The 451,561-nt window shown below is 71.2% G+C and carries 404 protein-coding genes, 2 tRNA genes, 5 pseudogenes and 1 riboswitch (2 of these 412 running past the window's edge); of the genes and pseudogenes, 227 read left to right on the top strand and 184 right to left on the bottom strand.

The annotated features are described in order from the left end of the window. On the top strand, positions 1-572 hold the 3' portion of the coding sequence (locus ACIBQ1_RS03910; protein WP_397274444.1) for a GMC family oxidoreductase. 919 nt of this gene lie to the left of the window's left edge; only the last 572 of its 1,491 coding nucleotides appear in the window; its start codon lies off the left edge, out of view; it ends in the stop codon at positions 570-572. 340 nt (positions 573-912) lie between these two features. Further along, positions 913-2,298 carry a glutamine synthetase family protein gene (locus ACIBQ1_RS03905; protein ID WP_397274443.1) on the top strand — a complete coding sequence of 462 codons (1,386 nt, stop codon included), beginning with the start codon at positions 913-915 and terminating at the stop codon, positions 2,296-2,298. Here ACIBQ1_RS03905 and ACIBQ1_RS03900 read toward each other — a convergent pair. Both ACIBQ1_RS03900 and ACIBQ1_RS03895 read right to left on the bottom strand, forming a co-directional pair. Beyond that, positions 2,280-4,064, bottom strand: a complete 1,785-nt coding sequence (locus ACIBQ1_RS03900; protein WP_397274557.1) for an ABC transporter ATP-binding protein — start codon at positions 4,062-4,064, stop codon at positions 2,280-2,282. The two genes, ACIBQ1_RS03905 and ACIBQ1_RS03900, sit on opposite strands and share 19 nt — an antisense overlap. A gap of 206 nt (positions 4,065-4,270) precedes the next feature. Continuing rightward, a complete protein-coding gene (locus ACIBQ1_RS03895) occupies positions 4,271-4,846 on the bottom strand; it encodes a peroxiredoxin family protein (protein ID WP_397274442.1) in 576 nt (191 codons plus the stop codon). Between the two features lie 139 nt (positions 4,847-4,985). On the opposite strand from ACIBQ1_RS03895, the gene ACIBQ1_RS03890 reads away from it, so the two are divergent. Continuing rightward, positions 4,986-5,192: a hypothetical protein gene (locus ACIBQ1_RS03890; protein ID WP_397274441.1), complete on the top strand. Its 207-nt coding sequence runs from the start codon at positions 4,986-4,988 to the stop codon at positions 5,190-5,192. Between the two features lie 4 nt (positions 5,193-5,196). Next, positions 5,197-5,625: a S26 family signal peptidase gene (locus tag ACIBQ1_RS03885; RefSeq protein WP_397274440.1), complete on the top strand. Its 429-nt coding sequence runs from the start codon at positions 5,197-5,199 to the stop codon at positions 5,623-5,625. A 292-nt stretch (positions 5,626-5,917) separates the two neighbouring features. Here ACIBQ1_RS03885 and ACIBQ1_RS03880 read toward each other — a convergent pair whose 3' ends face one another. The 3 genes from ACIBQ1_RS03880 to ACIBQ1_RS03870 form a co-directional block, all read right to left on the bottom strand. Continuing rightward, positions 5,918-6,472, bottom strand: coding sequence for a hypothetical protein (locus tag ACIBQ1_RS03880; RefSeq protein ID WP_397274439.1), 555 nt, complete (start codon positions 6,470-6,472; stop codon positions 5,918-5,920). Then, the gene (locus ACIBQ1_RS03875; RefSeq protein WP_397274438.1) at positions 6,469-8,097 is read right to left on the bottom strand and encodes an alpha/beta hydrolase family protein; all 1,629 of its coding nucleotides are present in this window, start codon (positions 8,095-8,097) and stop codon (positions 6,469-6,471) included. Before ACIBQ1_RS03875 ends, ACIBQ1_RS03880 begins: the two co-directional genes overlap by 4 nt. A gap of 264 nt (positions 8,098-8,361) precedes the next feature. Continuing rightward, positions 8,362-8,820: a MarR family winged helix-turn-helix transcriptional regulator gene (locus ACIBQ1_RS03870; protein WP_397274437.1), complete on the bottom strand. Its 459-nt coding sequence runs from the start codon at positions 8,818-8,820 to the stop codon at positions 8,362-8,364. A gap of 202 nt (positions 8,821-9,022) precedes the next feature. Here ACIBQ1_RS03870 and ACIBQ1_RS03865 point away from each other — a divergent pair, with 202 nt between their 5' ends. The 9 genes from ACIBQ1_RS03865 to ACIBQ1_RS03825 all read left to right on the top strand — a co-directional run bounded on the left by ACIBQ1_RS03865 (position 9,023) and on the right by ACIBQ1_RS03825 (position 17,532). Then, a complete protein-coding gene (locus ACIBQ1_RS03865; RefSeq protein WP_397274436.1) occupies positions 9,023-10,477 on the top strand; it encodes an aldehyde dehydrogenase family protein in 1,455 nt (484 codons plus the stop codon). A gap of 10 nt (positions 10,478-10,487) precedes the next feature. Further along, positions 10,488-11,588: an NAD(P)-dependent alcohol dehydrogenase gene (locus ACIBQ1_RS03860; RefSeq protein ID WP_397274435.1), complete on the top strand. Its 1,101-nt coding sequence runs from the start codon at positions 10,488-10,490 to the stop codon at positions 11,586-11,588. A gap of 12 nt (positions 11,589-11,600) precedes the next feature. After that, positions 11,601-12,506 (top strand): SDR family oxidoreductase, encoded by a 906-nt coding sequence (locus ACIBQ1_RS03855; RefSeq protein WP_397274433.1) that lies wholly within the window; start codon positions 11,601-11,603, stop codon positions 12,504-12,506. After that, positions 12,506-13,381 (top strand): amidohydrolase family protein, encoded by an 876-nt coding sequence (locus ACIBQ1_RS03850; RefSeq protein WP_397274432.1) that lies wholly within the window; start codon positions 12,506-12,508, stop codon positions 13,379-13,381. Before ACIBQ1_RS03855 ends, ACIBQ1_RS03850 begins: the two co-directional genes overlap by 1 nt. Continuing rightward, positions 13,378-13,833, top strand: coding sequence for a MaoC family dehydratase (locus tag ACIBQ1_RS03845; protein ID WP_397274431.1), 456 nt, complete (start codon positions 13,378-13,380; stop codon positions 13,831-13,833). The genes ACIBQ1_RS03850 and ACIBQ1_RS03845 overlap by 4 nt, the downstream gene beginning before the upstream one ends. 14 nt (positions 13,834-13,847) lie before the next feature. Continuing rightward, complete coding sequence (locus ACIBQ1_RS03840) at positions 13,848-15,344, top strand: long-chain fatty acid--CoA ligase (protein WP_397274430.1); 1,497 nt, start codon at positions 13,848-13,850, stop codon at positions 15,342-15,344. Between the two features lie 57 nt (positions 15,345-15,401). Then, on the top strand, positions 15,402-15,917 hold the full coding sequence (locus ACIBQ1_RS03835; RefSeq protein ID WP_397274429.1) for a hypothetical protein: 516 nt from the start codon (positions 15,402-15,404) through the stop codon (positions 15,915-15,917). A 33-nt stretch (positions 15,918-15,950) separates the two neighbouring features. Then, positions 15,951-16,853 carry a DUF4097 family beta strand repeat-containing protein gene (locus ACIBQ1_RS03830; RefSeq protein WP_397274428.1) on the top strand — a complete coding sequence of 301 codons (903 nt, stop codon included), beginning with the start codon at positions 15,951-15,953 and terminating at the stop codon, positions 16,851-16,853. A 115-nt stretch (positions 16,854-16,968) separates the two neighbouring features. After that, positions 16,969-17,532, top strand: coding sequence for an isochorismatase family cysteine hydrolase (locus ACIBQ1_RS03825; RefSeq protein WP_397274426.1), 564 nt, complete (start codon positions 16,969-16,971; stop codon positions 17,530-17,532). 41 nt (positions 17,533-17,573) lie between these two features. Here ACIBQ1_RS03825 and ACIBQ1_RS03820 read toward each other — a convergent pair whose 3' ends face one another. The 3 genes from ACIBQ1_RS03820 to ACIBQ1_RS03810 are packed head-to-tail and all read right to left on the bottom strand — an operon-like array spanning position 17,574 to position 21,111. Further along, positions 17,574-18,173 (bottom strand): TetR/AcrR family transcriptional regulator, encoded by a 600-nt coding sequence (locus tag ACIBQ1_RS03820; RefSeq protein ID WP_397274424.1) that lies wholly within the window; start codon positions 18,171-18,173, stop codon positions 17,574-17,576. Beyond that, on the bottom strand, positions 18,170-20,554 hold the full coding sequence (locus ACIBQ1_RS03815; protein ID WP_397274423.1) for a YhgE/Pip family protein: 2,385 nt from the start codon (positions 20,552-20,554) through the stop codon (positions 18,170-18,172). The genes ACIBQ1_RS03820 and ACIBQ1_RS03815 overlap by 4 nt, the downstream gene beginning before the upstream one ends. Further along, complete coding sequence (locus tag ACIBQ1_RS03810) at positions 20,551-21,111, bottom strand: ATP-binding cassette domain-containing protein (RefSeq protein ID WP_397274422.1); 561 nt, start codon at positions 21,109-21,111, stop codon at positions 20,551-20,553. The genes ACIBQ1_RS03815 and ACIBQ1_RS03810 overlap by 4 nt, the downstream gene beginning before the upstream one ends. A gap of 812 nt (positions 21,112-21,923) precedes the next feature. On the opposite strand from ACIBQ1_RS03810, the gene ACIBQ1_RS03805 reads away from it, so the two are divergent. Beyond that, entirely contained in the window at positions 21,924-23,933 is a 2,010-nt protein-coding gene (locus ACIBQ1_RS03805) for a WD40 repeat domain-containing protein (RefSeq protein ID WP_397274421.1), read from the top strand. A 331-nt stretch (positions 23,934-24,264) separates the two neighbouring features. Here ACIBQ1_RS03805 and ACIBQ1_RS03800 read toward each other — a convergent pair whose 3' ends face one another. From ACIBQ1_RS03800 to ACIBQ1_RS03780, 5 genes are all read right to left on the bottom strand, one after another. Then, complete coding sequence (locus tag ACIBQ1_RS03800; RefSeq protein ID WP_397274420.1) at positions 24,265-25,272, bottom strand: LacI family DNA-binding transcriptional regulator; 1,008 nt, start codon at positions 25,270-25,272, stop codon at positions 24,265-24,267. 73 nt (positions 25,273-25,345) lie between these two features. Further along, complete coding sequence (locus ACIBQ1_RS03795) at positions 25,346-27,016, bottom strand: amylo-alpha-1,6-glucosidase (protein ID WP_397274419.1); 1,671 nt, start codon at positions 27,014-27,016, stop codon at positions 25,346-25,348. A 17-nt stretch (positions 27,017-27,033) separates the two neighbouring features. Beyond that, positions 27,034-27,840: a carbohydrate ABC transporter permease gene (locus ACIBQ1_RS03790; RefSeq protein WP_397274418.1), complete on the bottom strand. Its 807-nt coding sequence runs from the start codon at positions 27,838-27,840 to the stop codon at positions 27,034-27,036. Continuing rightward, positions 27,837-28,799, bottom strand: a complete 963-nt coding sequence (locus ACIBQ1_RS03785) for a carbohydrate ABC transporter permease (protein ID WP_397274417.1) — start codon at positions 28,797-28,799, stop codon at positions 27,837-27,839. Before ACIBQ1_RS03785 ends, ACIBQ1_RS03790 begins: the two co-directional genes overlap by 4 nt. Beyond that, complete coding sequence (locus ACIBQ1_RS03780) at positions 28,796-30,064, bottom strand: extracellular solute-binding protein (RefSeq protein ID WP_397274415.1); 1,269 nt, start codon at positions 30,062-30,064, stop codon at positions 28,796-28,798. Before ACIBQ1_RS03780 ends, ACIBQ1_RS03785 begins: the two co-directional genes overlap by 4 nt. Before the next feature lie 232 nt (positions 30,065-30,296). Here ACIBQ1_RS03780 and ACIBQ1_RS03775 point away from each other — a divergent pair, with 232 nt between their 5' ends. Next, entirely contained in the window at positions 30,297-31,313 is a 1,017-nt protein-coding gene (locus ACIBQ1_RS03775; RefSeq protein WP_397274414.1) for a LacI family DNA-binding transcriptional regulator, read from the top strand. A 330-nt stretch (positions 31,314-31,643) separates the two neighbouring features. Next, positions 31,644-35,264, top strand: coding sequence for a LamG-like jellyroll fold domain-containing protein (locus ACIBQ1_RS03770; protein ID WP_397274413.1), 3,621 nt, complete (start codon positions 31,644-31,646; stop codon positions 35,262-35,264). A gap of 130 nt (positions 35,265-35,394) precedes the next feature. Here the strand turns inward: ACIBQ1_RS03770 and ACIBQ1_RS03765 are convergent, their stop codons facing one another. Then, complete coding sequence (locus ACIBQ1_RS03765) at positions 35,395-36,495, bottom strand: hypothetical protein (protein ID WP_397274412.1); 1,101 nt, start codon at positions 36,493-36,495, stop codon at positions 35,395-35,397. Between the two features lie 89 nt (positions 36,496-36,584). After that, positions 36,585-37,622, bottom strand: coding sequence for a LacI family DNA-binding transcriptional regulator (locus ACIBQ1_RS03760; RefSeq protein ID WP_397274411.1), 1,038 nt, complete (start codon positions 37,620-37,622; stop codon positions 36,585-36,587). Positions 37,623-37,696: 74 nt separating this feature from the next. Here ACIBQ1_RS03760 and ACIBQ1_RS03755 point away from each other — a divergent pair, with 74 nt between their 5' ends. The 7 genes from ACIBQ1_RS03755 (at position 37,697) to ACIBQ1_RS03725 (ending at position 45,751) form a co-directional block, all read left to right on the top strand. Beyond that, a complete protein-coding gene (locus tag ACIBQ1_RS03755; RefSeq protein ID WP_397274410.1) occupies positions 37,697-39,328 on the top strand; it encodes an ABC transporter substrate-binding protein in 1,632 nt (543 codons plus the stop codon). Then, positions 39,325-40,281 (top strand): ABC transporter permease, encoded by a 957-nt coding sequence (locus ACIBQ1_RS03750; protein ID WP_397274409.1) that lies wholly within the window; start codon positions 39,325-39,327, stop codon positions 40,279-40,281. The genes ACIBQ1_RS03755 and ACIBQ1_RS03750 overlap by 4 nt, the downstream gene beginning before the upstream one ends. After that, complete coding sequence (locus tag ACIBQ1_RS03745) at positions 40,278-41,132, top strand: ABC transporter permease (protein ID WP_397274408.1); 855 nt, start codon at positions 40,278-40,280, stop codon at positions 41,130-41,132. Before ACIBQ1_RS03750 ends, ACIBQ1_RS03745 begins: the two co-directional genes overlap by 4 nt. Continuing rightward, entirely contained in the window at positions 41,129-42,076 is a 948-nt protein-coding gene (locus tag ACIBQ1_RS03740; RefSeq protein WP_397274407.1) for an ABC transporter ATP-binding protein, read from the top strand. The genes ACIBQ1_RS03745 and ACIBQ1_RS03740 overlap by 4 nt, the downstream gene beginning before the upstream one ends. Further along, on the top strand, positions 42,069-42,869 hold the full coding sequence (locus ACIBQ1_RS03735; RefSeq protein ID WP_397274406.1) for an ABC transporter ATP-binding protein: 801 nt from the start codon (positions 42,069-42,071) through the stop codon (positions 42,867-42,869). The genes ACIBQ1_RS03740 and ACIBQ1_RS03735 overlap by 8 nt, the downstream gene beginning before the upstream one ends. A 15-nt stretch (positions 42,870-42,884) precedes the next feature. Continuing rightward, positions 42,885-44,309 carry an amidase gene (locus ACIBQ1_RS03730; RefSeq protein WP_397274405.1) on the top strand — a complete coding sequence of 475 codons (1,425 nt, stop codon included), beginning with the start codon at positions 42,885-42,887 and terminating at the stop codon, positions 44,307-44,309. Between the two features lie 245 nt (positions 44,310-44,554). Further along, a complete protein-coding gene (locus ACIBQ1_RS03725; RefSeq protein WP_397274404.1) occupies positions 44,555-45,751 on the top strand; it encodes an SGNH/GDSL hydrolase family protein in 1,197 nt (398 codons plus the stop codon). 175 nt (positions 45,752-45,926) lie between these two features. On the opposite strand, the gene ACIBQ1_RS03720 is transcribed toward ACIBQ1_RS03725, so the two are convergent. Further along, positions 45,927-46,052, bottom strand: a complete 126-nt coding sequence (locus ACIBQ1_RS03720) for a hypothetical protein (protein WP_397274403.1) — start codon at positions 46,050-46,052, stop codon at positions 45,927-45,929. On the opposite strand from ACIBQ1_RS03720, the gene ACIBQ1_RS03715 reads away from it, so the two are divergent. Both ACIBQ1_RS03715 and ACIBQ1_RS03710 read left to right on the top strand, forming a co-directional pair. Continuing rightward, positions 46,042-47,082, top strand: a complete 1,041-nt coding sequence (locus ACIBQ1_RS03715; protein WP_397274402.1) for a PP2C family protein-serine/threonine phosphatase — start codon at positions 46,042-46,044, stop codon at positions 47,080-47,082. The two genes, ACIBQ1_RS03720 and ACIBQ1_RS03715, sit on opposite strands and share 11 nt — an antisense overlap. 402 nt (positions 47,083-47,484) lie before the next feature. Next, positions 47,485-49,494 (top strand): CHAP domain-containing protein, encoded by a 2,010-nt coding sequence (locus ACIBQ1_RS03710; RefSeq protein WP_397274401.1) that lies wholly within the window; start codon positions 47,485-47,487, stop codon positions 49,492-49,494. Between the two features lie 88 nt (positions 49,495-49,582). On the opposite strand, the gene ACIBQ1_RS03705 is transcribed toward ACIBQ1_RS03710, so the two are convergent. From ACIBQ1_RS03705 to ACIBQ1_RS03690, 4 genes are read right to left on the bottom strand one after another with little or no spacing between them, the layout of a single operon-like run. Next, entirely contained in the window at positions 49,583-51,382 is a 1,800-nt protein-coding gene (locus ACIBQ1_RS03705) for a glycoside hydrolase family 2 protein (RefSeq protein WP_397274400.1), read from the bottom strand. A gap of 21 nt (positions 51,383-51,403) precedes the next feature. Next, the gene (locus ACIBQ1_RS03700; protein ID WP_397274399.1) at positions 51,404-52,246 is read right to left on the bottom strand and encodes a carbohydrate ABC transporter permease; all 843 of its coding nucleotides are present in this window, start codon (positions 52,244-52,246) and stop codon (positions 51,404-51,406) included. Between the two features lie 29 nt (positions 52,247-52,275). Further along, on the bottom strand, positions 52,276-53,136 hold the full coding sequence (locus tag ACIBQ1_RS03695; RefSeq protein ID WP_397274398.1) for a carbohydrate ABC transporter permease: 861 nt from the start codon (positions 53,134-53,136) through the stop codon (positions 52,276-52,278). After that, entirely contained in the window at positions 53,133-54,167 is a 1,035-nt protein-coding gene (locus tag ACIBQ1_RS03690) for a LacI family DNA-binding transcriptional regulator (RefSeq protein WP_397274397.1), read from the bottom strand. Before ACIBQ1_RS03690 ends, ACIBQ1_RS03695 begins: the two co-directional genes overlap by 4 nt. A 140-nt stretch (positions 54,168-54,307) precedes the next feature. On the opposite strand from ACIBQ1_RS03690, the gene ACIBQ1_RS03685 reads away from it, so the two are divergent. Continuing rightward, the gene (locus ACIBQ1_RS03685; RefSeq protein ID WP_397274396.1) at positions 54,308-55,750 is read left to right on the top strand and encodes an ABC transporter substrate-binding protein; all 1,443 of its coding nucleotides are present in this window, start codon (positions 54,308-54,310) and stop codon (positions 55,748-55,750) included. Between the two features lie 14 nt (positions 55,751-55,764). Continuing rightward, positions 55,765-57,207 carry a sulfatase-like hydrolase/transferase gene (locus ACIBQ1_RS03680; protein WP_397274395.1) on the top strand — a complete coding sequence of 481 codons (1,443 nt, stop codon included), beginning with the start codon at positions 55,765-55,767 and terminating at the stop codon, positions 57,205-57,207. Between the two features lie 11 nt (positions 57,208-57,218). On the opposite strand, the gene ACIBQ1_RS03675 is transcribed toward ACIBQ1_RS03680, so the two are convergent. Beyond that, positions 57,219-57,722: a winged helix-turn-helix transcriptional regulator gene (locus ACIBQ1_RS03675; protein WP_397274393.1), complete on the bottom strand. Its 504-nt coding sequence runs from the start codon at positions 57,720-57,722 to the stop codon at positions 57,219-57,221. 105 nt (positions 57,723-57,827) lie between these two features. Between ACIBQ1_RS03675 and ACIBQ1_RS03670 the strand changes: the two genes are divergently transcribed. Next, entirely contained in the window at positions 57,828-58,181 is a 354-nt protein-coding gene (locus ACIBQ1_RS03670) for a nuclear transport factor 2 family protein (RefSeq protein ID WP_397274392.1), read from the top strand. Beyond that, on the top strand, positions 58,178-59,041 hold the full coding sequence (locus ACIBQ1_RS03665; protein ID WP_397274391.1) for an oxidoreductase: 864 nt from the start codon (positions 58,178-58,180) through the stop codon (positions 59,039-59,041). The genes ACIBQ1_RS03670 and ACIBQ1_RS03665 overlap by 4 nt, the downstream gene beginning before the upstream one ends. A 492-nt stretch (positions 59,042-59,533) precedes the next feature. Here ACIBQ1_RS03665 and ACIBQ1_RS03660 read toward each other — a convergent pair whose 3' ends face one another. After that, entirely contained in the window at positions 59,534-60,073 is a 540-nt protein-coding gene (locus tag ACIBQ1_RS03660; RefSeq protein ID WP_397274390.1) for an RDD family protein, read from the bottom strand. 518 nt (positions 60,074-60,591) lie between these two features. On the opposite strand from ACIBQ1_RS03660, the gene ACIBQ1_RS03655 reads away from it, so the two are divergent. The 3 genes from ACIBQ1_RS03655 to ACIBQ1_RS03645 are packed head-to-tail and all read left to right on the top strand — an operon-like array spanning position 60,592 to position 64,543. Further along, complete coding sequence (locus ACIBQ1_RS03655) at positions 60,592-61,422, top strand: ABC transporter ATP-binding protein (protein WP_397274389.1); 831 nt, start codon at positions 60,592-60,594, stop codon at positions 61,420-61,422. Between the two features lie 50 nt (positions 61,423-61,472). Continuing rightward, positions 61,473-62,465 (top strand): ABC transporter substrate-binding protein, encoded by a 993-nt coding sequence (locus ACIBQ1_RS03650; protein ID WP_397274388.1) that lies wholly within the window; start codon positions 61,473-61,475, stop codon positions 62,463-62,465. Beyond that, entirely contained in the window at positions 62,462-64,543 is a 2,082-nt protein-coding gene (locus ACIBQ1_RS03645; protein ID WP_397274387.1) for an iron ABC transporter permease, read from the top strand. The genes ACIBQ1_RS03650 and ACIBQ1_RS03645 overlap by 4 nt, the downstream gene beginning before the upstream one ends. 50 nt (positions 64,544-64,593) lie before the next feature. On the opposite strand, the gene ACIBQ1_RS03640 is transcribed toward ACIBQ1_RS03645, so the two are convergent. Beyond that, on the bottom strand, positions 64,594-65,529 hold the full coding sequence (locus tag ACIBQ1_RS03640; protein ID WP_397274386.1) for an alpha/beta hydrolase family protein: 936 nt from the start codon (positions 65,527-65,529) through the stop codon (positions 64,594-64,596). A 271-nt stretch (positions 65,530-65,800) separates the two neighbouring features. Here ACIBQ1_RS03640 and ACIBQ1_RS03635 point away from each other — a divergent pair, with 271 nt between their 5' ends. Next, entirely contained in the window at positions 65,801-66,544 is a 744-nt protein-coding gene (locus ACIBQ1_RS03635) for a hypothetical protein (RefSeq protein ID WP_397274385.1), read from the top strand. Positions 66,545-67,006: 462 nt separating this feature from the next. Here ACIBQ1_RS03635 and ACIBQ1_RS03630 read toward each other — a convergent pair whose 3' ends face one another. From ACIBQ1_RS03630 to ACIBQ1_RS03620, 3 genes are all read right to left on the bottom strand, one after another. Then, a complete protein-coding gene (locus ACIBQ1_RS03630) occupies positions 67,007-67,483 on the bottom strand; it encodes a hypothetical protein (protein ID WP_397274384.1) in 477 nt (158 codons plus the stop codon). A gap of 382 nt (positions 67,484-67,865) precedes the next feature. Beyond that, entirely contained in the window at positions 67,866-68,060 is a 195-nt protein-coding gene (locus ACIBQ1_RS03625; RefSeq protein ID WP_397274382.1) for a hypothetical protein, read from the bottom strand. A gap of 202 nt (positions 68,061-68,262) precedes the next feature. Then, on the bottom strand, positions 68,263-69,462 hold the full coding sequence (locus tag ACIBQ1_RS03620; protein ID WP_397274381.1) for a macrolide family glycosyltransferase: 1,200 nt from the start codon (positions 69,460-69,462) through the stop codon (positions 68,263-68,265). A 41-nt stretch (positions 69,463-69,503) separates the two neighbouring features. Here ACIBQ1_RS03620 and ACIBQ1_RS03615 point away from each other — a divergent pair, with 41 nt between their 5' ends. Further along, the gene (locus tag ACIBQ1_RS03615) at positions 69,504-70,109 is read left to right on the top strand and encodes a TetR/AcrR family transcriptional regulator (protein WP_397274380.1); all 606 of its coding nucleotides are present in this window, start codon (positions 69,504-69,506) and stop codon (positions 70,107-70,109) included. 99 nt (positions 70,110-70,208) lie between these two features. Here ACIBQ1_RS03615 and ACIBQ1_RS03610 read toward each other — a convergent pair. Further along, positions 70,209-70,295, bottom strand: a pseudogene (locus ACIBQ1_RS03610) (acyl-CoA dehydrogenase family protein); the annotation flags it as partial. A 439-nt stretch (positions 70,296-70,734) separates the two neighbouring features. On the opposite strand from ACIBQ1_RS03610, the gene ACIBQ1_RS03605 reads away from it, so the two are divergent. From ACIBQ1_RS03605 to ACIBQ1_RS03495, 23 genes are all read left to right on the top strand, one after another. Then, positions 70,735-71,376, top strand: coding sequence for a DUF4255 domain-containing protein (locus ACIBQ1_RS03605; protein ID WP_397274556.1), 642 nt, complete (start codon positions 70,735-70,737; stop codon positions 71,374-71,376). Next, complete coding sequence (locus ACIBQ1_RS03600; RefSeq protein WP_397274379.1) at positions 71,373-72,059, top strand: hypothetical protein; 687 nt, start codon at positions 71,373-71,375, stop codon at positions 72,057-72,059. Before ACIBQ1_RS03605 ends, ACIBQ1_RS03600 begins: the two co-directional genes overlap by 4 nt. Positions 72,060-72,080: 21 nt before the next feature. Beyond that, complete coding sequence (locus ACIBQ1_RS03595) at positions 72,081-74,471, top strand: phage tail sheath family protein (RefSeq protein WP_397274378.1); 2,391 nt, start codon at positions 72,081-72,083, stop codon at positions 74,469-74,471. A 26-nt stretch (positions 74,472-74,497) separates the two neighbouring features. Beyond that, positions 74,498-74,956 carry a phage tail protein gene (locus ACIBQ1_RS03590; RefSeq protein WP_397274377.1) on the top strand — a complete coding sequence of 153 codons (459 nt, stop codon included), beginning with the start codon at positions 74,498-74,500 and terminating at the stop codon, positions 74,954-74,956. A 1-nt stretch (position 74,957) separates the two neighbouring features. Further along, positions 74,958-76,472 (top strand): phage tail sheath subtilisin-like domain-containing protein, encoded by a 1,515-nt coding sequence (locus tag ACIBQ1_RS03585; protein ID WP_397274376.1) that lies wholly within the window; start codon positions 74,958-74,960, stop codon positions 76,470-76,472. Continuing rightward, positions 76,469-76,981, top strand: a complete 513-nt coding sequence (locus ACIBQ1_RS03580) for a phage tail protein (RefSeq protein ID WP_397274374.1) — start codon at positions 76,469-76,471, stop codon at positions 76,979-76,981. The genes ACIBQ1_RS03585 and ACIBQ1_RS03580 overlap by 4 nt, the downstream gene beginning before the upstream one ends. Positions 76,982-76,986: 5 nt before the next feature. Next, on the top strand, positions 76,987-77,175 hold the full coding sequence (locus tag ACIBQ1_RS03575) for a putative phage tail protein (protein WP_397274373.1): 189 nt from the start codon (positions 76,987-76,989) through the stop codon (positions 77,173-77,175). Next, on the top strand, positions 77,172-77,843 hold the full coding sequence (locus ACIBQ1_RS03570; RefSeq protein ID WP_397274372.1) for a LysM peptidoglycan-binding domain-containing protein: 672 nt from the start codon (positions 77,172-77,174) through the stop codon (positions 77,841-77,843). Before ACIBQ1_RS03575 ends, ACIBQ1_RS03570 begins: the two co-directional genes overlap by 4 nt. Then, a complete protein-coding gene (locus ACIBQ1_RS03565; protein ID WP_397274371.1) occupies positions 77,840-79,012 on the top strand; it encodes a phage late control D family protein in 1,173 nt (390 codons plus the stop codon). Before ACIBQ1_RS03570 ends, ACIBQ1_RS03565 begins: the two co-directional genes overlap by 4 nt. Continuing rightward, entirely contained in the window at positions 79,009-79,569 is a 561-nt protein-coding gene (locus ACIBQ1_RS03560; protein ID WP_397274370.1) for a phage baseplate assembly protein V, read from the top strand. The genes ACIBQ1_RS03565 and ACIBQ1_RS03560 overlap by 4 nt, the downstream gene beginning before the upstream one ends. Beyond that, complete coding sequence (locus ACIBQ1_RS03555; protein WP_397274369.1) at positions 79,569-79,973, top strand: PAAR domain-containing protein; 405 nt, start codon at positions 79,569-79,571, stop codon at positions 79,971-79,973. Before ACIBQ1_RS03560 ends, ACIBQ1_RS03555 begins: the two co-directional genes overlap by 1 nt. Then, complete coding sequence (locus ACIBQ1_RS03550) at positions 79,970-80,374, top strand: GPW/gp25 family protein (RefSeq protein ID WP_397274368.1); 405 nt, start codon at positions 79,970-79,972, stop codon at positions 80,372-80,374. Before ACIBQ1_RS03555 ends, ACIBQ1_RS03550 begins: the two co-directional genes overlap by 4 nt. Further along, positions 80,371-82,263, top strand: a complete 1,893-nt coding sequence (locus tag ACIBQ1_RS03545) for a hypothetical protein (protein ID WP_397274367.1) — start codon at positions 80,371-80,373, stop codon at positions 82,261-82,263. Before ACIBQ1_RS03550 ends, ACIBQ1_RS03545 begins: the two co-directional genes overlap by 4 nt. Continuing rightward, positions 82,260-84,305 carry a putative baseplate assembly protein gene (locus ACIBQ1_RS03540; protein WP_397274366.1) on the top strand — a complete coding sequence of 682 codons (2,046 nt, stop codon included), beginning with the start codon at positions 82,260-82,262 and terminating at the stop codon, positions 84,303-84,305. Before ACIBQ1_RS03545 ends, ACIBQ1_RS03540 begins: the two co-directional genes overlap by 4 nt. Positions 84,306-84,317: 12 nt before the next feature. Then, positions 84,318-86,285, top strand: a complete 1,968-nt coding sequence (locus ACIBQ1_RS03535; protein WP_397274365.1) for a phage tail protein — start codon at positions 84,318-84,320, stop codon at positions 86,283-86,285. 8 nt (positions 86,286-86,293) lie between these two features. Next, the gene (locus ACIBQ1_RS03530) at positions 86,294-87,454 is read left to right on the top strand and encodes a hypothetical protein (protein ID WP_397274364.1); all 1,161 of its coding nucleotides are present in this window, start codon (positions 86,294-86,296) and stop codon (positions 87,452-87,454) included. Beyond that, a complete protein-coding gene (locus ACIBQ1_RS03525; RefSeq protein WP_397274363.1) occupies positions 87,435-89,351 on the top strand; it encodes a hypothetical protein in 1,917 nt (638 codons plus the stop codon). Before ACIBQ1_RS03530 ends, ACIBQ1_RS03525 begins: the two co-directional genes overlap by 20 nt. After that, the gene (locus ACIBQ1_RS03520; protein ID WP_397274362.1) at positions 89,348-90,517 is read left to right on the top strand and encodes a hypothetical protein; all 1,170 of its coding nucleotides are present in this window, start codon (positions 89,348-89,350) and stop codon (positions 90,515-90,517) included. The genes ACIBQ1_RS03525 and ACIBQ1_RS03520 overlap by 4 nt, the downstream gene beginning before the upstream one ends. Then, complete coding sequence (locus ACIBQ1_RS03515) at positions 90,514-91,056, top strand: hypothetical protein (RefSeq protein WP_397274361.1); 543 nt, start codon at positions 90,514-90,516, stop codon at positions 91,054-91,056. Before ACIBQ1_RS03520 ends, ACIBQ1_RS03515 begins: the two co-directional genes overlap by 4 nt. After that, entirely contained in the window at positions 91,053-92,699 is a 1,647-nt protein-coding gene (locus tag ACIBQ1_RS03510) for a hypothetical protein (protein WP_397274360.1), read from the top strand. Before ACIBQ1_RS03515 ends, ACIBQ1_RS03510 begins: the two co-directional genes overlap by 4 nt. Before the next feature lies 1 nt (position 92,700). Beyond that, positions 92,701-94,836 (top strand): ATP-binding protein, encoded by a 2,136-nt coding sequence (locus ACIBQ1_RS03505; RefSeq protein WP_397274555.1) that lies wholly within the window; start codon positions 92,701-92,703, stop codon positions 94,834-94,836. A gap of 373 nt (positions 94,837-95,209) precedes the next feature. Beyond that, positions 95,210-101,449: a hypothetical protein gene (locus tag ACIBQ1_RS03500; RefSeq protein ID WP_397274359.1), complete on the top strand. Its 6,240-nt coding sequence runs from the start codon at positions 95,210-95,212 to the stop codon at positions 101,447-101,449. A gap of 23 nt (positions 101,450-101,472) precedes the next feature. Beyond that, complete coding sequence (locus ACIBQ1_RS03495) at positions 101,473-101,901, top strand: hypothetical protein (protein ID WP_397274358.1); 429 nt, start codon at positions 101,473-101,475, stop codon at positions 101,899-101,901. Here ACIBQ1_RS03495 and ACIBQ1_RS03490 read toward each other — a convergent pair. From ACIBQ1_RS03490 to ACIBQ1_RS03480, 3 genes are all read right to left on the bottom strand, one after another. After that, complete coding sequence (locus ACIBQ1_RS03490) at positions 101,795-102,580, bottom strand: BTAD domain-containing putative transcriptional regulator (RefSeq protein ID WP_397274356.1); 786 nt, start codon at positions 102,578-102,580, stop codon at positions 101,795-101,797. The genes ACIBQ1_RS03495 and ACIBQ1_RS03490 overlap by 107 nt on opposite strands. A gap of 119 nt (positions 102,581-102,699) precedes the next feature. After that, positions 102,700-102,906, bottom strand: a complete 207-nt coding sequence (locus tag ACIBQ1_RS03485; RefSeq protein WP_397274355.1) for a hypothetical protein — start codon at positions 102,904-102,906, stop codon at positions 102,700-102,702. Beyond that, the gene (locus tag ACIBQ1_RS03480; protein WP_397274354.1) at positions 102,903-103,670 is read right to left on the bottom strand and encodes a BTAD domain-containing putative transcriptional regulator; all 768 of its coding nucleotides are present in this window, start codon (positions 103,668-103,670) and stop codon (positions 102,903-102,905) included. The genes ACIBQ1_RS03485 and ACIBQ1_RS03480 overlap by 4 nt, the downstream gene beginning before the upstream one ends. A gap of 675 nt (positions 103,671-104,345) precedes the next feature. Here ACIBQ1_RS03480 and ACIBQ1_RS03475 point away from each other — a divergent pair. The 4 genes from ACIBQ1_RS03475 to ACIBQ1_RS03460 all read left to right on the top strand — a co-directional run bounded on the left by ACIBQ1_RS03475 (position 104,346) and on the right by ACIBQ1_RS03460 (position 111,689). Next, positions 104,346-106,457, top strand: a complete 2,112-nt coding sequence (locus ACIBQ1_RS03475) for a serine/threonine-protein kinase (RefSeq protein WP_397274352.1) — start codon at positions 104,346-104,348, stop codon at positions 106,455-106,457. Positions 106,458-106,784: 327 nt separating this feature from the next. Then, positions 106,785-108,632, top strand: a complete 1,848-nt coding sequence (locus ACIBQ1_RS03470; RefSeq protein WP_397274351.1) for a LamG-like jellyroll fold domain-containing protein — start codon at positions 106,785-106,787, stop codon at positions 108,630-108,632. A 1,809-nt stretch (positions 108,633-110,441) separates the two neighbouring features. After that, complete coding sequence (locus ACIBQ1_RS03465) at positions 110,442-111,095, top strand: hypothetical protein (RefSeq protein ID WP_397274350.1); 654 nt, start codon at positions 110,442-110,444, stop codon at positions 111,093-111,095. A gap of 168 nt (positions 111,096-111,263) precedes the next feature. Further along, positions 111,264-111,689 (top strand): hypothetical protein, encoded by a 426-nt coding sequence (locus tag ACIBQ1_RS03460; RefSeq protein ID WP_397274348.1) that lies wholly within the window; start codon positions 111,264-111,266, stop codon positions 111,687-111,689. 12 nt (positions 111,690-111,701) lie between these two features. On the opposite strand, the gene ACIBQ1_RS03455 is transcribed toward ACIBQ1_RS03460, so the two are convergent. Both ACIBQ1_RS03455 and ACIBQ1_RS03450 read right to left on the bottom strand, forming a co-directional pair. Then, positions 111,702-112,118: a tyrosine-type recombinase/integrase gene (locus ACIBQ1_RS03455; protein ID WP_397274347.1), complete on the bottom strand. Its 417-nt coding sequence runs from the start codon at positions 112,116-112,118 to the stop codon at positions 111,702-111,704. Between the two features lie 724 nt (positions 112,119-112,842). After that, positions 112,843-112,977 carry a hypothetical protein gene (locus tag ACIBQ1_RS03450; RefSeq protein WP_397274346.1) on the bottom strand — a complete coding sequence of 45 codons (135 nt, stop codon included), beginning with the start codon at positions 112,975-112,977 and terminating at the stop codon, positions 112,843-112,845. Positions 112,978-113,148: 171 nt separating this feature from the next. Between ACIBQ1_RS03450 and ACIBQ1_RS03445 the strand changes: the two genes are divergently transcribed. Beyond that, positions 113,149-113,376 carry a hypothetical protein gene (locus ACIBQ1_RS03445; RefSeq protein WP_397274345.1) on the top strand — a complete coding sequence of 76 codons (228 nt, stop codon included), beginning with the start codon at positions 113,149-113,151 and terminating at the stop codon, positions 113,374-113,376. Position 113,377: 1 nt separating this feature from the next. Here ACIBQ1_RS03445 and ACIBQ1_RS03440 read toward each other — a convergent pair whose 3' ends face one another. Continuing rightward, the gene (locus tag ACIBQ1_RS03440; RefSeq protein WP_397274344.1) at positions 113,378-113,980 is read right to left on the bottom strand and encodes a DUF6461 domain-containing protein; all 603 of its coding nucleotides are present in this window, start codon (positions 113,978-113,980) and stop codon (positions 113,378-113,380) included. 70 nt (positions 113,981-114,050) lie between these two features. Then, a complete protein-coding gene (locus tag ACIBQ1_RS03435; protein WP_397274342.1) occupies positions 114,051-114,389 on the bottom strand; it encodes a hypothetical protein in 339 nt (112 codons plus the stop codon). 378 nt (positions 114,390-114,767) lie between these two features. Between ACIBQ1_RS03435 and ACIBQ1_RS03430 the strand changes: the two are divergent. Next, positions 114,768-115,122 (top strand): annotated as a pseudogene (locus tag ACIBQ1_RS03430) (IclR family transcriptional regulator C-terminal domain-containing protein). A gap of 109 nt (positions 115,123-115,231) precedes the next feature. Here ACIBQ1_RS03430 and ACIBQ1_RS03425 read toward each other — a convergent pair. The 8 genes from ACIBQ1_RS03425 to ACIBQ1_RS03390 all read right to left on the bottom strand — a co-directional run bounded on the left by ACIBQ1_RS03425 (position 115,232) and on the right by ACIBQ1_RS03390 (position 123,069). Beyond that, positions 115,232-116,518, bottom strand: a complete 1,287-nt coding sequence (locus tag ACIBQ1_RS03425; RefSeq protein ID WP_397274340.1) for an aspartate aminotransferase family protein — start codon at positions 116,516-116,518, stop codon at positions 115,232-115,234. A 37-nt stretch (positions 116,519-116,555) separates the two neighbouring features. Further along, a complete protein-coding gene (locus ACIBQ1_RS03420) occupies positions 116,556-117,629 on the bottom strand; it encodes an ABC transporter ATP-binding protein (RefSeq protein ID WP_397274339.1) in 1,074 nt (357 codons plus the stop codon). Then, complete coding sequence (locus tag ACIBQ1_RS03415; RefSeq protein WP_397274338.1) at positions 117,626-118,450, bottom strand: ABC transporter permease; 825 nt, start codon at positions 118,448-118,450, stop codon at positions 117,626-117,628. The genes ACIBQ1_RS03420 and ACIBQ1_RS03415 overlap by 4 nt, the downstream gene beginning before the upstream one ends. Further along, positions 118,443-119,327: an ABC transporter permease gene (locus ACIBQ1_RS03410; protein ID WP_397274336.1), complete on the bottom strand. Its 885-nt coding sequence runs from the start codon at positions 119,325-119,327 to the stop codon at positions 118,443-118,445. Before ACIBQ1_RS03410 ends, ACIBQ1_RS03415 begins: the two co-directional genes overlap by 8 nt. 9 nt (positions 119,328-119,336) lie before the next feature. Further along, complete coding sequence (locus ACIBQ1_RS03405; RefSeq protein ID WP_397274334.1) at positions 119,337-120,386, bottom strand: ABC transporter substrate-binding protein; 1,050 nt, start codon at positions 120,384-120,386, stop codon at positions 119,337-119,339. Positions 120,387-120,467: 81 nt separating this feature from the next. Then, entirely contained in the window at positions 120,468-121,886 is a 1,419-nt protein-coding gene (locus tag ACIBQ1_RS03400; RefSeq protein ID WP_397274332.1) for an aldehyde dehydrogenase family protein, read from the bottom strand. Then, positions 121,883-122,260, bottom strand: a complete 378-nt coding sequence (locus tag ACIBQ1_RS03395) for a cupin domain-containing protein (RefSeq protein ID WP_397274331.1) — start codon at positions 122,258-122,260, stop codon at positions 121,883-121,885. Before ACIBQ1_RS03395 ends, ACIBQ1_RS03400 begins: the two co-directional genes overlap by 4 nt. Before the next feature lie 35 nt (positions 122,261-122,295). Next, positions 122,296-123,069, bottom strand: a complete 774-nt coding sequence (locus tag ACIBQ1_RS03390; protein ID WP_397274330.1) for an IclR family transcriptional regulator — start codon at positions 123,067-123,069, stop codon at positions 122,296-122,298. Between the two features lie 227 nt (positions 123,070-123,296). Here ACIBQ1_RS03390 and ACIBQ1_RS03385 point away from each other — a divergent pair, with 227 nt between their 5' ends. The 4 genes from ACIBQ1_RS03385 to ACIBQ1_RS03370 are packed head-to-tail and all read left to right on the top strand — an operon-like array spanning position 123,297 to position 127,708. Next, positions 123,297-124,232 carry a DUF6282 family protein gene (locus tag ACIBQ1_RS03385; protein ID WP_397274329.1) on the top strand — a complete coding sequence of 312 codons (936 nt, stop codon included), beginning with the start codon at positions 123,297-123,299 and terminating at the stop codon, positions 124,230-124,232. Position 124,233: 1 nt separating this feature from the next. Beyond that, positions 124,234-125,004, top strand: a complete 771-nt coding sequence (locus tag ACIBQ1_RS03380) for an HpcH/HpaI aldolase/citrate lyase family protein (protein WP_397274327.1) — start codon at positions 124,234-124,236, stop codon at positions 125,002-125,004. Then, a complete protein-coding gene (locus ACIBQ1_RS03375) occupies positions 124,997-126,022 on the top strand; it encodes a dihydroorotate dehydrogenase (protein WP_397274326.1) in 1,026 nt (341 codons plus the stop codon). The genes ACIBQ1_RS03380 and ACIBQ1_RS03375 overlap by 8 nt, the downstream gene beginning before the upstream one ends. 30 nt (positions 126,023-126,052) lie before the next feature. After that, the gene (locus ACIBQ1_RS03370) at positions 126,053-127,708 is read left to right on the top strand and encodes an amidohydrolase (RefSeq protein WP_397274325.1); all 1,656 of its coding nucleotides are present in this window, start codon (positions 126,053-126,055) and stop codon (positions 127,706-127,708) included. Between the two features lie 383 nt (positions 127,709-128,091). On the opposite strand, the gene ACIBQ1_RS03365 is transcribed toward ACIBQ1_RS03370, so the two are convergent. Both ACIBQ1_RS03365 and ACIBQ1_RS03360 read right to left on the bottom strand, forming a co-directional pair. Then, positions 128,092-129,300 carry an acyl-CoA dehydrogenase family protein gene (locus tag ACIBQ1_RS03365; protein WP_397274324.1) on the bottom strand — a complete coding sequence of 403 codons (1,209 nt, stop codon included), beginning with the start codon at positions 129,298-129,300 and terminating at the stop codon, positions 128,092-128,094. Next, positions 129,297-129,866 (bottom strand): MFS transporter, encoded by a 570-nt coding sequence (locus ACIBQ1_RS03360; RefSeq protein WP_397274323.1) that lies wholly within the window; start codon positions 129,864-129,866, stop codon positions 129,297-129,299. The genes ACIBQ1_RS03365 and ACIBQ1_RS03360 overlap by 4 nt, the downstream gene beginning before the upstream one ends. On the opposite strand from ACIBQ1_RS03360, the gene ACIBQ1_RS03355 reads away from it, so the two are divergent. Beyond that, positions 129,823-130,314: a TetR family transcriptional regulator gene (locus tag ACIBQ1_RS03355; RefSeq protein ID WP_397274321.1), complete on the top strand. Its 492-nt coding sequence runs from the start codon at positions 129,823-129,825 to the stop codon at positions 130,312-130,314. The two genes, ACIBQ1_RS03360 and ACIBQ1_RS03355, sit on opposite strands and share 44 nt — an antisense overlap. On the opposite strand, the gene ACIBQ1_RS03350 is transcribed toward ACIBQ1_RS03355, so the two are convergent. Together ACIBQ1_RS03350 and ACIBQ1_RS03345 are read right to left on the bottom strand one after the other, a co-directional pair. Beyond that, positions 130,298-131,224 carry a glucosyl-3-phosphoglycerate synthase gene (locus ACIBQ1_RS03350; RefSeq protein ID WP_397274320.1) on the bottom strand — a complete coding sequence of 309 codons (927 nt, stop codon included), beginning with the start codon at positions 131,222-131,224 and terminating at the stop codon, positions 130,298-130,300. The genes ACIBQ1_RS03355 and ACIBQ1_RS03350 overlap by 17 nt on opposite strands. Positions 131,225-131,257: 33 nt before the next feature. After that, a complete protein-coding gene (locus ACIBQ1_RS03345; protein WP_397274319.1) occupies positions 131,258-132,730 on the bottom strand; it encodes a helix-turn-helix domain-containing protein in 1,473 nt (490 codons plus the stop codon). Between the two features lie 246 nt (positions 132,731-132,976). On the opposite strand from ACIBQ1_RS03345, the gene aceA reads away from it, so the two are divergent. After that, positions 132,977-134,263, top strand: coding sequence for an isocitrate lyase (gene aceA, locus ACIBQ1_RS03340; protein WP_397274317.1), 1,287 nt, complete (start codon positions 132,977-132,979; stop codon positions 134,261-134,263). A 778-nt stretch (positions 134,264-135,041) separates the two neighbouring features. On the opposite strand, the gene ACIBQ1_RS03335 is transcribed toward aceA, so the two are convergent. Next, a complete protein-coding gene (locus tag ACIBQ1_RS03335; protein ID WP_397274316.1) occupies positions 135,042-135,242 on the bottom strand; it encodes a hypothetical protein in 201 nt (66 codons plus the stop codon). Positions 135,243-136,193: 951 nt separating this feature from the next. On the opposite strand from ACIBQ1_RS03335, the gene ACIBQ1_RS03330 reads away from it, so the two are divergent. Next, complete coding sequence (locus ACIBQ1_RS03330) at positions 136,194-137,861, top strand: TROVE domain-containing protein (RefSeq protein WP_397274314.1); 1,668 nt, start codon at positions 136,194-136,196, stop codon at positions 137,859-137,861. A gap of 93 nt (positions 137,862-137,954) precedes the next feature. Here the strand turns inward: ACIBQ1_RS03330 and ACIBQ1_RS03325 are convergent, their stop codons facing one another. Then, positions 137,955-138,770 carry a calcium-binding protein gene (locus tag ACIBQ1_RS03325; RefSeq protein WP_397274313.1) on the bottom strand — a complete coding sequence of 272 codons (816 nt, stop codon included), beginning with the start codon at positions 138,768-138,770 and terminating at the stop codon, positions 137,955-137,957. A 1,812-nt stretch (positions 138,771-140,582) separates the two neighbouring features. On the opposite strand from ACIBQ1_RS03325, the gene ACIBQ1_RS03320 reads away from it, so the two are divergent. Beyond that, positions 140,583-141,137 (top strand): hypothetical protein, encoded by a 555-nt coding sequence (locus ACIBQ1_RS03320; RefSeq protein ID WP_397274312.1) that lies wholly within the window; start codon positions 140,583-140,585, stop codon positions 141,135-141,137. 12 nt (positions 141,138-141,149) lie between these two features. Here the strand turns inward: ACIBQ1_RS03320 and ACIBQ1_RS03315 are convergent, their stop codons facing one another. Continuing rightward, positions 141,150-141,545, bottom strand: a complete 396-nt coding sequence (locus ACIBQ1_RS03315; protein WP_397274310.1) for a hypothetical protein — start codon at positions 141,543-141,545, stop codon at positions 141,150-141,152. Positions 141,546-141,985: 440 nt separating this feature from the next. On the opposite strand from ACIBQ1_RS03315, the pseudogene ACIBQ1_RS03310 reads away from it, so the two are divergent. The 3 genes and pseudogenes from ACIBQ1_RS03310 to ACIBQ1_RS03300 all read left to right on the top strand — a co-directional run. Further along, positions 141,986-142,117, top strand: a pseudogene (locus tag ACIBQ1_RS03310) (isocitrate lyase); the annotation flags it as partial. A 339-nt stretch (positions 142,118-142,456) separates the two neighbouring features. Next, a complete protein-coding gene (locus tag ACIBQ1_RS03305; protein WP_397274309.1) occupies positions 142,457-142,957 on the top strand; it encodes a SigE family RNA polymerase sigma factor in 501 nt (166 codons plus the stop codon). Continuing rightward, positions 142,954-144,156 carry a hypothetical protein gene (locus ACIBQ1_RS03300; RefSeq protein WP_397274307.1) on the top strand — a complete coding sequence of 401 codons (1,203 nt, stop codon included), beginning with the start codon at positions 142,954-142,956 and terminating at the stop codon, positions 144,154-144,156. The genes ACIBQ1_RS03305 and ACIBQ1_RS03300 overlap by 4 nt, the downstream gene beginning before the upstream one ends. On the opposite strand, the gene ACIBQ1_RS03295 is transcribed toward ACIBQ1_RS03300, so the two are convergent. The 3 genes from ACIBQ1_RS03295 to ACIBQ1_RS03285 all read right to left on the bottom strand — a co-directional run bounded on the left by ACIBQ1_RS03295 (position 144,143) and on the right by ACIBQ1_RS03285 (position 147,756). Further along, positions 144,143-145,630, bottom strand: coding sequence for a protein kinase (locus ACIBQ1_RS03295; protein ID WP_397274306.1), 1,488 nt, complete (start codon positions 145,628-145,630; stop codon positions 144,143-144,145). The genes ACIBQ1_RS03300 and ACIBQ1_RS03295 overlap by 14 nt on opposite strands. Before the next feature lie 216 nt (positions 145,631-145,846). Further along, entirely contained in the window at positions 145,847-146,683 is an 837-nt protein-coding gene (locus tag ACIBQ1_RS03290) for a siderophore-interacting protein (RefSeq protein ID WP_397274304.1), read from the bottom strand. 95 nt (positions 146,684-146,778) lie between these two features. Then, positions 146,779-147,756, bottom strand: a complete 978-nt coding sequence (locus tag ACIBQ1_RS03285; protein WP_397274303.1) for an alpha/beta hydrolase — start codon at positions 147,754-147,756, stop codon at positions 146,779-146,781. A gap of 106 nt (positions 147,757-147,862) precedes the next feature. On the opposite strand from ACIBQ1_RS03285, the gene ACIBQ1_RS03280 reads away from it, so the two are divergent. The 4 genes from ACIBQ1_RS03280 to ACIBQ1_RS03265 all read left to right on the top strand — a co-directional run bounded on the left by ACIBQ1_RS03280 (position 147,863) and on the right by ACIBQ1_RS03265 (position 150,699). After that, a complete protein-coding gene (locus tag ACIBQ1_RS03280; protein ID WP_397274301.1) occupies positions 147,863-148,258 on the top strand; it encodes a hypothetical protein in 396 nt (131 codons plus the stop codon). A 125-nt stretch (positions 148,259-148,383) separates the two neighbouring features. Continuing rightward, entirely contained in the window at positions 148,384-149,169 is a 786-nt protein-coding gene (locus ACIBQ1_RS03275; RefSeq protein ID WP_397274554.1) for an ABC transporter permease, read from the top strand. After that, positions 149,162-149,950 carry an ABC transporter permease gene (locus tag ACIBQ1_RS03270; protein WP_397274300.1) on the top strand — a complete coding sequence of 263 codons (789 nt, stop codon included), beginning with the start codon at positions 149,162-149,164 and terminating at the stop codon, positions 149,948-149,950. Before ACIBQ1_RS03275 ends, ACIBQ1_RS03270 begins: the two co-directional genes overlap by 8 nt. Before the next feature lie 2 nt (positions 149,951-149,952). Beyond that, the gene (locus tag ACIBQ1_RS03265) at positions 149,953-150,699 is read left to right on the top strand and encodes an ATP-binding cassette domain-containing protein (protein WP_397274299.1); all 747 of its coding nucleotides are present in this window, start codon (positions 149,953-149,955) and stop codon (positions 150,697-150,699) included. Here the strand turns inward: ACIBQ1_RS03265 and ACIBQ1_RS03260 are convergent. Continuing rightward, the gene (locus tag ACIBQ1_RS03260; protein WP_397274298.1) at positions 150,693-151,175 is read right to left on the bottom strand and encodes a hypothetical protein; all 483 of its coding nucleotides are present in this window, start codon (positions 151,173-151,175) and stop codon (positions 150,693-150,695) included. The genes ACIBQ1_RS03265 and ACIBQ1_RS03260 overlap by 7 nt on opposite strands. Positions 151,176-151,295: 120 nt before the next feature. Here ACIBQ1_RS03260 and ACIBQ1_RS03255 point away from each other — a divergent pair, with 120 nt between their 5' ends. Together ACIBQ1_RS03255 and ACIBQ1_RS03250 are read left to right on the top strand one after the other, a co-directional pair. Next, complete coding sequence (locus ACIBQ1_RS03255; RefSeq protein ID WP_397274296.1) at positions 151,296-151,865, top strand: MFS transporter; 570 nt, start codon at positions 151,296-151,298, stop codon at positions 151,863-151,865. Positions 151,866-151,913: 48 nt separating this feature from the next. Next, positions 151,914-152,642, top strand: coding sequence for a YcnI family protein (locus tag ACIBQ1_RS03250; RefSeq protein ID WP_397274295.1), 729 nt, complete (start codon positions 151,914-151,916; stop codon positions 152,640-152,642). 88 nt (positions 152,643-152,730) lie between these two features. Here the strand turns inward: ACIBQ1_RS03250 and ACIBQ1_RS03245 are convergent, their stop codons facing one another. From ACIBQ1_RS03245 to ACIBQ1_RS03235, 3 genes are read right to left on the bottom strand one after another with little or no spacing between them, the layout of a single operon-like run. After that, positions 152,731-153,732 (bottom strand): ABC transporter permease, encoded by a 1,002-nt coding sequence (locus tag ACIBQ1_RS03245; protein ID WP_397274294.1) that lies wholly within the window; start codon positions 153,730-153,732, stop codon positions 152,731-152,733. Beyond that, the gene (locus ACIBQ1_RS03240; RefSeq protein ID WP_397274293.1) at positions 153,719-154,705 is read right to left on the bottom strand and encodes an ATP-binding cassette domain-containing protein; all 987 of its coding nucleotides are present in this window, start codon (positions 154,703-154,705) and stop codon (positions 153,719-153,721) included. Before ACIBQ1_RS03240 ends, ACIBQ1_RS03245 begins: the two co-directional genes overlap by 14 nt. Further along, a complete protein-coding gene (locus tag ACIBQ1_RS03235) occupies positions 154,702-155,865 on the bottom strand; it encodes an outer membrane lipoprotein carrier protein LolA (protein ID WP_397274291.1) in 1,164 nt (387 codons plus the stop codon). Before ACIBQ1_RS03235 ends, ACIBQ1_RS03240 begins: the two co-directional genes overlap by 4 nt. Before the next feature lie 490 nt (positions 155,866-156,355). Here ACIBQ1_RS03235 and ACIBQ1_RS03230 point away from each other — a divergent pair, with 490 nt between their 5' ends. Beyond that, positions 156,356-157,030, top strand: coding sequence for a response regulator transcription factor (locus tag ACIBQ1_RS03230; protein WP_397274290.1), 675 nt, complete (start codon positions 156,356-156,358; stop codon positions 157,028-157,030). Next, positions 157,023-158,369: a sensor histidine kinase gene (locus ACIBQ1_RS03225; RefSeq protein WP_397274289.1), complete on the top strand. Its 1,347-nt coding sequence runs from the start codon at positions 157,023-157,025 to the stop codon at positions 158,367-158,369. The genes ACIBQ1_RS03230 and ACIBQ1_RS03225 overlap by 8 nt, the downstream gene beginning before the upstream one ends. 34 nt (positions 158,370-158,403) lie before the next feature. On the opposite strand, the gene ACIBQ1_RS03220 is transcribed toward ACIBQ1_RS03225, so the two are convergent. Beyond that, a complete protein-coding gene (locus tag ACIBQ1_RS03220) occupies positions 158,404-159,273 on the bottom strand; it encodes a LysR family transcriptional regulator (RefSeq protein ID WP_397274288.1) in 870 nt (289 codons plus the stop codon). Between the two features lie 268 nt (positions 159,274-159,541). On the opposite strand from ACIBQ1_RS03220, the gene ACIBQ1_RS03215 reads away from it, so the two are divergent. After that, positions 159,542-160,879 carry a neutral zinc metallopeptidase gene (locus tag ACIBQ1_RS03215; protein WP_397274287.1) on the top strand — a complete coding sequence of 446 codons (1,338 nt, stop codon included), beginning with the start codon at positions 159,542-159,544 and terminating at the stop codon, positions 160,877-160,879. Positions 160,880-161,053: 174 nt separating this feature from the next. Continuing rightward, the gene (locus tag ACIBQ1_RS03210; RefSeq protein ID WP_397274286.1) at positions 161,054-162,598 is read left to right on the top strand and encodes an LCP family protein; all 1,545 of its coding nucleotides are present in this window, start codon (positions 161,054-161,056) and stop codon (positions 162,596-162,598) included. 149 nt (positions 162,599-162,747) lie between these two features. Here ACIBQ1_RS03210 and ACIBQ1_RS03205 read toward each other — a convergent pair whose 3' ends face one another. Continuing rightward, positions 162,748-164,784: a spermidine synthase gene (locus ACIBQ1_RS03205; RefSeq protein ID WP_397274285.1), complete on the bottom strand. Its 2,037-nt coding sequence runs from the start codon at positions 164,782-164,784 to the stop codon at positions 162,748-162,750. 183 nt (positions 164,785-164,967) lie between these two features. Between ACIBQ1_RS03205 and ACIBQ1_RS03200 the strand changes: the two genes are divergently transcribed. Further along, positions 164,968-166,326: a S8 family serine peptidase gene (locus tag ACIBQ1_RS03200; RefSeq protein WP_397274284.1), complete on the top strand. Its 1,359-nt coding sequence runs from the start codon at positions 164,968-164,970 to the stop codon at positions 166,324-166,326. Between the two features lie 10 nt (positions 166,327-166,336). On the opposite strand, the gene ACIBQ1_RS03195 is transcribed toward ACIBQ1_RS03200, so the two are convergent. Together ACIBQ1_RS03195 and ACIBQ1_RS03190 are read right to left on the bottom strand one after the other, a co-directional pair. Beyond that, a complete protein-coding gene (locus ACIBQ1_RS03195; protein ID WP_397274283.1) occupies positions 166,337-167,062 on the bottom strand; it encodes an ABC transporter permease in 726 nt (241 codons plus the stop codon). Continuing rightward, positions 167,062-167,817, bottom strand: a complete 756-nt coding sequence (locus ACIBQ1_RS03190; RefSeq protein WP_397274282.1) for an ABC transporter ATP-binding protein — start codon at positions 167,815-167,817, stop codon at positions 167,062-167,064. The genes ACIBQ1_RS03195 and ACIBQ1_RS03190 overlap by 1 nt, the downstream gene beginning before the upstream one ends. Positions 167,818-167,883: 66 nt before the next feature. Between ACIBQ1_RS03190 and ACIBQ1_RS03185 the strand changes: the two genes are divergently transcribed. After that, positions 167,884-168,564 (top strand): TetR/AcrR family transcriptional regulator, encoded by a 681-nt coding sequence (locus ACIBQ1_RS03185; protein ID WP_397274281.1) that lies wholly within the window; start codon positions 167,884-167,886, stop codon positions 168,562-168,564. On the opposite strand, the gene ACIBQ1_RS03180 is transcribed toward ACIBQ1_RS03185, so the two are convergent. Continuing rightward, complete coding sequence (locus tag ACIBQ1_RS03180) at positions 168,502-168,813, bottom strand: DUF4190 domain-containing protein (protein WP_397274280.1); 312 nt, start codon at positions 168,811-168,813, stop codon at positions 168,502-168,504. The genes ACIBQ1_RS03185 and ACIBQ1_RS03180 overlap by 63 nt on opposite strands. 120 nt (positions 168,814-168,933) lie before the next feature. Here ACIBQ1_RS03180 and ACIBQ1_RS03175 point away from each other — a divergent pair, with 120 nt between their 5' ends. Continuing rightward, entirely contained in the window at positions 168,934-169,713 is a 780-nt protein-coding gene (locus ACIBQ1_RS03175; protein WP_397274279.1) for an ion transporter, read from the top strand. A 66-nt stretch (positions 169,714-169,779) separates the two neighbouring features. Here the strand turns inward: ACIBQ1_RS03175 and rpsD are convergent, their stop codons facing one another. After that, complete coding sequence (rpsD, locus tag ACIBQ1_RS03170) at positions 169,780-170,394, bottom strand: 30S ribosomal protein S4 (protein ID WP_397274553.1); 615 nt, start codon at positions 170,392-170,394, stop codon at positions 169,780-169,782. Between the two features lie 68 nt (positions 170,395-170,462). On the opposite strand from rpsD, the gene ACIBQ1_RS03165 reads away from it, so the two are divergent. From ACIBQ1_RS03165 to ACIBQ1_RS03150, 4 genes and pseudogenes are all read left to right on the top strand, one after another. Then, complete coding sequence (locus ACIBQ1_RS03165) at positions 170,463-171,164, top strand: DUF2470 domain-containing protein (protein WP_397274278.1); 702 nt, start codon at positions 170,463-170,465, stop codon at positions 171,162-171,164. 69 nt (positions 171,165-171,233) lie between these two features. Further along, entirely contained in the window at positions 171,234-171,806 is a 573-nt protein-coding gene (locus ACIBQ1_RS03160; protein ID WP_397274277.1) for a hypothetical protein, read from the top strand. A gap of 172 nt (positions 171,807-171,978) precedes the next feature. Further along, entirely contained in the window at positions 171,979-173,373 is a 1,395-nt protein-coding gene (locus ACIBQ1_RS03155) for an MFS transporter (protein ID WP_397274276.1), read from the top strand. Positions 173,374-173,519: 146 nt separating this feature from the next. Continuing rightward, positions 173,520-173,891, top strand: a pseudogene (locus ACIBQ1_RS03150) (ATP-binding cassette domain-containing protein); the annotation flags it as partial. Here ACIBQ1_RS03150 and ACIBQ1_RS03145 read toward each other — a convergent pair. Then, positions 173,888-175,093, bottom strand: a complete 1,206-nt coding sequence (locus ACIBQ1_RS03145) for an ROK family protein (RefSeq protein WP_397274275.1) — start codon at positions 175,091-175,093, stop codon at positions 173,888-173,890. The pseudogene ACIBQ1_RS03150 and the gene ACIBQ1_RS03145 overlap by 4 nt on opposite strands. A gap of 152 nt (positions 175,094-175,245) precedes the next feature. On the opposite strand from ACIBQ1_RS03145, the gene zwf reads away from it, so the two are divergent. The 4 genes from zwf to eda all read left to right on the top strand — a co-directional run bounded on the left by zwf (position 175,246) and on the right by eda (position 180,471). Then, on the top strand, positions 175,246-176,712 hold the full coding sequence (gene zwf, locus ACIBQ1_RS03140) for a glucose-6-phosphate dehydrogenase (RefSeq protein ID WP_397274274.1): 1,467 nt from the start codon (positions 175,246-175,248) through the stop codon (positions 176,710-176,712). A gap of 41 nt (positions 176,713-176,753) precedes the next feature. Further along, a complete protein-coding gene (edd, locus tag ACIBQ1_RS03135; RefSeq protein WP_397274273.1) occupies positions 176,754-178,697 on the top strand; it encodes a phosphogluconate dehydratase in 1,944 nt (647 codons plus the stop codon). A 115-nt stretch (positions 178,698-178,812) separates the two neighbouring features. Beyond that, positions 178,813-179,778: a glucokinase gene (gene glk / locus ACIBQ1_RS03130; RefSeq protein WP_397274272.1), complete on the top strand. Its 966-nt coding sequence runs from the start codon at positions 178,813-178,815 to the stop codon at positions 179,776-179,778. 81 nt (positions 179,779-179,859) lie between these two features. Continuing rightward, on the top strand, positions 179,860-180,471 hold the full coding sequence (gene eda, locus ACIBQ1_RS03125; protein WP_397274271.1) for a bifunctional 4-hydroxy-2-oxoglutarate aldolase/2-dehydro-3-deoxy-phosphogluconate aldolase: 612 nt from the start codon (positions 179,860-179,862) through the stop codon (positions 180,469-180,471). 38 nt (positions 180,472-180,509) lie between these two features. Here the strand turns inward: eda and ACIBQ1_RS03120 are convergent, their stop codons facing one another. After that, positions 180,510-181,418 (bottom strand): LysR family transcriptional regulator, encoded by a 909-nt coding sequence (locus ACIBQ1_RS03120; RefSeq protein WP_397274270.1) that lies wholly within the window; start codon positions 181,416-181,418, stop codon positions 180,510-180,512. An 85-nt stretch (positions 181,419-181,503) separates the two neighbouring features. On the opposite strand from ACIBQ1_RS03120, the gene ACIBQ1_RS03115 reads away from it, so the two are divergent. The 7 genes from ACIBQ1_RS03115 (at position 181,504) to ACIBQ1_RS03085 (ending at position 190,307) form a co-directional block, all read left to right on the top strand. Further along, on the top strand, positions 181,504-182,364 hold the full coding sequence (locus tag ACIBQ1_RS03115; protein ID WP_397274269.1) for an FAD binding domain-containing protein: 861 nt from the start codon (positions 181,504-181,506) through the stop codon (positions 182,362-182,364). Between the two features lies 1 nt (position 182,365). Then, positions 182,366-182,887 (top strand): (2Fe-2S)-binding protein, encoded by a 522-nt coding sequence (locus tag ACIBQ1_RS03110; RefSeq protein WP_397274268.1) that lies wholly within the window; start codon positions 182,366-182,368, stop codon positions 182,885-182,887. Further along, positions 182,884-185,232 (top strand): aerobic carbon-monoxide dehydrogenase large subunit, encoded by a 2,349-nt coding sequence (locus ACIBQ1_RS03105; protein ID WP_397274267.1) that lies wholly within the window; start codon positions 182,884-182,886, stop codon positions 185,230-185,232. The genes ACIBQ1_RS03110 and ACIBQ1_RS03105 overlap by 4 nt, the downstream gene beginning before the upstream one ends. A 67-nt stretch (positions 185,233-185,299) precedes the next feature. Then, a complete protein-coding gene (locus tag ACIBQ1_RS03100; protein ID WP_397274266.1) occupies positions 185,300-186,031 on the top strand; it encodes an XdhC family protein in 732 nt (243 codons plus the stop codon). Positions 186,032-186,115: 84 nt separating this feature from the next. Then, on the top strand, positions 186,116-186,907 hold the full coding sequence (locus ACIBQ1_RS03095) for an IclR family transcriptional regulator (protein WP_397274265.1): 792 nt from the start codon (positions 186,116-186,118) through the stop codon (positions 186,905-186,907). A gap of 212 nt (positions 186,908-187,119) precedes the next feature. After that, positions 187,120-188,286, top strand: a complete 1,167-nt coding sequence (locus ACIBQ1_RS03090) for a cytochrome P450 (protein WP_397274264.1) — start codon at positions 187,120-187,122, stop codon at positions 188,284-188,286. 110 nt (positions 188,287-188,396) lie between these two features. After that, entirely contained in the window at positions 188,397-190,307 is a 1,911-nt protein-coding gene (locus tag ACIBQ1_RS03085; protein ID WP_397274263.1) for a protein kinase, read from the top strand. An 18-nt stretch (positions 190,308-190,325) separates the two neighbouring features. Here ACIBQ1_RS03085 and ACIBQ1_RS03080 read toward each other — a convergent pair whose 3' ends face one another. Further along, entirely contained in the window at positions 190,326-191,228 is a 903-nt protein-coding gene (locus tag ACIBQ1_RS03080; RefSeq protein WP_397274262.1) for a D-isomer specific 2-hydroxyacid dehydrogenase family protein, read from the bottom strand. Between the two features lie 107 nt (positions 191,229-191,335). Here ACIBQ1_RS03080 and ACIBQ1_RS03075 point away from each other — a divergent pair, with 107 nt between their 5' ends. The 3 genes from ACIBQ1_RS03075 (at position 191,336) to ACIBQ1_RS03065 (ending at position 194,983) form a co-directional block, all read left to right on the top strand. Then, complete coding sequence (locus ACIBQ1_RS03075; protein WP_397274261.1) at positions 191,336-192,637, top strand: acyltransferase family protein; 1,302 nt, start codon at positions 191,336-191,338, stop codon at positions 192,635-192,637. Positions 192,638-193,062: 425 nt separating this feature from the next. Then, complete coding sequence (locus ACIBQ1_RS03070) at positions 193,063-194,253, top strand: hypothetical protein (RefSeq protein ID WP_397274260.1); 1,191 nt, start codon at positions 193,063-193,065, stop codon at positions 194,251-194,253. Positions 194,254-194,341: 88 nt separating this feature from the next. Beyond that, complete coding sequence (locus ACIBQ1_RS03065; RefSeq protein WP_397274259.1) at positions 194,342-194,983, top strand: Uma2 family endonuclease; 642 nt, start codon at positions 194,342-194,344, stop codon at positions 194,981-194,983. Between the two features lie 7 nt (positions 194,984-194,990). Here the strand turns inward: ACIBQ1_RS03065 and ACIBQ1_RS03060 are convergent, their stop codons facing one another. Continuing rightward, positions 194,991-195,614, bottom strand: a complete 624-nt coding sequence (locus ACIBQ1_RS03060) for an FMN-dependent NADH-azoreductase (protein WP_397274258.1) — start codon at positions 195,612-195,614, stop codon at positions 194,991-194,993. 106 nt (positions 195,615-195,720) lie between these two features. After that, positions 195,721-197,010: an ABC transporter ATP-binding protein gene (locus tag ACIBQ1_RS03055; protein WP_397274257.1), complete on the bottom strand. Its 1,290-nt coding sequence runs from the start codon at positions 197,008-197,010 to the stop codon at positions 195,721-195,723. Positions 197,011-197,238: 228 nt separating this feature from the next. On the opposite strand from ACIBQ1_RS03055, the gene ACIBQ1_RS03050 reads away from it, so the two are divergent. The 3 genes from ACIBQ1_RS03050 to ACIBQ1_RS03040 are packed head-to-tail and all read left to right on the top strand — an operon-like array spanning position 197,239 to position 200,599. Beyond that, the gene (locus ACIBQ1_RS03050; protein WP_397274256.1) at positions 197,239-198,699 is read left to right on the top strand and encodes a glycoside hydrolase family 13 protein; all 1,461 of its coding nucleotides are present in this window, start codon (positions 197,239-197,241) and stop codon (positions 198,697-198,699) included. A gap of 5 nt (positions 198,700-198,704) precedes the next feature. Further along, positions 198,705-199,730 carry a LacI family DNA-binding transcriptional regulator gene (locus ACIBQ1_RS03045; protein WP_397274255.1) on the top strand — a complete coding sequence of 342 codons (1,026 nt, stop codon included), beginning with the start codon at positions 198,705-198,707 and terminating at the stop codon, positions 199,728-199,730. Further along, a complete protein-coding gene (locus ACIBQ1_RS03040; RefSeq protein ID WP_397274254.1) occupies positions 199,727-200,599 on the top strand; it encodes a carbohydrate kinase family protein in 873 nt (290 codons plus the stop codon). The genes ACIBQ1_RS03045 and ACIBQ1_RS03040 overlap by 4 nt, the downstream gene beginning before the upstream one ends. Here ACIBQ1_RS03040 and ACIBQ1_RS03035 read toward each other — a convergent pair. After that, positions 200,583-201,794, bottom strand: a complete 1,212-nt coding sequence (locus ACIBQ1_RS03035; protein ID WP_397274253.1) for an MFS transporter — start codon at positions 201,792-201,794, stop codon at positions 200,583-200,585. The two genes, ACIBQ1_RS03040 and ACIBQ1_RS03035, sit on opposite strands and share 17 nt — an antisense overlap. A gap of 203 nt (positions 201,795-201,997) precedes the next feature. Further along, on the bottom strand, positions 201,998-202,984 hold the full coding sequence (locus ACIBQ1_RS03030; RefSeq protein WP_397274252.1) for a cation diffusion facilitator family transporter: 987 nt from the start codon (positions 202,982-202,984) through the stop codon (positions 201,998-202,000). Between the two features lie 158 nt (positions 202,985-203,142). Here ACIBQ1_RS03030 and ACIBQ1_RS03025 point away from each other — a divergent pair, with 158 nt between their 5' ends. Continuing rightward, positions 203,143-203,484, top strand: a complete 342-nt coding sequence (locus tag ACIBQ1_RS03025) for an ArsR/SmtB family transcription factor (RefSeq protein WP_397274251.1) — start codon at positions 203,143-203,145, stop codon at positions 203,482-203,484. A 52-nt stretch (positions 203,485-203,536) separates the two neighbouring features. Here the strand turns inward: ACIBQ1_RS03025 and ACIBQ1_RS03020 are convergent, their stop codons facing one another. Both ACIBQ1_RS03020 and ACIBQ1_RS03015 read right to left on the bottom strand, forming a co-directional pair. Continuing rightward, positions 203,537-204,145: an amino acid-binding protein gene (locus ACIBQ1_RS03020; RefSeq protein WP_397274250.1), complete on the bottom strand. Its 609-nt coding sequence runs from the start codon at positions 204,143-204,145 to the stop codon at positions 203,537-203,539. Between the two features lie 299 nt (positions 204,146-204,444). Continuing rightward, on the bottom strand, positions 204,445-207,558 hold the full coding sequence (locus ACIBQ1_RS03015) for a bifunctional cytochrome P450/NADPH--P450 reductase (RefSeq protein WP_397274249.1): 3,114 nt from the start codon (positions 207,556-207,558) through the stop codon (positions 204,445-204,447). Between the two features lie 54 nt (positions 207,559-207,612). Between ACIBQ1_RS03015 and ACIBQ1_RS03010 the strand changes: the two genes are divergently transcribed. The 3 genes from ACIBQ1_RS03010 (at position 207,613) to ACIBQ1_RS03000 (ending at position 210,145) form a co-directional block, all read left to right on the top strand. Then, positions 207,613-208,179 (top strand): TetR/AcrR family transcriptional regulator, encoded by a 567-nt coding sequence (locus ACIBQ1_RS03010; protein WP_397274248.1) that lies wholly within the window; start codon positions 207,613-207,615, stop codon positions 208,177-208,179. 71 nt (positions 208,180-208,250) lie between these two features. Next, on the top strand, positions 208,251-209,420 hold the full coding sequence (locus ACIBQ1_RS03005) for a thiolase family protein (protein WP_397274247.1): 1,170 nt from the start codon (positions 208,251-208,253) through the stop codon (positions 209,418-209,420). A gap of 23 nt (positions 209,421-209,443) precedes the next feature. Continuing rightward, the gene (locus ACIBQ1_RS03000; RefSeq protein WP_397274246.1) at positions 209,444-210,145 is read left to right on the top strand and encodes an SDR family oxidoreductase; all 702 of its coding nucleotides are present in this window, start codon (positions 209,444-209,446) and stop codon (positions 210,143-210,145) included. A gap of 4 nt (positions 210,146-210,149) precedes the next feature. On the opposite strand, the gene ACIBQ1_RS02995 is transcribed toward ACIBQ1_RS03000, so the two are convergent. From ACIBQ1_RS02995 to ACIBQ1_RS02965, 7 genes are all read right to left on the bottom strand, one after another. Beyond that, positions 210,150-210,452: a hypothetical protein gene (locus ACIBQ1_RS02995; RefSeq protein WP_397274245.1), complete on the bottom strand. Its 303-nt coding sequence runs from the start codon at positions 210,450-210,452 to the stop codon at positions 210,150-210,152. A gap of 9 nt (positions 210,453-210,461) precedes the next feature. Continuing rightward, positions 210,462-211,073 carry a TetR/AcrR family transcriptional regulator gene (locus ACIBQ1_RS02990; protein WP_397274244.1) on the bottom strand — a complete coding sequence of 204 codons (612 nt, stop codon included), beginning with the start codon at positions 211,071-211,073 and terminating at the stop codon, positions 210,462-210,464. A gap of 52 nt (positions 211,074-211,125) precedes the next feature. Continuing rightward, positions 211,126-212,358, bottom strand: a complete 1,233-nt coding sequence (locus tag ACIBQ1_RS02985; RefSeq protein ID WP_397274243.1) for a right-handed parallel beta-helix repeat-containing protein — start codon at positions 212,356-212,358, stop codon at positions 211,126-211,128. 79 nt (positions 212,359-212,437) lie between these two features. Continuing rightward, the gene (locus ACIBQ1_RS02980; RefSeq protein ID WP_397274242.1) at positions 212,438-214,216 is read right to left on the bottom strand and encodes a glycoside hydrolase family 13 protein; all 1,779 of its coding nucleotides are present in this window, start codon (positions 214,214-214,216) and stop codon (positions 212,438-212,440) included. A 5-nt stretch (positions 214,217-214,221) separates the two neighbouring features. After that, positions 214,222-215,061 (bottom strand): sugar ABC transporter permease, encoded by an 840-nt coding sequence (locus tag ACIBQ1_RS02975; RefSeq protein ID WP_397274241.1) that lies wholly within the window; start codon positions 215,059-215,061, stop codon positions 214,222-214,224. Then, positions 215,058-216,638 (bottom strand): ABC transporter permease subunit, encoded by a 1,581-nt coding sequence (locus tag ACIBQ1_RS02970; RefSeq protein ID WP_397274240.1) that lies wholly within the window; start codon positions 216,636-216,638, stop codon positions 215,058-215,060. The genes ACIBQ1_RS02975 and ACIBQ1_RS02970 overlap by 4 nt, the downstream gene beginning before the upstream one ends. 2 nt (positions 216,639-216,640) lie before the next feature. Further along, positions 216,641-217,921 (bottom strand): extracellular solute-binding protein, encoded by a 1,281-nt coding sequence (locus ACIBQ1_RS02965; RefSeq protein ID WP_397274239.1) that lies wholly within the window; start codon positions 217,919-217,921, stop codon positions 216,641-216,643. 305 nt (positions 217,922-218,226) lie between these two features. On the opposite strand from ACIBQ1_RS02965, the gene ACIBQ1_RS02960 reads away from it, so the two are divergent. The 3 genes from ACIBQ1_RS02960 to ACIBQ1_RS02950 all read left to right on the top strand — a co-directional run bounded on the left by ACIBQ1_RS02960 (position 218,227) and on the right by ACIBQ1_RS02950 (position 222,010). Continuing rightward, positions 218,227-219,720 (top strand): glycoside hydrolase family 13 protein, encoded by a 1,494-nt coding sequence (locus ACIBQ1_RS02960; RefSeq protein WP_397274238.1) that lies wholly within the window; start codon positions 218,227-218,229, stop codon positions 219,718-219,720. A 78-nt stretch (positions 219,721-219,798) separates the two neighbouring features. Continuing rightward, entirely contained in the window at positions 219,799-221,142 is a 1,344-nt protein-coding gene (locus ACIBQ1_RS02955; protein WP_397274237.1) for a sensor histidine kinase, read from the top strand. A 46-nt stretch (positions 221,143-221,188) separates the two neighbouring features. Next, on the top strand, positions 221,189-222,010 hold the full coding sequence (locus ACIBQ1_RS02950; RefSeq protein ID WP_397274236.1) for an SAM-dependent methyltransferase: 822 nt from the start codon (positions 221,189-221,191) through the stop codon (positions 222,008-222,010). On the opposite strand, the gene ACIBQ1_RS02945 is transcribed toward ACIBQ1_RS02950, so the two are convergent. After that, entirely contained in the window at positions 222,007-223,347 is a 1,341-nt protein-coding gene (locus ACIBQ1_RS02945) for a cation:dicarboxylate symporter family transporter (protein WP_397274235.1), read from the bottom strand. The genes ACIBQ1_RS02950 and ACIBQ1_RS02945 overlap by 4 nt on opposite strands. A 107-nt stretch (positions 223,348-223,454) precedes the next feature. On the opposite strand from ACIBQ1_RS02945, the gene ACIBQ1_RS02940 reads away from it, so the two are divergent. The 5 genes from ACIBQ1_RS02940 (at position 223,455) to ACIBQ1_RS02920 (ending at position 229,976) form a co-directional block, all read left to right on the top strand. Then, positions 223,455-224,948: an ATP-binding protein gene (locus ACIBQ1_RS02940; protein WP_397274234.1), complete on the top strand. Its 1,494-nt coding sequence runs from the start codon at positions 223,455-223,457 to the stop codon at positions 224,946-224,948. Continuing rightward, positions 224,945-225,622: a response regulator gene (locus ACIBQ1_RS02935; protein WP_397274233.1), complete on the top strand. Its 678-nt coding sequence runs from the start codon at positions 224,945-224,947 to the stop codon at positions 225,620-225,622. The genes ACIBQ1_RS02940 and ACIBQ1_RS02935 overlap by 4 nt, the downstream gene beginning before the upstream one ends. 73 nt (positions 225,623-225,695) lie before the next feature. After that, positions 225,696-227,732 carry an N-acetylneuraminate synthase family protein gene (locus tag ACIBQ1_RS02930; RefSeq protein WP_397274232.1) on the top strand — a complete coding sequence of 679 codons (2,037 nt, stop codon included), beginning with the start codon at positions 225,696-225,698 and terminating at the stop codon, positions 227,730-227,732. A gap of 28 nt (positions 227,733-227,760) precedes the next feature. Then, complete coding sequence (locus ACIBQ1_RS02925) at positions 227,761-228,741, top strand: glycosyltransferase family 2 protein (protein WP_397274231.1); 981 nt, start codon at positions 227,761-227,763, stop codon at positions 228,739-228,741. Further along, a complete protein-coding gene (locus ACIBQ1_RS02920) occupies positions 228,741-229,976 on the top strand; it encodes a polysialyltransferase family glycosyltransferase (RefSeq protein ID WP_397274230.1) in 1,236 nt (411 codons plus the stop codon). Before ACIBQ1_RS02925 ends, ACIBQ1_RS02920 begins: the two co-directional genes overlap by 1 nt. 157 nt (positions 229,977-230,133) lie before the next feature. On the opposite strand, the gene ACIBQ1_RS02915 is transcribed toward ACIBQ1_RS02920, so the two are convergent. Further along, the gene (locus ACIBQ1_RS02915) at positions 230,134-231,294 is read right to left on the bottom strand and encodes a DUF6716 putative glycosyltransferase (RefSeq protein ID WP_397274552.1); all 1,161 of its coding nucleotides are present in this window, start codon (positions 231,292-231,294) and stop codon (positions 230,134-230,136) included. Between the two features lie 2 nt (positions 231,295-231,296). After that, positions 231,297-232,241: a hypothetical protein gene (locus ACIBQ1_RS02910; RefSeq protein WP_397274229.1), complete on the bottom strand. Its 945-nt coding sequence runs from the start codon at positions 232,239-232,241 to the stop codon at positions 231,297-231,299. A 97-nt stretch (positions 232,242-232,338) separates the two neighbouring features. On the opposite strand from ACIBQ1_RS02910, the gene ACIBQ1_RS02905 reads away from it, so the two are divergent. The 4 genes from ACIBQ1_RS02905 to ACIBQ1_RS02890 all read left to right on the top strand — a co-directional run bounded on the left by ACIBQ1_RS02905 (position 232,339) and on the right by ACIBQ1_RS02890 (position 235,980). After that, positions 232,339-233,160 carry an aldo/keto reductase gene (locus tag ACIBQ1_RS02905; RefSeq protein WP_397274228.1) on the top strand — a complete coding sequence of 274 codons (822 nt, stop codon included), beginning with the start codon at positions 232,339-232,341 and terminating at the stop codon, positions 233,158-233,160. A 19-nt stretch (positions 233,161-233,179) separates the two neighbouring features. Further along, a complete protein-coding gene (locus ACIBQ1_RS02900; protein WP_397274227.1) occupies positions 233,180-234,133 on the top strand; it encodes a Gfo/Idh/MocA family protein in 954 nt (317 codons plus the stop codon). Between the two features lie 117 nt (positions 234,134-234,250). After that, positions 234,251-234,388, top strand: a riboswitch (cyclic di-AMP (ydaO/yuaA leader). 12 nt (positions 234,389-234,400) lie between these two features. After that, positions 234,401-235,075 (top strand): CHAP domain-containing protein, encoded by a 675-nt coding sequence (locus ACIBQ1_RS02895; protein ID WP_397274226.1) that lies wholly within the window; start codon positions 234,401-234,403, stop codon positions 235,073-235,075. A 218-nt stretch (positions 235,076-235,293) separates the two neighbouring features. Then, positions 235,294-235,980 (top strand): YoaK family protein, encoded by a 687-nt coding sequence (locus ACIBQ1_RS02890; protein ID WP_397274225.1) that lies wholly within the window; start codon positions 235,294-235,296, stop codon positions 235,978-235,980. Positions 235,981-235,982: 2 nt separating this feature from the next. Here the strand turns inward: ACIBQ1_RS02890 and ACIBQ1_RS02885 are convergent, their stop codons facing one another. Continuing rightward, positions 235,983-236,783: an alpha/beta fold hydrolase gene (locus tag ACIBQ1_RS02885; protein WP_397274224.1), complete on the bottom strand. Its 801-nt coding sequence runs from the start codon at positions 236,781-236,783 to the stop codon at positions 235,983-235,985. Positions 236,784-236,854: 71 nt separating this feature from the next. Between ACIBQ1_RS02885 and ACIBQ1_RS02880 the strand changes: the two genes are divergently transcribed. The 9 genes from ACIBQ1_RS02880 (at position 236,855) to ACIBQ1_RS02840 (ending at position 246,772) form a co-directional block, all read left to right on the top strand. Then, positions 236,855-237,718 (top strand): LysR family transcriptional regulator, encoded by an 864-nt coding sequence (locus ACIBQ1_RS02880; protein ID WP_397274223.1) that lies wholly within the window; start codon positions 236,855-236,857, stop codon positions 237,716-237,718. A 102-nt stretch (positions 237,719-237,820) separates the two neighbouring features. Further along, positions 237,821-238,264, top strand: a complete 444-nt coding sequence (locus ACIBQ1_RS02875; protein WP_397274222.1) for a YciI family protein — start codon at positions 237,821-237,823, stop codon at positions 238,262-238,264. A gap of 334 nt (positions 238,265-238,598) precedes the next feature. Further along, positions 238,599-239,816 (top strand): RNA polymerase sigma factor, encoded by a 1,218-nt coding sequence (locus tag ACIBQ1_RS02870; protein ID WP_397274551.1) that lies wholly within the window; start codon positions 238,599-238,601, stop codon positions 239,814-239,816. 366 nt (positions 239,817-240,182) lie between these two features. After that, positions 240,183-241,529: an extracellular solute-binding protein gene (locus ACIBQ1_RS02865; RefSeq protein WP_397274221.1), complete on the top strand. Its 1,347-nt coding sequence runs from the start codon at positions 240,183-240,185 to the stop codon at positions 241,527-241,529. Between the two features lie 69 nt (positions 241,530-241,598). After that, on the top strand, positions 241,599-242,555 hold the full coding sequence (locus ACIBQ1_RS02860; RefSeq protein ID WP_397274220.1) for a carbohydrate ABC transporter permease: 957 nt from the start codon (positions 241,599-241,601) through the stop codon (positions 242,553-242,555). Then, positions 242,552-243,382: a carbohydrate ABC transporter permease gene (locus ACIBQ1_RS02855; RefSeq protein WP_397274219.1), complete on the top strand. Its 831-nt coding sequence runs from the start codon at positions 242,552-242,554 to the stop codon at positions 243,380-243,382. Before ACIBQ1_RS02860 ends, ACIBQ1_RS02855 begins: the two co-directional genes overlap by 4 nt. Further along, entirely contained in the window at positions 243,379-244,788 is a 1,410-nt protein-coding gene (locus ACIBQ1_RS02850) for a GH1 family beta-glucosidase (RefSeq protein ID WP_397274218.1), read from the top strand. The genes ACIBQ1_RS02855 and ACIBQ1_RS02850 overlap by 4 nt, the downstream gene beginning before the upstream one ends. After that, positions 244,769-245,767 carry a LacI family DNA-binding transcriptional regulator gene (locus tag ACIBQ1_RS02845; protein ID WP_355363914.1) on the top strand — a complete coding sequence of 333 codons (999 nt, stop codon included), beginning with the start codon at positions 244,769-244,771 and terminating at the stop codon, positions 245,765-245,767. Before ACIBQ1_RS02850 ends, ACIBQ1_RS02845 begins: the two co-directional genes overlap by 20 nt. A 9-nt stretch (positions 245,768-245,776) precedes the next feature. After that, on the top strand, positions 245,777-246,772 hold the full coding sequence (locus ACIBQ1_RS02840) for a phosphotransferase family protein (RefSeq protein ID WP_397274217.1): 996 nt from the start codon (positions 245,777-245,779) through the stop codon (positions 246,770-246,772). Here the strand turns inward: ACIBQ1_RS02840 and ACIBQ1_RS02835 are convergent. Both ACIBQ1_RS02835 and ACIBQ1_RS02830 read right to left on the bottom strand, forming a co-directional pair. Continuing rightward, positions 246,716-248,935, bottom strand: coding sequence for a M64 family metallopeptidase (locus ACIBQ1_RS02835; RefSeq protein ID WP_397274216.1), 2,220 nt, complete (start codon positions 248,933-248,935; stop codon positions 246,716-246,718). The two genes, ACIBQ1_RS02840 and ACIBQ1_RS02835, sit on opposite strands and share 57 nt — an antisense overlap. A 51-nt stretch (positions 248,936-248,986) precedes the next feature. Further along, entirely contained in the window at positions 248,987-249,886 is a 900-nt protein-coding gene (locus ACIBQ1_RS02830; RefSeq protein ID WP_397274215.1) for an anti-sigma factor, read from the bottom strand. Between the two features lie 119 nt (positions 249,887-250,005). Here ACIBQ1_RS02830 and ACIBQ1_RS02825 point away from each other — a divergent pair, with 119 nt between their 5' ends. The 4 genes from ACIBQ1_RS02825 (at position 250,006) to ACIBQ1_RS02810 (ending at position 255,620) form a co-directional block, all read left to right on the top strand. Further along, positions 250,006-251,202, top strand: coding sequence for an FAD-dependent oxidoreductase (locus tag ACIBQ1_RS02825; RefSeq protein ID WP_397274214.1), 1,197 nt, complete (start codon positions 250,006-250,008; stop codon positions 251,200-251,202). 92 nt (positions 251,203-251,294) lie between these two features. Continuing rightward, the gene (locus ACIBQ1_RS02820) at positions 251,295-252,632 is read left to right on the top strand and encodes a class II 3-deoxy-7-phosphoheptulonate synthase (protein ID WP_397274213.1); all 1,338 of its coding nucleotides are present in this window, start codon (positions 251,295-251,297) and stop codon (positions 252,630-252,632) included. Positions 252,633-253,086: 454 nt separating this feature from the next. Beyond that, a complete protein-coding gene (rox, locus tag ACIBQ1_RS02815; RefSeq protein WP_397274212.1) occupies positions 253,087-254,511 on the top strand; it encodes a rifampin monooxygenase in 1,425 nt (474 codons plus the stop codon). 302 nt (positions 254,512-254,813) lie between these two features. Continuing rightward, a complete protein-coding gene (locus ACIBQ1_RS02810; protein ID WP_397274211.1) occupies positions 254,814-255,620 on the top strand; it encodes an SAM-dependent methyltransferase in 807 nt (268 codons plus the stop codon). 15 nt (positions 255,621-255,635) lie between these two features. Here ACIBQ1_RS02810 and ACIBQ1_RS02805 read toward each other — a convergent pair whose 3' ends face one another. Together ACIBQ1_RS02805 and ACIBQ1_RS02800 are read right to left on the bottom strand one after the other, a co-directional pair. Beyond that, positions 255,636-256,001, bottom strand: a complete 366-nt coding sequence (locus ACIBQ1_RS02805) for a thioredoxin family protein (protein ID WP_397274210.1) — start codon at positions 255,999-256,001, stop codon at positions 255,636-255,638. A gap of 233 nt (positions 256,002-256,234) precedes the next feature. Next, positions 256,235-257,896 (bottom strand): ExeM/NucH family extracellular endonuclease, encoded by a 1,662-nt coding sequence (locus ACIBQ1_RS02800; protein ID WP_397274209.1) that lies wholly within the window; start codon positions 257,894-257,896, stop codon positions 256,235-256,237. A gap of 144 nt (positions 257,897-258,040) precedes the next feature. On the opposite strand from ACIBQ1_RS02800, the gene ACIBQ1_RS02795 reads away from it, so the two are divergent. Next, complete coding sequence (locus ACIBQ1_RS02795; protein ID WP_397274208.1) at positions 258,041-259,360, top strand: pentapeptide repeat-containing protein; 1,320 nt, start codon at positions 258,041-258,043, stop codon at positions 259,358-259,360. 21 nt (positions 259,361-259,381) lie between these two features. Here ACIBQ1_RS02795 and ACIBQ1_RS02790 read toward each other — a convergent pair whose 3' ends face one another. Genes ACIBQ1_RS02790 through ACIBQ1_RS02780 form a run of 3 tightly spaced genes read right to left on the bottom strand, consistent with a single transcriptional unit; the run spans position 259,382 to position 260,524 of the window. Then, complete coding sequence (locus ACIBQ1_RS02790) at positions 259,382-259,852, bottom strand: SRPBCC domain-containing protein (protein WP_397274207.1); 471 nt, start codon at positions 259,850-259,852, stop codon at positions 259,382-259,384. Continuing rightward, positions 259,842-260,174 carry an ArsR/SmtB family transcription factor gene (locus ACIBQ1_RS02785; RefSeq protein WP_397274206.1) on the bottom strand — a complete coding sequence of 111 codons (333 nt, stop codon included), beginning with the start codon at positions 260,172-260,174 and terminating at the stop codon, positions 259,842-259,844. Before ACIBQ1_RS02785 ends, ACIBQ1_RS02790 begins: the two co-directional genes overlap by 11 nt. After that, a complete protein-coding gene (locus tag ACIBQ1_RS02780; protein ID WP_397274205.1) occupies positions 260,171-260,524 on the bottom strand; it encodes a VOC family protein in 354 nt (117 codons plus the stop codon). The genes ACIBQ1_RS02785 and ACIBQ1_RS02780 overlap by 4 nt, the downstream gene beginning before the upstream one ends. Before the next feature lie 105 nt (positions 260,525-260,629). Between ACIBQ1_RS02780 and ACIBQ1_RS02775 the strand changes: the two genes are divergently transcribed. Then, positions 260,630-261,298, top strand: a complete 669-nt coding sequence (locus ACIBQ1_RS02775; RefSeq protein ID WP_397274204.1) for a permease prefix domain 1-containing protein — start codon at positions 260,630-260,632, stop codon at positions 261,296-261,298. Here ACIBQ1_RS02775 and ACIBQ1_RS02770 read toward each other — a convergent pair. Further along, positions 261,270-261,641 (bottom strand): PadR family transcriptional regulator, encoded by a 372-nt coding sequence (locus ACIBQ1_RS02770; protein WP_397274203.1) that lies wholly within the window; start codon positions 261,639-261,641, stop codon positions 261,270-261,272. The genes ACIBQ1_RS02775 and ACIBQ1_RS02770 overlap by 29 nt on opposite strands. Before the next feature lie 135 nt (positions 261,642-261,776). Here ACIBQ1_RS02770 and ACIBQ1_RS02765 point away from each other — a divergent pair, with 135 nt between their 5' ends. The 8 genes from ACIBQ1_RS02765 (at position 261,777) to ACIBQ1_RS02730 (ending at position 269,866) form a co-directional block, all read left to right on the top strand. Next, entirely contained in the window at positions 261,777-262,946 is a 1,170-nt protein-coding gene (locus ACIBQ1_RS02765) for a cytochrome ubiquinol oxidase subunit I (protein ID WP_397274202.1), read from the top strand. Positions 262,947-262,957: 11 nt separating this feature from the next. Then, positions 262,958-263,722, top strand: coding sequence for a cytochrome d ubiquinol oxidase subunit II (locus tag ACIBQ1_RS02760; RefSeq protein ID WP_397274201.1), 765 nt, complete (start codon positions 262,958-262,960; stop codon positions 263,720-263,722). Between the two features lie 6 nt (positions 263,723-263,728). Beyond that, positions 263,729-265,552 carry a thiol reductant ABC exporter subunit CydD gene (cydD, locus tag ACIBQ1_RS02755; protein WP_397274200.1) on the top strand — a complete coding sequence of 608 codons (1,824 nt, stop codon included), beginning with the start codon at positions 263,729-263,731 and terminating at the stop codon, positions 265,550-265,552. After that, complete coding sequence (cydC, locus tag ACIBQ1_RS02750) at positions 265,549-267,225, top strand: thiol reductant ABC exporter subunit CydC (protein ID WP_397274199.1); 1,677 nt, start codon at positions 265,549-265,551, stop codon at positions 267,223-267,225. Before cydD ends, cydC begins: the two co-directional genes overlap by 4 nt. A gap of 83 nt (positions 267,226-267,308) precedes the next feature. Further along, entirely contained in the window at positions 267,309-267,935 is a 627-nt protein-coding gene (locus ACIBQ1_RS02745) for a hypothetical protein (protein ID WP_397274198.1), read from the top strand. Continuing rightward, complete coding sequence (locus ACIBQ1_RS02740; RefSeq protein WP_397274197.1) at positions 267,932-268,255, top strand: winged helix-turn-helix domain-containing protein; 324 nt, start codon at positions 267,932-267,934, stop codon at positions 268,253-268,255. The genes ACIBQ1_RS02745 and ACIBQ1_RS02740 overlap by 4 nt, the downstream gene beginning before the upstream one ends. Beyond that, entirely contained in the window at positions 268,252-269,133 is an 882-nt protein-coding gene (locus tag ACIBQ1_RS02735) for an ABC transporter ATP-binding protein (RefSeq protein WP_397274196.1), read from the top strand. Before ACIBQ1_RS02740 ends, ACIBQ1_RS02735 begins: the two co-directional genes overlap by 4 nt. Next, complete coding sequence (locus tag ACIBQ1_RS02730; protein WP_397274195.1) at positions 269,126-269,866, top strand: ABC transporter permease; 741 nt, start codon at positions 269,126-269,128, stop codon at positions 269,864-269,866. Before ACIBQ1_RS02735 ends, ACIBQ1_RS02730 begins: the two co-directional genes overlap by 8 nt. A gap of 67 nt (positions 269,867-269,933) precedes the next feature. On the opposite strand, the gene ACIBQ1_RS02725 is transcribed toward ACIBQ1_RS02730, so the two are convergent. The 7 genes from ACIBQ1_RS02725 to ACIBQ1_RS02695 all read right to left on the bottom strand — a co-directional run bounded on the left by ACIBQ1_RS02725 (position 269,934) and on the right by ACIBQ1_RS02695 (position 278,111). Beyond that, positions 269,934-271,169, bottom strand: a complete 1,236-nt coding sequence (locus ACIBQ1_RS02725; RefSeq protein WP_397274194.1) for a S1C family serine protease — start codon at positions 271,167-271,169, stop codon at positions 269,934-269,936. A gap of 153 nt (positions 271,170-271,322) precedes the next feature. After that, on the bottom strand, positions 271,323-272,858 hold the full coding sequence (locus ACIBQ1_RS02720) for an AMP-binding protein (RefSeq protein WP_397274193.1): 1,536 nt from the start codon (positions 272,856-272,858) through the stop codon (positions 271,323-271,325). A gap of 127 nt (positions 272,859-272,985) precedes the next feature. Continuing rightward, complete coding sequence (locus ACIBQ1_RS02715) at positions 272,986-273,807, bottom strand: MetQ/NlpA family ABC transporter substrate-binding protein (RefSeq protein WP_397274192.1); 822 nt, start codon at positions 273,805-273,807, stop codon at positions 272,986-272,988. A gap of 9 nt (positions 273,808-273,816) precedes the next feature. Next, positions 273,817-274,473, bottom strand: coding sequence for a methionine ABC transporter permease (locus ACIBQ1_RS02710; RefSeq protein WP_397274191.1), 657 nt, complete (start codon positions 274,471-274,473; stop codon positions 273,817-273,819). Further along, positions 274,470-275,426 (bottom strand): methionine ABC transporter ATP-binding protein, encoded by a 957-nt coding sequence (locus tag ACIBQ1_RS02705; RefSeq protein ID WP_397274190.1) that lies wholly within the window; start codon positions 275,424-275,426, stop codon positions 274,470-274,472. The genes ACIBQ1_RS02710 and ACIBQ1_RS02705 overlap by 4 nt, the downstream gene beginning before the upstream one ends. A gap of 266 nt (positions 275,427-275,692) precedes the next feature. After that, the gene (locus ACIBQ1_RS02700; RefSeq protein WP_397274189.1) at positions 275,693-277,018 is read right to left on the bottom strand and encodes an alpha-amylase family protein; all 1,326 of its coding nucleotides are present in this window, start codon (positions 277,016-277,018) and stop codon (positions 275,693-275,695) included. Beyond that, entirely contained in the window at positions 277,002-278,111 is a 1,110-nt protein-coding gene (locus ACIBQ1_RS02695) for an FUSC family protein (RefSeq protein WP_397274188.1), read from the bottom strand. Before ACIBQ1_RS02695 ends, ACIBQ1_RS02700 begins: the two co-directional genes overlap by 17 nt. Positions 278,112-278,207: 96 nt before the next feature. Here ACIBQ1_RS02695 and ACIBQ1_RS02690 point away from each other — a divergent pair, with 96 nt between their 5' ends. Next, a complete protein-coding gene (locus ACIBQ1_RS02690; RefSeq protein WP_397274187.1) occupies positions 278,208-278,636 on the top strand; it encodes a MarR family winged helix-turn-helix transcriptional regulator in 429 nt (142 codons plus the stop codon). On the opposite strand, the gene ACIBQ1_RS02685 is transcribed toward ACIBQ1_RS02690, so the two are convergent. Continuing rightward, complete coding sequence (locus ACIBQ1_RS02685) at positions 278,633-279,766, bottom strand: Fic family protein (protein ID WP_397274186.1); 1,134 nt, start codon at positions 279,764-279,766, stop codon at positions 278,633-278,635. The two genes, ACIBQ1_RS02690 and ACIBQ1_RS02685, sit on opposite strands and share 4 nt — an antisense overlap. 66 nt (positions 279,767-279,832) lie before the next feature. Beyond that, a complete protein-coding gene (lon, locus tag ACIBQ1_RS02680; protein WP_397274185.1) occupies positions 279,833-282,190 on the bottom strand; it encodes an endopeptidase La in 2,358 nt (785 codons plus the stop codon). A gap of 177 nt (positions 282,191-282,367) precedes the next feature. Here lon and ACIBQ1_RS02675 point away from each other — a divergent pair, with 177 nt between their 5' ends. Both ACIBQ1_RS02675 and ACIBQ1_RS02670 read left to right on the top strand, forming a co-directional pair. Next, positions 282,368-283,987 (top strand): sensor histidine kinase, encoded by a 1,620-nt coding sequence (locus tag ACIBQ1_RS02675; RefSeq protein ID WP_397274184.1) that lies wholly within the window; start codon positions 282,368-282,370, stop codon positions 283,985-283,987. 97 nt (positions 283,988-284,084) lie between these two features. Further along, a complete protein-coding gene (locus ACIBQ1_RS02670) occupies positions 284,085-284,744 on the top strand; it encodes a response regulator (RefSeq protein ID WP_397274183.1) in 660 nt (219 codons plus the stop codon). A gap of 301 nt (positions 284,745-285,045) precedes the next feature. On the opposite strand, the gene ACIBQ1_RS02665 is transcribed toward ACIBQ1_RS02670, so the two are convergent. Continuing rightward, positions 285,046-285,180, bottom strand: coding sequence for a hypothetical protein (locus ACIBQ1_RS02665; protein WP_397274182.1), 135 nt, complete (start codon positions 285,178-285,180; stop codon positions 285,046-285,048). Positions 285,181-285,316: 136 nt separating this feature from the next. On the opposite strand from ACIBQ1_RS02665, the gene ACIBQ1_RS02660 reads away from it, so the two are divergent. From ACIBQ1_RS02660 to ACIBQ1_RS02640, 5 genes are all read left to right on the top strand, one after another. Then, a complete protein-coding gene (locus tag ACIBQ1_RS02660) occupies positions 285,317-286,678 on the top strand; it encodes a phenylacetate--CoA ligase family protein (protein WP_397274181.1) in 1,362 nt (453 codons plus the stop codon). 409 nt (positions 286,679-287,087) lie between these two features. Next, positions 287,088-288,185 carry an alpha/beta hydrolase gene (locus tag ACIBQ1_RS02655; protein ID WP_397274180.1) on the top strand — a complete coding sequence of 366 codons (1,098 nt, stop codon included), beginning with the start codon at positions 287,088-287,090 and terminating at the stop codon, positions 288,183-288,185. Between the two features lie 128 nt (positions 288,186-288,313). Then, complete coding sequence (locus ACIBQ1_RS02650) at positions 288,314-288,958, top strand: heme oxygenase (biliverdin-producing) (protein ID WP_397274179.1); 645 nt, start codon at positions 288,314-288,316, stop codon at positions 288,956-288,958. 924 nt (positions 288,959-289,882) lie between these two features. Next, positions 289,883-290,482, top strand: a complete 600-nt coding sequence (locus tag ACIBQ1_RS02645; protein WP_397274178.1) for a TetR/AcrR family transcriptional regulator — start codon at positions 289,883-289,885, stop codon at positions 290,480-290,482. Continuing rightward, entirely contained in the window at positions 290,479-291,900 is a 1,422-nt protein-coding gene (locus tag ACIBQ1_RS02640) for an MFS transporter (protein ID WP_397274177.1), read from the top strand. The genes ACIBQ1_RS02645 and ACIBQ1_RS02640 overlap by 4 nt, the downstream gene beginning before the upstream one ends. A gap of 15 nt (positions 291,901-291,915) precedes the next feature. Here ACIBQ1_RS02640 and ACIBQ1_RS02635 read toward each other — a convergent pair whose 3' ends face one another. After that, positions 291,916-293,145, bottom strand: a complete 1,230-nt coding sequence (locus tag ACIBQ1_RS02635; protein ID WP_397274176.1) for a cytochrome P450 — start codon at positions 293,143-293,145, stop codon at positions 291,916-291,918. A 120-nt stretch (positions 293,146-293,265) separates the two neighbouring features. Here ACIBQ1_RS02635 and ACIBQ1_RS02630 point away from each other — a divergent pair, with 120 nt between their 5' ends. Further along, positions 293,266-294,642, top strand: a complete 1,377-nt coding sequence (locus ACIBQ1_RS02630; RefSeq protein ID WP_397274175.1) for an FG-GAP and VCBS repeat-containing protein — start codon at positions 293,266-293,268, stop codon at positions 294,640-294,642. Positions 294,643-294,714: 72 nt separating this feature from the next. Here the strand turns inward: ACIBQ1_RS02630 and ACIBQ1_RS02625 are convergent, their stop codons facing one another. The 6 genes from ACIBQ1_RS02625 to ACIBQ1_RS02600 are packed head-to-tail and all read right to left on the bottom strand — an operon-like array spanning position 294,715 to position 300,654. Then, positions 294,715-296,232: a sensor histidine kinase gene (locus ACIBQ1_RS02625; RefSeq protein WP_397274174.1), complete on the bottom strand. Its 1,518-nt coding sequence runs from the start codon at positions 296,230-296,232 to the stop codon at positions 294,715-294,717. Next, a complete protein-coding gene (locus ACIBQ1_RS02620; RefSeq protein ID WP_397274173.1) occupies positions 296,229-296,924 on the bottom strand; it encodes a response regulator transcription factor in 696 nt (231 codons plus the stop codon). The genes ACIBQ1_RS02625 and ACIBQ1_RS02620 overlap by 4 nt, the downstream gene beginning before the upstream one ends. Further along, positions 296,921-297,460, bottom strand: coding sequence for a hypothetical protein (locus ACIBQ1_RS02615; RefSeq protein ID WP_397274172.1), 540 nt, complete (start codon positions 297,458-297,460; stop codon positions 296,921-296,923). Before ACIBQ1_RS02615 ends, ACIBQ1_RS02620 begins: the two co-directional genes overlap by 4 nt. A gap of 10 nt (positions 297,461-297,470) precedes the next feature. Next, positions 297,471-298,730, bottom strand: a complete 1,260-nt coding sequence (locus tag ACIBQ1_RS02610; RefSeq protein WP_397274171.1) for an ABC transporter permease — start codon at positions 298,728-298,730, stop codon at positions 297,471-297,473. After that, positions 298,727-299,518 carry an ABC transporter ATP-binding protein gene (locus tag ACIBQ1_RS02605; RefSeq protein WP_397274170.1) on the bottom strand — a complete coding sequence of 264 codons (792 nt, stop codon included), beginning with the start codon at positions 299,516-299,518 and terminating at the stop codon, positions 298,727-298,729. The genes ACIBQ1_RS02610 and ACIBQ1_RS02605 overlap by 4 nt, the downstream gene beginning before the upstream one ends. Next, a complete protein-coding gene (locus tag ACIBQ1_RS02600) occupies positions 299,515-300,654 on the bottom strand; it encodes an efflux RND transporter periplasmic adaptor subunit (protein WP_397274169.1) in 1,140 nt (379 codons plus the stop codon). Before ACIBQ1_RS02600 ends, ACIBQ1_RS02605 begins: the two co-directional genes overlap by 4 nt. Positions 300,655-300,830: 176 nt before the next feature. On the opposite strand from ACIBQ1_RS02600, the gene ACIBQ1_RS02595 reads away from it, so the two are divergent. Then, positions 300,831-302,642: an efflux RND transporter periplasmic adaptor subunit gene (locus ACIBQ1_RS02595; protein WP_397274168.1), complete on the top strand. Its 1,812-nt coding sequence runs from the start codon at positions 300,831-300,833 to the stop codon at positions 302,640-302,642. A gap of 226 nt (positions 302,643-302,868) precedes the next feature. Here ACIBQ1_RS02595 and ACIBQ1_RS02590 read toward each other — a convergent pair whose 3' ends face one another. The 3 genes from ACIBQ1_RS02590 to ACIBQ1_RS02580 form a co-directional block, all read right to left on the bottom strand. Further along, positions 302,869-304,416 carry an alkaline phosphatase D family protein gene (locus ACIBQ1_RS02590; protein WP_397274167.1) on the bottom strand — a complete coding sequence of 516 codons (1,548 nt, stop codon included), beginning with the start codon at positions 304,414-304,416 and terminating at the stop codon, positions 302,869-302,871. Positions 304,417-304,534: 118 nt separating this feature from the next. Beyond that, positions 304,535-305,134: an HAD family hydrolase gene (locus tag ACIBQ1_RS02585; protein ID WP_397274166.1), complete on the bottom strand. Its 600-nt coding sequence runs from the start codon at positions 305,132-305,134 to the stop codon at positions 304,535-304,537. After that, on the bottom strand, positions 305,131-305,952 hold the full coding sequence (locus ACIBQ1_RS02580) for a hypothetical protein (RefSeq protein WP_397274165.1): 822 nt from the start codon (positions 305,950-305,952) through the stop codon (positions 305,131-305,133). Before ACIBQ1_RS02580 ends, ACIBQ1_RS02585 begins: the two co-directional genes overlap by 4 nt. Positions 305,953-306,185: 233 nt before the next feature. Here ACIBQ1_RS02580 and arfB point away from each other — a divergent pair, with 233 nt between their 5' ends. Further along, the gene (gene arfB / locus ACIBQ1_RS02575; RefSeq protein ID WP_355364065.1) at positions 306,186-306,593 is read left to right on the top strand and encodes an alternative ribosome rescue aminoacyl-tRNA hydrolase ArfB; all 408 of its coding nucleotides are present in this window, start codon (positions 306,186-306,188) and stop codon (positions 306,591-306,593) included. Between the two features lie 31 nt (positions 306,594-306,624). Here the strand turns inward: arfB and ACIBQ1_RS02570 are convergent, their stop codons facing one another. Then, on the bottom strand, positions 306,625-307,083 hold the full coding sequence (locus ACIBQ1_RS02570; protein WP_397274164.1) for an NUDIX domain-containing protein: 459 nt from the start codon (positions 307,081-307,083) through the stop codon (positions 306,625-306,627). Positions 307,084-307,160: 77 nt separating this feature from the next. Between ACIBQ1_RS02570 and ACIBQ1_RS02565 the strand changes: the two genes are divergently transcribed. From ACIBQ1_RS02565 to ACIBQ1_RS02555, 3 genes are all read left to right on the top strand, one after another. After that, the gene (locus ACIBQ1_RS02565) at positions 307,161-308,087 is read left to right on the top strand and encodes an acyl-ACP desaturase (RefSeq protein ID WP_397274163.1); all 927 of its coding nucleotides are present in this window, start codon (positions 307,161-307,163) and stop codon (positions 308,085-308,087) included. A gap of 44 nt (positions 308,088-308,131) precedes the next feature. Next, entirely contained in the window at positions 308,132-310,105 is a 1,974-nt protein-coding gene (locus tag ACIBQ1_RS02560) for an ABC1 kinase family protein (protein ID WP_397274162.1), read from the top strand. Positions 310,106-310,197: 92 nt separating this feature from the next. After that, the gene (locus tag ACIBQ1_RS02555) at positions 310,198-310,731 is read left to right on the top strand and encodes an NADPH-dependent FMN reductase (RefSeq protein ID WP_397274161.1); all 534 of its coding nucleotides are present in this window, start codon (positions 310,198-310,200) and stop codon (positions 310,729-310,731) included. Between the two features lie 6 nt (positions 310,732-310,737). Here the strand turns inward: ACIBQ1_RS02555 and ACIBQ1_RS02550 are convergent, their stop codons facing one another. From ACIBQ1_RS02550 to ACIBQ1_RS02540, 3 genes are read right to left on the bottom strand one after another with little or no spacing between them, the layout of a single operon-like run. Beyond that, complete coding sequence (locus tag ACIBQ1_RS02550) at positions 310,738-311,925, bottom strand: GEVED domain-containing protein (RefSeq protein WP_397274160.1); 1,188 nt, start codon at positions 311,923-311,925, stop codon at positions 310,738-310,740. After that, on the bottom strand, positions 311,922-313,151 hold the full coding sequence (locus ACIBQ1_RS02545) for an NAD(P)-binding domain-containing protein (protein ID WP_397274159.1): 1,230 nt from the start codon (positions 313,149-313,151) through the stop codon (positions 311,922-311,924). Before ACIBQ1_RS02545 ends, ACIBQ1_RS02550 begins: the two co-directional genes overlap by 4 nt. Positions 313,152-313,159: 8 nt before the next feature. Further along, positions 313,160-314,332, bottom strand: a complete 1,173-nt coding sequence (locus tag ACIBQ1_RS02540; protein WP_397274158.1) for an ATP-grasp domain-containing protein — start codon at positions 314,330-314,332, stop codon at positions 313,160-313,162. Positions 314,333-314,920: 588 nt separating this feature from the next. Between ACIBQ1_RS02540 and ACIBQ1_RS02535 the strand changes: the two are divergent. Next, positions 314,921-315,124, top strand: a pseudogene (locus ACIBQ1_RS02535) (glycosyl hydrolase); the annotation flags it as partial. Positions 315,125-315,330: 206 nt separating this feature from the next. On the opposite strand, the gene ACIBQ1_RS02530 reads toward ACIBQ1_RS02535, so the two are convergent. From ACIBQ1_RS02530 to ACIBQ1_RS02495, 8 genes are read right to left on the bottom strand one after another with little or no spacing between them, the layout of a single operon-like run. Further along, entirely contained in the window at positions 315,331-316,536 is a 1,206-nt protein-coding gene (locus tag ACIBQ1_RS02530; RefSeq protein WP_397274157.1) for a glycosyltransferase, read from the bottom strand. Further along, on the bottom strand, positions 316,527-317,657 hold the full coding sequence (locus ACIBQ1_RS02525) for a GNAT family N-acetyltransferase (RefSeq protein WP_397274156.1): 1,131 nt from the start codon (positions 317,655-317,657) through the stop codon (positions 316,527-316,529). The genes ACIBQ1_RS02530 and ACIBQ1_RS02525 overlap by 10 nt, the downstream gene beginning before the upstream one ends. Next, on the bottom strand, positions 317,654-318,223 hold the full coding sequence (locus ACIBQ1_RS02520; protein ID WP_397274155.1) for a hypothetical protein: 570 nt from the start codon (positions 318,221-318,223) through the stop codon (positions 317,654-317,656). The genes ACIBQ1_RS02525 and ACIBQ1_RS02520 overlap by 4 nt, the downstream gene beginning before the upstream one ends. Positions 318,224-318,225: 2 nt before the next feature. Then, positions 318,226-319,338 (bottom strand): glycosyltransferase, encoded by a 1,113-nt coding sequence (locus tag ACIBQ1_RS02515; protein ID WP_397274154.1) that lies wholly within the window; start codon positions 319,336-319,338, stop codon positions 318,226-318,228. Next, positions 319,335-320,027, bottom strand: a complete 693-nt coding sequence (locus tag ACIBQ1_RS02510) for a polysaccharide deacetylase family protein (protein ID WP_397274153.1) — start codon at positions 320,025-320,027, stop codon at positions 319,335-319,337. Before ACIBQ1_RS02510 ends, ACIBQ1_RS02515 begins: the two co-directional genes overlap by 4 nt. After that, complete coding sequence (locus ACIBQ1_RS02505; RefSeq protein ID WP_397274152.1) at positions 320,024-321,553, bottom strand: lipid II flippase MurJ; 1,530 nt, start codon at positions 321,551-321,553, stop codon at positions 320,024-320,026. The genes ACIBQ1_RS02510 and ACIBQ1_RS02505 overlap by 4 nt, the downstream gene beginning before the upstream one ends. Next, entirely contained in the window at positions 321,550-322,941 is a 1,392-nt protein-coding gene (locus ACIBQ1_RS02500; protein WP_397274151.1) for an O-antigen ligase family protein, read from the bottom strand. The genes ACIBQ1_RS02505 and ACIBQ1_RS02500 overlap by 4 nt, the downstream gene beginning before the upstream one ends. A gap of 2 nt (positions 322,942-322,943) precedes the next feature. After that, the gene (locus tag ACIBQ1_RS02495; RefSeq protein ID WP_397274150.1) at positions 322,944-324,179 is read right to left on the bottom strand and encodes a sugar transferase; all 1,236 of its coding nucleotides are present in this window, start codon (positions 324,177-324,179) and stop codon (positions 322,944-322,946) included. Between the two features lie 501 nt (positions 324,180-324,680). Here ACIBQ1_RS02495 and ACIBQ1_RS02490 point away from each other — a divergent pair. Continuing rightward, entirely contained in the window at positions 324,681-325,010 is a 330-nt protein-coding gene (locus tag ACIBQ1_RS02490; protein ID WP_397274149.1) for a YciI family protein, read from the top strand. A gap of 43 nt (positions 325,011-325,053) precedes the next feature. Next, positions 325,054-325,713: a DUF6596 domain-containing protein gene (locus ACIBQ1_RS02485; RefSeq protein WP_397274148.1), complete on the top strand. Its 660-nt coding sequence runs from the start codon at positions 325,054-325,056 to the stop codon at positions 325,711-325,713. A gap of 24 nt (positions 325,714-325,737) precedes the next feature. Here the strand turns inward: ACIBQ1_RS02485 and ACIBQ1_RS02480 are convergent, their stop codons facing one another. The 3 genes from ACIBQ1_RS02480 to ACIBQ1_RS02470 all read right to left on the bottom strand — a co-directional run bounded on the left by ACIBQ1_RS02480 (position 325,738) and on the right by ACIBQ1_RS02470 (position 327,755). Then, positions 325,738-326,127: a hypothetical protein gene (locus ACIBQ1_RS02480; protein WP_397274147.1), complete on the bottom strand. Its 390-nt coding sequence runs from the start codon at positions 326,125-326,127 to the stop codon at positions 325,738-325,740. A gap of 175 nt (positions 326,128-326,302) precedes the next feature. Beyond that, positions 326,303-326,926, bottom strand: coding sequence for a hypothetical protein (locus ACIBQ1_RS02475; protein ID WP_397274146.1), 624 nt, complete (start codon positions 326,924-326,926; stop codon positions 326,303-326,305). A gap of 43 nt (positions 326,927-326,969) precedes the next feature. Beyond that, positions 326,970-327,755: an HAD-IIA family hydrolase gene (locus tag ACIBQ1_RS02470; protein ID WP_397274145.1), complete on the bottom strand. Its 786-nt coding sequence runs from the start codon at positions 327,753-327,755 to the stop codon at positions 326,970-326,972. Between the two features lie 55 nt (positions 327,756-327,810). Between ACIBQ1_RS02470 and ACIBQ1_RS02465 the strand changes: the two genes are divergently transcribed. The 8 genes from ACIBQ1_RS02465 (at position 327,811) to ACIBQ1_RS02430 (ending at position 336,868) form a co-directional block, all read left to right on the top strand. After that, a complete protein-coding gene (locus ACIBQ1_RS02465) occupies positions 327,811-328,998 on the top strand; it encodes a M20 family metallopeptidase (protein WP_397274144.1) in 1,188 nt (395 codons plus the stop codon). A gap of 2 nt (positions 328,999-329,000) precedes the next feature. Then, positions 329,001-329,966, top strand: a complete 966-nt coding sequence (locus ACIBQ1_RS02460; RefSeq protein WP_397274550.1) for a zinc-dependent alcohol dehydrogenase family protein — start codon at positions 329,001-329,003, stop codon at positions 329,964-329,966. Positions 329,967-330,130: 164 nt separating this feature from the next. Beyond that, positions 330,131-331,951: an ABC transporter substrate-binding protein gene (locus ACIBQ1_RS02455; protein WP_397274143.1), complete on the top strand. Its 1,821-nt coding sequence runs from the start codon at positions 330,131-330,133 to the stop codon at positions 331,949-331,951. An 11-nt stretch (positions 331,952-331,962) separates the two neighbouring features. Continuing rightward, entirely contained in the window at positions 331,963-332,973 is a 1,011-nt protein-coding gene (locus tag ACIBQ1_RS02450) for an ABC transporter permease (protein ID WP_397274142.1), read from the top strand. Beyond that, on the top strand, positions 332,970-333,869 hold the full coding sequence (locus ACIBQ1_RS02445; protein WP_397274141.1) for an ABC transporter permease: 900 nt from the start codon (positions 332,970-332,972) through the stop codon (positions 333,867-333,869). The genes ACIBQ1_RS02450 and ACIBQ1_RS02445 overlap by 4 nt, the downstream gene beginning before the upstream one ends. A 4-nt stretch (positions 333,870-333,873) precedes the next feature. Beyond that, a complete protein-coding gene (locus ACIBQ1_RS02440; RefSeq protein WP_397274140.1) occupies positions 333,874-334,878 on the top strand; it encodes an ABC transporter ATP-binding protein in 1,005 nt (334 codons plus the stop codon). Continuing rightward, complete coding sequence (locus ACIBQ1_RS02435; RefSeq protein ID WP_397274139.1) at positions 334,875-335,885, top strand: ABC transporter ATP-binding protein; 1,011 nt, start codon at positions 334,875-334,877, stop codon at positions 335,883-335,885. Before ACIBQ1_RS02440 ends, ACIBQ1_RS02435 begins: the two co-directional genes overlap by 4 nt. Continuing rightward, entirely contained in the window at positions 335,885-336,868 is a 984-nt protein-coding gene (locus tag ACIBQ1_RS02430) for a GNAT family N-acetyltransferase (RefSeq protein ID WP_397274138.1), read from the top strand. The genes ACIBQ1_RS02435 and ACIBQ1_RS02430 overlap by 1 nt, the downstream gene beginning before the upstream one ends. A gap of 2 nt (positions 336,869-336,870) precedes the next feature. On the opposite strand, the gene ACIBQ1_RS02425 is transcribed toward ACIBQ1_RS02430, so the two are convergent. Next, positions 336,871-338,031, bottom strand: a complete 1,161-nt coding sequence (locus ACIBQ1_RS02425; RefSeq protein ID WP_397274137.1) for an exo-beta-N-acetylmuramidase NamZ domain-containing protein — start codon at positions 338,029-338,031, stop codon at positions 336,871-336,873. A gap of 58 nt (positions 338,032-338,089) precedes the next feature. Between ACIBQ1_RS02425 and murQ the strand changes: the two genes are divergently transcribed. Genes murQ through ACIBQ1_RS02410 form a run of 3 tightly spaced genes read left to right on the top strand, consistent with a single transcriptional unit; the run spans position 338,090 to position 340,545 of the window. Next, entirely contained in the window at positions 338,090-338,989 is a 900-nt protein-coding gene (murQ, locus tag ACIBQ1_RS02420) for an N-acetylmuramic acid 6-phosphate etherase (protein WP_397274136.1), read from the top strand. A gap of 11 nt (positions 338,990-339,000) precedes the next feature. Then, the gene (locus ACIBQ1_RS02415) at positions 339,001-340,149 is read left to right on the top strand and encodes a serine hydrolase domain-containing protein (protein ID WP_397274135.1); all 1,149 of its coding nucleotides are present in this window, start codon (positions 339,001-339,003) and stop codon (positions 340,147-340,149) included. Between the two features lie 9 nt (positions 340,150-340,158). After that, positions 340,159-340,545 (top strand): VOC family protein, encoded by a 387-nt coding sequence (locus ACIBQ1_RS02410; RefSeq protein ID WP_397274134.1) that lies wholly within the window; start codon positions 340,159-340,161, stop codon positions 340,543-340,545. Here the strand turns inward: ACIBQ1_RS02410 and ACIBQ1_RS02405 are convergent. Then, positions 340,542-341,426, bottom strand: coding sequence for a TIGR03619 family F420-dependent LLM class oxidoreductase (locus ACIBQ1_RS02405; protein ID WP_397274133.1), 885 nt, complete (start codon positions 341,424-341,426; stop codon positions 340,542-340,544). The two genes, ACIBQ1_RS02410 and ACIBQ1_RS02405, sit on opposite strands and share 4 nt — an antisense overlap. 462 nt (positions 341,427-341,888) lie before the next feature. On the opposite strand from ACIBQ1_RS02405, the gene ACIBQ1_RS02400 reads away from it, so the two are divergent. The 4 genes from ACIBQ1_RS02400 to ACIBQ1_RS02385 all read left to right on the top strand — a co-directional run bounded on the left by ACIBQ1_RS02400 (position 341,889) and on the right by ACIBQ1_RS02385 (position 344,477). After that, the gene (locus ACIBQ1_RS02400; RefSeq protein ID WP_397274132.1) at positions 341,889-342,308 is read left to right on the top strand and encodes a ribosomal protein L7/L12; all 420 of its coding nucleotides are present in this window, start codon (positions 341,889-341,891) and stop codon (positions 342,306-342,308) included. Between the two features lie 169 nt (positions 342,309-342,477). Continuing rightward, a complete protein-coding gene (locus ACIBQ1_RS02395; RefSeq protein ID WP_397274131.1) occupies positions 342,478-343,089 on the top strand; it encodes a LysE family translocator in 612 nt (203 codons plus the stop codon). Positions 343,090-343,302: 213 nt separating this feature from the next. Next, the gene (locus ACIBQ1_RS02390; protein ID WP_397274130.1) at positions 343,303-344,157 is read left to right on the top strand and encodes a phosphotransferase; all 855 of its coding nucleotides are present in this window, start codon (positions 343,303-343,305) and stop codon (positions 344,155-344,157) included. Between the two features lie 59 nt (positions 344,158-344,216). Further along, on the top strand, positions 344,217-344,477 hold the full coding sequence (locus tag ACIBQ1_RS02385) for a zf-TFIIB domain-containing protein (protein WP_397274129.1): 261 nt from the start codon (positions 344,217-344,219) through the stop codon (positions 344,475-344,477). A 64-nt stretch (positions 344,478-344,541) separates the two neighbouring features. On the opposite strand, the gene ACIBQ1_RS02380 is transcribed toward ACIBQ1_RS02385, so the two are convergent. The 3 genes from ACIBQ1_RS02380 to ACIBQ1_RS02370 all read right to left on the bottom strand — a co-directional run bounded on the left by ACIBQ1_RS02380 (position 344,542) and on the right by ACIBQ1_RS02370 (position 348,044). Next, positions 344,542-345,525 (bottom strand): hypothetical protein, encoded by a 984-nt coding sequence (locus ACIBQ1_RS02380; protein ID WP_397274128.1) that lies wholly within the window; start codon positions 345,523-345,525, stop codon positions 344,542-344,544. A 38-nt stretch (positions 345,526-345,563) separates the two neighbouring features. Next, on the bottom strand, positions 345,564-347,294 hold the full coding sequence (locus ACIBQ1_RS02375; RefSeq protein ID WP_397274126.1) for an ABC-F family ATP-binding cassette domain-containing protein: 1,731 nt from the start codon (positions 347,292-347,294) through the stop codon (positions 345,564-345,566). 228 nt (positions 347,295-347,522) lie between these two features. Beyond that, positions 347,523-348,044, bottom strand: coding sequence for a CGNR zinc finger domain-containing protein (locus ACIBQ1_RS02370; RefSeq protein WP_397274125.1), 522 nt, complete (start codon positions 348,042-348,044; stop codon positions 347,523-347,525). A 25-nt stretch (positions 348,045-348,069) separates the two neighbouring features. On the opposite strand from ACIBQ1_RS02370, the gene ACIBQ1_RS02365 reads away from it, so the two are divergent. The 4 genes from ACIBQ1_RS02365 to ACIBQ1_RS02350 all read left to right on the top strand — a co-directional run bounded on the left by ACIBQ1_RS02365 (position 348,070) and on the right by ACIBQ1_RS02350 (position 351,878). Continuing rightward, positions 348,070-348,228, top strand: coding sequence for a hypothetical protein (locus ACIBQ1_RS02365; protein ID WP_397274124.1), 159 nt, complete (start codon positions 348,070-348,072; stop codon positions 348,226-348,228). Between the two features lie 207 nt (positions 348,229-348,435). Further along, positions 348,436-350,130: a CehA/McbA family metallohydrolase gene (locus ACIBQ1_RS02360; RefSeq protein ID WP_397274123.1), complete on the top strand. Its 1,695-nt coding sequence runs from the start codon at positions 348,436-348,438 to the stop codon at positions 350,128-350,130. A gap of 57 nt (positions 350,131-350,187) precedes the next feature. Further along, complete coding sequence (locus tag ACIBQ1_RS02355; protein WP_397274122.1) at positions 350,188-350,808, top strand: TetR/AcrR family transcriptional regulator; 621 nt, start codon at positions 350,188-350,190, stop codon at positions 350,806-350,808. Beyond that, entirely contained in the window at positions 350,805-351,878 is a 1,074-nt protein-coding gene (locus ACIBQ1_RS02350; protein ID WP_397274121.1) for an acyltransferase family protein, read from the top strand. Before ACIBQ1_RS02355 ends, ACIBQ1_RS02350 begins: the two co-directional genes overlap by 4 nt. 7 nt (positions 351,879-351,885) lie before the next feature. Here the strand turns inward: ACIBQ1_RS02350 and ACIBQ1_RS02345 are convergent, their stop codons facing one another. The 3 genes from ACIBQ1_RS02345 to meaB all read right to left on the bottom strand — a co-directional run bounded on the left by ACIBQ1_RS02345 (position 351,886) and on the right by meaB (position 355,100). Beyond that, positions 351,886-352,269, bottom strand: coding sequence for an acyl-CoA thioesterase (locus ACIBQ1_RS02345; protein WP_397274119.1), 384 nt, complete (start codon positions 352,267-352,269; stop codon positions 351,886-351,888). Between the two features lie 7 nt (positions 352,270-352,276). Further along, a complete protein-coding gene (locus ACIBQ1_RS02340) occupies positions 352,277-354,031 on the bottom strand; it encodes an AMP-dependent synthetase/ligase (protein ID WP_397274118.1) in 1,755 nt (584 codons plus the stop codon). A 109-nt stretch (positions 354,032-354,140) separates the two neighbouring features. After that, positions 354,141-355,100: a methylmalonyl Co-A mutase-associated GTPase MeaB gene (gene meaB / locus ACIBQ1_RS02335; protein WP_397274117.1), complete on the bottom strand. Its 960-nt coding sequence runs from the start codon at positions 355,098-355,100 to the stop codon at positions 354,141-354,143. A 111-nt stretch (positions 355,101-355,211) separates the two neighbouring features. On the opposite strand from meaB, the gene ACIBQ1_RS02330 reads away from it, so the two are divergent. Beyond that, on the top strand, positions 355,212-357,299 hold the full coding sequence (locus ACIBQ1_RS02330; protein ID WP_397274116.1) for a serine/threonine protein kinase: 2,088 nt from the start codon (positions 355,212-355,214) through the stop codon (positions 357,297-357,299). Here the strand turns inward: ACIBQ1_RS02330 and scpA are convergent. The 5 genes from scpA to ACIBQ1_RS02305 all read right to left on the bottom strand — a co-directional run bounded on the left by scpA (position 357,293) and on the right by ACIBQ1_RS02305 (position 365,873). Continuing rightward, positions 357,293-359,440 (bottom strand): methylmalonyl-CoA mutase, encoded by a 2,148-nt coding sequence (gene scpA, locus ACIBQ1_RS02325; protein WP_397274115.1) that lies wholly within the window; start codon positions 359,438-359,440, stop codon positions 357,293-357,295. The two genes, ACIBQ1_RS02330 and scpA, sit on opposite strands and share 7 nt — an antisense overlap. Next, entirely contained in the window at positions 359,437-361,182 is a 1,746-nt protein-coding gene (locus tag ACIBQ1_RS02320; RefSeq protein WP_397274114.1) for a methylmalonyl-CoA mutase family protein, read from the bottom strand. The genes scpA and ACIBQ1_RS02320 overlap by 4 nt, the downstream gene beginning before the upstream one ends. Before the next feature lie 110 nt (positions 361,183-361,292). Further along, entirely contained in the window at positions 361,293-362,969 is a 1,677-nt protein-coding gene (locus ACIBQ1_RS02315; protein WP_397274113.1) for a peptidoglycan-binding protein, read from the bottom strand. A gap of 81 nt (positions 362,970-363,050) precedes the next feature. Continuing rightward, the gene (mtnA, locus tag ACIBQ1_RS02310) at positions 363,051-363,989 is read right to left on the bottom strand and encodes an S-methyl-5-thioribose-1-phosphate isomerase (RefSeq protein ID WP_397274112.1); all 939 of its coding nucleotides are present in this window, start codon (positions 363,987-363,989) and stop codon (positions 363,051-363,053) included. A gap of 18 nt (positions 363,990-364,007) precedes the next feature. Next, on the bottom strand, positions 364,008-365,873 hold the full coding sequence (locus tag ACIBQ1_RS02305) for a potassium transporter TrkA (RefSeq protein WP_397274111.1): 1,866 nt from the start codon (positions 365,871-365,873) through the stop codon (positions 364,008-364,010). Between the two features lie 96 nt (positions 365,874-365,969). Between ACIBQ1_RS02305 and ACIBQ1_RS02300 the strand changes: the two genes are divergently transcribed. Beyond that, entirely contained in the window at positions 365,970-367,499 is a 1,530-nt protein-coding gene (locus tag ACIBQ1_RS02300; protein ID WP_397274110.1) for a serine/threonine-protein kinase, read from the top strand. Positions 367,500-367,566: 67 nt separating this feature from the next. Next, entirely contained in the window at positions 367,567-368,676 is a 1,110-nt protein-coding gene (locus tag ACIBQ1_RS02295) for a DUF5925 domain-containing protein (RefSeq protein ID WP_397274109.1), read from the top strand. Between the two features lie 22 nt (positions 368,677-368,698). On the opposite strand, the gene ACIBQ1_RS02290 is transcribed toward ACIBQ1_RS02295, so the two are convergent. Beyond that, positions 368,699-371,410, bottom strand: a complete 2,712-nt coding sequence (locus tag ACIBQ1_RS02290) for a hypothetical protein (RefSeq protein ID WP_397274108.1) — start codon at positions 371,408-371,410, stop codon at positions 368,699-368,701. Beyond that, on the bottom strand, positions 371,407-372,735 hold the full coding sequence (locus ACIBQ1_RS02285; protein ID WP_397274107.1) for an SWIM zinc finger family protein: 1,329 nt from the start codon (positions 372,733-372,735) through the stop codon (positions 371,407-371,409). Before ACIBQ1_RS02285 ends, ACIBQ1_RS02290 begins: the two co-directional genes overlap by 4 nt. Before the next feature lie 85 nt (positions 372,736-372,820). Between ACIBQ1_RS02285 and ACIBQ1_RS02280 the strand changes: the two genes are divergently transcribed. Genes ACIBQ1_RS02280 through ACIBQ1_RS02270 form a run of 3 tightly spaced genes read left to right on the top strand, consistent with a single transcriptional unit; the run spans position 372,821 to position 377,011 of the window. After that, positions 372,821-373,879, top strand: a complete 1,059-nt coding sequence (locus ACIBQ1_RS02280; protein WP_397274106.1) for a C39 family peptidase — start codon at positions 372,821-372,823, stop codon at positions 373,877-373,879. 4 nt (positions 373,880-373,883) lie between these two features. Next, positions 373,884-375,752, top strand: coding sequence for a prolyl oligopeptidase family serine peptidase (locus ACIBQ1_RS02275; RefSeq protein ID WP_397274105.1), 1,869 nt, complete (start codon positions 373,884-373,886; stop codon positions 375,750-375,752). Then, positions 375,749-377,011 carry a M20/M25/M40 family metallo-hydrolase gene (locus ACIBQ1_RS02270; RefSeq protein WP_397274103.1) on the top strand — a complete coding sequence of 421 codons (1,263 nt, stop codon included), beginning with the start codon at positions 375,749-375,751 and terminating at the stop codon, positions 377,009-377,011. The genes ACIBQ1_RS02275 and ACIBQ1_RS02270 overlap by 4 nt, the downstream gene beginning before the upstream one ends. Before the next feature lie 52 nt (positions 377,012-377,063). Here ACIBQ1_RS02270 and ACIBQ1_RS02265 read toward each other — a convergent pair whose 3' ends face one another. Next, positions 377,064-378,782, bottom strand: coding sequence for an FAD-dependent monooxygenase (locus tag ACIBQ1_RS02265; RefSeq protein ID WP_397274102.1), 1,719 nt, complete (start codon positions 378,780-378,782; stop codon positions 377,064-377,066). 95 nt (positions 378,783-378,877) lie between these two features. Between ACIBQ1_RS02265 and ACIBQ1_RS02260 the strand changes: the two genes are divergently transcribed. After that, positions 378,878-379,540, top strand: coding sequence for a TetR/AcrR family transcriptional regulator C-terminal domain-containing protein (locus ACIBQ1_RS02260; RefSeq protein ID WP_397274101.1), 663 nt, complete (start codon positions 378,878-378,880; stop codon positions 379,538-379,540). A gap of 56 nt (positions 379,541-379,596) precedes the next feature. Further along, positions 379,597-380,199: a TIGR03086 family metal-binding protein gene (locus ACIBQ1_RS02255; protein WP_397274100.1), complete on the top strand. Its 603-nt coding sequence runs from the start codon at positions 379,597-379,599 to the stop codon at positions 380,197-380,199. Positions 380,200-380,209: 10 nt separating this feature from the next. On the opposite strand, the gene ACIBQ1_RS02250 is transcribed toward ACIBQ1_RS02255, so the two are convergent. The 3 genes from ACIBQ1_RS02250 to ACIBQ1_RS02240 all read right to left on the bottom strand — a co-directional run bounded on the left by ACIBQ1_RS02250 (position 380,210) and on the right by ACIBQ1_RS02240 (position 382,136). Next, entirely contained in the window at positions 380,210-380,902 is a 693-nt protein-coding gene (locus ACIBQ1_RS02250; protein ID WP_397274099.1) for a DUF427 domain-containing protein, read from the bottom strand. 112 nt (positions 380,903-381,014) lie between these two features. Next, a complete protein-coding gene (locus ACIBQ1_RS02245; RefSeq protein ID WP_397274098.1) occupies positions 381,015-381,602 on the bottom strand; it encodes a hypothetical protein in 588 nt (195 codons plus the stop codon). A 66-nt stretch (positions 381,603-381,668) separates the two neighbouring features. Continuing rightward, entirely contained in the window at positions 381,669-382,136 is a 468-nt protein-coding gene (locus tag ACIBQ1_RS02240) for an adenylyltransferase/cytidyltransferase family protein (RefSeq protein ID WP_355364271.1), read from the bottom strand. A 174-nt stretch (positions 382,137-382,310) separates the two neighbouring features. Here ACIBQ1_RS02240 and ACIBQ1_RS02235 point away from each other — a divergent pair, with 174 nt between their 5' ends. Beyond that, positions 382,311-382,754 carry an ATP-binding protein gene (locus ACIBQ1_RS02235; protein WP_397274097.1) on the top strand — a complete coding sequence of 148 codons (444 nt, stop codon included), beginning with the start codon at positions 382,311-382,313 and terminating at the stop codon, positions 382,752-382,754. On the opposite strand, the gene ACIBQ1_RS02230 is transcribed toward ACIBQ1_RS02235, so the two are convergent. After that, positions 382,734-383,726, bottom strand: coding sequence for a response regulator transcription factor (locus ACIBQ1_RS02230; protein ID WP_397274095.1), 993 nt, complete (start codon positions 383,724-383,726; stop codon positions 382,734-382,736). The genes ACIBQ1_RS02235 and ACIBQ1_RS02230 overlap by 21 nt on opposite strands. Before the next feature lie 136 nt (positions 383,727-383,862). On the opposite strand from ACIBQ1_RS02230, the gene thrS reads away from it, so the two are divergent. The 4 genes from thrS to ACIBQ1_RS02210 all read left to right on the top strand — a co-directional run bounded on the left by thrS (position 383,863) and on the right by ACIBQ1_RS02210 (position 388,702). Further along, complete coding sequence (gene thrS / locus ACIBQ1_RS02225) at positions 383,863-385,110, top strand: threonine--tRNA ligase (protein ID WP_397274094.1); 1,248 nt, start codon at positions 383,863-383,865, stop codon at positions 385,108-385,110. Between the two features lie 90 nt (positions 385,111-385,200). Beyond that, entirely contained in the window at positions 385,201-387,252 is a 2,052-nt protein-coding gene (locus ACIBQ1_RS02220; protein ID WP_397274093.1) for a TRAP transporter permease, read from the top strand. Next, positions 387,249-388,196 (top strand): TAXI family TRAP transporter solute-binding subunit, encoded by a 948-nt coding sequence (locus tag ACIBQ1_RS02215; RefSeq protein WP_397274092.1) that lies wholly within the window; start codon positions 387,249-387,251, stop codon positions 388,194-388,196. The genes ACIBQ1_RS02220 and ACIBQ1_RS02215 overlap by 4 nt, the downstream gene beginning before the upstream one ends. A gap of 26 nt (positions 388,197-388,222) precedes the next feature. Continuing rightward, complete coding sequence (locus tag ACIBQ1_RS02210) at positions 388,223-388,702, top strand: DUF1850 domain-containing protein (protein ID WP_397274091.1); 480 nt, start codon at positions 388,223-388,225, stop codon at positions 388,700-388,702. Here ACIBQ1_RS02210 and ACIBQ1_RS02205 read toward each other — a convergent pair. Both ACIBQ1_RS02205 and ACIBQ1_RS02200 read right to left on the bottom strand, forming a co-directional pair. Next, complete coding sequence (locus ACIBQ1_RS02205; RefSeq protein ID WP_397274090.1) at positions 388,680-389,651, bottom strand: magnesium transporter CorA family protein; 972 nt, start codon at positions 389,649-389,651, stop codon at positions 388,680-388,682. The two genes, ACIBQ1_RS02210 and ACIBQ1_RS02205, sit on opposite strands and share 23 nt — an antisense overlap. Then, on the bottom strand, positions 389,651-390,358 hold the full coding sequence (locus tag ACIBQ1_RS02200; RefSeq protein ID WP_397274089.1) for a DUF72 domain-containing protein: 708 nt from the start codon (positions 390,356-390,358) through the stop codon (positions 389,651-389,653). Before ACIBQ1_RS02200 ends, ACIBQ1_RS02205 begins: the two co-directional genes overlap by 1 nt. 46 nt (positions 390,359-390,404) lie before the next feature. Between ACIBQ1_RS02200 and ACIBQ1_RS02195 the strand changes: the two genes are divergently transcribed. Then, positions 390,405-391,667 (top strand): YibE/F family protein, encoded by a 1,263-nt coding sequence (locus ACIBQ1_RS02195; protein WP_397274088.1) that lies wholly within the window; start codon positions 390,405-390,407, stop codon positions 391,665-391,667. A gap of 6 nt (positions 391,668-391,673) precedes the next feature. Here the strand turns inward: ACIBQ1_RS02195 and ACIBQ1_RS02190 are convergent, their stop codons facing one another. From ACIBQ1_RS02190 to ACIBQ1_RS02175, 4 genes are all read right to left on the bottom strand, one after another. Further along, a complete protein-coding gene (locus tag ACIBQ1_RS02190) occupies positions 391,674-392,531 on the bottom strand; it encodes an NAD(+)/NADH kinase (protein WP_397274087.1) in 858 nt (285 codons plus the stop codon). A gap of 72 nt (positions 392,532-392,603) precedes the next feature. Beyond that, entirely contained in the window at positions 392,604-393,926 is a 1,323-nt protein-coding gene (locus ACIBQ1_RS02185) for an enolase C-terminal domain-like protein (RefSeq protein ID WP_397274086.1), read from the bottom strand. 6 nt (positions 393,927-393,932) lie between these two features. After that, entirely contained in the window at positions 393,933-394,847 is a 915-nt protein-coding gene (kdgD, locus tag ACIBQ1_RS02180; RefSeq protein ID WP_397274085.1) for a 5-dehydro-4-deoxyglucarate dehydratase, read from the bottom strand. A 63-nt stretch (positions 394,848-394,910) separates the two neighbouring features. Next, entirely contained in the window at positions 394,911-395,909 is a 999-nt protein-coding gene (locus ACIBQ1_RS02175; RefSeq protein WP_397274084.1) for a LysR substrate-binding domain-containing protein, read from the bottom strand. A gap of 136 nt (positions 395,910-396,045) precedes the next feature. Between ACIBQ1_RS02175 and ACIBQ1_RS02170 the strand changes: the two genes are divergently transcribed. From ACIBQ1_RS02170 to ACIBQ1_RS02150, 5 genes are read left to right on the top strand one after another with little or no spacing between them, the layout of a single operon-like run. Continuing rightward, a complete protein-coding gene (locus ACIBQ1_RS02170) occupies positions 396,046-397,053 on the top strand; it encodes a tripartite tricarboxylate transporter substrate binding protein (protein WP_397274083.1) in 1,008 nt (335 codons plus the stop codon). 22 nt (positions 397,054-397,075) lie between these two features. Next, complete coding sequence (locus tag ACIBQ1_RS02165) at positions 397,076-397,603, top strand: tripartite tricarboxylate transporter TctB family protein (protein WP_397274082.1); 528 nt, start codon at positions 397,076-397,078, stop codon at positions 397,601-397,603. A 9-nt stretch (positions 397,604-397,612) separates the two neighbouring features. Further along, positions 397,613-399,130 carry a tripartite tricarboxylate transporter permease gene (locus tag ACIBQ1_RS02160; protein WP_397274081.1) on the top strand — a complete coding sequence of 506 codons (1,518 nt, stop codon included), beginning with the start codon at positions 397,613-397,615 and terminating at the stop codon, positions 399,128-399,130. Continuing rightward, positions 399,127-399,522: a universal stress protein gene (locus ACIBQ1_RS02155; RefSeq protein ID WP_355364321.1), complete on the top strand. Its 396-nt coding sequence runs from the start codon at positions 399,127-399,129 to the stop codon at positions 399,520-399,522. Before ACIBQ1_RS02160 ends, ACIBQ1_RS02155 begins: the two co-directional genes overlap by 4 nt. Then, positions 399,519-400,880, top strand: a complete 1,362-nt coding sequence (locus tag ACIBQ1_RS02150; RefSeq protein ID WP_397274080.1) for a glucarate dehydratase family protein — start codon at positions 399,519-399,521, stop codon at positions 400,878-400,880. The genes ACIBQ1_RS02155 and ACIBQ1_RS02150 overlap by 4 nt, the downstream gene beginning before the upstream one ends. A 136-nt stretch (positions 400,881-401,016) precedes the next feature. On the opposite strand, the gene ACIBQ1_RS02145 is transcribed toward ACIBQ1_RS02150, so the two are convergent. Genes ACIBQ1_RS02145 through ACIBQ1_RS02135 form a run of 3 tightly spaced genes read right to left on the bottom strand, consistent with a single transcriptional unit; the run spans position 401,017 to position 404,007 of the window. After that, positions 401,017-401,733, bottom strand: coding sequence for a FadR/GntR family transcriptional regulator (locus tag ACIBQ1_RS02145; RefSeq protein WP_355364348.1), 717 nt, complete (start codon positions 401,731-401,733; stop codon positions 401,017-401,019). A 10-nt stretch (positions 401,734-401,743) separates the two neighbouring features. Further along, positions 401,744-402,874 carry a mandelate racemase/muconate lactonizing enzyme family protein gene (locus ACIBQ1_RS02140; protein WP_397274079.1) on the bottom strand — a complete coding sequence of 377 codons (1,131 nt, stop codon included), beginning with the start codon at positions 402,872-402,874 and terminating at the stop codon, positions 401,744-401,746. 5 nt (positions 402,875-402,879) lie between these two features. Further along, positions 402,880-404,007 (bottom strand): mandelate racemase/muconate lactonizing enzyme family protein, encoded by a 1,128-nt coding sequence (locus tag ACIBQ1_RS02135; RefSeq protein ID WP_397274078.1) that lies wholly within the window; start codon positions 404,005-404,007, stop codon positions 402,880-402,882. Positions 404,008-404,158: 151 nt separating this feature from the next. On the opposite strand from ACIBQ1_RS02135, the gene ACIBQ1_RS02130 reads away from it, so the two are divergent. Both ACIBQ1_RS02130 and ACIBQ1_RS02125 read left to right on the top strand, forming a co-directional pair. Further along, complete coding sequence (locus ACIBQ1_RS02130; protein WP_397274077.1) at positions 404,159-404,677, top strand: pyridoxamine 5'-phosphate oxidase family protein; 519 nt, start codon at positions 404,159-404,161, stop codon at positions 404,675-404,677. Positions 404,678-404,850: 173 nt separating this feature from the next. Next, positions 404,851-405,072 (top strand): hypothetical protein, encoded by a 222-nt coding sequence (locus ACIBQ1_RS02125; RefSeq protein WP_397274076.1) that lies wholly within the window; start codon positions 404,851-404,853, stop codon positions 405,070-405,072. Positions 405,073-405,138: 66 nt separating this feature from the next. Here ACIBQ1_RS02125 and ACIBQ1_RS02120 read toward each other — a convergent pair whose 3' ends face one another. Beyond that, positions 405,139-406,209 (bottom strand): hypothetical protein, encoded by a 1,071-nt coding sequence (locus ACIBQ1_RS02120; RefSeq protein WP_397274075.1) that lies wholly within the window; start codon positions 406,207-406,209, stop codon positions 405,139-405,141. 231 nt (positions 406,210-406,440) lie between these two features. Between ACIBQ1_RS02120 and ACIBQ1_RS02115 the strand changes: the two genes are divergently transcribed. The 3 genes from ACIBQ1_RS02115 (at position 406,441) to ACIBQ1_RS02105 (ending at position 408,833) form a co-directional block, all read left to right on the top strand. Further along, positions 406,441-407,292: a DUF72 domain-containing protein gene (locus ACIBQ1_RS02115; protein ID WP_397274074.1), complete on the top strand. Its 852-nt coding sequence runs from the start codon at positions 406,441-406,443 to the stop codon at positions 407,290-407,292. 243 nt (positions 407,293-407,535) lie between these two features. Next, positions 407,536-407,925 (top strand): hypothetical protein, encoded by a 390-nt coding sequence (locus ACIBQ1_RS02110; protein ID WP_397274073.1) that lies wholly within the window; start codon positions 407,536-407,538, stop codon positions 407,923-407,925. Further along, a complete protein-coding gene (locus ACIBQ1_RS02105) occupies positions 407,922-408,833 on the top strand; it encodes a hypothetical protein (RefSeq protein ID WP_397274072.1) in 912 nt (303 codons plus the stop codon). Before ACIBQ1_RS02110 ends, ACIBQ1_RS02105 begins: the two co-directional genes overlap by 4 nt. A 39-nt stretch (positions 408,834-408,872) precedes the next feature. On the opposite strand, the gene ACIBQ1_RS02100 is transcribed toward ACIBQ1_RS02105, so the two are convergent. Next, a tRNA-Pro gene (locus tag ACIBQ1_RS02100) sits at positions 408,873-408,946 on the bottom strand. 93 nt (positions 408,947-409,039) lie between these two features. Then, complete coding sequence (locus tag ACIBQ1_RS02095) at positions 409,040-409,528, bottom strand: hypothetical protein (RefSeq protein WP_397274071.1); 489 nt, start codon at positions 409,526-409,528, stop codon at positions 409,040-409,042. Between the two features lie 27 nt (positions 409,529-409,555). On the opposite strand from ACIBQ1_RS02095, the gene ACIBQ1_RS02090 reads away from it, so the two are divergent. Beyond that, entirely contained in the window at positions 409,556-410,449 is an 894-nt protein-coding gene (locus ACIBQ1_RS02090) for a hypothetical protein (protein ID WP_397274070.1), read from the top strand. A 35-nt stretch (positions 410,450-410,484) separates the two neighbouring features. Here the strand turns inward: ACIBQ1_RS02090 and ACIBQ1_RS02085 are convergent, their stop codons facing one another. Both ACIBQ1_RS02085 and ACIBQ1_RS02080 read right to left on the bottom strand, forming a co-directional pair. Then, positions 410,485-411,291: a serine/threonine-protein kinase gene (locus ACIBQ1_RS02085; RefSeq protein ID WP_350726540.1), complete on the bottom strand. Its 807-nt coding sequence runs from the start codon at positions 411,289-411,291 to the stop codon at positions 410,485-410,487. A gap of 56 nt (positions 411,292-411,347) precedes the next feature. Then, positions 411,348-412,589 carry an MFS transporter gene (locus tag ACIBQ1_RS02080; protein WP_397274069.1) on the bottom strand — a complete coding sequence of 414 codons (1,242 nt, stop codon included), beginning with the start codon at positions 412,587-412,589 and terminating at the stop codon, positions 411,348-411,350. A 62-nt stretch (positions 412,590-412,651) separates the two neighbouring features. Between ACIBQ1_RS02080 and ACIBQ1_RS02075 the strand changes: the two genes are divergently transcribed. Further along, a complete protein-coding gene (locus tag ACIBQ1_RS02075) occupies positions 412,652-413,269 on the top strand; it encodes an ArsR/SmtB family transcription factor (RefSeq protein WP_397274068.1) in 618 nt (205 codons plus the stop codon). 94 nt (positions 413,270-413,363) lie between these two features. Here ACIBQ1_RS02075 and ACIBQ1_RS02070 read toward each other — a convergent pair whose 3' ends face one another. From ACIBQ1_RS02070 to ACIBQ1_RS02055, 4 genes are all read right to left on the bottom strand, one after another. Continuing rightward, entirely contained in the window at positions 413,364-413,987 is a 624-nt protein-coding gene (locus tag ACIBQ1_RS02070; RefSeq protein WP_397274067.1) for a DJ-1/PfpI family protein, read from the bottom strand. A gap of 3 nt (positions 413,988-413,990) precedes the next feature. Then, positions 413,991-414,953: a GlxA family transcriptional regulator gene (locus ACIBQ1_RS02065; RefSeq protein WP_397274066.1), complete on the bottom strand. Its 963-nt coding sequence runs from the start codon at positions 414,951-414,953 to the stop codon at positions 413,991-413,993. 115 nt (positions 414,954-415,068) lie between these two features. After that, entirely contained in the window at positions 415,069-416,694 is a 1,626-nt protein-coding gene (gene pruA / locus ACIBQ1_RS02060; RefSeq protein WP_397274065.1) for an L-glutamate gamma-semialdehyde dehydrogenase, read from the bottom strand. Beyond that, a complete protein-coding gene (locus ACIBQ1_RS02055) occupies positions 416,694-417,611 on the bottom strand; it encodes a proline dehydrogenase family protein (RefSeq protein WP_397274064.1) in 918 nt (305 codons plus the stop codon). Before ACIBQ1_RS02055 ends, pruA begins: the two co-directional genes overlap by 1 nt. A gap of 75 nt (positions 417,612-417,686) precedes the next feature. Here ACIBQ1_RS02055 and ACIBQ1_RS02050 point away from each other — a divergent pair, with 75 nt between their 5' ends. Beyond that, complete coding sequence (locus ACIBQ1_RS02050) at positions 417,687-418,739, top strand: PucR family transcriptional regulator (protein ID WP_397274063.1); 1,053 nt, start codon at positions 417,687-417,689, stop codon at positions 418,737-418,739. Positions 418,740-418,804: 65 nt separating this feature from the next. Here the strand turns inward: ACIBQ1_RS02050 and ACIBQ1_RS02045 are convergent, their stop codons facing one another. Further along, positions 418,805-419,908: a glycosyltransferase gene (locus tag ACIBQ1_RS02045; protein WP_397274062.1), complete on the bottom strand. Its 1,104-nt coding sequence runs from the start codon at positions 419,906-419,908 to the stop codon at positions 418,805-418,807. Between the two features lie 126 nt (positions 419,909-420,034). After that, positions 420,035-421,861, bottom strand: coding sequence for a SpoIIE family protein phosphatase (locus tag ACIBQ1_RS02040; protein WP_397274549.1), 1,827 nt, complete (start codon positions 421,859-421,861; stop codon positions 420,035-420,037). A gap of 79 nt (positions 421,862-421,940) precedes the next feature. Here ACIBQ1_RS02040 and ACIBQ1_RS02035 point away from each other — a divergent pair, with 79 nt between their 5' ends. Beyond that, entirely contained in the window at positions 421,941-422,642 is a 702-nt protein-coding gene (locus tag ACIBQ1_RS02035) for an ANTAR domain-containing protein (RefSeq protein ID WP_397274061.1), read from the top strand. Here the strand turns inward: ACIBQ1_RS02035 and ACIBQ1_RS02030 are convergent. Further along, positions 422,639-422,995 (bottom strand): STAS domain-containing protein, encoded by a 357-nt coding sequence (locus ACIBQ1_RS02030; RefSeq protein ID WP_397274548.1) that lies wholly within the window; start codon positions 422,993-422,995, stop codon positions 422,639-422,641. The two genes, ACIBQ1_RS02035 and ACIBQ1_RS02030, sit on opposite strands and share 4 nt — an antisense overlap. Positions 422,996-423,169: 174 nt before the next feature. Here ACIBQ1_RS02030 and ACIBQ1_RS02025 point away from each other — a divergent pair, with 174 nt between their 5' ends. Continuing rightward, positions 423,170-423,940 (top strand): SigB/SigF/SigG family RNA polymerase sigma factor, encoded by a 771-nt coding sequence (locus ACIBQ1_RS02025; RefSeq protein WP_350726519.1) that lies wholly within the window; start codon positions 423,170-423,172, stop codon positions 423,938-423,940. A gap of 23 nt (positions 423,941-423,963) precedes the next feature. Then, positions 423,964-424,377 carry an ATP-binding protein gene (locus ACIBQ1_RS02020; RefSeq protein ID WP_397274060.1) on the top strand — a complete coding sequence of 138 codons (414 nt, stop codon included), beginning with the start codon at positions 423,964-423,966 and terminating at the stop codon, positions 424,375-424,377. Between the two features lie 71 nt (positions 424,378-424,448). Here the strand turns inward: ACIBQ1_RS02020 and ACIBQ1_RS02015 are convergent, their stop codons facing one another. From ACIBQ1_RS02015 to ACIBQ1_RS02000, 4 genes are all read right to left on the bottom strand, one after another. Beyond that, positions 424,449-424,646, bottom strand: a complete 198-nt coding sequence (locus ACIBQ1_RS02015) for a hypothetical protein (RefSeq protein WP_397274059.1) — start codon at positions 424,644-424,646, stop codon at positions 424,449-424,451. Positions 424,647-424,652: 6 nt separating this feature from the next. Beyond that, positions 424,653-425,162 carry a hypothetical protein gene (locus ACIBQ1_RS02010; protein ID WP_397274057.1) on the bottom strand — a complete coding sequence of 170 codons (510 nt, stop codon included), beginning with the start codon at positions 425,160-425,162 and terminating at the stop codon, positions 424,653-424,655. Between the two features lie 8 nt (positions 425,163-425,170). Further along, positions 425,171-425,716: a hypothetical protein gene (locus ACIBQ1_RS02005; protein WP_397274056.1), complete on the bottom strand. Its 546-nt coding sequence runs from the start codon at positions 425,714-425,716 to the stop codon at positions 425,171-425,173. A 70-nt stretch (positions 425,717-425,786) separates the two neighbouring features. Continuing rightward, a complete protein-coding gene (locus ACIBQ1_RS02000; RefSeq protein WP_397274055.1) occupies positions 425,787-426,212 on the bottom strand; it encodes a hypothetical protein in 426 nt (141 codons plus the stop codon). A 95-nt stretch (positions 426,213-426,307) separates the two neighbouring features. On the opposite strand from ACIBQ1_RS02000, the gene ACIBQ1_RS01995 reads away from it, so the two are divergent. Further along, positions 426,308-426,381 (top strand) — tRNA-Pro (locus ACIBQ1_RS01995). A 49-nt stretch (positions 426,382-426,430) separates the two neighbouring features. Further along, a complete protein-coding gene (locus tag ACIBQ1_RS01990) occupies positions 426,431-426,736 on the top strand; it encodes a hypothetical protein (protein ID WP_397274054.1) in 306 nt (101 codons plus the stop codon). Here the strand turns inward: ACIBQ1_RS01990 and ACIBQ1_RS01985 are convergent. Then, positions 426,697-427,773 carry an ArsR/SmtB family transcription factor gene (locus ACIBQ1_RS01985; protein ID WP_397274053.1) on the bottom strand — a complete coding sequence of 359 codons (1,077 nt, stop codon included), beginning with the start codon at positions 427,771-427,773 and terminating at the stop codon, positions 426,697-426,699. The genes ACIBQ1_RS01990 and ACIBQ1_RS01985 overlap by 40 nt on opposite strands. A 48-nt stretch (positions 427,774-427,821) precedes the next feature. Beyond that, positions 427,822-428,244: a winged helix-turn-helix transcriptional regulator gene (locus tag ACIBQ1_RS01980; RefSeq protein ID WP_397274052.1), complete on the bottom strand. Its 423-nt coding sequence runs from the start codon at positions 428,242-428,244 to the stop codon at positions 427,822-427,824. A gap of 151 nt (positions 428,245-428,395) precedes the next feature. Here ACIBQ1_RS01980 and ACIBQ1_RS01975 point away from each other — a divergent pair, with 151 nt between their 5' ends. Further along, positions 428,396-429,637 (top strand): MFS transporter, encoded by a 1,242-nt coding sequence (locus ACIBQ1_RS01975; protein WP_397274051.1) that lies wholly within the window; start codon positions 428,396-428,398, stop codon positions 429,635-429,637. 10 nt (positions 429,638-429,647) lie between these two features. Here ACIBQ1_RS01975 and ACIBQ1_RS01970 read toward each other — a convergent pair whose 3' ends face one another. Together ACIBQ1_RS01970 and ACIBQ1_RS01965 are read right to left on the bottom strand one after the other, a co-directional pair. Further along, entirely contained in the window at positions 429,648-430,394 is a 747-nt protein-coding gene (locus tag ACIBQ1_RS01970; protein WP_397274050.1) for a lysophospholipid acyltransferase family protein, read from the bottom strand. Between the two features lie 18 nt (positions 430,395-430,412). Beyond that, positions 430,413-431,591, bottom strand: a complete 1,179-nt coding sequence (locus ACIBQ1_RS01965; RefSeq protein WP_397274049.1) for a cytochrome P450 — start codon at positions 431,589-431,591, stop codon at positions 430,413-430,415. 54 nt (positions 431,592-431,645) lie between these two features. Between ACIBQ1_RS01965 and dhaK the strand changes: the two genes are divergently transcribed. The 3 genes from dhaK (at position 431,646) to ACIBQ1_RS01950 (ending at position 433,691) form a co-directional block, all read left to right on the top strand. Next, positions 431,646-432,626, top strand: a complete 981-nt coding sequence (gene dhaK, locus ACIBQ1_RS01960; protein WP_397274048.1) for a dihydroxyacetone kinase subunit DhaK — start codon at positions 431,646-431,648, stop codon at positions 432,624-432,626. Beyond that, a complete protein-coding gene (gene dhaL / locus ACIBQ1_RS01955) occupies positions 432,626-433,243 on the top strand; it encodes a dihydroxyacetone kinase subunit DhaL (RefSeq protein ID WP_397274047.1) in 618 nt (205 codons plus the stop codon). Before dhaK ends, dhaL begins: the two co-directional genes overlap by 1 nt. A 73-nt stretch (positions 433,244-433,316) precedes the next feature. Continuing rightward, positions 433,317-433,691 carry a PTS-dependent dihydroxyacetone kinase phosphotransferase subunit DhaM gene (locus tag ACIBQ1_RS01950; protein WP_397274547.1) on the top strand — a complete coding sequence of 125 codons (375 nt, stop codon included), beginning with the start codon at positions 433,317-433,319 and terminating at the stop codon, positions 433,689-433,691. Between the two features lie 19 nt (positions 433,692-433,710). Here the strand turns inward: ACIBQ1_RS01950 and ACIBQ1_RS01945 are convergent, their stop codons facing one another. The 10 genes from ACIBQ1_RS01945 to ACIBQ1_RS01900 form a co-directional block, all read right to left on the bottom strand. Beyond that, entirely contained in the window at positions 433,711-435,327 is a 1,617-nt protein-coding gene (locus ACIBQ1_RS01945; protein ID WP_397274046.1) for a thiamine pyrophosphate-binding protein, read from the bottom strand. Further along, a complete protein-coding gene (locus ACIBQ1_RS01940; RefSeq protein WP_397274045.1) occupies positions 435,324-436,097 on the bottom strand; it encodes a cyclase family protein in 774 nt (257 codons plus the stop codon). Before ACIBQ1_RS01940 ends, ACIBQ1_RS01945 begins: the two co-directional genes overlap by 4 nt. A gap of 62 nt (positions 436,098-436,159) precedes the next feature. Beyond that, the gene (locus ACIBQ1_RS01935; protein ID WP_397274044.1) at positions 436,160-436,972 is read right to left on the bottom strand and encodes a carbohydrate ABC transporter permease; all 813 of its coding nucleotides are present in this window, start codon (positions 436,970-436,972) and stop codon (positions 436,160-436,162) included. Beyond that, a complete protein-coding gene (locus tag ACIBQ1_RS01930) occupies positions 436,969-437,880 on the bottom strand; it encodes a carbohydrate ABC transporter permease (protein ID WP_397274043.1) in 912 nt (303 codons plus the stop codon). Before ACIBQ1_RS01930 ends, ACIBQ1_RS01935 begins: the two co-directional genes overlap by 4 nt. Further along, the gene (locus tag ACIBQ1_RS01925) at positions 437,877-439,154 is read right to left on the bottom strand and encodes an ABC transporter substrate-binding protein (RefSeq protein ID WP_397274042.1); all 1,278 of its coding nucleotides are present in this window, start codon (positions 439,152-439,154) and stop codon (positions 437,877-437,879) included. Before ACIBQ1_RS01925 ends, ACIBQ1_RS01930 begins: the two co-directional genes overlap by 4 nt. Continuing rightward, complete coding sequence (locus ACIBQ1_RS01920; protein ID WP_397274041.1) at positions 439,151-440,440, bottom strand: alpha-glucosidase/alpha-galactosidase; 1,290 nt, start codon at positions 440,438-440,440, stop codon at positions 439,151-439,153. The genes ACIBQ1_RS01925 and ACIBQ1_RS01920 overlap by 4 nt, the downstream gene beginning before the upstream one ends. Then, entirely contained in the window at positions 440,437-441,351 is a 915-nt protein-coding gene (locus ACIBQ1_RS01915; protein ID WP_397274040.1) for a carbohydrate kinase family protein, read from the bottom strand. The genes ACIBQ1_RS01920 and ACIBQ1_RS01915 overlap by 4 nt, the downstream gene beginning before the upstream one ends. Continuing rightward, positions 441,341-442,228, bottom strand: coding sequence for an endo alpha-1,4 polygalactosaminidase (locus ACIBQ1_RS01910; RefSeq protein WP_397274039.1), 888 nt, complete (start codon positions 442,226-442,228; stop codon positions 441,341-441,343). Before ACIBQ1_RS01910 ends, ACIBQ1_RS01915 begins: the two co-directional genes overlap by 11 nt. Before the next feature lie 211 nt (positions 442,229-442,439). Next, a complete protein-coding gene (locus ACIBQ1_RS01905) occupies positions 442,440-443,015 on the bottom strand; it encodes a hypothetical protein (protein ID WP_397274038.1) in 576 nt (191 codons plus the stop codon). 93 nt (positions 443,016-443,108) lie between these two features. Further along, positions 443,109-443,537, bottom strand: coding sequence for a CBS domain-containing protein (locus tag ACIBQ1_RS01900; protein ID WP_397274037.1), 429 nt, complete (start codon positions 443,535-443,537; stop codon positions 443,109-443,111). Between the two features lie 251 nt (positions 443,538-443,788). Between ACIBQ1_RS01900 and ACIBQ1_RS01895 the strand changes: the two genes are divergently transcribed. The 8 genes in view from ACIBQ1_RS01895 to ACIBQ1_RS01860 are tightly spaced (at most 4 nt apart) and all read left to right on the top strand, a layout consistent with a single transcriptional unit that may run on beyond the window. Beyond that, positions 443,789-444,580 (top strand): MlaE family ABC transporter permease, encoded by a 792-nt coding sequence (locus ACIBQ1_RS01895; RefSeq protein WP_397274036.1) that lies wholly within the window; start codon positions 443,789-443,791, stop codon positions 444,578-444,580. Next, the gene (locus ACIBQ1_RS01890) at positions 444,580-445,437 is read left to right on the top strand and encodes an ABC transporter permease (protein ID WP_397274035.1); all 858 of its coding nucleotides are present in this window, start codon (positions 444,580-444,582) and stop codon (positions 445,435-445,437) included. The genes ACIBQ1_RS01895 and ACIBQ1_RS01890 overlap by 1 nt, the downstream gene beginning before the upstream one ends. Positions 445,438-445,441: 4 nt before the next feature. Continuing rightward, positions 445,442-446,461: an MlaD family protein gene (locus ACIBQ1_RS01885; RefSeq protein WP_397274034.1), complete on the top strand. Its 1,020-nt coding sequence runs from the start codon at positions 445,442-445,444 to the stop codon at positions 446,459-446,461. Position 446,462: 1 nt separating this feature from the next. Continuing rightward, the gene (locus ACIBQ1_RS01880; protein WP_397274033.1) at positions 446,463-447,497 is read left to right on the top strand and encodes an MCE family protein; all 1,035 of its coding nucleotides are present in this window, start codon (positions 446,463-446,465) and stop codon (positions 447,495-447,497) included. Continuing rightward, the gene (locus ACIBQ1_RS01875) at positions 447,497-448,522 is read left to right on the top strand and encodes an MlaD family protein (protein WP_397274032.1); all 1,026 of its coding nucleotides are present in this window, start codon (positions 447,497-447,499) and stop codon (positions 448,520-448,522) included. Before ACIBQ1_RS01880 ends, ACIBQ1_RS01875 begins: the two co-directional genes overlap by 1 nt. Then, entirely contained in the window at positions 448,519-449,550 is a 1,032-nt protein-coding gene (locus tag ACIBQ1_RS01870) for an MCE family protein (RefSeq protein ID WP_397274031.1), read from the top strand. The genes ACIBQ1_RS01875 and ACIBQ1_RS01870 overlap by 4 nt, the downstream gene beginning before the upstream one ends. After that, positions 449,547-450,551 (top strand): MCE family protein, encoded by a 1,005-nt coding sequence (locus ACIBQ1_RS01865; protein ID WP_397274030.1) that lies wholly within the window; start codon positions 449,547-449,549, stop codon positions 450,549-450,551. Before ACIBQ1_RS01870 ends, ACIBQ1_RS01865 begins: the two co-directional genes overlap by 4 nt. Further along, positions 450,548-451,561, top strand: partial view of an MlaD family protein gene (locus ACIBQ1_RS01860; protein WP_397274029.1) — the 5' portion only. 357 nt of this gene lie beyond the right edge of the window; 1,014 of the gene's 1,371 nt are visible here — the first part of the coding sequence; the start codon lies at positions 450,548-450,550; its stop codon lies beyond the right edge, outside the window. The genes ACIBQ1_RS01865 and ACIBQ1_RS01860 overlap by 4 nt, the downstream gene beginning before the upstream one ends.

Here is a 451,561-nt window from a genome sequence, read left to right as displayed (position 1 = left end):
GGCTGCGGCCGGTGCCGGACGAGCAGGTCATCGGCAAGGCCCGCTCGACCGGCGGCCATGAACCGTACGACCTGCACCTCCTCCCGTGGACCACCCGCACCGCCGACGGCTGGGCCTGCGTGCTCCCCGCCGCCTGCCTCACCCCGCGCTCCCGGGGCGCCCTCCGGCTCTCCTCCCCCGACCCCGGCTCCAGGCCCGTCATCGAGCACGCCTACCTGGCGGACGGCGATGACCTGGCGGTGCTGCGCGACGGCATCGAGCTGTGCCGGAGCATGGCCGCCTCCCCGGCGCTGGCGCCCTTGCTCGGTGCCCCGATGGACGAGTTCACGGCAGACCCGCGAGCCGGCGAGGCGACGATGCGCGCCTCCGCAGCCCACTACTGGCACCCGGTGGGCACCTGCGCGATCGGCGCCGATCCGGCGGCGGGCGCCGTGGTGGACGGCACCGGACGCGTGCACGGCAGCGACAACCTGTGGGTCGTCGACGCCTCGATCATGCCGGTGATCCCCCGGGCCACCACGAACCTGCCGGTCGTCGCGCTCGCCGAACACCTCGTCGGCGCTCTGGGCTGAGGGCCCGGCCCGGCCCGACGACCCGTGCCAAGGCCGTCGTACGCCGGCGCATTCACCTGAGCGGCGGCCGGAGACAGCGACTCGCCGGAACCTCGACACCGGAACCTCGACACCGAGCTCATGACGCCGGGGTCTTGACGCCGGGGTCTTGACGCCGGGACCGCTTCGCGCGACGCGAGCGCGCCCTCGGGCGTGGCGCCGCCGGATGCGGGACTGCGGCCTATAAAGTGACCCGCGCATCGAACGGCGCGGCGTTTCGATGCTGTGACCAGGCATTATGCCCCGAAACGGGATATGTCCTGCGGTCGCACGGTGATGGGCCGATCGTAAGGGGATGTCGATGCTCGACCAGGTAACCGCCGGCACGTCGCAGGCCGGCGCGGACGATCTCGATCTGGCCGAGGCGGGTGTCGTCGGAGTCACGATCGTCTGGGCCGACAACAACGGGATCCCCCGGTCGCGCACGGTGCCCGTCGACCAGTTCGGCGCGGCGGTCGAGCGCGGAGTGGGCGTCACGCCGCTGTTCGCGGTGTTCGACTCGCAGGACGGCATCACCTTCGGGCATGCCCCTCTGGGCACTCCCTCGGGTGACATCCGGCTGATGCCGGTCTCCGAGCGGCTGGTCCGGCTCGCCGGTCAGCCCGGGTTCGCGTGGGTGCCGGGACGGCAGGTGGCGGCCGACGGTTCGGCGTGGCCGTACGACCAGCGAGGCGTGCTGGAGCGACAGCTCTCCCGGGCCGCGGATCTCGGGCTGGACTTCCTGGCCGGTTACGAGATGGAGTTCCACCTCAGCCGGGCGGACGAGGGCGACGCCGACGACGTACGCCCCGTCTACGAGGGGCCATCCTACGGGCCGGCCAAGATGCTGGCCGTCGACGCCTTCGCCGCGCAACTGCTGCGCGACCTCGACCGCAACGGCGTGCCCATCGGCCAGTTCCACGGCGAGTACGGCCCGGGGCAGTTCGAGTTCAACATCGCCCCCGCCGACCCGGTCACCGCCGCCGACCGGCAGCTGCTGGCCCGGCAGACCGTGCACGCGGCCGCCCTCGCGCACGGCCTGCGGGCGAGCTTCGCCCCGTTGGTCACGCTCGGGCAGGTGGGCAACGGCTGGCATCTGCACACCTCGCTGTACCGCGCCGGGACGAACCTGCTGTCCGGCGGGGACGGCCCCGCGGGTATGACCGCCGAGGGCGGCGCCTACCTGGCCGGCCTGCTACGCGACCTGCCCGCCGTCGTGGCCGTCACCGCGCCCAGCCTGTCCTCGTTGCAGCGGCTGCGGCCCGGCTACTGGTCCGGCGCGTACACGTTCTGGGGCGTGGAGAACCGGGAGGCGGCGCTGCGTCTCGTACCGGCCACTCCCCTGCTCGGCGCCGCGCACGCCAACGTCGAGCTCAAGCCCTCGGACGCCTCGTCCAACCCCTATCTCGCGCTCGCCGCCGTGATCGCCGCGGGCCTGGCCGGCATCGAGGACGGTCTCACACCCCCCGACCCGGTGCAGGAGGACCCCGGCACCTGGACCGACGACCGGCGGGCCGAACGCGGCGTCCACCGGCTGCCCACCACCGTCGAGGAGCAGCTCGGCGCGCTGCTGACCAACGAGCGCGTCCGGTCCGCGCTGGGCGAGGAGCTGGCGGACGCCTTCCGTGCGGTACGCGTGTCCGACGCCGCCTGGGCGGCCGACCGCGACGCGGCGGACGTGGTCCGCTCCTACCGCTGGCTGTACTGACCCGCCGCGTAGCCGGAGGCCTGGAGGGTGAACAGGCGGCGGTAGGTGCCGTCTGCCGCCATCAGGTCCGCGTGTTTCCCGCGTTCGATGATCACGCCGTCGGAGAGGACCGCGATGAGGTCCGCGTCCCGTACGGCGCCGAGCCGGTGGGAGATGAGCAGGCTCGTCCGGCCGGCCCGGATCTCCCGCAGCCTGGTGTGCACGTCATGCTCGGCCTCGGCGTCCAGCCCCGCGCTCGGCTCGTCCAGGATCATCAGGTCGCGATCGGCCCGCAGGAAGGCCCGGGCCAGGGCGATCCGCTGCCACTGGCCGCCGGACAGCACCACCCCGGTGCTGTCGTCGTCGCGGTCGGCCAGGCCGAAATAGATCCTGGTCAGCAGGGTGTCGTAGCCGAGGGGCAGGTTCCGCAGCGTGTCGTGGACGCCTGCCCAGCGCCCGGCGGACTCGATGCGGGGCAGGTCGCCGCGTGCCGTGAGGTCGCCGACGGCGATGTTGTCGGCGGCGCTGAAGTCGTAGTTCATGAAGTCCTGGAACACCGCGCCGACCCGTGCCCGAAGCTCCTCCGGCGGCACGTCACGGATGTCGGCGCCGTCCCACGAGATCGTGCCCCGTACGGGGTCGTAGAAGCGGCACAGCAGCTTGACCAGGGTGCTCTTGCCGGATCCGTTGAGCCCGACCAGGGCCACGGACGCGCCGTGGGGAATCGTCAGGTTCACGCCCCGCAGGATCCACGGGTGCTCGTCGCTGTAGCGGAACCACACGTCGCGCAGCTCGATGCCGCGACGCAGGCCCGTCAGGCTCCGTGGGGTGGCGGGCCGGGGCATGTCCGGTCCGGCGTGGATCACGGCCAGGTAGTGGCCGAACGTCAGGAGCTGGTGGTGCGCGCCGGCCGTGGCGGCCACCGCGCCCGCGAGGGCCCCTTGCACGCCGGCCAGCGCGCCGATGAGCAGGGCCACATCGCCGGCCGTGCCCCGGCCGCCGGTCACCATGACGATCACCCAGATCAGGCCGAACCCGGAGACCAGCGCCGACAGCGACACCAGGGCGCTCTGCATGGCGAACTCGCGCCGGTCCATGGTCCGCTGGGCGGTGTTGGACAGCTCCAGTTCGGCACGCATCCGCCCACGCAGGAACCCGCCGAGGCCGAGCAGCCGGACCTCCTTGGCCGCGTTCCCGCTCCCGAGCAGTTCCCCGTAGAACATCTCCCGCCGCTGGGCCGGGCTGATGTCCCGCATCATCGAGGCCCGCTGCCTGGCCAGGCGCAGCTCCACGAGAAGCATGGGCAGGCCCGACGCCAGGACGACGGTCGTGACGAGCGGGCTGATCACGGTCACCGAGCCGAGCATGCCCAGCCCCGTCAGGACGTTGCGGCCCAGCCCGAGGACGGACTCCACGATGCGCACCGGGGAGGCGGCACTCTGCTGGGCGAGCCGCAGCCGGTCCAGGAAGGGCGGGTCCTCGAACCGGGTCAACCCCGTCATGCGGTCGAGGGCCGCGAACAGCTCGTCCTGGGCCCTGAGCGCCGTCCTGCGGTTCGCCTCGGCCATGAGATAGCGGCTGGCCTGCGGGATGCCCGCGCCCACCAGGCCGACCACGGCCAGGCCCGCCGCCGGCAGCCACAGGAGGTCCCAGATCGCCCGTGACACCAGCCCGTCCACGATCGTCTTGGTCAGCCACACGGTCGCGATCGGGATCGCGACGGCGACGACCGTCAGCGCGAGGTGGCCCAGCAGGTGGCCGGGAGCCGAGCGCCAAACCAAGGACACCACCTGAGCGAACCCGGACGGCATCCGCCGCTCAGACCCCGCCTGAACTCGCCCGGACGACATCCGCCGCTCGGAGCCCGCCTGAACTCGCCCGGACGACATCCGCCGCTCGGAGCCCGCCTGAACTCGCCCGGACGGCATCCGCCTCTCGGAGGCCGCTTGGGCTCGCTCGGACGATATCCGCCGCTCGGGGGGCGTGCCCCGGCTCATGCCCTGGACGGCGCAGAAAGGCGGGCGAAGTCGTTGTCGACGGCGAGCACCGTACCGGCCTTGACCAGGCTGAACGTGGGGAACGCCCGCACCCCGAAGGCGTCGATCACGGGAGCGGCCTGCTGGCCGGCGACCACGCGCGCCACCGGGGCCAGGGCGTCGATCGTCTCGGCTATCTGAGCGGGCTCTCCCGAGACGACGGCGAGCACCCGGTCCCGGCCACCGAGCACGGCCCCGGCGTGGCTCACGAACTCGGGGAGCTTGTCCTCGCAGGCCGAGCATCCCTGGGCGAAGAACGCCACCAGGGTCTCCTCCGCGAATGTCTCGGACGAAACCGGCTCGCCGTCGACCGTCGACACGGCGAGGTCGCCGAACTCGTGACCCGGGGAGGGCATGAGGTCGGCCGTCCAGACCCCGTTCCTGCCGAGCCGCTCCAACTCGGCGGTGTGCGCGCGGAGCCGGCGGATGACGCCGAACGTCAGCAGCAGGTCGAGCAGGCACAGCGCTCCGACGAGGATGACCGCCACCGAGATGAACACCATGTTCGGATATTCCCTTCGTGCTCCCCGCATGAAGTTTCCCGCTGAATCATGACCTCCGGCGCTTTCCCGGGCCTGTCGCGAATCTGTCGCCGACCGACAGAACCGCGACAGCCTCCCGAAAGGAGCAGCGGGGACGATATCCGAGACGACCCCCATATCGGAGGTGACCGTGAAAGCACTGCTGGAGCAATTGAGCGATCGGCTTCTCCAGAATCTCGTCCCGCGGGCGACGGCGTCCGCCATCGACCGGTGCAACTGCGAATGCATCCCATGCTGCATCTGGATCGGCAACCGCAACTACCGGGGCAAGCTCTGCAACGACTGCATCAGCGGGCACCGCTGCGGGTGCGCGAGCTTCGGGACCGACTGCCCGTGACGTCGTGATCGCCGTCCTGGCCCTGCTCGGAGGTGCCTGCCTGCTGTGGGTGCGCAGGCGGCACCTGCTCGTGACCGTGAGCGGCCCAAGCATGGAACCGGCGTACGAGTCCGGCGACCGGGTGCTGGTCCGGCGCGTCCCGTTCGCCCGGGTCCGGCGGGGACAGGTGGTGCTCATCAAGCGGGACCGGGCACCGGCCCGCGATCAACTGGCAGAACCGGACTTCATCATCAAACGAGCGGTGGCAGTGCCCGGCGATCCGGTGCCGCACCTCGAATTCCCCGGACTTTCGGAAACCGCCGTACCGCCCGGGAGCCTGCTGATCGTGGGCGACAATCTCGCGCGTTCTTACGATTCACGCCACCACGGATATGTGCCGATGGGCAGATTCGTCGGCGTCGTCGTACGACGGTTACCGCGCCGCCCTCATTAAGGCTCCGCTGTTCCACATTCTCAGCCGGGGCCGGATTTCGCGGCGCAGCAATTTCTCGCGCCTTTCGAACCACACCCCGCCGGGCGGGACGCACCCATCTCACCGTGCGTCATCCCGCCCCTCAAACCAGCCGCACCTCATCCCCGACCCCCCGCGAACCAGCCGCGCCTCATCCGCGAACCTCGGACCAGCCATGCGTCATCCCCGAACCTCGCGCCAGCCGCACGCCATCCCCGAGCCTCAGACCATCCGCGCCTCACCCCCGAACCCAGGACTCCGGACCGACCACACGTCATCCCCGAAGCTCGGGCCAGAGCTCCGGGTAGTAGCGCGGGCATACGCAGTTCCTGTCGTCCTGTGGTGGGTCCACGACCTGGTCTGCGATCGGGGTCAGCAGCGCCTCGATCGATCTGGCCGCGGCGACCGCGGCGTCGGTGACGTCGTAGTGGTCGACGGTGTCGGCCACGCTGATGTCCAGCCGGTCGCCGTGAGACCAGACGTGGGCGCGTCGCCCGGCGATCTCCGCGTGCCCCGGCTGGCCGATCTCGGGGAAGCGTGGCATGGCGACCGGGAAGCCGGCGTACTCGGCCGCGGTGTAGGCGACGCCGGGGACCGGCCGTGGGTGGCCGGGCGGGAGCCACTTCACGGGCAGGTCGAGCGCCGACAGCGTCCGCACGAGGTCGGCCTGCGTCTCCACGCGCAGCCCGACCAGCAACTGGTCGCCGTCGTTGGCGTGCCCTCCGTACGCGCGGCAAAAGCGGAAGTAGGCCAGCTCGCGCGCCCACGCGTGCAGCCGGGCCGGCGGGTGGCGCTCGTAGAGGTAGTCGGTCCAGCGCTTCCCGTTCACCCGCCGGATCGTACCTCGCCGTCCGCGTGGTGGACGGTGAGGTCGCCGTACGGTGACAGCCGCGCGGCCAGATCACCCGGCTTGCCGCGTAATGTCGCATCCAGGAACGCGGCGCTGGTGGCGGCCGTGATGCGCAGCCCGTCGGTGCGGCCCAGCGACCCGGCCAGCGCGGGCACGGGCGGAAGGTAGAGCGGCGCGTCCGTGAACGTCAGATGCGCCGTGCCGGGGACGGTGAGCCGGTAGCTCGTCGCGGTGCTGAGGTCGAGCACCTGCGTGAGGCGGGGAATGTAGGTCGGGTTGTCCGCCGGGTCCACCGGGTGGGTGAGCGCGAGCGCCGGCTGGCGGAAGGGCCGGGGGTCGGGGTCGTGGGGAGCGCCGTCCAGGTCGATGACCGCCGCGAACCTGGAGTCCTGGCGGGCCGCCCGCAACGCGGCAGCCCCACCGAGCGAGTGGCCGGTCACGGCGGCCCGGACGGTGTCGAGGCGACCGGTCAGCGCGCCCGCGATCTCGCCTCGGTCAAGACGGCCCAACTGGGTCAGGACGAAGCTGAGGTCACCGGCGCGCACCTCCGTCCAGCCGGCCGCCCGCCGCTCGTCCTCGCGATCATTGCCGGTCGCGGCGACCCGAGAACGGATCGTCCGGCCGTCGGCGAGGACGACGGCGGCGGAGTCGTACGGATGGTCGAGGGCCACCACGACGTAACCGAGACTGGCCAGTTCTTCCGCCCAGGCCGTGTTCTGTGTGCGGATTCCTCCGAGCCCCGGCGAGAACAGCACCACGGGGAACCGACCTCCCGCGTCGGCGACGGCGGCACCCGGCACCGAGCGGGTGCGGGCGGCCGAGGCGCCGTCGAACAGGAAGCCGGGCACCCCGAGATAGTCCGCCGCGGCGGAGGAGACGATGCGCGCCTCCTGCTCGGTGCGCCCGAGGTACAGCGACCGGGCTGCGCCTGCGGCACTCCCCTGCGCCGGGTACCAGAACTGAACCACGACCGTGCGCCGGCCATCCGATGTCGCCGATGCCGAGGTGCCGGACTCCGGGCGGTCCGGGGCAGGAGTGCCGGACTCCGACCGACCCGAGGCAGAAGCACCGGACTCCGGCCGATCCGAGGCGGAGTCGCCGGATCCCGACCGACCCGAGGCGGGAGTGCCGAGCTCCGAGCGGTTAGGGTCGGTCCACTGCTGCACGAGGGTGCCGACCGGGAAGCGGCCCGACGGCTCGGGGAAGACGGGCACCGGAAACGCCCACGCAGCCACCGGGCCCGCGACGACGAGGCCGACGCACACCACCCAGCCGGGAAACGCCACCCACCACGGAGCCCGCCGCGCGGGCCGGCCCGACAACACAGGGCGGTGCGGCAACTCGGGGCGAGGCAACAGCGTCGACCGGTGCAACAGCGCGGGCCGGTGCAACAGCGCGGGGAAGCCGAACGCCACCATGATGGCGGCGCCCGCGAGAACCGGCACGAACTGCCAGCGCACCCCGGCCACGACCAGCACCGCGGCGGACACCAGCACAACCGCCGCCGAGCCGGCCGTGACCGGACCGCGGGCATGGAGCGGAAGCAGGCGGGCTACCACCAGCAGCAGGGCGCCGAGCACCACAACGATTTCCGGCAACGTCACCCGGCCATTGTTGACGAAACACGCCTCCCGCCGCGTCCACCTGGGGTCTGTCATTCACGTCCGCCTCAGGTCGCGCATCCGCGTCAGACCTACGGTGGACGAGCCCGATGTCACGGCCACAGCCACCAACAACGTCGAAGGGCGCCGAACTCGCCGCGGGCAGAAGACCGAGCGAGGAGGAGGCGGCGGCCGAGTTCTTCACCGCGCCACGACAACCACGAGATCCGCGTGCCGCGAAGACCGCCCTCTACCCGTCGACGAAGGTCACAGTAGGGCCCGCCACGCCTTGGAGAGGGCGTGGCGGAGCTGGCCGACCTGCCGCGGGGACAGGTCCGCGATCATGAGCTCCTCCAGCTCACGTACGGGCCCGGCGAGGCGGGCCAGCAGCTCGCGCCCCGCGTCCGTGAGGAGGATGTGCAGCTCGCGGCGGTTGGCCGGGTTGCGCTCGCGCCGGATGAGCCCGCGTTCCTCCAGGGCGCGCACCAGGTCGGCCACCGACTGGGCGGTGACGAACGAGTCGCGGGCCAGCTGGGCGGCCGACAGCCCGTCGTGCCGCTCCAGGACGGTGAGCGCGGTGTACTGCGTCACGGTGATGCCGGCCGGCCTCACCAGCTCGTCGAGGCGTGACCGGACGACGAGCTCCACCTGTTTGACCATGTAGAGCAGCGACGGCGGCACCTTGTCCGCGGCCGCTCCAGCCTGCTGTTCCGCCGTTGCGGTCATCCGCGTGCTCCTGAGTCGTCATCCGAGGGAGATCCAGGCTAGGCCATTGACAGGAAACCTGTTGGCAACAAGACTGCCCATCGACAGGTTTCCTGTCAATCGAAGAGCGGCTTGTCCTCGGCGTACCCGGTCATGAGGCCGTGTGGCCGAGGCCACACCGAGGCCCCGCCATGGGCGGAATCCGTGAGAGAGAAGCGCGACCATGAGCGATCCCGAGTTCGAGGAAGGCCGGCTGTTCATCGGCGGCCGGTGGTGCGAGGCGGCCAAGGGCGGCCGGACCGACGTGATCGACCCCTCCACCGGCCAGGTGGCCGGCACCGTGGCCGCGGCGGACGAGACCGACGTCGACGAGGCCGTCACCGCCGCCCGCGAGGCGTTCGGCCACGGCCCCTGGAGCACGACGAGCGCGCGCGAACGGTCCCGCGTGCTCAACAGGATCGCCGGCCTCATGCGGGAGAACGCCGACGAACTCGCCCGTTTGGAGAGCCTCGACGTCGGCAAGCCCGTCGCCCTGTGCCGCCCCGTCGACGTCGAGACCGCGATCGAGCACTACGAGTACTACGCCGGGCTGGCGCAGACCCTCGACGGCGCCACCCGCGCCACGCCCCTGAACGCCTTCGCCTACACCCGCCGCGAGCCCGTGGGCGTGGTCGCGGCGATCACCCCGTTCAACTTCCCGCTGATCCTGTCCAGCACGAAACTCGCCCCCGCGCTGGCCGCCGGGAACGCGGTGGTGCACAAGCCCGCCGACGACACGCCGCTGAGCGCCCTGTTCATGGCGAAGCTGTTCCAGGCCGCAGGCGTCCCTGACGGCGTGGTCAACGTCGTCACCGGCACCGGGCCGGTGGCCGGCGAGGCGCTGCTCAGGCACCCGGGCATCGACAAGGTCGCCTTCACCGGGTCGACCGCCGTCGGCCGGCACGCCGCCGCCGTGGCGGGAGAGGCGCTCAAGCCGGTCACGATGGAGCTCGGCGGCAATGCCGCGCACATCGTGTTCGAGGACGCCGACGTGGAGAAGGCGATCGGCGCGATCATCAAGGGCTTCGTGTTCAACACCGGCCAGTTCTGCATGGCCGGGCCGCGGCTGCTGGTGGCCCGGCCGCTCTACGAGACGATCGTCGGGATCCTGGCCCAGGCCGTCCCGGGGGTCCCGGTGGGCGATCCGCGCGACCCCGCGACGGTCATCGGGCCGATGGCCGCCGACCGGCACCTGAAGAAGGTCGAGGAGTACGTCGCCCTGGCCCGGCAGGAGGGCGGCCGCGTCGTGTGCGGCGGCGAGCGGCTCGACCTGAACGGCGGCTACTACTACAAGCCGACCGTCATCGCCGACCTGCCGGACGACTCGCGTGCCGTGCGGGAGGAGATCTTCGGTCCCGTTCTCACCGTCCAGCCGTTCGACTCGGAGGACGAGGCGGTCGCGCTGGCCGACGGCATCCGCTACGGGCTGGCCGCGGGCATCCAGACCGGCGACGTCGCGCGGGCGCACCGCGTCGCGGGCCGCCTCCAGGCAGGCATCGTCTGGGTGAACGACTGGGCGATGCTCGACCCGGCGGTGCCCTTCGGCGGGGTGAAGGACTCCGGGTTCGGCCGCGAGTCCGGCCCGGAGGCGCTCGCCTCGTACACCAGGACCAAGTCCGTCGTCATCTCCCTCGGCTGAGGAGCCCATCATGGCCATGACCACAGCGGCCGTCGTCGAGTCAGGCGCGGCCTCCTTCACCCTCACCGACGTGGAGCTGGACGAGCCGCGCCACGACGAGGCCGTCGTCCGCATGGTCGCCGCCGGCCTGTGCCACACCGACCTGACGGTGGCCTCGGGCGGGCTGCCGTTCCCCCTGCCGGGGGTGCTGGGCCACGAGGGGGCGGGGATCGTCGAAGCGGTCGGCCCGGCGGTCACGGCGGTCGCGCCGGGCGACCACGTCATCCTGTCCTTCACCTCCTGCGGCGCCTGCGCCAACTGCCGCGGCGGCCACCCGGCCTACTGCGCCTCCTGGCTGCCGCTGAACCTCCTCGGCGGCCGGCGCGCCGACGGCAGCAGCACCATCACGCGCGCCGGCGCGCCGATCGGCGGTCACTTCTTCGGGCAGTCGTCGTTCGCGCGGCGGGCGCTGGTGGACGAGCGCAGCCTGGTCAAGGTCGATCCCGAGGTGCCGCTGGCGACGATCGCGCCGCTGGGCTGCGGCGTGCAGACCGGCGTCGGAGCCGTCTGGAACGTGCTCCGGCCCCGGCCCGGGGACACCGTGGCCGTCCTCGGCGCCGGTTCCGTCGGGCTGTCGGCGGTGATGGCGGCGGCCCTGACGCCCGCGACGACCGTCATCGCCGTCGACAGGATCTCCGAACGCCTGGAGCTGGCCCGCGAGCTCGGCGCCACCCACACGGTGGACGCGAGCCGGGACGACGTCGCCGCGGCCGTCGCCGAGCTGTCCGGCGGAGGCGCCGACGGCATCGTGGAGACCACCGGCAACGTCGCGGTGGCCCGCATGGGCGCGGACGCGCTCGCCGCCCGCGGCACGCTGGTCCTGGTCGGCGCGCCGCCGTTCGGCACGGAGCTGGCCCTGGACGTCAACGCCATGCTGCCGGGCAAGCGCGTGGCCGGCCTGACCCTCGGCGACGCCGAGACGCGGGCCGTCATCCCGGCCCTGGTCCAGCTCGTCCGCTCCGGCCGCCTGCCGGTGGGGAAGCTGATCAGCCACTACCCGTTCGACGACATCGATCGCGCCGCCCAGGACATGGTCGCGGGCAAGGCGATCAAACCTGTGATCACGTTCTGAGAGGTACCCGACATGGATTTGACCGGCAAAGTGGCGATCGTCACCGGTAGCGGGCGCGGCCTCGGGCTGGCCTACGCCGAGGCCCTGGCCGCGGCGGGCGCCGCGGTGGTGGTGAACGACGTCGATCAGGAGGTGGTGGACGCCGCGGTGGCGAGGATCACCTCGGCGGGCGGCCGGGCCGTCGGCGTGGCCGCCGCGGTGGGCGGCACCGCGGCGGCCGAGCACCTGGTCGGGGCGAGCGTACGGGAGCTCGGACGCCTCGACGTGCTGATCACGAACGCGGGCATCCTGCGCGACCGGGTGCTGTGGAAGATGTCCGACGAGGACTTCGACGACGTCGTCGACGTGCACCTGCGCGGCACGTTCACCTGCGCCCGCGCGGCAGCGGTGCGGATGCGCGAGCAGGGCGCCGGAGGTCGGCTGATCCTCGTCGGCTCGCCGGCCGGCCAGCGCGGCAACTTCGGCCAGACCAACTACGCCGCGGCCAAGGCGGGCATCGTGGCGATGGCCCGGACCTGGGCGATGGAGCTGGCCAAGGCCGACATCACGGTCAACGCGGTGATCCCGGTCGCGGCCACCGAGATGACCAAGACCATCCCGGCGTTCGCGCCGGTCATCGCCGAGTCCGAGCGCACCGGGGAGCCGCTGCCCGGCTGGCTGCGCAGGGACGAGGGGCTGGGCACGGTCGCGGACGTCACCGGGCTGATCACGTTCCTGGCCTCGGACGACTCCAAGGGCGTCACCGGGCAGGCCATCGGCGTCGGCGGGGACCGGCTGGCGCTGTGGGCGCACCCGAAGGAGAAGGCGGTGGCGTACGCCGACGGCGGCTGGAGCGCCGAGGCGATCGCCGGGCAGTGGCACACGGGCGTCGGCGCCGAACCCGAGACCTACGGCATCCCCGCCCCCAAGGGAGCCTGATGGTGAACCTCGACGAGCTGATCGCGATCGACGTCCACACCCACGCCGAGATCTCCAAGGACGGCCACGGCTCGCTGAGCCCACGGCTGTTCGGCGCGTCCGAGGAGTACTTCGGCTCGCACGAGCGCCCCACCGTCCCCCAGATGGCGGCCTACTACCGGGAACGGAAGATGGCCGCGGTGGTGTTCACCGTGGACGCCGAGCACGCGACCGGCCACCCGCGCATCGCCAACGAGGAGATCGCCGGGAGCTGCGCCGAACACGCCGACGTGCTCATCCCCTTCGCCAGCGTCGACCCGCACAAAGGCAGGGCTGGCGCGCGGGAGGCCCGCCGCCTGGTGGAGCGGCACGGGGTACGCGGCTTCAAGTTTCATCCCAGCATCCAGGGGTTCGCCCCGAACGACCCGATGGCCTACCCCCTGTACGAGGTCATCGAGGAGCTCGGCGTGCCCGCGCTGTTCCACACCGGGCAGACCGGCATCGGCGCGGGCGTGCCCGGCGGGGGCGGCATCCGGCTCAAGTACTCCAACCCGATGCTGGTCGACGACGTGGCCGTGGACTTCCCCGAGCTGCGCGTCATCCTGGCCCACCCGTCGTTCCCCTGGCAGGACGAGGCGCTGGCCGTCGCCACGCACAAGCCGTACGTCCACATCGACCTGTCCGGATGGTCGCCGAAATACTTCCCGCCGCAGCTCGTGCGGTACGCCAACAGCCTGCTCAAGGACAAGGTGCTCTTCGGCTCCGACTACCCCGTCATCACCCCGGACCGCTGGCTGGCCGACTTCGCCAAGCTCGACATCAAGCCCGAGGTCCGGCCCAAGATCCTCAAGGACAACGCCGCGCGCCTGCTCGGCCTCGACAAGGAGACCTCATGATCACGGTTGACGGGCTCGCGGAGATCAAGGCCCTGGCCGGTCGCGACCTGGGCCACAGCTCCTGGCTGGAGATCACCCAGGAGCGGGTGAACACCTTCGCCGACGCCACCGGCGACCACCAGTGGATCCACGTGGACGCCCGGCGGGCCGCGGACGGCCCCTTCGGCGGGACCATCGCGCACGGCTATCTCACCCTCTCGCTGCTCATCCCGCTCTTCAACGAGGTGCTCGACATCCAGGGAGTGAAGATGAGCATCAACTACGGGCTGGAGAAGGTCCGCTTCCCGAGCCCGGTACGCGTCGGCGCCAGGATCCGCCTGGCCGCGAAGGTCGCCGAGGTCGAGGACGTGCCCGGCGACGGCGTGCAGATGCTCTGCGACTTCACCGTCGAGATCGACGGCGTCGCCAAGCCCGCCTGCGTCGCCCGTACCGTCTACCGCCACTACGCCTGAGAGGTGAGGGGACGGTGTTGAACGCAGGGCTCGGCGGGTGGCCCGCCAGGCGGGCCGCGATGTCGCCGGGCCGCACCGCCTTCGTCTTCGGCGACCGCGCGATGACGTACGCGCAGGTGTACGACCGCACCACCCGCCTGGCCGGACAGTTGCGCGCGGCCGGGGTGCGCAAGGGGGACCGGGTGGCCTACCTGGGGCAGAACCACCCGGCGTTCGTGGAGACGATGTTCGCCACGCACATGCTCGGCGGCGTCTTCGTGCCGCTTAACTTCCGGCTCGCCGCGCCGGAGATCGACTATCTCCTGGCCCACAGCGGGGCGACGGTGCTCGTCCACGCCCCCGAACACGCCTTCGACCAGTCCGTACGCACGGCGGTCACCCTGGGCCCCGACTACGAGAGCTGGCTCGCCGCCGGCGACCCCACGCCCATCGACGTGCGGGTCGACCTCGACGACGTGGCCTGCGTGCTCTACACCTCCGGCACCACCGGCCGGCCCAAGGGCGCCATGCTGACCCACGGCAACCTGGTCTGGAACTGCTACAACCTCCTGGTCGGCGTGGACGTCGCCGCCGACGAGGTGACGCTGGTCAGCGCGCCGCTGTTCCACGTGGCGGCGCTGAACCAGTGCCTGCTGCCCACGTTCCTCAAGGGCGGGCGTTCGGTCATCATGCCGTTCTGGAGCGTGGAGGCCTGCTTCGACCTCATCGCCGAGGAGCGCGTCACCTGGATGTTCGGCGTGACCACGATGTTCGCCGCGCTCTCGCGCTCGCCGCGCTGGGCGGGCGCCGACCTGTCCTCCGTACGCTGCCTGATGGCGGGCGGGGCGGCGGTCCCGCCCGCGCTGATCCACACCTACCAGGAACGCGGACTGACCTTCTGCCAGGGCTACGGCCTCACCGAGACCGCGCCGGGGGCCACGTTCCTGGAGGCGGGCGAGAGCGAACGCAAGGTCGGATCCGCCGGAGTCCCGGTCTTCTTCACCAATGTCCGCTGTGTCCGCCCTGATCTGACCGACACCGCCCCCGGGGAGCCGGGCGAGGTGCTCATCCAGGGGCCCAACGTGACCTCCGGCTACTGGGACGACCCCGCCGCCACCGAGCGGGCCTTCTCCGAGGGGCGGTGGTTCCACTCGGGCGACATCGCGTACGTCGATCCCGACGGGCACTTCCACATCGTCGACCGGGTCAAGGACATGTACATCTCCGGCGGCGAGAACGTCTACCCGGCCGAGGTCGAGGCGGCCGTCTTCGAGCACCCCGCGGTCGCCGAGGTCGCGGTGATCGGCGTGCCGGACGCCACGTGGGGCGAGGTCGGCCGGGCGTTCGTGGTCACCGTCCCCGGCGGGGATCTGACCATCGGCGGGCTACGGGCGTTCCTGGCGGGGCGGCTGGCCAGGTACAAGCTCCCCGTGTACCTCGACCTGGTGGACGACCTGCCCCGCACCGGCTCCAACAAGATCCAGAAGAGCCGGCTGCGCGAGACCCTCGGCAGCGCTCCCGGACGGGCGTGACGCCATCCGCCGGACTTCCATTTGATAATGACGTCACTTTGACGCCATAATGGCGCCATGGATCTCAAGCCGTACGTCGACAGGCTCCGCGGGGACCTCGCCATCGCCGCGCAAGCGGGCGGCGAGGATGCCCGGGCTCTCGCCGAGCGACTCGTCTCACCTCTCGAGTCATCCGTCCGGCTGATCCTGCTGGAGGTCCTGTCGGCGGCCGCCGACGAGATCACGCGCGAGCTGGCGCCCGGCTCGGTGGAGGTCCGGCTGCGCCGCGGCGATCCCGACTTCGTCCTGACGCGGTCCCCGGCGGGACACCCGTTCGACGACCCCGGTGGACCGCCCGGCGCGGACCTCCAGCCCACGGATACGCCGGGCGCCCAGGAAGGCGGCACGGCCCGCATCAGCCTCCGCCTCCCGGAGCAGCTGAAGGTCCAGGTCGAGGAGGCCGCCCGCCGGGAGGGCCTGTCGGTCAACACCTGGCTCGTCCGCGCCGTCGGCGCCACGTTCGAGTCCGGCGCTCGCCGGTCGGCGGGCAGCGGCTCGGCGAGCGGGCGCCGTTACACCGGCTGGGTCGGCTGAGGCCCGGACGTACGCAACCACGAGGAGGGTTTCATGCCGACATTCGACACGCCTCAGCCGATCTCGGTCAGCATCGACCTGCCCAACGGCGAGGTCAGGATCAACGCGAGCGACCGCGCCGACACGGTGGTCGACGCCCGGCGGGGCGACGGCGAGGCAGGGGCGGCCGCGGTCCAGATCGGCTACGCGGGCGGCCGGCTGGTCGTCAAAGCGGCGCAGCGGGATCCGGCCCAGTCCCGGCACGCGGGCGCCGGAGCAGGCGCGCGGCGCCAGAGCTGGGCTTTGGAGGGGCTGGGCCGCCTGCTCGGCGACTGGGGAGAGTCGGTCCACGTGACGATCGAGCTGCCGTCGGGCTCACACGTACAGGGCGTGTCGGGCGAGTTCCGCTGCACGGGCCGCCTGGGAGACTGCCGGCTGCGGACGGACCACGGCGACCTCCGGCTCGACCAGGCCGGCGCGATCCACCTGACCAGCGACAGCGGCGAGATCGCCGTCGAGCGCGCCACCGGCCGGGCCGAGGTCTCCAGCGCGTCCGGCGAGATCAGGATCCAGGAGCTGACCGGCAGCGCGTCGATCAGGAACGACGACGGGGAGTGCTACCTCGGCGAGGTGACGGGCGACCTGCGGCTGATCGGCACCAACGGCGACATGCAGGTCGAGCGCGCCCACGGCGGCGTCGAGGCGAAGAACGTGCACGGCAGCGTGCGCATCGGCGAGGTCGCGCGCGGCGAGGTCACCCTGACGAGCACGACCGGCGACCTCGAGGTCGGCATCCGGCACGGCACCGCGGCCTTCCTCGACGTGAGCACGGCCGACGGCAGGCTGCTCAACTCCCTCGACGCCCTCGACGCCCGCGAGGGCCCGGCGGGGTTCGACGAGGCGGTCGAGGTACGCGCCCGCAGCCATCACGGCGACATCACGATCCGGCGCGCCTGACAAGCCGTCCTTTGTCCCATCTGGACACGGCGCTTCGCCTCCGGCCGCGGGACGGCTCCACCCGACACGGCGGGGGTGATGGCGCGTCCGGGGCATCACGTCCGAACCTGGTAGCGTGACGGTACGTTCCGGCGAGCCCGTGCTTGTGATCATCGACATGCAGAACTACTTCGTTCGCGATGTTTCTGCCCATATCGTCCCCGTCATCGCGGACCTTGCCGCCCGGTGGCGGGCGGCCGGGAACGAGGTGGTGTTCACCCGCTACGTCAACCATCCAGGTTCGCCGTACGAGCGGCTGCTCGGCTGGACGGAATGCATGGCGGCGCCGCAGATCGAAATCGTCGACGAGCTGCGGGCACACGCGCGGCAGGCGACGGCCGTCATCGACAAGAAGGGGTACAACCTGTTCGCCGACGCCGGCGGGGCCGCGCTGATCGCCGGACGCGGGTGGCGGGACATCTACCTGTGCGGGATCGCCACGGAAAACTGCGTGCTGGCGACCGCGCTCGGGGCATTCGAGCTCAACCTGACGCCCTGGCTGATCGAAGACGCGTCCGCCAGCCACCGCGGGCCTCATGCCCACGACGCGGGAGTGTTCGTCGCCGGCAGCCTCATCGGCAAGAGGCAGATCATCTCGGTGGCCGACATCCCGGTCTTGCCGGGAGGCCGGAATGCCTGAGCGGCCGACCGGCCGACCGAGGCTGCGGGCCCGGGCATGGCTTACTTGATGCGGCCGTGCAGGAGTTCGGCCAGGGTCGCGTGAGTCCGCTCCAGCGGCCGGTCCGGATACAGGGCGCGGCGCTCGATGGCGACCGTCAGCACCATGCCGAACACGGCCGTCGAAGCCGTCTCCACGTCCAGGTCGGCCCGGACCTCGCCGTTCGCGGCGGCCCTGCGCAGCACGCTCGCGTAAACGCCGAGCGCGCTCTCGCGCAGCCGCGCCACTGCCTTCTGCCACGCCGTCCGCCACATCTCGGCCAGCAGCACCCGGGCGAAGGCCCCGTGCTCCTCGAAGAACCTGAGCTGCCCGAGCACCACCGAGTCGAGCGCGTCCAGCGCGCTCTCCCCGGTGTCGGCGGCGGCCAGCGCCTCGGCGAGCAGGTCGACGGAGTGCTCCAGCAGCGCCTCGAACAGCCCCTCCTTGCTGCCGAAGTTGTAGAACACGGTGCCCTTGGCCACCCCGGCCCGCTCGGCGATGGCGTCGACGGTGGTGGCCGCGTAACCGTGCTCGGCGATCAGCTCCACAGCCGCCCTGAACACCTTCTGCCGGGTCTCCTGCCTGTTCCCGCGCCTGGCGGCGCGCTCGGTCCGCTCGCTCACAGCGCCAGCTCCGGGTGCAGGCGCTTGACGGACCAGATGCGGCCGCGATCCACGGCGAGCGTGGTGAGCGCGAGCCCGAGTACGAGGAAAGCCGACAGCACCCCGCAAGCCTGCCACACCACGGTGGGATCGCCACCGCTGATCAGCCTGCGCAGCGCCGACACCACCCAGCTCATCGGCAGCCACGGCGAGATCGTCTGGAAGAACCCGGGCGACGTCTCGATGGGATACGTCCCGGCCGCCGAGGTGAGCTGCAGCATCAGCAGCGCCAGCGCGACCACCCGCCCGGGCGGGCCGAGCAGCGCGTTCACCGCCTGCACGACCGCCATGAACGCGGCGGTCGCGAGCAGCAGCAGCCCGATGAGCCCGGCCCAGTGCGCGGCCTCCAGCCCGAGCCCGAACCGCAGGACCGCCACCAGCACGCCCACCTGCGCCGCTCCGAGCGCCGCCCCCGGCAGCCAGCCCGCCAGCGCGATCCGCACCGCGCCCGTCGTACCCGCCAGCCGCCGCTGGTTCAGCGGCTTGAGGATCATGTACGCGATCATCGCGCCGACCCAGAGCGCCAGCGGCAGGAAGAACGGCGCGAAGCCGGTGCCGTAGTTGGGCACCTCGTTGTCGACGGTCTTGGCCAGCCGGACCGGGTCGCTCATCACGCCCGCGCGGTCGTCGCGCTGCTTGTCGTCGTAGTCGGGAATCCGGGCGGCGCCGTCGCCGAGCCCGCCCGCCAGCTCCTTCGATCCCTCGGCGAGCTTGGTCGCGCCCTGGTCCGCCTGGCCCGCGCCGTCGTGGAGCCGGTCGACGCCGGTGCTCAGCGCGCTCGCGCCGTCGCTCAGCCTGACCAGCCCGCCGCCCAGGCGCCCGATGCCGTTCGTGACCTGGCGGGAACCGTCGGCCAGCTTGGTCGCGCCCTGGTAGAGCCGGTTCGCGCCGGTCGCGGCCGTGCCCAGGCTCGAGTTCACCTTCGCGGCGCCGTCGGCCAGCTTGCCCAGGCCCGTGTCCAGGGCATTGAGCTGCTTTCTGGCCTGGTCCAGTCTGGACCCGAGTCGGGGCGCCACAGCCGCGATCCTGCGAGCCTGCTTCGCCAGCTCGCGTGCCTGGTTCCGCAGGTCCGCGACGCCGTCGGTCCCGGTTCCCGCACCACTGCCGGCGCCGATGCCCGCGCCGGTCCGGGCGGCGTCCTGGGCCTGGTCCGCCTGAGTGGCGGCCCGGCGCGCGGCGGCTGCCGCGTTCCGCAGCAGGCCGCGCACCTCGGGGTCGGCGTCCGCGCCGAGGCGGTCGAGCGCGGCCTGCGCCTGCGAGCTCGCCTGCCTGGCGCTGTCGGCCGCGCTCCCCGCCTGGGTCTTCGCCTCGCGAACGCTGTCAGCCGCCGCGCTCGCCTGTGCCAAGCCGGTCGCCGTGCCGGTCGCCGTGCCGGTTGACGAGCCGGTTGACGAGCCGCTGCCGGCGACCTTGTCGGCGGCGTCGGCGACCGCCTCGGCGGCCCGGGAGATCTGGGGACCCCACTCGTCCAGCACGGGGACGTACGTGTCGGCGAGCTGGTTGACCGTGCGGGTCTGAGCGTGAACCTGCTGGTATGCCTCCCTCGCGCCGGAACTGAGGGGAGAAGTTCCTTTCTCGTGAAGCTTGTTCAGGCCGTCGCGCAGTTGACCGATCCCCTGCCGCGCCTGCGTGAGACCCTGGGTGACCTGGGCCGAGCCGTCGCGCAACCTGCCCGTGGCGGAGTTGGCGGTGTTCAGGCCGGCGGAGAGCTGCCGGGCGCCGCTCTCGGCCGTGCCCAGGCCGCTGCTGAGCCGGGAGACGCCGTCACCGAGCCGCACGGCGCCGTCGTGCAGCTTGTCCGCGCCCTCGGCGGCCTCCGCGGTCTTGTCGTGGATGTCGCCGATGGAGACGAAGACGTTGTCGAAGTAGTCGTGGATCGCCGTGCGCTCGGCCGCCGCCCGCACCTCGTTGAACACCGCGTCCGAGATGCTGCCCATGATGTAGCTGCGGCCCGTGTCCACGCGCAGCCCGAGCCGCGCCGGGCTCGGTACGGCGGCGTCGTCGCCGGGTGAGGCCAGCTTGGCGCTGAAGTCGGCGGGCACGGTCAGCGACAGGTAGAACGTGCCGTCCGCGACCCCGTCGGCCGCCTGCCTCGCGGTGGTCTCGTGCCAGCCGAACACGTCGCGCTCCAGCAGCTCGCCGGCCAGGTCGCGGCCCGCGTGCAGGGTCTTGCCCGCGGCCTGGGCGGGTTGGTCCTCGACGACCAGGGCGACCGGCACACGGTCCAGATTGCCCTGCGGGTCCCAGAACGACCACAGATACAGGCCCGCGTACAGGAGCGGCAGCACCACCACCGCCGCCAGCGCCGCCCTCGTCAGCCGCGACCGCAACATGCCCTTCATGACAGCTCCACCAGTTGGTCGAAGCGGGCGGGCGGCGTCACGCACGAGGCCACCACCGTGCGGTCCAGAGCCCGCAGCAGGTTCCACAGTGCCTGCTGCCGGTCGACGGGCAGACCCGCGTCCACATTGTCGGCGACGATCACCTCGGGCTCGTCCAGGAGCGCCAGCGCGAGGCCCAGCCGCACGTGCTGCTCGCGGTCCAGCTCCCGCACCGGCGCCCGCTCCAGGTCCGCCAGCCCGACCCGCTCAAGAATCTCCTGGTACGGCCGGCGCCGCCGCTCCCGCAGGTGCTCCCCGACCGTCAGCGACCGGTCCAGATCCGTCACCCCGTCGATCAGCGCCAGCGCCACGGCCCTGCGGATCGCGCGACGCCCGGCGTGCCCGGCGACGTTCAGCGCGCCTTTCGTGGGCTTCATCCGCCCGGCCAGCGTCAGCAGCAGGCTCGTCCGCCCGCTGCCCGCCGAACCCGCGACCACCGTGAGCGTGCCGGCTCCGGCCTTCAGCGAGACCTCCGGGTACACCCCCTCGACCGCCAACCCATCCGCAGTGATCACCATGACTCCATCGATTTATACTGACCAGTCAGTACAAAGATAGGACCGGTTCGCCTGCCCGGACTCCTGGAGGTGCGGTGGCATTCGTCACCTTTCGACATGCCCGGAATCCGGCAGGAACGAATGCCCCGTTGCCAGAACGGCCCAGCGCCAGGAAGCCTGGGCACGACCGGCCCCAACGCGGCCGCCAACTCGATCGTCCTGCGGGGGGGTCGAGCATCGCCTGGCCGGTCCGGCTCGGTCGAGCCGGCCGTTCCGGGCTTGGAACAGGTACGGCGCGGCGGGATGCCGTCGCAGCTCGTTCGCGCTGAGATCACCGGCAACGCGATGCGCCGCGGCCACCAGGGCGGGAAACGACGACCGCAGATCCACGGCCCACTCTTCGACCGCCTCCAGCCAGGCACGCGTGGCGGCGTCAGGCGCCGAGGAGAGCCGACGGCCTGCCGATGGCCGGCCAGGGAGACCTCCAGCCGCCGCAGCGCCTTGCACGTCCTCCCGAGGTTGTACAGCGCCGGCGCCTCGTCAAGCGGATCGCCGATCTCCTGGGCGATGACGAGGGCCCGTTCATGATGGGTGAGAGCTGCCTTTCCGCTGCTCGTCCTCGACCTCCTCGAAGACGAGCGAGAGCCTGGTCGTACGTTCCTCTTCGGCAGGCGATGTTTCCGAGGTTGTCGAGGGCGATGCTCGCCGACCCGGTCGGCCGGAGGGCGGCAGGCCGAGTTGGGCGAAGATGTTCCCGATGTACTTGTGCACTGACCGACGGCGATCAAGGCGGGCGCTTCCTCCGCTGATCTTTGTCAGAGGTCGCGGCTAACATGCCCGCCATGTCTTCTTCTCGATCGAGCGCGGCCCGGATTCCGTTCACGAAGAATTCCCGGTGGACTTTGGCGTGGACCAGTCGGCCGGCGAGTGACCTGGCGTTCGGCGAGCCGGTCGGGGTGCCGCGGACCGGTCACACCGATCGGGTGTGGGCGATTGCGACCGCGGTCGTGGACGGGCGGCCGGTGGCCATCTCCGGCGGTCGCGATCGGACCCTGCGCCTGTGGGACTTGACGTCAGGTCAGCAGATCGGCCAGCCGTTCGCCGGTCGCGCCGACTACGACTACGTGGAGACGCTTGCGACCACGGTCCTGGACGGGCGGCCGGTGGCGGTCTTCGCCGGTGGCAACACCGGAATCGTACGCGTGTGCGATCTGGTGTCCGGTGAGCAGGTCGGCGAGCCGTTCAGAGGCCATACCGGTTGGGTCGAAGCGGTCGCGACCGCGGTGGTGGACGGACGGCCGGTGGGGGTTTCCGGCGGCCACGACAAAACCGTGTGCATGTGGGATCTGAGGTCAGGTGAGCAGATCGGCAAGCCGTTCAGCGGTCACACCAACTGGGTCACGGCTCTTGCGACCACGGTGGTGGACGGACGACCGGTGGCCATCTCCGGCGGCCACGACCGCACCTTACGTATGTGGGACCTGACGTCGGGCCGGCGGATCGGCAAACCGCTGAGGGGCCACGCGTACCACGTGGAGTTGGTGGTGACCACGGTGCTGGACGGGCAGCCGGTGGCGATTTCCAGCGGTAAGGACGACGGAACCTTACGCTTGTGGGATCTGCGGTCACGCCAGCAGATCGGCGACCCCTTCAGAGGCGACACCGGCTTTGTGAAGGCGGTCGCGACCACGGTTCTCGACGGGCGGCCGGTGGCTGTTTCCGGCGGCATCGACGGAGCTGTACGGATCTGGGATCTGGAGTCACGCCGGCAGATCGGCAAGCCGCTCACCGGGCACACCGATCACGTCAGGGCGATTGCGACCACGGTGGTGGACGGGCGACCGGTGGCCGTCTCCGCCGGCGACGATCACACGGTACGGATGTGGGACCTGTCGTCAGGGCGGCGAGTCGACGAGTCCCCCGACCGCCACACCGGCTATGTCTCCGCCGTCGCCACCACGGTGCTCGACGGACGTTCCGTTGCCGTGACCGGCAGTTACGACAAGACCGTCCGGGTTTGGGATCTGGCCACCGGCGAGCAGGCCGGTGATCCGCTCACCGGGCACACCGACATGGTTACCGCGGTTGCCACCACCCTTGTCGGCGGCCGACCGGCGGCGGTCACCGGCAGCTCCGACAAGGCCGTCCGCGTATGGGATCTCCGCTCGGGCACGCAGACAGGCGGGCCGTTCACCGGTCATACCGACGCTGTCTGCATGGCTGCCGTAGTGGAGTTCGATGGGCGACCGGTGGCCGTGACCGGCAGCTACGACGAAACGATCCGCATGTGGAACCTGAACACAGGCGAAGAGATCGACCCGTCCCGCGCCGACCGGCGGCGCTGGACGGGCGCGGTCGGCGCCACCACCCTCAACGGCCGGCCGGTAGCCCTGACCGTCACCCAAGACGGCACCCTCAGGATGCTCGACCTGACCACCGACCGGTCGACCACGACCTCTCCCGCCGATCGGCACGGCGAATCCGCGCACAACCTCGCCGTCACCACCATCGGCGATCGGCCGGCCACGATCATCGCCAGCCGCAGCAGCTCAGACCCCGTGACGATCTGGGACCTGGCCACGGGCGACGCCCTCGGCGCACTTCCCACGAAAGCCACCGGAGCGGTCGCCGCCGCCACAGTGGACGGTCAACCCATCGCTGTGACCACCAGCCATCAGACGGTACGCGTGTGGAAGCTCACCACCCGCAGGCAAGTCGGACCCGACTTGCACTTCCCCAAACCCGTAACAGAGGTGGCGATCAGTGCAGACGGACACGTCATCGTCTGTTTCGACCGCGACCTCGCCGTGTTCACCAACACCCCAGCGCCGCGCGAACATTGAGGTGACCTCGGCGAACAGTTCGAGCGATTGGGTTTCCCGGAGCACCGCCATCCGAGCAGGGTGTCGATCGGGCGGGCTCGGGTCAGCGGGCCGCGCAGCCCGACGTCCACCGTACCCGGCGGGTGAACCCCGACGGCCAGGGGTCGTTGTCAGCGATGGTCAACGCGACGAACTGGGTGCTTCCCGCCCGGAGACCGCGCGCCAGATGGTCGGCCCGGTAATGGCATGAACACCGGCTCAGGTCAGCCGCGCCAGGTCGTGAAAATGCGGTCGGCCCAGGCGAGCCGCCTGTGAACGGCGGAGGTGCCGCGCTGAGGGAGAGGAATCCATGTCAGGCCGGAGGTCCGGTGCTGGCCCTCAGCGAGATCGGCCGCGACAACAGCACGTGGCGCGCCGGCGCGTTCGGGCTGAGGATGCGCTCGGCGAGCAGTTCGACGGCTCGATCCGCCATTTCGGCGACGGGGACGTCGGCTGCGGTGAGCGGCGGGTGGAACTCTTCCGCCCAGTGTCTGCCCACCACGCCCGTGACGGAGAACCGGCCGGGTATCTCACGGCCGAGACGGCGCAGCGCGCGTTCCACGCCGGGGAGAGCGGCTTCGTTCACGGTGACGAGGCCGGTGAGGTCCGGGCGGGCGGAGAGAAGACCCTCGATACAGGTCTCGCCGGCCGTCGCCTCGTCCGCGCAGCACACCGCGGATGCGGCGAGGCCGCGGGCGGCCGCCGCCGCGCCGAATCCGTCCAGGGCGCGCCGGGCGGGGCCGTAGCCGAGGTTCAGGAACTCCTCGGGCCGGTTGACCAGCGCGATCGTCCGGTGCCCGAGGTCGGCCAGGTGGTGCACGCAGCTCGCGACGAGCCCTTCGTAGTCCAGGTCCACCCAGCAGGGGGATCCGGAGTCGGCGGTGTGACCGATCGCCACGAACGGCATCGCGGACGCGCGCAGCCTGGCCGCCCGGGCATCGTGCAACCGGACCTCCATCAGGATGACACCGTCGACGCGGCGGCCGGTGACCATCCGCTCGAACGAGCGGTCGTGCTCGCCGCCGCCGGGCGACAGCAGCACGTCCAGCTCGTGACGGCCGGCGGCCGCCACGACGCTCGCGACGAATCCGAGCTGGATGGGCGTCAGCCGGCTGCCGGCGGGCGGTATCACCAGGCCGATGGTGCGCGTACGCCCTTCGGCCAGGGCCCGGGCGCTGGCATTGGGCCGGTAGCCGGCCTCCTCGACGACCCGCAGGATGCGCCGACGCGTCAGGTCGGACACGGCCCGCTTGCCGCTGAGGGCGTAGGAGACGGTGCTGCGTGAGACACCTGCCCGTCTGGCGATTTCCCCGATGTTCAACCCAGTCCCCCGCGGCATCGAATCGATTCGACGCCAGGTTAGGCAGGGATGGCCGCGCCTGTCAAAGAGCAGGTCATGTGCTGTTCCGCCGCTCGTGGGCGGCGGCCAGCAGGAGGTAGGCGCCGGCCGTCCAGGTGTAGGCGCGGTCGCGCAGCCCCTCCCCCGTGCGGGCGTCGAAGTTCTCGGCGAACCCCGACGCCTCGCACAGCGCGCGGAAGCGGGCGCTGATCTCGTCGGCCAGGTCCGGGTGGCCGGCCCGGCGCAGCCCGTCCTCGATCAGGACGGTCGAGGGCGCCCAGATGGGGCCGCGCCAGTAGCCGTCGTCCAGGTAGTGCGGCGAGTCGGGCAGCTCGGTGGCGGGCCCGAACGCGGTCAGGTGCCGCTCGATCCGGGCGGCCAGCGCCGTACGGACGGGGTGCGGCAGCTCCTCCCCCAGCACGATCGGCATGAGGTCGAGCAGGCTGGAGCTGGACCAGGTACGCCCCGAGAGCGCGCCGCGGGCGACGAACCGTTCGCCGTCCCACAGCTCGGCGAGCAGGGCGTCGCGCATCCGGTCGGCCCGCGCGTTCCACCGGGCCGAGGTGTCCGGGTCGGCGGCCAGGCGGGCGAGCTCGCGCAGTTGCAGCACGAGGAAGGCGGCCAGGTCGGCGCTCTCGACGACGCGCTCGGGGTCGAAGGTGGTGGCGTTGTCCCAGCCGCTGTCGTTGCCGTGCTGGTAGTGCGGCAGCTCGCGGCCGGGGGCGCGGCGGGCGTCGAGCCAGAACGCGGTCCAGCGTTCCAGCAGCCGATAGGTCTCGGCCGGGTCGGGCGGCGGCGGGAGGTGGCGCAGGGCCCAGCCATGGATGGGCGGTTTGACGAAGTTGTAGAGGATCTCGGAGTGGGTGACGGAGTCGGGCAGCGCGCCGGCGGCGTCCTGGTGGTCGAACGGCAGCCGGAACTGGTCCCAGGCCAGGCCGGGCAGGCCCGCGGCGAGGGCGATGGCGTTGAAGCAGTGGTCCCAGCTCCACACCTTGTCCATCCAGTGCTTGGACATGAGCACGGCGGGCCGGGTGACGAACCCCGCGGGGCGCACGGTGGCCGACCACAGCACGTAGCAGGCCAGTTCGGCGGCGGGCGTCCGTTCGCCGCGCCAGGGCGCGACCGCCTCGGTGAACGCGTCGAACTCCGCCCGCGCCGCCTTGACCACCTGGTCGAAGGGGCCCGTGGCGGTGTAGGGGGCGCGGGCGGTCTCGTACTCCTCGATGGCGATCTCCCACTCGCCGCTCAGGCCGACCCCCCGCTCGGCGGTGCCTAGCGCCTGCGCGCCGACGTGCTCGGCCTGCCCGGCGAGGAGGGTGATCCGGTAGCGGCGGCCGGTCTGGTAGACGGTGAGGACGTAGGAGCCGTCGACGGGGTCCTGGTAGAAGTACGGGCCGCTGAACGGCGTCAGGACCGGGTCGGCGGCCAGCAGGCGGAGCCCGAGGCCGCGGCCGCGCACGCGTACCGTGTCGGCGCTCTCGTAGGCGAGGTCGATCCGGCCGCCGTCGCGGCTCCAGGTGAGCTGGTGCGGGGTGGCCGTGATCGCGGCGGCGGTCGCGGGGACCAGCTTCAGGATCGGGTGCATGCCGGACTGGTGGGAGACCAGGTGCACGTCCTGGGCGTAGGTCTTCTCGGCCACCACGGGCGAGAACCCGAACCACGATCCGCGGTGGCTGAACGGGATTTCCCGCAGGGAGAACACCGGGCCTGAAGCGGCGACGGTCATGAAGCGATGGTCCCTTCTCAATCTTTGACGGCGCCCGCGGTGACGCCGGCGGCGACGTAGCGCTGGGCGACGACGAGCAGGATGGTCGCCGGGATGGAGGCGATCACGGCGGTGGCCATGATGGCGTTCCACTCCTGGTTGTTGTTGCCGATGTAGTGGTAGATGCCGAGGGTGATCGGCTGGTGGTCGCCGCCCTGGTCGAGGGTGGAGGCGAAGATGAAGTCCGACCACGCCCACAGGAACGCGAACAGCGACACCGTGATGATCGAGTTACGGCTGACGGGCAGCACGACGGACCAGAACGTACGCACCACGCCGGCGCCGTCGGTGCGGGCGGCCTGCAGCAGCTCCTCGGGGATGCCGGACATGAACGTGGTCAGGATCAGCACCGCGAACGGCACGGCGAGCGTGGAGTCGGCCACGATCAGCCCGGGAACGGTGTTGAGCACGCCGGTGGACAGGAAGATGGCGTAGAAGCCCATCGCCATGATGATCCCGGGGATCATCTGCGCGATCAGCAGCACGAAGCTCAGCGCCCCGCCGCCGCGCGGGCGCAGCTTGGCCAGCGAGTACGCCGCCGGCGCCGCGAGCAGCAGGGTCAGCGCCACCGTGCCGAGCCCGACGACCAGGCTCACCCCCAGATAGGGCAGCTGCTGGTCCAGCACCGCCCGGTAGCCGTCCAGCGTGCCGTTGACCGGGAACCAGTTCGGCGGGCTCTTGCGCATGTCGGCGTCCCGGGTGAAGGACACGTTGATCATCCAGTAGACCGGGAACAGCATCACTCCGGTCAGCACCAGCCCGACCGCGCTCTTCCAGTGCCTCATGCCAGTGCCTGCCTGCGCTGCACGCGGATGTAGACGAGCCCGAAGGCGAGCGCCGTCACGATCAGCAGGTTTCCCACGGCCGCGCCGGGCCCGAAGGCGGGCACCAGGTTGCCGAAGCCGAGCCGGTAGGACCAGGTGGCGAACGTGGTCGAGGCCCCGCTCGGCCCGCCCTTGGTCATGATCCAGATGATGTCGAACACCTTCAGCGTGTAGACCAGGCCGAGCAGGACGGTGATCGCCGACACCGGCCGCAGCAGCGGGAAGGTCACCTTCCAGAACCGCTGCCAGCCGTTGGCGCCGTCCAGCGCGGCGGCCTCGTAGACGGCCGGCGGGATCGACTGCAGCCCCGAGTACAGCACCACCAGGTTGAACGGGATGCCGATCCAGATGTTGGCGATGATGACCGACCACAGCGACCAGTCCGGCGAGGTCAGCCAGTTCACCGGCCCGATCCCGAACCAGGTCAGGACGGCGTTGACCACTCCGGAGTCGCTGTTGAGCATCCACGACCAGGTCGAGGCCGACACGATGAGCGGCAGCAGCCACGGCACCAGGAACAGCGCCCGCAACGTGGCCGACAGCCGGAAGTGGCGGACGAAGAACAACGCCAGCGCGAGCCCGATGCCGAACTGGAAGACCAGCGACACCAGCGTGAACACCACCGTGTGCCACAGCGCGGGCGCGAACGTCGCGTCGCCGAAGACCTTGGCGTAGTTGCCGAACCCGGCGAACGGCGCGTCGCCCCGCACGAACGAGCGGACGGTGTAGTTGCGCAGGCTCAGCTCGACGTTGCGGTAGAGCGGATAGGCGTAGAACACGAGCAGGTAGACCACGACCGGGGCGAGGAACGCCCACGCCGCCCACTGCCCGGATCCGGTGCGCGCCACCCGGCGGCCGTGCCCTCGTGCCGGGGCGAGGCCGCGGGCGGAACGCGCCGTCGTCTGCGTGAGATGGCTCATGGTGTCACTGGGTCGCGCTCGCCGCCGCGGACTGGGCCGCCGCCATGGCTTCCTGCGGCGACTTCGAGCCGCTCAGCGCCGCCTGCACCGCGCCACATCGGCTCGGAGATCTTCGGGTACTTGGTGCCCAGGTCGTCGCTGGTGCGGCCCTTGGCCGCCTTGACCGCGTCCACCCACACCTTCAGCCCGGGGTCGGCCGCCACCTGCTTGGCCTGCACCGCCTCCGTGGGAGCGATGTAGGACAGGGTGGTCGTCGTGGTGAGCGAGTTTCCGGTGCTGGTCAGGCAGGTCACCAGCTTCTGCGAGGTGGCGTAGCGGCCGGTGTCGGACTGCACGGGGACGCTGACGAACTCGCCTCCGGTCGGAGCGGGCGCGGTGCCGCCGGTCTTGCCCGGGACGGGGATGATGCCGTAGTCGAAGCCGGCCTTCGCGGCGTTGGCCAACTGCCAGGTGCCGTTCTCGGCGAAGGCGTAGTCGCCGCCGGCGAACTCCTGCCAGCTCGTGGTCTGGGTGTTGTTGATGACGGAGTTGGGGGCGTACCCCTTCTTCAGCCAGTCCGTCCACAGCGCGACCGCGGACACGCCCTCGGGCGAGTCGAGCTTGGTGAGACTCGCGCCGGAGCCCCAGAACCAGGGCAGGAACTGGAAACTGCCCTCCTCGGTGCCGATCGCCGAGAACGTGATGCCCTTCTTGCCGGAGGCCTTCACCTTCTCCAGCGCCGCGGTCAGCGACGCCCAGTCCTGGACGGCGGCGACGTCCACGCCGGCCTTCTTCAGGACGCCCTTGTTGTAGTAGAGGGCCAGGGTGTTGGCGCCGATGGGAACGCCGTAGGTCTTGCCGGCGCTCTGCCCGGCGGCCAGGAGGTTCGGCGCTATCGCGGAGACGTCGAGCTTGTTCTCCTCCGTGGTGGTCAGCACCCCGGCCTCGGCCAGCGTCGAGACCACGGGGTTGTCCACGATGAGCACGTCCGGCGAGTTGCCCTGCTGGGCCGCCAGCAGCGCCTTGTTGGTCAGGTCGCTGGTGTCGTAGCCGGTGCGCTCGACCTTGACCCCGGCGTCGGTGCCGCACTTCTCCAGCAGCTTCACCCACTCCGAGCTCTTGTCGTACTGGGGGTAGGGGTCCCAGATCGTGTACGTCCCGCCTCCGGTGGCGGTCGCCGGGCCGCCGCCGGACGGTGACGACGAGCAGGCGACCAGCCCGCCCACGGCGGCCAGGGCCGCCAGACTCGCGCCGGCCGCACGCCGGTTCCTTGCCGCTGATCTCATTGATCTGACCTCCGCTGACGAGGCTGTTCCTAAAGGTCGAACCGATTCGCCGAATCGATTCGACTGAAGATAGGCCCGCCTCAGCGCGAGAGTCAATGGGATGTGCGGCATGGCTTGCCGAGAGGTTGCGAAGGATGCGCGGCAGGTGCCGCGCCCCGTCACGTAGACCGCCGGGCCCCCATGAACCGGTTCGACCTACGATGGTCACCGACGGCGGAACGAGAGGACTCGGGTGAACATCGGAGAGATCGCCAAGCGGGCGGGCGTGTCGCGCAGCACCGTCTCGTACGCGCTCACCGGCAAGCGCCCGGTGTCGGAGGAGACCAAGCGCCGCATCCTGACGGTCATCGACGAGCTGGGCTACCGGCCCAACGCCTCCGCCAGGGCGCTGAAGGAGGGCCGCACCCGCACGATCGGCCTGGTCATCCCCCCGGCGAGCCAGCGCCTGACCGACATGCAGCTCGGCTTCGTGGCCAGCGTGGTCGACGCCGCCGCCCGCGCCGACCTGGACGTCCTGCTGTCGCCCTCCGGCGGCGAGCACGACCGCTCCTTCGAGCGCGTCGTCACCGGGCGGCGCGTGGACGGCGTCGTCCTCATGGAGATCCGGCTGGCGGACGACCGGGTCGACCGGCTGCTGGAGGCCGGCCTGCCGTTCGTCGGCATCGGCCGCACCCGGCACCCGGAGGGCATGTCCTGGGTGGACATCGACTACGAGACGTTGATCGCCAAGTGCGTCCACCACCTGGCCGATCTCGGCCACCGGCGGCTGGCGCTGGTCAACCGCAACGCCGAGCTGGTCGCGGCCGGCTACGGCCCGGGCCACCGGGCGCAGGCCGGCTTCGACCGCGCCATCGCCGAACGCGGCCTGCACGGCGTGCGGGTCTGCTGCGCCGACGACGCCCAGGCCGGGCAGTCCTGCCTCCAGCAGCTCCTCGCCGAGCACCCGGGGCTGACCGCCATCGCCACCATCAACGAGGCCGCCGTCGCCGGCATCTACCGGGGGCTGGCCGAGGCGGGGTTGAGCGTGCCCGGTGACTTCTCCATCGCCGGCGTCGCGGCCCGGCACTGGGCCGAGAACCTGCACCCGCCGCTCACCGCCGCCGACGTCCCCGCCGACGAGATGGGCGCCCGCGCCGTCGAGCTGCTCATCCAGCGCATCGCCGACCCCTCGACCGCCCACCGCCATCTCCTGCTCGCCCCGCCGATCTCGCTCCGGGCCACGACCGGACCCGCGCGAACACAGGGCTGACCGCCGGACCGGGCGCTTGCGCGATGCCGCCCGAGCCCCCGGGTCAGCCACCTGGCGGCGGCGCGACACCGGCCGGCGTCGGCGGAGCGCCCGGCGCGCCCAGCATCCGGTGCACGCCGAGCCGCCCGGCGCGCCCGGCGTCCGGTGCGCGCCGGGCCGCCCCGCGCCTTCTGCCGCCACCCCGCCCCGCGTGACGGACGCGTGGCCACGCCGTGTCGCGGACGTTTCCGGCTCTTGACCGCTGCGCCCTGAGCCGCTTATCGTCCAGTCGAATCGATTCGCCGAATCGATTCGACCCGTTCCCCCGCACTCCCCGAATGGGAAAAGCGCATGGCTGAACCCTCCTCCCGGCGCGCACGCATCCTGGCGCCGCGCGCCGTCGCCGCCTCCATGATCGCGTTGACCGCGATCCCGACTGCCGCCTTACCGGCGCTCGGAGCCGCCCGAGCGGCAGCCCCGAACCTCGTCCTGCACTACGACTTCGAAGGGGACCTGTCCGGCGGCACCGTCACGGACCGCTCTCCCTCCGGCCTCGACGGCGCTCTGGCGAACCCCGGCGCCGCCACCACCGCCGAGGGCCCCGACGGCACGCGGGCGCTGTCCCTGCCCGGCGGGGCGACCGGCTCCACCACCGCCCCTTACGTGACGATCCCGGGCGGCCTGTTCCGCGACCGCCACGCCATGACGATCTCGACCTGGCTGAAGTGGTCGGGCGGCCCTGACTTCCAGTGGGTCTACAACCTCGGCAAGGACGCCGGAACCGCCACCTTCGTCACCCCCTCCTTCGCCGGCGACGCGACCACCCGCTCGTCCATCAAGCCGGTCAACGGCAACACCGAGGTGGGCGTGCCCGGCACGCAGAAGCTGCCGACCGGGCAGTGGGTCAATCTCGTCACCACGATCGACGGCAAGACCCTGACCTACTACGTCAACGGCGCCGCCATCGGCGGCACCACGGCGGAGATCGACCTGGCCAAGGTGATGCACGCCGACGGCAACACCACCTCCGGCTTCCTGGGCAAGCCGTTCTGGGGCGGCCACCCGTTCCTGGACGGCGAGCTGGACGACTTCCGCGTGTACGACGCCGCCATGGACGCCGAGCAGGTCGCGGGCCTGGCCGGCAACCACCTGGCCACGATCACGAAGATCGAGCAGACCTCCTTCGAGGTCACGACGTACACCGACGTCGCGCCGGAACTGCCGAAGACCGCGAGCGCCGGCTTCACCGACGGCATCCGCCGCGGCGTCCCCATCACCTGGGAGGCCGTCGATCCGGACCGGTACGCCCAGCCCGGCCAGTTCACCGTCAAGGGCACCGCGCACGGCACCGCCGTCCAGGCCACGGTCAAGGTGGTCGGCAACAACCTCACCGTCGACCTCGGCACCGAGACCGGCGCCTTCCACGGCGGCGCGTCCGGCACCCTGTACGGCGTCTACGGCGACGGCGTCCCCACCGGCAACCTGCTCGAAGGCATGAACCTGCGCACGGTCTCGACCAAGGCGCAGGACGGCCCGCAACACCCCGGCGCCGACGCCCTCGAAGTCGTCAAGCCGCTGGCCGACAGCACCGACGGCGACGTGTACATCTACATGACCGACATCTACCGCGGCTTCCCCTACCAGTGGCCGGGCAACACGCCCGAGGAGCGGCTGAACGACTTCAAGACCAAGATCGCCAAACAGGTCGACCAGGTCCTCAAGCTTGACCCGAAATATCAGGACAACATCGTCTTCGTGCCGTTCAACGAGCCCGAGGGCAACATGTTCGGCAACGGGCAGTGGAGCTACAACGGCGTCAACTGGCTCGGCGACCCGCAGTACTACTTCAAGGCCTGGGACGAGGTCAACGCCCTGATCAAGGGTAAGCTGCCGAAGGCCAGGATCGCCGGCCCGAACTCCAGCGCCCTCTACGACAAGGTGCAGGACTTCCTGCGGCACACGCTCAAGGCGGGCACCCTCCCCGAGGTCATCACCTGGCACGAGCTGAGCAACCCCGCCGGCATCCGCACCAACGTCGCCAGATACCGCGAATGGGAACGCGCCATCCTCGGCGACAAGCGCCTGCCGATCAACCTCAACGAGTACGCGCACAATTACCACACCTCGGTGCCCGGCCAGATGATCCAGTGGGCCTCGGCCATCGAGGAGTCGAAGGTCGACGCCGACATCGCGTACTGGAACATCGACGGCAACCTGTCCGACTCCGCCGTGCAGGCCAACCGCGGCAACGGCCAGTGGTGGCTGCTCAACGCCTACGGCCAGATGACCGGCGACACCGTCAAGGTCACCCCGCCGCGGCCCAACGTGAGCTACACGCTCCAGGGCGTCGCCACCCTCGACAAGGCCAAGGCGCAGGCCCGCGCCGTTTTCGGCGGCACGTCCGGCAAGGCCGGCATCCGGTTCGACAACGTGGACGCCAAGCTGTTCGGCGGCACCGTGCACGCGCTGGTCCAGGAGATCCCGTGGACCGGTCAGATCGGCGACTCCGCCCAACCCGAGGTCGTCGCGGAGCTCGACCAGCAGGTCACGAACGGCTCCGTGAACTTCGACTTCGGTGGCGCGCTGCCCAGGCTCAAGGAGTCGTCGGCGTACCAGATCATCCTCACCCCGGGCCGCAACGCTTCCTCCCCCGCCAAGCCGACCGAGCTCTGGCAGAGCACGTACGAGGCCGAGGACGCCACGCACACCGGCAACGGCTACCGGCGCGAAGGCCCGCACGGCTCGCCCGCCGACGTCGGCCAGTACTACACCTCCGGCGGCCACAACATCGGCGGCTTCTCCACCGGCTCCGACCTGACCCTGGACTTCAAGGTCTCAGTGCCGCAGGACGGCACCTACGACCTGTCCGTCTTCGCCAACTCCATGAACACCGCCGCCGCCATCAAGGAGCAGGGCCCCACCAACGTCTTCCTCCGCGTCGACGGCAAGGACGAGCAGGAGCTGCGCCTGCCCCTCGGCTACCGATGGCTGGTCTGGGACCACAGCGACACCGAGGTCCGGCTGACCAAGGGCGAGCACGTCCTCACCCTGGCCGCCAAGAGCCTCGACAGCACCCGCACCACCAAGGGTGACGCGCTCGTCGACAAGATCGACCTGTCTCTCGCCAACCCGGCGGCGGCCGAGACGATCTACGAGGCGGAGCACGCCGGCCTCAAGGGCGCGCGCACCGACTACAGCCGTAAGAAGGTCTCCGGCTCCGGTGCGGTGGCCATCGCCAAGGAGCAGACGGTCACGTTCTGGGTCTACTCCGCGGACGACGGCGAATCGACCGTCAAACTCGACACCCTCGGCGGCGGCCGGGCCTGGCTGGACGTCAACGGCCGGCGTCTTGCCGGCGTCGGCGCCTCCTCCACGGTGAAGGCGTTCCTGACGGGCGGCATCAACAAGATCACGCTCACCGGCCGGTCCGGCGAACTCCTGCTCGACCGCCTGCGCGTCCGCAACACCGACGGCACGCTCAGATCCGCCTGGTACGAGGCCGAAACCGCCCGCCTCGCCGGCACCGCCAAGGTCGCCGACTATCCGCTGGCCAGTGGCGGCAAGGCCGTCACCGACATCGGCGGCGCCCCCGGCAACACCAGCACCCTCACCTTCGACGTCACCGCTCCCAAGACCGGCGCCTATGCCCTGACCATCCGCTACTCCAACCCCGAACAGTCCCCCGCCTCCCACTACAACCCCGACCCGCTGGCCCGCCACGCCGACGTCTCCGTCAACGGCGCCGAACCCCGGCGCGCCTGGTTCCCCCATTCCTTCCACGCCGGCAACTTCTGGGAACTCACCGTCCCGGCCCAGCTCAGAAAGGGAGTCAACACCATCGCCTTCGCCTCGCGGGAACTGCCGAACTTCGACGGCGACTCCTACAGCTCCGGCACGTTCCCCGACATCCTGCTCCGCTCGAAGTACGCCCCCATCGTGGACAAGATCGCGGTGACGCCGATCAGCAAGTAGCGCGAGCAAGCCGGGCGAGGCCAGACGGCCCGCCCGGCGCCGCGTCACGAAGCCATGGACGCGAGCCCACCCCAGTGTGCGGAGGCTGCGGCGTCATCGGCGCCGGGCTGATTCCCCGACCAGGGGCCGGCTACCCGAAGGCGGTGTGGAGCTGGGTCATGGTGTGCTCGACGCGGCTCTTGTCCCCGACGACCACGTAGGTCTCGTACTTGACCTTGTCTCCCTTGTCGACGGCTCCACGGGGGCTGGTGACCTGGATGGTGTTCTCGCCGAAGTGGCCGTTGTAGTCCATGGGCGGGCGGGTCATCGTGTAGTAGTAGGCCTTGTCGCCGAGAACGTCAGACTTGACGTACATGCCGAGGCAGTAGCGCCCGTCGTCCGTGCAGCGAACCATGGGGTCCTTGCTCGTGTGGGAGTCCACAGGTTTCGGGGACAGGCGGCCGGTGGCGGGGCTGTAGGAGAAGACCTTCGTGAAATCCGGCTGCAGGTAGGCGACGAAGACTCCGCTGAAGTGGTCGTGCCGTTCGTCGTCCGAGGTGATCGTGGCGGCAGCGCGGAAGACGTTCTCCAGCGCGGGCGCGTCGTGATCGGGGGCGAGCTCGATCTCGGTCTGCAGCCAGTACGGCGACAGCCCCATGGTGAACGGGACGCGCCTGTCCTGGTGGTCGACGCTGCGGCAGTCGCCCCATCCCGGTTTCGTGTCCGCGAGGGTCACGAACATCGCGGGCCTCCCCGCCGTGCGGATGGAGCTGCCCGACCGGGCCATGGTGTAGAGCGCGCTCGTGCTGGGACCGTGGTAGGGCGGCGGCTGGCCCACGTCGTCCATGCGCGTGCCGGCCTGCGTGGGGTTGTAGCACTCGCTCGCCGCCTCACCCTTCTGCCAGGCGTGGAAGGCGTACTGGAAGGCCGCGCCGTGGCCGCCGCTGGAGATGAACTCCTTGTCGTTCACCTTGACCGACGCGATCGCGCCGGCCAGCGCCGTCGACGTGGTGACCGCCAGCTTGTTGCGCTTGTCGACCAGGGCGGACGCCGTGACGTCCTGGAATGTCCGGTCGTAGTTCTTCTTCGTGGCGCACTCGGACTTGTACGTGAGCACGAAGTCGTTGTAGGCCGGGCTGCTGCGTGGCGGCGCCTCGCACGAGCTCGGCGCGGCCGTCGCGGCCGCCGGAGCGGCCACCGCTGCCATGACCATGACCGCGGCCAGGACGGTCCCCTGTCGGATGGATCTCATGATCGAATCGAACCAGCATCCGGCGATGCGGCGGATTCTGTTCGAGAAAGAGGGAAATGTTAGGGAAGCCAACCAAATGGCCCCGGTCACTACCGATGCGCCTCGGGGATCCGTGGCTGGATGACGACGGATCGCTCCGGGCCCGGCGTCCGTGACGAGGAAGCCCGGATCGTCAACATGGTCGGGACCAGCCGGTTCGGTTGCTCCGGGAAGTCGCCGGCCAGCGCGGCCCCGAGCAGCGGGCCGCCGGCCTCGGACATCAGGCGGGGCTGGAAGCTCACCGTGGTGAGCGGCGGGTTCGTCGTGGTGTAGGCCATGTCGTCGGCGCAGGCCAGAAGCAGGTCCGCCGGGACCTGCAGCGAGCGGCGGCGGGCGGCTTCGAGCATGGCGTGACCGGCGACCGCCCAGAGGCTGAAGATCGCGTCCGGTCGGTCCCGGTGGTCGAGCAGGCGCAGCGCGGAGTCGACGGGCGCCTCCTTGGCCCATTCGACGGCTCCGGGCAGCCGGCGCTCGGCGCACCAGGCGTGGAACGCGGCCACCGAGACGCGGGTGTAGTGGTCCGACGCGCCGCCGGTGAGCAGGCCCATGCTGCGGGCGCCCTGCTCGGCGAAGTGGTCCAGGACCGCGTGCATCGTCGCGGCGTGGTCGTGGTCGACGCAGATCACGTCCGGATCCTGCGCGAGGCTCCAGTCGGTCACCATCGGGATCCCGCGGGCCCGCAACGCGGGCAGCACCGGATCGTCGTCCACGGGGTCGGCCACGATCGCGGCGTCGAGCGGCAGCCAGGCCGCTCCGTCGAGGGCCTGTTCCGAGGGGATGACGACGAGCGCGTACCCGTGGGCCAGTGCGTCCACGGTGGACAGCGAGATCAGCTCGGCGAAGTACGACAGCCCGCCGTGCATCCCGGGGCTGTAGGCCCGCAGGATCATGCCGATCAGCCCGGAACGCCCCTGACGCAGGCTGCGCGCGGCGTGGTGCGGGCGGTAGCCGAGCGTGGTGGCGGTCTCCCGGATCCGCCGCCGGGTCGCCTCGCTCATCCGCCCCTTGCCGTTGATCCCGTCGGAGGCGGTGCCGATCGAGACGCCGGCCGCCGCGGCCACCTCCTGGATCCGGATCCGAGCCTTCATCTGCGCCGCCTCTTGTGACGAAACGTTTCGTCATTAAGACTAACCAGCCAAATCCCGGCGACACAAGGAAGACCATGAGAGATCTCCGGCGATTGACCGCCGCGGCGGTCGCCCTGGGCAGCGTCGCGGCCCTGGCGTTGTCCGGCTGCGGCTCCGCGCGGCAGCAACCGACGACAGACTCCTCCCCCGGCCTCACGCTCTCGGCGACCACGCCTCGCCCGAAGGGCGACATCCCCACCTTCACCTGGGCTCTCTACGCCGAACCGCCGACGCTCGACTACATCTACGCCTTCGACTACCCGCAGAACATGGTCCTGTCCAATGTCTGCGAGAGCCTGACGCGCTGGACGCCGCAGCTCACGACGGAGCCGGGCCTGGCGCAAAAGGTGACCAACCCCAACCCGAAGACCTGGGTGTACGACCTGCGCCCCGGCGTGAAGTTCCACGACGGCGGCACGATGACGGCCGACGATGCCGTGTACAGCCTGCGGCGGCACCTCGATTCGAAGCTCGGGTCGTACTGGGCCGGCGAGTTCGCGAACGTCGACTCGATCGACAAGACCGGGCCGCTGCAGGTGACGGTGCGGCTCAAGCGGCCGGACTCCGGCTTCCCCCAGGCCATGGCCACCTCGGCCGGCACGGTCGTGAACGCCCGCGCGGTCAGGGCGGAGGGTCAGGGCTTCGGCACCGCCGACGGCGGCCTCGACTGCACCGGGCCGTTCAAGCTCGGCGCCTGGACCAAGGGCCAGTCCGTCGAACTGGACCGCTTCGACGGGTACTGGGGAACCCGGGCCAGGTCCGGCAAGGTCACCTTCTCGTTCGTCAGCGACGATTCGGCGCGGACCAACGCCTTCCTCACCGGCGAGGCGGACGGCGGCTACGGCATCTCCCCCACCAGCTTCGCCCAGCTCAGGTCGGCGGGCACGCTGTACTTCGGCGCCGGGCTCACCACGAACGACCTGATCGTCACCGATCTCAAGGGCACACTGGCCGACGTCCGGGTCCGCAAGGCGCTGTTCCTGGCGATCGACCGCCAGGGCTACCTCAAGGCCGCGCTCGGCGGCGGCGCCGACCTGGCCCAGGCCCCGGCGCCGCGCGACTCCTGGGCCGGGGCCGCGAAGGCCACCGTCGACGCCGCCTACGCCGGGCTGCCCGCGGGCGGCCGCGACCTCGCGCAGGCCAAGAAGCTCGTCCAGGAGGCGGGCGCGACCGGCAGGCCGGTGACCGTCGCCACCAGCCCGATCAGCCCGGCCTTCGCGATCCTGGCGAACGCCGTCCAGGACGCCGGCCGGCAGATCGGCCTGAACGTGCAGATCAAGACCGTGGCCCCGGACGCCTACACCGCCCTGTTCACCGACCCCAAGGCGCGCGCCGGAATCGACCTGGTCCAGACGTTCTGGTACCTGTCGGTGACCGACCCCCTCTCGCTGTACTCCAACTTCCGCAGCGACGACTTCTCCAACTACGGCGGCTACCGGGACCCGGCCTACGACAAGCTCGTCGACGAGGCGACGGCGGAGTACGACCCGGCCGAGCGGGCGGAGCTGACGGCCAAGCTCCAGCAGAAGGCCGCGGGCGAACTGCTGTGGCTGCCGATCGCCGACGTCCACACCTCGCTCTTCCTGGGCAGGAAGATCACCGGCGCGCCGACCAGCATCTGCTACCTGTACTACCCGTGGGCCGCCGACGTCGGGGCGGCCGGATGATCGTCCGCTTCCTGCTCATACGGCTCGCCGAGCTGGCCGGGACCCTGCTGGCCGCCTCGTTCCTGGTGTTCGGCGCGATCCACCTGGCGCCGGGCGAACCGGAGAGCTTCCTGCTCAGCGGCCGATCGGCCACCCCCGAGGCGGTGGCCGCGATCCGCGCCCAGTATCACCTGGACCAGCCGTTCCTGCTGCAGTACGTCGAGTGGCTGGGCGGCGTCCTGCGGGGCGACCTCGGGCGGTCGGTGCAGTACCGCACCGACGTGCTCGGCCTGGTGGCGTCGCGGCTGCCCAGCACGCTGCTGCTGGTCGCGATGGCGCTGCTGATCGTGATCGCCTTCGGGCCGGCGCTGGGCTGGATCGGCGCGGTGCGCGGCGGGGCGGTCGACTCGGCCGTCCTGGTCGGCACCACCGTGGCGCTCGCGACCCCGTCGTTCGTGGCCGCGATCGTGCTGCTCTGGGTGTTCTCGGTACAGCTCGGATGGTTCCCGACCCTGGGCAGCGGCAGCGGGCTCGGGAACATGATCCATCACCTGACGCTGCCGTCGATCGCCCTGTCGCTGTATTTCGTGGGGCTGCTCACCCGGGTCACGCGCACCGCGATGGCCGACGGCCTGGGCCAGGAGCACGTCATGGCGGCCCGCAGCCGGGGCATCCCCGAGCGCCGGGTGGTGCGGCGGCACGTGTTCCGCAACGCGTTCGGCTCGATCCTCACCATGGGCGGGCTGATCGTCTCCGGACTGGTCATCAGCACGTCCCTGGTGGAGTCGGCGTTCGGGCTGGGCGGGCTGGGCCAGCTGCTGGTCCGCTCGGTCATGGTCAAGGACTTCCCGGTCGTCCAGGCCATCGCGCTGCTCGTCGTGGCGCTGTTCGTCCTGGTGAACCTGCTGGTGGACCTGATCTACCCCTGGGTGGACGCGCGGGTGCGGCTCGGCACGCGGGGAGGTGCCGCGTGAACGAGGTGATCGTCCGCAGGCCGGTGCTGGGCCGGGTGCGGGCCCGGAAGGACTGGCTCTATCAGGTCTGTCTCGGCCTGGCCGGCCTCATCGCCGTGACCGCGCTGCTCGCGCCGTGGCTGGCGCCGCAGGACCCGAACGCGGTCGATCTGGGCGCCGCCCTGGCCGACCCGTCGGGCGCTCACCTGCTGGGCGGCGACGGGTCCGGCCGGGACGTGCTGTCCCGCCTGATCACCGGCTCACGGACCGCGCTGCTCGGCCCGCTGGGCGTGGTGGTCTTCTCGACGGTCCTCGGCGTGACCGTCGGCGTGACGGCGGCGTGGCGGGGCGGGTGGGTCGACACGATGCTGTCGCGCGGCACCGAGCTGATCTTCGCCTTCCCGGGGCTGCTGCTGGCGATCCTGGTGATCGCCCTGTTCGGCCCGGGCCTGGCGGCTCCGATCGTCGCGCTGTCGATCGCGTACCTGCCGTTCGTCAGCCGGATGGCACGCGGGCTGGCGCTGGCCGAGCGGGAGCGGCCCTATCTGGCCGCCTACCGTGTCCAGGGCTTCTCCGGGTGGACGATCTGCCTGCGCCATCTGGTGCCCAACATCGCTCCGGCGATCCTCGCCCAGGCCACCGTCTCCTTCGGGTACGCGCTGCTCGACCTGGCCGCCCTGTCCTACCTGGGGCTGGGCGTGCAGCCGCCGACGCCCGATTGGGGAGCCATGATCAGCGAGGGGCAGGCGGCCGTCCTTCAGGGACAGCCGCTGCCGGCCATCGTCCCCGGCACGGCGATCGTGCTGACCGTCGTGGCGTTCAACGTGGTCGGGGAGCGCCTGGCCGACCGGGTCGCGAGGAGGGACCGATGACTCCCGTACTGGAGATCGAGGGCCTGCGGCTCGCGCTGCCGGACACGGCGCGGCCCGTGCTGGCCGGGGTGGACCTGACCGTCGGCGCAGGCGAGACGGTGGCGCTGGTCGGCGAGTCGGGGTCGGGCAAGACCCTGACCTCGCGGGCGGCGCTGGGCCTGCTCCCCCGCGGCGCCATGGCCACCGGCCGCGTCAAGGTGGACGGCGCCGACGTGCTCACGATGAACCGCGGTGCGCTGCGCTCGTTGCGGGCGGGCACGGCGGCGATGATCTTCCAGGATCCCCGGGCCGCCATCAACCCGCTGCGCCGGATCGGCGACTTCCTGACCGAGAGCCTGCGGGTCAACTCCGGTCACAGCCGCGCGTCGGCCCAGGCTCGGGCCGTCGAACTCCTGGAGGCGGTCGGGCTGACTTCCCGCGTGCTGCGGCAGTATCCGCACCAGTTGTCGGGCGGCATGCTGCAACGGGTCATGATCGCCTCGGCGCTGATGGTGGAGCCGCGGCTGCTGCTGGCCGACGAGCCGACCACGGCGCTGGACGTCACCACGCAGGCCGAGATCGTGGCGCTGCTCACCGAGCTGCGTGAGAGGTTCGGCACCGGCCTGCTGTTCGTCACGCACGACCTCGGGCTGGCCGCCGCGATCAGCGACCGGGTGTACGTCATGTACGCCGGGCTGGTGATGGAGACGGCCACGGCCCGGGAGCTGTTCGTCCGGCCACGGCACCCGTACGCGGCGGCGCTGCTCGGCGCGATCCCGGCTCTGGAGGGGCCGCGGAGCACGCCGGCGGCCATTCCGGGCCAGGCGCCCGGCCTGGACGTCGAGCTGCCCGGGTGCCCGTTCGCCGCGCGCTGCGCGCACGCCGTCGAGCGCTGCGCCGCCGAGCCGCCGCCGCTGGTGGACGGCGTGGCCTGCCACCTCGTCCCGGGGAGCGTCCATGGCTGAGGACCTGCTGGCCGTCTCGGGGCTGCGCCGGTCGTACGGCGCGGTGACGGCGGTCGACGACGTGTCGTTCACCCTCGCCGAGGGTGGTTCGCTGGGCATCGTCGGCGAGTCCGGATCGGGCAAGACGACCACCGCGCGGATCATCGCCGGGCTGGAGCGGGCCGACGCCGGCCGGGTCGAGGTGGCCGGACGCGACCGCTCGGCGCGGTCCCGGGGCCGCGCCGACCGGCTGCGCCGCGCCCGTGAGGTGCAGATGGTCTTCCAGGACCCGTTCCTGTCCCTGGACCCCCGGGTGCCGATCGGCGCCGCGCTGCGCGAGACGCTTCGCCTGCACTTCCCGCGGACCGACCCGGCGCTCCGCGTGGCCGAGCTGCTCGACGAGGTGGGGCTCGGCGGGCGCGAGGCGGCGGCGCTGCCCCGCCACCTGTCGGGCGGCCAGCGGCAACGCGTCGTGATCGCCCGTGCCCTGGCCGTGCGGCCCCGGCTGATCGTCTTCGACGAGGCCGTGGCGGCCCTGGACGTGTCCGTGCAGGCACAGATCCTCGGGCTGCTCGCCGGCATCCGCGCGGAGACCGGAATCGGGTTCCTGTTCATCACCCACGATCTGGGCGTGGTGCGGAGCGTCGCCGACGAGATCGTCGTCATGCGTCGCGGCGCCGTCGTCGAGCGCGGCCCGACCGAGTCGGTCCTGGGCGCGCCCGGACACCCCTACACCCGGCTGCTGCTGGACTCGGTTCCCCGCCCCGGCTGGGACCCCCGGCGCATCGCCGAGGCCCGTCGTTGTCTCGATTGACCATGAGGAGTTCATATGACCGATCTCGCCTACCTGTCCGCGGTGGAGACGCTGCGGTTGTTCCGCGCCGGGGAGCTGTCCCCGGTGGAGTTGCTCGACGCGGTCGTCGATCGCGCCGAGCGGATCCAGCCCAGCGTGAACGCGTTCTGCGAGGAGCTGTACGACAGCGCCCGTGAGCAGGCCAGGACCGCCGAGACCCGCTACGCCGCCGGGCGGGCGCGGGCGCTGGAGGGCCTGCCCGTGGCGATCAAGGAGGAGCAGCCGATCGCCGGCCGTACCCACGAGCAGGGGTCGCTGCTCGGCCGGGGGCAGATCGCGGACGTCACGCATCCCGTCGTCGCGCGGATCCTCGACGCCGGAGGAGTCGTGCACGCACGCACCACGACCCCGGAGTTCTCCTGCGCCGGGTTCACCCACTCCGAGCTCTGGGGTGTCACCCGCAATCCGTGGAACACCCGCTACTCCTCGGGCGGCTCGTCCGGCGGGTCCGCGGCGGCGCTGGCCGCGGGCATGACGACGCTGGCCACCGGCTCGGACATCGGCGGCTCGATCCGCATCCCCGCCTCGTTCTGCGGCGTGGTCGGGTTCAAGCCGCCGTACGGCAGGGTGCCGGCGCTGCCGCCGTTCAACCTCGACCACTACTGCCATGACGGGCCGCTGGCCCGCACGGTCGGCGACTGCGCGCTGCTGCAGAACGTCATCGTCGGCGCCTGGCCCGGAGACGTCGTCTCGCTGCGCGACAACCCCGTGCTGCCGGTCACGGACTTCGCGAGCGTCGCCGGTCGCCGGATCGCGTTCTCCCTCCGCCTCGGCGACTTCATCGTCGATCCGGAGATCGTGGCCAACACCTACGCGGTCGTCGAGGCGCTGCGCGCGGCCGGGGCGGTCGTCGAGGAGGTCGAGCTGCCCTGGACGCGGGCCGAGATCGCGCGGGCCGCGGACGCGCACTTCGGCGCCATCTTCGGCGCCCTGGTCGGCTCCATCGGCGAACCGGAGGCCGAGCTGCTCACGCCGTACGCGCGGGCCTTCATGGCCAGGCGCGCGGAGCTGAGCTTCTACGACGGCCTGTCGGCGGAGGGCCGGCTGTACGCGCCGCTCGGCGAGTTGCTGGCCCGGTACGACGCCCTGATCTGCCCGACCGCGGGCATCCCGGCCTTCGAGGCCGGAGAGGACTACCTCGACAGAAAGCTGACCATCGGCGGGATCGAGCTGAAGCACTACATGGAGGGCGTGCTCACCCTGCCGTTCAACATCGCGAGCCGCTGCCCCGTGCTCGCCGTGCCCTCGGGGAGGGCCTCGACAGGGGTGCCCACCGGAGTCCAGATCGTGGGGCGGACCTATGACGACCTGACCGTGTTCGAGATCGCCGCCGCGCTGGAACGCGAACGCCCTTGGCTCACCGATCCCGTCGCGGGCGGGCACATGCCGGTCCGCGGCTGACGGTCACCTGGCGACCGGCGGGCCTGCGGGGGCGGCAGCCGGAAGCGCCGGGTGAATCCGGACGCCTGGAACGCGCCGAGCAGCGTGGCGCGACGCCGCGCACCCCTGTCCATTCCCGATCTTCGCGCGCTCATCCGCAAGGCCCCAATCAGGGGCGGCCGTGTGTGCCCGGTGTGTGCCCCGTGTGAGCGGCCCGCCGCAGTCTTCGCATGCCGACCAACCATCACGAACAACGGAGGCAACAGATGACCGCGACGAACAACGCCGGCAGCTGGGTCCGGAGCTGGGGCGCCTCGCCCCAGGCGGCCCACGACGGGCTCGGCTCGCTCGACGACCACCCGCCCCTCGCCGACGTGACCCTGCGCCAGGTGGTACGCATCAGCGGCGGCGGGCGCCGGGTGCGCATCCGCTTCACCAACGAGTTCGGGACCGCGCCCTTCACCATCGGCGCGGCGCGGGTGGGCCTCGCGGCGACCGGCGGTGGGGTGCAGGCGGGCAGCGAGCGCGTGCTGACCTTCTCCGGCACGTCGGCCGTCACCGTCCCGGCAGGCGCGCCGATCCTCAGCGATCCGGTCGACCTGCCCCTGCCCGCCCTCGCCAAGCTGTCCATCAGCCTCTACCTGCCGGGGCGCGTGGAGACCTGCACCTGCCACGACCCCGCCCTGGAGACCGGCTGGACGATCCCGGGCAACGCCGTTGCCGCCCCCACCCTGCCGGAGAACGCCGAGGTTCTGCCGGTGCGGGCCCTGATCTCCGCCGTCGAACTGCTCCCCGACGGCCCGGCCAAGACCATCGTCATGGTGGGCGACTCCCGCACCGACGGCGCCGGCTCGACCCCGGACGCCAACCACAGCTGGCCGGAGCTGCTGGCCGAGCGTCTCGCCGAGCGGGGCGTTGCCGCCGGCTACGTCTCCAACCAGGGCATCAGCGGCAACCGGATGCTCAACGACGGCATCGGCGTCGCCGCTCTGGCCCGCTTCGACCGTGACGTGCTGGCGACGCCCGGCCTCGGCCACGTGGTGCTCTCCGTGGGCGGCAACGACATCGGCATCTCCTTCGCCCCACGCGACGACGGCCCTCTGGCCGATTTCCTGAAGATGTTCCCCGGTGCGCCGGTGACGACGGACGACGTCATCGCGGGCTACCGCCAGCTGGTCACCCGGGCGCGCGAACGCGGCGTGCGGGTCTACGCCACCACGATCGCGCCCTTCGAAGGCGCGGAGATCCACACACCGGAGGCTGAGAGCGCACGCCAGACGGTCAACGACTGGATCCGCACCGGCGGCGCCTTCGACGCCGTGCTGGACTTCGACGCCGTCTGGCGCGACCCGGCCCGCCCCAGCCGGATCCGGGAGGACTTCCACGCCGGCGACCATCTGCACGGCAACGACGCGGGATACCAGGCCCTGGCCGACTCCATAGACCTGTCGCTGTTCAGCTGAGTCAGCCGGGCTCACATCGCCGACCGCGACGACCACCGGTCGAGATCATCGAGTTCGGCGCAGCCGGCTCCCAGGGCGCCCTGGGAGTGTCGCCTCGACAGGCGATTCGACATTCACTAGAAAAGGATCAGATCCGGTACCTGAGGGAATGGCGTGCGACGACCACCGGAGGACGTCACGCGGCCTTCCCCATGCTCATCGAGCACAGGTCGATCGGCTGCGGGATCGGGGCGCGGATGAACCCACTCTCCACGAGGTGGCCCCGGTACGTCTCCTTCATACCGGCCGCCATGATCGTCATCGGCGCCGTCTTCAACATGCTGTCCCCGCGCTACTACTGGGGCGACTACATGCTGGGCGCCGCGGTTGTGGTGGCAGGGGCGCTGCTGTCGCGACGGCACACGATCGCGGTCGCGACGGCTGTCGTTCTGGTCCAGCTGGTGTTGTTGATCAAGGATAGGTACTTCGGTCATGCCGTCGGCGCGCTCTCATTGATCAGCGCGGTGTTCACCGCGCTCGTGGGCCTCGGGGTGAACCGCGTGGTCGCCGGCCACAGCCGCCGGCTGCAGGTGGTGCGTTCCGTCGCCGAGGCCGTCCAGCGCGCCGTGCTGCCCGCACCACCGGCGCGGGTAGGTCCGCTGGCCATCGCCGCGGTCTACAAGGCCGCGCAGATCGAGGCCTTGATCGGCGGGGACGCCTACGCCGTCCAGGACACGCCGTACGGCACCAGATTGCTGATCGCGGACGTGCGAGGCAAGGGCCTGGACGCGGTCGGCACGGTGGCCGTCCTGCTGGGCACGTTCCGAGAGGCGGCAGACCAGGCGGCCGACCTCGTGGTGCTGGCCGAGCGCATGGAGCGCGCACTGGTCAAAGAAGCCTCCTCGCGCGAGGAAAGCGTCCGGATGGAGGGGTTCGTCACCGCGGTGCTCGGTGAGATCACCTCGGACGCGGACTGGGTGCGCCTGCTGAACTGCGGCCACCCTTCGCCGTTCCTCCTCCAGGGTGACACGGTGTCCTGCCTGGATCCCGCGGAGCCGAGTCTTCCCCTGGGCATGAGCCGCCTGGGCGTACCGCGGGCACGACCCGACCGCCGGCCCTTCCCCACCGGGAGCACGCTCCTGCTCGTCACCGATGGGGTGACGGAGGCCAGAGGCCGTGGCGGGACGTTCTACGACCCGGCAAGCCGACTCGGCGGCCGAGGCCCGTTCCGGCAGCCGGAGGAGGTGATCGACGTGCTGGTGCGAGATGTCGAGCGCTGGGTCGGCGGTCCGCGCGATGACGACATGGCGATTCTGGCGATCACCCGGCGCGCCGGCGAACCGGCCCCGTGAATCCACTCGCCACGCGACGACAGGGCGTGGCCCGATGCGCGCGGGATCAGCACGGCACGAGCCGGCCCGCCGCATCGCCGCGCTGATAGCCCATGCCGGTCTGGCGGCATTTCGGCGACCTGGCCATCCGCAGCACGTCCGGCCGGCACCGCAGCGCGAATTTAGGTAGATCTTTCCGCAAATCTCCCATCAGTGGACACTTCGGACACTGCCTTCTACCTGGGACTTTACCTTAACCGGAACCGTTGAACTCTCCTTGGGGTGCACTTGACCTGCGGAAACATCAAGCTACCCTCGCTCTATCGCAGACTTCCGGTTTATTCACATTGGTCACATGATTACCAATTTTGTCAGGATCAGTGTGCATATATCCGGTCTTGTTCAGGAGGTTCCCTCACTTCCATGACGCCAGAGACACAGAAGTTCATCGAGCTGCTCCAGCGCCAGCTCGGCTATGCCGACAATGGCTCGAGCACCAAGTTCGGCGAGTGGTACGGCAGCACCGTCGAGTTCGACGCCGACTACAGTTCGGCCCCGTGGTGCGACATGTACCTCTCGTGGGCGGCGCACAAGCTCGGCTACCAGGCCTGGATCGGCCAGTTCGCGTGGACGGTGGCACACGCGAAGTGGTTCAAGGAACAGCACGCGTGGGGGAAGGTCCCGACGCCCGGCGCGTTGGTCTTCTTCGACTGGAGCGGCTCCGGCAAGATCGACGACATCGACCACGTCGGCGTCGTGACGAAGGTGCAGGGCGCCACGATCTTCACGATCGAGGGCAACACCGGCGGCGGCGTCGTGAAGCGCAAAGAGCGCAAGACGAGCAGTGTCGTCGGGTACGGCTATCCGGAACAGGTCAAGTCCCGCCTGGACGCGACCAAGTCCGAACCCCAGCTGGTTCAGGCCCGGCCTGGACCCGAGGCGCCGCAGCAGGAGGCCGGCAACGGGTCCGCCGAAGCACGACCCGGGTCCCAGACGCGGCAGGATCAATACGCCGACCGGACGTCCGAGGCATCACGCGACACCCAAGAGACCCAGGAACAACCCGGCCACCGGCCCGCTGACCCGCGGCCCGACGCGGACACGGCCAACGACCGGACACCCCACCTGCCCTCCGGCGATCACACGACCCCGGCAGGCGGCCGGCCCGGGGCTGACGACCCGGGCCGGAACACCGCGGACGGACCAGGCACCCACGCCACGGACACGCCGGGCTGGGCCGCCACGGACGGACCGGGCACGGGTGCCGCGGACGGCTCGCACTCTCAGAAGCAGTCGGCTGCCCCGACCCCGAGTTCCCCCGACAACCCGAGCGCCGGTCCGACCTCCGACACCCCGACCTCCGACACCCCGACCACCACCCCCACCCCGACCTCCGACGCCCCGACCGCCACCCCGACCCCGACCCCGACCTCCGAGACGCCGTCGGCCACGGCCACAGCAACGCCGACCGTCTCCCAGACGCCGCCCACAGCCAGCGCGACCCCGACCTCCGACACGCCCTCGGCCACGGCCAGCGCATCGGTGCCGCAGACGGCTCCGGAAACCACTCCTTCGCCGACCGCCACCACCGCCGAGCCGACCGAGCCCGCCGCTTCTCCCGAACCCGAGCCGACCGATTCCCCGACGGAGGCGGCGGCCACGTCACAGTCCGAGCCGGCCGCCACCCCCACGCCGACCACCGCCCCCTTCTCGGCCGAGCCGCTCGCGTCCGCCGCGGCCGAGCCGGTCCCCAAGGAGAACACCCCTGCCGCGTCGAAAGCGGCTGACACCGCGGTCGCGACGACATTCCCCACGCACCTCCAGGCCTCGGTCAGCGACCCGCTGCCGAGCCTGTCCACTCCGGCGTTGGTCACCTCGGCCGTGGTCGCCGTCGTGGCGCTGTTCGCGGTGTTCGTGGTGCTCAAGACCCGCGCCGGCGCCCGCTCGGCCGCCACCGCGACCGCCGCCGCCGCCGGGTACGCTCCCCCGAGCCCGCCCGTGCCGGTCATCCCGCGACACGGCGTCGCCGAGCCGGACAAAGGCGCGGTGTGGAGACGGGAGCTCCTGGAAGCCATCGAGGCCGCCGCAGCCCTCGACACCACCCCACCCGACGCCCCCGCGCCCTCCCAGCGGGAGAACCGGCGACCCGACCCCGCTCTCGGCCCTCAGGAGGAGGACGCCTTGACCGAGCCGCTGGAGCCGATCGTCGACGCCGGGCCGCTGGAGTCGATCGTCGGCACCGGGCCCGTCGAGCGCATCGTCATCCCCGCGGCGACGAGCCCGTTCAACGCCTTCGCCCCGGTCAGGTCCACGGACGAGGACGTCCCCGACCCGGCCCGCGACGAGCGCAGCGGACACGGCGACCAGCACGCCGGCGATGAGGATGCCACCGCCGGGACGACGCCTCCGCCCCCGGCCCCCGACGTGCTCTAGCTTGAGCGCTGACCCCAGTGCAGGTGTACGGGTGTCGCGGGCGGCAGTGCGCATCAGGCGATCAGCGTGACGGTGAGACTCCGCGGCTTCATCGGGCAGCCTGCTCGATGGCGGCCGGACGGAGCTGAGCCGCGCGGATCCGCGAGACGTCCAGCTTGCTCGTACGGTCGAAGCGATAGATGCCGTTCTGTTCCTGGAAGACGTCGGTCAGCTGCGTGTAGCAGTAGCCGAACATCCGGGGGTCGTCCAGCAGGACTCCGACCAGCCCGGCGAACCGCCGCTGGAGTTCCTCCTCGCTCGCCGGGCGTTCGCCGTATCCCCAGGAGCTCTCCTCGGGGCGCACGTCCGGGTTCCACCAGATGCCCCCGAACTCGCTGCAGAAGTACGGCTGGCCCTGGTACGGCGTAGACCAGGCCGTGCCGTCGGGATCGGCGTTGACGAACGGCGCCCCGTCGGCCAGGCCCGCCATGAGCTTGCCGAACAGCTCGGGATCCTGCTCGTAGCAGTGCGAGTCGTAGACGTCGGCGCCCGGAACACGATGTGCGTAGCCGGACGCGTCGATCACCGGGCGGGTGAGGTCGGCCGCCTTCGTGGCCAGGTACATCCCCCGGGTGACGTCGTCGAGCACGGTGATCCGGTCGGTCCACTGCTGCCAGGTCTCGTTGAGCGGGCACCAGCCGACGATGGACGGGTGGGAGTAGTCGCGTTCGACCGCCTCCAGCCACTGGGTCACGAACGACGCGGTGGGCCGCTGGTTGTCGCCGGGAGGCCCGCCCGCGTTGGCTCCCCAGTCCCCGAACTCGCCCCAGACCAGGAAACCCGCCCGATCGGCGTGGTACAGATACCGCTCCTCGAACACCTTCTGGTGCAACCGGGCGCCGTTGAACCCCGCGGCCACGGCCAGCTCGATGTCACGGCGCAGCGCCTCGTCCGTGGGCGCGGTCATCAGTCCGTCGGGGTAGTAGCCCTGGTCGAGCACGAGCCGCTGGAAGCGAATCTCGCCGTTGAGCAGGACGGCCTGCCCGTCGACGGTGATCGAGCGGAGCCCGGCGTAGCTCATGGCGGTGTCGACCACGCTTCCGTCGCCGTCGAGCAGCTCGATGCGCAGGTCGTACAGGTGCGGATCCTCGGGGGACCACAGCCGTACCCGGTCGTCCGGCAGCGGCAGCCACACTTCGGGGGCCCGGTCGAGGTCGGCGCGCGCCCGCGCCTGGGCGAGGTCACCGTTCTGGTCCGACACCGTCACCCGGACCCGGTGCCCCGGGCGGTTGGCCGACACCGGCACGGTGACCCGGAACGCGGAGGCGGCGACGTTCGGCGTGATCCGCGGCCGGCCGAGGTACGCGTCGGGCACGGGCTCGCACCACACCGTCTGCCAGATGCCGGTGGTGCGCCCGTAGAGCGCGCCGTGGCCCTGGTAGGTGGTGGCCTGCTTGCCCCGCGCCTGGGGACCGGTGCGGGGGTCCCGGGCGCGCACGACCACGGTGTACGTGCGCGCCGGGTCGGCCGCGGCGGCCAGGTCACAACTGAACGGGGTGAACCCGCCCCGATGCCGACCGGCCTCGACACCGTCCACCCACACCGTGGCGTCGTGGTCCACCGCCTGGAAGTGCAGCAGCACCCGCCGCCCTGCCCACCTTTCCGGCACCCGGACGGTACGGCGGTACCAGACGGCCGGATGGAAGTCCGGGTCGCCGATGCCGGACAACGTGGACTCCGGGCAGAACGGCACGACGATCTCACCGGTCAGGTCCCGGTCGAGCAGCCCTCGCTCCAGCCCGGAGTCGCCGGGATCCCTCTCGAACTGCCAGGTTCCGTTCAGGCACTGCCATTCGGCGCGGGCGAACTGCGGACGCGGGTACTCGGGGCGGGGAACAACGGTGTTCACAAGACTCGCTTTCTCCGGGATTCAGGATTTGACGGCACCGGCGATGCCCTCGACGAAGTAGCGCTGCAGGACGATGAACAGGGCGACGACCGGCAGCAGCGAGATCGTCGCGGCGGCGGCCATGCCCGACCAGTCGGTGGTGTTCTCGCCGATGAACGCGAGCATGCCGACGCTGACGGTGCGCAGGTCCGGCCGGGAGAAGGTGAAGACCAGCGGCAGGAAGAACGCGTTCCAGGTGGACAGGAAGGTCAGCACGGTGACCGTGGCCGTCACCGGCTTGGCCAGCGGCAGCATGATGCGGAAGAAGATGGTCGCGAACCCCGCGCCGTCGAGGAGCGCGCTTTCGGTCAGCTCCTTGGGTATGCCGCGAAAGTACCCGACGTACAGCAGGATCGCCGCCACGTGCGCGGCGCCCGACATCGCCAGGATCATGCCGGTCAGCGAGTTCAGCATGCCGAGCCGCTGGGCGAGGTCGACCAGCGGGATGATGGTGTATCCGGCCGGGACGAACAGGGTGGCGACCAGGACGCCCATGACGATCCGGCGCCCGCGGAACTCGTGACGGGCGATGACGTATCCGGCCATGGCGCACCTGACGACCACGACCACCACCGTGCACACCGTGACGATCACGGTGTTGAGCAGGTATTTCCCGAACTCCGCGCTGACCCACGCGCGCTCGTAGTTGTCCCATGCCGGATCGCCGCCGGGCAGCAGGTCGAGCCCTTTGGTGAACACCTCGGCCGAGGTCTTCAGCGACGCGGAGACCATCCACAGGAACGGGTAGATCCAGATCAGGCAGCCGATCGCGAGCGCGGCGGCGGCGATCCACCAGGGCAGGCGGCGCAACATGCCGTTCCTCATACGGCGCGCCTGGCGCGCATGGCGAGCAGCTACAGCAACCCGATAAGGCAGACGAACAGCCCGAAAAGGACGGCAGCCGCGGAGGCGTATCCCAGCCGGGGTATCGTCGCGGCGAAGGCCCACCGGTAGATGTACACCTCGATCACCTCGGTCGAGTAGAACGGGCCGCCCCCGGTCATGGTCAGGACGAGGTCGAAGACCTGTAACGACGCCTCGATCGACAACAGGGTGATGATGACCAGGAAGGATTTGAGCAGGGGCATCGTGATGTACCGCAAAGTGGCCAGGGCACCGGCTCCGTCGAGGCGCGCCGCCTCGTACACCTCGTTCGGCACGGTCTGCAACGCGGCCAGCCAGTAGATCAGGGTGATCCCGAACCACTTCCACACGTACACGCCGATCGTCGTGCCGAGCGCCGTGGAGGACTGCCCGAGGAAGTCGACACCGTCCGGCGCCAGACCGGCCTCGCGCAACGCGAGGTTCACCGGCCCGCCGGCCGGGTCGAAGACGAACTGCATGACCACGCCGACGATCGCCGTGGTGGTGACCACCGGCAGGAACAGGGCAGTACGGAACAGCTTGCGCAGCGGCATGCGGGGCGAGTTGAGCACGATCGCGAGCAGCAGGGTGGCCAGTACCTGGATCGGCACCGCGAAGAGCATGAACGTCAGCGTCAGCCGGAACGAACTCCAGAACATCGGGTCGGCCAGGACCTCGCGGTAGTTGGCCAGGCCGATGAACGACGGGCTCGCGTCGAAGCCGTTCCAGTCGGTGAGCGAGTACACGTAGCTGCCGACGACCGGGTAGACGGTGAACGCGCCGTACAGCAGCACGGTCGGGGTCAGGAACAGCCAGATGTACAGGGTGGTGCGGGAACGGGCGAGCGTCATCCGCTCGCCCTTGCGACGCCCGTGGTGCTCTGGTCGATCATCAGCCGCCATGGCGCCTCAAGCTGAACGGCCGGGCTCTTGTCACCCTCGACGCGCTCCAGCAGCCGGGCCACGGCGAGCTCGGCGATACGCTCCTTGTCGGGCGCGATCGTGGTCAGCGGCGGGGTGGCGAACCGGCCCTCCTCGATGCCGTCGAACCCGACGACGGCGACGTCCTGCGGCACCCTCAGCCCCCGGGCCAGCACCGCCCGCATCGCCCCGAGCGCGAGCAGGTCGTTGTAGCAGAACACCGCGTCCGGCGGCTCCGGCAGGTCGAGCAGGTGCTCCATCGCCTGCCGGCCGTCCTGGCGCTGGTAGCGCCGCACCCGTACGGCGAGCTCGGGCCGGATGGGCAGGCCCGCCCCGGTCAGCGCCTGCTCGTATCCGGCCGATCGATGCGCCGCGGTCTCCCTCGCCGGCGGGTTGGACGGCCTCTTCGGCATGTGGGGCACGCCGATGGCGGCGATCCTGGTCCGGCCCAGCGAGATCAAATGCTCCGTGGCGGCCTTGGCCGCGGCGGTGTCGTCGATGGCGACGTGGTCCACGCCCTCCACCTGCACCTCGCCCAGCAGCACCGTCGGGCAATCGCCCGCCCAGCTGCGCAGCTCGTCCTCGGTCAGGCCGAGCGGGCTGAAGATGAACCCGTCGAAGAGCGCCGACCGGTCTCGCCGCATGACGATCTGCCGCTCACGCTCCGCCACGCCTTCCGTGCGGTCGATGAGCACCGTGTATCCGCGCTCCTCGGCCCGGTCCACCACGTGGGCGGCCAACTCGGTGAAGTACGGCACGTCCAGCGGCAGGACGAGGGCCAGCAGGTTGGACCGCCCCCTGTTCAGGCTGCGCGCCGCGAGGTTGGGCCGGTAGTCGAGTTCGTCCAGGGCCCGTTGCACCTGGGCGCGGGTCTCCTCGGACACGTAGGCGAAGTTGTTCACGACGTTGGAGACGGTCCGTACCGAGACTCCCGCCAGCCGTGCCACGTCACGTTGTGTCACCACAGTCGTTCATCCTCCTAGTTGCTAAGAAGAGTCTTGCCGCGCGGCATGCCGCGTGGCAAGAATGAATTTGCCGCGCGGCAACATTGCTTCACGAGACCTTCACAGCCGCGCGGTGGAAGGCAGGACCGATGACCGCGATGACTCGACGGGGATTCCTCGCCGCGGTGGGTGCTCTGGCCGCCACGGCGGCTTGCGGCGGAGGCGGTGGCGCTGGCGCCGCTGCCGGCGGCGCGTCGCTGACCTGGTGGGACCATCAGAACCAGCTCCAGAAGGCAAAAGCGGAGATCTTCGCCAAGTTCGCCAAGAGCCCTGGTGGCGTTCCCGTCCGGTACACGTACTACAACCCCGCGAAGATGGGGCAGGCGCTGCAACTGGCCAAGCAGAGCGGCCAGCTGCCGGACCTCCACACCAACGCCGGGCTCACCCTGCCCGCCGCGGCGCTCGTCGCCGCCGGGTGGGCGCAGCCGCTGGACCTCACCGACGAGGCGGAGGCCCGGGTCAAGGACTCGCTCATCGAGGGCCTGCACGTCTTCGACGGCAAGATCTACGCGTTCCCCATCTTCAGCCATCAGACCTACTCCGCGGTGACGTGGTTCAACACGGAGTTGGTCTCGCGCGCCGGGCTGGACCCGCAGGCGCCGCCGAAGACCTACGACGAGTTCCGGGCGGCGACCGGCGCGGTGCGGCGCTCGGCCGGCGGCGAGACGTACGGCTGGGTGTGGAACATCGGCATGCCGAACCGGCTGGGCGAGCAGGTCCACGACCTGGCGCAGGCGGCCGGGTTCGCCGGGGGCGCCGGAACGCGGTACAAGACCGGCGAGTTCGCCTTCCACGCCGACGAATATCTCGACGTGATCGAGTTCCTGGTCGCGCTGCGCCAGGACAAGGTGCTGGTGCCCGGGGCGAACTCCTGGCTCGACGACGTGGCGCGGGCTCGATGGACCGCCGGGATCGCGGCGTACTACTTCGACGGTCCGTGGTGCCCCGGCGTGGCGCTGAAGGACACGCCCGGCTTCGGGGACAAGCTCGGCGTTGGGCCGATTCTGGTGCCTGACGCGGGCACCGCTGCGGCCACGTACCATGTGCCGCAGCCGGGAGACTACTGGTTGTCGCCGACGAGCAAGAAGGCCGCGGCGGCGAACCAGCTGCTGAGCGACCACTTCACCACGGAGGACTACTCGCGCACGGTCGCCGGGACCATGTCGCAGCCTCCGCGCGACATCTCCGTCGTCGAGCAGTCCCCGGCGCACCCCGCGTACAAGAAGCTGATCGGCTGGTTCAAGGAGAGCGTCTTCCTCGCCCCCGAACCGATCGCCGGAAACAAGGACCTCCGGCGGGTGCAGGTCGAGCTCAAGCCGGTGACCCCCACACTCGGGGACATCGTCCAGGGTGCGCTGACCGGCGATGTCACCGACGTCCGCGCGGCGTTGACCAGGCTGTCCAGCGACAGCGCCAAGCAGCGGGACCTGGCGATCGCGGCGGCCAAGAGCACGGGCGCGCAGGTCAGCCTGGACGACTACGCCTTCCCCAACTGGAGGCCGCGGACGGACTACCTCAAACCGATGTACGCGAAGCGCTAGCGGAGGCCCAACCCGTGAACCGACCGAACATCGTGCTGATCATGACCGATCAGCAGCGGGCCGGCTGGACGGCCGCGAGCGGCTTCCCCCTGGACACCATGCCTTTCCTCGACGAGTTGATGAGCACCGGCGTCCGGTTCCGGCGCGCGTACACCACGTCCCCGCTGTGCGTGCCCGCCCGGATCAGCCTGCTCACCGGACGGTACCCGTCCGCGCACCGGGTACGGCAGAACAGCGCCGCGGAGCACGTGCTACGCGGAGCCGACCTGGTGGACGTGCTGCGTGAGGCCGGGTACGCGCTGCACCTGGCGGGCAAGACGCACTTCCACCGCAAAGCCGCCGACTTCGACACGTTCGCCGCGCCGTACTGGCACGATCGCGGCCCGGCGGCGACGCCTGACCAGACGCTTTTCGAGCAGTGGCTGAGCTCGCTCGACCACTCGGTCAGCCATGAGCCGACGCCGTTTCCGCTGGAGTGCCAGTTCCCGTACCGGATCGTCGACGCGGCGATCAGCGCGATCGACCGGACGCCTGCCGACCGGCCGTTCTTCACCTGGCTGTCGTTCCCTGAACCGCACAACCCCTACCAGGTCCCGGAGCCGTACTTCAGCCTCTTCGACCCGGACCAGGTGCCCGAGCGGCTGGCCGGGCCCGAGGGCGCCGAGCGCAAGGGCGGCACGTACACCTGGCTGCGCCGGCTGATCGAGGAGAAACGGCCCGGCTACGACGCCGAGTGGCGGCGATACCGCGCCAACTACTGCGGGATGCTCCGGCTCATCGACGACCAACTGCGCCGGTTCTTCGCGCACGTGGGTGAGCGGGACCCGCTGGTGTTCTTCGTCGCCGACCACGGCGACTACGTCGGCGACTACGGGCTGCAGCGCAAGGGCGCGGGCATGTCCGAGAGCCTGATGCGCATCCCGTTCGCCGTGGCCGGACCGGGTGTGGGGCCGATGGCCGATCGCGCGGATTTCGTCTCGCTCGCCGACCTGTTCCCGACGATCTGCGATGCACTCGACGTCGGCATTCCGGCCGGCGTCCAGGGCCGCAGCCTGTGGCCCCTGCTCACCGGGGCACCGTATCCGGCGGGGGAATTCGCCAGCGCGTACGGCGAACGCGGGTTCGGCGGGCTGTCCTACGACGTCGACGAGCGCCCCTCGTTGCACTTTCCGTACGAAGGCCGCACCTTCGACGAGCTCAACACCGTCACCCAGGCCGGCACGACGGTGATGCTCCGGCGCGAGCAGTGGAAGCTGCTCCTGGACGAGCGCGGCGCCGGCGAGCTCTACGACCTGGACGCCGACCCCGCGGAGCTGGACAACCGGTACGACGATCCCGCGCTCGCCGGGATCCGCGCCGCCCTCACCACCGATCTCGCCCGCTGGATGATCCGCGTCCGGGACGACCTGCCCGAGGCGGTCTACACCCTGAAACGCGCACCACACAACTGGCGCTGAAGCTCCGTTCCTCAAAGCTGTGTTTCCCCTCGCGGCGGGGTGTAGCGGGCGCGCATGGCGGGGCTGGCGGCCGGGCCGGCGGTGAAGACGTACGCGCGGCTGTCGTCCAGGCGGCGGCCGGTCTTGGCGTCGATCACGACGGGCTCCGCTTCCTCTCCGGTGGCCGCGTCGACCAGGATCATGCTGCGTTGCGCGGGTGCCAGGCGGGCGTTGCTCCAGGCGGCCATCGCGACGATGACCGGGCGCAGCGAATGGCCCAGCTCGGTCAGCACGTACTCGTGGCGCACCGGGTTCGTCTGGTAGGGGCGGCGCTCCAAGAGACCATCCGCGACCAGGGTCTTGAGCCGGCTCGTGAGCATGCTGGAGGAGATACGCAGGTTCTCCTGGAACTGGTCGAAGCGGGTATAGCCGTCGAAGGCGTCGTGCAGGAGCAACAGGGTCCACCACTCACCGATGTGCTCGATCGTGGCGGACAGCGGGCACTCGCGGTCTTCTTGCCTGGGCCGGACCGGCATGGACAACCCTCCTTCGGTCGCTGCTATTATCGAAGTAAGTCAGTTTCATTTTAGCAGTCACTAGTGTGCCTGTGCGACCCCACCATTGACCTGCGAGGACATGCCATGCCTCAAAACCAGGCAATCGCCTTCGACGCGCTGCCCGGCACCATCACCGCCTACCTCGCCGCCCACCGCGACGCCGATATCGCGGCCCAGCTCGGCCTGTTCGCCGCCGATGCCGCAGTGGTCGACGAAGGCCACACCCATACCGGAACCACCGCCATCGCCGCATGGATGAACCGTTCGGCCGGAGCCTACACATATACGATCACGCCGATCGCCGCCGAGCAGTCCGGCGAAGGCGACTACACCGTCACCCAGCACCTGGCCGGTGACTTCCCCGGGGGCGTCGTGGACCTGCGCTTCCGTTTTACCCTGCGCGCCGGTCTCATCCGCCGACTGGTCATCGAACCATGAACAGGACCTGGTTCATCACGGGAGGCACGCCCGGCGGATTCGGCATGGCCTTCGCCGACGCGGCCCTGGAGTCCGGCGACCGCGTCGCCCTGACCGCCCGCAGGCCTGACGAACTGCGCGCCTGGGCCGAGCCGTACGGCGACAGGGTGCTGGCGCTTGGACTCGACGTCACCGACACCCGGCAGGTCCACCAGGCCGTCACCGCCGCAGAGGCGCACTTCGGCGGCATCGACGTCCTGGTCAACAACGCCGGACGCGGCTGGTACGGCTCGGTGGAGGGCATGGACGACGCAGCTGTCCGGCACGTGTTCGAGCTGAACTTCTTCGCCGTCCTGGCGGTCACTCGCGCCGTCCTGCCCGGCATGCGCGCCCGGCGCAACGGCTGGATCATCAACATCTCATCCGTCGCCGGCCTGAGAGGGGTGCTCGGCTTCGGTCACTACACCGCGGCCAAGCACGCCGTCGAGGGCATGACCGACGTCCTGCGCCAGGAGGTCGCACCGCTGGGCGTCAAGGTGCTGGCCGTGCAGCCGGGAGCCTTCCGCACCCGCGCCTACGCCGGGTTCGCCGACGAGCCGCTGCAGGAAAGCATTGAGGATTACCGGCCGATGCTGGAGGGCATCCGCGCGGCCATGATCGAGCAGAACGGCAACCAGCCCGGAGACCCCCTCCAGGGCGCGCGTGCCGTCGTGGCCGCGATCAATCGGGACAACCCGCCCCGCCGCCTCGTGCTCGGGGACGCCGGATACGAAGCGGTCATCGGCGAGCTGGAATCCATGCTCACCGAGATCCAGGCCCACGAGAACGTCTCCCGCTCCGTGGACTTCCCCCAGGCCGACGTCCTGTCACCCGGGACGTAGACCGAGTCCGCGCGGACCTCCGAAGTCCTGAGGCTGGACGTTGAGGAATCGGACCCGCGTCACCGGCGGGCCGAGGTACGGCGCACGGGCGATGCGGTCGACTCTGATCGTGTGGCGCTGATCGGACACGTCGAGGACCAGCGAAAGATGCGCGATCGGCCACGAACAGATGGCCCAGGTAGCGGACGTCGTCTTGGACACGGTGTCCCACCTCGTAGCCGATCCGCCGAGCGAACGATTGCGGGCCCTTACCATCCGGCGAACGGGCACGTCACGCATCTGCGGTGGGCCGATCGATACGAGATCGGCTCCGATCACCTTGGCCAAGGCTTCCGCCGTGTCACCGTCGAGAACGTTCTGGAGCTGCCCCGGACAAGGCTGGCGACAGGGCCGGCCCGGAGGGCGTTTTGTGAGGGTTTGAGGCTTTGATGCCTGTGTTTCGGTAGGGATTTTCGATCAATAGTCCTCAGTGCTGGCACATGGCACGGAGGACTACGGTGACTGTACGACTCGAGTGGCCGCCACAACGTCGTGCAAAGCGGCCCTGTCGCGGCGCACCAGCAGTAGCGCGATCGAGACCCCGGCCAAAGCGTACGCGGCAATCAGAAGGGGCATGGCGGTGATTACTTCGCGGCCGCCTGCCAGCCGAGACACCGCCATATGAGCGCACTGCCACGGGAGCAGCTTCACGGCATTGCGCACTACGATCCGTACCGCACCGGGCCGCTTCCCCCTCGTAGTGGCCACAACAAGCCCCGCTCGTCGCTTGCCCCACGTGGCCTGGTGCCGCCCTGCCTCGCCGATGGTCAGATACGCTCCGGCAGGCAGCACGCTCAGCACAGTGATCAGCAGATCAATGCTCACCGTGCCGAGCCCATCGAACGGCCGCACTCCCGCGAGGTACAGCGGGACGAACACCACGGCCAGCAGGGCCAGCCAGACGACGATCACCAGATAGTCCCAGCCGGCCGCCACCAGTCTGGGACGTAACGCCGCCCGACCAACCTGCGTCTTCCTCAACTCGTTCAGCACTCGCTGCCTCCTCGACCAGCACAATGATTCCACCTGTGTTCGTTACGTTCGCCATGGCGACAGCAGAAGGCGGACGCCTTCTGGGCGACTTCCCCCGTCGTTCAGCAATGCGGTCATCAGCCTGACCACAGGCGGTAGCCGATGCCCATCGCGAGCCGGTGGGAGCCGGCCACGACCGCGACGGGCCCCTGCACGGTGATGTCGAGTGTGGCGAGCGCCTCCCCGGCCTCCGCCGGCGCGGCGGCGGCGTAGCGGTTCAGGAGGGGTTGTCCGGCGTCGTCACCGGTCAGTCAGGTGGCGACGGTCTCGACGCGCTCGGCGAGCAGACGGGTCGCCTACGACTGGCGACTCGGGGAGCGCCTGCGGGTGCGTGAAGGCCGACCACGATCGGTTCGTCTTCGCAGCAGCCCCCCCCTGGCGCTCTGATCACGAATTGACTACAAAGGTTCACTCACCGTCAAAACCCCGGCCTTTAGGACAGATTGACCAGCAATAAAGGTTAGCCTAACCTAACATACGTGACCGAGACAGTCTCTTTGCGCGGGGCGGACCTGCGGCTGAGCTACCACGGGACGACCGTGGTGGAGGACGGCCGCATCGTTCTGCGGCCCGGCCAGGTGACGGCACTCGTCGGGCCGAACGGCAGCGGCAAGTCCACGCTGCTGCGCGCCCTGGCCCGGCTGCACCGGCCCGATGCGGGCACGGTGACGCTGGACGACGGCGCCTCCGCGCTGGACCTCTCACCGCGCGACTTCGCCCGCTGCGTGACCCTGCTCGCGCAGAGCCGTCCCACGCCCAATGGTGTGCGGGTACGCGACGTCGTCGGATATGGGCGGCACCCGTACCGGGGGCGGTGGAAGGCAGCCGACCCCGGCGGCGCCGCCGCGATCGCCAGGGCGATGGAGCTCACCGGCGTCTCCTCCATGGCCGAGCGTCCAGTGGACGAGCTGTCCGGCGGTGAGCTGCAGCGCGTCTGGCTGGCCACCTGCCTGGCACAGGACACCGGCGTGCTGCTGCTCGACGAGCCGACGACCTTCCTCGACCTGCGCTACCAGGTCGAACTGCTGGAGCTGGTTCGCGACCTGGCCGACCTGCACGACGTCGCGGTCGGCGTCGTACTGCACGACCTCGACCAGGCGGCCGAGATCGCCGACCAGGTGGTGCTGCTGCAGGCGGGGCAGGTCCGTGCCGAGGGCGCGCCCGCCGAGGTCCTCACCGAAGAGCTGCTGACCCGCGCGTACGGCATCCGCATCGAGGTGACGCACGACCCGATGTCGGGCGCGGTGCGCACACGGCCGACCGGAAGGCACACCGAACGCCTGCCCGCACGGGCATCGTCCCCCCGATAAGAACCACCCGAGCCCCCGCAACACCCCGTACGACCAGGACAGGAACCGCCATGCCCCTCCTTCGCCGTGCCCTCGTGGGCCTGATCACCGTGCTGGCCCTGAGCGCCTGCGGCACGACCGAGGCCCCGGTCGCGGAACCCGCCGCCCCGTCCGGCGGCACCGCCACCGCCCCCGCCGGCCCGATCACCGTCACCGACAACCGGGGCAAGCAGGTCACGCTCGACCGCCCGGCGACCAAGGTCGTCGGCCTGGAGTGGGGCGAGGTCGAGATGCTCGTCAGCCTGGGCGTCACGCCGGTCGGAGTCGCCGACGTCAAGGGCTACGGCACCTGGGTCTCCGCCGCCAAGCTCGACCCGTCGGTCAAGGACGTGGGCACCCGTCAGGAGCCCAGCGTCGACTCGATCGCCGCCCTCCAGCCCGACCTGATCGTCATGGAGACCGACGACGTCCAGCTGGCCGGCCAGATGGAGAAGATCGCCCCAGTCATCGTGTTCAAGGGCAGCGACGCCACCCGCAACCTCGACCGCATGCGCGAGGACCTCAAGCTGATCGCCACCGCCGTGGGCAAGACCGCCGAGGCGGACAAGCTGCTGGCCGACCTCGACGCCACGCTGGCCGACGGCAAGCAGAAGCTGGCCGCCGCCGGCGTCGCCGGCAAGCCGTTCGTGATGGCCGACGGCTGGAAAGAGGGCAGCACGATCTCGGTCCGCCTGTTCGGCAAGGGCGCGCTGGTCTCCGACGTCGCCGAGCAGATGGGCCTGGCCAACGGCTGGACCGGCAAGGTCGACAAGGTCTGGGGCCTGGGCACCACCGACGTCGAGGGCTTGAGCGCGCTGAAGAACGGCGAGACCCGCTTCTTCTACAACGCCTCCGACGGCGTGGACGTCTTCGCCGACGGCCTGGCCTCCAACGCGATCTGGAAGTCGCTGCCCTTCGTCGAGAAGCAGCAGGTCACCAAGCTTCCCGACGGCATCTGGACCTTCGGCGGCCCGCTGTCGTGCAAGCAGTACGCCGAGGCGCTCGTGAAGGCCTACACCGCTTGAGCAGCCGGCTCCTGACCCCGGCTCCTCCCGCCACCCCGCTGCGGCGGCTGGGGACCGCCGGGGTCTTCACCATCACCTTCGCGGTCACCGTCGTGGTCGCGGCGGTTCACCTCACGCAGGGCACCTCGTCGATCGGCGCGCTCGACCTGCTCGGGCTGGCGCTCGGCGGCGAGAACCAGGAGGCGGTCCGGGTGCTGGTCGCCTCCCGCCTGCCCCGGCTACTGGCGGCCGTGGCCGTCGGCGTCGCGCTCGGCGCGGCCGGGGCACTGCTCCAGTCGGTCGCCCGCAACCCGATGGCCTCGCCCGACACGCTGGCCGTCAGCTCAGGCGCCTACCTCGCGGTGGTCGCCGCCGCGGCGTTCGGCCTGACGCTGCCCCTGCCGATCTCCGGCGGGCTGGCCTTCCTCGGCGGGCTCGCGGCGGCCGCCCTGGTGCTGGCGCTGTCGGCCGGCGGCAGGACGAGCACTACCCGGCTGATCCTGGCCGGCTCGGCCACCGCGCTGGCGCTCAGCTCGCTGACCAACCTGCTGATGATCCTGTTCGAGGAGCAGACGACCGGGCTGTTCGCCTGGGGCGCCGGCTCGCTCACGCACACCGACTTCGGCGCGGTCTCCCAGCTCGGCCCGGTGATCGCACTGGTCCTGGGGCTCGCCATGCTGATCGGGCCCCGGCTGGACATTCTGGGCCTGGGCGACGACGCCGCGACGGTGCTCGGCCTCGACGTGCGATCGCTGCGCCTCCAGACGACCCTGCTGGCGGTCATGGCCTCGGCGGCCGCGGTGACCGTCGCGGGCCCGATCGGCTTCGTCGGGCTCTGCGCCCCCGTGATCGTCCGGCTGCTGCCGTCGTCGGCGCTCGTGCACAGGCACCGCGTCCTGCTGCCGCTCTCGGCACTGGTCGGCGTGCTCATCATGCTCTGCGCCGACGTCGCGCTGCGGGCCACGCTCGGCGGGCAGGCCGGGGTGGAGGTGCCGCCGGGCGTGGTCACCACGGTGTTCGGCGCCGTCGTGATGGTGTGGCTGGCCCGCCGTTACCGTGACGCCGGGCCCACCCGGCAGCCGCCCACCGTCCGGACCACCGCGGCACGCTCCCGTCCCGGGTTCTGGATCATCCTGACGGCCTGTACGGCGCTGCTGGCAGGCGCGGTCGTGCTCGGCATGCTGGGCGGCGACGCCTGGCTTTTGACCGGCGACCTGGCGAACTGGTTGCAGGGCCGCACCGGCAGGGCGTTGACGTACGTGCTCGACCAGCGCTACCCGCGCGTCCTGGCGGCCGTGCTCACCGGAGCGGCGCTGGCCGTGGCGGGCACCGCGGTGCAGGCGGTGTGCCGCAACCCGCTCGCCGAACCGGGTGTCCTCGGCGTCACCGCGGGCGCCGGCGTCGGCGCGATCGGGCTGCTCACGCTCGTCCCGCTGGCCGGGATCTGGTCGATGTCGGCGGCGGCCGGCGCCGGGGCGCTGGTCGCGTTCGCCCTGGTGTACGGGCTGTCGTGGCGGGGCGGGCTGAGCTCGGACCGGCTGGTGCTGATCGGCGTGGCGGTGCAGTCCGCGTCCACCGCCATCACCGTGCTGATCATCGTGAAATCCGACCCGTGGGACACCGCCAAGGCGCTGACCTGGCTGTCGGGCTCCACCTATGGCCGGGAGCCGGTGCAGCTCATCCCCATCGTGCTGGCGCTGCTCGTCGTCGTCCCCCTCGTCGCCTGGCTCCGCCGCGACCTGGACCTGCTGGCCCTGGACGAGGATTCTCCCCGCATCCTCGGCGTGCCGCTGGAGCCGGTGCGGCTGGCCGCGCTCGGGGGCGCGGTGCTCCTCACCGCCACCGCTGTCTCCGCCATCGGCGTCGTCGGCTTCGTCGGGCTGGTCGCCCCCCACGCGGCCCGCGCCCTGGTCGGCGGCCACCACGCCCGCGTGCTGCCGGTCGCCGCGCTGCTCGGCGCGCTCCTGGTCAGCCTTGCCGACACCCTCGGGCGGACGGTCATCGCCCCGGCCCAGGTGCCGGCAGGCCTGGTGACGGCGCTGGTCGGCACGCCGTACTTCGTGTGGCTGCTGTGGCGGTCACGCTCCCGTGCCGCGTGACGGCCCGGCACCCCTGACGCCCGTCCGGCGTGTCCGGGCTCCCGCCGGCCTCACTTGGCGGTGACGTGGCCGACCGCGCCGGGACCGGTCGTCAGCTCGTCCTGAGCGGCCTGCCAGGATCCGTCGCCGTAGAGCTCGCTGCGCAGGTAAGCCGCAGTGAGCCGGGCCAGCGCGGTGACCATCGCGGGGTTCTCGTCGGTGGTCTCGGCGGCGTCGTACCCGGCGATGCCGCCCAGCCCGTGCTCGGCGCCGAACAGCGTGAGCAGGGTCTTGGGCGCCGGGGCGAGAGTGTAGGGGTCGGCGTGCCAATCCGGGCCCATGTCGGTGAAGTGCGCGGAATCGTCCTTGTCTCCGGCGACGACCAGCGCGGGCGTCGTCATGGTGGAGAAGTCGATGCTCCGGAAGTCCGCCAGCAGGTGGGCCATCGGACCGTTGAGGACATCGCCCCGGCCGGGCGCGGCCAGCAGGACCCCCGCCCTGATCCGCGGGTCGCGCAGATCGGAATCCGGATCGGCGGCGAGCCGGACGCCCAGCAGCTGGCTCGCGCTGAAACCACCGAGCGAGTGCCCGGCCACCGCGACCACGTCGCGGTCGAGGCGGCCCGCGAGCCCCGGCACCGCCGCCTCGATCTCCTCCATCCGGTCGAGGATGTGCGACATGTCCCCCGGCCTCGTCCGCAGGAAGAACGGCCCGTCCGGCAGACCATCGAGCGCTTCGGTCAGCGTCCGGGAGCTGAGGTGCGTGGGCTGGATGACGGCGAACCCGAGCTCAGCCCAGAGGTGCACCAGCGGCGCGTACCCGTTCAACGAGGACAGGTTGTTGGATGGCCCGTGCCCGTGCGACAGCAGGATCACCGGCAGCCCGGTCCCCGCCGCGGGGACCGTCACCCGCAGCTGCAGATCCACGGGACGGCCGGGCACCGTCAGCACCACCGGGCCGAACGACAGCACGGCAACGGGCGGAGCGAGGGCGATTGATGCGTTCACGATGCGATTCCTTCGGACGGCAGAAGGCTTCAGGCGTTCGCCGGCCTGAAACGGAACGATGTTCCTGCTAATATCTGGAACAACGATCCGTTTGTCAAGTGATGCCATGAGGAACCCGCAGGGAAGGCACCCCCCGAGGCAGACGGGCCGACGCGGCCGCTGAGGTCTTCGCCACCTCCGGCGTCAACGCGCAGCTTGCGTCCCGGAAGTCGTTCCACAACCGGTGTTCCGAAAGGGATGTGCGGAACCGAATTCCGGTACGATCCCGGGGATGACACCCGGCAACGATCACCCCGTCCAACACCACGCTCTGGCCGTCTCCAGCATCGCCGCCACCCGCATATCCACCGACCACAAGACCCCGATGCCGGGCGTGCGAGGTACGGCGACGACGCTGTATCAGCAGTCGCTCGACGCGGCGGGCACCCCCTACGACGAGCTGGACGTCACGACCCTGCGGCAAAACTGGCCGCAGTGGAAGGTGCCGGACGACACGGTCGGCATGTACCAAGCCGAATCCGGCCTGGTCGACATTCGCAAAGCCACGGAAACCCACCTGAACCTCGCTAATGCCACCATCCAGGCCGGTCTGCCGGCCGCCTGCCGTACCACAACAACGAGTTCCCCTCAGAAAACGCCGATGCGAGGCGGCCGTCTAAAAGTGGGCATGGTGGGTGCGGGCAAGTCCGAGTCGTTCAACCTGTCGACCGCCGTCAGTGTGATCATCAACATGGCCCGGCTCCGTGCGGTCTTCGACCCCTTGTCGACATCGGCCCGAACCTGGACCCGCGGCCCGCCAGCTCTCCGCCGCCGTGGCCAATGTCGACAAATACGCGAAAGGACCCGCGCAAGACGGGCCCTTCACGATCGACTACAAGCCGCTCAGGACATCGTTTCCAGTTCGGTCCGCGTCAGCTTGATGGTGTTCTCCGGCAGCGGCTCGGGGTTGCTGGCGGAGTCCAGCGGATACTTGGCCTGGATCGGATTGAGCAGCGCCGCGGGCGAGTCAGGATAGGTCTCCAGGAACAGGATGTAACCAGTGTCCTGGTTCAGCGGGGTGGTGTGCTCCTCCTCGTAGGTCACTCCCTCGAAGACCCCACCGAGTTCCTTGACCTCGACGGACTGCCCCACCTGGGCCTCACCCTTGAAGACCTTCGTCACCTGGGCGGTGTAGACGGTGATGACCATCGGCGGGGCCTCGGGCTCAGCGCCCACCGCGGCGGGGGCTCCCGCCTCGGGATTCAGCTGCGGATCCGTCACGGCCGGATCCGGCGCCGCCACTTCCTGGAGATAGCGCGGCTCCCCGACGATGCGGGCCTCGACGACCAGGGTCGCCCTGTCGAAGAGCGCATCGGCGGTTTCGTATTGGGGATAGTCGGCCCGATAGAGAACGGGCTCCGCCTGGGCCGAGCACGCGGTCACGAACAGCGCAGCGAGGACGAGCGTGCCAAGACGCCGTAGCACGGGGCGGCCTCCTTTAGTAGTAGGAGTTGACGTCGGCGACATCGTGCGACTGGGGCTTGGTCATCGAGTCGCGGTTCCGGCTCGTGTTCATGATCGACGTGAGCGAGTTGTGCGCGAGATTCAGCGCGTGCCCGAACTCGTGAACAAGCGTGCTCGTGACGAAGTTGGAGAAGTTCGAGGCGTCCCGGTTGATGGTGCGGACGTTCAGCCGGACGTACATGCAGCTCCCGCCGCACCTTTGATAGTTCCCGTACCAGGTGTTGCTGTAGGACTTCACCGTGATGGTGGAACCCGAATACGAACTCTTGTAGAAATTGGCGGGGCTCGCGGTCGCGTTCCAATTCGACAGCGCCTTGTTCATCGGCGTCTGCCAGGTGCTGTTATAGCTGTACGGGTATATGGCGATGCTGGCGATGTCCTGGCCGGTGCCGTTCCAGTGGGCGAAGGCCGGGGAGACGCCCGTCACCGCCACCATGGCGACAAGGACCACGGTAAATCCTCGCCGGGCATGACGTTTTAACGCTCCTGAATGCATGTCGAGATGTCGCTCCTTGCGTTCTGGGGGGTGCTGCGCGCGTGAAAAACAAAAGTCAGGGCCTGGCAAGGATAAATCGAGGCGTTTCGAACGGAGTATGGGTCGCCACATGATCACCTGTCAAGGGCGTGACACCCCGCAGCGCCTGACAGCCTGCGGACCGACTTCCTGGACCCCTCCAGAACACGATCTCGTTGTCGCGGCGGATACCGGTCGGCACGGACCTGGCGACCACCGACAAGGCCGCCGAGCTGGTCGAGGGTGTGCAGGCGGACATCGACGCGGTGCAGACGTACCAGGTGAACGCCGACCGGGGCGGCGGCGCGGCCCCGGCCTCTTACTCGGTCACGCTGCGGCGGCGCGCTCGAAGCCGGCCGCCCACGTGCGCGGCGGACTCGGCGATGCCCTTGCCGGTGGTGAGCGCGTGGCCGATGGCCTGCGTCGCCATCTCGAAGCTCGCCGACCGGTCGCGCAGCGGATCGAGTTGTGCATCGAGGCGTAGGCGCTGCTGCGGCCGACCTGCGCAACCCATCGAGCAGGTGGTCAGCGAGAGCAACCGCCGGGGCGAACCGGAATCACCTGAGCGGCGGTCGAGAAGAAGTCGGAGGGGATCGGTGGCTCGCCCATACCCGGTGCATCGGCAGCGCCCGTCAGACGGTTACAACCGCGGGGCTCCGAGCGCCGGCATGGCGGTGGAGGCGCGGAATGGTGCCGTGTCTGCATGGTCACTTCGCTCAGCTGCTCGGCTTCTTCGCGGTCGAGCCGGCCATGAGCGCCTTTTCCACCTCGTCCGCCGCTGCTGGAGACCCGCCCGCTGCCGCCAGTTCGTCCCGCATCCAGCTCAGCCGCTCGTGTACGTGCCGGTCGGCGGCCACCTCCTCCACCGCCTCCCACAGTGCGGAGCCGGTGAGCCCGCCGGTCGGCAGCGCCCGGCCCAGGCCCAGCTCGGCGATGCGGTCGGCGTTGGCGCGCTGCTCGGCCATCTGCGGTATCGCCACCATCGGAACCCCGAAGTGCAGGCTCTCCATCGTGCTGCCCATCCCGGCATGGGTGACGAACGCGCGTGCGTGACGGAGCACGGCCAACTGCGGCGCGTTGCCGTGCACCTCCACGTTGGGCGGGATCGGGCCGAGGTCGCCCGGGTTCACGCCGCCGACGGCCAGCACGACATGCCACGGCCGGCCCTCGGCCCCGCGCAGCACCGTACGGTAGAAGTCGGGCCGGTCGTTGTACGCGGTGCCCAGCGAGACCAGCGCCACCGGCAGGTTGCCGCCGGGGGGCTCCCACTCGCCCTGGTAGGCGCGCTCGGTCAGGCCCGGCCCCACGAACGCGTAGCCGTCGCCGAACGTCTCGCCCGCGTACTGGAATGCCCGCGGCAGCAGCACCAGCCTGATCGCGGCCCGATCTCCCCGCATGAACGCCTGTACGTCGCCGAGTCCCTCCTGGCGCAGGAGGCGGCCGAGCCGCATGGCCATGCGCAGGAAGCCGAAACTCAGGGGATTGAAGGTCGTGTACTGCCGCTGCATCGACCAATGCCTGTTGCTGACCAGGTTCGGCCAGGTCTCGACGGAGGGGACCTGCCAGCGGGCGGCCAGGATCCGCCCCCACCAGCACAGCGGGCCGTCGTGCACGACCAGGTCGGGGCGTTCGCCACCGTCGAGCTGGGCCAGCGCCGACCTGGTCTCCTCCAGCAGCAGGCCCATGGCCCTGATCAGCTCTTTGCCGTGCATCTGCGGCACCGCGCCCTGGTCGAGCGTGTCCCAGGTCGAGGTCCAGGGGATGATCTCGGCGCCGGTCTCCGCCACGCGCTCGGCGTTCGCCTCGGTGGTGGCGTACGTGACGCGGTGGCCGCGCTGAACGAGCTCGGCGGCCAGGCCCAGCGTGGGGTTGACGTGGCCGGCTCCGATGGGGGCGAAGAACGCTACGCTTGCCATACCGCTGTATTATAATACGCCGGTATGAAAAAAGGAGGCCCATGCCGAAAAAGGTCGACCACGACGAGCGGCGTAGACACATCGCGGAGGCGGTGGTGCGGATCGCCGGCCGCGACGGGCTCGACGGCGCCAGGCTGCGTGACGTCGCCGTCGAGGCGGGCATGTCGCTCGGCTCCGTGCAGCACTACTTCGCGAGCAAGGACGAGATGCTCCGCTACGTGGTGCACTACCTGGGCGAGCACGTCACCGAGCGGATCATGGCGGGGATGTGCTCGCCCGCGGTGGCGTCGGCGTCGCCGGTGCGCTCGTTCCTGCTGTCGATGGCCTCCGAGATGCTGCCGCTGGACGCCCGCCGCCGGGCCGAGCGCCGGGCGGGGCAGGCGTTCACCGCCCTGGCCGTAGGCGTCCCCGAGCTGATGAAGGACCTGGGAGAGGGCGACCGGTGGCTGCGCGAGCGGGTCACCGACCTGATCGTCCAGGGACAGCGGGACGGCGAACTGCGCGCCGGGCTGGACCCCCGGCTCGAGTCCGTCGCGTTGCTCGCCATGCTCGACGGGCTCGGTTCCGAGCTGCTCCTGGGCCTACGCGACCCCGAGGAGGCCCTCTCCGCCGTCCGCTACCACCTGGACCGGCTGGCCCCCGGCTGAGTTCTTTGCCCTCGCGCCAGATGGGCGCCCCATGACGCCGCAGGCTCACTGCGACGGAACGGACGATCTCCAAGAGAGGCGCTCAGGAACCCGGGCATTTCAGCGAACCGGCAGGCCCGTGACGGCGCGGCCGATGATCAGGCGCTGGATCTCCGACGTCCCTTCGAAAATGGTGTGGATCTGCGATACGGGAAACCCCTTTCTGGTCCGATCATCAATCCACACCACAGTCTCTGGCTTTCAAAGTCGACAGCGCACCCCGATGCCGACCGAACGCCATTTAGCACTGAACACCAGTAGATGACCAGGGCCTGCTGATATACAGCCAGGGAAAATGGCGGTCAGGGGTCGAGGTCATGACGCGCTACTGGACGCCCGAGCGTGCCGCTGGAGCGGGTCGCGCAACAGGCCATGCAACAGTGCAGCCCCGGCGAACGGTGGCGGGTCACCGCACAGCGCATCAGCGGCTGGCAGCAAGGCGAGCATCTGCCGCACTCCGAGCCCGCGTGGAGCGTGACGCTCCACGCCGAATGTCCGGGCATGCCGCCGGCCTTTGTATGCCTGCGGTGGCGTGACTCGACACGCAGTCGAAGACGCCGTGTTGACGCGGACGGTCCACGCTCTGATGGGAAGTTGTCGGCGGGCAGGGCGAGTTAGAGGTGGGGGTGGGCGCATGGCCGGCTCCGATGTCGTCAGCGACGTCTCGCGGATGCTCGAGACCGTGCTCACCGGCGCTATGAGCTCGCTGACGCCGCCGCCGGCGCCGATCGCTCAAGTACACGACCTGATGGGCGTAATTCCGACGGCGCCGCCTTTGCTCACCCTTTTTCTGTACGAGGTTGCGGAGGATCCGTCTCTGCGTAATCGGCCACATATTCGCGAGGCTGTCGCAGGCGGCGGCGTTCAGCTGCGCAAACCGCCGATGGCGCTGATTCTGCGGTATCTGCTCACCGCGTGGGGCGGCGACCGGGTCACCGAGCAGCGGATGCTCGGCCGGGTCATGCACGTGCTGTACGACGACGCCACGCTGAGCGGGCCGGCGCTGGTCGGCAGCCTGGCCGGGCTGGACGAACCCATCAACGTCACGCTGTCGCCGCTGACCCTGGAGGAGCGCACCCGGGTCTGGTGGGCGATCCAGCGGCCGTACCGGCTGTCGCTGAACTACGAGCTCCGGGTGGCCAACCTGGACTCCGAGGCGGTCATCTCCGGGCAACCCGTGCAGCGGCGCGCGCTGCGGCCCTCGCTCGCCACGGAGGTGCCGCGGTGAGGGACCACGGCTGGCAGCCGGTCGCAGACGACGACACCGTCCGGGTGAGCCCGGGATGGTTCCGCCTCGTCGACGACTTCACCCGGCGCGGGCCCCTCGCCCGCGTGGCCGTCGAGCTGGACCGACGGGATCCGCTCGATACGGCATGGATCCCGGTGGACACGCCGGTGACCGTCACCACGGCCGGCAACGTCGGCTTCCCGGGGCTGGAACGGCGCCGCGGCGTGGCCGGCCTGCCCGCCAAGCGGTACCGGGTCCGGGCGCAGAGCGCGTTCTACGTTCCCCTGTACCGCGATTCGGGCGACGGCATCGAGTTCTCGTCACTTCCCGACGACCCGGCCGGGCCGCCGCAACAGGTGGTGCGGCAGGACATTGTGCTGCTGCCGGCGGTCCGCTATCCCTACGCGGCCTACATCAGCGTCGTGCGGGGGCAGGTGCGGGACGCGGCCGGCGCGGCGGTCGCCGACGTCGTCGTGAGCACCACCGCTCAGGCCGGCGCCGGGACGCGCACGGATCGGACGCTCACCGACGAACGCGGGACGTTCGCGCTCGCCCTGCGCTGGATCGGCCCCGCCGGGACGGCGACCGTGACCGCCCTCGACCGCCGCACGCAGCGCACCGCCACCGTCCAGGTCACGCTTCCGGCCGGCCTGTCCCACAGCCAACTGATCATCATCGTCTGACCACCGCAAGGGGGAGCTCGCATGCCTCAGTACCTCAGCCCCGGTGTCTACGTTGAGGAGAAGGATCCGGGCTCGCCCCCGATCGTCGGTGTCAGCACGAGCATCGCCGGCGCGGTCGGTGTCACCGCCAAGGGCCCGACGACCGGGAAACCGGTCCTGGTCACCAGCTTCAACGACTTCGTCATCCGGTTCGGCGGATACCTGCCCGAACCGGCCGACCCGGCCGTGGTCAACGACTGGGCCGGCAGCGCCACCGAGGGCGGACGCTGGTGGCAGTTCGCGAACTCGGTGGAGGGCTTCTTCCTCAACGGCGGGCAGCAGCTGTTCGTGAAGCGGGCGTTCGCCGGGACGGCCACGGCGGCGGCGGCGAACCTCGGGTCCGGTCTGGTGATCCCGCTCGCGGTCGACGCCAAGGCCGGGCAGGACGCGCTGGTCCTCGACCACCTCATTGGCCTCGACGACGGGGGCGGCGCCGGGCACGGGACGCAGTTCCACCTGATCCGCGGCGACACCCAGGCCGACCTCGGAACGTTCCGGGTCCTGAGCTACGACGCCACCCGCAACCGGGTGGTGCTCGACGGTACTACGCTGCCCGAGGACGTCGAGGCCGGCCGCGACTTCGTGGAGGTCCATCCGCGCACGGCTGCGCCGGTGGCCGACGCGGCCGCGACCGTGGTGGCCAGCGCCAACGCGCGCGGTGACTGGGGCAACGATCTCTCGGTGCGGATCTCGCCGATGGTCGGGGCGAGCCTGGGCATCCTGTCCGATCCCGGGCAGGGCGCGGCCGTCTTCAGCCGCGTCGTGGAGGACGCGCAGGCCGGCGCGACCAGGGTGTCGGTGGCGAAGAAGGCGGGGCGGCTCGACCTCGGCACCGGCGCGTTCGTCGCGGTGATCGGCGGTACCCGGGTGCCCGTCTCGCAGGTCGCCGACAACCAGAACGACAACAACTGGCTCGACCTGACCGTCCCGGCGCTCCCGGCCGCGGTCGCCAAGGGCACCGGGGTGCAGCGGCTGCTCCCTTCGAACACTCCGGCCGCACCCGCCGGCGGAGGTGGTGCCGGAGGCGGAGGTGCTGGTGGTGGTGCGGGCGGAGGGGCCGGTGGCGGCGCCGCGCCGGCGGCGGCGCCCAAGAACGTCATCTACGTGGCCAACGCGGGACGCCTCTACCCTGGTGCGCTGGTCGAGCTCGACAACGGCAGCCGCAAAGAGGTCACCACGGTGACTTCCGTGGCCGGGCCGCTGGTGACCCTCGGCGCCGACCTGGCCCGGCAATACCTGGAGACCGACCGGATCCGGCTGATCGAGGCGCGGGCGCAGGTGCGTTACGCCCCGGCCGGCTTGCCGCCGGTCGACGAGGAGTTCACCAACCTGCGGCTGGTCCGCGACGGCAGCCCCAGCACCCTGATCGAGGTGGTCAGCGACCGCTCGGCCTACGTCGACCTGGCCTTGGGCGCAGACTACGAGGAGGCCGACCTCACCGCCTTCCCGACCGCGTCCGGCGGCGGCTTCCAGCAGTTCGGCGGCGGCGACGACAAGCTCGACGAACTGACCGTGGACGACTTCGTCGGCGTTGACGGCGGCAGCGGCAACCGCACCGGCATCGCCGCGCTTGAGGACATCGACGAGATCGCCATCTGTCTCGTGCCGGGCATCTGGTCCCGGACCGTGCGCTCGGCCCTGATCACCCACTGCGAGCTGCTCAAGGACCGGTTCGCCATCCTCGACACCCAGGACCGGCTGGGCATCCAGGACGTCCTGGCCGAACGGGAGCTCATCGACACCAAGTACGCGGCCCTCTACTACCCCTGGCTGATCGTCCGCGATCCGCTGGTGGACCGCGACGTCCCGCTGGCGCCGTCGGGTCACCTGGCCGGCATCTATGCTCGCGTCGACGACGAGCGGGGTGTGCACAAGGCACCGGCCAACGAGGTGATCCGGTCGATCAACGGTCTCCAGGCCGACGTCACCAAGCGGGAGCAGGACCTGCTGAACCCGGCCGGCGTCAACGCCCTGCGGTTCTTCCCGGGGCGCGGCTTCCGGGTCTGGGGCGCGCGGTGCACCACCGGCGACGCCCTGTGGCGCTACATCAACGTACGCCGGCTCTTCATCATGATCCGCGAGTCCATCGAGGAGGGCACGGACTTCGTGGTCTTCGAGCCCAACGATCCGGACCTCTGGGCCCGGGTGCGGCTGACCATCACGCAGTTCCTGGAGAACCAGCGGGTCCTCGGCGCGCTCGTGGGCCGCACGCCGGCGCAGGCGTACTTCGTCCGGTGCGACGAGAAGACCATGAGCCAGGACGACATCGACCAGGGCCGGCTGATCTGCGAGATCGGCATCGCGCCGTCCAAACCCGCTGAATTCGTAATTTTCCGGATTCAGCAGAAGTCCCGCGAACTCCAGCCCGCCTGACCATCCGCCTGAAAGGAGGGCGACCCGTGCCTCTCGTTCCCCGCCCCGAGCCGTACTCCGGGCTCAACTTCGAGGTCACCGTCGAGGGCATCAGCCCCGACGGGGCGGCGGTCGGCGCGACCTTCAAGGAGGTCAGCGGCTTCGAGTCGACCATGGAGATCATCGAGTACCGGTCCGGGCGCAGTCCGCTCACGATGACCAAGATCCCCGGCCTCAACAAGCACGGCAACATCACGCTCAAGTGGGGTGCCAACGGCACCAAGCTGTTCTGGGACTGGATCTTCTCCGCGATGAGCGGGCAGGTCCAGCGGGCCAACGGCTCGATCAAGCTCTTCGACGAGAACCGGCAAGAGGTGATGCGCTGGAACTTCACCCGGGCCTGGCCGACCAAGTACACCGGCCCGAGCCTGAACGCGGCCACGAACGAGATCTCGATCGAGACCCTGGAGCTCGCGGTCGAGACCATGGTCCTGGACACCGTCTGACATGGCCGGCGGATCCGTCCTGCCAGGGCTCAGCGTGGTGGCCGTCCCGCCGCAGGCGGAGCCGTCGCCGTTGCGCTCGGACATCGCCGGGGTGATCGGCCGCACCCGGCGCGGGCCGGTCGGGCAACCGCGGCGGGTCGCGGGGGCGCGCGAGCTGGAGAGCCTGTTCGGCGGCCTCGACCCGCGCTTCCTGACCGGGTACGCGCTGCGCGGCTACCTCGGCAACGGCGGCCAGGTCGTCCACGTACTCCGCCTGGACGGCGCCGGAGGCATCGGCGCGACCGGCCGGTGGGAGCTCGGCGACGTCGCCGACGCGGGGTTCGGCCACACCCGGTACGAGATCCGCTCGACCGACCCCGGCGAATGGGCCGACCGGACCCGGATCACGATCGACTACCTGAACCGGGGCGGGCTGAGTTTCCGGATCGAGGTACCCGGTGAGGCTCCCGAGTTCCTCACCGGGATCGCTCCAGAGGAGGTCGTCGCGGCCCTCGCGCGGTCGCGCTTCGTCCGCCTGGTCCCCGGTGGGCCGGTCGCGAACAGGGCGCCGGGCGGCTCGGCCGGGCCGGCCGTCAAGAGTTGGGAGATCACCCTGGACGGCGGCGCCGACCCGGTCCCCCGGCGCGAGGACTACCTGGACGCGGCGCGGCGGCTCGGCGAGCTGATGGAGGTCGCCCTGGTGCTCGTCCCGGACCTGCACCCGGACCTGGGTGCCGAGGCCGTCCCGGTGCTGCACGAGCTGCTGCGCGATGCCACTGAACGGCAGGACCGCCTGGTGCTGATCGACCTGCCCCCGGACAGAGCGTCGCCGGGACCGGCCGTCGCCTGGACCGGCGCTCTGCACGACGGCCTGCCGCCGGAGCGACGGCGGTCCGCGGCCGTCTACCACCCGTGGATCCGGGTCACCGACCCGTTCGGCGGCACCCGATCGCCGCTGCGCGCCGTGCCCCCGTCCGGGCACGTCGCCGGTCTGGCCAGCCGCCTGGACCGGGAGCGCGGCGCGCAGCACACCCCGGCGAACGCGCTGCTGGCCGACGCGCTCGACCTCGCCGTGCCGCTCGACCGGGACCAACAGTCGGCGCTCACCGCGGGCGGGCTCAACGTGCTGCGCTGCCGGCCGGGACGAGGCCTCGAAGTCTGGGGCGGCCGCACCCTCGACCGCGACCCGGCTCGCCGCTTCGTCGCCCACCGTCGCCTGCTGCACCGGCTGGTCCGCGCGATCCGCCGAGTCGCCGAGCCGCTGGTCTTCGAACCCGACGGCCCGGTGCTGCGCTTCACCCTGGTGCGCGCCGTCCGCTCGGTGCTGCTGGAGTCCTGGCGGGCCGGCGGCCTGAAGGGCGCCACCCCGGACGAGGGCTTCCGGGTGCGCTGCGACGACGGAAACAACCCGCCCGCGCAGACCGAGCTCGGGCAGCTGGAGTGCGAGATCCTGCTGGCCCCAGCCGCGCCGATGGAGTTCCTCCGGGTCCTGCTCACGCTGACCCCGCAGGGCGTGCTGGCGGTGGTGGAGTCATGACGGCGCCGACCGTGCTGACCGAGCCGCCGCTGGCTGCCGTCCGATTCCTGATCACCCTCGACCCGGCCGATGCCTACCTGCCTGCCGCCCAGGCCGCCCTGGTCGGGCTGGTCGCGCTGGGCGAGTTCTGCTACGCCGGCGGCCTCGGCGCGGAGCTTGAGGTGATGCCGTACGCCGAGGGCGGCCGCAACGACTTCGTGCACCAGCTCCCGGTCCGGCACAGCTGGAACCGCATCGTGCTGCGCGCCGGGGTGATCCGCGGGCCCGGCCTCTGGACCTGGTACCAGCTCGGGCTGCAACAGTCCCTGGGCGCCCGCCGGGACGGCACGATCATGCTGCTGACCCCGCTCGGCGCGCCCGCCATGGCATGGGCGTTCCGGGCCGGCCTGGCGGCCAAGTGGACTGGCCCGGAGCTGGACTCGATGGACGGCAAGGTGGCCATCGAGTCGCTCGAGATCGCCCATGAGGGCCTGGTGCCCGTTCCGCTCTCGCCACCGGGAACCGGGTGATCGCCATGCTCACGATCCACCACCTCGAGGTGCGCTTCGACGTCGCCGCCGGCAGCGACGAGGCGGTCTTCGCCCGTCTGTTCGAGCGGCACATGGCCGCGTGGCAGCGGCTGGCGTCCGAGGCCGAGCGCCGCAGCCGGCTCAGCGAGTGCGACCGCTCCTTCCGCGACCAGGACCGGGAGGACTACGCATGATCACGACACCGATCGACGCGGCCGGCCGCGAGTTCGCCGAGGCATACCTTGAGATCATCAGCCCGGCCGAGGACCAGGCCCGGATCCCGTTCAAGTTCAACCCGGCCGAATACCAGCTGAACAAGGCCAACACGTACGCCGAGATCGCCATCCCCGGCCTGGAGTCGCCCCCGCTGCAGTGGATCCGCGGCGGTGCCGAGACCCTGTCAATGGAAGTCCTGGTGGACACCTCCGACTCGCTCAAAGACGTCCGCGCGGAGTACGTCGACCGGCTGCGCGCCCTGCTGTCGCCGAACGAGAAACTCCACGCGCCCCCGATCGTGCGCTTCCACTGGGACGGCGCGATCTTCGACGGCGTCCTGGAGAACCTCGGCGTCGGCTACACGCTCTTCGACCCGAAGGGTGTGCCGCTGCGGGCCAAGCTCACCATCGCGATGAAGGAGTACCGTCCGGTCGCCGTGCAGGTGCGCGAGACCCGCAAACAGTCGGCCGACGTCGACAAGTCGTGGACGGTCACCGCCGGCGACACGCTCGACCGGATCGCCTACGCGGTCTACCGGGATCCGGCGCAGTGGCGGGTCTTGGCCGAGGCCAACGGCATCACCGATCCGCGCTTCCTCGAGCCCGGCCGGCAACTCGACGTGCCCAGCCTCAGGAGGAACGGATGACCACGCAGGCGTCCACCCGCGAACCGGGACTGCCGGCCGACTACTACGCGCCCGAATTCCGCCTCACGGTCGGCGGTTACGACCTGGACCCGACCACCCGGGGCGACGTGCTCGAAATCAAGGTCGTGCTCGACCTGGAGAACATGAGCAGCGCCGACCTCACGATCAACAACTGGGACGACACGACCTTCGACTTCAAGTACACCGAGACCACTACCTTCGATCTCGGCCGCAACCTCAAGATCGAATTAGGGTACGCCGACAACCTGGTCCCGATGCTGACGGGACAGGTCGCCACGCTGAGCCCCCGGTTCCCCGAGTCGGGGCCGCCGAGCCTGCAGATCTCGGTGGTCGACGGGCTGCTGCCGCTGCGGGACGCGAAACCACCGGAGGGCGGCGAGATCCGGTTCGAGAACGTATTCGACTGGGAGATCGCCGAGCGGATCGCCCAGCGGCACGGGATCCGGTGCGCGGTGACCAAGGACGGCCCGCACCACGATCTCGTCGTCCAGGCCAACCAGAGCGACCTGGCCTTCCTCAAGGAACGGGCCAAGCGCATCGACTTCGACGTCTTCATGACGACCGATCAGGACTCGGGCGTCGAGACGCTCAACTTCATCCGGCCCCGCGACGGCCGCGACGATCAGAAGATCCGGGTCTACACGTTGAACTGGGGCGAGAGCCTGATCGAGTTCTCCCCCGTGCTGACGCTGTCCCGGCAGGTCTCGAAGGTCGTGGTGCGCGGCTGGGATCCGCGGACCAAGGAACCGATCGTGGGCGAGGCCGCCGCCGACGACCTGCCGCGCGGGGACGGCACATCAGGACCGGCCGCGGCCGCCAAGCTCGGCGCGTCCGGCCGCGGCAAGCAGGAGGCGGTGGTGGACGCGCCGGTCTTCAGCAAGCAGGAGGCCGACCGGCTGGCCATGTCCCTGCTGGCCGATCGCGCCTACACCTTCGTCACCGGCACCGGCCGCACGATCGGGCTGCCGCACCTGCGGCCGGGCGACAACCTCGAGATCGGCCGGCTCAGCGAGCGCTTCTGCGGCACCTACTACGTCACCAAGGTCGAGCACACCCTCAACAACTCCGGCTACATCACCCAATTCGACGTACGGCGTACCCATGACCGGGGTCCCCGCCGGACGGAAGAGACCAGGAGCGTGGCATGAGCGGACGCAGTCCCCTGTCGCCGGTGACCAACCGGCGCTTCTACGGCGTGGTGCCGGCCATCGTCGCCCCGTTCCCGGACAACGAGGAGGACGCCAGCAAGGAGGGCCGGGTCTGCCTGCGCTTCCCCTGGTTCGACGCGCGGATGGTGACCAAGCCCTGCCGGGTCGCCCAGCTGTACGCCGGCAATGGTTACGGCTCGATGTGGCGGCCGGAGGTGGGCGACGAGGTGCTCGTCGGCTTCGTACAGGGCGACATGCGCGACCCGATCGTGCTCGGCGGCCTCTACAACGGCAAGGACAAGCCCTTCACCCACCCGGACTCAAGCACCGACCAGAAGGCGCTGGTGACCAAGGCCGGGCACCGGATCGTCTTCGACGACAAGGCCGGTACGGTGACCGTCGCGACCAGGTCCGGCGCCAGCATCGTCCTGGACGGCGACGGCAAGAACGTCACCATCACCGCCGACCAGAAGATCTCCCTCAAGGCCAAGAACATCGAGTTGACCGCCGACGGCGGCGATGTCACGGTCAAGGGCTCCAAGATCAGGTTGAACTGATGGCCGCCTCGGGCGCCGCCCGCCGCGACGACCAGGTCACCGGCGTGGACTCCCACATCGTGCTGGTGCCCAGCGCCAGTGGGACCGTGCCCACGCCGCTGCCGCATCCGTTCGCCGGCAAGCTCGGCGACGCTCTCAGCGGCGACGTCCAGATCGAGGGCCGGGACGCGGCGACCGTCGGCAGCGTCGCGCCGAACCAGCCGAAGCACGTCCCGACTCCGCCGGGCACGAGCTTCCAGCGGACGCCCGCCAACCGCGGCACGGTGGCCGGCGGATCGGACACGGTGCTCATCAACGGCAGGAAGGCGGCCCGGATCGGCGACCCGGTGCGCACCTGCAACGACCCTGCTGACCGCAACGCCGGCACCATCGTGTCAGGATCGGGGACGGTGCTGATCGGATGAGCGGCGACTTCCTCGGCACCGGCTGGGCGTTCCCGGTCTGCCCCGGCTTCGGCGGCGGACTGGAGTACTCCTCCGGCGCGGCGAACATCCAGCAGTCTCTGCTGCATCTCCTGCGCACCGTGCAGGGCGAGCGGGTCATGCGGCCCACCTTCGGCACCAAGGCCCGCGACCTGGTCTTCGCTCCGGGCAGCGTGCAGAACCTGCGCCTGCTCGAGACCACGCTGCGCGAGGCGATCCGCGACTTCGAGCCCCGGGTGCAGGTGGACCGGATCAACGCCGAGCTCGACCCCCGGGACGACACCATGGCCGTGGTGGAGGTCGACTACCGGATCCGGCCCGCCAACACCCGGGACAACCTGGTGTTCCCGTTCTACCTCGGCCCGTTGCAGGACACGCCATGACGATCCCGCCGCTTACCCTCGACGACCTCACCTGGGCCCGGATGACCGAGGCGATCCGGGCGCGGATCCCGTCCGCCTCCCTCGGGCAGTGGACGCTGCACGCGCCGGTGGACCCCGGCGTCGCGCTGCTTGAGCTCTACGCCTGGCTGCTCGAGCAGCGCCTCTACCTGCTCGATCAGGTGCCGGACACGCTGGTGCGCGGCGTCCTGCGGCTGCTCGGCATCACCGATCCCGCCCCGGCCGTCCCGGCGGCGACCGTTCTGGCTTTGGCGTCCGGCGCGGCGCCCGGTGCCCTGCCGCCGGCCGTGGTGCCGGCCGGCACCGAACTGGTCCACGCCCTCGGCACGCAACGCCTCGTCTTCACCACCGACGACGACGTCGCCCTGGTCCCGGGCTCCTGGCAGCTGCTGGCCGACGGATTCCCGTGGGAACTGGAGCTGACCGTGCCCGGCGGCTTCGCCCCACCCGCCGGCGCCCGGATCGGCCTGCTCCTGCTGCTGGACACCGGCGAGCGGATCCCGCCCTCGTGGGCCCCGGACGCGCCCGCCGGCGTGCCGCCGCCAGCCACGGTGACCTGGAGCTACGAGTCGGCGCCCGGCCGATTCGAACCCGCCCGGGTCGACGACGGCACCGGTGGTCTGCGCCGCTCCGGGGTGGTCCGGCTGATCTGGCCGGACGACTGGCAGCCCGGCGCGGCCACCGTCGTACGCCGGCTGCGGCTCTCGATCGACCGGCCGGGCTTCAGCGCGCCGCCCCGCCTGCTCAGGCTGACCGTCAACGCGGTGGTGGCGCGGCACTGTCAGGCCGTCACCGCGACCGGCGACCTCCTGGACCGGCTGGCCGGTCAGACGGAGGGCTGGCTCAGCCTGCCCGGCCAGGTGCTGGACCTGAACGCGGCCGGCCGGCTGCTCGACGACCCGGGCAGTGTGCATCTGACCCTGATGGAGTCCGACGGCGCCGAGCACCCCTGGACCGCGACCGCCGAGCTCGCCTTCCACGGCCCGGCCGACCGGGTGTTCGTGATCGACCGCGACGCGGGCTGCCTGCGGTTCGGCGACGGCCTGACCGGGCGGCTGCCGGTGATCGCCGACCCGCCCCGGCTGCGGCTCGACTACCAGCTCGGCGGCGGCCCGGACGGCAACGTCGGCCCGGTCACCTGGACCTGCCCCACCCTCCCGCTCATCGCCACCAGCGCGGTGCCGGCCCGGTTCGGCCGCCCGCCGGAGACCATCGCCGAGGCCCGCGGCCGGGCCGCCGCGGAACTGGCCCGGCCGGTCCGGGCCGTCACCGTGCCCGACATCGAGCAGATCGTCCTGGCCACACCCGGCGTCGACATCGCCCGCGCCGACGTCGCCGTCGGCCTGCACCCGGCCACCCCGTGCGACTCGGTCCCTGGCGCGGTCACCGTCGTGATCGTGCCGGGCGTGCCCGCCGGGGTGCCGGCACCGATGCCCGACCCGGGTGCCGTCGCCGCGGTCACGGCGGCGCTCGAGGCGGCCCGCCTGATCTGCACGGAGATCTTCGTCCGCGGCCCACGCTACCGTCCGGTCGAGCTCGCGGTCGCCCTCGCGTCGGCCGTCGCCGACCCGGCCGGGCTGCGCGAACGGCTGACCCAGGGTCTGGGCCGCTACCTCGACCCGCTGATCGGCGGCCCCGGCGGCACCGGATGGATCTTCGGCGAGCCGCTGCGCCCCACCGAGCTGCTCGGCGTGGCCCAGGACGTCGCCGGCCGCTCCGCCGTGATCGGCGGAGTCTCGATCGGGCTCGACAGCCGGCCACCCGGCGAAAATTGTCAGGACGTCGCCATCGGCCCGCACGACCTGGTCGTCCTGACCGGACTGACGGTGGCCGCGCCCGGCCCGGCCGCGCCCGGGGAGGGTCTGTCATGACCGCGGCGTGGTGGACACCCGAGACCCGGCCGGAGGAAGCCGCCGCCGAGGCGGCCATCCACACCGCCGGGGCCGCGCCGGAGTTGCTCGACGCGACCGCGGCGGCGGTGCGCCGGGCGGTCCGGGACCGGATCCCGGCCTACACGCCGGACTGGACCAACCAGCGAGCGGGCGACCCCGGCGTCGCGCTGACGTCCCTGCTCGGCGACCTGTTCCAGCCGGTGCTCGAGCGCGCCAACCGGCTGCCGGAGAAACTGCTGGTCGAGCAGTTGCGCATCGCCGGGATCGGGATCAGCCCGGCGACGGCCGCGCGCACCGTGCTCCAGATCCAGGTCGTGGACACCGCGCCCGCCCCGGTCGTGGTGCCGGAGGGCTTCCAGGCGGCCGCTGCCACGGCCGACGGAAACGGCCGGGTCGTGTTCGAGACCGAGCGCACCGTCGTGGTCACCCCGACCCGGCTGACCGAGGCACACGTCCAGATCCAGCGGCTCACCAGCAGCGCCGACGCGGGCGCCCTCACGGCCGGCACCGCGCGGGTCCGGCCGTTCGGCGACCGGCCGGCCCCAGGGATGAGCTTCTGGCTGGGGCTGGACACCCCGGTCCGGCCCACGCCGTCCCTCTCCCTCCAAATCGTCGTCACCGATCCGGCCGGGCTGCCGCCGGCTGCGGCCCGGGGTGGCACCCCGCCCCCGCCCGAGCTGCCGCCACCGGTACTGCGCTGGGACGTGCTCGCCGGATCCCGGCTGATCCCCGCCGCCGTGCTGCTCGACGAGACCGGCGGCCTCCAGCGCAGCGGCGTCATCGAGCTGGGCCTGCCGGACGGCTGGGATCCGGCCACGTCGGCGGAGCTCCGCAGCCGCCTGCCGCTGCGGTGGCTGCGCGCCCAGCTGGTGCACGGGGGCTACCGCCGTCCGCCGGTGCTCGCCGCCGTACGCCCCAATGCCGTCGCCGCCGTCGCCGCCCGGACCATTGCCGGCGAGGCACTGGAGCGGCTGCCCCGCCGCGGCCCGGGTGGCACCGTGATGCGGGTGGCCCAGACGCCGGTCCTGCCGGACAGCCTGGTGATCGAGGTCGACGCGCAGGCCCTCGATCCGTTCGGGCTCGACGACACCGGCGGACCGACCCGCTGGCAGGAGGTGGCGAGCCTGGCCGGGATGGGCCCGGACCGGCGGGTCTTCACCGTCGACCACGCCCAGGGCCTGGTCACCTTCGGGGACGGGATCGAGGGCGCCGCCGTCCCGGACGGCTTCCGCAACGTCCGCGCGGTCCGCTACCGCATCGGCGGCGGCCCCGGCGGCGCGATCGCGGCCGGCACCCGGCTGTCCGCGCTGACCGCCGTGCCGTTCGTCACCGGCGCGATCAGCCCGGACGCGGCCACCGGCGGCGCCCCGGCCGAACCGGTGGACGACGCGGTCCGGCGCGGTCCGGCGCGGATCCGCTCCCGCGGCCGCGCGGTGACCGTGGCCGACTATGCCTCGCTGGCACTGCGGGCCGAGGGAGCGCAGATCGTCCGGGCCCACGCCGCCGCCGGCTTCCACCCGGACGTGCCCGGCCCGCCGGTGCCCGGCCTGGTCGGCGTGCTGATCGTGCCCGCCCGGCGCGATCAGCGGCCGCCGCTGCCGGTGCTCGGCGAACTGGACGCGGTCGCCCGTCACCTGACCGAGCAGGTGGCGCCGGCCGGCGTCCAGGTGATCGTGGGTTCGCCCCACTACGAGCGGATCCGGGTGGAGGGCCGCATCGTCGCCGACCCGGACGCCGACCTGGGCGCGGTGGTCCGCGACGCCATCGCCGTCGTCGACGCCTACCTCGACCCGGTGACCGGCGGCGACGACGGGCACGGCTGGCCGTTCGGCGCGCCCGTGCGGCACGCCGCGCTGGTGCGCCGACTGCTCGTGGCCACACCCGGGCTGCGCGCGGTCAGCTCGCTGAACCTCGTCGCGGACGGCCGCCGCCTGGCGCCGTGCGCCGACCATCCCGTGGCCCCGCACGGACTGCCCTATCCGGACACACACGAACTGGTCCCGGTCCCGGGCCGGGTCTGAAGGAGAACGGTGATGAGTTGCGCTCCGGGCCGGCCGGCGTTCCGGCTGCTCGACCCAAGGGTCGGCTGGGCGACCGCCGCCTCCGACGGCCTCACCGGCCTCGACTCCGCCCTGCGGCTGGCCCCGGCCGGCCCGCCGGGCGAGAACCCGGCCGCGACCGCCGCCGTCTTCGGCGACCCCCGGCTGGCCCGCGGCTGCGGCCCGGACGAGTGGTACGCGATCGACGGCACCCGCCCGGCCGTACTGCGCCTGACCCACGGGGGATGGATCCGCACCGGGCTGGGCGGACGCCATCTGGTCGCGATCGCAGCCCGCGGCCGGGTGCTGGCCGTGGCCGACCGGCTCCGGCGGCAGGTGGACGTCTTCGACGGCGGCGGCGAGCATCGCACGGCCCGGCTCGACCTGGACGCCGACCCGGTGGCCGTCGCGATCGCACCATGGGGCGACATCCTGGTCGCGGTGACCGGCTCCGGGCCGATCCGCCGGTTCGGGCCACACGGCGAGAAGCGGTCGGCCGCGCCGTGGGCGGCACCGCCCCAGGTGCTCGGCATGGCCTTCGCCGGCACCGGCGTCCTGCTGCTGACCCGGGACCCGGCCGGGGCACTGACCATCTGGCGCGCCGAGCGTGACCGGCCCGAGGTCACCGCGCTCACCCTCGCGGAGGCGGCCGCGCTGACCGGCCCGTCCGGCGTGGCGGCCGTCGGCGCGGACGGGTTCTGTCTCGGCGGCCGGCGCTGCTGGAGCTGGGCCGGGCAGCCGGTGGACGACGTCGCCGCCACCCGGCCGCAGCCGCTGCACACGGAGGGCCAGCTGCTGACCCGGGCGATCGACAGCGGCCGCCCCGATTGCCGGTGGCACCGGCTGCGAGCCGACGCCGAGGTGCCGCCGGGCGCCACGGTGCGGATCGCGGTGGCCACGAGCGAGACCGGGGACACTCAGCCGGCCAAGGGCGCCGAGACCGGCCCGCGATGGGCCGGCTTCCCGGCCGGGATCCCGCACCCCGGCGACTGGCAGGAGCTACCGGCCGGCGCGGCCGACGCGCTGATCGACCGGCCGCCCGGCCGCTACCTGTTCGTCCGGGTCCGGCTCACCGGCGACGGCACGGTCACCCCCGTCGTGCACGGCATCCGCCTCGATTTCCCCCGGGCCACCAGCCTCGACAGGCTGCCCGAGGTGTGGCAGGACGACCGGACCGCGGCGGGCTTCACCGCGCGGTTCCTGTCCCTGTTCGACGGCCGGATCGAGGACCTCGACCGGGTGATCGAACGCTATCCGGCGCTGCTGGACGCCGCGCACGTACCGGACGCGATCCTGCCCTGGCTGGCCGGGTTGCTGGGCCTGGGCGACGATCCCGGCTGGAGCGACACGACGCGCCGAACGCTGATCCGGGCCGCACCGGAGCTGTACCGGCTGCGCGGCACTCCGCAAGGTCTGCGCCGCGCGGTCGAGCTGGTGTTCGGCGTCGTCCCGGTGATCGAGGAGCTGGGGGCCGCCCGTGCCTGGGGAGCGCTGTCCACCCGAGCAGTGCTCGGCTCGGTGCGGCTGTTCGGGCCGTCGCGGGTGCGCCTGCGCCTGAACCGGTCCACCCTGGGGCGTACGCCGATCCGCAGTCTCGGCGACCCGCGCCTGGACGTGTACGGCAGCGACGCGTACCGCTTCCGGGTATTGATCCCCCCGGCCCCGGACCGGGCCGTCGACGTGCGCCGGCTCGAAGCGCTCGTGCGCGCCCAGGCCCCCGCGCACACGGTCGCGACGGTGCGCATCGGCGGTTCCGGCCTGGTGGTCGGCCGCCGGAGCGTGGTCGGCGTGGACACGCTCCTGGTCGGCCCGCCCGCGCCGGTACTCGGGCCGGCCTCCGGACCGGGCGAGACCGCGGTGCTCAACCATCGCGCCGTGCTGCGGCCCGGCACCCGCCGCGCGAACGCGGCGATTCGGGCCGGTGACAGATCCGTCGTCGGTATCAACATGGTTGTCAGGTGAAGGCGAACATGACGAGTACACATCCACCGGACCTGCAGCGGCTCACCTACTTCTACGGCCAGCAGCTCGGCCCGTACGACCTCCAGGGCGAGCAGGCCTACCTGCTGGAGAAGCACCGGATGGCCAACCGCTACCTGCACGGCTGGGGTGTCGTCCGCGGGCTCGAGGTCACCGCGCTCCCCGGCTCCGACCCGAAGAAGGCGAGCCCGCGCGTGGTGCTGCGGCCGGGGCTGGCGCTCGACTGTCACGGCAACGAAGTGCTCGTGCGCCGGCCGATCGTGGTCGACCTGCTGCGGGAGCTCTCGGACGCCGATCGCAAGCGGCTCGAGAAGGGCACCGACGCGGTCTGGCTGTCGGTCTGCTACTGCGAGCAGCCGGTCGACCCGGCCCGGCCGTTGTACTCCGACGTCTGCGGCATCCCGGCCGACTGCGCCTACGCCCGGATCCGCGAGACGGTCGCCGTCAAGGTCGGCCTGACCCGGCCGGGCGCGCCGGACAACTGCGAGTCCTGCCCGGGCAACTGCCCCGACCCGTGCGTGGCCCTGGCCCGCATCACCGGCGTCGCCGCCGGAAAGCCGGTCACCGCGGCGCAGATCGACAACGGGGTCCGGCGGATGCTCGCCCGCCACCAGCTCACCACGATCACCGGGATCAGCTTCACGCACGGCGCCACCTACCGCCGCGACCTCGCCAACCGCCTGCTGAACCAGGGAATCGAGGTGCGGTTCTCCGGCCTCGTGCGGGTGGACTCGCTGACCGCCGACGTGGTGGAGGTGCTGGTCTACACCGGGGGCAGCGACGTGGCCGGAAACATCTACCACAAGCGCGTCCGGTTCGGGAAGTTCCCGCCGGACGACTTCGTGGACCGGTTCGTCGTCACACCGGCGGGCAACGACTCGCTCAACGCGGCCGATCGGGTGGTGGTGCGGATCAAGGCCGACTTCATTCTGGACCGCTGCTGCCGGGCGGTCGACGGCAATCACATCGGCGGGCGGATCCCGCTGCTGCCCGGCTACGACGACTTCGCGGCCGAGCGGCCCAAGGGCTGCGAGGTCTCCCCGGACCGGCCGGGCGCCTGGGTCTCCGGCAACGGCAGTCAGGGCGGCACGTTCGAGGCCTGGTTCCGAGTCGAGCGCAGGAGGGAAAACCATGACCGCGACGGTTACTGACCCGTCCACCCGCGACTGCGGCGGATCGGCGCGCACCGCCGGTTGTCCCGGCGGTTGCGGCTGCGGCGGCGGCGAGGCCCGGGCGCCGTCGGGCGGCTACACCCGGCCCCGGTTCTTCGCCGGGCAGGTCCTGCTCGACGACGACCTCGCCGCGATCGAGTCCTACGTGGTGGGCAAGAACCGCCTGCACAACCGGTTCCTGCACGGCGACGGGGTGGTCTGCGGGCTGGACGTCACCTGCCACCCGTGCGGCGGCGGCACGGCTCTGGTGAGCAGCGGTTACGCGCTGGACTGCGGCGGCAACGACATCGTGGTGCCGTGCCGCGAGGAACTCGACATAGTCGACATGATCCGGCGCCTGCGCACCGCCACCAACGGCGGCTTCGACTGCGGTCCTTGCGAGACGACCACCGGCGAAAGCGACACCCGCTATTGGCTCTACGTCCGCCAGATCGAGCAGCTCAGCGACCCGGTCGAGCCGTACGCCACCGACGCCGGCTGCGGCCCGGCCGGCTGCGAACCGACCCGGATCCGCGAGGGCTACCGCTTCCTGCTGCGTTCCCACCGGTGCCCTGAGCCGGTCGACGACCTTCTCGGCCGGATCCTCGCCTGTATCGGCTCGCACCAGCGGTTGCCGCAGGTCCTCGCCGCCGGTCGCTGGGTGCGGCTGCTCGGCGACCGGCTGACCATCGCCCTCACCGCGGCGCAGGCGCAGGCGGCGGCCGCCCCGGACCTGACCGCCCCGGAGGTCAACCGGGTGCAGGCGTTCGCGACCGGCGCCGCAGACGCACTGCCCGCCGGCACCCCGGCCGAGGTCGCCCGCCTCGTCGACGACCTCAGCGCCACCGCCGCCCTGGTGGTGCGGGCCCGGACGATGAGCGCCGCGGCCCGCAAGGCCGCCGGCCCGACCGACGACCAGATCGACGCGGCCGCCACCGCGCTCGCCGACGCGGCGCGGAAGCTCACCGACGCCAAGGCAACCGATCAACTGGACGCGAGCGCGAAACCCTTCGCCGAGGCGAGCTTCCGGACCGCCACGCGCGCCGCCGGCCTCCGCTCCGGCCAGGCAATGGCGGGCGACCTGACGCTGCTCGGCAAGGGCGTCGCGGTCGACAACCGGCTGCTGCGCGACGCCGTCGGCGAGCTGCGCCGGCACCGGCAGCTGCTGCTGGAGGCGGCAAGCCGGCCCGGAACCACCGACTGCCTGCTCGCCGCCGACGTGGCCGCGGTACGCATCCCGGAGGTCAAGCGGGTCCCGGACGACAGCGGCGAGGGCGTGCCGGAGGACCCCGCGGAGAGCAAGGCGCTGGCCGACGCGGCCGAACGGCTCAACCGGCTCACCATCCGCTACCTGATCTCCTGCGCCTGCGCGGCCCTCAACCCGCCGTGCCGAGACTGCGCCGATGACGCGGTGCTGCTGGCCGCCATCGACGTGGAGGACTGCGTCGTGCGGAAGATCTGCCAGGTGTCCCGCCGCACCGTGCCCAGCGGTCCGGCCCTGCGCTACTGGCTCAGCCTCGACCGGCTGCCCGCGCTGCTGGAGAAGGCGTGCTGCCCGGAAGAGGTCGAACGCCCCGTACCGGTCGAGCGTCCGATCGAGAACCGGTTCCTCTCCGCCGTCGCCGCGGCACCGGCCGACGATCGCCTGCGCACGCTGATCGAGCTGGGCCGGGCCGTCGTCGGCCCGCAGCCGCAGGCGGAGGCACTGCTCGACCGGGCGCTGGAGCTCGACCTCCCGGCACAGCAGCAGCGTATCGCCACGCTGGAGACCGAGCTGCGAGAGCGGATCGAGGAGGTCCACAGCCGGCTGGCCGAGCTGCGGGACGAGCTGGCGAAACTGCGGCGGGCGCCAGCGGCGCGGCCGGCCGCGCGGAAGACCGGAGGTACCAAGCCGTGAGCGTCCAACCGGACCGTCCGGTCTTCACCGAATCGCAGGTGCTCGCCGCGGCCGACCTGACCCTCACGGTCGATCACGCCGCGGCCGCCCAGGCCCGTCATGAGCGGACCCTGCACACCTGGGGCATCGCCGCCGGACTCCGGCTGGTGCCGGCCCGGGAGACCCCGCCCGGCGGGGGCACCGCGTTCGTACGCGTCTCGCTCGACCCCGGGCTGGCCATCGACGGCACCGGCCGGCAGATCGTGGTGGCCGCCGCGCAACAGCTGGACGAGGGACTCTTCGAGCAGGTCAACGGCACCGCCGTGACGCCCGGCAATCGCACCACCTGGTTCCCGGTCTTCCTCACCGGCCGCGACCAGGATCCGCCCGCCTCAGGCGGCACCACCAGCCTGGCCTGCGGCGGGCAGACCGCGGCCACCCGGGTGGTGGAGGGCTTCGAGATCGGCTTCGGCCGGGCCGGCGACGAGCAGGACCTCGACCGGGCTGACGTCCCGCCGATCGACGAGGGTCCCGGCCGTCCCGGCAGCACCCCTTGGCGCGTGCTGCTCGGCTTCGTTCAGTGGAACCCGGACATCCATCAGTTCAACGACGTCTGCACCACCGCCAACGGGGTGTCGGTGCGATACGCCGGGGCCCTGGCCGACGAGGTGGCCGCCCGCAGCGGGCGGCTTGAGCTGCGCAGCCGGGCGGTGCCGGCGCTGGGCACGCCGGCCGCGGTGGTCGACGAGCAGGACGGCGGCCGCATGTATTTCGGACTGCACGACGGCCAGGGGAACGTGACCCCGCTGCTGACGGTCACCGGGACAGGCGATGTCACCGCGACCGGCACGATCCGCGGCCGGCTGACCGACTTCGGCGGGGTGCTGGTGCAGTCCGGCCGGGCCACCGACGGCATGGTGCTGCCGCTGCCGGACGGGATCACCGCCGACGAGGTGAGCAGCGGCAAGGTGGTCCTGCACACGGTGGTCGTCCCGCACGTGCCACCGTCGGCGGCGCCCGGCACCAAGGTGTTCTGGATCCCGGCCCGCTGCGACGTCGACGCCGACCGCCGGCTGCACTGCCAGGTGACCTGGTTCGGCGGCTTCACCGCGGCCGACCGGGAGACGTTGCCGGCGAGCTGCGACTACGTCGTGCTGGCCACGGCGGCGAGCAAGGCGGGTCCGTGATGGCCGGGCGAATGATCGTGGTCGCGGTGCGCCGCTCCGGCCACGCGGTCGGCGCGATCACCATGGCCGCTGGAGCTACGCCCGCGGTGGCCGACGTCGCCGGGGCCGCCGTGCCGTACCGACTGGCGCCGGGCACACCCGTCTTCGATGTTCCGGCGGCGGATCTCGCGGTGGCCGAGGTGGAGTTCGACGAGCGCGTGTTCCAGGACGTGAAGCGGGCGCGGATGCTGTTCCCCGGCGGCTCGGAACAGTCCGCGTCGCTGGCGTTCGTCAAGGCCGGCACGGTCGAGGTCGAGGTGGACCCCGAGGAGGACACGCTGGTCATCAAGGCGCCTGGGTCTCCCGGCGAGGACGTTCCCTTCTGGGCCTTGATCCAGCCGCAGGAGAACGGCCCGTCGTCGGTGGTCACCGGCGAGATCCCCAAAGGCGGGGTTCAGAGCGAGCCGGTGGCCCACGGCCTGACCAAGGGCGACACCTACTCGGCGCTGGTGCTCGTGGCTGGATTGACGGCGCACCAGGAAGAGATCACGGTGCCATGACCGACGTGGAGATCCGCCGATGTGTCGTCCGCGTGGTGCGCCAGGACGGCTGGAGCTGGGGCGCCGATCCCCGGAGCCTGCTCGACGACGTCCTAGCGGCGATACCGGGGATGATCGACGGCGTGCTGGCCGACGCCGTTCCATCAGCGGCCGAGGGCGAGGTGCGCGAGCCGGTTCGGATCCGGATCCCCGTGCGGGCGGAGGAGTTGCGCTCGCTCGCCGTCCCCGCCGGTGACGGCATGCCCGGGCGGGTGGCTCGCCGCCTGGCGGCGGCACTGAGCGACGCACTGCGTCAATATCTCGCCGCGCCGGCGACGCTTGCGCTGGTCGAGGCGGCCCCGTCTCCCGCCTTTTCGGGTACGGGCGGAGAGCACCCGCCACCGGCACCGTCCACGCCGGAGCAAGCCGGTCCGGCGGTGCTGCGGGTGCTGCTGACCTGGGAGCGGGCCGGTCGGCTGGCCGTGTTTCTCGAACGGCTGCCGGAACCGGTTCTGCGGGCCTGGCACCGGGCCCTGACCGACGGCTGGCAGGCGCCACCGACGCTCCTGGCCACCACCCGGGATATCGCCGAGGCCGTCGCCGAGGTGCCCGAACCCGATGGGCCGGCCGCACCGGCCCGGTGGCGCGCCCGCATCGCCGCGCTGGTCACCGCCTCGGCGCGGTCCGGCACCGCGCCGTCCCAGCCGGCCGTCCGAGCCGCCGTCGACGCCCGCTTCGGCCCGACGCCCGGCGGTGTCGCCGAGCCGTCGACCTCGGCCGCCGGCCGATCGGCAGGGATCCCGCCGGCGCCGGTGTCGCCATGCACGTCCCGGGTCACCGTGGACATGCTGCCCGGCGTGGCCCGGGAGGGTTCGGCGCTGCCCTTCCTCGTGCTGGCCGAGCTGTCCCGGATCGGCTGGATCGACGCGTTCGAGGCCGCGGTGGCCGCCGCCGACCTGACCGGCCACTGGCCCGCCCTGGCCGCCGCCCTGGCCTTCAAGGTGCTGGACGAGCCCGGCCACGGCTGGCGCCGGACCCCGCACACGCTGGCCTCGGCGGCGATGTTCGCCGGGGTGCCGGCACCGTTCGTCGAGCACGCCCTGCCGCCGGCCGCCGAGCTGCTGGCTCCGCCGCTCGACGCGGTCCTGGCCGACAACCTCGTGGCCGGGCACCGAGCCGGCGAGCCGCTGCTGGTGGTCCCGGCCGGCGGCGCGGTCCTCCTCGACGGTGACGGCCTGTTCCCGATCGCGTGGGCCGACCGCCCGGACGGCCTCCGCGGCTGGATCGACGCCTGTCCCGGCTCGCCGGTCCCGGACGATCATCCCCGGCTGGACCGAGCCGCGCGCGTGCTGGCCGCTCTGCGGGCCCGCCCGGCCTCGACGGTGGCCCCGCTACCAGGACTGGAGCGGTCGCTCACCTTGGCCGCCGGGGCCGCGCTAGCGTCGATCGGCCACACGATGTGGGGTCCCCGGGAGGACACCGACCCGCTGCTCACCCTGGAACGGCTGCACACCCTGCACGCCGTCGCCCGCCCCGCCGGGAATGTGCTGCGGATCGTGCTGCCACTGGGTGGCCGCTACTTCGCGCTGCGGGACCACGGCCTGCTCGGCGTGGTGCCGGACGTGCCGTGGCTGCCCGGTGCCCTGGAGATCGTGGGTGGCTGAGATGACCGCCGCCGTCGCCCCGGACCGCTACGCACTCGCCGCGTCGCACCTGCGGCTACGCCTGGCGGTGGTGAACCGGGCGCTGCGGGCCGCCGTCGCCCGCCGCGCCGCCATCAGCGCCGGCCTGGACCGGCCCGACCTGGCCGCGGTCTGCGTAACCGACCGGCAGGTGCACGTCCTGCTCGACCACGTCGACGCCGCAACGTCGGCGGAACGCGGCCCGGCCCCACCCGCTGCCCCACCGCTCGACCCGGCCGAGGCCGAGCTGCGCGAGACGGCCGCCCGGCACGGCCTGACCTTGCCGCTCGACGAGCTGGCCGGCCACTTCGGCCTGTCGCCCGCCGAGACCGACGCGGTGCTGCTGGTCGCCGCGGCGGAGCTGGACCCGGCCTACGAGCGCATCTACGGCTACGTCCTGGACGACCTGGGCCGGCAACTGCCGTGTGTCCAGCTCCTCGCCGAGGCCGGCGCCACCGGCCCCGCCGACGCGCTGCGGCGGCGCCAATGGCTGGGCCGGACCGGGACCCTGCGCCGGACCGGGTTGCTGATCGACGCCGGCGCCGCGCCGACCGAGGCCCGGCAGCAACTGACGCCGGCGCCCGGTCTGCTCGACTTCCTGCTCGGACACCCGGCCGACCTGCCCACGATCGCCGCCGACCCCGGCGCATTCGACCCGCCGCCCACCGCGCCGCTCGGCCTCGGCGTCGACCCGGAGCGCCTGGCGCGCGCCGCGGCCGCGCTGGCCGGCGGCGGCATCCAGGTCGTGGCGGTCTGGCAGCCCGGCGACGCGGCCCCGCTCGTCGCCGAACTGGCCCGCCGGGCCGGCCTGCCCGTCCGGCGGCTGGACGCCGGCACCCTCCCGGCCACGGCAGTGGTGCGGGCCGCCCTGCGCACGGCCAAGGCCACCGGCGCGATCCTGTGGGTGAACGTGCCCGAATCGGACGGCCCGGCGAGCGAGCGGGCCGAGACGGTGCTCGCGGCCGAGCTGGCCGCCAGCACGGTCCCGGTCTGCCTCACCGGCCCGGCGCCGTGGCGGCCGCCCGAGCTGCTCGCCCGCCGCCCCACCATCGAGCTGGAGTTCCTGGTTCCCGGCCACACCGAGCGGGTGGCGATGTGGCAAGCCACCGCGCCACACGCCCGCCCCGCCGACCTGGACCGCTTGGCGGCCCGGTTCCGGCTCGGCGGCCAGGACCTCGCGGCCGTCGCCGCCCTCGCGCACGCGGAGGCGTACGCCGCGAACGGCGACCGCCCAGCGGTGGAGGTCCGCCTGGAGCGCGCCGCCGCCATGGTTTCCCAGCGCCGCACCTCGAGGCTGGCCGTCACCGTCCACCCGCGCCGCTCGGCCGACGAGCTGATCCTGCCCCCCGGTGAGCTGCGGCAGGTGCTGGAGGTCGCCTCGTTCTTCGACGCCTGGCCACGCGTGGCCGAACGCTGGGGTTTCGCCGGCAGGGCCGGCGGACGCGGTCTCAAGGTCCTGTTCACCGGCGAACCCGGCACCGGCAAGACCCTCGCCGCCGAGGTGATCGCCGCCCGGCTGGGCCTGAGCCTGGTGACCACCGACCTGTCCCGGATGGTCTCCAAGTGGGTCGGCGAAACCGAGAAGAACCTCGACACGGTCTTCGCCGAGGCCGCGGCGAGCAACGCGGTGCTGTTCTTCGACGAGGCCGACGCCCTGTTCGGCAAGCGCGGCCAGGTCGAGCACGGCACCGACCGCTGGGCCAACCTGGAGGTCGGCTACCTGTTGCAGCGCCTCGAATCCTTCGACGGCCTGGTCATCCTGGCGAGCAATCTGCGCGACAACATCGACCCGGCCTTCACCCGCCGCTTCAGCGTGGTCGTCCACTTCCCCCGCCCCCAGCAGGACGCCCGCGAACGGCTGTGGCGACACGCCTTCCCGCCCGAGGCCCCACTCGCCGACGTCGACCTGCCGGCCCTGGCCACCCTCGACCTGACCGGTGCCGGCATAGTCGCCGCCGCCCGAACCGCCGCCCTGCTGGCCGCCGACGCCGGCGCCACCGCGATCACCATGACCCACGTCGTGCACGGCATCTCCCGCCAGTACCAGCGCGAGGCGCGCATGCTGCGCCCCACCGATCTGGGCCGTTACGCCCCGCTCCTGGACCCCGGCCATGGCTGAGCGGACTCAGGCCGTCCGCACGCCTGCGACGACGCCGGCGATGCCCGGAACTGCCCGTGCGGACAGCACGACGGTCCAGGCGCCGGACGTCATGCCGCTGGGAAACGCGGTGCACGCCAGGCTCCAACCGACAGCACCGGCGGAAGCCGGCAACGGTGTCCTCGCACGGGTCCGGGCGGACAGTCCGGCGGACACTGAGCCGCCCGCGTCGGAGCAACGCCGGGAGCCGGGAAAGTCCGAAGCCCGCAGACCGGCGCGACCGGCGCCACGACGTACGGCGGAGGTCGGGAACGAGGCCATTCCCCGGCTCAGCACTCCTCGGCAGCTCGTCGAGGCCGCGCGGGCCGCGGCCAGACGACTGCCGCACCCCCGTGTGTCCCCCACCAGGGCGGCCCGCGAGCTCGTCGCCGTCGCCGGATCACCCGGCCGCGAACAGCTCCGTTACGTCGGCGGCCGGCGCCTGCCACGCCGCAAGCCGATCCGGCCCGTCGACATCGACCCGGTTCCGGAGAGCACGGCGCGGATCGCCGCCGCCCTGGCCGCCCGGCTGCCTCCGCTGGAATTGCCCGTACTCCGACGCATGCCGGACGGAACGGTGCCGCAGCTGGCCGGTGAGTTCATCGACGAACTCACTCGTGGGCAGGAGTTGGCGCCCGACGTGCTCTCGGTCCAAGCCGTCGAGACACGCCTGAATCGAAGTGCAGGCGCGGCGACAAGTCAGTTCAACGCCGCCGAGCGGGACCGATCGGCGCAGGCGTCGGCCGATCTGGTCGAAGGCGAACGATCCGCAGACGCACGGCCGGCCGCCGTCCCCCGGGTCCTGGTGGACTTCCGGGAGCCGCCGGGCACGCTTCCGCCGCTTTCCCGGCAACTGGCGGACAGTCGCGATGTCCTGCAATCGCTGGCTCGCGTCTCCGCCCAGCTCTCGGACACGATCGGCGGCATCGTGCAGTCCGCCCGTGAGACGGCCTTCCCGAAGAACCGGATCGGCACCCGCTACACCGGCATCTCGAACGAGATGACCGCACCGCTGGAGAAGCGGCTCGAAGCCAAGATCGGCGAGCTGGGCCACGCCATGGGCGTCTCACAGACGGAACTTGCCACCGTGGTCGAGGCACGGCGTAAGGAGCTGGAAAATATCGCCGCCGGCCGCCGGACGGAGGCCGGTGCCGGGGCGCAGGAAGCCGTGGACCACCTCGTCGCCGAATCCCATAAGAAGGCGGCTGCCGGTGCCGCCGGCGCCGCACGCGCCGATCGAGACCTGGTCCGCCGGCTCAAGGCCGCACTGCGCTCGTCCAAACCCGAGCTGGTCCGCGAACTGGTCGCGCGGCGGCTGTCCGTCATCCACGCCGACGTCGCCGCCGGGCGATTGGCACTCGAGAAGGCGGCGGCACATCGCCGTGAACTGCTGGACCGGGCCGAGCAGGCCTACCTCGACGCCTACGAGGCCGCCGACTTCGCGGCGCAGCAACGCATGCCGGAGGAGGACCGGCACGGAGTCGACGAGGGTGACCAGGTCTGGGTCGATGTCGCCGCCGACGAGTTGCGCGCCGCGATGACGCGACGGCGAGACCAGACCGCCATCTCCAAGAACGCCCTCACGACCGAGCTCGACGAGGCCGGCACGGCCGCCACCGCGGCCCTGCACGCCTGGGCAGACCGGCGGACGCGGTCGGTCCTGACCGCCGAGCAAAGCCACGCCCGGGAAAGCGAGAACGCCGCCGCACAGGCCCGTGCGATCGACGAGGCTCGTCAGAAGCAGGCCGAGGCCGCTACCCGGGAGCAGTTGACCGGGCAGATCCGGCTCGTGGCCGCGATCCAGGCGGAGGACGCGGCCGCCCTGTCGGGCGAGACCTCCGATCAGGCGGAGCGTATCGAGGGGGCCGCGGCGAACCAGATGCGTGACCTGCTGGCCGCGGGACAGGGCGATCCGATCGAGGCCATCGCCATCGGCATCCGCGCTCAATTCAGCGCGGCCGAGATCCCCGCGCGGGCGGAGGAGATCCACACCAAGGTGTACGCCCTTCAGCCGGACACGTATGCCGACATGGTCACTCTCGGTGACGTGATCTTCCCACGCGGCGCGGGAGACCTGGCGACCAGGGTGGACACCCTCTGGCGCGCGTTCGAGGGTCCGGGAACCACTGAGGACAACGTCTACAGCGCCATGGAAGGCCTCGACCAGAGGCAGAGCAACCTGCTCGCGGCCGCCTACGGCATCAAGCACGACGAGTCGCTCAAGGGCCGGATCGAGAGCGAGATGAGCGGTGACGAGAAGGACCGCGCGCTCGCCCTGCTCCAAGTGGACACTCTCAAGCTGGCCACGGCGATGATCAGCCAGTCGGAGCATTGGTACGGGAAGGACCCGGAGAAGGCCCTGGCTGCGGTGCGGAATCTGCCACCGGCCGAGGCGGCGAAGCTGGCGGCCGACCCCGAGACCATGAACCGCCTCAAACGGGTGCTCGGCGGCTGGACGAGGAAGGACGACAGCAGCTTCGCCCGGGACGAACGAGGCGCGACCCAGGTCGCTGTCATGCTCGAGCTCAAGCAGGCCCAGGCGGCACGCGAGGCGGCCGGTCCCGACCGGCCGATGACCGCGGCCGAGCGTCACCTGCAGGCTCGTGCCGACGCCATCGAAGCCGACCGGGCGATCCGCCGCGAGGGCAGGACCGCGGATCTCGACGCGCTGTCCCGCGTCTACGACCGGATGCGCCAGTCGCTCCGAGCCGATCCGCGGGCCGCAGCAAGGTCGACCGAGGAGTTCGAGGCCGAACTGCGCCGCCGGATCCGCGCGATGGAGAACGCCTACCAGGCGGAGTTCGGCAGGCAGCTGCGGACCGTCCTGCAGGAGCGGGTCGAGAGCGGCGCCGGGCGCGACATCGCCATGGCTCAGCTCTCCGTCGACACCGCGGCGGAACTGGCGGGTCGCCTGCAGCTCGCCCAGCAGGGCTTCTTCTACGCCTCCGACCGCGACATCAACAAGGCGATGGCCATGAACTACGACCGGGCCCTCGAGGAGGTCGACCGGTGGAACCAGCTCCGGGAGCAGGTGGCGGCGAAGACGGAGGAGCTGGTCGCGGCGGCTCAGCGGAAACCCGGGAAGCCCCCGATCACCGAGGAGGAACGGGCGGCCTACCGCAAGGAAGCCCGTGAGGTCGTCGCGATGGCGGAGGCCGAGCGCAGCTTCGCGCGGGTAAGCCAGAAGTTCGGCGCCCGCTACGCCGAGGACTGGGGTGGCGATCCGGCGACCGCGCTCGAGACAATGCTCATCGACCAGACCCAGTTCGGCGGCGAGAAGGAAGCACTGGCCCGTCTCTCCCACGGCGGCGGCCTGACCGTGGCAGAGCAGGTCCGGTTCGCCGTGACCGGCCCGGGAATGGACCGCGATGAGGTTCTCGGAGCGCTGCAGGAACGCACGACGGAGCAGCTGGAACGGATCGACGCGGAGTATCAGCGGTACGGCGAGGAGCACGGCGAGGATACCGACATGAAGGCCCGGCTCAAGGACGAGTCGGGCAGCTGGTCGGATGAGACCGGCGTGCAGGGCCTGGAACGTAACGCGTTCGACGTCCGCGAAGCGCTGAAAGGGATACCGGTCACTCCTGAGGAGAAGTTGAAGGCGGCCAAGCGGCGCCTGGAATTCGAGGAGGTCACCTACTTCCGCGGCAACCCGCTGGGGCGGCAGATGGTCGTCGGGTTCGAGCTGGCCACGATGCGCGACCAGTATCGCCGGGCGGACGAGGCGTACACCGCGCTGTCCGAGGCCACCAAACGGGTAGACGCCATCGCCATCCGGCAGGCGCGCGGCGGATTCGCCAACGCGCAGGCCGGTGTGATGCTCGCGGCCGACGCCTACCGCAAGGCCGTCGACGAGCACGTCGAGAAGACCGTCAGGATCCTCTCGACCGTGGCCGCCATCATGGCGGTGGCCATCGTCGGAACTCTCTCACTCGGTGCGGCCACCCCGCTGGTCGCCGCCATCGCGGCGTCGCTCGCGAGCACGGCCATGTCGATGGCCGTGAAGACCGACATCCTCGGCAGCGCGTACGGGAAACAGCAGGTCACCGAGGACCTGATCGTCGGAGCCGTGGATGTTGTCGTCTCCGCGCTCACCTACCGGCTCGGCGACATCCTGCTTCGCGTGCCCGCGCTGAAGGCCGTTCTACCGCCGGGCGCGCCGGTGACGAAAGAAGCCATGCAGGCCGCCCAGAAGGCCCTGTCTCTCGTGCGGCAGAGCCGCCCGGCAATCGCCCGCGCAGGTGCCTCCATGGTTGAGCAGATCGTCCAGGGAGCACCGTCCGCCATGACGGCAACGTTGCAGGACCGGGCCGCCTGGAAGGGAGATATCGGGACCGCGGTGCTGCAGTCCGGCGCTACGGCCGGTGGGACCAACATCGCGATGGCCACCGGAATGAAGGTGGCGGGCTCGGGATTGTCGTTAGCCGGCCGGACCGTCAAATCGCTGTTTCGCGGCGGCAGCCGCGAGATCGACCTCGCCGGCGGACGGTCAGCGGTCATCGGCGCGACTCCGAAGGAACGGCTGGCCCTGCAGAAGGAATGGCTGGCGATCTTCCCGGACCGGACGCCCGCCGACTTCCGCGCCGCGCTGGAGAACGCCCGGGTGGCCGCCGGCACTCTCGAGGAGGCCATGCGCCTCCGGCGACGCGAGATGACCACCGAACTGCTGGCCGGAATCCCGGCGGCCGAAAGGTCACGGCACCTCGACACACCGGTCATCGTGTTGACGGACGCCGAGTTCACCGCCCGTACCGGCAGCGTGTCCCGCGGCCAGGCGGCGACGCTCGTCGTCGACGGCCGGCCGGTGGTGGTGGCCCGCGAAGGGGCGCCACTGACCGTCCTCCGCGAGGAGGGCAAGCACGTCGCCCAGATCCGCGATCCGGCGAATGCCGCCAAGGTCGCGCTCCTCAACGAGAACCGCAAGGTGGCGTGGGCCTCGCTCTCCCTGGAGGAGAAGGCCGCGGCCTGGCGGGCGAAGCTCGACCTCGAACTGGAGGTGCAGCAGCAGATCCATGCGGAACTGGAGACACAACTAGCTCGGCCGGACCTTACGGCGGAGCAATGGGCTGCGTTCCGCGACCGCCTCGACGACGCGGCCGCGGCACGCGAGGTCATGGGCAGACGTCGCGCCGAGCTCGATCAACCAGGTGTGGCCGGCCAGTCGCCCCCGCACTACCTCAACGAGGAGCCACGGCTTTTCAGCAAGGCCAAAGGACCGCCGACGGAACCTCCCGTGACCAAGATCGATCTGGAGGCGACGGACAATCCCGCCATCACGATGGAACCCGTGAAGATCGACAAGGACGGCGTCCGGACCCGGCTGGTCCACGTCACCACGCCCGACGGCGTCCGGCTCGTCTCGGAGTTCACTTGGGACGAGCGGGGCTTCTGGTACCGGCCGGAGGCGGCCCAGATCGTCGAGGTCACGAAGGACGGCAAGAAGCGGTGGCGGGTCCAGCGATGGCTCGAGGTCTTCCTTCCCGAACGAGGCGAAATCCGCGTTGCCGAACAACGAGCGCAGAGCTTCTCGAAGGAGGAGGCGGCCGAGAAATTCCTCGAGAAGCTGGCCGGCGAGCCGCCGACCAAACGGCGATGGAGTTTCGTCGGGGAAGCGGGCCGGACGGGTGGTTACATCTCCGAGATCGCGGCTCGGACGGAGAACGCCCGATGGATCGCCGAGGTCAAGGACGGCAACAAGCGGGTCCAGTTCTCCGCGCAGGAGGGAGGCGGCCAGGGGTTCGACGACATCGTCTTCACGTTCGCCGGAGACGGGGTCAACGTCAGTTCCGCGGCGGACCTTCACGAGATCAAGGACTATCCCACCCGAGCCGTGCAGAGCTTGAGCGCCGTGGAGAAGAACCTGAACGCGAATCTGGCGAAGGCCCGATCCGGCCTCCAGACACTTCTCGATCGGCTGGAGATGGAGGGGGGTGAGCAGGCGGCCGGCATGACCAAGGCGGAGCTGCGGGCTGCGCTAAAGGCGCTCAACGACAAGGACTACACGATCACCTTGCGGATGCCCAAGGGCGGTAAGGCGAGCGAGCGAGTCACCTCGAAGTTCACCTCCGGCCGGGCGGTGCCACTGGCCGGGCGCGAAGAACACGCGTTGGCGTTCTGGATCTCGGAGAGATACCGCCTGGAGGGCGGCGCCCGAGCGGAACAGTTCAAGACGCTCGCCCAGGGGTACACGGGCGAGACCGTCGAGTCCATCCAGATGGCGGACGTTGTCGTTACCGCGCAGCGTCAGGCCGGTTCACCGGTGAACGGCACGGTGAGCTGGTCACTGAGCGGCACACACCTGGTGGACGAGGCCGGTCCGCTCGTGGTGATCCATCCGGTCGGCGGGGCCGGGGGAGCGTTCGATGCGCGCGCGGCCGCGGACCGCATCCTCGACGCTGCGGCGACTCCCCGCCTCGACAAGGCCGGGAAGCAGGCAGACTCCCGCGTCATCGTGGCCTATTCGTCGCTGAATGACGCGCAGGCCCGGCAGCTGCAGCGGGCACTCGAAACGCGGGCGGCGCAGCGCAAGCTCGAGGCGGCGGCGAAACGTTGCTTCACCGTGGACTACCCGCCGCCGCCGAAGCCCGCTAAGTGATCTTGATCCGGAAGGAGGCCGGCATGGAGATCAGGATTCTCGACCCCCACCTGCCGTTCGTCGAGGTGGATCAGGCGTTCACGGCGGCCGGATGGCATGGCGGAGCCACGGTCGCCATCCCCCCGCTGGTCGCCGGTGAACCGGAGTTTGCGGCCTGGCGTCGGCGCGGCACGGTTGTCCGCTACGACGCCGATCCGGTGGTGTGGCTGCGGGCCTTGCGGATCGACGGACCGGAGCCCGTTCCGGATCTCCCGCGGCTGAACGCCGCCGGCATCGCCGTGTTGCTCGACGGCCCGGATCGCGCCGGCCGACTGCTCGGCGTTCTCGCCATCGGCGAGCTCGGCCTCATCGACCCGGCACTGCTGGCGAAGGTTCGCCGACTGGCCACGCAAGGCGATCCGCTGGTCGCGCCGGCCAGCCGGGCGGTCCTGCGTTCGGCGGCCGCCCGCTGACGCCGGCGGCGCCGCGCCGGATGGGCGCCACCAGCGCGGCCATCCGATCGGACGGCGTCAGGCCGAGATCGTCGCCGAGCAGCCTCGCGTACGCCGTGAACTGGCGCAGCGCCTCACTGCGATTTCCCTCGGCCAGGTGGGCGCTGATCAACAGGCGGTGGGCGCTCTCCCGCAGCGGATCGGCCGCGACCGCGGCCAGCGCCACCTCGATCGCCTCCATCGTGCGGCCGCGGTCGATGAGCTGGTAGCCCAGCAGCTCCAAGGCGTGCAGCCGCAACTGGCGGACGCGTTCGCGTTCGATGATGACCCAGTCGTCGCACCAGTCGGGCAGGAGTTCGCCGGTCAGCAGGTGGTCGGGGCAGAGGTCCATCTCGCCGGGGTCGCGCACGACGGTCTGCGCGTGCGCCAGTGTCTCGTGGACGTCGATGGCCAGCGCCGGGGACAGGTGCAGCGACCCGGGCGTCGCGGTCACCACGTCGAGGCCGAAGCGGCGCACCTGCCACAGTGCCGAGCGGAGGCTGGCGCAGGCGACCTTCTCCGGCTTGTCCAGCCACAGGTTGCCGGCGGCGTAGGCGCGCAGCACGGGGCGGTTCTGCAGCGCCAGGAAGGCGAGCACCCGCTGCGCCCCCAGCGGCAGCGGCACGGGGCGCCGGCCGGCGGTGAGCTCGAAGCCCTGCATCAGCTGAAGACGGAACGGTCCACCAGCGGGTACCATCGGCGTGGCCTCCGATCGCGGTCGGCGCGGTTCATCCGCGGCTCATCGTCCAGCGCGAGCGTCACCACTCCGTCCGCGCAGCGTCACCGGGACGCGGCCCAGAGCGCCAGCCATTCGGCCACCGCGTCCTGGATCTCGGCGGCGCTGGCCGCGGCGGCGATCTTGTCGGTGCCCCTGCTGATATCGAGGCTGCTGCGGAGCCGGGCCCGCAGTCCGCTCGGCTCGCTCCACACTGTGATGACCATGACACCGGTGGTCGGCCCGATGTCGCCGTCCGCAGGCCCGTTCATCTGCCGGAGTCTGCCGGGTCCGCGTCAAGCTGCCGTGGCAGGACTCGTAGTGGACTGGGTGGGAAGAGGTCGGTGGCCGGCTGAACGCCGAGCTCGCGCTGGATCAGATCACGGTACGCCTCGTGGGCACGGCGGGCCACGCTCCTGTTGCCCTCGGCCAGGTGGGCCTCGATGAGGACGCGCTGGGCGCTCTCCCGCAGCGGCTCAGCGGCGACCGCCAGCATGGCGGCCTCGACGGCCTCTGCACCGCGGCCGGCGAGGATCAGCCGCCGGCTGAGCGTCTCGAGGGCGTGCAGCAGGCGCTGCCGGAGCCGTTCGCGCTCCATCATGATCCAGCCGTCGTACCACCCGGGCAGCAGGTCGGGCACCTCCGGCCAGGATGGCGGGATCCGCAGGTCGTCGGCGGTCGCGGTGCCGCGGATGAGCCGGGTGGCCCAGTCGCTGACCGTGTGCAAGTCCACGGCCACGCCCTCGTGCAGGCGCAACGACCATTTGTCGGCGGCGATGAGGTCGATGCCGGCGACGCGCAGCCGCCACAGGGCCGACCTGAGGTTGCCCGCCGACCGCATGCCGTCGCCCTCCGGCCACAGCTCGCCGGCCAGACAGCGCCGCTCTACCCTGGTCCGGCGCAGCGCGACGTAGGCGAGAACCCGCTCGCTGCTCTTCGGCGCCGTACAGCGCGTCCCGCGCATCGTCACAAAGGGCCCGTCGAGCAGATGCACCGTGGTCATGGCAGGGGTGGGTTTGAATGGTTGAGCAATCATGATCCCACCTTTCCGAGAAGCTGTACAGTAACGCGAGTATTCAATGTCACCGCTATGCCGCGGCAAGCTTTACTGCTTAATGCGACTTAAGTCGACCAACCGAAAGCACGAATTCGTGCCGGAAATGCACACACCCGAATACGTGGGTTGACGGGCATAACATGCTCCTCCGTGCCCCTGACGGGCATGTTCATCGTAGAAACCTGCCCAGCCGCACGCATCGGGGTCCGGCCAAGGGGTAACCCCGGGGTGGTCGCGGCGCGCCTCCCTGGGTCAGGGGAGGGTCGAGGACCCCTGGTCCTCGACGGCGCACAGGTCGGCGAAGAACGGCGCCGCGCTGGTGAACCTCCCGGCCAGGCCGATACGCCGCACACGGTCCAGCCAATCGCTGCGCTCATGGACTCCGAGCGGATCACCGACCTGAACATATGCCGAAGAGACCGACTCGGCGGCATCCTCCACGAGTCACTCACATGCGGCTTGAACCGCACGGATGGAATCTTCGACAGGCGCAGAGCCGAGTTGCAGGCAAAGGACGCCTTCCATGAGCGGAGGCCATGTGCCGGCGATGGACTCACGCGACACAACGCGGCACGCATCCCGCGATTCCCGACCCCCAGGTGCGTGAACGTGCGGAATCGCCGTTGATCTGCTGAACGTGTATCGTCGGGAACTATGTTCCGCCCCCTGCAAGCTGGCGAGCCGACCCAGCTGGGTGACTACCGCATCGTTGGGGGCCTCGGTGAGGGCGGGCAGGGCGTGGTCTACCTGGCCGAGCGCGCCTCGGGCGAGCGGGTGGCGATCAAGGTGCTGCATGCCAGGCTGGCGAGGAGGAGCGAGGCGCGCGGGCGTTTCTTACGCGAGGTGGACGCGGCCATGCGGGTGGCGGCGTTCTGCACAGCCCGCGTGCTGGACGTGGCGGTCGACGGCGACAGACCCTTCATCGTGTCGGAGTTCGTCGACGGCTCGTCACTGGAGGATTCCGTCCGCGAGCACGGACCCAGGTCCGGAGGCGCGCTCGATCGCATCGCGGTCAGCACGGCCACCGCGCTGGCGGCCATCCACCGGGCCGGGATCGTCCACCGCGACTTCAAGCCGTCGAACGTCCTGTTGGGCTCCGACGGCCCCCGGGTGATCGATTTCGGCATCGCGCGCGCGATCGACATGACCGCCACCGGCGGCTCGGTGGGCACCCCGGCGTACATGGCTCCCGAGGTGATCCACGGTGAGCCGGCGCAGCCCGCATCCGACGTGTTCAGCTGGGCGGTGACCGTGGGCTTCGCCGCGACCGGGCGCCCGTTTTTCGGCCAGGACACACTGCCTGCGGTCATGTACCGCATCCTCAACGCCCAGCCGGATCTGGACGGCGTCCCCGAGCCCCTGCGCGCCGTTCTCTCCCGCTGCTTGGCCAAGGCGCCGCCGGAACGTCCCACGGCAGCCGAGGTCCTGCACCTCCTCCTCGGTCACGGCCAGATCGTGACCAAGCCCGTCGGCGGGGACCCGGCCGCTCACCTGGCCGCAGCTCCACCAACGGAAGCTCCTCCGGCCGGAGTGGCACCCGCCTGGACACCTTCTACCGGCATGCCGTCAGCAGGACCGCCCTTCGCCGGGCTCGCCGGGACACCCGCTCCCGGAACGCCACCCGCCGCCCTCGACCCACGTCGCAAGCGGTCCAAGCTCCTGGTGGTGGGCTCGGTCTCCTCCGTGGCGGTACTCGTGAGCGTGATTGTGTTGGCCCTGCGGTGGGGAGCGAGTGACTCTCCATCAACACCCACGCCCTTGGCGACGACGGACATACCGTCGGCGACGACCAGCGTCGCCGCCCGGCCGTACGGCAGGAAGGTGGCAAATGTCACCCTCGGCGACGAGGTGAACACCCTGGCGGTAAGCATCTACACCGGACAGCGCGCGGTGCTGGCCGGCAGCACCAAGGGGGTGGCCAAGGTGTGGAAGTTCGACACGCACCCCAGCGAACTCGCCAAGCTGAAGAACTCCGGCGGCGAGGAGACGAACGCTGCCATCGACGTGGGCGAAGTGGACGGGCAGGCGGCCACGTTCAGGCGGCTGCCGAATGGCGCCGTCATCGTCTCCGGCGCGGAGAGCCTCGAGCCGCTCGGCCCCACCTACAAAGGCCACCAGAAAATGGTCTACGCGATCGCCCCGGCGCAGGTTTCGGGCAAGACGGTCCTGGTCAGCGGCGACGAGGCCGGAAAGGTCCACGTGTGGGACCCGAAGACGGGCAAGGACTCCGGACCCCAGCCCAAGGCGGCGGGCGGCGACCCGGTGTTCGGTGTCGCGACCGGCACGATGGACGGGCACCCGTTCGCGGTGACTGCGGCGGCCGACGACACCGCGCGGGTGTGGAGTTTGGAGACCGGCGCTCTGGGCGCCACCTTCCACGGCCACAGCGGTGATGTCTTCGCTGTGGCGACCGCCGTGATGGACGGCGCGCCGGTGGGCATCAGCGGCGGCTCCGACCGCAAGATCCGCGTCTGGGACCTGCGCAACGGCCGGGAGCAGACCTCGTTCTCCGGCCACACCGCCGAGGTCGCCTGCCTGGCGGTGGGCAGGGTGAAGGGCCGCGCGGTCGTCGCCTCCGGCGGGTTCGACGGGACCATCCGCGTCTGGGACCTGCGCAGCGGCAAGCAACTCGGCGACCCGCTGAAGTCTCCCGGTGGGCGCGTCTACTCGGTGGTGATCGCCGAGGACGACGGGGAGTCCTGGCTGGCCGCGGGCGACGTCAAGGGCAACGTCACCGGATGGAGCCTCGGCCCGGCCTCCCCTTAGAGACCCGGTCATGTAATCGTCAGGACGCGAGGCTGTAGCCGTCTTGCTGTCGGGCGAAAATTACATCCAACGGCCTGACCTGCGAGTCTTCTATACGCAAAGGTCACTTCTTGAGCAGGCGCTCAAACGGTGTTGAGCAGACACCCAGTTTGGGTTGATCGTCTGCTCAAGGACGCGCGCCGTGCCCGGCCGGCTGGGGTCGGGAGTGTGGCCGGAACGGGGCCGGAATCGGGCGCGCGTAGCCAGGGGTGAAAGGTTTCCCCGGAGGAAGGTGAGCGTTACCGCCCGGGGCACCACCGCGCCACGTGCGACGATCAAGGTGCTGACATGCCTCACCCCTCCCTCGGCCGCCGTGCCCTGCTGCAGGCGGCCATCGCCGCCCCCGCCGCCGGGACCCTCATCGGCGCAACCCCCGTGCAAGCCGCCACCGGCGGTGGCCGGTTCGACCGCGAGAACCCGCGTTTCACCATCGGTGTGCTCCCCGACACGCAGTACCTGTTCGACGAGGACCGCTCCGACCCCGCCCCCGTGCGCCAGACGTTCCGCTTCCTCACCGGCGAGCGCGAAAGCCGGAACATCGCGTTCATGACGCACCTCGGCGACGTCACCGAACACGGCACCGAGGAGGAGCTCGGCCTGGCCTCCGACGCGTTCAAGTCGCTGGACGGCCGCCTGTCCTACAGCGTCCTGGCCGGCAACCACGACGTGAACTCCGGCACCGACGACCAGCGCGGCGACACCGCCTACCTCAAGGCGTTCGGCCCCTCCAGGTACGCCCGGATGCCGACGTTCCGGGGCGCCTCGCCCGACGGCTACAACAGCTACCACGTGCTCGACGCGGGCGGCCGGAAGTGGCTGGTGCTCGCCCTCGACTGGCGCATCTCCGACATGGGCCTGCAGTGGGCGCAGGGCGTCATCGACGCCAACCGGACCCTGCCCGCCATCCTCACCACGCACGACCTGGCCTGGGCCGGCGACGACGGCGTGGCGGCGCTGTCGCAGCACGGGCAGCGGCTGTGGGACGGCCTCATCAAGCGCAACGACCAGATCTTCCTGACGCTCAACGGCCACTACTGGCCGCCCGGCCGCACGGTGCTGAAGAACGACGCCGGCCACGACGTCCACGTGCACGTCGCCAACTACCAGGACCGCTACTACGGCGGCGCGGGCATGATCCGCCTCTACGCCTTCGACCTCGTCCGCAACGTGGTCGACGTGGAGACGCTGTCGCCCTGGCTGCTGGCCCGCGACCCAGACGAGCGCACCCCGCTGGAGGCCGAGCATCTGGAGCTGACCGGCCCCGTCGACCGCTTCAGCATCGAGATCGACTTCGACGAGCGCTTGGCCGGGTTCGCCCCGCGCCCGACGCTCCCGTCCAGGCCCGCCAAGGCGGTGATGCCTAAGGGCACGGTGGCGTACTGGAGGTTCGACGCCGAGGGCCTGGCTGTGGCGGGCACGGACGGCGGGGTCGTCCCGGCCGGGGCCCTCGCCCGGGACCTGACGGGCGGCGGCAACGACCTGACCATGGAGCTGCTGCACGCCGGCGCCCCCGAGACGCTCAGGTGGTCGGCCGAGCACCACGAGGGCCAGCCCGCCCACGCCAGCCTCCGCTTCGACGGCGGCAGGAACCCGGACCGCGGGGCGGTGCTCAGGTCGGCGGCGAACGCGCCCATCAACGCGATGAAGTTCGAGTCCGGCTACACCATCGAGGCGTTCATCAAGCTGCCTGAGCCGTTCGAGGGCGACCACGCCTGGATGGGCATCCTGAGCTGGGAGGGCCGCAGCGGCGACGCCGGCAAGTCGAGCGGGTGGTCGCCCGACGAGCCCACGTGCAGCCTCAACCTGTCGCCCGAGCGGTTCCTGCAGTACGTCGTCTACCCCACCGACCGCGACGCCGACCCCACCTCGTGGAGCCACGCCCTCCCGGTGGGCCGCTGGATGCACGTGGCGGTGGTCAACGACGCTCACCGCACGGTGGTGTACGTGGACGGGTCGAGGATCGCCCGCAACCCATCCCAGCCGTCGAAGGGCATCTCGACCCTTGGCCGGCCGTTCGCCATCGGCGGCACGCAGTTCGCGCTGGCGTACGGGCAGGGCTACTACGGGTGGATCGGCGACGTGCGAATCGTCGGCCGCGCGCTCAAGCCACGGGAGTTCCTGACGCCGTTCGCGTGACGGCCATCCGCGCGGCACGCCCATGGGGGTGAAACGCGCGCGGCCCCGGCGTCTTACCGGGTAGCTTGCCTTGCCGTGCAGGCACGCCCGAAGCATCCACGACTCCGCCGCCGGTGCCGCGCGCTCGCCGCGGCTCCCATGCCCTTTCCCGGACCCAGCCATGCGCCCGCGCCCATGTCGCGCGTGCCGGCCCTCACGGCGTGCCTCACCGTGTTCCTCACCGTGGCGGCCTGCGGCGTCGCTGCCGGCTCTCACCGAGCGGCGGCGGCCTTGGCGCCGGCCACGTTCCGGGCGGTGATGTGGCCGATGAAGCCGAACCCCTCCACCTCGATCACGCCGTCCGGGCCCTGCAGGGTCCACTCGCCGTCCTCGCGCCACAGGCACAGGTCGGAGTCGTCCCAGGCCCTGTAGGGCGCGAAACCCGGGATGCGGCTCTGTCCTGCGGTTATCCGTCCCGTCTATGCGGCCTGCCGGTACTGGTTGAGCAGGCCGTCGGGTACCTGTACCGCTCGAATATTGAGTAAAGCGGCGTGGCGGTATTCGCTGATCGTGCCTGCGACGACGGGTTTTCGGCGGATGGATCGCAGTTCGCAGCCCTTCAGCTGCGAAGACTTCTCGGAAGGCGGAGGTGAAGAGCGAATCGTGATCGTGAATCACGAATCGTAGCCCCGCGATGCGTTCTCCCAGGTCCATCACCAGGTTGCGGACCTGCTGCACCGTCCATGCGCCGGTCGGATGCGCGGTCACTCCGGCCAGGTGCAGTCGCCGGGTTGCGTGCTCGATGAAGACCAGCGAATACAGCCGTTTGAGCAACACCGTCTCGACTACCAGGAAGTCGCACGCGATGATCGCGTGAGCCTGGGCGGCCGGGAACTGACTCCAGGTCGGCCCCCGGCGGGGCGCCGGACTGATACCGGCCGCGTGCAAGATTTCCCACACCGTGGAGGCCGCGATGTTGAAGCCCAGCCGGGCCGATTCGCTTTGGATTCGCCGGTGTCCCCATGTCGGGTTCTCCCGAGCCATCCGCAGGATCAGTGCTCTGATCGGCCGACGGGTGCCGGGCCGTCCCGGACGCCGCCGGTTGGTGAAGGTCCATTTGCATGCTATGGGGTTGCGATGCCAGCGCAAGACCGTAGCTGGGGTGACCGGAAACACCTCCGCCCACCGGCGACGGTGGACCAATCGCGACAACGCCGCCAGCCAGAGCCGGTCGGCGTGATCCCACCGCGGCCGGTCACCGAGTCGACGGCGGAGCACCTGGTTCTCGTGACGGAGCACCAGCAGCTCAACATCCTTGGACAGGTCAGCGCGGACCAACACCGCCAGCAGGCCGAACAAGCCCCTCATCAACCGGCAGACCAGCGACAACACCACCTCGCGATAGACGCAGCCACTGCCCTGATCATGCAGCAAAACCCCAGCTCACAGCACGAAACCGTGTTTCCGAGCGGGACAGGACGTCCGGAACCGAAGATTCCGCAGACTCCCGGACCAGCTTGCGCACCGGCCGGGTAGGGCGCTGCCCGAAATCCGCCTGCTGCCGACCCGGCACGGCCAACACCTCGTTGTCGTAGAGCGCATCGCCGGCTCCTCTTCGCGAGGCGCGTCCTGCGACGCTGACCTGCTGTGCTGTGCCCTGCCCCTTGTGCGGGCGAATTGTGCAGCGCCCGGTGGTCATCGCCGACTGAACGTCTCAATGATCAGCGCTCTTGCTGGTCAACAACTGGATCGAGATAACGGGGCGGAAGCGATCCGTCTTCTCAGAGGAGTCAGCGCATGTTAAAGGCATGGAGAACGACCGGTGCGGCCGTGGCCGTCACAGCCGCCCTGTTCGCCGCGGCACCGTCGGCCGCGAGCGCGGATCCCCCCGCGCTGTGGGCGACCGCCGACACCGACCTCGCGGAGCCGACCGCCGACACCGACCTCGCGGAGCCGACCGCCGACACCGACCTCGCGGAGCCGACCGCCGACACCGACCTCGCGGAGCCGTCCGCCGACGAGATCACCGCCCTCGATCCCGACGAGGCAGAGTGGTCGGCGGATGACGAGGAGTCCATCCTCCGCTCGGGGGAGGTGGACACGGCCCGCAGTAGCACGGTCGACCCCCAGAAGGCCTGCCTCTTCAAGACCATGGGCGATTACGTGCACGTCTCCAGCTCGGCCTTCGAGGCGTCGGGGCATGGCTGGTGGGTAGAGATCACCAAGTGCCCGCCCGGTACCCAGGCCTTGGTCACCGTCCAGTTGGAGCAGCTCATCAACGGCACCTGGATGCCCGCAGGCACCCCCGGCAAGGACAAGGTCCGCCCTGGTGGTGGCGCCGGCAACCGGGCTACCGGGCGCGCGACATGCACGAGCGCTGCGACTACGAAATGGCGTAGTGTCGTCGACGTCGACATCATCGGCATGATGGACCCCCCGGACACGTACACCACACCCGAAAGAGATGTCAACTGTAGGCACTAGGCGGCGACCTGGGGGCGACGTGGACACCATGCATGCGGCGCTGTACGGCGAACTCACACCGCATACCCTGCGTGACCGCCGCGTCGCCTCCTCCGACGCCTACAGCCTGTTCGTGGCGAGATCGTCGGCCATGGGCGGGCAGGCGAGGACGCGACCGGCCTGTGGGGCATGAACGACGCCGGCACGCCCGACCCTGGTGAGCGGGACGCGAGTAACCGCCGCTCCGGGCTCGGCCGGGTGGCCTGGTTCCAGGTGTCGGCCGATCCGGTTCCCGGCAGGCCGCTGCCAGTGCAGCCGTTCCTGACCTGCGCGGGCGATGTCGTGGCCCGGATCGGGACCCTGCGGCTGCAGGCGCTGCAGATCCTCTTGCCCGGCCGCACCATCGCCCCGTCCCTGTTGCTGCAGGACGCCGAATGGTTCGCTGACTCAGATCCGGAGGCACGGACGCGGGTGCGCGTGACGGTCGACGGCGGGCATGACCCGGCGATCTTCATAATCCATGGGTCGTGGGTTCAAGTCCCACCCGCCCTACCACGCCGACCTGCGGCTTTACACGAGCCTGTAGTCGCGTCATCTGATCGTGAGTCACGGTGAGCCACATGTGAGTCACGCCCCAGCCCGCTCCTTGTCGATCTTCCGATTGGTCGCCCGCACCGCCTTCAGCACCAACCGCGCGGTCGCCTTGGCGCTGTCGTGATACAGCTGCGGCAGCACCGAGACGTTGGTGTCGGCGGTCAGCACGATGCTCGCATGCCCCAGCGTGCCCTGCACCACCTTCAACTCCGTGCCCGACGCCAGTGCCAACGTCGCAGCTCCGTGCCGCAGATCGTGTAGCTGCACCGGCGGCAGCCCGCTCGCGGCCACCAGTTTGTGGAAGCGGTGCGTGAGATAGCTCGGCTGCACCGGCGCTCCGCTTCCCAGCGTGAAGATCGGGCTGGTCGGTGACCACCTCTCCCCCGGCAGCCGGCGCTGCGCACGCTCGTGCCGGCGCAGCAGCCGCGCGGTCTCCGGATCGAGTGCCAACGTTCGCCGGCTCGCCGCGCTCTTCGGCTCGCACAGGACCAGCCCTCATCGGTGTGCACCAGCTCATGGGCGATAGTGAGCTCGCGCCGCTCCAGATCGACGTCGGCCCAACGCAACCCAGTGACCTCCCCGCGCGTAAGCCCCCGCAAGGCCACCAGCCACCACAGCACGAACAGCGAATCCTCTCGCGCGAAGCGCAGGAAGGCGGCCGCTCTTCCCCATGCCGCCAGGCCGCCTCCCGACGAGCCGTCCACACCACCGGATGCAGCCGCATGTGATCCCAGTAGGCCCGGTGCGTGGTCGGCCGCAACCGCGACTCCACCACCGACAACCAGTACCGCAACCACTGCCCCACCGTGCACCCGGCAGAGAGCGGCCCCTCTTCCTCCGCCAGCAGCAGTTCACCGCCCGCACACCGCGCCTGCGAAGCCACCGCGCCGAACCCGCTCCCGCCGACCCGACGCCCCACAACCCGGGCCGCGAAATACCAGCTCCCATGCCCCCCTCGGCCAAACGGCCACAGCGACCATCTAACCGCCTGCCACTCGCCCCATCACTACACCCACACCGCTTGTAAACCACGCAGTGCCCACGTTCCTCGCCAACCATCGCTCTGCCTCCTGCCCCCGCTGGTAGAGCAACGTATGAGCCCGGCAACAACGGAACCAAGCAAGGGGAAACGATCAGGTAAGTAGGGCCCAACCGAGCGGTCACAAGAAGTTTGCTACGCATCCGTGGCAGGACGGCAGACCTCCACGACCGATGTGGTCATGGCGCCACCGGTATAGATCCCAAAGTGCTCATCCAGGGCATTGGGCGGTTCGGCCATCGTGCGGCCCGCCTTGAACAGGTCCAGCACCCTGCGCCAGTCCCCACCGAACCGGGGCGATCACCGCAGCACCTTCCCAGGTCAGACCCACTCGCCTTCGACGAAGCCATCCCAGAAATGTGGGCGTCGACGCAGCATTCGGCACCGGGGCCTTGTTCCTGGCCGCTCGCCAGGTGCCGACCGTCAGCCGGAATCGCGACGGTGCCGAACGTGGTGGCGCAGGCGTGTGCGGCCGGCGCGGCATTCCTGCTGTTCACGGCGCTCTGGCCGCGGCCTGACTCCGGCACATTCCTGGGCCCGGTCACGGACGAACGCGATATTTCCCAGCGGGAAGCCCTGCACTGGAAACACATGCTCCTTCGCTCAGTCGTCAGCATCGTTATTCTGCAAGCCGAGCTGACCGCCATATCGGCGGTCCTCCCCCTCTGAATCAGGACCAGTCGTCGAGGTCTTCCCAGAGCAGCCAGCGGTGCTTGGTGAAGAGCCAGTCATGGGTGAGCCGCTCCTGGGCCAGGTGCTCGCACAGCGCCAGCGCGAAAGCCCGGAACGCGACAACCTCGCCGGAGTGGAAGTCGTTCACCACGTCGTCGAGGAGCTGCGGGCTGCCGCCACCCCGATGAAAGGGCTCGGCGGCGTTCAGTTCTATGAACGTCAGAGAGGTCACCTGCTCTCCCGCCGCCCAGTAGTCAAATGCGTGGCTGGTCACGCCCGAGAACGCGTTGAGCGCCCGCCCCCGAGCGGACAGGTCACGGAGCGTTTCCGCGTTGGAGCCCTTGTCGCCGTAGGTAGGTTCGACGACGACGCTCCAGTCGCCGAGCCGGCCCGCGATCGCCGAGCAGGGCCACCCCGCGATCTCCCGGGCCTCGAAGCCCTCGTTCTCGGCTTCGACGATGTCGTATCTGCGCCCGGTGTCCAGCCCGCTGCCGAAGACGACGGCGACCGCGTCCACGTCGAGCCCTTCGGCCCAGGTGACGCACATGGTCTCGTCGAAGTAGCCGACGACGTCCAGGTAGTAGGCCTGCTTTTCACGCATGAACGTGTCCGCCTCCGCATGGGCAGGGGCACCGGCCTGCCGGCCGGTGCCCCTGTGCTGAATCCGCTACTTACCGGCCGTCCGTCTCGGGGAAGACGTAGAACCGATCACCGTTCAGAACACGGTATCTGGACCAGAAGATGCTCTGGGTCGATCCACCGGCTTGGTTCGCCTTTGCGCCGATGAACTTGAGCGAGAAGTCCCGCTCGTTGTAACCGGCTCCTTCGAGGGTCCTGGCGAAGGGGTATTCATCAAATAGAACCTCACTCTCCTGAAGATCGTCCGGCACGGTGGAGGGCGTGGCGACGTGGAACTCCACGTCGGAGAAGCTCGAACGCAGGTGGTCCACGTGCTCCTGCGACGGGTGCCAGAAGTCCTGATCGGAATTCAGGCACATCGTGACCCTCACCGGACTGCGCTCCTCACCGTGACGGACAGAGCCCAAGGCGCGACGAAGGCTAGCGCGGCACGGATGTTCTCGAGGTAGTCGTGCCGCCGACGTAGGAGGGCTCCTCCGGTCTCGATGAGCCGGGCGCGTTCGCCTGAACTCACCGAGAGGGCGCGGTGAATCGCTTCCGCCAACAAGGCGGGGTCACGCGGTTCGGCAGTGAACCCCGTGAAGCCGTCCACAACCGTCTCGCGCAGACCTCCGACACGGGCGGAACGTGTGGCCGTCCCCGAACTCCCCGCGCTGTCGGGGCTCACCGGCGAGACCGCCGCCCTGTCGATCAGGACCGGCGACACCCGCGTCTACACCGACCAGGCCACGCCCGAGCGGGAGCTGATCATGTCGGTCTCGCTGGGAATCCCGTATCCGCTACACGCGGGCGCGTCGTCCAAGGCGTTCCTGGAATTCCTCTCAGAAGAGGAGATCTCCCGCTATCTCAGCCGATCTCTGGAAGGTCTGACGCCCGCCACCGTCACCGACCCCGGCCGCCTGCGCACCGACCTGACGCTCATCCGGCGCCGCGGCTACGCGATGTCGATCGCCGAGCGGCGCGGCCTCCGTGGCGGCCCCCATCCTCGACCACCACGGCCGGTCGGCGGCGGTCATCAGTGTGTGCGGCCCGGCCGAACGTTTCATGGCCGAGGTCGACGCCTGCGCCGCCGCCCTCCTCTCCGCCCACTTGGGCCACCACTGACCGCCTTCGGTTCCGCCCATATGGAAGCCCTCCGCCCGGCCCCCTCTCTTCTAGCGGTCCATGCGCCCCGGGCGAACCTGCTTGTCAGGCGGCGATACCCTACGCGTTCTTACTTCTCAATCGCCGCGGTGATGTGCTTTTCCAACGCCGTGCAGATCGCCGCGGCCTGGCCCTCGGTGATGACCAGTGGCGGGGAGAGGACGATCCGGCCAATGCCCGCGCGGACGATGACGCCGTCTTCACGGCAGGAGGCCGCGATCGCCGCCGCGTCGATCCCATCGAACTCGATACCGAGGGCCAGGCCGGCCCCACGGACCTCGAGCACCTCAGGGAGGTCGGCCAGTGGCTCGAGGGCTTCGAGCATCAACGTGCCGATGTGCTGTGCCCGAGCCGGCAGGCCTTCTCGTTCGATGATGTCGAGGTTCGCCAGTGATACCGCGGCGCCTACCGGGTGGCCGTTGTAGGTGAATCCATGCCAGAAAGTAGCGCCGTGCGCCATCCGGATGACCTGGTCGCCGATCAGTACCGCACCCATCGGGATGTAGCCGCTGGACAGGCCCTTGGCGGTGACGAGCAGGTCGGGCGTGACGCCGTACCGCTCGGCGGCGAACCAGTAGCCGGTGCGGCCGAAAGCGGTGACGATTTCATCAAGAATCAGCAGGATTCCGTGTTTTCTGAGGACCTCGGCCACCCGTGGCCAGTAGCCGTCCGGTGGCGGCACCATGCCGCCGACGCCGAGCACCGGCTCACCGATGAAGGCCGCGATCTTGTCTGCTCCGATCCGCTCGATGGTCTCCTCGAGCTCGGCTACCAGCACGTCGGTGGCGTTCGGGCCGATCTTGCGGGCGTGCGGGACGCTCATGTGCACGAAGCCGTCCGGCTGCGGCCCGAACCCCTGCTTCATCATCGGCATGCCGGTAGCCGCCAGGGACACCGCACTGACGCCGTGGTAGGCCGACTCGCGCGACAGGATGACGGTCCGTTCGGGCTGCCCGTTGGCGTGGTGGGCGAGCCGGGCGAGCTTGATCGCGGTCTCGGTGCCTTCCGAGCCGCCGTTGGTGAAGAAGACCTTGTTCAAGCCTTCGGGCGACAACTGGACCAGCCGCTCGGCCAGCTTGATCGCCGGCTCGTTGGAGTAATCCCAGAACGACGGGTAGAACTCCAGTTTGGCCATCTGTTCCGCGGCGACGTCGGCCAGTTCGCGGCGACCATGGCCGACCGCGCATTGCCAGAGCCCGCAGGTACCGTCGACATACTCCTTGCCATCGACATCCCATACCAACGCGCCCTCGGCCCGGTCGATGATCAGCGGCTCGGGCGGCTGTCCGACCACTGTGTGCGGATGGACGATGTACCGCTTGTCCGCGTCCGCCAGCGCTCGTTGATTCGTGGACATGGTCTTCTCCTGTCTACCCGTACGACGAAACGCGGCGTTAACCGATGCCGACGGGGCTCTGGTGTTCTGTGCGAGTGGCTTTCGAGTCGGCGACCAGGCTGTGGTGCGCCGGCGCCCAGCTGGCGATCACGGAGTCACCGGGCGCGGCCGGCAGTGGCGCGCCACTCACCCGCATGGCCGACCCACTGGTGCCGTCGGCGAACCGCAGCCCGATCCGGTGATGGTTGCCGACGTACACGATGTCGGTGACGAGGGCCGGGCGTTGTGGGTGACCGGCAGGGACGGCATCCGCCCGGCCGGACAAGTCGAGGCGCTCCGGCCGGACAACAGCCAGCTGTCCTTCCGCGACTCCGGTGAACACGTTGGACTCACCGAGGAACTCGGCCACGAACAAGGTGGCCGGCCGTTCGTAGAGCTCGGCCGGTGGTCCGACCTGTTCGATCCGGCCCTCGTTGAACACCGCGATCCGGTCCGACAGCGTCAACGCCTCTTCCTGGTCGTGAGTGACGAAGATGAACGTCATCCCCAGCTCGCGGTGCATCCGGGCGATCTCCCGTTGCAACTGGTCGCGCAGCTTCTTGTCCAGCGCGCCCAGCGGCTCGTCGAGCAGCAGTGCCCGCGGTTGGTAGACGACCGCGCGGGCGAGGGCGACTCGTTGCTGCTGGCCACCGGACAGTTGCCTGGGCAGCCGGTCGGCGTACTGCTCCAACCGGACGAGCTCGAGGGCTGCCCGCACCCTCGCGGCGATCTCGGCCTTCGGCAGGGAACGCTGCTGCAGCGGGAAGGCGACGTTGCCGGTCACCGTCATGTGCGGGAACAGAGCATAGTGCTGAAACACCACGCCCAGGTCGCGCTTGTGCGGCTTGAGCCGGCTGATGTCCCGGCCGTCGGTCTCGATCCGGCCGGCGGTCAGCGCGACGAACCCGGCGATCATCGAGAGCATCGTGGTCTTGCCGGAACCGCTCGGGCCGAGGAAGGTCATGAACTCTCCCGGCGCGATGTCGAGCGAGACATCGTTCACCGCAGGCTGCGATGTACCGGCGTACGTCTTGCTCACGGCCGAGATCCGGATGCCGTGGCTGGCCTGGCCGAGTGTCGATGGCTGGCTCATGAGGTACTCCGCTGTCGTCGAACGAGCTGGGGAATCAGCAAGGCAAGGGTGGTGACCACGACGATCAGGCTGGACGCCGCCGCGATGGTCGGGTCGATCTCGAGGGTGATCGAGTCGTACATCTGCACCGGCAGGGTCCGGATCTCCGGGGTCTGCAGGAACAGCGCGATGACGATCTCGTCGAGCGATGCGACGAACGCGAACAGGAACCCGGACAGCACCCCCGGCAGGATCAGCGGCACGGTGATCCGCAGGAACGTGGTCCAAGACCGAGCACCCAGGCTGGCCGCCGCGTTCTCGAGTGTGCGGTCGTAACCGGCCAGGCTCGTCGACACCGAGGTGATGACGAACGGCAGGGCCAGTACCGTATGAGCGAGGACGAAACCGGTGAACGTGCCGTTCAGCTGCCAGCGCAGGAAGACCGCGTACACGGCCACCGCCACCACGATGCCCGGCATGATCATCGGTGCCAGCACGAACGACCGGAGCGCTTCCTTTCCGGCGAACCGCGATCGATCCAGGCCGAAGGCCGCGGCGACGCCCAGAACGGTGGCGATCGTGGCGACTACCAGGCCGATCTTGACCGAAGTGATCAGCGAGGACATCCAGGCATCGGAGCCGAAGAACTCGCCGTACCAGCGCCATGACCAGGTCTTCGGCGGGAACTCGAACGTCTGGCCGCCGGAGAGGCTCATGGGGATCACGACCATGGTCGGCGCCACCAGCAGCAGCCCGACCAATGTCACGACCACCCGCAGGCCCCAGCCGAGGTGGTCCTGGCGCACGGCGCGCACCCCCGTCCTGGAAGGCTTGTCACTCACGGCCCACCGCCTGACCCAGTGCCGCGGTCGGCCGCGCGACCCGGCTGACGGCGAACAACACCAGCAGCGTCACGACCAGCAGTACCGCACCGAGAGCGCCGGCACCGCCGAAGTCCAGCAAGTCGGAGACCTGCGTACCGATCAGCTGGGAGATCAGCGACTGCTGCGGCGTCCCGAGCAAGGCCGGTGTGATGTAGAAGCCCAGCGTGATGACGAAGACGAGAGAGAAGCCGGACAGCATCCCCGGGATGGACAGCGGCAGGTAGACCCGGACGAACGCTCGCCATCTGGGAGCCCCCAGGCTGGTGGCGGCGTCCAGCAACCGTCGGTCGATCTTCTCCATTCCGCTGTACAAGGGCAGGACCATGTACGGCAGCATCACCTGCACCATGGCGATCGTGACCCCGGCGACGCTGCCGAGCAGGACCACATCGTCGATACCGATCGCGCCGAAGAACCGGTCGATCGGCCCACCGCGCTGCAACAGCATGTACCAGGCGAAGTTGCGCGCCATCAGCGACGTCCAGAACGGCAACAGGACCAGTACGGTCAGCACGCTCCTGGCCCGCGGACCGACCCTGGTCATCGCGTAGGCGTAGGGGTAGGCGATGGCCAGGGTGCACAAGGCGACGATCAGCGAGGTACGCAAGGTCCGGAGCAGGATCTTGATCGACACGTCGTCGTGCAGCAGCGCGGTGTAGTTGCTCAACCCGATGGCCGGATCGGTGAAACTCCGCCAGATGATGGCCGTCAGCGGGTAGACGAAGAACACCAGCAACATCGCGGTCGCCGGCAACAGCAGCCAGACCGGCGCGGCCGCCCGCAGCCGGCGGCGCGGCAGGGTCCCGGCCGCGACCGCGGCAGTGGTCTCGCTCATGTCGGTCTCCTAGCCCGCCTGCCACGCGGTGTACTTCTTCGTCACCGCGTCGAGGTTCTCCGACCACCACTTCACGTCGCTGAGTACGGTGCCGCTCTTGCGGTCGTCGAGGTTCGGGTCCAGCTGCTGCTGTGCCGCCGTGAGGGTCGGCTTCGCGTCGCTGTTGGACGGCAGCACGTTGGCCAACTCGGTGAACTTCGCCGACTGCTCGGGCTTGGCGGTGAACGCGATGAACTTCATCGCCGCGTCCTTGTGCGGCGTGCCCTTCGGGATGACGAGGGAGTCCCAGGTGAGGATCGTCTTGTCCCACACCGGCTTGAAGGTCGCACCGGCGTTCAGCGAGGAGGTCGCCCGCGCGGTGACCGTCAGCACCATGTCGACCTGGTCGTCCACCATCGCCTGCTGCATCTGGCCGTAGGTCTTCGCCAGCGTGGCCGATGCCTTGATCGCGTCCAGCTTCTTCAGCGCCCGGTCCACGTCCAGCGGGTACAACTTGTCCGCCGGGAGACCGTCGGCCAGTAGGGCGTCCTCGAGGATGCCGGCGGCGACCTCGGGTGGGAGCATGCGCTGGCCCGGGAACTTCGCGGTGTCGAAGAAGTCCGCGATCGTGGTCGGCGGGTTGGCGCCGTACTTCTTCGTGTTGTAGAGGAAGTGCAGGCCGTAGAAGTACGCCGGCACACCGCAGTCGGTCACCGTGCCGGCCGGGAACTTGCTGGTGTCGAACTGCGACAGGTCGAGCTTCTCCAGGTACTTGCCACAGTTCTGCGCCGCGAACGCCGCTCCCGAGTCGACGACGTCCCAGGTCACCTTGCCCGCCTCGACCATCGTCTTGGTTTTGGCCTCGTCGGTCGGTCCGTCGTTGCGGAATGTCGTGCCGGTGGCGGCGGTGTACGGCGCCTGCCACGCCTTCTTCTGGTTCTCTTGGAACGCGCTGCCGTAGGAGACGAAGGTGAGCGAGTTGGACTGTGCGGACGTAGCGCCGTCACCGCCGCCACAGGCGGTGAGCACCGTGGCGGACAGGGCGAGGGCCGCCGGGACCAGGAACGTGTTGCGATGCATGGGGCTCTCCGGGCTTCCCAGGTCAGCGGATGCTGCCTTCTTTCGGCCGGCTCGTCGGGGAGAGACGAGCCGGGTCTTGCCTCAGTACTGGTAGGACTTGGTCCGGAGGTACTCCTCAAGCCCGAAGCGGCCGCGCTCCCGGCCGTATCCGGAGCCCTTGGTGCCACCGAACGGGGCGGACGGGTTGAACTTCCCGCCGTTGATGTAGACCGTGCTGGCGTTGAGCTGTGCGGCGACGCGCTCGGCCCGGGCCACGTCCGCGGACCAGACCGCGGCGTTGAGGCCGTACCGTGTCCCGTTCGCGACCGCGACGGCCTCGTCCTCATCGTCGACCGGGATGATGGCGAGCACCGGTCCGAAGATCTCCTCCTGCGCGATCAGCGCATGGGGCTTCACCTCGGAGAAGACGGTCGCGGGAACATAGAATCCGCGGTCGCGGCCGGTCGGCGTGGAGGGGCCGCCGAGCAGGAGCTTGGCGCCCTCGTGGATCCCGGCGTCGATGAGGCCGAGCACACGCTCACGCTGAACCTGTGAGATCACGGGACCCAGCGTCGTCCCGGCGGCGTCCGGGTCACCCGGCACATACGATGCCGCGACCCGTACGGCGATCTGCTCCACCTCGGCCAGCCGCGAGCGCGGCACGATCATCCGCGTCAGCGCCGCACACATCTGACCGGCGTTCGCGTAACAGCTCGTCACGCCGTACAGCACGGCCGTTTCCAGGTCCGCGTCGTCGAGGACCACCATCGGGCTCTTGCCGCCCAGTTCGAGCGCGACCTTCTTCACCGTCGCCGCGGCGACCTCGGCCACCCGCCTGCCCGCGCGATCCGAACCGGTGAAGGACACCATGTCGATCTCGGGATGTGCGGCGATGGCCTCGCCGACCTCGGGACCGGTGCCCGAGACCAGGTTGACCACACCCGGCGGGAACCCGGCCTGGTCCAGGATCTCGGCCAGCAGGTACGGGGCCAGACCGGCGACTTCGCTGGGCTTGACGATCACGGTGCAGCCTGCGGCCAGCGCCGGCGCGATCTTGAGCGCGATCTGGTAAAGCGGGTAGTTCCAGGGTGCGATCGCCCCGACCACGCCGATCGGCTCCCGCCGGATCAGTGAGTTTCCGAGCTCCTCGACCTCGAAGAGTTCCTCGACCCGGTCGGCGGCGTCCTCGAAGGTCTGCACCACGATGCCGAACTGCATGATCGCGGCCTGCGCACGCGGCGTACCGACCTCGCTGATGACGAGGTCGACGATCTCCTTCTCGCGCTCGCGCAGACCGGTGGCGACCGCGCGCAGCCTGTTCGCGCGGTCGCCGACCGGTGTCGCCGCCCAGCCGGGGAACGCCCGCCGCGCGGCCCGGGCCGCGCGGTCCACGTCGGCCGCGGTTCCCGCCGGGACCGTCCCGATGACTTCACCGGTCGCCGGGTTGAGGACCTCGATCGAACCGGTGCTCTCAGAGGCGACCCATCGGCCGTCGATGTAGACGGTGTCGCGGACGATCATTTCTTCAGCTCCTTCTCGTAACCGGCCAGGTGGGCGAGATCGGCCCGGGGCGGCGTGAAAATGTCGAGGTTGAGTGTCGGCTCGTACGGCTCGATGTAGTGCGGCGAGCCTGCCGGCACCAGCAACATCGAGCCGGGGCCCATCTCGTGCGGCACGCCGTCGATGTAGTACTTCGCCCGGCCGGACACGATGTACGCGAGCTGGTCGAAGTCCTCGTGGACGTGTGGGTTGAGCGCCATCCCCGGCTCGACGTGGTTCATCACGAGCATCACGTCGTCGGTGACGTAGCCGGCCCGCTTGACCCCGGGCCGCACGTCCTCCAGCTCCAGATCGTCCCACCGCACAACGGTCCTGTAGAGGTTCTTGCTGCTCATCTGCTGCTCCTTCTGCTGTCGTTACGCGCTATGAGTCATGCCGGTGGCGCCGAGGTGTGGCCGAGGTGGGCCGAGATCTGTTCCGCGGTCGCCTTCAGCGCCTTCCAGAGCCCCGACCCGGGTCCGGCCACCAGCGCTTCGGAGGTGCCGATGAGGGCGACCGTCGTACAGATCACTCCGCGGGCGTCGAAGACCGGGGCGGCCACGGCGTGGATTCCCTGCACCACCATGGAGTGCGCGCCCATCCCGTCGGCCTTCACCTGCTCGATGCTCTGCTCGATGTCCTGGCGCATCGGCGCCGACAGCGAGGACAGCAGCCGGTCGACCAACTGGCGGTCGGGCAGGTGCGCCAGGAACACCAGGGACTGCGCGGCGTTGAGCGGTAATTCACGGCCCTCCGGCACGTGCACGACGGCCAGCCGATCGGTGTCCATCTCGACCCGGGTGACCACGGCACCCCGTCCGCCCCACAGGCTGAGGACCACGGTCTCGTGCGATTCGGCACTCAGCGCGGTCATGTACGGCGCCGCGATCTCCAGTACCCGTGACCGGCGCATCGCGGCCGCGCCGAGATGTACGGCGATCGGGCCGGGCTCGAACGCCCCGTCCTCCCCCCGCTCGATCAGGCCGGCGTTGGCCATCGAGGCGAGGTACCGGTGCGCGGTCGACCGCTGCAGGCCCAGGCCCGCGGCGACATCGGCCGCGCGGAGGGTCTGATCCGTGGCCAGCATCCTGAGGATCTCCGCGCACCTGGTCACGGCCTGGATGTCGCCGTCGCGTAGTTCGCTCCGGCTCTTCGGTTCCGTCACGGTGAGTCCCCATGGGCTAGAACTGACTGATGATGTGTCCCGGATCGTGCGAATAGATTCGCTCTATACGGGAACTTGAGGGAACGCTAAGGTTCCACCAACCGGCTGTCAATAGCAGCCCAAAACGCCACCAGGCCTGTTATTCATGCGGAACTCCTGGCCCCGGTGGCCGGTCGATGGTCATCGACCGTGTCCCGCATTGCGGGTTCCGCGTCCAAGGAGGAGAGATGATCGACGCAACGGACGACGTGGAGTTCGACCCGGACTTCGATGCCGTCGGCGATCCCGAGGTGAGCGAGTTGCTCACCGGTGCCGTCGACCTGCACGTGCATCCCGCGCCGTCGCCGTTCCCGCGCCGGCTCGGTCTACTGCAGGCGGCCCGACAGGCCCACTCGGCAGGCTTCAAGGGCCTGATCGTGAAGTCCCACCACCACAGCATGGTCACCGACGTCCTGGCCGTGTCGGACGCTGTCGGCGGCCTCCCCATCCCGGTCTATTCCGGCGTGGCGTTGAACAACCAGGTCGGTGGGATCAACCCGTCGGCGGTCGAGCTCGCGCTCAACCTGGGCGGCCGGATCATCTGGTTCCCGACCATCTCCTCGGACCAGCACATCTGCGTGCACAACGAGGAACTGAAATTCCCCCGCACGGCCAAGCCCTTCCGCAAGGACACCCCGACCCCGGTCCTCGACGAGAACGGCGCTGTCCTGCCCGAGGTCCACGACGTGCTGGACCTGATCAAGGACGCGGACGCCATCCTCTCCGGCGGCCACATGGGAGTCGGCGAACTCGATGCGGTCATCCGCGCGGCGGCGGCGAAGGGCATCGAAAAGATCATCGTCAGCCACCCGAACTTCGTCATCGGCGCCGTACCCGAGCTGTGCCGCGAGTGGGCCGGCCTGGGCGTCAAGTTCGAACACGAACTGTGCATGTACGACGACCGTTCGTCGTTCTACCACTGGGAGCTCGACACCATGCTCGAGTACATCAAGGCGACCGGTGTCGAACACAGCCTGATCGGCTCGGACCTCGGCCAGCTGAACAACCCGCTGCCGGTTCAGGCCTATCGCCGGATCGTGCGTGGCCTGCTCGATCTCGGCGTCGGTCACGACGACATCCGGACCATGATCAGCACCAACCCCGGCGAACTGCTGGGAGTCTGACGTGCCCGGGTTGCGGTCACTGATCCGCGAGCGGCCGGCGATCGGCACGTTCCTCAAGCTCCCCCAGCCGGAGGTGGTGGAGGTCCTCGCCATCGCCGGGCTGGACTTCCTGATCTGCGACACCGAACACGCGCAGATCGACGAATCCGGGGCGCGCACCGTCATCCAGGCCGGTCGCGCCGCCGGCATCCCGATCGTCGTCCGGGTGCCGACCATCGACTCCGGGCAGATCAACCGGCTGCTCGAAGCCGGAGCCGCCGGCATTCAGCTGTCCAGTACGACATCGGCCGACAGGGCCGGGAAACTGTCGGGTTTCACCACCTACCCGCCGGCCGGGTTGCGTGGGCTGAGCACCGCGCAGTCCTCGGCGCGGTTCGGCACCATCCCCCTGGCCGATTACCTCGCCTTGAGCAACGACCAGGTCCTGCGCGTCGGCCAGCTCGAGTCGGCGCGGTACGACGACCCCCTCGACGACATCATGTCGTCGCTGGACATCGCCTTCATCGGCACCATGGACCTGTCGGTGGATCTCGGCGTACCGGGACAGGTAGGTGCCTCGGTGGTACAGGCCAAGATCGGCGAGATCGAAGCCGCGGCACGCCGGGCCGGCACACCGCTGGGCATCTTCGCGGCTACCGCGGCCGAGGCCGAGCGGGCCGTCGCCGCCGGCTATCGCTATATCGCGGTCGCGAGTGATCTCGCCCTGCTGACCACCGCGGCCGAGGAGCGGTTCACCGTGCTGATGGAGGCCGTTGGAGGCGCGCGTGGCTGATCTGTCGACCGCGTTCGGCGGTCTGCGGCTGCCCAACCCGGTCATCGCGGCGTCCTGTGAGTACACGATGACCGAGCCGGGCATCCTTGCCTGCATCGACGCCGGCGCGGGGGCGGTCGTGGCGAAGTCGATCAACGAGTCGCCCGCCGCCGCCAAGCAGCTCGACATCGCCGACTATCTCCTGCTCGACCAGGACCTGCACGCGGTGCCGTGGACCTCGGCCCACGGCACGGAGACGCTGTTCAACCGCTCCGGCCTTGCCCAGACCACGCTCGAGGAGTGGGTGGCGATGCTGGAACGTTGTCAACGGCACGCGTCCGCGACCGGCTCGGCGGTGATCGGCAGCGTGACGGTCGCCTCCGCCGAAGGTGCCGCCCGGCTGGCCGCGGCGATGGCCGAGGTCGTTCCCGCGATCGAGGTCAACGTCGGTGCGCCGCACGGGCGTGAAGCCGCCGCTGTCCGGCAGATCACCGAGGCGGAGGGCGTCGCGCACTACACCCGGACCGTCCGGGCCGCGATCGACTGCCCGCTGATCGTCAAGTTGCCCGGCCAGGCCGGCGACATCGTGGGAATGGCGCGCGCGGCGGCCGGCAACGGCGCCGACGCGGTGTGCCTGACCGGCCGGTTCAACGGGTTCGTGCCGAACCTCGACACCTGGGACCCGGAGCTCGGCTCCTGGGGCGCGATCGGCGGTCCGTGGGCCTTGCCGATCAGCCTGTACTGGATCAGCAAGTGCTTCGGCACCGTACCTGCCCTGATCGGCACCAACGGCGCGCGCGACGGCCTCGACGTCGCCCGCTTCCTCCTCTCCGGCGCGCAGGCGGTGGAGATGGCAAGCCTGCTGCTGAGCAACGGTGCGGCGGCCTTGGCCCGCACGATCAGCCAACTCGACGCCTACCTCGATCAACACGGCGTGACGCGCCTGGACGAGGTCATCGGAGCCGCCGTGCGGCGCGCCAAGGAATACCACGAGATCGACCCGATCGTCCCGCCCGTCCGGCCCTGGCTGGACAACTGACCCCTGGCTGGACAACCGACAAGGAGACCGATGCACCATCAGCCGGCTGATCTCGTCCTCGTCAACGGATGGGTGCTGACGCTGGACCGGCACGCCACCGAGACCACCGCGCTCGCCGTCGCCGGCGATCGGATACTGGCGGCAGGCACCGACGACGACATCCGTGCCCTCACCGGCCGTGCCACGACGGTGATCGATCTGGCCGGGCGCACCGTCCTCCCTGGCATCAACGACGCGCACCTGCACCTGTCCTTCCTCGGGCTCGCGATGCCGCCTCATGTCGTCGACCTTTCACCGCAACGCAGCCTCGAAGACCTGCAACGCACGCTGGCCACCGCGGCGGCCACGACGCGCGGGGAATGGCTCATCGGCACGAGCTGGAGCGAAGGCGAGATCGCCGAGTTCGCGGATCGGACCCGGCCACCGCATCGGCACGACCTCGACCCGCACAGCGGCGACCGCCCGGTGGCGCTGCACCACATCTCGAAGCACGGAGTGTGGGCCAACACCGCGGCGCTGCGGATCGCCGGGATCACGTCCGCCACACCGGACCCGGAGGGCGGGATCATCGTCCGCGACGCCGCCGGTGAGCCGACCGGGCTCCTGTTGGAGACCGCGTCCGAACTGCTGACCCAGCACATCCCACCTGCCGGCGCGGATCAGCGACAGCAGGCCCTGCGCGCCGCACTGCGCCTGCTCAACAGTCTCGGCATCACCAGTCTCACCGACCCGATGGTCTCCCCGGACGCCCTGCGCGATCTCATCCTGCTGCGACGATCCGGCGCGCTGACCGTCCGGACCAGCGTCTTGATGTACTGGGACTCCGCCATGTCGACTTCGCTCGAGAAGGTCCGCACCGGCCTGCGAACCTCCGGCCTGGCCAGCGGGCTGGGAGACGAATGGCTTCGGATCGGTGGGGTCAAGGTCTTCTCCGACGGCGTTCCCAGCCAGGGCACAGCCTGGACGTACCAGCCTTACCACCACGACTGCACCGGCAGCCTGACCACTCCCGGTGCCGACGGCACTGCCCGATATGACGAACTGCTCGACATCATCGAGGCCGTCCACCGGAACCGGATGCATGCCCAGGTCCACGCCACAGGGGATCGGGCCGTCGACGCCGTGATCGACGGCGTGCTGCGCGCCCAGAGCCGCGACCCGTGGCCCGACGCCCGGCACGCGATCCTGCACGGCACGCTGATCAAGGACCCGCTGACCATGGGGCGCCTCGCCGACCACGGCATCGGCGTGGTCACCAGTTCGGTCATGAAGGCCGGACTCGCCGCAGGCATGCGATCAGCTCTTGGCGACGAGGGGGCGCACGCGACCTTCCTGGCCGGCTCACTCCTCGCCGCCGGTGTCCAGGTCGCCGACTCCTCCGATGCTCCCGTCGTGCCCCCAGACTGGCGACGCGGTCTGCAAACCCTCGTCACCGGCGACGGGTACGGCGCCCGGGCCGCTACCGAACGGCTCACCCGGACCCAGGCACTGCGGCTGTGGACCAACGCCGGCGCCTGCCTCGAAGATGCGGAGCACGCCAAGGGCAGCCTCGAACCCGGCAAGCTCGCGGACTTCGTCGTACTGGCTGAAGATCTGCACAGCGTGGCCGACCACGAACTCTCGGGTCTGACCCCGCAGCTGACCTACGTCGGCGGTGCGTGCGTCTTCGACGCCACCAACGACTAGTGCTGCGTTTCTCAAAGGGTGTGGGATTGCCTCTGGCCAGGAGCCTTGAGCTGGCGGATTCTCATGGGGTAGGCCCCACATCGACTGCGGTTGGGGGTCGGACTCTGCCAAGTCTCTGTCTCACTGAAGCGAGGCCCACATCGAGGTCAACGACAGCCGAGTCCCAGCGGAATTTGATCACTCCATTTGCGGCACAACCTCCGCCGCCCGACTGACGTTCTGTCGCATTTGCGCTCCGACGCCAGCAGACTCTGTCACTCTCCGTGACCGATGATCCGTCATGAGGCGATCTCCCTCCGAGACGGGGCGGCTGCTCTGACGGAACAGCGACGGAACAGGGCGCTGATCGATCTCCAAAAACCGGATTCGAGGATCGGACATTTTCAGCGAACCTGCAGGCCAGTCACAGCGCGGCCGATGATCAACCGCTGGATCTCCGACGTACCTTCGAAGATGGTGTAGATCTTGGCGTCCCGGTGGAAGCGTTCCACCGGGTGCTCCCTGGTGTATCCGGCGCCGCCCAGGATCTGGATCGCCTGTTCCGTCACCCACACCGCCGACTCCCCCGCCACCAGCTTCGACATCGACCCCTCCGCCTGGGAGAACTGCCTGCCGTTGCGGGCCATCCACGCGGCCCGCCAGGTCAGCAGGCGGGCCATGTCCACCCGGGTCGCCATCTCGGCGAGGAGGAAGGCGATCGCCTGGTTCTCGCCGATCTTGCGGCCGAACTGCTCGCGCTCGCGGGCGTAGTCCCGGGCGTACTCGAAGGCCGCCCGCGCGATGCCGACGGCCATGGCGGCGACCGACGGGCGGGTGGTCTCGAACGTGCGCATCGCCGCCTGCTCCCCCGCCCGCTCCCCGTTGCGTACGCGTGACAGCCGGGCGTCCAGCTTCTCCTTGCCGCCCAGCAGGCAGGAACCCGGTACGCGGACACCGTCCAGGATCACCTCGGCCGTGTGGGAGGCGCGGATCCCGTGCTTGCGGAACTTCTGGCCCATGGACAGCCCCGGCGTGCCGGGTGGGATGACGAACGACGCCTGGCCCCGAGTGCCGAGCGACGGGTCGACCGAGGCCACGACCACGTGGACGTTCGCGATGCCGCCGTTCGTGGCCCAGGTCTTGACGCCGTCCAGCACCCAGTCTCCGCCGTCGGGGACGGCGCGGGTGCGGATGGCGCCGACGTCGGAGCCGGCGTCGGGCTCGGAGGCGCAGAAGGCGCCCAGTTTGACGTCGTTCTCCGTGCCGAACATCTGGGGCAGCCACTCCCCCATCTGCTCGGGGGTGCCGTTCGCGGCGAGGGCGGCGGCGGCCAGGCCGGTGCCGACGATGGCCAGGCCGATGCCCGCGTCGCCCCAGAAGATCTCCTCGAACGCCACCGGCAGCGCCAGCCCGCTCTCCTCGAACCACTGGGTGGCGAAGAAGTCGAGGGAGTAGAGCCCGATCTTGGCAGCCTCCTGGATGACCGGCCAGGGGGTCTCCTCGCGCTCGTCCCATTCGGCGCCCGCCGGGCGGATCACGTCGCGGGCGAACGCGTGCACCCAGTCGCGTACCTCGACCACATCGTCGCTGGGCTCCGGGCAGAAGCCGGTCATGTGCGCACTCTCCTCGACCCGAGGTTACCGGTGGTAACACGACACCTTACCGGCCAGTAGCTCCGTGATGGAACACCGGCCCCGAGAGCGGTGCGGCGAGGGCCGCCAGCGCCATGCCGATCGCGAGGCCGTACATGAGCGGGGTGAATCCCCCGAACGCGGCGGCGCGGCTCGACGCGTTCCGCCACGTACGCCAGCGCCGCCGGCGGGAACATCGCCACCGCCAGCCCCTGCACCGCCCGCAGCGCCAGCGCCACCTCGGGGTTCGCGCTCAGCGCCACCGCCGCCGAGGTGAGCGCGGCCAGCGGCAGTCCGATCGTCAGCAGCCTGCGGCGCCCGTACCGGTCGGAGAGCGGGCCGAACGCCAGGAAACCGGCTCCGTATCCGATGCCGAACGCGGTCACCAGCCAGGTCAGCCCGCCGGCCGAGGCGCCCCAGTCGGCGGCCATGTCGTGCAGGAGCGGGATCACGATGTACAGCTGGCCGCTGACCAGCACGGCGGTGAGGGTGAAGGCCGCCAGCGTGCGTGCGAACGGCGCGCGGGCCGGCGTCAACAAGGAACGCATCTACCGGCATTTCGGCAGCAAGGAGAAGCTGTTCGACGAGGTCATCACGGGGGCACTCGACGACCTGACGACGCAGATCGCCCTCCCGGGCGCCGATCCCGGGGACTACGTGGCCCGGCTGGCGGACTACTACCACTCACATCCCGACCTGGTGCGGCTGCTGATGTGGGAGGCGCTCAACTACCGGGACCAGGAGGGGACGCCGCCCGGTCAGGAGGCGCGGGTGGAGCGCTGCCGCCGCAAGACGGCCTCGCTGGCGGAGGGCCTGGGCGCGGAGCCGTCGCCGGCGGTGGCCAGGACGGTGTTCATGCTGACCGGGCCGGCGCTGTTCCCCTCGATGATGCCCCAGCTCGGGCGCATCATCCTGGGTGAGGCGGCCGACGACCACGAGGCCCTGCGGGACCATGTCGCCGCGTTCGTCGCGTCCGGCCTCAAGGGATCACAGTGATCATGGGCGGGCGCTCGCTGATCCCGATGTCGCGGAGCAGGATGTCGTGCCCGTCCGGCCCCCTCCTGAACTGTGCCAGCCGGACGGACGGCTCGTGGCAGCTCTCGATCTTGCCCTGACGCAGCAGGCGCGACCAGGCGGCCAGCATGATCTGGGACGCCATCCTCCCGAGCGCCTCGGTCGACTGCGGGGCGTGCTCGCGCGACCCCAGGTCGACCTGGGCGAACGCGTCCAGCCCGGCCAGGTCGAGCAGGTCGATCAGCAGCCCCAGCTCCACGCCGTAACCGGTCAGGAACGGCACCCGTTCCAGGGCTGAGCGGCGGCCGGCGTACTCCCCGGCCAGGGGCTGGACGAAACCGGCCAGTTGCGGCCAGTGGAGGTTGATGAGCGGGCGGGCCACCAGCTCCGTGACGCGGCCGCCGCCGTTGGCGGTGCCGTGCAAGGGGCGGTCATAGCAGCCCTTCGTGTAGACCACGGTCGGGTCCGCGAACAGCGGTCCGAGCAGGCCGAATACCAGAGAAGCACGAAATTTCCGGATGTCGGCGTCCACGAACACCAGCACATCCCCCGAGGTCACGGCCAGCGACTTCCACAATGCCTCGCCCTTGCCGTCCAGCGGCTTGAGCTGCGGCAGGATCTCGTCCTGGGCGTGCACGCAGGCCCCCGCGCGGCGCGCCACGAGCGCCGTGTCGTCGGAGGAACGCGAGTCGATCACCACGATCTCGTCGACGAGCCCATCCAGCTCACGCCGGATCACGCCGACGATCTCGCCCACGGTCTCGCGCTCGTCCCGGGCGGGCAGCACCACGCTCACCGTGGTCCCCCCCTTGGCGGCCTTCAGGTCCCGGAGCGGCCAGTCCGTGGCGGACGAAGTACGCTGCCGCAACCATCCTCGCACTTCAGGCAGCATGCGACCCCTCCCCCCGTATCCCCACATTTCAGATTATGCGGTGCGGGCGTGACGCTCCAGGAACGTGTACACGTCCGCCTCGTCCACGCCGGGGAACGACCCCGGCGGCAGCGCGGCCAGGACGTGGGAGTTGGCGCGGGCGGACGGCCAGGCGTAGCCCTCCCAGCGTTCGGACAGCTCGGCGGGCGGGCGGCGGCAGCAGTCGCCGTTGGGGCAGTTGGACTTGGTGCGGTTGGTGGTCTCACGGCCCCTGAACCAGCGCGACTCCTTGTACGGCACCCCCAGCGTGATGGCGAAGTCCCGCTCCCGCGACGGATCCACGTGCGCCACGCAGAAGTAGGTCCCGGTGGGCGAGTCGGAATACTGGTAGTACACCGAGAACCGGTCGGGCGAGGCGAACACCTGCCGCCCCGACCACTGCAGGCACATCCGTTGCCCCTCGATGGCGCCCTGCTCGTCGGCCGGAAAGACGATGCCGTCGTTCTCGTACGCCTTGTAGATGGTGCCCCCGGCGTCGTTGCGCACGAAGTGGCAGACGAGGCCCAGGTGGTGGGTGGCGAGGTTGGTGAAGCGGTGGGCGGCCATCTCGTACGACACCGCGAACACGTCCCGCAGGTCCTCCACCGACAGCGCCCGGTCGGCCTTGGCCTCCTGGAGGTAGAGCGTGGCGGCCTTCTCGGGGACGAGGACGGCGGCGGCGAAGTAGTTCGCCTCGGTGCGCTGGCGCAGGAAGTCGGCGAAGTCGCGGGGCTTGTCGTGGCCGAGCGCGAGGTGGCCGAGCGTCTGGAGCAGGATCGTTCGCGGGGTGTGCATGCCGAGCTGCTCGTGCTTGACGTAGATGCGGCGGTTGCGCAGGTCGGTGATGGAACGCACGGATCGCGGCAGGTCCTGCGCGGTGTGCACGGTGTAGCCGAAATGCGTGACCAGGCTCTGGATCATGCTCTGCGACAGCGCGCCCGTACGGTAGCCGACCGCGGCGAGCGCCTTGGCGGCGGCCTCCTCGATCTCCCCGAAGTAGTTGCCGACCTCGCGCTGCCTGCGCCGCAGCTCGGCGTTTGCGGCCCTGGCCTCCTCCGGGGTGGCGGTGCCGCGGGCCTGGCGGGCGCGCAGCTCGCCGTACAGGCCGAGAAGGTGTTCGAGAACGTCGTTCGGGACGCGGGCGGAGACCTTCAGGCGGGGCAGCCCGAGCCCGGCGTAGATGGGGTCGCGCTGCGCCTCCTCCAGCGCGATCTCCAGCTGGGCGCGGCGGTTGGGCGGCTGGCGGCGCAGGAGCTCCTCGATGGGCACGCCGAGCGCGGTGGCCAGCCCCTTGAGCAGCGACAGCTTGGGCTCGCGCTTGCCGTTCTCCAGCAGCGACAGCTGGCTGGGCGCTCTGCCGACGCGCGTGCCCAGGTCGGAGAGGGTGAGGCCGCGCTGCTTGCGCAGGTGCCGGAGGCGCTGGCCAAACGCGATCAGGTCAAGCTCCTGCGTCAAAGACAGCGGTTCTTCACCTAGCAAGGGCGCCATGTCGGCATCTTAGACAGAAATTCGGCCCATTTTCTAGTCTTCCGAACAGACCACCGCCGGATGGCCGTACCGCTCGGATTGGTCTAGGCCAACGGGAAAACTATCAATTTCTTCACGGCCGAATACCCGCCAGTAATGCAGATCTCGGAAATTTTCGCAGTTCTTCTCTCTGTCCGCCACTATGGGCGGCCTCCTCCAGGGCACAAACTCGGCTGTGAGCCCCAGGGGACGACAAGGGAGTGAACAATGATCGATCGCCTCAAGGGAGCTGCTGAGCAGCTGCAGGACGAATGGGACAACGACCCTCGCTGGGAGGGCGTCGAGCGCACCTACGGCGCCGAAGACGTGATCCGGTTGCGCGGCAGTGTCCAGGAGGAGCACACGCTGGCCCGGCTCGGCGCCGGCCGGCTGTGGGACCTGCTGAACACCGAGGACTACGTCAACGCCCTCGGCGCGCTGACCGGCAACCAGGCCGTCCAGCAGGTGAAGGCAGGGCTGAAGGCGATCTACCTGTCCGGCTGGCAGGTCGCCGCGGACGCGAACCTGGGCGCGCAGACGTACCCGGACCAGAGCCTGTATCCGGCCAACTCCGTGCCCGCCGTCGTGCGCCGCATCAACAACGCGTTGCTGCGCGCCGACCAGATCACCTGGTCGGAGGGTGACGCCGACGCCCCGCACTGGCTCGCGCCGATCGTGGCCGACGCCGAGGCCGGGTTCGGCGGGGTGCTCAACGCGTTCGAGCTGATGAAGGGCATGATCGCGGCCGGTGCCGCGGGCGTGCACTGGGAGGACCAGCTCGCCTCCGAGAAGAAGTGCGGCCACCTGGGCGGCAAGGTGCTCATCCCGACCGGCCAGCACATCAAGACCCTGAACGCCGCCCGCCTCGCCGCGGACGTCGCCGGAGTCCCCTCGCTGATCATCGCGCGGACCGACGCACAGGCCGCGACGCTCCTGACCAGTGACGTGGACCCGCGCGACCAGGCGTTCACCACCGGCGAGCGCACCCCGGAGGGCTTCTACCGGGTCAGGAACGGGCTGGGGGCGTGCATCGCCCGCGGCCTGGCGTACGCGCCGCACTCGGACCTGCTCTGGATGGAGACCAGCACGCCCGACCTGGACGTGGCCCGCGAGTTCGCCGAGGCCATCAAGGCGGCGTACCCGGACAAGATGCTCGCCTACAACTGCTCACCGTCGTTCAACTGGAAGAAGCACCTGGACGACTCCACCATCGCCAAGTTCCAGCGGGAGCTGGGGCACATGGGGTACAAGTTCCAGTTCATCACGCTGGCCGGGTTCCACTCGTTGAACTACTCGATGTTCGACCTGGCCCAGGGGTACGCCAGTGACGGCATGACCGCGTACGTCGAGCTGCAGGAGGCCGAGTTCGCGGCCGAGTCGCGCGGCTACACCGCCACCAGGCACCAGCGCGAGGTCGGCACCGGCTACTTCGACCTGGTCAGCACGGCCGTCGCGCCCGACTCCTCGACGACCGCGCTCAGGGGGTCGACGGAGGAGGAGCAGTTCGCCCACTGATCTCGCCGGACCGCCCTCCGGGCATGCGGCGGTTCCCCGGCGAACGGGCCGCGCCAGTCTCCCCCGGCACTGGCGCGGCCCACTCCTTTTCCGGCTCTATTTGTCCGGACAAAGTGGGTCGGATCGCGCAGACTGAGGCCACCAAACGATCGCCGTCCGCCCATCACGATTTTGGTATCGGCTGGTATCCAGCCGTAGCCGTTCGTACTGCTTATCCTGAGTTTTCATGAGTTCAAGGTCATGAGAAGCCCCAAATGTCATGAGTTTGATCATGAGTAACTCAGGCATCCTGAGTTGGTTGCCGACGACGGCAAAGGGCCCAGACCTCGTCACCGAGATCCGTGCCTCCTTCTGCAATCGGTGGTCGTGCCCTACCTCATGTGGTACCGCACACCCACCGGGCCGAGAGTCTCCTCCTTGGCGAGGGTGTCCAGGGCGAAGGAGATGTCCCGAGGGCGTTCCCATCCGAAGAGGAAGCCCTCAGGTTCGTAGCCGTCGACGAAGTTGTTGCCGTGGTGGTCGAGGGTGACGACCCGGAAACCTGCCGCACCGTCAGGCCCACCAGCCAGTCCATGTCGCTTCCGGAACCTCCGGTTCCGTGCGACACCGTGATCAGCGGAGCGGGTGTCGCCAGAGGTCGTAGCGGTTCCCACTGGTAGAGACGGACTGGACGAGGGCGACGCGGTTCGCGGAGATCATGACGCGACTCGTCGTGCAGGACACGAGTTCGGCACCGAGTCTGTTCAGAGATCGTCATGGCAGCATCATAGGAAGACGGTCAGGTAAAAGGGACGATGCCCCTTCTGGCAAGAGCTTCGGCCAGGCGGGGGATTTTCCGACTGCTCTCGATCACGTGAGCCTGGTGCATGAGCCGGCCAACGGCGGTGCGGTACGCGAGGCTGCCGAAGGCGAACATCTCGGGATCATCTTCACGCCACAGGGGCAGAGGCGCCCATAGCGAGCCGGCGAGCGTTGTCACAAGCAGGCTCCTTTACGTTGTACGCAGGCGCTAACGCTTGCGCCAGGGCAGAACGAGATCGCTCCGCGTAGTTCTGGCAGTGATCGTTCCCGCCAGTCGGCAGGGTGGGGATCAGTCCCCATTCGGGCGGGAAACCACGAGTGGCCCCATCCGCAGGTCGGGGCCACTTTCTTTCCCGCGGCCACTAGTCGTTCGCTATCTGATCGTCAGCGTTACAGGCTGCACCCTCGTGTCACGTACATGATGTAAGCAAATTAACTTGCGCTCTCACGAGCATCCCATGCTACGGTTTCGATCAGTCAAACCCCTCCGATTGCCCGATCCCGTCGGGCTTGGAGCGGGTGCGGGTCGAATGGCGTCGGTTATCTCTTTCTGCAAAAGATCACATCCGGTGCCGCTTCTCACATCCGTACTCGTTCCCGGCTCGGCGGTCGCCGGTGCGGTTCGGTGGGGACACGGGTCGAAGTTCGTCGCTTATCACCTTTTAAGTGAGTGGTTGCTGGTTCGAGTCCAGCCCGGGGCTTTGCTCCGGTAGCTCAATCGGTAGAGCACTTGAACGGCGGTGGACATCCCACATCCGTGTCTTCTCCGAGCCGCGCCGGTTCGCTTGTCAGCCGTGCCGGCGGCACGGGTCGAATCTGGTCGGTTACCACACAGGTCAAGGTTCGAATCCTTCCGGCCGCTCTCGCGCGGCCGGTAGCCCGGGTCGGCCGGGCGCCCGGCCAGAACGCCACATCCGTGCCATCGGCACGGCCGACGAGCTTGGGGAGGGCGGGTCGAAGTTGATCGGTTATCGCTTCGGGAGCGAGTTGTCCGGGTTCGAGTCCCGGCGAGCCGCCTCGTGCGGCTCGTGGTGTAAGTGGCAGCACGCTTAACGGCCGGTCTACATCCCACATCCGCCCTCCCCTCCCCCACATCCGCCCCGGCGGGTCGACCCGTAGGAGGAAATCCATGACCCGCAACCGTGACCCTCTCGCAAGCATTTCCGCGTACGCCAAGCCGCAGACCCAGCCGCTGCCCGGCCGCACCGACCAGGTGCGCAACGCGGCAGGCGGCTACGTCTTCGCCAAGGACCTGTGGCGGCGCGTCGAGGACTTCCTGATCCTCGGCACCACAGGCGGCACCTATTACGTATCGGAGCAGAAGCTGACCGCCGAGAACGCCGACGTGCTGTTCCAGGCGATTGCTCAGAACGGCCCTCGCGTCGTCGAGCTGCTGACGGAGATCTCGACCGCGCGTCCGCCGCGCGCCCCGAAGCAGCGCCCGGCCCTGTTCGCGCTGGCCGCCTGCTACGCCAAGGGCGACGCCGCCACCCGGCAGGCCGCCAAGACGGCGCTGCCGAAGGTCGCGCGCACCACCGACCACCTGGCCCAGTTCTTCGGCTACTACAAGAACCTGGGCGGCAAGCCGACCGCCCGCGGCACCGCGCCCGTGGTCGGCCGGTCGCTGCGGACGGCGCTCGCGTCGTGGTTCCTGTCGGACAACGCGGACAACGTCGCGTTCCGGGTGTGCAAGGCCCGCCAGCGGAAGACTCCACAAGGTGAAGCGTTCGACCTGCGCGACGTGCTGCGCATCGCCCACCCGAAGGCCGAAAGCCCAGAGCGGGGACGGCTGTTCGGCTGGATCGCCGGAAACGCCACCGACGAGCAGGCCCGTGAGGTGCTGGAGTCGGTCGACCGGTTCCTGACCGCCAAGGCCGTCACCACTCCGAGCGAGGCCATCCGGGTCGTGACCGAGCGCAAGGTGCCGTGGGAGTTCCTGCCGGACGCCATGCTGCGCGAGCCCATCGTGTGGGACGCGCTGATCGACACGATCGGCATGACCGCGCTCATCCGCAACCTGGCACGCATGACGCGGATCGGCACGCTCAAGCCCATGAGCGACGCCACCCGGCGCACGGTCGCCAGACTCACCGACCGGGAGGCGCTGCTGAAGGCGCGCATCCACCCGATGGACGCCTTCCTCGCGCTACGCGTGTACGGCTCGGGCCGCGCCCAGCCGAACCCGCGCGCCGACGCTCAGACGTGGAAGCCGGTCCCGGCGATTCTCGACGCGCTGGAGGAGACCTACGAGCTGGCATTCGACACCGTCGAGCCCACGGGCCGGCGGCTGCTGGTCGCGGTCGACTCCTCCGGCTCGATGAGCTGGGGCGGCGTCATGGCCGGCGGCTCGTCGATCGGCACACCGTACGAGGTGGGCTGCGCCATGGCGGTCATGCTGGCCCGCATCGAGCGCGGGAACGTGCACGTCATCGACGTGGACACCAGCGTCCACGCCTCGAAGGTGACCCCGCGCACCAACCTGCGCGAGATCGCCTCCTGGCGGCCGTCCGGCGGCGGCACCGACCTGTCGCTGCCCTTCCAGTGGGCACGTGAGCAGCGGATGGCGGTGGACGGCGTGGTGCTGTTCACCGACAACGAGACGTGGGCCGGACGGACGCACCCGGCCCAGGCCCTCGACGCCTACCGGCGTACGGTCAACGCGGAGACCCGTGTCATCGTGGCGGCCATGACGGCTGCGGGCTACTCGATCGGTGACCCGCGCGACGAGGGCGCGCTGAACGTGGCGGGCCTGGACGCCTCGCTGCCGCTGATCGTGAACGGGTTCATCCAGGCGTAGCCCCGAGCACGACGAAAGGCCCGGCCATCCTCATAGAGAGGATGGCCGGGCCCTTTCCGCCTGTGGAAGGGATCCTCTGCCACGCAGGCATGATCAGCGACGGTCGACAGTCTCGCAGTCGCCGGAGACCTGCGGATCGGTCAGGTCCACGCGAATGACATCCGTGCCGATACCGCAGCTCAGGTCCGCCTTGTCAGCCTTGGAGCCATCGGCGCCGGCGGGCTCTATAGCGTCGATCTCGTCATTCCCATTGCCGCCGCGCAGCGCGTCAGCGCCCTCACGGCCGACGATCCAGTTGTCGTTGGAGTTGCCGCGCAGCGAGTCGTCGAAGTTGCTGCCGAGCAGGTTCTCGACGGTCGTGTCGATGTTGTCGTGGTCCCTGTTCAGGCGGCCGTCGTCGGCCTGGTCGTCCATGTCGACCAGTACGCCGGACGTGCTGTTTCCGTAGTCGGCCGTGTCGACGTCCGCGCCGCCGTTGAAGGTGACGTTTGTGCCGGTGGAGGTGGTGGCGCCGAAGTAGGTGTCGCGGCCTGCCCCGCCCTCGATCCGGGTGGTGAGCGAGGTGTCCACCTGAACCTCGTCGGGACCATCGCCGGTCATCAACTTGATGACCCTGATCGGCGTACTGACCTCGCAAATGACCTTGTTGGCAGAGCCATTCCGGCGGCACCCAGTGCCGGGCTCAATTCCAGTGCCGGTGATGTCCTCCAGGGTGACGATCCTCCCGGCGCTTAAGCTGGCCAGCTTGATCTTGTTCGCAAAGTCTCCACCCTCGTAGTAGAGCTCGTTGATACTGGTGACGTAGGCCGTGGGCGTAGCGGCGTGGCTGGGGGTGGCCAGGGTGCCGGCCAGCATGGCTGCAGCGATGGGCGGGAGCGCCAGCAGGGCCAGGTGCTTGGTGATACGCATTGTGCCTATCCTTTGATGGTGATGGATATTCTCCGGTGGATTTCCCCCATACAAGGAAGAACTCCAGCGGCTGTCACGACCATCAAAGGACACTCAGGCGTTGCACAATACGCCAAACGGCACACAAATCGTGTACTGTGCCACACTGCGTGTTGCGCTCCCATAGTCTCAAACGATCCCTCGCCACGGCATCCAGACATGCGGGGCAGCCCCGCTCGTCTCCCAGATAGGGAGGCGAGCGGGCTCGTAACCTGAATAGACGAGGTGGACGGCCGGGGCCATGTACAGCGCATGAGTTGGAGTCGGGGCGCCGGTTGTGGACAGCAAAGTAAATATGAGGCCGTGCATTATGGCGCTTTTGCGCCAGTCGGCATGTAGCCATGTTCATAGTGAACGGCTGCATCCTGTGCCCCACATGTGGGGCACAGGATGCAGCCGTTCACCTAGCGGTGTCAACCGGCGCGGTACCAGCTAGCAAAGCCACCGTCGCTCGGATTCCCTGTCACCGAGCGGTGTCCTGGCCAGCGTGTAGTAGTTTCCGGGGCCGGTCCGGTCGCAGTAGGCGTATTGGGTGACGGGGCTGTAGCCTCGGGAGCAGCAGCCTGCCCTTTCGTCGAGCCCAGGCCTGTCGATCCAGATCTCCACCGTGACGACTTGGAAGCCGCATCCGCCGATTCCGGTGATCACATTTCCGTTCCGGCCCGGAGGATAGGCGTATGGCTCGTACCCGTTGCAATGAGGCGCAGCCGAGGCGGTCGACGCTTCCGGTGCTGCCGACGCCGCCGAGGCCCATGGCGCGAGGAGCCCTAGTGCCAGTGTGAGAATCATGATAGTTCGTCGGAACAGCATCCTTTTCTCCCATCTAGAATTGTGCTGGCGCCCTCCTCGTACGATTCTGGCGAGCTGCTGAATCGGCAGCTATCCCGTATCCGCCGATGTTCAGATGTTCAATGGATTGACGGAATCAGCGCAGGTTGCTACTGTGCCTCAGTCTGAGCTAACGTGCAGATCCACATCCTCCAACCAGCAATAATCGCATTCTGTTATGTCGTCATAACAGTCTTTCCGTTCACGACGCGACACCTGTGGCCGTCTCGACCCTCACCAGAGTCTTGGCCAGGGCCCGCGTCAAATCGGTCTGAATCCACGTCCTGCCGCAGCCGCCCAGCCGAGGATTCCATCCGATCGCTGTCCGGCTGGCCCGCAGCAGGCCGTGCGCCCCGCGGTCCGGGCAGACGACGGGAGGCGGCAGCGGCAAGGGCCTGATGCTCGTCGACCGTCCACAGGCTGCCGCAGCCATCCAAACCCACGTTTTGACAGTGCTGGGGATGGACGGTGGGCCGATCTGGTCGTCATCATCTCCTCGGTACGGCACTGCGCCGTCCTGGATCATGGAGAGGACGTCCAGGCGTACGGGCACGGGCGCCTCACGAGATCCGGAAACCCGCTCACCGGGCGTGCCGGTAGGGGCGATGCCAGTTCAGTAGCGCAGGCGCGGACTGGATATCGCGCTGCAACCGCGCCAACCCCCAGCGGCAGATGAGGAGCCCGGGTTCGGCCTGCCGAGGAGGCTGATCCTCTCGCTCGCCGTCCCGGCAGCAGGGGCCGACGCGCAGAGGTTCAGGCATGCTAGGAGGGTCCTTTCGTGCAGTCCGAGAGGGGCAGTGTCGGTATCCACCATGCTGCCAGCAATACCGCTTACGCCATCGGGCAAGCAATCTAGACGTAAGCGCGTCCGCTTGCGCAATTACAGCGGTTGGCGGTTGACTGGAGACATCACAGCCCGCCCCAGCTCGACAGATCGGACCCCGCATGGCGGCCCCCAGGAAGTCCTCCACAGCCAGCGACACAGCTCCCACCGAGCTGTCCAGCAGTAGGCGTGGGAAGTCGACGGCTCAGCAGGAGACGCCGCGCGCCGGCCAGCCGCGCCGTACCAAGAAGCAGACCAAGTGGGCGACGGTGTCAGTACGCGTCCACGCGCATCTCGACGACCGAGTGGCCTACGCCTGCGACGTGACAGGGCTGGGACCGAAGGGGGTCGTCGAGGCGGCGATCAACGACTACGCCGACGCGTTGGGCGTCCCCACCGAGTTCAAAGAGAACGACCCCGGGCTCACCGAGCAGATGCCGCACGACTGGAGCAACCGGCGCAACCGGCGGCCGAACGGCACCGGCGAAGACCCCGACCTGGTGATGATCTCCGTACGGGTGGTACCACTCTCCCGCACCCGGCTCTGGCACTCCTGCGACTTCTCCGGCCAAGGCGCGCAGACCACGGTCGTGACGGCGCTGAACCTCTACCTGAGGAAACTCGGTGTGCCGCAGAACGTCCACCGGGACGCTGCGGGCAACCTCATCGCCGGATAATTCGGGTGTCGCTCAGGCGACACGAAGGCCAAGATCGTTCAGGCGCCATTCCTGCAGGCCGTCCAACGTGACGATCAACTGCTTCGCCAACGCGTATTCCAGGTCGTGATACGCCTCCAACCGCAGCTCGACGGCGTCGGCGACTGAGACCAGCCTGCGGCCGAGCGGCTTGAACACATCCGCCACAACCCCGTACGGATCTGCGGCGTTGACCGAGTTGACCCGCGACCATTCCCACAGACGCGGACACAATCGTCGAGCGGCCGGGATACATGATCGGCACGTCGACGGCGTGTTCGTGAACAGCTCACCGATCGCGTCCTTCCCTGGCGGTTCGGCCATCACCCACCAGATCCGGCCCTCTTCCCGGGCGGACTGGCCGCACACCTGACACAGCAGATGCAGCATGCACCTGCGCTGCGTCGCCGGGGTTGACGCCAGCGTCCTCAAGCTCGCGTTTCCATAGCCGGACACCGTCTTCCGCGACGGCCCTGACCTGATAGTCACCCCAGCGGGGAACGAGGTAGTTGTTGATCTTCCCGGTGTAATTGGTGATGGTGCTGTCGGCCAGTTCCCCACGTTCAACACGATCCTGCAACCAGCGAGGCGCGTGGTCGCGGAGGTAGACGCCGCCCTTCTTCAGGTAGCCGGGCACTGCGCCGAGCCACGGCTTGGCATCGTCTACGGCCGTCTGGTGATCGAGCGCTTCGTGCGGAAGCGCCGTTCGCGCTGCTGACCGTGCTCGTCCTGGTACCGTAAACGCCACTTGCAGCTGGCGGTGCCGTGCGGGCAGGGATCGCCGTTGGGAAGCACCTTGCGAATGGTGCCGCGGCCTCGTTCCGCCACGCGGCTACACGGCCACCAGGCACCAGCGCGAGGTCGGCACCGGCTACTTCGACCTGGTCAGCACGTCCGTCGCGCCCGACTCCTCGACGACCGCGCTCAGGGGGTCGACGGAGGAGGAGCAGTTCGCCCACTGATCTCGCCGGACCGCCCTCCGGGCATGCGGCGGTTCCCCGGCGAACGGGCCGCGCCAGTCTCCCCCAGCACTGGCGCGGCCCACTCCTTTGCCTTGCGGGGCTCAGTTCAGCCCGCTGCCCTGGATCCCGGCGGCCGCGGCCGTCGCCGCAGCGACCAGGGTGAACATCGCGACGGTCAGGGTGAGCACGAACCGGCGCCAACGGGTCATCACATGCCTCCTGTCATCGACTGGCAACACCGTATATTCGCCGCACATGCGCGGGCAGATCTCCTCTCGTGCAACAGTTTTCGCGCCTTGTTCCTCTCGGAGGTGAAGGAACGACGAAGGGCGAGGACTGTTGGAAGGTGATCCCCGTTTCGCGGAGTTCGTCGCCGAACGCGGCGACGCGCTGATGCGCTACGGCTTTGTGCTGGCCGGCAATCCGCACGACGCGGCGGACCTGGTCCAGGAGGCGCTGCTCAAGCTGCGCGGCGCCTGGCCCCGGCTGCGGCTGAAGGAGAACCCGGAGAGCTACGCGCGTACCACCATGGCCAGGCTGCACATCGCCTCCTGGCGGTTGCGCAGGCGTGAGCTGCTCGCCTGGGACCTGCCGGAAGGCGAGCACCACGACCTGCTGCCCAGCGGCGACGAGCGCCGGATGTGGCAGGCGCTGGCCGGGCTGCCGCGCAAGCAGCGCGCGGTGCTGGTGCTGCGCTACTACGAGCAGCTCGACGACGCCGAGATCGCCACCGTGCTCGGGATCTCCCGCGGCACGGTGCGCAGCCAGGCCGCCCGCGCGCTGGACAAGCTGCGCGTGGCGCTCCCGAGTGAGTCGATGACCAGGGGGAACGTACGATGACCGAGGTTGAGGAGACGCTGCGCAGGACGCTCGGCCACGCCGCCGAGCAGGCGCCGGGGCTGCCCGCGCTGCTGCCCGCGCGGCTGGAGCGGATCCACCGGCGCAGGAGGCAGCGCGCCGGGATCGCGCTGGCCGCCGCCGCGATCGTGCTGGTCGCAGGCGGGGCCACCGCCGTGCTGCGCGGCGGCGACACCATCACGGCCGTCCCCGCCGCGGGGCGGAACATGGCCGACGCGCCGGCCGAGCAGGTGGAGGAGGTCTGGCCGGAGGCGGTGCGGAAGATCCCGGCGAAGGCCCCCGACGGGGTGCCGTGGCGGCCCCAGACGTTCATCGACGACCGTACGCTGCTCGTGGAGGCTCAGGGAGGGGAATCCGGACAGACCAGCGCCGTCTACGCCTACGACCTCGACGCCCGCACGCCACGCAAGATCGCCGACGTCCCGGCCCCGGAGGGCACGGTGGGCTTCGGCAACGGTTTCGCCGTGGGCGGCGGCCGGGTGGTCTGGTGGACCGGGACGAAAGACTCCGTCGCGCACCTCTGGGCGGTGCCGCTGGACGGCGGCACCCCGAAGATCGTCGCCGACCATCGACTCGACGCGGCCGACGACGGCAGCGGGATCGACGGGCTGGCCGTGGCCAACGACAAGATCGTTTTCTCCGTGTACACCGGCGGGGTCTTCACCGTTCCTCTCGGGGGCGGCACGGTGGAACCGGTCGCGGGCGGCACCGGGATGCATCTGCTCGCCTGGCCGTGGATCGGCGCGCCGGGGAGGGGCGGCGAGCCCCAAGGCACGCCGTACGCCCGGATCCAGAACGTGGAGACCGGCGAGACCCGGACGGCCGTCACCCAGCCGGGCGAGGAGCTGCGTCTCTGCGGCGTGACCATCTGCCTGGGCAGAACCTCGGAAGGCACGGCCTTCTTCCGGCATCGGGACGGCTCGTCGCAGAAGAACGTGCCCGGCGAAGTGCACTCGGCGTACCTGCCGACCCAGGACCGCTTCTACATCTCCACCTACGGCGGCGTGGGGAAGCCGGAGGGCGTGGGACTCTACGACCTGGACACCGGCAGGTCGGGCAGCCTGGGCATCTCCGGGAAGGGCAACTCCATCAGGCTGCCGTCCATGGATTCGACCGGCGGGATGCTCAGCTACACGCTCAAGGACGATCTCTACCTGATCGACCTGTCTAAGATCCGGTAGCCGTCGGCGTGTCCGAGACCGACACGGACGGGTCCGGCGACTCGCCGGGCCCGTCCTGCGGGATCGTGCTGATCGACTGCGACGGCCGCGGGCAGTCCCTCCTGACCGCGTTGCCGCGCCGGCCCGCCGGGCTCGCGCAGTCGGCCGGGTCCCCACCGCCCGGCCCGCTGCTGTTGGCCGGGCCGAAGGTGTCCTTCCTGCCGGGCGAGGGGCTGCGCACCGTCAGCGGGGCCCTGGTACGGGTGCGCGTGACCGACGTCGTGGGCGTGCTCGCCGGCGTGAGCGGGGCGGCGGCCCTCGTCGGCGGGAGCGTGACGGCGGGCGTGGAGGAGGGGCGGACGGTCGAGTCCGCGCTGCCGTGAGAGCGCACGACCGACGGGTTGACGGGCAGCAGCGAGCCGCCTCCGACCCCCGCGCCGTCGACGCCCGCAGCGATCACCGTGAGGGCCGCGATGGACACCGTGACGAGGGCGGCGAAGCTGGCATGCGAGAGCTGCGCCCCGGCCCTGGCCCTGCGCCTGCGCGTGTGGGAACGCTCCACAGACTCCTCCGGAGTCCCGGACTCGGCCAGGCGCACCCTCCCGCCGCCGGGCGGATAGGGCACGGGCGTCCAGATCTCCTCCAGCACCCCGGCCACCGCCTGGCGCAGGTCCCAGGGCTCGCCGACGCCACCGGCGGCCAGCAGCGCCCGGAGCAGGTCGGCGGACCTGGGGCGGTCGGCGGGGTCCTTGGCCAGCGCCGCCTCCACGGCGGGCCGCAGCATGGCCGGCACGCCCGCGACGCGCGGCGGGTCGAACAGGATCCGCCGGGTCAGCACGTCCGCCTCTCCACTGCCGAACGGGTGATGCCCCGTGGCCGCGAACGCCACCAGGCACCCCCACGCGAACACGTCCGACGCGGGCACCGCCGGGCCGCCCGTCAGCCGCTCCGGCGCCACCCAGCCGGGGCTCCCCATGACCTGGCCGGCCTGCGTGTGCGCGGCCAGCGTGTCGACGTCACGCGCGATGCCGAAGTCGATGACGCGCGGGCCCCGCGTGGACAGGAGCACGTTGCCGGGCTTGAGGTCCCGGTGCACCAGCCCCGCCTCGTGCACCGCCACCAGGGCGGCGGCCACGCCGAGCGCCACCCCGTACGCGAGGTCGGGCGTGAGCGCCCCCTTGGCCGCGACGACCTGGGAGAGCGCCGGGCCCGGGATGTACTCGGTGACCAGGTACGGGCGATCCTTGTCGGTGCCGTCCTCCACCACCGCCGCCGTGCAGAAGGGCACCAATCTTCGCGAGAAAGCCACTTCCTCGGCGAAGCGCGCGCGTAACGTGGCATCGTTGAGACGCACCGCGTGCGGCGTCTTGAGTGCAACCAGCCCACCCTGAGGGTGTTCGGCCAGATAGACCACTCCCATCCCGCCCGTGCCGAGGCGGCCGAGGAGCAGGTATCGGCCGATGATGATCGGGTCGCCCACCGTAAGCGGTCGCACGCCAGGAGGCATGTCGCCAGCACCACGCGCCATACGGGTTTCGCCTCTCTGATCCAGGACACGGCAAACACACTGTGGCCGGATCCGCGGAGGCTTTCCGCATGTCCGTCATAAGAGGTATTGCAGGTAAGGTCTTCGTTCCTCTGGGGTCAGTAAGTGCTGGGGTTCAGCGGTCTGAAGTGGTGTTCTGGCTCTGACGTTTCCCGCGAGAACGATCTAGGAAGCGATCGCGGCGTCTTCCTCGGCCTCGACCTGACGGTTCCAGTCGCGCTTCATCTGGCGCCACGCCTCGTCGTCGGCGCCCGTCCGCCAGTAGCCGGAGATGGACAGCCGGTCCAGCCCGATCCCCCGCTCGACGCGCAGGTGACGCCGGAGCTCCTTCACGAAACCCGCCTCGCCGTGGACGAACGCGTGCACGTTCCCCTCGGGGAAGGCCAGCTCCCGCACCGCCTCGACGAGTTTCTCGCCCACGGGACGGCCGTGCCGGTAGAGCCACTCGATCCGCGCGTCGGCGGGCGTCTCCAGCTTCTGCTCGTCCTCGGGCGTGTCCACCTCGACCAGCACGTGCGCCTGCGCGCCGTCCGACAGGCACTCCAGGGAGGCGGCGATGGCCGGCAGCGCGCTCTCGTCGCCGATCAGCAGGTGCCAGTCGGCCTCGGGGTCGGGCGCGTATCCGCCGCCGGGGCCGAGCATGAGCAGGACGTCCCCGGGGACGGCCTGCGCGGCCCACGGTCCGGCCAGCCCCTCGTCGCCGTGCACCACGAAGTCGAGGGTCAGCTCGCGGCTGTCGGGGTCCCAGGCGCGTACGGTGTAGGTCCGCAGCCGCGGCCAGAGCTCGCGCGGCATCGTCTCGCGGCAGGTCTTCACGCTGAACGGAGTGGGGTATTCGACCCCTTCGTAGGGAAAGACCAGCTTGACGTAGTGGTCCGTCAGGCCGGTGGTGCCGAAGTCGTCCAGTCCGTCGCCCCCGACCACGACGCGGACCATATGCCGCGAGATCCACTCGGTCCGCAGGACGACGCCACGATGATGATCCGTGGGCTTCTCAGCCATGCACAGCCCCCTGACTTCAAGTTAGGTATACCTAACCTTACACGCCTCAAGCTGTCAGCGTACGCCGAGAACCGTAAAAAGGGCAGTGCCAAAATTCACGCCGCCGCGATGTCCCCCGCGGACGCGCGCCGGGCGGCCACCGCCCGCAGGAAGTGCGCCATGTGCCGGAAGGCCAGTCTCGCCTCGGGCAGCACGTCCGCCAGGATCGGGAAGACGTGCGGCATCCGGTTCCACTCTTCGTACCGTACCGGCACCCCGGCCTGCCGCGCCCGCTCGGCCACCCGTCTGGCCTCGTCCCGCAGCACCTCGGTCGAGCCGGTCACGATCATGAGCGGCGGCAGCCCCGTGAAGTCCCCGAGCACCGGGGAGACCAGCGGATCGCTCGGGTCGAGGCCCGAGGTCCATCGGCGGGCCAGCCAGCGCACCCGGCCGGACGGGAGCATGGGGTCCTGCCAGCGGTTCGCGTGCCGCGGGATGTCGGTCAGGTCGGCCCACGGCGACAGGCAGATCGCCGCGCCGGGCATCGGCAGCTTCCGGTCCCGCAGCGCCAGCAACGTCGCCAGCGTGAGGTGGCCCCCGGCGGAGTCCCCCGCCAGGATGACGTCCCCGGGCGGGTGGCCGCGGCTCAGCAGGCAGTCGTACGCGTCCACCGCGTCGGCCAGCGAGTCCGACAGCCTGTACACCGGCCCCTGCCGGTAGTCGAGCGCCAGCACGGGTCGCCGAGCCGCCACCGACAGCCTCCAGGTGATGGACCGGTGGGTACGCGGCGAGCACGAGAAGTAGCCGCCGCCGTGGAAGTAGAGCACCGCCTTGCCCTCGTCGAGCTTCGGCCCTCCGCGCACCCACTCGCCCTGGCACGCCGAGAACTCCTCGGGCTCGATCGTGACGTGTTCGGGCTGGGGGACGCGTACCAGGCGGCCGAGCTCACCGAGCCGGGCCGCGCACACGAGGGCCAGCGGATGGCGCATCAGCACGGTGGACGCCGGCTTCAAGGTGCCCCACATCAGGCTCGTCAGGGCGCGGGCTTGCCAGCTCAAGGGATAGTCGGGGACCACGTCCCGGTCGATGTCCATATCGGCCCTCCGATGAATCTCCTTCCCCGGATGAAGATCCTCCTACCGGCCAGTAAGTATCTCATCTCTTACCTGGATATTTCGGTGCTGTGACACGCTGTCCAATATGGCCGGATACTCGGGCACACCGCTGCCGCGCAAGCTCGGCGTCAAGCCGGGACACCAGGTGCTCGCCGTCGATGCCCCCGACGGCCTCGACCTGGGCGAGCCCGCCGCCGAGGTGCACCGGACCCCGGCCGGCGGACCGTACGACGTCATACTGGTCTTCTGCCCCGACGCGGCGGCCCTTCACGAGGCGTTCCCGCCCGCCCTGGCCCTGCTGGCGAAGAGCGGCGGCCTGTGGGTGTGCTGGCCGAAACGCGCCAGCAAGGTGCCCACGGACCTCTCCGAGAACCCGATCCGCGACTACGGCCTGTCCATGGGGCTGGTGGACAACAAGGTGGCCGCGATCGACGACACCTGGTCGGGCCTTCGCTTCGTCTACCGCCTCACCGACCGTTGAGCGATTAATTGCGTTGCGGGGCCCGTAGCCCCCAACGCATAATTCCATGCTTCCCAACGCCAGACCCGTGCGCGGGTCCGTACACGGTTGGTCACCGTGTCCTCACCCTCCGGAGGTGCAAAACCATACCCCTCTATGCCCGGCTCGTCCGGTACGGCTTCCGCAAACACGCCACCTACGTCTGGGCCGCGGTCGCCGGCGCTTTCACCAACAGCGTCTTCGGCGTCCTTCGTGCCTACATCCTCATCGCGCTCTGGCAGGCCCGCCCCGGGCTGGCCGGCTACGACGTGACCGACGCCGTCACGTTCTGCTTCATCACCCAGGCGTTCATCGGCCCGATGCAGCTGTTCGGGGGCGGGCTCGGCATCCCCGAGCGCATCCGCAGCGGCGACATCGCGCTCGACCTGGTCCGGCCCGCCTCGCTCCAGCTCTGGACGCTGGCCGAGGATCTGGGCAGGGCCGCGTACCTGTTCCTGGTCCGCGGCATCCCGCCCATGCTGATCGGCGCGGCGGTGTTCGGCATCACGGTCCCCGCCGGGCCGGAGCAGTGGCTGGCGTTCCTGGCCGGCTTCGCCGTCGCGTTCCTGGTCGGCTTCGGCTGGCGCTACCTGGTGGCGCTGTCGGTCTGCTGGCTCCTCGACGACCGCGGCGTCGCGGTGGTGTCGATGCTCCTGACGACGTTCTTCTCCGGGATGATGGTGCCGCTGCACCTGTTTCCCGGCCGGCTCGGCGACCTGGTCATGGCGTTGCCCTGGGCGGCCATGGTCCAGCTGCCGACCGATCTCTACCTCGGCAAGGCCCCGGTCCTGGAGACGCTCGCGTTCCAGGCGTTCTGGGCGGCGATCCTGCTCGGGCTGGGGGCGCTCGGCACCATGGCGATCCGCCGCAAGGTGGTGATCCAGGGTGGTTAGGACCTACTTCCTGCTGCTGTGGACCTGGACCCGCGCGGCGGCCTCGTACCGGGTGTCGTTCGCGCTGATGACCCTGTTCGGCGCCCTCAGCTCCGCGGTGGACGTCGCCGTGATCCTGATCGTCTTCGCCAACACCACCACGCTCGCGGGATTCTCCCGCGACGAGGTCCTCTTCCTGTACGGCGCCGCCGGCGTGTCGTTCGCCATCTGCGACACGTTCGTCAGCAACATCGACCGGATCAGCCAGCACATCAAGGCGGGCACCCTCGACACGTTCCTGATCAGGCCGGTCAGCCCGTGGATCCAGCTCGCCGCCGACCGGTTCGTGCCCGCCAGGGCGGGCCGGATCCTGCAGGCGTGCGTCGTGCTCGGCTACGGCATCGGCGCGGTCGGCCTCGACTGGCGGCGGGCCTGGATGATCCCCGTCATGCTGGTCACCGGGATCGTCATCTTCGCGGCGATCTGGACGCTCGGCGGCGCGATCCAGTTCGTGCTGACCGACGCCCCCGAGGTGTCCAACGCCTTCACCTACGGCAGCGCCCAGCTCAACCAGTACCCGCTCAGCATCTACGGCCGCGACCTGGTCAGGGGCGTGACGTACGTGTTCCCGCTGGCCTTCGTCAACTGGCAGCCCGGCCTGTACGTGCTGGGCCGCGACGACCCGTTCGGCACGCCGGAGTTCCTGCGGTTCGCCGCGCCGGTCGCCGCGCTGGTCCTCGCGCTGCTGGCCGGGCTGGCCTGGCGGCAGGGCATCAGGCACTACCGATCCACGGGGAGTTGAGCATGATCGAACTTGACCGGGCCGGACGCTCGTTCAAGATCAAGAGGAATGTCGTCCACGCTGTGAGCGACCTGTCGTTCACCGTGGAGGCGGGAGAGTTCGTCGGCTACCTCGGGCCCAACGGCGCGGGCAAGTCCACCACGATCAAGATGCTCTGCGGCATCCTCACACCCACATCCGGCCGGGTCCGGGTGGCCGGGCTCGACCCGTCACGCCGGCGCACGTCGCTGGCGCGGCGGATCGGCGTGGTGTTCGGGCAGCGCACGACGCTGTGGTGGGACCTGCCGCTCGGCGACAGCTTCGAGCTGATCCGCCACCTGTACAAGGTGGACCGGGCCACGTTCAGGTCGCGGCTCGGCGAGCTGACCGAGACGCTCGACCTGGGCGAGTTCATGCGCACGCCGGTGCGCCAGCTCAGCCTGGGCCAGCGCATGCGGGGCGACCTCGCGGCGGCGCTGCTGCACGCGCCCGAGGTGCTGGTGCTCGACGAGCCGACGATCGGGCTGGACGTGGTCAGCAAGGCCGGCATCAGGGACTTCCTGCAGCGGCTGAACTCCGAGCGGGGCACGACCGTGCTGCTGACCACGCACGACCTCGGCGACATCGAACGCCTGTGCCGCCGGGTCATGGTGATCGACCACGGACGGCTGGCGTTCGACGGCACGCTCGACGACCTGATGGCCACCTCTCCCGGCCAGTCGAGCATCGAGGACGTGGTGACCCGCCTCTACACGGGCGGAGCTCAGTAGTAGCTGCCCTCCGGCGTGGCCTCGTAGTCCTCGTCGACGTCGTCGTACTGGCGCGACCAGCGCGACGGCATCAGCACGGGGATGAACAGCGCCACGCCGAGCAGGGCGAACACGCCTGACGTGAGCAGGGTTTTGGCGCCCCAGCCGGCGTCCCTGATGATCTGGTTGACCGACGGGGCGCTCGGGATGAGGGAGAGCGCCCTGTTCACGTCGAGCGCGTACACGACCGTCCAAGCCAGCAGCACCATCGACGGCACGAACGTCGCCAGCGGCGAGATCCGGCCCGCCACCACCAGCCCGAAAACCAGCCCGACGGCGGCCATCGCGCCCAGCGCGATCCACATCTTCTGGTTGTCCGGTGGGGTCGCCGCGGCATTGCCGACGGCCTGCTGAACGGCCCAGCCGCCACCCGCCAGCACGGCCGCGGTCACCACCAGCCCGACGAGGAAACCACCCAAGTGCCGCAACGTTCTCACCTCGATGTCAACGCGATCGGCACGACCCTAGCCCTAAATGCCCGTTTTGGACCAGCCAATGTGCACCTTTGTACTTCGGGTCTCAAGACTCACTGCCCCGTGAGAGCATGGAGCACACCCATGCGTGCGCACCTTCCCCTCAGGCTGGCGCGGACGGCCGCCTTCGCCGCCGTCTGCGTGGCTCTCGCCGTCTTCGCCCACGTGCTGGGCGGCGGCTCGGTGCCCGCGCCGTGGGTCGCCGGACTGGGGCTCGCAGGCGTGTCCGCGCTGGGGCTGGCGCTGTGCGGCAGGGAGCGCTCCGCGGCGACGATCAACGTCGTGCTGGTGGGGGCGCAGCTGGCGCTGCACGAGCTGTTCGCGGGCGACGGAGCCGCCTACTTCTCCGTGCGCGGGCTGTTCGAGCTGGGCGCCGGGGCGCACGGCCACGGCCAGGGCGGCCTGGCGGTCAACACCGGCATGCTGCTCACCCACGTGACGGCCACGCTGATCACGGGCCTGTGGCTGGCGCGCGGCGAGGTCGCGCTCTGGTCGCTGCTGCGCCTCGTCGGCCGCCGGCTCATGCTGCTCCCGGCGGTCGCCGTGCCGCCGTTCGCGCGGCCCAGCGCGCCGATCGTCCGGGCAAGGGTCGTCCCGCTCCAGCCGGAGTTCCGGCTCTGCGTGGCCAGGCGTGGTCCTCCACTTCCCGCCTGACCTTCTGACACCCCTTGTTTGTCCCCATTCACCAAGTGGAGTTCCCGCATGTCCTTCGTACGCCGCGCGGCGACCGTGCTCGCCGCCGCCACCGCTCTCACCGTCGGGCTCGCCCTTCCGGCCCTGGCCCACGTCACCATCCAGCCGGGCACCGCCGAGCAGGGCGGGTTCACCAAGGTCGCGTTCCGCGTGCCGAACGAGCGCGACGACGCCTCGACCGTCAAGGTCGAGGTCGCCTTCCCCACCGACCATCCGCTGGCGTTCGTGTCGGTCAAGCCCCTGCCGGGCTGGGACGTCAAGGTCACCCAGGGCAAGCTGCCCAAGCCGGTCAAGACCGAGTACGGCGACCTCGAAGAGGCCGTGACCAAGGTCGTGTGGTCCGGCGGCAAGATCAACCCGGGCGAGTTCCAGGAGTTCGAGGTGTCCATGGGGCAGTTGCCCAAGGACACGGACTCGCTGGTGTTCCCGACGAAGCAGACGTACTCGAAGGGTGAGGTCGTGGACTGGTCGGACGCGCCCAAGACAGACGGGACCGAGGCGGAGCACCCCGCCCCGACGCTCAAGCTGGTCCCCGCGAGCGGGGCCGACGAGCACGGCAGCATGGCCTCGGCCTCGGCCGCTCCGGCGGCCGCCACCGCTCCCTCGGTGACGCCGGTGGCGGCGGCCACGTCGACCTCCGACGGCACCGCCCGCCTGCTGGGCGGCGCCGGCCTCGTGGTGGGCGTCATCGGCGTCGTGATCGGCGCGCTCGGCCTGCGCCGCCGCCCCGCCGCCTGACGTTCCCCGCTTCCTGGGCCCCGCCTCCTGGGCCCCCGCCTCCTGAGCCCCGCGCCCCGGCCGTCCGCGGTCGGGGCGCTTTCGGGCGTCAGGACGTGATGTCCTTGCCGGAGAAGCGGGCCCAGGCGATCGAGCCGAACAGCGCGATGTACGCCCCGAACGCCAGCAGCCCGTCCCACAGGTCCCCGAAGTCGATCGGGCTGCGCAGCACGGCGTCGAAGTTCGTGAACTTGGACGGCAGCAGGTACGGCGTGATCGCGCCCAGCTCGGGGATCGCCCGGAGCACCTGGCAGACGATGATCAGCACCATGGTGGCCGCGATGGCCCCGATGGACACCTCGGTGAACGTCGACAGCGCCAGCGCGACCGCGGCCAGGGCGGCCATCCCGGCGCCGACGTACCCGACGGCGATGAGGATGCGCAGCAGCCCGTCGGCCATCGAGATCGTGGTGCCGGACAGCAGCGTCACGGGCCCGGCCGGGAAGAGGATCAGGCCCGTCAGCAGCGCCGTCAGAGCCACCACCGCGGTGACCGCGTACGCGAAGACGACCGCGTTGACGTACTTGACCAGCAGCAGCCGGGTGCGCCCCGCCGGGGCGGCCAGCAGGTAGCGCAGGGTCCCCGCCCCGGCCTCGCCCGCGATCGAGTCGCCGGCCACGACGCTGACGGCGACCGGCATCAGCAGCAGCACGAGGAACGAGAACGACACGAACGTCAGCATCAGGCTGTTGCCCACCACGTCCTGGACGATCCCGCCCATCCCCTCCTCGGAGGCGACGAGCCGCAGCGCCACGCCGATGACGATCGGCACGACGCCGAGCACGGCCAGCATCGTCAGGTTGCGCGGCCTGCGGAACGTCAGGCCCAGCTCCGAGCCGAGCAGCCGCCAGAACGCCCACACCCGCCCCACCGCGGGGGCGGGAGCGGAGGCGGGCGGCTCCGGCGGGCGCCGTTCGGCGGTGCGCATCGACTCCGCGACGGGCACCAGCCCGGGCGTGCGGCGCTCCTCCTGGGTCCCGGCCGCCGGACCTGAGGGGCCCGTGGTCCCGACGGCCGACCCCAGGGTCCCCGCCGTCTCAGCCGTCGACATCGAAGCCCTCCCCTGTCAGTCCCACGAACACGTCCTCAAGGCTCGGCCGCACCACGGCCAGCCCGCGGACGGCCACGCCCTCCCCCACCAGCGCGGCGTTGACGCGCTCCGGCGCGTGCCCGCCGAGCTCCGCCGTGACCTCCCCGCCCGAGGGCCGCACGTCGGCCAGGCCGAGCGTGCCGAGCACCCGCGCGGCGTCCGCCACGTCCGGCGTCTCCACCCGGATGCGCGTCACGAGCCCGCCGTTCAGCGAGGCGATCGTGCCCTGCGCCACGAGCTTGCCGGTACGCATGATCGCGGCGTGCGTGCACATCTGCTCCACCTCCGCCAGCAGGTGGGAGGAGACGAAGACCGTCGTGCCGTCGGCGGCTATCTCCTTGACCAGCGCGCGGACCTCGCGCGTGCCCTGCGGGTCGAGCCCGTTGGTGGGCTCGTCCAGGATGAGCAGCTCGCGCGGGCCCAGCAGGGCGGCGGCGATGGCCAGGCGCTGGCGCATGCCGAGCGAGTAGTTACGGAAACGCTTGCCGGCCGCGGCCGACAGGCCCACGCGGTCGAGCGCCTCGGCGATGCGCCGCTTGGCGGTCGCGCCGGGCGCGGTCGGGTCCGCGGCGTCGAAGCGCATCAGGTTGGCCGCGCCCGACAGGTACGGGTAGAAGGCCGGTCCTTCGACCAGCGCCCCCACCTTGGGCAGGGCCTGGGCCTGGGGCAGGTCGAGCACGGAGTACGCGCCCGACGTCGGCGCGACCAGGCCGAGCAGCATGCGGATCGTGGTGGTCTTGCCCGAGCCGTTCGGCCCCAGGAAGCCGAACACCGAGCCGCGCGGCACGGCCAGGTCCAGCGTGTCCACGGCGACCTGGCCGCCGCGGAAGCGCTTGGTCAGGCCCTCCGTGACGATCGCGAACTCCCCCGCGTTCACCCCCGGGGGCAGGGCCGCCCCGAAGGGCGCCCCTGCTTCCTGCGTGACGGTGGTCACTTGATGCCCGCCGCCTTGGTGATCTCCTCCGGGGTGACCGCGCCGACCAGGAGGCGGCCGTCGTCGGTCAGCAGGGCGGTGACGAGCTTGGTCTTGATCAGCTTGCCGGAGCCCCACGTGCCGCTCACCGGAGTGGCGGACTTCAGCACGCTGTCGACCAGCGCGCTCGGGTCACCGGTCATGTCACCGCGCGGGCCGCCCTGGCGCCCGTCCGACGGCGTCGCGGTCTTCAGGTCCGACAGCGAGAACGGCACGACTGCCACGGTCGTCCAGCCCTGCCCCACGACCTTCGTGTCGCCCGCGACGTCCTTGGCGTGCTCGGCGCGGTCCGCCGCCATGTCCTGCTCCATGCCGGCCCCGAGGGTCTTCTCCTCCACCTTGGCGCCCGCGGGCGGGGTGAAGGTGAAGTTCTCGGCCGCCGGCGGCGTGAACGTCACCTGCGTGAACCCGACCTGGAACGCCGGCTCGGCCGACCCCTTGGCGAACACCTGCACCTGCAGCGGGACGTACGTCTCGCCGTCGAGGGCGATGCGGATCTCCTGGACGAGCGAGCCCGCGTCCTTGGGCGCCAGCACGAGCTGGTAGACCGGCCGGCCCGCCACCTCGGCGGTGTTGATCACGCGCACCGCCGTGTGCTGTCCGGCGTTGGCCAGCAGCCGCTCGGCCACCTGCTGCGGCGTCACGTCGGTCGGCTGCGGCGTGGGCAGGCCCTGCTTGTGCTGCCCGGCCTCCTCCTTGATGGTCAGCCTGGTGGCCGTGTTGGTGGCGCTCTCCCAGTACCAGGCCGTGTCGCCGTTGACGATCAGGTTGGTCTCGTTCAGCTGGGTCGGCAGGGCCACCCGCATCTTGCCCTCGCCGCCGTACCAGACCTTCACCTCGTGCGAGCCGGACAGCAGGCTCAGCGGCGACGCCTCACCGGTCTGCGGCAGCGCCGGCAGGCCGAGCGAGGCCGTCTGCTGCACCGTGCCGGACATCGGCGCGATGCCGCCTTCCTTGCTGGTCGCCGCCGCGGCGTCGGCCAGCAGCTGCTGTGCCGACCGCTCCGGCAGCACGGGGGCGCCGCTCACCGCGGCTATGACGGGGCCGGCGCCGATCGCGGCTCCGATCACGGCCGCAGCCGCGATCGGCACTCCCCACCTCACGAACGTGCCTCTGCGCATCTCACTCCTTAACGGTATGTCGATGTTCAGAGCCTGCGCGATGCATCCTTAGGCGGACCTGAGACTGTCTGAGACGGCTCTCAGTCACGACACGTTTCCGCTGGTAGACGCATGATCGCCGGTGTGCGTCCCCTGTGCGGACTCACCATCGCCGCGTCCTGCCGCGCCCAGACCGTGTTCCTGAGCCACGTCGTCTCCACCGGTGCTGGATTCTGATCGGACCGGGTCCTAGATCTTGGAAGCGAAAGCGACCCTCTGCCACGAACAGAGAGCCGCCTCGTCCCACTGGTCCTCGCCCACCGCATTACCCTCACAAGCGGTCTCCCGCAAGCGTACTGCTCACGGGAGGACACAGAAGACTGCCCGGCCGGCAGCCGCGCCCGCACCAGCTCCGCCCTTGATGTCATGCGCGCCGGTTCGGTCTGGGCAGTCTGAGACGGTTCTCAGTCTTCTCAGCGTTGTCTCAGGGCGAGGACGGGAGAATTGCCACATGAGAGTGCTTGTCGTCGAGGACGAGCGGCGGATGGCCGCCGCGCTCCAGCGGGGGCTCCAGGCTGAGGGGTTCGCCGTGGACCTCGCCCACGACGGCGAGGAGGGCCTGCACGCGGCCCGGCACGGTGACTACGACATCGTGGTGCTCGACATCATGCTGCCCAGGCTGTCGGGCTACAACGTGTGCAAGCAGTTGCGCGCGGAGGAGAACTGGGTGCCGATCCTCATGCTGTCGGCCAAGGACGGCGAGTACGACATGGCCGACGGGCTCGACCTGGGCGCCGACGACTACCTGACCAAGCCGTTCTCGTACGTGGTGCTGGTGGCCAGGCTCCGGGCGCTGCTGCGGCGCGACGCGGGGCGGCGGCCGTCGGTGCTGGTGGCCGGGGATCTGTCGCTCGACCCGGCCCGGCGCAGGGTCGAGCGGGACGGGAGCTCGATCGAGCTGACGCCGAGGGAGTTCGCGCTGCTGGAATACCTGATCCGGCGGCGCGACGAGGTCGTGTCGAAGGCGGAGATCCTGGAGCACGTCTGGGACACCTTCGACACCGACCCGAACGTGGTCGAGGTGTACGTGGGCTACCTGCGGCGCAAGATCGACGCCCCGTTCGGCAGGAACGCGCTCCAGACCGTGCGCGGCGCGGGCTACCGGCTGGCGGGCGACGGTGGCTGACTCCCCGCTCGTCTGGTGGCGGCGGCAGGGGCTGCGGTTCAGGCTCACGGTGGCGGCCGCCGCGGTGCTGGCGCTGGCGCTGGCCGTGTCGGCGTCGGTGCTGGTCAGCGTGCTGGAGCGGGCGCTGATGGACACGGTGGACGAGTCCACCGGGCAGACGGCGCAGACCGTGCGCGTGGCGGCCGACGCCGGGACGCTGACCAGCCCGATCACCACGCACGACGGCACGATCGTGCAGGTCATCGACGCCGGGGGGCGCATCACGCACGTCACGTACGGCACCGACCGGCTGGTGCCGCTGCTGGATGCCAAGGCCCGGGCCAAGGTGCTCAAGCGGGGGCAGGCCACGCTCCTTGACGGGCGGCCGTACGCGGTCCCCGGGTTCCTGCGGGTGATCGTGCTCAGCGCGGACCGCGGGCAGACCGTGATCGCGGCCCGGCCCATCAGCGAGATCCAGACCAGCCTGGTCACGGCCGGACGGGTGCTGCTGGTGGGCACGCCCGCGCTGATCGTGCTGCTCGCGGTGGCGAGCTGGCTCATGATCGGCCGGACGCTGCACCCGATCGCGGCGCTGCGCAGGGGCGCGGCGGACATCACGCACACGGCCAGGTCGCGCCGGCTGCCGGTGCCGCAGTCGCGTGACGAGGTGTACTCGCTGGCCACCACGCTCAACGACATGCTGGCCAGGCTGGAGGAGGCCGAGCAGCGCCAGCGGGCGCTGGTCTCCGACGCCGCGCACGAGCTGCGCAGCCCGCTGGCCAGCATCAGGCTGCAGCTGGAGGTCGCGCTGGGGCATCCCGAGGGTCAGGACTGGCGGGAGACCGCCGAGGGCGTCCTGGAGGACACGATGCGGCTGTCCAGGCTGGCCGAGGACCTGCTGGCGCTGGCCAGGCTGGACGAACGCGGCGGCGTGCCCGCCAGGCGGGAACCCGTCGAGCTGGACGAGGTGGTCCGCCAGACCGCCGACAGGTACGCCGAGGCGCGCCTGACGGTGTGCGACCCGGTCGTGGTGCGCGGAGACGCCCTCGACCTGAGCCGGGTGCTGACGAACCTGATGGACAACGCGGTACGCCACACCTCTTCCAAGGTCGAGGTGGCCTTGACCGCGGACGGAGTGCTGACGGTGACCGATGACGGGCCCGGCATCCCCGAACAGGATCGCGAGCGCGTCTTCAACCGCTTCACCAGGCTGGACTCCGGGCGCAGCCGCGATGAGGGCGGCGCCGGGCTGGGGCTGGCCATCGTACGCGAGACCGTGCGTGCGCACGGCGGCACGGTCGTCCTGGAGGACGCCGGGCCTGGGTTGCGGGCGGTGGTGCGGTTGCCGGTGGTCCGGTAGGGGGGTTATCGACTCTGGATCGTTCCTAATCGGGTCAGGCCGCTGTCCCCTTTTCTGCGGTGGCCAGGAAGTCCTGGGCGATCAGCGGCAGCCGCCGGCGGGCGTGCACGACGGCGATGACGCGCCGCACGGCCGGTTCGAGCGAGCGCACGACCAGTCCCGCGCGGCTGGCCTGTTCCGCCAGGCCGCGGTACCAGAGCAACGACGCCTGACCGGCGCGCACCGCGTTGAGCCAGCCGTTGCGCTCGTCGGTTTCGAGCACGACCACGGGGGTCACCGCGTACTTGCCGAACATCGCGTCCAACTCCCTGCGCCGCATGCTGCCGCGGGCCGGCAGCGCCAGGCGCATGCCGTGCAGCTTGCCCATCGGCACCGGATTGGGCAGGTCGAGCCCGGGCGGGGAGATCAGCACGATCTCCTGGCGCTCGAGCGGATGGGTGATCAGGTCCGTGGGGACGGGAAGATCGGTGAGCCCGAGGTCGGCCCGCTGATCTCTGATGGCGCTGACGACGGCGTCTCTGCCGTCGCAGCGGACGATGTGCACGCGTACTCCCGGATGCTCGGCCGAGTAAGCCGGGAGCAGCCGCCCGGCCAGGCCGGGTTCGAGGCTGGGCGTGGACGCGATGCGGAGCTCCGCTTCCGTGACGCCACCGTGGTTGGCCAGGCTCTCGATCTCGTGAACGGCGTCGAGTGCCTCCCTCGCCAGCTTGACCACGCGGCGGCCCTGCGCGGTGACGACCACGCCACGGCCTGAACGAGCGAAGAGCGTCATACCGAGCTCCCGCTCCAGATCGCGGATCGCGCGGGACAGCGCAGGCTGCGCGATGTAGAGCGATCTTGCCGCGTCGGTCATGGTGCGGTGCTCCGCAGTCGCGACCACATAGCGGAGCTGCTGGAGATTCATGCCAAAGAAGCTAGGGCAACGCCCGCCGCGCGGACCGGGAGATAACCGAGATCACCTCGAATGATTTCGGACCGTAACCGATCACTGCTACATCCGTGACGGGTGAGAAATCAGTATGCTTTTGCCCCAAATTTGGCAAGGGTCCGGCAAGTCGCGGGACAAAGCCATCGATTCCAGACAACCGGGTGAACGGGGAGACACGGTGACAGGGAACGGGCAATATCCACCCCCGCCACAGGGGCCAGGGCAGCCACAGAGGCCACCCTCGTTGCCATGGCCGCCGCCGAACTACCGCCAGCCGCAGGGCGGGCAGTCGTACCCGCCGCCGCCTCCCCCGCCTCCTCCGCCGCCGCAGGGCAATCCGTACCAGCAGGCGCCGGCGCACCCCCAGGGGCCGCCGTACCCGCAGCAGCAGTATCCGCAGGGCGGCCCGCAGTATCCGCCACCGCCGCCACCCTACGGGCAGCAGCAGTACCGCCAGCCGCCTCCCCCGCCTCCTCCACCGCCACCCCCGCCGCCTTTGCCACCGGCGCAGTGGGGGCCGCCGCAGCGCAGGAAGTCGGGGATGGGCGTCTTCGGCGTGCTCGGCGGCGTGCTCGGGGGGATCGCGGCGCTGTTCGTGCTGCTCGTCATCGGCTCGGCGCTGCTCAGGAGCGCGTCGAGGTCGGAGACGACGACGCCGGTCGCGATCCCGACGTACGAGCCCTCGGAGCGCGCCACCAGCGACCCGTTCCCGACCCGAACGCGACCGGCGGAGTCCGACCCGCCGGCGGAGTCCGACTCGCCGACGCAGCAGCCCACCCAGCAGCCCACCCAGGAGGAGACCAAGGAACCGGAGACGACCCCGACGCAGCAGCAGCCCAGGATCACGCTGAACACGAGCCTGAAGAGCAACACCATGTACCGGGCGGGCACGCTGCCCAGGCTGAGCTGCCCCGCCGGGAACGCCAACATCTTCAACCACAGCCAGCTCAAGGCGCTGATCCTGAAGACCGGCAAGTGCATGGACCGGGCGTGGGGGCCGATCCTGCAGAGGCAGGGCATCCAGTTCAGCGCGCCCAACTACGCCATCGCGGCCAAGCGGGGCCGGGGCGCGTGCGGCGACTACCCGTCGGCGGGGAGCATGGTGCCGTACTATTGCCCGCGCAACAACACGATCTACGCCTCCACCTCGGCCATGGCCCGGGGCAACGGCAACGCCCGCGGCTACGGCCAGATCATCTCCTGGCACGGCGGCATCATCAGCATGATGGCCCACGAGTACGGCCACCACATCCAGAACATCACGGGCCTGATGGACTCCTGGTGGCGCGCCACCCTCGACTCCTCCAGCCAGAGCGGCAAGCTCGCGCTCAGCAGGCGGCTGGAGCTGCAGGCGACCTGCTTCGGCGGCATGTGGATGCGGTCGGTGGCGTCGTCGTACCCGGTGAACATGTCCATGCGCGGCCGCCTGTACGCGTTCTACGGGCAGGTGGGCGACTATCCGGGGTGGCCGCGCGACCACGGCACGCCCGCGAACAACAACCGCTGGTTCCGGCAGGGCTGGGAGCGGGACAAGACGTTCCAGTGCAACACCTGGATGGCGCCTTCCTCGACGGTCTCCTGACACTTTTTACGAACTGCCATAAACCCGTAAAACGCGGCCCATCGTGCACGATGTGTTCATCTCAGGTTGGGCACATGTCTCTGATGTCCAGATATGGGGACTAGAATCCTGGCAATCTTGTGCCCAATGGGGGGCAACGACAGTTTTGCCTGGTAGGCGGGTAAGGAGCCGGGTGTGAGCAATCGCGATGGGGCAGAAATCATGCCAGGAGGCAAGAAACGGCGACCCCTTCGCCGTCCGCGTCCTGGCTCCTCATCCCCTCGCTTCGCCAAGCCCCTGACGACCGGCTCCGTACTCGGATGGACCGCCCTGTCCGCCATCGCGCCCGGCGCCGCACATCTGCGCGCCGGGCGTCGCCGTACCGGGCTGATCCTCCTCAGCGTGTACGCGGTGCTGCTCCTGTCGGCCCTGGCCTACGGATTGACCCGCAACCTGCAGAACCTCACCGCGTTCGCCGGCGACGGGATGATGGTCACCGTGATCGTCGTGGCCGCGGTCCTCGCGCTGGCCTGGTTCGCGGTGCTGGTGACCTCGTACGTCGCGCTCGGGCCCAACCGCCTCAACCAGCAGGGCCAGGTGCTGACCGGCATCCTCGTCGGGGTGCTGTGCGTGGCGGTGATGTCGCCGTTCGCCTTGACCGCCAACTACGTGCTAACCGCGCGGGAGGCGATCAAGCAGATCTTTCCCTCGGTGTCCGACCCCGAGGTCCCCGCCCCGGTCGAGGAGGGCGAGGACCCGTGGGGCGGCAAGGACCGGGTGAACTTCCTGCTGATCGGCGGCGACGCGGCCGGCAACCGCACCGGCGTGCGCACCGACAGCATGAACGTGGCCAGCATCGACCTCAAGACGGGCAACACCGTCCTGTTCAGCCTGCCGCGCAACCTGCAGCACGTGCGCTTCCCGCCGGCCTCGCCGCTGCACAAGCAGTTCCCGAACGGCTACATGGCCGAGCTCCCCAACGGCGGGCTGCTCAACGAGGTCTGGCAGTACGCCAACGACAACCCGCAGCTCATGGGCGGCAAGAACAAGGGCCCCAGGGCACTGATGGACGCCATCGGCTACACCCTGAACCTCAAGATCGACTACTACATGCTGATGAACATGTACGGCTTCGCGGACCTCGTCGACGCCATCGGCGGCCTCAAGATCCGGGTCGAGCAGGACGTCAAGTGGGGCGGCCACTTCGGCACGGCGGGCACCATCAAGGCGGGCTACCGGAAGCTGTCCGGCGAGCAGGCCCTCTGGTACGGCCGCTCCCGCGTCAACAGCGACGACTTCTCCCGCATGGCCCGCCAGCGCTGCGTCATCGGCGCCTTCGCCCAGCAGGCCACCCCCACCAAGATCCTCGCCAACTTCACCAGGATCGCCGGGGCGGCCAGGCGGCTGGCCCAGACCAACATCCCGCAGCACCTGGTGCAGCCGCTGGTGGAGCTGGCCGTCAAGGTCAAGGACGCCCGGATCACGAGCCTGCAGTTCGTGCCGCCGGAGTTCTACTCGGGGCGGCCCGACTGGGCCAAGATCCGCCTGGCCTCCAGGAAGGCGATCTCCGACTCCAACCGGCCCGCCCGCCAGGCCCAGACGGCCAACGTGAGCGCGTCGCCGAGCATCACGTCCACGACCTCGCCGACCCGCACGCAGCCCGCCACACCTACGCAGACGCCGACCAGGAACGCCCAGAAGAGCGGCGCCAAGTCCCTCGACGAGCTCTGCGGCCTCTGACCCCGTGGGGGGCGGCGCCCTTCGCCGCCCCCACCCACCACCGCCCGGCTCCGCCGCCGGCGCCGGACCCGCCTGAGCGCCCCGCCGACGCGGTCGGGCCGCGTGCGTGGGCGCAGGGCCCGCGGCGGGCCTCGGAAAGAGGCGTGGCCTCAGGCCGGGACCGACTTCCGGGGCAGCAGCACCATGGCGCCGAGATAGAGCACCGCCGCCACGATCAGCAGCCCCTTGTAACCGATCACCAGCGCCGCGTACTCCAGGCACCCGCCCACCATCGCCCCCAGCAGGTTCGCCCCGAACGAGGTCGTCGCGTCGGCCGTCTCGGCGAAGCGCTTGGCGAAGACGACGTTGGCGGCGAAGATCGGCAGGAACGCCACCGTCACCGCCGCCACCGCGCGCAGGGGCAGCGGGAGGGACAGGAGCCACGCGTTCGGCACCAGCCAGGCCAGCAGCAGGCCCGCCAGCAGCACGCCGTACATGACGGGCAGCGGCGGGGTGCGGAAGTGGCGGGTGACCTCGACGGCGGCGAGGACCGCGACCAGGACGCCGGCGAAGACGATCGCGTTGACCACCCACGTGGTGCCGAACAGCAGCGCGAACCCGGTCACGCTCTTCGTCTCCAGCAGCATGAACGCCACGCCCAGCAGGAACAGGTCCGCGTACGGCCGCATCCGCTCGTAGGGCCCGGCGACGACGCGGACGGCGAAGAGGCTGACGATGAGGATCAGGCCGAGCGTGATGATGTAGATCGGCGGGATCGTGGCGTCCTTGAGGTAGAGGAACGGCCGGTCGTCGTTGGCGGGCGGTGGGGTGCCGGCGGCGGCGCCGGGCCACTCGGAGGCGCAGCGCTGCGCGTCGGCCGTCACGCCCGCCGTGATCACGGCCTGCTGGCCGGCGGTGCTGACGACGTCGACGCACGGCTTGTGGCCGAACGCGCTCTGCATGGTGGAGGCGAGGCGGTCGACCAGCCAGCTCTCCCGGTAGTAGTTGTACATCGAGAAGGTGCCGCCCGGCTTGAGGTGGGCGCGGGCCGCCTTCATGGCCTCCTCGGTGAACAGGTAGCTCTCCAGTCGCAGCGAACTCGCCCCGGACACGAGGGTGAGCGAGTCGGGCAGGGCGAAGAGGATCAGGTCGTACTTGTCGCTCGTGCGCTCCAGGAAGGCGCGCCCGTCGGTGATGTGGGTGGTGACGCGCGGGTCGTCGTACGGCTTGTCGGGGTGGACCGAGCCGCCCAGCTCGCGCAGCTTGGGATCGATCTCCACGGCGTCCACCCGGTTCGCGCCCTTGGACAGCGCGATGGCCACGTCGGTGCCGCTGCCCGCGCCGACGATGAGCACGTCCTTGGGCGGCTTGGAGGTCCGCTCGTACGGCAGGCCGTACTGGGCCTCCCACTGCAGCCGGGCGGCGGCGGGCACGGCCTGCTGGTGCGGGATGCCGTTCACGGCGATGTCGGTGACAAGCACGCCGAGCTGCGTGAGCTGCCGCGCGGTGACCTTGTAGTACGGCGACCAGATGGCCCCGGCGGTCAGCGTCTCGGCCAGCAGCAGCCCCACCACGGCCAGCGAGGGCACGGTCACCAGGCCGAGGTAGAGCGAGCGCGGCCGGGGCGTGAGCAGCAGCCCGTAGCAGATGGCCGCGATCAGCCCCCAGAACACCGGCGGCGCGCTCAGGAACGACAGCGCCGTGAACGCGGCGATCCCGCTGAGGCTGCCGATCAGGTCGTAGCGGTAGGCCTCCAGCCGCGGCAGCTCGGGGAAGCAGCGCCCGACGAGCTCGGCCGGGCCCATGAGCACCAGCGCGGCGGCGCCGAAGATCACCGGCAGGATCAGCCATGCGGGCGGGCCGCTGGTGGACAGGCTCGTCCAGTACAGGACGCCCTCGGTGTTCCGGTCGACGGTCACCGGGAACGTCAGGACGACGGCGACCAGGACGGCGAGCACGACGGGCGAGTAGTACGGCTGCCGCCGCGACCGCCCCACGCGCAGGAAGCCGAGGCCGATGCCCAGGAACGAGCCGAGCAGGACGAAGTTGGTGAAATAGCTGAGGTGGACGATGTTGGATCCGGTCCACCGGATCAGCGCCAGCTCAAGGAAGAGCATGAAGGCGCTGGCGAGGACGAGCCTCGGCCGCACCGCCAGCCAGTGAGCTCTTTCTCCGTCGTCGACCGGCTTCTGCGCCTGGAGCGTCATGATTCGACACCGTAGTGAAGAGACGGGGAACACGGAAGCCTGACGCCCCGCAAGAAATGTCATCCGGTTCGCACTAATTACGGTATTTGCGCAGGTCAAACCACTGAAAGGCGCTGGACGCCGGGGCGGTGGATGGAGGAATCTTGGGGAGTTCGTTCCCCCTACGATATTCGGTGGTGACACATGCGGGTTCTGATCCAACTCCGCCCCTCCCCCGATCTGGTCGCGGCCGTCGCCGACCCGGGTCAGACCGCCACCACGGCCGACGTGGCCGACGGGCTGCCCGGGGTCGAGCTCGACTCCGCGTACGTCCCCGTGGCCGTCGCGCGGCCCGTCCCGGCGGCCGGGGGCGACCCCCTCTCGCTCAACCAGCCGCTCGACTTCTCGCTGGCCGCCGAGGACGCCTCCGTGCTGGTGCGCGGCACGATCTCGGACGACGAGCTGGCCTCCAGGGTCACGCTGCTGGCCGCGCGGCGGCCCGACGTGGTCGGCGTCTTCGCCGACCCGGTGATCGAGACCACGCGGACGTGCGGCGGCGACCCACCGGTCGGCACCTGGCATGACGTGGAGCGGCTGCTGAACGTGCCGGGGCTGAGCGCCGAGGGCCTCGACGGCAGCGGGGTGGCGCTGGCCGTGCTCGACACCGGGATCAACGCGGCCCACACCGCCAGACAGCTCGGCAGGGGCGTCACGCTGGACGCCGAGCGGTCGTGGAGCCCGCAGGGCGTGTCGGGCAAGGCGGGCGAGTTCGAGGTCGACCACGGGACGATGTGCGCGTTCGACACGCTCATCGCCGCTCCCCAGGCGTCGCTGATCGACATCCCGGTCCTGCTGTCCACGCGGCCCGGGGGCTCGGCGCTGGACGGGCTGCTGTCGGACGCGGTGTCGGCCTTCGCGCACCTGCGCAACGTGCTCGCCGCCCAGCCCGAAGAGACCAGGGCGCTGGTGGTGAGCAACTCGTGGGGCTCCTTCTCCCCCGAGTGGGACTTCCCCGTCGGGCATCCGGGCAACTACTCCGACAACGCCGCCCACCCGTTCAACCTGATGGTGGCCGAGCTCGACCGGGCGGGCGCGGACGTGCTGTTCGCGGCGGGCAACTGCGGCGGGCAGTGCCCCGACGGCCGGTGCGTCTACCCCAACCGGCCCATCGTCGGCGCCAATTCCCACCCGAAGGTCCTGTCCATCGGCGGCGTCGACATCAACGGGGAGCGGGTGGGCTACTCCTCGCAGGGGCCGGGGCGGCTGACCGCCCGCAAGCCCGACTTCTGCGCCTACACCCACTTCTCCGGGTCGAAGGCGTTCGGCGACGACGAGCCCGACTCGGGCACCTCGGCGGCGACGCCGGTGGCCGCCGGGCTCGTCGCCGCCGTCCGCACCCGGTGGCCGTCGACCAGGCTGTCGCCCACCCAGCTGCGGGCGCTGCTGCGGCGCACGGCCGAAGACCGCAGCGAGGTGGGCTTCGACTACGACTACGGCTACGGGAACATGGACCCGGCGGGGATCATCGCCGCGCTGCGGCGGCGCGTCAGGAGCGCGGCCTGACCCCGCTCGATCAGGCGTTCTCCCGGTTGAAGACCCTGGTCCCGACCGTGAGGCTGACCGCGGCGAACACCAGGGTCACCGCCACCCCCAGGCCCACGGTGCCCGTCAGGTAGTGCCCCGCGAACAGGTCACGCAGCGCCTCCAGCGCGTACCTGAACGGGCTGATGTGCGAGATGGCGTCGAGCCAGCCCGGCGCCATCGACATCGGCAGGAAGGAGCCCGACAGCAGGACCAGCGGGATCACCGCCGTGGACATCACGGGCGCGAACAGGTGCTCGTTCATCGTCAGCGCGATGGCGTACGACAGCGCGGCCAGGCTGGTCCCGAGCACGATCACCAGCACGAACCCGGCCGCCAGCCCCAGCGCGGGGGCCCGCAGGCCGAGGGCGAAGGCGATCACGAGGAGCAGCACCGTCTGGATCGTCATGGTGAGCGCGTTGTTGAGCACGCGCCCGAGCAGCAGCGCCAGCCGGCTGGCCGGAGTGACGCGCATGCGCTCCAGCACGCCGGAGCGCTTCTCGAACACCACCCCGAACCCGGCGAGCCCCATGCTCGTGAGCCCGAGCTGGATGATGAGGCCGGGAACGAGCGTCTCCCACGTGCCGAACGTGGTGAAGATGGGCCCGAACAGCACCAGGAAGAGCAGCGGCTGGATCGCCCCGAAGATGATCCCGACCTTCTGCCGCAGCGTGACGCGCACGCCGTGGCGGAACAGCACCCAGGTGTCGCGCAGCATCAGACTCCCTTTCCGGTGGACGCGGTCTCCTCGCGCAGCGATCTGCCGGTGATGTCCAGGAACACCTCGTCGAGCGTGCGCCCGCCGGTCTTGAGCTCGGCCGGGGCGCCCTCGGCCACGATCCGGCCGTGATCGATGATCACTATCCGGTCGCAGAGCGCGTCGGCCTCGTCCAGGTAGTGGGTGGTGAGGAAGACCGTCATGCCCTTCTCCAGGCGCAGCGAGCGGATGTGGTCCCACAGGTTGGCCCGGCTCTGCGGGTCGAGGCCCGTCGTGGGCTCGTCCAGGAAGAGCACGACGGGGTCGTGCAGCAGCGCGAACGCGATGTCGAAGCGCCGGCGCTGGCCGCCGGAGAGCGCCGCGCCCGGCTTCGACTCCAGGCCCGTGAGTTCGAGGCGCTCCAATGCCTCCCGCGTCCTGGCCTCCGCCCGCGCCCTGCTCAGGCCGTACAGCATGCCTTGGAGGGCGAGCTCGCCCTCCAGCGGCGACGTTGGCGGCACGCCGCCGTTCTGGGACACGTATCCGATGCGCCTGCGCACCTCCTTCGCCTCGCCGAGCAGGTCGTGCCCGGCCACCGTGGCGGTGCCGGACGTGGGGCGCAGCAGCGTGGTCAGCATGCGCATGGTCGTGGTCTTGCCGGCGCCGTTCGGACCGAGGAACCCGACGATCTCGCCGGGCTCGACCGCCAGGTCGACGCCTTTGACGGCCTCCACGCCGCCGTCGAAGGTCTTGCTCAGACCTGAAGTAGTGATCATTTCATCGCCTCCAAAATTAGAGTAGCCACAATTTTGGTGCGACTGCAAACTTGGTACGATGGAGGCATGCAAGAGGGGCTGCGGGAGCGGAAGAAGCGCCAGACCAGGCAGCGCATCGCCGACGTCGCGATGGGGCTGTTCATGACCAGGGGGTTCGACAACGTGACCGTGGCCGAGGTGGCGCGGACCGCCGACGTGTCGGTCAACACGGTCTTCAACTACTTCAGCACCAAGGAGGACCTGTTCGCCGACCGGCAGGACGTGGCCGTCGACCTGGCCCCGCGGGTGCTGCGCGAGCGCGGGCCCGGGGAGAGCGTGGTGCGGGCGTTCCGCCGAGACTTCCTCGACGCGCTCGGCACACGTGACTGGCGCTACGGGCTCAACGCGGGAGCCGACGTGTTCGCCAGGATCGTCGGCGAGGCCCCCTCGCTGGCCGCCAAGCTACGCGAGCTCGGCGAGGAGCGGCAGCGCGCGCTGGCGCAGGCGCTGGCCGACGAGCTCGAGGCCGACCCCGACGACCTGACGCCGCGGCTGGTGGCCTCTCACATCCTCAACACGACGCGCCTGCTCGGCGACTACTCCACCCGCAGGCAGCTCGCGGGCGAGGCGTGGGAGAGCATCGAGCCCGCCCTCCGGGCTCAGGCGGAGAAGGCCTTCGACCTGCTGGAGTCGGGCATCGGCGACCTACTGGCCGGAAAGGGAGCCGGTGATGGCCATGAGCCCGAACATCAGGACGACGAAGCCTAGAGTGACCATCATCAGGATCGAGCTGACGATGCCGCAGATGCGCCCGGCCTGCACCATACCGCGGTTCTCGAAGTAGTAGCCGCTCCCGTCGATCTCGCGCAGCACCTTGTTTCCCATCGACCAGGCGAAAGGGCCGAGGATCGTGCAGACCACCAGGCTCAGGATGCCCAGCACGAGGATGGTGGTCCCCTGGGGGTGGGTCTGGGGTGGCGGCCCGTAGTAGGAGGGACCGTAGTTCGGATAGGACATGGTCGCTCGGCGCCCTCACCATTCGTCGGTCAGGTGCGTTTTTATACCACAGATACCCTCTTGATCGCGTTGCGCCATCATGGTGGGGCACATGACCACGCCCCTTAGGAGCCTGCCCCCGTGCGTGAACGCACAGCCGCCTTCCTCGCCCGCGAAAGCTTCCAGCGGTTCATCGTCGGCGTCATCCTGCTCAACGCGGCCACGCTGGGTCTCGAGACCTTCCCCGCCGTCGTCTCGCGCTTCGGCCACCTGCTCACCGTGGTCGACCACATCGCGCTGTACGTCTTCGCCGTCGAGCTGATCGCCAAGATCTACGTCGAGCGTTCGAGGTTCGTCCGCGACCCGTGGAACGTGTTCGACGCCGCGATCGTCCTCATCGCCTTCCTGCCCGCCTCGGGCGGCCTGTCCGTGCTGCGCTCGCTGCGCATCCTGCGCGCACTGCGGCTGCTGTCGGTGGTGCCGAGCCTGCGCCGCGTCGTCTCGGCGCTGCTGCGCGCGATGCCCGGGATGAGCTCGATCGTGGTGCTGCTCGGCCTGGTGCTCTACGTGGCCGCCGTCATGGCCACCAAGCTCTACGGGAGCTCCGCCCCCGAGCGCTTCGGCAGCCTGCCGACCTCGCTGTTCACCCTCTACCAGACGATGACCGGCGACGACTGGGGCAACATCGCCAGGGAGGTGATGACCAGCCACCCGTCGGCCTGGGTCTTCTTCACCATCTTCATCCTGATCTGCACGTTCGTGATCCTGAACCTCTTCATGGCCGTGGTCGTCAGCGCCATGGACGAGGAGAACGCCGAGGAGCGCGCCGTGCTGGAGGACACCAGCGAGCACACCCAGCTGATCCTCGACGAGCTGACCGCGCTGCGCAAAGAGGTCGCCGAGCTACGCCGGCTGGGCTGAGCCGGCCGGGCCCCCGCGCGCGCGCTGCAGGGTCTGCGAGGCGCCGACCCTGCAGGTGACTCACGGCTAACGAGAATAGAACTCCACGACGAGCTGCTCGTCCACGGGCACCGCGATCTGCTCGCGTTCTGGGCGGTTCGTCAGGGTGAATGTGAGATTGGCGTGGTCGACGGAGAGGTAGGGCGCGATGCGCTCGTCGGCGTACACGCCCTCGGCGGCGGCCACGAACGGCTGCATCCTGCGGGACCGCTCCCGCACCGTGATCACCTGTCCGGGCTTGACCAGGTAGCTGGGGATGTCCACCTTGCGGCCGTCCACGGCGATGTGGCCGTGGTTGATGTACTGCCGGGCCGCGTAGATGGACGGCGCCAGCCCCGCGCGCAGCACGAGCGAGGCCAGCCGGATCTCCAGCAGCGTGACCAGCTCGGCGCCGGAGGCGCCCGGCTTGCGGACGGCGAGGTCCCAGTAACGGCGCAGCTGCCGCTCGGACACGTCGTAGTACCAGCGCAGCTTCTGCTTCTCCATCAGCCGCAGCCCGTAGTCGCCGGTGCTGCGGCGGTTGGTCTTGCGGCCGTGCTCACCCGGCGGGTAAGGGCGCTGTTCGAAGTAGCGGACGGCTTTCCTGGTCAGCGGGACGCCCGCGCGTCGGGACAGTCGCACCTTGGGGCCGGTGTAGCGCACGTTCACCTCAATGTGATTAGGTAATCCTTACTTAGGAGAGCCTAACCTATCATTGGAACGGAGGGCCCATGCTGCCAATCCCCGAGCGGGTCCGCACCATCGCCGCGACCGCGAGCGTCGCCAAGCTGTCCGTCGACGGCGCCCCCTCCCCGGCCCGGGGAGGCGTGGACGAGCGTGGCCGGCCCGTGCTCCTGGTGCTGCCCGGCGAGTCCCTGCACCGCCTGCGCGAGGACGCCGTCGTAGCGGTGAACCTGACGGCGATGCGGCAACTGGGCGACGTCACCCACCCGCGCGGGCTGCTGGAGGTGCAGGGGTGGGCGGAGGCCGTGCCCGAGGGCGAGGCCCGCGGCGCGGCGGTCGCGGTGGCCGCCCACAGCGCCGACGAGAGCCTGTTCGACGCGCTGGAGCGGTTCGGGGAGCCGGCCGCGCCCCGGCTGCTGCGGCTGGACGTGGGGCAGGTCGTGTACCTGACCGGGCAGGAGTCGGGGCTGCTGGACGCCGACGACTACCTGGGCGCGGCGCCGGACCCGCTGGCGCAGACGGCCGAGCGGGTGCTCGCGCACGTCAACGCCTCGCACCGGGCGCAGCTCACCGCGGGCGTGTCCCGGCAGCTCGGCGAGGAGGCCGGCGAGGTGTGGCTGTGGGAACTGGACCGGTTCGGGGCGACCGTACGGGTGGACGAGTCGCTGATCCGCTTCCCGTGGCCGACCCCGGCCCGGTCCGACCTGTGCCTGGAGACGGCGCTGCGCGGGCTGCTCTGCAGCTGTTGATGATCACAATTGACTCCGATTTGTCCGGATCGGCCCTGGCACCGGCGCCACCTCTCTAGCATTTGAGGCGTGACTGGCACGGAGCGATCACCGGAACCCACCCCGTTCGCCGATGATTTCCCCGACGGGATCGGGCGGCGGGGCCGGGCGCTCATGGTCGCCGGCGCGCTGATCGGCACGCTCATGCTGGCCACGGCGGGGATCCTGGTGGGCGGGGCGTCCAGCGGCAAGCGGCTGGACGCGATCGACTGGCACCGTACCGGCCCCGGCTCCCGCGACGGCTCCATCCCGGTCGCCGCCGAGTCCCACGCCCGCACGGCGCCCACCACTCTCAGCTCCTCCGCGCGCCCGGCGCACACGCACCCGACGCAGTCCTTCTCGGCCGCGCGCCGCCCGACCCCGAAGCAGGCGCCCTCCGCGCGCCCGACGTCCCGGGCGACGCACTCCACGCGACCCACCCCGGCGGCCCCCGCCGGGCCCGCCGCCTCCCGCACGCCCACGCCGGAGCGGGTCACGATCACTCCGTCGGCGCAGCCGGCCCGCCCGTCCGTCACGCCGCCTCCCACCGCCGTGACGACCTCCGGTCGCACTCACACGCCGCCCGGCCACACGCGCCACCCCAGACACCACAAAACCCCTTAAAACCCATCTTTTACGGCTGCGCACGGTGGGCCGCACGCGCCGGCGCGCGCCCTTGACCGGCTCCGCCATGACACCCCTGATCGCCACGAAGAATCTTGGCCTGATTATGGAATGAAGCATTCCGTTCTGCTAATCTGGAACAGAACAAGCCGTTCCGATTCAGGAGGCCGCAATGACCGTCCTCGACACCCGCCCGGCGCAGACACCGGCCGCGTCCGAGCCCGCGCCCTACAAGTGGCGCTGGCCCGCGCTCGCGGTGGTCCTCGCCGGTTCGGTGATGGAGTTGCTCGACGCCACCGTCACCAACGTCGCGGGCCCGACGATGCGAGCCGACCTCGGCGGCGGCACCTCCCTGATCCAGTGGCTCGGCGCGGCCTACACCCTCGCCATGACCGCGGGCCTGCTGACCGGCGGGCGGCTCGGGGACATCGTGGGGCGCAAGCGCATGTTCCTCATCGGCGTCGTCGGGTTCACCGTGGGGTCGCTGCTGTGCGCCGTGGCCGCCACCCCCGAGACGATCATCGCGGCGAGGGTCGTGCAGGGCCTGTTCGGGGCGGCGATGATCCCGCAGGGCATGGGGCTGATGAAGGAGATGTTCCCGCCCAAGGAGCTGGCGGTCGCGATGGGGCTGTTCGGGCCGGTCATGGGGCTGTCCGCGGTGGGCGGGCCCATCCTGGCGGGCGCGCTGACCGGGGTCGACTGGCGGCTGATCTTCCTGATCAACCTGCCGATCGGGGCCGGCGCGGCGCTGGCCGCCCTGCGCTTCCTGCCCGCCTCCCGCCCGGTCAAGGGCGTGCGGCTCGACCTGCCGGGCGCCGCGCTGGCCTCCGCGGGCACCGTTCTCATGGTCTTCCCGCTGGTCCAGGGGCACGAGAGCGGCTGGCCGGCGTGGTCGTTCGCGATGATGGCGGGCTCGGCGGCGGTGTTCGCGGTCTTCGCGGCCTACGAGAGGCGCAGGGCCGGGCGTGGCGACGACCCGCTGGTGGCGCCCAGCCTGTTCGGCAAGCGGGCGTTCGTCTCCGGCATGGCGACCGGCACGATCTACTTCGCCGCCTTCACCGGGTTCTTCCTCGTGATCGGCCTCTACACCCAGCTCGGCCTCGGCTACTCCCCGCTGAAGGCGGCGCTGACCGGCGTGCCCTCGTCGCTGGGCATGATCGCGGGCATGGGCGTCGCGCAGGCCGCCAGGAGGCACGGCCGCAAGGTGCTGCTGGCCGGGGCGATCGTCATGGGGCTCGGCGTGATCGGTGTGATCGCCGTCGTCTCGCCCGGGGTCACGCCCTGGCAGCTCACCCCGGCGCTGGTGGTGGCCGGGCTGGGCAGCGGGCTGATCATGAGCCCGTACTTCAGCATCGTGATGGCCGCCGTCGAACCCCGGGAGACCGGCTCCGCCTCCGGCACGCTGACCGCGCTCCAGCAGGTGGGCGGCGCGCTGGGCCTGGCCGTGCTGGGCACCCTCTACTTCGGCACCGGGAGCGTCGCGATCACGCTGTGGGTGGCGGCCGGGATGATCGCCACGACGTTCGCGGTCGGCCTGATGCTCCCGAAGCAGGCCCGCGAGGACTGACGATCGCCCCCGAGAACGGCCGGCTCACCCGAGCCGGCCGTCTCCGCGTTCCAGGGACTGCTCGCTCCATGCCGTCCAGGAGGTAGCCCAGGCCCTCGTCGAACGTGGCGTCCCAGGCGTGGTCGAGGCCGCGCTCGGCCAGGGCCGGGCGCGCCGCGGCCGACGTGGTGATGCGGGAGCACGCGATGACCCGCAACGAGGCGATGGCGGCGCTGGCCCGCTACGAGCTGGCGCCGGCGGGCGGGCAGCCGTTCGAGACGTTGTCGGGCGGGCAGCAGGCGCGGCTGCAGATCCTGCTGCTGGAGCTGTCGGGCGCGACGCTGCTGCTGCTCGACGAGCCGACGGACAACCTGGACCTGGCCAGCGCGAAGGCGCTCCAGCAGGGGCTCGCGGGGTTCGAGGGGACGGTGCTGGCGGTCACGCACGACCGCTGGTTCGCCGCCGACCTCGACCGCTATCTGGTGTTCGGCGCCGACGGGCTCGTACGGGAGAGCGACGTCCCTCGCTGGGACCTCTAAGGGGCCGCGACGCGCTCGCGGCGCAGGGCCGAGACCGTCATGGTCTCGTCCACGGCGTCCGGCGAGAGCACGTGGTCGAGCACCATCACCGCGCACCCGCTGATGCCCGCGCCCGCCCCCAGCCGGCTGGGCTCGATGCGCAGCCGCCGGGTGGCCAGGGCCGTGGAGCGGCGGTAGACGACCTCGCGGATGCTCGACACCAGCGGCCCGAACGCCTCGGCCACGTCGCCGCCCAGCACCACCACCGACGGGTTGAGGATGTTGACCGCCCCGGCCAGCACCTCGCCGATATGGCGGCCGGCCTCGCGCACCGTGGCCATCGTCTCGGCGTCGCCCGCGCGCACCAGCGCGGTCACGTCCGCGATCGTCTTGACGTCCTTGCCCTGCGCCCGCAGGTCGCGCAGCAGCGCGACGCCGCTGGCCACCGAGTCGACGCAGCCGGTGTTGCCGCAGCGGCACAGCACGTCGCCGCCGTCGATCACGGGGATGTGCCCGATCTCGCCGGCCGCGCCCAGCGCGCCGCGCAGGATGCCGCCCCCGGCGATCACGCCCGCGCCGATCCGCGTCGAGATCTTCACGAACATCAGGTCGTCCAGGTCGGGGTAGGCGCCGCGGTGCTCGCCGATGGCCAGCACGTTCACGTCGTTGTCCACGAGCACGGGGACGGGGAAGCGGTCGCGGATGATCGGCGGGATCACCACGCCGGTCCACGAGGCCATCACGCGGGCGCTCTCGGTGCGCCCCTGAGCGAACTCGACCGTGGCCGGCACGCCCATCCCGACGCCTCTGAGCATCGAGCGGGGCCGGTCGCCGAGCAGCTCGTCCCAGGTGTCCATGATCACCGGGAGCACGACGTCGGGCCCCTGCTCCACGTCCATCGCGAACTCTCGCCCGGCCAGCTCCTGCCCCGCCAGGTCGCAGACGGCCACCCGGGTGCGGCTGGCGCCGAGCGCCGCCACCAGCACCACGCCGCCCGCGGCGTTGAACTCCAGCCGGACCGGCGGCCGCCCACCCGTGGACGGGGCGTCGTCGCGCTCCACGACCAGGCCGCGTTCCAGCAGCTCACCGACGCGCAGCTGCACCGCGGGGCGCGACAGGCCGGTCACCCGGCCCAGGTCGGCACGTGTCACGGCCTCTCCGGTGCGGATGAGGCGGAGCACCTCGCCACTGGTGGCAAGGGTCGCGGCGGTACGTCGAGGCATCGGCCAAGTGAATCACATGAGGTTAGGTCATGAAAAGTCCCGACTTTTTTATCTCAAATGCCAAAACTCCGCTTGTGTGAGACCCAAACTCTCGTTAGTGTCCGTTCTGTCCCTGCTTGGTAGATCAATCGGAGCCCGCAACCGTGTCCCCCGTGTCGACAACCAGCCCCGCCCACACCGCCGACCTCGTCGTCTTCGGCGGAACCGGCGACCTGTCCATGCGCAAGCTGCTCCCGGCGCTCTACCACAGCGACAGGGACGGCCGGCTCTCGCCGGAGACCCGCGTCATCGCCATGTCCAGGGGCGGCCTGACCGACGCCGACTTCCGCGGCAAGGTGGACGCCGAGGTACGCGACCGGGTCCCGATCGACGACCCCTCCGTGTGGCAGCGCTTCCTCGGCCGCCTGCACCACGTGTCGGTCGACGTCGGAGGCGCCGACAAGTCCGGCTGGGGGGCACTGAGCCGGCTGCTGGCCGGGCACGAGCAGCGTGACCGGGTCTTCTACCTGGCCAGCCCGCCCCGGACGTTCGGCCCCTTCTGCCGCGAGCTGGAGGAGGCCGGGCTGGTGACGCCGCGCTCGCGCGTGGTGCTGGAGAAGCCGCTGGGCCACGACCTGCCGAGCGCGCAGCGGATCAACGACGAGGTCGGCGCCATCTTCGAGGAGCGCCAGATCTTCCGGATCGACCACTACCTGGGCAAGGAGACCGTCCAGAACCTGCTGGTCCTGCGCTTCGCCAACGCCTTCCTCGAGCCGATCTGGAACTCCCTGTGGATCGACCACGTCCAGATCACCGCCGCCGAGACCGTCGGCACGCCGGGCCGGCGCGGCTACTACGACCACGCGGGCGCGCTGCGCGACATGGTGCAGAACCACCTGCTCCAGCTCCTCACGCTGACCGCGATGGAGCCGCCGGCCCGCAACGACCGCGAGGCCATCCGCGACGAGAAGGTCAAGGTCCTTCAGGCGCTGCGCCCGATCACGGGCACGGAGGTCGACCGCTTCACCGTGCGGGGCCAGTACACCGAGGCCGACGAGATGCCGGGCTACCTCGACGAGCCCGCCTCCACGCCGCCGACCGAGGCCTCGCGCCGGGTGGAGACGTTCACCGCGATCCGGGCCGAGATCAAGAACTGGCGGTGGGCGGGGGTGCCGTTCTACCTGCGGACCGGCAAGCGGATGCCGAACCGCAGGTCGGAGATCGTGGTGCAGTTCAAGGACGTGCCGCACTCCATCTACCCCGGCGGCACGCCCAACCGCCTGGTGCTGCGCCTGCAGCCGGAAGAGGGCATCGAGCTGCACATCATGGCCAAGGAGCCGGGCGCGGGCGAGGTCACGCTGAAGCCGGTCCCGCTGTCGCTGAGCTTCGGCAAGACGTTCACCGCGCGGGTGCCGGAGGCGTACGAGCGGCTGCTGACGGACGTGCTGGCCGGGAACCCGACGCTGTTCATGCGGCGTGACGAGGTGGAGGCGGCCTGGCGCTGGATCGACCCGATCCTGTCGGCCTGGGAGTCGTCGGAGGACCTGCCCGAGCCCTACCCCGCGGGGACCGCCGGCCCCGCCGGAGCCCACGAACTGCTCGGCCGCAGCGGTCGCGAGTGGCACGAGGAGGACGTGTGAACAATCGATTCCGGGTTCATGGACCCGACGAAGGAGGCACCGTGAACCCCGTCATCCAGGACGTCACCGACCGCATCGCCGAGCGCAGCGCCACCAGCCGGGCCGCCTACCTGGCGCGCATCCGGCGCGACGGCGCGGCCGCCAGGGCGAAGGGCCCGGCCCGCGCCCACCTCGGCTGCGCGAACCTGGCGCACGGCTTCGCGGGCGCGCCCGCCGAGGACAAGCTCGTGCTGCGCGGTACGGCGAAGCCGGGCGTGGCGATCGTGACCAGCTACAACGACATGCTCTCGGCGCACCAGCCGTACGAGACGTACCCGCCGGAGCTGAAGGCCGCGGTGCGCAAGGCCGGCGGCGTGGCGCAGGTGGCCGGCGGCGTGCCCGCGATGTGCGACGGCATCACGCAGGGGCGGCCCGGCATGGAGCTGTCCCTCTACAGCCGCGACGTGATCGCGATGGCGACCGCGATCGCGCTGTCGCACGACATGTTCGACTCGACGCTGCTGCTGGGCGTCTGCGACAAGATCGTGCCCGGCCTGTTCATCGGCGCGCTGCACTTCGGGCACCTGCCCGCGATCTTCGTGCCGGCCGGGCCGATGGCCTCGGGCCTGCCCAACAAGGTCAAGGCGCGCACCCGCCAGCTCTTCGCCGAGGGCAAGGTCGGGCGCCAGGAGCTGCTCGACGCCGAGGCGAAGTCGTACCACTCCCCCGGCACCTGCACCTTCTACGGCACCGCCAACTCCAACCAGGCGCTGATGGAGGTCATGGGCCTGCACCTGCCCGGCTCGACGTTCGTCAACCCGCACACCGAGCTGCGCCACGCCCTCACCGAGGTCACCGGGCGCCGCGCGGTGGAGATCACCGCGCACGGCTCGGAGTACACGCCGATCGGCGAGCTGGTCGACGAGAAGGCCATCGTGAACGCCTGCGTCGCCCTGCTGGCCACCGGCGGCTCCACGAACCACACCCTCCACCTGGTCGCCATGGCCGCCGCCGCGGGCATCGTGCTGACCTGGGACGACTTCGCCCACCTGTCGCAGGTCGTGCCGTCCCTCACCAAGATCTACCCGAACGGCCAGGCGGACGTGAACCACTTCCGCGACGCCGGCGGCATGCAGGTCCTCATCGGCGACCTGCTGGACGAGGGCCTGCTGCACGGGGACGTCATGACCGTGGCCGGCCCCGGCCTCGACCGCTACCGCGAGGCTCCCGAGCTGGTGGACGGCGAGCTGGTGTGGTCGCCGGTCACCGGCGGCAGCTCCGACCTGGACGTGCTGCGGCCGGTCGCGACGCCGTTCTCGCCGGACGGCGGGATCCACATGCTGTCGGGCAACCTGGGCCGGGCCGTCTCCAAGGTGTCGGCGGTCAAGCCGGAGCACCTGGTGATCGAGGCGCCGGCCAAGGTGTTCGACGACCAGCTGGACCTGCTGCGGGCGTTCGAGGCGGGCGAGCTGGACGGGCAGGACTTCGTGGCGGTCATCCGATACCAGGGGCCGAGCGCGAACGGCATGCCCGAGCTGCACAAGCTCACGCCGCCGCTGGCCGTGCTGCTGGACAGGGGCCAGCGGGTGGCGATCGTCACCGACGGCCGCATGTCCGGCGCCTCGGGAAAGGTGCCCGCGGCCATCCACCTGTCGCCCGAGGCCGCCGACGGCGGGCCGCTCGCCCTGGTGCGGGAGGGCGACGTGATCAGGCTGGACTCGTCGGCGGGGACGCTGGAGCTGCGGGTGCCCGCCGAGGAGCTGGCGCGCCGCGTGCCGCAGGGCCGCCCGCTGAGCGACGCGCAGTGGGTGGGAACCGGGCGCGAGCTCTTCGCGGCCTTCCGCCGGATGGCGGGGCACGCGGAGCAGGGCGCCGGGATCTTCGGCGTCAGCGGCGCCGAGTCGCCCGACCACGGTCCCGGCCTGGGCTTCCTCGCCGAGGCCGGGACCTCCCACCTGGAGACGGGCTCCCCGGTGGGCGCCCAGCACGCCGGGCTGGCGAGGTGACGGTCCGGAGGACGCCGGCTCACCGCCCCGTCTGGGGCGGCGTGAGCGTTCGTGAAATCATCCTTCGGTATATGGCGAGCGATCTTGACGCCGCCCTGGACGCCGGAGGTATGCGGTGAGTGCCTTTGACCTTCCGTGGCTGGTCGCCGACATCGGCGGGACCAACGCCCGGTTCGGCCTGGTCACCTCGTTGGGAGCGCGGCCGACGAACGTCGCGGTCCTGGCCGGGGCCGACTACGCGACCCTCCCCGAAGCCGTAGCCGCCTATCTCGCGCAGCACGCGGGCGGAGTGCGACCAGGGGCGGCGTGCCTGGCCGTGGCGGGACCGATCGACGGCGACCACTACCGGCTCACGAACTCCGCGTGGGCCGGGTCCGTACGGGATCTCGACGTGCCGTACGCGGTGCTGCTCAACGACTTCGAGGCGCTGGCCGGGTCGCTGCCGCACCTGGAGGGCGACGACCTGGTCTCGCTGGGCGGCCCCGAGCCGGGTCACGGCGTGAAGGCCGTGCTGGGGCCGGGGACCGGGCTCGGCGTGGGCGGGCTGGTGCCGTCCGAGCACGGCTGGACGCCGATCCCGGGCGAGGGCGGGCACGTCACGGTGCCCGTGGTGGACCGGCGTGAGCTGGAGATCGTCAAGGTGCTGCAGGCGCGGGGGCTGGCGCACGTGGTGGCCGAGCACGTGCTGTCCGGGCCCGGGCTGGTCCGGCTGCACCGGGCGCTGGCCCAGGTGAACGGCGTCACCGCCCCGGAGCTGACCGCCTCGGACATCGTGACCCGGCTGGACGACTCGCTGTGCGCGGAGACGGTGGAGGTGTTCTGCGGGATGCTGGGCAGCTTCGCCGGGAACGTGGCCCTGACGCTCGGCGCGCGCGGCGGGGTGTATCTGGGCGGCGGAGTGCTCCCCCGTATCGTGGAGCGCGTGCGCACCAGCAGCTTCAGGACGCGCTTCGCCGACAATCCCGACATGGCCCACTACCTGGAGGCCATCGGCACCGCGTTGATCGTCGCCCCGCAACCGGCGTTGACGGGCGCGGCGGCCTTGCTGTCCCAGCGCGCCCGCAGGGAACTGGTGGGGTGACACCAGTCGTCCGGGGTGGGTGCGCGGGACCTGTACGTGACTAGACGGCCGTGAACGGGCCGACGAGGAGAAGAAGAACTCATGAGCTTGCTCGATCTCGCCCCGGTGATCCCCGTCGTGGTGATCGACGACGTGGAGAGCGCGGTGCCGATGGCCAGGGCGCTGGTCGCCGGCGGCCTGCCGGTCATCGAGGTGACCCTGCGCACCCCGGCCGCGCGCGAGGCCATCGCCAGGATCGCGGCCGAGGTGCCCGACGCGACCGTGGGGGCGGGGACCATCCGCAGCTCGGAGGACATCTCGGCCTCGGTGGCCGCCGGGGCGAGGTTCCTGGTGTCGCCCGGCACGACCCTGTCGCTGGTCGAGGCGCTGGATTCGAGCGGCGTCCCGTACTTGCCGGGGGCGGCGACCGTGTCCGAGGTGATGGCGCTGGCCGAGCGGGGGGTCAAGGAGCTGAAGTTCTTCCCCGCCGAGGCCGCGGGCGGCGTCCCCTACCTCAAGGCGCTGGCCGGGCCGCTGCCGGACGTGCGGTTCTGCCCGACGGGCGGGATCCGGGTGAACACGGCGGCCGACTATCTCGCGCTCCCGAACGTGGGGTGCGTCGGCGGCACCTGGCTGACCCCGGCCGACGCGCTGGCCACCGGTGACTGGGGCCGCGTGGAGAAGCTCGCCTCGGAGGCCGCGGCCCTGCGTTGAGTGCGGCGGCGACGAGCCGGTGGCTCAGGCGGTAGACCTCAGCTCCAGATTGACACGTGGATCGGCGGGCGGAAGCGGCTGCGGGGGATGCCTTCGTCCGGGGTGCGCATGAGCTGGGTGGCGGCCGGGGTGGTGAGGAAGTCCAGGAACGTGCCCGCCGCCGCCGATCGGTTCGGAGGTTCCAGGGTCGTGGCGTACCAGTACGCGGCCAGCGGGGTGGCGGCGGTCTCGATGGCCACCAGCTCGCCCCGGCGTAACTCGGAGGCCACCAGGTGGGCCGTGGCGGGCGCGACGCCGGAGCCCTCGGCGGCGGCCTTCCAGGCGGCCGTCTGGTTCGCGAAGACCCGCACCTGGGACTCCGGGACGCGCAGCAGCCGCAGCAGCCGGCTCGTGTCGCTCAGCGGGTCCGTCCCGGAGGGGCCGACCAGCCAGTGGTCGCGGCGGCCTCGGGGCGAGCCGACCACGATCAGTCGGCAGCGCAGCACTGGGCGGCTCGCCAGGCCCTCGCCCGTCACCTGGGCCCCGAGGGCGACGTCGGCCAGGCGGCTGGACAGCAGGAGCGGGATCTCGGCCGTGGCGGCCACGCCGGTGGTGGCGTCCACCGACTTGCGCTGGGTGAAGAGGCAGACGAGCGGCCCGGCCACGTACTCGGCGAGCCCGGCGTCCATGACCACGTGCAGTCCGGCGCCGCGGCCCGGCTGGACGGCGGCGACGGCCTCGGCCCCGAGCGCGACGATCTGGGCGGCGATCCCGAGCAGCCGCCGCCCGCCCTCCGTCAGCACCATCCGGTCGCCGGCGCGGGTCAGCAGCGGGTCGCCGAGGTGCCTGCGGAGCTGGGCCAGCGACTGGGAGACCGCGGGCTCGCTCACGCCCAGCGCCCGCGCCGCCGCCTTGACGGACCCCAGACGGGCGACGAAAACGAACGCGCCGAGCTGGCTGAGTGTCACTCACCCTTCATAGTTCTCCGGCCCGCATTAAGGAATCCCTTATTTGCGGATTGTCGCGACAAATCGGCACCAGCAATGTGCAGTCATGCAGGTTCCCGCGAGGTTCGAATACGAGAGAGCGGACAGCGTGCCGCACGCGCTCGAACTGCTGGCGCGCTACGGCCCCGAGGCCAGGATCGTCGCAGGTGGGCACAGCCTCATCCCGATGATGAAGCTGCGCCTGGCCCAGCCGGAGGCGTTGATCGACATCAACGGGCTGGCCGAGCTGGGGCGGATCGCCGTCGAGGGTGACGAGCTGGTCATTGGCGCGCTGGTACGTCACGCAGAGCTGCTGGACAGCAGCACCGCCACCGACCTTTTCCCGATATTTCGGGATGCGGAGCGAGTTATTGCCGACCCGATAGTGAGAAATCGGGGGACCGTTGGCGGCTCGTTGTGCCAGGGCGACCCTTCCGAGGATCTGGCCGCCGTCTTCTCGGCGTTACGGGCGCGGGCGGTCATCCAGGGCGCGGGCGGTCAGCGTACCGTGCCGATCAGAGACTTCCACGAGGGCCCGTACGAGACCGCCGTCGGGCCCGGCGAGCTGCTGGTACAGCTCCGCGTGCCGATCGCGGCGGGCACGGGCAGCGCGTACGAGAAGGTCGAGCGGCGCGTGGGCGACTGGCCGGTCGCCGCGGCCGGAGCGGTCGTCACGGTGCGGGACGGCGTGATCGCGCAGGCGGGCATCGGGCTGACCGCGGTCGGCGCCGAGCACTTCTGCGCCCCCGAGGCCGAAAGTCACCTCGAAGGCAGGCCGCCCGGCGAGGAGGCGTTCGCGGAGGCCGGCAGGATCGCCGCCGAGCACTGCGACCCCCACGCCGACCAGCGCGGCCCCGCCGACTACAAGCGCCACCTGACCGCCGAGCTGACCCGGCGGGCACTGGCCCGGGCAGCGGGGAGGATCTGACATGCGCATCACGGTCTCGGTGAACGGGCAGCCGTACACCAGAGAGGTCGAGCCCAGGCTGCTCCTCGTGCACTTCCTGCGCGACGAGCTGGGCCTGACCGGCACCCACTGGGGCTGCGACACCTCCAACTGCGGCGTCTGCACGGTGCAGCTCGACGGCGTGCCGGTCAAGTCGTGCACGGTGCTGGCGGTGATGGCCGACGGCCACGAGGTGACCACCGTGGAGGGCCTGGAAAAGGACGGGGAGCTGGACGCGGTGCAGAAGGGGTTCGTGGAGTGCCACGGGCTGCAGTGCGGGTTCTGCACGCCCGGCATGCTGCTGACCGCACGCGCGCTGCTCGACCGCGTGCCCGACCCCGACGAGGCCCGGATCCGCGAGGCCATCTCCGGGCAGCTGTGCCGCTGCACCGGCTACGAGAACATCGTCCGGTCCATCAGATGGGCGGCACAGGCGAGTCTGAATGTCGCCGAGTCCGCGACGGATCTGAATGTCGCCGAGTCCGCGACGGAGGCGAAATCATGAGCTACGGGCGCATGCACCGTAAAGAGGACGCCCGCTTCATCAGGGGCCGCGGCAACTACACCGACGACGTCCGGCTGCCCGGCATGCTGTACGGCGCCGTGCTGCGCAGCCCGCACGCCCACGCCAGGATCGTCTCCGTCGACACGAGCGCGGCCGAGGCCCACCCGAAGGTCAAGGCCGTCATCACCGGGCAGACCCTGGCCGGGCTCGGCCTGGCCTGGATGCCGACGCTGTCGCAGGACACCCAGGCGGTGCTGGCCACGGACAAGGTGCGCTTCCAGGGCCAGGAGGTCGCGTTCGTGGTGGCCGAGGACGCCTACTCGGCCCGCGACGCGCTGGAGCTCATCGACGTCGAGTACGACCCCCTCGACGCCGTCATCGACGCCAGGAAGGCCCTCGAACCGGACGCCCCGGTCATCCGGGACGATCTCGAAGGGCGTACCGGCAACCACATCTTCGACTGGGAGGCCGGCGACCGCGCCCGCACCGACGCCCTCTTCGAGCAGGCGGAGGTGACGGTCGCCCAGGACCTGCTCTATCCGCGCGTGCACCCGGCGCCGCTGGAGACGTGCGGCGCGGTCGCGGACTTCGACAAGGTCACCGGCAAGCTGACCGTCTGGTGCCCCACGCAGGCACCGCACGCCCACAGGACGCTGTACGCGATGGTGGCCGGGCTGCCCGAGCACAAGATCCGGGTGATCTCGCCGGACATCGGCGGCGGCTTCGGCGGAAAAGTCGGGATTTATCCGGGCTACGTCTGCGCCATCGTCGGCTCGATCGTCACCGGCAAGCCGGTCAAATGGATGGAAGACCGCTCCGAGAACCTCATGAGCACCGCCTTCGCCCGCGACTACCACATGCGCGGCGAAGTGGCCGCGACGCGGGACGGCCGGATCCAGGCGATCAGGGTCAAGGTGACCGCCGACCACGGCGCGTTCAACGGCACCGCCCAGCCGACCAAGTTCCCGGCCGGCTTCTTCCACGTCTTCTCCGGCTCGTACGACATCGAGGCCGCCCACTGCGAGGTCACCGGCGTCTACACGAACAAGGCCCCCGGCGGCGTCGCCTACGCCTGCTCCTTCCGCGTCACCGAGGCCGTCTACCTGGTCGAGCGCATGATCGACGTGCTGGCCGCCGAGCTGGACCTCGACCCGGCCGACCTGCGGATGCGCAACCTGCTCAGACCCGAGCAGTTCCCGTACCACTCCCCCACCGGCTGGGAGTACGACTCCGGCGACTACCCCAAGGCGCTGCGCCTGGCCATGGACATGGCCGGCTACGACAAGCTCCGCGCCGAGCAGGCCGACAGGCGGGCCAGGGGCGAGCTGATGGGCATCGGCGTCAGCTTCTTCACCGAGGCCGTCGGGGCCGGCCCGCGCAAGCACATGGACATCCTCGGCCTGGGCATGGCCGACGGCGCCGAACTGCGGGTGCACCCCACGGGCAAGGCCGTGCTGCGGGTCTCGTGCCAGTCGCAGGGCCAGGGGCACGAGACCACGTTCGCCCAGATCGTCGGGCAGGAGCTGGGCATCCCGGCCGACGACGTGGAGGTGGTGCACGGCGACACCGACCAGACGCCGTTCGGCCTGGGCACGTACGGCTCGCGCTCCACCCCCGTCTCCGGCGCGGCCACGGCCATCGTGGCCAGGAAGGTGCGCGACCGCGCCAAGATCGTGGCGGCGGCCATGCTGGAGGCCGCTCCGGAGGACCTGGAGTGGGCCGACGGCAGGTGGTCGGTGGTGGGCGACCCGTCCGCCGGCAGGTCGATGGCCGAGATCGCGCTGGCCGCGCACTCCAACCTGGAGCTGCCGGAAGGCGTCGAAGGCCACCTGGACGCGGTCACCGTCTACAACCCGCCCAACCTCACCTACCCGTTCGGCGCCTACATCTGCGTGGTCGACGTCGACCCCGGGACGGGGCAGGTGAAGGTGCGCAGGTTCGTGGCGGTGGACGACTGCGGCGTGCGGATCAACCCCATGATCGTCGAGGGGCAGATCCACGGCGGGCTGGCCGACGGGGTGGGGATGGCGCTCATGCAGGTGATGGCGTTCGACGAGGACGGCAACCACCTGGGGGCGTCGTTCATGGACTACCTGCTGCCGACCTCGATGGAGTGCCCGTCGTGGGAGCTGGGCGAGACCGTGACGCCCTCGCCGACGCACCCGATCGGGGCCAAGGGCGTGGGCGAGTCGGCCACCGTCGGGTCTCCCGCGGCGGTGGTCAACGCCGTGGTGGACGCGCTCAGGCCGTACGGTGTGCGGCACGCCGACATGCCGCTCACCCCGGCGAACGTCTGGCGCGTCATCAACGGCGACCCGTTCCGCACGGACCTGGCCATCCCGTGAGCGAGCGCAGCGAGCGAACAATCAGACACAGCCGAGTTTCGCTCATGCGTCCGACGGAGGAGGGCGCATGAGCGATTTCCTCGGCATGCCGACGTCCCGGCCGCGGCCGGCCGCCGACCTGGACGCCCGGGTCGCGCGGCTGCGGTCGGGGCGGGAGCCGTACGTGCTGGCCACGGTCGTGCGGGCGCAGCGGCCGACCAGCGCGAAGGCGGGCGACCGCGCGCTGGTGCTGCCGGACGGGACGATCGAGGGGTTCGTCGGCGGCGTCTGCGCCACCGACACCGTCCGGGCGCAGGGCCTGCGGCTGCTCGAACCCCGGCACGCGGGGCGGGCGACGCTGCTGCGCATCACGCCGGAGGCGGGCGAACCGCACGAGGAGGACGGCCTGGTCGCCGTGGGCCAGCCGTGCCTGTCCGGCGGCACGCTGGAGATCTTCCTGGAGGCCGTACTCCCTCCCGCGCTGGTCCACGTGCACGGCGACAGCCCCATCGCCCGGGCCTTCGCCGCCGTCGGCACGGCGCTGGGGTACCAGATCGAGACCGGTCCCGGGGTCGCCCCCGGCACCGACGCCGTCCTGGTCGCCTCGCACGGGATCGGCGAGGAGCCGGTCCTGCGCGACGCGCTGGCCAAGGGCGTCCCGTACATCGGGCTGATCGCCAGCCGCAGGCGCGGCGCGGCGGTGCTGGCGGGCGTGGAGGGAAGCGAGCGGGTGCGGGTTCCGGCGGGTCTGGACATAGGTGCCAGAACGCCCGGTGAAGTGGCGGTTTCCGTGTACGCCGAGATCATCAGCCTGCGTTAACGGACGGCAGCCGGGTACGCCAAGGGAAGGACAACCGCAACCCCGGGAAGCCCCTTTCGCTCTCCGGAGAGCGAAAGGACATCAATGCCGACGGAACTGATCCGCCAAGAGCAGCGCATGACGGACGACCGCCCCGTTGCCCAGCCGGGCAGCCTGGAGCGGGGGATCGACATCCTGCTGGCGCTCAGCACCGCTTCCCACCCGGTCAGCCTCTCGCAGCTGTGCCGCACCACGGGCCTGCCCAAGACGACCGCCCACCGCATCCTGGGCGTGCTGTGCTCGCGCGAGCTGGCCAGGCGGGTCGGCAACGGCTATCTTCCGGGCGAGCTGCTGGAGACGATGGCCGGCATCACGCGGGCCCGCGTGCCCGGCACCCGCAAGGTCGTCCTGCCCTACCTGCTCTACCTGTGCGAGACCACCAGGCAGACGGTCAACCTGGCCGTCCCCTCCGGCCTGGAAGCCCGCTACGTCGAGCGCCTCTACAGCCACAACCGCGTCGACTCCCGTTCCGACGGCATGGACCGCGCGCCGCTCCACTGCACGGCGACCGGCAAGGCGCTGCTGGCCTTCGACCCGAGGCTGCGCCAGGAGCTGCTGGCGCGCGGCTCGTTCGAGCGGCTGACGCGCCGCACGATCACCACGTTGGCCGGGCTGGAGCGCGAGCTGGCCCAGGTCCGCCGGTACGGCGTGGCGTACTCGCAGGAGGAGTTCACCGAGGGCGTGGCGTGCGTGGCCGCGCCGGTGTTCGGCCCGGGCGGCCGGATCTGCATGTCCCTCGGAGTGGCCGCCCCCGCGGGCGCGGCGCCGCTCGCCAAGCTCGGCATCTCCGTGCGCGGCGCCGCCCAGGCCATCTCGGCCGCCCTGCTCGGCCCTTAGGCGTTCCGGCCATCGGAACGTTTCCGCGGCGCCCCGCCGGAAGTGTTCCGGTGGTCGAAACCCCTGATTGCGAACGCGGCGCCACGGGAGATCACATCGCCATATGGACTTCCATCCTGCTCCGGCCACCCGGGAGGCGCCCGCGGTCCGAGAGGTCCGGACCCGCCTGGCCACGGACCCGCGGGCGCCGGCCGGAACACGGAAGGCCGCGCGTGCCTAGGGGCCTCCCCCGGGCCACCGTGCTGGAGAGCCTGCGCCTGGCCTCCACGATCGTCCGGCCGGGCGTGCCGCACCTGATGCCCGGCCGCGACCCACTGCGCTCCCGCGCGCTGCTGGCCGAGCTCGAGTCCAGGTACGGCGGCCGCCCCGTCCTGGTGCGCGGCCGGCGCGGCCCGGCGCTGCTGGTCATCTCCAAGCGCGACGCCCTGCGCGTGCTGTCGGAGGAGGGCGAGTACGCGCAAGGCGTCGAACAGCGCCCCTTCGGCCTGCCGACCGACGTGCTGCGCCCGACGTTCATCGAGATCGCCAGGGAGGAGGCCGGGGAGCTCACCTCCGGCGTGGTGGACCACGACCGGCTGAACGCCCAGTGGCAGCGCGTGGCCAGGCGCTGCGTCTACGGCGACGGCGCCGCCGGCGACGTGGAGCTCACCCGCCTGCTGGCGGGCCTGACGCGGGCCGGCAGGTGGCGCGACAGGCGGCGCCAGGACCTCCTCTCGGGCCGGTACGGCGCCCGCCTCATCGACCACCTGCGCCGCGCCGAACCCGGCAGCCTGGCCGGCCTGATCGCGGAGACCCCCGGGCTGGCCCGCTCGCGCGGGCTCATGCAGGCGGCGTTCTGGCTGATGGGCCTCGGCGTGCTGTCGGCGGGGCTGATGCAGACCCTGGCGCTGCTGGCCGCCCATCCGGCCCAGCGCAAGTCGGCCCGCCGCGACGCCGACTACCTGCGGGCCTGCCTGCGCGAAGGGCTGCGCCTGTGGCCGCCGGTGCCGACGCTGTCGCGGGTCACCACCACCCGGACCGACTGGTACGGCACCACCCTGCCCGCCGGCACCACCGTGCTCGTGCCGGTCGCGGCGCACCAGCGCAGCCTGCGCCTGCCGTACGCGAACACGTTCGCCCCCGAGGTCTGGCTGGACGGCACCGTGGCGAACGAGTGGTGGGCGCGGTCGTTCAAGGGGCCGGGGTGCGACGGCGTGCACCTCACGCTCGCGGTCGGCACCGCCTTCCTGGCCGGCATCGTCCGTGCCGCCCGCCCCAAGCCGGTCGGGCGGCTCCTGTCCCCGCACCGCCCCCTCCCCTACGCCCTCAATCTCTCGCGCCTGCGGGTGACGATGCGCCCGTCGCGCATCCACGGCGCTCCCACGCCTGCTCAGAACTAGTGGCCACCGGGCAGGCACTTCCTCCGTTAGAGTCTTGGGTACAAAAGACGTGCCGGGCGGAGGAACGGTTCGGGTTGAGACGGGATGACGACGGCGAGAGGACGGCTACCTTGGGGCGCTCCGCAGGCACTCCGCTGGAGCCGGAAGATCCGCCGGCGATCGGCCCCTATGAGCTGATCAGCCGTCTCGGCTCCGGTGGCATGGGCGTGGTCTACCTCGCCAAGGCGGCCGACGGGTCGCGGGTGGCGCTCAAGGCGATCCGGCGCGACTACACCGCCGACCCGATCTACCGGGCGCGCTTCCACGAAGAGGTGTCCAACGCCCGCAAGGTGGCCTCGTTCTGCACGGCGCGCGTGCTCGACCACGGCGAGGACCGCGGCGTCCTCTACCTCGTCACCGAGTACATCGACGGCATCTCGCTCGAGGACCACCTGATCGAGCACGGGGCGCTGTCGCCGTCGGTGCTGCACTCCGCGGCGGTCGGCGTGGCCGCCGCGCTGACCGCGATCCACGCGGCCGGGCTCGTGCACCGCGACCTCAAGCCGGCCAACGTGATGCTGACGCTGGCCGGGCCCCGAGTGATCGACTTCGGGCTGGCGCGGTCGACGCACGTGAGCTCCCGGCACACCAACGCCGGCATGGTGATGGGCACGCCCGGGTGGATCGCTCCCGAGCAGGTCTTCGAGGGGCGCACCAGCCCGGCGGGCGACGTGTTCGCCTGGGGGTCGCTGATCGCCTACGCGGGGCTGGGCGGGCATCCGTTCGGCGAGGGCGACGCGTACGTGATGGCGGCCCGGGCCCGCAGCGCGCCGCCCGACCTGCGGGGGCTGCCCGCGCCCCTGGACCGGCTGGTGGCGGCGGCCATCCACCCCGACCCGGCGCGCCGGCCCGCGGCCAAGCAGCTGCTGCTGGAGCTGGTGGGGGCGGCCGACGAGCCCGCGGCGCAGCTCGCCGCGACCAAGCACCTGACCAACTCGTGGAACCCGTCGGACTTCCCGATGATGCCGCGGCAGCCGCACCCGATGCCGCCCGACCGCTCGGGCCAGGTGCCGGGCGCGGGCCGCCCGGGCCCGCCCCGCCGTCCCGAGGGGCGTGCCCCGCATGCCGAGCCGCGCGGCCCGCAGCCCCCGCCGCCCGCCGAACGCACCGGCCCCAAGCCGGGGGCGGCGAGCCACGTGCCGCCGGCCGAACGCACCGGCCCCAAGACCGGCATGATGCAGCCGCCCCCCGCCGAACGCACCGGGCCGACACCCGGGATGATGCCGCCACCGGCCGAGCGCTCAGGACCTAAACCGGGTCAGATGCCGCCACCGGCCGAGCGTCTGGGGCCCAAGCCGGGGCAGTTGCCACCGCTTGCGGAGCGGACCGGGCCCGTGCCCCCGGTTCACCATCCCGAGCGCACCGGCCCCGTGCCGGGGACCGGGCGGGGGCCGCGGGGGCCGCACCCGGATCTCACCGGGCCGGTCCCCCACCACCAGACCGGGCAGGGGCCGATGCCCCACCCCGCGGCCACCGGTCAGGGGCCGCTGCCGGGCTACCCGCCCGCCAAGCGCAAGCGGGGCGTGTTCGCGGGCTGCATGACCGCGTTGATCATCGCGTTCGTGGTGGTGGTCGGGCTGATCGTGGTGCTGACGTGGGCGCTGCGCTCGCCGGCGGCCGGCGAGGACGGCCCCGTGCAGGACGGCAAGCTGCGCTTCGCCGTCACCGGCACGAAGTGCCCCAAGCCCGCGAAGTCGGCGGCCACGCGCACCTGCCAGATCGGGGTACGCGTCAGCAACGTCGGCCAGGAGGCCAGGGTCCTCTACCCGGGCCAGCAGAAGCTGGTCGACGAGGACCGGGAGTTACACGGCGGCACCAAGCTGCTCGACCAGGACGGCAAGGAGATCACGCCGATCCGCATCGAGGCGGGCCAATCGTTCGCCGGCGCGCTGGTGTTCGAGCTGCCGAAGGACCTCGCCCCGGCCGCGCTCGAGGTGCACGACTCGGGGCTGAGCAGCGGGGCCCGGCTCAACCTCGGCTGAGCCGGCCCAGGAGAAGCGTCAGAACCCCCGGGACGGGGAGACCACACCCTCCAGCGGGGCGCCCTCGCCGAAGCGCCGCACGTTGGAGGTGACGCGCTCGGTCAGGCCGCGCCAGTAGGAGGAGGGCGGGTTCGCGGAGTGCGGCGTGATGAGCACGTTGTCCAGGCTCCACAGCGGATGCCCGTCGGGCAGCGGCTCGGGGTCGGTGACGTCGAGCGCCGCACCGCCGATGCGGCCCGCGCGCAGCGCGTCCACCAGCTCGCCGGTGACGACGAGGCTGCCTCTGGAGACGTTCACCAGCCAGGCGTCCTCCCGCATGAGCTCGAACTCGCGCTTTCCGAACATGCCCCTCGTCTCCGGCGTGGCCGGCGCCAGGACGACCACGTAGTCGGCCTGGGGCAGCACCTCGCGGTAGCGGGCGCGGGGCAGCACGAGGTCCGCGCCGGGCGCCTCACCGCTGTCGGTGACCGCCAGGACCCGGCAGCCGAACGGCTGCAGCATCGGCATGAGCGCCTGCCCGATGCCGCCGAAGCCGACGATCGCGACCGTCGAGCCCGCGAACTCCCTGGACGTCTTCGGCTCCCACGTCTTCGCCCTGGCCGACCGGTATAGGGCGCGGGCGGCGGCCAGCATCAGGGCCACCGAGTGCTCGGCCACCGGCAGGCCGTAGGAGCCGGTGGCGGCGGTGATGACCGGGTGCTCGGAGATGATCCCGGCCTCGGCGAAGCGCTCGATGCCCGCGCTCGGCAGCTGCACCCAGCGGATGCCGTCGTGGAGCATCGGCCGCAGTTGCTCGGGGCCGCCACCGTAGAAGACGATCGCCTCCGCCTCATCGAGCGGCACGACCCTGCCGCCCGCCCGCTGCACCGCTTCGATGAGCACGGGCACCGGCTCGGGTCCGACGTGGACGGCGACGGTCATGCTGGGGCCTCCTTCTCGCCACGGGATCATCAGCGTATCGGTGATGCCGGAGGACGCCGTTCTCCGGTCCCAGCATCTCTTCAGCCTTCGTGGGTAGGTTGGGGCGGGTGTCCGCTGTCGCCGCCCAGCCCGTCCCCGCCGCCTCCAGGCTCGCGTGGCTGGACGCGCTCAGGGGGATCGGCGCGCTGGCCGTGGTCGCCGAGCACCTTCTGCCGTGGTTCCTGCCGCAGCTCAGGCCGTACTGGTTCAACCTCGGCGTCTACGGCATCCTCGTGTTCTTCCTGGTCAGCGGCTACATCATCCCCACCTCCCTGGAACGCCACGGCGACGTGCGCAAGTTCTGGATCAGCCGGTTCTTCCGGCTCTACCCCCTCTACCTCGGTGTGATCGCCCTCGTGCTGGCGCTGGCCTGGTGGGTGCCGGTGCGGGCCGAGGTGCCCAGGGACGGCAGCGCGGTGGTGGCGCACGCGACCATGCTGCTCGACGTCGTGAACGTGGGCGGCGTGGCCGACACGATGTGGACGCTGTCGTACGAGATGGTCTTCTACCTCCTGGTCACCGCGCTGTTCCTGGTCAGAGGGCACGGCCGGAGCGGGCTGCTGTCGATGTCGTTCGGGGCGGGGGCCGTGGTCGTGGGGCTGGTGGCGTCGGGGGCGGTGCTGACCGGCGGCTGGCCCGCCTACGTCTCCGGCGCGGTGTTCGTGGCCGGGCTGGCGTGTGTCGTGTGGGGGCGCCTGCGCACGGCCGCCGCCTGCGTGCTGGGGCTGATGGCGCTGGCGTTGCTGCCGCTGAGCAGCCGGGTGCCGTGGCTCGGGGTGGCGGTGCTGGCGGTGATGTTCGCGGGCACGGCCATCCACCGGTGGGAACGGGGCCGCGGGCCGCTGTGGCCGGTGGCGGTGACGGCGGCGCTGGTGGCGGTCGCGCCCCTGTGGGCCGTCGAGGGCGGCTGGTGGTGGGTTCAGGCCGACGTCTGGCTGACGACGATCGCGCTGGCCGCGGGCACGTTCGCGGTGGGGATGGCGCTGCGCGGGCGGCGGCTGCCCAGGGTGCTGACCTGGCTCGGGCTGATCAGCTACTCGCTCTACCTGGTGCATCACCCGTTGTTGAAGTATTTCGTGGCGATCACCGGTGACCTGCGGTGGGCGGAGCCGGCGTACCAGCTCACGATGGCGGCGCTGGCCCTGACCGTGGTGCTGGCCGTCAGCACGCTCTCCTACAGGTACGTCGAACGGCCCATGCAGGAGCTGGGCCGCCGCCTCTCAGGCCGGAGCGCCCGCCGGCTCCAGGGCGAGGGCGACCGCCGGATGGCCGGACAGGACGCGCGACACGACGGGGTCCTCGGCGACGAGGAAGGCCAGGTGCCTGACCGCGTGCGCGACCACGTTGGTCAGGGCGACGCGCTCAGGTGACGGGGTGGCGGGGGCCTCGCCCCTGGCGATCTCCAGCACGGGCACCTCGACGGCGGGCAGCCACGGCGCCGGGTCGGGACAGATCGCATAGGTCAGCACGACCCTGCCGTCCGGCTCGTACCGCCAGCTCGTGGAGTGGACCACGGTCCCGGGATCCTGGGCCGCGACCCCGCCGAGCCGGCGCGCCGCCTCGTCGGGGCTTTCCCCGTGCCGCGGCCGGGTAAGGGCATGCCGGTAGGACCAGCGATTGTCGGTGCCCACCCGTAGCATGAGCGTCTCAACCAGGACCACGTGTCTTCCCGTCACCGCCACCAACTTACTGCCAATCATATGCAAGTACGACCCAGACGCATCGTCTGAACGCTCTTGAAAGCCGTGGCGGGCCCGGATGTAGTCGATGGCACGCGAGAAAGGGGCCGACAGCCATGCCGGGTTTGCTGGTGTTGATGGGGTCGGGCGAGACGAGCCCGACCATGGTCGAGATCCACCGCGCGGCGGCGCGTTCGCTGCGCGCGGGAGCGCGGGCCGTGCTGCTCGACACTCCCTACGCCTTCCAGGAGAACTCCGCAGACATCTCCGCCCGCGCCCGCCGCTATTTCGCGCACAGCGTCGGCCTGGAGGTCGAGGTGGCGGCCGGGATCACGGGCGCCGACTGGGTCTTCTCCGGCCCCGGCAGCCCGACCTACGCGCTCGACCGGTGGGCCGACTCGGGCGTGGCCGGTGACCTGCGTGCCCGGGTTCGCGCACGTCAGGGGGTGACGGTGCTGGCCTCGGCCGCCGCCTGCACGGCGGGTCTGGCCACCGTGCCGGTCTACGAGATCTACAAGGTCGGCGCGGATCCCCACTGGCGTGAGGGCGTCGACCTGCTGGACCCGCTCGGGCTGCGGGCCGTGCTGATCCCCCACTTCGACAACACCGAGGGCGGCACCCACGACACCCGCTTCTGCTACCTCGGCGAGCGCCGGCTGTCGCGCATGGAGCGCGAGCTGCCGCCCGGCGCCGCCGTCCTGGGCCTCGACGAGCACACCGCCCTGGTGATCGACCTCGACACCGAGTCGGTGCGGGTGGCGGGCCGCGGCGGCCTGACCGTCCGCCGGCCCGGCTCCGCGACGGTCCTGCCCACGGGCACCCTGACCGACCTCGCCGAGCTGCGCCGCCTGGCCGAGGGCGGCCCCGGCACGGGCGCCGTCACCCCGCCGCCCCCGGCGGACCCCGCTCCCGCCGAGGTCACGCTGGAGGAGACGATCCACACCTCCGAAGACCTGTTCAAGGCGGCGGTGGCCCGGCCGGACCCGGTGGCGGCGGCCCAGGTGGTGCTCGACCTGGAGGCGGAGCTCGTCAAGTGGGCGGCCGACACGGAGGAGGACGCCGGCGGGGTCGAGCAGGCCAGGGAGCTGATGCGGCTGCTCATCGCCCGCCTCGGCGAGCTCGCCTCGGCCGCCGGCCTCCGCTCGCGAAGCCTCCCCGCCCTGGTGGAGCCCCTGCTGACACTCCGCACCCGGCTGCGGGAAGAGGGGCGGTACGAGGTGGCGGACGCGCTGCGGACGGCGATGCAGGAGGGCGGCATCCTCGTGGAGGACACCCCCGACGGGCCCCGCTGGACCTGCGCCTCCTGAGACTTCCGGCGGGTGCCTGACGAGATCGGTAAAGGCGCGGTAACGTGATCTCGTCACTCGGCGTGCTCACGCGAATACGCTTGGCTCTGTGTCCCCCTCCATGGAAGGCGATGAAGCGATGCCTGCTGCGCCGTACGAAGGCTGGCTTGCCGCACACCCGCCGCCACGGCGCGTCAGGCTTTTCGCCCTGCCCCCGACCAGCAGCGACTACGCCGTCGAGGACTGGCTCAAGCTGCCCGAAACCGGGGAGCGCATCGAGTTGATCGACGGGAGTTTCGTAGTGAGCCCCATGCCCGCATTCCCTCACGCGCTCTGCGCGGGGCGACTTCGGCAGATCTTGATCGAGGCGGCACCTGAGGCATTCGAGGTGGTCGCGACGGGCAATCTCGAAGTCGGCGAGGACGGCCTCATTCCCGACATCCTGATTGGACGTGCCGAGGCGATGCTGGCCGACGTCACCATCCTCGCCGCCGCGGACACCGTGTGCGTGGTCGAGGTCGTCAGCCGGAGGCGCGACTACGAGGTCAAGCCGCCCAAATACGCCGCAGTGGGCATCCCGGTGTTCATCAGGGTCGAACTCGAGGGCGGGCCTCGCGTTGAAGTCTTCGAGCTCGGCGAGCAAGGCTACGAGCTGGTCGCGGAGGCGAAGGCGGGCACTGTGCTCACACTCGACCAACCCTTCCCCATCTCCTTCGACCCCGCCGTGCTGGTCGGGACGCGATCTCGATGACCCAGGGCTAGAACGTCCTGGCGATCCGGCGGGCGTGTTCGTCGGCCTGCTTGCGTTCGGCCTCGTACGAGCCCGTGAGCGTCGGGTGGTGGCGGATCTCCTGGATGTCGGCGATGCCGGTCCAGCGGAGCCAGTCGCCGAAGGACGTCGACTGGAAGTCGGCGCCGAACTCCGGCCCCAGGCCGGGACCCCAGACGGCGCTGGTGTAGACGACGGCGGCGCGCTTGCCGGTCAGCAGGGCGCGGTAGCCGGTCTCCGGGTGCACGTGGAAGATCATCGCCGGCTGGCTGACCACGTCGATGAACTGCTTCAGCTTGTAGGGCACGCCCCCGTTCCACATCGGCACGCTGAAGAGGTAGCGGTCGTAGGAGTCGAAGCGCTCGAACGTGCGCACGGCCGCCGCCCACGCCTCCGCCTGCTCGCCCTCGGGCGTGCCACCGCCGAACACGGTCATCTTCGCGCCCGCGGCGGCGGGGCCGAACTCGGGGAGCGTGCCGTCCCACAGGTCGAATTGGTCGACCGTCGCATCGGGCCGGGCGGCGCGGTATTCCTCGGCGAACGTCCGCGCGATGGCCAGCGAGATCGACTCGCCACCACGGGGAGAGGCGGAGATGTGCAGCAGTCTGCTCATGGTTTCGCGTCCTTTCTGGACTATGGTCCGCTTGCTGGACGCAAATATACGGACCACAGTCCGTTTGGTCAACGAGACGCGTGTGGGGCGGGCTCCGGCGTGAGGGTCAGCGGCGAGGGGGGTCGATGCGGGCGCCGTCGAGGGTGAAGATCATGATGCGGGAGAGGTCCACGCCGACCTTGGCGGCGTCGCCGGTGCGCCAGACGGGGCGGCCGCCCAGGCGGACGATCAGGTCCGAGCGGCGGTGGATGCCGCTGTTCGGGTGCTGGCCGACCTGCTCCTGCTCCTGATGCTCCTCCTCCTGCCGCTGCGAGGAGAAGATCCGCCGCACCAGTCCCGACAGCTTCCCCGAGCCGTTCTTGTCCCCGTTGGCCCGCCCGCGCGGGTCCGGCGGCTCCGGTACCGGCACGGCGGGCACCCCGCACTCCACGTACGCCAGCCACTCGTGCCCGTGATACTCCAGCGCCCGCACCCGCCCGAAGAACGACGGCCCGTCGTACGACTCCTGCACCGGGGCCAGCCCGTCCGGGCGCAGGCCCACCAGCACCTGCCCGCCCGTGTGCTGCGAGATCGCGTACGCCCTCGGATCGCTCCACGGCATCGTGAGCCGGTGCGGGCCGAAGTCGAGCATGACGTACTGGTTCTGCGGCGTCCTGACGTTGGCCGCCAGCAGGTTCAACTGCTGGGAGTTGAGGAACGCCGCCACGAACGCGGTGGCCGGATCGTTGTAAATCTGCCCGGGGGTGCCGACGTCCTGGAGCACCCCTCGGTTCAGGATGGCGATCCGGTCGGCGAGCGTCAGCGCCTCCACCTGGTCGTGCGTCACATAGATCGTCGTGACGCCGAGCGACCTGACCAGCGCCGAGATCTCCATGCGGAGCTCGGTGCGCATGCCGGCGTCCAGGTTCGACAGCGGCTCGTCCATGAGGAACAGCTTGGGCTGCCGGACGATGGCCCGCCCCATGGCCACGCGCTGCCGCTGGCCGCCGGAGAGCGTGCCGGGGCGGCGGTCCAGCGTCTCGTCGATGTGCAACGCCTTCGACAGCTCGGTCACCCGCTCGCGCACCATCGCGGGGTCCGACTTGGCGATCTCCAGAGGGAAGGCGATGTTCCCGCGTACGGTCCGGTGCGGATACAGGGCGCCGTTCTGGAACACCATGGCGACGTCACGATCGCGCGGGGCCAGATGGTTGGCGATCTCGCCGTCCAGCCACAGGTCGCCCTCGGTGATCTCCTCCAAGCCCGCGATCATGCGGAGCAGCGTGGACTTGCCGCATCCGGAGGGGCCGAGGAGGACGAGGAACTCGCCGTCTTCGGCCCGGAGGCTCAGCCGGTCGACTGCGAGGTAGTCGCCCGGATACACCTTGGTCACTTTGTCGAGAACGACCGAGCTCATGGGCCTACACCTTGCGCGCGTGTCACCTGTGACGAGGCTGATTGAAGAGGTAGTACATCGCGCCTTAACGCTAGATGTCCACCCTTGACATAAAGAATCTCCTGCGCGCGCGTTTAGGTCGAGGGCTTTGGGGGTTCTTAAGCGAAATTTCCGGATTAGAGGTGCATGTAAGGACTTGCGTAAACTTGCGGCAAGGGATTTCATAGTCGGGACCGTCAGGGGGAGAGTATGACCGCATGGTGGCGAGACGCCGCGATTTACCAGGTGTACGTGCGCAGCTTCGCCGACGGCAACGGCGACGGCGTGGGCGACCTGATCGGCGTTCGCGATCGTCTGCCATACCTGGCCGGGCTCGGCGTCGACGCCATCTGGCTGACGCCCTTCTACCGCTCCCCCATGGCCGACTTCGGCTACGACGTCGCGGACTACCGGGACGTCGACCCGCTGTTCGGATCGCTCGCCGACGCCAAGGCCCTCATCGACGAGGCGCACGCACTCGGCCTGCGGGTGATCACGGACATCGTCCCGAACCACACCTCCTCGGCCCACCCCTGGTTCCAGGAGGCGCTGCGCGGCCGGCACCGTGATCGGTACGTCTTCCGCGACCGGCCGAACGACTGGGAGTCGATCTTCGGCGGCCCCGCCTGGACGCAGGTCGAGGACGGGCAGTGGTACCTGCACCTGTTCGACCCCGCGCAGCCCGACCTCAACTGGGACAACGACGAGGTGCGCGGCGAGTTCGAGTCGGTCCTGCGGTTCTGGCTCGACCTGGGCGTCGACGGCTTCCGCGTGGACGTGGCGCACGGCATGGTCAAGCCGCGCGGCCTGCCCGACATCGGCCACCCGAACCAGACCACGCTGATCGGCAAGGAGCCGGTGCCGTACTTCGACAACGACGGCGTGCACGACATCCACCGCGCGTGGCGGCGCGTGCTCGACTCCTACCCCGGCGAGCGCATCGGCGTGGCCGAGGCGTGGGCACCGACGGCCGAGCGGCTGGCGATGTACGTCCGCCCGGACGAGCTGCACCAGGCGTTCAACTTCCACTACCTGTTCACCCCGTGGGACGCCGCCGAGCTGAAGGCCGTGATCGACTCCTCGCTCGCCACGGCCGGCTCCGTGGGCGCCCCGACCACCTGGGTGCTGTCGAACCACGACGTCAAGCGGCACGTCACCCGCTACGGCAGCCTGGCCAGGGCCCGCGCCGCCGCGCTGCTGACGCTCGCGCTGCCCGGCTCGGTCTACGTCTACCAGGGCGAGGAGCTGGGCCTGCCCGAGGTGCTCGACCTGCCGGACGAGGTGTGCCAGGACCCGCAGCGGCTGCGCGACCCCGACAGCGGCCGCGACGGCTGCCGCGTCCCGCTGCCGTGGACGCGCGAGTCCGGTTGGCAGGACCCGTGGCTGCCGATCCCGTCCGAGTGGGCCGGGCTGAGCGTGGAGGCGCAGGAGGGCGTGCCCGGCTCGACGCTGGAGCTGTACCGTACGGCGCTGGAGCTGCGGCGCGCACTCGACGGGGACCTCGTCTGGCACGAGTCGCCCGAGGGCACGCTCGTGTTCTCCAGAGGGCGGTTCGTCTGCGCCGTCAACCTCACCGCGACGCCGGTGGACTTCGGGATCGACGGGGACCTCCTGATCGCCTCGGGTGTCCCTGGAGCAGGGGATTCGGCGGTCTGGTGGAAAGTAAAGTGAGTGGCATGAACGGTCACGCTCGCCTAGCCGACATCGCCGCCCAGGCCGGGGTGAGTGAGGCCACGGTCAGCAGGGTGCTCAACGGCAAGCCCGGCGTCTCGGCCGCCACCCGCCAGGCGGTGATGACCGCGCTCGACCTCATGGGCTACGAGCGCCCGCCGCGGCTGCGCCAGCGCAGCAACGGGCTGGTCGGCCTGGTGACGCCGGAGCTGGACAACCCGATCTTCCCCGCCTTCGCGCAGGCCATCGAGAAGGCGCTGACCCAGCACGGTTACACGCCCGTGCTGTGCACCCAGCTGCCCGGCGGCGCGCCGGAGGACGAGTTCACCGAGCTGCTGGTCGATCGCGGGGTGAGCGGCATCGTGTTCGTCTCGGGGCTGCACGCCGACACCACCGCCCGCATGGACCGCTACACCCGCCTGACCGACCGCGGGCTGCCGATCGTGCTGGTCGACGGCTACAGCGAGCACATCGACGCGCCTTTCATCTCGCCCGACGACCGCATGGCCGCCCGGCTGTCCGTGCAGCACCTGGTCGACCTCGGCCACGAGCGGATCGGCCTCGCGCTCGGGCCGCGCAGGTTCGTGCCGGTGATCAGGAAGATCGAGGGCTACAAGCAGGCCATGGCGCAACTGCTCGGCGCGACCGACGTCGACGAGCTGATCGCCCACTCGCTGTTCTCCGTCGAGGGCGGGCAGGCAGCGGCCGCGCAGCTGCTGTCCCGGGGCTGCACCGGCATCGTGTGCGCGAGCGACCTGATGGCGCTGGGCGCGATCCGCGCCTGCCGGGAGAGGGGGTTGTCGGTGCCGGGAGAGGTGTCGGTGGTGGGGTTCGACGACTCGCCGCTGATCGCGTTCACCGACCCGCCGCTGACCACCGTGCGCAAGCCGATCGGCGCGATGGCCTCGGCGGCCGTGCAGACGCTGCTCGAAGAGGTGAACGGCGCCCCCGCCAAGCACGTCGAGCTGATCTTCCAGCCGGAGCTCGTCGTCCGCGGCTCCACCGGCTCCGGCCCGCTGGTCAACCGATGAATACCGACATTCTGGTTCTCGGCGGGGCCGGGGTCGACACGACCGTGTACGTGCCCGAGCTGCCGCTGCCGTACCGTGACACCTACCACGTGCCCCCGGTCGTCGACCGGATCGGCAACACGGGCGCGGGCGTGGCGCTGGGCTGCCACGCGCTCGGGCTCGCCGTCGCCTTCGCCGACCTGATCGGCGACGATCCGCAGGGCGCCCTGGTCCGCGACGCGCTGCGCGAGGTCGACTGCTCCTTCGGGCCCGCCGCGGCGGGCACCCGGCGCAGCGTCCTGCTCGTGGGGCCGGACGGCCGCCGCACCTCGCTGCACGACCCGAAGGTCACGCCCGGCGAGCGCCTGCCGCGGGAGCTGTACGCGAACGTGCGCGCCCGGCACGTACACCTGTCGATCATGGACTTCTGCCGCCACGTCTACCCCGACCTAGACGGCACTCCGGTCTCCACCGACCTGCACGACTGGGACGGCGCCGACGACTACCACAAGGACTTCGCCTACCGCTCCGACCTGGTGTTCCTTTCGGCCACCGCGCTGGCCGACCCGGCCGCCACGATGCGCGACATCCTCCGGCGCGGCCGCGCCCACACGGTCGTCTGCACGCGCGGGGCCGACGGCTGCCTCGTCCTGACGCGCGACTCCGGCGTGCGCGCCTTCCCGGCCGCGCCGCTGCCCGGGCCGGTGGCCGACAGCAACGGGGCGGGCGACGCGTTCGTCTCCGGCTTCCTGTACGGCACCTTGCGCGGCCGGTCGCCGGAGGAGTGCGTACGGCTGGGCTCGGCGGCCGGGGCGCACGCCTGCACGGTCGCCGGCACGCATGAGTCCCCGATCACGGAGTCCGCGCTGCTGGCTACGTCTTCGCGGTAGACCGCTGGTCCAGCTCCCGCCAGGCGCGGCAGACGAACGGCGGGATGGACGTGATCAGGTAGAGGCTGGTGAAGGCGTACAGCGTGGCCCGCAGGCCGGTCACCTCGGTGAGCGAACCGGCCAGCAGCCCGCCGAGCGGCATGGCCGCGTACGCGGCGGCCGTCATCGTGCCGAGCGCCCGCGCTCTCATGGGGGCGGGGATGCGGCCGAACTGCAGGATGCCGAGAATCGGGTTGATCGCGCCGGCCGCGAACCCCGACAACGCGGCCGTGGCGAGCGCCACGGGAAACGGCACGCCGAGCGCCAGGACCAGGACGCGGGGCACGCCGGCGACCAGGAAGCACACTCCGTAGGTCAGCCTCATGGGTAATCGTTCGCCGGCCGCTCCGTACACGATCGTCCCCGCCACGGCGCCCGCCCCGAGCGCGCCGGTGAGCAGGCCGAACGCGCGGGGGTCGCCTGCCACGTCGCGGGCGTACAGGGCCAGCAGCACCTGTGTCACGCCCGTGTCCAGCATGTTGACGACCACGATCATGCCGGTGGCGCTCATCTGCAGGCGGTCGCGCCAGAGAAAGGTCAGGCCGTCGCGCAGGTCGCGAAGGTAGCCGCCGGATTCGCGTTGCCCGTTCTCGATGCGCGGGATGCCGCCGGCTATGAGCGCCGCCGACAGGAGGAAGGTGACCCCGTCGACGATGAGGAGCGTGCTCGGTCCAGCCCAGAGGATCAGGATTCCGGCGAGCGGGGCGCCCACCATGGTCGCGCCGCGGTTGGCGCCGTCGTAGGCCGCCGTCGCGCGTTCGATGCGTACGCGGCCGAGGGCCGACAGGTCGGGCAGCATGGCCTTGCGCGCGGTCTCCCCCGGCGTGGCGGCCAGCCACCGTACGAACAGCAGGACCAGCAGGAGCGGATAGGACAGCCCGGTCGTCAGGAACAGCGCGGGGATGGCGAGGACGACGAGGCCGCTCACCAGGTCGGACACCACGCTCGCCCCGCGGAATCCCAGCCAGTCCACCAGCGTGGCGCCGAACGCGGCGGAGATGACGATCGGGAACGTGGTGGCGAAGGCGGCCAGCCCCGTGAGCCCGGCGCTTCCCGTGGTCTCCAGGACGAACCAGGGGACGGCGAGCATGGAGAGCACGTTTCCGGTGACGGATAGAGCGTTGGCCGACAGCAAGGTGATGAATGGACGCCTCACGCGTTTATGCCCCCGGCAACGTCTCCCACCTCAGCGTTCCTCACGGTCGGCGCGCGGTCAAGGGAGCGTTATGGACGGAATGTCGTGATTGGAGCCTTCCTGGTCGCGGGCCGCGCGGGCGACGCCGCCTCAGGTTTCCCACCGTCCCCACCGTCCCCGCCGCCGCGTCCCGTCCCACCGCCGCTCGAGCGGCGGTGGCGGGGTCAGCCGGACCGGTGGGCGGACAGGGTGGCGTGGTGGTCGGCGCCCGCGGGGCCGTGCGGGTCGGTGTGGACGGTGGCGGCCCTCAGGCGCGGCAGTTCGTGGATGAGCCGGTGCTCGGCCTCCACCGCCACCGCGTGGGCGTCCACCACCGACATGTCGTGATCCACCAGGATCTCCACCTCGGCGTGCAGGGCGTGGCCGATCCAGCGCAGGCGTACGGAGCCGACGTGCCGAACCCCGTCCACCGCACCCAGGATGCGCTCGGCGCGGTCCACGAGAGCGGGATCCACGGCGTCCATGAGCCGGTGGTAGACCTCGCGGGCGGCGTCCCGCAGCACGAAGCAGATGGCGAACGTGATCAGCAGGCCCACGATCGGGTCCGCCAGGGGGAAGCCGAGCGCGGCGCCGCCCGCGCCCAGGAGGACGGCCAGCGAGGTGAAGCCGTCGGTCCTGGCGTGCAGCCCGTCGGCCACCAGGGCGGCCGAGCCGATCTCCCTGCCCACCTTGATCCGGTAGCGGGCCACCCACTCGTTCCCCGCGAACCCCACCAGGGCCGCCCCCGCCACCCATCCGACGGCCCGGAGGTCCTGGGGGTTCAGCAGCCGCGTGACGGCCTCGTACCCGGCCAGGCCCGCTGAGGCGGCGATCAGCAGGACGATGACGATGCCCGCGAGGTCCTCGGCCCTGCCGTACCCGTAGGTGAAGCGCCGGGTGGCGGCGCGGCGGCCGAACGAGAACGCGATCGCCAGCGGGACGGCGGTGAGCGCGTCGGCCAGGTTGTGCAGGGTGTCGCCGAGCAGCGCGACCGACCCGGAGGCCACGACGACCACCGCCTGGAGCGCGGCGGTGGCCATCAGGACGGCGAACGAGACGGCCAGCACGCGCATCCCGCGACTGCTGGTCTCCAGGGCGGCGTCGGTCCTGTCGACGCCGTCGTGGGCGTGGGCGTGGGCGCCGAGCGGATGACGAGCCGCGACATGGTGCACGACCCGGGCGAACCATCGGCGGCCGTGTTCGTGCTCGTGTCCGTGCTCATGTCTGTGCTCATGTCTGTGCTCATGTTCGTGTGGCGCATGGTCCCGCTGGTCAGTCATGACGTCCCTCGCCTTGCGCAATTTGTCTCGCTTGACCAGGCTATGTAGTTATGTACGCACGCGACGACGCCTCAGGTGCCGAACCCACTCCCGCCCAGGTGAACGCGGCCGTGGACGCCTTCCGCATGCTCAGCGACGGCACCCGGCTGAGGCTGATGTGGTTGTTGTCGTCGGGCGAGCAGGATGTGAACTCGCTTGCCGAGGACATCGGCGTGCCGCGCCCGTCCGTGTCGCAGCACCTCGCCAAGCTCCGGCTCGCGGGGCTGGTGGACACCCGCAGGGACGGGCGTCGCGTGCTCTACCGGGCCCGCGACTCCCACGTGCGGACCCTGATCGCGGAAGCCCTGTTCCACGCCGACCACGAGGTGTCCGGCCTCCCCCGCCACGACTAGGACCATGTGGGGGCCGGGGTACGGCCTGTAGGCGTCCAAGCCCTGCTCCGGGTCAGGCGCGGGCGGCCAGCTTGGCGACCACGTCGACGATGCGGGCAGCGCGTTCCAGCTCGGCACGGTGGAACACCGGCCCGTCCGCCCTGGCCACCACCAGGTGCAGCCCCTGCGCGACCACCGGCAGCAACATCAGGCGCAGTTCGTCGGCGTCCATGGTGGCGGCTCTCGGCGGCGGCTCGGGCAGGTTCAGCTCGAACTTCTCGGGAGCGGCCAGCGAGGCGTGCCGTACGGCGCCGTCGGCCAGCGCCACCGACCACTCCGCCCCGCACAACCCCGGCAGCGCGTCCACCAGCGCGGCGAACCCTCGGGCGGGCTGGGACACGACGTGCATCAGAAGGTCATAGTCCAGCGCCGAACCCGGCACCTCCTTGGTCGCCCAGACGCCCTCCACCCGTACACCCGGCATGGCCGACAATCGTTCACGAGCGTCTGAGGGGGTCACCGGCCCCGGCCAGGAAACGGTGAAATCGTCCACGGCCCGTCCGGCCTCGCGTTCGAGCACGGTGACCTGCAGGATGTCCGCGCCGAGCGCTCCAAGAGACTTGGCGACCTGACCCAGGCCGCCAGGCCGGTCCGGCAGCGACACCCTCAGTCGCAGCAGCATTGCCGCCCCCTTTCAGAGGCTCTCACAGTGCCGTGGAAAAGTTTCGAGCATGTTCCACGGATATGTCGCGCATGCTGCGGTTATATCCCAGCATGCAGTCTTAAGTCCGGAATGTCGATAAAGGCCTGGCGCGGGTTTCCGCAGGTCATGGTACGCCTCTCCCGGGGGCTCCTCGCCGGTCCCCAAGCACCCCGAACCGCCCACCCGGCCGAGGTTCTCAGCGCCTGCGCACGAACCCACCGCCTCGCCGACCCGGCGTACAAGAGCGCCGGGCGGCTCGGGCGGCGGGCGAGGGCGGGTCAGGCGAAGACGTCCTGTTGGTAGCGGCCGGACGACTCCAGGGCGGCCAGCCAGTCGGCGCCGTCCTTCCCCGTCCGCGAGCGGTAGATGTCCAGCAGCGTCCGCCGCACCGCGGGAGCCATCCGCAGCCCGTCACCGCAGACGTACACATACGCCCCCTGGGAGAGCAGCTCCCACACCTCCTCAGCGTGCGCCGCGATGGCGTCCTGGACGAACCGGTACGGGTGCCCTGGCACGGCCGAGTACGCGTTGTGCGCGGGCACACCCCAGCGGGCCAGGTCATCCGCGTACAGCAAGTCGTGCCGCGGATGCCGGCAGCCGGTGAAGACGGCGGCGGGGCCGGGAGCGCCGGACAGCAGGCGCTCCTCCAGGAAGCCGCGCAGCGGCGCGAACCCGGTGCCGGGGCCGACGAGGATCACCGGCGTGGCCGGGTCGTCCGGCAGGCGGAACGGCGGCGCGGGGACGCGGACGTAGCCGTAGAACACCTCGCCCTCCTTCAGCCCGGCGAGGTAGGCCGAGCACATGCCCTGGTAGGTGCCCGTGCCGGACCAGGCGGGGCCCTCGACGAGGCCGACGGTGAGGCGCACGAGCGAGGGGTCGGCCAGCGGCGAGGAGGAGACGGAGTAGTAGCGCGGCTTGATCGGCCCGGCCATCTCCAGGAACACCGGCAGCGGCAGCTCGATCGCGGGGAAACGTTCGAGCAGGGTCAGCGCGGAGACGCGCTTGGCGAGGACCTCGTCGGCATAGTTCGCGGTCAGCTCGGCGAGCCGGCCCTTGGTCCAGGGGCAGGCGGTGTGCGCGGCCAGCGCCTCGAGGTCGGACCGGGTGGCGACCTCCTGCAGCTCGGCGAACTCGGTCAGCAGCAGGCCGGCCGTGACCGCCGTGTCCACGGGCAGGTGGGTGGCTCCGGCGGCGCGCAGGCGTACCACCTGCTCGCGGGGGACGCGCAGGCAACGCAGCGCCCACTCCACCAGCTCGGGGTCGTTCCTGGCGAAGACGGCCACGTGGTCGCCCGCCGAGTACGTGACGCCCTCGGGCAGCCGGGCCACGACGGAACGCACGCCGGGGCGCGGCGCCTCGGTCGAGAAGTCCCACAGGCCGGTCGGGTCGGAGGTCAGCTCCTCGTTGGAGACGACGGTCAGCGGGAAGGCGCGCGAGGAGACGACGGCGGGCCTGACCTCGGCCTCGCTGAGCACCTCCATCGCGTAACGCGGCCCGGCGCTCTCCGCGCCCAGATTCGCGGAGGCCGAGTACCCCTCGGCCAGGGCCGCCCACAGCCGGGCGGTCCAGGCGGTCACGTCGCCGTCGAAGTCGCCGTCCGCGTCGGCCTCGCCGCGCTCGATCAGCGGCACCGCTCCGGCGGCGGTCAGCTTCCCGTACGCCCGCTTCGGGAACTCCTGGTACGTGGGCCACTGCGTGTTCCCGCAGCCCAGCACGGCCAGCCGGACCCCGGACAGGTCGGGCAGCGCCTCCAGGGCGTCAAAACGCTGGGCGTTGTCGGGCGCCTTGCCGTTGTAGGAGGAGGCGACCACGACCAGCAGGCCCTCGCTCGGCGGCGTCATGTCGTCGAGCGTGGTCAGCGTGGTGGTGAAGCCCGCGCGACCGGCCCGCTCGGCCAGGCGTTCGGCGATGTCGGAGCTGGTGCCGAGGTTGGAGCCGTAGGCGACGGTGAGCGGCACGCCGCCGGTGACGGCGATCTCTTGCTGCTCGCTCCGCTCGGCCTCCTGCGCCACGGCGACGGCCCGCTCGTGCGCGCGCCGCTCGCGCACCCTGATCGTGAACCCGTCGGGCTTGATGGTGAGGGTCTGCTTGATCTTCATGCGGTAGACGTTCGGGTCGGAGATCGCGAACCGCCGCAGGATCATCGCCAGCGCCAGCCTGGCCTCGGTCAGCGCGAACTGGCGGCCGATGCAGGCCCGCTCGCCGTTGCCGAACGGCTTGTACGCACCCGGGTGGTGGCTCTTCCTGTTCTCCGGCAGCCAGCGGTCGATGTCGAACTCGTCCGGCCGCTCCCACGCCTTGGGGCTGCGGTGCAGCACCGGCAGCAGCACGGCGACGCCCTGGTCCCTGGGGATGGGGTAGCCGCCGATCTGGGTGTCCTCGATCGCGCTGACGCTGATCGCGGGGATCGGCGACCAGTGCCGCAGCGTCTCCTCCAGGATCCGCGCGATGACGTCGAGCTTCATGATCGTCTCGTACGTGGGCGGCTCGTCGCCCGGCAGCAGCCGGTCCACCTCGTCGTAGGCGCGCGCCAGCGTGTGCGGGTCGCGCAGCAGGTTGTACAGGGCGAAGGAGAGCAGGCCGCTGGTGGTCTCGTGGCCGGCGATGAGGAAGGTGAGGACCTGGTTGCGGATGTTCTCGTCGGACAGGCGGGCGCCGCTCTGCGGGTCGGAGGCCTCCAGCATGAGGCCGAGCAGGTCCTTGGAGCCGGTGGCGCCCTCGGCTCGGCGCTGCCTGATCACGTCGTCGACCAGCGACTGCATGGTGGCGATGTCGCGCCGGTACGCCTCCTCGTGCCCGCGCTTGAGCTTGGTGACGAACGACAGCTGCTGGTTGCGCAGCATGGCCTCGGTGAGCGCGCCGCCCATGGCCCGCAGGAACGGGTGCAGCTCGGGCGAGTCGAAGGAACGGAACCGGTAGCCGAACCCGGTGAGCGAGATCGTGTCCAGGGTCAGCCTGGTCATGTCGTCGGCGACGGGCAGGTCCTCCCCCTGGCGGGCTGCCCACGACTCGACGAGTTGCTCGGCGATCTCGAGCATCTGCCCGTAGTACGCCTTCATCGCCCGCTGGCTGAAGGCCGGCATCAGGATGCGGTGCGCCTGCCCCCACACCGGCTCGTCCGGCTCGGCCGTGAACAGGCCGTCGCCGCCGAAGTCGCGCACGATCGACAGCGGCGGCTTGATCCGCTTGACGAACCGGCTCTCGTCGCACACCTCGGCGACCATGTCGGGGTCGTAGACCAGCACGATCGTGCGCCCGGCGACCTCCAGCCTGTAGATGCCCTCGTCGTACTGGGAGGCGACCTGGATGAAGTGCTCCACGGGCGAGTGAGAGGGAATCTGCAGCGTGTTGCCGAGGATGGGCAGGCCCTGCGGGGCGGGGATCTCCGCCATGATTGCTCCCTTCGAGTAGCCATACACCGTATGGCTGACGCTACCATACGGCGTATGGCAGTGAGTGCGCGCAGGGGCGCCCCCCTGAACCTCGACGAGATCAGCTCCACGGCGGTGCGCCTGATGGAGGAGAGCGGCGTGGAGGGGCTGTCCATGCGAAAACTGGCGGCCGAGCTGCAGGTCAACCCGATGTCGCTCTATCACCACGTGGAGAGCAAGGAGGCGCTGCTGGGGCTGGTCTGCGCCACGGCGATCGAGCGCATGCACGTGCCGCCGGACGACGGCGCCCCGTGGCAGGAGCAGCTCAAGGCGCTGGGGCTGGCCTACCACCGGCACGCGAAGGAGCACCCGGCCGTGTGGGGATATGTCCACACCCATCCGAGGCTCGTCTCCGACCGGCGGCTGCCCATCTGGCAGACGCTCTACCGCATCCTGCGACTGGCGGGGGTGCCGGACCCGGAGCTGCGGCGGACGAGCGAGATCCTGCACGCGTTCGTCGCCGGTTTCGTCCTGGCCGAGACCCAGGGGCACATGTCGGACGACCCCGAGGAGATCGAGCGCACCTTCGACGCGGCCATCCGGCTGATCGTCGACGGCCTGGCCGGCTTCACCTCCCCGTAGGATGTCAGTTGGAAAACCCAACCCACTCGAACTAGAGTGGGTTCAGTTTTCCAACTGACGAGGAGGGCGCGATGCGTGATGCCGTCATCGTGCAAGCCGTACGTACTCCGATCGGCAAGGGCAAACCGGGCGGCGGCCTGTCCGGGATCCACCCGGTGGACCTGCTCGCGCACACCCTGCGCGCCCTGATCGAGCGCAGCGGCGTGGACCCGTCCCTGGTGGACGACGTGATCGGCGGCTGCGTCGACCAGGTGGGCGAGCAGGCCATGAACACCACCCGCAACGCCTGGCTGGCGGCCGGGTTCCCGGAGTCGGTGCCCGCGGTCACGGTGGACCGGCAGTGCGGTTCGTCACAGCAGGCCGTGCACTTCGCCGCCCAGGGGGTCATGTCGGGCGCGTACGACCTGGTGGTGGCGTGCGGCGTGGAGTCGATGAGCCGGGTCCCGATGTGGTCGAACGTGCCCGCGGGAGCCGACCCGTTCGGCCCGGCCCTTGTTGGCCAGCACGCCGGGCGCTTCCCCGAGGGCCTGGTGCCGCAGGGCATCAGCGCCGAGCTCATCGCCGCCAAGTGGTCGCTCAGCCGGGAGCGGCTCGACGAGTTCTCGGCCGGCTCGCACCGCAAGGCCGCCGCCTCCTCCTTCGCCGCCGAGCTCGCGCCCGTCGCCGGGCTGGACCGGGACGAGTCGGTACGCCCAAGCACGACGCCGGAGATCCTGGCCGGGCTCAGGCCCGCCTTCGCCGACCCCGGCCACGCCGAGCGGTTCCCGCAGATCGACTGGTCGGTGACCGCGGGCAACAGCAGCCCGATCAACGACGGGGCGGCGGCCGTACTGATCACCACCTCGGAGACGGCGGCCCGCCTCGGCCTGCGGCCCCTGGCCCGCCTGCACAGCTTCGCCGTCGTCGGCTCGGACCCGATCCTCATGCTCACCGGCGTCATCCCGGCCACCGAGAAGGTCCTGCGACGCGCGGGGCTGAGCCTCGCCGACATCGACCTGTTCGAGGTCAACGAGGCGTTCGCGAGCGTCGTCCTGGCCTGGCTCCAGGAGACCGGCGCCGACCCGGCCAAGGTCAACGTCAAGGGCGGCGCCATCGCCCTCGGCCACCCGCTGGGCGCCAGCGGCGCCCGCATCGCCACGACCCTGGTCCACGCCATGGCCGAGCGCGGCGCCCGCTACGCGCTGCAGACCATGTGCGAGGCCGGCGGCCTCGCCAACGCCCTCATCCTCGAACGTCCGTGACCCACACCTTTGGAGCCATCCTCATGAAGATCTCCGGCAGCGTCGCCCTCGTCACCGGCGCCAACCGCGGCCTGGGCGCCGCGTTCGCCCAGGCCCTCCTGGACCGGGGCGCCCGCACCGTCTACGCGGCCGCCAGGAACCCCGCCACGATCACCGACGCGAACCTCACCCCGATCGAGCTCGACGTCACCGACCCGGCCGCCGTCGCGGCCGCGGCCGAGCGCTGCGCCGAGGTGAACCTGCTCGTCAACAACGCCGGCATCTCGCGTGCCGGCAGCTCGGACCTGGACGCGGCGCGCGCCGAGATGGACACCAACTACTTCGGTCCCCTGTCCATGAGCCGCGCCTTCGCCCCCGTTCTGGCCCGCAACGGCGGCGGGGCGCTGGTCAACGTCCTGTCGGTGCTGTCGTTCATCACGGCGCCCCAGGTGAGCGGGTACGCCGCGTCGAAGGCGGCGGCGTGGTCCCTGACCAACGCCCTGCGGCTGGAGCTGCAGGAGCAGGGCACCCACGTCCTGGGGGTGCACGCGGGCTACATCGACACCGACATGGCCGCCCGCGTCACCGGGCCCAAGATCACGCCCGCGGAGGTCGTCGCGCAGACCCTCGACGCCCTGGAGACCGGGGCCCACGAGGTGCTGGCCGACGCCATCAGCCGGCAGTCCAAGGCCGGGCTGTCGGGCGATCTGGAGAGCCTCTACCCGGCGCTGGCCGCCGGCAGTTAGCGCCTCAGTCGCTCGCCTCCCAGACGGCCTCGAACGCCTGCTCGGTGATCTCGGTCAGCTCCCAGACCTCCAGCGGCTGGTCGGTGAGGAAGCCGTGCTCGTCCTGCAGGTGGCGCCACCAGTAGCGGCGGGCGGTCCGGTCGGCGCCCACCAGCACCTGCCTGATGGCCCACTCTTCGCGGCCGTCGCCCTCGACGCTCTCGAACAGCCAGGCCCGCCCGTTCTCGTCGCCCAGGTGCCAGTAGCGCCGGGGAGCCTCGGACTCGGCGAGCTGCCGCACCAGCGGCTGGCGAAGGTCTGGAAGCACCCGTCCACTCTAGAGCGAGCGCACCCCGCCTATGGCGATCTCGGCGGCGCGGGCCATCGACGCCACGATCTCCTCGTCCGACTGGCCGGCCTCGCGTGCGGCGCCGCCCACCCCCTGGACCGCGCCCATGAAGGAGCCGGCCACCGCCGCGGCGCTGATCGGGTCGAGCACGTCGGGGAAGGCCGCCAGCAGCTGCCGGGCGACCTCGCGCTGCACGCCGAACATCATGTGCAGAGCCTTGGCCTGGATGGAGGGCACGGTCGCGACCAGGTGCTCGTACACCTCGGCCAGCTCGCGGTCGCCGGCGATCGGGCCCCTGGTCAGGTAGTGGACGACGACCCGGTCATACGTCTTGAGCAGCACGTCGGCGACGCTGTCGGACGGCTCCCGCTCGGCGACCGCGTCGGCCATGTCCTGCATGTAGTCCGCCACCTCGGCGAACAGCACGTCCTCCTTGGTCGGGAAGTAGTTGAAGAACGTCTTGGTGGCGACGTCGGCCGCGGTGGCGATCTGCGCGACGGTCGTCTGCTCGTATCCCTGCTCGGCGAACAACCTGAGCGCCGTGCCGACGAGCAGCTGCCTGGTCTGCCGCTTCTTGCGCTCGCGTCGTGACTCCTCCATGCCCAGCAAGCTTACACTCGCTGCATGTTTACACTCGCCAGGGCGGGCGCCGTCAGTGCTGGTAGGCCCCGGCGTCGGGGGCGCCGACAAGCCGCCGGCCGGTGAGGTCCTTGCCGAGCGCCTTGCCGCCGTACCACCTGGGGGTGAGGGGCAGGCCGCGGCCGAACGCCGGCGAGCCGGGCCGCAGCCGCAGGTCGGTGCGGGAGACGAACTTCGGGTCGGCCACGACCGACTTCGGCCCCAGCTTGAACCGGTTCACCCGTCCCTGGTAGACGCTGCCGCCCTCGTCGGCCCCCTTGCCGTCCTCCCAGCCGGCGTCGCCGCCCACCACGATCACGTTGTTGCGCAGCTTGAGGATCGACGGGGCGCAGCCGTCGTGGCAGGACCAGCCGATGGTGTCCCTGGCCGGCAGGTAGACCGAGTTCTGGACGGCGAGCGTGCCCTTGACGGGCCCGACGACGTGGCGCGGGCCGCGGGTGATGAGGAACGAGCCGCGGCTGCGGGAGGAGGTCACGACGTTGAAGGCGAACACGTTGCCGGTGGCGGTCTTGCCCTTCTGGGCGCCGAGCTCGGTGAACGTCTCGTTGTCGCGGGCGATGTTGTGGGTGACGCGGTTGCGGTCGCCGTCGAAGATCTCGACGGCGGCCCCGTCGGTGCCGTAGTCGGCGCTCTTGGCGAAGCTGCCGGTGATGGTGTTGCCGGTCACGAGGTTGTCGTCGCCGTTGAGCAGCACGCCGAAGGCGCCGGAGTCGTTGTCGCCGCCCTCGTCGTTGACGCTCATCCGGTCGTTGTCGGTCAGGACGCTGTCGCGGACGGTGTTGCGCGAGCCGGACGGGGTCACGTAGACGCCCGCGATGTTGCGGTCGGCCTGCACGCCGGCCAGCTGGTTGCCGTCGCCGGCGACCTGGAAGCCGGCCCAGCGGCAGCCGGAGGCCCGCAGGCCGCTGACGCGCCAGTGGTTGCCGCTGATCACGACGCAGTCGTCGTCCATGCCGCTGATCCTGGCCAGCGGGCCGGTGCCGTACGCCTGGACGACGATGGGCTTGGCCGCGGTGCCGTCGGCCTCCAGCTTGAGCGGGCCGGTGAAGGAGCTGCCGCGCTTGAAGCTGACGGCGTCGCCGGGCTTGAGGTCGGCAGAGTTGACCTTGTCGAGAGACTTCCACGGCGCGGTGGCGCTGGTGCCCGCCGCGTCGTCGTTCCCCGACTTGGAGTCCACGTAGTACGTGGTGCCCGCCAGCGCGTACGCCGGGGCCGCCGGTGAGAAGGCAGGCAGGACAGTCGCCATGACGGCTACAGGCAGCAACCTCATTCGAGCACACCACTATCGAGTTGGAGCGGAAGGGGGGATGCCAAAGGTAGCGTGATCACCGTGTGAGACGCCAGAGACGCACCGAAGGCCCGTCTCCCGGGAGCACGTCCCCGTCCTCGGCGTCGTAGAGGCCGCGGGCGTGGACGCCGAGGCGGAGCGGCGCGCCCGGCGCCCGCCGCACGCACACCAGGATCGACTCCTCGTACGTCTCCCGCGCGAAGACCAGGCAGTCGGCGTCGGCGTGCAGCCAGCGCAGGCCGCCGTGGCGCAGCGCGCGCTCGGCGCGGCGCAGCCCGAGCAGGTCCCGGTAGGCCGCCAGCGTCGCGAGGTCCTGGTCCGCGGGCCGGTTCCAGGGCATCGGGGTACGGGAGTGCTCGCCGTTCACCCCGGTCAGGCCGAACTCGCTGCCCGCGAACACCATCGGCGTGCCCGGCAGCGTGGCCTGCAGGCCGAGCGCGAGCAGGTGGCGCTCGCGTGAGCCGGTGACGGTGCGGATGCGGGGCGAGTCGTGCGAGTCGAGCAGCTGCCAGGAGTGGACGAGCGAGCGCCAGGACATGTGGGACGCGAACGACCGGAACGTGGCCAGCGCGGCGGCCCCGTCGCGCGAGGGCACGCCGCCCGGCACGCCGAGGAAGTGGTCCAGGTCCAGCTCGGGCCCGCGCAGCCAGGCCCAGACGGGGCGGGTGAAGCCGCCGTAGTTCATGGTGCCGTGCCAGCCGTCGCGGTCGAGGTCGGGCGAGGCGTCGTGGTTGTGCTCGGCGATGAACGCGGCCCCGGGGCCCAGCGCGGCCCGCAGCAGGGCGGCGGCCTCGTGGTTGTGGTCGTCGGCGCCGCGCCTGCCGGTCATGTTGGCCACGTCCACGCGCCAGCCGTCCAGCGGCCCCAGCCACCTCTTCAGCACGGCCCGCATGCGGGCGCGGACGAGTTCGCTGCCCCAGTTGAGCTTGGGCAGCGTCTTGACGCCCCACCAGGACTCGTAGTCGCCGGTGTCGCGGTCGAAGTAGAACATCTCGCGCTCGACCGCGTTCACGTCGGAGACGGCCGCGGTGAACCATTCGTGCGTGTCGCCGCAGTGGTTGGTGGTGATGTCGCCCAGCAGCCGCATGCCGCGGGCGTGCAGCGCGCCCGACAGCCGGTGCAGCGCCTCGTCGCCGCCGAGCAGCGGGTCGACGTGCTCGAACGTGGAGGCGTTGTAGCGGTGGTTGGAGCGGGCGGGGAAGATCGGCGTCAGGTAGACGGTGTCGGCGCCGAGGCTCTGGACGTGGTCGAGCCGCTGGATCACGCCGTCGAGGTCGCCGCCGTAGAACTGGTCCGCGGTGCCGGGGCCGCTGGGGATGACCGGATCGAAGTCCCAGTCGCGCGGCAGCGCCCAGTCGGGCAGGTCGCGCATGGGCCGGGAGCGGTCGAAGCGGTCGGGGAAGATCTGGTAGACGATCGCGTCCGACATCCAGGGGGGCGGCGGCTGGTGACACACGAGGCGGAAGTCGCCCGCGTCGGTCACGTCGTGGGTGACGAGCCCGGCCGCGGTCAGCCACGCCTGGCCGCCCCGCGTGGCCAGCAGGAAGCGGTAGGGGGTGACGGGGTTGACCGCGGTGATCTCGGCCCGCCACCAGACGTCCGTGCCGCCGTACCCGCCGGCGTCCGGCCGCGACGGGTCCGGCGCCGCCTCGGCGTAGCGCGGCTCGCCGTCGTGCACGGTACGCACGTGCACGCCGGTGATCCCGGCGGCCAGCGGCGCCCGCAGCCACAGCGTCACCCGCGAGCCGACGGCGGGCTCCTGGTCGGAGACGTACAGAGCTGAGCCGTCGTGATGCGGCTCCCCGATGAAGCGCAATGCACCTATCCCTTGACTGCCCCGGCGGTGAGCCCGGAGACGATGTACTTCTGCAACCAGAGGAACACACTCACCGTGGGAATCGCGGTAAGCAGCGTGGCCGCGGCGAACATGCCGAAGTTCGCGTTGCGGTGGTCGCCGGCGATCATCCCGTACATGCCCACGGCCAGGGTCTTGCTCTCGGGGTCGCGCAGGAACACGTTGGCCATGAGGAACTCGCTCATCGTGCCGATGAACGCCAGCAGCGCCGTGACCGCGAGGATCGGCGTGACCAGCGGCATGATGACCCGCCAGAAGATCTGCGCGTGCGTGGCCCCGTCCACGGTGGCGGCCTCGTCCAGCTCCTTCGGCACGGTGTCGAGGAAGCCCTTCATCAGCCAGGTGTTCACGCCGAGCGCGCCGCCGAGGTAGAGCAGCAGCAGCCCCCACACGGTGTTGAACCCGAAGGCCGGATACAGCTCGGTCACCCTCGTGAAGATCATGAAGATCGTCACGATGGCCAGGAACTGCGGGAACATCTGGATCAACAGCAGCGCCAGCAGCCCGACCCGCCGGCCCGCGAAGCGCATGCGGCTGAAGGCGTACGCGGCGAGCATCGACAGCAGCAGGCTCGCGAACGACGACACCAGCGCGATGAACACCGAGTTGAAGAACCACCGGCCGAACGGGTAGCTGTCGGAGCTCAGCAGGTTGGCGAAGTTGGCCAGGCCGGCTCCGGTCGGCAGCAGTTCCGTGGAGGCCAGCGTGCCCATGGGGTTGATCGCGGCCGAGACCACGAACAGGATCGGGAAGAGCGCGAAGGCGCACACGACCAGCACGAAGACATGCCTGAGGGCGAGCTTCACGCGTAGACCTCCTCCTGCTTGCGGGTGCGGCGGAACGCCACGGCCGAGATGACGGCCACGATCGTGAAGATGAACACCGAGACCGCCGCCGCGAAGCCGAACTGCGCGCCGCCCGCCCCGAACGCCAGCCTGAAGGTGTAGGTGATCAGCAGGTCGGTGCCGCCCACCTGCGGGTTGTCGGCCGGGAACGGGCCGCCCTCGGTGGTGAGCGCGATGGCGTTGAAGTTGTTGAAGTTGTAGGCGAACGACGAGATCAGCAGCGGCGTGAGCGCGACCAGCAGCAGCGGCAGCGTCACCCGCCGGAACGCCTTCCACGGCGTGGCCCCGTCGATGGCCGCGGCCTCGGTCAGCTCGCGCGGGATGGCCTGCAGCGCGCCGGTGGTGACGAGGAACATGTACGGGAAGCCGAGCCAGAGGTTGACCAGGATCACCCCGAACCGGGCGGTCGCGGTCTCGCCCAGCCAGTCGACGTTGGCGCCGAGAAGCTGGTTGATCAGGCCGAAGTCGCGGTTGAACATGTCACGCCACACCAGCAGCATGGCGAAGGCGGGCATCGCGTACGGCAGGATCAGCGCGATCCGGTAGAACCGGGTGCCGCGCATCCGCGGATGGTGCAGCGCCAGCGCCACCGACATGCCGAGCGCGAACGTGCCGAGCACGGAGGCCAGGGCGAAGACCAGGTTCCAGCCGAACACCCCCGCGAAATAGCCCGAAATAGTCGGATTTGTCAGGACGCGAGCGAAGTTGTCGAACCCGACGCCGACCTGCCAGCCCTGCGCCAGGTGCTCGCCCTTGGCGTTGACGAAGTAACCCTGGTCCTCGTCGGCCGTCCAGGTGTCGCCGTTGCCGCGCACGCAGTCGCAGCCGGCGTCGTACACGAGCGCCGCCTTGCCCTCGACCGCCCGGCTGAGCCCGTTCGCCTTGATCACGCCGTCGCCGGTCGGCACGGCCAGCGCCGAGATCTCCTGCCCGCGGGCGGCGGCCTCCGGCGCCTTGAGCACGGTCAGCCCGGGGGCCGCCAGCACCTTGCCGGTGACCCCGACCTGGGCGCCCGCCAGCGGCGACAGCCCCTTCGCGTCACCCAGCCGCACCTGCTTGGTCTTCGGGTCGACCAGCAGGAACACCAGCTCGTCGCCGCGCAGCGCGGCCGTCAGGGCGTACTCGGGCGAGCCGGGGGTCTGCCGCACCGAGCCGGTCTCGATGGCGGTGACGGCGGCGGCCTGGTCGCCGCGGTGCCCGTCGCCGAAGTTCGTGAACGCGGTGGTGACCGTGTAGACCACGGGGAGCACCTGGAACGCGATCAGGAAGACGGTGCCGGGCACCAGATACTTGGCCGGGACGAAGCGGCGGGTCAGGTAGAGGTAGGCGATGGCCGCGCTGACGGCGCACACCAGCGCGAGCGAGCCCCACGACTCGGCGGCGACCAGCGGCGGCACGGCGTAGAGCAGGATCGCGGCGGCCACGGCCAGGACCGCGATCCTGCTCACCACGAACGCCGTGGTGATCTCCCGGCGGGGCCGTGGAGCCCGCTTGGCCTCCCCGCTGTTTCTCGGGGCTTCGCGCACGTCGAGCGCCATGATCAGTGCTTGAGCGAGCCGTCGATGGCCTTCTGCGCGGCCGTGGCGGCCTTGGCCGCGTCGCCGCCCTTGACGACGGCGTTCTCGGCGATGCCGAACGGCTCCCAGATCGCCGCCATCTCAGGGATGGCCGGCATCGGCAGGCCGTCCTTGCCCGCGTCCATGAACTTGACCGCGTCCGGGTCGCTCGCCTGGACCTCCTGGAGGGCGGCGGTCAGCGCCGGGGGCCGCGGGTCGGCCTCGTACAGCGCCTTCGCGACGTCCTTGTTGGTCACGTAGTTGGCGACGAACTCCTGGGCCAGGGCCTTGTTCTTGCCCTTGGAGGCCACGAAGAACGTCTGCACGCCGACGAACGGGGTGGCGGGCTTGCCGCCCTTGAACGCCGGGACGGCCGTGATGTCGTACGGGAAGCCGCCCTTCTTGACCTCGCTCATCGCCCACGGGCCGGAGATCAGGTAGGCGCACTTGCCGCCGGCGAAGTTCACGATGTAGTTCTCGTTCGTGATCGACGTGCGCAGGGCGCCGTCGCCCTTCTCACCCAGGTCCTTCAGCTTGCCGAACGCCTTGACCGAGTCGGCCGAGCCGACCAGCACCTGCTTGGGGTCGGGGTCGCCGGTGGAGGTGGCGCCGAACAGCGCGCCGCCCGCCGAGGCGAAGATCGGGTAGACGTGGAAGGCGTCGCCCTTCTGGCCGACGGGGAGGCAGAGCACCTCCTTGACCTTGCCCGCCGCCTTGAGCTCCTTGCCCTTGGCGATCATGTCCTCGATCGAGGCGGGCGCGTCGGGGGCGAGTTTGGTGTTGCGGATCAGGGCGATGTTCTCCACCGCGTACGGGGCGCCGTAGACCTGCCCGTTGAACGTCACGGCCTGCATCGCCTTGGCCGAGAAGGCGGCCTTCTGCTCGTCGGTCAGCGTGACCGGGTCGATGGCGCCGTTCTGCACGAGGTTGCCGATCCAGTCGTGCGCGCCGATCATGATGTCGGGGCCGCTGCCCTGCTGGGAGGCGGTGAGGAAGGTCGTCTGGTTGTCCTTGCTGATCTCCTTCACCTCGACGGTCACGCCGTTCTCGGTGCCGAACTGGTCGGCGAACGGCTTGAGCGGCTTGACGCGGCTGGGGTCGGCCCAGATCACGAGCGTGCCGCCGCTCTTGGCCGCCGGGGCGGAGGCGGACGCGCCGGGTGCCGCCGAAGAGGCCGACGGGGAAGCCGGCTGGGAATCGCCGCAGGCCGTGGCGGCGAACGCGAGGGTCGCGAGAGCGGCCACACCCAGAGCCCGCATGCGCATGAGACCTCCTGAGGTCACGGAGGAACGGCAGCACCGCGCAAGCACCGCCGGAAGAAAGCTCTAACGTTTCCGGGACGTTAGCGGCTCTTTGCAAGAATTGGAAGAACTTGCGAAAGAGCGTTACGTGATCCTCACCGAACAGGGTGAAAGCGGCCCGCAGTCCTCTCCCCCGCCGGACCTCAGCGGAAGTAGGGGCGGGTCAAGGGTGACTTATGCAACTTTCCGCAAGTTGCGCTTGACCCTCGCCTAACCATCGCGACATCCTTCACCAGAACATCACCGACATCTCACACAAAGGGACAGCCATGCTCGGCAACGACGACTGGTGGCGTGACGCCGTCGTGTACCAGGTCTACCCGCGCAGCTTCGCCGACGCCGACGGCGACGGCACGGGCGACCTCGCGGGCGTGCGCGACCGCCTCGGCTACCTCGCCGACCTGGGCGTGGACGCCATCTGGCTGAGCCCCTTCTACACCTCCCCCATGGCCGACGGCGGCTACGACGTGGCCGACTACCGGGACGTGGACCCCATGTTCGGCACGCTCGCCGACTTCGACGCCCTCGTCGCGGACGCCCATGACAAGGGCGTCAGGGTCATCGTGGACCTGGTGCCGAACCACTCCTCCGACCGGCATCCGTGGTTCCAGGCCGGGCTGCGCGACCGCTACATCTTCCGCGACCAGCCCAACGACTGGGAGTCGATCTTCGGCGGCCCCGCGTGGACGCAGGTGGCCGACGGGCAGTGGTACCTGCACCTGTTCGCCCCCGAGCAGCCGGACCTCAACTGGGAGAACCCGGACGTGCGCGCCGAGTTCCGCGACATCCTGCGCTTCTGGCTCGACCGGGGCGTGGACGGCTTCCGCGTGGACGTGGCGCACGGCATGATCAAGGCCGACGGGCTGCCCGACGTGGGGCCGAAGCAGGGCCGCCAGGCCGAGATGCTCGGCGACGAGCAGCTGCCCTACTTCGACCAGGACGGCGTGCACGAGATCTACCGCGAGTGGCGGCCGATCCTCGACTCCTATCCCGGCGGCCGGATGGCGGTGGCCGAGGCGTGGGTCTCCTCCCCCGAGCGGCTGGCCCGTTACGTCGGGCCCGACGAGCTGCACCAGGCGTTCTCGTTCGAGTTCATGATGGCCGACTTCCACGCCAAGTCGTTCCGTACCGTCATCGACAAGGCACTCAAGGAGGCCGAGCTGGTCGGCGCGCCCACCACGTGGGTGCTGTCGAACCACGACAAGCCCCGCCACGTCACCCGCCACGGCGGCCTGGCCCGCGCGCGGGCGGCCACGCTGCTCATGCTGGCCCTGCCCGGCTCGGCCTACCTCTACAACGGCGAGGAGCTGGGCCTGCCCGAGGTGCTCGACCTGCCGGACGAGCTGCGCCAGGACCCGGCCTTCCGGCGCACGGGCGAGAGCCGCGACGGCTGCCGGGTGCCGATCCCGTGGACGGCCTCCGGCGACTTCGGCTGGCGCGACCCCTGGCTGCCGATCCCCGCCTCGTGGGGGCCGCTGTCGGCCGAGGCCCAGGAGCACGACCCCGCCTCCACCCTGAACCTCTACCGGGCCGCGCTGAAGCTGCGCAGGGAGCACCCGGCGCTCGGCGGCGGCACCCTGAGGTGGCTCGACTCCCCCAAGGACGTGCTGGCCATCGAGCGCGACCCGGGGCTGGTCGTGGTCCTCAACACGGGTGAGGAGCCGGTGCGCCTCGACCTGGGCGGGGAGGTGCTGCTGTCCAGCGGCCCGCCGGCCGAGGACGGCACCGTCCCGCCGGACACCGCGGTCTGGATCCAGCGCTGACCGGATAGTGGCGTTGATTGGGGGAATCTTTCCCTCAACGCGACAAATGTCGGTAATCACGCTCGGTAACCTCACAGGGTGCCACCCTGGTGGGCCAGGTCCCTGCGTGGACGCGTCACCCTCATCGCGACGGCGGTAGCCGCCCTCGTGCTGATCCCTGTGGCCGTCGCCGGGGTGATCACCGCCAGGTCGCTGATGACCGCCAGCGTGTTCCGCGACACCAGGGACACGGCCGAGCGGATCGCGTACGAGATGCGCGGCGGCGCGCTGCCCATGGGCGCCGCCATCCCGGTGCCCAACCCGCCGGTGGACCTCATCCAGGTCGTCGGCCCCAACGGCCAGATCCTGGCCAGCAGCGACGCGGCCAGGAACCTGCCGCCGCTCAGCGACATCCGCCCGACACCCGAGAACCGGGTGATCAGCATGATGAACTGCCTGCCGACCGAGTGCGTCCACGTCACGGCCGTCAGGGTGAGCCTCTTCGCCGACTCCCCCGTGGTCTACGCCGGCCGCAGCACGCCCGACCTGCTGGCCAACCGCGGCCTGGAAGGGGTGGTGTTCATCGAGGTCGGGATACTGATCGGGCTGGCGTCGTGGGCCACGTGGCTGGTCACGGGACGCGCGCTGCGGCCGGTGGCGACCATGCGGGCCGAACTGGACGCCGTGCACGCGGGGGACCTGAGCCGGCGCGTCACGCAGCCGCCGGGCGCCGACGAGGTGGCCCAGCTCGCCAGGTCCGTCAACGGCACGCTGGCCCGGCTGGAGCGCTCGGCCCAGCAGCAGCGCCAGTTCGCCTCCGACGCCTCGCACGAGCTGCGCACCCCCATCGCGGGCCTGCGCGCCCAGCTGGAGAGCGCCCAGCTCTACCCCGACGACACCGACGTCGAGGCGCTGGTGGACAGCGCGCTGCGCGACACCGACCGCCTGGAGGCCATCATCACCGACCTGCTGCTGCTGGCCAGGATCGGCTCCCGGGTGGACGTGGTCAAGGAGCGGGTGGACCTCGCCGGGCTGGTGCGCCAGGAGCTGTCCGTGCGCTGCGACAAGGTGCCCGTGGAGGTGGAGCTGGCCGAGGGGGTGGAGGTCGAGGGCGTGCGGCTCCAGCTCGCCAGGGTCCTGACGAACCTGCTGGACAACGCCCAGCGCCACGCCGAGCACACGGTCCAGGTCGAGGTCCACAAGGAGGGCGCGCACACGGCGGTGCTGGCGGTCGAGAACGACGGCGTGGAGATCGCCGAGTGCGATCGCGAGCGCATCTTCCAGCGCTTCACCCGCCTGGACGCCGCCCGCAGCCGCGACGCCGGCGGAACGGGTCTGGGTCTGGCCATCGCGCGCGACGTCGCCATGGCCCACGGGGGCCAGATCACCGTCGAGGACCGCGTGGGCGGCGCGAGGTTTGTGTTGAGACTTCCCGCCGTTTGACCGCTTTCCGTAGATTTTCGGAGGTCAGGTCATAGATCATGGTGCCATGACGGAACAAGCGCCTCAGGGTGTCGACCCGCACATCCCTAACGCGGCGCGCATGTACGACTACTTCCTGGGCGGCAAGGACAATTTCCAAGCCGACAGGGATCTGGCCGAACTGGTCCTGAGCGCGGTTCCCGAGACCCGCGACGGCACCAGGGAGAACCGGGCGCTCATCGGCCGGTTCGTGCGTTACCTGTGCGAACAGGGCATCACGCAGTTCCTCGACCTCGGCTCCGGTCTGCCGGCGCAGGAGAACGTGCACGAGGTCGCGCTCCGCCACACCCCCGATGCCCGCGTGGTCTACGTGGACAACGACCCGGTGGTGGCCGCGCACGGCAGGGCCCTGCTGGCCGACCCGGAACGGGTGGCCATGGTGCTGGGCGACGTGCGCAGACCGGCGGAGATCCTGGCCAACCCCGAAGTGCGCGCGCTCCTGGACTTCGAGCGGCCGGTGGCCGTGCTCATGATGTTCATCCTGCATCTGATCCCCGACGAGGACGACCCGTACGCCTTCGTGGCCGCCTACCGCGACGCGATGTCGCCGGGCAGCTATCTGGCGATCTCGCACGTGGGCAGCGACTCCCACTCGGCGCTGACGGACCGGGTGATCGAGTTCTACCAGCGCGCCAACATGCCGTTCAGGCCGCGACCCGGCAAGGAGATCGCGGCCTTCTTCGGTGATCTGGAGTTCATCCCGCCCGGCCACCTCGCCAACGGCATCGGGCCGGAGCTCGGCTGGCCCTACGTCGACCACGACGTCCCGATCTTCCTGGACGCTGACATGGCGCGGCTGGGCTACGCGGGCATCGCCCGCAAACTCTAGACCTTCGACAGTTCCCGGTCGCCCGACTCCTCAGGCCCGGGGCGGTCGCCTTCCTCGTCCTCGTCCAGCAGCGTCGCCTCGTCGAACGGCGCGTTCCCGGCGAGCACCTCGTTGGCGCGCTCCCGGTCGAATTCGCCGGTCCAGACGGCGACGAGCACGGTGGCGACGGAGTTTCCGGCGAAGTTCGTCAGCGCCCTGGCCTCGGACATGAAGCGGTCGATGCCCACGATGAGGCCGACGCCGTCGACCAGCGCGGGCCGGTGCGCCTGCAGCCCGCCGGCCAGCGTGGCCAGCCCGGCCCCGGTCACGCCCGCTGCGCCCTTGGAGGCGATCATCATGAACAGCAGCAGCGCGATCTGCTCGCCGAACTGCAGCGGCGCCCCGGTGGCCTCGGCGATGAACAGCGTGGCCATGGTCAGGTAGATCGCGGTGCCGTCGAGGTTGAAGGAGTAGCCGGTCGGCACCGTGATGCCGGCGACGGTCTTGCTCACGCCCAGGTGCTCCATCTTGGCGATGAGCCTGGGCAGCGCCGTCTCCGAGGAGGAGGTGGACAAGATGAGCAGGAACTCGCGGCCCAGGTACTTCAGCAGCGACCACAGGTTGATCCGGGCGACCAGCCACAGGATCGAGCCGAGCACGACGCCGACGAACAGCAGGCAGGTGATGTAGAAGGCGACCATGATGATCGCCAGGCTCTTGAGCGCCTCCAGCCCGGTCTCTCCCACGACCGCGGCTATCGCGCCGAACGCGCCGACGGGCGCGGCCCACATGATCATGGCGAGGATGCGGAACGTCAGCCGCTGGAAGTGCCCGATGCCGCGCAGGATCGGCTCGCCCCTGGCGCCCATGGCCTGGATCGCGAACCCGGCCAGCAGCGCCACCAGCAGCGCCTGCAGCACCGAGCCGCCGGTGAGTGCGGACACCAGCGTCTCCGGGATGATGCCGAGCAGGAAGTCGACCGTGGACGCCTCGCCGCCCTTGGCCGCCTGCGCCTCCGCGGCCTGCTTGGCGGCGTCGCTGAGGTGCAGGCCCGAGCCCGGGTCGATGACGTTGCCGACCAGCAGGCCGATGAGCAGGGCTACCGTGGACATGACGATGAAATAGCCGAGCGCGAGGCCGCCGACCTTGCCGACCTTGGCCGCCTGGCGTACCGAGCCGATGCCCAGCACGATCGTGCAGAAGATGATCGGCCCGATCACCATCTTGATGAGCGCCACGAAGCCGGTGCCGAGCGGTTTGAGCTCCTTGCCCACGTCCGGCCAGACGAATCCGACCAGGATGCCGAGTAGGACCGCCCCGATGACGGCCAGATAGAGGTAGCGAGTGCGATCACGCATGGGGGGCTCTCCAGCGGTGATGGAATGACCTTCTAGACGCCCGAGTATGGCCCTCACAGTGACATAGGTCACCATTGAGTAAGTTTCGTTCACAGGGGAGATGTCAGATGCGGCGCTGGAGCCTGGCAGGCCAGATGCTGGTCCTGCAGCTGCTCGTGGTCGCCGTCACGGTGGTGGGCGGCGCGGTGCTCGCGCTCGTGCAGGCGCGCGACCTGCTCACCGAGGAGGCGGCCGGCAAGGCCCGGGCCGTCGCGGTGAGCGTGGCGGCCTCGCCCGACGTGCTGGCCGCCCTCGACGGCCCGAACCCGTCCGCGCGGCTGCAGCCGTACGCCGAGCAGGTGCGCCACAAGACGGGCGTCGACTTCATCACCATCATGAGCCCGGGCGGCATCCGCTACACCCACCCCAACCCCGCCCAGATCGGCAAGCCCTACCTCGGCCACATCGAGCAGGCGCTGACGGGTAAGACGTTCACCGAGACCTACACCGGCACGCTCGGCGAGTCCAGGCGGGTGGTGACCCCCGTCATGTCCGGTGGCCGGGTCCGGGCGCTGGTCAGCGCGGGCATCACGATCGAGAAGATCAGCGCCAGGGTCCGCGACCAGCTCGCCTGGGGCGGCCTGGTCATCGCGCTGGCGCTCTCGCTGGGCGCGGCGGGCACGTGGCTGGTCACCGCGCGGCTGCGCCGCCAGACGCACGGCCTCGGCCCGGTGGAGCTGGGGCGCATCCACGAGCACCACGACGCCGTCCTGCACGCCGTACGGGAGGGCCTGCTGCTGGTGGGCAAGGACGGCACGCTGACGCTGTGCAACGACGCCGCCAGAATGCTGCTCGGCCTGCCCGCCGACGCCGAGGGGCGGCACGTGGCCGAACTGGGCCTGTCGGAGCTGCTGGCCGCCGACGACGAGCGCGTCCACCTGGTCGACGACCGCGTCCTGGCGGTCAACAGCGCCGCCAGCCGGCTCGGCACCGTCGTGACCGTACGCGACCACACCGAGCTGCAGGCGCTGACCGGGCAGCTCCACGCCGAGCGCGACTTCGCCGAGTCGCTGCGCTCGGCCGCCCACGAGGCCGCCAACCGGCTGCACACCGTCATCACGCTGGTGGAGCTGGGCCGCACCGAACAGGCCGTGGCGCTCGGCACGGCCGAGCTGCGGGCCGCGCAGGAGCTGACCGACCGGGTGGTCGGCGCGGTCCGCGAGCCCGTGCTCGCCGCGCTGCTGCTGGGCAAGAGCGCCGAGGCGGCCGAACGCGGCGCCGAACTGGTGATCAGCCAGGACAGCGAGCTCGACGACCCGGGCCTCGACCCGCGCGAGCTCGTCACGATCGTCGGCAACCTGATCGACAACGCCATCGACGCCGCCTCCCGGGTGGAGGTGCACCTGAGCGCGGGCGGCGGCGAGGTCCTCATCAGGGTCGCCGACAACGGCCCAGGGCTGGCCGACCCGCAGGCGTTCGAGAAGGGCTGGACCACCAAGGGCGACGGGCGCGGGCTGGGCCTGGCGCTGGTGGGGCAGGCGGTGCGGCGCCTGGGCGGCACCATCGAGGTGGCGGGCTCGGTGTTCACCGTGCGGCTGCCGGTCCCGGAGCGGGTGCGATGACGAACTCGACGATCTCCGTGCTCGTCGTGGAGGACGAGGAGATCACGGCCGAGGCCAACCGCATCTACGTCGAGCGGATGCCGGGCTTCGAGGTGGCCGGGGTGGTCAGGACCGGCGGCGAGGCGCTGCGCTTCCTGCGCGGCCGGCCCGTGGACCTCGTCCTGCTCGACCTCTACCTGCCGGACATGCACGGGCTGGAGGTGTGCCGGGCGATCCGCGCGGGCGGGCTCATGTGCGACGTGATCGCCGTCACCTCCGCCCGCGACCTGGCCATGGTGCGTTCAGCGGTCTCGCTCGGGATCTCCCAGTATCTGCTCAAACCGTTCACGTACGGGACACTCGCCGAAAAGCTGACGCGTTACGCCCGGTTCAAGGACGAGGCGGGCCTGGCCGTCGGGCAGGGCGACGTGGACCGGGTCCTCGGCACCCTCCGGGGCAGCTCGGAGCTGCCGAAAGGCATGGCGCGCGACACCCTCGACGCGGTCGTCGCGAAGTTGCGCGACAACCCCGGGGGCATGGCGGCGCAAGCCGTGGCGGACGCGATCGGAGTGTCTCGCGTGACGGCCCGCCGCTACCTGGAATACCTGGTCGAGCTGGGTGTGGCGGCCCGCATCCCGCAGTACGGCGGAGTCGGCCGGCCAGAACTCCTCTACCGGATCCCCATGGAAAGTTAATGATGGTGACGCTGGCCGTTCAATCCGGGCCTCTAGCTTCTGGGTGCAGTCCGATGCACTGAGGAGACAGATCTTGCGAGTCCTGGCCGTAGTTCCCGCCCGCGGAGGTTCGGCGGGCGTACCCCTGAAGAACCTTGCCCTGGTCGGCGGCGTGCCGCTGGTCACCCGAGCGGTTCGGGCCGCCCAGCGGGCCGGCCTGGTGGACCAGGTCGTGGTCAGCACCGACCACGCGGGCATCGCCGAGACCGCCCGTGAGGCGGGGGCGATCGTCGTGGAGCGACCCGAGGAGCTGAGCGGCGCGACCGCCTCCAGCGAGTCGGCGGTGCTACACGCGCTCGACGCCCTCGGCGAGGACCCCGAGATCGTCGTGCTGGTGCAGTGCACCAGCGCGTTCATCGACCCGAATGACCTTTCGGAGGCGGTGCGCAAGGTGCTGGACGGAGAGGCCGACTCGGTCGTGTCGGGGCTGCCGACGCACGAGTTCCTGTGGACCGCGGCCGGGGGCGGCATCAACCACGACCCGGCCGTCCGGCAGCGCCGGCAGGACCGCGACGCCCAGTTCCGCGAGAACGGCGCCTTCTACGTCATGCGCGCCTCCGGCCTGCGCGAGCACGGCCACCGCTTCTTCGGCGAGGTCGCCGTCCAGCCGGTCTCCCCCAAGCACGGCGTCGAGATCGACAACCCGGAGGACCTGGAGCTGGTGCGCGCGCTCGCCCCGTTCATCGACGAGCCCGAGCCGATCGACGTGGACGCCGTCATCACCGACTTCGACGGCGTGCACACCGACGACCGCGCCTACGTCGACTCCGACGGCCGCGAGATGGTGCTCGTCAGCCGCTCCGACGGGATGGGCGTCGCGCTGCTGAAGCGGTCCGGCGTGAAGGTGCTGGTCATGTCCACCGAGCACAACCCCGTGGTGGCCGCCCGCGCCCGCAAGCTCGGCGTCCCCGTGCTGCAGGGCCTGGCCGAGAAGCGGACCGTGCTGCGCGACTGGCTGACCATCGAGGGCCTCGACCCCGCCCGCGTCGCCTACGTCGGCAACGACGTCAACGACCTGGGCCCGATGGCCGAGGTCGGCTGGCCCATCGCCACCCCCGACGCCCACCCGCGCGTGCGCGCCGCCGCCCGGGTCGTGCTGACCAGGCCCGGCGGGTCCGGCGCCGTGCGCGAGCTGTGCGACCGCGTCGTGGCCGCCCGGCCCGAGCCGCCCATTGCCGAGGTCCGCACCCGGCCCAGGCTCGGCCCCGTCGGAATCGGCGACCTCCTCGTCGGCGACGGCGAGCCCGTGTACGTGATCGGCGAGATCGGCATCAACCACAACGGCGACCTCGACATCGCCCGCCGCCTCATCGACGTGGCGGCCGAGGCCGGCTGCCAGGCGGTCAAGTTCCAGAAGCGCACCCCCGCGATCTGCGTGCCCGAGGAGCAGAAGAGCCAGATCCGGCAGACGCCGTGGGGCGAGATGACGTACCTGGAGTACAAGGAGCGGACCGAGTTCGGCTACGACGAGTACCGGCAGATCGCGAAATACTGCGACGAGCGCGGCCTGCACTGGTTCGCCTCGCCGTGGGACGTGCCCTCCGTGGAGTTCCTGGAGGAGATGGACGTCCTGGTGCACAAGGTGGCCTCGGCCAGCATCGCCGACCACGAGCTGCTGCGGGCCCTGGCCGCCACCGGCAAGCCGATCATCCTGTCCACCGGCATGTCCACGCTGTCGGAGATCGACGAGGCCGTCGAGATCCTCGGCACCGACAGGCTGATCATGATGCACGCGACGTCCACGTACCCGCTGCCGCCGGAAGAGGCGAACCTGCGCACGATCACCACGCTCAAGGAGCGCTACGGCGTGCCCGTCGGCTACTCCGGCCACGAGCGCGGCCTGCAGATCTCCCTGGCCGCGGTCACGCTCGGCGCGGTCACCGTGGAGCGGCACATCACCCTCGACCGCACCATGTGGGGCTCCGACCACGCCGCCTCGCTGGAGCCGGCCGGCCTCGAGCACCTCGTCCGTGACATCCGCATCATCGAGCAGGCCATGGGCGACGGCGTCAAGCGCGTCTTCCCCGGCGAGGAGGCCCCCAAGGCCCGCCTGCGCCGGGTGACCGTCTGACCTCGTTCGCACTCTGGAGAGACAACTCTTGATCACTCTCTCGGTCGTCGTGCCGGTGCTGAACGGCGAGCGGTACATCGCCGACGCGCTGTCCTCGCTCTGCCGCAACGCACGGCACGACTTCGAGTTCATCGTCGTCAACGACGGGTCCGTGGACGCCACCGGGGACATCGTCGAGGACTTCACCCGCGACCTGCCCGGGCTGACGATGCTGCGCAACCCGACCCCCGCCGGGCTGGCCGACGCCCGCAACACGGGCCTGTCGGCCGCCTCCGGCCGGTACGTCACGTACATGGACGCCGACGACTGGCTCGCCCCCGGCTACCTGGCGCGGCTCGTCGAGGCGATCGACGGGCTCGGCTGCGACTTCGTCCGTGCCGACCACGTGCAGGTCGAGGGCCGCAAACGGGTCGTGCACCGCGCCCCCATGACGCAGAGGGGCGTGGTGCTCGACCCACGGGACGCGATCCTGCCCTCGGGCGTGCGGACCATGGTCGACTACCCGTACGCGTGGGCCGGGATCTACCGGCGCTCGCTGCGCGACCTGCTGCACTTCCCCGGCTCCCTGCACACCGCCGAGGACCGGCCGTGGATCTGGCGCCTGCACCGGGAGGCCGCCACGTTCGCGGTGGTGTCGCTGGCCGGGGTGTTCTACCGCCGCATGGTGTCCGGGTCGCTCACCCAGGTCGGCGACGAGCGCCAACTGCACTTCTTCGACGCGTTCGACCTGGTGTTCAAGGACCTGGAGCCGGAGTTCATGCCCAAGGCGGTGCGGAACTTCTGCGCGCTCCTGGCCCACCACCTGGAGATCGCCGACCGGTTCACGCCGGCGCTGCGCTCGCGCTTCGAGGAGCGCGGCGCGCACATGGTGCGCGCGCTGCCCTCCGAGATCGTGTCGGAATCGGTGGCGCGCATGTCCGTCGAACGCGAGACCACGCTGCGGGCCCTGGTGCCCGACCTGCCGCCCAGCCCGCACGTCCGGATCCGCCGCGACCGGGAGGAGACATAGTGAAGGTCTTCTACGCCTCGACGCTGTTCGGGGCGATGTCGCTGGCCGCCGCCATCGACGACGGCCGCTTCGGCGACGGGCGCCGCGTCCTGATCGTGTCGAACAACGCGGCCATCCCCGAGGTGTCGACGCCGCTCGACAAGACGCCCGGCTTCGCCGTGCTGCGCTCGCGCTTCGACGCGGTGCACTCATGGAACGACCTCATCGCGCCGCTGCACCCCTCCGACTGGCGGGCCCGCGTCATCGAGGTGCCGATGATGGAGCGCCTCATCCGCACCGTCTGGGGCCTGAACGACGTCGAGGAGCTGGTGCTGGAGTCGATCGCGGTGCCCCCGGCGCGGACCATCGCCGGGCTGGTGCGCGACTGCCCGATCACCGTCTACTCCGACGGCCTGATGAGCTACGGCCCCACCCGCGACCCGCTGCCGGCCGAGATCTTCCGCCGCATCGGACGCCTGTTCCACCTGGACCTGGTGCCGGGCCTGACCCCGCTGCTGCTCAGCGAGTACGACGTCGCCCCCTCGATCCTGCCGGACGAGCGGTTCATGTCGATCGTGCACGAGGTCACCTCCACCGCCCCCGACATGAGGCCGGGCCAGGCGATGATCCTCGGCCAGTACCTGTCGGCCCTGGAGATCGTCACTCCGGAGGAGGAGGCGGGGCTGCACGAGACGATGCTCAAGGCCCTGGCCGCCCGCGGCCACACCGACATCGTCTTCAAGCCGCACCCGGCCGCCGGGCGGCGCCACGCCCAGCTCCTGCGGGCCGCGGCCGAGCCCCTGGGCGTGCGGCTGTCGGTGGCCTCGGAGAGCGTGCCCGCCGAGGTGTGCTTCGCGGCGCTGCGGCCGGAGCTGGTCGTGGGCTGCTTCTCGACCGGGCTGCTGACCGCGCAGCGCTACTTCGGGCTGCAGGTGGCCTCGTACGGGACGGACCTGGTGCTCGACCGGCTGGCGCCGTACGAGAACAGCAACCGGATCCCGGTCACCATCGTGGACGCGCTGCTGCCCCGGCTGTCACCGGAGGGCGCCGTGGAGCATCCGACGGCGGTGGACCTGCGCGGGCTCGTCCGGGCGGTGGGCTACTGCATGCAGGCCGAGACGTATCCGGAGCTGCGGCCCGCGAGCATCCAGTTCGACGCCCGCTACTTCAAGCGCAAGCGCCTGGAGACCCTCGGCCTGGTGACCCGCCCCACGGCACTCACCCGGCTGCGCCGGAAGATCCGCTCGGCGATCTGACGCTCCTCCGCGAAGGACCGCGACCCCGGACGGCGGGAGGGACCCTCCCCCACCGTCCGGGGTCGCGGTCTTCTCAGGGGAAACGGGGCGCGGACGACCACGCCCCGGGCGGTCCCCCGGGACGCGGGCCGACGTTCTCGAACAGGAAGCGCGGCGATCAGCCGAGGGCTTTGAGGTAGCGGCGCATGCGGCGCTTGGCCCGGTAGCCGGCCCGCAGCATCGACGGATGCACCTCCACCCGCAACCGCGCCCGCCGCCGCGCCGCCGCGTGCTCGGGCCCGTCCAGCAGCGACCGCGCCGGTACGCGCGACCCCGCCGCCACCAGCCCGGCCAGCCGCGACGCCCAGTCGTTGTGCGCCGCCGGGTGGAAGTAGTTGGCCTCGCACCACTCGGACGAGGCCGGGCGGAAGCCGCCCTTGGCCAGTTCGTCAAGGGTGCCGAGCAGCCCGCTGCCCTCGAACACCAGGTTGATCATCTCGGCGCTCACGCCGAAGTCCGACAGCACCAGCGACGGCACGCCCAGCGCGATCGCCTCCAGCGCCGCCGTCGAGCTCACCGTGACGAACCCCGCCGCCCGCTCCAGCTGGTCGTGCATCGACCCCGCCGCGAACTCCAGCCGCCCCGGCTCGCCCATCTCCCGCCACAGCCGCTGGTAGTGGTGGCGCTCGTTGTGCGTCTGCCGCTCGTCCTCAAGGGCCCGCAGCTTGACCACCACGTCCAGCTCGGGCCGCAGCCGGGCCAGGTCGGCCAGCGCCAGCAGGATCCGCTCGCGCTGCTCGCGCTCCCGCGGCACCTTGGCCTGGGTGGCGAACACGACCCGGTTCCCGCCCCCGGCGACCACGTCGGAGCGCAGGAACGGCAGCCGGGCCAGCCCCACCGCCCCTCCCCCGCCAAGCCGGCCGGCGATCTCGGAGAACTCGGCCACCTCACGCTCGCTGTGCACCACGAACAGGTCGCACCCGCTGCGGAACAGCCACGCCTTCTCCGTCGCCGGCACCGAGATGCCCGGCAGCCCGCTCACGAACACCGGCCGCGGCCGCAGGTCGCCGAGCACGTCGGCCACCAGCACGTCCACCACCGGGCCCGTGCAGGCCACGAGCACCACGTCCGGCCGCATGCGCTCGGCCAGCCGCCGCACGGACCGCGCCGAGACCACCGGCGGCGGCTCCAGACCGCCCACGGCGGCGGCGATCTGCTCCGGCGAGGGCGCGATCGGCGTGCGCACCACCACCAGTTCCGCCGTGTCGCCGGGGGGAAGGTCGCCGAGCAGGCAGGCCGCCCACTTCAGATACGAGTCGGAGTCGGCGACCGCCAACACTTTCAACCGGACACTCCTGTCAGATGCGAGCGAAGGGCGGGGGCCGCCCTGCTGGTCCACCAGTCGTCAGGAACGTCCACGGGCTCCACGGCGACACCGCGCGAGCTGAGCAGCACCCGCAGCGAGGTGATCGCGGTCGAGGGCAGGCTGAGCACGCGCTGGCTCGCGTCCAGGCCGCGCAGCGTCAGCTCGGCCGGCGCGCCCACGTCGTGCACGGTGATGCCCGGGCGCTCCCGGATCAGGGCCACGTCCACGGGGTCCTCGCGGCGGTGCGGGTAGTACGCGAGCGGCTCCCGCGCCGCCAGGTCCGTCAGCCAGCGCAGGTAGTGGTCGCGGTGCACGAGGCCGTTCCTGACGAGCGAGGTGCCGAGGACGACCGTGCGCTCCGCGGGCCCCTCCGCGCTGGGCGGCTGGGCGCGCAGCCAGGCGAACTGGTGGCGTACCAGGTTGATCCCGGCCCGGCGCACCCCGTCCTCCAGGGCCTCGTCCACGGGCAGGGCGGTGAAGACCGACACGTCGCTCAGGCGCAGCCGCAGCGCGGCCGCCAGGCCCAGTGTGGAGCGCAGCCTGCCCGGCTGGGCCCTGGCCCGCAGCAGCGGCCGGAACGGCCCCGCGGCCAGCAGCTCCAGCAGCCGGAGCGTGGCCAGCCCGTCGTCCACGATGACGATGCGGCCGGGACGCGAGGTGAGCCAGCGCAGCTGCACCCTGCCGGAGAAGGCGTCACCGACGGCCTGCACGCGTCTGGGCATGCGCTCACGCGGCTCCGCCAGCTCAAGGCCGTCGGGCAGCCCGAGGGACCTCAGCTCCCGACGCGTGGCCTTCAGCGGTCGCAGACCGGCGCGCGGCACGACCACCGTCTCGGGGCCGAGCACGCCCGCGTGATGGGCCTCGACGGCGCACAGCATCTGGAGCGGAGACTCCACCCAGGCCGACGCCTGTTCGACCACTCCTGTCCTCCCAGCCGGGTGATGGCCCGTTCACGACCGCTTCAAGCTAGCCCCGCCGCCTTAAGCCACCAGAAACGCGACGTGAACAATGGAGGGTATGAACTCGCTCATGCTCAACACCGACGGCGTGCAGATCCCGCAGCTCGGCTACGGCGTCTGGCAGGTCCCCGCCGATGAGGCCGCGCAGGCCGTCGCCACCGCGCTGCGGGCCGGCTACCGGCACATCGACACCGCCGCCGCGTACGGCAACGAAGAAGGGGTGGGGCAGGCCGTGCGGGAAAGCGAGCTGCCGCGCCGGAAGGTGTTCGTCACCACCAAGCTGTGGAACGCCGACCACGGCCGCGCGGAGGCGGCCTTCGAGGAGTCCCTGGCCCGGCTCGGCCTCGACTACATCGATCTTTTCCTCATCCACTGGCCGGTGCCGCAGCAGGACAAGTACGTGCAGGCGTGGAAGGCGTTGGAGAAGATCTACCGTGACGGGCGCGCCAAGGCCATCGGCACCTCGAACTTCACCGTCGCCCACCTCACCCGCCTGATGAACGAGACCGGCATCGTGCCCTCCATCAACCAGATCGAGCTGCACCCGTACCTCCAGCAGCGCGAGCTGCGCGCCTTCCACGAGGCCAACGGCATCCTCACCGAGGCGTGGAGCCCGCTCGGCCAGGGCCAGGGCCTGCTGAACGACCCGGCGCTGGCCAAGCTGTCCGACAAGTGCGGCAGGACGCCCGCGCAGATCGTGCTCCGCTGGCACCTGCAGCTCGGCCACGTCGCGATCCCCAAGTCGGTCACCCCGTCGCGCATCGCCGAGAACATCGGCGTCTTCGACTTCATCCTCGACGCCGAGGACATGGCCGCGATCGGCGCGATGAACAAGGGCCATCGGATCGGACCCGACCCCGATACGTTTGACATGACCTGATTCGTCTACGATCTCCCGCGTGCGAGATTTTGCGTGGGGCATCGCGGCGACAGGACGTATAGCGCAGACCGTCGGGGCGGTCATCGCCGCCGAACCGGGCATGCGGGTGGCCGCCGTCGGCTCGCGGAACCTGGAGCGGGCGCAGGCGCTGGCCGCCACGCTGGGCGCGGAGTCGGCGTACGACTCCTATGAGCGGCTCTGCGCCGACCCGGCCGTGGACGCGATCTACGTGGCGACGCCGCACGCCCAGCACCTGGAGGTGGCCGAGGCCGCCATCGCCGCGGGCAAGGCCGTGCTGTGCGAGAAGCCGCTGGCCGCCACCGTGGACGACGCGGAGAAGATGGTGCGCCTGGCACGCGAGGCAGGCGTGTTCCTGATGGAAGCGATGTGGATGAGGTTCAACCCTCTCATCCAGAGGATCGCGGCCGACGAGCGCTTCGGCGACCTGCGCTCGGTGCACGCCTCCTTCGGCTTCGCCAAGCCGTACGAGCCGGAGCACCGGCTGTGGGCGCCGGAGCTCGGCGGCGGGGCGCTCCTCGACCTGGGGATCTACCCGTTCGGCCTGGCCCAGTTGCTCCTCGGCATGCCCTCCGACCTGCGGATCACCGGCTCCCTGGCGCCCAACGGCGTCGACGCGGAGGCCGGCGGCGTGCTGCTCTACCCCGATGGCAGGAAGGCTCTCGTGGAGACTTCGTTGCTCGGGAATTACCCGAACCATGCCAGCGTTGTAGGCACCCAGATGCGGGTGGACATCCAGGCGCCGTTCTGGGCTCCGCAGCGGATCGTACTGTCCGGGCCCTCGATGGAGCCGGAGGAGTACACGCTCGATTCGGTGAACCACGGGTACGCCGGAGAGCTCCGCGAAGTCCGCGCCGCGACGGCCGAAGGCAGGACCGAAAGTTCGATCATGCCGCTTGACGAATCCCTTGCCATGATGGGGCTTCTGGCCGATGCTCGCAGGCAACTCGCCTAGCTGGGCCTTTATGGATTTGTAATCCTCTTGCCTCATGCATTACGTTTGGGGCATCCTTGAGACATACGTCCGGTTTGTCCGGACTTGTCCGACCATCGCACGACACATCACAGGAACGTCCTGTGACCGCTGAATCCGCCTTCGGGCGGAGCCGGGGACCCACGTCCTTTGGGGTGAATCGGCACTTCGGTGCCGTAGGGCAGCTTCCACGCCCGAACCCGTCAGCTAACCCGGTAAGCGGCATGGAAGCAAGGAGTAACCCCCTCGATGGCCAACTTCCGCTTTACCTCTGCTGCGAAGAACAACATCGCCCGCGCCCTGCTCGGCGCCACCGTCCTCGGCTCCGTGTTCGGCGTCCACATGACGAGCGCCGGAGCCGCGGAGAAGCAGCCGATCGACACGACCACCGTCTCCGACCACGCCGAGCGCTCCCGCGAGACCAGGGTCACCGCCACCGCCGCCCAGGTCCTGGCGCTCGCCAAGTCCCAGATCGGCATCTCCGAGAACGCCGCCGGCGGCGGCACCAAGTTCCAGCAGTGGTACGCCAACTCCCAGCGGGCCGCGGAGACCGTCGCCCGGGACGGCGGCAGCCGCACCGAGTACCTGAACGCCGCCTGGTGCGCGATGTTCGTCTCCTGGGTCGGCGAGCACACCGGCGCCCGCGCGCAGATCGGCTGGGACTCCTGGACCGTCGCCCACGCCAAGTGGTTCCAGGCCAACGACCGCTTCGGCACCGAGCCCAAGCCCGGCGCCATCGTGTTCTTCTCGTGGAGCGGCAGCAAGAACCTCAAGGACATCAAGCACGTCGGGTTCGTCGAGAAGGACAACGGCGACGGCACCATCACGACCGTCGAGGGCAACACCGGCCGCGGCAAGGTCGAGGAGCGCGTCCGGCCCAAGTCCCAGGTCGTCGGCTACGGCTACCCGCAGTACCGCGGCTGACCGGACTCCCCCACAGCCCGGACTCCCCAACAGCGCCGAACGAGCGCGCGTCCCGCGAACGGGACGCGCGCTCGTCGCGTTCACCCTCCTAGCGTTCACCCTCGTCGCGTTCGCCCTCCGCGCGTGCGGCGGCCCGCCACCGGGGAAGACCCGAGGCAAGCCGTCCACGACCTCGCCGAGGAGCCGCCCACCATGCCACCGCACACGTGGAGGGGCCCGTGAGGAGGGGCGGGCTGCGGTGGATCGCCGACGGGCTCTTCCCGAGCGGCGCCAACCCGCACGGCGTCCTGCCCGCCCTGCTGATCCTCCTGGCCCTCGTCACCGGCCTCGTGGACGCCGTCAGCTACCTCGGCCTGGGCCGCGTCTTCGTCGCCAACATGACCGGCAACCTCGTCTTCCTCGGCTTCGCCCTGGCGGGGGCCGCGCAGATGTCCAAATGGGCCTCGCCGGTGGCCCTGGCCGCCTTCGGAGCCGGCGCCTGGAGCGCCGGCCGGGTGAGCAGGCGGGCCACCAACCCGCGACGCGCGTTCGCCGCCGCCACCGCCGCGCACGCGCTCCTCGTCGCCGCCGCCCTCGTCGTCGCCCTCGTGGCCGGACACCGGGCCACCGCGCCGCAGGCGGCCCTCATCGCACTGCTCGGCTACGGCATGGGCCTGCAGAACGCCTCCGTGCGCGCGCTCGGCGTACCCGACCTGGTCACCAACGTCCTCACCACGACCCTCACGGGGCTGGCCACCGACGCACCGGGACGGGCCGCCCTGCGCCGGGCCGCCTCCGTGGCGGCGATGTTCCTCGGCGCGCTGGCCGGCGCCGTCCTCCACCTCACCACCGGCCCCGCGCCGGCGCTGGCGGCCGCCCTGGCCCTGCTCGTCACCGTCACCCTCATGTCCCGCAGGACTCACTAGACTCAGCCAAGGAAGAACTCCGCCAGCGCCCGCGCCACCCCGGCCGGATCGTTCTCCATCGGGATGTGCCCCGCCCCCGGGACACGCACCAGCGTCGTGTCCGGCACCTCCGCGGCGAACCGCTCGGCGTACCGGACCTCCTGGAACGTGTCGTCCTCCCCCCACACCAGCAGCTTCGGCGTCTCATCGGCCTTCAGCGCGGGCATCAGGTCCAGCGTGTAACGGCTGTCGGCCGCGCCCGCCAGCGCCATCCACGACCGGCCCACCCGCGGGTCGTTCCACGGATCCAGGTAGTCCGCCAGCTCCGCCTCGCTTGCGGGCCGGCCCAGCGCGACGGTGACGGCCTTGCGGCGCGCGGCCAGCAGCTCCTCCACGGTCGTCGCCGCCACGACCGCAGGATCGCGGTAACGGGCCACGCCGGGCACCGGCCAGGAGTCGTACGTGACCGAGTTGACCAGCGCCAGCCGCCGCACCTCCCCCTCGACCAGCAGGTGCTGGGCGACCGCGCCGCCGATGTCGTGGCCCGCCACCGACAGCGGCTCCCCCGCCCCCACCGCCGCCGCGAACCGGCGCACCCACGCCGCCAGCGCCGGAACCGCCGCCGTCTCAGCCGTCAGCTCCCCACCGGAACGGCCCAGCCCCGGCAGATCCACCGCCACCGGGCGCAGCCCCGCCGCCGCCAGCCCGTCGATCACCGGCGCCCAGACCCGGCTCCAGTACGTTCCGTGCAACAGCAGCACCACCGGGCCCCGCTCGCCCCCCGTCAGATAACTGGCCACACGGCCATCGACGTCAATCGTCATTCGTTCGACCATGGACATAACCATCGGGTTCTGGAAGCTCCTTGGTCAAATACCAATTAAGGTATGTCGGTATGACATTGGCGCAGCTCAGAGTGCTGGTCGCGGTCGCCGAACACGGCGGCTTCACCGCCGCCGCCGACCACACCGGCATGTCCCAGCCCGCGGTCAGCCGAGCCGTCGCCGCCCTCGAACGCGAGTTCGGCGCCGCCCTGTTCGCCCGCCACCGCGACGGCATCGCCCTCACCGAGGCCGGCCGGCGAGCCGTGGCCCGCGCCCGGGAGGCCCTGCGCCACCTCGACCTCATCCGCTCCGACGTCGCCGCCGCCAACGGCCAGATCACCGGCGAACTCCGCCTGGCCAGCCTCCCCAGCGCCACCGGCACGCTCGTCGCCAAGCTGCTGCGCGCGTTCACCGACCGCTACCCGCAGGTCCGCGTACGCCTCTTCGAGGGCGTGGACGACGACATCCGCGAGTGGCTGCACCGCGGCGCCGCCGAGGTCGGCGTCGTCACCCTCCCCGCCCCCGGCCTGCACACCGTCCACCTGAGCACCCACGACATGGTCGCCGTGCTGCCCGCCGACCACCCCCTGACCGCCCGCCCGGCCATCACCCTCGCCGACCTGGCGGGCCGGCCGTTCATCCTGACCACCGCCGGCTGCCGACCCCTGATCATGCGCGCGGCGCTGACGGCCCAGGTACGCCTCGACATAGCCTTCGAGGCCAGCGGCCCCGCCGCCATCCTGGAGATGGTGGCCGCGGGGCTCGGCGTCAGCATCGTCCCCACGCTCGGCCTCCCCGCCGACCTGGGCACCGTCGTCACCCGCCCTCTGGAGCCGAAGATGACCCGCTCACTGGCCCTGGCCGTCCCGTCGGCAGACGACTGCGCCCCGACGGCGCGAGCCTTCCTCGACCAGCTGGGCGCCTTTACATTGTAGATTCCAAGCTGGCCGAGTTGAATTTCTGGCGGACGTGTCGATCCCGCCCATCGCCGTTCGACGCGTACGACGAGAGCCCGAAAACGAAAGAGAGGCACCACCATGAAGTTCATGATCGTCGGCAAGGCCAACCCGGAGACCGAGGCCGGGGCGCTGCCCAGCCAGGAGCTCGTGGACAACATGCACGCCTACAACGAGGCGCTGACCAAGGCAGGCGTGCTGCTGGCGGCCGAAGGGCTCTACCCGAGCTCGCAGGGCGCCCAGATCGCCTACACCGGCGGCAAGGCGACCGTGATCGACGGCCCCTTCGCGGAGGCCAAGGAGCTCATCGCCGGCTTCTGGCTGATCCAGGTGAAGTCCCGGGAAGAGGCGATCGAGTGGGCACTGCGCGTACCGGTCCCGCCGGGGCATGACGGGATCGGGCTGGACGTCTGGCGGGTGTTCGACGCTTCGGACGTACCGGACGACTCGCTGCCGGCGGACGAGCGGGACCGCGAACACGCACTACGCGACCGCCTCGGCGTCAACACCATCCCCGGCACCTGACCCACCCGGGACGCGAATGCCCGCAACGCCAGGCACGCACCACCCCACCCACCACGCAACCGGACGGTAGACAGAGCACTCACGCGAGCGACTGAGCCATCGATCACCCGAGTCGACGAAACCGAGCCGAAGGGACGGCGGCTTGCCATCGGCGGCTTCGTGCTGCTCTCATGGGCCGGTGACGGCTTCCGACACCGACGACCAGGTCCGAGCCCACTCCCGCACCCCAGCCCAGGCTCCAGCCGACCCCCAGGCGCAAACTCCGGCCGACCTCGTCCGGGACGACACCCAACCCCCCGCACCCGCGCGCCGCGGGACCGAGACCCACCGGGCCATCGAGGCGGTGTGGCGGATCGAGGCGGCCCGGCTCATCGCCGGGCTCGCCCGGCTGGTGCGCGACGTCGGCCTGGCCGAGGAACTGGCCCAGGACGCGCTGGTGGCCGCTCTGGAGCAGTGGCCGGAGTCCGGCGTGCCCCGCAACCCCGGCGCCTGGCTGATGACCGTGTCGAAGCGCCGCGCCATCGACCTGATCCGCAGAAACGAACGCCTCGAACGGAACCTCGTCGAGCTCGGGCACCGGCTCGGCACCGAGGAGGACCTGCCCGAGGCCGACGAGATCGAGGACGACCTTCTGCGGCTGGTGTTCACGGCCTGCCACCCGGCGCTCTCCGTGGAGGCGCGGGTGGCCCTCACGCTCCGCGTGCTCGGCGGCCTGACCACCGACGAGATCGCCCGCGCGTTCCTGGTCCCGGAGTCCACGGTCGCGCAACGGATCGTCCGCGTCAAGCGGACCCTGGCCGACAAGAAGATCCCTTTCGAGGTCCCCCAGGCCACCGAGCTGTCGGCGCGCCTCGAATCGGTCCTGGAGGTCATCTACCTGATCTTCAACGAGGGCTATTCGGCGACGGCCGGCGACGACTGGATGCGTCCGGCCCTGTGCGAGGACGCCCTCCGGCTGGGCCGGGTCCTGGCGGGCCTGATGCCCAAGGAGCCGGAGGTCCACGGCCTGGTCTCCCTCATGGAGATCCAGGCCTCCCGATCGGCGGCCCGCGTGGGCCCGTCGGGCGAGCCGATCCTCCTCCTCGACCAGAACCGCGCCCGCTGGGACCGGCTCCTCATCCACCGCGGCCTCACCGCCCTGGACCAGGCCGAGAGGCTGGGGGGCGGCGGACCCGGCCCGTACACCCTCCAGGCCGCCATCGCCGCCTGCCACGCGCGAGCCCTCCACCCGGAGGACACCGACTGGGCAGGCATCGCACGCCTGTACGAAGCACTCGCCAAGCTGTCCCGCTCCCCCATCGTCGAGCTCAACCGGGCCGTCGCCCTCTCCATGGCCTACGGCCCCGCCGTCGGCCTCCGGCTCCTGGACCAGATCGCCGGCGAACCGTCCCTCAAGGACTACCACCTGCTGCCGAGCGTACGAGGAGACCTGCTCTTCAAGCTGGGCCGCCGCGAGGAGGCCCGCACCGAATTCGAGCGGGCGGCACGAATGACCCGCAACACCCGCGAACGCGCCCTCCTCCAGGAACGCGCCGCCGCCTGCCACCCATAGCGGCAAAGACGGACAGGCGGCCAAGGCGCCGGAGGCCCCCTTCGTGTCCCGCCCCCGTCCGACCGGGCTCTTCACTGGTGGTGTGACCGGGAGAAAGCGTGGTGGGTGCGGGTGACATGCCCTTGATGCGACACAAAAGATGCCTCTTGAGGTGGGAGCGCTCCCAAGCCGCCCTTTGCGAGGTATAACGCGAAAAATCCCGTTCTACGGTGACAAACCGCCCCATTGGTAACGGTTGCGTTTCGGTGGATTGACGTGCAGACCACGCAAGTGCACCCTTTGTGGGAGCGCTCCCAAAGACTCCCACCGCGGCGGAGCGCGTGCCGCGGTGCACTCCCCCAACATTCACCCGAGAAGGGGTCCACCATGATGATCAGCAAGCGTCGCGGCGGTCTGGCCGCGGCCTCTGCCCTGGCCGCGGCGGCGCTGGCCGTCGCGTCCTGCAGTTCCGGCGGCGGCACCGGTACGGGGTCCAGCAGCGCTCCCGCCTCCTCGGCGGCGGCCGAGCCGGTCACCATCCGTGTTCAGACCTTCGGCGGCGGCACCAACTTCGGCTACAAGAACGCCATCACGAAGTGGAACGCCGAGCACAAGGACATCCAGATCAAGGAAGAGCACCTGACCGACCAGTTCGAGCAGCAGTACTGGCCGCAGATGATCCAGTGGCTGCAGGCCGGCAACGGCGCGGGCGACGTGGTCGGCATCGACGAGGGCGGCATGGGCCTGGCCAAGGCGCACCCCGAATGGTGGGCCGACCTCAAGGAGTACGGCCTGGAGTCCCGCAAGGCGGACTTCCCGGCGTGGAAGTGGGAGAACGGGGTCACGGCCAACGGCCAGCTGTTCGGCCTGGGCACCGACATCGGCGGCATGAGCATCTGCTACCGCACGGACCTGTTCAAGAAGGCCGGCCTGCCGACCGAGCGGGACAAGGTGAGCGCTCTCTGGCCGACCTGGGACGAGTTCATGAACGTCGCCAAGACCTTCCAGTCGAAGGTCAAGGGCACCAAGTTCGCCGACGGCACGAACACGCTCTACCAGGTCGTCCTCTACCAGGAGGCGGCCAAGAACGGCAACGTGACGTACTTCGACAAGGACAACAACCTCATCGTCGACAAGAACCCGGCGGTGAAGGCGGGCTTCGACTTCGCCACGAAGATGAGCCAGCAGGGGCTGACCGCCAAGCTGCGCAACTTCACCGACGAGTGGGCGGCGGGCACCCAGAAGGGCGCGTTCGCCACGGTCGGCTGCCCGTCCTGGATGCTGGGCGTGGTCAGCGGCAACGCCGGCGACGCCGGCAAGGGCCAGTGGGACGTGGCCGGCGTGCCGGGCGGCGGCGGCAACTGGGGCGGCTCGTGGCTGGCCGTGCCCAAGCAGTCGAAGCACCCGAAGGAAGCCGCGATGGTCGCCGACTACCTGACCAACGCGCAGACCGAGGCGAGCATCTTCACCGACTTCGGCAACATGCCGAGCAACACCAAGGCCCAGCAGGACCCGGCCGTGCAGGGCGCGAAGAACGAGTTCTTCAACGACGCCCCGATCGGTGACATCTTCGCCAAGTCCGCGTCGAGCCTGCAGCCGGTCTTCCTCGGCGTGAAGCACGCCCAGGTCAAGAACGCCATCGAGTCCGTCATCCAGGGCATGGACGACGGCTCCGTCCCGTACGACAAGGCCTGGCAGCAGCTGGTCGACGACGCGGTGAAGGCCGCGGGCTAGTCTCCCCGCCCGGCCCGCGAGCAGCGGGCCGGGCGTGTCGCCGTCGACAAGCTGCCGAGAGGTTCCGCCATGAGCATCGACACCCTTCCGCGGGCGGCGCGCAACAACCATCACCGCGCCCGCCCGCCCGGCCACCGCTGGCGTTCACGATTCGACGTCAAGGCCATGCCGTACGCCCTGGTGTCCCCGTATTTCCTGCTGTTCGCCGCCTTCGGGCTGTTCCCGTTGGCCTTCACCCTGTACTACTCGCTCTACGACTACGACCTGGCCGGGACCGTGGAGTGGACCGGGCTGGGCAACTACACCGCCCTGCTCGCGGACGAGGACTTCTGGAACGCCGTGGTCAACACGGTGGGCATGTTCGTCATCGCCACCGTCCCCCAGATGATCCTCGCGCTGCTCCTGGCCAACGCGCTGAACAAGCGCCTGAAACTGCGCCTGGCCATCCGCATGAGCGTGCTGCTGCCGCTGGTCACGTCGGTGGTCGCGGTCGCGGTGGTGTTCACGCAGCTGTACGCCCGCGACTGGGGCCTGGTCAACTGGGTCCTGGGCGGGTTCGGCGTGGACAGCACGAACTGGCGGGCCGAGCGCATCCCGTCGTGGATCGCCATCGCCACCATGGTCGACTGGCGCTGGACCGGCTACAACGCGATCATCTTCCTGGCCGGCATGCAGACGATCCCCCGCGACCTGTACGAGGCCGCCGCGATCGACGGCGCGTCGCGGCGCAGGCAGTTCTGGCAGATCACGCTGCCGATGCTGCGCCCGACGATGATCTTCGTGGTGCTCAACTCCACGATCGGCGGCCTGACGCTGTTCTCCGAGCCGACCACGTTCTACAACGGCAACGTCGACGGCGGCTCGCAGGGACAGTTCCAGACGGTGGCCATGTTCATCGTCAAGCAGGGCTTCCGCGAGTTCGACTACGGCTACGCCGCGGCGGCCGCCTGGCTGCTGTTCCTGCTCATCCTCATAGGAGCGGCGATCAACTTCCTGTTCGTGCGCCGGATCGGGGGCACGAAATGAACAACTTCTCCCCCACCCTCGCCACCAGGCTCATGCTGGCCCTGGCCGTCCTGCTGTCGGCGTTCCCGCTGTACTGGATGCTCGTCATCGCCTCCCGTACGAACGCCGACGCGGTGGCGGTGCCGCCGCCGTTCCTGCCGGGCGGGAACCTGGGCGAGAACATCGTCGCGGTGCTCAACAACGAGGACGCCAAGTTCCTGCTGGGCCTGACGAACTCGTTCATCGTGTCGAGCATCGTCACCCTCTCCGTGGTGATCATCTCCACGCTGGCCGGCTTCGCGTTCGCGAACCTGAGCTTCAAGGGCAGGAACCTGCTGCTGGTGCTCGTGCTGCTGACGATGGCGGTGCCGTTGCAGCAGATGGGCGTGGTGCCCCTCTACCGGCTCATGGTGAGCCTGGAGTGGACCGGCACGCTCAAGGCCGTCATCCTGCCGTACCTGCTCAACGGGTTCGGCGTGTTCCTGATGACGCAGTACACTCGCCAGGCCGTGCCGATGGAGCTGGTCGAGGCCGCCCGGGTCGACGGCGCCGCCACGCTGCGGATCTGGTGGAACGTCGTCCTGCCCGCCGTGCGCCCCGGGATGGCGGTGCTCGGCATCAACACGTTCATGCTCATGTGGAACGACTTCATGTGGCCGCTGATCGTGCTGACCCCGGACAACCCGACCGTGCAGATCGCGATCACGTCGCTCAACGCCAGGTTCTCCACGAACTACACGTTGATCTTCGCGGGAACGGCGCTGTCCATCATTCCGCTCATCGCAGTATTCGTCGCTTTCGGCCGCCAGATCGTGGGCGGCCTCATGGAAGGTGCGGTCAAGGCGTGACGACACAAGAGGAACAGACGCGTGCCGGGCTGCGCTTCCCTGCGGGCTTCGCGTGGGGGGCGGCGACCTCGGCGTACCAGATCGAGGGCGCGGTCGACGAGGACGGGCGCGGCGTCTCCATCTGGGACACCTTCACCAGGACGCCGGGCCGGATTCTCAACGGCCACAACGCGGACGTGGCCATCGACCACTACCACCGGTACCGGGAAGACGTCAGGATCATGGCGGAGCTGGGCCTGTCGGCCTACCGCTTCTCGGTCTCCTGGCCCCGCATCCAGCCCACCGGCTCCGGCCCGATCAACCAGAAGGGCCTGGACTTCTACAAGCGGCTCGCCGACGAGCTCCGCCGGCACGCCATCGACCCGTGGCTCACCCTCTACCACTGGGACCTGCCCCAGGAGCTGGAGGACAAGGGCGGCTGGCCCAACCGCGACACGGCCTACCGGTTCGCCGACTACGCCGCGGCCGTGCACAAGGAGCTGAAGGACCACATCCACACCTTCAGCACCGTCAACGAGCCGTGGTGCGCCGCGTTCCTCGGCTACGCCTCGGGCGAGCACGCCCCCGGCAGGCGTGAGCCGCAGAACGCGATCAGGGGCGCGCACCACCTCAACCTGGCGCACGGGCTGTCCGTCCAGGCGATGGACGCCCGGCGGGTCGGCGGCTGCGTGAACCTGTACGCGGTCACCCCCGCCACCGACAGCACGGAGGACCTGGAGGCGGCGCGGCGCATCGACGGCCTGCAGAACAGGTTCTTCCTGGACGCGATGCTCACCGGCCGCTATCCGGAGGACGTGCTGGCCGACCTGCCCCTCGAGATCGACTTCATCGAGCCCGGCGACATGAAGACCATCGGCGCCCCGATCGACGTGCTGCTCGTCAACTACTACAGCCGCTTCACGGTCTCGGGAGCACCAGGCGGCAGGCAGTCGGCGGCGGCGGCCCCCACGGACACGGCCTCGCCGTGGGTGGGCAGCGAGCACGTGTCGTTCGTCAGCGGCGGCCACCCGACCACCGCGATGGGCTGGGAGATCGACGAGGGCGGCCTGGTCGAGGTGCTCACGAGGGTCGCGCGGGAATACCCGCCGATCCCCATGGTGGTCTCCGAGAACGGCGCCGCCTTCGAGGACGTGCTCGAGGACGGCCGGATCCACGACCGGGAACGGCAGGCGTACGTGGAGGCGCACCTCGGCGCCTGCAAGGAGGCCATCGAGGCCGGCGTGCCCCTGGAGGGGTATTTCGCCTGGTCACTGATGGACAACTTCGAGTGGGCCTGGGGCTACGGCAAGCGGTTCGGCCTGGTGCGCGTGGACTTCGAGACCCAGGAACGGCTGGTCAAGGACAGCGCGCTCTGGTACTCGGAGATCATCCGGCAGAATAGGCGCCATGAACCGACCGACTCTTGAGGCAGTCGCAGCTCGGGCCGGTGTGGGCCGGGGCACGGTGTCGAGAGTCATCAATGGCTCGCCGAACGTCAGCGCCAGGGCCCGCGAGGCCGTGGAGCTGGCCATCCGCGAGCTGGGCTACGTGCCCAACCGTGCGGCGCGCGCCCTGGTGACGCGCCGCACGGACGCGGTGGCCCTGGTGGTGTCCGAGTCGCAGCTGCGGGTGTTCGACGACCCGTTCTTCGCGGGCACCATCCGCGGCATCGGCTCGGCGCTGTCGGAGACCGGGCTGCAGCTCATCCTGGCGATGGCCCGCACCGAAGAGGAATACGACCGGCTGGAGCACTACCTGACCGGGCAGCACGTCGACGGCGTGCTGCTGCTGTCGCTGCACGGCGCCGACCCGCTGCCGGGGCGGCTCGAGGAGATGGGCGTGCCGACCGTGCTCGGCGGCCGGCCCGTCGGGCTCGACCCCTACAGCTACGTCGACATGGACAACAGGGCCGGCGCCCGGCAGGCGGTCAAACACCTGCTGGGCCTCGGCCGCACCCGCATCGCCACCATCGCCGGTCACCAGGACATGGGCGTGGGCGTCGACCGTCTGGCCGGCTATCGCGACGCGCTGTTGCCCGCCGGGCTGCCGGAGCTGGTGGTCTACGGCGACTTCTCGGAGGAGAGCGGCTCGGCGGCGATGACCGAGCTGCTGGCCGGCCACCCCGATCTCGACGCGGTCTTCGCCGCGTCCGACCCGATGGCCCTGGGCGCGATGCGCGTGCTCAAGGCCGCGGGGCGGGCGATCCCGGAGGACGTGGCGGTGATCGGGTTCGACGACTCCAAGGCCGCCCTGCACGCCGACCCGCCGCTGACCACCGTCCACCAGCCGACCGAGCAGATGGGCCGGCAGATGGCGCAGCTGCTGGTGGCCCGCATCAACGGCGAGGAGCTGCGCCAGCCCGTCGTGATCCTCGACACCCACCTCGTACGCCGGCAGTCAGCATGAAAGGCCCCCGTGGACAGTAGAACCAAGCGCCGCTTAACCGAGCCCGAGCTCGACGCCCTGGTCCGCCGCGCGCTGGGCACAGGGGTCGTGGCCGTCGCCGAGCTGACCGACGGCTACGCCAACGCCGTCTGGCGGCTGAAGCTGGAGGACGGGCGCGAGGTGGTGCTCAAGCTGTCCCCGCCGCCCGACCTCGACCAGCTCAGCTACGAGCGCAACCTGCTGCGCATGGAGGCCGCCGCGTACGAGCTGGCGGCGCAGGCGGGGGTGCCGGTGGCGACGCTGCTGCGCGCCGAGTTCGACGACCCGGTGCTGGGCGGCGACTACCTGCTGCTCGACGCGCTCGACGGGGTCTCGTGGAACGACGTCAAGCCAGAGGGCGAGGAGGCGCTGCGGCGGGAGCTGGGCCGCCTCCTGGCCAGGTTCAACGCGGTGCGCGGCGAGGTCTTCGGCTACCCGCACGCCGGGATCGTCGGCGCCACCTGGCGTCAGGCGTTCCTGGCGATGGTGGGGGCGCTGCTCGGCGACACCGAGCGCTACCCGACGCGGCTGCCGCGCACCCCCGCGGAGATCATGGCGGTGGTCGAGGCGGCCTCGCCGGTGCTGGACGAGGTGACGACGCCGCAGCTGGTGCACTTCGACATCTGGCGGGGCAACGTCTTCCTCGATCTCAGCGGCCCGCCCCGGATCCAGGCCATCATCGACCACGAACGGGCCTTCTGGGGCGACCCGCTCGCCGAGTTCGTCACGCCGACGCTCTTCGGCGAGCTGGCGGAGGACGACCCGCTGCTGGCGGGCTACCGCGAGGTGACGCCGCTTGAGCTCACCCCGGCGGCGCGCACCCGGATCGACCTCTACCGCGCCTACCTCTACCTGATCCTGCTGGTGGAGAACGGACCCCGGCAATACCCGGAGGACGAGTACGCCAGGCTCCGCGACGCCTCGTTCGGCTCACTTACCGCGGTGCTCGACCGCCTCGTAGGCGCCTGCTCTGGAGGCCGCGGCTAGCCGGACGCACGACCTCACGCCCTTGTTGGGCACGCCGAGATCGACGGGTTTGTCACCGGTGCACAGCAGCGCGCCGCTGATCGTGGTGCCCGACAGGATCGGCGCCGTGTTGCCGGTCAGCAGGACGGCGCCGCGCAGGTCGGCGCCCACGATGGTCAGCGCCTTGGCGCCGCTGACGTTGAGCGCGCCGGTGAGGGACGCCTTGAGCACGTGCACGGCGGCGGGCTGCGCGGCGGTGACCGTCCCGGCGATCCGGCCGCCCTTGATCACCAGCGAGGCTCCAGGCCTCACCGTGATGGGCCCGCTGACCTGGGCGCCGTCGAGGCAGGTGACGCCGTCGGCGACGACGAGAGGGCCTTGGTACGCGCCGGTGACCGTGCGGGTGCAGGCGGGCGGCGGGGCGATCGTGGTGACGGTGAAGCTCTTCGGCATGCCCTGGTTGCCCGCGGCGTCGATCGAGCGGTACTCGATCGTGTGCCGGCCGCGCGGCAGCTTCCCGTACACGAGGGAGTCGATGACCGTGCCCTCCTCGCTGAACGTCCACGGCAGCTCCGACGAGGTCGGCCAGCCGAAGTAGTTGAACCAGCCGTCGCCGTCCACCCTGGACTCCGAGACCACGTGGCCTCCGCGGTCGTCCTCGCCTGTCAGCCGCATGGAGAAGGGGGCGTTGTAGACGTAGGCGTCGCCGGACGCGGCGAGCGGCTCGGACAGCTCGTAGCGGGTGATGGGCCGGTTCGCGTCGATCTGCCAGTTGAGGGTCTGGCCGCCGAGGGACGCGGTGAGGGTGTGCGGGCCCGGCTTCAGGTCCAGCCTGCCCAGGTCGAGGTCGGCGCCGGTGCCGGCCGGGCGGCCGTCCACGGTCCACGTCACCTGGGGTGCGCTCGCGGCCGGGTGGGTGGTCTCCACGTAGACGACGTCGGCGCGGCCCAGCGGCCGCTCAGTGGGCGTGGAGGAGACGAACGCGGCCTCGACGCCGTCCGGCGGGGTGGTCAGCGACGTGTCCACCGTCCAGGCGCGGGACCTGGTGACGGCCGCCCTGATCGCCGGGTCCCTGACGAACTCGGTCGGGTCCGAGACGGTGGCCGTGACGGTGTGCGTTCCCGGGGCGAGGCCCAGCGTGCGCAGGTCCAGGACGTCCTCGTGGCTCGCGAGGTCCTTGCCGTCCACGTTCCAGGTGGTCGTCAGCGAGTGGCCGACGGGGCGCATCGGCTCGACCCACAGCACCCGGTCGGCGCCGACGGGCTGCTGGTTGGGCGTGGCGTCCTGGATGACCATGGTCTTGGCGGTGATGCGCTGGACCATGACCTCGCGGCCGACCTGGTCGTAGTAGTAGCCGAGGGTCTTCATCATCGAGTGCCGGCTGGGGCGCCAGACGCCGCTGGTGTAGTAAAGGCCGCCCTCGTAGCGGCCGATGGGGCCGCCCGACTCGCTGGGCTCGCCCAGCCAGCGCCACCACTTCTTCTGCTGGTCCTTCATCTGCTGCTCGGTCAGCAGCGTGTGGTGGGCGCTGGACGGCTCGGGACCGGTGTAGGCGCCGCCGGGGACGCCGCGCTGGTAGTAGTCGTACTCGTCCTGCAGGCCGCCGAGGGAGTGGCCCAGCTCGTGCGGGCTGATCAGGGCGGACATGCTGTTGCTGCCCGAGGCGGTGGCGTACGAGCCGCCCGCGCCGCCGTACGTGCCGCTGTTGCCGAGCGCGAGGATCTGCCTGTTGCCGGAGGAGGTGCCGGTGACCAGGTCGGCGTAGCGGGTGGCGGCGGTGTTGTCCATGGTGATCAGCCGCTGGACGCTGCCGGGGTTGCAGCGGCCCCAGAATCCCATGCTGAGCGGGGTGGTCTTCCTCGGCGAGTCGAGCCCCGGGTCGCAGCTGATGCCGGACTCTCCGGAGACGATGTCGACGCGGTAGACGTTGATGTAGTTCCGATATGTCTTGAACGGCTCGATCGACCACATCACGTTGAGGTGCCGGTCCACGTCGGCCCGGAACTTGGCCAGCTCCGGCTCTGTGTAGCCGTCTCCCATGATGATCAGGTTGAATCGCCTGGCCGGGGAGCCGGTGACCTGCACGGGCGCCACGGTGGCCGCGCCCGCCTCGGCCGCCGCCGCGGGCATGGGTAACACGGGTAACAGTGCGGCGGCCAGCACCAGGGCCGCGAAGATACGCATGCCCTGCACTATCTACGATCAAACGCGTGTGACCAAGTCCCTAACTGCGTGTCAGGCCGTCGGCAGCTCGGCCAGCAGGATCGGCTGGGTCGTCGGTCTCCTGGACCCGGCCGCCGGCTCGACCGTGAGCGCCACGCGGTCGTCCGCCCGGTCCGGCGTGATCAGCAGGGGCGTGGTCAGGTCGCCCCCGGCCCGGTCGAGCATCCCGGCAGGACGCGGGCCGTCGGGGCCCATCAGCCACAGCTCGTATCCCTTGGATTGGGGCAGTTCGGACAGGCCGGACGAGGCGAACATCATGCGTCCCCTGGAGCGGGAGATCACGACCGTGCCGGTGCCGCCCGAGGTGACGGGCTGGCGTACCGTCTCGGCGTCGGGTGCGGCCAGCACGGCGATCAGCTCGTCGTTCCTGGCGGTCAGCTCGCTCACGTCGCGGCGGGCGTCGAGGGCGACGGCGCCGAGCGCGACCGCGGCCGCCGTGGCCACGGCCGCCAGGCCCGCCGTCAGCCTGGCCCGCCCGCGCCTGAGGGGCACGACCCGGCCGCTCTCGCGAGCCACGGGGATCTCCGGCGTGGTCCTGAACGCCGCGAGCTCCTCCGACCTCGTGCCGGACGCGGCGGGCTCCTCCGGCCTGGTGGTGAACGCTCCGGGCTGCTCCGGCCTGGGGGTGAACGCGGCGGGCCGTTCGGGCTCGCGCAGGACCCTGAGCGTCGGGGCGTCGTCCGGCACGGGCCTGCGCAGCTCGTGGGCGGCGGCGAGCAGGCGCTGCCGGAGCACGGCGGGCGGCGGCTCGGCCACGGCCTCGGCGAGCCTGGCCGCCGCCTCCCGCAGCCGGCGCACCTCCGCCCAGCAGGCCGAGCACGCCAGCAGGTGCTCCTCGAACAGCACCCACTCGGCGTACGGCAGTGCGTGCACGGCGTAGGCGCCCGAGAGGGTGTGGAGTTCGTCCGTCATATCCACTCCCTTTGTGAGAGGCGGCTCACGCATGTACTTCGGCGACTCGGGCATGTCGGATGGCCGTGGAGGCTTGCTCTTTTCTCATGGCGTGAGACAATCTCACCGGGTGATGAATTATGAGCTGTGTCATAGCAGGCGGCGGACCGGCCGGCGCGATGCTGGCGCTGCTGCTGGCCAGATCGGGTGTCGAGGTCACGCTGCTGGAGAAGCACGGTGACTTCCTGCGCGACTTCCGGGGCGACACGATCCATCCGTCCACGCTGCAGGTGCTCGACGAGCTGGGGCTGGCCGAGGAGTTCCTGAAGCTCCCCCACTGGAAGGCGTACGCGATCAGCATGGTCACCGACCGCGGGGACGTCAGGATGGCGAGCCTGCGCGGGCTGCCCGGCAAGTACGACTACATCGCGTTCGTACCGCAATGGGATTTCCTCAACCTCATCACATCGGCCGCCGCCCGGTACCCGCATTTCCGGCTGCTGATGAACGCCGAGGCGTACGACCTGATCCGCGAGGGCCGGACCGTGCGCGGGCTGCGTTACCGGGACGAGTCGGGCGAGCACGAGATCAGGGCCGACCTGACCGTCGCCGCCGACGGGCGGCACTCGACCCTGCGCGAGCGCGCCGGGCTCGTGCCGGAGGAGCTCGGCGCGCCGATGGACGTGGTGTGGTTCCGGCTGCCCAGGCACCCGTCCGACCGCGACGACACGTTCCTGCGGCTGTCCAGCGGACGCATGATGGTGTCCATCAACAGGCAAAGTTATTGGCAACTCGCGTACGTGATCCCCAAGGGCGGGTTCGACGAGCTGGTGCGGTCCGGGATCGACGCGCTGCGCGAGCCCGTCGCGTCGCTGCTGCCGTGGCTGACCGACCGGGTCGGGCAGATCCGGAGCTACGACGACGTCAGCGTGCTCACCGTCGCGATCAACCGCCTGCGCCGCTGGCACCGGCCCGGGTTCCTGTGCATCGGGGACGCCGCGCACGCCATGTCGCCGGTGTTCGGGGTCGGGATCAACCTGGCCGTCCAGGACGCGGTCGCCACCGCCAACCTGCTGGCCGGCTCCCTCAGGTCCGGCGCGCCGATCCCCGAGCCGACCCTGCGCCTGGTGCAGAAGCGGCGGATGCCGCCCACCCGGGTCACGCAGGCGGCCCAGCGGGTTTTTCAGAACCTGGTGGTCAAGCGGGCGCTGCGCAACAGGCTCGACCCGTCCGGGCTGCCCCGTGACATGACCGGGATCCCCCTGCTCAACCGGGTGGCCCGGCGTTTCATCGGCCTGGGGGTGCGGCCCGAGCACGTGACCGTAAAGGAACTTTGACCGCCTCGGAGTCCACAGGGGTATAACTGCATTCTCACAACGTGGACAAGGGGGTCCGTGGGGCTGTGGCAGGTGGATTACCCTCGTATCTCGTGAGCAGCAATCTCGTGGATCTCGATTCCTGGCGAGCCCTCCCCGCGGCGCAGCAACCTGACTGGCCCGACCGCGGCGAGCTCGACAAGGTCGTCGCCGAGCTCGGCGGCCTGCCCCCACTGGTCTTCGCCGGCGAGTGCGACCAGCTCAAGGAGCAGCTGGCCGCCGTCGCCCGCGGCGAGGCGTTCGTCCTCCAGGGCGGCGACTGCGCGGAGACCTTCTCCGGCGCGACCGCCGACAACGTGCGCAACAAGCTCAAGACGCTGCTGCAGATGGCGATCGTGCTGACCTATGCGGGCAAGGTGCCGGTCGTGAAGATCGGCCGGGTCGCGGGCCAGTTCGCCAAGCCGCGTTCCAAGGGCAGCGAGACCCGTGACGGGATCGAGCTGCCCGCCTACCGGGGCGACATGGTCAACGGGTTCGACTTCACCGCCGAGGCGCGCCGGCCCGACCCGTGGCGGCTGCTCAAGGCCTACCACTCCTCGGCCGTGACCCTCAACCTCGCGCGCGCCTTCACCAAGGGCGGTTACGCCGACCTGCGCCAGGTGCACGCCTGGAACCAGGACTTCGTGGCCGAGTCGCCCGCCGGGCGCCGCTACGAGCAGCTGGCCAGGGAGATCGACCAGGCGCTCGCGTTCATGCGGGCCTGCGGGGCCGATCCCGAGGAGTTCCACACCGTGGAGTTCTACTCCTCGCACGAGGCGCTCATCCTCGACTACGACCGGGCGCTGACGCGCATCGACTCGCGTACGGGGCTGCCGTACGACGTGTCGGCGCACATGGTCTGGATCGGCGAGCGCACCCGCCAGCTCGACGGGGCGCACGTCGACTTCTTCGCCCGCATCCGCAACCCGATCGGCGTCAAGCTCGGGCCCACCACGTCGCCCGACGAGGCCCTCGGGCTCATCGAGAAGCTCAACCCGGGCAACGAGGCGGGGCGGCTCACGTTCATCACCCGCATGGGCGCCTCCAAGATCCGCGAGCACCTGCCGGCCCTGGTCAAGGAGGTCACGGCCACGGGGGCGCGGGTGGCCTGGATCTGCGACCCGATGCACGGCAACACGTTCGAGGCGCCCAGCGGGCACAAGACGCGCCGCCTCGACGACGTGCTGGACGAGGTGGCGGGCTTCTTCGAGGTGCACCGGTCCCTGGGGACGCATCCCGGGGGGATCCACATCGAGTTCACGGGCGACGACGTGACGGAGTGCGTGGGCGGCGGGCACGAGATCGCCGAGGACGACCTCGCGACCCGCTACGAGACGGCCTGCGACCCGCGGCTCAACCGCAGCCAGTCCCTCGACCTCGCCTTCCGCGTGGCCGAGCTCTACCGCGGCTGACCTCACTCGCAGCTGAGGGGACGCGCCCGCTCACCGAGCGCGCGCGCCCCCTTTCGGCTTTCCCGGCCCCTGCCCGCCCCGCCCCAGCCCCCGCGCCACCACCCGGCCCGCACGGGCCCCTTTGGAGTCGTGATCACGTGGCCGGGAAAAGGATTGGACGGGATGGTGATCGGGCTTGTAGCTTGCCGTTGACCGTGACGCCGCCCGAGGAGGTGAGACCCATGAACGCTGTATCGATGTGGGTGCTCCCCCTTCCCGTCACGGCCGGGCGATTGACGTAGGTGTCGCCGGGAGCGCCTCGCCAACAAGGCACTCCCGAAAGGCAACACCTATGCACTCTCAGCAGGTCACCGCCGAGCCGCCGTCGAACGACAGGGCCGGGCGCGACTCCACGGTGGGCGACGTCCCCGGAGTTCTCCGGTCGCCGGCCTCCGGCGCCGATCGCGCGCCCCTCATGTTCGATGTGATCATTGCCGGGTGCGGGCCGACCGGTGCGATGCTGGCCGCCGAACTGCGGCTGCACGATGTGCGCGTACTCGTTCTGGAGAAGGAAACCGAGCCCGCGTCGTTCGTCCGCATAGTCGGTCTGCATATTCGCAGTCTCGAACTGATGGCGATGCGCGGGCTGCTGGATCGCATTCTCCGGCATGGAAGACAGCGTCCGGCCGCCGGTTTCTTCGCCGCCATCGACAAACCCGCGCCCAAGGGCCTGGATTCCGCGTACGCCTATCTGCTGGGCATCCCGCAGCCGGTCATCGAACACCTGCTCGGAGAACATGCGATCGAACTGGGCGCGCAGGTCCGGCGCGGTTGCGCGGTCGCCGGCTTCGAGCAGGACGACGAGGGTGTGACCGTCGAGCTGGCCGACGGGGAACAGCTGCGTTCGCGCTACCTCGTCGGCTGTGACGGCGCGCGCAGTACGGTGCGCAAACTGCTCGGCGTCGGCTTCCCCGGCGAGCCCTCACGGACCGACACGCTCATGGGCGAGATGAAAGTGGGCGTGCCGCAGGAGGAGATCGCCGCCAAGGTGACCGAAATCAGCCAGACCCATCAGCGATTCTGGCTCAGGCCCTTCGGCGAAGGGGTCTACAGCGTCCTAGTCCCTGCCGCGGGAGTCAGCGATCACGCGGAACCGCCCACCCTCGAGGATTTCAAACAACAGTTGCGCGCCATCGCCGGAACCGATTTCGGCGTGCACTCCCCGCGCTGGATGTCCCGCTTCGGGGATGCCACCCGGCTGGCCGAACGTTATCGGGTCGGGCGGGTGCTGCTGGCCGGCGATGCGGCGCACATCCATCCACCCACCGGCGGACAGGGCCTCAACCTGGGCGTTCAGGACGCATTCAACCTCGGCTGGAAACTGGCCGCGCAGATCCGCGGCTGGGCCCCGGAAACACTGCTGGACACCTACCATGCCGAACGTCATCCGGTCGCCGAGGACGTGCTGGACAACACCCGCGCCCAGATGGAACTGCACTCCACCGAACCGGGCCCGCGGGCCGTGCGCAGGCTGCTCACCGAACTGATGGACTTCGACGAGGTGAACCGCCATCTGATCGAGAAGATCACCGCGATCGGCATCCGCTACGACTTCGGCGCAGGCCCCGACCTGCTCGGCCGCCGCCTGCGCGACATCGACGTGAAACAGGGCCACCTCTACGGTCTGCTGCATCGCGGCCGCGGCCTGCTGCTGGACCGCACCGAACGCCTGACCGCCGGCGGCTGGTCAGACCGGGTCGATCACCTCGCGGATCCCACTGCGGCACTGGATGTTCCGTGCGTCCTGCTACGCCCCGACGGCCACGTCGCCTGGATCGGCGACGATCAGCAGGACCTGGACGGCCACCTCTCCCGCTGGTTCGGCGAGCCCGCCGGCTGATTTCGCCCGAGCAACCGGAAAGGCCCGCGAGGATGACAGCTCGCTCGTGACGGCGCGTTCCGGCGTGGCGGCGCCTTCGAGCACGTCGCCCACCGGCGCGGCGGAGCGCGATCGGAGGTGGCGCGCGGGGCCGTCGCGCGGTGGCGGGCGGCCCCATGGGGGTACGGCCGGAGGGCCGGTGTGGCGGGTGGGGTCACCGGGAGCGAGGGGGCCGGGGCGGGGTGTGATGGGGGTGGGTGATGTGCGTCTCACTGGTCACGCGAGTAGAACCGAATTCCGGGGAAACCGGGGAGCCCGCGGATATGATCGCCCGCAAAAAGGCCGAAATTTCGGGAGAAATCGTGGACAGTGCCCCCGAGGGGGTGGACCCTAACGTCCCCAACGTCGCGCGTATGTACGACTACTTCCTCGACGGTAAGGACAACTTCGCGGCCGACCGGGCAGCCGCCGAGCAGATCCTGCAGACGTTCCCCAACACCAAGGAGGGCGCCCGTGCGAACAGGGCGTTCCTGCGCCGCGCCGTGCGGCACCTGGTCGATTCGGGCGTGCGGCAGATCGTGGACCTCGGCGCCGGGCTGCCGACCCAGGGGAACACGCACGAGATCGCCCCTGAGGCGCGCGTCGTCTACGTGGACAACGACCCCGTGGTCTGCGTGCACGGCAGGGCGCTGCTGGCCAGGACCGAGGACGTGCTCTTCCTGCAGGCGGACGTGCGCGAGACCGACACGCTGCTGGACAAGCTGCGCGACATGATCGACTTCGATCGTCCGGTGGCGTTCCTGATGCTGGCGATCCTGCACTTCATCCCGGACGACGTCGCGTACGACATGGTGGGCAAGCTGCGTGCGGTGAGCGCGCCCGGCAGCCGGTTGGTGCTCAGCCACGCCATCGACACCACGCCGGACACCACCCCGCAGGCCATCGAGATCTACCGGCGGGCCACGGCCGCGCTGAGCCTGCGCACGCGCGAGGAGATCCTGCGGTTCTTCGAAGGTTACGAGCTGGAGGAGCCCGGGCTGACCTACCCGAACGGGTGGCGGCCCGACGACCCGGACGCGCCCGGGAACGGGATCACGTTCGGGTACGTCGGGGTCGCCGCCAAGCCCTGAGACCCCGGGGAAGGGTCAGTTCTGCTTCATCTCCTCGGCGAGCTCGGCCCTGATGCCGTCCATGTCGAGCGCCCGCACCTGCCTGATCAGGTCCTCAAGTGCGGGCGCCGGGATGGCGCCGGCCTGGGCGAAGACCACGATGCCATCGCGGATGGCCATGAGCGTCGGGATCGAGGTGATGTCGAAACCCTGCGCGAGCCCCTGTTCGGCGTCAGTGTCGATCTTGCCGAACGTGATGTCCTCGTGCTTGTCCGACGCCTGCTCGAAGATCGGACCGAACTTCTTGCACGGCGGGCACCACTCCGCCCAGAAGTCGAGCAGCACGATCCCCTTGTCGGCGATGTCGTTGAAGTTCTGCTCTGTTACTTCGATGGTCGCCACAAGTGGCTCCTCGTCCCTCGCTGAAAATTATCCATGGGTATGAACCTCTACCCCTTCGCCGGCATTCCAGTGTCCATGCCAGCCCGAACTCTGCCACACGGCAAGGACGGCCGGAGAAGGTCTGGGGCCGGTGGACGGTAGTGGAAGATCCGTCCCCTTGAGGTCGAGATCGCGGCCGATCTCACAACGAGAAGAGAGGGGGCGGTTTGTGAAACCGCCCCCTCTCTTCGGACTTACCCCTTGCCTCCCGGCAGGGTCAGGCCGATGACCAGGGGGTCGTGGTCGGAGGAGCGGAACGCGTCCGGCTGGTAGAGGCCGGGCGGGTTGTACTCCGTGTTGTAGTCGCGGATGCGCGGCTCGTCGGAGTTGATGTGCCAGATCGTCGCGCTCGTCACCCGCTTGAGCAGCTGCCGTCCGACCATGGCGTGGTCGAGCTCGCCGGCCAGGCCGTCGAACAGGTAACTGTAGCGCTGCCGCGCGGGCACGAACCGCTTGGTGACGCTGGTCAGGCCGCCCGTCTCAAGCGTGTCGATCGGGTCCTCCTCGCCGTAGGCGTTGAGGTCGCCGAGCACGATCGGGTTGGGCAGGTCCTGGTCGGCGATGATGCCCAGCAGGGCCTGCGCCTGCTTGACGCGGGTGGCGTTCCAGCAGCTCTGGCCGTCGCCCTGGTCGGCGTCGGGACCGCCGGCCGGGCAGGTGCCCTTGGACTTGAGGTGGTTGACCAGCATCGTGAACGGCCGGCCGCCGCCCTTGCGGCGGAAGGTCTGGATCAGCGGCGGGCGGCTGAACACCGGGTCCTGCGACGCCTTCGGCTCGCCGACCGGGGTCAGCTTGGCGGGCTTGTAGATCAGCGCGACCTGGATGGCGTCCGTGCCGGGGTACGGGTGCGTGAGCCCCGCGTACGTACCGGCGCCGACCTCGGCGTTCAGGGCGTCCACCAGCGTCTGCAGCGCGGTCTGGCCGTTGTTCTCGACCTCCATGAGCGCGACCGCGTCCGCGTTGAGGCCCTTGAGGGCGGCCACCAGCTTGGCGAGCTGGCGCTGCTGCTCCTCGGCGTTGGTGGCGCCGCGCGAGCCGAGCGTGGTGAACCAGTTGAGGGTGTTGAACGAGGCCACCTTGACGTTCCCGATCACGGGGAACGGCTTGGGCAGGCGCGGGTTGGCGTTCTTGTAGTCGATCGGCTCGGTCGGCTGCAGCCGGTACTTGGCGAAGCCGTACCCGAGCACGCCCGTGACGCCGAACGCGACGTCGCCAGTGCGCACGATGGGCGGCAGGGTGGCCGGGTTCTCCCGGGTGGAGCCGTCGTCGACGAGCAGCGAGCGGCGGGCGTCCAGCGCCGGGTCCACGCCCGGCCGGTCGGTCGGCTGGAACAGCCGCCCCTGCGAGGAGAGCGTGACCTCGCCGTAGCGGCCCAGGTTGTAGTGCTCGCTGACGGTCAGCGGCTGCGGGAACGTGAGCAGCATGTTCTCGACCGCCTCCAGGCCGCCGGCCGGGTCGGTGGGCAGCTTGTACGGCTGCGCCGCCACGCTCCCGGTGCCGCACACGTCCACGGCGGTGACCGGCGACAGCTCGGTCCAGCCGTTGAACTCGATCGCCCGGCCGGTGACCAGGACCCGGTCGCCGGCCTTGACGTCCTTGAACGACTCCCGGGCGAACGCGAACAGCCCCTCCGAGGTCGCGGGGTCGGAGTCCGGCCGCGGATCTTGCAGGAAGAAGCCGCTGAGCTGGTCGGTCCGCTGGAAGTCGCCGGTGACGACGCCCTCGACCCGTACGGTCTGGCCGGCCAGCGGGGTCGCCTCCCCGCTGCCCTGCACCTGGGCGACGCGGTGGGTGGCGGGGGTGTCGCAGGGGGACGCGGGCTCCGCCACGGCGGGCGAGGCGGAGAGAGCTACCACAACCAGGGCAACGATGGATGCTTGGGATAAAGCGCGCATGCCCGGCACTTTAGAGCCAGTTTAGAGCGCATATTTCCACATAAAAGTGGATAGAACATTAAAACATCGAACCTTGACGCCGTCTCGGGCGGGTATGACCCCTGTATGGACTGGGTCACCTGCGCGTATTCTGCTGCCTGCACCGGAATCGCCAGCCGGACGACCGGCTTCTGCCTCGCGCACCTCGCGCCCGATCAACTCCCCGAGGCTCTCGCCGAGATGTCTCCCGGCCGCCTGCTCGACCTGCGCGGCACCACCGTGAGCAGCGAGCTGCTGTCCCGGGTGCTCGATGCCACCGGCAACAGGCCCGGCAGGACCCGGCTCGACCGGGTCAGGTTCACCGGCGACGTACGGCTGTCCGGCGTGACGTTCTCGGGCGACGTGTCGCTCGACGGCGCCAGGTTCGACCGGCTGGCCTCGTTCTTCGGCGCCCGCTTCGAGGGCAACGTGTCGCTGGCCGGCGCCAGGTTCACGCGCGAGCTGTCCTTCCACGGCGTCACCGTGCGCGGGCACGTCTCGCTCGACCGGGCCGTGATGTCCCGCGACGCGCTGTTCAGCCAGGCCGTCTTCGGCCATGGGCTGTCGTGCGAGCGGGCCAGGTTCGACGGGTACGCCACCTTCGACGGGGCCAGGCTGGGCGACGGGGCCGCCTTCAGAGGGGCGCGCTTCGGCCGCACCCTGTCCTTCCGCAAGGTCAGCGGGCACGCCGGGTTCGAGGCCGCGCACTTCGCCGCCGACGCGTACCTCTCGGCCACCGGCAGGCTGTCGGCGGCCAGGGCCCGCGCCGACGGGCTCCTCGACGTTACCGTGTCCCGGTGCGGCGTGGACCTGCGCGGCGTCGAGGTGGCCGGCGCGACGACGCTGCGGCTGACCGACTCCCAGGCCGATCTGGAGGGCGCGGTGCTGCGCGGCCCCGCCACCGTGACCGGGCGGGGCAGGTCCATGCTGACGTCGCTGCGCCAGGTGGAGGCCGCCGACCTGGCGCTGTACGGGCTGGACCTGTCGGGGTGCAGGTTCGCCGGTCTGGCCCATCCGTCGGGGGTGCGGGTCAAGGACTGCACGTTCGCGCTCACGCCGCGCGGCCTGCGGGTGAGCCTGCGCTGGCCGATGCTGCGCTGGTTCTCCCGCCGGCGCGCGCTGGCCGACGAGCACACCATGCGCGGCTGGGCGGCGCCGGGCGACCCCGGCGCCACACCCGACCGGCTGGCCGACCTCTACGCCGGGCTGCAGCCCAGCGACCGCGCCACCTCGGCCGACTTCGCGTTCGCGGCCATGGAGATGCGGCGCCAGGCCGGTCACCGCTGGTGGCTGTCGGTCTCCTGGCTCGTGTGCGGGTACGGCATGCGCATGGGCCGGGCGGCCGGCTGGTTCGCGCTGCTGCTGGCGATCACCACGGCCACCGTGATGTGGACGTCCACCCCGTAAGCCGGGGCCCGCCTTCCGCCCTCAGCCGCCGAGCTCCTCCACGCCGAGCTCCTCCACGACGGCGGCGATGGCGCGGAAGTGCCGCGAACGCCAGCCGCCGCCCATGATCCGGCGGGAGAGCTGCTGCAGCTCGTCGTCCGGGTCGAAGCCCTCGTGGTCGAGGAACAGCCTGGTGCCCTTGCCCTCGGGCTCCAGCCGCCAGGTGACCGTCCAGTCGGCCCGCTTGCGGTCGCTCCAGCTGATCTTGAGCAGCTTCTCCGGCTCCAGCTCCAGCACCTCGCAGTAGACGATCCCGTCGAAGCCGACCTGCGGCTTGGGCTCCGTGGTGAAGGTGAACCGGTGCCCCACCTCCGGCCTGAAGTCGTTGGGCATGAGCCAGCGGGCGACCAGCTCGGGCTCGGTGAGCGCCCGCCACACCTTCCTCGGCGGGTGCGCGATGAACTGGTCGATCCTGATCGCGCGCAGGTCTTCGGCCGCCGGGTCACGGGGCATGGTCGTCGTCCTCCATCTCGTCGAGCAGGGCCGTGAGGCCGGCCAGCTTCTCCCGCCAGAACCGTTCGTACGGGGTGAGCCAGTCGCGGAGCTCCATGAGCGGCGCCGCCTCCAGCCGGTAGTGCCGCTCCCGCCCCTTGCGGGTCTCGGCCACCAGCCCGGCGTCCCTGAGCACCTTCAGGTGCTCCGACACGCTGGGCCGGCTCATGTCGAACCGCTCGGCCAGCCGGCCGGCGGGCTGGGCGCCCTCGTCGAGCAGCAGACGCAGCAGCTCCCGCCTGGCCGGGCTGGCCAGCGCGGCGAACACGTGGTCGGCCGTCATACCTGGCTGACCACGAACCCGTTGCCGAACGGATCCTGGAACAGCAGCTGACGCCCCCACGGCTCGTCGCTCGGCCCCTCGAAGGAGGTGCCGTGCTCGCGCAGCCGCGCGGCCAGGGCGTCGAGGTCGGGCGCGGCCACCACCAGGCCGCCGATCGGAGCCATGCCGGGGAACCAGGAGGCCAGCAGCAGCGCGGTCGCGGACCCCTTGGGGGCGACGGTGAGCCAGCGGCCCATCGGGAACGGGTTGTCCGTGCGCACCTCGAAGTCGAGGACGCCGGTGTAGAAGGCCAGCGCCCGCTCCTGGTCGGCGACGGGCACGGTGATGGTGAGGATCTGGGATATCGGCATGTCGGACACTATACGTAGGTTTTTTCCTACACATCAACCTCGCCCCTGGAATATCGGGGAATTCCCCGATGGGACCCCGAGATCGTTCTCCGTAGACTGATGTCCATGCGCATCGACGACTACGTGGCAGAGCTCGACCGCGCCCTGGCCGGCCCGCACGGGCCGAAGCACGATCTGGTCGTCGAGGCGCGCGACAGCCTGACCGACACCGCCGACGCCCTGGAGGCCGAGGGGCTCGACCGGGCGGAGGCGGAGCGGGTCGCGGTGGCGGAGTTCGGGCAGGTCGCGGAGATCGCCCCGGGCTACCAGTCCGAGCTGACCGCCGTGGCGGGGCGCCGGCTGGGCTTCCTGCTGTTCATCAGCGTGCCGATCACCGCGCTGATGTGGTCGGTGATCTGGCGCGTCTATCCCGGTGACGACAGCGCCTGGCGGCTCGCCCCCGCCTGGTACCGGCCCGTCTCGCGACTGCTCGACATCCTGCAGCTCTGCGTCGGGCTGTACGGCGGGCTCGCGCTGTTCGCGCTGAGCCGGGGCTCCCGGTGGATCCACCGGCCCCGGCTGGTGACCAGGTCGCTGGGCGTGCTCGTCTGGGGCATGCTGCCCGTCACCGTGGCGCTGGGCGTCCTGCTGACCCTGGGCTCGCACGGGGCGAGCCGGCTGGACGTCCTGCCTTCCGCCCTGGCCAACGCGGTGACGTCCGCCTGCTGGGGGCTGCAGCTCTACGGCGCGACGCGCTGCCTGCGCATCAGCCGGCCGCCCTTCGCGCGCCCCTGACCTCCCCCGCCCCGGCTTCGGCGGCGTCCGCGCGGAGCACGCTGCCGATCACGGTGGCGAACTCCTGCCACGCCGAACGCTCCCCTTCGAGCTGCTTCCTGCCCGAATCCGTCAGCCGGTAGGTGCGGCGCCTGCGCCCGCCCACCGTGGCCCACTCGCTGGACAGGTAGCCGATGCGCTCCAGCCGGCGCAGGGCCGGGTAGACGGTGCCCGTGGGCACGTTCAGCGCGCCGCCGCTGCGCTCCAGCAGCGCCTCGATGATGGCGTAGCCGTGCAACGGCTCCCGCTCCAGCACGGAGAGCAGGAGCGCGTCCATGTGCCCGCGCAGCGCGTCCGGATTCATGGTTCCGATCCTAGACACCGCTCGGGCGCCCCGGCATGCCCTGCACCCTCCGCCGAAGTACGGACACGTGCTCTCATGTAGGCAGTCTACATGTAGGCTGTCTATATGTAGGTAGACACAACAACGGAGTTCGCGATGGATGTACTCGAACTGGCACGGACGCAATTCGCCGTGACGGGAAGCCTCCACTTCCTGTTCGTCGTGCTCACGCTGGGCCTGGCGCCGCTGGTGGCGATCATGAACACGCGCTGGGCGATCTCGGGCAAGCCGCTGCACGAGGGCATGACCCGCTTCTGGGGGCAGATCTACGTCGTCAACTACGCGCTGGGCATCGTGACCGGGCTGGTGATGGAGTTCCAGTTCGGCCTGTCCTGGAGCGGCCTGTCCCACTACGCCGGCGACGTGTTCGGCGCGCCGCTGGCCATGGAGACCCTGGTGGCCTTCTTCCTGGAGTCCACGTTCCTGGGGCTGTGGATCTTCGGCTGGCGGCGGCTGCCCAAGGGGCTGCACCTGGCCTGCATCTGGCTCGTGACGCTGACCGCGTACGCGAGCGCCTTCTACATCATGGTCGCCAACTCGTTCCTGCAGAACCCGGTCGGCTCCGTCGCCCGCGGCGACCGCCTGGAGCTGGTCGACTTCGGCGCCCTGCTCACGAACAAGAGCCTGGTCTTCTCCTTCCCGCACGTCATCGGGGCCGGGCTGTTCACGGGGGCCATGGTGCTGGTGGGGGCGAGCGCGTACCAGCTGCGGCGCCGCACCGAGCATGTGGAGTTCTTCACCAGGTCGCTGCGGACCGGCGTGGTCGCGGCGGCGCTCGGGATCTTCCTGACGACCGGGTTCGGGTACGCGCAGTTCGCCGGGATCCAGGACGGGAAGTTCGACGGCAACGTGGGCGCGGCGCTCCCACTGGCGATCATGATCGAGTTCGGGCAGCTGCTCGCGCTGGTCGTGCTGTTCGTGATGCTGCCGATGATCGGCGTGCTGCCGCGATGGCGGTGGACGCATCCGCTGCTCATGGTGATGACGCCGCTGCCGTTCGCCCTGGCGATCATGGGCTGGCTGGCCCGGGAGGTCGGCCGCCAGCCGTGGATGATCTGGGAGAAGCTCTCCGTGGCCGACGCGATGTCCCCGGGGCTGACCTCGGGCATGGTCACGGCCTCGCTCGTCGGGTTCGCGGGCGTGCTGGGGCTGCTGGCGGTCGTCGACTACGTGCTCATCGCCAAGATCGTCCGGCGCGGACCGGGCGACCTGGCCCTGGGCGCCGCCCCCGCCGGCGAGTCCCGCTCCCCCGCCCTGAGCTACTGAGGAGTGCCGACATGGAAGTGATCTGGTTCGTTGTCTTCGCCGTACTGCTGATCGGATATTTCGCCCTTGAGGGGTTCGACCTGGGGGTGGGGCTGCTGCTGCCGCTGATGGGCAGGACGCGAGAGGGCCGCGACCGCATGGTGGGGGCGATGGCGCCGTACGTGCTGGCCAATGAGGTGTGGCTGGTGGCGGTCGCCGGGACGCTGTTCGGCGTCTATCCGCTGCTGGAGGGCAAGGCGCTGTTCAAGCTGTACCCGCTGGTGGTGGCCATGCTGCTGAGCTGGATCGTGCGGGACGCGGGGCTGTGGTTCCGGCGGAGGCTGGACGGGTTCAGGTGGCGGGGGTTCTGGGACGCGATGATCGCGTTCGGGTCTCTGGGGCTGTCGTTCGGGTGGGGCATGACGATCTACGCGGCGGCCACGGGGTTCGCGGCCCCGGCCGTGCACCCGGTGGGGATGATGCTGGGGGCGGTCGTGACGCTGCTGTTCGCCTTCCACGGGTGGACGTTCCTGGCGTGGCGGACGCCCGGGGTCTTCGGGGCCTCCCGGTCGGGGCGGGCCCTGATGGTGTCGGGGTTCGTGGCGGCGATCCCGGCGGTGGGCGTGCTCGTGGGCGCGATGCCGTACCTGCTGGCGCACAGCGCGCCCGCGGCCACGTTGAATGTGCTCAGTGTCATGGTGCTGCCGCTCGCACCGGTCGTCCTGGGCGCGCAAGTATGGGTGTGGCGCACTTTCCGCCCAGGGAAGGACGCCCTCCTGCTTCCGTCGTTCTTCTGAGGGCTCGTGCACAAGGATCTTCTACGGCTCATGCGGGCCGAGCGGTCGGTCCGCCGCCACCTCGCGGTGACCATGGTCGCCGCGGTGCTGGCGGGGCTGCTCGTGCTGGTGCAGGCCGAGTTGCTGGCCGGGGTGCTGTCCGGCAGGTTCACCGCCGTCGCCCTGGCGGGGCTGGCCGCGGTGGTGGGCGTGCGGGCGCTGCTGGCGTGGACGCAGGGCGTCTTCGCCGGGCGCACCGCGACCGGCGTGAAGTCGGCGCTGCGCCACCGGCTGCTGGCCCGGCTGCGCGACCTGGGCCCGGGGAAGCTCACCCAGCACCGCTCGGGCGAGCTGGTCACGCTCACGGGGCGCGGCCTGGACGGGCTCGACGCGTACCTGACCGGCTACCTGCCCTCGATCGCGGTGGCCGGGGTGGTGCCGCTCGCGGTGCTGGTACGGCTGTTCGCCGCCGACCTGGCCAGCGCGGTCATCGTCCTCGTCACGCTGCCGCTGATCCCCGTCTTCGGCGCCCTGGTGGGCATGACCACCAAGGCCGTCACCGAGCGCCAGTTCCTGGCCCTGTCGCGGCTCGGCGGCCACTTCCTCGACGTGGTGCGCGGGCTGCCCACGCTGCGGGCGTTCGGCCGGGCCCGCTACCAGGCGAGCGTCATCCAGCAGGTCACGGACGCGCACCGGAGCGCGACGATGCGGACGTTGCGGGTGGCGTTCCTGTCATCGCTGGTGCTGGAGCTGTGCGCGTCGCTGTCGCTGGCGCTGGTGGCGGTGCCGATCGGGCTGCGGCTGCTCGGGGGGTCGCTGGACCTGACGACCGCGCTGCTGGTGCTGCTGCTGGCGCCGGAGGCGTACCTGCCGCTGCGGGCGATGGGGACGCGCTTCCACGCCTCGATGGAGGGCGTGGCGGCGGCCGACGCGGCCTTCGCCGTGCTGGACGGCGCGGACGAGCCCGATCCCGCCCCCGATTCCGCCCCCGATTCCGCACGCGGGCCGGTTCGTGCGGCCGCGCGGGGGACGCCGCCGCCAGGGGCGCCGGAGATCCGCCTGGAGAACGTGACCGTCCGCTACCCCGGGCGCGACGTCGCGGCCCTGGAGGACGTCTCGCTCACGATCGACCCGGGCGAACGGGTGGCGCTGGTCGGCGAGAGCGGCGGGGGCAAGAGCACCCTGCTCCACCTCGTCCTCGGGTTCGTCCAGCCGTCGGAGGGCCGGGTGCTCGTCGACGGCGCCGACCTTCACGAGCTGGACCTGGGGAGCTGGCGGTCGCGGCTGGCGTTCGTGGCGCAGCGGCCCCATCTGTTCGCCACCTCCGTGGCCGACAATATTCGGCTCGGGGCTCCTGACGCCTCCCTGGGCGAGGTCCGCGAGGCCGCGGCCGCCGCGCACGCCGGCTTCGTGGACGCGTTGCCGCAGGGGTTCGACACGATGGTGGGCGAGCGCGGCGCCAACCTGTCCGCCGGCCAGCGGCAGCGGATCGCGCTGGCGCGGGCCTTCTGCCGGCCCGCGGCCTCGGTGCTGCTGCTCGACGAGCCCACCGCCCGGCTGGACGGACGCAGCGAGGCCGCCGTGGTGGCGGCCACCGCGGACCTGGCCCGGGGCCGCACGGCCGTCATCGTCGCGCACCGCCCGGCCATGATCGACCTCGCCGACCGCGTCATCCGCGTCCACGAGGGCCGCGTCGTCTCCGACACCGTCCGCCGCGACGGACGGACGAGTACGGACCGGACCGGCGCCGCCCCGCGGGCGAGCCGCCCCGGTGAGCCGGCGTCGTCCCCGGGCGGGGATCGGCAGCACGATCAGGTGGCGGCCCGGCGGGGCGAAGGGAGCGGGCGGTGAACCGACGGATGGGGACGCGGCTCCTGTGGGCCGTGCTGGCGGGCGCGGCGGCGGACCTGGCCGGGCTCGGGCTCATCGCCGCCGCCGCGTGGCTGATCACCAGGGCCGCGCAGCAGCCGGGCCTGGCCGCCCTGAGCGTCGCCATCGTGGCGACCAGGGCGTTCGCCACGAGCAAGGGCGTCTTCCGCTACGCCGAACGCCTCACCGGCCACGACGTCGCGCTGCGCGCCCAGGCGGGCACCCGCGAGCAGCTCTACCGGGCCCTCATCCCGCCCCAGCAGCCCAGGCACGGCGGAGCCGACCTGCTCAGCCGCATGGTCGACGACACCGAGGCCGTACAGGACCTGCTCGTGCGCTGCCTGCTCCCCGCTGCGGCGGCGGCGCTGGCGGGGCTGGCGGCCGTCGTCATCGGGCTGGCCGTCCTTCCGGTGACGGCGCTCGTGCTGGTGGCCGGGCTCCTGCTGGCCGGGGTGGCGCTGCCCGCCGGCACGGCCGCCGCCGCCCGCCGCTGGTCGGCCAGGATCGCCCCGGCCAGGGCGGCGCTGGCGGGCCGGGTGGCCGACCTCGTGCACGGCTCCGCCGACCTGGCCGCCTACGGCGCCGACGCGGAGGCGCTGGCCAAGGCGCTGGCCGCCGATGAGTCCCTGGCCGCCCTCGAACGCCGCCAGGCCCGCGTCCACGCCGCCGCCCTGGCCGGGGGCACCCTCGTGCAGGGCCTGACGGTGGCGGCCGTCGTCCTGCTGGCCCAGGGCGCGGGCGCCGGCTCGGTCGCGACGGCGGTGCTGGCTCTGACCGCCCTGGTGGCGTTCGAGCCGGTGCTGCCGCTGGCGGCGGCGGGTGAGCGCCTGGCGGGGATCACGGCGGCGCTGCGCCGCCTGCGCGAGGTCCGCACCGCCGCCCCGGCCGTCGCCGAGCCCGCCGAGTCCGCGCCCCGGCCCGAGGCCCCGCTGACCGTCGAGATCGACGACCTGGTGGTCCGCCACGGGGCCGCGCGGGCCGCACTGGACGGGGTGTCGCTGACGCTCACGCCCGGCAAGCGGGTGGCGATCGTGGGCCCCAGCGGGGCGGGGAAGAGCACGTTGCTGGCCGCCCTGATGCGGCTGGTCGAGCCGGAGTCGGGCGGCATCCGCGTCAACGGCGTGGACGTACGCGACCTCGCGGGCGACGACGTGCGGACGCTCATGACCGGTCTCACCCAGGACCCGTACATCTTCCGTGCCAGCCTGAAGGACAACCTGCGCCTCGCGGGCCCGGAAGCGGGCCAGGAGGAGCTCGACGCGGCCGTACGCGACGCCCGGCTCGACGGCTGGGTCGAGCGGACCGGGTGGGGCGCGGAGTTGGGCGAGGACGGCAGAACCGTGTCCGGCGGGCAGCTGCAGCGCCTGGCCCTGGCCAGGGCGCTGCTGTACGACCCGCCCGTGCTGCTGCTCGACGAGCCCGCCGAGGCGCTCGACGAGGAGACGGCCGACCGGCTGATGGGCGACCTGCTCGACGTCACCCGCGACCGCACCACGCTCCTCGTGACGCACCGGCTCAAGGGGCTGGAGAGCGTGGACGAGGTGGTCGTGCTCGAAGAGGGCCGGGTCGTCCAGCGGGGCCGGCATGACGAGCTCGTCTCCGTGCCCGGCTACTACCGCGACCTGTGGGAGTCCGAGGTCCTGACCAGGCGCTGAGCACCCTGACGGACGGGGGCATTGAGTTGGCGTGGCAATCTGGTTTAAGATACAAACCAGTTTGAGAGATCGAGGAGTTTGTCATGATGAGCGATGACGAACGGGTGACGAGCCCCGAGGAGATGCTGCGCCTCATCGAGGAGCAGCGGGTCGCCACCGTGAGCCGGCTGCGCGGCGACCCGCTCCTGCTCTACGTCCCCTGGGGCGTCGCCTGGCTGCTCGGCTTCACCGCGTTCTTCCTGCACTACGGCCTCGACGGCCACCCGTACGCGCCGATCTCCCAGATGCAGGCGCTGGCAGTGCTGATGGGCGCGCAGATGGTGGCCGGGGCGGTGGCCGCGTTCGGGATCGTGCGGATGAGCAGCGGCATCCGCGGCGACCACACGGCCAGGGGCGCGATGTACGGGTACACCTGGTTCGCCGGGATGATGCTCGTGGTCGTCATCGCCACCAGGGTGAGCGCCCTCCTGCCGCCCGAGGAGAGCGGCCTGGTCTGGGGAGGCGCGTCGCTCATGATCGTCGCGGTCCTGCACATGGCCGGGGGCGCGATCTGGCTCAACTGGCCGATGTTCTTCATCGGCGCCTGGGTCGCCGGCGTCGACGCCGTGGGGGTGCTGCTCGGCGCCGGCTGGCACGCGCTGCTGACGGCCGTGCTGCTGGGAGGCGGCTTCATCGTCGCGGGCCTGTGGCTGCGGCGGCGCTACCGGTGACGGGCGACAGCCCGCCGCCGGAGCTCGACCCGGTGATCCACGCGCAGGCCAGGCTGCGGGTGGTCGCCGCTCTCAACGTGCTCGGCGAGGGGAACGAGATGGCCTTCCCCTCGCTGAAGGACCTGCTCGGCATGACGGCGGGAAACCTGTCGGTGCACCTCACCAAGCTGGAGGACGCCGGATACGTCCAGATCGTCAAGACGCACAAGGGGCGCACCCCCGTCACGTTCGTGGCACTCACCAAGCGCGGACGGCTGGCCTTCGAGGACTACACCAAGGCGATCCGCGCCTTGCTCGACAATGCTGGAGGAATCTCATGACCATGCTCGCCAGGGCGATCGAGGTCACCCGTCGCTACGGCGACGTGCTCGCGCTCGACCGGGTCTCGCTCGACATCAGGGCGGGTGAGCTCGTCGGCCTGCTCGGCCCGAACGGCGCGGGCAAATCTACCCTGATGAACCTGTTCGTGGGGCTGCGCCGCCCCACCTCCGGCACGGTCGAGCTGCTCGGCGGCTCCCCGCAGGACCCGGTCGTACGCCGCGGCATCGGCGTGACCCCGCAGGAGACCGGGCTGCCCGAGTCGTTACGCGTCGGCGAGATCGTCGACTTTGTTTCAGCACATTTTCCGAAAAAAGCGGATAAAGGGGAGCTGCTGGCGCGCTTCGGCCTGGACGACCTGGTCAAGCGGCAGGTCGGCGGCCTGTCCGGCGGGCAGAAGCGGCGGCTGGCCGTGGCGCTGGCGTTCGCGGGCGACCCGAAGCTGGTCTTCCTGGACGAGCCCACGACCGGCCTGGACGTCGAGGCCAGGCGCGCGCTGTGGGAGGGCATCAGGTCCTTCCACGAGGGCGGCGGCACCGTCCTGCTGACCAGCCACTACCTGGAGGAGATCGAGGCCCTGGCCGAGCGGGTCGTGGTGGTGGGCCACGGCCGCGTGCTGGCCGACGACACCGTGCGGGCCGTACGCGACATGGTGGGCGTGCGGCGCGTCTCGCTCGTCGCCGACGACCTGCCCGAGCTGCCCGGCGTCATCGGCACCGAACGCGAGGACGGCCGGATCCACCTGGTGACCACCGACCCCGACCGGCTGGTCGTCGAGCTGGTGCGGAGCGGCACGCCGTTCTCCGGCCTCGAGATCAGGCCGACCACCCTGGAAGAGGCCTTCCTCGCCATCACCTCGAAGGAGTCCGCGCATGTCTAGCCTGGTCCTCGCCCACACCCGCTATCTGGTGCTGGAGCAGCTCCGGGTGCCCATCAGCCTCCTGGCCAGCGCGTTCTTCCCGGCCGTGTCGATGCTGGCGTTCGTGGTGCCGTTCGCGGGACAGGATCCGCAGGCGGCCACGATGGCGACGGCGTCGCTGATGTTCTTCGGGGCCATGTCGGGCGCGCTGATCGGGCTCAGCATCACCGTGGCCCAGGACCGCGAGCAACCCTGGAATCCGTACCTGCGCACGCTCCCCGCGGGCCCGTTCCCCCGCTTCGCGGGGCGGATCCTGACGACGGTGGGCGTCATGCTGGTCTCGGTGATCCCCGTGCTGCTGGTGGCGGCGTTCCTCACGAAGGCCACGATCACGCCGGTGAAACTGCTGCTCGGGCTGGCCGTGCTGGTCGCCGGCGGGATCCCGTTCATGCTGCTCGGCCTGCTCATCGGCTTCCTGCTGAGCTCGAAGGCCGCGATCGCGGTGTCGCAGGTCCTGTTCTTCCCGCTGGCGGTGCTGGGCGGGCTGCTGCTGCCGCCGCAGGTCCTGCCCGGCTTCATCGAGGCCGTCTCCCCGTACACGCCGGCCCGGGGGGCGGCGGAGCTGCTCTGGGCGGTGACCGCGGACCGCAGTCCGAACGTGGTCGCCATCGTCATGCTGGCCGTCTGGACGGTCGTCCTCGCCCTCGCCGCGGGCTGGGCCTACCGCCGCGACGAGGGCAGACGCTTCTCCTGAAAATGGGGGGTGTGCCGCCGAGTCCGCAGCGATCTCGACGGCACACCCGTCCGGGAGGGGGTCCTTGTTACTTCTTCTCTTCGAGGGTCACGGTGACGTCGGAAGTCTTGCCGTCCCTCATATATGTGATCTTGACCTGTTGGCCCGGTTTGAAACCTCTGACCTGCCCAACTACAGTATCGCCGCCGTCAACCACCTTGTCGCCGATCTTCGTGATCAGGTCGCCCTGCTGCAGTCCCGCCTTCGCCGCCGGGCTCCCCTCGGTGATCTGGCGGACGAGGGCGCCCGGCACGTCGCCGGTCGCGTCGGTGACGCTCACGCCGAGGAACGCGTGGCTGACCTTGCCGTTGCTGATGAGCTGCTCGGAGACCTGCTTGGCGGTGTTGACCGGGATGGCGAAGCCGACGCCGCCGCCCGCCGCGTCCGAGGCGATGGCGGTGTTGATGCCGATCAGCTCGCCGGCCGCGTTCACCAGCGCGCCGCCGGAGTTGCCGGGGTTGATAGAGGCGTCGGTCTGGATCGCGCCGCCGATCGTGGTGGTCCCGCTCCCCTGCTGATCCTGCTGGCCCCAGCCCCAGCCGGGCGGGATCTGCTGGCGCTGCTCGCCGCCGACGGTGAGCGTGCGGTCGAGTGCGCTGACGATGCCCGCGGTGACGGATCCGTCCAGGCCGAGCGGGCTTCCGATGGCCAGTACGGGGTCGCCGACCTTGACGATGTCGCTGTCGCCGAGCGTGGCCTTGGTCAGCCCCGAGACGCCATCCGCCCGGATGACGGCCAGGTCGGTGGTCGGGTCGGTGCCGACGACGCTGGCCTTGGCGGTCTTGCCGTCGTTGAACTTCACGGTCATCTGGCTGCCGCCCTGGCCGGCGCCCACGACCACGTGGTTGTTGGTGAGGATGAGCCCGTCATCCGACAGGACGACGCCGGAGCCCTCACCGGTCTGCCCCTGGATCATCACGACGGTCGGCTGCACCTTGGCGGCCACCTGCGCGACGGTGAGCTGGTTGGAGGCCGACTTGAAGACAGGGCTCGGCGTGGCGCTGCTGGCCAGCTGCGTCGGCTGGAACGCGTTGGCGACGACGGCCCCCACGACGCCGCCGCCGATGGCGGTGGCCGCCAGGGCGAGCCCGGCGACGGCCTTGCGACCTGCGTAGAAAGCGGGCTTCTTCGGTTGCGAGGGGGGCGGCGGCAGCTGCTCCATGATCTGCGTGTCCCGCCGGGGAAAGCCCCCGGCGGCCGGCGGGGTGCTGCCGAACTGGCTCCACCCGCCGGTCCCCTGCTCCTGAGGCTCGTTCGCGTTCATCTGTCATCTCCCTCGAGTACCGATGACTCAAGAGTGCCAACAGGCGCGTAAGAGCTGGTTAAGCCGCTGATCAGAGCTTCATGAGAAGGCTGAAGGAAGCCTTATCTGACAAGGTCGGAGCACGGATGGCGGCGCGGAGAAATTGCGGGGAATTTACCCGGAAGCCGGCCAGTACTCGTCCCTGAGCAGGCGCTTGTAGAGCTTGCCCGTCGGGTGGCGGGGCAACTGCTCGCGAAAGTCCACCGACTTCGGGCACTTGTAGTGTGCCAGACGTTCACGGCAGTACGCGATCAGCTCCTCCTCCAGCCCCGGACCGGCCTCGGCCATGGACAGCGGCTCGACCACGGCCTTGACCTGCTCGCCCATCTCCTCGTCCGGCACCCCGAACACCGCCACGTCCGCCACCTTCGGATGCACCGACAGGACGTTCTCGGCCTCCTGCGGGTAGATGTTCACGCCACCGGAGATGATCATGTACGAGCGGCGGTCGGTGAGGTAGAGGAAGCCGTCGGCGTCCAGGCGGCCGATGTCGCCGAGTGTGGTCCAGCCCCGGCCCCGGGGGTCCTCCGCGGAGCGGGTCTTGTCGGGGTCGCCGTGGTACTCGAACCGGCCGCCCTTCTCGAAGTAGATCGTGCCGTGCTCGCCGGGGGGCAGGTCGGCGCCGTCCTCGTCGCAGATGTGCACGATGCCGAGAAGGGAGCGGCCGACCGTGCCCTTGTGCCGGAGCCAGTCCTGGGAGTTGACGTAGAGGAAGCCGTTGCCCTCGGTGCCCGCGTAGTACTCGTGGATGATCGGGCCCCACCAGTCGATCATCTGCTCCTTGACGGGGACGGGGCAGGGGGCGGCGGCGTGGATCGCGTGCGTGAGCGAGGAAATATCGTATTTTGTCCGAGTTTTTTCGGGCAGTTTAAGCATCTTGATGAACATCGTCGGCACGAGTTGCGAGTGCGTCACCCCGTACCGCTCGACCAGCGCCAGGAACTGCTCGGGGTCGAAGCGCTCCATCACCACCACCGTGGCGCCGAGCCGCTGGAACGTCAGGCTGTAGCGCAGCGGGGCGGCGTGGTAGAGCGGCGCCGGCGAGAGATAGACGCTGTCCGCCGACGGCGCGAACAGCGCCTGGACGAGCTGCAGCAGGGTGCCGGGCTCGGTGAGCGGGCCGTGCGCCGACGAGATCTTGACGCCCTTCGGCCGTCCCGTGGTGCCCGACGAGTAGAGCATGTCCACGCCCATGCACTCGTCGTCGATCGGGGTGGCCGGCTGCTTGGCGACCGCCTCCTCGTACGACTCGAAGCCCTCGGCGGCGCCGTCCAGCATGAGCCGCACCTCGACCCCGGGGGTCGCGGCGGTGATCGAGGTGGCGACGGCGGCCAGGTCGGCGCTGGAGACGAACACCCGGGCGCCGCAGTTGTTCACGATGTAGGCCAGCTCGTCGGTCTGGAGGCGGGAGCTGATCGGCGTGTAGTACAGCCCCGAGCGCTGCGCGGCCCAGGCGACGGCCAGGAAGAGGGAGTGGTTGGCGAGCATGAAGGCGATGTGGTCGCCGGGACGCAACCCGGCCGCGCGGAACAGATGGGCCAGCCGGTTCGACTCCTCGTCCAGCTCGCGGTAGGTGATGATCCGTCCGGAGCCCGCCATGATCACAGCGGGCTTGTCTGGGGTGACTGCTGCGATGGCTCCCGGATACATGACCGAACACTATTCGGCGCACTGCGGTCGCGCCAGCACCCCCACCGCTCCCGGGCGGGGGCGAGGAGAGCAGCCACCTGGCCGGCTTGCGCGGGCGGCGGGATTGGGGCCCCGCCGCCCTCCACGGTCACTCGGCCGGGATGACCGAGCCCTCGTACTTCTGCTTGATGAAGTCCTTGACCTTCTGGTCCTGCAGCAGCTTGCCGAGGGTGACGATGTTGGCGTCCTTCTCGTGGCCGGCCTTGACGACGAGGCCGTTCACGTACGGGTTGCCCTCGGTCTTCTCCAGCACCAGCGCCTGCGAAGCGGGCTTGAGCCCGGCCTCGATGGCGTAGTTGCCGTTGATGACGGCGGCGTCCACGTCCTCGAGCGAGCGCGGGAGTTGAGCGGCCTCAAGCGGCTTGAACTGCAGCTTCTTCGGGTTGTCCACCACGTCGCGCTCGGTGGCGGCGGTGCCGACGCCGTCCTTGAGCTTGATCAGGCCGTTGTCGGCGAGCAGCTTGAGTGCGCGGCCCAGGTTGGTGGGGTCGTTCGGCACGGCCACGGTCGCGCCGCCGGCCAGCGCGGACACGGACGTGATCTTCTTGGAGTAGAGGCCGAGGGGCTCCAGGTGGACCGGCGTGACGAACGTCAGCTTGGTGCCCTTGGAGGCGTTGAAGTCGTCCAGGTACGGCTTGTGCTGGAAGAAGTTCGCGCTCAACTGGCCCTCGTCGAGCTGCACGTTCGGCTGCACGTAGTCGGTGAACTCCACGACCTCGAGCTTGAGCCCGGCGGCCGGGGCCAGGTTCTGCTTGACGAAGTTGAGGATCTCCGCGTGCGGCACGGGGCTCGCGCCCACCTTCAGCACGGTGTCGGCCGACTCGGCGGTCTTCGTCGCGGACTGCGACGTTCCGCATGCGGCGAGCGACAAGGCCAGGGCGACAGCACCCGCTATATAACGAAATTTCATGATTTTTCCTTATTTGTGAGATAGGCGCCGGGCGACCCAGTCGCCCAGGCTCTGCAGAAGTTGCACGATCACGAGGAGCAGGACGACGGTCACGATCATCAACAGCGTCTCGAACCGCTGGTAGCCGTACCGGACCGCGAGGTCGCCCAGCCCGCCGCCGCCGAGCGTGCCGGCCATGGCGGAGTAGCCGATGAGCGCGACGACGGTCACGGTCAGGCCCGCGACCAGCCCGGGCAGCGCCTCGGGCAGCAGGACCTTGCGCACGACGGTGGTCCGGCTCGCGCCCATGGCCTGCGCGGCCTGCACCACGTCCGGGCCGACCTCCCTGAGCGCCGTCTCGACGAGCCGGGCGAAGAACGGCACCGCGCCGACGGTCAGCGGCACCACGAACGCGGCCGTCCCGATGGTCGTGCCGACGACGAGCCGGGTGAACGGGATGATCGCGATCATCAGCACGATGAACGGCAGCGACCGCCCGACGTTGACCACGAACCCGAGCGCCGACTTGAGCGCCGGCGCCGGCCGCAGCCCGTTCCGGTCGAACACCACCAGCGCCACCCCGAGCGGCAACCCGAGCAGCGCCGTGAACAGCGTCGACCAGCCGACCATCTGCGCCGTCTCCAGCGTCGCCGGCCCGAGCAGCGGCAGGATCTCATCCCACGTCATGCGTTCTCCACCTCCACGATCAGGCCCGCGTCACGCAGGTACGCCAGCGCCGCGGCGGACTCGGCGCCGTCGAGCGCGACGCGCAGGCGGCCCACCGAGCCGCCGGCGAGGTCCTCGATCGAGCCGCCCAGGATGCTCAGGTCCACCGAGAACTTCCTGACCACCTCCGACACCACCGGCTGCCGCGGGTCGCCGGTGAAGGTCAGCGTCACCGAGCCGGCCGGGGCGGGCTCGGGCAGCGGGAAGATCTCCCTGGTCAAGCGGGATCCGGGGGTACGGATGAGGTCGGCGATGGCGCCGGACTCCTCGATGCGCCCGTTCGCCATGATGGCGACCGAGTCGCAGACGCTCTTGACGACGTTCATCTCGTGGGTGATGAGCAGGATCGTCAGGCCCAGTTCAGCGTTGAGCCGCTTGAGCAGCGCGAGGATCGACTGGGTGGTGGCCGGGTCGAGCGCGGAGGTGGCCTCGTCCGACAGCAGCACGGACGGGTTGCCCGCCAGCGCCCTGGCGATGCCGACCCGCTGCTTCTGGCCGCCGGAGAGCTGGTTCGGACGGTCCTTGCCACGGCCCGCGAGCCCGACGAGCTCCAGCAGTTCGGCCACGCGGCGGTCGCGCTCGGCCCTGGGCACGCCCATGATCTCCAGGGGGAAGGCCACGTTGCCCGCGACCGTGCGCGAGCTCAGCAGCGCGAAGTGTTGGTGGATCATGCCGATGCGCTGGCGGGCGCGGTTCAGCTCGGCGCTGCGCAGCGCGGTCAGGTCCTGCCCGGCGACGGTGACGGTGCCCGCTGTGGGGCGTTCGAGCAGGTTGACGCAGCGCAGGAGCGTGCTCTTGCCGGCGCCGCTCTGGCCGAGCACGCCGTAGATCTCGCCTTCGCGCACGTGCAGGTCGACGCCGTCCAGCGCGACGGTGTCCCCGTACTGCTTGCGCAGGCCTGAAGCCTGGATCACGGAATATCCCCACGACTGAGAGCGGCCCGTCGGCGGGCCGCGGAAACGTACATCACATGAAGGAAGAAAGGGCGCTGGTGTCAGCGGGCGCCGGGGTGAAAGGGCAGGTGGCTCAGCCTGCGCAGCACAAAGCAAGGTGCGATCATGATGACCTTCGCGGAGGAACGGGCGGATCTCTGCTTCAGCTCGGCATTCGCCCCATACGACAACACGAGCCGTCCCGGTGGGTGCTCGTGTCGTACGCGTATGCCTCGTTCACGCCGGTGTCAACGGATCCCGGCACTCCCCTTATTCCCTACTTCTTTGGTGATCTGAGTCACGACGCGCCAGCCGTGGGCGGGGACGACGGCCGGGTCCCCCTGGTCGTCCTGGTCGTCCGGGTCGTCCGGGAACGCGGGCCGCGCGCCGGCGATGTCGAAGCGGTGCGGCCGGTCGCCGAGGTTCAGCAGCGTGACGACCTCCTCGGCAGGCCGCCCGCGGTCGCCGGGCGGGCGGCTGCGGAGCGCGACGGCCTTGTTGGTGAGCTGTTCGGCCGTGGTCCGGGCTCCGTGCAACCAGGGGTGACGCCTGCGGAAGCCGATGAGCCGCTGGTGAAGCCGGTAAACCTCGGCCCCGTACGGCGTCAGCCCGCCGGGCTCCGCGGGGAACGCCGGTCTGATCGCGTCGTCGCCGCCCGCACGTTCCTCCTTCAGCCCCTGGAACGCCTGCTCGTCCCCGTAGTAGACGCTGGGCAGGCCCGCGACGGTGAACAGCACGGCCAGCGCGTGGCCCAGGTGGCGAGGGTCGTCGAGCCGGGTGGCGAGCCTGGTGACGTCGTGGTTGCCGACGAACGTGAGCGGCACGAACGTGTCGAGCAGCTTGTCGTGGCGGTCGAGGGCCCAGGCGAGCTCGAAGAGGTTCCGGTCGTTGAGTGAGCTCCAGACGGCTTTCCACAGCTCGTACTGGGTGACCGAATCGAGCCCTGATTGCCTGACATATCCGGCGTAGTCGCCGTGGATCACCTCGCCGCCGAACCACGCCTCTGGGTGCCGTTCGCGTACCTCCGGCAGGATCTTCCTCCAGAACCACGCCGGCACGGCGTACGCGGCGTCGAGCCGCCACCCCGAGGCGCCCCGGCCGAGCCAGTGGTCGAGCACGCCGGCCACGTGCTTCTGCACGGCGGGTTCGGCGTGGTCGAGCGCGACGAGCCCGTGGTGGCCCTCGAAGACCTCGTGGTCGCCGCCGGGGCCCCGCTTGAACCATCGTTCGCCGGCCGCGAAGGAGCGGCCCACGTGGTTGAACACGCCGTCGAGGACGATCCGCAGCCCGCGCTCGCGCGCCTTGGCGACGAGGGCGTCGAAGTCCCGGTCGTCGCCGAGACGCGGGTCGATCCTGAAGTGGTCGACGGTGTCGTACCCGTGGGACTCGGCGGCGAAGATCGGGCCGAGCTGGAGGCCCGAACAGCCCAGCTCGACCGCGTAGTCCAGCCACGGCTCCAGTTGCCGCAGCCGGTGCCGCACGCCGGCGGCGCCCGGGGGCGCGATGGCGGGGGCTCCGGTGAAGCCGAGCGGGTAGACCTGCCACCAGATCGCGTGTTCAGCCCACGACGGCACGAACGTTCCTTTCCTTGCCCTTGCCTACGACCCAGGGCAGATACCCGAGCCCCAGGGCCAGCACGCAGCCGATGGCCGTGTCCGCCAGCCGGTATCCGATCGTGACGGGTGGCACGCGTGCGCCGCCCTCCATGAGCAGCAGGACGAGCGGGGTCATGACGGTCGCGTACAAGGTGTAGTTGCGCTCCTTGAGCGCCGGCCGGACCGCGGCCAGCACGGCGACGAGCAGCACGAACAGCCACGACGGCGGCACCCACAACAGCACGGCGGATCCGGCGGCCACTCCGGCGGCGGTGCCGGCGGCCCGCTCGACCGACCGCCGCACCGCTCCGTCCAGCCGGCGCCGGACGACGATCACGACGGTGACGGCGATCCACGACGCGGTCGGCTGGGGCCACAGGAGCCCGACGACCCCGGCGGCGGCGAGGCAGGCGGTCAGGCGGACGGGGTACTGCCACCCGGGCGCGCTCCCCAGCGTCCGCCACCAGCGCCGCAACAGCGCTCTCGCGGTGGGCGCCGGGCGCGCGCCCTCTGGGGCGTCGCGGCGGGGGCGTCTCACGTGGACGCAGAGCACGGTGACCAGCAGGCCCCAGGCGGCCCCTTCGGCGAACAGCACGGCGGCGGCGACCGGCTCGACGCCCTTCGCCGCGCCGGTGCTGATGACCATGAAGACGATGAAGCGGGTGCTGTGCTCGGCCATGGGACGGCTGATCCCGCCGACCACCGCGAGCAGGCCCGCGATCAGCACGACGCCGACGGCGGTGAGCCACCCGCGCCCCGCGACCGCGACCCCGGCGAGCCCCGCCACGGCCGTGCCCGCCACCACAGCGGCTCCTTGGCCCAGGACGCGGCCCAGGGAAGCGCCCGGTGGGACCCCGGGCGGAGAGACCCCGCCCGGCGAGACAGCGCCCGGCGAGACAGCGCCCGGGGAGCCCTCGCCTGGGGAGACGCCGCCCGGGTAGACGCCGCTCACGGCGAGGGCTCCGATGGCGGCCAGGGCGCCGAGCGCGGGCCACCCCGAGGCGACTCCCCACGCGACCGGCCCGCCGAGCCCCAGCCCGGCGGCGACCATGCCTCGCCACTCGATCCGCACGCCGGGAGCCTATCTCAATTTCCTACGCATTGCGTAGCAAGTTGCCGCTATCTGCCGCCATATGCCGCCCAATTAGTAAGTGTTATCGTAGTAATCATGGACGACGAGGAACTGCGGGCCACCGCCGTGGCGCTCCGGCGGGCGACCATCGGCCTGGCGCGGCGCCTGCGCGACGAGCGCCCCGCACACGGCCCGGGCCGGCTGGCGCTCTCCCTGCTCGGCCACCTGCACCGGCGCGGCGCGATGACGGCGGGAGAGCTCGCCGCCGCCGAGCACCTCCAGCCCCAGTCCCTCACCCGCGTGCTCGCCTCGCTGGAGGAGCAGGGCCTGATCCGCCGCTCGCGCGGCGAGACCGATCGGCGCAGGCACCACATCGTCCTCACGGAGCGCGGCACGGCGGCGCTGACGCAGCAGGTCGGCACCACGGATCTGTGGCTGGCCGAGGCGCTGGCCGCCAAGCTCACCCCCGCCGAACGCCGCATCCTGGCGGTGGCGGCCGACCTCCTCGAACAGCTCCAGGCCTAGACGACCCGGTACGGGTCACGCAGAGGGGTGACGCGTTCGGCGAAGTCGGCCTTGATCCGCTCCATGCGCGGCCCTGGGGCGTAGAAGCGGCCCTTGGTCTCGCCGTATGGCTGTAGCCAGCCCTTGGCGGCGAGATCGCGCAGGTCACGTGCAGCTTGCCCCTGACTGAGGCCTTCGTCGGCCTGGTAGCGGCTCCTGCGCAGCCGCCTGTTCACGAACACCTCATAGAGCGCGGAGACCGTACGGCTGTTGAGCCCATCGACGTCGACCTGTTCCTCCAGGAGCATCCAGATCTCTCCGGCCTCGGCGAGGCGCTGGCGGACCCGCTGGGCCTGCATGTGATGTGCCTTCAAGCAGAACCGCACCCATGGCAGCGTGTCCCCGTGAGGGCTCCATCGTCGCCCCCCGACCTGGCGCAGCACGTCGTAGTAGTCGAGGGTGACGCGCTGCTGACCGAGCCACTCCTCGATGGAGCAGAACTCGGGCAGCAGAATCTGCTCCCGGCCGAGGACGAGCGTCTGCAGCGCCCGGGACATTCGGCCGTTGCCGTCGCGCCACGGGTGGATCTTGACGAGGTTGAAGTGCGCCATGGCTGCCCGGACATAGCCAGGGGTGTCGAGGTCGCCCTCGTTGAGCCAGGTGACCAGCTCATTCATCGCACCGGGGACCACCTCGACGTCGGGGCCCTCGTAGACGACCTCTCCCGTGTCGGTGTCGCGGATGTAGATGGATCCCGGCCGGATGACGCCCGGCCCTTTGTTGCGGTGGTGGCCGATGACCATGAAGTTGAGCGCGTTGAGCACCCCGACGTCGTACCGGAACGCCGACGCCCGCGACAGCCCCTGGATGTACGTCAGTGCCTGCTGGTAGCCCGCGATCTCCTGAGCCACCGGCGCCGACGTCTCCAGTGGCTCCTCCCCCGCCATGATCGACTCGATGTCCTCGACGCTGGCCCGGTAGCCCTCGATCGAGTTCGAGCCCTGAATCGCCCGCGCCTGCAACTGCCTGCGCAGCTGCCCGTCCCACCGGTGTGTCTCGGCGAGCCGGTATTTCAGGTCGCGCCGCATCTCCTCGATCTCTTCGAGGACGCCCTTGTCCACGGGCTCCAGCGCCGGGGTCTCGTACAACATGCCCTCATAACAGCATGGGCGAATCATCCAGTCAAATGACTGAATGATTCGCCCATTTTGCCGTGATTAGGCGGCTACCGTGGCGGCCACCTGTGCCGGGGCCAGCGCGATGTCGAGGACCTCGCGCACGTCGCTCACCGTGTGGATGGTCAGCTCGCCGCGAACCTCCTCGGGCACGTCGTCCAGGTCCGGCTCGTTGCGGGCCGGGATGAGGACGGTGGTGATGCCCGCCCGGTGCGCGGCCAGGAGCTTCTGCTTCACGCCGCCGATCGGCAGGACCCGCCCGGTCAGGGAGATCTCGCCGGTCATGGCCACGTCACCGCGTACGAGGCGGCCCGACAGGAGAGAGGCCAGCGCGGTCGTCAGCGTCACACCGGCCGAGGGGCCGTCCTTGGGCACGGCGCCCGCCGGGAAGTGGACGTGGACCGAGCGGTCCTTCAGCGCGGTGACCGGCAGCTCCAGCTCCGCCCCGTGCGAGCGGAGGTAGGACAGCGCGATCCTGGCCGACTCCTTCATCACGTCGCCCAGCTGGCCGGTCAGCGTGAGGCCGGTCTCGCCGGTCTCCGGGTCGGCCAGGGACGCCTCGACGTACAGGACGTCGCCGCCCGCTCCGGTGACCGCCAGGCCCGTCGCCACGCCCGGCACCGAGGTGCGCTGGGTGGACTCGGGCAGCGACGACTCCGGCACGAACCGCGGCCGCCCGAGGTAGCCCACGAGGTCGTCCTCGCCGACCGTCACGGGCAGCTCGTCCTTGGCCGACACCTTGCGCAGGATCCTGGCGACCGAGCGCTCCAGCGACCGGACGCCCGCCTCGCGGGTGTACTCGGCGGCCAGCTTGCGCAGCGCGTCGTCCTCGACCTTGACCTCCTCGGCCGTCAGCCCGGCCAGCTCCAGCTGTCTGGGCAGCAGGTGGTCGCGGGCGATCGCGACCTTCTCGTCCTCGGTGTAGCCGTCGAGCGTGACGATCTCCATCCGGTCCAGCAGCGGCCCGGGGATGGCCTCGAGCACGTTGGCCGTGGCCAGGAACAGCACGTCGGACAGGTCCAGCTCGACCTCGAGGTAGTGGTCGCGGAACGTGTGGTTCTGGGCCGGGTCGAGCACCTCCAGCAGGGCCGCCGTCGGGTCGCCGCGGTAGTCGGCGCCGACCTTGTCGACCTCGTCGAGCAGGACGACCGGGTTCATCGAGCCGGCCTCGCGGATGGCGCGGACGATGCGGCCGGGCAGCGCGCCGACGTAGGTGCGCCGGTGGCCGCGGATCTCGGCCTCGTCGCGTACGCCGCCGAGCGCGACGCGTACGAACTTGCGGCCCATCGCGCGGGCCACGGACTCACCAAGAGAGGTCTTGCCGACTCCGGGAGGGCCTGCGAGGGCGAGCACGGCGCCGCTGCGGCGGCCGCCCACCACGCCGAGGCCCTTGTCCTGGCGGCGCTTGCGCACGGCCAGGTGCTCGATGATGCGGTCCTTCACGTCGGACAGGCCCGTGTGGTCGGCGTCGAGCACGACCCGCGCGCCGGTGATGTCGTAGTTGTCCTCGGTACGCTCGTTCCAGGGGATGTCGAGCACCGTGTCCAGCCAGGTGCGGATCCAGCCGGTCTCAGGGGACTGGTCGGAGGTCCGCTCCAGCTTGTCGACCTCCTTGAGCGCGGCCTCGCGCACCTTCTCCGGCAGGTCGGCGGCCTCGACGCGGGCGCGGTAGTCCTCCTCCTCGGTCTCGGTGTCGCCGTTGAGCTCCTTGAGCTCCTTGCGCACGGCGGCGAGCTGCTGGCGCAGCAGGAACTCGCGCTGCTGCTTCTCCATGCCCTCCTGGACGTCCTTGCGGATCGTCTCGGCGACGTCGAGCTCGGCGAGGTGTTCGCGGGACCACTCGATCAGCCTGGCCAGCCGTTCGGCGGGGTCGGCGGCCTCGAGCAGCTCGACCTTCTGCGCGGTGGTCAGCCAGGGGGTGTAGCCGGAGCTGTCGGCCAGCACCGAGGGGTCGTCGATCTGGTTGACCTGGTCGACCACCTGCCAGGCGCCGCGCTTCTGCAGGATCGTGGTGGCCAGCGCCTTGTACTCCTTGGCCAGCTCGTGGGCGCGCTCGCCGGCCGCGACGGTGTCGATCGTGTCGGCCTCGACCCACAGTGCGGCGCCCGGGCCGGTCGTGCCGGTGCCCACGCGTACGCGGTCGACACCCCGGACCACGGCGGCGGGCTCGCCACCGGGCAGCCTCCCGACCTGCTCGACGACGGCCTGCACGCCGATGGCGCCGTAACGGCCGTCGATCCGGGGAACGAGGAGGACCCGCGGCTTGTTGCCACCGGATGCACGGGCCGCGTCGATGGCAGCGCGCACCTCGGAGTCGGACAGGTCCAGCGGAACCACCATGCCCGGCAGAACGACCTCGTCGTCCAGCGGCAGGACCGGGAGGATCAAGCTCTCACTCATACGAACTCCAAAGGGTTGAGTTATACCGACTCAATTCATTGGAGCCCTTCGTTGTTCCCTCTCTTGCCGATGTTCGCTCACGGCGATCGTAATTGTGTAATTGATACCTGAGGGGGAGGTGCGGGATCAGACCCTGGTGTGACGCCCGGCGGGGGGCGGATCCGTAAGCTTGACCAGGTGATCTCCGTCCCCGGCGCTCGATTCCTCAGCCTCCGCCGGCGCGCGACCGCCGAGAAGCGGGCAGGCGCGCCCGGCTGGCACGACGGCGCGGCGACCTCCGGGCGGCACCGCGACGAGGCGGCGTCCGAGCCACGCGGTGGCGACGCGACGGCCCGGCGACGTGGCGGTGGGGGGCGGTTGGGCGAGCAGGCTGGCCGGTCGCGGTCCGGCACGGACGGCGCGCGGACCAGCGACGAGGGCAGCGGCAGCGAGCGCAGCGACGCCGAGCGGGACAGCGGCGAGCGGGCGTTCTTGGGGCGGGTCGGGGTGCGGGTGGGGCTGGCCGTGCGGGCCGTGCCAGAGCCGTTCAGGCTCGCCTTCTTCCGGGGTGACGCCGATCCGCCCCCGAAGGCGCGGCGGCCGGCGATCCGGGTGCCGAAGTGGCTCAGGCTGCTCGTGCCGTTCGCCACGGTCAACCTCATCCAGGTGGCGGAGCTGTTACTGGCGCTGTTCGCCTACATGGCGACGCTGAGCATGTTGTGGTCGTGGAACGCCGACCCACCGCGCCCCCCGGCCGGAAGCGGGCCTGTCTGGGACGGCTTCGTCTACCTCACCGCCGCCGCGGTCGGGCTGCCCATCGCCCTGCGTGACCGGTGGCCGCTGGCGGCTTGGCGGGTGTCGATCGTGCTCTTCCCCGTGGCCGAATGGGTGACCAAGAAGATCGGTGGCGCGAGCGAGCCGTACCTGGCCTGGCTGATCGTCTCCTATCTGCTGGTCCTCTACGCCGTGGCCGTGCGCTGCGACCGGCGGATCACGGTGGCCGTCTGGGGGGTCACGTTCCTGGGCACCTGGATCGTCGACCCCAATTCGATGCCGGTCGCCATGGTCATCGTGTCGGTGGTGGTGCTGTTCGGCTACAACGTGCGGGTCCGCCGTTCGGCCACGGCCAAGCTGAAGGTGGAGAAGCAGCGCACCCAGCAGGCCGAGAGCGCGCAGGCGGTGCTGGCGGAGCGGGCCCGCATCGCCAGGGAGCTGCACGACGTGGTCGCGCACCACATGTCGGTGATCGCGATCCAGGCGGAGGCGGTGCCGCTCCGGGCCAGGGGCGATGCCGCGCAGCTGGAGGCGGGGCTGGCGGAGATCCGCGGGCTGTCGCTGGAGGCCATCGCCGAGCTGCGCCAGGTTCTCGGTGTGCTGCGCGACCAGGACGGACGCGTCGACACCGCCCCGCAGCCCGGGCTCGACCGGCTCGACGAGCTGGTCTCCAACGCCCGTGCCGCCGGGCTGGCCGTGCTCGTCAAGCGCTCCGGCCCGCTCGACCGGCTGCCCCCGGCCGTGGGGCTGTCCGCGTACCGGATCGTGCAGGAGTCGCTCAGCAACGCGATGCGGCACGCGCCCGGCGCGACGGTGGCGCTGGACATCGCACACAAACGAGGCGAGCTGCGGCTTCGCGTCGCCAACGGCCCGGTCGCCGCGCCCGGGGCCGGGCCGGGCGCGGGCCAGGGGCTGGTGGGCATGCGCGAGCGGGTGACGCTGCTCGGCGGCGCGCTCGACGCCGGGCCCGTGCCGGGTGGAGGCTTCGAGGTACGCGCCACGCTGCCGGTCACCGGCGTCGGCGAGGAGGCCACCACCCCATGAGCCCTGTTGCCGCCGTCGGGGCTGAGGCCCTGAAGCGTTTCGGGCCGACGGCTCATCGCGGGGAACGGCGTTGAACGACCGAGGAGAGGGAGAGCGGTTGATCCGGGTTCTGATCGCCGATGACCAGGGCATGGTGCGCACGGGGTTCACCGTGTTCCTGAGTGGGCAGCCGGACATCGAGGTCGTGGGCGAGGCGGCCAACGGGCAGGAGGCCGTGGAGCGGGCCTCGGCGCTGCGCCCCGACGTGGTGCTCATGGACGTGCGCATGCCGGTCATGAACGGCCTGGAGGCGACCAGGGAGCTCCTGTCCCGTGGCGGCGGCGCGCCGAAGGTGCTCATCCTGACGACGTTCGACCTCGACGACTACGTCTACGAGGCGTTGCGCGCCGGGGCCAGCGGGTTCCTGCTCAAGGACGCCTCCGCCGCGCAGCTCGCCGAGGCGGTCCGCGTGGTCGCCGCCGGGGACGCGCTCATCGCCCCGGCGATCACCAAGCGGCTGATCCACGAGTTCGCCAGGCTGGGCGCGCCGCGACCGGTGGCGGGCAGGCGGCTGGCTGAGCTGACCGAGCGCGAGACGGAGGTGCTGACGCTGGTCGCGCAGGCGCTGTCCAACCAGGAGATCGCGGAGAAGCTGTTCGTGGCGGAGCAGACGGTCAAGACGCACGTCGGGCGGGTGCTGATGAAGCTCGGCCTGCGCGACCGCGCCCAGGCGATCGTCTTCGCCTACGAGACCGGCCTGGTCCGGCCCGGCGAGTGACCTCCGACAGGCCGGTCGCTCTTGAGGCCGGTCGCTCTTGAGGCCGGTCGACTCCCCTCGCGCGTGGTCGAGGAACCAGCGCACCGCCGTCGGCGCCGTACGGGCCGCATCGCCCCACGCCGCCCACCGCGACCACTCCGCGCCCTCGCGATGCCGGGCCCTGGGCACCACGCACGGGGTGTCGGCGCGGGCGCGTTCGTCAACGCTCATGGACCGGGCACTCCGGGGAGCAGCCCGGTCGCCCGGTGGGCCCGTGCCCACTCGCGCAGCGTGCGGCGGCAGTGCTTGCGACCGCCGCCGATCAAGGGGACGCCGGGTACGAACATGGGCTCGCGTCGATCATCTTGATCGGGACGACGAAGGCCTCGGCGGAGCCCGCGTCAGTCGTCATGACCGGGACGACGAAGACCTCGACAGAGCCCGCGTCGATCATCATGACCGGGACCACGAAGCGCCCGGGAAACGAGCCGACGCGGGGCCGGCTCCGCCCTCGAAAGACGAACATCGCGTGTCTCGACGTCCCCTCGCGCGGCCCCGTTCCCCTGCGCGGGCCGCCGCCGTACAGTCGGCTGATGGACCCGGTTGAGCTCTTCCATCAGGTGGCGGCGACCGTTCCCGCCTACAGGGCCTTTCTGGCGGAGAACCACATCAACCCCGAGCAGATCACGACATATCAGGATTTCGTCGGGCTGCCGATGACGTCCAAGGAGAGCTACACCCACCGCCACCCCCTCCCCGACCTCTGCAGGAACGGCGTGATCGGGGACATCATCGCCGTGTCCTCCGGCTCGACCGGCGTCCCGTCCTTCTGGCCGCGCTCGGCGGCGGACGAGCGCGTGATCGCCGCCCGGTTCGAGGAGGTCTTCAGGGACTCCTTCGACGCCCGCGAGCGCCGCACCCTCGCCGTCGTCTGCTTCGCCCTGGGCACCTGGGTCGGCGGCCTGTTCACCGTCAACTGCTGCCGCCACCTGGCCGAACGCGGTTACCCGATCACCGTGGTCGCCCCCGGGACCGACCGGAGGGAGATCCTGCGGGTGATCCCCGAGCTGGCGCCCCACTTCGACCAGGTGGTGCTCCTGGGCTACCCGCCGTTCCTCAAGAACGTCATCGACACCGAGGACCTCCCCTGGGCCGACTGGAACGTCAAGCTCGTCACGGCCGGCGAGGTGTTCAGCGAGGAGTGGCGCACGCTGGTCGCGCGGCGGGCCGGAATCGCGGACCCCGTCAGGGGCATCGCCTCCCTGTACGGCACCGCCGACGCGGGGGTCCTGGGCAACGAGACCGCGCTGTCCGTCGAGATCCGGCGCTTCCTGTCCACGCGCCCGGACACGGCCAGGGAGCTGTTCGGCGAGTCCAGGCTGCCGACGCTCATCCAGTACGACCCGGATGTCCGCTTCTTCGAGGAGCAGGAGGGCACCCTGCTCTTCTCCGGCGACAACGGCATTCCGCTCATCCGGTACCACATCGCCGATGAGGGCGGCGTGGTGCCGTACGAGGACATGCTGGGCTTCGTCCGGCGGCACGGCTTCGAGCCGGCGGCCCGGGGGCCGCAGCGACCGTTCGTGTACGTCTTCGGCCGCAGCCACTTCACCGTGTCCTACTACGGCGCGAACCTCTACCCGGAGAACATCGCGATCGGCCTGGAACAGCCCGAGGTCAGCAGGTCGGTCACGGGCAAGTTCGTGATGGAGGTGGTGGAGGACGCCAACCGGGACCGGCACCTGACGATCACGGTGGAGCTGATGCCCGGCGAGAAGCCGGCCGACGAGATCGCCCAGGCCGTGGGTGAGTCGATCCTGGCCCAGCTGCGACGGCTGAACAGCGAGTTCGCGAACTATGTGCCGGTCTCGCAGCAGGCGCCGTTCATCCGGCTCCGGGAGTCCGGCGACCCCGAGTACTTCCCGCCAGGCGCCAAACACCGTTACACCCGCTGACGACACGGGGCCGCGGTCCAGCACGCGTCGCAGTCCCACGTCCCCCTCCAGAACCCGCGCCCCCTCCGGCACTCCGGAACCCGCGCCCCCTCCGGCACTCCGGAACCCGCGTGCCCCGGTACTCCGGAACCCGTGCCCCTCAAATACTCGGGAACCCACGTCCCCCCGGAACTCCGGGACCCGCTTCCCCCCGGAACTCCGGGACCCGCTTCCCCCCGGAACTCCGGGACCCGCTTCCCCCGATACTCCTGAACCCGCGTCCCCCTCAGGTACTCGGGAACCGCGCCCCCCGATACTCCGGGACCGCACCCCCCGGTACTCCGGAACCCGCGTCCCCCTCCGGTACTACGAAAAAGCTCAAACCCTGCGGTGACGCGGGCGACGGGCCACTCTCCGTAACGTTCCCGGCATGCTCAGAAACCTTCTGCTGGCGGGGCTCGTGACGGTGGGCGCGCTCGTGCTGTGGCCGGGGCCGCCGAGCGGACGGCTGGTACGCGTCTACGGCGACCTGGCAACGGCCGACCGGGTCGCGATCATCGTGCCGGGCGCCGACACCACGGTCGCCACGTTCGACGACGGCACGAAGCGGCCCGGAGGCGCGGCGAGAGCGCTGCTGGCGGAGGCCACGCGGCTCGCCCCGGGCGAGCGGCTGGCGGTGGTGGCCTGGCTCGGCTACGACTCCCCGCGCACGCTGAGCCTGGGCGTGATCACCAGCGACGCGGCGGTCAAGGGGGCCCGGGAGCTGCGCCGCACCGTCACGGACCTCCACGCGCGCACCCCGGCGCCGATCGCGCTGCTGTGCCACAGCTACGGCTCGGTCCTGTGCGCCAGAGCCATCCCCGGCTTACCCGTCGCCGACCTCGCCGTCTTCGGCAGCCCCGGCCTCGACACCCCCTCGGCCACCGCCCTGACCCTGCCGGCACACGCTGCCGCCACCCTGGCCCAGCCAGCACACGCGACCGCCACCCCGGCCCAACCCGCACAGGCGGTGACCACCCAAGCCCAACCCGCACAGGCGGTGACCATCCCGGCCCAGCCAGCACACGCGACCGCCACCCCGGCCCAGGCAGCACACGCGGCGGACACCGCCCGAGCCGCAGGCAATGCTCGCGGTGCGACCGGCGCACCCAGCGCTCAGGGTGCGCCGGTCGCGCAAGGCGCTCGGCACGCGCGAGGCGGCGCCCAGAGTGCCCAGGACGCGGCAAGCCCGCGGGTCACTCCACCCTCGGCAGCCGTGCGGAGTGGTGCGCAGGGCGGCGCGACGGCGGCGACAGCGGCGCCGCTGCGAGTGTGGGCGGGGCTGGGGGAAAGCGACTGGGTCAGGTTCGTGCTGAAGGTCAAAATCGGGCCGGCAGGCTTCGGCGCCGACCCCATGAGCCCTTCGTTCGGGGCCCGTGTCTTCGCGGTGGGCTCGGGCGGCCACAGCGACTACTTCACCCCTGGGACCCCGTCACTGCGTAACCTGACCCTTATCGCTCTCGGTCACGCAGGCGAGGTGACCTCTTGACGTGGCGTTTCCTGGGTACGAGAGGAGAAGAGCCGGTTTTGATGACATGGTGTCGTCATCAGCTTGACGCCGGATGCCGATGTTTGTGACACTTCGTCATAAAACGTCTGCGCGAGTTGAGGTAGGCCGTGACCACGCCGTTCTCCGAAACCCTGAAGAACGCCACCTGGACCGACCACGAGTCCGCCGAAGGCGAGAGCTATCTCGCGGAGCTCATGGGCGGCCGGTTGAGCGAACACGAATACGGCGAGATGGTGGCCCAGCACTACTTCGCGTACATCGCGCTCGACGGTGTGTCGCGTGAGCTGGCCGACCATCCGGTGGCGGGCCGGTTCGTCTTTCCCGAGCTCTATCGGGAGCGAGCGCTGGAGCGGGACCTGGCGACGGTCTACGGCCCGAGCTGGCAGAGCCGGATCGTACCGTCCAAGGCCACGCGCACGCTGGTCGCACGCATCCACCAGGTCGCCAATTGGCCGAGTGGCTATATCGCCCACCACTACACGCGCTATCTGGGCGATCTGTCCGGCGGCCAGTTCATCCGCATGGAGCTGCAGAAGATCTACGGGTACAGCTCTGGCGGGGGTGTCGACTTCTACATCTTCGACGGGCTGGGCAGCTTGCCGAGGTTCAAGAACGAATACCGTGCACGGCTGGACGAGCTGGAGCTGGACGACCGGGAGCAGCAGCGCATGATCCGCGAGGTGAAGCTGGCGTACCAGCTCAACACCGAGGTGCTGACCGAGCTCCTCCACGTCGTCAAAACCGCCGCCTGACCGCCAGTGCCGGCCATCCTCCGTACGCCCCTACGACCGCCCATCGCCCAACGGCCGACGGCCGTCCCCTCCACGCCGTCACGACCGCCACCTCCGTACCAACAGCTCACCCTGAGGAGCCGCTACCCAACTGCCGGCGGCCACCCTCTCAACGCCGTCACGACCGACGCCCGCGTACCAGCGGCTCGCCGTTGGACCTGCCGCCCGCATTTCAGCGGCTCGCCATCAGGACCCGCCGCCGCGATGGCCGGCGGCGATCTCGTCACGCCGTCGCGGACCGCTCCTTCCACAGATGGCCCCCGACCACGCTGTCGGAACTGCCCGGCTGCCCAGTCGCCAGCGGTCGCTCTCCTCAACAACGTCCAACCGCCAGCCGACCACCGACGCCGCCCTCATGACCGCCGCCCAACCGCCAGCGACCCATCGTCACGGCCACCGTCCGACCACCGGCGCCCGCCGTTTCCGCTGGCCCCTGCCGCCGCGGCTCAGTGTCAAGACAGCCCGACGGCAACCGCCCCCATGACCGCAACCCGACCACCAACTCGCCGGACCGCCGCCCGACCACCAATCGCCGAGTCGCCGCCCGACCACCAACGCCCACGCCCGGCCGCTGCCCCCACCACCAGCGGCTCAGCGTCAAGACAGCCCGACGGCAACCGCCCCCATGACCGTCGCCCCCCATGACCGCAACCCGACCACCAACTCGCCGGACCGCCGCCCGGCCACCAACGCCCGCCCCTGCCGCTGGCCCCTGCCGTCAGCGGCTCGGCGTCAAAACGGCCCGACGGTAACTGTCCTCATGGCCGGAGCTCGACCGCCGGTGGCCGGGTTGTCGTCCCGGCGGCTACCGGCGCCGGCCGGGCTCGGAGGGTGAATGGGGGGATCGTGCGGTGGCTGTTCACGATCCCCGCCTACCATGGGCCTATGCCTCGGATCTCCGCCGCCACGATCGGCGAGCATCGAACGCAGACGCGTGACCGCATCCTCCAGGCCGTCTCCCGGCTGTCCAGGGTGCACGGCATCGATACGATCTCGATGACGGACGTGGCCGGCGAGGCGGGGATCACCAGGACCGTCCTGTACAACTACTTCCCGGACAAGGCTGCTCTCTTGCTGGCGTTCACCGAGCGGGTGACTCAATACTTCATCGACAGCTACGAGCAGGAGCTGCCGGAGAGCGCCTCTCCGGCAGATCGGCTGCGGGTGTTCGTGCGGCTGCAGCTGGCCGGGCTGCTCGCCCATCCTCATCCGGGTGCCGCCGATCTCAGTGCCGCGCTCGGGCCCGACGCCTACCAGCAGCTGGCCGAGCATGTCGCGCCCATGCAGCGCATCCTGGTGGAGATCCTCGAGAGCGGCGTCGAGTCCGGCGAGTTCCGGGTGCTCGACGTGCAGGCCACGGCTCGCATGATCCTCGCCGTCGTCGGCGCCGAGCGGGTTCCGCTGATCAGCGGGAACGTGACGGTGGACCGGGCCGGGGAGCTGGTGTCCGAGTTCGTGCTGCGGGCCATCGGCGGGCTCACGTGAGCGCTGCGAACGACGGCGCGGGAACGGCGCCCGGGGACGGCCACGTCCAGCTCGGGTCCGTGCGCGGCCGGTGGATCCTGGCCGCGACCGTGCTCGGCTCGGGGCTGGCGCTGCTCGACAGCACCGTGGTCAACGTCGCCCTCCCGTTCCTGGGCGACGAGCTCGACGCGGGCATGGACGGCCTGCAGTGGACGATCAACGCGTACACGCTCACCCTCGCCGGGCTGATCCTGCTGGGCGGGTCCCTGGGCGATCGGTACGGGCGGCGGAAGATCTTCATGATCGGCACCGTGTGGTTCGCCGTGGCGTCGGCGCTGTGCGGGCTGTCGCCGAACATCGAGTTCCTGATCGCGGCCCGGGCCCTGCAGGGCATCGGCGGGGCGCTGCTCACGCCGGGTTCGCTGGCGATCATCCAGGCGTCGTTCGTGCAGCACGACCGGCCGCGGGCCGTGGGAGTGTGGTCCGGGCTGGGCGGCGTGGCCAGCGCGATCGGGCCGCTGCTCGGCGGCTGGCTGGTGCAGAGCGTGGGGTGGCGCTGGGCGTTCCTGATCAACCTGCCGTTCGCGCTGCTCATCGTGTTCGTGACGATGCGGCACGTGCCGGAGAGCAGGGACGAGCAGGCGGCGGGGCGGTTCGACGTGCTGGGGGCGGCGCTGGCGGCGCTGGCGCTGGCCGGGATCACGTACGGGCTGATCGAGATGGGCGCGCCGGTGCCGCTGATCGCGGGGCTGGCGCTGGGGGCGATCTTCGTGGTGACCGAGATCCGCAGGTCGCCGAACGCGCTGGTGCCGGTGGAGATCTTCCGCAACCCGGTGTTCACCGCCGTGAACGTGGTGACACTGATCATGTACGCGGCCATGGGCGTGGTGTTCTTCCTGCTGGTGGTGCAGCTCCAGGTGGTGTCGGGATTCGGGCCCATCGCGGCGGGGCTGGCGATGTTGCCGACGACGATCCTGATGCTGCTGCTGTCGCCACGGGCCGGCGAGGTGGCCAAGCGCATCGGGCCACGCTGGCCGATGACGGCCGGGATCCTGCTCGCGGCCTGCGGTTTCCTCGCGATGAGCACGATCGGGCCGGGCGCTTCCTACCCGCTGCAGGTGCTGCCCGCGGCGACCCTCTTCGGGCTGGGGCTGTCGGCGACGGTCGCGCCGCTGACCTCGACCGTGCTGGCCACGGCCGAGGAGAGGCACGCGGGCACCGCCAGCGGCGTCAACAACGCCGTGGCCCGCACCGGGAGCCTGCTCGCCGTCGCCGCCGTGCCGCCGCTGGTCGGGCTGGTGGGCGACGCGTTCAAGAACCCGCCGGTGTTCAACGCCGGGTTCCACCTGGCGATGCTGATCAGCGCCGTGATGATGGTGGTGGCGGCGCTGATCACGTTCTTCTCCATCAGGACGAACGTCCTGGCGGTCAAGGACTAACTCCGGCAGGCGTCGTCAGAAGGTGAACGCCTGGCTGCGGACGCTGTTGTCGAAGTTCGACAGCAGCAGGTCGGGCTCGCCGACCGAGCGGAGGTCGGGCAGCCTGGTCAGCAGCTCGCGGAACATCGTACGCATCTCCTGCCTGGCCAGGTTGGCGCCGAGGCAGAAGTGCGGCCCGGGGCCGCCGAAGCCGACGTGCGGCTTGGTCTCGCGGGTGATGTCGAACGTGTCGGCGTCGGGGAAGACCGACTCGTCCCGGTTGGCCGACCCGTAGAAGAGGACGACCTTGTCGCCCTTCTTCAGCTCCAGCCCGCGCAGCGAGCAGTCCTCGGTGACCGTGCGCCGGAACTGCATGATCGGCGACACGTACCGGACCATCTCCTCGATCGCGCCGTTGATGTGCGTGTCGAAGTCGCCCGTCAGCAGCTCGCGCTGCGCCGGGTTGTCGGTGAGGAGCTTGACGCCGTGGGCCATCGTGTTGCGGGCCGTCTCGTTGCCCGCGACCAGCAGCAGCGAGAAGAACGAGCCGAGCTCCTTGTCAGTCAGCTTCTCCCCGTCGGGGTTGGCGTTGACCAGCAGGGAGACCAGGTCGCCCTTGGGGTCGGCGACGCGCTCGTGGCCGAGCTTGATGACCATGCGCTGCAGGGCGAGCAGGGCCAGCATGTTCTGTCCGGCCATCTGGACGCTGCGGGCCAGGCTGGGGCGCACGCCGGTGTAGGCGGTGGAGATGTCGACGTGCTGGTGGACCTTCTCGCGCAGCTCCTGCGGGATGTCCAGCATGTCGCAGATGACGTGGATGGGCAGCCGGGCGGCCACCTGGGTGACGAAGTCGCTCGGCCCGTCCCTGACGACGTCGTCCACGATGCGGGCGCAGGCGGCCTCGATATCGCTCTGCAGGTTGGCCAGCATCTTCGGGCTGAACGAGCGGGTGACGATCCGGCGCAGGCGGGCGTGGCGCGGGTCGTCCATGTTGACCATCGACTCCCCGAACACCTGCTTCACCCAGCCCGGCGGCTCCGGGTTGGTGACGGCGGGCTCGCTGGAGAAGAGCTTGGCGTTGCGGCTGGCCTCGACCACGTCCGCGTGGCGTACGAGGGCGTAGAAACCCTTGCCCGAGCGGAGGAACGGCACCTTCTTCTCGGGGAAGAACACCGGATGCTCCAACTGCCGGAGCCGGGCGAACGCCTCGTTACGCTCTTTCGGCGGCTTGCGCCAGAAATCCAGATCCGCGAGATCGATGTCCACGCGTCTATCCTGGCACGTTCCCACGATGTCGTGGATCGCCAAGCGATGTGCATCCGGCTCTCCTGGGCCGTTCTCGCGCTGTTCAGGCACGGTTCGACCTGTGTGGACATTACTTCCGTTATGAACCTTCTCCTCGCCGCCTGCCTGGTTCTCCCACTCGCTTCCGGTACGACTCCCGCCGCGGCCCGGTCGTGCGGTGGGCACCCCCTCGACTTCGACGGCGACGGACGGCCCGACCTCGCCGTGGCCGCGCCCTACGACGACTCCCGGGCCGGGTCGGTGACCGTGATGTACGGGTCAGGGAAGAAGGTGAAGCTCACCCAGAAGGGCGCCGAACCCGGTGACTCGTTCGGATCCGCGCTGGCCGTGGGCGACTTCAACGGGGACGAGTGCGCCGACCTGGCCGTCGGGGTGTCGGAGGAGTTCGTGGGGACGCGGGTGCCGGGCGCGGACGGGAACGGGGTCGTCCAGATCTTCAACGGCTCGGTCGACGGGCTGGTCCCGGGCAAGGAGCTGGCACTGGCCAAGCCGTCGAGCGACCGGTTCGGGGCGGCGCTGGCGGCCGGTGACCTCGACGGGGACGGCAAGGACGAGCTGGTCGTCGGCGCGCCCAGCCACCGGTCGGGCGGGGCGGTGACGGTGTACTGGATGAAGGGGCGCAAGCCGTACCAGATCACCCAGAAGACGTCGTGGGTGCGGCAGGCGGCGAACGTCACCGACCAGTGGGGCGCCGCGCTGGCGACCGGCGACTTCGACGGGGACGGCAAGGACGAGCTGGTCATCGGCGCGCCCGCCGACAGCGTCAAGCTGGACGGGCAGGGCTCGGTGACCGTCGTCGACGTGCGGGCGAAGCGGGCGCGGCAGCTCACCCAGAGCAGCTCCGGCATCAAGGGGGCCTCCGAGAAGTGGGACGCGTTCGGGGCCTCGCTGGCCACGGGCGACTTCAACGGGGACGGGCGGGCCGACCTGGCCATCGGGGTGCCGGGTGAGGGGCTCAGCGCGAACCAGCGGGCCATGGACTACGGCGACGGCACCGTGGACGTCCTGTACGGGACGCGGAGCGGGCTGACCACCCGCAAGAGCGAGGCGTGGTCGCAGAACACGCTCAAGGGGGTGCCCCGGTACTACGACCGGTTCGGGGCGTCGCTGGCCGCCGGGGACTTCAACGGGGACGGACACGACGAGCTGGCCATCGGCGTGCCCGGGGAGAAGGCGGTCCAGGTGCTGGCCGGGCGGAGCTCCGGCGGGCTCACCCGGGTGGGGAACCTGCTGATCAAGGGCGAGGGGCGAGACTTCGGCGCCGCCCTGGCCGCGCTGCCGTTGAGCGAGCGCTATCGGGCGCTGGGGGCGCGGCGGCCGCTGTACGGGCTCGTCGTGGCGGCGCCGGACCAGGGGCTGATCATGTACGCTCCCGGGTCCCGCAAGGCGGGGCTGAAGCTGGGCAAGGTGCGCCGGCTCAGCAAGGGCACGGGGTTGTACGGCTACGCCTTCGGCTGAGCCACTCCCCCGCCGCGCTTCGGCTGGGGCCCTCTTGGGGGGAGCCTCTCGAACGGGGAGAGCTCGGCAAGGTCAGGGGATGGGTGGGTTGGTGGGGAGGATGATGCGGAACAGGGCGCCCTTGCCGGGTGAGCCTTCCGCCATCACGATGCCCCCGTGTGCCTCCACCAGCGTGGCCGCGATCGACAGCCCCAGTCCCGAACCGCCCGCGCTCCGCGCCGGGTCCGCGCGGTAGAAGCGTTCGAAGACGCGCTCGGCGACCTCCGGGGGGAATCCGGGCCCCTCGTCGGCCACCTCCACCACGGCCTGGTCGCCCTCCACTCCGACCCGCACCTGGAAGGGCGTGCCGGGCGGCGTGTGGGTGAGGGCGTTCGTGACGAGGTTGTTGAGGACCTGCCCGAGCCGCGACTCGTCCCCCGTCACGATCACGTCCCCCTCGCCGCCGAACAGCCGCACCAGCTCGATCCTGCGGTCCGGCGCCAGCGTCTGGGCGTCGATGACGGTGGTGGCGGCCAGACTGAGCAGGTCCACGGGCCGCCGTGCCAGCTCCCGTCGCTGGTCGAGGCGGGCCAGCAGGAGCATGTCCTCCACCAGCAGCCCCATCCGGGCAGCCTGCCCCTCGATGCGGCTCAGCAGCCGTACGGCCTCGGCCAGGTCCTTCTCCTCCCCCAGCCGGAACAGCTCGGCGAACCCTCTGATCGACGTCAGCGGCGTGCGCAGCTCGTGGGAGGCGTCGGCCATGAACCTGCGCATCAGCTCCTCGGAGCGCCGGGCGGCCGTGGCGGACTGGCGGGCCGACTCGGCGGCCGCCTCCCGCTCGCGCGCCGCCGACTCGATCTGCGCGAGCATGCTGTTGAGCGAACGGCCGAGCTTGCCGACCTCGGTGGTACCCGCCCACATGGGCACGCGGCGCGACAGGTCGCCGCCCGCGATGTCCCTGGCCGTACGGGCGATCTCGCGGAGCGGGCGCAGGCTGCGGCGTACCAGCCAGTAGCAGGCGAACCCGAGCACCACCAGCGTGCCGCCGCCGGCGACCCCCACGATCAGGGCGAGCTGGGAGACCGTGGCGTCCACGTCGCCGAGGTTGACGGCGATCACCCGGGTCTCGCCGTCCCGGACCGGCACGGCGACGACGCGCCAGGTCGGGCCTGCGGCGGCGCGTGATTCGACGGTGAAGGGGTGGCCGTGCAGGGCGACGACCTTGGGGAGGTCGAGCTTGGGCAGGGCGGGCGTGTGGTCCTCGGTGGACTCGCTGAGCGTCCTGATCGGCGCGCCGGTGGCGTCGAGGATCACCGCGTAGAACAGGCCGAAGAAGCGCTGCGGGCGAGTGCCGGGACGGGGCTGCTCGGTGGGTGGCGGGGGCGGCTCGCGCAGCGGGCGGCTGGCCGCGATGAGCTGCTGGTCCACGCGTTCGACGAGGTAGCCGCGCAGCAGCCGGACGGCGAACAGGCCGGTCAGGGTGATGGCGAGGGTGACCAGCAGGAGGGTCGCCGAGACCAGCCGCAGCCACAGCGGGGACCTGGCCAGGTATTTGCGCGCCGCCGCGCCCTTGGCGCGGAGGTGGTGAACAAGGGAAACGGCGTCGCTCATATGCGGGGCGGGCGCAGGATGTAGCCCACCCCGCGCAGCGTGTGCAGGTATTTGCGATCCCCCGTGTCCACCTTCCGCCGCAGGTAGGAGACGTACGACTCGACCAGCCCCACGTCGGTGCGCCAGTCGCCGTTCCAGACGTGGTCGAGGATCTGCGTCTTCGACAGCACCCGGCCCACGTTGAGCATGAAGTACCGCAGCAGCCTGAACTCCGTCGGCGACAGCTTCACCGGGATGCCGTCACGCCACACCTCGTGGCTCTCCTCGTCCAGCTCCAGGTCGGCCACCCGCAGCCGGTTCGGCGGCGGGACGCCGCGCCGGGTCCTGCGCAGGACCGCCCGGATCCTGGCGATGACCTCCTCCAGGCTGAACGGCTTGGTCACGTAGTCCTCGCCGAGGCCCAGCCCCGCGAGGCGGTCCTCGGGCGTGTCCTTGGCGGTCACGAACAGCACCGGAACCCGGCGGCCGCGGGACCGCAGCCTGCCCGCGACCGCCAGGCCGTCCAGGTCGGGCAGCATGACGTCGAGCATCACCAGGTCGGGTGTGCTCTCCTCCGCCACCCGCAACGCCTCCATGCCGTCGGCCGCGGTCAGCACCTCGAAGCCGGCCATGCGCAGGCTGGCCGAGAACAACTCCCTGATGTTGGGTTCGTCGTCGACCACCAGCAGCCGGGCCTCGGGCTCACGCGTCATCGCGGGCCTCCTCCGAGGTTCCCCTGCGTGATCGACGTCGCGGTCACCGAGCCGTCGCCGCCCTGCTGGCCGCGTACCACCACCGAGGTGCCGGTCTGGAGGTCGGCCACCTTCCCGGGCTTGGAGATCTGAACGGTGGTCCGGTCGTCGGTGGTGACCGTGACGGTGGAGCCGTCCATGGTCTTCACGTAGACCTTGCCCCCTTCGACCTTCTCGACGGTGCCGATGGTGCCTCCCCCGCCGCCCATCCGCTGGCCTCCACCGTAGCCGGGCGGCTGGCCGAATCCGCCGCGCTGCTGGCCGGAACCTCCCTGCGACTGGCCGTACCCGCCGCCCATGGGACGCTGCTGCGCCCCGGCGGCGGGCCCGGCCGACGAGCCGAACAGGTTGGAAGCCTGAATGCCGATGAGGATACCGGCCACCAGCACGACGCCGGCGGCCAGCGCCAGCGTGAGCTTGGAGGTGCCCTTCCGCGGCTGGACGGCGAGCTCCTCCCCCAGGTCGTCGGGGTACGGCGAGGAGTCGAGCTGGGCCATGTCATTCTCCTTACTCGTGGCGCAAGGCCTGGATGGGCCTCAGCTTGGCCGCCCGGTTGGCGGGATAACTGCCGAAGAACAGCCCGATCCCCACCGACACGCCCAGCGCGAGCGCCACCGACGACGGCACCAGGACCGGCTCGATGCCGGCCACGGTGAACCTGGTCCCGATGAACGCCACCAGCACCCCGGACAGCCCGCCGACCAGGCTCAGCAACGTGGCCTCCAGCAGGAACTGGCCCAGGATCGCGCTCCTGGGCGCGCCGATCGCCTTGCGGATGCCGATCTCGCGGGTGCGTTCCGTGACGGTCACCAGCATGATGTTGGTGATGCCGATGCCGCCCACCAGCAGCGAGATCGCGGCCACGGCGCCCAGCAGCACGGTGAAGGTGCCGGTCGCCGCGCTGACGGTCTCCTGCAGCGTGGCCTGGTTGAGGATGCGGTAGTCGGCGTTGTCGTTCGTGATGCCGTGCCGCTGGTTGAGGATGGCCGTGACCTCGGCCTGCGCCGCCGTCGTGGTCTCCGCCCCGGACGCCTGCACGACGATCGAGTTGAGCGAGCCGAACCCGCTCAGGCTCTGCTGTACGGCGGGCAGCGGCGCGATGGCCACGTCGTCGGCGTCCTGCATGCCGGTGGACCCGGCCTCCTTCAGCACGCCGACGACCGTGAACGGCACGCCCGACACGCTGACCTGCTTGCCGATGGGATCGACGGTGCCGAACAGCTCCTCCACGACGGTCTGGCCGAGCACCACGACCTTCCTGGCCGCCAGCACGTCGTCGTTGAAGAAGTACGTGCCCTTCGTGACGGGCTTGTTGACGGCCTCGAAGTAGCTGGGGTAGGTGCCGACGAACTGCGAGATCGCGTGGCTGGCGGCCCCGTACGTGGCGGTCGAGGAGGAGGCGGTCACGACCGGCGAGACGCTGCTGACGGAGGGCGCCAGGGTCTTGTCGGTCAGCGCCTTGGCGTCGGCCAGGCTGAGCTGCCTGGCCTGGGTGCGCGGACCGGTGTTCGCGCCGCCGCCGGGCGCCCGCATGCCGCCACCGCCACCGCCGCCGCCTCCTCCCGAGAACTGCGGGGAGATCGTCAGGGTGTTGGCGCCGAGGCGCTGGATGTTGCGCGTGATGCTCTGCGAGGAGCCCTCGCCGACGGCGACCAGCATGATGACCGCGGCGACGCCGATGAGGATGCCGAGCGTGGTCAGCGAGCTGCGCATCTTGTTGGCCAGCAGGCCGCGCAGCGCGAAGCGGAGGATCTCGAGCTGGTTCACCTGGCCGCCGCCCTGCCCATTTCCGAATCCTTTTCCGGGTCCTTTTCCGGGCCTTTCGCCGCCATCCGCGGGGGCGGGCCGTCCACCGGGCCTTGGCGGTGGTCCTCCACGACCTCGCCGTCCACCAGCCTGATCACCCGCTTGGCGTGCGCGGCCACGTCGTTCTCGTGCGTGATGAGCACGATCGTGCGGCCCGAGTCGCTGAGCCGGTCCAGGATCTCCAGGACATCGCTCGTGGAGGCGGTGTCCAGGTTGCCGGTCGGCTCGTCGGCCAGCAGCAGCGCGGGCGCGGTGACCAGGGCCCTGGCCACGGCCACGCGCTGCTGCTGGCCGCCGGAGAGCTGGTTCGGCTCGTGGTGCACGCGATCGGCCAGCCCGACCTGGTCCAGCGCCGCCAGGGCCCGCCTGCGCCGCTCGGCCTGGCCGATGCCGCCGTACACCAGCGGCAGCTCGACGTTGGCCAGCGCGCTCATGCGCGGGATCAGGTTGAACGACTGGAACACGAACCCGACCCTGCGGTTGCGCAGGATGGCGAGCTGGTGCTCGTCCAGCTGTCCCACGTCGGCGCCGTCGATCAGGTACGTGCCGGCGGTGGGGACGTCGAGGCAGCCGAGGATGTTCATGAGCGTGGACTTGCCGGAGCCGGAGGCGCCCATGATGGCGACGTAGTCGCCGCGCTCGACGTCCAGGCTGATGCCGCGCAGGGCGCGGACCTTCGCGTCGCCCTCGCCGTACTCCTTGACCAGGTCCTTCACCCGCAGGACGGGCGGGACCTCCGGCGGCGTCATCGCCCGCCTCCAGGACCGCCGCCGCCACCGGGCACCCCGCCGCCGCCGGGGAAGCCGCCACCGCCGCCGAAGCGCAGGCCGCCGCCCGTGGTGCCGGTCGTCGTGGTCGCCGGGGGCACGATCTGGTCGCCCTCGGACACGCCCGACTTGATCTCGGTCAGCGTCGTGCCCTGCACGCCGACCTCCACCGGGGTCCTGGCCTGCGTGCCGTTCCTGAGCAGGGTGACCGTGGTCTGGCCGCCGCTGGTGGAGACCGCCGTCGAGGGGACGGTCACGACGTTGTCGGCCTGGCCGACCACGACCTCGACCGTGGCCGTCTGGCCCAGCCGCACCTGGCTCGGGACCTTCGTGAACGTCACCGTGACCGGATATTGCACGACATTGTTGCTGGTGGAGGCGACCGGATCGATCTGGGTGACCTTGCCCGTCGCGGTCACCCCCGGCAGGGCGTCGAACGTGACCGTGGCCTCCTGGCCCTTCTTGAGCTTGCCGACGTCGGACTCGGTGAAGGTGCCCACGAGCTGCAGCTTGCCGACGTCGGCCAGCTCGATGAAGCCGCCGGAGCTCTGGGCGGCGCCGGAGCCTGAGGACTGGCTCGCGCCCTGGCCGGAACCCGAGCTCGAACCCGACCCGGAGCTCGTCCCGGAGCCCGACCCCGAGCTGCTGCCGCCGACCGAGCCGTTCACCGCCGTGATCGTGCCCTTGAACGGCGCCTTCAGCACGGTGGCCGCGACCGTGCGCTGCGCCTCCCGGTAGGCGTTGCGGGCCTTGATGTAGGAGGCGTAGAGCTGGGCTGTCGAGGTCCCGTCGTCGACGGCCTCGTCGTACGTGGCCTTGGCCGCCGACAGGCTCTCCTGCGCGGCGTCGTCGTCGATCCTGGCCAGGATGTCGCCCTTGCTCACCTTGTCGCCGGCCTTGACGTAGACCTTCTCGACCGTGCCCGTCGTGCCGAACGACAGTTCCCGGGACCGGGAGCTCTCGACCGCGCCCGACGCGGACACCGAGGCCACCACGGAGCCGCGGCTCGCGGTCACGGTCCTGACGGCCGTCTGGCCCGCCGCCTGGCCCGTGCCAAGCTGGGCGTACGCGAGCGCGGCCCCGCCCAGCAGGAGCACCACCAGCGCTCCGTTGGTCATCAGCGCTCTGCGCCTTCTCGACACCTTCACAGGCGGTGACCCTTGCACACCAGGCTGCGCCGGAGCCGCGAGCGAGCTGAACGTTCGCTGACAACCCGGGCCTCCCCCAAGGCACACAGGTAACTCTTAGGCTGCTCGCAGCCTGGCGCGAGGCGGCTCCGCCAGGATGGGCCGCCATGAGACCGACTTTCGCGCTGGGCGGCCTCGCCCTCGCCGTGCTCGTGGCCGGGTCCGGCCTGGCACTGGCGCTGCGCGACGACACCCCGCCCGCCGTCCAGGTACGGCTCGCCTCCGCGCAGCGCGGCCAGGTCACGGCCACGGTCAGCGCGGCGGGCAACACCGTGGACGGCTCGCGCAGGGACCTGGCGTTCGGCTCTTCGGGGACGCTGACCAAGGTGTACGTCAAAGTCGGGACCAAGGTGAAGAAGGGCCAGGTGCTGGCCAGGATCGACGGGCGGGCGGCGCGGGAGGCGTACACGGCGGCCAAGGCCGACCTCGCCGCGGCCGAGGAGGCGCTGGAGGAGGCCCAGGAGAAGGCCGCGTCCCCGGCCGCGGCCACCTCCCCGACCGGAACCAGGTCCGCGACCTGCACGCCGTCCGGGAACGGCGGCACACCGGCCGCGTCCCCCACCGGCTCGGCGGCCCCCACGGGCAGGGGGACACCCACCGGCTCGGCGACGCCCACCGCAAGCGCGACGCCCAGGCCCACGGACCGGGCGGGCAGCAACACGGTGAACGGCGACGCTGTGACCGGGAACGCCGTGAGCGGCAACGGCGCGCTCGGGCCGACGGCGCCCTCCGCCCAGGGCGTGTCCGTGCACAACGTGAACCCGACCAGCTCCACCCCGCGCCCCACCAGCACGCCGACCTCCGGACCCACGAACCCCGGCCCCACCGGCCCCGGGCCCGAGCCGCAGCCCACGGTCACAGTCACCGTGACAGCCACAGCGACGGCCACGGTGACGGCCACCGTGACGGCCACGGTGACGGCCACGGTGACGGCCACGGTGACGGCGACCGTCACCGCCACCCCGACCGGCGGCACCCCAGGCGGCGGCTCCGACCAGTCCGGGAGCCGCCCGGCCTCGGACACCACCCCGTCCGCCACGAGCTCCGGCAAGCCGTCCACCGGCGCGAAGCCGTCGGCGAGCGGCCGCCCCACGGGCAGCGGCAAGCCGTCGGCGCGGCCGAGCACGAGAGCGACCGGCGGGGCCCGGCCGAACTCGCAGTCCTCCTGCGAGCGCGGCACGGGCTCGACGGGCCAAAGCCAAGGTCAGAGCCAGGGTCAGGGCCAGAGCCAGGGTCAGACCCAAGGCCAGGGTCAGGGTCAGGGCGGCACCAGCGAGGAGCCGGCGTCCGCGAACGTCGACCGCGCGCAGGCCGCGCTCGAACAGGCCGCCGACGCCGTACGGGCGACCCGCATCGTGGCCCCGGCGGCGGGCACGGTCCTGTCGCTGGCGGGCGCGGCCGGTGACCAGGCGGGCACCGGCACCTTCGTCAGCCTCGGCGACCTCAACGAGCTGCAGGTCCAGGCCATGGTCACCGAGTCCGACGTGAACCGGCTCAAGCTCGGGCAGAAGGCCCGGATCACCCTGGCCACCCGGAACGGCGAGCAGTACGAGGGGACGGTCACGGCCATCGCGCCGACCGCGACGGTGAGCGGCCAGCTCGTCCGCTACTCGGTCACCCTCGCTTTCGACGAGCCGCCCACCGGGCTCATGCTCGGGCAGACCTCCTCGGTCACGGTCACCACGGACACGGTCGAGGACGCGATCTACGTGCCCGCCGCCGCGGTGCGCAGCAGGTCGGACGGGGCCCAGGTGGTCACCGTCCGGGCGAATGGCCGCGACTCGGCGACGGTGGTGCGGACGGGCGTTCGCGGTGACCAGTACGTGGAGGTGACCTCAGGACTGCAACCGAGCGACGAAGTGGTCATGTCGGGCGCCACGAACGGCGAGTTCCCGGACGGGAGCTGGCCCGGCGCCTGACCCCCTGGACCGGCCCGGCAACCTCCTCTCCCGCCGGGTCCCGGGCAGGGCCGCACGTGCGGCGTGCCGCCCCGGCCCGGCGCGCCCCCGGCAGGCGCCACCTGGCGCCTCCGGCGGGCGCGGCACCCACCCCGCCACGCGGGGCACGACACCGCCGGGCACGACCGCCAGAAGGAGAGGGGGTGCCGGGGGTTGAGCGGATTCTCAGCGTGCTCCCAGCGAACGTTCAGCCAACGCGTGGTGCGCTCGCCCGGCCGGCGGCCGCCGCGCCCGCCGTCGCCGGGATGGTGAGGCGGTGGGCGGTCTTGGCCTTGGCGCCCCGACGCGAGATGTAATCCAATGTCCGGAAATCGACGGAAAGCTCATCCCGGGTCAGCCGCGCCATCAGATAGCCCCGCCGCTGGTCGATGAAGGAGATGTGCGGGTTCTCCTGCAGCGCCTCCGCGATCCACGTCCGGTCCCGGTAGCCGTCCCCGTCGCTCGCGATCGACGAGGCGATCAGCTCCCTGGCCACCACCGGCGAGTCCGGGTCGTCGAAGTCGGTCTTGAGCTCGGCCAGGTGGTGCATGTGCGCGTCCCCTGTCAGCACCACCGGGTTCTCCGTGCCCGCCAGGGACCCCAGCAGCCGGGTCCGCTCGGCGGCGTACCCGTCCCACGAGTCCAGGTTCACCTCGCGCCCAGGCCCGACCTTGTAGTCGCGCTGCGCCATCATGATCTGCTGCCCCAGCAGGTTCCAGCGGGTGGTGGAGCCGCTCAGCCCGCTCTCCAGCCAGCGCCACTGGCCGGCCCCGAGCAGCGTCCGCCCCGACGCCAGCCGGTCGTCGCACCCGGCCCGCACGCCGTCCAGGCACGCCTGGTCGTCGCGGAACTGCCGGGTGTCCAGCAGGTGGAAGCGGGCCAGCGTCCCCCAGGAGATCCGCCTGTTCACCCTGAGCACCGCCCCCTGGAGGCTGGCGCGGCGCAGCGGCATGTTCTCGTAGTACGCCCGGAACGCCTGGGCCCTGCGCCCGGTGAAGCCCGGCGCGTTCGTGCTGGAGACGGGCCCGGCCCAGTTGTTCTCCACCTCGTGGTCGTCGAACGCCACCAGCCACGGCGCCACCGCGTGCGCGGCCTGCAGGTCGTGGTCGCTCTTGTACTGGGCGTGCCGCAGCCGGTAGTCGGCGAGCGTCTCGCACTTGCCGGGCGTGTGGGTGCGTACGCGGCCGGCCAGCGCCGTGTAGCCGCTGGGGCCGTACTCGTACATGTAGTCGCCGAGGAACACCACCAGCTCGGGCTCCTGCTCGGCCAGGCGGCGGTAGGCGGTGTAGTAGCCGTGCTCGTAGTGCGCGCACGCCGCGACGGCGAAGGTGAGCGGCGTCTCACCGGCGGGGGTCGTCCTGGTGCGGGCCGCCGGGGAGAGCCTGCCCTCGCTTCTGAAGCGGTAGAAGTACTCGCGCCCCGGATTCAGCCCGTCCAGCTCGACGTGGACGCTGTGGGCGTCGCGTGGCCTGGCGGTGGCCGTACCGGAGCGAACGATCTTGGAGAAGCGCTCGTCGGTCGAGACCTGCCAGTCCACGTCCACGTCGCGGGAAGGCATGCCGCCGCGGCCGTCGCCGGCCAGCGGGTCGGCGGCCAGCCTGGTCCACAGGACGAAACCGTCGACCGACGGGTCGCCGGAGGCCACGCCCAGCGTGAACGGGTCGGATCTGAGGGTTCTGGCCGCTGCCGCCGGAGTGGCGGTCTGGGGGAGGAGGAGTCCGGCTGTCGCCGCTGTCAGGAAGGCTCTGCGGTCCACGTTCACAGGTATGTCCGCCCGTGCTGACCCGGCCGTGACAGCCGAGTCAAGCGCGGGTGAACAGCATCAGTCGTCCTGTTCGCGAGGTTTCGCCCTGACCGCTGCCCTCACTGAGCGTTCATCCGATGGCTCCGTGAACGCCGGCCAGCGTTCCGCGGAGCGTGGATGCGTCCGTGAAATGCACGCCGGTCATGCCCGCGCGCTCGGCGCCCTCGATGTTCTCCTCGCGGTCGTCGATGAACACGATCTCGGACGGGTCCGCGCCCAGCGCGCGGGCCATCTCGTCGTAGATCTCCCGGTCGGGCTTGACCAGGCCCATCCGGCCGCTGTAGAAGCGATGGCCGATCTCGGCGATCCAGGGCAGCTCGTCCACGCCGTCACCGACGCAGACGGGCGCGTTGGACAGCAGCGCCACGTCACGCCCCGCGCCGATCAGCTCGCCGAGCAGGGCGATCGTGCCCTCGTTCGGGTACGCCCAGCTCGCCACGTCCATGGCGACCAGGCGGGCGACCTCGACCTGGGTGACGGGCCGGTCCAGCACGGCCGCCCAGTAGTCGAGCGGGCTCAGGCTCCCCCGGTCGAACTCCAGGCGGTGCTCCCAGTAGCCCCGCCTGAACGCCTCCGGGTCCGCGTCGACCGCCCGCGCCATGGCCTCGTTGTCGGAGTCGGGCTGGGGCAGGCACAGGACACCGCCGTAGTCGAACACAATCCACGTCATGCCAGGAATGGTCGCAGATGCGAGTCCAGCGCCGGGCAACCTAGGTACTTCTCGACGGTGTGAAAGTCGATCCAGTCCAGGTTGACCAGCTCTTCGGCGTCGATGCCGGTGAAGCTGACGGCCAGGTTGGGCGGGATGGCGGCGATGTCGTCCTTGTCGGCGATGTTCACCCAGCGCCTGACGCCCGCGGGACGTTCGCCGCGGCCGTTGATCGGGGCGGGCAGGAGCCGCTCGAAGACGACGTTGCGCATGCCGAGCGGGCTGCCCAGGGTGATCAGGAGGTCGACCTGGAGGTCGGGGTTGGCCCAGAGCGTCTCGTACGTGACGACGCTGCCGAGCGAGTGGGCGATCACCACCTTGGGGCGATTCCGCCTGATCGTGTCAGCCACGCTCTGCCGGCACTTCTCGCGCTTGCCCGCGTCCGTGAGGTACGCCGCCACCTCCGGCGCGAACAGCTTGGCGAACGCCGCCGACCGGCTGTCCAGCCGGTCGAGCAGCCAGCCGGTGAACGACTTGAGCGCCCCCGTCACGTGCTCGCCCACGCCCAGGTTCTTCGCCCAGTCGACGAGCACCTGCTGGACCTGCCCGTCCGTCCCCGCGCCGGGCTTGGCCTCCCCGTCGCCGCCCTTGCCGCTGTGCAGGTGGTGCGAGAAGTAGGCGACCTCGCTGAAGTACGGCCGCGCCTCGCCCCCGAGCGCCACGTGCAGGTAGCGGTCCCACTTGGCCCGCATGGCCTCGGCCGCCCCGCCCGCGGACCGGCCCGCTTCGAGGTAGTAGTTGTACTTGCCGATCCCGTGGACCCCGACGATCGCGGTCACTGCGCCTCCCCCACCCGGCGATCTTTACGCGCGATGGTGGCACATGTCACTTGCAGTCCGCCATCGGGAGGGCGCTTCACGCGCCTCCTCGCCGCACGACCGCGCCTTGCCCCGGGGTGTGGAATCCCGCCCGCCGTCCGAGGCGTTCTGTCGATAGTGCCGGAAATGCCGTTGCGCCCGGCCGGTGTCGCCCATTTACTGTTGAGCCTGGAGAGAGAACAGGAGTCCCGCGCATGCCCGGCCCGCTGACCGTCAACGACTCGGTCGTCATTCCCGACGTCGAGCTCGTCTGGCGTTTCTCACGTTCGTCGGGCCCCGGCGGCCAGGGCGTCAACACCACCGACAGCCGCGTGGAGCTCGTCTTCGACGTGGCCGCCAGCACCGCGCTGCCGCCCGCGCTGAAGGCCAGGGCGCTCGACCGGCTGGGCGCCCCGACGATCACGATCGCCGCCTCCGAGTACCGCTCCCAGCTGCGCAACCGCGAGGCCGCGGCGCAGCGCCTGGCCCAGCGCCTGCGCGAGGCCATCGCCCCGCCGCCGAAGCGCCGCCGCCCGACCAAGCCCAGCCGCGGCTCCGTCGAGCGCCGCATCGCCGCGAAGAAGCAGCGCTCCGACCTGAAGCGCCTGCGCCGCGAGCCCTAGCCGGACCGCGACCCCTGGCCGGCCGCGACCCCTAGCCGACCCGTGGACCCTGACCGATCAGCCGGGGCAGCTCCGCGATGGTGGCCGACAGGTAGTCCGCCACCGGCTCGGGGACCAGGTGCCGGGACGTGATCTCCGAGCGGTCCAGCCGCACCCGCTCCACCTCGTACAGCCCCCGCGACGGATCCTCGAACTCGGGCCCGTGCCGCAGCCCCGGATCCATCGACACCAGGCGGCACCCGTAGACGTGCTGCGTCTTGAGCTCGCCCTGCCACTGGTATGACAGCGTGACCAGCGGCGTCACCGCCGAGACGGTCGCGCCCAGCTCCTCGAGCAGCTCCCGGTGCAAAGTGTGTTCCAGCGTGTCGTCACCCGGCTCGACATGCCCTCCGGGGATGCTCCAATAGACGTCACGCCCCGGAACCGTACGACGGAAGAGCACCAGCCTCTCGTCGTGGTCGAGCAGGACACCGCGGACACTGGGTCGCATACGACCACCCTATTTGACCGGTATGTCCTTCCGGTAGCCTAACCTACGGTACCGTAACCTGAAGGAGAAGATCTTTTATGGCGATGACTCAGACGGAGCTGCTGCACGAGCTGGAGCCCGTGGTCGCCGGGGAGCTCAACCGCCACGAGAAGGTGGCCAAGGAGTGGTTCCCGCACGAGTACATCCCCTGGAGCGAGGGCCGCGACTTCGACGGCATCTACGGGGGCGAGGCCTGGCGGGAGGACGACTCCAAGATCCCCGAGGCGGCCCGCGTCTCGCTCATCGTCAACCTCCTGACCGAGGACAACCTGCCCAGCTACCACCACGAGATCGCCACCACCTTCGGCCGCGACGGCGCCTGGGGCACCTGGGTGCACCGCTGGACGGCCGAGGAGGACCGCCACGGCACCGCGCTCCGCGACTACCTCACGGTCACCCGCGCCGTCGATCCCGTGGCGCTCGAGCGCGCCCGCATGCACCACATGCAGAACGGCTTCACCTCCGAGTACGGCACCATGCTCCAGCAGCTCGCGTACGTCTCCTTCCAGGAGCTGGCCACCCGCATCGCGCACCGCAACACCGGCAGGGCCTCCGGCGACGAGGGCTGCGAGCGCCTGCTCGCCAGGATCGCCGCCGACGAGAACCTGCACATGCTCTTCTACCGCAACCTGCTCAAGGCCGCCTTCGAGCTGGACCCCAACCAGACCATGCGCGCGGTGACCGACGTCGTCACCACGTTCCAGATGCCGGGCACGGGCATCGACGGGTTCGCCCGCAAGGCCATGATCATCGCGAACGAGGGCATCTACGACCTGCGCCTCCACCTGGACGACGTGCTGATGCCGGTGCTGCGGCAGTGGTCGGTGTTCGACAAGACGGGGCTGGACGCCGAGGGCGAGCAGGCCCGCGAGCAGCTGTCCGCGTTCCTGGCCAGGACCGAGACCACGGCCGCCAGGTTCGTCGAGCGCCGCGAGGAGCGCCGGGCGCGCGCCGCCGCACGCTGACGCGACCCGCGGCGAGGAGCGCCGCCGTGGAATGATCCTGCCCCATGGATCTCCCCACCCAGCTGCTCCTCAGCGTCGTCACGCTTCTGACGATCATCGCCCTCGCCACGGTGGCGCAGCGCCTGCTGGACGTCAGGTTCGGCAGGCTGCGCACGTTCCTGGCGGCGCTGTTCGCCTTCGCGCTGGCGCAGCCGATGCTGGAGCCGATCCTGTCCTCGCTCGGCCCCGTCGACCGCGAGGAGCCGCCGGTCGCGGCGGGACTGGGGATCCTGCTGCTCATCGTCATGAGCGTGGTGCTGATCCCCATGGTGATCTTGGTGATCGCCGAGGCACTGGTGCCTCCGGGCTCGGTGCCGGGGCCGCTGGAGCTCATCAGGTCCGTACGCGGCCGCTTCTCGCGGACCCGGCGCTACTCGCAGATCACGAGGATCGCCATCAAGCACGGCCTCGGCCCGTACCTGCGCGGCCGGGGCGAGCGGCTCGACGACCGCCCGGGGATGGTGCGCCTGGCCAGGTCGCTGCGCGAGGCCCTCGACGAGGGCGGCGCCACGTTCGTCAAGCTCGGCCAGGTACTGTCCACCCGGCGCGACCTGTTGCCCGCCGAGTTCGTCGAGGAACTGGGCCGGCTGCAGGACCAGGTCGCCTCGGCGCCGTGGCCGGAGATCGAGCCGATGCTGGCCGCCGAGCTGGGCGGGCCGGTGGACGAGGTGTTCGCCGAGTTCGACCGGACGCCGCTGGCCGCCGCCTCCATCGGGCAGGTCCACGCCGCGCGCCTGCACTCCGGCGAGAGCGTCGTGGTCAAGGTGCTGCGGCCGGGCATCTGGCCGGTGGTCTCCAAGGACCTCGACATCGTCCGGCGGCTGGCGGCCACGCTGGAGTCCAGGACCCGCTGGGGCCGCTCGCTCGGCCTGCGCGACCTGGCCGAGGGGTTCGCGACGGCGATCCGCGAGGAGCTCGACTTCCGGGTGGAGGCGGCCAACATGGCGGCCGTCACGGCCTCCGGCGGCGGCGGTGTCACCTATCCCACCCCGATCAGCGCCATGTGCACCGAACGCGTGCTCGTCATGCGGCGCCTGTCCGGCCGCTCCGTCACCGCCGCCGCCCCCGACCAGGGCCCGCGACTGGCCCGCGACCTGCTCGACTGCCTGCTCAGGCAGATCCTGGTCGAGGGCGTCTTCCACGCCGACCCGCATCCCGGCAACCTCATGCTGCTCGACGACGGCACGCTCGGGCTGCTCGACTTCGGCTCGGTCGGGCGGCTGGACGACTCCGTGCGCTCGGCGCTGCGCCGCTTCCTGCTCGCCATGAACCGGCAGGACCCGCTGGGCGTCACCGACGCGCTGCTCGAGGTCGTGCCCAGGCCGGAGGACATCGACGAGGCCGCGCTGGAGCGGGCGCTGGGCCAGTTCATGGCCAGGCACGTGACAGCCGGCATGGACAGCGCGCAGATGTTCACCGACCTGTTCAGGATCGTCTCGGCGTACGGGCTGTCGATCCCGCCCGAGGTGGCCGCCGTCTTCCGCGCGCTGGCCACGCTGGAGGGCACGCTCGTGCGCCTCTCACCCGGGTTCGACCTCATCGGCGAGGCGCGGTCGTTCGCCGGCCGCCACCTCGCCGAGCGCGTCACCCCGGAGACGATCAAGGAGTTCGCCACGCAGGAGCTGGTCGCGCTGCTACCGATGCTGCGTCGCCTGCCGCGCCGCGTGGAGCGCATCGCGAGCGCCGCGGAGCACGGCCGGTTCACCATGAACGTGCGGTTGCTGGCCGACGACCGCGACCGCCGCTACGTGACGGGCCTGCTCCACCAGGTGCTGCTGACGGTGCTCGGCGCCACGGCCGGGGTGATGGCGGTCATCCTCCTCGGGACGGCCGGCGGCCCGCCGGCGCTGGCGAACACCTCGCTGTTCCAGCTCATCGGCTACAACCTGCTGGTGATCGCCGCCATCCTGGTGCTGCGCGTCCTGGCCCTGATCTTCCGCCGCCCGCACGCCTCGGACGATCATCCAGCGCGGCGATAGGGCACCAGGCGTGTCTTGACTCAGAGCTGGTCTTGGACATCCGAGGCATCGGGCAGGTTCCTGGAAACTTCGGAACCGCTCGGGAGCAGAGGGTGAAAATCATCGGGATCGCCGCCAGTCTCCACGCGGGGTCATTTATCAACAAATTGCTGGACGCGGCGGGCGGGGAACTGCCCACGGGCGTCGACTTCGCGGTGTGGCCGGGGCTGGGCGAGATCCCGCCGTACGAGCACGGGCCGGTGCCGGTCATGGCGCGCGAGCTCATCGGGCTGACCGCCGCGTCCGACGCGGTGCTCCTGACCGCTCCCGAGCACTGCCTGCTGCCGGAGGAGCTGACGTACGCGATGGACTGGATGTCGGCGCGGAACGGGCTGTCGGGCAAGCACGTGGCGGTGATGAGCGCGAGCGCGCGGGCGTGCGGCGCGATGTGGGCGCAGGCGGAGCTGTACAAGCACCTTCAGGCGGCGGGCGCCGTCGTGATGGGGGCCGAGCTGGTGATCTCCCCGGCCTGGCCGCACTTCGACGAGGACGGCCACCTCACCGACCCCGCCCTGCGCGCCCAGGTGCGCAGGGTGATCCACCAGCTCTGCCCCTCCCAGGTCATGGAGCCCGCGCTCTCGCTCTGACCCGGCTCAGCGCGCGCCGGCCGTCCCGCGCTTGCCAGGCTGCTCCGGGGGGACGAGCTGGATCCGGTGGTCCTCGACCTCGCCGCCGTCGGCCCATCCCGTGGGCGAGGCCGTCGCCTGGGCGGTCAGGCGGAGCCGCATCCAGGTGGGGCCGGTGCGGAGCGTCTTCGGCAGGTTCCAGCGCAGCTCCGCGGTGGTGGCGTCCTTGGCGACCTTCGCGGTGGCCCGCTCGTCCGCCTCGAACCTGCCGTCGTGGTCGGCGTCGATCCAGCCGGTGACGTACGCCGGCGATCCGGCCCGTACGGGCACCGTCAGCGCGCAGGCCCGGCCCCGGACGGCGACCCGCGCCGGCGAGCCGGTCACGGCGTCGTCCGCGTCGGCGCTGACCCCGCGGGGGCTCACGCTCACCGCGTCCGGATGGTCGGCGGTCACGGAACGTCCCAGGAACGAGTCGGTGATCGCATGGGAGGCCGCTCCGTACGAGGCGGGCGCGTCGGAGCCGTCCTCGGCCAGCGTGAGCTTGAACGCGGCCCAGAGTTGCGGGACCGGGCCCCCGCTCCCGTAGCGCACGTCACGGGCGCGCAGCCGGATCGTGAACGCGGTGACGGTGCCGTTCACCTTGGCGGTCCCGCAGGTGTAGACGACGCCGCACGTGGTGGACCCGACGGGACCGACCCCCAGCGGCTCGATCGAATCCGCCGTGACCCGGTAGCCGGGGAAACCGGCCGCCGCCGAGAAGGCGGGCCTGGCCGGGGTCCCGCCGACCAGGTCGATGGCGGGCCAGTAGTCGTCGCGGCCGTTCCCGGGGTCGCGCGACAGGCCGCCCGTGCCGAAGACGTGCAGGTGCGGGTCGCGAACCGGCCGGGAGAACGTGAACGTCAGCGTGGCGACCCCGTTCCAGCGGCCGGGCGTGGCCGCGAAGTCCTCGTAGACGTCCATGAACCCCGCCGTCGTCTTGGCGTTGGCGGGGACGAGGTATTCGTCGGCGGGCACCGACGCGGCGGCGGGCAGCACCTCGGCCGAGGCCACGCGCGTCCGTCCGATCATCGTCTTGCGCACGGTCACGGTCACGCCGGACGGCGTCCGGCCCGAGGCCGTGGCCGGCGAGTTGGCGAAGGACGACGGCGCGTCGCCGGAGACGCCCCCCGCGCCGCCGACGAACATCACGCAGGCCAGCACCGTATGAAAAGTCATTCTTGCTCCCCTTGGAACCGAGCCCTTCGAGGTCCGCGCAGGCGGCTCACGAGCCCCCCGGTGACGCGGCGGGCGGCGAAGTCGCAGCCGCACACGAACCGCATGGCCGGCCCGAACGTCGCCGCCGCCGCGAGACCGACCAGGTGAAGCCCCGCCACGGACGTCTCGAACGCGGGACCGAGCCGCGGCGCCGGGCCCCGCGCCGCCACCGCGCGCCGCAGGTCCTCCTGGAGTATCCCGATCCTGGCCACGTCCACCCGGTAGCCGGTCGCCGCGATGACGTGCTCGGTCTCCAGCGTGGTGACCGCCCCGGCGGCGTCCCGCAGCCGCAGCCGGACCCCGTCGCGGTACTCGCCGGCCGTCAGCCGCGTCCCGAGGGTCACCGGCACGGCGCCGTCGAAACGCTCCTTCAGCCACCAGGACCCGGCCGGCCCGAGGGTGTTGCGCACGATGTGGCCGCGGGCCGCCCTCGGCAGGTACCTGACCGCGCCCGGCATCCGCGACCAGGCCACGGAGGGCCAGCCGCTCCCGAGCGCGGAGCGGGGCGCCAGCACGCGTGAGATGGCCGGGCGCCGCGGGACGGGAACGTCGTTCCAGGCCAGGGCGCCGGTCCGGGCGACGAGCCGGACGGCCGCCCCCGCCTCGGCCAGCAGCGTCGCCGTCTCCAGCGCCGACTGCCCCGCTCCGAGCACGGTCACGTCCCGGCCCGCGAACCCGCTCAGATCGTGGTGGTCGGAGCTGTGCGTGACCGCCTCGGGCGGCAACGCCGCCAGCGCGCGCGGCCGGTGGGCGAACGGCAGGAACCCCAGGGCCAGCACGGCGGTCCTGGCCAGCACGGACGCGCCCGACGACAGCGAGAGCGCGAACAGCCCGCCCTCGACGCCGACGGCGCTCACCTCCGTCTCGTCCAGCGCCCGGCCGACCGCGCGCTCGCGGAACCACTTGCCGTAGGCGACGAACCTCTCCACCGGCACCGGCTCCCCGTAGGAGTACGGGTGGAAGGCGTCGAGGCCGTGCCTGCGGCCCGGGTCGCCGAGATGGGACGCGTCCGGCTCGGATTTCAGCAGCATTCCCGCGGGCATGTGGCGTTCCCACGCCCGCATCGGCCTGCCGAACACCCGGGCGTCCAGCCCGGCTGCCAAGGCGTGCGCCGCCACAGAGAGCCCGTACGGGCCGGCGCCCACGATCGCCACGTCGATGACCGGGGTCTGCACTTTCTCCTCCATTCGCCCTCCTACGTCCGCGTCCGGGCCAGCCGGGTGAGTCCGCGTTTCACGGCCTGCCCGGCCATGGCCACGAAGGGCCGGGGGTCGTCGGCCGAGAGCCAGGCCAGCTCGTCGGCCGCGCACAGGGCGGGCAGGCTCTTCGGGCCCGCGGTGAGGAGGTCGTAGTTCTCCACCACGTAGGTCCGGCCGTGGCCGGCCCGTCCCCGTACCGCGCGCCGGCCGGACAGGTGCAGGTGCGCGGCCCGTACCAGGTCCAGGCCGCTGCTGTCGCTGAACAGCCGGAACTGGGCGCCGAGCCGGGGGTTGAAGTCCAGCAGGTGGTAGGCGTCCCTGCCGGCGTCGTGGCGGAAGTCGATGTCCAGCACGCCGCGGTAGCCGAGCCGGGCCGCCAGCTCGCGGGCCGTGCCCTCCACGACGGGGTTGGGCAGCCACCGGCCGAAGGTGGTGAGCCCGGCGCCCCTCGGATAGGCGCGCTCCTTGCGTCCGGCTCCGCCGTACAGGCAGCGGGAGTTCTCGTCGAAGTAGCCGTGGAAGAACCAGTCCGAGTGCGGCCCGCCGGGCACGAACCGCTGGAACAGCAGGTCACGGCCCTCCACGTGCTGGAGCAGCCGGGTGACCTGGTTGGGCCGGCGCACCAGGCTGGTGTTGCGCAGCCCGGTGCCGGCGGGCAGGAGCCACGGCTGCGCCCACTTGGCGACCAGCGGCAACCCGAAGTCGATGACGGCCGCCGCCGCGTCGCACTCGCCGGTGATCAGCCGGGTCTCCGGCTGGACGATCCCGAGCCCGGAGCACAGTTGCGCCAGCAGCCGCTTGTCGGCGAGGGTGCGCGGCAGGCCGGGCACCTGATCGGGGATGAGGTAGTACGGGCGCAGCTCGGACGCGTGCTCCGCGACGGCGATGGCGCCCGCGTCGTCCAGCGCCAGCAGCACGGCCGGGCGGCCGATGCGCTGGGCGACCTGCGTGAGCGCCCGCACGACGTCCCGCTCCAGGTACCTGGCGCCCGGCCATGGATGCCCGCGCGCCAGGTACCTGGAGCGGAAGGTCGGCGAGCCCGTGCCCCCGATGAGCCCGTGCACCTCCACGCCGGCCCTGCCGAGGGAGCGAATGGCGGCGAGGGTCCCGTGGTGAAAGTTGTTGACGTCCAGCCGCAGAACAAGTGCCGGGACGGTGCAATCGAGCATGTTTCCTTCTCCTTCGCGAAAAGCTATAAATCAGGCAAATCGCGAGCGGGATATCCGAATTGCCGAAACATGGGGTATGGAGAAGGAAGGAGAGGCAAGAATCGGGGATGTGCGTTCGTGACAGGAAAGAGCTATCTGCACTGTTCGCTCGCGATAATCACGGGTTCGGTGGCGTTGGCATCGATCGGCCTGAGCATGCCGGCGGCCCCCGCCGCCCCCGCCGCGCTGGGCGTCTTCCTCGCCTCCGACGCGCGCGGTCCCCGGCTCCTGCCCGGCTTCGAGTCGTGGCTGGGGCTCAAGGTGACGGTCGGGCGCACCTATCTCCCCGGCATGCGCTGGAAGTCCGTCCAGGGCTCCGACGAGGAGATCCTCGACCCCTGGATCCGCTGGCGGGCCGCCCAGCCGGGCCGGACCCTGGCGGTGAACGTGCCGATGATCGCTCCGAACGAGTCCGGGATGTCCGACCGCGCCGTGTCGCGGCGGCTGGCCAGAGGAGCGCACGGCGCCTACGACGACCGCTTCAGGACGCTCGCCGGGAAGCTGGTCTCCTCCGGCGCCGGCGACACGATCATCGTGCTCGGCTGGGAGATGAACGGCATCACCTACTCCAGCCGGTGCGGGCCCGACCCTGAGGCGTGGAAGCAGTACTGGCGGCGCATCGTGACGATCATGCGCGAGGAGCCCGGCCAGCGCTTCCGCTTCGACTTCGCGCCCAGCCGCGGCCGTGACGCGATCCCCTGGACGCGGTGCTACCCGGGCGACGACGTGGTGGACATCGTCGGCATGGACAGCTACGACCAGGAGCCCGGGCGCGAGTTCGCCGACTACGTCGAGCAGCCGTACGGGCTGCGGGCCCACGCCGACTTCGCCGCGCGGCACGGCAAGCCCATCTCGTTCCCCGAGTGGGGGCTGTTCCGCAACGGCGACCGCCCCGGCTACGTGGAGGGCATGCTCGACTGGATCAGTACGCACAACGTCGTCTATCACTCGATCTCCGATTACTGTCCCCACGGCGTCTGGCAGTGTTCGTCGAACCCCCGCTCGTCGGAGGCCTTCCGCAGGCGACTGCTGGAGCACGCCTCCCCGACGCCCGTTCCCACCCCGGTCAGCACGCCCAGCGTGTGCGCGGCGAGCCCGTCCAGCGCGCCGTCCACGCCGAACCCGCCCGCCAGCGTGGCGGCGGCCACGCCCTCGGCGGCGGCCAGCGCCGGCTGCCCGAGCCTGACCAGCAGCGCCTCGGCCAGCCCCGCGCCGTCCCCTGGCCGGACGAGCGCGCCCGCTCCCCCGGTCACGAGTTCGGTGAGCCCGGGCACCGCGCAGGCGACCACGGGCCGGCCCGTGGCCATGGCCTCCAGCGCGGTGAGCGGCAGTCCTTCCCAGCGGGAGGGCAGCACCACCACGTCGGCGGCGGCGTACCAGGGCCGGACGTCGGCCACGGCCCCGGCGAAGTGAACGCCGGGCACCGCCCGCGACCGCAGCGCGCCCAGCAGCGGGCCGTCGCCGACGACGGCCAGCCGGGCCCGCCCGTCGCGGGCGGCGACGCGCTCCCAGGCCGCCAGCAACAGGTCCTGGCCCTTCTGGCGGGTGACCCGGCCCACGCAGACCGCCAGCGGGGTGTCCCCGGCGATGCCGTGGCAGGCGCGGGCCTCGGCCCGTTCCCGCGGCCCGGCGGGCCGGAAGCGGCGCAGGTCCACGCCGTTGCGCACCACCACAAGGTCGCCGGGCACGCCGTGCCGCCTGGCCAGCGCCGCTTCGTCCGCGCCCACGCAGATCAGCCGGTCGGCCCAGCGGGCGGCCAGCCGTTCCCAGGCCAGCGCCGCGGTGGCGGCGACGCCCCGGGCGGCCAGCCAGGACCAGCCGTGCGGCTGGAAGAGCGTGGGCACCCGGCCCCTGAGCGCGGCCCTGCCCGCCAGCCCGGCCTTGGACGAGTGCAGGTGCACCACGTCGGGGCCGAACTCGCCGACGATCCGCCGCAACCGCGCCGCCTGGACGGCGTCGGAGAGCCCGGGAGCGCGTCCGGCCGTCCACTCCAGCCGGCGCACGCCCAGCCGGTCCAGCTCGCCGGCCAGCGGGCCGGTCCCGGGGCAGGCGACCGCGACCCGCCAGCCCCGCCGCGCCTGGTCGGCGGCGGCCATGGCCACGTACGCCCCCACACCGCCGTCCACCGGCTGCGTGACGTGCAGGACGCCCGGCGTCAGCGCCATGCCGCGACCCTCTCCGCCAGGCGCGGGCAGCGCCTCTTCAGCAGCTCCCCGCCCGCCCTGCGCACCCCCGCCATCGCGGCATAGGCGGCGGAACGGCTGCCGCGCCCGAGCAGGACCCGCTGGTTGACCAGCGCCTCGCCCTCCCATTTCGCCTTGTGCGGCTCGTCGCCCCGCAGCAGGCTGAGCACGGGCCTGCCCAGCCGGTGCGTCATCGCCAGATTGGTCCGCAGCAGCATCGTGACCAGGTCGGCCCGGGCCCGCAGCTCCGGGTGGGCCCCGTACAGATAGCCGCCCACGAAGTCCTTGCCGATCACCGTGAAGTCGCAGGCCAGCAGCCGCCCGTCCACCCGGTACTCCCACAGCGCCGCGTGTTTCTCGGCCACCAGCGTCCGCGCGGCCCCCGCCAGGTGCTCCATGAAGCTCGGCTGCGTGTGCTGGGTGTTGATCGCCCGGCTCTCCCACTGCATGGCGTGCAGCCGCAGCAGCTCGGCCGTCGACGCCCTGACCCGGTCCGGCTCGACCGCCGCCACCGACACGTCCATCGCGTCGAGCTTGCGCAGCGCGGCCCGCACCTTGCGGGCCCGGCGGCTGTTCAGCCCGTCGAGGACCTGTTCGATGGGGCGGCCGGGCAGCTGGAGGCAGGTGGAGGCGGGCAAGGTCCAGGCCCTGCCGTCCCAGGTCTCCGCCAGGCGGCGGATCGCCGCGCCGGGGCGCGCCTCGGGCAGGTCGATGACGTCCCAGCCGGGCTGGGCGAGCAGCCCCGCGCGCAGGTCGCGCAGGCCCGCGTCGCCCTCGGCGTCGTCCACCACGATGTCCGTGAAGTCGGACTGCCCGCCCCCGACGGGGGTCAGCACCCGGCAGCCGAGCCGGTGCTCCAGCCGCAGCGGCGCGGCGGCGACCAGGCGCCCGTCCCGGTAGGCCAGGAACAGCCGCAGCCGTCCCGGGCTCCCGTAGACCCGCCACCAGGAGCTGAGCCAGCCGTACGACTGGAACGGCGTGGCGGCCGAGCTGCGCGCGTACAGGTCCGCCCACTCGGCCGACAGAGCGGCCAGGCCCGCGCCCTCCTTGACGACCCGCAGCGTGAGCCCCGCGCGCGAGGTTCCCGGCCGGGCGGCCCTCACGCCGGCGCTCCGGTCAGCGCCGCCGGCTCCCGCCGCGGCTGGCGGGGGGCCCACGGCGCGGCCAGCCGGACCAGGCCGGCCACCAGGGCCGCCGCGCAGGCGCCGACGGCCACGCTGAGCAGCGGCACCGGGGACGAGGGACGAAGCGGCGGCGCCGCGGCGGCGAGGGAGACCAGGCGTACGCGGGTGTCGGCGGCATGGCCGTTGGCGTAGGCGATCAGCGCGGCGGCCGCCCGGTTGACGCGGTCGGCCGCCTCCCGCGCGCCGGTCGCCACGGAGGTGAGGCGCACCAGCGGCGCGTCGGGCGAGGCCGCCGCCCGCAGGCCGTCCGGCCCGTCCGTGCCGCCGGTGAGGAACCCGGGATGGCTGGAGATCCGCGCGTAGGCGGCGGCGAAACCGGCCGCCTGCGCCGGGTCTCCGCCCGCCACCACGACGTAGGCCTCGGCGGCGTAGACGGCGTCGCGGGCCAGCGTGTAGACGGCGCCGCCGAGCGCCCCGGCCCCCAGGGACAGCGGCAGCCACCATCGCACGATCAGGCCCGTGATGCGGACCCAGGTCCATGTCATCGTCACTCCTCCGTGGGTGCGGCGCCCAGCAGGCGCAGGTAGAGCCCTTCCAGCTGGTCCGCCTGGTGGCGGACGTCGTAGAGCCGGACGGCTTCGGGCGGGGGCAGCCTGCGGGGCGGGCCGGCGGCCGGACCGGCCTGGCCGGCCAGCTCGGCCAGCTCGGCGGCGAGCCGGTGCGGCGCGACGCGCCGGGCTCCCGGGGCCGAGCCGGGCGGCAGGTCCTCCACGGCCGGGCAGGCGTCGTACAGGACGGGCAGCCCGGACGCGAGCGCCTCGACGACGGCCACCCCGAACGTCTCCTCCACCGAGGGCGCGGCCAGCACGTCCATCGCCGACATCAGCGCCCCCACCTCCGGGGACTCCCCCGCGAAGATCACCCTGCGCTCGGCCCCCGTCGCGCGGGCCAGCTCCCGCAGCCGCGACTCGCAGGAGCCGGAGCCGACCAGGAGCAGGACCACGTGTTCGAGCGGCGGCAGCGCCCTGATCAGCGCGTCGAAGCGCTTGCTCGGCTCCAGGCGGCCGACGCCGCCGATCACGAACGCGCCGTCGGGCAGGCCGAGCCGCTCCCGGGTGCGCCGGCGCAGGGCGGCGTCGAAGCCGAACGCCCCGCCGTCGACGCCGTTCGGGACCACCACGATGCGCGAGCGGGGGACGCCCCACCTCGACAGCCGGTCGGCCACGGTCGGCGAGACGGCCACGGTGAGGTGCCCGAGCAGCTCGCTCGCCAGGTACAGCGCCCTGATCGGACGGGTGAGGCGGCGTCCCTCGACGTGCTCGCGCCCGATCGAGTGCTCGGTCGCCACGATCGCCGGGACGTTCGCCAGCCGCGCCGCCAGCCTGCCGTACACGCAGGCGCGGTAGAGATGCGTGTGCACGACGTCGTAGCGGTGCCGGCGCATGAGCCGGGCCAGCCGTCCGACGGCGCGCAGGTCCCGGTTGCCGCGCATGCCCACGTGGTGGACGGGCACGCCCGAGCGCTCGATGGCGTCCGCGACCACGCCGTGCCCGGTGAGCACCGCCACCTCGCACCGGGCCCGCAGGTACGGCAGCAGGGACCGCAGCTGCTGCTCCGCGCCGCCCGCGGCCAGGCCGGTGATGACGTGCAGGACCTTCACCAACCCCACCGGACCCGGTGGCGTGCCCGCTTGGCGTGCAACCGCAGCGCGCCGTCGCGGTCGCCCACGTACGTGCGCGGCAGCGCGTACGGCCCGGTGAGCTCGGACTTCCAGATGGCGCAGGCGTAGGAGTAGCCCGCCTCGCGGACGGCGGCCACCTCCCGGGCGTTGACGTGCCCGTACGGGTAGCAGAACCCGTTCACGTGGCCGCCCAGCAGTTCCTCCAGCTCCTCCTTGCTGCCGGCCACCTCCTGGCGCAGCTCGTCGTCGTTCACCCCGGACAGCGAGTAGTGCCTGGCCGAGTGCGAGCCGACCTCCATGCCCTGCCGCGCGGCCCAGCGCAGGCCCTCGGCGTCCATGAGCCGCTTGCACGGGGAGCCGGCGTCCCAGGCGTTGTGCTCGCCGATCAGGCCGGTGACCATGAAGACCGTCGCCGTGAACCCGTACCTGCGCAGAACGGGCACGACCTCGCTGAGGAAGTCGCCGTACCCGTCGTCGAAGGTGAGCCCGACCAGGCCGCGCGTGCTGCGGGCGCGCATGAGCTCGAGCATCGAGACGCCGGCCAGGCCGCGCCGGGCGAGCCAGCGCATCTGCCGGGCGAAGCGGTCGGGCGTAACCGTGACGTGCAGCGGGTCGCTGTCGTATTTGTCCACTGAGTGGTACATGAGCACCAGCGGCATGGCGGTCATGAGCGACCTCGCATCCTGATCAAATGGGTGATCTTGGTGGTGTCGGTGAGCGTGGCCGTGGCACCCGAGAGGGCCGCCACGGCGTAGAAGGCGACGGGGCAGAAGACGACGGCGATGGCGGCGCCGGTCGAGGCCAGGGCGATCGGCGGCGGCAGGCCCGCGAGCAGCGTCCGCGTGCCCCATCCCGCCCCCGCGGCCGCCGCGGCGGCCGCCAGCAGGCCGCCGAGCGGGACCAGAGCCGTGCGGACCGGCAGTGCGACGGCCCGCCGCCGCAGCCCCGCGAGCAGCAGCGCGGCGGCCAGCGTGATCCCCGCCGCGTTCGCGGCGGCGATCCCCGTCACCCCCCACGACGGGCGGGCCAGGACGACCGTCGCGGCCAGCCCGGCGCCCATCGCCAGGACCGGGTACCAGGACGCGCGGGCGCCGCAGAAGTAGACGCGGCACACGACCCCGACCACGGCCTGGCCGAGCAGCCCCAGCGCGTACACGCGCATGATCCACGCGGTGGCGGCGGTGTCGGCCGCGGTGAACGCGCCGTACTGCAGCAGCAGGGCCACGACGTCCGGAGCGCAGACGAGCAGCGCCGCGCCGGCGATCAGCACGATCGCCGAGGCGGTGACCAGGTCGTCGGCGATCCTGCGCCGCGCCCGCGCGGTATCGCCCGCAGCCAGGGCGCGGGCGAGCTGCGGGAAGCTCACCGTCGCCACGATCAGCGACAGGACCATCGGCACCTGGGCGATCTTCTGCGCGTAGTTGAGGTGCGAGATCGAGCCCTCGGCCAGCTTCGAGCCGACGAACCTCTCGACGAAGACCTGGCTCTGGCGGGCCAGCGTGAAGACCGCGACCGGCAGGAAGACGCTCATCGGCAGCGGCACGCCGCGCGCGGGCCGGCGGGGCGGCCAGCAGCGCCGCGCGAACGCCGGGGCCTGGACCAGCACCATGCCCGCCCCGCCCGCGGCCACCCCGACCGCCGCCGCGTACGGGCCCTGGTCGCGCAGGGCCCACACGCAGGTGACGATCCCCACGTTGTAGGCCGCGTAGATGGCCGCCGGCGGCGCGAACGCCTGATGGGCGCGCAGCGCCGCGCTCAGGTATCCGGCCAGCCCGAACGTCAGGATCGTCACCGACGCCACGCGCATGCAGTCGGCGGCGAGGTCGGCCCGCCGGATGCCGGGGGCGAGCAGGCCGACCAGCCACGGCGCGCCGGCGGCGGTCAGCGCGGTCAGCGCCAGCAGCGCGAGACACAGGTACGGCAGCGTCGCCGACACCAGGCCCCTCAGGTCCTGGCCCGCCTCCATCGCCCGGCTGAACAGCGGGACCAGCACGAACGCCATTGCCCCCTCGATCAGCAGCGGCGCGGCGGTCTCCGGGATCGTCCACGCGACGAGGAACGCGTCGGTGCCGGCGTCGGCGCCGAAGAACCTGCCCAGCAGCAGGTCGCGGACGAAGCCGAGCAGCGAGCCCAGCCCGGTCAGCAGGACGGTGACGCCGACCGCCCGCGCCATGGGTGAGGTGGCCGTCGTCATCGTGCCACGCCCAGGCCGGCCCACCGCCCGGCCCGCCGCCCGGCCGGCCACCTGGTCGGCCCTCTGGCCGGCCGGCGAGGCGGTGCCGGTCGTGGCGCCGCCTCGGTGGCCGGCCGGGCCACGAGCGCCAGGACCAGCCCCAGGACGACGGACGTGACCACGGTCGAAGGGCCGCCGACATCGCCGTAGAGGAAGTCGATGCCCTGCCAGGCCAGCAGCCCGGCCGCCGCCGGCACGGCCGCGCGCACCGCCCACCAGGCCATGGCCCCGAGGAACGCGCACAGCGCGGACAGCCCGAGCAGGCCCTGCTCGCTGAGCGTCAGCAGGTACATGTTGTGCGGGGAGAGCAGCGGCAGGCGCCGGAAGCCGTTCACCGGGTCGTCGGCGTCGCTGCCGGACGACAGCTCGATCGGCGCGTAGGCGTCGCGCAGCTCCGCGAACCGGCGCGGGCCGGCCCCGGTCAGCGGGTGGTCCAGCCAGATCCTCGTGGCGGTGAGCCACAGGCTGTAGCGGTCGCTCACGGACTGGTCCGGCTGCGAGACGGAGGAGGTGATGGAGGCCAGCCGCCGTCCCAGCAGGTCCGAGCCCGCGCCCGGGCCGAGGCCCAGCAGGGCCGCCGCCGCCGCGCCGACGAGGATCACCCTGGCCGCCAGCACCCGGCTGTGCACGAAGAGCACGACCAGCGCCGCGCCCAGCAGCGCGAGCCAGGCGCCCCGGCTGAGCGACAGGGCGAGCGGCACGCAGAGCAGGGCCGCGCCACCGAACGCGGCGGCGCGGCGCCCGCCTCGCCCGGCGAGGCCGGCCGCCAGCAGGATGATCGTCCCGTAGCTGACCACGCTCGCCATGCCCATGACGTCGAGCGCGCCGAACGTGCCGACGGCGCGCACCCGCTCCCCCGCGTACGACGCGCCGGTGCCGGTGAGCGCCTGGACGCAGCCGACCAGGCCTTGCAGGGCGGCCGCTCCGACGATCGCCCCGCCCACGATCAGGGTGTCGGCACGGTCCCGGACCGTCACCAGGACGGCCAGCGGGACCAGCACGAACACCTGGAGATACCTGACGTACCCCGGCAGGCTCGCCAGAACGTCGGGAGAGGCCAGCACCGCGAGGCCGGCCGCGCCCACGACGGGAGCCAGCACCAGGGCACGGATGGGCACCACCGCACGGGCGGACACCACGGCGCGGGCCGGCAGGGCGCGTGTCGGCAGGGCGCGGGCCGGGTGGCTCGCGAGCGCGACGGTGGCCGCGACGGCGACCAGCAGGAGCGAGGCCATGTCGGCGGCCGTCACCTGAACACCGGAGGACAGGTCCTGGCGGCCCACCGGAAGGCAGGTCAGGAGCACGGTGGCGGCGGCCGCCAGGCTGGGCCGCCGGCAGAGGGCGCGCACGTCTAGCTCCCGCCCGGCCGGAGCAGGGACCAGGCCGTCTGCAGCATGATCTTGAGGTCCGCTCGAAAGGTCCACCCGTCGATGTAGTGGTTGTCGAACCGGACGCGGTCCTCGATCGAGGTGTCACCGCGCAGCCCGTGGATCTGGGCCCAGCCGGTGATGCCGACCGGCATCCGGTGGCGCAGGCCGTAGCCCGGAATCGCCCGGGAGAACTTCTTGACGAAGTGCGGGCGTTCCGGCCGCGGGCCGACGATGCTCATGTCGCCTTTGAGAACGTTCCAGAGCTGGGGAAGCTCGTCGAAGGAGGCCCGGCGCAGCAGCCGGCCCACCGGCCCGATCCGGCTGTCGTGGGCGATGCTCCACAAAGTCTCGGATTCGTGCGCGTCCGCGGGTTTCAGGGTCCTGAGTTTGATCAGTTCGAGCGGCTCGCCCCGGTAGCCCACGCGCCGCTGCCGGAACAGCACCCCGGGGCCGGTCTCCATCCGGATCAGCGCCGCGCAGACCGCGAGGATCGGCGCGCTGACGACGAGGCCGGTCAGCGCGACCGCGATGTCCAGTGCCCGTTTCAGCGGCCAGGACAGGCCGCGCTGCGCTTCGGGGCGCATCCGTACGAGCGGGAAGCCGCGTACGTGCTCGCGCGACGTCACGAAGTCGATGACGAGTTCGCCCAGGTCGGGCGCGAGGTAGACGTCGCAGCCCAGCGACCTGGCCGCTCTCGCGGTCGACTGCCGGCCCTGCCCGGCGATGACCACCGCGCGCACCCCGTGGGCCTGGACGACGCGGACGACGTCGCCGGGCCCGCCGAGCACGGGGACGCACGCGTCCTCGCCGGCCGTCTCGTCCAGGAAGCCCAGCGGGAGCAGGCCGCACTCGGGGTAGGCCAGCAGGTTCCTCGCCAGTTGGTGGCCGTGCGCCCCCGCGCCGACGACCAGGGCGGGCACGGCCTTTCCACGGCGGCGCGCCCTGCGGACCAGAAAATAAAGGACGCTTCTGCCGCACACGGCGAGAAAGGTGAACAGCAGCGCGACCAGGACGACCACGATGAGCGGCGCCGTCCCCCGGAAAGCGGCGAGCGCCGCCACGAGTCCCGACCCGGCGAGCCAGAAGCCGCGATCCAGGCTGGAGGGCAGGACGCGCGGCGCGTAGACCTGGCCGATGCCATTGACCGCGACGACCAGGATTCCCGCGAGCACGATTCGCGGCAGGGCCTGACCGGCGTTGGCCGCGGCGAACGCCATGCAGATGAGATCGATGCAGACCAGGCCAAGTGGTTGGACAGCCTTCCAGAGCCTCGGCCTCTGCCGCCCTCCCCACCGCCCGACCCAGCGGTGGCCCCCAACACTAACAGCCACTACTTCTCCGGAAATAATCTAGTTTGACCGGATCGACGCTGAAATAGCCGACCTAATCCCCCCAAAAAGCTAATAGTCTCCCTTCGGGCAATTTGCCACCCCATAGTTGCGTAGCGAGGTTTTTCCTACGGAATACGCGAACAATCGCCCAACGAAGCCTTGATCGTAGTCGCGCGCCCCGCGGAAATCGAGAACGTGACGGGCTGGAATTCCTCGTGATCGCGCAAGATTTCGTTGAGCGAGCGTTGGTGATATGGAGGTGGTTACCGGGTTTAGGGTCGGCTTTAGGGAGAGAGTCCGGATTGAGAGGGATGTGCAGGGTGGGTGTCCGGATCCGGGGAGCTCGTTCGTCATGGTGATGACAGCACGACACGAGGAGCGAGATCGATGAAGTACATGATGTTCGTCTGCACCGACGCCGACCCGGACAAGGACTCCACCGGCAGCGAGGACATCGAGACGTGGGTGGCCGACAACGACGCCCGCGGGCGGCGGCTGGACGGCGACGCGCTGGGGCCGGTGTCGGCCGCCACGACGGTCCGCGTCCGGGGCGGCGAGCTGCTGGTCTCCGACGGGCCGTTCGCCGAGACCCGGGAGGTGATCGTGGGCTACGACATCCTCGAATGCGCCCATCTCGACGAGGCGATCGAAGTGGCGCGGGCGCACCCGATGGCCCGGCACGGGCGGCTGGAGCTGCGGCCGTTCGCCGGCCGGTGACGAAGGAACGCGCGGCACGGCGCTGGCCGAGCGCCTGCCCGGCGTGCTGGCGGTCCTGTACGTGCTCTTCACCCGCGGCTACGACCCCGACGGCGAACCGGCCCTCGCCGACGAGGCGGTCCGGCTGGCCCGCCTGCTCCGCGAGCTGCTCCCGGACCAGTCCGAGGTCGCCGGCCTGCTGGCGCTGTTCCTGTTCCAGCACTCCCGGCGCGACGCCCGCCGCGACGGCCAGGGCAACCTGCTCACGCTCGACAAGCAGGACCGCACCCGCTGGGACCGGGCGGCGATCAGGGAAGGGCTGGAGACGCTGGCGGCGGCACCGGCCGACGGCCCGTACGTGCTGCAGGCGCGCATCGCCGCCTGCCACGCGACCGCGCCGGACGCCGACGCGACAGACTGGCGGGCCATCGCCCGCTGGTACGACGGCCTCGCGGAGATCCATCCCTCACCGGTGATCGCCCTCAACCGCGCCGTGGCCCACGGCTACGCGCACGGCCCGGCGGCCGGGCTGGCGCTGCTCGACCAGGTGCTGGCCACCGGCGCGCTGAAGGACTATCCGCTCGCCATCGCCGCCCAGGCCGACCTCACGGCCCGCCTCGGCCACCGCGCCCACGCCGCCGCGCTGTTCCGCCGGGCGGCCGGGCTCCTCGGCCCCGGAGCCGAACGGCGCGCCCTCCTGGAGCGCGCCGACGCGCTCGCCTAGCGGACCGCCGAGAGGCGGGACGGCTCACATGAAGTCCTTCTTCAGCAGGCGATCGAGCTTGATGCCCAGGTCGAGCAGCTCCGACCGGATGGCGTTGAACTCCCGCGCGACCTCGGCCCGCACGCTCGCGAACTCGTCGGCGATCTGCGTCGGGATGTGGTCCGCGGCGGGCGCCGCCACGAGGCGGGCGTTGACCTCCCGCCGGATGGCCGCGACCTCGAGGTCGACCGCCGCGAACTGCTCGATCATCTCGGTGCGGGCCGCCGCCGTCTCGGACCTCATGGCCGCGAGCTGCGCCTCCAGCCGCTTGGCGCGATCGTTGACCTCACGGAGGAGATCCCGCTCCCCGCCGTCCCCCGGCGTGGCATCGCCGAGCCGGTCACACGCCTCAAGCCCGTCGACACGGAGCTTCAAGTCGTGAATCTCCGCCTGTACGTCCACACGTTTTACCTTTGCGGTCGCTGATGGTGCGGCTGTCCCCCTCGACGACCGCGTTTGGTCACCACATGGTTGCAGCAGGTGAGCGATTTTGGCCAGACCTCGACGAAATAAGGGCCGATTCTTTGCCCGGGCTCCGCGGGCCGGGTCGCTACCGGCGGTCCTCGATCTCCCAGAGGTGGTCGATGACGTGCCAGGCGATGCGGCGCAGCGCATAGCGGGGCGGCCAGCCGGTCGTCTGGGGCGGCTCCCAGGCGCGGGACAGCACCTCGGCCAGCTCCGCCCGCATCGCGTCCCGGTCCCCGGGCTCCTTGTACGGCTTGTGCCGCACGTCCACCTTCCTGGCGAAGGCGCGCTCGGCCTCCTCCACGTGCCTGACGACCCCCGACAGGTCGCGCCCTCCTCCGCGCGGGCCCTTGCGCAGGTCCTCGGGCGAGGCGGCGGCGGTCTCGTCGAACAGGGCCCAGGCCGCCCGCAGGAGGGCGGCCCCGCGGGCCGCCTCGGACGCCGGCAGAGGCTCCTGGTCCAGGTCGGGGACGGCGTACGGGGCCCCGAAGTCCGTGATGTCGCTGCCCGGGATCCGGGCCACGACCACCGGGTCGCCCGGGGCGAAGTCCAGCCCGGCCCGCGCGGCCACCGCGCCGTAGCGGGGGACGTACTCCATGAGCAGGTCGAGCGCCGCCTCCTCGCCCTTGGCGACCCGGCACCAGCCGGGCCAGTCGAGCGAGCAGGCGAACGCCTTCTTCGGGCCGATCTCCAGGTACACGCGGGTCATGGCATCCAAGAGTGGCACCCGTACCTGTCAGAACAGGTCAGGTTCAGATGAGGTCGATGAGGTCGGCGACCGAGTCGACCACCAGCGAGGGGCGGTAGGGGAAACGATCGATCTCGTCGCGCTGGGTCACGCCCGTGAGGACCAGGATCGTGAACAGGCCCGCCTCCATGCCCGACACGATGTCGGTGTCCATGCGGTCGCCGATCATGGCGGTCGTCTCGCTGTGGCCCTCGATCGCGTTGAGGGCGCTGCGCATCATGCGGGGGTTGGGCTTGCCGACGAAGTAGGGCTCGACGCCGGTGGCCTTGGTGATGAGGGCGGCCACGGCGCCGCAGGCCGGGAGGGAGCCCTCGGTGGAGGGGCCGATGGGGTCGGGGTTGGTGGCGATGAAGCGGGCTCCGCCCTCGATGAGGCGGATGGCCCGGGTGATCTGCGTGAAGCTGTAGGTGCGGGTCTCACCGAGCACCACGTAGTCGGGGTCGAGGTCGGTGAGCACGTAGCCGACCTCGTGCAGCGCCGTCGTCAGGCCCGCCTCGCCGATGACGTACGCCGAGCCGCCCGCGCGCTGGTCGTCGAGGAACTGGGCGGTGGCCAGCGCGGAGGTCCAGATGGACTCGGGCGGCACCACGAGGCCCGCTCCGGCCAGCCGCGCCGACAGGTCGCGCTGGGTGTAGATCGAGTTGTTCGTCAGCACCCTGAACTTCTTGTCCGACTCGCTGAGCCGCTTGATGAATTCGTCCGCACCGGGGACCGGACGCCCCTCGTGGACGAGAACGCCGTCCATGTCGGACAACCAGGAGTCGATCCGTTTACGCTGAGTCACCCGCATATCGTACCGAGCGCGCCTTATCGACTTCCCGCCCGGTGGATGAACAATGTTCTTCATGTCCTTCACTGAATCCGCCCGTGACATGCGGGACGAGCTCGTCCAGCTCAGGCACTCGTTGCACACCACCCCGGAGCTCGGCCTGCACCTGCCGCGCACGCAGGAGAAGGTCCTGGCCGCGCTGGACGGGCTGCCGCTGGAGGTGAAGACGGGCGCCTCGCTCAGCTCCGTCACCGCCGTGCTGAGGGGCGGCAGGCCGGGCCCGGCCGTGCTGCTGCGCGGGGACATGGACGCGCTGCCCGTGGCCGAGAAGAACGACCTGCCGTACGTCTCCCAGCTCCCCGGCCAGATGCACGCGTGCGGCCACGACCTGCACACCGCGATGCTGGCGGGGGCGGCGCGGCTGCTGAGCGCGCGGCGGGAGGAGCTCGCCGGTGACGTCATCTTCATGTTCCAGCCGGGCGAGGAGGGCCACGACGGCGCCAAGCACATGATCGCCGAGGGGGTGCTGGACGCGGCGGGCGCGCGGCCCGTGGCGGCGTACGGGATGCACGTGGTGTCGGCGATGTTGCCGCCGGGGCTGTTCGCGTCGCGGCCGGGGCCGATCATGGCGGCGGCGGACACGTTCCTCGTGACGGTCAAGGGGCGCGGCGGGCACGGCTCCAGCCCGCACCGGTCGCTGGACCCGATCGCGGCGGGCTGCGAGATGGTGACGGCGCTGCAGACCATGGTGACCAGGGGGTTCGACGTGTTCGACCCGGTCGTCGTGACGGTGGGCAGCTTCCACGGCGGGTCCGCCGACAACGTGATCCCCGACGAGGCCAGGTTCGAGGCCACGGTGCGCACCTTCAGCAAGGACAACCGGACGAAGGTCAAGCGCAGGCTGGTGGAGGTCGTGCGGGGCATCGCGGCGGCGCACGGGCTGGAGGTCGAGGCGTCGTTCGGGATGGGCTACCCGGTGACGGTGAACGACGACACCGAGGCGGGGTTCGTGGCCAGGACGGCCGACGAGCTGTTCGGCCCGGGGCGCTATTTCGTGTCGCCGCAGCCCGTGATGGGCTCCGAGGACTTCTCGTACGTGCTGGAGGAGGTGCCGGGCGCGTTCGTGTTCCTGGGAGCCTGCCCGGCGGACCGCGACCCGGCCACGGCGCCCTACAACCACTCCCCCGAGGCGGTCTTCGACGACGCCGTCCTGCCCGACGGCGCCGCGCTCTACGCCTCGCTCGCCCACGCCAGGCTGTCGTGACCATGCGGGCGTGGGTCGTGGCCGAGCCTGGGCCGATGGCGACGCGGCCGCTGGAACTCGTGGAGCGGGACGTGCCCGAGCCGGGCCCGGGCGAGGTGCTGGTGCGGGTCGAGGCGTGCGGCGTGTGCCGTACCGACCTGCACCTGGCGGAGGGCGACCTCCTGCCGCACCGGCCGCGCACCACGCCCGGCCACCAGGTGGTGGGGCGCGTCGAGGGCACGGGCGAGCGGGTGGGCGTGGCCTGGCTGCGCTCCACCTGCGGCACGTGCGGGTACTGCCTGCGGGGCACGGAGAACCTCTGCCCCTCCTCCACCTATACGGGGTGGGACGCCGACGGCGGGTACGCCGAATACCTCACCGCGCCCCGCGACTACCTCTATCCCCTGCCCGCCGACGTGCCCGCCGAGCGGCTGGCGCCGCTGCTGTGCGCCGGGATCATCGGCTACCGGGCGCTGCTGCGCTGCGATCTGCCGCCGGGCGGGCGGCTGGGGATCTACGGTTTCGGCGCCTCGGCCCATCTGACCGCGCAGGCCGCCATCGCCCAGGGCGCGGTCGTGCACGCGGTGACCAGATCGGCGGCCTCCAGGGCGCTCGCGCTGGAGCTGGGAGCCGCCTCCGCCGGGGACGAACCCCCGGAGCCACTTGACTCGGCCATCCTATTTGCACCCGTAGGTACCCTGGTCCCATCAGCGCTCGAAGCGCTCGACCGGGGCGGCACGCTGGCCATCGCAGGGATCCACCTGACCGACGTGCCCGTCCTGAACTACGAAAGGCACCTTTTCCAGGAGCGCACGCTCCGCAGCGTCACGGCCAACACCAGGGCCGACGGGCGTGCCTATCTGGAGCTGGCGCTGGCGCATCCGCCACGCGTGACGACGAGCCTCCACCCGTTCGAAGAGGCCGCCAAGGCGCTCACCGATCTGGCGAATGACCAGGTCAGAGGGGCTGCCGTCTTGGTAATGGAATGACGTTTTACTTGACGGCGCTTAGCTCCACTCCGCACACTGATGAAGGAAAGTTACATTAGCCTCACAACCTCTGGAGATTATTGACGCGAGTGAGGCACGATCGTAGTGTCCGGTCAATCCCTACAGAGATCTTCGACAGGTCCGAACACTCCCCGGAGCGGCAAATGAAACGACTGGCAGCGGTAGTCGCGTTGCTGGGCCTTGCCACCGCGACAGCGGCGTGCAGCGGTGGTTCCACCAACAGTTCCGGCGGCTCGGGCGGCGGGGGCGGGCTCTTCACCACGGTCGACGTGCTCAAGCCCGGCCTCGACGCGAGCGGCCCGGCCAACCCATGGGCGCCCAAGGGCAACTCTTTCCTGGGCTACAACGCGATGAAGCTGGGCTGGATCAAGAACCACCTGACCGATCCCAACCAGTTCTACCCAGGTATCGCGGCCAGTTGGGAGATCGCTCCCGACAACTCCTCGATCACCCTGCACATCCAGCCGAACGCCAAGTGGTCCGACGGCAAGCCGGTGACGGCCGACGACGTCAAGCTCTCGCTCGGCCTGGCCTCCACCACCGGCAGCACCGCGTTCGCGGTCACGCCGGGCGCGGCGGGCGTGGCGTCCGACGTCCAGGTGGTCGACCAGAAGACCGTCAAGGTCTCCCAGGACATGAAGAACCCGAGCATGAAGTTCGCCCGCGGCATCATGGACAACTGGGTCGTGCCCGCGCACGTCTGGAACAGCCTGCTGCCGGCCGACTTCTGGGACAAGCTGAAGGCCGCCAGGGAGACCGGCGCCGACGCCGACAAGGCCCGCGAGGAGATCCTCACCATCGGCCAGAAGGTGCTCGCCTTCGCGCCGCCGAAGGACGTCTCCGCCGGCCCGTTCACCCTTGAGCGGGTGAACCCGGGCGAGGCCCTGCTGGTCAAGAACAAGAACTTCTTCAACGCCGCGAACGTCGCGCCGGCGCAGGTGAAGCTGCTCAACTACAACGGCAACGAGCAGATCTGGAACTACCTGAGCGCCGGCAAGCTCGACCAGGCAGGCTTCACCGCCATGCCCACCGACGTCATGAACCGGATCAAGCAGGCGCCCGGCTCCAGCGTCATCAGGGGCTTCTCCCCGGTGGCCGTCGGCATGGCGTTCAACCAGTCGAAGAAGCCGTACGACAACGTGCACGTGCGGCGCGGCCTGGCCTACCTGATCGACCGCGACCAGGTGACCAAGGTGGCCTCGCCCGAGGGCGGCACGCCGGCCGTGACGACCTCCGGCATCCACCAGAAGCCCGCCCAGGAGTGGATCGGCTCCGAGCTGGCCAGCCTGAACCCGTACAAGCACGACGTGGCCAAGGCGGAGGAGGAGTTCAAGGCGGCCGGTCTGAAGAAGACGGGCGGCAAGTGGACGCTGGCCGACGGCTCGCCGTGGAAGCTCAGCATGCGCGCGCCCGCGCCGTTCTCCGACTGGATCTCCGCGGAGGAGAACATCAAGAGCCAGCTCATCGCCGGCGGCGTGGACGCCGAGGTCGTGACCGTCGCCGACTTCCCCGTTTATCTGGAGGAGATCGCGGCCGGCAAGTACGACGTCGGCCTCTGGCTGATGGCGCTCGGCCCCGCGCCATACGACATCTTCCAGCGCCTCTACGGCGCCTCCAACGGCTGGACCAACGTCGCCGGCAAGGTCGCGCACAGCGCGCCCGGCAAGGGCGGCAACTGGATGGGCAGCGCGGAGGAGATCGACGTCGAGGGCGTGGGCAAGGTCAACCCGGGCGAGCTCACGGCCAAGCTCAACGCGGCCACTCCCGAGCAGGCCAAGCCGATCATGGCGCAGCTCGCCAAGACGGCCAACCAGGACCTGCCGGCCATCCAGCTGTGGGACTACGTGAACTCGCAGTTCACCAACACCAGCCGCTTCACGGGCTGGCCGGAGCAGGACAGTGACCTGCTCCGCCTGAACGCCGGCGTCTGGATGCAGCTGGGCCTCATCAAGGCGAAGCAGTAGAGAAAGAGCCTATGGTAGTCATCGCACGGCGACTCGCGGGCCACCTGGCCCGCGGGGTCGTCATGATCCTCGTCGTAGCCACGATCAGCTTCTTCATCGTCAGGAGCATTCCCGGCGACCCCGTGGCCGCGAACGTCCAGAAGCTGATCCAGCAGGGCATGGATCCGCAGACAGCCGAGCAGGCGACGCGCGTGCTGTACGGGTTCCAGCCCAGGGGCTCGCTGTGGGAGCAGTACACCCAGTACATGTCGGGCCTGCTCCGGTTCGACCTGGGCCAGTCGATCACCCACGGGGGCGCGCCGGTCACCCAGGTGCTGGGCGAGGCGGCCAAGTGGACCGTTCTACCGGTGCTGGCCGGAACGCTGCTCAGCTTCCTGGTCGGCATCCTGCTGGGCGTCTACGCGGCCATCAAGCGCTCGGGCAAGCTCGGCGACGTCCTGGCCATCTCGGGGTCGCTGCTGCACGGCGTCCCGCAGTACGTGCTGGGGCTGCTGCTCAGCGCCGTCTTCGCGACGCTGATCCCGATCCTGCCGGTCGACGGGCCCGTCGACATCCTGTTCGAGCCCGGGTTCAACGCCGGCTACATCGGCTCGCTGGCCCAGCACGCGGTGCTGCCGGTGCTGACGTACGCGCTGGCGGCCTACGGCGGGTGGATCCTGGCGATGAAGTCGAGCGTGGTGACGGTGCTCGGCGACGACTTCATCCTGGCGGCGGAGCTGCGCGGGATGAAGCGGTCGATCATCTTCAGGTACATCGCGCGCAACGCGATCCTGCCCCTGTTCACGATCCTCGCGCTGTCGCTCGGGCTGCTGCTCGGCGGCGCGGTGTTCATCGAGCGGATCTTCAACTATCCGGGGCTCGGCCTGCTGCTCATCGACAGCATCACCATGCGTGACTACGCGCTGATGGGCGGGGCGTTCCTGCTCATCACGGTGTCCATCATCGTGGCGAACATCGTCGCCGACCTGTTCTACTCCGCGATCGACCCGCGGGTCCGCAGCGGGGAGGAGGTGTCGTCATGAGCATTCTGCTGGAGAGCTCTTCGACCAGCGCGACCATGCGCCGCAACTTCTGGGCGGGCGTCTGGCGGGTGATGAAGCGCAAGCCCAGCCGCATGGTGGGCGTGGCGCTCGTGCTCGGGTTCGTCTTCATGGGCGTGTTCGGGCCGATGTTCTACCCCGCCCAGCTGCCTCTCGACCCGACCCAGATCACCAAGCCGCCGAGCTGGCAGCACTGGCTCGGCACCGACGACCAGGGCCGGGACGTGGTGGCCCTGGTGGTCACCGGGTCGCGGTACGTGCTGCTGGCCGCCCTGGTGACCGCGGTCATCACCGTGGTCCTGGGCGCCGCCATCGGGCTGTTCTCCGGCTTCAAGCGGGGCCGCTGGGACAACGTGCTCATGCGCCTCACCGACATGAAGCTGACCATCCCCGGCCTGCCGCTGCTGCTGGTGCTGTCCACGGTGTGGAAGTTCAGCAGCGCGATCCAGATGGGCCTGGTGCTGGGGCTGCTCGGCTGGGGCGGCGTGGCGCGGGCGGTGCGCTCGCAGACGCTGTCGCTGCGCGAGCGGGGCTTCATCGAGGCGGCGCGCGGGCTCGGCCTGTCCACCACGCACATCGTGGGCAAGGAACTGCTGCCGAGCATGGCGCCGTACATCGCGATGAACATGCTCATCGCGGTCACCGGCGGCGTCTACGCGCAGGTCGGCCTGTTCTTCCTGGGCGTGCTGCCGTACGAGTCGAACAACTGGGGGCAGATGCTCAACACGGCCGTGTTCCGTTCCGGCGCGCTCCAGGTGCCGAGCGCGCTGGGCTTCCTCATCGGGCCGCTGCTGGCGATCCTGTTGCTGACGCTGGCCATCGTGCTCGTGGTGGACGCCATGGACGAGATCTTCAACCCCCGGCTGCGGGAGGAGTAGGTAAGTGGCTCGAAAAGCGCCGGGAGTGCGCATCGACGGCCTCACGGTCGTCTACAAGACCCCCGCGGGCGAGTTGCCCGCCGTCAGGGACATCACCCTGACCCTGGAGCCGGGCACGATCACCGGCATCGTCGGCGAGTCCGGCTCGGGCAAGTCGACGATGGCCCTGTCGCTGCTCAACGCCGTCCAGCCGCCCGGCAGGATCGCGGCGGGCAGCGTCGAGATCGACGGGCTCGGCGACGTGGTCGGCCTGAAGGGCGAGCACCTGCGCAAGGCCAGGGGCAAGCACATCGGGTACGTCTTCCAGGCCGCCCAGAACTCCTTGAACCCGCTCAAGACGGTCGGCAAGCAGCTGCTCGATCTGGGCCGCTCGCATGGCGTCGACGACCTGCGCGGCCTGGTCCGCGAGGCCAAGGAGCTGCTGGCCCGGATGGGCCTGGACGGGGCCAGGGTGCTCGACTCGCACCAGCACGAGCTGTCCGGCGGCATGCGCCAGCGGGTCGGCATCATGCTGGCGCTGGTCCTCAACGCCCACCTGGTGGTGCTGGACGAGCCGACGACCGCGCTCGACATGATCACGCAGGCGAACATCCTGAAGATCATCCGCGAGGTGCACGCGGAGCGCGGCCTCACCACCCTCGTCATCACGCACGACATCGGCGTGGTGGCCGAGGTCGCCGACCGGCTGGCCGTCATGTACGGCGGGCGACTGGTCGAGCAGGGCCCCACCAGGGAGGTGCTCGGCTCGCCCCGCCACCCGTACACCAGGGGCCTGATCCAGGCCATCCCCCGGCTCGTCGGCGACATCGACGAGGCCAGGGCGCTGCCGGGCCGGCCGCCGACGCTGGCGACCGTGCCCAAGGAGGGGTGCGTGTTCAGGGAGCGCTGCGCGCTGCGCATGGACGTGTGCGACACCGTCGATCCGCTGCCCCGCGTCGATCAAGGCGCCGACGGGTCGCGGGTCGTGGCCTGCCACGCCGTGACCGCGAACGTGAAGGAGCCCGCATGATCACTGGGAACGGCGTCGTCAAGACGTTCAAGCAGCGGGGCAAGATGCTCGGCGCCCGCGAGGTGCGCGCGCTGCGCGGGGTGGACTTCGCGATCCCGAGGGGGGGCGCGGCCTCGTTCATCGGCGAGTCCGGGTGCGGCAAGACCACGCTGGGCCGGATCATCGCCGGGCTGGAGACGTACGACGAGGGCGAGATCCTGATCGACGGCGTCTCCATGTCGCCGCTCAAGCCGAAGCAGCGCCAGCCGCACTTCCGCAAGATCCAGATGATCCACCAGGACCCGTACTCGGCCCTGAACCCGACCAGGACCATCCACCAGACCCTGTACGCCCCGCTGTCCCTGCGGGCCAAGCAGACCGGCCGGTCGCAGTCGTGGATCGAGGAGCGGGCCGGCGAGGTGCTGTCGCTGGTGGGCCTCGACCCGGGCACGGTGCTGGCGCGCTACCCGCACCAGTTGTCCGGCGGCATGCGGCAGCGCGTGGTCATCGCCCGCGCGCTGACCGTCGACCCGGAGATGCTCGTCGCGGACGAGGCCGTCTCGATGATCGACGTGTCGCTGCGGCTGGGCATCCTGGCGCTGCTGAAGGACCTGCGCGAGCGGCTCGGCGTGAGCGTGCTGTTCATCACCCACGACGTGGCCACGGCCCGCTACATCGGCGACGACGGCGAGCTGTACGTCATCTACCGGGGCCAGGTCATCGAGCGCGGGCCGGTGGACACGGTCATCGCCGACCCCGTGCACCCGTACACGCAGTCGCTGCTGTCGGCGATCCCGGTGCTGCACGGGCTGGAGCAGCCCGGCGAGCAGCCGGTGGCGCCGCTGGAGTCGCTGGACGAGAGCCAGTCCGACGAGGGCTGCCTGTTCGCCCGCCGCTGCCCGTTCAGGGGCGAGCGGTGCGCGAGCGAGCGCCCGCTGCTGCAGCTGACCGAGGGGGTGCCGCAGGAGCACGCGTGCTTCTACCCCGAGCGCCGCAACGTGATCGCCCGCCCGCTGAGCGAGGTGTGATGTCCCACGCCGTGCGGGCCTTCATGTCCGCCGCAGGGTCAGCCGCAGGGTCGGCCACGGGGCCGGCCGTCGGGGCCGTCGGGGCCGCGGGGCTCGCGGAGGCGGCCGAGGTCGCCGCCGCCGCGCTGACGCTGGACGCCGCCGACGCCGCCGGCCTGGTCGGCTTCCTGTCGCGCCCGCCCGCGGACCGGCGCTGGACCGCGCTGGCCACCGACGGCGGCGTGGTGATGGCGTCCCTGTCGGCCGTGGACCCGCACGTCGGGCACATCGACCTGCTGGCCGTGCACCCCTCCGCGCAGGGGCAGGGGCGCGGGCGCGCCCTGGTGGGGGCCGCCGAGGACTGGCTGCGCGGCCAGGGCGCGCGGCAGGCGCGCTTCGCCGGCAACCCGCCGTGCTACCTCTGGCCGGGCATCGACGTACGCTACACCGCGGCCGCCTGCCTGGCCGAGAGCCTCGGCTACCACCGGTACGACGTCGCCTGGAACATGACGGCCGACCTGAACACCGACCTGTCCGTGGCGGACGACCTGCTGCGGCTGGAGCGGTCCGGCGTGCGCGTGCACGCGGCCGGCGGCCCTGTGAGCGACGGGCCGGATGACGGGGTGGATGACGGGCTGGATGGCGGGGCGGGCGGCCCGGGCCGCGAGCACGTCGCCGCGTTCGTCCTGGAGCACTGGAACGAGCGCTGGGCCTGGGAGGCGGCCCACGCGACCGGCCTGCACTACGCCGAGCGCGACGGTCGCATCCTGGGCTTCGCCGCCTGGGGCGCCCGGCCCGGCTGGTTCGGCCCCATGGGGACCTCGCCCGACGCCCGCGGGCTGGGCGTCGGCCGCGTACTGCTGCGCAGGTGCCTGGCGGACCAGCGGGCCGCCGGGCAGACCAGCGCCCAGATCGGCTGGGTCGGGCCGCTGCGGTTCTACTCCCACGCCGTGGGCGCGCGAGCGGAACGCGTCTTCTGGCTATACCGGCGCGAACTGGCGTGATGTCACTCGTAGGCGCTGTTCCGGCTGCCTGCGGTGTGCCGCTCGGCGCGGTCACCGTAGAGGAGTCGTCCTTCCGGCCTTCCCGGCGGCGGGCAGAGGCCCCGGGGGTCCTCCCCTGCGTCCAGGCAGCGGGTCAGGGTGTCGGAGCCCCACAAGTGGTCCATGAACAGGTCGGGGCCCCACCAGCGCAGGTCGTCCGGGTAGAGGGTGCGGGCCACGTGCAGCATGGACAGGCCCGTCAGGACGGGCCTGAACGCCTCGCGGTCGTGCACGTGGAGCTGGACGCCGCGCACGGCGACGCCCGCGTGCTTGTGGAAGGTGGGCGTGAACCACGTCTCCCTGAACCGCACGCCCGGCAGGTCCAGCGCGGCCAGCGCCGGGGCGAACTGCGCGTCGGCGTACGGGGCGCCGACCAGCTCGAACGGCCTGGTCGTGCCGCGGCCCTCGGAGAAGTTCGTCCCCTCGAAGAGGCCCGTGCCGGGGTAGACCAGCGCGGTGTCCGGGGTCGGCATGTTGACCGACGGCATCACCCAGGGCAGGCCAGTCTCGGCGAACGTCATGTCGCGCCGCCAGCCCTCCATCTCGATCACGCGCAGGTCCACGTCGAACCCGAACAGCGTGGCCAGCTCCCCGGCCGTCCTGCCGTGCCGTACCGGCAGCGGGAAGCGGCCCACGAAGCTCGCGAACGCCGGGTCGAGCAGCGGTCCTTCCTGGACGGTCCCGCCGAGCGGGTTGGGCCGGTCCAGCACCACGAACCTCAGCCCCAGCCGGGCGGCCGACGCCAGGAGGTCGTACATCGTCCAGACGTAGGTGTAGAACCGCGTGCCCACGTCGGCGATGTCGAACACCAGCGTGTCCACGCCCGACCCCGCGACCGTCCGATCGAGCTCCTGGCCCGCGAGCTTGTGGGTGTTGAAGACCGGCAGGCCGGTCTTCTCGTCCACGGTGTCGGCCTCGCCGCCGTCCGCCTGGGCGGTGCCGCGCATGCCGTGCTCGGGGCCGAACAGGGCCGTCAGGTTCAGTCCTGCGGCCGGCAGCGCGTCCGCGGTGGGGGTGAGATCGGGCAGGACCCCGGTGGGGTTCGTGATCAGGCCGAGCCGGGTTCCGCCCGCGAGGGCGGTATCCACGGCCAGCCGTTCGGCTCCAGTGCGTACGTGTGGCATGAAAGCCATTGTCTGAAAGATATTTACAAGTGTGAAGGAGAGGGTGGAAATTAGCGTCATGATTGATCCGCTACCCGAGCTGTCCACCGAGCAGAGCGATCCCCGCTACAGCCAGATCGACCGGCTGCCTACCGAGCAGATCGCCCGGCTCATGAACCAGGCCGACGCCGCCGTGCCCGCCGCCGTCGCGGTGGCCATCCCGGCGATCTCGGCCGCCATCGACGCGATCTCCGCCAGGATGGTGGAGGGCGGCCGGCTGCTGTACGTCGGCGCCGGCACGTCGGGGCGGCTGGCCGTGCTCGACGCGAGTGAGTGCCCGCCCACGTTCGGCACCGATCCGTCGCTGGTGCAGGGCATCATCGCCGGCGGGCCGGAGGCGCTCACCCGGTCGGTCGAGGGAGCGGAGGACGACCCCGTGGCGGGCGCCGCCGCGCTGAAGGACCTGGAGGTGGGACCGCTCGACTCGGTGGTGGGCGTGTCCGCCAGCGGCCGGGCTCCCTTCGTCCTGGGCGCGCTGGCGGAGGCGGCCTCCCGGGGCGCGCTCACCGTCGGCCTGTCGTGCAACGACGGCGCGCCGCTGTCGGCCGCCGCCGAGCACGCGATCGAGGTGGTCGTGGGACCCGAGGTGGTGACCGGCTCGACCCGGCTCAAGGCGGGCACGGCCCAGAAGCTCGTGCTCAACATGATCTCGACGATCTCGATGGTCAAGCTCGGCCGTACCTACGGCAACAAGATGATCGAGATGTCGGCGATGAACAACAAGCTGGCCGGGCGCGCGCTGCGCATGGTCAGCGACATCACCGGCGCCGACCTCAAGACGGCCGAGACCGCGCTGGACGCGGCCGGCGGGCAGGCGAAGATCGCCGTGCTGATGATCCAGCACGGGCTCGACGCGGAGGGAGCACGGGCACTGCTGGAGTCGCACGGGGAGCGCCTCAGCGACGCGCTGAGCGGCTGAGGGGAACGGGGATGACCGACCGGCTGGGGGCGGTCCTGGCGGGCGCGGTGCCGCGCGTGTGCTCGGCCGCGGTCGCGCTGATCGCCGTGGACGGCTCCGTGGCCGCCGCGGCCGCCACCGGCGAGCTCGTACGCCACGCCGACGCCAACGGAACGCTCGCCGCGGAGCGTCCGCCCGCCGGCCTCGACTCGATCTTCGACCTGGCCTCGATCAGCAAGCTCTTCACCACGGCCGTGCTGCTCTCGCTGGCCGAGGAGAACGCGATCGAGCTGGACGAGCCGGTGGCCGCCTGGATCCCGGGCCATGACCCGAGGATCACGCCGCGCCGCCTGCTCACGCACACGGCGGGCCTGCCCCCGACCCGGCGCATCGACCTGGAGCTGCCGGACGCGGACGCCTCCGAGCGCATGGAGGCGATGGTGCGCACGCCGATCGCCCACCCGGTCGGCGGGCCGTACCTCTACAGCGACGTGGGCCTGGTCATCGCCGGCCGGGTCGCCGAACTGGCCGGCGGCGCGCCGCTCGACGCGCTGGTCCGCGCCCGGGTCACGGACGTGCTCGGCCTGGCCGACACCGGTTACCGGCCCACCGCGCCGTCGCGGGCGCCCGCCCGGGTCCCCGCGCCTGCTCGGGTCTCCGTGCCTGCTCAGGTCCCCGCGCCCGCCCGGGTCCCCGCGCTCGCTCGGATCGCCGCCACCGAGTGGAAGCCGGAGCGGCCCGGACCCGGCTGCGTGCGGGGCGAGGTCCACGACGAGACGGCGTACGCGCTGGGCGGCGTGGCGGGGCACGCGGGGCTGTTCGCCACGGCCGGCGACCTGCTGACCTTCGGCGAGGCGCTGCGGTCGGCCGCGCTCCGGCACGGGGGCGGCGTGCTGCGCCCGGAGAGCGTGGCCGAGATGGTGCGTGACCAGGGCGCCGAGGGGGCCGCCTTCCGGCACGGGCTGGGCGTGCGGATCGGCGACCCGGCCATCGTGGGGCCGCTGAGCGGCGCCTTCGGGCATTCCGGCTTCACCGGCACCTCGCTGGTGGTCGATCCCGCCCGCGGCCTGACCGTGGTGCTGCTGACGAACGCCGTCCACCCCGTACGGGGCCGCGACGGCATCCGCGAGCTGCGCCACGCGGTGGCCGGGGAAGCGCTGCGACTGCGCGGCCTCGCATAGCCTGCAAGTATGTCCGTCCAGCTGAACCACACCATCGTGCAGGCGAAGGACAGAGACGCGACCGCCGCGTTCCTCGTGGACGTCCTCGGCCTGGAGCCCGCGCCCGTGTACGGGCCGTTCCGCGTCGTCACGCTCGGCAACGGCGTCTCGCTCGACGTCATCCAGGTGGGCGACGAGGCGGTGCTGCCGCAGCATTACGCGTTCCTGGTCAGCGAGGAGGAGTTCGACCAGATCTGGGATCGGATCAAGGGCCGCGGGCTGACGTACTGGGCCGATCCGCACCACTCCGAGCCGGAGCGGATCAACACCCACGACGGCGGCCGCGGCCTCTACTGGTCCGACCCCAACGGCCACAACCTGGAGATCATCACGGTCCCCTACGGCGGCTGGGGCTAGGGGGCCAGCGCCTCCAGCGCCTCCTCGGCCCGGCGCATCGCCTCCTTGGCGTCGAGCGCGACGAACTCGCGGTCGAAGTTGAGGTCGTGGAAGACGTCCGTCACGCCGCCGGCGGCCAGCGCGTCCACGTCGGCCCTGATCTTGTCGTAGGTGCCCGTCAGGGGGCGGTCATCGGCCGCCCCGACCCGCGTGACGCCGCGGCACACGAAGCGGAACCCGGTCGCGTCGCGCCCCGACTCCGCCAGCGCCGCCTTGATCAGCTCCACGCGTCCGGCGATCGCGGACAGGTCCTCCCTGCTGGAGCTCACCCACCCGTCGGCCAGCCGGGCGGCGCGGCGCAGCGCGACCTCGGCGGTGCCGCCCAGCAGGATCGGCGGCGGCCCCGGCACGGGCTTGGGGTCCAGGTGGGACGGCGACACCCGGTAGAACTCGCCGCGGTGCTCCATCACGTCGTCGGCCCACGCCTTGCGCAGCACCTCGACGAACTCCTCGCCCCTGCGCCCGCGCCGCTCCATGCCGACGCCCGCCGCCTCGAACTCCTCCGGCACCCAGCCCAGCCCGAGCCCGGCCGTGAGCCGCCCGCCGGACACGGTCTGCAGCGTGGCCAGCTGCTTGGCCAGCACGACCGGCTGCACGTACGCGTTGATCACGGCCACGCCCAGCCGGATCCGCTCCGTCACGCCCGCCAGGTGGGCCAGCGTGATCAGCGGGTCGTGCACGCTGCGGTACGTCGGCCCCATCGGGTGCCCGACCGGGTACAGCAGCCGCTGGAACGTCCACAGCTCGTGGTAGCCGAGCTCCTCCGCCCGCCGGGCGACGCGGCGCATGTTCTCCGGGGTCGCCCATGGGCCTGACTGGGGCACTGCGAAACCGACTCTCATGCCCCCTAGTCTGACCGACGCGAATCCACTCCCCGCAGGACCCTTTGACCTGCAAGAAAGAACGAGACGAGCCTTCCACGGACGCGGCCATTCCATAGCGGCGTCCTGTCGCTCATTGTTTCTCCAGCGCCTTCTGGATGCGCTGATTGGCAATCGCGTTCCTTTGCGCCGCACGGCCAGGGCATGCCGGACGAGACCGGCGGCCGGCGACATCAGCACGTAGGGGCCCCGCTGGGCAGCGTAGAGGGCGCGGCCGGCCTCGGTCAGGTGGTAGCCGCCGGCGTCATCGGCGACCAGGCCGCGGTCGTGGACGCGCTCGCGGAATCGGGCAGCCGCCGGGTCCGGGCGGTGCCGAAAACCGGGGATGACGGTGAGCTCGCAGGGAGACAGGGACAAGCGGCTTGAGCTGCCGCGGCGGACGACGTGCCGGTCTAGGATCGAGTCGTGATCGGGTTCCCGGAGATGCTCCTCGTCCTCACCTTCATCGCCGTCATCGCCATCGTCGCCGTGGCGATCGTCAGGGCGAGCGCCCGAGGCAGCCGGCCGCCTGTCTTCCTGCCGCCGGATGAGCTCAACCACCAGCTACGCAGCCTGGTCGCCCAGGGCAAACGCATTTACGCGATCAAGCTGCTGCGCCGGCACACCGGTATGGGTCTCAAAGAGGCCAAAGACGAGGTGGACGGCCTGGCCGCGGGGCGTCCCATCAACCATCCGGCATTGCATCGCCCGCCGACCGCACCTGCGGCCGCACCCCCGGACAACCTGGCCGCCCGGGTTCGGCAGCTCAAGGAGGCCGGACGCGTCGAACAGGCCGTCCATCTGGTGCGCGGCGAAACCGGCATGACCGAGGACGAGGCGCTCCGCTTCCTCCGCGCCCTCTAAATTCCGACAAGTCCTACAAGACGCCGGCGAAGGCCATCAGGCCGGCCCTTCCGGCCAGGGGCGTCGGCAGGGGACAACAGTAGAGACTAAAACAAACAGCCATTGACATAGAAAGGGGGAAGCGGTTGGGTGTGTAGGGAGCACCCCGCCTCCAGGAGGACCTCCACTCGTGAGCATTGAATTCCTGCTGACCTCACTCGTCATCGTCGTCACCCCGGGCACCGGCATGCTCTACACGCTGGCGGCCGGCCTGTCGCGCGGCGGGCGGGCGAGCGTCGTGGCGGCGTTCGGCTGCACGCTCGGCATCGTGCCGCACATGGCGGCGGCCGTCACCGGCCTGGCGGCGCTGCTGCACGCCAGCGCCGTCGCCTTCCAGGTGCTGAAGTACGCGGGCGTGGCGTACCTGCTCTACATGGCCTGGTCCACGCTGCGCGAGCGGGGCGCGCTGAAGGTGGACCAGGAGTCCTCCCCGCGCCCGACGGCCAAGGTGATCGTCGACGGGGTGCTGATCAACATACTCAATCCCAAGCTGTCGATCTTCTTCTTCGCATTCCTGCCGCAGTTCGTGAGCACCGGCGAGCCCGCCGCGCTGGCCCGCATGCTGGAACTGAGCGGCGTGTTCATGCTGCTGACATTCGTCGCCTTCACCGGTTGCGGCCTGTTCGCCGCCGCGGTCAGGAACCACGTGATCTCACGGCCCAAAGTACTGACGTGGATGCGCTGCGGGTTCGGCGCCGCGTTCGCCGCGCTCGGTGTCAGACTCGCTCTCACCCAGCAATAGTCGCGGTCGACGTAGGGCTGGTGGCCCAGGGAAACGCGGAACTTGCGACTTCGTCCGCCACCCGCCTGGGACCGCTCTCCCTTCGTGCTGCGTGGTCATGGCGCCGGTAGCACGTCAGGGCGTCGCTACCGCAGGTCCGGTCGGGGGTTCGGCCCGATCCGGCAATCGCCTCCGGCGGCGTGCACCGCCCACACCGCCGAATAGTCTGTACGAGTGGGGTTGGAGGAGGAGCTGGCGGGGATCTCCGCGGCGTACGGAGGGGCGGGCGAGCCCGTGCTGCATCCGACGCGCACGGACGTCGTGGTGTTACGCAGGGGCGAGGTCGTGGTCAAGGCCCACTCGGCGCGCGACGACGTGGAGTCTTTGCGGATCCGGTTGCGGGCGGCGGCGTCGGCCGCGGTGACCGGCGTGATGCTGCCCCCGCTCGACCCCGAGGTGCTGACGGTCGCGGGCCGCGCGGTGACGGTCTGGCCGACCGGCCGGCCGGTCGCGCAGGACGACCCGGACTCCGCGCCGTGGGAGGAGGGCGCCAGGCTGCTGGCCAGGCTGCACGCCATCCCGCTGACGCCGCTGCCCGGCCTTCCCCCTGCCGGCGGGCCGGCGCGGGCCGCCAGGGCGGTGGCCCGGATGACCGGCGACGGCCCGGTGGAGCAGCTCATCCGGCGGACCTTCAAGGAGCTGCCCGAGCCCGACCCGCTGCCCGGCCTGCTCACGCACGGCGACTGGCACCTGGGCCAGCTCGTCCGCCGCGACGACTGGCTGCTCATCGACGTCGACGACCTGGGCGTCGGCGACCCGGCCTGGGACCTGGCCAGGCCGGCCGCCTGGTATGCCGCCGGGCTGCTCGACCCGGCCGTATGGGAGCGGTTCCTGGGGGCCTACCTCGCCTCCGGCGGGCCCGCGCTCGGCCGGGGCGACGACCCCTGGCGGCGGCTCGACGTGCCCGCCAGGGCGCTGACCGTCCAGCTCGCCGCCGTGGCCGTGGTGAACGCCGAGCGCGACGGCCGGGAACTGGACGAGGTCGAACATTCGTTAGTGGAGTCGTGCAACAGAATCGTCCGAGCGTGACGGGGTTGCGCGCGGTAGGTTTCAACCCTGAGACCTCGAAGCCAAGGAGAGCGACCTAGATGCAGTGCCCCAAGTGCCGCGGCAACATGCGGACCTATGAGCGCAACGGCGTCCACATCGAGCAGTGCGACAACTGCCGCGGGATCTTCCTCGACTACGGCGAGCTCGAGACGCTGACCCGGATGGAGACCCAGTACCACACGGCTCCCCCGCCTCCCGCCGCCGGCCCCGCCTGGGGTGCGCCGCCCCCGCACGGCGGCCACTACGGCGGCCACCACCACCGGCAGCGCAGCTGGGTGGGCATGCTGTTCTCGACCTGACCGCGACGAAGGCCGCGCACCGGTGGGGGTGCGCGGCCTTCGTGTCGCCTGCGGGGACCGGGGGTCAGCCGGGGAAGTCGTCGGGGTCGACGGGCGCGGTGCGGGCGTTGCCGCCCGCGATCGCGTGCAGCGTGATGCGCCAGTCGTGCCAGCGGATCTGCGTGGCGGTGAACGTCGTCTTGAACTTCACCGACTTCTGGAACCGCTCGAAGCTGCACTCACGCGTGAACGACTTGTTCTTGCCGTCCCAGTCCACGCCGTGCGTGAAGTAGATCTTGTAGTTGCCGTCGCGCACGCCCTTGATCTTGAACTTGGCGCTCCTGCGCACGTACACGCTGAACGTCTTGCTCCCGCCCTTCATGACGGTGACCACGGCGTCGCGGGTGCCGCCGTTGTCGATCTCCAGCGAGCTGCGGCCGTTGAACGTGCTCTTCTTGATGAACGAGCCGTTGCTCAGCCGCCTGGTCTGCCGCTTGCCGGCCTTCACGTTCACGATGTCGGCCGGGTAGTCGCCGGCGCTCTGCAGGGCCTCGCCCGCCTTGTCGAGCGCGGCCAGCTTGTCGTCAAGGTCGATGAGGACGGCCGACGACGTGCACAGGTTCCGCCCGCCGACCTTGCCCGCCGTGGAGCCCAGCTCGCCGGCGAAGTCGCGCAGGCTGGTCACGTACGCGTCGTGCTGGGCGCGTACGGCGTCGGGCGGGGTGATGGCGGCCAGCGCGTCCGCCGCCCCGCTCAGCGACTCCTCGGCGCGCGTGACGCGCTGGTCCAGGGCCTTGACCCCGCGCGCGCCGGCCAGGGCGCCGATGGCGTCCGCCATCGACTTGTGCCTGCTCTGGAGCTCGCCCTTGTAGGCCTCGGGCGTGAGGGCTGTCGCGCTGGGGGTGCCCGCCGCCGTGCCGCCGCCCGCGGGCACGCCGCCGCCGTTGCCGCCGGCGACACCACTGACCTTCGGCTCGCCTCCGGTCGGTGACGGTAACGCCGAGGAGCACGCGCCGAGCGTGAGGGTTGCCAGGGCGAGAACGCAGGAGATCAACCGGGGTCCAGCCACCTGTCACACTATCGTCCGGTTGATCCCTGCCCGTCAATTCAGGATTCGGCCAGTCCGGCGTTGCGATCCTGTCGCAGCCACCGGGTGATCCCGATCGTCTCCAGGAACGGCACATCGTGGCCGGCCACCACGAGCGCCCCCCGATACGCGTTCAGCGCCTGGGAGAGCTGGCGGACGCCGGCCATGTCCAGGTTGTTCGTCGGCTCGTCGAGCAGGAGCAGCTGGGGCGGCGGCTCGGCCGACAGGAGCGCGGCCAGCGTCGCCCGGAAGCGCTCGCCTCCCGACAGCGTGCCGACGGCCTGGTTGACCCGCTCGCCCCTGAACAGGAAGCGCGCCAGACGTGCCCGGACGTCGTTCACGGAGGCGGACGGCGCCACCGCCCGCACGTTGTCCACCACGCTCAGCGCGTCGTCCAGGAGGTCGAGGCGCTGCGGCAGGTATCGCACCGGGACGTGGGCGCCGTGCTCGACGATCCGCTTGAGCAGCGTGGTCTTGCCCGAGCCGTTGGGGCCCAGCAGCGCGATCCGCTCGGGACCCCGCACGACCAGCGCCTCCAGCACCACGCCACGCACCCCGCCCTCCTCGGCGCCTCCCGTCTCAGCCGCCCCACCGGCATCCGGGCCGCCGGTGGCCTCGGACGCGGGCGCCTCTTCGGCGGCGCGCACGCCGGACGCACTGACAGCGGCCGTTTCGAGTGCGGCGTCAGCTTCGACAGGGCTGCCGGCGGGAGGCGGGTCGAGGGGGAGGGTCAGGACCGTGCGCCCCGCCGGGACCTCGGTGCCCGGCAGCTGGATGCGGATCTCCGCGTCGTCGCGCACCGCCTGCTCGGCCTCCGTCAGCCGCCCCCGTGCCTCCTCCAGCTTCTCGATGGCCAGGTTGCGCTGCTTGCCGGCCGTCACCTGGGCCTTCCGCTTGAGGCCGTTCGCGACGATCTTCGGCGCCTTCTTGTTCTCGAACGCCTTCCGGCCGGCCCGCCGGCTCCGGTCGATCCGGGTGCGGGCGTCGACGAGCTCCCGCTGCTGCCGGCGGACCTCGCCTTCCGCGGTCCGTACCATCCGCTGGACGCTCTCCTGCTCGGCGGCGACCTGCTCCTCGTAGGCGCTCAGGTTGCCCCCGTACATGCGCACGACCCCGTCGCGCAGCTCGGCGATCTGGTCCACCAGCTCCAGCAGCGCGCGGTCGTGGCTGACCACGACCAGCACCCCCGGCCAGGCGGCGACCGCGGCGCAGAGCCGCTCCCGCGCGTCCAGGTCGAGGTTGTTGGTGGGCTCGTCGAGCAGCAGCACCTCGGGCCGTTTCAGCAGCTGGGCGGCGAGCGCGACCATGATGGTCTCGCCGCCGGACAGCGTGCCGACCGTGCGGTCCAGCCCGATGTGGCCGAGCCCGAGCCGGTCGAGCTCCGCCCATGCGCGCTCTTCGACGTCCCAGTCGTCGCCGACGGCCGCGAAGTGCTCCTCGGCGGCGTCCCCGCTCTCGATGGCGTGCAGCGCCGCCCGCGTCGCGCCGATCTCCAGCAGGTCCGACACGGTACGTCCGGCGACCAGCGGGACGTTCTGCGGCAGGTATCCCACCTCCCCGGACACGGAAACGGATCCGGGTCGCGGGGCCAGCTCCCCCGCGATGATCTTCAGCAGGGTGGACTTGCCCGACCCGTTGGTCCCGATGAGGCCGGTGCGCCCCGCGGGGAACGCGGCGTCGAGCCCGTCGAGCACCTTGGTGCCGTCCGGCCAGCCGAAGGACACGTGATCTACGACAATGGAAAAAGACATAAGGCGGCTCCCGTCACAAAGGTCGAAATTTCGTGACTTGGCGGGAAACACCGCAAACGCGCGTAGCACAACAAGGGAATTCGGGGCGAGAAAGGATCGCCGGAGGTCCAGGTGTGCGCGCGTGCCCACGACAGGGCGGAACGGCGCGGTGCCCGCGACCTCAGATCCTCACGTCAACTGCCCCCACGGCTCGGCGATAAGACGCCCAAAGCGTACGCGACGCGTCGATCACCTCGCAAGGCCGCGCGCCCGGTGCGCGGCGACGTTGACCCTGTTCGCGCAGGCGGGAGAGCAGAACCGGCGCCGCCCGTTGCGGGAGGTGTCGATGAAGACGAACTCGCACCCGTCGCGGTCGCACCGCCCCAGCCGGTGCCTGCCCGCGAACGACATGGCCATGGCCAGCCCGCCGGCCGTGGTGTCCTTCGCCCTGGACACGACGTCGGCGTCCACGGAGAAGAAGTGCAGGTGGGGCTCGCGGCCGTCGTGCGCGCTGACGTACGGCTTGGACGCGGTGACGTCGAGCAGATCGTTGATCAGCTTGATCTGCGTGTCCTGGTCGCGCTCCCCGAACACCGGCGACAGCCGCCCCGCCCACCCCCGCAGTTCCTCGGCCTGCTCGGCGGTGACGGCGGTGCGGACGAGGCGATGCTCGGTCAGCATCGCCTCGACCGCCTCGGGGCTGAAGTCGGTCGCGTTCACCAGCGCCGCCGCGAGGGCCGCCCCATTGCCGCCGTAAGCGTTGAAATGCATAAGGCCATTACAGCAGATTGGAAACATGCACTCCAGACACCTGCACGATCCCCTGGCCCTGGCCGTCGTCTCCTCCCACCGCACCTCCGAGGGCACGGTCTCCTACCTGCGGTGCGCCTGCGGCGTGTGGGAGGTGCGCACTTCGGCCATGGTGGCCACCGTCCCACCCCGCCACCACGGCTAGCTCAGCCGGCTCGTCGAAGGCCCGGCCGGGTTCGTCCATCAATCGCTCACACCCGGCAATCCAGGACACGCGGAGAGGCCAGAGGAATACGTCGAGGGAGAGATTCTCCCCCGCGGGAGAAGTTTCCGCACCGCCGCCAAGGCCGCCACGGCTCGCTTTCCGTGATCCATGTCACCATGGCGCGCAAGCGAGATGAGGAGAGCGCGGATGGGTACTGAGCCAGTGCTGCCCGAAAGTGTGGCGGGCGCCCTGGAGGAGCATGGACGGCGCTTGAGACTGCCCCGGCTCCCCGGCGACGCGTGGCTGGTGGAGGTGGACCACGACGGCTCGGTCGTGGTGGACGGCGTGCGGATCCAGCTCGACACGCTCCTGAGACCCACCCAGGCGGCCAGGCTGCGACTGGTGGCGGGGATGTCGTGCCGGTGGAGCGTGACAAGTGAGGACGGCAGCGGCTGGTTCCCACCCGACACCCCCAATCGGTACGACTACCACGGCCGCCCGTACTTCCACGGCGACGACATCGTCCTGGAGGTCCCCTGCGTGCCCCTGACGATCACCGCCGCCCGCGGCATGGAGTACGACGAGGCCAGGCTGGAGCTCGTACCGGAGCCGGGCGAGGAGCGACTGGTCGAGCTCGCCCCGCGGCGCATCTACGACGCGGCGGCGCGCGGCTGGTACGGCGCCGACATGCACGTGCACCTCGACTGGGCGGGCGACCTCGCCGGCGCGCCCGCGGACGCCGCCGCCGCGCAGCACGGCGAGGACCTGCACGTGCTCAACCTCCTGGTGGGCAACGTCTCCGGCAGGCGCGTCCACGACCGCGAGGCCCTGGAACACTGGACGGACGTGGACCTGCCGTGGTCCGACGCCACGCACGTGGCCAGGGTGGGCGTCGAATACCGCAACGACCTGCTCGGCCACATCTACGCGTTCGCGCCGCGGGCCGCGCCCGGCCGCCACCACACCGGGTTCGCGGGCGAGGCCGACTGGCCGCCCAACGCCGACGGGCTGCGGGAGCTGCGCGGGCTCGGCGCGCTCGTCGGCTACAGCCACCCCTTCCGCACCCCGATCTCCGGCGGCGACCCGCCCAAGGGCATCGTGTCGCCCGTGTGGCGCAACTGCGCCGCCCGCGAGCTGGTCGCCGACGTCGCGCTCGGGCTCGTGGACAGCCTCGACGTGCTCACGCACGCCGCGATCCCGTCCACGGCGGCGGTCTACCGGCGGCTGATCGGCGCGGGCAACCGGCTCTCCGTGAGCGCGGGCACGGACGCGATGATCTCCTTCACCCGTTCCGGCAACCGGTCGAACCCGCCCGGCTGGGCCCGCGTCTACGCCCAGGTCGAGGGCGAGCTGACCGCCCGGTCGTTCGCGGCGGCCGTACGCGCGGGCCGTACGTTCGCCACCACCGGTCCCTGGCTGGAGCTGTCGGTGGCCGGCCATGGCCCCGGCCACGTGATCCGGGCCCGCAGGGGTCAGCAGGTCCGGGTCTCGGCCGTCGCCGTCGGCCCGGAGGTCGCGGCGGTGCGCATCCGCACGGCCGAGGGCGTGGTCGCCAGGGGCGAGCGGCCGGCGGACGAGCCCGGCCGGGCTTTCGACGAGCCGCTGACCGTGACGGCCGACCTCACGGTGGACGCGCCCACGTACGTGATCGCCGAGGTCCTGTGCGGCCGGCACCTTCGCACCCTGACCTGCACCGGGTACGCCCTGACCAGCCCCGTCTACGTGGAGGTGGACGGCAGGCGGGTCGCCCGGCGGGAGGACGTCGTGTGGTGCCTGGAGTGGCTCGACCTGCTGGAGGACCTGATCAAGCAGCACGGCCGCCTGACCGTCGCCTACCAGTTCGGGGACCACGTGTCCCTGCTGGAGCAGGCCAGGGCCGTCTACCGGTCCCGGCTGAGCTGAGGCCGGCGAATCCGACGGGCATCGACGCGCTCTGGCCGTACGTGTTAAATTTTGGCCATGCGGTCAGAAATTGAGCCGGACGGCCAGAAGCGGCGGTCGTTCATCGAGGAGGCCAGGCGCGCGCAGATCGTGGCGTCGGCCGTCGCGGTGATCGCCGACGTCGGGTTCGCCCAGGCGTCCCTCGCGCGCATCGCCAAGCACGCGGGCATCAGCAAGGGCGTCATCTCCTACCACTTCGCCGGCAAGGAGGAGTTGATGGAGGAGGTGGTCACCCGGACCTACACGGAGGCCGCCGAGGAGCTGCTGGCCGCGGTGGAGGGCGTGGAGGGGGCGAGCGCGCTGCTGCGGATGTACTTCGTCGCCAACGCCGCCCACATGCGCAGGCACCGCTCGAAGATCCTGGCGCTCGGCGAGATCTTCAACAACCTGCGCACCGCCGACGGCAAGCCTCGCTACGGCGTGCGCACCAGTGAGGAGATCTACCAGGCGCTGGAGAAGATCTTCACCCTCGGGCGGCACACCGGCGAGTTCAGGGACTTCGACCCCCGCGTCATGTCCGTCACGGTGTCGGCGGCCATGGACAGCATGTTCGGCTACTGGGCCGCCTATCCCGACCACGACCTCGAAGCGCATGCGCGCGAGCTGGCCGACCTCTTCGAAAGGGCGTGCAAAAAGTGAAGACCGAGTCGCGGACCCGGCTCCACTCGATCGACAACCTGCGGATCGTGCTGACCGCGCTGGTGGTGGCCCACCACGCCGCCGTCACGTACGGGAACATCCCGCTGTGGTTCTACACCGAGCCCGCCAAGGACCCTTCGGGGGTCGCGCTCGACATCCTGGTGGTGTTCAATCAGGCGTTCTTCATGGGGTTCTTCTTCCTCATCTCCGGTTTCTTCACCCCCGGCTCGTACGACCGCAAGGGACCGCGCGCCTTCGTGCGGGACCGGCTGGTGCGGCTGGGCATCCCGCTGCTCGTCTTCCTCGTCCTGCTGCGGCCGCTGGTGAACTTCGGCGGGCTCGCGCAGCGCCCGCAAATGCCGTACTGGCAGTACTACCTGGGCTCGTGGGACCCGGGGCCCATGTGGTTCGCGGAGGTGCTGATCGTCTTCGCGCTGGCGTACGCGTGGTGGCGGAGCCGGCGGCCGGCGCCCCGCCCGCGTCCCGCGCCGCTGCGTCCGCGCTGGGTCGTGCTGTTCGTCCTGGGGCTGTCCCTCGCCACGTTCCTGTGGCGGATCCCGGTGCCGACCGGCAGTTACGTGCCGGTGCTCGGGCTGCCGACGCCGAACTTCATGCCGCAGTACGTGGCCATGTTCGCGGTCGGGTGCGTGGCCTTCAGGCGTGGCTGGTTCGAGACGCTGCCCGCGCGGGCGGGGCATCTCGCGTTCGCCGCGGCGGGCGCGTCGACCGCCGTGCTGCTGCCGCTCTCGTCCATGACCAGCGGGGCGGTCAACTCGGCGGTGATCGCCACCTGGGAGTCCGCCTTCGCGGTCAGCATGATCATCGGGCTGTCGGTGCTCTTCCGGGAGCGCTTCGCCGAGCAGGGGCCGCGCGGGAGGTTCCTGTCCGACCACGCCTTCACCGTCTACATCATCCATCCGCTCGTGCTGGTCGCCATCGGCTACGCGCTGCGCCCGCTGGAGGCGATCGCGGTCGTCAAGTTCGCGATCATGCTGGTGGTCGCGCTGCCGCTGTGCTGGTGGCTGGCGTACCTGGTGCGGTCGCTGCCCGGGGCGAAGCGGGTCCTCTGAGCGAACCTCACAGAGCCGGCGGAGGCGGTCCTGTCAGCATGGGGGGAAGCGGGGCGGGGCGGGCGTCGCGGACGCAGACGTACGTGACCGTGCCGACGGCCACGAGCTCGTCCCCGCGCCGCATCGTGAACCTCATCGTGATCGACGTGGTGCCGACCCTGGCCGGCGCGCTCTCCACGGCCAGCACGTCGCCGAGGCGGGCGGGCGCGTGGTGCTCGCACCCGCTCGCCTTGACCACCAGGTCGGCGCCCTCCCGCCGGAGCCGCTCGTAGCCCCCGCGGGCCCCGATCCAGTCGAGGAACGCGTCCTCGATGTACTCGTAGTACCGGGAGGCGTGCATCATGGCCTGCGCGTCGCAGTGCCTCGGCCGCACCGGGAGCCGGGAGATCACGACGGGGTCACCCGTCGTAGAAGGAGTCGAGGATCTTGCCGTGGCGCTCCTCGACGGCCCTGCGCTTGATCTTGAGGCTGGTCGTCAGCTCGCCCGTCTCGACCGTGAAGTCCTCGGCCAGGATGGCGAACTTCTTGATCGTGGCGTAGCTGGCCTGGTCCGCGTTGACCTGGTCGACGGCCCGGCCGACCTCCTCGCGCATGCGCGGATGCTCGCGCAGCGCCTCGGGGTCGGGCGGCAGCCCCTCGGCCTGAGCCCACGGCGTGACCACCTCCATGTCGAGCGTGACCAGCGCCGTGACGTAGTTGCGCCGGTCGCCGTGCACGAAGACGTGCGACGCGTACGGGCAGGCCGCCTTGATCCGGCCCTCCAGGTACGTCGGCGCGACGTACTTGCCGCCCGAGGTCTTGATCAGGTCCTTCTTGCGGTCGGTGATGCGCAGCCGGCCGGTCTCGTCGAGTTCGCCGATGTCGCCCGTGTGCAACCAGCCGTCCTCCAGCGCCACGGCCGTCTCCTCCGGCAGCCCGTGGTATCCGCGCATGATGCCGCGCCCGCCGATGAGGATCTCGCCGTCGTCGGCGATGCGGACCTCGGTGCCCGGCAGCGGCGGCCCGACCGTGCCGAACTTCACCGACTCCCGCAGGTTGAAGAAGCTGCCCGCCGACGACTCTGTCAGCCCGTACCCCTCAAGGATGGTCAGGCCCGCCGCGTCGAAGAACTCGGCGATGTCCCGCGAGAGCGGGGCGGCCCCGGAGACGAAGAAGCGGATCCGGCCGCCGAACCGGTCGCGGAGCTTGGCGAAGACCAGGCGGTCGGCCAGGGCGTACTCGATCCGGGTGGTGATCGGGAGGTCCGCCCCGCGCTGGCGGGCCCTGACGACCCGGATGCCGGTCCGCCGCGCCCAGTCGAAGATGCGCAGCTTGACCCCGCCCTCGCGGCGCACGGTGGCCACGACCGTGTTGTGGATCTTCTCGAAGATGCGCGGCGCGGCGGCCATGAACGTCGGCTTGAGCACGCCGAGGTTCTCGGCGATCTTGTCGAGGCGGCCGTCGATCGCGGTCGCCACGCCGGCCTCGATCATGACGACCTGCAGCAGCTTGCCGAACGAGTGCGACAGAGGCAACCACAGGAAGTGCAGGTCGGACTCGGACACCAGGCCGAGCTTGCGGACGGCCCCCGAGGCGTAGAGCCAGTTGTCGTGGGTCAGCTCCACGCCCTTGGGGCGGCCGGTGGTGCCGGAGGTGTAGATGAGGGTGGCCAGGTCGTCGTGGGCGATGGCGTCCACCATGGCGTCGTAGTCGCCCTCGCCGCTGAGAGAGCCGAGCGTGACCACCCAGCCGTCGTCGCTGGGCGTGCCGTCGACGACCACGACGTGGGTGACGTCGGACAGCTCCTCCCGGACGGATCTGATCTTGGCGACCTGCTCGTCGTTCTCGGCGATGACGATCGTGCTGCCGGAGTCGGTGATGACGAACGCCGACTCGGCCGCCGTGTTGGAGGGGTAGATCGTGGTCGTGGCCGCTCCGGTCGCCAGCACCGCGAGGTCGGCCAGGATCCATTCGTAGCGGGTCGAGCAGAGGATCGACACGCGCCTGCCGGGCCCCACGCCCAGCCCGGCCAGGCCCAGCGCCAGCTCGCGCACGCGTTCGCCCACCTCGCGCCACGACTGCGAGGTCCAGCCGTCGTCGGAGGGGAATCGGTACGCCTCAGCGTCGGGGGTCGCCGCGACCCGGTCGCGCAGCAGGGACGGAATGCTGGCCATGCCTGAACCTCCTGGACGGTGTTGAGGCCGACTCTAAGAGCAATCCCACCATTTGGGATAGACCAGCGCGCCGCAGCCGCGTGATCCCACGTTCCAGGCGCCTGCCGTCTCAGGGGCGCTTGAAGGCGGACAGGAGCCGGTCGGCCGCGAGCGAAGGGGTCAGCTCGCCGGCGAGGACCTCCCGCTCGACCTCTTCGGCGATGGCCGCCACCTCGGGGTCGTTGCGCAACTCGGCCAGCAGCCGGTCCCGCACCAGCGTCCATGTCCACCCGACCTGCTGCCCGCGGCGCTTGGCGGCCAGGTCGACCGACTCCTGGTGGGTCAGCACGTGCCGCCAGAGCTTGTCCAGCCCGTCGCCGGTGAGCCCGCTGCAGGTGAGCACCGGCGGCGGGGTCGAGTCGGAGCGGAGCATGCGCAGCGCGCCCGCCAGCTCCCGCGCGGCCTTCCTGGCGGGCAGTTCGTGCTCGCCGTCGGCCTTGTTGACCGCGATGACGTCTGCGAGCTCCAGCACGCCCTTCTTGATGCCCTGGAGCTGGTCGCCGGTGCGGGCCAGCGTGAGCAGCAGGAACGTGTCCACCATGTCGGCCACGGCGGTCTCCGACTGGCCCACGCCGACGGTCTCGACCAGGACGACGTCGAAGCCGGCCGCCTCCACGACGACCATGGCCTCCCTGGTCGCCTTGGTGACGCCGCCCAGGGTGCCGGAGGTGGGCGAGGGGCGGATGAAGGCGGCGGGATCGACCGACAGGCGGGCCATGCGGGTCTTGTCGCCGAGGATGCTGCCGCCCGTCCTGGTGGAGGAGGGGTCGACGGCCAGCACGGCCACCTTGTGGCCCTGCGCGGTCAGCATCGTCCCGAGCGCGTCGATGAACGTGGACTTCCCCACGCCGGGCACGCCGGAGATGCCGATCCTGCGGGCGTGGCCGGACAGCGGGGTGAGCTCGACGAGCAAGCGCTGTGCCAGGACGTTGTGGTCGGGCCTGGTCGACTCGACCAGCGTGATCGCGCGGGCGATCCACGTACGGGACCCGGCCCGTACGCCTTGGGCGTAGGCCTCCAGCGAATGCACCCCGCTTACCCCTTTCTTCCCAGTTGATCAGCTTAAGCTCTGACAAGTCTTGACTTTTGCCAGTAGGGTGCTGGAGTTCTAACCTCAGCCGTCACAGGAGTCACTCCCCTCATGCCCAACGTCGAACCCCTGCGCGAGGGCGACCCGGCAACGGTGGGGCCCTACCGGCTGGTCGGTCGGCTCGGCGCGGGCGGCCACGGTGTCGTCTACCTCGGCCAGGCTCGCAACGGGACCCCCGTCGCCGTCAAGGTGCTGCGCGAAGGGCTCGCCGTCGGCGACCGGCTCGCCACGGAGATCGCCGCCGCGCGCAAGGTCGAGCCGTTCTGTCTCGCGCAGGTGCTCGACGCCTCGACCAGCGGCAGGCCGTACGTCGTGTCCGAGTACGTGGACGGGCCCTCTCTCGAGCAGGTCGGCCGGCTCGGCGGGGCGGAGCTCCAGCGGCTGGCCGTGGCGACCGCGACCGCGCTGGACGCCATCCACCAGGCCGGCGTCGTCCACGGGGACTTCAAACCGGCGAACGTCCTGATCGGGCCCGACGGGCCGCGGGTCGTGGACTTCGGCATCGCCGGGGCGCTCGGCACCGGTGTGAAGGCGACCGGCTCCTTCGTCGGCACGCCCGCGTACATGGCGCCCGAGCAGCTCTCCGGGAAGGCGGCGGGGGCGGCGGCGGACGTGTTCGCGTGGGGGTCGGTGATGGTCTGCGCGGCCACGGGGGCGCCGCCGTTCGGGGACGACTCGCTGCCCGCGGTGATCAACCGCATCCTGCAGGACGAGCCGCGCATGGGCGAGCTGCGCGGGCCGGTACGCGAGATCCTGCTGGCCTGCCTGGCCAAGGACCCGGGCTCCCGCCCCGCCATGCGTGACGTGCTGCTGCGGCTGGCGGCGCCGTCCCGCCAGCAGACGGCCCCGTACCAGTCCCCGCCCCACCGGCCCGATCCGCCCCTGGAGTCCTGGCAGGACACGCCCGAGGCGACCCTCGATCAGGACACGCCGCCGCGCCGGGCCCGCCCCCAGGAGCCGGCGGCGGAGCAGCCCCTGGCCCCGCTGCCGCGCAGGAACGCGCGCCAGACTCACGGCGCCGACCCCCAGTCCCTGGGCCGGCCCGTGGCAGGGCGGCCGGTGGACCAGCCCACGGGCCAGCCGGTGGGACAGCCGGTGGGACAGGCCGCCCCGGCCGCGGACCACGGTCAGGGCCCGCACGTCGGCCAGGGCGCACCCGCGCACTTCGAGGGTCCGGCCGCACGCCAAAGCCCGGCCCCCCACTACGACCAGGGGCCCGTCGCGCATCACCAGGGTGCGACCGCGCAGCACGGCCAGGGGCCGGGGACATTCCCGATGGCGGCTCCGGTCGAGGCCCCGGCGGCCGCCGGGTTCCCGCACCACGCGCCCGCCGAGGCGCGGCCGGGTTTCCCTCCCGTGGAGGCGCCGGGGTACCCGCCCATGGAGGCGCAAGGGTTTCCGAACGCCGAAAGGCCGGGTGCCGAGCACGTGGCGCCCGAGCCGGCGGTGGCCCAGCACTCGGCCCTGGTCGACCTCCTCGTGCCGGGCGAGCCCGCCCCGCAGGCCCCGCCCGAGGCTCCCGCGCCGCCCCCGAGGCCCGGGCGGCGGCGGGTGAAGACCGTGCTCATCGCGGGCGTCGCGGGCGTGTCCGTGCTGGCGCTGGCCGGCGCCATCATGTGGCTCACCCCCACCACGCCCACCCCCAAGGCCAAGAACGTCGCCGACGCGTCCACCGCACCCACCACCGGAACGGCCACCACCCCCACGACCCGCCCGAAGCGCACGCGTACCCCCAGGCCCAGCCCACAGAACGACGGCACGCCGAGCAACGTCCCGACGGCGGACCCGACCACGGACCCGACCGGCGACGCCACGCCCGGCGTCGACCGGCTCAGGCTCGTCTACGTCCGCCCGGGCGGCGCCAGGAACGGCAACTGCTGGACGGGCGGCGAGGTCACGCTCCAGGCGCTGGTGCAGCGCACGGGCCAGCCGCTGAACTTCGCCTACACCTGGTACATCGACAACGCCGCCGTGGGCCGCTCGTCGGCGCTCATCACCGCGAACGGCCGGCGCGTCCTGACCTCGCCGCAGAACCTCCGGAGCACGGGCGGAGTCCATCGCGTCACGCTCCGGATCACGTCCCCGGTCGCGACGCAGCGGACGATCTCCGTGACGATGTGCGACCGCGGGACTTATTGACGGTTCCTCAGCTGGTCGAGCAGGTCGAGGGCGGCGTCGGCGATCACCGTGCCGGGCGGGAAGATCGCGGCCGCGCCCGCGGCCCGCAGCTCGTCGTGGTCGCCGGGCGGGATGACGCCGCCGACCACGATCATGATGTCGCCGGCGTCGAGGTCGGCCAGCGCCCGGCGCAGCGCGGGCACCAGCGTGAGGTGCCCGGCGGCCAGCGACGAGACGCCCACGATGTGCACGTCGGCCTCGACCGCCTGCCTGGCGACCTCCTCCGGCGTCTGGAACAGCGGGCCGACGTCCACGTCGAACCCGAGGTCGGCGAACGCGGTGGCGATCACCTTCTGGCCGCGGTCGTGCCCGTCCTGGCCCATCTTGGCGACCAGGATGCGCGGGCGGCGGCCCTCGGCCCGCTCGAAGTCGGCGCACGCCCGGCGGGCGCGCTCGATGCCGGCGGAGGGGCCTGACTCGTCGCGATACACCCCAGAGATGGTACGTACCTGCTCGGCGTGCCTGCCGAACGCCCGTTCCAGGGCGTCGGAGATCTCGCCCACGGTCGCCTTGGCCCTGGCGGCGTCCACGGCCAGCTTGAGCAGGTTGTGCTCCAGGCCCGGCGCGGGGTTGCCGGCGGCCTCGGTGAGCGCGTCGAGCGCGCGCCGCACGGCGCCGGGGTCGCGTTCGGCCTTGAGCCGGGCCAGCTTGTCGAGCTGCTGGGCGCGTACGGCGCTGTTGTCGACCTTGAGCACCTCGACGGCCTCGTCGCTCTCGGCGCGGTACTTGTTGACGCCGATCACGGGCTGGCGGCCCGAGTCGATGCGGGCCTGGGTGCGGGCGGCCGCCTCCTCGATGCGGAGCTTGGGCAGGCCCGCCTCGATGGCCCTGGCCATGCCGCCGGCGGCCTCGACCTCCTGGATGTGGGCCCAGGCGCGTTCGGCGAGGTCGTGGGTGAGGCGCTCGACGTAGTAGGAGCCGCCCCACGGGTCGATCACCTTGGTGGTGCCCGACTCCTGCTGGAGGAGGAGCTGGGTGTTGCGGGCGATGCGGGCGGAGAAGTCGGTGGGCAGCGCGAGCGCCTCGTCGAGGGCGTTGGTGTGCAGGGACTGGGTGTGCCCCTGGGTGGCGGCCATGGCCTCGACGCAGGTGCGGGCCACGTTGTTGAAGACGTCCTGCGCGGTGAGTGACCAGCCGGAGGTCTGGGAGTGGGTACGAAGGCTCAAAGATTTCGGATTTTTCGCGTTAAATCCGGAAACGAGGTTGGCCCACAGCAACCGCGCGGCCCTGAGCTTGGCGACTTCCATGAAGAAGTTCATGCCGATGCACCAGAAAAAGGACAGCCGCGGCGCGAACCGGTCGATGTCCATCCCGGCGGCGACCCCGGCCCGCAGGTATTCGACGCCGTCGGCGAGGGTGTAGGCCAGCTCCAGGTCGCACGTCGCGCCGGCCTCCTGGATGTGGTAGCCGGAAATGCTGATGGAGTTGAATTTCGGCATCTTCTCGCTCGTATAAGCGAAAATATCCGAAATAATCCGCATCGACGGCTTCGGGGGATAAATGTAGGTGTTGCGGACCATGAACTCTTTGAGGATGTCGTTCTGGATGGTCCCCGCGAGCTGCTCCGGCGCGACGCCCTGTTCCTCGGCGGCCACGATGTAAAGCGCGAGGACGGGCAGCACGGCGCCGTTCATGGTCATCGACACCGACATGCGGTCGAGCGGGATGCCGTCGAACAGCTGCCGCATGTCGTAGATGGAGTCGATCGCCACCCCGGCCATGCCCACGTCGCCGGCCACGCGCGGGTGGTCGGAGTCGTATCCACGGTGCGTGGCCAGGTCGAAGGCCACCGACAGGCCCTTCTGCCCGGCGGCGAGGTTGCGCCGGTAGAAGGCGTTGGAGTCCTCGGCCGTGGAGAAGCCCGCGTACTGGCGGACGGTCCAGGGCTGGTTGACGTACATGGTGGGGTACGGGCCGCGCAGGTAGGGGGCCACGCCCGGATACGTGCGCAGGAAGTCGAGCCCCTCGAGGTCGTGGGCCGTGTAGAGCGGCTTGACCCCGATGCCCTCCGGCGTCTCCCACACCTCACCCGCACGCGCCGGCGCCTCCGGCCCGTCCTTGGGCAGGGCGTTGAGCGGAATGTCGGAGAAGTCCGGGATCATCGCGTCACCTCCAGGTCGTCGAAGGTCTGGCGGAGCACGGCCAGCGCGTCGCAGCCCGCGAAGAGGTTTCCGTCCACGCCTTCGTACTCCCCCTTCCCCGCCAGCCAGACTTTCCTCGCCCCCGCCTTGCGCAGTGCGGTGGCGACGGCGGCGGCGTGCTGGGCGTACAGCTTGTCGGTCGAGCACAGGCAGGCGGTGGACGCGCCGCTCATGGCGAACGCGGTGGCGATCTGCTCGGGATCGGCCCCGGGACCGGCGGTCTCGGTGTCCAGCCCGCCCGCCTGGAACAGGTTGGCGGCGAACGCGGCCCGCGCGGTGTGGGCGGCCACGGGCCCGATGGTGGCCAGGAAGACCGTGGGCCGTTCGGGCTGCGCGTCGGCCAGGTCGCGCAGGGCCTCGAACTCCTCGGCGTACCGGACCCGGGGCAGGCCGCCCGTCTCGGGGGCGGCCTGCGCGGGCGTGGGCGGGCGCACCGGCTTCTCGTGCACGTTCGGGAACTCGCTCACGCCCGTGATGGGGAGGCGGCGGTGGGCGACGTCGTCGGCGCGGCGGGCGCGGGTGGCGGCGATCCGGTCCGACACCAGCCCGGCGGCCCGCGCGATCCCGCCCGCCGCCTCGATCTCCTGGAACCAGGCCCACGCGCGTTCGGCGAGGTCGGCGGTGCGGCGCTCGACGTACCAGGAGCCCCCGGCGGGGTCGATGACGCGGCCGAGCCCCGACTCCTCCAGCAGCAGCGCCTGGGTGTTGCGGGCGATGCGCCGCGAGAAGGCGTCCGGCAGCCCGAGGCAGGCGTCGAACGGCTGCACCGTGACCGCCGCCGCGCCGCCGACTCCGGCGGCGAAGCAGGCCAGGGTGGTGCGCAGCATGTTCACCCACGGGTCGCGGGCGGTCATCATCGCCGAGCTGGTCACCGCGTGCTGCCGCTGGCCTCCCTGCCCGGCGGCCCCTCCGGCGGCGGCGCCGCACACCTCGGCGACCCTGGCCCACAGTCGGCGGGCCGCGCGCAGCTTGGCGATGGTGGCGAACTGGTCGGCGGTGGCGGCGTACCGGAACTCGATTTGCCCTAGCGCTTGCTCGACAGACAGCCCGCCGCCGGTGAGCGCCCGCAGCTCGGCGACGCCCTGGGCGATCGAGCAGCCCAGCTCCTCGGCGTCGCTGCCGCCGGCGTCGTGGTAGGGGGTCGCGTCGACGGTGACCGCCCTGAGCCCGGGGAACCCGTCGACGCAGCGCCGGGCCAGCTCCAGCCCGGGCCCCGTGACGGCGGAGGCGCCCAGGTTGCCCAGCACCGCGCCGCCGCGCCCGAACAGGACCTCGGCGGCCTCGCGCGCCTGATCCCCGGCCTCCAGCACGACCGGCGCCAGGTCGAGGTAGACGTCCTTGAGGACGGCGCCCAGCGCGTCCACCGGGATCGCGCCGTCACCGACCACGAGCCACAGCGACGTGACCCCGTTCTCCAGGTCGGCCAGGACCGCCTCGGGGTCGGCCACGGCGTGCCGCTGGCGCACCTCCCAGCCGGGGGTGCCGCGGGCTCCGCGCACGTACGGCGCCTCCCCGGGCAGCCCGGGGTCGCCGGGCAGGTCGTCCAGGTCGTAGAGGGGCGAGATCGTCACTCCGTCGTAGGTGGCGGTGGACAGCGCCTCCTCCGGCGCCTCCGTCTCGATGCCCGATTTACGGAGGACCTCGACCGCCAGCGCCCGCCAGCCGTCTCGCGAGATGGACTCGAACCCCGTGGCCAGTTCCATGGTCGGATACTAGGCGGAGCTTCGAAAGCGCGGTAACCCCGGGTCCGGGCTCGGGGTGTCGCCACCCTGGCTTCAGGGACCCGGGGCCTCCAGACCAGCCAACCCTGGCTTCAGGACCCCGGGGCCTCCCAGGCCAGCCGCCACGTCAGGGGACCCACGATCCCGTCGTCCTCGATGCCCTGCCGGCGCTGGAACGTGCGGCACACCTCGCGCGACCCGGCGCCGTACGCCCCGTCCACGGCCAGGTCGAAGCCGCGCTTCTTCATCCGCGCCTGCCAGGTCCGCACGTCCTCGCCGTGCATGACCGGCGGATACTTCAGCAGCCGGCCGGGGAACGGCGGCGCGGACGGCACCGTGGGCGGGGTCCCGCCGCCCGGGCGTGGCGCGCCCCGCCGGATCCAGGCGTAGAGCGGGTCGCCGGGACAGTCGGTCGAGTAGCCGTCGCGGTGCCCCTTGATCTCCTTGCCCGCGCGGCCCTTGTCGCGCAGGTACTGGATCGCGTCCAGGATCGCGTGCAGCACCCCGTCGGGCGGCTGGACGAGCCCCGCGTCGCCCACGAGCCCCAGCACGGCGTAGTGGCCGGCGTTGAGCCCCGGGCCGTTGGCGGCGGGCAGGTGATGCAGTCCCCGTCCCTCGAACACCTTCCGGTGCGGGCAGGCGACCACGGTGTTGCCGGTGAAGTAGACCGTGCCGTCCCTGCGGGCCAGCCAGCTCTGGTTCTCGGTCCTGGGACACCAGATCCGGCCGCGGTAGATCTCTTTCCGGACGCTCAAGGCCGGCCGGGGCACGAGGGACTGCTGCCGCCGGATCGTGGTCACCCACAGGCCCGTCTCGGGCACGCGCCGCATGGTCGCCCCCGCCCCCGACAGCAGCGCGGCGAACATGAACGCCTCCGCCGCCGCCCGGTCCCCGCGTTCGAGCCGGTCACGCCCGGCGTCGCCCGCCGTCAGGGCGGTCTCCAGGAACAGGGCGAGCTGGGCCCGGGACAGTGACAGGAGGAATTCGAACCTCGGCACCCCGCCCGGCGCCACCTCGGCCAGCCGCCGTCCCGTGGCGGCCGGGAGCCGGAACTCGACGAGGTCGCCCTCTACCCTCTCGCTCCACCCAGGCACCCCGTGGAGCACCGCGCGGATGCGCATGAGAGGCGCGTGGTCCCGCCGCGGCCGGTGGATCGCGGCGCCGTTCGAGGCGCCTCCGGCCGAGAACCACGCGACCAGCTCCACGAAGGCGTCCGACCACTTCGGCTCGGCCGGCAGGTCGGCGCAGGGCGCCGCGACCGGAATGCGGTCCGGGTGCGCGATGGTCTCGGTGGTCACCCACCGGCGCTCCACGCCTCCCGCCGCATGGCGCTCCACGGGCCAGCGGTGATGGGGAGTGGTCAGGGAGGAGTGGGCGGGCCCCTCCATCCGGATCATCTCCCGCTCCTGCGCGGGGAACACGCACACTTCGAGCACAGGCTGCCACTCCGACAGGCCCGTGCGGTGATCGAGCGTGAGCGCGACGTCGCCCTCGCGCAGCTCCCGATACGACTTCCACCCTTGCCGGGTGAGGATCTCGGTCTCCTCATCGACGCAGTAGCCGATGTCGATCCAGCCGTTGTCGTCCATGTGGAACGCCTGGATCGACCGCACCAGGGCGACGCAGCCGCTGTGGTCCGAGACGATGCCGGGGTCGACCCTGCCGCCTGTGTAGTGGACCTTCACTCCCTTGGTGGAGTCAAGCTGCGTGTAGTCGCCGCGCGGCGGGCGGGCGTTCCAGTCTTTGCGTAACACCAGGTCGATGGCCACGGTGAGCTCCGAGTGTCGCTGTCGAGACCACCGAGCGTAACTCGGAGCATGCGGACGGGTCCTGAAGTTGGATGATTTGGGCTACGGCCTGATCACCCTTTTGTCCGTGACGATCGCCGTGATGAGATCGTGCGGCGTCACGTCGAACGCCGGGTTCAGGGCCTGCGTCCCCTCGGGCGCCACCCGTACGCCCCGGACGGTCACGATCTCGTCCGCCCCTCTGTCCTCGATCTGGATCTGCTCGCCGGTGGGGGTGCTCTGGTCGATCGTCGACTCGGGCGCGACCACCACGAACGGCACCCCGGCACGCTCCGCGCCGAGCGCGAGGGCGTACGAGCCGATCTTGTTGGCGGTGTCGCCGTTGGCGGCGATGCGGTCGGCGCCGATGAGCACCGCGTCCACCTCGCCCTTGGCCAGCAGGTACGGCCCCGCCGAGTCGGCGATGAGCCGGTGCGGCGCGCCCATCCTGGCCAGCTCCCAGGTGGTGAGCCGGGCGCCCTGCAGCAGCGGGCGGGTCTCCAGCGCGAGCACCTCGGCCAGGCGCCCGCGCTCGTGGAGCGTCTGGACGACGCCGAGCGCGGTGCCGCGTTCGACGGCGGCCAGCCCGCCGGTGTTGCACACGGTCATGATCCGCAGCCGGTCGCCTTCGAGCAGGTCGGCCCCGCGCTCCCCCATGGCCACGCAGGCGGCGATGTCGTCGTCGCGCACGCGCAGCGCGGCCGCGAGCACGGACTCGTGGCCGTCACGCAGGTGGGCGGCGGCCTGGTCGACGCCCCACGCGAGGTTGACGGCGGTGGGCCGGGCGGCGCGGAGCCTGGCGATCTGCGTGGGGTCGCCGTCGGCCAGCACCACGCCGAGCGCCCCCGCCACGCCGAGCGCGGGCGCGCCGCGCACGGCCAGCCGCCGGATGGCGTCCACCAGTTCGTCCACAGTGCGGACGCGCAGCGTCACGCACTTGTCGGGCAGCAATGTCTGGTCGACGAGCTCGACGGCGCCGTCCACCCAGTCAATGGTCCTCACAGGGCAAACTGTACGTTTTCAGCGCTCGGCCAGGACGATCACCGAGTCCCCCTTGTTCAGGACGACGGGCACGGACTTGTCCGGGTTGAGGACGATGCCGTAGTGGGGCGGGTCGTTGCGCGCCAGGGCGTTGCGGTAGCCGATGGCGGTCTCGCCCTTGCGCCTGGCCGACTCCACGACCGTGGAGAAGTGCACCTGCGTCCCCGTCTTCACGTAGGAGTCGGCGGGCCTGGGGTAGATCTCCGAGCCGCGCGAGTCGAACAGGTAGCCGAACACGTCCGCCAGGTGCCGGTTCTCGGCGAGCTGGGCCAGCAGCAGGCCGATGACGGTGTCGCTGATCACGATGTCGTCGGCCTCGGTCACCTCGGCCAGGGCCCGGTTGCTCTCCTCGTGCATCTCGCTGACGATCGAGTAGTGCTCGCCGAGCGCGCTCTGCATGTCGCGCAGCTGGAGCAGCGTCATGAGCGTGCGCGTGTCGGAGTGGTGGCCGGCATAGCGGTCGTCCGACAGCACGATGACGTGCTGGAAGAGGCCGACGCCGAGCGACTCCAGCGCGTACCTGTCGGTGGTGTCGCAGTCCTTGACGTTCACGGTGAGGTTGCGCAGGCCCGCCAGGCCGGTGCCGGCCTTGGGGTGGTCGGCGGCGACCTCCAACACCGAGCCGGGGGCCACGTAGCCGTCGAGGTAGCGGACGATCTGCTCGGCCCGGCCGTTCCAGTTGAGCAGGAGCGTGCGCTCGGGCTCGGTGGGCGGCGCCCCCGACTCGACGATGGCCGCCTCGTCCAGGGACGGCTTGCCGGCGGCCAGGCGGACGTGGGAGTCGTCATGGGCGATGACGATGACCTCGTCGTCGGCGTTGACGACGGTGTCCGTGGGCGGGTTCAGCACGACGCCGGTCGGCCGGCGCAGGCCGATGACCGAGGCGGTCTGGTACGCGTGCAGCGCCTCGCCGTACGTCATCCCGACGAGCTTCCTGGGCGTGCGCAGGTAGATCTCGCCGCCGTCGAAGTTCAGCAGGTCCATGCAGACGACGGACATGCCGGACTGCCGCGAGGACTGCACGATGAGCCGGGAGGCGGTGTCGTCGGAGTCGACGAGGTGCACGTCCTTCCCGCCGGCCAGGCGGGCGGCGGCGATGTTGCGGCTGGAGGCGAGCGCGGCGACCACCGGCGGGTGGACGCCGCGGCGCTTGGCCAGCGCGAGCAGGATCTTGATGACGTGCGCGTCCGGGTCCTCGCCCTCGGGCGAGAGCACGACGACGGAGCGGGCGCTGGCCAGGTTCATCAGCGCGAGGTCGCGCGGCTCCGTGGGCCGCCCCGTGCGGCAGACCAGCCGGGTCCGGCCGAGGTCGCCGACATGCTCGCGGACGGCCTCCTCCATGTCGAGCTTGTCGTGCTCGGCGAGCACCGCGATGACCGAGCGCTTCTGGCTGGCTTGGGCCTTGACCAGCTCGGCCACGATCGTGAACACCTGGTCCGACCAGCCGAGCACCACGGTGTGACCGGACTCGACGATCCGCGAGCGCCCCCTGCGCAGGCGGTCCACCTTCTGCTTGAGCCCGTTGGACAGCAGGCCGACGAGGATGCTCACGATGAACAGGCCGCCGAGCGATCCGGCGAACATGACCGTCAGATACGCGACGGAGCCCTTGTCGCTGGCGATCTTGAGAGGGGACAGCGCGTGCATGAGAGAGATCCAGAGCACCTCCCCCGCGTCGCTCACGCCCTCGGGCTCACCTGGCGCGAGCCAGAGAGTCAGCGCCGTCACCACCACGACGAGCCCCACCGAGACGACCGCCAGCCAGCCAATGAGCGAGGCGGTGCCCTTGGACATGGTGTTGTCGAACCAGTAACGCGCCCGCTCACGGAACGTAACCTTCGACACTTTCCCCGATACCTCCGCGTATGGAGTGATTTGATCCAACGGTCCAAGGTACCGGTGGATCTTCACGCGCGCATGGCGAGCGGTAACGTATCGGCCATGGCGAGCCCCCTCCGACCAGACGACCCGGCGGCTCTGGGCGCGTACCGCCTGGCCGGCCGGCTCGGGGAAGGTGGGCAGGGCGTGGTCTACCTAGCCCACTCCGCCGTCGGCGAACAGGTCGCGATCAAGCTGCTGAGCGCGGGCGACCAGCAGACGCGGGCCAGGCTGGCGCGCGAGCTGGACGCGCTGGAGGGCATCGCCTCCTTCTGCACCGCGCGGGTCCTCGACGTCTCGGCCGACGGGCCGCGACCGTACGTGGTGAGCGAGTTCGTGGACGGCCCCTCGCTGGCCGAGCGGGTGCGCGAGCGCGGCCCCCTGCGCGGCGGCGACCTCGAACGCCTGGCGGTCGGCACGGCCACCGCCCTGGCCGCCATCCACGCGGCCGGGATCGTGCACCGCGACTTCAAGCCCGCCAACGTGCTGCTCGGGCCCGACGGGCCCCGCGTCGTGGACTTCGGCATCGCCCGGGCGGAGGGGGCGGCCACGATGACGTCGGGCCTGATCGGGACCCCCGCCTATCTGGCGCCCGAGCAGATCAACGGCTCCCCGGCGTCGTCCGCCTCCGACGTGTTCGCGTGGGCCGCGTCGATGCTGTTCGCGGCCACGGGCACGAGCCCGTTCGGCGCGGACACCGTGCCGGCCGTGCTGCACCGGGTGCTGCACGCCGAGCCGGACCTGTCGCCGCTGCCGCCGCGCCTGCGCGGGCTGCTCGCGTCCTGCCTGGCCAAGGATCCGTCGCGGCGCCCCACGGCCCAGCACCTGATGGTGTCCCTGGTCAACCCCAACACCCCGCAGGGCCCGCCGGCCGGCGCTGCGGGCCCCGGCGTCCCGGCGGGCCCCGGCGTCCAAGCGGGCCTCCGTACGGATCCCCAGGCCGCGGCCACCACCCGGGAGACGCGTCGCGCCCGCTCCCGGAGCCTGCTCATCGGCGCGCTGGCGGGCCTGGTCGCCCTCGCCGCGGCCATCGCCACGACCCTCTACCTCAACAGCACCCCGACCCCGCTCGCCGACCGGGACGACCGCTCGGCCTCGGCCACCCCACCGGACTCGCCGTCGCCATCGCGGTCCTCTCCGTCCGCGACCGAGACCCCGACGGGGCCGCCGTCCGCCACCGGCACCGACACCCCCACGGAGTCGCCGTCCGCCACCGGCACGCCGCAGGAGTCCGCCTCCACCGCCCCCGGCGAAAAGCCCAGGATCCCCGCCGCCTACGCGGGCACGTGGACGGGCCGGACGGAGAGCACCAACCCCCTGGACACCGACGGGGCCGAGAACACCGTGGTGCTGAAGCCGGACGCGTCCACCGCGCAGTGGAGCGAGAAGGACGCGGGCGCGAGCTGCCGCGGCACGATCACGCTGACCAAGGTGGAGGCGTCGCGGCTGACGTTCTCGCTGGGCGCGAACGAGGGCAACTGCATCGCGGGCACCATCTGGCTCGCCAAGCAGGGCGACACCCTCGCCTACACGTGGAAGGACGAGCCCGGCCCCGGCCTCGTCACCCAGACCGGCACCCTCGGCAAGAGCTAGCAGATAGACCGAACTTTCCTGCAAAACCCTTCGACATGTGACGGCTGGACGCTGGATCATTAACGTTATGTCTGTGATGAGGGAGGTGCCGTTCCCCAGCCGGGAGTCTTCAGAGCTCCCGATGAACATCTGGATCGACGACGCCGACTCCGCCATCGACGTCATCGACGCCTTGGCGCTGTCGCCGTTCGCGACGGGTGCGCAACCGTGGTCCCGCCTGGCCAACCTGGAGCGCGTACGCCCTGACGCCCCGCTGAGCCCGGCCGACGGCCGGCTGCTGCGGACCGCGCGGGTCGAGGACGGCTCGGAGTCGCGGCTGATCGCCGGTGAGGGCTGGACCCTGCGCGTCGTGCGTCACCGCAACCGCACGGCCACCGTCAGCGTCACGGCGGTGGACGAGGAGCTGGCCAAGAGCGTGCTCGCGCAGAGCATCGACGGCGCCGAAGAGGCCATGCCGGAGGTGGACCACGTCGAGATGGGCTTCTGGTGGCGGGGCATGCACGGCGGCACCCGCTCGGAGAAGCCGATCACGGCGCAGCCCTGGGCCGAGATCGGCAAGAACTACTCGGGCAGGGTGCGCCCGGCCCTCGACCGGCTGATGTCGATCACCCCCGCCGACGTCAACGGCCGCCTCATCCTCCTGCACGGCGAGCCGGGCACCGGCAAGACGACGCTGCTGCGCACGCTGGCCAAGCAGTGGCACGACTGGTGCCAGGTCGACTGCGTGCTCGACCCCGAGCGGCTGTTCAACGAGCCCGGCTACCTGATGGAGGTGGCCGTCGGCTACGACTCCGACGAGGACACCCAGCGCTGGCGGCTGCTCGTCCTGGAGGACTGCGACGAGCTGATCAGCTCGGGCGCCAAGGCCCAGGCGGGCCAGGGGCTCTCGCGCCTGCTCAACCTGACCGACGGCCTGCTCGGCCAGGGGCGGGACGTCCTGGTGGCGATCACCACGAACGAGGACCTCGCCCGCCTCCACCCGGCCGTCGTCCGCCCCGGCCGCTGCCTGGCGCAGGTGGAGGTCGGCCCGCTGTCCAAGGAGGAGGCCGTCACGTGGCTGGGCTCCACCAACGGGGTGGGCCCGTCGGGCGCGACGCTGGCGCAGCTGTACGCCCTGCGCGCGGGCCGCGAGTTCACCCCGCAGCCGGGCGACGAGTCCACGGGCCTGTACCTCTGACCGGCGCGCCGGTCAGAGGAGGTCACGTCAGGTAGGTGTGCAGGCGGCGGGCCTCGCGGACGAAATTGTTCGAGGCCCGCCGCTCGGCGATCTCCGCCACGCAGGGCACCGGCTCCCGCGCCCCGGCCCACCGGGCGGCCCGCAGCGCGAACGCGAGCACCTGGGTGTGCCGGGTCTGCGGCCGCTCCTCCGCCCCCGGCAGGAACACGGGCAGGAACCCGGTCATGATCCGCCACACGTCCTCATGCGCCCCCTGCTCGGCGGCGCTCTCCAGGGTCTCGAAGACCGGGCCGGGCTTGAGCCACGTCCTGCGCAGCAGCAGCCCGAGCTGGCGTCCGGTCTCCCCGGCGTCCCCGTCGCCGCGGGCCGCCAGGTCGACCACCGGGCGCGCCCGCACCACGGGCAGCTTCGACCAGGACGGGTCGGCCAGGAGATACGCCAGCACGAGCGACATCCCCTCGCCCCACGGCCCGCCGGCCAGCGCGAGGGCGTAGACCTCGGCCGGCTTCGGCCCCTGCGCCGGCCACCCGTACAGCAGGTGCGGGACGAAGTGGAGCGCGACGACCTCCCGGTGGGACGGCATCACGTACGGCCACCACGGCAGCAGCCCGCCGTGCCCCTCGCGGCGCCGCCGGCCGGGCTCGGCGAGCAGCTCGTCGAGCAGCGTGAGCCCCGTCGGCACCACCCGGATCCTGGGCTCCAGGTCGGGGGTCCGGGTGTCGGCCGCCTCCTGGTCGTCGCGGTATTCGTCACCGGGGTTCAGCCGCCCCGAGGCGAGCCAGCCGATCTCCGTGACCGGCTCGGGGCGGCCGCCGTCCATCCAGCGGGCCGCCGCCCGCCCCGCCTCCGAGGTGAGCCGCCGCGCCCGCGCCACCACCTCGGGCGCCACCTCGCGCGGCAGCCGCAGCAGCGCCTGCTGCAGGTCCGCGGGCAGGGCCTCGACGCCATGCCGCTCGTAGCCCGCCAGCCGCGCCACGAGCTCCGCCGCGTCCACGTGCCCGGTGCCCTCGGTGGGCTCGGCCAGCAGGTACGGCGGGAGGGTGCCGTCCCGGAGCGCCGAGTGGACCTCGGCCCACCGCCGCAGCAGGAACAGGTGCGGCGCCGACACCGAGCCGGGCCGGGGCAGCCCCTGGGCCGGGGAGGCGCCCGTCAGGATGAGCCGGGCGATCTCCTCGGACCACTGCCAGACGTCCTGCCACGGCCGTTCGGGCGAGCGGGCGCCCGGCCGCCGCTCCGACAGCCTCGTCACGAGCCCGGCCCGATCGTCGTGGTGCAGCCGTACGACGCCGGCCAGCCACAGCTCCGCGGCCTCCCATCCGCCCCCGCGGGGTCCCAGCTCGACAGGCGCCGTCACCGGATCGGGGAACGCCTCGGCGTAGCGCGGCGCGGGCAGCGGCACGGGCGTGAAGGGCTCCGGCGGCTCCTCGGCGGCCTCCCCGCCGAACACCGCCGCGAGCGTCTCCCCGAGCTGCGGCGGCAGCTGCCCGATGACGTCCCTGAGGGCCTGCGCCCCCACCGGCGTGAACCGCTTGGCGTGCTTGACCGCGATCCGCACCGCCCGCCCCTGCACGTCCGCGGACTCGCAGGCGAACGCGTACCCCAGCGCGGGCGCCAGCTCGTCGAGGTCGCCAGGCCAGCCGCGGGCGACGGCGTCGAGCCAGGTCAGCCCGGCCGTCACCAGCTTGCGCTCCGCCCTGAACAGCAGCGCCCGCAGCGCCTCCGACACCTCCGCGCGGTCCAGGTGGTCGAGCCCGCGCAGGTGCCGCAGCGCCATCTCCGCGACGGCCCCCGGCGCGGCGGGCAGCAGCCGCAGGTAGTCGACGGCGCGCTTGCTCACCTCGTCGCGGGACGGCTCCAGCAGCTCGTGCAGGCGGACGAAGAAGCGCAGGTCGGTGACCTCGCCACCGCGCAGGAAGCGCCGTACGCACCCGTCGAGCAGCAGGTCGCGGCGGCCCTGGCCGGCCAGCTCCGTGAGCGCGGCCAGCCAGGCGCCGGGTGCCGGCGGCTCCGCGCGCTCGCCCCGCAGGACCGAGCCCACGCCCTCGGCCTCGAAGATCCGGGGAAGGAGGTGGTCGAGCAGCGGGTCGCCGGGGGCGGGCGGCTGGCGTACCCAGGCCACGACGAGGGGATCGTGCTCCGGCGGGGCCACCCCGGTGCGGCGCAGCATGGCCAGGGCGAGCGCGTCCGTCTCGTCCGAGCGGCGGCGCCGGCGCGGGGCGGGGCGCAGCCGGAGCGCGGCGCGGGTGGCGAAGTCCTCCTGCCAGGCGGCCGGGCGGGTGGACAGGACGCGTTCGAGGATCGCGGTGGTGTCGCCGCTCACCTCCCAGCGGTCCTGGAACTCGCGCCGGTTGAGCCAGGCCACGACGGCCGCCGCGCCGCCGATGGCGGCCGCGCCCGCGACCCGCAGGGGATCGACCCAGGTCTCCTCTCGTCCGGGCTGCCAGAGCAAGTTCCAGGGGGTGTTCCACTCCCAGCGCTCGCGGTCGAGGACGGTGCGGCCGACGCTCCTGGCCCGGCGCACGTGCTCCCGCCAGGCGGCCTCGCTCTCGCGCTCCCGCCTGGTGATGCGCTCCAGCTGCCGGGCCTCGGCCCGGCGCTCCGCCACGGCGATGTGGCCAGGGAGCAGGGCGGCCACCTCGCGGCGCTCGCGCTCGCCGAGGGCCAGCACGCAGTCGGCGACCCGCTGCGGGTCTCCGGTGTCGATGGCCGCCACCACCGCTTCCCATGCGGTCACGGAGCGACCTCTACGGCGACGCGGGCGGCGATCCTGGCCGCCAGCACGTGCTTGCACGGCCCGCGCGAGCCGCGATGGTCGAACCACCACGGGCACGTGCACTCGCCCTCGGCGATCCGCACCCGCCGCACCCCGCCGTCGGTCGTCACCTCGGCCGTCTCCCCGAGCAGGCGCACGGCCCCGGAGCCGGCCAGCGCGCGGGCGGCCGTCAGCCGGGGGTTGAGCTCGGCCACCTGCTCCCTGTCGTAGGGCAGCTCGCGGTGGAAGTGGGCCGCCTCGTGCAGGTCGTAGCCGACGCGCCCGGCGGTGCCGAGCTGGGTGAGGGCGGCGCGTACGCGTTCGAGCGGAAGCCCCGAACGGTCGGCGAGCAGCCCCAGCTCGACCGTGGGCTCGAAGTTGAGCAGCATGCCGACCACGTCGGCGTCGTCCGCGGCCTCGTCGGTGGCCAGGTCGGACAGCACCGCCCCCTCGCCGGAGAACCCGCGCCACGGCTCGGGCGAGACCGCCAGCGTGTAACGCATGCCAGGCAGCTCCAGCTCCCAGGCGCCGGCCGTGGACGAGCCGTCGGCGGGCCCGTAGACCCGCAGGGCCTTGGCGAACCTGAGCAGCGGCAGCAGCGTGGCCACCCGCCCCGTGCCCGACAGGCAGACCCCGCCCCGCGCGGGGCCCGAGGCCAGGCGCAGGTCGCGGCCCGAGGGGACGGCCCACACGGTGGAACGGGCGCCCTTCGGCAGGGAGCGCAGGAAGCGCACGGCGTGCGGCCCAGCCAGCTCGGCCCGCAGGTCCCACCCGGCCGCGATCACCTGCACCTCCGCGAACCCGCGCAGCCACCGCGACGGCAGCGGCACCTTCTTCTCCAGGACCGCGCCGTCGAGCGTGGTGACCGTCAGCTCGTCGGGCCCGACGCCCAGGTGGAGCGGGTCCCTGCCGCCCACCCTGGCCAGGGACTCGCGCAGCGGGCCGTTGACGTCGACGTTGGTGGTGCCCCGGTCGAGCACGTCGCCGTCGAGCCCCAGCACGTCGAGCCGAGCGTAGACGCCGCCGCAGGCCGAGAACGACTCGAACCGCAGCCGCCCGCCGTCGCACGTCACCACCGGGTCGCGGGTCCAGCCCGGCCTCGGCTGGTGGTAGCGGGCGAGCGCGACGTCCGCCACGGCCAGCAGCCCGGCCGCGGCCGGAGCGGCGTGGGTGAGCAGCCCGCTGAAGAAGCGCGGGTGCGTCCGCGGCCCCGACAACGCCGTGCCGCCGGAGGTCGAGAGACCGAGCCTGCCGTCCGCGAGCGTGGAGGGACCCGCGTAGGAGTATGCCTGTACCGCCTGAGTCATGCCCCGAACCATAGAGATCACCACCGACACAAATCTGGGCCGGTACGTAAAACATCCGATGTGCGACACACAGTGCGAAACCACAATGTGGCTGGTGCTCACCGTCGATCTGGCCCGCGTCGCCTTCGCCCGCTTCGCCGTACCGGCGGGCTCGTCGGCGGGCTCGTGGACGAGCGGGGAGCACCAGGTCGGGTTCCCGGCGACCCAGCTCGTGCCCTCGTGGACCGCGCTCACCTCACCGGGCTCGTGGATCGAGGTGGCGCTCCGGGCCAGGACCGTCCAGGGCGATCTCACCAAGTGGTACGTCATGGGCCGCTGGTCGGAGCACGGCGGCCCCCGCACCTCCGTGCCCGGTCAGGGCGACCAGGACGGGGACGTGGCGGTGGACACGTTCGTGGCCCGGCGACCGGTCGTGGCCTACCAGGTGCGGGTCGCGGCGCACGGCGCGGACGCGCGCGTGACCGGGCTGGGCGTGATGGCCTCGGCCGTGCCGCGGCGCCCGACCGCGCCGAGCCCCTTCGGCACGGCGGGGGCGGTGGAACTGGCGGTGCCCGCGCACTCCCAGCACACGCACGCCGGGCACCATCCGCAGTGGGACGGCGGGGGCGTCAACTGGTGCAGCCCGGCCTCGGTGGCCATGGTGCTGGGCTACTGGGGCCGCGGTCCCGGCCCGGACGAGCTGGCCTGGGTGGGGGACGGCGACCCGGCCCCGTCCGTGGACCACGCCGCCATGGGCACGTACGACGAGAGCTACCAGGGGACCGGCAACTGGCCGTTCAACGTGGCGTACGCGGGGCGGTACGGCCTGGCCGGGTTCGTGACGCGGCTGCGGTCCGCGGTGGAGCTGGAGGCGTTCGTGCGGGCGGGCATCCCGGTGATCACGTCGCAGTCGTTCAAGGTGGCCGAGCTGCCCGGTTCCTGCTACTCCACCAGCGGGCACATCCTCGTCGTCACCGGTTTCACCGCCGAGGGCGACGTCGTCGTCAACGATCCCGCGGCTCCTGGGGACGCCTCGGTTCGAAGGGTCTATCCGCGGGCAGCGTTCGAGAACGTATGGCTCAGGAGCTCGGGCAGCGGGGGCATCGCGTACATCCTTCACCCGCCCGACCATCCACTTCCTCCCTGCACGAATGGCAATTGGTGACTTGATGAGCATTCGACCGATCGACGTGGCCCGTACCGACGGCGGCCCGCAGTGGGTGGAGGCGGTGGCCACGCCCTCCGGCGTCGAGGTCTGGTGGGACGAGCCGCGCCCGCAAGAGGGCGGGCGCCGCTGCGTGGTGCGCCGCCTCCCGGACGGCACCCGCGTGGACGCCCTGCCGCCGGGCTGGAACGCGCGCAACCGGGTGATCGAGTACGGCGGGCGCTCCTGGCGTCCGCTCCCGGGCGGCAGCCTGGTCTTCACGAACTGGGCCGACCAGCGCCTCTACCGCCTCGACCCGGCGGGCGGCGAGGGGCCGGTGGCGATCACCCCCGAGGGCCCGTACCGCTACGCGGACCTCTATCTCCCGCCCGGCCGGGGCGAGGTGTGGGCGGTCCGGGAGACGGACGGCGTGCGCGACCTGGTGGCGGTCCCCCTGGACGGCGGCCCGGTCACGGTGGTCGCCAGGGCCCAGCACTTCCTGATGAATCCGCGCCTGTCCCCGGACGGCCGCCACGTCGCCTGGATCGGCTGGGACCACCCGAACATGCCCTGGGACGGCACCGAGCTGTGCGTGGCCCCGCTGCGCGAGGACGGCACGGCGGGCGCGTACCGGATCGTCGCCGGAGGCCCCGAGGAGTCGGTGGCCCAGGCCGAGTGGCGCGACGACGGCAGCCTGTACGCCGTGACCGACCCCACCGGCTGGTGGAACGTCCACCTCGTCCACCTCGACGGCTCCCCCACCACGAACCTCACCCCGATCGAGCAGGAGTTCGGCGCCGCCGCGTGGAAGCCGGGCATGACGTACCTGGCGATCGCGGGCACGGGCGAGGTCGCGGTCGTGTACGGCACCCCGGACCTGCGCCACCTGGGCGTGCTGAACCCCGAGACCGGCGACATCAGGGACATCGGCGGCGCGGCCACCTACTGGTCCTCGACCGTGTCGGTCGCGGGCGGCAAGGTGGCGGCCGTGGGCGCGACCCCGTACACGCCGCTGGAGGTCACCCTCGTCGACCTCGCGGACGGCACCCACGAGGTCGTGTCGCAGCGCAAGCCGCTGCCGGACCGCGACCTGCTCCCCACCCCCGAGGCCGTGACCGTCGAGGGCGTGCACGCGCACCTCTACCCGCCGTCCGGCGGCCGGGGCGGCCCGAGCCCGTACGTGATCTTCGTGCACGGCGGCCCGACCGGCAACCTGCCGATCGTGCTCGACCTGGAGATCGCGTACTTCACCAGCAGAGGGCTCGGCGTGGCCGTGGTCAACTACGGCGGGTCGACGGGGTACGGGCGGGCCTATCGCGAGCGGCTGCGCCATCAGTGGGGCGTGGTGGACGTACAGGACTGCGCCAGGGTGGCGCGCGGCCTGGTCGAGATGGGCAGGGCCGACGCCGCGAAGATCGCCATCCGGGGCGGCAGCGCCGGAGGCTGGACGACGGTGGCGGCGCTCGTGCACAGCGACGTGTTCGCGGGCGGGGTGGCGCACTACGCGATCACCGACCCGGAGAGCTGGGCGGCCGAGACGCACGACTTCGAGTCCCGTTACCTGGACGGTCTGGTGGGTCCGCTGCCCGAGACCCGCGACCGCTACACCGAACGCTCGCCCCTCCTGAACGCCTACCGCGCGTCGGGCCCTTGCCTCATGCTGCACGGCCTGGAGGACGCGATCGTGGACGTCAGCCAGGCCGAGCGGTTCACCGCCGAGCTGGACAAACACGGCAAGGAGTGGGCCTTGCTCACCTACCCCGGCGAGCAGCACGGCTGGCGCCGGGAGGAGACTATCGTCGCGGTGCTGGAGGCCGAGCTGGCCTTCTACGGGCTGATCTTCGACATGGAGATGCCCGAGGTGCCGCCGCTGACACTGAAAGGGAGAGCGTGAAAAGCGTTGCCGAGATCTGCTCGGATCTGATCAGGTTCGACACCACCAACCCGGGCTCCGGCGAGCGACCGGCGGCCGAATACGTCGCCACGCTGCTGGCCGACGCGGGGATCGAGCCGGTGGTGTTCGAGTCGGCTCCGCGGCGGACCACCGTGGTGGCCAGGATCGACGGCGACTCCCCCGACGCGCTGCTGATCCACGGCCACCTGGACGTGGTGCCCGCCGACCCGGCCGAGTGGCAACTGCACCCGTTCTCCGGGGAGATCGTGGACGACTGCGTGTACGGGCGCGGCGCGGTCGACATGAAGGGCTCGTGCGCGATGACCCTCGCGACCGTGCTCGACCTGGCCGCGCGCGGCGTGCGCCCGAAGCGTGACCTGGTGCTGGCGTTCCTGGCGGACGAGGAGGCGACCGGCGACTACGGCTCCCGGCACGCCGTCACCGAGCGGCGGGGGCTGTTCGACGGCGTCACGGAGGCGATCAGCGAGTCCGGCGGCTTCAGCGTGTCCTCCGGCGGGCACCGGGTGTACCCGATCGCGGTGGGCGAGCGCGGCACCGCCTGGATGAAGCTCACCGCGCACGGCGTGGCCGGGCACGGCTCGCGCCCGCCGGTGGACAACCCGGTCGCCACGCTGGTGCACGCCCTGTCGCGGGTGGCCTCCCACCAGTGGCCGGTACGCCTGACGCCGTCGGTGGCCGCCCTCGTCCAGAGCCTTTCCGAGATCACCGGTCAGCCGGTCGACCTCGACCGCCTCGACGAGGAGGCCGCTCGGCTCGGGCCGCTGGGCAGCCTGTTCAAGAGCCAGATCCGCAACTCGGCGAACCCGACGATGCTGAACGCCGGATACAAGGTGAACGTGGTGCCCTCGACCGCCGAGGCGCACGTGGACGGGCGCTACCTGCCGGGGCTGCAGGAGGAGTTCCTGGAGACGATCGACGCGCTGCTCGGGCCGAAGATCACCCGCGAGTTCGTCAACCTGGAGGACGCGCCAGAAGCGCCGTACCCGTCGGCGTTCTTCGACACGCTGGCGGGCGCGCTGGTGGCCGAGGACCCGCTCGCGCGGCCGGTGCCGTACGTGATGAGCGGCGGCACGGACGCGAAGTCCTTCGCCACGCTCGGCATCAAGGGGTACGGCTTCGCGCCCCTCATGCTCCGGCCGGACCTGGACTACTTCGGGATGTTCCACGGCAAGGACGAGCGGGTGCCGGTGGAAGGACTCGAATTCGGCACCCGCGTCCTCACCCGCCTCCTCACCTGACCAGCCGTCCTCAACCGGCCGTCCTCAACCGGCCGTCCTCAACCGGCCGTCCTCAGCCGGCCGTCCTGGGCGGGCCGAACCACGTGGTGAGCGCCTCGGCGACCCCGTCGCGCCCGCCCGCCCAGGCGACGTAGCCGTCGGGCCGCACCAGCAGCACCTCCGCGCCCCCGGCCCCGCCCATCCCATCGGCAGGCGCGGTGGTGGCCGCGTGCGCCACCCGCACCCGGTCGCGGTGGCCCGCCACGGCGGCGTCCACGGCGGCGTCCACGGCGGCGTCCACGGCGGCGTCGAGCCCGTCGCCGGGCGCGCCCGAGAGGGCCAGCACGAGGCCACGCCCGTCCCGCAACAGCTCGGCGACCGTCCGCGCCCCCACGGACCCACGCACCCCCCGATCCCCCACGGCCCCAGGCAACGCCCCGTCCCCCACGGGCCCAGGCACCGGCTGACCTCCCTCAGGCTCGGATAACGCTCCAGCCGCCCGTACCGTCTCAAAGGCCGGGCCCGCGGGCGGGGCCGCCGGGATCGCCTCCAGGCGCGGGGCGAAGCGGCCGACGAGGGGATGCGCCGCGCCCGGCGCGTAGTCCACGGCCGTCCCGTCGGCCATCCCCGTGAAATGCCGCCTGGCCTCCGGCAGCTCGATCACCTCCCCCAGCACCTCCCGCAGGGCGTCCACCTGCGGCCCTGGCCGCATCAGCGCCACCTGGGCCCGGGTGTTGCGCAGCACCCGCGCCGCCACCGGGTGCCGTTCGGCGGTGTAGGTGTCCAGCAGCCCCTCGGGCGCGAGCCCCCGGACCACCAGGGCCAGCTTCCACCCGAGGTTGAACGCGTCCTGCAGCCCCAGATTGAGCCCCTGCCCGCCGATCGGCGAGTGCACGTGCGCCGCGTCCCCCGCCAGCAGCACCCGCCCCTTGCGGTACGTCTGCGCGTGCCGGGTGTTGTCGCCGTAGCGGATGCCGGCCTCCAGCCCCTTGACCACCACGTCGTGCCCCGTCACCCGCCGCAGGCTGCCCTCCAGCTCCTCGGCCGTCATCGGCGCGTCCCGGCCCCGGGGCCCGCCGTCGAACTCGATGGTGGCGATCTCCCCCGGCACCAGCGACAGGTTCGCCAGCCCGCCGGGGTGGCGGAGGGACGACGTCACGGCCTCGTCGGAGGCCAGCTCGGCCACCGCGGTCCGCCCCGTCATGGTGGGCGGCGTCCCTTCGAACGCGAACCCCGACAGCTTGCGCACCACACTCCGCCCGCCGTCGCACCCCACGAGATACGCGGCCCGCACCGTCCGCCCGTCGGCGAGCGTGGCGACGGCGGCGGACTCCTCCTGCGCGACGTCGGCCACCGCGCACCCCTGCCAGATCCGCACCCCCAGGCCGGCGGCCCGCTCGGCCAGGACGGCCTCCAGCCGGTCCTGCTTGAGCATGAGGTATTCGGCCTTCCCGGCCTCGTCCAGCAGCGGCAGCCCGCTGAAGTGCCCGCTGATCATCCCCTTCCTGAGCAGCTCCACCATCATGGCGACCACGTCGGCCCCGGCGGGGCCGCGGCGCGCGGCCAGGTCGTCGAGCATCGCCCACTGCTCCCCGGCGACCGGCTCGACCAGGTCGCGCAGGGCCAGCGACTGCACGGTGCGCGCGTTGAGCGAGCGCAGGCCGAGGCTGCGCGTGCGGCGCTCCTCGCCCGTGGCCGCCTCCAGGACCAGTGGGTCCGCCCCGCCCAGCTTGAGCTCGCACGCCAGCAGCAGCCCCACGGGCCCGCCGCCGACGATGATCACGTCGGTCATCTCCGCTCCCTACTTACGGCGTAAGCTTACGCAGTAAGTAGAACACATACACCGTAAGCTTTGTCAATCCGAGAAATCCGAGGAAGGGGCGCCGGATGGCACGACGGGAGCCGCTGAACAGGGAAAGGGTCCTGGACGCGGCCCTCGAACTGGCCGACAACGAGGGCCTGGAGGGCCTGACCATGCGGCGGCTGGCCAAGGTGCTGGGCGTCGAGGCGATGTCGCTCTACAACCACGTCTCGAACAAGGCCGACATCCTCGACGGCGTGGCCGAGCGGGTGTTCGTGCAGGTCGAGCGGCCGGACCCGGGGCTGTCATGGCAGGAGCAGGTGCGCGGGGTGGCGCTGAGCATGTACCGGGCGTTCAGCCGCCATCCGGCGGTGCCGCTCGCGCTGGTCACCGACCAGTCCAACCCGACCTCCGTACGGGCGCTGGAGCCGCTCGACGCGCTGGTGGGGGCGCTGTTCCAGGCGGGGTTCGACGACCTGGGCGCGTGGCGGGCGCTGACCGCCGTGAACAGCCTGGTGTTCGGGTCGCTGATGCTGTCGACGGGCGGGTTCACCGGCGACCCGGGCGTGCACGCGGGCGAGCAGGGGGTCAGCGCGTACATCCGCGAGATGGACCCGGCACGGCTGCCGCACTTCAGCAGGCTGCTGCGGAGCACACGGAACGGCGTGGACCCGGCGGCGGACTTCGAGCGGGCGCTGGACATGCTGATCCACGGCCTGACAGCCGAGGCATCCAGTCCCGCCAACTAGTGGAACAAACTATTCCGTTCTGCTAAGCTGAAAGCACCACGAAAGGGGGCTCACCAATGAGCGACATCACCATCAGCGGCTGGGACGTTCTCGACGCCTCGCACGAGGCGCTGCGCCGGGTCGTCGGCGGCGTGCCGGCCGGCGGCTGGCACCTGCCGACGCCCTGCGCGGCCTGGAATGTCACCCAGGTCCTCCAGCACGCGGTCGGCGACCAGATCGGCTTCGCCGCCGCGCTGACCGGCGAGCCCGGCCCCACGTTCAACCCGTTCGAGCCGTCGGGCGAGCCGGAGTCGGACCCCTCGGCCTTCACGGAGGACGCGCTGGCGCGCTCGGCCCGCGCGTGGGCGGGCGTCGACCGCGGCGCCGCGGAGGTGCCGACGCCGGTGCCGCCGCACAAGCTGTCGCCGTGGTCCGGCTCGACGGCGTGCGCGCTCGACGCCGCCGTGCACGCCTGGGACATCGCGGCCGCGACCGGCCGGCCCTCGCCGCTCACGCCGGACCTGGCCAGGCCCCTGCTGAAGGTGGCCATGGAGATCGTCGAGCCGCTGCGCGCCTGGGGCGCGTACGCCCCGGCGCTGGACTCCGAGCCCGGCGACGACGACGTGGCGGCGCTCCTTCGCTACCTCGGCCGCGACCCGGGCTGGACCCCCTCCTCCTGACCGCGGACGATCAGGCGAACTTCGACTTCGGGCGCTCCTGGAGCTCGCCGTCCACGTAGATGTCGAGCTTCTCGTTGTAGAACGCGACCAGCCCGGCGATCTTCTCGCTCTCCGGCAGCGGCGTGCGGTACGACCAGGCCAGGTCCTTCTGACCGTTGACCGTCCAGTATTCCGCGGTGCCCTTGTAGGGGCAGTGGGTGGCGGTGTCGGTGTGTTCCAGCAGGTCGAGCCGTACGTCCGTCTTCGGCAGGTAGTAGCGGGCGGGCAGGCCCGTCTCGAACAGGATGCGCGGGCCGTGGGAGTCGGCCACGGTCACGCCGTCCACCTCCACCCGCACGTGCCGCGAGCTCGCCAGGATGTCCACCCGGGTGTACGGGTCACGCGGATGGAAGTAGACCTCCTCGTCCTCCTCGAACCAGGCGTCCATGGCGTCCCACTCGAACCGGACGTAACCGCGGATCTGCTCCAGCGGCGAGTCGGGATGGACGAGCGCGGCGTCGGCCGCCTGCGCCGTGCCCGAGGTCACGGTGTGGACCAGGCCGTCTCCCCTGCTCGGGGAGTGCTTGGTCGCGCCGGTGGCCTTGAGCGCGGACTGGTCCACATCGGCCGGCGGGAAATAGTAGGTGGGGTAGTACGGCACCTCCCACACCAGGAGGGCGGAGGTGGAGTCGGCCACCACCCGGCCGCCGAGATAGGTCCTCACACGCTTGGCCGTCGGCTCGACGCGTACCCGACCGCGGTTCGTGGCATCCATATCAGCGCAAACCCCGGCCGCGGTGCCGCTATTCCGGTCCGGGGCGGGGGCCGCGAGGGGCTCAGCTCAGGCCGAACGCGGCCAGCGTCGCCCAGGTCGCGGCCATGCCCACCACCGCTCCCACGACGACCTGGGGCCAGGTGTGGTGCGTGAGGCGTACCCTCGCCCAGCACACCAGCGCCACGACGGCGGCCCCGGCGGTCGCGGCCGGCCAGGCGGGCAGGACGTGGGCGAACACCACGACCGTGCCCGCCGAGACCGCGGCGTGGAAGGAGATCTTCCAGCGCAGCGTCACCGGCACGGTGACGGCCAGCGCGACCAGCATCGCGCTCACGGTGGCGACGAGCAGCGTCGGCGCGCCCAGCACCACCAGCAGGGCCAACGCCACCAGCACGGCCGCCACGGCGGCGAGCAGGGGGCCGGTGCGGCGGGCGCGGTCGACGATGTGGTGGGAGTCGAGGCGGCCCGCGCGCACGCCGACCGCGATCACCGCCGCCGGCACGCCGCCGCAGATCGCCGAGGCCACCAGGCCCCACGCCGCGCCACCCCAGCCCTGGGCGAGCAGGCCGACCAGGGGCGGCATGGCGATCACCAGCACTTGGGGTGCCAGCAGGTTCGTCACGCGTTTCGCCAGCAGGTCGGCTGTCATGTCACGAAAGCGTACGCGATCATGCCCTCCCACCCGCGGGTCTCGGCGAGTGCTGGGCCGGGGCCGTCAGCCCTTGCCTGCCGCGTTCACGATCCGGGTCGTGGAACGGCCGGGGATGGAGGCCATCTCCCAGCACTCGGCCCCCAGGATCGCCGCAGCCGCCGCTCGCGCGCCCGCGTGCGGGTCACCGGCCGTGTGCGCGAGCGCCCCGGGCCGCATGGGGGCCAGCAGGTCGATGTAGTCCTCCGGCCCGTGCGCCTCGGGCGGCCCCGTCACGATGAACACGCCGGTCACGAAGCGGAGGGCGGCCAGCACCTCGGCCCGCTCCTCAGCGGGGTTGAGCGGGCGGCTCGGCCCCTTCCAGGCCCGCACCCGGGGATCGTCCTCGACGCCGACGACCAGCGGCAGCCCGCGGTCGGCCACCGCGCCCAGGTAGCGCACGTGGCCCACGTGCAGGATGTCGAAGACGCCGGTCACGACCGCCGCCCCCGGCCGGTCGTACGGCTGCACCCAGACGGCCTCCAGGCTGCTCACGCGACCTCCCACGCTCTCCCCTATGGCCTAGACGACTCGTCGATCGCAGCGTACTCGGTCGGCGTCCGCGGTCGTGCAGCCGACCTCGGGCAAGGTCATTCCTACCTTTTCGCGGTAATCTCCGGCCCACCGTCGGCGCGTCTCACAACGTCACCGGATTTGGGGGAGGTCGCCGTGGCACCGCCGGACTTTCACAGCGTCGACGGAGGCGACTCCCGTGATCTCGTCGCCCGACTCCCGGGCGTGCCGTCCCAGGTGGCCAGGGCCCGGGGGCTCGTGACGGCCGCGCTCGGCCGCGACCACCCGCTGTACGACGACGTGGCCCTGCTCACCAGCGAACTGGCCACGAACGCGATCCTGCACACCAGGTCCGGTTCGGGCGGATCGTTCACGGTGACCGTGACGAGCTCGGAGACGGCGGTGCGGGTGCTGGTGTCGGACGCCGGGTCCGACGGGCCGCCCTGCGTGTGCCGTACGAGCACGCAGTCCACCAGCGGGCGCGGCCTGCCGCTGATCGAGGCGCTCAGCCACCGCTGGGGCTTCACCCGCGAGGACGGCACGACGACGGTCTGGTTCGAGCTCCTGGGGTCGCGCCTGTCAGCCGGGGTGGCCGTCTAGCTGGACGTCGAGGCGGCACAGGCCCTCGGCGAGGGCCTTGGTGGTCAGGCGGGTACGGCTGTCGCAGCCGAGCTTGGCGAAGATGTGCTCCAGATGGGTCGTCACGGTGCGGACGCTGAGCACCAGCGCGGCGGCGATCTGCGGGTTGGAGTCGCCGGCCGCCACCCGGGTGAGCACGTCGACCTCGCGCCCGGTGAGGTCGTACGGCAGCGGGCACGGCCGCTCGGCCACGACCGCGCCCTGGAGCGCCCCCTGGAACCCGACCCCGGCCCTGAACAGCCGTAACTCGTGCCAGCGCCCCTCGCGGTCGAGCCAGAGCCCGTGCCTGCTCAGCTCCCGCGAGTCGATGAACGCCCGGGCGAACGCGGCCACCGCCGGGTCGTCGCGCAGCGCGGCCGACGCCTCGTGGCCCGGCACCTCGCGCCGCGTCCCCACCCGGTCGAAGGCGACCGCCCGGAAGTCCCGCGGCAGCCCCACCGGGTCGATCACGCACCTGGTCAGGTCTGTGACGTGGGCGAGCATCGGGCTGAGCGCGAGGACCAGCGCGCCCGTGCGCCGGGGGAAGGCGTCCTTCGTGGCCAGGTGGAGCAGCCCCGTGTAGCGGCCCTCGCTGAGGAACAGCGGCGCCGTCAGCCCCGCCCGCCAGCCGTAGGGGGCGAGGTGGCGCCGGAAGTAGCGCTCGGTGCCCGGCTCCGGCATGACCACCGGCGCGCGGGTGACGATGGCCCTGCGGCACGCGTCGAGCCTGGCGTACTCCTCGGCCGCGTCGTGGTCGATGCGGTGATGGCCGTCGGACACGACGCTGTGGTGCCGCCCGGTGGCCGGATCGAACGCGACGAACTCGTACGCGTCCACCGGGACCACCCGGCGCAGGGCCGCCATCGCCGCGTGCGCGTCGCCACCGCCCGCGACCTGGTAGCCGACCTCCGCGAACGCCTGGAGCTGGCGGACGTCCAGGATGATCTCGGCCACCGAGCCTTTATATCATTTGCCAAACCTTGGGGTCTTGTTGAAACTTTTTTTCACGAGCGCCCGGATGCTACCGTGAGGAACATGCAGCGCGCCTTCGTCACGACGACGCCGGACACGGTCCCGGCGCGCTGATTCCATGCATCCCGGGCGGACGCCCGGGAGCTGGTCGTTCGCCCTTTCCACGCAAAGGACGATCATGAACGACCACCGCAGGCTCGGCCGTGAGCTGGGCATCTTCGACACCGACCCGCTGATCGGCGCGGGTCTGCCCTACTGGTTGCCCGCCGGAGCGGCCGTGCGCAAGGCCGTCGAGGACTACGTCCACGAGCTCGAACGCCGCAACGGCTACCACCACGTCAACTCCCCCGTGCTGGGCAAACGCGAGCTGTACGAGAGATCGGGCCACTGGGCGCACTACATGGAGGACATGTTCCCGCCCATGAACGTGGGCGGCGAGGAGTTCGTGCTGCGGCCCAGCCTGTGCCCGCACCACGCGCTCATCTACCGCTCGCGCGGGCGCGGCCGCCGCGACCTGCCGCTGCGCGTGGCCGAGCTGGGCGGCATGTACCGCTCCGAGCTGTCCGGCGTGCTCGGCGGGCTGAGCAGGGTGCGGGCCATCCAGATCAACGACGGCCACGTGTTCTGCGCGCCCGAGCAGGCCGTCGCCGAGGTGTCGGCCGTGCTCGACCTGATCGAGGCCGCGCACGCCCAGCTCGGCATCGCCGCCGCGCGCTACCGGCTCTCGCTGCGCGGCGAGGGCGGAGAGGGAGGCGGCAAGTACGTGGACGACCCGGACATGTGGGCGCGCTCCGAGGCGATCCTGCGCGGCGTGCTGCGGGAGCGGGGCCGCGACTTCGACGAGGAACGCGGCGAGGGCGCCTTCTACGGCCCCAAGATCGACATCCAGATCGCGGACCCGGCGGGCCGCGAGGCGACCCTGTCGACCGTCCAGGTGGACTTCTTCCAGCCGGAGCGCTTCGACCTGCGCTATGCCGGCGGCGAGCGCCCCGTCATGGTGCACCGCAGCGTCGTCGGCGGCCTCGAACGCCTGGTCGCGCACCTCATCGAGGTCCACGGGGGCGCGTTCCCCGCCTGGATGGCGCCCGTGCAGGCCGTGGTGCTGCCGCTGTCGGACGCCGAACTGCCCGCCGCCGAGGCCCTGCTGCGCCGCTGCCTGGCCGCCGGGCTGCGGGCGGAGCTGGCGCCTGCCGACCGGGGCAGCCTGGGGGCCAGGATCAGGGCGCACCGGCTGGTGCCGTACCAGCTCGTCGTGGGGCCGCGCGAGGCCGCGAGCGGCCGGGCCTCGGTGCGGCTGCGCGACGGAAGCCAGGCCGGCGAGGTGCCGGTGGAACGACTTGCCGGGGATTCACGGCCTTTGTTCTGACGTTAGGAGATCGAAAAGATAACGGCCTCTTCCCTCCGCGCGTTACCGGCTCGTAAAGTCCGCTGCAACGCCGTGTCGGGGGAGGACGTCTTGACCGAGCTGAGCGACCGTGAGGCCGAGCTTGTTTCCGCGCACGAGCAGGAACGCCCGGCGCGGCAACTCGGCGGGCGGCTACGGCTCGGCGTGTGGATCGTCGGCGGGCTGCTGTCGGTCTATTCGCTGATGGTGGTGTTCCGGCCGGTGGAGGCGCTGGAGCATCGGATGACCTTCCTGGCGGTGGCGCTGCCGCTGGTCTTCCTCTGCTACCGGTCGGGCTGGTCGTCGCTGGTGCCGCGCCTGTTCGGACGCGGCACCCCCGCGAGCCCGCCCCCTGGGAACGCGGCTGGGACACCGGCTGAAAACGACCCGCTCGCGGGCGTGTCGCGGGCGGTGGCGCACCCGGAGGGGACGCGGCGGCCGGAGCGGCCGACCGTGGTCGACTGGCTGCTCGCCGCCGCCTCCTTGGCCGTGCTGGTCTACCCGTTGCTCGACATCGACGGGTTCCGCGACCGGGGCTCCGGCGCCGCGCTGACGGACCTCGACATCGTGGCGGGCCTGGCGCTGACGGTGCTGCTCCTGGAGGCGGTACGGCGCACCGTCGGCTGGTCCCTGGCCATCATTTGCATAATTTTCCTGGTCTATGCCTATTACGGGGCCTATTTGCCGATCGACTGGACCATTGGCCACCGCGGCTTCGACCTCGGCCAAATCGTGTCCCAGCTCTACACCGGCACCGAGGGCTTCTTCGGCGTTCCCATGCAAGTGGCCGCCAGCTACATCATCCTTTTCACGATTTACGGCGCCGTGCTCGACTATTCGGGCGCGAGCAAGTTCTTCATCGACCTGAGCTTCGCCGCCTTCCGCAAGTCCCGCGCCGCCCCCGGCCGCACCGTCACCACGGCCGGCTTCCTGCTCGGCACGGTGTCGGGCTCAGGCGTGGCCACCACGGTCAGCCTGGGCAGCGTCGCCTGGCCGGTGCTGCGGCGGGCCGGCTACCCGAAGGAGCCGGCCGGCGGCATCCTGGCGGCCGGCGGCATCGGCGCCATCCTGTCGCCGCCCACGCTGGGCGCGGCGGCGTTCATCATCGCCGAGTACCTCCGGGTCAGCTACCTTGAGGTGCTGCTGTACGCGACGATCCCCACGCTCCTCTACTACCTGGGCATCTTCCTGGCGATCGAGATCGACTCGCGCCGCTTCAGCACCCACGCCGTGCAGGTCGACGCGCCCAGGGCGGGCAAGCTGCTGCTGCGCTTCGGCTACCACTTCAGCTCGCTCATCCTCATCATCGTGCTGATGGCGCTGGACCGCTCGGCGTTCCAGTCCGTGGTGATCGCCACCGCCATCGCATTCGCGCTGTCCTTCCTCGACCCGCAGCACCGCATGGGCCCCAAGCGCACCGGGCAGGCGCTGGCCAAGGGCACGCTGGAGGTGCTGCCGGTGACCGCGGTGTGCGCGGCGGCGGGCATCATCGTCGGCGTCATCACGCAGACCGGCCTCGGGCTCAACCTCAGCGCGATCATCGTGGACTTCGCCGCGGGCAACCTCATCCTGACCACGCTCATGTCCGGCATCGCGGTCATGCTGCTGGGCCTGGCCGTGCCGGTGACCGCGAGCTTCATCATCGCGGCGGTGATCATCGGCCCGGCGCTCACGACGCTCGGGGTGACGCCGGCCGAGGCGTACATGTTCGTCTTCTACTACGCGGTGCTGTCGGAGGTGAGCCCGCCCACGGCGCTGTCCGCGGTCGCGGCGGCCGCGATCACCGGCGGCAACACCTACAAGACGATGATGATGACCTGGCGCTACACGCTGCCGGCCTTCCTGGTGCCGTTCGCCTTCGTGTTGACGCCGAACGGGCAGGCGCTGCTCGGGCAGGGGCCGATCGGCACCGTGCTGCTGATGACGGCCGTCTCGGCCGTCGCCGTCGCCGCCCTGGCCATGGCGACCGGCGGCCTGGCCGGATGGCCCGAGCGCGTGCTCGCGGCGGTGGCCGCGGTGCTGCTGCTGTTCCTCGAACCCGTTCCCATAGTCGCCGGGCTGGCCGTGCTGGCCGTGGCCGGAGCCGTGCACCTCGTCAGAAGCAGGAGAAGGGACCCAGCGTGAAGCGGATCTTTGCGATAGTGGCCGTCGCCGTCCTGACCGCGGCGGGCTGCGGCGGAGGTGGCGCGGGCGGCTCCGGCAACCGGCTGTCGATCGCCACGGGCGGCACGACGGGCGTCTACTACGTGTACGGCGGCGGCCTGGCCAAGCTGCTGTCGTCCAGCATCCCCGACACCCAGGCCACGGCGTCGGTGACCTCGGCCTCCGTCGAGAACATCAAGCTGCTGGCCTCCGGCAAGGCGGACATCGGCTTCTCGCAGTCCGACACGGCGGCCGACGCGGTCAACGGCAAGGACACCTTCTCCTCGAAGCAGCCCATCAAGGCCATCGCCCGCATCTACGACAACTACACGCAACTCGTGGTCGCGCCCGGCGTCCGGGCGGCCAGGGTGGCCGACCTGAAGGGCAAGCGCGTCTCGCTCGGCCCGGCCAACTCCGGCACCCAGGTCGTGGCCAGACGGGTCCTGCAGGCGGCCGGGATCAACCCGGACAGCGACATCACCAAGCAGCAGCTGTCGATCAACGAGTCGGTGCAGGCGGTCAAGGACGGCACGATCGACGCGTTCTTCTGGGTCGGCGGCCTGCCCACGGCGGGCATCACCGACCTGGCCACGAGCAAGCCGGACGTGAAGGTGCTCGACACGAGCGACGTGCTGACGAGCATGCAGTCGACCTACGGCCAGCAGTACGTCGGCCTCGACATGGACCTGTCCGTCTACAAGCTGTCCGGCACGGTCAAGACCGTGGGCATCGCGAACGTGCTGCTGGTGCCCGACAAGATGAGCGAGCAGCTCGCCTACGACATCACCAAGACGCTGTTCGAGAAGAAGGCCGAGCTGGCGAAGGTGCATCCGGAGGCCAAGAAGCTCGACGTCATGCTGGGCCAGCAGGTGGCGCCGGTCGAGCTGCACCCGGGCGCGGCCCGCTACTTCAAGGAGAAGGCCTGACGAGGCTGCTCGCGGCACTCGCGGCGGTGGCGGCGCTCTGCTCCGGCGGCGGCGCCGGGCGCCTCACCGTGAACGGCCTGCCCGTCGTCGCGGGCGCCTTCTCGATCGGGTACGTGCACTCGATCTACCGGGCGCCCTCCGCGGAGGTGTTCACCGTGGAGGGCCGCCGGTTCACCATGCGGGCGGTCGTCTCGACCAACGAGAGCGTCCTGGAGTACTACGAGCTCGACGGGACGCGGTCGCGCACCCCGGAGGGCATGTGGGTGCTGCGCCTGGCCGTGCCCGCCACGTACGAGGAGCTGTCGCTGCTCACCACGCCGATCGGCCGCCGGACCCTCATCTCGGGCGGCCGCTGCCTGCCCCTGTACCCGGCGGGCGGCGCCGCGCGGGTGCGGCTGGCCGTGGAGGAGCGGCCGGACGCGCTCGGCGGGCCCTGCGGCCCGCCCTACGACCTGCCCGCGCTGCGCTGGGCCGCCCCAGCCCTCACAGCCAGTCCTTCCTCTTGAACACCACGTACAGCCACACGGACGCGCCGGCCACCAGCATCGTGGAGATCCAGAACCCCCACGGCTGGCCCTCGCCCGGGTAGGGCACGTTCTGCCCGTAGAAGCCGGTGATCGCGGTGGGCACGGCGATGATCGCGGCCCAGCTCGTGACCCGCTTCATGATCTCGTTCAGCCGGAAGCCCTGCTGGGCGAGGCGGGTCTCGCGGACGTTCGCGAGCATGTCGCGGATGGTCTCCACCCATTCCGTCACGCGGATCACGTGGTCGTTGACGTCCTCGTAATAGGGGGCCATGGCGGGCTCGTCGATGAAGTCCTGGTCGCGGTGGAGCAGGGTCGAGATCACCTCCCGCATCGGCATCGCGATCTTGCGCAGCCTGGCGGTGTTCTTGCGCAGCTCGTACACCGTGCGCTGCAGCGCCCTGCCGTCATGGGGGTCGTCCTCGTCGAACAGCGACTCCTCCAGCGCCTCCGCCTGCGTGTCGAGGTCCTGCACCAGGTCGAACTGGCTGTCGACCACGTAGTCGAGCAGCCCGTGCAGCAGGAACGCCACGCCGTGCCCGGCCAGCCGAGTGTTGGCGTCCCAGCGCTTGACCACCTCGCGGATGTCGAAGTGGTCGTTCTCGCGGACGGTGACCAGGGCGTTCCTGGTGACGAAGACGTTGACCTCGACGGGGTCGAGCCGATCGTCGTCGAAGTGCACCCCATAAACGGTGATGAACAAGTGAGCGTCGTATATATCGACCTTCGGCCGCTGATGGTCGGACAGTACGTCCTCGATCGCCAGCTCGTGCAGCCCCAGCTCCTCACTGATCACGCCGAGGTCGGTAGGCGAGGGGCAGCACAGGTCGAACCACACCGTGTTGCCGGGATCTTCCACATAGTCGGAGACCTCCTCGATCGGAAAACCTTCCTTTTCGAGGGTGCCGTTCCTGTAGAGACGTGTATGCACTAGCCGAGTCTGGCAAATCGTCTCGCGTTACGCACAGCGGCTCCTCCCGGATCGTTGTTGAAGTAGACGTACACGTCCCGCCAGCCCGCCTCGTGCAGGCGTCCGGCCCACGTCTTCAGCGTGGTGTCGCCGTACGCCCAGCCGGACGGCCCCTCGTGCAGGCGCACGTAACCCCACTCCGCGGTGCGCCAGAGCGGGTTCTGCGGCCTGCCCAGCCGGTCGGCCCAGCACAGCGCGGCCCCGTGCGCGCTCAGGAGCTCGCGTACGCCCTCCGTCCACCACGACTCGTGCCGCGGCTCCACCGCCACCCGCACGCCCGCCGGGAAGCAGCGCAGGCAGCGGTCGAGCCGGTCGGCGTCGGCCTTGAGCGTGGGCGGCAGCTGCAGCAGAACCGGCCCGAGCTTGTCCTTCAGCTCCGCGGCCCGGCTCAAGAGGCGCTCCACCGGCTCCTCGGGGTCGGCCAGCCGCTTGATGTGGGTCAGGAACCTGCTGGCCTTGACCGCCATCACGAACGCGCCGGGCGTGCGGTCCCGCCAGGCCGCGAACGTCTCGGGGCTCGGCAGCCGGTAGAACGCGTTGTTGCTCTCGACGGTCGGGAACTCCGCCGCGTACTCCTCCAGCCAGAGCCGCTGCGGAACGCCCTCCGGATAGAGCACCCCGCGCCAGTCCTTGTACTGCCACCCCGAAGTGCCCACCAGCCACGACATGCCTAACGCCTACCCAGGGGGCCGGGATGCAGTACTGTCGTCGGCCATGGGCGCCAATCACGCGCATCCTCCCAGCTCCCGGCGTACGGTGATGGCCGGCGTGGCCATACTGGTGCCACTGGCGGTCATCACGCTGGCCGGCCTGCTGTGGCTCTGGCCGGACGGGACGGCGGCCGGCGATCCGGCCGGGTCCGGTGTGGAGCGGGTCACGGGCACGGTCACGGCCGTCACGCTCAAGAAGTGCCCCGCCGTCCCGGAGGGCGCGCCCCAGTCCGACCCGGCCACCTGCGGCAACGCCGACGTCCGGGTCGAGGGCGGCGAGGCCGTCACGCTGCGGCTGCCCAGCGGGCCCGGGGCCCAGCGTTTCGCGGCGGGCGACGACGTGATCCTGCTGCGCGGCGCCGACGGGAAATACCAGATCTCGGACCACGACCGGTCGACGCCGCTGTGGCTGTTCGGGGCGGCCTTCGCGCTGGCGGTCATCGCCTTCGGCCGCTGGCGCGGGGTGACGGCGCTGGTGGGGCTGGTGATCACGTTCGTGCTGCTGCTGAGGTTCGTCATCCCCGGCATCCTGGAGGGCGAGCCGCCCCTGCTGGTGGCCATCGTGGGCGCCTCGGCGATCATGCTGCTGGTCCTCTACCTCACGCACGGCTTCTCGCTGGCCACGTCGGTGGCCGTGCTGGGCACGCTGGCCAGCCTGACGCTGACGGGCGTGCTGTCGTACGGGGCGCTGGGGTTCGCCCGGCTCAACGGCATCACCGACGACAGCGCGCTGGCGCTGGACATGAGCCTGAAGATCGACACGCAGGGCCTGCTGCTGGCCAGCATCATCATCGGCGCGCTGGGAGTGCTCGACGACGTCACGGTCACGCAGGCGGTCACGGTGGCCGAGCTGGCCCACGCCAACCCCTCCTACGGCTTCGCCCGCCTCTACCGGGCGGCCGGCCGCATCGGCCGCGCGCACATCGCCTCGGTGATCAACACGATCATCCTGGCGTACGCGGGGGCGTCGCTGCCGTTGCTGCTGCTGTTCAGCATCGGGCAGCAACCACTGGGGGACGTGCTGACCACGCCGGTCATCGCCCAGGAGATCGTCCGCAGCATCGTCGGCACGCTGGGGCTCATCGCCGCCGTGCCCATCACCACGGCGCTGGCGGCCCTGACGGCCTCCCGCCACCACCCGGAGGACCCCCCGGAGCCCCTTCCCGCGGAGGAGAGCTTCTTCACGCCCCACACCGACCAGCACGCCCATCACCACGGGGCCCCCGCGGAGCGTCCGGCCCGGCACCGCCGCCGGACGCGCGCCTGAGCCGGATCAGAGGGCTTCGGCGCTGCCGTCCACCCGCAGCTTGCGCCGGGCCCGCTCGTAGAAGGTGGTGCCGAGCCGGACGACCTTCGCCGCCCCCGGCCACGCGGCCACCGTGACGGTGTCTCCCGGGCACAGATGGGCCACCACGGCCCCGTCGACCTCCACCGCCAGCCGCCCGCTGGTGGGCAGCACCTCCAGCGTGACCTCCTCGTCGGCGGGCAGCACCAGGGCCCGGTTGAAGGCCGAGTGGGCGGCGGCGGGCACCACCAGCACCGCCTCGACGCGGGGCGACACGATGGGCCCGCCGGCCGAGAAGCTGTAGGCGGTCGAACCCGTGGAGGTCGCCACGATCACCGCGTCGGCCGCGAAGCGCACGAAGTCGCTGCCCGCCGGGGTGACGGAGATCGCGGCCAGCCCTTCCCCGGGGATCCGCACGAGCGCGATGTCGTTGAAGGCGGTCACGTCCGTGCCCGCGAGCCGGCTCTTGATCGCCATGCGCGGCTCGATCGTGTAGCGGTGGTCGTCGATGGCCGACAGCGTGTCGGCCAGCTCGTCCACGTCGATCTCGGCGAGGAAGCCGAGTTTGCCGAGATTCACCCCCAGGATGGGCGTGGGCCGGCCGGCCAGCAGCCGCATGGTCCGCAGCATCGTGCCGTCGCCGCCCAGCCCGACCAGCAGGTCGGCCCGGTCGACGAGGGCCTCGGCGTCCACGGGGACGGCGGTGCAGTCGATCCGCCCCACCTCCTCGGGCAGCCCGAGGACGGTGGCCCCCTTGTCACCGGCCCAGCGCAGGATGGTGTCTATCGCCTTCTTGGAGTCGCGCTGGGGATGCAGCACCAGCCCGACCGTACCGACCATGCCCATGAGGCCAACATTAGGCCAGCCGTCATGGGCCGGTCGGCGTGGACCCCGTAAAAGTGGGCGCCGCGGAAGCCGTCAGCGGACGAGACAGGGGCGCTTCGGGTCGAAGACCCACTCCTCCACCAGGTATTGCATCGCCACGGAGTCGTCGCGGGCGCCGAGACCGTGGCGGAGGTAGAGCTCGTGGGCCTCGGCCAGGGCCGCGCGGTCGAGCTCGACGCCGAGCCCGGGGGCCGTCGGCACCTCGATGGCGCCGTCCGCGATCTGGAACGGGCTGGTCGTGAGGGCCTGGCCGTCCTGCCAGATCCAGTGCGTGTCCAGCGCCGTGATCTCCCCCGGGGCCGCCGCTCCGACGTGCGTGAACATCGCCAGCGAGATGTCGAAGTGGTTGTTCGAGTGGGAGCCCCAGGTCAGCCCGAAGTCGTGGCAGAGCTGGGCGACGCGGACGGAGCCGGCCATGGTCCAGAAGTGCGGGTCGGCCAGCGGGATGTCCACCGCGCCGGCGCGTACGGCGTGGGCCATCTCCCGCCAGTCGGTGGCGATCATGTTCGTCGCGGTGGGCAGCCCGGTGGCCCGCCGGAACTCGGCCATCGTCTCCCGGCTGGAGAAGCGGCCCTCGGCCCCGCACGGGTCCTCGGCGTAGGCCAGGACGCCGCCCAGCCCGCGGCACAGCCGTACGGCGTCGGCGAGCAGCCAGCCGCCGTTGGGGTCGAGGGTGACGCGCGCCTCGGGGAAGCGGCGGGCCAGCGCCGTGACCGCCTCGATCTCCTCCTCGCCGGTCAGCACCCCGCCCTTGAGCTTGAAGTCGGCGAAGCCGTACCGCTCCTGGGCGGCCTCGGCCAGCGCGACCACCGCGTCCGGCGTGAGCGCCTCCTGGCGGCGCAGCCGGGACCAGCGGTCCTGGCCCGCGTCGTCCACCCGGTAGGGCAGGTCGGTCCTGCCCGGGTCGCCGACGTAGAACAGGTAGCCCAGCATCGGCACCCGGTCCCGCTGACGCCCCTCGCCGAGCAGGTCGGCCACCGGCAGGCCCAGATACTGGCCGTGCAGGTCGAGCAGGGTGGACTCCAGGCCGGTGACCGCGTGCACGGTGGTGCGCAGGTCGAAGGTCTGGGCGCCGCGCCCGCCGGCGTCCCGGTCGGCGAACCGCGCCGACACCGACCGCAGCAGGCTCCGGTACCGGGCCACGGGCTCGCCGGCCAGCAGCGCGCCCGCCTCCTCGACGGTCCGCCGGATCGCCTCGCCGCCGGGCACCTCGCCGAGGCCGGTGCGCCCGTCGGAGTCGGTGGTGATGACGACGTTGCGGGTGAAGAACGGGCCGTGGGCGCCGCTGAGGTTGAGGAGCATGCTGTCGTACCCGGCCACCGGGACGACCTCGACGCGCTGGATGGTGGGAGACATGGCGCCCTAGCTGATCTTGTTGATGAGGGCGGTCAGCTCGGCGACCTCGCCGTCGGTGAGGTCCTGCAGCGGCGGCCGGACGGGGCCCGCCGGGCGCCCGACGGCGGCCAGGCCCGCCTTGATGATCGAGACGGCGTACCCCTTCTGCCGGTCGCGGATGTCCAGGTACGGGAGCACGAACTCCTTGATCCGCCGGTAGACGGCCTCCTGGTTCTGGGCGCGCACGTCGGCGTAGAAGTCGAGCGCGTACTGCGGCACGAAGTTGAAGATCGCCGAGGAGTAGGTGCTCACGCCGAGCTGCAGCAGCGGCAGCGCGAACGTCTCGGCCGTGGGCAGGCCGCCGATGTAGGCCAGGCGGTCGCCGACGGTGGCGTAGATGCGGGTGAGGTTCTCGATATTGCCGACGCCGTCCTTGAACCCGACGAGGTTGGGGTTGCGCTCGGCCAGGGCCTCGACGGAGCGGTCGTTCAGGACCGCGTTGGCCCGGCTGTAGACGATCACGCCGAGGCCGGTGGCGCGGCACACCGCCGAGACGTGCTCCACCAGGCCCGCCTGGCCCGCCTCCGTGAGGTAGGGAGGCATGAGCAGCAACCCGTCGGCCCCGGCGGCCTCGGCGGCCCGGGCCTGCGCGACGGCGCTCGCGGTGCCGCCGGTGGCGGGGGCCACGACCGGCAGCTTGCCGTTCACCTCGCTGACCGCCGCCCGCACCACCTGGTCGATCTCGGCGGCGGTCAGCGAGAAGCCCTCGCCGGTGCCGCCCGCCGCGAACAGCCCGGCCACCGGGTACGCGCTCAACCAGGACAGATGGTCACGGTAACCCGCCTCGTCGAACTCCAGCTCCTGCGTGAAATGGGTGACCGGGAACGACAGCAGGCCGCTCTTGAGCTGGTCGGCGAGCTCCTGGGGCGAGTAATTCGGCATGAACGTCCTCTGCTGACACGCGGCCCGTGGGATCCCCCGCACCGCCGGTAAAGGTTGATGCCGTCAGGCTAGGAAGGAGGGTGGATTCCTGTCCAAGTGCGATTCTGTATCTGGCGATACCGAACGAGCATCGTCCCGTCCGGGCTCGGGCAGCAGTTCGAGGACGCGCCACAGGGCGGGGTTGGTGGAGCCGCGGTCCCAGATGACGTGCAGCTCCACCGGCTTGCCCGGGACACCCCTTCTTTCCTCGGCACCCTCGTCGAGCGGGTCGCCGCCGCCGCGTACCAGGTCGCAGAAGACGATGCCGTCGATGCCGAGCGAGCGCGCGCTGGCCGGCGCCAGCGCCACGCCCCGGCCGGCGGCCACGAGCAGGGCGGCGGTGAGGATCTGGTGCACCTGCTGCTCGATCCTGGGGTGGGCGTTGGTGAGGAACCGGACGGTCAGCTCGTGGAAGTAACGCGACTGCACGGGGTTGTAGCTGATGACCGGCAGGCCGTCGAAGTCGTCCGGCGCGAGCGGCCGGCCAAGGTCGGCCAGCGGGTGGCCGACGGGGACCACGGCGCACAGCGGCTCGCGGAAGACCACCCGGGAGTCGAGCGTGGCGATGTCGAAGGGCGGCCGGGCCAGGCCCAGGTCGAGCTCGCCGCGCAGGATGCCGTCGACCTGCCCGGCGGTCACCCGCTCGTGGAGGATGACGTCGATCTCCGGCAGCTGCTCCGTGAGACGGCGCAGGATCGTGCCGAGCATGCTGATGGCCGAGACCGCGGTGAAGCCGAGCCGTACGGTGCCCGTGGCGCCCTTGGCGATGCGGCGGGCCCGGTCGCCCGCGGTGTCGACGAGCGAGAGCATGCGCCGCGCGTCCTCCAGGAAGCCGCGCCCGGCGTCGGTGAGCACGACGCGGCGGTTGTCGCGTTCCAGGAGGGTGACGCCGATCGCACGCTCCAGCTTCTGGATGTGGCGGCTGAGCGGCGGCTGCGTCATGCGGAGTCGATCAGCCGCCCGGCCGAAATGGAGCTCCTCGGCGACCGCCACGAATGCCCGGATCTGATCGAGTGTTAGCATGATGCCCGCAGAGTATCACCTGATACCGAATTGAGCCTGGACAGGCATCGAGGCTGGTCCCTAGTCTCCGGAGAACTACAGAGCGGAAACCACCCCGTAACCTCCATACACGCCGCTCGTACATAAGGAGAAGTCCATGCCGACATCCCGGACGACCACCCGCCGCATTCTCGCGGGCGTCATCGGCGGCGCCGCCGCGCTCGCGCTGACGGCGTGCGGCGGTGTCAAGACCACCTCCTCCGGCGGCGGTGACGGTAAATATCCGACGGGCAACATCGAGTTCAGCGTCGGCGCGTCCGCGGGCGGCTCGACCGACCTCATCACCCGGGCGCTGGCCCAGGGCATGGGCAAGGATCTCGGCGTCTCCACCCCGGTGCTCAACAAGCCCGGCGCGAACGGCGCGCTCAACGCCAAGGAGCTCCAGTCCGCCAAGGCCGACGGCTACAAGATCGCCGTCCAGAACGCGTCCCTGTTCACCATCACGCCGCTCACGGTCTCCCCGGCCGAGGCCACGAAGATCGACTCGTTCGACGTCATCACCGGCGTCTCCCGTGACGACTACGTCATGGCGACCAACCCCCAGTCCGGCTACAAGTCCATCGAGGACATGAAGAAGGCCGGCAAGACCATCCGCTACGGCACGACCGGCGTCGGCACGGGCGCCCAGCTCGCCTCCGCGCTGACCTTCAAGACCGCCGGCATCGAGGCCACGGCCGTGCCCTTCGACGGCGGCGCCCCCGCGCTGACCGCCCTGCTGGGCAACCAGGTGGACGTCTCCACCATGCAGATCGGCGAGGCCATCGAGAACGTCAAGGCCGGCAAGCTCGTCCCGCTCGCGGTCTTCTCCGACAAGCGCATCCCCTTCCTGCCGGACGTGAAGACGGCCAAGGAGCAGGGCTTCGACGTCCTGGTGACGCAGTACCGCTTCCTGACCGCGCCCAAGGGCACGCCCGAGGACGTCAAGGCCCGCCTGCTGGACTCGGCGAAGAAGACGTTCGCCACGCCTGAGTACAAGAAGTTCAACGAGGACAACTCGCTCACTCCGATGGAGGTCGCCCCGCAGGAGGTCCTCGACGCCCTGCAGAAGGACACCGCCACGTACAAGGAGCAGCTGAGCAAGTTCGGCATCAACCTGGCCGGATAGTCCCCTAGGAGCGAGCATGTCCATGTCTGACCCTCTGGAGGCGGGCCCCCGCGAGCCCGGCCCTCTTCAGTCCGCGCCTCCTGAGGAGGTCGCCGACGAGAGCCGGCCGCCGCACGCCGGCCCCGTCTCGCAGATCGCCGCGGCCCTGGCGGCGCTGGCCGTCGGCGTCGCCGGGGCGATCGGCTCGGTCGCGCTCGGGCTCGGCCGCCTGACCCAGCCGGGCCCCGGCCTGTGGCCGTTCGCCATCAGCGTCGTCATCGTCGTGCTGTCGGCGGTGCTCGTCGTCACCGGCCGCAAGCTCGAGGACACCGAGCGGTTCTCGAAGGCGAGCCTGCTCACCGCGGGCGGCCTGGTGACGCTCATCCTGCTGGCCTGGCTGCTGCCGCTGATCGGCTTCGAGATCCCCTCCCTGCTGCTGGTGTTCGTCTGGCTGCGGTGGCTGGGCAAAGAGTCGTGGCGCACCTCCATCGTGGTCAGCGTGGTCACGGTGGCGGCGTTCTACCTGCTCTTCGTCGTGCTGCTCCAGGTCCCGCTCCCGCGCCTCATCTGAGAAGACCCCATGGACATCTCCCCCATCCTCAACGGCTTCGGCGTCGTCATGGAGCCGGCCAACCTGCTCTACTGCCTCATCGGCGTGATCATCGGCATGCTGATCGGCGTGCTCCCCGGGCTCGGGCCCGGCGCGACGATCGCCATCCTGCTGCCGATCACGTACGGCATCGGGCCGGTCTCCGCGATCATCATGCTGGCCGGCATCTTCTACGGCGCCCAGTACGGCGGGACCATCACCTCGGTCCTGCTCCGCCTGCCCGGCGAGGCGTCCTCCGTCGTCACCGTCTTCGACGGGTTCGCCCTCGCCAGACAGGGCAAGGCGGGCACCGCGCTCGGCATCGCCGCCATCGGCTCCTTCGTCGGCGGCACCGTCTCGATCATCGGCCTGACGCTCCTGGCCCCGGTCGTCGCCGGCTTCGCGCTCGACTTCGGCCCGCCCGAGTACGCGGCGCTGGGCGTGCTCGGCGTGCTGCTGATCTCCTCGGTCGGCAACGGCAACAAGCTCAAGGCGATCATCGCGGCCTGCGTCGGCCTGTTCATCGCGACCGTCGGCCGCGACACCTTCACCGGCGCCGAGCGGTTCACCTTCGACAGCCTCAACCTCGCCGAGGGCATCGACTTCATCCCGATCGCCATGGGCCTGTTCGGCCTCAGCGAGATCCTCTACAACCTTGAGGAGCGGCACAACCAGGTGCACGCGCCGGCCAAGGTCGGCAACGTGTGGCCGTCGCGCCAGGACCTCGGGCAGGCCAAGGGCGCGATCGGGCGCGGCTCGCTCATCGGGTTCGTGCTGGGCGTCCTGCCCGGCGGCGGGGCGGTGCTGTCGTCGCTGGCCGCGTACGCGTTCGAGAAGCGCCGCGCCAAGCAGCCGGAGCGCTTCGGCAAGGGCGCCGTCGAGGGCGTGGCCGCCCCCGAGACCGCCAACAACGCCGCCGCCACGTCGTCCTTCATCCCGCTGCTGACCCTCGGCATCCCGGCGAACGCGACGATGGCGCTGATGTTCGGGGCGCTGCTCATCCAGGGCATCCAGCCGGGGCCGCAGCTCGTCACCGAGCACCCCGACGTCTTCTGGGGCGTCATCAACTCGATGTACATCGGCAACATCCTGCTGCTCATCATGAGCATCCCGATGGTCGGCGTCTTCGTGAAGATCCTGCGCGTGCGCCCCGCGATCCTGGCCCCGATCACGGTGCTCATCACGCTGCTCGGCGCGTACACCGTGAACAACCAGGTGTACGACGTCTTCCTGGTCATCGCCTTCGGCGTGCTGGGCTACCTGATGAAGAAGTTCGGCTTCGAGCCGGGGCCGCTGGTGCTCGCGTTCGTGCTCGGCTCGATGATCGAGAACTCGTCGCGGCAGGCGCTGCTCATCTTCGGCGGCGACCCGACCGGCTTCTTCACCCGCCCCATCTCCGGCACGGTGCTCGCCCTGGTGGTCGTCGTCGCCTTCCTGCCGCTCATCCGCAAGGCCGTACGCCGCAAGCCCGCCGCGGACCCCGTTCCTGTTGAGGAGAAGACGTCATGACGATCCTCGTCGGTTACCTGCCGACCCCCGAGGGCGAGGCCGCGGTCGACGCGGGCCTGCGCGAGGGCGCGCTACGCTCCGAGCGCGTGATCATCGTGAACTCCCCCCGCCGCGGCGCGCCCGTCGACGAGCACAAGATCGACGACGACGCCTCTTCCGCGCTGCTCGCCCGGGCGCGGGCCGCCGGCGTGGACGCGGAGGTACGCCAGCCGCTCCACGACGACGACCTGCCGGAGACGTTCGAGGCGCTCGTCAAGGAGACGGGCGGCACGCTCATCGTCATCGGGCTGCGGCACCGGTCGCTGGTGGGCAAGTTCATCCTGGGCAGCGAGGCGCAGCGCATCCTCATGGAGGCCAGCGTCCCGGTGCTGACGGTGAAGGCCCCCCGATGAGCATGAGCTCAAGCCTGCACGACGGCGGGCTTCGTGGCGGCGGGCTTCGTGACGGCGGGCTTCGTGACGGCGGGCTTCGTGACGGCGGGCTTCGTGACGGCGGGCGGATCAGTCGCGTCTCGGTCACGCCTGTCGCCTTCCGCGACCCGCCCCTCCTCAACGTCGTCGGCGTCCACCAGCCGTTCGTGCTGCGCGCGATCGTCCAGGCGCACACCGACTCGGGGCTGGTGGGGCTGGGCGAGACGTACGCCGACCAGGCCCATCTCGACCGGCTGAACGCCGTGGCCGCCGCCCTGCCCGGCCTGGACGTGTTCGACGTCCACGGGCTGCGCCGCGTCGTCGTGGAGACGCTCGGCAGGTCCACCGGCGGCGCGGGCGCGAGCTTCGGCGGCATGCTGGAGGTCTCCAGCGCCGTGGACACCGTGGCCGCGCCCTTCGAGGTGGCGCTGCTCGACCTCCAGGGCAGGACGCTCGGCCGCCCGGTGAGCGACCTGCTCGGCGGCGCCGTACGCGACCGGGTGCCGTACTCCGCCTACCTGTTCTACAAGTGGGCGGGCCACCCCGGCCAGGACGAGGACTCGTGGGGCGAGGGCGTCACGCCCGAGCAGATGGTCGCCCAGGCCCGCCGGATGGTCGACGAGTACGGCTTCACCGCCATCAAGCTCAAGGGCGGCGTCTTCGAACCCGGCCACGAGATGGAGACCGTCGAGGCGCTGGCCGCCTCCTTCCCCGACCACGCCCTGCGCATCGACCCCAACGGCGCCTGGACCGTGGACACCTCGATCAAGGTGGCGCACCGGCTGGCCGGGGTCCTGGAGTACCTTGAGGACCCGACCCCCGGCATCGAGGGCATGGCGGAGGTGGCCCGGCACACCGACCTGCCGCTGGCCACGAACATGTGCGTCATCGCCTTCGAGCACCTCAAGCCCGCCGTCGCCGCCGACGCCGTGCAGGTCGTCCTGTCCGACCACCACCTGTGGGGCGGCCTGCGCCGCTCGGCCCTGCTCGGGGGCATCTGCGAGACGTTCGGGATGGGGCTGTCGATGCACTCCAACTCCCACCTCGGCGTGAGCCTGGCCGCGATGACCCACCTGGCCGCCGCGACCCCGAACCTCACCTACGCCTGCGACACGCACTACCCGTGGAAGACCGAGGAGGTCGTCAAGCCGGGGGCGCTGGAGTTCCGCGACGGCAGCGTGGCCGTGCCGGCCGGGCCCGGGCTCGGCGTGGAGCTGGACGAGGACGCGCTGGGCGCCCTGCACGAGCAGTACGTGCGGTGCGGTCAGCGCGGGCGCGAGGACACGGCGTACATGCGCACGATCGTGCCCGGCTTCACCCCGAACACGGCCCGCTGGTAGCCCCGGCCTCTCACGGGCCGGGACGAGTGCGGTCGCACTCCGGCCCGCGGGCAGCCCCGCCCGCCACGGGCTCCCGCAAGCCGAAGCCGCGCCGCCCGCCACGGGGCCCCGCGAGCCGGGGCCGCGCCGCGGCCCGCTACGGGGTCTGGAGGCGGGCGCGCGAGTTGGACAGGTGCAGCCGCATCGCGGCCCGCGCCGCCGCCGCGTCGCGGTCGGCGATGGCGCGGTAGATGTTCTCGTGCTCCAGCGTCACCCGCGTGAGATGGGTGGCGTTGGACACCGTGTACGCGTGCTCCAGCCGCGTGCGCGGCAGCATGATCACCATGGGCCCGAAGGACGCCAGCAGGTCGGAGTAGAACCGGTTGCCCGAGGCCAGCGCGATCTTGAGATGGAACTGGAAGTCGGCCTCGACGGCGCTGCTGGGCTGCTCGCCGGAGCGCCCGAGGTCGACCAGGGCCCGCTCGATGGCCTTCAGCTGCAGGTCGGTGCGGCGCTCGGCGGCCAGCCCCGCCGACTCCGACTCGACGCCGATCCGGAAGTCGATCATGTCGAGCACGTCGCGATGGGTGCGGATCTGGGAGGGCTCCACCGAGAAGGCCGTGGAGGCGGGCAGCGCCAGCACGAACGAGCCCCGCCCCTGGAACGTCTCGACCAGCCCGGCCGCCTGGAGCCGCGAGATGGCCTCGCGGACCACCGTGCGGCTCACGCCGAACTCCTCGACGAGCGAGGACTCCGTCGGCAGCTTCTGGCCGGGCTCGATCTCGCCGGCGAGGATGCGCGACTTGAGCCGTTCGACGAGCTCATGCGCGAGCCCGCGCCCGCTGTCGCGGTCGAGCCTCTGATCTGGCGGCACGGGTGACAACCTACCCGGCCGCCGTACGGAACTCGACCTGGTCGAGCCGCCAGTCCGCGGCCGCGCCGGCGAGGCTGAGGCCGAGCCCCGGACGGTCCGGAACGCGCATGCGCCCTCCCTCGATCTCCAGCCGCTCCTCGAACAGCGGCGACAGCCACTCGATGTGCTCCACCCAGGACTCGCGCGGGTAGGCGGCGGCCAGGTGGACGTGGATCTCCATCACGAAGTGCGGCGCGACCTGCAGATGCGCGTGGTCGGCCAGCGCGGCGACCTTGAGATAGGGCGTGATGCCGCCCACCCGCGGCACGTCGGGCTGCAGGAAGCCGACTGCGCGCAGCTCGATCAGCCGCACGAGGTCGGGCACGCCGGAGAGCATCTCGCCGGTGGCGATGGGCGTGTCGAGCGCGGCGGCCAGCTGCGCGTGCCCCTCGGCGTCATAGGCGTCCAGCGGCTCCTCGATCCAGACGAGCCCGAACTCCTCCACCGCCCGCCCGAACCGCAGCGCCGTCGCCCGGTCCCACTGCTGGTTGGCGTCCACCATCAGCGGCACGTCATCCCCGAGGTGCTCGCGCACCGCGGCCAGCCGCCGCAGGTCCTCCCGGGTGTCGGGCTGCCCCACCTTGATCTTGATCCCGCCGATGCCGTCCTTCAGCGACTGCCCGGCCCGCTCCTTGACCTCCTCGATCGGCGCCTGCAGGTAGCCGCCCGAGGTGTTGTACGTCCGCACCGAGTCGCGGTAGGACCCCAGCAACTTGGCCAGCGGCAACCCCGCCCGCCTCGCCTTCAGGTCCCACAGCGCCACGTCGACCGCCGCCAGCGCCTGCGTGGCCACCCCGGAACGCCCCACCGACGCCCCCGCCCACAGCAGGGAGTCGTACACCTTGCCGATGTCGGACGGGTCCTGGCCGATCAGGTTCGCCCCGACCTCTTTCGCGTGGGCGAACTGCGCGCGGCAGCCCGCCCGCGTCGTGTACGAGAACCCGAGGCCCCCGAACCCGTCGTCCGTGGTGATCTCGCAGGTCAGCACGTCGATCTCGGCCAGGGGCCGCTGGCGCCCCGTGGCGACCTTGGCGTCGCTCACCGGGTGCGCCAGCGGCACGGCGTAGTGACCGAACCGCACCGACGAGACGCGGTCGCCCATCGGTCTCAGGCCTTCCCGAACTCGACGCTGTCCACGGTCCACTTGCGGCACTGCTCGCTGAGCGTGAACCCGAGCCCCGGCCGGTCGGGGACGATCATGCGGCCGTCGCGGGTCTCGAGCCGCTCGTCGAACAGCGGGTTGAGCCATTCGAAGTGCTCGACCCAGGGCTCGCGCGGGTAGGCGGCGGCCAGATGGAGGTGGATCTCCATGGCGAAGTGCGGCGCCAGCTGCAGCCCCGCGTGGTCGGCGAGGGTGGCCAGGCGCAGGAAGGGCGTGATGCCGCCGACGCGCGGGGCGTCCGGCTGGATGATGTCGGCGGCGCGGGCCTCGATGAGGCGGACGTGCTCGGCGACGCTGGAGAGCATCTCGCCGGTGGCGATGGGCGTGTCGAGCGCGGCGGCCAGCTGCGCGTGCCCCTCGGCGTCATAGGCGTCCAGCGGCTCCTCGATCCAGACGAGCCCGAGCTCCTCCACCGCCCGCCCGAACCGCAGGGCCGTCGGCCGGTCCCACTGCTGGTTGGCGTCCACCATCAGCGGCACGTCATCCCCGAGGTGCTCGCGCACCGCGGCCAGCCGCCGCAGGTCCTCCTTGGTGTCGGGCTGGCCGACCTTGATCTTGATCCCGCCGATGCCGTCCTTGAGCGACTGGGTGGCGCGGGCCTTGACCTCCTCGATCGGCGCGTGCAGGAACCCGCCCGAGGTGTTGTACGTCCGCACCGAGTCGCGGTAGGACCCCAGCAGCTTGGCCAGCGGCAACCCCGCCCGCCTCGCCTTCAGGTCCCACAGCGCCACGTCGATCGCGGCCAGCGCCTGCGTGGCGACACCGGACCTGCCGACCGAGGCGCCCGCCCACAGCAAGGTGTCGTACACCTTGCCGATGTCGGACGGGTCCTGGCCGATCAGGTTCGCCCCGACCTCTTTGGCGTGGGCGTACTGCGCGGGGCCACCCGCCCGCTTGGAATAGCTGAAACCGGTGCCCTCGTGGCCGTCCTCGGTCGTGATCTCGGCGAAGAGGAAGGCGATCTCGGTCATCGGCTTCTGCCGCCCGGTGAGGACCTTGGCGTCGCTGACGGGGACGTCGAGCGGAAGCGTGACGGAGGAGAGCGAGACGTGGCGGATGCGATCGGCGGCCATGGCGGTCCAAGAGGGTAGGCGATGTTGTCAGTCATCATACGAAGCCATCACTCGTATGACAACTGCCTGTCTCCTGGTTCGCGATGAGTTTCGCCCCGCCGGCCGGTCTGCTCACATGACCGGCTCACCGCACGACGCCCGGAGGGTTCCGATGACCGAGCACCTGCCCGTCGAAGTCACCAGCCTCGACCGCTACGACAACGACACGCTGCCGTGGGACCGCGCCCGCGCCGCGCTCGCCGGCTCGACGGGGGCGGACATCACCTGGTTCCTCGGCACCGTACGCCCTGACGGCCGGCCGCACGCCGCGGGCGTCGGCGCCATCTGGTGCGACGGCGCCCTCCACTTCACCACCGGCCCCGGCGCCCGCAAGACCCGCAACCTGAGCGCCAACCCGAACTGCACCGTCTCCGTCCGGCTCGACGGCATCGACCTGAACCTCGAAGGCACCGCGCACCGGGTCACCGACGCCGCCACGGTGGAGCGCGTGGCCGCCCTGTACGCCGAGCACGGCTGGCCGGCGAGCGCCGAGGGCGACACGATCACGGCACCGTACAGCGCGCCCAGCGCGGGGCCGGCGCCGTGGCACCTCTACCGCTTCTCGATGCGCGTCGCGTTCGGCGTCGCCACGGCCGAACCGTACGGAGCCACCCGCTGGCGGTTCGCCTGAGCGGCGTACGCGCGCTCCCCCGGCGGCCGGGCCGCCGCGCACCCGCCGGAGAAAGGCTTTGCCTCCTGCCGGGAGATTCCGCAGGCCACCCCCGCTACCGTGAGAAGTACGCCGTACCGGCGTTCCCCGGGGAGCCCTCCGTCAGCCAACAGCACGTCAGGGAGTGATCTCTGATGCTCGTACGCCTGCTCGCCGCCACCGCCTTGGCGGCATCCACGGTCATCACCTCGGCCTCGCTCGCCACGCCGCCGGCCGGCGCGGCCACGGTCCACCAGGCTGCCGTCACAGTGCTGGCCGCAATGCCGGCCGTAGTGCCCGCAGCAGTGCCCGCCACGGGGGCCCAGCCTCCCATTCCCATCCCTCCGAGACCGGTTCCGCCGGACGACGACGAGTAGGACGTTCGACCGGCGCCGTCAAGCGGGATCGCCGCCGCCCCGTGAGGCAGTCCTCGCGGGGCGACGTCAGCCTCGCGCACCGGCGAGGAACTCCAGCGCGGCGTCGCGGTAGCGCTCCACCTTGCGCGGGGCCAGGACGCCGACGCCGTAGTTGGTGTACGGGACCTCGCGGTAGCCGGGGACGCGGGTGACGGAGCCGTAGGGCACGCCGAAGTCGCCGAGCGGGTTGTCGGCCCACACGACATTGGTGTGCACCGGGTGGTCGCCGTCGTCGAAGACCGGTTCGAGCGGTTCGAAGCCGGCCTGTATGCAGGGGCGGGCGTTGAGCGAGTTGGCCTCGCCGATGACCAGCGTGTCGCGCCCGTGACGATCCACGACCAGGGCGTTGGCCAGGAGCATCAGCACGGAGGCCACGCTCAGCTCCAGGATGGGCCGCAGCTGCGTCCGGTCGATGATGGTGTACGTGGGTTCGAGCCCCCACGGCCAGACGGCCATCACGAACACGCACATCAGCCGCCCGTCCGGGCCGTTCATCCCGAAGGCGTAGTTCCCGCCCGTCGAGTACCCGTGGCCGTGCGCCATGCGCTGCGCGGCCTCGGGGTCCACGTAGAAGAAGTGGGTCAGCAACCGGACGAACAGCTCGACGTCGACCCCGCCGAACCCCCAATCGCCGAACGGGTCGTTGCACACCAGGCTCAGGCCGTGATCGCGGGCCCGGTCCAGCATCGTGCCGGTCCGCGGGTGGAAGACCGGGTCCAGTTCGCGTTGGGCGGCCCGCACCTTCTGGATCTCGCGGAAGACCTCATCGCGGGTGTGGCGCGCGGGCACGCGGTCGGGGAAGTTCCGGGCGACCCACAGGCAGGTGAGACGCCGGCCGTCCACGACGGTGGGAGCCTGGCTGACCTCGATCACCGTGTCGTGGGCGAGCCGGTCGGCCACGTCCCGCGGCGAGACCGGGCCGTCGACGACACCGCGGAGCGACCACCTGCTGCCACCGGCGCGCCGCGCATACGTGTCCAGGGCCCGGCAGGTCCCCAGATACGCGTCCAGCGGGACGGGCCGCGTGAGGTAGGCACGTGCGCGTCCCATGCCGTCCAGACCCTGGTGGTGGACGTGGGGAGCATGCAGCGCCGGCATTCGGCGTCCTCCTGTCCTCGGCATCGACCGACGGCGGGGCCATCGGGCAGTGCGGTCCGAAGTCCCCAGGAGTCTCGCAGAACCGGCTTTCGCGATACTGTCGCGCGTCCTTCGCCGGCCGGTCGCCGCCACCCCTTGCTGAACGCCGGGTTGAGGCCGCCCCGCCGCCCCGCCGCCCCGCCGCCGATGATCACGACGGCGTCTCGACGGATCTCCGATACCGTCGGGAGCATGCGGCTTCACGTGGGATGCGCGATGTGGACTCATGCGCGCTGGCAAGGTCGATTCCTCCCCGACCGGCTCCCGCCCGGCGAGCGTCTGCGCTCGTACGCGACCTGGTGCGACGCGGTGGAGGGCAACACGACCTTCTATGCGACACCGACGCGCGGCACGGTGGAGTCGTGGGCCGGGCAGACCTCCCCCGACTTGCGCATGGTCGTCAAGCTCCCCAAGCCCATCACCCACGATCATCGCCTGACGGGCGCCGACGAGCACCTCCACGCCTTCCTGGACGCGATCGAGCCGCTGGGCCCGCGAGCCCACGCGCTCTGGATCCAGCTGCCCGGCTCCTTCTCCCCCACCGACCTCGGCACCCTGGCGGCCTTCCTCCGCCGGCTCCCCCGCTCCCACAGGTACGCCGTCGAGGTCCGCCACCGCGCGTTCTTCGAGGACGAGCGGTCCGAACGGCTCCTGGAGCGCGTCCTGTCGGCCGCGGACGCCGAGTGGGTCCCGTTCGACACCACGACGCTCTTCCAGAGCCCGCCGACCAGCGACGCCGAGCGCGACGCGTGGACGAAGAAGCCCCGCGTGCCCCGCCGCACGCGCGCCCTCACCGGCCACCCGATCGTCCGCTACCTGGGCCGGGACGCCGAGTCCCGCACCGTCGAGGGCTGGCGCCCCTGGCTGGACACGGTCACGGAGTGGCTGCGGGAGGGCCGCTCCCCCACGTTCTTCGTCCACACGCCGGACAACGCCGACGCGCCGAAGCTGGCCCGCGACTTCCACGAGGCGGTACGCGCCCGCCTCCCCACCCTGACCCCGCTCCCCGAACCCGAACCCACAGACCCGCTGACCCTCTTCTGATGGGTGGGCCGCTCCAGCACCGCCGCGCGTGCGTCCGGCTCGATGTGGGCGGTGCTCGGCAGCCGCGCCCCTCTCCTGATGGTCGCCTTTTACGAAAATCGTCGTCGCGACGGCCTGTCGACCGCCGACACCCTCCGCGCCGCGCGACGATGGATGCGCCCGACGTCCGCCGAGGCACCCACGCGGCCGCAGGCAACCGCACCCAGCCATGCCGGCGTCGGACGCCGGCGGGAGGGAAGCTCAATGGAGGAAGCCGCCACGGTCGAACTCGCCGACCGGCTGCTCGCCGAGCTGCCCGCGCTGCTGGCCCCCGGCGACGTGGCCGACGCGGCGGAGGAGCTGTCCGGCCTGATCGAGCGCGGACGCGCCGGCGAGCCGGTCGAGGAGGAGTTCCTCGACGTCCTGCACCGCCACCCCGCCCTCCGCCGGCGCGCCGCCGAACTGGCCGGCAGCGAGAGCGACCTCGGCGTGCAACCGCCCCCGGGCCCCGGCCGCGCGCCGATGCCGCCCAGGTACGTCTGCCCGCAGGACGGCTACGAATGGTTCCACCTCGACCTGTCCGAACCCGTCCCCACCTGCCCCAATGACGGTGTCGCCCTGGTTCTCGACCACGAGGGCGGGACGGGCCCGTGAACCCGATCGGCCAGAGCCTCGGCGCCGGCCTCGTCGAACAGCTCGCCCCCCGCGTCCTGACCCCCGCCTTCGCCTTCTGGGCCGGTGGCCTGCTCGCCCTGTGGACCGCCGGGTACGGCAGCACCTGGGCCACCGGCCTGGCCGCCCTCCCGACAGTGCTGCAGGTGCTCCTGCTCGCCGCCGTGCTCATGCTCGTCGCGGCCTCGGCGGTCCTGGCCGAGCACCTGACGCTGCCCGTACTCCGACTGCTGGAAGGCTACTGGCCCGAGCTGCTCGCGGCCCCGATGCGGGAGCAGACCGTACGCCGCCGCGAACGCATCGCGAAGAGCCTGCGGGAGTTGACCGCCAAGGCGTTCCACGGCGAGGCGGGCCCCGAGGACGAGCGCCTGCGGACGATCGCCGAACATCAGCTCTTCGACCTCCCGGCGGAAGCCGGGTCCACCATGCCCACCCGCCTGGGCAACATCCTGCGCGCCGCCGAGGACCGTCCCCGCGCCAGGTACGGCCTCGACCCCGTCCTGTGCTGGCCCCACCTGTGGCTCTCGCTGGACAAGGAGACCCAGGCGGAGCTCACCCTGGCACGCAAGGGCCTCGACGACGCCGCCCGGCTGTGGCTGTGGTGCCTGCTCTTCGCCGTCTGGACGCCCTGGAACCGGTGGGCCCTGCTGGTCGCCCTCATCGGCTGCCCCGCCGTCTACTACGGCGCCATGCTCCCCAAGGCCCGCGCGTACGGGCTGCTCATGCAGTCCGTCTTCGACCTGCACCGGCGCCGCGTCTACCGGGGACTCGGCTGGCCGGCTCCCGCGGACGCGGCCGGCGAACCCGCCGCCGGACAAGAGGTCACGACCTACCTGTGGCGCGGCATCGCCCCACCGGGCATGCGCTTCGCCACCGAGGACGAGGACTGACCCCGGAGAAACCTCCGGCCGACGGGCCTCGCCCAACCGTCGGGACGACAGGATTTGAACCTGCGACCCCTTGACCCCCAGTCAAGTGCGCTACCAAGCTGCGCTACGTCCCGGTCGTGTCGACCGCCCCCTGCGGAGCGGGACGTCACAACCTTAGCGCACATCGGAGGTGCGGGATCATGGCCGCCGGCTCCGCACCGGCCCCCTCAAGCCGTCCGCGGTGATGTAACGCGCCGCTCGCGCGCAGTGATGAACACCATGTCGGCGTCACGAGCGAGGAGACCGGACGGAATGACCTGGCGGAGTTCGCTGGCCGAGATCGTCGTCCCCGCGCTCCTGCTGGGCTCGCTCTGCGCCTGCGGAGACGAGGAGGCGGTCGGCCCGCCGGCGTCGGGGACGCCGATCGCGTCCGGGCCAGGGGCGGGGACGCCGGAGGCGTCGGTGCGGCATGGCACGCGTACCCCCGGAAGAACCCGTTCCGCCGAACCGACGCAGTACAGGCGCAGGCCATGTCCGACGGGCGGTGGTGAGGCGCCGTTGCCGTGCCCCTCGATCGCACCGCCCGGCACCCCGTCCACCACCATCACGGTCCCGCAGCCCACGACCACGCGCATGGATCCCGGGCCGTCTCCCAAGCCGTCTCCCGCGCCTCCGGCCGAGGCGTCCCCGGAGCCGTCGCCGACGGCGCTGGCCACCGCCTCCGCCCCGCAGGCTCCGTAGCCGTGCCGGAGAGCGGGGAGACCGGCGAGCCCGTCCCGTCGCGTCCGCTCGACGCGATCGGGCTGATCACCGCGCTGATCACCGTCAGCGCCGCGGTGCTCATCTACATGGGATGGGCCTACCTGGAGGGCTATCTCCAGTACTTCAGTCTGAGAGCCACCGACCTGGGGTACGGCGCCGACGAGTACGCCATCTACGGCGTCAACCTCTTCGACACCGGCTTCCTGCCGTGGATGGTGGCGATCCCGCTGACGCTCGCCGCCGTCGCCCATCGCGCGCGCCTCGTCCGGTTCCTGCCGCGACGGCTGCGGAGCGCCGGAGCGCGCCTGCGGAGCCGGGTGCCGATCGTGCCGGACGTCCGGGTCGTGGGCGGTGTTCTCGCGCTCGCCGGGCTCGTCTGCGCCGTCGCCGTGCTGAACCGGTGGTGGCAGACGGGCACGTACCAGTTGCTCGCGCTGTCGGCCCTCGGCCTGCTGTTGCTGACCTGGCCGTCGCCGGCCAGGAAGTCCAGCAGGATCGCCTTCGCCCTCAGCGTGGCCGTGGCCATCTTCTCGCTGCTCTGGGCCGCGTCCCTGTACGCCAACGGCCGGGGCACGAGGACGGCCGAGCAGGCCGTGCGCGATCTGCCCGTGCGCGCCCAGGTGGTGATCTGGTCGAAGGACGACCTCTCGATCAACCCTTCGGGCGTCGAGCACCAGAAATACAGAACCGGGAAGTACCGGCACTCCTACACGGGGATGCGACTCCTGCTCGTGCGCGACGACCGGTACTACCTCGTGCCGCCGGTGAGCGAGCAGGACTGGCGGGACGGCGGGGGCCGCACGTACGTCCTGCCGCAGAACGACGACATCCGCCTGGAGATTCTGCCGGGCAGGCAACCCGGCAGAGGGCTGTGATCCAGGTCGATCCAGGTCGATCCAGGTCGATCCGGTCAGATGGCGGCCTGGAACGAGCTGGCGCGCATGCCGGCCAGCAGACCCGCCGTCTGGTCCGGCGTGTAGCGCCGTACGGGGTCGTGATGGAGCAGCCCCTCGATCAGCGGTCGCATCACCCCGGCCCGCCGAGGCGGTGGGTACGGGCCGCTGCGGGCCATGCCGAGCACCGTGGCCGCGTCCTGGCCCGGGTAGGGCGGCTGGCCCTCGACGGCGCTGTAGAGCGTGGCGCCGAAGGACCACATGTCGGCCTCCTTGCTGGCCGGCCCCCCGTGCAGCCGCTCGGGCGCCATGAACGCCGGAGTGCCCCGCAACCGCCGGGACCTGGTCATCCGGATGTCGCCCTCGGCCGTCGCTATGCCGAAGTCGGTCAGCACCACCCGGTCACCGGTCAGCATCACGTTGGCGGGCTTCACGTCGCGGTGCAGCACTCCTGCCTGGTGGGCGGTACGCAGCGCGGCGAGCAGATGCTGCCCGATCGCGGCGACCGACTGGGCCGGTAAGGTGCCCACCTGCGAGAGCAACTGGTGCAACGAGAGCCCGTCAAGGTATTCCATCACGATCCAGAGCTTGCCGCCCTCTTCGATCAGGTCGTGGACCGTGACGATGTTTGGGTGCGTCAGCCCGGCAGCCATCCTGGCCTCACGCAGCACCCGGCGGCGCACCATCTCGGCCTCACCGGCCAAGGTCAGCTCCTTAAGCGCCACCGTACGGTGGAGGAGCTGATCGAACGCACGCCAGACGACTCCCATACCCCCACGACCGGCCTCCTCGTTCAGGAGGTACCGTCCGCCGATCTCCCGCATACCATCCCCTCTTGCTCGGGGATAATCATGTCACTTCAGCACCGGCCGTAGGGTGCCTAACGTGATCCCGATATGTCGGAAAGTGCGGGTGCGCTGGTCAACGGCCTAGAAATTCGATCAGACAACGCGCGCCACACCAGTCCGACACCGAACAAACATACTCCAGTGGCGCCCACGAGGACGGCACCAAGCCCCGCGAACTCGGCCACAACGCCCCCCAGAGCCGCCCCGAGCGGCATCCCACCCATGCCGACGAGGCGGTATGCCGAATTGACTCTCCCGAGCAATTCGGCCGGGATCAGCCGCTGCCGGGCCGAGATCACCAGGACGTTGCCCGCCCCGCCCGACACGCCCCACAGGACGGCCGCCGGGTAGAGCGTCCACGGGGAGGGCACGATCACCGGCACGATGAGCAGGAGGCTGTTCACCAGCCACGCCCCCACGAGCGTGCGCAGCTCCCCGAAGCGCCCGGCGGCCCGCCCCGACAGCAGCGACCCCAGGACGGCCCCGGCGGCGAACGCGGTCGTCATCAGGCCGTACTCGTCCGGCTCCAGGCCGATCCGCGACCCGTCGCCGACGGCCCACAGGACGAAGACGGCGAAGTAGGCGGAGTTGGCGAGGTTCAGCAGCCCGGCGGTGACGGCCAGGCTCCGCAGCACCCGATGGGACCACAGGTACCGCAGCGCCTCACCGATGTCCCGCCGCAGCGTCCGCCCCTGGGCCCTGGGGGCGTTCATCCGGTACGTGCCGCGCATGCCCAGCAGCAGCAGGCCCGCGGCACCGTACAGGAGGGCCGGGGCGCCGACGACGACGGCCGGGAGTGCCACGACGAGCAGGCCCGCCACCGGGGCCCCGACGAAGTCGTTGCCGATCATCTGGGCGGTGGAGACCCGGCCGTTCGCCCTGGTCAACTGCTCCCGGGGGACGGTCATGGGCAGGATCGACTGCGCCGAGGTGTCGGCGAAGACCTCGGCCACGCCGGCCAGGAGCAGAGCCGCCAGCAGCACCCACAGGTCGAGCAGGCCGAGCAGGGCCGCCAGCCCGGCGACGGAGAGGGCCACGGCCCGCCCGGCGTTGGCCAGGACCATGACGCGGCGGCGGTCGACCCGGTCGGCGACGGCCCCGGCGGGCAGCGCCAGCAGCAGCCACGGCACCGTCGCGGCCGCCCCCACCAGCGACACCAGCGTGGGCGAACGGGTCATCGACACGGCCAGCAGCGGCGCACCGACCTTCAGGACGCCGTCGGCCAGGTTCGACAGAGCGGTGGAGGACCAGAGAAACCCGAACGAACGCCCCACGACTGACTCCGATAGTGTGTAAGGGAAAGTGTGCACAGTTTTCTTTGCAAAGATAGGCTTGCATGGTGATGCAGAGCAAGAGGTATTCGGCCCGCACGCTCGACGCGAACGCCCTGAAGTCCTTCGCTCACCCGCTGCGGCTGCGGATCTACGAGCTGCTGGACGAGCACGGCCCCTCCACGGCCACCAAGCTCGCCGCCCTGCTCGGGCAGAACACCGGCGCCACGAGCTACCACCTGAGGGAGCTGGCCGGGCACGGCATGATCGAGGTCGCGCCGGGGATGGGGCGCGGCAAGGAGAAGTACTGGCGCATCACGCCCGGCGGGTTCTCCTACGGGGAGCCGGATTCCGACCCCGAGGCGGCCGAGGCGATCGAGGTCCTGCTGGACGACCTGGTGCGCCAGCGGGGCGCGGAGCTGGCGCGGTGGCGCGAGGAGGAATCGCGAGCGCCCGAGGAGTGGGTGCGGGCGAGCGGGTACGGGCGGCGGTCGCTGCGGCTCACGCCCGAGGAGACCGCGGCGCTGCGGGACGAGGTGTTCGACGTGCTGGAGAGGTACCGCGCGCTGTCGGACCGGAGGGAGATCGACCCGCCGGATCCGTCCGCGGGGCGCGTGGTCATCCACTTCGACGTGCTGCCGGTGGGCGCCGGTCGGGGTCCGGCGGAGGAGAACACACCCTAGACGCCGCAACGCCCCATCCCACGGAGAACGGGGCGCACCCTAGACGCCGCAACGCCCCCGTCCCACGGGGAACGGGGGCGCGAGCGCCGGGAGATCAGCTGATGAGCTTGGCGGCCAGCTCGGTCAGGCCCTCCGGCGCCGTCCTGGGCGAGCCGGCGTCGAACGGCGGGTGCGGGTCGTACTCGATCACGAGCTGCACCGCCTGCGCCGTCGTCACGTCGGTGGCCTGGGCCAGCAGCGTCAGCGCCATGTCGATCCCCGCCGACACCCCCGCCGCGGTCACGATCTTCCCCTCGGTGACGACGCGCTCGCTCACCGGCTCGGCCCCGTACTGCGGCAGCATCTCGAGCAGGGCCCAGTGGCTGGTCGCCTTCAGCCCCTCCAGCAGCCCGGCCGCCGCCAGCACGAACGAGCCGCTGCACACCGAGGTCGTCCACCGGCTGTGCTCGTGGGCCTGCCGGAGCCAGCCCAGCAGCGCCTCGTCGGACATGGCGTCGAACGTTCCCGGGCCGCCCGGGACCACGATCACGTCGGGGCGGGGCAGATCGTCGTAGGAGGCCGTGGCGGCGAGGGTGAGCGTGCCCTGGTCGTCGGTCACCGGCCCGGCCTCGGCCGCGACGAACGTGACCGTCCAGCCGGGCGCGAAGGCCAGCACCGTGTAAGGCCCGACCGCGTCGAGCGCCGTGAAGCGGGGATAGAGCGGGATCGCCACATGCATCGCTTACTTCTCCTTCGACTGGAACCTGCGACGGTGGTCGCCTGGTGAGATCCGCCAGTGGCGGCGGAAGACGCGGTAGAGGGTCTCCGGCGTGCCGAGCCCCGACTCCCTGGCCACCCGGTCCAGCGGGTGGGCGGTGACCTCCAGGAGCCGCCTGGCGGCCTCGGCGCGGCTGCGTTCGACGTACCGGCCGGGTGACAGGCCGGTCTGCCGGGTGAAGACGCGGGAGAAGTGGCGCTCGCTCATCCCCGCCCGGTCGGCGAGCGCGGGGACGCTCAGGTCGGCGGCGGGGTTCGCGTCGATGTAGGCCTGCAGCTCCCTGAGCGGCTCGCTGCGCGGCGTCATGGCCCGCATCGGGGTGCTGAACTGGCTCTGCCCGCCCGGCCGGTGCAGGTACACCACGAGGCCGCGGGCGACGTCGCGGGCGAGCGCGTGGCCGTGGTCCCTGGCCACCAGCGCGAGCGCGAGGTCCACGCCGGACAGCACGCCCGCCGAGGTCCAGACGTTGCCGTCCTCGATGTAGAGGGGGTCGGCGTCCACCTCGACGCACTCGTAGCGGGCGTCGAGCTCGCGGGCGGCCAGCCAGTGCGTGGTGGCCCGCCGGTGGTCCAGCAGCCCGGCCTCGGCCAGCAGGAACGCGCCGTTGCACACGGACGCGACCCGCCGCGCGCCCGCGGCCAGCCTGGCGACGGTCTCGACGAGCTCCCGGTCGCGCAGCTGCTCGGGGACCGACAACCCGCCCGCGACCATCAGGGTGTCGACGGGCCCCGTGACCTCGCCGAGGGCGGAGGCCGTGACGGTGACCCCGTTCCCGGCGGTCACCGGGCCGCCCCGCACGGCCGCCACCTCGACCCGGTACCCGTCCTGGGGCGCCAGCAGCGCGGCCGTCGCGAACACGTCGGCGGGACCGGCCAGGTCGAGCAGCTGGAAGCCGGGGAAGACGATGATCAGAACCCGACGCTGCATGTCTTCATGCTGATAGCGGGCCTGTCAGGGCGTCAACGACACAAATATTGCACATTACGCCATGAGCCCCCCGGGGCAGGACCGGAGGGCTCATGGGTGCGGATGGGCGGAAAAATCAGCCCATGTGTGGATAACGGTGGTCGGTGGGCGGGACGAACGTCTCCTTGATCGTGCGGGCGTTCACCCAGCGGATCAGGTTGAAGATCGAGCCCGCCTTGTCGTTGGTGCCCGAGGCGCGGGCGCCGCCGAACGGCTGCTGGCCCACGACCGCGCCCGTCGGCTTGTCGTTGACGTAGAAGTTGCCCGCCGCGAAGCGCAGCCGGTCGGACGCGGAGGCGATCGCGTACCGGTCCTGGGCGATGATCGACCCGGTCAGCGCGTACGGGGCGATGCCCTCCATCTGGTCGAGCACCGCGTCGAAGTCGCGGTCCTCGTAGACGTGCACGCCCAGGATCGGCCCGAAGTACTCCTTGACGAAGATCTCGTCGGCGGGGTCGGCCGACTCCAGGATCGTCGGCTTGACGAAGTAGCCGACGCTGTCGTCGTACGAGCCGGTGAGGACGTCGATGTGCGCGGCCGCCCGCGCCCGGTCGATGGCCTCCTTGTGCTTGGCGAAGGCCCGGGCGTCGATGACCCCGCCCATGAACGTCGACAGGTCGCCCGCCACGTCGCCCACGGTCAGCGACTCGGCCGTGGCCACGAAGTCGTCGCGCATCCGGTTCCAGACCGAGCGCGGCACGTACGCCCGCGAGGCCGCCGAGCACTTCTGACCCTGGTACTCGAAGGCGCCCCTGACCAGCGCCGTCGAGAGCACGGCCGGGTCGGCGGACGGGTGGGCCAGCACGAAGTCCTTGCCGCCGGTCTCGCCGACGAGGCGCGGGTAGCCGTGGTAGGAGGCGATGTTCCGGCCGACGGTGTTCCACAGGTGCTGGAACGTCGCCGTGGAGCCGGTGAAGTGGATCCCGGCCAGGGCCGGGTGCGCGAGCGCCACCTCGGAGACGGCCTGGCCGTTGCCGGTGACCATGTTGATCACGCCGGGCGGCAGCCCCGCCGCCTCCAGCAGCCGCATGGTGAAGTGCGCGGCGAACTGCTGGGTGGGCGACGGCTTCCAGACGACGACGTTGCCCATCAGAGCCGCAGAAGTCGGCAGATTTCCGGCGATGGCGGTGAAGTTGAACGGCGTGATCGCCAGCACGAAGCCTTCGAGCGGCCGGTACTCCATCCGGTTCCACACGCCGGGCGAGGAGACCGGCTGGTCGGCGTAGAGCTGGCGCGCGTAGGCCACGTTGAAGCGCAGGAAGTCGATCAGCTCGCAGGCCGCGTCGATCTCCGCCTGCTGAACCGACTTCGACTGCCCCAGCACGGTCGCCGCGTTGAGCGTCGCCCGCCACGGCCCGGACAGCAGGTCCGCGGCCTTCAGGAAGATCGCCGCCCGCTCGTCGAACGACAGCGCCCGCCACGCGGGCGCCGCCCGCAGCGCCGCGTCGACGGCGTCCTGCACGTCCCGGGCCGTAGCGTCGTTGGTACGGCCCAGGACGGCGGCGTGGTTGTGCGGTTGCACCACGTCGATGGGAGCGCCGGCGCCGAGGCGCTGTTCGCCGTCGATGGTCATGGTCAGGTCGATGGACGACCCGGCCAGCTCCTTGATGCGGTCCTCCAGCGCCGACCGCTCGGCGCTGCCCGGCGCGTAGCCGAAGACGCGCTCGTTGGCCGGAACGGGAACGTTGCTGATGGCATCCATTACTTACCCCCAAGGGCGCGAAGGAAGAAGGCGACGTTGGCGGGGCGCTCCGCGAGGCGGCGCATGAAGTAGCCGTACCAGTCGTCGCCGTAGGGGACGTAGACACGGACCGTGTGGCCGGCCCCGGCCAGGGACTCCTGAAGGTCGGTCCGGATTCCGTAGAGCATCTGGAACTCGTGGTCGCCGATCGTCCGCCCGAACCGGTCGGCGAGCAGCTCCGTGATCGCGATCATGCGCCCGTCGTGCGTCGCCACCATGGGGTAACCCTTCCCCGACATGAGGATCCGCAGGCATCGCACGTACGCCTTGTCCACGGCGCTCCTGCCCTGGTGCGCGACGGCGGCGGGCTCGCGGTAGGCGCCCTTGACCAGGCGCACCCGGGAGCCCTCGGCGGCCAGGTCGCGGCAGTCGGCCTCGCTGCGGAACAGGTACGCCTGGATCGCCACACCGGTCGACGGGTAGTCCTCGCGCAGCTTGCGCAAGATGGCCAGCGTCGAGTCGACAGTGGTGTGATCCTCCATGTCGAGCGTGACGGTCGAGCCGCCGCGCGCCGCCGCGGCGCAGATCTCGCGGGCGTGCTCCAGCGCCATCGCGTCGTCGAGCCGCTGCCCCACGGCCGACAGCTTCACCGACACCTCGCCCCGGGCGCCGAGGTCGAGCGGCCGGACGGCGTCGAGCAGCGTGAGGTAGGCGTCCGCGGTGGCCTCGGCGGCCCACGCGTCGCGCGTCTCCTCGCCGAGACGGTCGACGGTGACGGCGAGTTTCATGTCGCGCAGGCGCTCGACGGCGTCGCGGGCCTGCCGGACGCTCTCGCCCGCGACGAACCGGCCGACCACCTTCCTGGTGAGCGGAAAGCCCGACACGGCACGGCGTACGACGCCGCTCCCGGACGCGGCGAGGAGCACTTGACCCAGCATGCTTCAAGTCTAAAAACGCAGCTCAGCGGGGGCCATCGACGCGCGTAACGCCTGATGTGGCAGGCTGTCATACAAATGCACAACACGGCAGACCTGCAAGAGATCGTCGACGAGATCGCCGCCCGGCTGGGGGCGTCCGCGACGCTGGAGGACCGCTCGTTCCGGCTGCTGGCGTACGGTGCGCAGCACGGTGACATCGACACGGTCCGCCAAGAGTCGATCCTGCGCCGGCGAGCCACCGGCGAGGTGCGCGACTACTTCGAGCGCTACGGCATCGCCAGGGCCACCGGCCCGGTCCGGATCCCCGCCGACGCCGAGCTCGGGGTTCTGGCCAGGGTGTGCTGGCCGCTGCGCCACGGCGAGGTCACCTACGGCTATCTCTGGCTGCTCGACCCGGGCTCGCTCACGGCGCTCGACTCCGTCGCGCCGCTGGTGGCCAGGGCCGCCGCCGCGCTCGCCCAGGAGGCCAGGAGCCGCCAGGACCTCGGCCGCGGCCTGCTCGCGCTCTTCTCGGCCGACCCGTCAGAGCGCGCGGACGCGTCCATCGAGGTGCCGGGCCCGGTCACGGCGATTGCCGTACGCGAGTCGGCGGAGCGCGTCGCCGCCCTCTGGACGCTCCCGCGCGGCGTCCTGGCCCGCCCCGGCTCGCCCGTCGCCCTGCTCGCCCCCGCCCATCTCGCGGGCGAGGTGGCGCAGACCCTCCAGAGCGCGTACGGCACCGCCGCCGGCATCGGCGCGCCCCGGGCGGACCCGGCCGACGCCTGGCTCAGCTGGCGCGAGGCCCGCCACGCCCTGCGCGTCGCCGAGCATTTTCCCCGTTACGCGCCCGTCGCCCGCTGGGAGGACCTGGGCGTGCACCGCCTGCTGGCCAGGCTCGGCCAGGCGGACCTGCGCGAGCTGGCGGCCGAGACCGCGGTCCTGGACCGCGAGCTGGCCGAGACCGTGGAGTCCTACCTCGACCACGGCGGCCACGCCCAGAAGACGGCCGCCGAGCTCGGCATCCACCGCCAGACGCTCTACTACCGGCTGGGCAAGGCCGAGCGCCTCACCCATCGGGATCTTTCGGACGGAGACGACCGCCTGGCGGTGCACCTGGGGCTCAAGGCCGCCCGGCTCCGCGGGCCCTGACCGCCCCCGGTCGCCCTTCATGGTGCCGGCAGGCGGCTTCTGCCGCCTGCCGGGGTCTCGGTGGTTCAGGCGCAGGCCGCCTCGTACACCCGTACCAGCTCCTGGCTCACGCGCTCCCACGAGTAGCGCGAGCGCGCCCGGTCGGCCCCCGCGTAGCCCAGCGCGGTCCGCAGGGTCGGGTCCCACAGCAGCTCGCGGGCCAGCCGCGCGGTACGCGCCGGCCGGTCCGGCGGCACCAGCAGGCCGGTGACGCCGTCGATCACGGAGTCCAGGTGCGCGCCGACGGCCGAGGCGATCACCGGCACGCCGCAGGCCATCGCCTCCAGCGCCACGATGCCCGTCACGGCCTCGCGCGGCACCGACACCACGGCGTCCGCGCTGCGCATGAGCTTCGGCACGGCGGACCGCCTGACCTGGCCCAGCAGCGTCACCTGGTCGGCGACCTCGAGCTCCGCGGCCAGCGCGCGCAGCCGGCGGGCGTCCTTGTCGGCGTCGAGGTCCTCGGGCTCGGGCCCGCCCGCGATGATCAGTTCGACGTCGCCGAGCCCCGGCAGCGCACGTATGACGGTGTCCGCGCCGCGGTCCATCGTCAGCGGGCCGACGTGCAGGAGCCGCTTGCGCGTGCCCCGCGTGGCCACCGCGCCGCGGCGCTGGAAGCGTTCGGTGTCGACGCCGTACGGGACGACGGCGATGTGGCCGCGCGGCACGCCCAGCCGGATCAGCGCCGACTCCTCGTCCCCGGAGCCGGCGATGACCGCGTTGGCCCGGCGGCCCAGGGCCAGCTCCAGCTCCTTGTGCGAGGTGTCGACCGTGTGGAACGTCTGCGTGACCGGCACCCCCAGCCCGTTGACACCCGCCACCGCCACCAGCCCGCCGGTCCACGAATGCGCGTGGATCACATCGGGCCGGTCCTGGCTCCATCGCCGCATGAGCTGCTCGCCGACGTCGTTCAGGTACGGCACGACGGCGTCGGCCGACAGCTCCTCGGCCGGGCCCACGTCGATCTGCTCCAAAGTGACCCCCGGGGCCACCCGCGTCTTGGGCTTGCCCTCGGTGCTGTCACGGCGGGAGTAGACGGTGACGTGGTGTTCGCGGCCGAGCTCGCGGGCGACGGAAAGGATGCGGTCACGCCGGTTGCCCTCGGCGGAAGCGACGATCGCGATATTCATGGCACACCTCAGCGAAGAAAGACTGAAAGGTGCGCCTGCGTCTTAGGCACATGTCTACGCTTTCGACCATACCCAGGTTTGACGCGCTCGCAAACCCCCACAGATCAGACATCCTGCCTTCGCAGGTCAGACGCCCCGGAGCGCGAGAATGACGATCTCGTCCCACACCTGGCCGCCCGAGAACGCGTGCCGGTCCGCCTCCAGCGCCTTGACCACGGTGGCCGGCGACTGCCCCGCGCACCGGCCGAGCACGTCGGCCAGCCGCTCCTCGCCGTACGGCTCGCCGTGCTCGTTCCTGGAGGAGACCAGACCCTCCGAATACAGCACCAGCGTCTCGCCCACGGCCACCGTCAGCTTCTCCACCCCGGTCTCCGCCTCGGGAGCGAGGCCGAGCGGCACGCCGCCGCCCGCGGCGAAGCGCACGCCGCCGTCGGCCTGCAACAGCGCGGCGGGATGGTGCCCGGCCGACGACAGCCGGATCTCGCGCCCCTTCACGAAGCCCGCGACGACCATCACGAACATGCCGGCGCCCTGCGCGACCAGGGCCTCGTTGACCTTGCGCATCACCAGATCGGGGTCGGACTCCCAGACGCCGAGCACCCGCAGGCCGCCGCGCACCATCGCGCTGACCGACGCGGCCTCCTCGCCCTTGCCGACGGCCCCGCCCAGCGCGAACCCCCAGCCGCACGACACCGGGAACACGTCGTAGAACTCCGCGCCCACCGACGACCCGGGGTGGTAGACGGCCGCCGCCTCGTAGCCGGGCACGTCGGGCAGCTTGCGGGGCGCGACGCTCGCCGACAGCGCGTCCGCCGCCCGCGAACGGGTCTGGAAGCTGGTCTGGGCGCGTATCGCCAGGCCGAGCTGCAGCCCCACCTCCTGCATGACGGCCAGGTCGGCCAGCGCGAACGGGCGCCGGTCGTGCCCGCGCACCAGCGTGAGCACGCCGTCAGCGGAGCCGATCGGCACGCACAGCATCGAACCCGCGCCCATCGCCGTCAGCAGCGGCCCGTCCGCGCAGAACCCCAGCAGGCTCTCGTCGTCCAGCATCTCCTGCACCACGCCGGAGCCGCGCTCCAGCACCTGCGTCACGACCTGGCCGCCCGCCGGATCCGCGGACTCCACCTGGCGGACCAGCTCGCCGAGCGGCTGGTTCTTCGGCGCCACCACGACCGAGCGGCGCGGCAGCCCGTCGCGCACCATGTCCGCGATCACCCAGTCGGCCCACTCGGCCGCCAGCAGCCGCGTCGCCCTCGGCAGCGCGACCGGGCGCAGCAGCGCCTCCTCCTCCAGCAGCAGGTTGGCCATCTTGACCAGCAGGTCCTGCCGCTTGGCCGCCGCCAGCAGCAGCGCCGCGTCGGACTGCTCGGGCCGCCGTGCGCCCGGCTCGGGCAGCTGCACCTCGGTCGGCAGCGCGACCGCCGCCACCATCTGCTGCGGCTCGCCCGGCATGGTCAGCCTGGTCAGCGCCACCTGGACGGTGTGCGTGCGTCCCTGGTGCGCCAGCCGCGTCTCGAACGCCGACGGCTGCCCCGTCTGCAGCACCGCCGTCAGATGCGACCGGAACGCCGCCCGCCGCGACACGTCCACCAGCAGCGGGAACGACCGGCCCACCAGGTAGCCGTCGGGGCTGCCGAGTATCCGCGAGGTCTCGGGGTTGATCCGCCTGACCACGCCGCCGCCGTCCAGCACGATGACCGGCACCGGAAAGGCCCGGAACACCTGACGCAGCAGCTTCAGCTCCCGCTGCGTGCCGTCCTTCCTGCCGCCCGCCCGCTTGGGCGCCTTCTCCAGCGCCTCGCGGGCCTCGGCCAGCAGCTCGGCGGCGGTGTCGAGCTCGGCGAGGGCGGCGTCGAGCGTGGGCGCGAGATCGGCGGGGTAGGCGGTCCTCGCCTCGCGCAGCGACGACACGCGCCCGGCCAGCGCGTCCAGCGCTTGTTCGAGGTCCGGCATGGTCACCCTCTGACGCTACGTCACAGGGGATATGGGGGGCCATATCGGGTAGGGGCTTCTTGCTATGAAATCAACCGCGATGATCACCCCCGGTCTCGCCCGCGACCTCGCCACACTCGGCCGGCTGGGCGAGGACACCTCCACCGAACGCGTGCTGCGCGGCCTCACCACGGCTCTGGCCGCCGGCGTGCCGGGCTGCTCCGGAGCCTCGGCCGAGCACTGGCGCGACCACCGGGTGCTGGTGTCGGGCTCCCACAGCGAGCTGATCATGCTCGTCGAAGGCGAGCGCGCGCTCGGCGAGGGCCCGTCCGTCGAGGCCCGGCAGAGCGGCGGCCGCGTCGGCGTCGCCGACGTGCTCAACGAGCCCCGCTGGCCCCGCTACGACGCGCTGGCCAGCCGCTGGGGCGTGCGCTCCGTGCTGGTCGTCCCCATCGACGTGGCCCCCGCCCTGCTGCTGGTCGGCCTCTACTCGGTACGCCCGGGGGCGTTCTCCCCGCAGGGCGCCCACTCGCTGGCCGACATGCTGACCGAGCAGGTCGGGGTGGCGATGGCCAACATGTGGGAGTTCGAGGAGGTGCGTACCGACGCCGCGCAACTCCAGGAGGCCCTCGCCGGACGGGCGGTGATCGACCAGGCCAAGGGCATCATCATGCAGACCAGCGGATGCACCGCTGAGGCCGCGTTCGAGGAGCTGCGCAGGATCTCCCAGCACCACCAGGTCAAGGTGGCCGACCTCGCCAGGCTCCTGGTGGACGAGCACCAGCGCAAGTCGAAGCGCTAGCCGATGGCCGCCAGGGCGTCGTCGAGCGTGTCGTAGAGCGGCAGCCGCTGTGCCAGCCCGGTGATCCACATCACCTTGGACTTGGAGTATTCGACGCCGATGAGCGCGAACCTGGCGCCCGACGCCAGGCTGGTCTGCCAGTGGTGGACGATGAGCCCGAGCGCGCGAGAGTCCATGAACGTGACCCCGGCCAGGTCAAGAATCAGGTCCGAACCCGCCAACGACAGGTAATCGGCGAACTGCTCGCGGGTCGTGGCGTCGAGCACGCCGTCGACCCGGATCACGGTGATCTCGTCCACCGTCGACGACGTCAGGGTCAGGGCCGCCACGGGCCCCTCACCGTTCTCCGGCATTGTCACGGAGCAACCCTACTGTCACCGCAGGAGGGAGGAATACTTCCGGCGATACGGGGGACACTTGATGCGGAGTCCAGCAGCGGGCTTTCGTCTCGAGAGTTGAGCGAGGCGTGCCTCTGCCTGGGCTTTTCTTGCTGGGGGAGGCCGCCTGCGACCCATAGAGGAGCAGCGATGGCTGTGCAGGAATACGTCCTCGAGGAGATGACAGCGGAAGAGCTCCTGGCCGAAATGGTCCGGGAGGAAACCCCCGACAGTCACAGAGAGCGACTGCGTGAGCGCATCGTCGAGATGCACCGGCCGCTCGCCATGGAGATCGCCCGGCGCTACCGCTACCGCGGCGAACCGCTGGAAGACCTTCTCCAAGCCGCGTACGTCGGCCTGATGAAGGCCGTCAACGGCTTCGACCCGACGCTCGGCCACGCGTTCAGGGGCTACGCGGTCGTCACGATGACCGGCGAGGTCAAGCGCCACTTCCGCGACCGCACCTGGGCCATCCGGGTGCCGCGCCTCTACCAGGAGCGCCGTTCGGAGCTCAACCGGCTGGTCGCCGACCTCAGCCAGGATCTCGGCAGGTCGCCCACCGTGGCCGAACTGGCCGCCAAGATGAACATCACCGAGGAGGACGTCCTGCTGACGCTCGACGCCTCCGCCGCCTACAGCACCCTGTCGCTCGACGCGCCGCTCGGCACCGACGACGACGCCGCCTCCCTCGGCGACGTCATTCCAGAAGACGACGACACGCTGAGCACCATGGTCGACCGGGAGGCCGTCAAGCCGCTCATCGACGCCCTGCCCTCCCGCGAGAAGCACATCCTGCTGCTGCGGTTCTTCGGCAACATGACGCAGGCCGAGATCGCCGCCGAGTTCGGGATCTCCCAGATGCACGTCTCACGCATCCTCCGCAAGGTTCTCGACCAGCTGCGCTCCGAGCTGGTCGGCTGATCGGCCGAGAAGAAGGTCGCCGGGTGAACGAGGTCGGAGAGCCTCAGTCGGGCTACACGAGCCCGCCACCCGGCGCGCCCGTGAAAGAGCTCCGCTTCCGACTGCCGGACCTGCCGCAGGTCCGGCAGTTCGCTGAGGACGAGGCCCGCGACGCCGGCATGCCCGAGGACGCCATCGGGGACTTCGTCATCGCGGTCAACGAGGTGGCCACCAACGCCGTCACGCACGGGGCCGACCGGGCCTCCATGCGTACCTGGTCGGTGAACGGCGACCTGATCGTGGAGGTGCACGACGGGGGCGTCTGGAAGCCCGGGCCGATGCCGGGCGCGGTGGGCGGGATGGGGCTGTGGGTGGCCCGCCTGGTGTCGTCGGACCTGACCCTGCGGGTCGGGAACGGCGGCAGCACCGTCATCATGCGCTTCCCCGGCAAGATGTGACGGCCAGGTGTGACGGCCGGATGTGACGGGAGGCCGACGTCCTCGGCGACCTCCCGCTCAGGGGTTCTGCGCTACCTCCGTGCCCGGCTGCGCCAGTTGCCGTAACCGGAGCGGAAGCCGGCCTTGCCGACGCCTGCCTGGTGCAGCGCCAGCAGCGTCAGGCCCAGCAGCGCGAACGTCATGCCGGAGAACCCGCCGGGGATCCGCGCGCCGACCAGGTCGAGCAGGAAGCCCAGCCCGAAGATGATCGCTGCGACTATCGCGAGCATGTCAGGTCACCTCTTTCCCACGGTCGGGAGCTGGGCCTGAGCCTGGGCGCCGGAGAGGGCGAGCAGGCGTTCCAGGACGCTCCTGTAGTCGCGCAGCGCCAGGCGCAGCTGCTCGGTGCCGGCGGCCTCGGCGTCCTTCCAGCGGTCGCGCAGGGCGTCCGTGCGGCTGGTGAGGCTGCTGGTGAGGGCGTCCACGACCTCGCCGACCAGCCCGTCGGCGCGCCGCACGGACTCGCCGGGATCGTCGACGAACGACGTCTGCAGGTCGCGCCAGCGGGCCTGCACCTGGTCCGGGTCCTGATCGAACAGGACGACGTCCTCGGGGGCGGCGTGCGCGGGCACCTCGCCGATGCCGGGCTCCGGTTCGGCGGTCCTGGCGTAGGGGTCGTCGGCGAACTCGCCGGGGTGCGCATCAGGGGAGTCGCCGGAGCGCTCACCGGGGAATTCGCCGGGCCGCTCATCGTCGGGAGGGCGCTGCGCGCGGTCTTCCTCGCTGCCGCTCCTGGGGGTGCTCATATCCTCGTTCACCGTCCTCGTGTGGTCTCCTGCAGGAGTTCCTCGAACAGCGCGCGGTAGTGCACCATGGCCTGCCGCAGGTCCTCCGTGGAGGCCTCCTTCCTGGCCGCCCGCCCGCTGATCTCGTGGGCCGTCCGATAGTGGTCGAGAGTCTCCGCGTGGCCCACCGACAGGGTGGACAGCCGCTCCTCGAAGTCCTCCGTCGGGTAACCCCGTTCCGCCATGACCTCGGTGACCAGCTGATCGGCCCCGGTCACCGCGAACCCGGGAGCGTCGACGAAGCGCTCCTGCACCTCGGTCCACCGGTTCGCGTAGGTGTCGCGCGACTCTTCCGTCAGGGGATGGATGCCGAGCTCCGAATGCCGGCGCTCCCGGTCGAGCAGCTCCTGCTCGGCCTCGCGGCGGTTGTCGTGCTCGGCGACCATGCGTTCGTACTCCGGGCCGAAACGTTCGCGGAGATGGCCGCGACGCCTCTGCTGCAGCGCGACGTAACCCACTGCGGCGAGCGCCACCACCGCGACCGCGACGACGGCCACCCAGATGAAGGTGGTCATGTTGTTCGCCTCCGGTCTCTGTGTCGAGACCAGCGACTGCCCTCGAACAGGCGGGTCGAAACGCACCGCCTCAGCGGGCTTCCAGTGCCTCCCTGGCCGCGGCCAGCACGCCTGCGACATGTGAGCCCGCTGGTGCGGCAGGGACCTCGCTGAACCCTTCGGCCGCGTCATAGCGCACGTCGAGCCCCTGATCGACGAGTCGCTGAGCCCAGCGCAGAGCCGTGTTCAGCCGCTCGGCCGCGGGCGGCTTCCCCTGCGCGGCCGCCGACAGATTACGCAAGTTGGTGGCGGGCCCCGACTGGGAGTGCTCGCGGGCCAGCTTCCACGGCACGGCCCGGCTGTGGTCGAGCATCGGCTTGGCCAGCCCGGCGGCCCGCTTGGCCTGCAGCACCCCGGACTCGCTGACCCCGAAGTGCGCGGCCAGCTCCAGCACGCTCATCCCCTCGGCCACCAACCTGGCCAGCTCCCGCCGATCGATGGTCGGCTTGCGCCCCACTCGGCCACCTCCGCCCCAGCTCGCCGTGTACGCGTGCACCTTCGATGTGCGCTAAGGTTATGACGTCCCACTCCGCAGGGAGCGGCAGACACGACCGGGACGTAGCGCAGCTTGGTAGCGCACTTGACTGGGGGTCAAGGGGTCGCAGGTTCAAATCCTGTCGTCCCGACTGGTCAGAAGGGGTGCCAGAGATCATCTGGTGCCCCTTTTTTCGATCCTTGGCAGCCTTCGGATCCGGTGAGAGCTGGGGACGAAGCGGAAATCTCCCACGGATCTCGGCGGCGAGCCTCGATCCGGACATACCGGTCAGGAGCCTGCTCGCCCGGCACCTGACCGCGGCGTTCGGCCTGAAGCCGGTCACCGCGCGCACACTGGTGGAGGCGGAGCGGATCCTGCCCGTCATCGACAGGCTGGACGAGACCGGGACGCCCGGCTACGGGTCGCAGGCCGCCCGGGCGCTGCAGCCTCGTGATGACCTGCCAGGTCACTTCCCGAGCCGAGCCCTCGGAGCAGCGGCTCTGTGATCGTCGGCGACGGCGGGACGTAGCGTCAGGCCATCAGCGGGGCCGCTTGCCGGAAGGGCGGCTCCCAAGGACAGTCCCTGGCTCGTCGTCACGTACAGGACGCTGCGGCCGGACCGTTCGCGGGCGACCAGCCCGCAGTCGTGCAGCACGCGGAGGTGCTGCGAGATCGCGCTGGGCGTGACGCCGAAGGCCCGCGCCAGGTCCGTCGTCGTCGCGGGAGAGCGAAGCGCCTCCAGCAGTTCGGCGCGCACCCGGCCGAGCAGCCTGACCACGCTGCCCGCGGGCGGCCGCCTCCCCGCCGTCCACAGCGTGCCGGCGCCCCGTGCCGGGTAGCGGACCGTGGTCTGCGTCGAGGTGTTCTTCTTGATGAGCACGTACGGCGAGCCGAGGACGACCGGCATGAGGACGAGCCCGCCGGGGCCGCGGTTCACGACGAGCTCGCGCCGCCAGCGCGGTCCCCCCAGCGTCAGCTGGCCGTCGCGCCAGCGCAGGTCGGGGTGCAGGTCCGCGAACAGCCTCGCCGCGCCGCCCGCCGCCAGCCGCCTGGCGCGGTGGGCGATGTCCGCGTCGAGCACCGCCCGGATCCGTGGCCAGTGGGGCGCGATGAGCCGGTCGTGCGCCGCCCGCAGTTCGGCCGCGATCACGCGCAGGCCCTCAGCCGGCCGGGCGGCGAGAAGGGCGACGGTGGCGGGCAGCTCGTCGCCGAACACCCGCCGAAGGCTCACGCGGACCTGGCGAGCGGTCGTCCTCCGGAGTGCCGCCAGGTCCTCCTCGATGGACGTCTCCGCTCCCTGCGGCGCCGGAACGAGGAACTCCGGCCAGTTCAGCTTGTCGCTCACGATCAGCGACCGCGTCCGCGGGAGGTCGAGCGGAGCGCCGGCCAGCTCGTCGCGCGCCCAGCGCAGCCAGCGAAGATGGACCGGATTGCGGTCGCGGCCGGCCAGTTGCTGGAGGGCGGACACCGTCTCCGACAGCGGCGAGATCGCGAACCGCGTCGCCGCCAGCTCGTCCACCCCGAGCTCGACCCTCAACGCCATGGCTCCGAGTATGCAGCCCTGCTCGCGACGGCCGGCCGGGCAGGGGGACTACCGCTGCTGGGCGGCGTCGTAGGCCGCCTGCGCGGAGGTGATCCGGCCCATGTTGACCTCGGCCCAGTCGCCGATGACGGCGATCGGCTCGATGAGGGAGCGGCCGAGGTCGGTGAGGGCGTATTCGACCCGGGGCGGGACCTCGGCGAAGACCTGGCGGGTGAGCAGGCCGTCGCGCTCCATCCGGCGCAGCGTCTGGGTGAGCACCTTGGGGGCGACGTGGCCGAGCCGCCCGCGCAGCTCCGAGAAGCGCATCGCGCCGTCGCTCAGCGACAGGACGACGAGCACCGTCCACTTGTCGCCGATCCGGTCCAGCACGAGCCTGGTCGGGCAGTCGGGGTCGAAGAGATCGCCCTGGTAGGCGGGGGCGCGCTTGGCCCGGAGGCGTTCGAGGAGACGGGGCGGGGCGATAGTAACCACAAGGTACTTGTAACACATTCAAGCACTCGATACCCAATTGATACTTTCGCCGCGATCCCGGCCGGAGCGCCTTCCGGCGCTGTGGTATCGAACATGTAGCCCCGTGCTAAATGCTGTCGCGGGCGTGCCCGCCCCCCTGACGATCTCCGGCATGAAACTCGACAGGGCACGGACCGAGCGCGGGCGACGACTGTCCGGGGCGTACTGGCGGTTGTGGTGGGCGACAGGTGTGAGCACCGCGGGCGACGGGGTGTTCGCGGCGGCAGTCCCGCTGCTGGCCGTCACGATCACCCGGGATCCCCGGCTCGTCTCGGCGATGTCGGCCGTGACGTACCTGCCGTGGTTGCTGCTGTCCCTGCCCGCCGGGGCGCTCGTCGACCGCTGTGATCGCGCCGCGCTGATGTGGCGTTCGCAGGCCGTCCAGGCGGTGGTCGTCGGCGCCGTCGCGGTCCTGGCGGCGGTCGGTCACCTGGGCATCCCCCTGCTCGCGTTCCTGATCTTCGCCTCGGGCGCGTGCGCGGTCGTCTCGAACAACGCGGCGCAGGCGATCCTGCCCGACCTCGTGGCGGGCCCCCTGCTGCACAAGGCCAACGGCCACCAGCAGGCCGTCGTGACGGCCGGCCGGCAGTTCGCGGGGCCGGTGGTGGGCAGCCTGCTCTTCACCGCCGCCGTGGCCTGGCCCTTCGGCGTGGACGCCGCCACGTTCGTGGTGTCGGCCGCGCTGCTCGCGTCCCTGCCCAGGCCGGCCCGCCGCGGATCCGGGCATCCCCCGCTGCGTGCGGCGGTCGCGGACGGGCTGCGCTGGCTGGCCGGCCACCGCCTGCTGCGGACCCTCGCGCTGCTGCTGGGCGTCAACACCTTCTGCGGCCAGCTGGCCAACGCGACCCTCGTGCTGCTGGCGACCCGGACCATGGGTCTGGACGCGCGCGGTTACGGCCTCCTGCTCGCCGGGGCCGCGGTGGGCGGCCTGCTCGGCGGACTCGTCGGCCCGCGCGTCATCGCGTGGACCGGCGAGCGCGCGGCGCTGGTGACCGCGCTCGCCGCGAACGCCGTCGTCTTCGTGGGGATCGGCCTGAGCCCGGACGTGATCGTGCTGGGCGTGCTGCTGGCCTGCAACGGGTTCGCCGTCACCCTGTGGAACGTCCTGAGCGCCGGTCTCAGGCAGCGCCTCGTGCCCTCCGCGCTGCTCGGCCGGGTGAGCAGCGCGTACAAGACGGTCGGCTGGGGGCTGATGCCGCTCGGGGCGCTGGCCGGTGGGCTGGTGGCCCACTCGTTCGGGTTGCGCGCGGCCTATCCCGTGGCGGGCGTGCTGCGCGGAGTGGCGCTGCTGATCGCCCTGCCCGTGCTGGTCCGCGCGATGCGCCCCGGCGGGCCCCGGAATGAGCACTCCTGATTCGGGAGGGCTACTCCTTCTTGGCGCGGGCCTCGGCCTCGGCGGCGTCCATGGCCGCCGCCTCCTCCGGCGTCGGGGCGGTGCCGCCCAGGTGGGAGGGCTGCCACCACACCCCCGGCGGCACCTCCGGGTACGTGCGCTGCGCCTGGTCCACCAGCTCCGTCAGCCGCTTGTGCAGGTCGGCGGTGTGGTCGTTGACGTTCTCGCCGCGCTTGGGGTGCATCGGCTCGCCCACCACGATGCTCAGCGGGATGTGCCGTTGCGTGAGCTTGCGGGGCCGGCCCTTGGTCCAGAAGCGCTGGCTGCCCCACAGCGCGACGGGGATGATGGGCGTGTTGGTGGCCTGGGCCATGCGGATGGCGCCGTTCTTGATCTCCTTGACGGTGAAGGAGCGGCTGATCGTCGCCTCGGCGAAGACGCCGACGACCTCGCCGGCCTTGAGCATGCGCAGGGCCGTGGCGTACGAGCCCGCGCCCGCCCCCCGGTCGACCGGGATGTGGTGCATGCCGCGCATCAGCGGCCCCGAGATCCGGTGCTCGAACACGTCCTGCTTGGCCATGAAGCGCACCAGCCGCCGCGAGGGCAGCGCCGCGAACCCGGCGAAGATGAAGTCGAGGTAGCTGATGTGGTTGCTCACCAGCACCGCTCCCCCGGTCTGCGGCACGTGCTGCGTACCCTCCATGTGGAAGCGGACGTCGAGCACGCGAAACAGGGTCCGCGCGGCGGCGATCACCGGCGGGTACACGATCTCAGCCATGACCAGAAGGTAGCCTACTCAGGCGGGTGCCACGGTAGTCGGGAGCCGGACCATCCCCCGTACGTTGCCGTGCGAGATGCGCCGGATGCCGTCCTGGTCGATCTCGTACGCGGGGGAGACGGCCTTCGTGAGCTCCTCCAGCGCCACCCGCGCCTCCAGCCGGGCGAGCGGGCCGCCGAGGCAGTAGTGGCGGCCGACGCCGAAGCTGATGGACCTGGCGGTGTCGCGGCCCAGATCGTAGACGTCGGGGTCGGGGAAGACCGACTCGTCCCTGTTGGCGGAGCCGATCAGGATCCACACCTTCGCGTCGGCGGGGACCCGGACGCCGTGCCACTCGGCGGGCGTGGTGAGGCGGCGGGCGATGCCGTGCGCGGGGGTGTCGTAGCGCAGCGACTCCTCCACCCACTCCGTGATGGCGCCGCCGAAGGCGGCGGCGCGCTGGCCGGGGTTGCGCCACGCCCAGTACCAGGCCGCGCACAGCAGGTGGGTGGTGGTCTCCGAGCCTGCCCCGATCAGCAGGAACAGGAACGCCACGATTTCCTCGGGGCTCAGCCCGCCGTCGGCGATGAGCGCCGAGACGAGGTCGTCGCGGGGCTCGGACCGTGGAGCCGCCCGGCGGTCGGCGACGATGGAGGCGTAGTAGTCGCCGAGCGACAGGATGCTCCTGAGCCCCTTGTCGGCCATCCTGCCCTGAGGGTCGTATCCGACCAGGGCGTCGGACTTGTCGCGGACGTCCGCCCGGTCGGAGGGCGGCACGCCCACCAGCTCGGAGATCACGTCGAGCGGCAGCTTGGCGGCGAAGTCGCGGGCGAAGTCGAACGTCCCGCGTTCGAGGCCCTCCTCGATGTAGCCCCGCGCGATCGTCCTGATCATGGGTTCGAGGGCGGCCACCCGGCGCGGGGTGAAGGCCCGCGAGACGATGGCCCGCATGCGGGTGTGGTCGGGCGGGTCCATGGCCACGAACGACAGATACGTACGCGCCTGCGGCCCCCACGCGGCCGGGTCGAGCACGGGGCCGTGGTCGCTGGACAGCAGGGCGCTGTCGCCGAGCGCGGCGGCCACGTCGGCGTGCCGCGACAGTGCCCAGAAGTCGTGCTCGGGATTGTGGTAGAGCGGCGCTTCCCGGCGTAACCACGCGTAGACGGGGTACGGGTCGTGGTTGACCCTCGGGTCGTAGGGATCGTAGGCGACGTCCACCCCGCCCACGCTACGACGCTTGCGCCCTCGTGAAAATGGGCAAATCTTCTCACCATGAAGAAGCTCATCAACACGGCCGATTCCGCCGTCGATGACGCGCTGAACGGCATGACCGCGGCCCATCCCTCGCTGCGGATACGCGACCGGGTGGTCTACCGGGCCGAGGGACCGCGGCCGGGCAAGGTCGGCCTGGTCTCCGGCGGCGGCTCGGGGCATGAGCCGCTGCACGCCGGTTTCGTCGGGTACGGCATGCTCGACGCGGCCTGCCCCGGCGAGGTCTTCACCTCACCGGTTCCCGACCAGATCATCGACGCGACCAGGGCGGTCGACGGCGGCGCCGGGGTCCTGCACATCGTCAAGAACTACACCGGCGACGTCCTGAACTTCGAGATGGCCGCCGAGCTGATCGAGGACGTCGAGGTGGCCAGCGTGCTGGTCGACGACGACGTGGCCGTACAGGACTCGCTCTACACGGCGGGCCGCCGCGGCACCGGGGCCACGGTGTTCGTGGAGAAGCTGGCGGGCGCGCTGGCCGAGCAGGGCGCGCCGCTGGGCCGGCTCGCCGCGGTGGCGGGCGAGGTGGACGAGCGCAGCAGGTCGTTCGGCATCGCGCTGACCTCCTGTACGACGCCGCACGCGGGCAAGCCGACGTTCGACCTGCCGGAGACGGACGTGGAGCTGGGCATCGGCATCCACGGCGAGCCGGGACGGGCCCGGGTGCCGATGGCGTCGGCGCGCGAGCTGGCCGCGATCGCCATGGAGGCCATCCACGGTGACCTGCCGCTCCGCGGCGACCTGCTGGTGATGGTCAACGGCATGGGCGGCACCCCGCTCATGGAGCTGTACGTGGTGTTCGCGGAGGTCGCGGACTTCGTCAGGGGCAAGGGCGCCCGGGTGTCGCGCTCGCTCGTCGGCAACTACGTGACCAGCCTCGACATGCAGGGCTTCTCCGTGTCGATCTGCCTGCTCGACGACGTGCTCACCCGCCTGTGGGACGCGCCGGTCGAGACGCCGGGGCTGCGCTGGGGGCGTTGATGGACACCGACGTGTTCGTGGCCTGGTTCGAGGAGGCGGCCAGGCTGGTGCACAGGGACCGCGACCGGCTGACCCGGCTGGACGCGGCGATCGGCGACGCCGACCACGGCACGAACCTCGACCGCGGCCTCACCGAGGTCCGCAAGACGCTGGCCGAGTCGCCGCCGGGGACTCCCGGCGAGGTGCTGGCCACGGCGGGCGCGACGCTGATCCGCCGCGTCGGAGGCGCCTCCGGGCCGCTGTACGGGTCCGTGTTCCGGCAGATGGGCAAGTCGCTGGAGTCGCCGGTGACGCTGGCCGGGTTCTCGGCGGCGTTCGAGGCCGGGGTGGTCGCGCTCGAACGGCTGGGCAAGGCCGCGCTGGGCGACAAGACCATGGTGGACGCGCTGGTCCCGGCCTCCCGGGCGCTCGCCCTGGCCGTACGCGACGGGATCGGGGTGCACGAGGCGTTCGAGCGGGCGGCCAGGGCCGCCGAGGAGGGGGCGAAGGACACGATCCCGATGCGGGCGCGGAAGGGGCGGGCCAGTTACCTGGGCGAGCGCAGCATCGGGCACGAGGACCCGGGGGCGGCGTCGGCGGCCCTGTTCATGGCGGCCCTGGCCTCGGTGGTGGCGTGATGAACGGCCATGACCTCGCTGACGGCCTCGGTGATCGCGTGATGTGCCGCCGGCTGATCGGTGGGGCCCGGTGATGGTGGGGCTGGTGCTCGTCTCGCACAGCGCGGGGCTGGCGGCGGAGGCGGCGGCGCTGGCGCGCGGGATCGCCGGGGCCGACACGCCCGTGGCCGCCGCCGGAGGCACGCAGGACGGCGGGCTGGGCACGAGCCTGGACCTCATCGAGGCCGCGCTGCGCAGCGTCGACCAGGGCGACGGGGTGGTGCTCATCCCCGACCTGGGCAGCTCGGTGCTGACCGCCCGCCTGCTGGAGGAGGACGGGCGGGTGGTGGTCGCGGACGTGCCGTTCGTGGAGGGGTCGATCGCCGCGGCGGTGGCGGCGGGCGCGGGCGTGCCGCTGGCCGACGTGCTGGAGGCGGCCGAGGAGGCCCGGAGCTACCGCAAGCTCTGACAAAAGCCTCTCTCCGAGCTCAGTGGCCCTTGAAGGCCTCCTCCAGCCACCAGGAGCCGTGCTCCGCCGTGACCTTGGCGTGCACCAGGAGCGGCCGGTCGCGGGGCCCGGCCACCCAGTCGGCCACGCCCGCCAGGTCGCCGGGCCCGCCGACCGTCACGGCGGCGAAGCCGTGGCCCCGGGCGATGGCGGCGAGATCGGCGGGCGGGAACGTGACCGTCCCGAGCGGGTGCCCGTGCGGCCCGAAATGGTGGACCTCGGCCCCGTACGCCTCGTCGTCGTACACCACGACGACCATGGGCAGGCCGAGCCGGACGACGGTCTCCAGCTCCGCGATGCCCATGAGGGCGCCGCCGTCGCCGAGCGCGGCCACCGGCAGCCGGTCCGGCCGGGCCAGCGCGGCGCCGATCGCCGTCGCCAGGCCCAGCCCGATCGACTGGAACGCCTGCGTGAAGCAGAAACCACCCTCATCTGGGACATCAATAAACATCGACGGATATCCCATGAAATTTCCGGAATCGACGGCGACGATCCGCTCCCGCGGCAGAAGGTCGTCCAGCCCGATGCTGAGCGTCCTGGGGTCGATCCGGCCGCCGCCGCTCTCGTCCTCGTACGGCACGTCCCGCCAGCGCCCCTCGGCCCGCACGCGGGCGGCGACCTCCGGCGACCGGTACCCCTGACGAGAGGCGACCCGGGCCGCCACCGCCTCCGCGACGCGCGCCACGTCCCCCGTCACGCCCAGGTCGGCGGGCACGTGGGCAGTGAACGCCGCCGGGTCGAGATCGACCTTCACGACCTTCGCGCCGGGCGTGATGAGCGTTCCGTGGCGGGTCGTCCACATGTTCAGCGCGCATCCCCACGCGACGACCAGGTCGGCGCCGCGGATCAGCTCGGCGGCCGGCGGCGTCGCGAAGCCGCCGCTCACGTCGAGGTCCCACGGGCTGCCGCGGAACAGCCCCTTCGCGACCGCCGAGGTGGCCAGCAGGGCGCCCACGCGGCCGGCCAGCTCCTCCAGCTCCCGCCGCGCGTGCCTGGCGCCGCGCCCCGCGATGAACACCGGCCGCTCGGCCGCGCCGAGCAGCCGCGCCAGCTCCTCCACTTCCAGGGCAGGAGGACCCGCCGGAGGGGCCGCCGGCACGTCGACGGTCCCCTCGAAAGGGGCGGACTGGACGTCGAGCGGCAGGTTCAGCAGGACCGCGCGCCGCTCCCCCAAGGCCACCCGGTACGCCTCGGCCGCCCGCGACACCGCCTCCTCCGGCGCGCTGACGCGCATCGCCACGGCGCCGACCGCCGTCGCGAGCGCCGCCTGGTCGATGTGGAAGTTGGACCGGACCTCCGTGGCCTCCCCGGCCAGCACGACGAGCGGCGTACGGCTCTTGGCCGCCTCGGTGAGACCGGTCAGGGCGTTGGTGAGCCCCGGTCCCTGGTGCACCGACACGACGCCGACCCGGCCGCTCATCCGCGCGTACGCGTCGGCCATGGTGGCGGCCCCGCCCTCGTGGCGGGCGGCGACGTAGCGCACGCCGCCCGCCACCAGGGCGTTGGTCACGTGGAAGTTACCGCTGCCGACCACCCCGAAGGCGGTCTCGACGCCGCAGGCGGCCAGGGCCCGCCCCACGGCCTCCGCGACGATCAACGCTCCACCAGGGCCAGCACGCGCACGGGGCTGCCGGAGCCGCCCACGATGGGCAGCGGCGGCGCGACCACGACGGCGCCGGTCACGGGCAGGAGGTCGAGGTTGCGCAGCTGGGTCAGGCCGTACTTGCCCGCCCCCAGCAGGAAGGAGTGGCACGGGAAGGCCGGGTCGAAGGAGTGGGCGGCGCCCGCGTCGGTGCCGACGGTCTCGACGCCGAGCCCGGTGATCGGAGTCTCGGACGCCAGCCACCGGGCGCACTCCACCGAGATGCCGGGCGTGTGGGGGCCGGAGGCGTCGGCGTTCAGGAAGGCGGCCTGGTCGCCGGAGCGGGTGTCCCAGCCGGTGCGGTAGAGCAGCCAGCCGCCGTCGGGCAGCGGGCCGTTGACGCGTTCCCACTCCTTGACGTGGTCGATCTGGAGGAGGAAGTCGGGGTCCTTGGACGCCTCGGCGGCGAAGTCGAGCACCACGGCGGGCGCGATGAGGCTGCGCGCGGGCACCTGGGAGACGTCCTGGCCGTCGCGGGCGGTGATCCAGTGGACGGGGGCGTCGAAGTGGGTGCCGGTGTGCTCGCCGGTGTGGATGTCGTTCCAGTACCAGGCGGGGCCGCGGTCGTCGTAGCGGCTGATCTCCTCCAGGCGGAACGGGATCGTGTTGCCGAACGGCTCGGGCAACTGGAGGATCGGCGTCCCGGACGAGAGTGGCGCCGTCAGGTCGATCACCTCGATCGCCCCGCTGCGCACGCTGTCCACGAAGCTCTGCAACACCGACATGTCATTCTCCTCGGGTGGGCTGTGCGCATCCTCCTACGCACACCCCACCAGTGCCAACAACCTCAGCCCTTGAGTCCGCTGAAGCTCATCGTGGCCACGAAGTGCCGCTGCGCCAGGATGAACGCGAGCACCAGCGGCAGCACCGCGATCACGTTGCCGGCCATCAGCGCCGACCACTCGGTGTGCCGGGCGCCGGCGAAGGTGGCCAGCCCGAGCTGCAGCGTGAAGCCCGACTCCGACGAGATCGCGATGAGCGGCCAGATCAGGTCGTTCCAGGCGCCGAGCAGCGTGAACACCACCAGGGTGGCCAGCGCGGGCCGGGCCAGCGGCAGCACCACGCGGAAGAACACGCCCAGGCGGGAGCAACCGTCGATGACGGCGGCCTCCTCCAGCTCCTTGGGCAGCGACAGGAAGAACTGCCGCATCAGGAACACCCCGAACGCCGACGCCAGCCACGGCACGATGGCCGCCCCCAGCGTGTCGATCAGCCCCATGTTCTTGAACAGCAGGAACGTCGGGATCATCAGCACCTGGGTCGGCACCATGATGGTGGCCATGACCGCCGCGAAGGCGACCCCGCGGCCGCGGAACTCGATCCGGGCGAAGCCGTACCCGGCCAGTGAGCAGAGCACCACGTGCCCGAGCACCGCCGACCCGGCCACGATCATCGTGTTGGCCAGCCAGAGCGGATACTCGTCCTCGGTGAGAATCCGCCTGAACCCGTCCAGCGTGAAGTGCTCGGGCCAGAGCTTGGGCGGGTAGGTGTTGATGTCGGCGTCCGGCATGAACGCGGTCAGCGCCATCCACACCAGCGGCGCCACGAACAGCAGCGCGAGCGGCATCAGGAACAGATGGGCGAGGCTGCGGCGCGTCACTTCGCACCCCTCCACAGGACCGCGCCCGACACGGCGAGCGTCACGATGAACAGGACATAGGCGATGGCCGTGCCGTAGCCGGAGTGGAAGAGCTGGAACGCCTGCCGGTAGAGGTAGAACACGATGGTCGTCGTGGAGTCGAGCGGCTGGCCCTTGGTGGTGGTGTAGACGAGGTCGAACAGCTGCAGCGCGGTGATCGTCTGCCAGATCAGCAGGAAGACCGTGGCCGGGCGCAGCTGCGGCAGCACGACGTGGCGCAGCACGTGCCGGCCCGCGCCGCCGTCCACCCGGGCCGCCTCGATCAGCTCGCGCGGGATGTCCTGCAGGGCGGCCAGGTAGACCACGGCGGGCATGCCCACGCCGCCCCAGATCGAGATCGCGACCAGGGTGAGCATCGCCTGGCCGGGATCCTGCAGGAAGCCCATCGCGGGCAGGCCGAGCGCCTTCAGCCCGGCGTTGACGATGCCGAAGTCGGGGTCGAAGACGAAGTTCGACAGGATGCCCGTGGCGGCGGCGGAGACGACGTACGGGACGAAGAAGCACGTGCGGTAGAACCCGATGAGGCGGATCCTGAGGTTGAGCGCCAGCGCCAGCGCGAGCCCGAGCGCCACCGAGCCGGGCACGAACAGCACGGTGTAGAGCAGCGTGTGCCCGGCCGCCGCGGCCAGCTCGGTGTCGCCGAGCATGTCGCGGTAGTTCGCCGGCCCGACGTAGTCGCCGCCGGTGAGCAGGTCGCCGTCCCGCAGCGAGAGCAGCAGCGCCCACACCGCGGGGAACAGGCTGAGCCCGACGATCACGAGCGTCGCCGGGAGCACGAAGCCCCACCCGGTCAGCTGGGGCGCCCACCGGCGCCGCCGCGCCGGCGGCGCGCTCACCCGCGCCGCCCTGCTCACCGTCGGGGCTGTCATCGCGAGCGCCCCAGCACCGCGTCGGCCTCGGTCGCGGCCTTGGTGAGGGCCTGCTGCGCGGGCGTGCCGCCGACCATGGCCTGGGCGATCGCGTCGCCGACCTTCTCGGAGAACTCCGGGTACGCGGGCAGGGGCGGCCTGGCCTGCTTGGCGTTCTCGAGGTTCGCGGTGAAGACGTCGATGCCGGGGAAGTCCTTGACGAACTTCTGGTACGCCGGCAGCGCGGTCGTGGCCTTGCGCAGCGGCAGGTTGCCCAGGCCGAGCGACCACCGGGCGTCCTGCTCCGGCTTGGAGAGCCAGGTGAGGAAGTCGGCGGCGGCCTTGGCCCGGCGCGAGCCGTTGTCGAACACGACCCAGTTGTCCGGCCCCGCGACCGTCTCGTGGTTGCCGTTGTAGCCGGGCAGCACCTGCACGCCGTAGGAGATCTTGTGGTCGATGATGTCCAGCAGCGCGTACGGCGCCGCGGCGATCATCCCGATCTTGCCGCTCTGGAACAACGGCACGAACTTCTCACCATTTTGATCGAGATATACGGACTTGTCCTCGCGGGCCATGGCGCTCCACAGGTCGAGCGCCTGCGCCGCCTGCGGCGTGTTGAACGCCGACTTCTTGCCGTCCGGCGTCAGGATCGAGCCGCCCTGCTGCCAGATCATCGGCCAGAACCGCCACACCGTGTCCTCCAGGCCGGTCACGGGGTACGCGGTGCCGTACACGCCGCCGCCGGTCAGCTTCTTCGCCGTGGCGCGGAAGTCGTCCCAAGTCCAGTCCTTGGACGGGTAGGCCAGCCCCGCCGCGTCGAACAGCTTCTTGTTGTAGATGACGGCCAGGTTGTCGACCAGGGCGGGGATGCCGACGACCTTGCCGTTCACCTCCGACACGGCCCGCTCCGACGGCCAGAAGTCGTCCCACCCGAACCCGGGGGCCTTCACGGTGGCGGCCAGGTCGAAGACCTTGGGGTTGCGCGCCAGATTCGGCATCCACGTGCCGTACATGTACGCGATGTCGGGCGCCTTGCCGCCCGCCAGCACGGCCTGGACCTTCTGCAGCATGTCGTCCACGTTCGTGGACCCCACGGCGGGCGTGATCTTCACGTCCGGGTGGGCCTTGGAGTACTCGGCGGCCAGCTCCTCGATGACCTTCGCCTGCAGCTCCGTCTGGCCGTGCCACCAGGTGATCTCGACCGGGCCCGTGGCGTCCTCGGAGGAGGAGCCGCAGGCCGTCAGCAGCCCGGCCACCAGCACGAGCGCCGCCGCGCCCGTCGCCATGCCCTTCATGACCGGCTCCTCAGGGACTCCGGCATCAGCTCGCCGTGGGCCTCGAACAGCGCGTCGCACAGGGCGTCGATCTGCTCGACGGTGAGGGTGGCGGCCGTGTTCGGGTCGGCCATCATGGCGTGCCGGACGTGCTCGGGCCGCCCCTCGGTGACGGCGCGCACGGTCAGCTCGTTGACGTTGACGTAGGCCCGGTTGAGCGCCGCGCACTGCGCGGGCAGGTCGCCGACGGCCGTCGGGCGGACGCCGAGCGCGTCGGCCACGCACGGCACCTCCACCACGCAGCCGTCCGGCAGGTTTCCGACCAGGCCCCTGTTCTGGACGTTCCCGTAGACGACCCGGCTCGTGCCGGTGGTGACGCTGTGGATGATCTGCGGGGCGTATTCCATGGTCCCCTCCACGGTGATCGGCCGGCCCGCTCTCAGCGCGTCGCGGGTGGCCTCGTACTGGCGCACGTTCTCCTCGCTGATGCCGAGGTACGCGCCCACGGGGATCCGCAGGCGCTCGATCTCGCTCTCGTCGTGCAGGTACCAGGGCACGTACTCGGCCGAGTGCTCGCTCGTCTCGGTCGGGTAGTGGCCGAGCCTGCGGTACATGTCCACGCGCACCCGGCGCAGCAGGCCGGGGTCGCGCTCGATGGCCTCGTCCAGGCGCGGGTAGAGGTCCTCGCCGCCGGACTCGAAGCGCAGCATCCACGACTGGTGGTTGACGCCCGCCGCGAGGTACGACACCTCCTCCAGCGGCACCCCGATCAGCTCGGCCAGGTCGTGGGCCGTCCAGTAGATGGAGTGGCAGAGCCCGACCACGTTGCGCACGGGAGTGGCGGCGGCCAGGTACCAGACGTTCATGGCCATCGGGTTGGTGTAGTTGAGCAGCCACGCGTCCGGGCACACCTCGGCCACGGCCCGGCCGATCCGGTCGAGCGCCGGGAAGGTGCGCAGGGCGCGGAAGATGCCGCCCACGCCGATGGTGTCGGCGATCGTCTGGCGCAGCCCGTACCGGGCGGGCACCTCGAAGTCGACGCGCGTGGCGTCGATCATGCCGACCTGGATCATGTTGATCGCGAAGTCGGCGCCTTCGAGGGCCCGGCGCAGGTCGAGGTGGGCGGAGATCTTGACGGGGCGCCCGGCCACGATGACGCGGGCGGCGGCCTCGGCGGTGTCCAGCCGTTCGGGGTGGATGTCGTGCAGCGCCACCTCGAACTCCCCCAGATCGGGGAAGGCCGCCAGGTCCGCCAGCAGCCCTTGGGTGAACTCGACGCTTCCCGCGCCGAGAAAGACGATCTTCATACGTCCTTCCAGGTAGGCTGGGCGGCGGTGCCGCCGGCGGCCCGGGTCGAGAGGGATCCGCAGGTCACGGCCACGCTCAGGCATTCGCGCAGGCTCATGCCGCGCAGCCGGGCGGCCAGGAAGCCGGCGTCGAAGCTGTCGCCGGCGCCGACGGTGTCCACCGGCTCGACGGGGACGGCGGGTGCCCGGGTCAGCTCGCCGCCCTGCCACGCCAGCGCGCCGTTCCCGCCGTCCTTGACGATCACGGCGGGACCGAGGCCGCCGATCCGGGCCGCCGCGGCCTCGACGCACTCGCGCTCGGCGCCGAAGAGCCGGGCGGCGACGGCCTGGGCCTCGGCGGCGTTCGGCAGGAACACGTCCACCTCGGCCAGCACCTCCCCGAGCCCGTCCCACTCCCCGGCGGGGTCGTCGTTGGTGTCCAGGGAGGTGGTGGCGCCCCCGCGCCGCTCCTCCGCCAGGAAGCCCGGCAGGCCGGGCGCGAGCCCCGGCTGCAGGAAATACGACGACACGTGGACGTGCTCGGCCACACCGCGCGGCAGGTCCTCCACGGTCAGGTACGGCAGGCAGCCGGGCGAGGTGAGGATGGCCCGGTCCGCCCCGTCGGCCAGCACCACGGTCATGGCCGTGGGCCGGGAGTCGATCACGCAGCGGGAGACGTCCACGCCCCGGCCGGCCATGACGTCCAGCACGAAGCGCCCGGCCGCGTCGTCGCCCACGCGCCCCGCGAACGCGGTCCGCAGCCCCAGCCGGGCCGCCCCGCACGCGGTGATCGCGCCGGACCCGCCGAGCACCAGGTCGCCGCCGGCGACGAGCTGTTCGCGCTGGCCGTACGCCAACCCGCGCGGCGCCCCGGAGAGCACCACGTCAGGGTTGGCGTCACCGACGACCAGCAGGTCGAAATCACGCGCCACGGCAGGGCACGCGATAGGCGTCGAGCTCGTACTTCTTCTTCAGCGAGTTGAAGTTCTGGGCGTTGGACTTCGCGCAGAAGGCCGAGGTGCCCAGGTTGTACTCGACGTTGAAGACGGCCTTGCCCGCCTTGACGAACTGGTCGTAGCCGTAGTCGTCGTTCTGCGCGGTGGTGCACTCGGAGTGCTCCCAGCACTCCTCGTTCACCGCGAAGTCGAAGTACGGCAGCAGCGCCGGGATCTGCTCGACGTCGTTCTTGAGCGCGACCGACAGGCCCCGCCGGTGGGCCTCGTTGGCGAACCAGGCGTTGTAGGCGAGCTGGTCGGCGGCCTTGAGCGGGAAGCCGCTGTCGTTGCTGTAGCCGTCGACGTTGTCGGGCTCCACGGCGTCGAACCCGGCGGCCTTGCACATGTCCAGCCGGGCCTTCATGATGTCGCCGAGCTTGCCGGTGTACTTGCGGACGTCGAGCCAGCGCTCACCCGGCCAGTCCTCCAGCGGCTTGCCGAGCACCTCGGGCGGAAACTGGCCCGCGTCCGGGCGCCAGTCCTCGTACGTGCCGGCGCTGACGTAGCAGACGACGCCGCGGCCCGGCTTGTCGGCCTTGAGCGACTTGACGATCGCGCCGTCCTTGGCGGCGAAGCCGTCGATGTCGAACATCTGCACGTTCGGGTACGGCTTGGTCGGCAGGGAGGAGAGCTGCCACTGCCAGGACGTGTTCAGGGCGGGCTTCCAGCAGCCGTTGCAGGCGACGGGAGCGGGCAACGCCTTGGGGGCTGCGGCTTCTGCGGCGGCTTCTGCGGCGGCTTCTATGGCGGGGGCGGAGATGAGGGCGGTGGCGGCCAGGGCGGCCGCGGAGATGAGAGCTGGGAGACGACGCACAGGCACTCCTCGCGAACGTTCGGGTTCGGATTAGTGGCGCTGCGCGCTGTTCCGCACTCTCCGCGTCGCGTCCTGGCCAGGGACGCCGGAGTGGCGTGGCCCATATCCGTAGGACGTCACGCCAGCACGCTCCAGGCGTGCCTCCCTTCCTGCTTGCCGCACAGAATTGCGCATTCTTGCTCTTTTGTCCAGACTTTGATGCACAAAAGCGTCATACCTTGGTCCACTCCGCGCATCCGGCGGTCCGGAACGCCTTGTCCGTGGCCTGGACGGTGACGCTCGCCGGGCCCGACGGCATGCCGCTCGCGATCTCGTCACCCGTGGCGCTCCTCAGGCGGGCCCAGTAGCACATGGGGATCCCCGCGGTCGGGCCCGCCGTGCGGTAGGTGCCCGGCTGGATGTCCGTGCCCACGATGAGCGTCCGCATGGACAGGGAGTTGAACGCGGGACTGCTGCCGGTCCCCCCGCTCGGCGGGCCGGTCTGCCCCGGCGGGTTCTGACCGGGCCCCGTCTGGCTGGGCCCAGTCTGAGTGGGCCCCGTCTGACCGGGACCCGTCTGGGTGGGGCCCGGCTGGACCGGCGCCGTCTGACCGGGCCCGGGCGGCTGCGTGCCCTGAGGCTGGGTGGGCTGGACCGGCGACGACGGGCCGGTGGCCTCGGGCTCCGGCGGCTGGGTGTCCTCGACCGTGACCGTGACCCGCGGGGCGGGCTCCTCCGACGTCCCGGCCGCGCCGAACCCTACGAAGACCCCCAGCAGGAACCCGAGCAGCGCGGCGAGCCCGGACACGAGCACGATGATCGTCGGACTGCTCGTGGCACGCGGATACTCAGGTGGATAGTCAGGAGGCCCGTACATCACGGACCAAGGGTGCCATCCCTGTCAACGATGGAGATAGTCGACGAGCGACGCCTTCTCCGTCTCCAGCTCCTCGATCGCGCTCTTGACCACGTCGCCGATGCTCACGATGCCCACGAGCCGGCCGTTCTCGACCACCGGCATGTGCCGGAACCGCTGCGTGGTCATGATCTGCCGCAACGAGTCGACGTTCTCGCCGGGACCCACCGTGCGCACCTCGGTGGTCATGATCGCGGACACGGGGCCGTCGAGGATCGCCGGGCCGCGGTCGTGCAGACGGCGCACGACGTCACGCTCGGACACGATGCCCTCGATGGACAGGCCGTCGGTGGAGACCACCACGGCACCGATATTGCGCTCGGCGAGCGTGGCCAGCAGTTCGCGTACCGTCGCCCCGGGCGACACGGTAGCCACGTCACTTCCCTTGGCGCGGAGAATCGTCCCGATGAGCATGTGCACCACCTCTTGCAACTCAGTCTTCCAGGCCTTGCGTACAGGCAAACAACCCCGTGGGGACGACGTCAAGGGGAGCCGGGTCGTAACGGTGCGGTCACTTTTCGTGCCTGGCTGACAACATGTGACCTGCGTCTCATACCTTTCGCGCAAATTCCCACGAAAGCATCGACTACTAGACAACCCGTCAGTAGGGTTGCCACTCATCCGTAGGCGGCGGAGGTGGTCATGGCGGTAACCCGAGGTCGCCGATGACCCTTTCCGGGTACGTCGGACGCCGGGCCGGGTCGGCGCTCGGCCAGGTCGGCGAGTTGTTCGTCATCGTCCTGGAGGGCCTGCGCAGAACCTGGGACATCAGGCGCTGGTGGTGGGAGTTCGTCGAGCAGTGCTGGTTCCTGGCCCGGGTCACCAGCGTCCCGGTCCTGCTGGTCGCCCTGCCGCTGGGCGCCACCGTGGCACTCCAGGTGGGCGAGCTGGCCAGGCAGCTGGGCGCCAGCTCCGCGACCGGCAGCGCGGTCTTCGTCGGGCTCATCCGCGAGGTGGCGCCGCTGGCCAGCGCGCTGCTGATCGCCGGCGCCGGGGGCAGCGCGATGACCTCCGACATCGGCGCGCGCCACATCCGCGACGAGCTGAGCGCGATGGAGGTCATGTCGGTCAACCCGATCCACCGCCTGGTCACGCCGCGCATGTGGGCGGCCAGCACGATCGCGGTCTGCCTGTGCCCGCTGGTCATCCTGGCCGGCGCGAGCGGCGGCTACTTCTTCAACGTCGTCGTGCAGGGCGTCACCCCCGGCGCGTACTTCGACGGCGCGTTCTCCCTGGTCGTCGCCTCCGACCTGTACGTGACGCTGTTCAAGGCGTGGATCTTCGGGTTCATCGCGGCGGCGGTCGCCTGCTACAAGGGCATGACGTGCGCCTCCAGCCCCGTCGGCGTGGGGCGGGCGGTCAACCAGGCGACCGTGGTGACGTTCATGCTGGTGTTCGCGTTCAACTACGTGATCTCGGCCGTCTACTTCCTGGCCTACCCGCCGAGGTCGCTGTGATGATGGTGACGCGCACGGCCGGTCTGCGGCTCGCCCTGCGGGGGCGGGACGTCGCCGAGCGCTTCGCGACGCTGGCCGACTGGCCGCTGTTCGTGTGGAAGGTGCTGTTCTACTCCGTACGCGACGTCGTCCTGCGGCTCAAGTTCTTCAAGGTCGTCATCAGGCAGGTCAGCGACGTCGTGGTGGGCGTCGGGGCGACCGTCATCGGCGGCGGCATGATCTTCGTGGTGTTCACGATGGCCTTCGTCGTGGGCGCGACCGTGGGCCTGCAGGGCTACCAGGGGCTGCAGGCGATCGGCGCGGAGTCGTTCATGGGCCTGGTGGGCAGCTTCGCGAACGTCCGCGAGATCACTCCGATCATCGCGGCGACGGCGCTGGCGGCGCAGGTGGGCTCGTCGTTCACGGCGGAGCTGGGCGCGATGCGGATCTCGGAGGAGATCGACGCGCTGGAGGTCATGGGCATCAACGCCTTCACGTACCTGATCTGCACCAGGGTCGTGGCGGCGCTGCTGGCGCTGGTGCCGATCTACCTGATCGCGCTGTTCGCCAGCTTCTTCGCCACCCGGCTGATGTGCACGGTGCTGTTCGGCCTGGCGCCGGGGGTCTACGACTACTACTTCTACCTGTATCTGCCGGTCCGGGACATAGCGTTCAGCGTCACCAAGGTCGGCGTGTTCGCCTTCGCGGTCATCGTGATCCACTGCTACTACGGCTTCCACGCCACCGGCGGCCCGGTGGGCGTGGGCGTGGCGGCGGGCCGTGCCATCCGCCAGTCGATCGTCACGATCGTGCTGCTCAACCTGCTGCTGTCGTACCTGTTCTGGGGCGGCGGCGGCAACATACCGCTGACGGGGTGAGCCGATGGGCCGATTCCAGCTCTCCCTCGCCGCCCGGGTGGGCATCGCGTTCGCGGTGCTCGTCGTGTTCGCCGCGGCCACCCTGTACGTCGTCCGCACCGCCACCGAGCTGAGCGGGACCAGGATCGACGCCGTGTTCGCCCGGGCCGGGCAGGGCCTGGACGCCGGCTCCCCCGTCAAGATCCGCGGCATCACCGTCGGCAAGGTGACGGGCGTGTCGCTGGACGCCAAGGGCCGGGCCGTGGTGACCATGCACCTCGACCCCGGCGTCAAGGTCCCGGGCTCCACGGTCGCCTCCGTCGAGCCGGCCTCGGTGTTCGGCCCCAAGTTCCTCGACCTCAAGCCCGGCTCCGGCGAGACCACCGGCCCCTACCTGGCCGGCGGCGCCGTCATCACCGACACCGAGGGCCCGCTCGACCTGTCCGACACGCTCGGCGCCGCCTACCGCGGCCTGGACGCCGTCGACCCGCGCGAGGTCACCGTCATCGTGCACACCCTGGCCCAGGGCCTGGACGGCGAGGGCGGCAACCTGCGCGAGCTGATCGGCGACGCCGGCACGGTCATCGGCGTCGCGCACCGGCAGCGCGGCCGGGCCAGGCAGTTCCTGCACGACGCCGCCCTGCTGGGCACGGCTCTGCGGGACAAGGGCGACGACCTCGTGTCGATCTCCTCCGACGTCAACGTCATCACCCCCGACCTGCTCGCGCGGGCCGACAGGGTACGCGCGCTGCTCGACGAGGTGACCTCCGTCTCCGGCCTGGCGGCCCACGGGCTGGCCGAGCACCGTCAGGACCTGCGGGCCGGCGTGCACTCCGGCGAGCGGGTGGCCGCGCTCATCTACGCCCAGCTCGGCCTGGCCGGCGACGGCGTACGCGGGCTGAACAGGCTGGTGGACCTGCTCAACGAGCTGATCGAGGCACCCGGGCCGGGCAACACCCGCCAGCTCCAGGTCGAGGCGTTCGTGGCGACCGACATCTGCGAGCTGATCGTCGGCGCCTGCGGCCCGACCGACGGGAGGCGCTGAGATGCGGCGGGCCTGGACGTTCGCCCGGTTCGCGGTCTTCGTCGGCCTGTGCGTGGCGCTGATCGTGGTGATCGGCGTGCAGATCGCCCGGGTGAGCACGGGCAGCGGCTACCGGCTGGTCGCCCTGTTCGACGACGTGTCGGGGCTGAACGAGGGCGATCAGGTGAAGATCGCCGGAGCGCCCGTGGGCCAGGTGGACACGATCAAGGTGGTGGACGGGCGGGCCGAGGTGACCATGGAGGTGCAGCAGGGGATCACCGTGCCCGCCGACACCGAGGCCGCCATCCGCTGGCGCAACGCCGTCGGCCAGCGCGTGGTCTACCTGCTGCCCGGCACCGCGCCCGGCAGGCTGGCGCCCGGGGCGCGGATCACCCGTACGTCCTCGGTCGTGGACATCGGCCAGCTGGTCAGCGACCTCGGCCCGCTCACCCGCAGCCTGGACCCCGACCAGATCAACCAGCTCCTCACCGCCGCCGCCAAGTCGCTCAAGGGCAACGAGCAGAACATCCCGAGGCTGCTCGACAACGTCAACGCCATCACCACCACGGTCACCGAGCGCAAGAAGACCATCGAGCAGCTGCTGAAGGACTACGCCACCGTCACCGGCGTGGTCGCTCGGCGCGACAAGCAGATCGAGCAGCTCGTCGACAACCTCGTCACGCTGTCGGAGGCGTTCGCCGACAACCGGGAGCTGATCGACGAGTCGCTGGTGCGGTTGTCCACGACCGTCCACACCTCCAACGAGGTGCTCGGCAAGAACGCCGACGAGCTGGGCCGGCTGGTCGACAACCTGTCGGGGCTGACCGGCGGCATCAGGCGGCACGTGAACGAGGTCGACAGGACGATCAGCACGTTCCAGCCGCTGTTCGCCCGCGCGTACCAGACCGTCGACCGCGGCCGCTATTTCATCACCGCGGTGCCGTGCGTGGCGCTGAGCGCCGCGCCCTGCCCGTACGGGATGCAGGCGCCGCCGCCGCTGCGCAACACGCGGGTCCAGAGCACGAAGGACCTCCAGAAACTCCTGGTGGGCGAGTGATGGCGCTCAAGTCCTTCCGCGACCGCAACCGGATCGTCGTCGGCCTGGCGTCGCTGGCCACGCTCGCCGCGATCCTCGCCGGCACGTTCCTGGTCGGCAACCTGGGGCTGCTGGAGGGCGGCTACTACATGTCCGGCGTGTTCGTGGACTCCGGCGGCCTGCGCACCGGCAACGACGTCAGGGTCGCCGGGGTGCGCGTCGGCAAGGTCACCGAGGTCCGCGCCGACTACGCGCAGGGGAACGTGGTGGTCACCTGGAAGGTGGACGACGGCGTGCGGCTCGGCCGCGGCACCCGGGCCGACATCACCCTGTCGAACCTGCTCGGCGGCCGGTACGTCAAGCTCACCGGTCCCGTCGCGGCCCCGTACATGGACCAGCTCCCCGAGGGACGGCGGCGCATCCCCGTGACCCGGACCGGCGTGCCCACCCTGATCAACGACGCCATCAAGGACGCGACCCGGCTGGTCCAGCGCCTGGACACCGACGCCGTCGACGACCTGCTCGCCGAGCTGGACAAGGTCGACCTCGGCAAGCGCGGGCGCATCACCCGGCTGCTGCGCAACATCGGCGACCTGTCGGACACGATCGGCAAGAGCGAGCCGCAGCTCCAGCGGCTCATCGACAACGGCACCAGGATCATGAACGTCCTGGAGAAGAAGGACCGGCAGCTCGCCCGGCTCATCGACGCCATCGGGGTCATGCTGGCCGAGCTGCGCAGGCGGCGCGACGAGCTGCGCACGCTGCTGGGCGACGGCAGCGACCTGGTGCGCAGCACCACCAAGCTGATCAACGAGCACGAGAAGACCCTCGTCCAGGTGCTGGACGACAACGCGGCCATCACGACCCGGCTCAGCGACAGCAACAAGCAGTTCAATTCGCTCCTGGCATGGGCGGGCCCGACCTTCTCCGGCCTGTCCACGATGGGCGGTCAAGGCCCGTGGCTCGAGGCCATAGCCACGGGCCTTGGCCCCATCAACCCGGAGGTGCTCGCCGCCATCTCCAAGGACAGGAAGAGTGCCGGATGAGACGGCTGATCGCGACGCTGCTGGCCGTGGCCGGGATGTTCCTGTCGTCGGGGTGCACCGTGCTGGGGCCGGAGCCGTACCGGCTGGTGGCGATCTTCCGGAAGGCGCCCTCCCTGTACGAGCAGGCGCGGGTCAAGGTGATGGGGCTGGACGCCGGATATGTCGAGAAGATCCGGATCGATGGGGACAAGGTGAGAGTCGACCTGCTGGTGGACCGGCAGGTGCCGCTCCCGGCCGGCGTGAAAGCCGTGGTCGCGCCCCAGAACACGCTCGGCGAGCGGAACGTCGTCCTCTATCCCCCGTGGAAACCCGGCGACGAGAAGGTCGCGCCCGGGACGGTCATCCCCCTGGAGCGCACGGACCTGCCGGTGGAGATCGACGACGCGCTCGACGCGTTCACCAAGCTCACCGACGCGCTCGACGACAAGAAGCTCGGCTCCGTGGCGAGCGACCTGGCCGACGGGGTCAGGGGACGCGGCAAGACCATCAACAACGCCATCGCCGACACCTCCCGGCTCACCGGCACTCTGGCCAAGCAGGACCAGCAGCTCATCGACCTCGCCAAAGGGCTGAACCGGCTGGCCACCAGCCTCAACAGGCGCGAGAGCCAGGTGACGGGCGCGATCGACTCGTTCGCCGAGGCCGGCTCGATCCTCGCGGAGGAGCGGCGGCGGCTGCGCGACTTCGTCACCGGCATCGCCGACTTCGTACGGCGCGGCGACGTGATCATCGAACAGTACTCCGAGCGGCTCCCCCAGGCCGCCGGGACGCTGGCCGAGCTGGTGCTGACCATGCGCGCCAACAGCGCGTCCGTGGCGCAGGCGGTCAAGGGCGCGGCCGACTTCGCCGACGTGGTGATCGACTCGTGGGACAGGAAGCAGCACGTGCTGAAGATCCGCGTCGTGCTCAACGCGATGACCAGGGCGTGGCTGACGCCGCTGTTCGAGTCGCTGAACCTGGGGCGGGTGCCGTGCCTGCCCGCCGGGCTGAGCAACTGCCCCTACGAGCAGCAGGGCAGGCGCCGATGAGAGCCCGGCTGGCGGCCGCGATCCTCGCGCTCGCTGTTACGGCATCCTGCTCGCTCCAGACCCTCGGCGCGACCACCGGCGACCTGACCCTGCACGCGGTCTTCGACGACGTGCAGAGCCTGGTGGCCGGGCACAGCGTGCAGATCTCCGACGTACGGGTGGGCACGGTCACCGACATCCGGCTGGAGGGCTACCGGGCCAAGGTGACGATGTCGATCGTGTCCAGGTACCGGGTGCCCCAGGGCAGCACGGCCACCGTGGCCAAGACGTCGGTGCTGGGCGAGAACTACGTCCTGCTCACGCCGCCCGCGGGCAAGGACCTGGCCACGGGGCCGTACCTGAGCAACGGCGCCACCATCGCCGAGACGTCGGTCGAGCCGGACATCGAGCAGGTCACCGCGAAGGCCGGGCCGCTCATCGAGGCACTCGGCGCACAGGACGTGAACGCCATCCTGGACGCGGCCTCCACCGCGTTCGCCGGGAAGGGCGACGACGTCAACAAGCTGATCAAGCAGACGGCCGAGGTCACCGACGCCTACGCCGCGGCCCGCCGGGACCTGGGCACCAGCATCGACGCCCTGGCCAAGCTGGGCGACGACCTCGCCAAGGGCAGCGGCGAGCTGGACCGGCTGCCGGGCACGCTGGCCGCCGCCACCGCGCGGCTCGCGCACGGACGCAAGCACGTGAAGAAGACGATCATCGCGCTGACCAGGCTGGCCAAGGAGGCCAACCTCACCGTCTACCCGAGGCACGCCGCCCGCCTGCGCACGCTGCTGCTGGAGCTGGAGGCCATCTCCTCGTCGATGCAGCGGGGCAAGGAGGACCTCAAGACGCTGGTGGCGCGGCTCCAGAAGTTCATCGACGCGCCGCCGATCACGGTCAACGGGCAGGTGCTCATCTACCTGTGGCTGAAGGGCGTCCTGCTGCCCAAGAGATCGTCGGACGGGCCGCTGCCGAACCGGATCGAGGACTTCCGCCTGCTCCTGGAGCCGCCGCGATGAGACACCGGATCTACCTGAACCTGGGCTTCTTCGCCGTCCTGGGCGTGGTCATGACCGTCTGGGCGTTCAGCACGATCATCCGGCTGGACGCCATCGAGCGGCCCTACCGGGTCTCGGCCGAGTTCGTGTCGTCGCCGGGCCTCATCCGGGGGTTCGACGTGGCGTATCTGGGGGTGCGCGTCGGCAAGATCGGCGACGTTCGGCTGGCGCCCGGCAGGATCGTGGTGGGTCTCGACATCGACAGGGGGATCCGGCTGCCGAAGGGCGCCACGGCCGAGGTGCGGCGCAAGTCGGCCATCGGGGAGCCGTACGTGGAGCTCTCGCCGCCCGCCACCGGCGCGGCGGGCCCCTCTCTCGCGGCCGGGGACACCATCCCGCTGGCCAAGACGTCGGTGCCGCTCGACTACAAGAAGCTGTTCGAGGGCGTCGGCAAGCTGCTCAACGCGGTGCCGCCGCGCGACGCGAAGACGATCACCCATGAGCTGGCCGTCGCGCTGGACGGGCGGGCCCCCGCGATCAGGAACATCATCGACGACGCCCACTCCCTGACCGGCACGCTGGCCGACAACGCCGCCGTACTCGACGACCTGTCGGTGCAGCTCACGCGGCTGACCCACACGCTGGCCGGCAAACGGGGCGAGCTGGCCTCCGGGATCACGGACCTGAGCACGGTGACGAGCACGCTGCGCGCCTCCCGTGCCGACCTGAACGCCTTCCTCGACCGGGGGCCAGGGGTGTTCGCCCAGCTGGACGCGGCCGTCAAGAAGTCCAGGCCCGGGTTCTCGTGCCTGCTGACGGCCCTGGGGCAGCCGCACCGGCCGGCGTTCTCGCCGGAGACCGAGCGGAACGTGCACCATCTGCTCAGCATCGTCCCGACCGCGCTCAGCCTGGCGGACGACATCAGCGAACGCCACGGCGACACCGTCTACGGGAAGGCGTCGTTCATCTTCAGCGTGCCGGGCGGGCCGATGCCGGCCGAGGAGTACGCCGGCGCGGCCGCGCCGCCGACC

The organism is Nonomuraea sp. NPDC050153 (genome assembly GCF_044460125.1).
Classification (GTDB): Bacteria; Actinomycetota; Actinomycetes; order Streptosporangiales; family Streptosporangiaceae; genus Nonomuraea.
This window is presented reverse-complemented; position numbering and strand designations above follow the sequence as displayed.

Bases quoted from the DNA above. Each gene is read 5' to 3' on its own strand.
- ACIBQ1_RS03905 (WP_397274443.1), top strand. From the start codon at position 913: ATGCTCGACCAGGTAACCGCCGGCACGTCGCAGGCCGGCGCGGACGAT.
- ACIBQ1_RS03895 (WP_397274442.1), bottom strand. From the start codon at position 4,846: ATGCGGGGAGCACGAAGGGAATATCCGAACATGGTGTTCATCTCGGTG.
- ACIBQ1_RS03870 (WP_397274437.1), bottom strand. From the start codon at position 8,820: ATGACCGCAACGGCGGAACAGCAGGCTGGAGCGGCCGCGGACAAGGTG.
- ACIBQ1_RS03865 (WP_397274436.1), top strand. From the start codon at position 9,023: ATGAGCGATCCCGAGTTCGAGGAAGGCCGGCTGTTCATCGGCGGCCGG.
- ACIBQ1_RS03860 (WP_397274435.1), top strand. From the start codon at position 10,488: ATGGCCATGACCACAGCGGCCGTCGTCGAGTCAGGCGCGGCCTCCTTC.
- ACIBQ1_RS03855 (WP_397274433.1), top strand. From the start codon at position 11,601: ATGGATTTGACCGGCAAAGTGGCGATCGTCACCGGTAGCGGGCGCGGC.
- ACIBQ1_RS03850 (WP_397274432.1), top strand. From the start codon at position 12,506: ATGGTGAACCTCGACGAGCTGATCGCGATCGACGTCCACACCCACGCC.
- ACIBQ1_RS03845 (WP_397274431.1), top strand. From the start codon at position 13,378: ATGATCACGGTTGACGGGCTCGCGGAGATCAAGGCCCTGGCCGGTCGC.
- ACIBQ1_RS03835 (WP_397274429.1), top strand. From the start codon at position 15,402: ATGGATCTCAAGCCGTACGTCGACAGGCTCCGCGGGGACCTCGCCATC.
- ACIBQ1_RS03830 (WP_397274428.1), top strand. From the start codon at position 15,951: ATGCCGACATTCGACACGCCTCAGCCGATCTCGGTCAGCATCGACCTG.
- ACIBQ1_RS03815 (WP_397274423.1), bottom strand. From the start codon at position 20,554: ATGAAGGGCATGTTGCGGTCGCGGCTGACGAGGGCGGCGCTGGCGGCG.
- ACIBQ1_RS03810 (WP_397274422.1), bottom strand. From the start codon at position 21,111: ATGGTGATCACTGCGGATGGGTTGGCGGTCGAGGGGGTGTACCCGGAG.
- ACIBQ1_RS03805 (WP_397274421.1), top strand. From the start codon at position 21,924: ATGCCCGCCATGTCTTCTTCTCGATCGAGCGCGGCCCGGATTCCGTTC.
- ACIBQ1_RS03795 (WP_397274419.1), bottom strand. From the start codon at position 27,016: ATGACCGTCGCCGCTTCAGGCCCGGTGTTCTCCCTGCGGGAAATCCCG.
- ACIBQ1_RS03790 (WP_397274418.1), bottom strand. From the start codon at position 27,840: ATGAGGCACTGGAAGAGCGCGGTCGGGCTGGTGCTGACCGGAGTGATG.
- ACIBQ1_RS03785 (WP_397274417.1), bottom strand. From the start codon at position 28,799: ATGAGCCATCTCACGCAGACGACGGCGCGTTCCGCCCGCGGCCTCGCC.
- ACIBQ1_RS03780 (WP_397274415.1), bottom strand. From the start codon at position 30,064: ATGAGATCAGCGGCAAGGAACCGGCGTGCGGCCGGCGCGAGTCTGGCG.
- ACIBQ1_RS03770 (WP_397274413.1), top strand. From the start codon at position 31,644: ATGGCTGAACCCTCCTCCCGGCGCGCACGCATCCTGGCGCCGCGCGCC.
- ACIBQ1_RS03765 (WP_397274412.1), bottom strand. From the start codon at position 36,495: ATGAGATCCATCCGACAGGGGACCGTCCTGGCCGCGGTCATGGTCATG.
- ACIBQ1_RS03760 (WP_397274411.1), bottom strand. From the start codon at position 37,622: ATGAAGGCTCGGATCCGGATCCAGGAGGTGGCCGCGGCGGCCGGCGTC.
- ACIBQ1_RS03755 (WP_397274410.1), top strand. From the start codon at position 37,697: ATGAGAGATCTCCGGCGATTGACCGCCGCGGCGGTCGCCCTGGGCAGC.
- ACIBQ1_RS03750 (WP_397274409.1), top strand. From the start codon at position 39,325: ATGATCGTCCGCTTCCTGCTCATACGGCTCGCCGAGCTGGCCGGGACC.
- ACIBQ1_RS03740 (WP_397274407.1), top strand. From the start codon at position 41,129: ATGACTCCCGTACTGGAGATCGAGGGCCTGCGGCTCGCGCTGCCGGAC.
- ACIBQ1_RS03735 (WP_397274406.1), top strand. From the start codon at position 42,069: ATGGCTGAGGACCTGCTGGCCGTCTCGGGGCTGCGCCGGTCGTACGGC.
- ACIBQ1_RS03730 (WP_397274405.1), top strand. From the start codon at position 42,885: ATGACCGATCTCGCCTACCTGTCCGCGGTGGAGACGCTGCGGTTGTTC.
- ACIBQ1_RS03725 (WP_397274404.1), top strand. From the start codon at position 44,555: ATGACCGCGACGAACAACGCCGGCAGCTGGGTCCGGAGCTGGGGCGCC.
- ACIBQ1_RS03715 (WP_397274402.1), top strand. From the start codon at position 46,042: ATGATCGTCATCGGCGCCGTCTTCAACATGCTGTCCCCGCGCTACTAC.
- ACIBQ1_RS03720 (WP_397274403.1), bottom strand. From the start codon at position 46,052: ATGACGATCATGGCGGCCGGTATGAAGGAGACGTACCGGGGCCACCTC.
- ACIBQ1_RS03710 (WP_397274401.1), top strand. From the start codon at position 47,485: ATGACGCCAGAGACACAGAAGTTCATCGAGCTGCTCCAGCGCCAGCTC.
- ACIBQ1_RS03700 (WP_397274399.1), bottom strand. From the start codon at position 52,246: ATGAGGAACGGCATGTTGCGCCGCCTGCCCTGGTGGATCGCCGCCGCC.
- ACIBQ1_RS03695 (WP_397274398.1), bottom strand. From the start codon at position 53,136: ATGACGCTCGCCCGTTCCCGCACCACCCTGTACATCTGGCTGTTCCTG.
- ACIBQ1_RS03685 (WP_397274396.1), top strand. From the start codon at position 54,308: ATGACTCGACGGGGATTCCTCGCCGCGGTGGGTGCTCTGGCCGCCACG.
- ACIBQ1_RS03675 (WP_397274393.1), bottom strand. From the start codon at position 57,722: ATGCCGGTCCGGCCCAGGCAAGAAGACCGCGAGTGCCCGCTGTCCGCC.
- ACIBQ1_RS03670 (WP_397274392.1), top strand. From the start codon at position 57,828: ATGCCTCAAAACCAGGCAATCGCCTTCGACGCGCTGCCCGGCACCATC.
- ACIBQ1_RS03665 (WP_397274391.1), top strand. From the start codon at position 58,178: ATGAACAGGACCTGGTTCATCACGGGAGGCACGCCCGGCGGATTCGGC.
- ACIBQ1_RS03650 (WP_397274388.1), top strand. From the start codon at position 61,473: ATGCCCCTCCTTCGCCGTGCCCTCGTGGGCCTGATCACCGTGCTGGCC.
- ACIBQ1_RS03635 (WP_397274385.1), top strand. From the start codon at position 65,801: ATGACACCCGGCAACGATCACCCCGTCCAACACCACGCTCTGGCCGTC.
- ACIBQ1_RS03625 (WP_397274382.1), bottom strand. From the start codon at position 68,060: ATGGGTTGCGCAGGTCGGCCGCAGCAGCGCCTACGCCTCGATGCACAA.
- ACIBQ1_RS03620 (WP_397274381.1), bottom strand. From the start codon at position 69,462: ATGGCAAGCGTAGCGTTCTTCGCCCCCATCGGAGCCGGCCACGTCAAC.
- ACIBQ1_RS03615 (WP_397274380.1), top strand. From the start codon at position 69,504: ATGCCGAAAAAGGTCGACCACGACGAGCGGCGTAGACACATCGCGGAG.
- ACIBQ1_RS03605 (WP_397274556.1), top strand. From the start codon at position 70,735: ATGGGAAGTTGTCGGCGGGCAGGGCGAGTTAGAGGTGGGGGTGGGCGC.
- ACIBQ1_RS03595 (WP_397274378.1), top strand. From the start codon at position 72,081: ATGCCTCAGTACCTCAGCCCCGGTGTCTACGTTGAGGAGAAGGATCCG.
- ACIBQ1_RS03585 (WP_397274376.1), top strand. From the start codon at position 74,958: ATGGCCGGCGGATCCGTCCTGCCAGGGCTCAGCGTGGTGGCCGTCCCG.
- ACIBQ1_RS03580 (WP_397274374.1), top strand. From the start codon at position 76,469: ATGACGGCGCCGACCGTGCTGACCGAGCCGCCGCTGGCTGCCGTCCGA.
- ACIBQ1_RS03575 (WP_397274373.1), top strand. From the start codon at position 76,987: ATGCTCACGATCCACCACCTCGAGGTGCGCTTCGACGTCGCCGCCGGC.
- ACIBQ1_RS03570 (WP_397274372.1), top strand. From the start codon at position 77,172: ATGATCACGACACCGATCGACGCGGCCGGCCGCGAGTTCGCCGAGGCA.
- ACIBQ1_RS03565 (WP_397274371.1), top strand. From the start codon at position 77,840: ATGACCACGCAGGCGTCCACCCGCGAACCGGGACTGCCGGCCGACTAC.
- ACIBQ1_RS03560 (WP_397274370.1), top strand. From the start codon at position 79,009: ATGAGCGGACGCAGTCCCCTGTCGCCGGTGACCAACCGGCGCTTCTAC.
- ACIBQ1_RS03555 (WP_397274369.1), top strand. From the start codon at position 79,569: ATGGCCGCCTCGGGCGCCGCCCGCCGCGACGACCAGGTCACCGGCGTG.
- ACIBQ1_RS03550 (WP_397274368.1), top strand. From the start codon at position 79,970: ATGAGCGGCGACTTCCTCGGCACCGGCTGGGCGTTCCCGGTCTGCCCC.
- ACIBQ1_RS03545 (WP_397274367.1), top strand. From the start codon at position 80,371: ATGACGATCCCGCCGCTTACCCTCGACGACCTCACCTGGGCCCGGATG.
- ACIBQ1_RS03540 (WP_397274366.1), top strand. From the start codon at position 82,260: ATGACCGCGGCGTGGTGGACACCCGAGACCCGGCCGGAGGAAGCCGCC.
- ACIBQ1_RS03535 (WP_397274365.1), top strand. From the start codon at position 84,318: ATGAGTTGCGCTCCGGGCCGGCCGGCGTTCCGGCTGCTCGACCCAAGG.
- ACIBQ1_RS03530 (WP_397274364.1), top strand. From the start codon at position 86,294: ATGACGAGTACACATCCACCGGACCTGCAGCGGCTCACCTACTTCTAC.
- ACIBQ1_RS03525 (WP_397274363.1), top strand. From the start codon at position 87,435: ATGACCGCGACGGTTACTGACCCGTCCACCCGCGACTGCGGCGGATCG.
- ACIBQ1_RS03510 (WP_397274360.1), top strand. From the start codon at position 91,053: ATGACCGACGTGGAGATCCGCCGATGTGTCGTCCGCGTGGTGCGCCAG.
- ACIBQ1_RS03505 (WP_397274555.1), top strand. From the start codon at position 92,701: ATGACCGCCGCCGTCGCCCCGGACCGCTACGCACTCGCCGCGTCGCAC.
- ACIBQ1_RS03495 (WP_397274358.1), top strand. From the start codon at position 101,473: ATGGAGATCAGGATTCTCGACCCCCACCTGCCGTTCGTCGAGGTGGAT.
- ACIBQ1_RS03490 (WP_397274356.1), bottom strand. From the start codon at position 102,580: ATGCAGGGCTTCGAGCTCACCGCCGGCCGGCGCCCCGTGCCGCTGCCG.
- ACIBQ1_RS03485 (WP_397274355.1), bottom strand. From the start codon at position 102,906: ATGAACGGGCCTGCGGACGGCGACATCGGGCCGACCACCGGTGTCATG.
- ACIBQ1_RS03480 (WP_397274354.1), bottom strand. From the start codon at position 103,670: ATGATTGCTCAACCATTCAAACCCACCCCTGCCATGACCACGGTGCAT.
- ACIBQ1_RS03475 (WP_397274352.1), top strand. From the start codon at position 104,346: ATGTTCCGCCCCCTGCAAGCTGGCGAGCCGACCCAGCTGGGTGACTAC.
- ACIBQ1_RS03470 (WP_397274351.1), top strand. From the start codon at position 106,785: ATGCCTCACCCCTCCCTCGGCCGCCGTGCCCTGCTGCAGGCGGCCATC.
- ACIBQ1_RS03460 (WP_397274348.1), top strand. From the start codon at position 111,264: ATGAACGACGCCGGCACGCCCGACCCTGGTGAGCGGGACGCGAGTAAC.
- ACIBQ1_RS03440 (WP_397274344.1), bottom strand. From the start codon at position 113,980: ATGCGTGAAAAGCAGGCCTACTACCTGGACGTCGTCGGCTACTTCGAC.
- ACIBQ1_RS03425 (WP_397274340.1), bottom strand. From the start codon at position 116,518: ATGTCCACGAATCAACGAGCGCTGGCGGACGCGGACAAGCGGTACATC.
- ACIBQ1_RS03420 (WP_397274339.1), bottom strand. From the start codon at position 117,629: ATGAGCCAGCCATCGACACTCGGCCAGGCCAGCCACGGCATCCGGATC.
- ACIBQ1_RS03410 (WP_397274336.1), bottom strand. From the start codon at position 119,327: ATGAGCGAGACCACTGCCGCGGTCGCGGCCGGGACCCTGCCGCGCCGC.
- ACIBQ1_RS03405 (WP_397274334.1), bottom strand. From the start codon at position 120,386: ATGCATCGCAACACGTTCCTGGTCCCGGCGGCCCTCGCCCTGTCCGCC.
- ACIBQ1_RS03400 (WP_397274332.1), bottom strand. From the start codon at position 121,886: ATGATCGTCCGCGACACCGTCTACATCGACGGCCGATGGGTCGCCTCT.
- ACIBQ1_RS03395 (WP_397274331.1), bottom strand. From the start codon at position 122,260: ATGAGCAGCAAGAACCTCTACAGGACCGTTGTGCGGTGGGACGATCTG.
- ACIBQ1_RS03385 (WP_397274329.1), top strand. From the start codon at position 123,297: ATGATCGACGCAACGGACGACGTGGAGTTCGACCCGGACTTCGATGCC.
- ACIBQ1_RS03370 (WP_397274325.1), top strand. From the start codon at position 126,053: ATGCACCATCAGCCGGCTGATCTCGTCCTCGTCAACGGATGGGTGCTG.
- ACIBQ1_RS03365 (WP_397274324.1), bottom strand. From the start codon at position 129,300: ATGACCGGCTTCTGCCCGGAGCCCAGCGACGATGTGGTCGAGGTACGC.
- ACIBQ1_RS03360 (WP_397274323.1), bottom strand. From the start codon at position 129,866: ATGCGTTCCTTGTTGACGCCGGCCCGCGCGCCGTTCGCACGCACGCTG.
- ACIBQ1_RS03350 (WP_397274320.1), bottom strand. From the start codon at position 131,224: ATGCTGCCTGAAGTGCGAGGATGGTTGCGGCAGCGTACTTCGTCCGCC.
- ACIBQ1_RS03345 (WP_397274319.1), bottom strand. From the start codon at position 132,730: ATGGCGCCCTTGCTAGGTGAAGAACCGCTGTCTTTGACGCAGGAGCTT.
- aceA (WP_397274317.1), top strand. From the start codon at position 132,977: ATGATCGATCGCCTCAAGGGAGCTGCTGAGCAGCTGCAGGACGAATGG.
- ACIBQ1_RS03330 (WP_397274314.1), top strand. From the start codon at position 136,194: ATGACCCGCAACCGTGACCCTCTCGCAAGCATTTCCGCGTACGCCAAG.
- ACIBQ1_RS03325 (WP_397274313.1), bottom strand. From the start codon at position 138,770: ATGCGTATCACCAAGCACCTGGCCCTGCTGGCGCTCCCGCCCATCGCT.
- ACIBQ1_RS03320 (WP_397274312.1), top strand. From the start codon at position 140,583: ATGGCGGCCCCCAGGAAGTCCTCCACAGCCAGCGACACAGCTCCCACC.
- ACIBQ1_RS03315 (WP_397274310.1), bottom strand. From the start codon at position 141,545: ATGCTGCATCTGCTGTGTCAGGTGTGCGGCCAGTCCGCCCGGGAAGAG.
- ACIBQ1_RS03300 (WP_397274307.1), top strand. From the start codon at position 142,954: ATGACCGAGGTTGAGGAGACGCTGCGCAGGACGCTCGGCCACGCCGCC.
- ACIBQ1_RS03290 (WP_397274304.1), bottom strand. From the start codon at position 146,683: ATGGCTGAGAAGCCCACGGATCATCATCGTGGCGTCGTCCTGCGGACC.
- ACIBQ1_RS03285 (WP_397274303.1), bottom strand. From the start codon at position 147,756: ATGGACATCGACCGGGACGTGGTCCCCGACTATCCCTTGAGCTGGCAA.
- ACIBQ1_RS03280 (WP_397274301.1), top strand. From the start codon at position 147,863: ATGGCCGGATACTCGGGCACACCGCTGCCGCGCAAGCTCGGCGTCAAG.
- ACIBQ1_RS03265 (WP_397274299.1), top strand. From the start codon at position 149,953: ATGATCGAACTTGACCGGGCCGGACGCTCGTTCAAGATCAAGAGGAAT.
- ACIBQ1_RS03255 (WP_397274296.1), top strand. From the start codon at position 151,296: ATGCGTGCGCACCTTCCCCTCAGGCTGGCGCGGACGGCCGCCTTCGCC.
- ACIBQ1_RS03250 (WP_397274295.1), top strand. From the start codon at position 151,914: ATGTCCTTCGTACGCCGCGCGGCGACCGTGCTCGCCGCCGCCACCGCT.
- ACIBQ1_RS03245 (WP_397274294.1), bottom strand. From the start codon at position 153,732: ATGTCGACGGCTGAGACGGCGGGGACCCTGGGGTCGGCCGTCGGGACC.
- ACIBQ1_RS03235 (WP_397274291.1), bottom strand. From the start codon at position 155,865: ATGCGCAGAGGCACGTTCGTGAGGTGGGGAGTGCCGATCGCGGCTGCG.
- ACIBQ1_RS03230 (WP_397274290.1), top strand. From the start codon at position 156,356: ATGAGAGTGCTTGTCGTCGAGGACGAGCGGCGGATGGCCGCCGCGCTC.
- ACIBQ1_RS03220 (WP_397274288.1), bottom strand. From the start codon at position 159,273: ATGAATCTCCAGCAGCTCCGCTATGTGGTCGCGACTGCGGAGCACCGC.
- ACIBQ1_RS03205 (WP_397274285.1), bottom strand. From the start codon at position 164,784: ATGACGCTCCAGGCGCAGAAGCCGGTCGACGACGGAGAAAGAGCTCAC.
- ACIBQ1_RS03200 (WP_397274284.1), top strand. From the start codon at position 164,968: ATGCGGGTTCTGATCCAACTCCGCCCCTCCCCCGATCTGGTCGCGGCC.
- ACIBQ1_RS03195 (WP_397274283.1), bottom strand. From the start codon at position 167,062: ATGCTGCGCGACACCTGGGTGCTGTTCCGCCACGGCGTGCGCGTCACG.
- ACIBQ1_RS03190 (WP_397274282.1), bottom strand. From the start codon at position 167,817: ATGATCACTACTTCAGGTCTGAGCAAGACCTTCGACGGCGGCGTGGAG.
- ACIBQ1_RS03185 (WP_397274281.1), top strand. From the start codon at position 167,884: ATGCAAGAGGGGCTGCGGGAGCGGAAGAAGCGCCAGACCAGGCAGCGC.
- ACIBQ1_RS03180 (WP_397274280.1), bottom strand. From the start codon at position 168,813: ATGTCCTATCCGAACTACGGTCCCTCCTACTACGGGCCGCCACCCCAG.
- ACIBQ1_RS03165 (WP_397274278.1), top strand. From the start codon at position 170,463: ATGCTGCCAATCCCCGAGCGGGTCCGCACCATCGCCGCGACCGCGAGC.
- ACIBQ1_RS03155 (WP_397274276.1), top strand. From the start codon at position 171,979: ATGACCGTCCTCGACACCCGCCCGGCGCAGACACCGGCCGCGTCCGAG.
- ACIBQ1_RS03145 (WP_397274275.1), bottom strand. From the start codon at position 175,093: ATGCCTCGACGTACCGCCGCGACCCTTGCCACCAGTGGCGAGGTGCTC.
- eda (WP_397274271.1), top strand. From the start codon at position 179,860: ATGAGCTTGCTCGATCTCGCCCCGGTGATCCCCGTCGTGGTGATCGAC.
- ACIBQ1_RS03115 (WP_397274269.1), top strand. From the start codon at position 181,504: ATGCAGGTTCCCGCGAGGTTCGAATACGAGAGAGCGGACAGCGTGCCG.
- ACIBQ1_RS03110 (WP_397274268.1), top strand. From the start codon at position 182,366: ATGCGCATCACGGTCTCGGTGAACGGGCAGCCGTACACCAGAGAGGTC.
- ACIBQ1_RS03105 (WP_397274267.1), top strand. From the start codon at position 182,884: ATGAGCTACGGGCGCATGCACCGTAAAGAGGACGCCCGCTTCATCAGG.
- ACIBQ1_RS03100 (WP_397274266.1), top strand. From the start codon at position 185,300: ATGAGCGATTTCCTCGGCATGCCGACGTCCCGGCCGCGGCCGGCCGCC.
- ACIBQ1_RS03095 (WP_397274265.1), top strand. From the start codon at position 186,116: ATGCCGACGGAACTGATCCGCCAAGAGCAGCGCATGACGGACGACCGC.
- ACIBQ1_RS03080 (WP_397274262.1), bottom strand. From the start codon at position 191,228: ATGACCGTCGCCGTCCACGTCGGACCCGAGCCGGTGCCCGTGCTCATC.
- ACIBQ1_RS03070 (WP_397274260.1), top strand. From the start codon at position 193,063: ATGCCGGGTTTGCTGGTGTTGATGGGGTCGGGCGAGACGAGCCCGACC.
- ACIBQ1_RS03060 (WP_397274258.1), bottom strand. From the start codon at position 195,614: ATGAGCAGACTGCTGCACATCTCCGCCTCTCCCCGTGGTGGCGAGTCG.
- ACIBQ1_RS03055 (WP_397274257.1), bottom strand. From the start codon at position 197,010: ATGAGCTCGGTCGTTCTCGACAAAGTGACCAAGGTGTATCCGGGCGAC.
- ACIBQ1_RS03050 (WP_397274256.1), top strand. From the start codon at position 197,239: ATGACCGCATGGTGGCGAGACGCCGCGATTTACCAGGTGTACGTGCGC.
- ACIBQ1_RS03045 (WP_397274255.1), top strand. From the start codon at position 198,705: ATGAACGGTCACGCTCGCCTAGCCGACATCGCCGCCCAGGCCGGGGTG.
- ACIBQ1_RS03040 (WP_397274254.1), top strand. From the start codon at position 199,727: ATGAATACCGACATTCTGGTTCTCGGCGGGGCCGGGGTCGACACGACC.
- ACIBQ1_RS03025 (WP_397274251.1), top strand. From the start codon at position 203,143: ATGTACGCACGCGACGACGCCTCAGGTGCCGAACCCACTCCCGCCCAG.
- ACIBQ1_RS03020 (WP_397274250.1), bottom strand. From the start codon at position 204,145: ATGCTGCTGCGACTGAGGGTGTCGCTGCCGGACCGGCCTGGCGGCCTG.
- ACIBQ1_RS03015 (WP_397274249.1), bottom strand. From the start codon at position 207,558: ATGGCGGAGATCCCCGCCCCGCAGGGCCTGCCCATCCTCGGCAACACG.
- ACIBQ1_RS03010 (WP_397274248.1), top strand. From the start codon at position 207,613: ATGGCAGTGAGTGCGCGCAGGGGCGCCCCCCTGAACCTCGACGAGATC.
- ACIBQ1_RS03005 (WP_397274247.1), top strand. From the start codon at position 208,251: ATGCGTGATGCCGTCATCGTGCAAGCCGTACGTACTCCGATCGGCAAG.
- ACIBQ1_RS03000 (WP_397274246.1), top strand. From the start codon at position 209,444: ATGAAGATCTCCGGCAGCGTCGCCCTCGTCACCGGCGCCAACCGCGGC.
- ACIBQ1_RS02990 (WP_397274244.1), bottom strand. From the start codon at position 211,073: ATGGAGGAGTCACGACGCGAGCGCAAGAAGCGGCAGACCAGGCAGCTG.
- ACIBQ1_RS02985 (WP_397274243.1), bottom strand. From the start codon at position 212,358: ATGGCGACTGTCCTGCCTGCCTTCTCACCGGCGGCCCCGGCGTACGCG.
- ACIBQ1_RS02970 (WP_397274240.1), bottom strand. From the start codon at position 216,638: ATGGCGCTCGACGTGCGCGAAGCCCCGAGAAACAGCGGGGAGGCCAAG.
- ACIBQ1_RS02965 (WP_397274239.1), bottom strand. From the start codon at position 217,921: ATGCGCATGCGGGCTCTGGGTGTGGCCGCTCTCGCGACCCTCGCGTTC.
- ACIBQ1_RS02960 (WP_397274238.1), top strand. From the start codon at position 218,227: ATGCTCGGCAACGACGACTGGTGGCGTGACGCCGTCGTGTACCAGGTC.
- ACIBQ1_RS02950 (WP_397274236.1), top strand. From the start codon at position 221,189: ATGACGGAACAAGCGCCTCAGGGTGTCGACCCGCACATCCCTAACGCG.
- ACIBQ1_RS02945 (WP_397274235.1), bottom strand. From the start codon at position 223,347: ATGCGTGATCGCACTCGCTACCTCTATCTGGCCGTCATCGGGGCGGTC.
- ACIBQ1_RS02940 (WP_397274234.1), top strand. From the start codon at position 223,455: ATGCGGCGCTGGAGCCTGGCAGGCCAGATGCTGGTCCTGCAGCTGCTC.
- ACIBQ1_RS02935 (WP_397274233.1), top strand. From the start codon at position 224,945: ATGACGAACTCGACGATCTCCGTGCTCGTCGTGGAGGACGAGGAGATC.
- ACIBQ1_RS02905 (WP_397274228.1), top strand. From the start codon at position 232,339: ATGAACTCGCTCATGCTCAACACCGACGGCGTGCAGATCCCGCAGCTC.
- ACIBQ1_RS02895 (WP_397274226.1), top strand. From the start codon at position 234,401: ATGGCCAACTTCCGCTTTACCTCTGCTGCGAAGAACAACATCGCCCGC.
- ACIBQ1_RS02885 (WP_397274224.1), bottom strand. From the start codon at position 236,783: ATGACGATTGACGTCGATGGCCGTGTGGCCAGTTATCTGACGGGGGGC.
- ACIBQ1_RS02880 (WP_397274223.1), top strand. From the start codon at position 236,855: ATGACATTGGCGCAGCTCAGAGTGCTGGTCGCGGTCGCCGAACACGGC.
- ACIBQ1_RS02875 (WP_397274222.1), top strand. From the start codon at position 237,821: ATGAAGTTCATGATCGTCGGCAAGGCCAACCCGGAGACCGAGGCCGGG.
- ACIBQ1_RS02865 (WP_397274221.1), top strand. From the start codon at position 240,183: ATGATGATCAGCAAGCGTCGCGGCGGTCTGGCCGCGGCCTCTGCCCTG.
- ACIBQ1_RS02860 (WP_397274220.1), top strand. From the start codon at position 241,599: ATGAGCATCGACACCCTTCCGCGGGCGGCGCGCAACAACCATCACCGC.
- ACIBQ1_RS02855 (WP_397274219.1), top strand. From the start codon at position 242,552: ATGAACAACTTCTCCCCCACCCTCGCCACCAGGCTCATGCTGGCCCTG.
- ACIBQ1_RS02845 (WP_355363914.1), top strand. From the start codon at position 244,769: ATGAACCGACCGACTCTTGAGGCAGTCGCAGCTCGGGCCGGTGTGGGC.
- ACIBQ1_RS02835 (WP_397274216.1), bottom strand. From the start codon at position 248,935: ATGCGTATCTTCGCGGCCCTGGTGCTGGCCGCCGCACTGTTACCCGTG.
- ACIBQ1_RS02830 (WP_397274215.1), bottom strand. From the start codon at position 249,886: ATGACGGACGAACTCCACACCCTCTCGGGCGCCTACGCCGTGCACGCA.
- ACIBQ1_RS02825 (WP_397274214.1), top strand. From the start codon at position 250,006: ATGAGCTGTGTCATAGCAGGCGGCGGACCGGCCGGCGCGATGCTGGCG.
- rox (WP_397274212.1), top strand. From the start codon at position 253,087: ATGTTCGATGTGATCATTGCCGGGTGCGGGCCGACCGGTGCGATGCTG.
- ACIBQ1_RS02810 (WP_397274211.1), top strand. From the start codon at position 254,814: ATGATCGCCCGCAAAAAGGCCGAAATTTCGGGAGAAATCGTGGACAGT.
- ACIBQ1_RS02795 (WP_397274208.1), top strand. From the start codon at position 258,041: ATGGACTGGGTCACCTGCGCGTATTCTGCTGCCTGCACCGGAATCGCC.
- ACIBQ1_RS02790 (WP_397274207.1), bottom strand. From the start codon at position 259,852: ATGCCCCGTGACCCGGCGGCCGAAGACCTGCGCGCGATCAGGATCGAC.
- ACIBQ1_RS02785 (WP_397274206.1), bottom strand. From the start codon at position 260,174: ATGACGGCCGACCACGTGTTCGCCGCGCTGGCCAGCCCGGCCAGGCGG.
- ACIBQ1_RS02780 (WP_397274205.1), bottom strand. From the start codon at position 260,524: ATGCCGATATCCCAGATCCTCACCATCACCGTGCCCGTCGCCGACCAG.
- ACIBQ1_RS02775 (WP_397274204.1), top strand. From the start codon at position 260,630: ATGCGCATCGACGACTACGTGGCAGAGCTCGACCGCGCCCTGGCCGGC.
- ACIBQ1_RS02770 (WP_397274203.1), bottom strand. From the start codon at position 261,641: ATGAATCCGGACGCGCTGCGCGGGCACATGGACGCGCTCCTGCTCTCC.
- ACIBQ1_RS02765 (WP_397274202.1), top strand. From the start codon at position 261,777: ATGGATGTACTCGAACTGGCACGGACGCAATTCGCCGTGACGGGAAGC.
- ACIBQ1_RS02760 (WP_397274201.1), top strand. From the start codon at position 262,958: ATGGAAGTGATCTGGTTCGTTGTCTTCGCCGTACTGCTGATCGGATAT.
- ACIBQ1_RS02745 (WP_397274198.1), top strand. From the start codon at position 267,309: ATGATGAGCGATGACGAACGGGTGACGAGCCCCGAGGAGATGCTGCGC.
- ACIBQ1_RS02735 (WP_397274196.1), top strand. From the start codon at position 268,252: ATGACCATGCTCGCCAGGGCGATCGAGGTCACCCGTCGCTACGGCGAC.
- ACIBQ1_RS02730 (WP_397274195.1), top strand. From the start codon at position 269,126: ATGTCTAGCCTGGTCCTCGCCCACACCCGCTATCTGGTGCTGGAGCAG.
- ACIBQ1_RS02725 (WP_397274194.1), bottom strand. From the start codon at position 271,169: ATGAACGCGAACGAGCCTCAGGAGCAGGGGACCGGCGGGTGGAGCCAG.
- ACIBQ1_RS02720 (WP_397274193.1), bottom strand. From the start codon at position 272,858: ATGTATCCGGGAGCCATCGCAGCAGTCACCCCAGACAAGCCCGCTGTG.
- ACIBQ1_RS02715 (WP_397274192.1), bottom strand. From the start codon at position 273,807: ATGAAATTTCGTTATATAGCGGGTGCTGTCGCCCTGGCCTTGTCGCTC.
- ACIBQ1_RS02710 (WP_397274191.1), bottom strand. From the start codon at position 274,473: ATGACGTGGGATGAGATCCTGCCGCTGCTCGGGCCGGCGACGCTGGAG.
- ACIBQ1_RS02690 (WP_397274187.1), top strand. From the start codon at position 278,208: ATGGACGACGAGGAACTGCGGGCCACCGCCGTGGCGCTCCGGCGGGCG.
- ACIBQ1_RS02685 (WP_397274186.1), bottom strand. From the start codon at position 279,766: ATGTTGTACGAGACCCCGGCGCTGGAGCCCGTGGACAAGGGCGTCCTC.
- lon (WP_397274185.1), bottom strand. From the start codon at position 282,190: ATGAGTGAGAGCTTGATCCTCCCGGTCCTGCCGCTGGACGACGAGGTC.
- ACIBQ1_RS02665 (WP_397274182.1), bottom strand. From the start codon at position 285,180: ATGATGATCGACGCGGGCTCTGTCGAGGTCTTCGTCGTCCCGGTCATG.
- ACIBQ1_RS02660 (WP_397274181.1), top strand. From the start codon at position 285,317: ATGGACCCGGTTGAGCTCTTCCATCAGGTGGCGGCGACCGTTCCCGCC.
- ACIBQ1_RS02655 (WP_397274180.1), top strand. From the start codon at position 287,088: ATGCTCAGAAACCTTCTGCTGGCGGGGCTCGTGACGGTGGGCGCGCTC.
- ACIBQ1_RS02645 (WP_397274178.1), top strand. From the start codon at position 289,883: ATGCCTCGGATCTCCGCCGCCACGATCGGCGAGCATCGAACGCAGACG.
- ACIBQ1_RS02630 (WP_397274175.1), top strand. From the start codon at position 293,266: ATGAACCTTCTCCTCGCCGCCTGCCTGGTTCTCCCACTCGCTTCCGGT.
- ACIBQ1_RS02625 (WP_397274174.1), bottom strand. From the start codon at position 296,232: ATGAGCGACGCCGTTTCCCTTGTTCACCACCTCCGCGCCAAGGGCGCG.
- ACIBQ1_RS02620 (WP_397274173.1), bottom strand. From the start codon at position 296,924: ATGACGCGTGAGCCCGAGGCCCGGCTGCTGGTGGTCGACGACGAACCC.
- ACIBQ1_RS02615 (WP_397274172.1), bottom strand. From the start codon at position 297,460: ATGGCCCAGCTCGACTCCTCGCCGTACCCCGACGACCTGGGGGAGGAG.
- ACIBQ1_RS02605 (WP_397274170.1), bottom strand. From the start codon at position 299,518: ATGACGCCGCCGGAGGTCCCGCCCGTCCTGCGGGTGAAGGACCTGGTC.
- ACIBQ1_RS02600 (WP_397274169.1), bottom strand. From the start codon at position 300,654: ATGACCAACGGAGCGCTGGTGGTGCTCCTGCTGGGCGGGGCCGCGCTC.
- ACIBQ1_RS02595 (WP_397274168.1), top strand. From the start codon at position 300,831: ATGAGACCGACTTTCGCGCTGGGCGGCCTCGCCCTCGCCGTGCTCGTG.
- ACIBQ1_RS02585 (WP_397274166.1), bottom strand. From the start codon at position 305,134: ATGACGTGGATTGTGTTCGACTACGGCGGTGTCCTGTGCCTGCCCCAG.
- arfB (WP_355364065.1), top strand. From the start codon at position 306,186: ATGCCCGGCCCGCTGACCGTCAACGACTCGGTCGTCATTCCCGACGTC.
- ACIBQ1_RS02570 (WP_397274164.1), bottom strand. From the start codon at position 307,083: ATGCGACCCAGTGTCCGCGGTGTCCTGCTCGACCACGACGAGAGGCTG.
- ACIBQ1_RS02565 (WP_397274163.1), top strand. From the start codon at position 307,161: ATGGCGATGACTCAGACGGAGCTGCTGCACGAGCTGGAGCCCGTGGTC.
- ACIBQ1_RS02560 (WP_397274162.1), top strand. From the start codon at position 308,132: ATGGATCTCCCCACCCAGCTGCTCCTCAGCGTCGTCACGCTTCTGACG.
- ACIBQ1_RS02550 (WP_397274160.1), bottom strand. From the start codon at position 311,925: ATGACTTTTCATACGGTGCTGGCCTGCGTGATGTTCGTCGGCGGCGCG.
- ACIBQ1_RS02545 (WP_397274159.1), bottom strand. From the start codon at position 313,151: ATGGAGGAGAAAGTGCAGACCCCGGTCATCGACGTGGCGATCGTGGGC.
- ACIBQ1_RS02540 (WP_397274158.1), bottom strand. From the start codon at position 314,332: ATGCTCGATTGCACCGTCCCGGCACTTGTTCTGCGGCTGGACGTCAAC.
- ACIBQ1_RS02530 (WP_397274157.1), bottom strand. From the start codon at position 316,536: ATGGCGCTGACGCCGGGCGTCCTGCACGTCACGCAGCCGGTGGACGGC.
- ACIBQ1_RS02520 (WP_397274155.1), bottom strand. From the start codon at position 318,223: ATGACATGGACCTGGGTCCGCATCACGGGCCTGATCGTGCGATGGTGG.
- ACIBQ1_RS02510 (WP_397274153.1), bottom strand. From the start codon at position 320,027: ATGACCGCCATGCCGCTGGTGCTCATGTACCACTCAGTGGACAAATAC.
- ACIBQ1_RS02505 (WP_397274152.1), bottom strand. From the start codon at position 321,553: ATGACGACGGCCACCTCACCCATGGCGCGGGCGGTCGGCGTCACCGTC.
- ACIBQ1_RS02495 (WP_397274150.1), bottom strand. From the start codon at position 324,179: ATGGCGTTCGCCGCGGCCAACGCCGGTCAGGCCCTGCCGCGAATCGTG.
- ACIBQ1_RS02490 (WP_397274149.1), top strand. From the start codon at position 324,681: ATGAAGTACATGATGTTCGTCTGCACCGACGCCGACCCGGACAAGGAC.
- ACIBQ1_RS02475 (WP_397274146.1), bottom strand. From the start codon at position 326,926: ATGACCCGCGTGTACCTGGAGATCGGCCCGAAGAAGGCGTTCGCCTGC.
- ACIBQ1_RS02470 (WP_397274145.1), bottom strand. From the start codon at position 327,755: ATGCGGGTGACTCAGCGTAAACGGATCGACTCCTGGTTGTCCGACATG.
- ACIBQ1_RS02465 (WP_397274144.1), top strand. From the start codon at position 327,811: ATGTCCTTCACTGAATCCGCCCGTGACATGCGGGACGAGCTCGTCCAG.
- ACIBQ1_RS02460 (WP_397274550.1), top strand. From the start codon at position 329,001: ATGCGGGCGTGGGTCGTGGCCGAGCCTGGGCCGATGGCGACGCGGCCG.
- ACIBQ1_RS02455 (WP_397274143.1), top strand. From the start codon at position 330,131: ATGAAACGACTGGCAGCGGTAGTCGCGTTGCTGGGCCTTGCCACCGCG.
- ACIBQ1_RS02450 (WP_397274142.1), top strand. From the start codon at position 331,963: ATGGTAGTCATCGCACGGCGACTCGCGGGCCACCTGGCCCGCGGGGTC.
- ACIBQ1_RS02445 (WP_397274141.1), top strand. From the start codon at position 332,970: ATGAGCATTCTGCTGGAGAGCTCTTCGACCAGCGCGACCATGCGCCGC.
- ACIBQ1_RS02435 (WP_397274139.1), top strand. From the start codon at position 334,875: ATGATCACTGGGAACGGCGTCGTCAAGACGTTCAAGCAGCGGGGCAAG.
- ACIBQ1_RS02430 (WP_397274138.1), top strand. From the start codon at position 335,885: ATGTCCCACGCCGTGCGGGCCTTCATGTCCGCCGCAGGGTCAGCCGCA.
- ACIBQ1_RS02425 (WP_397274137.1), bottom strand. From the start codon at position 338,031: ATGCCACACGTACGCACTGGAGCCGAACGGCTGGCCGTGGATACCGCC.
- murQ (WP_397274136.1), top strand. From the start codon at position 338,090: ATGATTGATCCGCTACCCGAGCTGTCCACCGAGCAGAGCGATCCCCGC.
- ACIBQ1_RS02415 (WP_397274135.1), top strand. From the start codon at position 339,001: ATGACCGACCGGCTGGGGGCGGTCCTGGCGGGCGCGGTGCCGCGCGTG.
- ACIBQ1_RS02410 (WP_397274134.1), top strand. From the start codon at position 340,159: ATGTCCGTCCAGCTGAACCACACCATCGTGCAGGCGAAGGACAGAGAC.
- ACIBQ1_RS02405 (WP_397274133.1), bottom strand. From the start codon at position 341,426: ATGAGAGTCGGTTTCGCAGTGCCCCAGTCAGGCCCATGGGCGACCCCG.
- ACIBQ1_RS02400 (WP_397274132.1), top strand. From the start codon at position 341,889: ATGCTCCTCGTCCTCACCTTCATCGCCGTCATCGCCATCGTCGCCGTG.
- ACIBQ1_RS02385 (WP_397274129.1), top strand. From the start codon at position 344,217: ATGCAGTGCCCCAAGTGCCGCGGCAACATGCGGACCTATGAGCGCAAC.
- ACIBQ1_RS02375 (WP_397274126.1), bottom strand. From the start codon at position 347,294: ATGTCTTTTTCCATTGTCGTAGATCACGTGTCCTTCGGCTGGCCGGAC.
- ACIBQ1_RS02370 (WP_397274125.1), bottom strand. From the start codon at position 348,044: ATGCATTTCAACGCTTACGGCGGCAATGGGGCGGCCCTCGCGGCGGCG.
- ACIBQ1_RS02365 (WP_397274124.1), top strand. From the start codon at position 348,070: ATGCACTCCAGACACCTGCACGATCCCCTGGCCCTGGCCGTCGTCTCC.
- ACIBQ1_RS02360 (WP_397274123.1), top strand. From the start codon at position 348,436: ATGGGTACTGAGCCAGTGCTGCCCGAAAGTGTGGCGGGCGCCCTGGAG.
- ACIBQ1_RS02355 (WP_397274122.1), top strand. From the start codon at position 350,188: ATGCGGTCAGAAATTGAGCCGGACGGCCAGAAGCGGCGGTCGTTCATC.
- ACIBQ1_RS02340 (WP_397274118.1), bottom strand. From the start codon at position 354,031: ATGGCCAGCATTCCGTCCCTGCTGCGCGACCGGGTCGCGGCGACCCCC.
- ACIBQ1_RS02330 (WP_397274116.1), top strand. From the start codon at position 355,212: ATGCCCAACGTCGAACCCCTGCGCGAGGGCGACCCGGCAACGGTGGGG.
- scpA (WP_397274115.1), bottom strand. From the start codon at position 359,440: ATGATCCCGGACTTCTCCGACATTCCGCTCAACGCCCTGCCCAAGGAC.
- ACIBQ1_RS02320 (WP_397274114.1), bottom strand. From the start codon at position 361,182: ATGGAACTGGCCACGGGGTTCGAGTCCATCTCGCGAGACGGCTGGCGG.
- ACIBQ1_RS02300 (WP_397274110.1), top strand. From the start codon at position 365,970: ATGGCGAGCCCCCTCCGACCAGACGACCCGGCGGCTCTGGGCGCGTAC.
- ACIBQ1_RS02295 (WP_397274109.1), top strand. From the start codon at position 367,567: ATGTCTGTGATGAGGGAGGTGCCGTTCCCCAGCCGGGAGTCTTCAGAG.
- ACIBQ1_RS02285 (WP_397274107.1), bottom strand. From the start codon at position 372,735: ATGACTCAGGCGGTACAGGCATACTCCTACGCGGGTCCCTCCACGCTC.
- ACIBQ1_RS02280 (WP_397274106.1), top strand. From the start codon at position 372,821: ATGTGGCTGGTGCTCACCGTCGATCTGGCCCGCGTCGCCTTCGCCCGC.
- ACIBQ1_RS02275 (WP_397274105.1), top strand. From the start codon at position 373,884: ATGAGCATTCGACCGATCGACGTGGCCCGTACCGACGGCGGCCCGCAG.
- ACIBQ1_RS02265 (WP_397274102.1), bottom strand. From the start codon at position 378,782: ATGACCGACGTGATCATCGTCGGCGGCGGGCCCGTGGGGCTGCTGCTG.
- ACIBQ1_RS02260 (WP_397274101.1), top strand. From the start codon at position 378,878: ATGGCACGACGGGAGCCGCTGAACAGGGAAAGGGTCCTGGACGCGGCC.
- ACIBQ1_RS02255 (WP_397274100.1), top strand. From the start codon at position 379,597: ATGAGCGACATCACCATCAGCGGCTGGGACGTTCTCGACGCCTCGCAC.
- ACIBQ1_RS02245 (WP_397274098.1), bottom strand. From the start codon at position 381,602: ATGACAGCCGACCTGCTGGCGAAACGCGTGACGAACCTGCTGGCACCC.
- thrS (WP_397274094.1), top strand. From the start codon at position 383,863: ATGCATCCCGGGCGGACGCCCGGGAGCTGGTCGTTCGCCCTTTCCACG.
- ACIBQ1_RS02200 (WP_397274089.1), bottom strand. From the start codon at position 390,358: ATGTCGTGGCTGGTGGGCACTTCGGGGTGGCAGTACAAGGACTGGCGC.
- ACIBQ1_RS02195 (WP_397274088.1), top strand. From the start codon at position 390,405: ATGGGCGCCAATCACGCGCATCCTCCCAGCTCCCGGCGTACGGTGATG.
- ACIBQ1_RS02190 (WP_397274087.1), bottom strand. From the start codon at position 392,531: ATGGGCATGGTCGGTACGGTCGGGCTGGTGCTGCATCCCCAGCGCGAC.
- ACIBQ1_RS02185 (WP_397274086.1), bottom strand. From the start codon at position 393,926: ATGTCTCCCACCATCCAGCGCGTCGAGGTCGTCCCGGTGGCCGGGTAC.
- kdgD (WP_397274085.1), bottom strand. From the start codon at position 394,847: ATGCCGAATTACTCGCCCCAGGAGCTCGCCGACCAGCTCAAGAGCGGC.
- ACIBQ1_RS02175 (WP_397274084.1), bottom strand. From the start codon at position 395,909: ATGCTAACACTCGATCAGATCCGGGCATTCGTGGCGGTCGCCGAGGAG.
- ACIBQ1_RS02170 (WP_397274083.1), top strand. From the start codon at position 396,046: ATGCCGACATCCCGGACGACCACCCGCCGCATTCTCGCGGGCGTCATC.
- ACIBQ1_RS02165 (WP_397274082.1), top strand. From the start codon at position 397,076: ATGTCTGACCCTCTGGAGGCGGGCCCCCGCGAGCCCGGCCCTCTTCAG.
- ACIBQ1_RS02160 (WP_397274081.1), top strand. From the start codon at position 397,613: ATGGACATCTCCCCCATCCTCAACGGCTTCGGCGTCGTCATGGAGCCG.
- ACIBQ1_RS02155 (WP_355364321.1), top strand. From the start codon at position 399,127: ATGACGATCCTCGTCGGTTACCTGCCGACCCCCGAGGGCGAGGCCGCG.
- ACIBQ1_RS02150 (WP_397274080.1), top strand. From the start codon at position 399,519: ATGAGCATGAGCTCAAGCCTGCACGACGGCGGGCTTCGTGGCGGCGGG.
- ACIBQ1_RS02140 (WP_397274079.1), bottom strand. From the start codon at position 402,874: ATGGGCGACCGCGTCTCGTCGGTGCGGTTCGGTCACTACGCCGTGCCG.
- ACIBQ1_RS02135 (WP_397274078.1), bottom strand. From the start codon at position 404,007: ATGGCCGCCGATCGCATCCGCCACGTCTCGCTCTCCTCCGTCACGCTT.
- ACIBQ1_RS02130 (WP_397274077.1), top strand. From the start codon at position 404,159: ATGACCGAGCACCTGCCCGTCGAAGTCACCAGCCTCGACCGCTACGAC.
- ACIBQ1_RS02125 (WP_397274076.1), top strand. From the start codon at position 404,851: ATGCTCGTACGCCTGCTCGCCGCCACCGCCTTGGCGGCATCCACGGTC.
- ACIBQ1_RS02120 (WP_397274075.1), bottom strand. From the start codon at position 406,209: ATGCCGGCGCTGCATGCTCCCCACGTCCACCACCAGGGTCTGGACGGC.
- ACIBQ1_RS02115 (WP_397274074.1), top strand. From the start codon at position 406,441: ATGCGGCTTCACGTGGGATGCGCGATGTGGACTCATGCGCGCTGGCAA.
- ACIBQ1_RS02110 (WP_397274073.1), top strand. From the start codon at position 407,536: ATGGAGGAAGCCGCCACGGTCGAACTCGCCGACCGGCTGCTCGCCGAG.
- ACIBQ1_RS02085 (WP_350726540.1), bottom strand. From the start codon at position 411,291: ATGCGGGAGATCGGCGGACGGTACCTCCTGAACGAGGAGGCCGGTCGT.
- ACIBQ1_RS02075 (WP_397274068.1), top strand. From the start codon at position 412,652: ATGGTGATGCAGAGCAAGAGGTATTCGGCCCGCACGCTCGACGCGAAC.
- ACIBQ1_RS02070 (WP_397274067.1), bottom strand. From the start codon at position 413,987: ATGCATGTGGCGATCCCGCTCTATCCCCGCTTCACGGCGCTCGACGCG.
- ACIBQ1_RS02065 (WP_397274066.1), bottom strand. From the start codon at position 414,953: ATGCAGCGTCGGGTTCTGATCATCGTCTTCCCCGGCTTCCAGCTGCTC.
- pruA (WP_397274065.1), bottom strand. From the start codon at position 416,694: ATGGATGCCATCAGCAACGTTCCCGTTCCGGCCAACGAGCGCGTCTTC.
- ACIBQ1_RS02055 (WP_397274064.1), bottom strand. From the start codon at position 417,611: ATGCTGGGTCAAGTGCTCCTCGCCGCGTCCGGGAGCGGCGTCGTACGC.
- ACIBQ1_RS02050 (WP_397274063.1), top strand. From the start codon at position 417,687: ATGCACAACACGGCAGACCTGCAAGAGATCGTCGACGAGATCGCCGCC.
- ACIBQ1_RS02045 (WP_397274062.1), bottom strand. From the start codon at position 419,908: ATGAATATCGCGATCGTCGCTTCCGCCGAGGGCAACCGGCGTGACCGC.
- ACIBQ1_RS02040 (WP_397274549.1), bottom strand. From the start codon at position 421,861: ATGCCGGACCTCGAACAAGCGCTGGACGCGCTGGCCGGGCGCGTGTCG.
- ACIBQ1_RS02035 (WP_397274061.1), top strand. From the start codon at position 421,941: ATGATCACCCCCGGTCTCGCCCGCGACCTCGCCACACTCGGCCGGCTG.
- ACIBQ1_RS02030 (WP_397274548.1), bottom strand. From the start codon at position 422,995: ATGCCGGAGAACGGTGAGGGGCCCGTGGCGGCCCTGACCCTGACGTCG.
- ACIBQ1_RS02025 (WP_350726519.1), top strand. From the start codon at position 423,170: ATGGCTGTGCAGGAATACGTCCTCGAGGAGATGACAGCGGAAGAGCTC.
- ACIBQ1_RS02015 (WP_397274059.1), bottom strand. From the start codon at position 424,646: ATGCTCGCGATAGTCGCAGCGATCATCTTCGGGCTGGGCTTCCTGCTC.
- ACIBQ1_RS02010 (WP_397274057.1), bottom strand. From the start codon at position 425,162: ATGAGCACCCCCAGGAGCGGCAGCGAGGAAGACCGCGCGCAGCGCCCT.
- ACIBQ1_RS02005 (WP_397274056.1), bottom strand. From the start codon at position 425,716: ATGACCACCTTCATCTGGGTGGCCGTCGTCGCGGTCGCGGTGGTGGCG.
- ACIBQ1_RS01985 (WP_397274053.1), bottom strand. From the start codon at position 427,773: ATGGCGTTGAGGGTCGAGCTCGGGGTGGACGAGCTGGCGGCGACGCGG.
- ACIBQ1_RS01975 (WP_397274051.1), top strand. From the start codon at position 428,396: ATGAAACTCGACAGGGCACGGACCGAGCGCGGGCGACGACTGTCCGGG.
- ACIBQ1_RS01970 (WP_397274050.1), bottom strand. From the start codon at position 430,394: ATGGCTGAGATCGTGTACCCGCCGGTGATCGCCGCCGCGCGGACCCTG.
- dhaK (WP_397274048.1), top strand. From the start codon at position 431,646: ATGAAGAAGCTCATCAACACGGCCGATTCCGCCGTCGATGACGCGCTG.
- dhaL (WP_397274047.1), top strand. From the start codon at position 432,626: ATGGACACCGACGTGTTCGTGGCCTGGTTCGAGGAGGCGGCCAGGCTG.
- ACIBQ1_RS01950 (WP_397274547.1), top strand. From the start codon at position 433,317: ATGGTGGGGCTGGTGCTCGTCTCGCACAGCGCGGGGCTGGCGGCGGAG.
- ACIBQ1_RS01940 (WP_397274045.1), bottom strand. From the start codon at position 436,097: ATGTCGGTGTTGCAGAGCTTCGTGGACAGCGTGCGCAGCGGGGCGATC.
- ACIBQ1_RS01930 (WP_397274043.1), bottom strand. From the start codon at position 437,880: ATGACAGCCCCGACGGTGAGCAGGGCGGCGCGGGTGAGCGCGCCGCCG.
- ACIBQ1_RS01925 (WP_397274042.1), bottom strand. From the start codon at position 439,154: ATGAAGGGCATGGCGACGGGCGCGGCGGCGCTCGTGCTGGTGGCCGGG.
- ACIBQ1_RS01920 (WP_397274041.1), bottom strand. From the start codon at position 440,440: ATGAAGATCGTCTTTCTCGGCGCGGGAAGCGTCGAGTTCACCCAAGGG.
- ACIBQ1_RS01900 (WP_397274037.1), bottom strand. From the start codon at position 443,537: ATGCTCATCGGGACGATTCTCCGCGCCAAGGGAAGTGACGTGGCTACC.
- ACIBQ1_RS01895 (WP_397274036.1), top strand. From the start codon at position 443,789: ATGACCCTTTCCGGGTACGTCGGACGCCGGGCCGGGTCGGCGCTCGGC.
- ACIBQ1_RS01890 (WP_397274035.1), top strand. From the start codon at position 444,580: ATGATGGTGACGCGCACGGCCGGTCTGCGGCTCGCCCTGCGGGGGCGG.
- ACIBQ1_RS01885 (WP_397274034.1), top strand. From the start codon at position 445,442: ATGGGCCGATTCCAGCTCTCCCTCGCCGCCCGGGTGGGCATCGCGTTC.
- ACIBQ1_RS01880 (WP_397274033.1), top strand. From the start codon at position 446,463: ATGCGGCGGGCCTGGACGTTCGCCCGGTTCGCGGTCTTCGTCGGCCTG.
- ACIBQ1_RS01875 (WP_397274032.1), top strand. From the start codon at position 447,497: ATGGCGCTCAAGTCCTTCCGCGACCGCAACCGGATCGTCGTCGGCCTG.
- ACIBQ1_RS01870 (WP_397274031.1), top strand. From the start codon at position 448,519: ATGAGACGGCTGATCGCGACGCTGCTGGCCGTGGCCGGGATGTTCCTG.
- ACIBQ1_RS01865 (WP_397274030.1), top strand. From the start codon at position 449,547: ATGAGAGCCCGGCTGGCGGCCGCGATCCTCGCGCTCGCTGTTACGGCA.